Annotated in this window: 403 protein-coding genes, 2 tRNA genes and 4 pseudogenes (1 of these 409 only partly in view); 210 read left to right on the forward strand and 199 right to left on the reverse strand. The window is 66.6% G+C overall.

Translation table 11 applies throughout. The features are described from left to right. Both ACFO5X_RS16045 and murJ read left to right on the forward strand, forming a co-directional pair. Positions 1-39, forward strand: partial view of a DUF6522 family protein gene (locus ACFO5X_RS16045; RefSeq protein ID WP_380718691.1) — the final stretch only. The gene continues 237 nt to the left of window position 1, outside the view; the window shows 39 of its 276 coding nt (coding positions 238-276); the start codon falls outside the window, past its left edge; it ends in the stop codon at positions 37-39. Between the two features lie 100 nt (positions 40-139). After that, positions 140-1711, forward strand: coding sequence for a murein biosynthesis integral membrane protein MurJ (murJ, locus tag ACFO5X_RS16050; RefSeq protein ID WP_380718693.1), 1572 nt, complete (start codon positions 140-142; stop codon positions 1709-1711). Positions 1712-1995: 284 nt separating this feature from the next. Here murJ and ACFO5X_RS16055 read toward each other — a convergent pair whose 3' ends face one another. Next, positions 1996-2682, reverse strand: coding sequence for a rhomboid family intramembrane serine protease (locus tag ACFO5X_RS16055; RefSeq protein WP_380718695.1), 687 nt, complete (start codon positions 2680-2682; stop codon positions 1996-1998). A 92-nt stretch (positions 2683-2774) separates the two neighbouring features. On the opposite strand from ACFO5X_RS16055, the gene trpS reads away from it, so the two are divergent. After that, entirely contained in the window at positions 2775-3803 is a 1029-nt protein-coding gene (gene trpS, locus ACFO5X_RS16060) for a tryptophan--tRNA ligase (RefSeq protein WP_380718697.1), read from the forward strand. A gap of 67 nt (positions 3804-3870) precedes the next feature. On the opposite strand, the gene ACFO5X_RS16065 is transcribed toward trpS, so the two are convergent. From ACFO5X_RS16065 to cobU, 3 genes are read right to left on the reverse strand one after another with little or no spacing between them, the layout of a single operon-like run. Then, positions 3871-4563, reverse strand: coding sequence for a glutathione S-transferase (locus ACFO5X_RS16065; protein ID WP_380718700.1), 693 nt, complete (start codon positions 4561-4563; stop codon positions 3871-3873). Between the two features lie 59 nt (positions 4564-4622). Beyond that, the gene (locus ACFO5X_RS16070) at positions 4623-5201 is read right to left on the reverse strand and encodes a histidine phosphatase family protein (RefSeq protein ID WP_380718702.1); all 579 of its coding nucleotides are present in this window, start codon (positions 5199-5201) and stop codon (positions 4623-4625) included. Beyond that, positions 5198-5719, reverse strand: a complete 522-nt coding sequence (cobU, locus tag ACFO5X_RS16075) for a bifunctional adenosylcobinamide kinase/adenosylcobinamide-phosphate guanylyltransferase (protein ID WP_380718704.1) — start codon at positions 5717-5719, stop codon at positions 5198-5200. Before cobU ends, ACFO5X_RS16070 begins: the two co-directional genes overlap by 4 nt. A gap of 90 nt (positions 5720-5809) precedes the next feature. Between cobU and ACFO5X_RS16080 the strand changes: the two genes are divergently transcribed. The 6 genes from ACFO5X_RS16080 (at position 5810) to ACFO5X_RS16105 (ending at position 12377) form a co-directional block, all read left to right on the forward strand. Further along, the gene (locus tag ACFO5X_RS16080; RefSeq protein WP_380718706.1) at positions 5810-6688 is read left to right on the forward strand and encodes an RNA polymerase factor sigma-32; all 879 of its coding nucleotides are present in this window, start codon (positions 5810-5812) and stop codon (positions 6686-6688) included. Further along, positions 6685-7473, forward strand: coding sequence for a ChaN family lipoprotein (locus ACFO5X_RS16085; protein ID WP_380718708.1), 789 nt, complete (start codon positions 6685-6687; stop codon positions 7471-7473). The genes ACFO5X_RS16080 and ACFO5X_RS16085 overlap by 4 nt, the downstream gene beginning before the upstream one ends. A 90-nt stretch (positions 7474-7563) precedes the next feature. Beyond that, entirely contained in the window at positions 7564-8760 is a 1197-nt protein-coding gene (coaBC, locus tag ACFO5X_RS16090) for a bifunctional phosphopantothenoylcysteine decarboxylase/phosphopantothenate--cysteine ligase CoaBC (protein ID WP_380718710.1), read from the forward strand. A 31-nt stretch (positions 8761-8791) separates the two neighbouring features. Beyond that, complete coding sequence (dut, locus tag ACFO5X_RS16095) at positions 8792-9247, forward strand: dUTP diphosphatase (RefSeq protein ID WP_380718712.1); 456 nt, start codon at positions 8792-8794, stop codon at positions 9245-9247. Then, the gene (locus tag ACFO5X_RS16100) at positions 9247-10341 is read left to right on the forward strand and encodes a HesA/MoeB/ThiF family protein (protein ID WP_380718714.1); all 1095 of its coding nucleotides are present in this window, start codon (positions 9247-9249) and stop codon (positions 10339-10341) included. The genes dut and ACFO5X_RS16100 overlap by 1 nt, the downstream gene beginning before the upstream one ends. A 23-nt stretch (positions 10342-10364) precedes the next feature. Then, positions 10365-12377, forward strand: coding sequence for a M3 family metallopeptidase (locus tag ACFO5X_RS16105; RefSeq protein ID WP_380718716.1), 2013 nt, complete (start codon positions 10365-10367; stop codon positions 12375-12377). Between the two features lie 150 nt (positions 12378-12527). Here the strand turns inward: ACFO5X_RS16105 and ACFO5X_RS16110 are convergent, their stop codons facing one another. The 9 genes from ACFO5X_RS16110 to ACFO5X_RS16150 all read right to left on the reverse strand — a co-directional run bounded on the left by ACFO5X_RS16110 (position 12528) and on the right by ACFO5X_RS16150 (position 21940). Beyond that, positions 12528-13463, reverse strand: coding sequence for a 2-hydroxyacid dehydrogenase (locus tag ACFO5X_RS16110; protein ID WP_380718718.1), 936 nt, complete (start codon positions 13461-13463; stop codon positions 12528-12530). 3 nt (positions 13464-13466) lie between these two features. Then, positions 13467-14618: a rod shape-determining protein RodA gene (rodA, locus tag ACFO5X_RS16115; RefSeq protein WP_380718720.1), complete on the reverse strand. Its 1152-nt coding sequence runs from the start codon at positions 14616-14618 to the stop codon at positions 13467-13469. Beyond that, a complete protein-coding gene (gene mrdA / locus ACFO5X_RS16120; protein WP_380718722.1) occupies positions 14615-16564 on the reverse strand; it encodes a penicillin-binding protein 2 in 1950 nt (649 codons plus the stop codon). Before mrdA ends, rodA begins: the two co-directional genes overlap by 4 nt. After that, entirely contained in the window at positions 16561-17100 is a 540-nt protein-coding gene (locus ACFO5X_RS16125) for a rod shape-determining protein MreD (RefSeq protein ID WP_380718724.1), read from the reverse strand. Before ACFO5X_RS16125 ends, mrdA begins: the two co-directional genes overlap by 4 nt. Further along, positions 17093-17992 (reverse strand): rod shape-determining protein MreC, encoded by a 900-nt coding sequence (mreC, locus tag ACFO5X_RS16130; protein WP_380718726.1) that lies wholly within the window; start codon positions 17990-17992, stop codon positions 17093-17095. Before mreC ends, ACFO5X_RS16125 begins: the two co-directional genes overlap by 8 nt. 59 nt (positions 17993-18051) lie before the next feature. Beyond that, positions 18052-19098, reverse strand: a complete 1047-nt coding sequence (locus tag ACFO5X_RS16135) for a rod shape-determining protein (RefSeq protein ID WP_380718728.1) — start codon at positions 19096-19098, stop codon at positions 18052-18054. A gap of 187 nt (positions 19099-19285) precedes the next feature. Beyond that, a complete protein-coding gene (locus ACFO5X_RS16140; protein ID WP_380718730.1) occupies positions 19286-20845 on the reverse strand; it encodes a trimethylamine methyltransferase family protein in 1560 nt (519 codons plus the stop codon). A gap of 111 nt (positions 20846-20956) precedes the next feature. Continuing rightward, positions 20957-21646: an HAD family hydrolase gene (locus ACFO5X_RS16145; RefSeq protein WP_380718732.1), complete on the reverse strand. Its 690-nt coding sequence runs from the start codon at positions 21644-21646 to the stop codon at positions 20957-20959. Positions 21647-21655: 9 nt separating this feature from the next. Beyond that, positions 21656-21940 (reverse strand): DUF3572 domain-containing protein, encoded by a 285-nt coding sequence (locus ACFO5X_RS16150; RefSeq protein WP_380718735.1) that lies wholly within the window; start codon positions 21938-21940, stop codon positions 21656-21658. 92 nt (positions 21941-22032) lie between these two features. On the opposite strand from ACFO5X_RS16150, the gene ACFO5X_RS16155 reads away from it, so the two are divergent. Then, positions 22033-23424, forward strand: coding sequence for a diguanylate cyclase (locus ACFO5X_RS16155; protein ID WP_380718737.1), 1392 nt, complete (start codon positions 22033-22035; stop codon positions 23422-23424). Here ACFO5X_RS16155 and ACFO5X_RS16160 read toward each other — a convergent pair whose 3' ends face one another. From ACFO5X_RS16160 to ACFO5X_RS16175, 4 genes are read right to left on the reverse strand one after another with little or no spacing between them, the layout of a single operon-like run. Beyond that, positions 23425-23928, reverse strand: coding sequence for a periplasmic heavy metal sensor (locus ACFO5X_RS16160; RefSeq protein WP_380718739.1), 504 nt, complete (start codon positions 23926-23928; stop codon positions 23425-23427). After that, positions 23929-24294: a hypothetical protein gene (locus tag ACFO5X_RS16165; protein WP_380718741.1), complete on the reverse strand. Its 366-nt coding sequence runs from the start codon at positions 24292-24294 to the stop codon at positions 23929-23931. Then, complete coding sequence (locus ACFO5X_RS16170; RefSeq protein WP_380719536.1) at positions 24287-24892, reverse strand: RNA polymerase sigma factor; 606 nt, start codon at positions 24890-24892, stop codon at positions 24287-24289. Before ACFO5X_RS16170 ends, ACFO5X_RS16165 begins: the two co-directional genes overlap by 8 nt. A gap of 14 nt (positions 24893-24906) precedes the next feature. After that, a complete protein-coding gene (locus tag ACFO5X_RS16175; protein ID WP_380718743.1) occupies positions 24907-25374 on the reverse strand; it encodes an EF-hand domain-containing protein in 468 nt (155 codons plus the stop codon). Between the two features lie 230 nt (positions 25375-25604). Here ACFO5X_RS16175 and ACFO5X_RS16180 point away from each other — a divergent pair, with 230 nt between their 5' ends. Together ACFO5X_RS16180 and ACFO5X_RS16185 are read left to right on the forward strand one after the other, a co-directional pair. Continuing rightward, the gene (locus tag ACFO5X_RS16180) at positions 25605-26003 is read left to right on the forward strand and encodes a DUF983 domain-containing protein (protein WP_380719538.1); all 399 of its coding nucleotides are present in this window, start codon (positions 25605-25607) and stop codon (positions 26001-26003) included. 20 nt (positions 26004-26023) lie between these two features. Then, a complete protein-coding gene (locus tag ACFO5X_RS16185) occupies positions 26024-26722 on the forward strand; it encodes an NUDIX hydrolase (RefSeq protein WP_380718745.1) in 699 nt (232 codons plus the stop codon). A gap of 8 nt (positions 26723-26730) precedes the next feature. On the opposite strand, the gene ACFO5X_RS16190 is transcribed toward ACFO5X_RS16185, so the two are convergent. Next, a complete protein-coding gene (locus tag ACFO5X_RS16190) occupies positions 26731-27630 on the reverse strand; it encodes an EamA family transporter (protein WP_380718747.1) in 900 nt (299 codons plus the stop codon). A gap of 21 nt (positions 27631-27651) precedes the next feature. Further along, positions 27652-28572: a fatty acid desaturase gene (locus ACFO5X_RS16195; protein ID WP_380718749.1), complete on the reverse strand. Its 921-nt coding sequence runs from the start codon at positions 28570-28572 to the stop codon at positions 27652-27654. Between the two features lie 105 nt (positions 28573-28677). Between ACFO5X_RS16195 and ACFO5X_RS16200 the strand changes: the two genes are divergently transcribed. From ACFO5X_RS16200 to preA, 5 genes are all read left to right on the forward strand, one after another. Then, a complete protein-coding gene (locus ACFO5X_RS16200) occupies positions 28678-29538 on the forward strand; it encodes a helix-turn-helix domain-containing protein (protein WP_380718751.1) in 861 nt (286 codons plus the stop codon). Positions 29539-29671: 133 nt separating this feature from the next. Next, positions 29672-30994: an NAD(P)-dependent oxidoreductase gene (locus ACFO5X_RS16205; protein ID WP_380718753.1), complete on the forward strand. Its 1323-nt coding sequence runs from the start codon at positions 29672-29674 to the stop codon at positions 30992-30994. Positions 30995-31036: 42 nt separating this feature from the next. Then, positions 31037-31867, forward strand: a complete 831-nt coding sequence (locus ACFO5X_RS16210; RefSeq protein ID WP_380718755.1) for a class I SAM-dependent methyltransferase — start codon at positions 31037-31039, stop codon at positions 31865-31867. A gap of 91 nt (positions 31868-31958) precedes the next feature. Next, positions 31959-32423: a GFA family protein gene (locus tag ACFO5X_RS16215; protein ID WP_465269467.1), complete on the forward strand. Its 465-nt coding sequence runs from the start codon at positions 31959-31961 to the stop codon at positions 32421-32423. A gap of 10 nt (positions 32424-32433) precedes the next feature. Continuing rightward, entirely contained in the window at positions 32434-33738 is a 1305-nt protein-coding gene (gene preA / locus ACFO5X_RS16220) for an NAD-dependent dihydropyrimidine dehydrogenase subunit PreA (RefSeq protein WP_380718760.1), read from the forward strand. Positions 33739-33741: 3 nt separating this feature from the next. Here the strand turns inward: preA and ACFO5X_RS16225 are convergent, their stop codons facing one another. Further along, positions 33742-34701 carry a hypothetical protein gene (locus ACFO5X_RS16225; protein ID WP_380718762.1) on the reverse strand — a complete coding sequence of 320 codons (960 nt, stop codon included), beginning with the start codon at positions 34699-34701 and terminating at the stop codon, positions 33742-33744. 185 nt (positions 34702-34886) lie between these two features. Between ACFO5X_RS16225 and ACFO5X_RS16230 the strand changes: the two genes are divergently transcribed. Next, positions 34887-36131 carry an MFS transporter gene (locus tag ACFO5X_RS16230; RefSeq protein ID WP_380718765.1) on the forward strand — a complete coding sequence of 415 codons (1245 nt, stop codon included), beginning with the start codon at positions 34887-34889 and terminating at the stop codon, positions 36129-36131. Positions 36132-36331: 200 nt separating this feature from the next. Here the strand turns inward: ACFO5X_RS16230 and acs are convergent, their stop codons facing one another. Then, the gene (gene acs, locus ACFO5X_RS16235) at positions 36332-38305 is read right to left on the reverse strand and encodes an acetate--CoA ligase (RefSeq protein ID WP_380718768.1); all 1974 of its coding nucleotides are present in this window, start codon (positions 38303-38305) and stop codon (positions 36332-36334) included. Between the two features lie 46 nt (positions 38306-38351). Then, positions 38352-38582 (reverse strand): hypothetical protein, encoded by a 231-nt coding sequence (locus ACFO5X_RS16240; protein WP_380718771.1) that lies wholly within the window; start codon positions 38580-38582, stop codon positions 38352-38354. Positions 38583-38729: 147 nt separating this feature from the next. Between ACFO5X_RS16240 and ACFO5X_RS16245 the strand changes: the two genes are divergently transcribed. The 3 genes from ACFO5X_RS16245 to ACFO5X_RS16255 all read left to right on the forward strand — a co-directional run bounded on the left by ACFO5X_RS16245 (position 38730) and on the right by ACFO5X_RS16255 (position 41891). After that, positions 38730-39749 carry a C4-dicarboxylate TRAP transporter substrate-binding protein gene (locus ACFO5X_RS16245; RefSeq protein WP_380718773.1) on the forward strand — a complete coding sequence of 340 codons (1020 nt, stop codon included), beginning with the start codon at positions 38730-38732 and terminating at the stop codon, positions 39747-39749. Between the two features lie 93 nt (positions 39750-39842). After that, a complete protein-coding gene (locus tag ACFO5X_RS16250) occupies positions 39843-40475 on the forward strand; it encodes a TRAP transporter small permease subunit (protein ID WP_380718776.1) in 633 nt (210 codons plus the stop codon). A gap of 12 nt (positions 40476-40487) precedes the next feature. After that, entirely contained in the window at positions 40488-41891 is a 1404-nt protein-coding gene (locus ACFO5X_RS16255) for a TRAP transporter large permease (protein WP_380718778.1), read from the forward strand. A gap of 89 nt (positions 41892-41980) precedes the next feature. On the opposite strand, the gene aroQ is transcribed toward ACFO5X_RS16255, so the two are convergent. Further along, on the reverse strand, positions 41981-42415 hold the full coding sequence (gene aroQ, locus ACFO5X_RS16260; RefSeq protein WP_380718781.1) for a type II 3-dehydroquinate dehydratase: 435 nt from the start codon (positions 42413-42415) through the stop codon (positions 41981-41983). 381 nt (positions 42416-42796) lie between these two features. After that, positions 42797-45085, reverse strand: coding sequence for a methyl-accepting chemotaxis protein (locus tag ACFO5X_RS16265; protein ID WP_380718784.1), 2289 nt, complete (start codon positions 45083-45085; stop codon positions 42797-42799). 199 nt (positions 45086-45284) lie between these two features. On the opposite strand from ACFO5X_RS16265, the gene ACFO5X_RS16270 reads away from it, so the two are divergent. After that, positions 45285-46643, forward strand: a complete 1359-nt coding sequence (locus tag ACFO5X_RS16270) for an MmgE/PrpD family protein (RefSeq protein WP_380719540.1) — start codon at positions 45285-45287, stop codon at positions 46641-46643. A gap of 3 nt (positions 46644-46646) precedes the next feature. Here ACFO5X_RS16270 and ACFO5X_RS16275 read toward each other — a convergent pair whose 3' ends face one another. The 14 genes from ACFO5X_RS16275 to ACFO5X_RS16340 form a co-directional block, all read right to left on the reverse strand. Continuing rightward, positions 46647-47681, reverse strand: coding sequence for an LLM class flavin-dependent oxidoreductase (locus ACFO5X_RS16275; protein WP_380718786.1), 1035 nt, complete (start codon positions 47679-47681; stop codon positions 46647-46649). 3 nt (positions 47682-47684) lie between these two features. Further along, positions 47685-48599 carry a flavin reductase family protein gene (locus ACFO5X_RS16280; protein WP_380718788.1) on the reverse strand — a complete coding sequence of 305 codons (915 nt, stop codon included), beginning with the start codon at positions 48597-48599 and terminating at the stop codon, positions 47685-47687. Then, positions 48596-49372, reverse strand: coding sequence for an alpha/beta fold hydrolase (locus ACFO5X_RS16285; RefSeq protein WP_380718790.1), 777 nt, complete (start codon positions 49370-49372; stop codon positions 48596-48598). Before ACFO5X_RS16285 ends, ACFO5X_RS16280 begins: the two co-directional genes overlap by 4 nt. After that, the gene (locus ACFO5X_RS16290) at positions 49344-49943 is read right to left on the reverse strand and encodes an amino acid synthesis family protein (protein WP_380718792.1); all 600 of its coding nucleotides are present in this window, start codon (positions 49941-49943) and stop codon (positions 49344-49346) included. Before ACFO5X_RS16290 ends, ACFO5X_RS16285 begins: the two co-directional genes overlap by 29 nt. A gap of 96 nt (positions 49944-50039) precedes the next feature. After that, positions 50040-50912: a substrate-binding domain-containing protein gene (locus tag ACFO5X_RS16295; RefSeq protein WP_380718794.1), complete on the reverse strand. Its 873-nt coding sequence runs from the start codon at positions 50910-50912 to the stop codon at positions 50040-50042. Next, a complete protein-coding gene (locus ACFO5X_RS16300) occupies positions 50913-51038 on the reverse strand; it encodes a hypothetical protein (protein WP_380718796.1) in 126 nt (41 codons plus the stop codon). Next, positions 51035-52315: a c-type cytochrome gene (locus tag ACFO5X_RS16305; RefSeq protein ID WP_380718798.1), complete on the reverse strand. Its 1281-nt coding sequence runs from the start codon at positions 52313-52315 to the stop codon at positions 51035-51037. The genes ACFO5X_RS16300 and ACFO5X_RS16305 overlap by 4 nt, the downstream gene beginning before the upstream one ends. A 2-nt stretch (positions 52316-52317) precedes the next feature. Next, positions 52318-53574 (reverse strand): formate dehydrogenase subunit gamma, encoded by a 1257-nt coding sequence (locus ACFO5X_RS16310; protein ID WP_380718800.1) that lies wholly within the window; start codon positions 53572-53574, stop codon positions 52318-52320. Between the two features lie 131 nt (positions 53575-53705). After that, entirely contained in the window at positions 53706-54299 is a 594-nt protein-coding gene (gene fdh3B, locus ACFO5X_RS16315) for a formate dehydrogenase FDH3 subunit beta (protein ID WP_380718802.1), read from the reverse strand. A 13-nt stretch (positions 54300-54312) separates the two neighbouring features. Further along, on the reverse strand, positions 54313-57303 hold the full coding sequence (locus ACFO5X_RS16320; RefSeq protein ID WP_380718805.1) for a formate dehydrogenase subunit alpha: 2991 nt from the start codon (positions 57301-57303) through the stop codon (positions 54313-54315). Between the two features lie 85 nt (positions 57304-57388). Beyond that, positions 57389-57580 carry a twin-arginine translocation signal domain-containing protein gene (locus tag ACFO5X_RS16325; RefSeq protein ID WP_380718807.1) on the reverse strand — a complete coding sequence of 64 codons (192 nt, stop codon included), beginning with the start codon at positions 57578-57580 and terminating at the stop codon, positions 57389-57391. A 51-nt stretch (positions 57581-57631) separates the two neighbouring features. Beyond that, the gene (locus ACFO5X_RS16330; RefSeq protein WP_380718809.1) at positions 57632-58243 is read right to left on the reverse strand and encodes a TorD/DmsD family molecular chaperone; all 612 of its coding nucleotides are present in this window, start codon (positions 58241-58243) and stop codon (positions 57632-57634) included. After that, on the reverse strand, positions 58240-58824 hold the full coding sequence (locus tag ACFO5X_RS16335; RefSeq protein WP_380718811.1) for a DUF3306 domain-containing protein: 585 nt from the start codon (positions 58822-58824) through the stop codon (positions 58240-58242). The genes ACFO5X_RS16330 and ACFO5X_RS16335 overlap by 4 nt, the downstream gene beginning before the upstream one ends. Continuing rightward, positions 58821-59348, reverse strand: coding sequence for a DUF3305 domain-containing protein (locus tag ACFO5X_RS16340; RefSeq protein ID WP_380718813.1), 528 nt, complete (start codon positions 59346-59348; stop codon positions 58821-58823). The genes ACFO5X_RS16335 and ACFO5X_RS16340 overlap by 4 nt, the downstream gene beginning before the upstream one ends. A 205-nt stretch (positions 59349-59553) precedes the next feature. On the opposite strand from ACFO5X_RS16340, the gene ACFO5X_RS16345 reads away from it, so the two are divergent. Next, complete coding sequence (locus ACFO5X_RS16345) at positions 59554-61506, forward strand: 4Fe-4S binding protein (RefSeq protein WP_380718815.1); 1953 nt, start codon at positions 59554-59556, stop codon at positions 61504-61506. Here the strand turns inward: ACFO5X_RS16345 and ACFO5X_RS16350 are convergent. Continuing rightward, entirely contained in the window at positions 61500-62228 is a 729-nt protein-coding gene (locus tag ACFO5X_RS16350; RefSeq protein WP_380718817.1) for a c-type cytochrome, read from the reverse strand. The genes ACFO5X_RS16345 and ACFO5X_RS16350 overlap by 7 nt on opposite strands. A gap of 64 nt (positions 62229-62292) precedes the next feature. Between ACFO5X_RS16350 and ACFO5X_RS16355 the strand changes: the two genes are divergently transcribed. Genes ACFO5X_RS16355 through ACFO5X_RS16370 form a run of 4 tightly spaced genes read left to right on the forward strand, consistent with a single transcriptional unit; the run spans position 62293 to position 64726 of the window. Continuing rightward, entirely contained in the window at positions 62293-62487 is a 195-nt protein-coding gene (locus ACFO5X_RS16355; protein ID WP_380718819.1) for a DUF6494 family protein, read from the forward strand. Continuing rightward, positions 62488-63549, forward strand: a complete 1062-nt coding sequence (locus ACFO5X_RS16360; RefSeq protein ID WP_380718821.1) for an Mrp/NBP35 family ATP-binding protein — start codon at positions 62488-62490, stop codon at positions 63547-63549. Beyond that, positions 63546-64250: a biotin/lipoate--protein ligase family protein gene (locus ACFO5X_RS16365; RefSeq protein WP_380718823.1), complete on the forward strand. Its 705-nt coding sequence runs from the start codon at positions 63546-63548 to the stop codon at positions 64248-64250. Before ACFO5X_RS16360 ends, ACFO5X_RS16365 begins: the two co-directional genes overlap by 4 nt. Continuing rightward, entirely contained in the window at positions 64247-64726 is a 480-nt protein-coding gene (locus ACFO5X_RS16370; protein ID WP_380718825.1) for a DUF6505 family protein, read from the forward strand. The genes ACFO5X_RS16365 and ACFO5X_RS16370 overlap by 4 nt, the downstream gene beginning before the upstream one ends. A 12-nt stretch (positions 64727-64738) precedes the next feature. Here the strand turns inward: ACFO5X_RS16370 and ACFO5X_RS16375 are convergent, their stop codons facing one another. From ACFO5X_RS16375 to ACFO5X_RS16390, 4 genes are all read right to left on the reverse strand, one after another. After that, on the reverse strand, positions 64739-65083 hold the full coding sequence (locus tag ACFO5X_RS16375; protein ID WP_380718827.1) for a DUF427 domain-containing protein: 345 nt from the start codon (positions 65081-65083) through the stop codon (positions 64739-64741). A 36-nt stretch (positions 65084-65119) separates the two neighbouring features. Next, on the reverse strand, positions 65120-66907 hold the full coding sequence (locus tag ACFO5X_RS16380; RefSeq protein ID WP_380718829.1) for an aminopeptidase P family protein: 1788 nt from the start codon (positions 66905-66907) through the stop codon (positions 65120-65122). Positions 66908-67275: 368 nt separating this feature from the next. Beyond that, a complete protein-coding gene (gene cobT, locus ACFO5X_RS16385) occupies positions 67276-69150 on the reverse strand; it encodes a cobaltochelatase subunit CobT (protein WP_380718831.1) in 1875 nt (624 codons plus the stop codon). Between the two features lie 87 nt (positions 69151-69237). Beyond that, positions 69238-69669 carry a winged helix-turn-helix transcriptional regulator gene (locus ACFO5X_RS16390; protein WP_380718833.1) on the reverse strand — a complete coding sequence of 144 codons (432 nt, stop codon included), beginning with the start codon at positions 69667-69669 and terminating at the stop codon, positions 69238-69240. 81 nt (positions 69670-69750) lie between these two features. Here ACFO5X_RS16390 and ACFO5X_RS16395 point away from each other — a divergent pair, with 81 nt between their 5' ends. Further along, on the forward strand, positions 69751-70359 hold the full coding sequence (locus ACFO5X_RS16395) for an NADPH-dependent FMN reductase (protein ID WP_380718835.1): 609 nt from the start codon (positions 69751-69753) through the stop codon (positions 70357-70359). 4 nt (positions 70360-70363) lie between these two features. Here the strand turns inward: ACFO5X_RS16395 and ACFO5X_RS16400 are convergent, their stop codons facing one another. The 4 genes and pseudogenes from ACFO5X_RS16400 to cobS all read right to left on the reverse strand — a co-directional run bounded on the left by ACFO5X_RS16400 (position 70364) and on the right by cobS (position 73467). Next, the gene (locus tag ACFO5X_RS16400; RefSeq protein ID WP_380718836.1) at positions 70364-71047 is read right to left on the reverse strand and encodes an aspartate/glutamate racemase family protein; all 684 of its coding nucleotides are present in this window, start codon (positions 71045-71047) and stop codon (positions 70364-70366) included. A 61-nt stretch (positions 71048-71108) separates the two neighbouring features. Further along, positions 71109-71483 (reverse strand): hypothetical protein, encoded by a 375-nt coding sequence (locus ACFO5X_RS16405; RefSeq protein WP_380718840.1) that lies wholly within the window; start codon positions 71481-71483, stop codon positions 71109-71111. Positions 71484-71569: 86 nt separating this feature from the next. Further along, positions 71570-72456 (reverse strand): annotated as a pseudogene (locus ACFO5X_RS16415) (bestrophin family protein). A 24-nt stretch (positions 72457-72480) separates the two neighbouring features. After that, positions 72481-73467 (reverse strand): cobaltochelatase subunit CobS, encoded by a 987-nt coding sequence (gene cobS / locus ACFO5X_RS16420; RefSeq protein ID WP_380718846.1) that lies wholly within the window; start codon positions 73465-73467, stop codon positions 72481-72483. 245 nt (positions 73468-73712) lie between these two features. Between cobS and ACFO5X_RS16425 the strand changes: the two genes are divergently transcribed. Together ACFO5X_RS16425 and msrB are read left to right on the forward strand one after the other, a co-directional pair. After that, on the forward strand, positions 73713-74267 hold the full coding sequence (locus ACFO5X_RS16425) for a fasciclin domain-containing protein (protein ID WP_380718848.1): 555 nt from the start codon (positions 73713-73715) through the stop codon (positions 74265-74267). Positions 74268-74366: 99 nt separating this feature from the next. Beyond that, positions 74367-74849 carry a peptide-methionine (R)-S-oxide reductase MsrB gene (msrB, locus tag ACFO5X_RS16430; RefSeq protein WP_380718850.1) on the forward strand — a complete coding sequence of 161 codons (483 nt, stop codon included), beginning with the start codon at positions 74367-74369 and terminating at the stop codon, positions 74847-74849. A gap of 14 nt (positions 74850-74863) precedes the next feature. Here msrB and ACFO5X_RS16435 read toward each other — a convergent pair whose 3' ends face one another. Further along, positions 74864-75487, reverse strand: a complete 624-nt coding sequence (locus ACFO5X_RS16435; RefSeq protein WP_380718852.1) for a DnaJ domain-containing protein — start codon at positions 75485-75487, stop codon at positions 74864-74866. Positions 75488-75566: 79 nt separating this feature from the next. Between ACFO5X_RS16435 and ACFO5X_RS16440 the strand changes: the two genes are divergently transcribed. After that, positions 75567-75851, forward strand: coding sequence for a BolA family protein (locus ACFO5X_RS16440; protein ID WP_380718854.1), 285 nt, complete (start codon positions 75567-75569; stop codon positions 75849-75851). A gap of 1 nt (position 75852) precedes the next feature. Here ACFO5X_RS16440 and ACFO5X_RS16445 read toward each other — a convergent pair whose 3' ends face one another. Continuing rightward, a complete protein-coding gene (locus ACFO5X_RS16445) occupies positions 75853-76395 on the reverse strand; it encodes a DUF4177 domain-containing protein (RefSeq protein ID WP_380718856.1) in 543 nt (180 codons plus the stop codon). 70 nt (positions 76396-76465) lie between these two features. After that, positions 76466-76957, reverse strand: a complete 492-nt coding sequence (locus tag ACFO5X_RS16450; RefSeq protein ID WP_380718858.1) for a thioesterase family protein — start codon at positions 76955-76957, stop codon at positions 76466-76468. Positions 76958-77369: 412 nt separating this feature from the next. Between ACFO5X_RS16450 and ACFO5X_RS16455 the strand changes: the two genes are divergently transcribed. After that, complete coding sequence (locus ACFO5X_RS16455; RefSeq protein WP_380718860.1) at positions 77370-77897, forward strand: VPLPA-CTERM sorting domain-containing protein; 528 nt, start codon at positions 77370-77372, stop codon at positions 77895-77897. Positions 77898-77984: 87 nt separating this feature from the next. Here the strand turns inward: ACFO5X_RS16455 and gatB are convergent, their stop codons facing one another. The 5 genes from gatB to pepN all read right to left on the reverse strand — a co-directional run bounded on the left by gatB (position 77985) and on the right by pepN (position 84677). Then, positions 77985-79496, reverse strand: a complete 1512-nt coding sequence (gene gatB, locus ACFO5X_RS16460; protein ID WP_380718863.1) for an Asp-tRNA(Asn)/Glu-tRNA(Gln) amidotransferase subunit GatB — start codon at positions 79494-79496, stop codon at positions 77985-77987. Between the two features lie 71 nt (positions 79497-79567). Continuing rightward, entirely contained in the window at positions 79568-80860 is a 1293-nt protein-coding gene (locus tag ACFO5X_RS16465) for a hypothetical protein (RefSeq protein WP_380718865.1), read from the reverse strand. 103 nt (positions 80861-80963) lie between these two features. Next, on the reverse strand, positions 80964-81392 hold the full coding sequence (locus tag ACFO5X_RS16470) for a hypothetical protein (RefSeq protein ID WP_380718867.1): 429 nt from the start codon (positions 81390-81392) through the stop codon (positions 80964-80966). After that, the gene (locus ACFO5X_RS16475) at positions 81389-82123 is read right to left on the reverse strand and encodes an SDR family oxidoreductase (RefSeq protein ID WP_380718869.1); all 735 of its coding nucleotides are present in this window, start codon (positions 82121-82123) and stop codon (positions 81389-81391) included. The genes ACFO5X_RS16470 and ACFO5X_RS16475 overlap by 4 nt, the downstream gene beginning before the upstream one ends. Position 82124: 1 nt before the next feature. Beyond that, positions 82125-84677, reverse strand: a complete 2553-nt coding sequence (gene pepN / locus ACFO5X_RS16480) for an aminopeptidase N (protein ID WP_380718871.1) — start codon at positions 84675-84677, stop codon at positions 82125-82127. A gap of 111 nt (positions 84678-84788) precedes the next feature. Here pepN and ACFO5X_RS16485 point away from each other — a divergent pair, with 111 nt between their 5' ends. From ACFO5X_RS16485 to ACFO5X_RS16500, 4 genes are all read left to right on the forward strand, one after another. Then, positions 84789-84980: a hypothetical protein gene (locus tag ACFO5X_RS16485; protein WP_380718873.1), complete on the forward strand. Its 192-nt coding sequence runs from the start codon at positions 84789-84791 to the stop codon at positions 84978-84980. Positions 84981-85052: 72 nt separating this feature from the next. Further along, positions 85053-87188, forward strand: a complete 2136-nt coding sequence (locus ACFO5X_RS16490; protein WP_380718875.1) for a malate synthase G — start codon at positions 85053-85055, stop codon at positions 87186-87188. Between the two features lie 76 nt (positions 87189-87264). Next, positions 87265-87690 carry a GlcG/HbpS family heme-binding protein gene (locus ACFO5X_RS16495; RefSeq protein WP_380718877.1) on the forward strand — a complete coding sequence of 142 codons (426 nt, stop codon included), beginning with the start codon at positions 87265-87267 and terminating at the stop codon, positions 87688-87690. A 140-nt stretch (positions 87691-87830) separates the two neighbouring features. After that, positions 87831-88610 carry a gamma-glutamyl-gamma-aminobutyrate hydrolase family protein gene (locus ACFO5X_RS16500; RefSeq protein WP_380718879.1) on the forward strand — a complete coding sequence of 260 codons (780 nt, stop codon included), beginning with the start codon at positions 87831-87833 and terminating at the stop codon, positions 88608-88610. A 105-nt stretch (positions 88611-88715) separates the two neighbouring features. Here the strand turns inward: ACFO5X_RS16500 and ACFO5X_RS16505 are convergent, their stop codons facing one another. Both ACFO5X_RS16505 and ACFO5X_RS16510 read right to left on the reverse strand, forming a co-directional pair. After that, the gene (locus tag ACFO5X_RS16505) at positions 88716-90956 is read right to left on the reverse strand and encodes a xanthine dehydrogenase family protein molybdopterin-binding subunit (RefSeq protein WP_380718881.1); all 2241 of its coding nucleotides are present in this window, start codon (positions 90954-90956) and stop codon (positions 88716-88718) included. 4 nt (positions 90957-90960) lie between these two features. After that, positions 90961-91422 (reverse strand): (2Fe-2S)-binding protein, encoded by a 462-nt coding sequence (locus ACFO5X_RS16510; protein ID WP_380718883.1) that lies wholly within the window; start codon positions 91420-91422, stop codon positions 90961-90963. A gap of 90 nt (positions 91423-91512) precedes the next feature. Between ACFO5X_RS16510 and ACFO5X_RS16515 the strand changes: the two genes are divergently transcribed. The 3 genes from ACFO5X_RS16515 (at position 91513) to ACFO5X_RS16525 (ending at position 95849) form a co-directional block, all read left to right on the forward strand. Further along, positions 91513-92136 carry a TetR/AcrR family transcriptional regulator gene (locus ACFO5X_RS16515; RefSeq protein WP_380718885.1) on the forward strand — a complete coding sequence of 208 codons (624 nt, stop codon included), beginning with the start codon at positions 91513-91515 and terminating at the stop codon, positions 92134-92136. 256 nt (positions 92137-92392) lie between these two features. Beyond that, positions 92393-94459: a response regulator gene (locus ACFO5X_RS16520; RefSeq protein WP_380718887.1), complete on the forward strand. Its 2067-nt coding sequence runs from the start codon at positions 92393-92395 to the stop codon at positions 94457-94459. A 109-nt stretch (positions 94460-94568) separates the two neighbouring features. Further along, a complete protein-coding gene (locus tag ACFO5X_RS16525) occupies positions 94569-95849 on the forward strand; it encodes a DUF3422 family protein (protein ID WP_380718889.1) in 1281 nt (426 codons plus the stop codon). Here the strand turns inward: ACFO5X_RS16525 and ACFO5X_RS16530 are convergent. The 5 genes from ACFO5X_RS16530 to ACFO5X_RS16550 all read right to left on the reverse strand — a co-directional run bounded on the left by ACFO5X_RS16530 (position 95785) and on the right by ACFO5X_RS16550 (position 102211). Then, positions 95785-96855, reverse strand: coding sequence for a YeeE/YedE family protein (locus tag ACFO5X_RS16530; protein ID WP_380718891.1), 1071 nt, complete (start codon positions 96853-96855; stop codon positions 95785-95787). The two genes, ACFO5X_RS16525 and ACFO5X_RS16530, sit on opposite strands and share 65 nt — an antisense overlap. A 414-nt stretch (positions 96856-97269) precedes the next feature. Continuing rightward, entirely contained in the window at positions 97270-98379 is a 1110-nt protein-coding gene (locus ACFO5X_RS16535) for a 5-methyltetrahydropteroyltriglutamate--homocysteine S-methyltransferase (protein WP_380718893.1), read from the reverse strand. Positions 98380-98409: 30 nt separating this feature from the next. Then, positions 98410-99411 carry an ABC transporter permease gene (locus ACFO5X_RS16540; protein ID WP_380718895.1) on the reverse strand — a complete coding sequence of 334 codons (1002 nt, stop codon included), beginning with the start codon at positions 99409-99411 and terminating at the stop codon, positions 98410-98412. Further along, positions 99404-100411 (reverse strand): ABC transporter permease, encoded by a 1008-nt coding sequence (locus ACFO5X_RS16545; protein WP_380718897.1) that lies wholly within the window; start codon positions 100409-100411, stop codon positions 99404-99406. Before ACFO5X_RS16545 ends, ACFO5X_RS16540 begins: the two co-directional genes overlap by 8 nt. A gap of 93 nt (positions 100412-100504) precedes the next feature. After that, positions 100505-102211 (reverse strand): peptide ABC transporter substrate-binding protein, encoded by a 1707-nt coding sequence (locus ACFO5X_RS16550; protein ID WP_380718899.1) that lies wholly within the window; start codon positions 102209-102211, stop codon positions 100505-100507. A gap of 268 nt (positions 102212-102479) precedes the next feature. Here ACFO5X_RS16550 and ACFO5X_RS16555 point away from each other — a divergent pair, with 268 nt between their 5' ends. After that, positions 102480-104300, forward strand: coding sequence for an ABC transporter ATP-binding protein (locus ACFO5X_RS16555; RefSeq protein ID WP_380718902.1), 1821 nt, complete (start codon positions 102480-102482; stop codon positions 104298-104300). Between the two features lie 191 nt (positions 104301-104491). On the opposite strand, the gene ACFO5X_RS16560 is transcribed toward ACFO5X_RS16555, so the two are convergent. Next, a complete protein-coding gene (locus ACFO5X_RS16560) occupies positions 104492-104806 on the reverse strand; it encodes a nuclear transport factor 2 family protein (protein WP_380718904.1) in 315 nt (104 codons plus the stop codon). A 71-nt stretch (positions 104807-104877) separates the two neighbouring features. Between ACFO5X_RS16560 and ACFO5X_RS16565 the strand changes: the two genes are divergently transcribed. The 5 genes from ACFO5X_RS16565 (at position 104878) to ACFO5X_RS16585 (ending at position 110057) form a co-directional block, all read left to right on the forward strand. Next, the gene (locus ACFO5X_RS16565; RefSeq protein ID WP_380718906.1) at positions 104878-105222 is read left to right on the forward strand and encodes a winged helix-turn-helix transcriptional regulator; all 345 of its coding nucleotides are present in this window, start codon (positions 104878-104880) and stop codon (positions 105220-105222) included. A 79-nt stretch (positions 105223-105301) separates the two neighbouring features. Continuing rightward, the gene (argE, locus tag ACFO5X_RS16570) at positions 105302-106468 is read left to right on the forward strand and encodes an acetylornithine deacetylase (protein WP_380718908.1); all 1167 of its coding nucleotides are present in this window, start codon (positions 105302-105304) and stop codon (positions 106466-106468) included. 5 nt (positions 106469-106473) lie between these two features. Continuing rightward, entirely contained in the window at positions 106474-107640 is a 1167-nt protein-coding gene (locus tag ACFO5X_RS16575; protein WP_380718910.1) for a M20 aminoacylase family protein, read from the forward strand. Between the two features lie 94 nt (positions 107641-107734). Further along, positions 107735-108898 (forward strand): M20 aminoacylase family protein, encoded by a 1164-nt coding sequence (locus tag ACFO5X_RS16580; protein ID WP_380718912.1) that lies wholly within the window; start codon positions 107735-107737, stop codon positions 108896-108898. A gap of 4 nt (positions 108899-108902) precedes the next feature. Next, the gene (locus ACFO5X_RS16585; protein WP_380718914.1) at positions 108903-110057 is read left to right on the forward strand and encodes a M20 aminoacylase family protein; all 1155 of its coding nucleotides are present in this window, start codon (positions 108903-108905) and stop codon (positions 110055-110057) included. Here the strand turns inward: ACFO5X_RS16585 and ACFO5X_RS16590 are convergent. Genes ACFO5X_RS16590 through ACFO5X_RS16600 form a run of 3 tightly spaced genes read right to left on the reverse strand, consistent with a single transcriptional unit; the run spans position 110052 to position 112465 of the window. Continuing rightward, the gene (locus tag ACFO5X_RS16590) at positions 110052-111026 is read right to left on the reverse strand and encodes a DNA topoisomerase IB (protein ID WP_380718916.1); all 975 of its coding nucleotides are present in this window, start codon (positions 111024-111026) and stop codon (positions 110052-110054) included. The two genes, ACFO5X_RS16585 and ACFO5X_RS16590, sit on opposite strands and share 6 nt — an antisense overlap. 1 nt (position 111027) lies before the next feature. Then, positions 111028-111240 carry a hypervirulence associated TUDOR domain-containing protein gene (locus ACFO5X_RS16595; RefSeq protein ID WP_380718918.1) on the reverse strand — a complete coding sequence of 71 codons (213 nt, stop codon included), beginning with the start codon at positions 111238-111240 and terminating at the stop codon, positions 111028-111030. Between the two features lie 46 nt (positions 111241-111286). Then, positions 111287-112465, reverse strand: a complete 1179-nt coding sequence (locus tag ACFO5X_RS16600; RefSeq protein ID WP_380718920.1) for a BaiN/RdsA family NAD(P)/FAD-dependent oxidoreductase — start codon at positions 112463-112465, stop codon at positions 111287-111289. A gap of 192 nt (positions 112466-112657) precedes the next feature. Between ACFO5X_RS16600 and ftsW the strand changes: the two genes are divergently transcribed. The 15 genes from ftsW (at position 112658) to ACFO5X_RS16675 (ending at position 130407) form a co-directional block, all read left to right on the forward strand. Continuing rightward, positions 112658-113824, forward strand: a complete 1167-nt coding sequence (gene ftsW / locus ACFO5X_RS16605; protein WP_380718922.1) for a putative lipid II flippase FtsW — start codon at positions 112658-112660, stop codon at positions 113822-113824. Between the two features lie 145 nt (positions 113825-113969). Continuing rightward, complete coding sequence (murG, locus tag ACFO5X_RS16610; RefSeq protein ID WP_380718924.1) at positions 113970-115070, forward strand: undecaprenyldiphospho-muramoylpentapeptide beta-N-acetylglucosaminyltransferase; 1101 nt, start codon at positions 113970-113972, stop codon at positions 115068-115070. 17 nt (positions 115071-115087) lie between these two features. Next, entirely contained in the window at positions 115088-116491 is a 1404-nt protein-coding gene (murC, locus tag ACFO5X_RS16615) for a UDP-N-acetylmuramate--L-alanine ligase (protein WP_380719544.1), read from the forward strand. Positions 116492-116561: 70 nt separating this feature from the next. Beyond that, positions 116562-116804, forward strand: coding sequence for a DUF2484 family protein (locus ACFO5X_RS16620; RefSeq protein WP_380718926.1), 243 nt, complete (start codon positions 116562-116564; stop codon positions 116802-116804). Further along, the gene (locus ACFO5X_RS16625) at positions 116801-117049 is read left to right on the forward strand and encodes a DUF2484 family protein (protein ID WP_380718928.1); all 249 of its coding nucleotides are present in this window, start codon (positions 116801-116803) and stop codon (positions 117047-117049) included. Before ACFO5X_RS16620 ends, ACFO5X_RS16625 begins: the two co-directional genes overlap by 4 nt. Positions 117050-117176: 127 nt before the next feature. Continuing rightward, positions 117177-118097: a UDP-N-acetylmuramate dehydrogenase gene (gene murB, locus ACFO5X_RS16630; protein ID WP_380718930.1), complete on the forward strand. Its 921-nt coding sequence runs from the start codon at positions 117177-117179 to the stop codon at positions 118095-118097. A 152-nt stretch (positions 118098-118249) separates the two neighbouring features. After that, positions 118250-119128, forward strand: a complete 879-nt coding sequence (locus tag ACFO5X_RS16635) for a D-alanine--D-alanine ligase (protein ID WP_380718933.1) — start codon at positions 118250-118252, stop codon at positions 119126-119128. Next, entirely contained in the window at positions 119109-120005 is an 897-nt protein-coding gene (locus ACFO5X_RS16640) for a cell division protein FtsQ/DivIB (protein ID WP_380718935.1), read from the forward strand. Before ACFO5X_RS16635 ends, ACFO5X_RS16640 begins: the two co-directional genes overlap by 20 nt. A 44-nt stretch (positions 120006-120049) precedes the next feature. Continuing rightward, positions 120050-121384 (forward strand): cell division protein FtsA, encoded by a 1335-nt coding sequence (gene ftsA / locus ACFO5X_RS16645; protein WP_380718937.1) that lies wholly within the window; start codon positions 120050-120052, stop codon positions 121382-121384. A gap of 395 nt (positions 121385-121779) precedes the next feature. Beyond that, positions 121780-123372, forward strand: coding sequence for a cell division protein FtsZ (gene ftsZ / locus ACFO5X_RS16650; RefSeq protein WP_380718939.1), 1593 nt, complete (start codon positions 121780-121782; stop codon positions 123370-123372). Positions 123373-123587: 215 nt separating this feature from the next. Then, positions 123588-124508: a UDP-3-O-acyl-N-acetylglucosamine deacetylase gene (lpxC, locus tag ACFO5X_RS16655; RefSeq protein ID WP_380718941.1), complete on the forward strand. Its 921-nt coding sequence runs from the start codon at positions 123588-123590 to the stop codon at positions 124506-124508. Between the two features lie 151 nt (positions 124509-124659). Further along, the gene (locus tag ACFO5X_RS16660; RefSeq protein WP_380718943.1) at positions 124660-125511 is read left to right on the forward strand and encodes an outer membrane protein assembly factor BamD; all 852 of its coding nucleotides are present in this window, start codon (positions 124660-124662) and stop codon (positions 125509-125511) included. Between the two features lie 30 nt (positions 125512-125541). After that, positions 125542-127191, forward strand: a complete 1650-nt coding sequence (gene recN, locus ACFO5X_RS16665; RefSeq protein ID WP_380718945.1) for a DNA repair protein RecN — start codon at positions 125542-125544, stop codon at positions 127189-127191. An 11-nt stretch (positions 127192-127202) separates the two neighbouring features. Beyond that, positions 127203-128657: a pyridoxal phosphate-dependent decarboxylase family protein gene (locus tag ACFO5X_RS16670; protein ID WP_380718947.1), complete on the forward strand. Its 1455-nt coding sequence runs from the start codon at positions 127203-127205 to the stop codon at positions 128655-128657. A gap of 64 nt (positions 128658-128721) precedes the next feature. Next, on the forward strand, positions 128722-130407 hold the full coding sequence (locus tag ACFO5X_RS16675; RefSeq protein WP_380718949.1) for a chloride channel protein: 1686 nt from the start codon (positions 128722-128724) through the stop codon (positions 130405-130407). 153 nt (positions 130408-130560) lie between these two features. Here the strand turns inward: ACFO5X_RS16675 and ACFO5X_RS16680 are convergent, their stop codons facing one another. The 3 genes from ACFO5X_RS16680 to ACFO5X_RS16690 are packed head-to-tail and all read right to left on the reverse strand — an operon-like array spanning position 130561 to position 135181. Then, complete coding sequence (locus tag ACFO5X_RS16680) at positions 130561-132300, reverse strand: hydantoinase B/oxoprolinase family protein (protein ID WP_380718951.1); 1740 nt, start codon at positions 132298-132300, stop codon at positions 130561-130563. Further along, complete coding sequence (locus tag ACFO5X_RS16685; protein WP_380718953.1) at positions 132297-134345, reverse strand: hydantoinase/oxoprolinase family protein; 2049 nt, start codon at positions 134343-134345, stop codon at positions 132297-132299. Before ACFO5X_RS16685 ends, ACFO5X_RS16680 begins: the two co-directional genes overlap by 4 nt. A 56-nt stretch (positions 134346-134401) precedes the next feature. Then, the gene (locus ACFO5X_RS16690) at positions 134402-135181 is read right to left on the reverse strand and encodes a copper chaperone PCu(A)C domain-containing protein (RefSeq protein ID WP_380718956.1); all 780 of its coding nucleotides are present in this window, start codon (positions 135179-135181) and stop codon (positions 134402-134404) included. Positions 135182-135212: 31 nt separating this feature from the next. On the opposite strand from ACFO5X_RS16690, the gene ACFO5X_RS16695 reads away from it, so the two are divergent. From ACFO5X_RS16695 to ACFO5X_RS16710, 4 genes are all read left to right on the forward strand, one after another. After that, on the forward strand, positions 135213-136604 hold the full coding sequence (locus ACFO5X_RS16695) for a hypothetical protein (RefSeq protein WP_380718958.1): 1392 nt from the start codon (positions 135213-135215) through the stop codon (positions 136602-136604). 134 nt (positions 136605-136738) lie between these two features. Next, positions 136739-138010, forward strand: coding sequence for an ABC transporter substrate-binding protein (locus tag ACFO5X_RS16700; RefSeq protein ID WP_380718960.1), 1272 nt, complete (start codon positions 136739-136741; stop codon positions 138008-138010). Between the two features lie 136 nt (positions 138011-138146). Next, positions 138147-138878 (forward strand): Crp/Fnr family transcriptional regulator, encoded by a 732-nt coding sequence (locus ACFO5X_RS16705; protein WP_380718962.1) that lies wholly within the window; start codon positions 138147-138149, stop codon positions 138876-138878. Positions 138879-139130: 252 nt separating this feature from the next. Next, positions 139131-139583 (forward strand): response regulator, encoded by a 453-nt coding sequence (locus ACFO5X_RS16710; protein ID WP_380718965.1) that lies wholly within the window; start codon positions 139131-139133, stop codon positions 139581-139583. A 15-nt stretch (positions 139584-139598) separates the two neighbouring features. On the opposite strand, the gene ACFO5X_RS16715 is transcribed toward ACFO5X_RS16710, so the two are convergent. Beyond that, the gene (locus ACFO5X_RS16715) at positions 139599-140501 is read right to left on the reverse strand and encodes an aminotransferase class IV (protein ID WP_380718967.1); all 903 of its coding nucleotides are present in this window, start codon (positions 140499-140501) and stop codon (positions 139599-139601) included. Between the two features lie 146 nt (positions 140502-140647). Between ACFO5X_RS16715 and ACFO5X_RS16720 the strand changes: the two genes are divergently transcribed. Next, positions 140648-141571, forward strand: a complete 924-nt coding sequence (locus ACFO5X_RS16720; protein ID WP_380718969.1) for a LysR substrate-binding domain-containing protein — start codon at positions 140648-140650, stop codon at positions 141569-141571. Beyond that, entirely contained in the window at positions 141568-142014 is a 447-nt protein-coding gene (locus ACFO5X_RS16725) for a GNAT family N-acetyltransferase (RefSeq protein WP_380718971.1), read from the forward strand. The genes ACFO5X_RS16720 and ACFO5X_RS16725 overlap by 4 nt, the downstream gene beginning before the upstream one ends. Before the next feature lie 4 nt (positions 142015-142018). Here the strand turns inward: ACFO5X_RS16725 and ACFO5X_RS16730 are convergent, their stop codons facing one another. From ACFO5X_RS16730 to ACFO5X_RS16740, 3 genes are read right to left on the reverse strand one after another with little or no spacing between them, the layout of a single operon-like run. Continuing rightward, on the reverse strand, positions 142019-142471 hold the full coding sequence (locus ACFO5X_RS16730; RefSeq protein WP_380718973.1) for a GNAT family N-acetyltransferase: 453 nt from the start codon (positions 142469-142471) through the stop codon (positions 142019-142021). After that, positions 142465-143064: a 2-hydroxychromene-2-carboxylate isomerase gene (locus ACFO5X_RS16735; protein ID WP_380718975.1), complete on the reverse strand. Its 600-nt coding sequence runs from the start codon at positions 143062-143064 to the stop codon at positions 142465-142467. The genes ACFO5X_RS16730 and ACFO5X_RS16735 overlap by 7 nt, the downstream gene beginning before the upstream one ends. Further along, the gene (locus ACFO5X_RS16740) at positions 143061-143570 is read right to left on the reverse strand and encodes a cupin domain-containing protein (RefSeq protein WP_380718977.1); all 510 of its coding nucleotides are present in this window, start codon (positions 143568-143570) and stop codon (positions 143061-143063) included. Before ACFO5X_RS16740 ends, ACFO5X_RS16735 begins: the two co-directional genes overlap by 4 nt. Before the next feature lie 139 nt (positions 143571-143709). Between ACFO5X_RS16740 and ACFO5X_RS16745 the strand changes: the two genes are divergently transcribed. Both ACFO5X_RS16745 and ACFO5X_RS16750 read left to right on the forward strand, forming a co-directional pair. Then, positions 143710-144639 carry an alpha/beta hydrolase family protein gene (locus ACFO5X_RS16745; RefSeq protein ID WP_380718979.1) on the forward strand — a complete coding sequence of 310 codons (930 nt, stop codon included), beginning with the start codon at positions 143710-143712 and terminating at the stop codon, positions 144637-144639. Next, positions 144636-145178: an AAA family ATPase gene (locus tag ACFO5X_RS16750; protein ID WP_380718981.1), complete on the forward strand. Its 543-nt coding sequence runs from the start codon at positions 144636-144638 to the stop codon at positions 145176-145178. Before ACFO5X_RS16745 ends, ACFO5X_RS16750 begins: the two co-directional genes overlap by 4 nt. Here ACFO5X_RS16750 and ACFO5X_RS16755 read toward each other — a convergent pair. The 4 genes from ACFO5X_RS16755 to ACFO5X_RS16770 are packed head-to-tail and all read right to left on the reverse strand — an operon-like array spanning position 145175 to position 148186. Further along, positions 145175-146050 carry a PhzF family phenazine biosynthesis protein gene (locus ACFO5X_RS16755; protein WP_380718983.1) on the reverse strand — a complete coding sequence of 292 codons (876 nt, stop codon included), beginning with the start codon at positions 146048-146050 and terminating at the stop codon, positions 145175-145177. The two genes, ACFO5X_RS16750 and ACFO5X_RS16755, sit on opposite strands and share 4 nt — an antisense overlap. 8 nt (positions 146051-146058) lie before the next feature. After that, complete coding sequence (locus tag ACFO5X_RS16760) at positions 146059-146601, reverse strand: YbhB/YbcL family Raf kinase inhibitor-like protein (RefSeq protein ID WP_380718985.1); 543 nt, start codon at positions 146599-146601, stop codon at positions 146059-146061. A gap of 26 nt (positions 146602-146627) precedes the next feature. Then, on the reverse strand, positions 146628-147827 hold the full coding sequence (locus ACFO5X_RS16765; protein ID WP_380718987.1) for an MFS transporter: 1200 nt from the start codon (positions 147825-147827) through the stop codon (positions 146628-146630). Then, positions 147824-148186 carry a cupin domain-containing protein gene (locus ACFO5X_RS16770; RefSeq protein ID WP_380718989.1) on the reverse strand — a complete coding sequence of 121 codons (363 nt, stop codon included), beginning with the start codon at positions 148184-148186 and terminating at the stop codon, positions 147824-147826. Before ACFO5X_RS16770 ends, ACFO5X_RS16765 begins: the two co-directional genes overlap by 4 nt. A 212-nt stretch (positions 148187-148398) precedes the next feature. Between ACFO5X_RS16770 and ACFO5X_RS16775 the strand changes: the two genes are divergently transcribed. Further along, positions 148399-148575, forward strand: coding sequence for a hypothetical protein (locus tag ACFO5X_RS16775; protein WP_380718992.1), 177 nt, complete (start codon positions 148399-148401; stop codon positions 148573-148575). On the opposite strand, the gene ACFO5X_RS16780 is transcribed toward ACFO5X_RS16775, so the two are convergent. After that, positions 148572-149030, reverse strand: coding sequence for a PaaI family thioesterase (locus tag ACFO5X_RS16780; protein ID WP_380718994.1), 459 nt, complete (start codon positions 149028-149030; stop codon positions 148572-148574). The two genes, ACFO5X_RS16775 and ACFO5X_RS16780, sit on opposite strands and share 4 nt — an antisense overlap. Positions 149031-149272: 242 nt before the next feature. On the opposite strand from ACFO5X_RS16780, the gene ACFO5X_RS16785 reads away from it, so the two are divergent. After that, positions 149273-149497: a hypothetical protein gene (locus ACFO5X_RS16785; protein WP_380718996.1), complete on the forward strand. Its 225-nt coding sequence runs from the start codon at positions 149273-149275 to the stop codon at positions 149495-149497. A 34-nt stretch (positions 149498-149531) separates the two neighbouring features. Here ACFO5X_RS16785 and ACFO5X_RS16790 read toward each other — a convergent pair whose 3' ends face one another. The 5 genes from ACFO5X_RS16790 to ACFO5X_RS16810 form a co-directional block, all read right to left on the reverse strand. Then, on the reverse strand, positions 149532-149795 hold the full coding sequence (locus ACFO5X_RS16790; protein WP_380718998.1) for a 3-ketoacyl-ACP reductase: 264 nt from the start codon (positions 149793-149795) through the stop codon (positions 149532-149534). A 25-nt stretch (positions 149796-149820) separates the two neighbouring features. Next, positions 149821-150603: a 3-hydroxybutyrate dehydrogenase gene (locus ACFO5X_RS16795; RefSeq protein WP_380719000.1), complete on the reverse strand. Its 783-nt coding sequence runs from the start codon at positions 150601-150603 to the stop codon at positions 149821-149823. A 34-nt stretch (positions 150604-150637) separates the two neighbouring features. Next, positions 150638-151375 (reverse strand): acetoacetate decarboxylase, encoded by a 738-nt coding sequence (locus tag ACFO5X_RS16800; RefSeq protein WP_380719002.1) that lies wholly within the window; start codon positions 151373-151375, stop codon positions 150638-150640. A gap of 11 nt (positions 151376-151386) precedes the next feature. Further along, positions 151387-152493 carry a patatin-like phospholipase family protein gene (locus ACFO5X_RS16805; protein WP_380719004.1) on the reverse strand — a complete coding sequence of 369 codons (1107 nt, stop codon included), beginning with the start codon at positions 152491-152493 and terminating at the stop codon, positions 151387-151389. Between the two features lie 244 nt (positions 152494-152737). Further along, positions 152738-153055, reverse strand: a complete 318-nt coding sequence (locus ACFO5X_RS16810) for a hypothetical protein (protein ID WP_380719006.1) — start codon at positions 153053-153055, stop codon at positions 152738-152740. A 243-nt stretch (positions 153056-153298) separates the two neighbouring features. Here ACFO5X_RS16810 and dusA point away from each other — a divergent pair, with 243 nt between their 5' ends. Further along, positions 153299-154318, forward strand: a complete 1020-nt coding sequence (dusA, locus tag ACFO5X_RS16815; protein ID WP_380719546.1) for a tRNA dihydrouridine(20/20a) synthase DusA — start codon at positions 153299-153301, stop codon at positions 154316-154318. A 4-nt stretch (positions 154319-154322) separates the two neighbouring features. On the opposite strand, the gene ACFO5X_RS16820 is transcribed toward dusA, so the two are convergent. After that, a complete protein-coding gene (locus ACFO5X_RS16820) occupies positions 154323-155498 on the reverse strand; it encodes a multidrug effflux MFS transporter (RefSeq protein ID WP_380719008.1) in 1176 nt (391 codons plus the stop codon). A gap of 139 nt (positions 155499-155637) precedes the next feature. Here ACFO5X_RS16820 and ACFO5X_RS16825 point away from each other — a divergent pair, with 139 nt between their 5' ends. Then, on the forward strand, positions 155638-156462 hold the full coding sequence (locus ACFO5X_RS16825; RefSeq protein ID WP_380719010.1) for a sulfite exporter TauE/SafE family protein: 825 nt from the start codon (positions 155638-155640) through the stop codon (positions 156460-156462). 97 nt (positions 156463-156559) lie between these two features. Here the strand turns inward: ACFO5X_RS16825 and ACFO5X_RS16830 are convergent, their stop codons facing one another. Beyond that, the gene (locus ACFO5X_RS16830) at positions 156560-156793 is read right to left on the reverse strand and encodes a DUF1289 domain-containing protein (protein ID WP_380719012.1); all 234 of its coding nucleotides are present in this window, start codon (positions 156791-156793) and stop codon (positions 156560-156562) included. A 205-nt stretch (positions 156794-156998) separates the two neighbouring features. Between ACFO5X_RS16830 and ACFO5X_RS16835 the strand changes: the two genes are divergently transcribed. After that, positions 156999-157427, forward strand: coding sequence for a GFA family protein (locus ACFO5X_RS16835; protein WP_380719015.1), 429 nt, complete (start codon positions 156999-157001; stop codon positions 157425-157427). A gap of 72 nt (positions 157428-157499) precedes the next feature. On the opposite strand, the gene ruvX is transcribed toward ACFO5X_RS16835, so the two are convergent. Both ruvX and ccmI read right to left on the reverse strand, forming a co-directional pair. After that, positions 157500-157970 (reverse strand): Holliday junction resolvase RuvX, encoded by a 471-nt coding sequence (ruvX, locus tag ACFO5X_RS16840; protein ID WP_380719017.1) that lies wholly within the window; start codon positions 157968-157970, stop codon positions 157500-157502. Beyond that, complete coding sequence (ccmI, locus tag ACFO5X_RS16845) at positions 157967-159196, reverse strand: c-type cytochrome biogenesis protein CcmI (protein ID WP_380719019.1); 1230 nt, start codon at positions 159194-159196, stop codon at positions 157967-157969. Before ccmI ends, ruvX begins: the two co-directional genes overlap by 4 nt. A gap of 219 nt (positions 159197-159415) precedes the next feature. Between ccmI and ACFO5X_RS16850 the strand changes: the two genes are divergently transcribed. From ACFO5X_RS16850 to rarD, 10 genes are all read left to right on the forward strand, one after another. Continuing rightward, positions 159416-160660, forward strand: a complete 1245-nt coding sequence (locus ACFO5X_RS16850) for a sarcosine oxidase subunit beta family protein (protein WP_380719021.1) — start codon at positions 159416-159418, stop codon at positions 160658-160660. 169 nt (positions 160661-160829) lie between these two features. Further along, a complete protein-coding gene (locus tag ACFO5X_RS16855) occupies positions 160830-161171 on the forward strand; it encodes a hypothetical protein (protein WP_380719023.1) in 342 nt (113 codons plus the stop codon). A 138-nt stretch (positions 161172-161309) separates the two neighbouring features. Continuing rightward, a complete protein-coding gene (locus ACFO5X_RS16860; protein ID WP_380719025.1) occupies positions 161310-161516 on the forward strand; it encodes a hypothetical protein in 207 nt (68 codons plus the stop codon). Between the two features lie 113 nt (positions 161517-161629). Continuing rightward, positions 161630-161959 (forward strand): TfoX/Sxy family protein, encoded by a 330-nt coding sequence (locus ACFO5X_RS16865; protein WP_380719027.1) that lies wholly within the window; start codon positions 161630-161632, stop codon positions 161957-161959. Between the two features lie 4 nt (positions 161960-161963). Further along, positions 161964-162293, forward strand: a complete 330-nt coding sequence (locus ACFO5X_RS16870; RefSeq protein ID WP_380719029.1) for a sarcosine oxidase subunit delta — start codon at positions 161964-161966, stop codon at positions 162291-162293. Positions 162294-162327: 34 nt separating this feature from the next. Beyond that, complete coding sequence (locus tag ACFO5X_RS16875; protein WP_380719031.1) at positions 162328-165339, forward strand: sarcosine oxidase subunit alpha family protein; 3012 nt, start codon at positions 162328-162330, stop codon at positions 165337-165339. After that, entirely contained in the window at positions 165332-165898 is a 567-nt protein-coding gene (locus ACFO5X_RS16880) for a sarcosine oxidase subunit gamma (protein WP_380719033.1), read from the forward strand. Before ACFO5X_RS16875 ends, ACFO5X_RS16880 begins: the two co-directional genes overlap by 8 nt. A gap of 99 nt (positions 165899-165997) precedes the next feature. Then, positions 165998-166402 (forward strand): hypothetical protein, encoded by a 405-nt coding sequence (locus ACFO5X_RS16885; protein WP_380719035.1) that lies wholly within the window; start codon positions 165998-166000, stop codon positions 166400-166402. Positions 166403-166623: 221 nt separating this feature from the next. Then, positions 166624-167223 (forward strand): superoxide dismutase, encoded by a 600-nt coding sequence (locus ACFO5X_RS16890; protein WP_380719036.1) that lies wholly within the window; start codon positions 166624-166626, stop codon positions 167221-167223. Positions 167224-167306: 83 nt separating this feature from the next. Then, on the forward strand, positions 167307-168215 hold the full coding sequence (gene rarD, locus ACFO5X_RS16895) for an EamA family transporter RarD (RefSeq protein WP_380719038.1): 909 nt from the start codon (positions 167307-167309) through the stop codon (positions 168213-168215). On the opposite strand, the gene ACFO5X_RS16900 is transcribed toward rarD, so the two are convergent. Then, positions 168212-168754, reverse strand: a complete 543-nt coding sequence (locus ACFO5X_RS16900) for an LOG family protein (RefSeq protein ID WP_380719041.1) — start codon at positions 168752-168754, stop codon at positions 168212-168214. The genes rarD and ACFO5X_RS16900 overlap by 4 nt on opposite strands. Positions 168755-168876: 122 nt before the next feature. On the opposite strand from ACFO5X_RS16900, the gene ACFO5X_RS16905 reads away from it, so the two are divergent. From ACFO5X_RS16905 to ACFO5X_RS16920, 4 genes are all read left to right on the forward strand, one after another. Next, the gene (locus tag ACFO5X_RS16905; RefSeq protein WP_380719043.1) at positions 168877-170745 is read left to right on the forward strand and encodes a LysM peptidoglycan-binding domain-containing protein; all 1869 of its coding nucleotides are present in this window, start codon (positions 168877-168879) and stop codon (positions 170743-170745) included. A gap of 68 nt (positions 170746-170813) precedes the next feature. Further along, entirely contained in the window at positions 170814-172619 is a 1806-nt protein-coding gene (locus tag ACFO5X_RS16910) for an ABCB family ABC transporter ATP-binding protein/permease (protein WP_380719046.1), read from the forward strand. 58 nt (positions 172620-172677) lie between these two features. Continuing rightward, on the forward strand, positions 172678-173130 hold the full coding sequence (locus tag ACFO5X_RS16915; protein ID WP_380719048.1) for a methylated-DNA--[protein]-cysteine S-methyltransferase: 453 nt from the start codon (positions 172678-172680) through the stop codon (positions 173128-173130). A gap of 72 nt (positions 173131-173202) precedes the next feature. After that, entirely contained in the window at positions 173203-173670 is a 468-nt protein-coding gene (locus ACFO5X_RS16920) for a hypothetical protein (RefSeq protein WP_380719050.1), read from the forward strand. A gap of 4 nt (positions 173671-173674) precedes the next feature. Here the strand turns inward: ACFO5X_RS16920 and ACFO5X_RS16925 are convergent, their stop codons facing one another. Beyond that, the gene (locus tag ACFO5X_RS16925) at positions 173675-174367 is read right to left on the reverse strand and encodes a CDP-alcohol phosphatidyltransferase family protein (protein ID WP_380719052.1); all 693 of its coding nucleotides are present in this window, start codon (positions 174365-174367) and stop codon (positions 173675-173677) included. Positions 174368-174457: 90 nt separating this feature from the next. Further along, the gene (locus ACFO5X_RS16930; protein WP_380719054.1) at positions 174458-175072 is read right to left on the reverse strand and encodes a hypothetical protein; all 615 of its coding nucleotides are present in this window, start codon (positions 175070-175072) and stop codon (positions 174458-174460) included. A gap of 177 nt (positions 175073-175249) precedes the next feature. On the opposite strand from ACFO5X_RS16930, the gene ACFO5X_RS16935 reads away from it, so the two are divergent. After that, a complete protein-coding gene (locus ACFO5X_RS16935; RefSeq protein ID WP_380719056.1) occupies positions 175250-176005 on the forward strand; it encodes a DUF6675 family protein in 756 nt (251 codons plus the stop codon). Positions 176006-176009: 4 nt separating this feature from the next. On the opposite strand, the gene ACFO5X_RS16940 is transcribed toward ACFO5X_RS16935, so the two are convergent. From ACFO5X_RS16940 to fsa, 4 genes are all read right to left on the reverse strand, one after another. After that, positions 176010-177029, reverse strand: coding sequence for an LLM class flavin-dependent oxidoreductase (locus ACFO5X_RS16940; RefSeq protein ID WP_380719058.1), 1020 nt, complete (start codon positions 177027-177029; stop codon positions 176010-176012). Positions 177030-177152: 123 nt separating this feature from the next. Next, on the reverse strand, positions 177153-178073 hold the full coding sequence (locus ACFO5X_RS16945) for a tyrosine recombinase XerC (protein WP_380719060.1): 921 nt from the start codon (positions 178071-178073) through the stop codon (positions 177153-177155). Next, positions 178070-178777, reverse strand: a complete 708-nt coding sequence (locus ACFO5X_RS16950; protein WP_380719062.1) for a DUF484 family protein — start codon at positions 178775-178777, stop codon at positions 178070-178072. The genes ACFO5X_RS16945 and ACFO5X_RS16950 overlap by 4 nt, the downstream gene beginning before the upstream one ends. A gap of 202 nt (positions 178778-178979) precedes the next feature. Continuing rightward, complete coding sequence (gene fsa, locus ACFO5X_RS16955; RefSeq protein ID WP_380719064.1) at positions 178980-179633, reverse strand: fructose-6-phosphate aldolase; 654 nt, start codon at positions 179631-179633, stop codon at positions 178980-178982. Between the two features lie 198 nt (positions 179634-179831). Between fsa and ACFO5X_RS16960 the strand changes: the two genes are divergently transcribed. Together ACFO5X_RS16960 and ACFO5X_RS16965 are read left to right on the forward strand one after the other, a co-directional pair. Next, positions 179832-180326, forward strand: a complete 495-nt coding sequence (locus ACFO5X_RS16960; RefSeq protein WP_380719068.1) for a DUF6653 family protein — start codon at positions 179832-179834, stop codon at positions 180324-180326. After that, positions 180319-182517, forward strand: a complete 2199-nt coding sequence (locus ACFO5X_RS16965) for a primosomal protein N' (RefSeq protein ID WP_380719070.1) — start codon at positions 180319-180321, stop codon at positions 182515-182517. The genes ACFO5X_RS16960 and ACFO5X_RS16965 overlap by 8 nt, the downstream gene beginning before the upstream one ends. A 104-nt stretch (positions 182518-182621) precedes the next feature. Here the strand turns inward: ACFO5X_RS16965 and ACFO5X_RS16970 are convergent, their stop codons facing one another. After that, positions 182622-183692 carry a YeeE/YedE family protein gene (locus ACFO5X_RS16970; protein WP_380719072.1) on the reverse strand — a complete coding sequence of 357 codons (1071 nt, stop codon included), beginning with the start codon at positions 183690-183692 and terminating at the stop codon, positions 182622-182624. Positions 183693-183823: 131 nt separating this feature from the next. On the opposite strand from ACFO5X_RS16970, the gene ACFO5X_RS16975 reads away from it, so the two are divergent. The 5 genes from ACFO5X_RS16975 to ACFO5X_RS16995 all read left to right on the forward strand — a co-directional run bounded on the left by ACFO5X_RS16975 (position 183824) and on the right by ACFO5X_RS16995 (position 188333). Beyond that, positions 183824-185056: an MFS transporter gene (locus ACFO5X_RS16975; RefSeq protein ID WP_380719075.1), complete on the forward strand. Its 1233-nt coding sequence runs from the start codon at positions 183824-183826 to the stop codon at positions 185054-185056. A gap of 10 nt (positions 185057-185066) precedes the next feature. Further along, positions 185067-186455 (forward strand): MATE family efflux transporter, encoded by a 1389-nt coding sequence (locus ACFO5X_RS16980; RefSeq protein ID WP_380719077.1) that lies wholly within the window; start codon positions 185067-185069, stop codon positions 186453-186455. Continuing rightward, entirely contained in the window at positions 186455-187333 is an 879-nt protein-coding gene (locus ACFO5X_RS16985; protein WP_380719079.1) for a 50S ribosomal protein L11 methyltransferase, read from the forward strand. The genes ACFO5X_RS16980 and ACFO5X_RS16985 overlap by 1 nt, the downstream gene beginning before the upstream one ends. Positions 187334-187437: 104 nt before the next feature. Continuing rightward, a complete protein-coding gene (locus tag ACFO5X_RS16990) occupies positions 187438-187782 on the forward strand; it encodes a hypothetical protein (RefSeq protein WP_380719081.1) in 345 nt (114 codons plus the stop codon). Between the two features lie 83 nt (positions 187783-187865). Continuing rightward, complete coding sequence (locus ACFO5X_RS16995) at positions 187866-188333, forward strand: GNAT family N-acetyltransferase (protein WP_380719083.1); 468 nt, start codon at positions 187866-187868, stop codon at positions 188331-188333. Here the strand turns inward: ACFO5X_RS16995 and ACFO5X_RS17000 are convergent. Beyond that, on the reverse strand, positions 188330-188683 hold the full coding sequence (locus ACFO5X_RS17000; protein WP_380719085.1) for a DUF2200 domain-containing protein: 354 nt from the start codon (positions 188681-188683) through the stop codon (positions 188330-188332). The two genes, ACFO5X_RS16995 and ACFO5X_RS17000, sit on opposite strands and share 4 nt — an antisense overlap. Before the next feature lie 143 nt (positions 188684-188826). Further along, positions 188827-189045 (reverse strand): DUF1127 domain-containing protein, encoded by a 219-nt coding sequence (locus tag ACFO5X_RS17005; protein ID WP_380719087.1) that lies wholly within the window; start codon positions 189043-189045, stop codon positions 188827-188829. A gap of 349 nt (positions 189046-189394) precedes the next feature. Here ACFO5X_RS17005 and ruvC point away from each other — a divergent pair, with 349 nt between their 5' ends. The 3 genes from ruvC to ruvB are packed head-to-tail and all read left to right on the forward strand — an operon-like array spanning position 189395 to position 191595. Beyond that, the gene (ruvC, locus tag ACFO5X_RS17010) at positions 189395-189889 is read left to right on the forward strand and encodes a crossover junction endodeoxyribonuclease RuvC (protein WP_380719089.1); all 495 of its coding nucleotides are present in this window, start codon (positions 189395-189397) and stop codon (positions 189887-189889) included. Then, positions 189886-190566, forward strand: coding sequence for a Holliday junction branch migration protein RuvA (gene ruvA, locus ACFO5X_RS17015; RefSeq protein ID WP_380719092.1), 681 nt, complete (start codon positions 189886-189888; stop codon positions 190564-190566). Before ruvC ends, ruvA begins: the two co-directional genes overlap by 4 nt. Positions 190567-190569: 3 nt before the next feature. Then, the gene (gene ruvB / locus ACFO5X_RS17020; RefSeq protein WP_380719094.1) at positions 190570-191595 is read left to right on the forward strand and encodes a Holliday junction branch migration DNA helicase RuvB; all 1026 of its coding nucleotides are present in this window, start codon (positions 190570-190572) and stop codon (positions 191593-191595) included. Between the two features lie 116 nt (positions 191596-191711). Here the strand turns inward: ruvB and ACFO5X_RS17025 are convergent, their stop codons facing one another. Together ACFO5X_RS17025 and ACFO5X_RS17030 are read right to left on the reverse strand one after the other, a co-directional pair. Further along, on the reverse strand, positions 191712-195572 hold the full coding sequence (locus tag ACFO5X_RS17025; RefSeq protein ID WP_380719097.1) for an efflux RND transporter permease subunit: 3861 nt from the start codon (positions 195570-195572) through the stop codon (positions 191712-191714). Next, positions 195569-196801 carry an efflux RND transporter periplasmic adaptor subunit gene (locus ACFO5X_RS17030; protein WP_380719099.1) on the reverse strand — a complete coding sequence of 411 codons (1233 nt, stop codon included), beginning with the start codon at positions 196799-196801 and terminating at the stop codon, positions 195569-195571. Before ACFO5X_RS17030 ends, ACFO5X_RS17025 begins: the two co-directional genes overlap by 4 nt. A 276-nt stretch (positions 196802-197077) precedes the next feature. Between ACFO5X_RS17030 and ACFO5X_RS17035 the strand changes: the two genes are divergently transcribed. From ACFO5X_RS17035 to ACFO5X_RS17055, 5 genes are all read left to right on the forward strand, one after another. Beyond that, on the forward strand, positions 197078-197749 hold the full coding sequence (locus ACFO5X_RS17035; protein ID WP_380719101.1) for a hypothetical protein: 672 nt from the start codon (positions 197078-197080) through the stop codon (positions 197747-197749). Positions 197750-197790: 41 nt separating this feature from the next. After that, complete coding sequence (locus ACFO5X_RS17040; RefSeq protein WP_380719103.1) at positions 197791-199131, forward strand: outer membrane protein assembly factor BamB family protein; 1341 nt, start codon at positions 197791-197793, stop codon at positions 199129-199131. 52 nt (positions 199132-199183) lie between these two features. After that, entirely contained in the window at positions 199184-200662 is a 1479-nt protein-coding gene (gene der / locus ACFO5X_RS17045; RefSeq protein WP_380719105.1) for a ribosome biogenesis GTPase Der, read from the forward strand. Between the two features lie 141 nt (positions 200663-200803). After that, positions 200804-201787 (forward strand): fatty acid desaturase, encoded by a 984-nt coding sequence (locus ACFO5X_RS17050; RefSeq protein ID WP_380719107.1) that lies wholly within the window; start codon positions 200804-200806, stop codon positions 201785-201787. A 30-nt stretch (positions 201788-201817) separates the two neighbouring features. Further along, positions 201818-202363, forward strand: coding sequence for a helix-hairpin-helix domain-containing protein (locus ACFO5X_RS17055; RefSeq protein ID WP_380719109.1), 546 nt, complete (start codon positions 201818-201820; stop codon positions 202361-202363). 28 nt (positions 202364-202391) lie between these two features. Here ACFO5X_RS17055 and serS read toward each other — a convergent pair whose 3' ends face one another. Then, complete coding sequence (serS, locus tag ACFO5X_RS17060) at positions 202392-203684, reverse strand: serine--tRNA ligase (RefSeq protein ID WP_380719111.1); 1293 nt, start codon at positions 203682-203684, stop codon at positions 202392-202394. Between the two features lie 368 nt (positions 203685-204052). Between serS and yajC the strand changes: the two genes are divergently transcribed. The 11 genes from yajC to ACFO5X_RS17115 all read left to right on the forward strand — a co-directional run bounded on the left by yajC (position 204053) and on the right by ACFO5X_RS17115 (position 211735). Next, positions 204053-204334 (forward strand): preprotein translocase subunit YajC, encoded by a 282-nt coding sequence (yajC, locus tag ACFO5X_RS17065; protein ID WP_380719113.1) that lies wholly within the window; start codon positions 204053-204055, stop codon positions 204332-204334. 29 nt (positions 204335-204363) lie between these two features. Next, a complete protein-coding gene (gene secD, locus ACFO5X_RS17070; RefSeq protein WP_380719115.1) occupies positions 204364-206025 on the forward strand; it encodes a protein translocase subunit SecD in 1662 nt (553 codons plus the stop codon). Positions 206026-206028: 3 nt separating this feature from the next. Continuing rightward, a complete protein-coding gene (gene secF / locus ACFO5X_RS17075; RefSeq protein WP_380719117.1) occupies positions 206029-206997 on the forward strand; it encodes a protein translocase subunit SecF in 969 nt (322 codons plus the stop codon). After that, positions 206990-207742: a TSUP family transporter gene (locus ACFO5X_RS17080; protein WP_380719119.1), complete on the forward strand. Its 753-nt coding sequence runs from the start codon at positions 206990-206992 to the stop codon at positions 207740-207742. The genes secF and ACFO5X_RS17080 overlap by 8 nt, the downstream gene beginning before the upstream one ends. Before the next feature lie 12 nt (positions 207743-207754). Beyond that, positions 207755-208108, forward strand: coding sequence for an Mth938-like domain-containing protein (locus ACFO5X_RS17085; RefSeq protein ID WP_380719121.1), 354 nt, complete (start codon positions 207755-207757; stop codon positions 208106-208108). Positions 208109-208258: 150 nt separating this feature from the next. Then, a complete protein-coding gene (gene ccmA / locus ACFO5X_RS17090) occupies positions 208259-208873 on the forward strand; it encodes a heme ABC exporter ATP-binding protein CcmA (RefSeq protein WP_380719123.1) in 615 nt (204 codons plus the stop codon). Beyond that, positions 208870-209526, forward strand: coding sequence for a heme exporter protein CcmB (gene ccmB, locus ACFO5X_RS17095; RefSeq protein WP_380719125.1), 657 nt, complete (start codon positions 208870-208872; stop codon positions 209524-209526). Before ccmA ends, ccmB begins: the two co-directional genes overlap by 4 nt. Positions 209527-209600: 74 nt before the next feature. Continuing rightward, the gene (locus ACFO5X_RS17100; RefSeq protein ID WP_380719127.1) at positions 209601-210332 is read left to right on the forward strand and encodes a heme ABC transporter permease; all 732 of its coding nucleotides are present in this window, start codon (positions 209601-209603) and stop codon (positions 210330-210332) included. Further along, on the forward strand, positions 210329-210487 hold the full coding sequence (ccmD, locus tag ACFO5X_RS17105; RefSeq protein ID WP_380719130.1) for a heme exporter protein CcmD: 159 nt from the start codon (positions 210329-210331) through the stop codon (positions 210485-210487). Before ACFO5X_RS17100 ends, ccmD begins: the two co-directional genes overlap by 4 nt. Continuing rightward, complete coding sequence (locus ACFO5X_RS17110; RefSeq protein ID WP_380719133.1) at positions 210480-211019, forward strand: DsbE family thiol:disulfide interchange protein; 540 nt, start codon at positions 210480-210482, stop codon at positions 211017-211019. The genes ccmD and ACFO5X_RS17110 overlap by 8 nt, the downstream gene beginning before the upstream one ends. Positions 211020-211102: 83 nt before the next feature. Then, a complete protein-coding gene (locus ACFO5X_RS17115; protein WP_380719135.1) occupies positions 211103-211735 on the forward strand; it encodes a hypothetical protein in 633 nt (210 codons plus the stop codon). 75 nt (positions 211736-211810) lie between these two features. On the opposite strand, the gene acnA is transcribed toward ACFO5X_RS17115, so the two are convergent. Beyond that, complete coding sequence (acnA, locus tag ACFO5X_RS17120) at positions 211811-214498, reverse strand: aconitate hydratase AcnA (protein WP_380719137.1); 2688 nt, start codon at positions 214496-214498, stop codon at positions 211811-211813. Positions 214499-214735: 237 nt separating this feature from the next. On the opposite strand from acnA, the gene ACFO5X_RS17125 reads away from it, so the two are divergent. Further along, the gene (locus tag ACFO5X_RS17125; RefSeq protein WP_380719139.1) at positions 214736-215434 is read left to right on the forward strand and encodes a DUF1223 domain-containing protein; all 699 of its coding nucleotides are present in this window, start codon (positions 214736-214738) and stop codon (positions 215432-215434) included. 19 nt (positions 215435-215453) lie between these two features. Here the strand turns inward: ACFO5X_RS17125 and ACFO5X_RS17130 are convergent, their stop codons facing one another. From ACFO5X_RS17130 to purB, 5 genes are all read right to left on the reverse strand, one after another. Then, positions 215454-216389, reverse strand: coding sequence for a lysophospholipid acyltransferase family protein (locus ACFO5X_RS17130; RefSeq protein ID WP_380719141.1), 936 nt, complete (start codon positions 216387-216389; stop codon positions 215454-215456). Between the two features lie 98 nt (positions 216390-216487). Then, a complete protein-coding gene (locus ACFO5X_RS17135) occupies positions 216488-217537 on the reverse strand; it encodes a flagellar motor switch protein FliG (protein ID WP_380719548.1) in 1050 nt (349 codons plus the stop codon). 209 nt (positions 217538-217746) lie between these two features. Further along, positions 217747-218289, reverse strand: coding sequence for a tetratricopeptide repeat protein (locus ACFO5X_RS17140; RefSeq protein ID WP_380719143.1), 543 nt, complete (start codon positions 218287-218289; stop codon positions 217747-217749). A gap of 101 nt (positions 218290-218390) precedes the next feature. Beyond that, on the reverse strand, positions 218391-218549 hold the full coding sequence (locus ACFO5X_RS17145; protein ID WP_380719145.1) for an adenylosuccinate lyase: 159 nt from the start codon (positions 218547-218549) through the stop codon (positions 218391-218393). A gap of 170 nt (positions 218550-218719) precedes the next feature. Further along, positions 218720-220024, reverse strand: coding sequence for an adenylosuccinate lyase (gene purB, locus ACFO5X_RS17150; RefSeq protein WP_380719147.1), 1305 nt, complete (start codon positions 220022-220024; stop codon positions 218720-218722). A gap of 86 nt (positions 220025-220110) precedes the next feature. Here purB and ACFO5X_RS17155 point away from each other — a divergent pair, with 86 nt between their 5' ends. Then, complete coding sequence (locus ACFO5X_RS17155; RefSeq protein WP_380719149.1) at positions 220111-220563, forward strand: DUF6314 family protein; 453 nt, start codon at positions 220111-220113, stop codon at positions 220561-220563. 1 nt (position 220564) lies between these two features. Here ACFO5X_RS17155 and ACFO5X_RS17160 read toward each other — a convergent pair whose 3' ends face one another. Beyond that, positions 220565-220822, reverse strand: a complete 258-nt coding sequence (locus ACFO5X_RS17160; RefSeq protein ID WP_380719151.1) for a DUF6455 family protein — start codon at positions 220820-220822, stop codon at positions 220565-220567. A 167-nt stretch (positions 220823-220989) separates the two neighbouring features. On the opposite strand from ACFO5X_RS17160, the gene ACFO5X_RS17165 reads away from it, so the two are divergent. After that, positions 220990-221586, forward strand: coding sequence for a biotin transporter BioY (locus tag ACFO5X_RS17165; RefSeq protein ID WP_380719153.1), 597 nt, complete (start codon positions 220990-220992; stop codon positions 221584-221586). Positions 221587-221645: 59 nt separating this feature from the next. Here the strand turns inward: ACFO5X_RS17165 and ACFO5X_RS17170 are convergent, their stop codons facing one another. Further along, complete coding sequence (locus tag ACFO5X_RS17170; RefSeq protein ID WP_380719155.1) at positions 221646-222992, reverse strand: sensor histidine kinase; 1347 nt, start codon at positions 222990-222992, stop codon at positions 221646-221648. Positions 222993-223074: 82 nt separating this feature from the next. Then, positions 223075-224412 (reverse strand): dimethylsulfonioproprionate lyase DddP, encoded by a 1338-nt coding sequence (gene dddP, locus ACFO5X_RS17175; RefSeq protein WP_380719550.1) that lies wholly within the window; start codon positions 224410-224412, stop codon positions 223075-223077. A 281-nt stretch (positions 224413-224693) separates the two neighbouring features. On the opposite strand from dddP, the gene ACFO5X_RS17180 reads away from it, so the two are divergent. Beyond that, the gene (locus ACFO5X_RS17180) at positions 224694-225464 is read left to right on the forward strand and encodes a heme-dependent oxidative N-demethylase family protein (RefSeq protein ID WP_380719157.1); all 771 of its coding nucleotides are present in this window, start codon (positions 224694-224696) and stop codon (positions 225462-225464) included. 7 nt (positions 225465-225471) lie between these two features. On the opposite strand, the gene ACFO5X_RS17185 is transcribed toward ACFO5X_RS17180, so the two are convergent. From ACFO5X_RS17185 to ACFO5X_RS17210, 6 genes are all read right to left on the reverse strand, one after another. Then, entirely contained in the window at positions 225472-226266 is a 795-nt protein-coding gene (locus ACFO5X_RS17185) for a hypothetical protein (protein WP_380719160.1), read from the reverse strand. Positions 226267-226453: 187 nt separating this feature from the next. Further along, positions 226454-227248, reverse strand: a complete 795-nt coding sequence (locus tag ACFO5X_RS17190) for a lytic murein transglycosylase (RefSeq protein WP_380719552.1) — start codon at positions 227246-227248, stop codon at positions 226454-226456. Positions 227249-227338: 90 nt separating this feature from the next. Next, a complete protein-coding gene (locus ACFO5X_RS17195; RefSeq protein WP_380719162.1) occupies positions 227339-228487 on the reverse strand; it encodes a hypothetical protein in 1149 nt (382 codons plus the stop codon). A 92-nt stretch (positions 228488-228579) separates the two neighbouring features. Next, on the reverse strand, positions 228580-228945 hold the full coding sequence (locus ACFO5X_RS17200; RefSeq protein WP_380719164.1) for a hypothetical protein: 366 nt from the start codon (positions 228943-228945) through the stop codon (positions 228580-228582). Between the two features lie 157 nt (positions 228946-229102). Beyond that, entirely contained in the window at positions 229103-230509 is a 1407-nt protein-coding gene (glnA, locus tag ACFO5X_RS17205; RefSeq protein ID WP_380719166.1) for a type I glutamate--ammonia ligase, read from the reverse strand. A 33-nt stretch (positions 230510-230542) separates the two neighbouring features. Next, the gene (locus tag ACFO5X_RS17210) at positions 230543-230881 is read right to left on the reverse strand and encodes a P-II family nitrogen regulator (protein WP_380719168.1); all 339 of its coding nucleotides are present in this window, start codon (positions 230879-230881) and stop codon (positions 230543-230545) included. A gap of 158 nt (positions 230882-231039) precedes the next feature. On the opposite strand from ACFO5X_RS17210, the gene ACFO5X_RS17215 reads away from it, so the two are divergent. The 4 genes from ACFO5X_RS17215 to tig all read left to right on the forward strand — a co-directional run bounded on the left by ACFO5X_RS17215 (position 231040) and on the right by tig (position 235509). Next, complete coding sequence (locus ACFO5X_RS17215; RefSeq protein ID WP_380719170.1) at positions 231040-232674, forward strand: NAD(P)H-hydrate dehydratase; 1635 nt, start codon at positions 231040-231042, stop codon at positions 232672-232674. Between the two features lie 262 nt (positions 232675-232936). Next, a tRNA-Leu gene (locus ACFO5X_RS17220) sits at positions 232937-233021 on the forward strand. A 146-nt stretch (positions 233022-233167) separates the two neighbouring features. Then, positions 233168-234025, forward strand: coding sequence for a type IV pili methyl-accepting chemotaxis transducer N-terminal domain-containing protein (locus ACFO5X_RS17225; protein ID WP_380719173.1), 858 nt, complete (start codon positions 233168-233170; stop codon positions 234023-234025). A 158-nt stretch (positions 234026-234183) separates the two neighbouring features. Next, positions 234184-235509, forward strand: a complete 1326-nt coding sequence (gene tig, locus ACFO5X_RS17230; RefSeq protein ID WP_380719177.1) for a trigger factor — start codon at positions 234184-234186, stop codon at positions 235507-235509. Between the two features lie 424 nt (positions 235510-235933). Here tig and ACFO5X_RS17235 read toward each other — a convergent pair. The 5 genes and pseudogenes from ACFO5X_RS17235 to rpsF form a co-directional block, all read right to left on the reverse strand. Beyond that, positions 235934-237891, reverse strand: a pseudogene (locus tag ACFO5X_RS17235) (bifunctional 2',3'-cyclic-nucleotide 2'-phosphodiesterase/3'-nucleotidase). 106 nt (positions 237892-237997) lie between these two features. Then, positions 237998-238429: a transglycosylase SLT domain-containing protein gene (locus ACFO5X_RS17240; protein ID WP_380719554.1), complete on the reverse strand. Its 432-nt coding sequence runs from the start codon at positions 238427-238429 to the stop codon at positions 237998-238000. Between the two features lie 194 nt (positions 238430-238623). Beyond that, the gene (gene rplI / locus ACFO5X_RS17245) at positions 238624-239211 is read right to left on the reverse strand and encodes a 50S ribosomal protein L9 (RefSeq protein ID WP_380719179.1); all 588 of its coding nucleotides are present in this window, start codon (positions 239209-239211) and stop codon (positions 238624-238626) included. A 12-nt stretch (positions 239212-239223) separates the two neighbouring features. Next, a complete protein-coding gene (gene rpsR / locus ACFO5X_RS17250; RefSeq protein WP_189680212.1) occupies positions 239224-239451 on the reverse strand; it encodes a 30S ribosomal protein S18 in 228 nt (75 codons plus the stop codon). A 29-nt stretch (positions 239452-239480) separates the two neighbouring features. Beyond that, on the reverse strand, positions 239481-239858 hold the full coding sequence (gene rpsF / locus ACFO5X_RS17255; RefSeq protein WP_380719182.1) for a 30S ribosomal protein S6: 378 nt from the start codon (positions 239856-239858) through the stop codon (positions 239481-239483). Positions 239859-240113: 255 nt separating this feature from the next. Between rpsF and ACFO5X_RS17260 the strand changes: the two genes are divergently transcribed. The 28 genes from ACFO5X_RS17260 (at position 240114) to cysE (ending at position 263255) form a co-directional block, all read left to right on the forward strand. Beyond that, a complete protein-coding gene (locus ACFO5X_RS17260; protein ID WP_380719184.1) occupies positions 240114-240629 on the forward strand; it encodes a hypothetical protein in 516 nt (171 codons plus the stop codon). A 105-nt stretch (positions 240630-240734) separates the two neighbouring features. Further along, positions 240735-241673, forward strand: a complete 939-nt coding sequence (fabD, locus tag ACFO5X_RS17265; RefSeq protein WP_380719186.1) for an ACP S-malonyltransferase — start codon at positions 240735-240737, stop codon at positions 241671-241673. Positions 241674-241738: 65 nt separating this feature from the next. Beyond that, the gene (gene fabG / locus ACFO5X_RS17270) at positions 241739-242476 is read left to right on the forward strand and encodes a 3-oxoacyl-[acyl-carrier-protein] reductase (protein ID WP_380719188.1); all 738 of its coding nucleotides are present in this window, start codon (positions 241739-241741) and stop codon (positions 242474-242476) included. 231 nt (positions 242477-242707) lie between these two features. After that, a complete protein-coding gene (locus ACFO5X_RS17275) occupies positions 242708-242941 on the forward strand; it encodes an acyl carrier protein (RefSeq protein ID WP_380719190.1) in 234 nt (77 codons plus the stop codon). A 139-nt stretch (positions 242942-243080) separates the two neighbouring features. Then, complete coding sequence (locus tag ACFO5X_RS17280) at positions 243081-243608, forward strand: GNAT family N-acetyltransferase (protein ID WP_380719192.1); 528 nt, start codon at positions 243081-243083, stop codon at positions 243606-243608. A gap of 73 nt (positions 243609-243681) precedes the next feature. Continuing rightward, positions 243682-244428 carry a 1-(5-phosphoribosyl)-5-[(5-phosphoribosylamino)methylideneamino]imidazole-4-carboxamide isomerase gene (locus ACFO5X_RS17285; protein WP_380719194.1) on the forward strand — a complete coding sequence of 249 codons (747 nt, stop codon included), beginning with the start codon at positions 243682-243684 and terminating at the stop codon, positions 244426-244428. Positions 244429-244431: 3 nt separating this feature from the next. Further along, the gene (locus tag ACFO5X_RS17290; RefSeq protein ID WP_380719196.1) at positions 244432-245376 is read left to right on the forward strand and encodes an arginase family protein; all 945 of its coding nucleotides are present in this window, start codon (positions 244432-244434) and stop codon (positions 245374-245376) included. Positions 245377-245471: 95 nt separating this feature from the next. Beyond that, entirely contained in the window at positions 245472-246731 is a 1260-nt protein-coding gene (fabF, locus tag ACFO5X_RS17295; protein WP_380719198.1) for a beta-ketoacyl-ACP synthase II, read from the forward strand. Continuing rightward, a complete protein-coding gene (gene mltG, locus ACFO5X_RS17300) occupies positions 246731-247882 on the forward strand; it encodes an endolytic transglycosylase MltG (RefSeq protein WP_380719200.1) in 1152 nt (383 codons plus the stop codon). The genes fabF and mltG overlap by 1 nt, the downstream gene beginning before the upstream one ends. Positions 247883-248083: 201 nt before the next feature. Next, positions 248084-248425, forward strand: a complete 342-nt coding sequence (locus ACFO5X_RS17305) for a hypothetical protein (protein ID WP_380719202.1) — start codon at positions 248084-248086, stop codon at positions 248423-248425. Positions 248426-248462: 37 nt separating this feature from the next. Further along, positions 248463-249707, forward strand: a complete 1245-nt coding sequence (locus tag ACFO5X_RS17310) for a DNA-packaging protein (protein WP_380719204.1) — start codon at positions 248463-248465, stop codon at positions 249705-249707. Positions 249708-249818: 111 nt separating this feature from the next. After that, entirely contained in the window at positions 249819-251006 is a 1188-nt protein-coding gene (locus ACFO5X_RS17315; RefSeq protein WP_380719206.1) for a phage portal protein, read from the forward strand. After that, a complete protein-coding gene (locus tag ACFO5X_RS17320) occupies positions 250999-251226 on the forward strand; it encodes a GTA head formation protein, RCAP_rcc01685 family (protein WP_380719208.1) in 228 nt (75 codons plus the stop codon). Before ACFO5X_RS17315 ends, ACFO5X_RS17320 begins: the two co-directional genes overlap by 8 nt. A 34-nt stretch (positions 251227-251260) precedes the next feature. After that, positions 251261-251818, forward strand: a complete 558-nt coding sequence (locus ACFO5X_RS17325; protein WP_380719210.1) for an HK97 family phage prohead protease — start codon at positions 251261-251263, stop codon at positions 251816-251818. Positions 251819-251852: 34 nt separating this feature from the next. Beyond that, complete coding sequence (locus ACFO5X_RS17330) at positions 251853-253034, forward strand: phage major capsid protein (protein ID WP_380719213.1); 1182 nt, start codon at positions 251853-251855, stop codon at positions 253032-253034. A gap of 169 nt (positions 253035-253203) precedes the next feature. Continuing rightward, entirely contained in the window at positions 253204-253803 is a 600-nt protein-coding gene (locus ACFO5X_RS17335; protein WP_380719215.1) for a head-tail connector protein, read from the forward strand. Further along, positions 253800-254138, forward strand: coding sequence for a head-tail adaptor protein (locus ACFO5X_RS17340; protein WP_380719217.1), 339 nt, complete (start codon positions 253800-253802; stop codon positions 254136-254138). The genes ACFO5X_RS17335 and ACFO5X_RS17340 overlap by 4 nt, the downstream gene beginning before the upstream one ends. Then, complete coding sequence (locus tag ACFO5X_RS17345; RefSeq protein WP_380719219.1) at positions 254135-254548, forward strand: DUF3168 domain-containing protein; 414 nt, start codon at positions 254135-254137, stop codon at positions 254546-254548. The genes ACFO5X_RS17340 and ACFO5X_RS17345 overlap by 4 nt, the downstream gene beginning before the upstream one ends. 21 nt (positions 254549-254569) lie before the next feature. Continuing rightward, positions 254570-254983: a phage major tail protein, TP901-1 family gene (locus ACFO5X_RS17350; RefSeq protein ID WP_380719221.1), complete on the forward strand. Its 414-nt coding sequence runs from the start codon at positions 254570-254572 to the stop codon at positions 254981-254983. A gap of 2 nt (positions 254984-254985) precedes the next feature. After that, entirely contained in the window at positions 254986-255300 is a 315-nt protein-coding gene (locus ACFO5X_RS17355) for a gene transfer agent family protein (protein ID WP_380719223.1), read from the forward strand. Beyond that, on the forward strand, positions 255297-255491 hold the full coding sequence (locus ACFO5X_RS17360) for a rcc01693 family protein (protein ID WP_380719225.1): 195 nt from the start codon (positions 255297-255299) through the stop codon (positions 255489-255491). The genes ACFO5X_RS17355 and ACFO5X_RS17360 overlap by 4 nt, the downstream gene beginning before the upstream one ends. Continuing rightward, entirely contained in the window at positions 255484-256143 is a 660-nt protein-coding gene (locus ACFO5X_RS17365) for a phage tail tape measure protein (RefSeq protein WP_380719228.1), read from the forward strand. The genes ACFO5X_RS17360 and ACFO5X_RS17365 overlap by 8 nt, the downstream gene beginning before the upstream one ends. An 18-nt stretch (positions 256144-256161) precedes the next feature. After that, positions 256162-256794: a phage distal tail protein, Rcc01695 family gene (locus ACFO5X_RS17370; RefSeq protein WP_380719230.1), complete on the forward strand. Its 633-nt coding sequence runs from the start codon at positions 256162-256164 to the stop codon at positions 256792-256794. After that, complete coding sequence (locus ACFO5X_RS17375; RefSeq protein WP_380719232.1) at positions 256794-257675, forward strand: DUF2163 domain-containing protein; 882 nt, start codon at positions 256794-256796, stop codon at positions 257673-257675. The genes ACFO5X_RS17370 and ACFO5X_RS17375 overlap by 1 nt, the downstream gene beginning before the upstream one ends. Beyond that, complete coding sequence (locus tag ACFO5X_RS17380) at positions 257672-258094, forward strand: C40 family peptidase (protein ID WP_380719234.1); 423 nt, start codon at positions 257672-257674, stop codon at positions 258092-258094. Before ACFO5X_RS17375 ends, ACFO5X_RS17380 begins: the two co-directional genes overlap by 4 nt. Before the next feature lie 12 nt (positions 258095-258106). Then, positions 258107-262027 carry a baseplate multidomain protein megatron gene (locus ACFO5X_RS17385; RefSeq protein WP_380719236.1) on the forward strand — a complete coding sequence of 1307 codons (3921 nt, stop codon included), beginning with the start codon at positions 258107-258109 and terminating at the stop codon, positions 262025-262027. 4 nt (positions 262028-262031) lie between these two features. Beyond that, the gene (locus ACFO5X_RS17390) at positions 262032-262358 is read left to right on the forward strand and encodes a DUF7742 family protein (RefSeq protein WP_380719238.1); all 327 of its coding nucleotides are present in this window, start codon (positions 262032-262034) and stop codon (positions 262356-262358) included. 75 nt (positions 262359-262433) lie between these two features. Then, positions 262434-263255 (forward strand): serine O-acetyltransferase, encoded by an 822-nt coding sequence (gene cysE, locus ACFO5X_RS17395; RefSeq protein ID WP_380719240.1) that lies wholly within the window; start codon positions 262434-262436, stop codon positions 263253-263255. Between the two features lie 2 nt (positions 263256-263257). Here the strand turns inward: cysE and ACFO5X_RS17400 are convergent, their stop codons facing one another. The 8 genes from ACFO5X_RS17400 to ACFO5X_RS17435 form a co-directional block, all read right to left on the reverse strand. Next, complete coding sequence (locus tag ACFO5X_RS17400; RefSeq protein WP_380719243.1) at positions 263258-263593, reverse strand: carboxymuconolactone decarboxylase family protein; 336 nt, start codon at positions 263591-263593, stop codon at positions 263258-263260. Between the two features lie 126 nt (positions 263594-263719). Then, positions 263720-265048, reverse strand: a complete 1329-nt coding sequence (locus tag ACFO5X_RS17405; protein WP_380719245.1) for a pyruvate dehydrogenase complex dihydrolipoamide acetyltransferase — start codon at positions 265046-265048, stop codon at positions 263720-263722. A 12-nt stretch (positions 265049-265060) separates the two neighbouring features. Then, positions 265061-266434 carry a pyruvate dehydrogenase complex E1 component subunit beta gene (locus ACFO5X_RS17410; RefSeq protein WP_380719247.1) on the reverse strand — a complete coding sequence of 458 codons (1374 nt, stop codon included), beginning with the start codon at positions 266432-266434 and terminating at the stop codon, positions 265061-265063. Positions 266435-266476: 42 nt separating this feature from the next. Further along, on the reverse strand, positions 266477-267496 hold the full coding sequence (gene pdhA / locus ACFO5X_RS17415) for a pyruvate dehydrogenase (acetyl-transferring) E1 component subunit alpha (RefSeq protein WP_380719249.1): 1020 nt from the start codon (positions 267494-267496) through the stop codon (positions 266477-266479). Positions 267497-267595: 99 nt separating this feature from the next. Beyond that, a complete protein-coding gene (locus ACFO5X_RS17420) occupies positions 267596-267895 on the reverse strand; it encodes an FtsB family cell division protein (RefSeq protein WP_380719251.1) in 300 nt (99 codons plus the stop codon). Between the two features lie 120 nt (positions 267896-268015). Then, positions 268016-268909: a fructose bisphosphate aldolase gene (locus tag ACFO5X_RS17425; RefSeq protein ID WP_380719253.1), complete on the reverse strand. Its 894-nt coding sequence runs from the start codon at positions 268907-268909 to the stop codon at positions 268016-268018. A gap of 104 nt (positions 268910-269013) precedes the next feature. Further along, positions 269014-270582, reverse strand: coding sequence for a hypothetical protein (locus ACFO5X_RS17430; protein WP_380719256.1), 1569 nt, complete (start codon positions 270580-270582; stop codon positions 269014-269016). Positions 270583-270618: 36 nt separating this feature from the next. Continuing rightward, positions 270619-271809, reverse strand: coding sequence for a phosphoglycerate kinase (locus tag ACFO5X_RS17435; RefSeq protein WP_380719258.1), 1191 nt, complete (start codon positions 271807-271809; stop codon positions 270619-270621). A gap of 126 nt (positions 271810-271935) precedes the next feature. On the opposite strand from ACFO5X_RS17435, the gene ACFO5X_RS17440 reads away from it, so the two are divergent. After that, entirely contained in the window at positions 271936-272442 is a 507-nt protein-coding gene (locus ACFO5X_RS17440; protein ID WP_380719261.1) for a peptidylprolyl isomerase, read from the forward strand. Further along, positions 272435-272983 carry a peptidylprolyl isomerase gene (locus tag ACFO5X_RS17445; RefSeq protein ID WP_380719263.1) on the forward strand — a complete coding sequence of 183 codons (549 nt, stop codon included), beginning with the start codon at positions 272435-272437 and terminating at the stop codon, positions 272981-272983. The genes ACFO5X_RS17440 and ACFO5X_RS17445 overlap by 8 nt, the downstream gene beginning before the upstream one ends. Positions 272984-273059: 76 nt before the next feature. On the opposite strand, the gene ACFO5X_RS17450 is transcribed toward ACFO5X_RS17445, so the two are convergent. The 4 genes from ACFO5X_RS17450 to ACFO5X_RS17465 form a co-directional block, all read right to left on the reverse strand. Further along, complete coding sequence (locus ACFO5X_RS17450; RefSeq protein ID WP_380719265.1) at positions 273060-273557, reverse strand: bactofilin family protein; 498 nt, start codon at positions 273555-273557, stop codon at positions 273060-273062. Next, complete coding sequence (locus ACFO5X_RS17455) at positions 273511-274875, reverse strand: DUF5930 domain-containing protein (protein WP_380719268.1); 1365 nt, start codon at positions 274873-274875, stop codon at positions 273511-273513. Before ACFO5X_RS17455 ends, ACFO5X_RS17450 begins: the two co-directional genes overlap by 47 nt. Before the next feature lie 213 nt (positions 274876-275088). Next, entirely contained in the window at positions 275089-275910 is an 822-nt protein-coding gene (locus ACFO5X_RS17460; RefSeq protein WP_380719270.1) for a ferritin-like domain-containing protein, read from the reverse strand. Then, a complete protein-coding gene (locus ACFO5X_RS17465) occupies positions 275907-276368 on the reverse strand; it encodes a peroxiredoxin (RefSeq protein WP_380719272.1) in 462 nt (153 codons plus the stop codon). The genes ACFO5X_RS17460 and ACFO5X_RS17465 overlap by 4 nt, the downstream gene beginning before the upstream one ends. A 67-nt stretch (positions 276369-276435) precedes the next feature. On the opposite strand from ACFO5X_RS17465, the gene ACFO5X_RS17470 reads away from it, so the two are divergent. From ACFO5X_RS17470 to uvrA, 9 genes are all read left to right on the forward strand, one after another. After that, on the forward strand, positions 276436-279810 hold the full coding sequence (locus ACFO5X_RS17470; protein ID WP_380719274.1) for a YhdP family protein: 3375 nt from the start codon (positions 276436-276438) through the stop codon (positions 279808-279810). A gap of 38 nt (positions 279811-279848) precedes the next feature. Further along, on the forward strand, positions 279849-280931 hold the full coding sequence (queA, locus tag ACFO5X_RS17475; protein ID WP_380719277.1) for a tRNA preQ1(34) S-adenosylmethionine ribosyltransferase-isomerase QueA: 1083 nt from the start codon (positions 279849-279851) through the stop codon (positions 280929-280931). 63 nt (positions 280932-280994) lie between these two features. Then, on the forward strand, positions 280995-282257 hold the full coding sequence (locus tag ACFO5X_RS17480) for an MFS transporter (protein ID WP_380719280.1): 1263 nt from the start codon (positions 280995-280997) through the stop codon (positions 282255-282257). Positions 282258-282366: 109 nt separating this feature from the next. Further along, a complete protein-coding gene (locus tag ACFO5X_RS17485; protein WP_380719282.1) occupies positions 282367-282945 on the forward strand; it encodes a DUF924 family protein in 579 nt (192 codons plus the stop codon). A 6-nt stretch (positions 282946-282951) separates the two neighbouring features. Beyond that, positions 282952-283647, forward strand: a complete 696-nt coding sequence (locus tag ACFO5X_RS17490) for an SGNH/GDSL hydrolase family protein (protein WP_380719284.1) — start codon at positions 282952-282954, stop codon at positions 283645-283647. A gap of 85 nt (positions 283648-283732) precedes the next feature. Then, positions 283733-285127: a dihydrolipoyl dehydrogenase gene (gene lpdA / locus ACFO5X_RS17495; RefSeq protein ID WP_380719286.1), complete on the forward strand. Its 1395-nt coding sequence runs from the start codon at positions 283733-283735 to the stop codon at positions 285125-285127. Positions 285128-285309: 182 nt separating this feature from the next. Beyond that, positions 285310-286503, forward strand: coding sequence for an MFS transporter (locus ACFO5X_RS17500; RefSeq protein WP_380719288.1), 1194 nt, complete (start codon positions 285310-285312; stop codon positions 286501-286503). 142 nt (positions 286504-286645) lie between these two features. Then, entirely contained in the window at positions 286646-287272 is a 627-nt protein-coding gene (locus ACFO5X_RS17505) for a VPLPA-CTERM sorting domain-containing protein (RefSeq protein WP_380719291.1), read from the forward strand. Between the two features lie 152 nt (positions 287273-287424). Then, positions 287425-290289 carry an excinuclease ABC subunit UvrA gene (gene uvrA / locus ACFO5X_RS17510; RefSeq protein ID WP_380719293.1) on the forward strand — a complete coding sequence of 955 codons (2865 nt, stop codon included), beginning with the start codon at positions 287425-287427 and terminating at the stop codon, positions 290287-290289. A gap of 1 nt (position 290290) precedes the next feature. Here the strand turns inward: uvrA and ACFO5X_RS17515 are convergent, their stop codons facing one another. From ACFO5X_RS17515 to ACFO5X_RS17535, 5 genes are all read right to left on the reverse strand, one after another. Continuing rightward, on the reverse strand, positions 290291-290779 hold the full coding sequence (locus ACFO5X_RS17515) for a hypothetical protein (RefSeq protein WP_380719294.1): 489 nt from the start codon (positions 290777-290779) through the stop codon (positions 290291-290293). A 101-nt stretch (positions 290780-290880) separates the two neighbouring features. Next, positions 290881-292476, reverse strand: a complete 1596-nt coding sequence (locus ACFO5X_RS17520) for a Hint domain-containing protein (protein ID WP_380719295.1) — start codon at positions 292474-292476, stop codon at positions 290881-290883. A gap of 144 nt (positions 292477-292620) precedes the next feature. After that, positions 292621-293496 (reverse strand): 3-hydroxyisobutyrate dehydrogenase, encoded by an 876-nt coding sequence (gene mmsB / locus ACFO5X_RS17525; RefSeq protein WP_380719297.1) that lies wholly within the window; start codon positions 293494-293496, stop codon positions 292621-292623. Between the two features lie 11 nt (positions 293497-293507). Further along, positions 293508-294539 (reverse strand): enoyl-CoA hydratase/isomerase family protein, encoded by a 1032-nt coding sequence (locus ACFO5X_RS17530; RefSeq protein ID WP_380719299.1) that lies wholly within the window; start codon positions 294537-294539, stop codon positions 293508-293510. Continuing rightward, positions 294536-295678, reverse strand: a complete 1143-nt coding sequence (locus tag ACFO5X_RS17535) for an acyl-CoA dehydrogenase family protein (RefSeq protein ID WP_380719301.1) — start codon at positions 295676-295678, stop codon at positions 294536-294538. Before ACFO5X_RS17535 ends, ACFO5X_RS17530 begins: the two co-directional genes overlap by 4 nt. 325 nt (positions 295679-296003) lie before the next feature. Between ACFO5X_RS17535 and ACFO5X_RS17540 the strand changes: the two genes are divergently transcribed. Together ACFO5X_RS17540 and ACFO5X_RS17545 are read left to right on the forward strand one after the other, a co-directional pair. Then, a complete protein-coding gene (locus ACFO5X_RS17540; RefSeq protein ID WP_380719303.1) occupies positions 296004-296588 on the forward strand; it encodes a hypothetical protein in 585 nt (194 codons plus the stop codon). Between the two features lie 455 nt (positions 296589-297043). Next, positions 297044-297712 carry a VPLPA-CTERM sorting domain-containing protein gene (locus ACFO5X_RS17545; protein ID WP_380719306.1) on the forward strand — a complete coding sequence of 223 codons (669 nt, stop codon included), beginning with the start codon at positions 297044-297046 and terminating at the stop codon, positions 297710-297712. A gap of 63 nt (positions 297713-297775) precedes the next feature. On the opposite strand, the gene ACFO5X_RS17550 is transcribed toward ACFO5X_RS17545, so the two are convergent. Together ACFO5X_RS17550 and ACFO5X_RS17555 are read right to left on the reverse strand one after the other, a co-directional pair. After that, positions 297776-298195: a hypothetical protein gene (locus tag ACFO5X_RS17550; RefSeq protein WP_380719308.1), complete on the reverse strand. Its 420-nt coding sequence runs from the start codon at positions 298193-298195 to the stop codon at positions 297776-297778. Between the two features lie 298 nt (positions 298196-298493). Further along, complete coding sequence (locus ACFO5X_RS17555; protein ID WP_380719310.1) at positions 298494-299993, reverse strand: CoA-acylating methylmalonate-semialdehyde dehydrogenase; 1500 nt, start codon at positions 299991-299993, stop codon at positions 298494-298496. Between the two features lie 109 nt (positions 299994-300102). Between ACFO5X_RS17555 and ACFO5X_RS17560 the strand changes: the two genes are divergently transcribed. The 3 genes from ACFO5X_RS17560 to coaD all read left to right on the forward strand — a co-directional run bounded on the left by ACFO5X_RS17560 (position 300103) and on the right by coaD (position 302065). Further along, positions 300103-300999: a LysR family transcriptional regulator gene (locus ACFO5X_RS17560; RefSeq protein ID WP_380719312.1), complete on the forward strand. Its 897-nt coding sequence runs from the start codon at positions 300103-300105 to the stop codon at positions 300997-300999. A gap of 59 nt (positions 301000-301058) precedes the next feature. After that, on the forward strand, positions 301059-301496 hold the full coding sequence (locus tag ACFO5X_RS17565; RefSeq protein WP_380719314.1) for a CBS domain-containing protein: 438 nt from the start codon (positions 301059-301061) through the stop codon (positions 301494-301496). A gap of 74 nt (positions 301497-301570) precedes the next feature. Beyond that, positions 301571-302065 (forward strand): pantetheine-phosphate adenylyltransferase, encoded by a 495-nt coding sequence (coaD, locus tag ACFO5X_RS17570; protein ID WP_380719316.1) that lies wholly within the window; start codon positions 301571-301573, stop codon positions 302063-302065. 75 nt (positions 302066-302140) lie between these two features. On the opposite strand, the gene ACFO5X_RS17575 is transcribed toward coaD, so the two are convergent. Beyond that, the gene (locus ACFO5X_RS17575; protein ID WP_380719318.1) at positions 302141-302284 is read right to left on the reverse strand and encodes a hypothetical protein; all 144 of its coding nucleotides are present in this window, start codon (positions 302282-302284) and stop codon (positions 302141-302143) included. A gap of 63 nt (positions 302285-302347) precedes the next feature. Further along, positions 302348-303352: a type I glyceraldehyde-3-phosphate dehydrogenase gene (gene gap, locus ACFO5X_RS17580; RefSeq protein WP_380719320.1), complete on the reverse strand. Its 1005-nt coding sequence runs from the start codon at positions 303350-303352 to the stop codon at positions 302348-302350. A gap of 202 nt (positions 303353-303554) precedes the next feature. Here gap and ACFO5X_RS17585 point away from each other — a divergent pair, with 202 nt between their 5' ends. Together ACFO5X_RS17585 and ACFO5X_RS17590 are read left to right on the forward strand one after the other, a co-directional pair. After that, complete coding sequence (locus tag ACFO5X_RS17585) at positions 303555-304529, forward strand: DUF808 domain-containing protein (protein WP_380719322.1); 975 nt, start codon at positions 303555-303557, stop codon at positions 304527-304529. 73 nt (positions 304530-304602) lie between these two features. Next, on the forward strand, positions 304603-305058 hold the full coding sequence (locus ACFO5X_RS17590) for a hypothetical protein (RefSeq protein WP_380719324.1): 456 nt from the start codon (positions 304603-304605) through the stop codon (positions 305056-305058). Here the strand turns inward: ACFO5X_RS17590 and tkt are convergent. Continuing rightward, complete coding sequence (tkt, locus tag ACFO5X_RS17595; RefSeq protein WP_380719326.1) at positions 305039-307069, reverse strand: transketolase; 2031 nt, start codon at positions 307067-307069, stop codon at positions 305039-305041. The two genes, ACFO5X_RS17590 and tkt, sit on opposite strands and share 20 nt — an antisense overlap. Positions 307070-307305: 236 nt before the next feature. Between tkt and ACFO5X_RS17600 the strand changes: the two genes are divergently transcribed. Both ACFO5X_RS17600 and ACFO5X_RS17605 read left to right on the forward strand, forming a co-directional pair. Then, entirely contained in the window at positions 307306-307836 is a 531-nt protein-coding gene (locus ACFO5X_RS17600; RefSeq protein ID WP_380719328.1) for a hypothetical protein, read from the forward strand. Next, the gene (locus ACFO5X_RS17605) at positions 307836-308228 is read left to right on the forward strand and encodes a cell division protein ZapA (protein WP_380719330.1); all 393 of its coding nucleotides are present in this window, start codon (positions 307836-307838) and stop codon (positions 308226-308228) included. Before ACFO5X_RS17600 ends, ACFO5X_RS17605 begins: the two co-directional genes overlap by 1 nt. Before the next feature lie 300 nt (positions 308229-308528). Here ACFO5X_RS17605 and grxD read toward each other — a convergent pair whose 3' ends face one another. From grxD to xth, 3 genes are all read right to left on the reverse strand, one after another. Next, complete coding sequence (gene grxD, locus ACFO5X_RS17610; protein WP_380719332.1) at positions 308529-308891, reverse strand: Grx4 family monothiol glutaredoxin; 363 nt, start codon at positions 308889-308891, stop codon at positions 308529-308531. 37 nt (positions 308892-308928) lie between these two features. Next, positions 308929-309171: a BolA/IbaG family iron-sulfur metabolism protein gene (locus tag ACFO5X_RS17615; protein ID WP_380719334.1), complete on the reverse strand. Its 243-nt coding sequence runs from the start codon at positions 309169-309171 to the stop codon at positions 308929-308931. Positions 309172-309237: 66 nt separating this feature from the next. Then, on the reverse strand, positions 309238-310017 hold the full coding sequence (gene xth, locus ACFO5X_RS17620; RefSeq protein ID WP_380719336.1) for an exodeoxyribonuclease III: 780 nt from the start codon (positions 310015-310017) through the stop codon (positions 309238-309240). A gap of 389 nt (positions 310018-310406) precedes the next feature. Here xth and ACFO5X_RS17625 point away from each other — a divergent pair, with 389 nt between their 5' ends. Genes ACFO5X_RS17625 through ACFO5X_RS17635 form a run of 3 tightly spaced genes read left to right on the forward strand, consistent with a single transcriptional unit; the run spans position 310407 to position 312799 of the window. Further along, a complete protein-coding gene (locus ACFO5X_RS17625) occupies positions 310407-310796 on the forward strand; it encodes a hypothetical protein (protein WP_380719338.1) in 390 nt (129 codons plus the stop codon). Between the two features lie 48 nt (positions 310797-310844). After that, on the forward strand, positions 310845-311921 hold the full coding sequence (locus ACFO5X_RS17630) for a DUF6902 family protein (RefSeq protein ID WP_380719340.1): 1077 nt from the start codon (positions 310845-310847) through the stop codon (positions 311919-311921). Then, positions 311918-312799, forward strand: a complete 882-nt coding sequence (locus tag ACFO5X_RS17635; RefSeq protein WP_380719342.1) for a DMT family transporter — start codon at positions 311918-311920, stop codon at positions 312797-312799. The genes ACFO5X_RS17630 and ACFO5X_RS17635 overlap by 4 nt, the downstream gene beginning before the upstream one ends. A gap of 119 nt (positions 312800-312918) precedes the next feature. Here the strand turns inward: ACFO5X_RS17635 and ACFO5X_RS17640 are convergent, their stop codons facing one another. After that, a complete protein-coding gene (locus ACFO5X_RS17640; protein WP_380719344.1) occupies positions 312919-313242 on the reverse strand; it encodes a HesB/IscA family protein in 324 nt (107 codons plus the stop codon). Between the two features lie 80 nt (positions 313243-313322). On the opposite strand from ACFO5X_RS17640, the gene ACFO5X_RS17645 reads away from it, so the two are divergent. The 6 genes from ACFO5X_RS17645 (at position 313323) to scpB (ending at position 319734) form a co-directional block, all read left to right on the forward strand. Beyond that, positions 313323-314489, forward strand: a complete 1167-nt coding sequence (locus ACFO5X_RS17645; RefSeq protein WP_380719346.1) for a deoxyguanosinetriphosphate triphosphohydrolase — start codon at positions 313323-313325, stop codon at positions 314487-314489. A 58-nt stretch (positions 314490-314547) separates the two neighbouring features. Beyond that, entirely contained in the window at positions 314548-316281 is a 1734-nt protein-coding gene (gene argS / locus ACFO5X_RS17650; protein ID WP_380719348.1) for an arginine--tRNA ligase, read from the forward strand. An 85-nt stretch (positions 316282-316366) separates the two neighbouring features. Beyond that, entirely contained in the window at positions 316367-317293 is a 927-nt protein-coding gene (locus ACFO5X_RS17655) for an SPOR domain-containing protein (protein ID WP_380719350.1), read from the forward strand. Next, positions 317290-318294: a beta-N-acetylhexosaminidase gene (nagZ, locus tag ACFO5X_RS17660; protein ID WP_380719352.1), complete on the forward strand. Its 1005-nt coding sequence runs from the start codon at positions 317290-317292 to the stop codon at positions 318292-318294. The genes ACFO5X_RS17655 and nagZ overlap by 4 nt, the downstream gene beginning before the upstream one ends. After that, positions 318287-319069: a segregation and condensation protein A gene (locus ACFO5X_RS17665; protein ID WP_380719355.1), complete on the forward strand. Its 783-nt coding sequence runs from the start codon at positions 318287-318289 to the stop codon at positions 319067-319069. Before nagZ ends, ACFO5X_RS17665 begins: the two co-directional genes overlap by 8 nt. Then, positions 319066-319734: an SMC-Scp complex subunit ScpB gene (gene scpB, locus ACFO5X_RS17670; RefSeq protein ID WP_380719357.1), complete on the forward strand. Its 669-nt coding sequence runs from the start codon at positions 319066-319068 to the stop codon at positions 319732-319734. The genes ACFO5X_RS17665 and scpB overlap by 4 nt, the downstream gene beginning before the upstream one ends. Positions 319735-319737: 3 nt before the next feature. Here the strand turns inward: scpB and ACFO5X_RS17675 are convergent, their stop codons facing one another. From ACFO5X_RS17675 to ACFO5X_RS17720, 10 genes are all read right to left on the reverse strand, one after another. Then, the gene (locus tag ACFO5X_RS17675) at positions 319738-320163 is read right to left on the reverse strand and encodes a PACE efflux transporter (RefSeq protein WP_380719359.1); all 426 of its coding nucleotides are present in this window, start codon (positions 320161-320163) and stop codon (positions 319738-319740) included. Positions 320164-320284: 121 nt separating this feature from the next. Continuing rightward, positions 320285-320893: a DUF1236 domain-containing protein gene (locus tag ACFO5X_RS17680; RefSeq protein ID WP_380719361.1), complete on the reverse strand. Its 609-nt coding sequence runs from the start codon at positions 320891-320893 to the stop codon at positions 320285-320287. A 142-nt stretch (positions 320894-321035) separates the two neighbouring features. Then, a complete protein-coding gene (locus ACFO5X_RS17685) occupies positions 321036-322106 on the reverse strand; it encodes a 2'-deoxycytidine 5'-triphosphate deaminase (protein WP_380719364.1) in 1071 nt (356 codons plus the stop codon). A 52-nt stretch (positions 322107-322158) separates the two neighbouring features. Next, positions 322159-322235, reverse strand: a tRNA-Pro gene (locus ACFO5X_RS17690). 63 nt (positions 322236-322298) lie between these two features. Beyond that, positions 322299-323075, reverse strand: a complete 777-nt coding sequence (locus ACFO5X_RS17695) for a MerR family transcriptional regulator (protein WP_380719366.1) — start codon at positions 323073-323075, stop codon at positions 322299-322301. Positions 323076-323080: 5 nt separating this feature from the next. After that, the gene (ihfA, locus tag ACFO5X_RS17700) at positions 323081-323383 is read right to left on the reverse strand and encodes an integration host factor subunit alpha (protein WP_380719368.1); all 303 of its coding nucleotides are present in this window, start codon (positions 323381-323383) and stop codon (positions 323081-323083) included. A 110-nt stretch (positions 323384-323493) separates the two neighbouring features. Beyond that, a complete protein-coding gene (locus tag ACFO5X_RS17705; protein ID WP_380719370.1) occupies positions 323494-324465 on the reverse strand; it encodes a beta-ketoacyl-ACP synthase III in 972 nt (323 codons plus the stop codon). Continuing rightward, complete coding sequence (plsX, locus tag ACFO5X_RS17710; protein WP_380719372.1) at positions 324462-325583, reverse strand: phosphate acyltransferase PlsX; 1122 nt, start codon at positions 325581-325583, stop codon at positions 324462-324464. The genes ACFO5X_RS17705 and plsX overlap by 4 nt, the downstream gene beginning before the upstream one ends. A 21-nt stretch (positions 325584-325604) precedes the next feature. Continuing rightward, positions 325605-325811, reverse strand: coding sequence for a 50S ribosomal protein L32 (rpmF, locus tag ACFO5X_RS17715; RefSeq protein ID WP_380719374.1), 207 nt, complete (start codon positions 325809-325811; stop codon positions 325605-325607). 171 nt (positions 325812-325982) lie between these two features. Continuing rightward, entirely contained in the window at positions 325983-326519 is a 537-nt protein-coding gene (locus ACFO5X_RS17720; RefSeq protein WP_380719376.1) for a YceD family protein, read from the reverse strand. Positions 326520-326641: 122 nt separating this feature from the next. Between ACFO5X_RS17720 and ACFO5X_RS17725 the strand changes: the two genes are divergently transcribed. The 3 genes from ACFO5X_RS17725 (at position 326642) to ACFO5X_RS17735 (ending at position 329754) form a co-directional block, all read left to right on the forward strand. After that, entirely contained in the window at positions 326642-327073 is a 432-nt protein-coding gene (locus ACFO5X_RS17725) for an outer membrane protein assembly factor BamE (RefSeq protein WP_380719378.1), read from the forward strand. A 97-nt stretch (positions 327074-327170) separates the two neighbouring features. After that, positions 327171-327911, forward strand: coding sequence for a GNAT family N-acetyltransferase (locus ACFO5X_RS17730; RefSeq protein ID WP_380719556.1), 741 nt, complete (start codon positions 327171-327173; stop codon positions 327909-327911). A 31-nt stretch (positions 327912-327942) separates the two neighbouring features. Next, positions 327943-329754 (forward strand): ABC-F family ATP-binding cassette domain-containing protein, encoded by a 1812-nt coding sequence (locus tag ACFO5X_RS17735; protein ID WP_380719380.1) that lies wholly within the window; start codon positions 327943-327945, stop codon positions 329752-329754. A gap of 21 nt (positions 329755-329775) precedes the next feature. Here ACFO5X_RS17735 and ACFO5X_RS17740 read toward each other — a convergent pair whose 3' ends face one another. Then, positions 329776-330669, reverse strand: a complete 894-nt coding sequence (locus ACFO5X_RS17740) for a GNAT family N-acetyltransferase (protein ID WP_380719382.1) — start codon at positions 330667-330669, stop codon at positions 329776-329778. A gap of 48 nt (positions 330670-330717) precedes the next feature. On the opposite strand from ACFO5X_RS17740, the gene ACFO5X_RS17745 reads away from it, so the two are divergent. Further along, the gene (locus ACFO5X_RS17745) at positions 330718-330846 is read left to right on the forward strand and encodes a hypothetical protein (protein ID WP_380719384.1); all 129 of its coding nucleotides are present in this window, start codon (positions 330718-330720) and stop codon (positions 330844-330846) included. Here the strand turns inward: ACFO5X_RS17745 and tyrS are convergent. Next, complete coding sequence (tyrS, locus tag ACFO5X_RS17750; protein ID WP_380719386.1) at positions 330843-332093, reverse strand: tyrosine--tRNA ligase; 1251 nt, start codon at positions 332091-332093, stop codon at positions 330843-330845. The genes ACFO5X_RS17745 and tyrS overlap by 4 nt on opposite strands. Positions 332094-332156: 63 nt before the next feature. Here tyrS and ACFO5X_RS17755 point away from each other — a divergent pair, with 63 nt between their 5' ends. Continuing rightward, positions 332157-333269 (forward strand): anhydro-N-acetylmuramic acid kinase, encoded by a 1113-nt coding sequence (locus ACFO5X_RS17755; protein ID WP_380719388.1) that lies wholly within the window; start codon positions 332157-332159, stop codon positions 333267-333269. On the opposite strand, the gene ACFO5X_RS17760 is transcribed toward ACFO5X_RS17755, so the two are convergent. Continuing rightward, on the reverse strand, positions 333266-334081 hold the full coding sequence (locus ACFO5X_RS17760; RefSeq protein ID WP_380719390.1) for a DUF4198 domain-containing protein: 816 nt from the start codon (positions 334079-334081) through the stop codon (positions 333266-333268). The two genes, ACFO5X_RS17755 and ACFO5X_RS17760, sit on opposite strands and share 4 nt — an antisense overlap. Here ACFO5X_RS17760 and ACFO5X_RS17765 point away from each other — a divergent pair. Beyond that, complete coding sequence (locus ACFO5X_RS17765) at positions 334053-335225, forward strand: HupE/UreJ family protein (RefSeq protein ID WP_380719392.1); 1173 nt, start codon at positions 334053-334055, stop codon at positions 335223-335225. The genes ACFO5X_RS17760 and ACFO5X_RS17765 overlap by 29 nt on opposite strands. A 4-nt stretch (positions 335226-335229) precedes the next feature. Here ACFO5X_RS17765 and ACFO5X_RS17770 read toward each other — a convergent pair whose 3' ends face one another. After that, positions 335230-335850 carry a thiamine phosphate synthase gene (locus ACFO5X_RS17770; protein ID WP_380719394.1) on the reverse strand — a complete coding sequence of 207 codons (621 nt, stop codon included), beginning with the start codon at positions 335848-335850 and terminating at the stop codon, positions 335230-335232. A gap of 129 nt (positions 335851-335979) precedes the next feature. Between ACFO5X_RS17770 and ACFO5X_RS17775 the strand changes: the two genes are divergently transcribed. The 5 genes and pseudogenes from ACFO5X_RS17775 (at position 335980) to ACFO5X_RS17795 (ending at position 343058) form a co-directional block, all read left to right on the forward strand. Then, positions 335980-336720 carry an RNA methyltransferase gene (locus ACFO5X_RS17775; protein ID WP_380719396.1) on the forward strand — a complete coding sequence of 247 codons (741 nt, stop codon included), beginning with the start codon at positions 335980-335982 and terminating at the stop codon, positions 336718-336720. 63 nt (positions 336721-336783) lie between these two features. Next, positions 336784-337938, forward strand: coding sequence for a heme A synthase (gene ctaA / locus ACFO5X_RS17780; RefSeq protein ID WP_380719398.1), 1155 nt, complete (start codon positions 336784-336786; stop codon positions 337936-337938). Further along, a pseudogene (locus ACFO5X_RS17785) lies at positions 337935-339397 on the forward strand (carboxypeptidase M32). The gene ctaA and the pseudogene ACFO5X_RS17785 overlap by 4 nt, the downstream one beginning before the upstream one ends. Before the next feature lie 453 nt (positions 339398-339850). Further along, positions 339851-342529 carry an Rne/Rng family ribonuclease gene (locus ACFO5X_RS17790; RefSeq protein ID WP_380719400.1) on the forward strand — a complete coding sequence of 893 codons (2679 nt, stop codon included), beginning with the start codon at positions 339851-339853 and terminating at the stop codon, positions 342527-342529. 124 nt (positions 342530-342653) lie between these two features. After that, positions 342654-343058 carry a hypothetical protein gene (locus ACFO5X_RS17795; RefSeq protein WP_380719402.1) on the forward strand — a complete coding sequence of 135 codons (405 nt, stop codon included), beginning with the start codon at positions 342654-342656 and terminating at the stop codon, positions 343056-343058. Between the two features lie 7 nt (positions 343059-343065). Here ACFO5X_RS17795 and ACFO5X_RS17800 read toward each other — a convergent pair whose 3' ends face one another. Then, the gene (locus tag ACFO5X_RS17800) at positions 343066-343299 is read right to left on the reverse strand and encodes a sulfurtransferase TusA family protein (RefSeq protein WP_380719404.1); all 234 of its coding nucleotides are present in this window, start codon (positions 343297-343299) and stop codon (positions 343066-343068) included. Between the two features lie 103 nt (positions 343300-343402). Here ACFO5X_RS17800 and ACFO5X_RS17805 point away from each other — a divergent pair, with 103 nt between their 5' ends. Genes ACFO5X_RS17805 through ACFO5X_RS17815 form a run of 3 tightly spaced genes read left to right on the forward strand, consistent with a single transcriptional unit; the run spans position 343403 to position 346751 of the window. Beyond that, a complete protein-coding gene (locus ACFO5X_RS17805) occupies positions 343403-344149 on the forward strand; it encodes a cytochrome c biogenesis CcdA family protein (protein WP_380719406.1) in 747 nt (248 codons plus the stop codon). Between the two features lie 38 nt (positions 344150-344187). Next, positions 344188-345414, forward strand: coding sequence for a hypothetical protein (locus ACFO5X_RS17810; RefSeq protein WP_380719408.1), 1227 nt, complete (start codon positions 344188-344190; stop codon positions 345412-345414). Further along, positions 345411-346751 carry a cytochrome P450 gene (locus tag ACFO5X_RS17815; RefSeq protein ID WP_380719410.1) on the forward strand — a complete coding sequence of 447 codons (1341 nt, stop codon included), beginning with the start codon at positions 345411-345413 and terminating at the stop codon, positions 346749-346751. Before ACFO5X_RS17810 ends, ACFO5X_RS17815 begins: the two co-directional genes overlap by 4 nt. A 51-nt stretch (positions 346752-346802) precedes the next feature. On the opposite strand, the gene ACFO5X_RS17820 is transcribed toward ACFO5X_RS17815, so the two are convergent. The 5 genes from ACFO5X_RS17820 to fumC form a co-directional block, all read right to left on the reverse strand. Then, entirely contained in the window at positions 346803-347033 is a 231-nt protein-coding gene (locus tag ACFO5X_RS17820) for an N-(5'-phosphoribosyl)anthranilate isomerase (protein WP_380719412.1), read from the reverse strand. Between the two features lie 34 nt (positions 347034-347067). After that, positions 347068-347280: a ribbon-helix-helix domain-containing protein gene (locus tag ACFO5X_RS17825; RefSeq protein WP_380719414.1), complete on the reverse strand. Its 213-nt coding sequence runs from the start codon at positions 347278-347280 to the stop codon at positions 347068-347070. Then, positions 347277-347453 carry a DUF4169 family protein gene (locus ACFO5X_RS17830; RefSeq protein WP_380719416.1) on the reverse strand — a complete coding sequence of 59 codons (177 nt, stop codon included), beginning with the start codon at positions 347451-347453 and terminating at the stop codon, positions 347277-347279. The genes ACFO5X_RS17825 and ACFO5X_RS17830 overlap by 4 nt, the downstream gene beginning before the upstream one ends. A gap of 54 nt (positions 347454-347507) precedes the next feature. Beyond that, positions 347508-348482 (reverse strand): serine hydrolase domain-containing protein, encoded by a 975-nt coding sequence (locus ACFO5X_RS17835; protein ID WP_380719418.1) that lies wholly within the window; start codon positions 348480-348482, stop codon positions 347508-347510. Positions 348483-348548: 66 nt separating this feature from the next. Continuing rightward, positions 348549-349943, reverse strand: coding sequence for a class II fumarate hydratase (gene fumC, locus ACFO5X_RS17840; RefSeq protein WP_380719420.1), 1395 nt, complete (start codon positions 349941-349943; stop codon positions 348549-348551). Positions 349944-350109: 166 nt separating this feature from the next. Here fumC and ACFO5X_RS17845 point away from each other — a divergent pair, with 166 nt between their 5' ends. Beyond that, positions 350110-350643, forward strand: a complete 534-nt coding sequence (locus tag ACFO5X_RS17845; protein ID WP_380719422.1) for a hypothetical protein — start codon at positions 350110-350112, stop codon at positions 350641-350643. Between the two features lie 18 nt (positions 350644-350661). Here the strand turns inward: ACFO5X_RS17845 and ACFO5X_RS17850 are convergent, their stop codons facing one another. The 7 genes from ACFO5X_RS17850 to ACFO5X_RS17880 all read right to left on the reverse strand — a co-directional run bounded on the left by ACFO5X_RS17850 (position 350662) and on the right by ACFO5X_RS17880 (position 358140). Further along, a complete protein-coding gene (locus ACFO5X_RS17850) occupies positions 350662-351135 on the reverse strand; it encodes an SspB family protein (RefSeq protein ID WP_380719424.1) in 474 nt (157 codons plus the stop codon). 72 nt (positions 351136-351207) lie between these two features. Continuing rightward, positions 351208-352431, reverse strand: coding sequence for a chromate efflux transporter (gene chrA / locus ACFO5X_RS17855; RefSeq protein WP_380719426.1), 1224 nt, complete (start codon positions 352429-352431; stop codon positions 351208-351210). A gap of 41 nt (positions 352432-352472) precedes the next feature. Further along, positions 352473-353318 carry an IclR family transcriptional regulator gene (locus ACFO5X_RS17860; RefSeq protein WP_380719428.1) on the reverse strand — a complete coding sequence of 282 codons (846 nt, stop codon included), beginning with the start codon at positions 353316-353318 and terminating at the stop codon, positions 352473-352475. A 63-nt stretch (positions 353319-353381) separates the two neighbouring features. Next, positions 353382-355091, reverse strand: coding sequence for a thiamine pyrophosphate-binding protein (locus ACFO5X_RS17865; protein WP_380719431.1), 1710 nt, complete (start codon positions 355089-355091; stop codon positions 353382-353384). A gap of 153 nt (positions 355092-355244) precedes the next feature. Continuing rightward, entirely contained in the window at positions 355245-356549 is a 1305-nt protein-coding gene (locus ACFO5X_RS17870; protein WP_380719433.1) for a TRAP transporter large permease, read from the reverse strand. A gap of 37 nt (positions 356550-356586) precedes the next feature. Beyond that, positions 356587-357111 carry a TRAP transporter small permease subunit gene (locus ACFO5X_RS17875; protein ID WP_380719435.1) on the reverse strand — a complete coding sequence of 175 codons (525 nt, stop codon included), beginning with the start codon at positions 357109-357111 and terminating at the stop codon, positions 356587-356589. A gap of 24 nt (positions 357112-357135) precedes the next feature. After that, positions 357136-358140, reverse strand: a complete 1005-nt coding sequence (locus ACFO5X_RS17880; RefSeq protein ID WP_380719437.1) for a TRAP transporter substrate-binding protein — start codon at positions 358138-358140, stop codon at positions 357136-357138. 206 nt (positions 358141-358346) lie between these two features. On the opposite strand from ACFO5X_RS17880, the gene ACFO5X_RS17885 reads away from it, so the two are divergent. From ACFO5X_RS17885 to ACFO5X_RS17910, 6 genes are all read left to right on the forward strand, one after another. After that, complete coding sequence (locus ACFO5X_RS17885; protein WP_380719439.1) at positions 358347-360443, forward strand: hydantoinase/oxoprolinase family protein; 2097 nt, start codon at positions 358347-358349, stop codon at positions 360441-360443. Next, positions 360443-362089: a hydantoinase B/oxoprolinase family protein gene (locus tag ACFO5X_RS17890; protein ID WP_380719558.1), complete on the forward strand. Its 1647-nt coding sequence runs from the start codon at positions 360443-360445 to the stop codon at positions 362087-362089. Before ACFO5X_RS17885 ends, ACFO5X_RS17890 begins: the two co-directional genes overlap by 1 nt. After that, positions 362073-362696, forward strand: coding sequence for a TetR/AcrR family transcriptional regulator (locus ACFO5X_RS17895; protein WP_380719441.1), 624 nt, complete (start codon positions 362073-362075; stop codon positions 362694-362696). Before ACFO5X_RS17890 ends, ACFO5X_RS17895 begins: the two co-directional genes overlap by 17 nt. A 127-nt stretch (positions 362697-362823) precedes the next feature. Continuing rightward, positions 362824-363162 (forward strand): phasin family protein, encoded by a 339-nt coding sequence (locus tag ACFO5X_RS17900; protein WP_380719443.1) that lies wholly within the window; start codon positions 362824-362826, stop codon positions 363160-363162. 105 nt (positions 363163-363267) lie between these two features. After that, positions 363268-364677, forward strand: a complete 1410-nt coding sequence (cls, locus tag ACFO5X_RS17905; protein ID WP_380719445.1) for a cardiolipin synthase — start codon at positions 363268-363270, stop codon at positions 364675-364677. Further along, entirely contained in the window at positions 364677-365354 is a 678-nt protein-coding gene (locus ACFO5X_RS17910; protein ID WP_380719448.1) for an endonuclease/exonuclease/phosphatase family protein, read from the forward strand. The genes cls and ACFO5X_RS17910 overlap by 1 nt, the downstream gene beginning before the upstream one ends. A gap of 20 nt (positions 365355-365374) precedes the next feature. On the opposite strand, the gene ACFO5X_RS17915 is transcribed toward ACFO5X_RS17910, so the two are convergent. Continuing rightward, complete coding sequence (locus ACFO5X_RS17915; RefSeq protein WP_380719449.1) at positions 365375-366040, reverse strand: TetR/AcrR family transcriptional regulator; 666 nt, start codon at positions 366038-366040, stop codon at positions 365375-365377. A gap of 245 nt (positions 366041-366285) precedes the next feature. On the opposite strand from ACFO5X_RS17915, the gene dctP reads away from it, so the two are divergent. From dctP to ACFO5X_RS17930, 3 genes are all read left to right on the forward strand, one after another. After that, a complete protein-coding gene (gene dctP / locus ACFO5X_RS17920; RefSeq protein ID WP_380719451.1) occupies positions 366286-367329 on the forward strand; it encodes a TRAP transporter substrate-binding protein DctP in 1044 nt (347 codons plus the stop codon). A gap of 112 nt (positions 367330-367441) precedes the next feature. Next, positions 367442-368008, forward strand: coding sequence for a TRAP transporter small permease subunit (locus tag ACFO5X_RS17925; protein ID WP_380719453.1), 567 nt, complete (start codon positions 367442-367444; stop codon positions 368006-368008). Beyond that, positions 368005-369318 carry a TRAP transporter large permease gene (locus ACFO5X_RS17930; protein WP_380719455.1) on the forward strand — a complete coding sequence of 438 codons (1314 nt, stop codon included), beginning with the start codon at positions 368005-368007 and terminating at the stop codon, positions 369316-369318. Before ACFO5X_RS17925 ends, ACFO5X_RS17930 begins: the two co-directional genes overlap by 4 nt. Before the next feature lie 120 nt (positions 369319-369438). Here ACFO5X_RS17930 and ACFO5X_RS17935 read toward each other — a convergent pair whose 3' ends face one another. After that, entirely contained in the window at positions 369439-369573 is a 135-nt protein-coding gene (locus ACFO5X_RS17935) for a hypothetical protein (RefSeq protein ID WP_380719457.1), read from the reverse strand. Between the two features lie 380 nt (positions 369574-369953). On the opposite strand from ACFO5X_RS17935, the gene ACFO5X_RS17940 reads away from it, so the two are divergent. Further along, complete coding sequence (locus ACFO5X_RS17940) at positions 369954-370184, forward strand: TFIIB-type zinc ribbon-containing protein (RefSeq protein WP_380719560.1); 231 nt, start codon at positions 369954-369956, stop codon at positions 370182-370184. 198 nt (positions 370185-370382) lie between these two features. On the opposite strand, the gene ACFO5X_RS17945 is transcribed toward ACFO5X_RS17940, so the two are convergent. The 14 genes from ACFO5X_RS17945 to ACFO5X_RS18010 all read right to left on the reverse strand — a co-directional run bounded on the left by ACFO5X_RS17945 (position 370383) and on the right by ACFO5X_RS18010 (position 386548). Beyond that, complete coding sequence (locus ACFO5X_RS17945) at positions 370383-371033, reverse strand: exopolysaccharide biosynthesis protein (RefSeq protein ID WP_380719562.1); 651 nt, start codon at positions 371031-371033, stop codon at positions 370383-370385. 280 nt (positions 371034-371313) lie between these two features. Beyond that, positions 371314-371793 (reverse strand): c-type cytochrome, encoded by a 480-nt coding sequence (locus tag ACFO5X_RS17950; RefSeq protein ID WP_380719459.1) that lies wholly within the window; start codon positions 371791-371793, stop codon positions 371314-371316. 57 nt (positions 371794-371850) lie between these two features. After that, on the reverse strand, positions 371851-373209 hold the full coding sequence (locus ACFO5X_RS17955) for an FAD-binding oxidoreductase (RefSeq protein ID WP_380719461.1): 1359 nt from the start codon (positions 373207-373209) through the stop codon (positions 371851-371853). Positions 373210-373401: 192 nt separating this feature from the next. After that, positions 373402-374742: a pyridoxamine 5'-phosphate oxidase family protein gene (locus ACFO5X_RS17960; RefSeq protein WP_380719463.1), complete on the reverse strand. Its 1341-nt coding sequence runs from the start codon at positions 374740-374742 to the stop codon at positions 373402-373404. After that, positions 374739-375260 (reverse strand): hypothetical protein, encoded by a 522-nt coding sequence (locus tag ACFO5X_RS17965; RefSeq protein ID WP_380719465.1) that lies wholly within the window; start codon positions 375258-375260, stop codon positions 374739-374741. The genes ACFO5X_RS17960 and ACFO5X_RS17965 overlap by 4 nt, the downstream gene beginning before the upstream one ends. A 367-nt stretch (positions 375261-375627) precedes the next feature. Next, complete coding sequence (locus ACFO5X_RS17970; protein ID WP_380719468.1) at positions 375628-377085, reverse strand: N-acyl-D-amino-acid deacylase family protein; 1458 nt, start codon at positions 377083-377085, stop codon at positions 375628-375630. 9 nt (positions 377086-377094) lie between these two features. Further along, positions 377095-378732, reverse strand: a complete 1638-nt coding sequence (locus ACFO5X_RS17975; protein ID WP_380719470.1) for a dipeptide ABC transporter ATP-binding protein — start codon at positions 378730-378732, stop codon at positions 377095-377097. Beyond that, the gene (locus ACFO5X_RS17980; protein WP_380719564.1) at positions 378729-379565 is read right to left on the reverse strand and encodes an ABC transporter permease; all 837 of its coding nucleotides are present in this window, start codon (positions 379563-379565) and stop codon (positions 378729-378731) included. The genes ACFO5X_RS17975 and ACFO5X_RS17980 overlap by 4 nt, the downstream gene beginning before the upstream one ends. An 83-nt stretch (positions 379566-379648) precedes the next feature. Further along, complete coding sequence (locus tag ACFO5X_RS17985) at positions 379649-380590, reverse strand: ABC transporter permease (protein WP_380719472.1); 942 nt, start codon at positions 380588-380590, stop codon at positions 379649-379651. A gap of 9 nt (positions 380591-380599) precedes the next feature. Further along, entirely contained in the window at positions 380600-382189 is a 1590-nt protein-coding gene (locus tag ACFO5X_RS17990) for an ABC transporter substrate-binding protein (protein WP_380719474.1), read from the reverse strand. Positions 382190-382235: 46 nt separating this feature from the next. Next, the gene (locus tag ACFO5X_RS17995) at positions 382236-383897 is read right to left on the reverse strand and encodes a thiamine pyrophosphate-dependent enzyme (protein WP_380719476.1); all 1662 of its coding nucleotides are present in this window, start codon (positions 383895-383897) and stop codon (positions 382236-382238) included. After that, positions 383894-384550: a TetR/AcrR family transcriptional regulator gene (locus ACFO5X_RS18000; RefSeq protein WP_380719566.1), complete on the reverse strand. Its 657-nt coding sequence runs from the start codon at positions 384548-384550 to the stop codon at positions 383894-383896. Before ACFO5X_RS18000 ends, ACFO5X_RS17995 begins: the two co-directional genes overlap by 4 nt. Positions 384551-384552: 2 nt before the next feature. Next, on the reverse strand, positions 384553-385467 hold the full coding sequence (locus tag ACFO5X_RS18005) for a DUF6963 family protein (RefSeq protein ID WP_380719478.1): 915 nt from the start codon (positions 385465-385467) through the stop codon (positions 384553-384555). 484 nt (positions 385468-385951) lie between these two features. Then, on the reverse strand, positions 385952-386548 hold the full coding sequence (locus ACFO5X_RS18010; protein WP_380719480.1) for a hypothetical protein: 597 nt from the start codon (positions 386546-386548) through the stop codon (positions 385952-385954). Between the two features lie 78 nt (positions 386549-386626). On the opposite strand from ACFO5X_RS18010, the gene ACFO5X_RS18015 reads away from it, so the two are divergent. Beyond that, positions 386627-387304 carry a helix-turn-helix transcriptional regulator gene (locus tag ACFO5X_RS18015; RefSeq protein ID WP_380719482.1) on the forward strand — a complete coding sequence of 226 codons (678 nt, stop codon included), beginning with the start codon at positions 386627-386629 and terminating at the stop codon, positions 387302-387304. Between the two features lie 368 nt (positions 387305-387672). Here the strand turns inward: ACFO5X_RS18015 and ACFO5X_RS18020 are convergent, their stop codons facing one another. After that, positions 387673-388677 carry a sensor histidine kinase gene (locus ACFO5X_RS18020; RefSeq protein ID WP_380719484.1) on the reverse strand — a complete coding sequence of 335 codons (1005 nt, stop codon included), beginning with the start codon at positions 388675-388677 and terminating at the stop codon, positions 387673-387675. A gap of 258 nt (positions 388678-388935) precedes the next feature. Between ACFO5X_RS18020 and ACFO5X_RS18025 the strand changes: the two genes are divergently transcribed. The 4 genes from ACFO5X_RS18025 (at position 388936) to ACFO5X_RS18040 (ending at position 393417) form a co-directional block, all read left to right on the forward strand. Next, positions 388936-389529 (forward strand): exopolysaccharide biosynthesis protein, encoded by a 594-nt coding sequence (locus ACFO5X_RS18025; protein WP_380719486.1) that lies wholly within the window; start codon positions 388936-388938, stop codon positions 389527-389529. A 120-nt stretch (positions 389530-389649) separates the two neighbouring features. Beyond that, a complete protein-coding gene (locus tag ACFO5X_RS18030) occupies positions 389650-390336 on the forward strand; it encodes a gluconate 2-dehydrogenase subunit 3 family protein (RefSeq protein WP_380719488.1) in 687 nt (228 codons plus the stop codon). A 1-nt stretch (position 390337) separates the two neighbouring features. Beyond that, positions 390338-392107 carry a GMC family oxidoreductase gene (locus ACFO5X_RS18035; RefSeq protein ID WP_380719490.1) on the forward strand — a complete coding sequence of 590 codons (1770 nt, stop codon included), beginning with the start codon at positions 390338-390340 and terminating at the stop codon, positions 392105-392107. A gap of 5 nt (positions 392108-392112) precedes the next feature. Further along, the gene (locus tag ACFO5X_RS18040; RefSeq protein ID WP_380719492.1) at positions 392113-393417 is read left to right on the forward strand and encodes a c-type cytochrome; all 1305 of its coding nucleotides are present in this window, start codon (positions 392113-392115) and stop codon (positions 393415-393417) included. A 4-nt stretch (positions 393418-393421) separates the two neighbouring features. Here the strand turns inward: ACFO5X_RS18040 and ACFO5X_RS18045 are convergent, their stop codons facing one another. Genes ACFO5X_RS18045 through coxB form a run of 5 tightly spaced genes read right to left on the reverse strand, consistent with a single transcriptional unit; the run spans position 393422 to position 398784 of the window. Beyond that, positions 393422-394387, reverse strand: a complete 966-nt coding sequence (locus ACFO5X_RS18045) for a c-type cytochrome (RefSeq protein ID WP_380719494.1) — start codon at positions 394385-394387, stop codon at positions 393422-393424. Next, positions 394384-394989, reverse strand: coding sequence for a cytochrome c oxidase assembly protein (locus tag ACFO5X_RS18050; protein ID WP_380719496.1), 606 nt, complete (start codon positions 394987-394989; stop codon positions 394384-394386). The genes ACFO5X_RS18045 and ACFO5X_RS18050 overlap by 4 nt, the downstream gene beginning before the upstream one ends. Next, positions 394986-395387: a hypothetical protein gene (locus tag ACFO5X_RS18055; RefSeq protein ID WP_380719498.1), complete on the reverse strand. Its 402-nt coding sequence runs from the start codon at positions 395385-395387 to the stop codon at positions 394986-394988. Before ACFO5X_RS18055 ends, ACFO5X_RS18050 begins: the two co-directional genes overlap by 4 nt. After that, on the reverse strand, positions 395384-397876 hold the full coding sequence (ctaD, locus tag ACFO5X_RS18060; protein WP_380719500.1) for a cytochrome c oxidase subunit I: 2493 nt from the start codon (positions 397874-397876) through the stop codon (positions 395384-395386). Before ctaD ends, ACFO5X_RS18055 begins: the two co-directional genes overlap by 4 nt. Beyond that, positions 397873-398784 carry a cytochrome c oxidase subunit II gene (gene coxB, locus ACFO5X_RS18065; protein ID WP_380719502.1) on the reverse strand — a complete coding sequence of 304 codons (912 nt, stop codon included), beginning with the start codon at positions 398782-398784 and terminating at the stop codon, positions 397873-397875. The genes ctaD and coxB overlap by 4 nt, the downstream gene beginning before the upstream one ends. A gap of 185 nt (positions 398785-398969) precedes the next feature. Between coxB and ACFO5X_RS18070 the strand changes: the two genes are divergently transcribed. Further along, positions 398970-399497, forward strand: coding sequence for a cytochrome b (locus ACFO5X_RS18070; RefSeq protein WP_380719504.1), 528 nt, complete (start codon positions 398970-398972; stop codon positions 399495-399497). A gap of 1 nt (position 399498) precedes the next feature. Here ACFO5X_RS18070 and ACFO5X_RS18075 read toward each other — a convergent pair whose 3' ends face one another. The 4 genes and pseudogenes from ACFO5X_RS18075 to ACFO5X_RS18090 form a co-directional block, all read right to left on the reverse strand. Next, on the reverse strand, positions 399499-407901 hold the full coding sequence (locus tag ACFO5X_RS18075; RefSeq protein WP_380719506.1) for a glycoside hydrolase family 94 protein: 8403 nt from the start codon (positions 407899-407901) through the stop codon (positions 399499-399501). Positions 407902-407994: 93 nt separating this feature from the next. Then, entirely contained in the window at positions 407995-408342 is a 348-nt protein-coding gene (locus ACFO5X_RS18080) for a hypothetical protein (protein WP_380719508.1), read from the reverse strand. Positions 408343-408431: 89 nt separating this feature from the next. Further along, positions 408432-408806 (reverse strand): phage terminase small subunit P27 family, encoded by a 375-nt coding sequence (locus ACFO5X_RS18085; protein WP_380719509.1) that lies wholly within the window; start codon positions 408804-408806, stop codon positions 408432-408434. A 247-nt stretch (positions 408807-409053) separates the two neighbouring features. Next, positions 409054-409388: pseudogene (locus ACFO5X_RS18090) on the reverse strand (DNA methyltransferase); the annotation flags it as partial.

The raw sequence follows: 409388 nt of genomic DNA on the forward strand, positions 1-409388 counted from the left end.
TTCGATGCCCGCGATCCGCGCCCGTCGGCGGCGCCCTGACAAAGCCATTTCCCCGCGACCCGCTTCCCAGCGCCCGCGGAAAGCGCTAGGAGAGACCCGCAGGCGCCAACGACAACAGGCCCGCGGGGCCGGAGCAGACATGAAACCCATCCGCCTGATCTCAGGCTTCCTGACCGTCGGTCTCTGGACGCTGGCCAGCCGGGTGCTCGGCTTCATTCGCGACGCCATGATCCTGGCCTATCTCGGCACCGGTCCGGTCTACGAGGCCTATGTCGTCGCGTTCCGACTGCCCAACCTGTTCCGTCGCTTCTTTGCCGAGGGCGCCTTCAACGTCGCCTTCGTGCCGATGTTCTCCAAGCGCCTCGAATCCGGCGATGACCCCCGCCGCTTTGCCGAAGACGCGATGTCCGGCCTCGCCAGCGTGCTGATCGTGCTCACCCTTCTTGCCCAGGCCAGCATGCCCTGGCTGATCTATGCGCTGGCCAGCGGTTTTGCCGGACAGGAGGAGTTTGCCCTTTCGGTCGAGTTCGGACGCATCGTCTTCCCATATATTCTCTTCGTCTCGCTCGCGGCGCTGCTCTCGGGGGTGCTGAATGCCGCCGGCCGCTTTGCCGCCGCCGCCGCCGCACCCGTGTTGATGAACTTCGTCCTGGTACTGGCTATGGTGCTGGGAGGTCTCGCCGGGGGTGACATTGCCCCCTGGCTGATCTGGTCGATCCCGGTGTCCGGCATTGCCCAGCTTGCCCTGCTCTGGATCGCTGCACGTCGGGCAGGGTTCGGTTTGATCCCGCGCCTGCCGCGCATGACCCCCGAACTGCGCGATCTCGTGCGGATCGCCGTTCCGGCGATGATGGCGGGCGGCGTGGTACAGGTGAACCTGCTGGTCGGCCAGCAGGTGGCCTCCTATTTCGACAAGGCCGTCGGCTGGCTCTATGCCGCCGACCGGCTCTATCAGTTGCCTTTGGGCGTGGTCGGCATCGCCGTCGGCGTCGTCCTGCTTCCCGACCTCAGCCGCCGCCTGGCCGCGGGCGACGACAAGGGCGGGCGCGACGCGCTCAGCCGTGCCGGCGAGGTCTCGCTCGCGCTGACCATCCCTTCCGCGGTCGCGCTCGTAGCGATCCCGCTCCCCCTTGTCTCGGTTCTCTTCGAGCGCGGCGCGACGACGGAACAGGACAGCGCCGCCATAGCGCTGGCGGTAGCAGTCTACGGACTTGGCCTGCCGGCCTTCGTCTTGCAAAAAATTCTCCAGCCTCTGTTCTTCGCCCGCGAAGACACGCGCTCGCCGTTCCGCTATGCGCTCTCCGCCATGGCGGTCAACGGAGTGCTGGCGATTGGCCTCGCGCCCTGGCTGGGCTGGATCGCGCCCGCCATTGCCACGACGGTGGCCGGGTGGTGGATGGTCCTGCTGCTCCTGCGTGGCGCTGGCGGACTGGGAGAGGTGGCGCGTTTCGACGACCGCTTCCGCCGCCGCATCCTGCGCATCTGCCTCGCGTCACTCGTGATGGGCCTCGCCTCCTGGGGTGCATCCTGGGCGCTCGAGGAGGCGCTGAACAGCCCTGGCTGGCGCTACCTCGCCCTGCTGGGCCTCGTCATGGTCAGCATGGTGGTCTACTTCGGGTTAGGACAGATGATAGGCGCATTCCGCCTGTCAGAGTTCCGCGCCGCCCTGCGCCGCCGCCCGGGTTCGCCGCCGCCTGCCTCCCTGGGGTAGATCCTGCGCGGTTTCCCGCGCCCCCGACCGGAACCGAAATCGCCCGCCGGAGTTACCATTCCGAAGCACGGCTTCTGGAACATCCGCCCGTTCTGGGAAGCCAAGGCAGGAGCTAAGCGCCCCGCCAGAAAAACTCAAACGGGCGGAGGAGGAATCGCCATGCGCGCTATCGCACTTTGGCTCCTGGGTGTTCCTGTCTGGATCATCCTGCTCTACATGATCTTTGGCTAAGCCGGGACCGCCGCTCCGCAATATCGGGGCGGCGGTTTCGCTTATGCGGCCCGCTATTGCTGACGCAACCTGCGCAGCAATCTGTCCCAACCACCCGGTGCCAGCACGAACGACAGCAAAAACCCGGCCGCAAATCCGCCGAGATCGGCCAACCAGTCACTGTTAGATCCAAAAAGCAGGCCGAACAGCAGCTGGATGCCCATCAGGAACCCGATCAGCGTGAAAGCCCGCGCCTGATTGGCACCCACCATTGACAGGTTGCGCCAGAGGATCCAGGTGAACGCCCCGATCAGCCCGTAGATCGGAGGAAAGGCCCCGATCAGATAGATCGGCCCGGTGGCGAGCAGGGTGAACACGAATGCGCCCGCGATCGAAGAGACGAAGAACACCACCACGACGGCCAGATTGCCAAAGACATCGCCCACCATCTTGCCCATCGCCAGGAACATCACCGTCCCGATTGCCGTCTGGGTAAAGCTTCCGTGCACGAAGGGATATGTGACAAGGCGCATCAGATGCTCGGGCGGCCACCGCCCGGTTTCCCACATCCAGCGCATGATTTCGCCCGAGAACGCAAAGCGCTCGATGGCTTCGACCCGCCAACCCACGGCCGCGGGCCCGCCGGCGATGCCCAGCATGCCAATCTGGAAGACGATTTCCGCCGCCACCATCGCCAGGGCCAGAAGCACCACCGCGGCGGGCAGGGGATTGACGGCGGGCACATGCGACGGCGTGTTCACTTGGCAAAACTCCTTGCGGCCGTGCGCTTGACGGCATCTGTCCCCGTGGGTAAGCGAGGCAGGCCGAAATTTCCAGCCGGGAGTTGCCTGCCATGAGCGAAACGACATTCACGCCACGGGTCTTTTCCGGCATCCAGCCCTCCGGCAACCTGCATCTGGGAAATTACCTTGGCGCGCTCAAGCGGTTTGTGGACACGCAGAACGCAGGCGGCTTCCAGACCATTTATTGCATGGTCGACCTGCATGCGATCACCGTCTGGCAGGATCCCGAAAAGCTGCGCCACAGCACGCGCGAGCTTGCAGCCGGTTTCATCGCGGCCGGCATCGACCCCGAAAAGTCCATCCTCATCAACCAGTCCCAGGTGCCCGAACACGCCCAGCTGGCCTGGGTGTTCAACTGCGTGGCCCGCATGGGCTGGATGGGCAGAATGACCCAGTGGAAGGACAAGGCCGGCAAGGACGCCGAAGCCGCCTCGCTGGGCCTGTTCGCCTATCCCTCGCTGATGGCGGCCGACATTCTGGTCTATCATGCCACGCATGTTCCGGTGGGCGAAGACCAGAAACAGCATCTGGAACTGACCCGGGACATCGCGGCAAAGTTCAACCATGACTTCGGCGTGGATTTCTTCCCGATGACCGAGCCGGTGATCGAGGGCGCGGCGACCCGCGTCATGTCGTTGCGCGATGGCACCAAGAAGATGTCAAAATCCGATCCTTCGGACGCAAGCCGCATCAACTTGACCGACGACGCAGACACCATTTCGAAGAAAATCCGGAAGGCAAAGACCGACTTCGAGCCGCTGCCCGAGACGCTCGAAGGTCTGTCGGGCCGGCCCGATGCGCGCAATCTCGTGAACATCTACGCCGCTCTGGCGGACATGACGCCCGAGGCGGTGATGTCTGAATATGCCGGCGCGCAGTTTGGCACCTTCAAGCCCGCGCTCGCCGATCTGGCGGTGGCGCGGTTGGCGCCGATCACCCGGGAAATGTCGCGCCTCATGGCCGACCCGGCCGAAATCGACCGCATCCTCGCCCGCGGCGCCACGCAGGCACGCGAGATCACGGTCCCGATCCTGCGCAAGACCTACGATATCATCGGTATGGTTGGTTCGACCGGCTGAGGATAACGCCTGGGGCAATCCTGCGGCAGCATTTCACGCCAAAGGCTTGCGGTTCGAACCTCGGGTTTTACTTCAAAAGCGGGACCGGCCAATCCTCCGATGGCAGGTCCATTCGGTAAGGCTCTGGGTTGTAAGAGATTTCCAAAGCCGCCTTCCGCCACGCCTGAGCGGCCGTATCGCTCAGCAAAGCCAGGCAATACTCGCGCGTGTCTTCGGCGACGGGCAGACCGTATCCGACGACCCGCGCCGCAACCGGTGTGTAGAAGACATCCGCCAGCGAATAGTCGCCAAACAGCCAGCCATCGCTAGCCCCCGACAGCTTCCGCGCATGAGCGAACAGCGTCTCGATCCGCTCGAGATCAGCACGCACCCCGGCCGAGGGCGCAAATCCGCTGTAGCTGCGCAGCAGCTGCATCGGGCACGCAGTGCGTAGCTCCCGGAAACCGGTGGCCATCTCCGAACACAGCCAGCGCGCGGTCGCACGCTGCGCGGGATCGGACGGCCAGTGCCCGGCCTGGGGATGCCGCTCGGCCAGCGTTTCGGCAATGGCAAGGCTCTCGCCGATCGGCGTGCCCTCAGGCGTCAAAACTGCCGGCACCAGCCGGGCAGGCGCCAGCGGAGCGAGATCCGCCTGCATCGTGCCCGAATAGAGCCCAACGAGATGTGTGCGCACAGGAATGTCGAATTTCTCGAACATCAGCCACCCACGCAGCGACCAGCTGGAGAACGCGCGGTCTCCGATATAAAGATCGTATGTCATGGGCCGGACCCTAATCGGCGGAGCGTACCCCGCAAAACCGAAGTTTGTGCGGCATCCCATCACGGAAGGTGATTGATTGCGCCAACCTCCCAACCGTCGGTGTGCCGGGTCAGATGAGTCACCGAAAGATTGTCGATCTTGTGCCCGATCACCTCCGCCGGATCGACGCCCAGCGCGCGCTGCACCTGTCCCAGGATCACCCCGATATGCGCCACGACCACCAAATCCCGTCCGGGATTCTCGGCCAGTAGACCGTCCAGTGCCGCATCGACCCGCAGGCGGGCGTCGTTCCAGCTCTCGCCCCCGGGCGGGCGAATATCGCCCGGCGTCGTCCAATAGGCCCGCGCCAACTCCGCATCGCGCACTTCCACCTCGCGGAAGCTGAGCAACTCCCAATCCCCGAAGTTGAATTCGCGAAGATCGCGATGGTGCGGCAGCCGTTCGCGCCCCCCCTGAATCGCATCCGCGGTGGCGGCGGCGCGCACCAGATCGGAAGAAACCACCAGAGCCGACTTCGGAAGATGCGCCGACAGCCGCGCCACAGCGCCGGCATCGCTCAGATCCGCGGGCAGATCGGACCATCCGACAAAGCTCTTCGCATGCGTTGGCCCGTGGCGGACAAGGAACAGACGGGTCATGGCAACTCTCCCTTCAGCGCGCGGGGCAGTCCGGCGACCACATGCACGACGGTCGCGGCGCAGGCCGCCAGCTCGATGTTCAGCCGGCCCTGCGCCTCGCGGAACCGCCGGGCCAGAGCGTTGTCGGGAACCACCCCCTGGCCAACCTCGCTGCTCACCACCACCAGCGCCGCCTTGCAGTCTCGGATGGCGGCCAGAAGCCGGGACTGCTCTGCCGCAAGATCGCTTTCGGCCAGCAAATGGTTTGACAGCCAGAGTGTCGCGCAATCGAAAAGGCAGCTTTCATCAGGGCGAAGCGCTCCTATTGCGTCAGCCGCATCCATGGGCGCCTCCAAGGTGCGCCAATTTGTCCCACGTCTCTTGATGTGCAGATCGATCTTGTCGCGCATCTCCGCATCAAAGGCCTGAGCCGACGCGATATACACGGGGTTTCGCGCGCCCACAAAAAGAGATTCCGCATAGGCCGATTTGCCCGAGGCGGCGCCGCCCAATACAAAGATAACCTTTTCAAACACCATAACGTGAAACCCGATTGATCCGGTGCGCGTTACTCTCCGTAAACACTGAGACACGCCTGAACAAGGCTGGCCGGAGCAAGGGGAACCACGATGCCACTTGATACAGCTGATGACCGCAGGATGTCGCGACGCGCGATGAAAGCGGAACTCCTTGACGCCGACACCGAACTTGCTCTGGCCTACGCTTGGCGAGACCAGCGCGACGAGGCGGCGCTGCACCGCCTGATCACGGCCTATATGCGCCTCGCGATCTCGATGGCCGCCAAGTTCCGCCGCTACGGCGCACCAATGAACGATTTGATCCAGGAGGCGGGGCTGGGTCTGATGAAGGCGGCTGACAAATTCGATCCCGATCGCGGCGTGCGCTTCTCAACCTACGCAGTCTGGTGGATCAAGGCGTCGATCCAGGATTTCGTGATGCGGAACTGGTCGATGGTGCGAACGGGATCCACCTCGGCACAAAAGTCCCTGTTCTTCAACATGCGCCGCGTCCAGGCTCGGCTGGAACGCGAGGCCGAGGCACAGGGCGAGACGCTCGATCAACATCAGCTGCGCCAGCTTATCGCGACCGAAATCGGCGTGCCACTGGCGGATGTCGAACTGATGGCGGGCCGCTTGGCAGGTTCCGATTTCTCGCTGAACGCCGTGCAGTCGGCCGATGAGGACGGGCGCGAATGGATAGACGTTCTCGAGGACGACGCCACTCAGGCGGCTGAACTGGTCGAAGATCGTCACGATACTGCGCATCTGCGCGCATGGCTTCTGGCCGCGTTGGGCGAACTTACCGCGCGCGAACGGCTGATTCTGCGCGAACGCAAGCTGCGCGACGAGCCCCGAACCCTTGAAAGTCTCGGCGACGAGCTTGGCCTCTCGAAGGAACGCGTACGTCAGCTCGAGGTCGCGGCCTTCGCAAAGATGCGGAAGACGCTTGCATCCCGCAACGAAGAGGTATTCGAGTTCCTCGCATGAGAGGACTTGTTTTTGCGTTCACGCTGCTCTCCGCGCAGGCGGCGACAGCGTCTTCCGATTATGCGCAGCTTGCCGGGGCCGATATCGTCATCCTGGGCGAAATCCACGACAATCCCGGCCATCACCAGCGTCAGGCCGAGGCCGTCGCGGCGCTTCAGCCCTCCGCACTGGTTTTCGAGATGCTCACGGCAGAACAGGCGTCCGAAATCCGCGATGACCTTCGTGACGATGCCGACCATGTGGCCGAGGCCTGGTCCAAAGCAGGTTGGCCTGACTTCGCCATGTACAGCCCCATCTTGTCAGCGGCGCCCGCGGCGCAGATCCTCGGCGCCGCCCTGCCGCGCGATGCGGCCCGCGCCGCGCTGTCAACCGGCATTGTCGCCAGCTTCGGCCCAGAGGCCGAGGCCTACGGCCTGACCATACCGTTACCGGACTCCATCCAGACCGCTCGCCTCGCCGAACAGGCCGAGGCGCATTGCAATGCACTTCCCCCCGAACTCCTGCCCGGCATGGTCGATCTGCAGCGCCTGCGCGACGCGATGCTGACCCGCGCGGCGCTTGCGGCTCTGGACACATGGGGCGCACCGGTAATTGTCATCACCGGCAACGGCCACGCCCGTCGCGACGGCGGCATCCCCGAGGTGCTGACCCGGCTGCGCCCGGAGGTGTCTGTTCTGACGGTCGGTCAGGCCGAAGGCGATCGGATCGACGGCATTTACGATCTTGTCTGGCCCGGCCCGCTTGTGAAACGAAGCGACCCCTGCGCGGCACTGCGCGGCGGCTGAGCTTTTCCACAAGGATCGTAAGAATACCGGTGTCGCCTGCCTGCACGAGGCTCTATGCTCGTGTCGGTCCGACCCAACGGGGCATCGCACATGCTCGCTGACAAGCGTATCCTTCTGATCATCGGCGGCGGCATCGCCGCCTACAAGTCGCTCGACCTGATCCGCCGCCTGCAAGAGAGGGGCGCCACCGTCGTTCCCGTGCTGACCCGCGCGGGCGAGGAATTTGTCACGCCGCTGTCAGTGTCGGCGCTGGCTGGACAGGCGGTGCATCGCGATCTCTTCGACCTGACCGCCGAGGCCGAGATGGGCCATATTCAGCTCTCCCGCGCCGCCGATCTGGTGGTGGTCGCCCCGGCGACGGCCGATCTGATGGCCAAGATGGCCAACGGTCTGGCCAATGACCTCGCCTCGACCCTGCTCATGGCGACTGACAAGCGCGTGCTGATCGCCCCCGCGATGAACGTCCGCATGTGGGACCATCCCGCGACGCAGCGCAACCTGGCTCAGCTCAAGGCCGATGGAGTTGTCGTGATCGGGCCGAACGAGGGATCGATGGCCTGTGGCGAGTTCGGCCCCGGCCGCATGGCGGAACCGCTGGAGATCGTCTCCGCCGTTTCCGCCGCACTCTCCGGCGGTCCCCTTGCCGGCAGGCGTATCCTCGTGACTTCGGGCCCGACGCATGAACCCATTGATCCTGTGCGTTATATCGCAAATCGCTCCTCGGGCGCGCAGGGCACCGCCATTGCCCGCGCGCTGGCCGCGTTGGGGGCCGACGTGATCTTCATCACGGGTCCGGCCTCTGTGCCGCCGCCACAGGACGTCCGGGTTGTGAGGGTCGAAACCGCGCATCAGATGGCGCAGGCGGTCGAGGCCGCGCTGCCGGTCGATGCCGGTATCTTCGCCGCCGCCGTTGCCGACTGGCGCGTCGCCAGCACCTCGGACCGCAAGCTGAAGAAGACCCGAGACGGGATGCCGAACCTCACCTTCGCCGAGAACCCGGACATTCTCGCCACCGTATCGAAGCTGGGCGAACGCCGCCCCCGTCTGGTTGTCGGCTTCGCCGCCGAGACCGACGATGTCGTCGCCCACGCCACGGCCAAGCGCACCCGCAAGGGCTGTGACTGGATCGTTGCCAACGATGTGAGCCCCGCAACCGGCATCATGGGCGGCACCGAGAACGCGGTGGTGCTGATCACCGATCTGGGCGCCGAGGAATGGCCGCGCATGGCCAAGGACGAGGTCGCCCGCGCGCTGGCCGGACGGATCGCCGAGGCACTGGCGAAGTAATGCGTATTTGGAAAGAGAAGAAGGGGCAGGGGTGGTTCTGATCCGGATCAAGCGGGACGAAGGCGCAGACATCGATGTCGCGCTGCCCTCCTACGAAACCGCCGGCGCGGCCGGTGCGGATATCCGCGCGAACCTGCCCGACCGGGGCGAGATTTTGCTGGCCCCGGGCGCGCGCGCGCTGATTCCGACCGGCCTGCGCCTTGAAATACCCGAAGGCTACGAGGTGCAGATCCGTCCGCGCTCGGGCCTCGCCCTCAAACACGGCATCACCTTGCCCAACAGTCCCGGCACCATTGACAGCGACTATCGCGGCCCGCTCGGCGTGATCCTGATGAATGCCGGCACCGAACCCTTCACCGTTTTGCATGGAGAACGCATCGCGCAGATCGTCGTCGCCCCGGTGGTGCGCGCAGTCTTCGAGACGGTCAACACCATAGCCGATACAGCACGCGGAACCGGCGGCTTCGGCTCTACCGGACGCAGCTGATGCTGGCGGTCCTGGCCTTTGGAGCGGCCCTCTGGATGCTCGGCGCCTTGCTCCGGGTGCGGCGCGGCGTGCGGGAGGCAGTGCTTGCGCTGCTCTATGCCGGGATATTGGCCGCACAGCTCGCGCTGCCTGTCGGTCAACCTCTGCGCGTGGCCACCGGCGGCAGTCCCGGCCCTTGGCTGATCGTGGGCGCCCTCGCGGCTCTGGGTCTGGGCTATGGCAGCGTCGTCGCCGGATTGCGCCGACGGGCGCAAAAGGCGGAGGTGAAGGTGGAGAAGACAGGCACATTTTCCGAAACGGAACTCGAACGCTACGCCCGCCATATCGTGCTGCGCGAAATCGGCGGGCCGGGTCAGAAGAAGTTGAAACAGGCCAGCGTTCTGGTGATCGGCGCCGGCGGCCTTGGCGCGCCCGTCCTGCAATATCTCGCCGCCTGCGGTGTTGGCACCGTAGGCGTCATCGACGACGACGTGGTCGATAACGCCAACCTGCAACGCCAGGTCATCCACCGCGACGCCGATATCGGCAAGCCCAAGGTCTTCTCGGCCGAAGCCGCGATGCTGGCGCAGAATCCCCATGTGGTCGTCCGCCCTTATCAACGTCGCCTTGATGAAACGATCGCCGCGGACCTCTTCGCCGACTATGACGTGATCCTGGACGGCACCGACAACTTTGATACCCGTTATCTCTCGAACCGGACAGCCGTCGCCACCGGCAAGCCGCTGATATCGGGCGCGCTCTCGCAATGGGAAGGGCAGGTCAGTGTCTTCGACCCGGCCCGCGGCGGCCCATGTTATCAATGCATCTTCCCCGAAGCTCCGGCGCCCGGCCTTGCCCCCAGCTGTTCCGAGGCCGGCGTTGCCGGCCCGCTGCCCGGCGCAATCGGCGCAATGATGGCCATGGAGGCCGTCAAGCTGATCACCGGCGCGGGTGCGGTGCTGCGGGGCGAGATGCTGATCTACGACGGCCTTTACGGCGAAACCCGAAAGATCGCACTGCACCGGCGCGACAGCTGTCCGATCTGCGGCACGACACCCGCCCGAGCGCGCACAGTCGCGGCACCGGGGCTGGACCCTGCGCCGCCGCACGCCTAGCTTGACGGCCAAAGGAGACCTGCATGACCAACCCGTTGCTCGCCGATTGGAAAACCCCTTTCGAACTGGCGCCCTTCGACAAGATCACCGACGAAGATTTCGCCCCCGCTCTCGACATCGCGCTCGAAGAGCACAGCGCCGAGATCGCCGCCATCGCCGATAACCCCGCACCTCCGACTTTCGCCAATACGGTCGAGGCACTCGAGGCGGCCGGCGCGGCGCTGGATCAGGTTCTGGGCGTCTTCTACACCGTCTCGGGCGCGGACAGTAATCCCAGGCGGGAAGAGCTGCAGCGCGCCTTCTCGCCCAGGCTCGCCGCCCATTACGCCGAGATTTCCGCCAACAAGGCGCTGTTTCACCGCCTCGCAACCCTGTGGGAACAGCGCGATACCCTTGGCCTCGGCGCCGAACAGGCCAGGGTGCTCATGCTGCATCACCGAGCCTTCGTGCGCTCGGGCGCGGCGCTGCAGGGCGAAGAAGAGGCCCGGATGAAGGCGATCAAGGGCCGGCTTGCAACACTTGGCACCGAATTCACCCAGAACCTGCTGGCCGACGAGCGCGACTGGTTCATGGACCTCTCCGACGCCGACCTGGAAGGTCTGCCCGATTTCGTGGTCGACGCCGCCCGCGCTGCCGGTGCCGAGAAGGGCGCGAAGGGTCCGGTTGTGACGCTCTCCCGCTCGCTGATCGTGCCCTTCCTGCAGTTCTCGCCCCGCCGCGACCTGCGCGAAAGGGCCTTCCGTGCCTGGGTCGCGCGTGGCGCCAATGGCGGCAAGACGGACAACCGCGCCATCGCGGCCGAAATCCTGAAACTGCGCGAGGAACGGGCAACCCTGCTCGGCTACCCCAACTTCGCCACCTACAAGCTCGAACCCGAGATGGCCGGTACCCCGGACCGGGTCCGGGATCTGCTGATGGCGGTCTGGGGCCCGGCCCGCGCGAGGGCCGAGGCCGATGGCGCCCGGCTCGAAGAGATGTTGCACGAAGACGGCATCAACGGCGCTCTGGAGCCTTGGGACTGGCGCTACTACGCCGAGAAACGCCGCCACGCCGAACACGATCTGGATGAGGCGGCGCTGAAACCCTACCTCCAGCTCGACCGTATGATCGAGGCCGCCTTTGCCTGCGCCCACCGTCTGTTCAATCTCGACTTCCGCCCGCTCGACGTGCCGCTCTATCACCCCGATTGCCGCGCCTGGGAAGTGACGCGCGACGGCAAGCATGTCGCCGTCTTCATTGGCGACTATTTTGCGCGCGGCTCGAAACGCTCGGGCGCCTGGTGCTCGGCGATGCGCGCCCAGGCGAAGTTCCCCGAGGAGCAGGCGCCGGTCGTCATCAACGTCTGCAACTTCGCCAAGGGTTCACCGGCGCTCCTCTCCTACGACGACGCCCGCACGCTGTTCCACGAATTCGGCCACGCCCTGCATCAGATGCTGTCGGACGTGACCTATGAGAGCATCTCCGGTACCTCGGTCGCGCGCGACTTCGTGGAACTGCCCAGCCAGCTCTACGAACACTGGCTGGAAGTGCCCGAGGTGCTCAAGGAATTCGCCACCCACGCAAAGACCGGCGAACCCATGCCGCAAGATATGCTCGACAAGGTGCTGGAAGCCGCGAATTTCGATCAGGGCTTCCAGACGGTCGAATATGTCGCCTCGGCCCTCGTCGATCTTGCCTTCCACGATGGCCCTGCGCCGGTCGACCCGATGGCCACGCAGGCAGACGTGCTCGCCGACCTCGGTATGCCGCACGCCATCACCATGCGCCACGCCACGCCGCAATTCGCCCATGTCTTCTCGGGCGACGGCTATTCCTCGGGCTATTACAGCTACATGTGGTCCGAAGTGATGGATGCCGATGCCTTTGCCGCCTTCGAGGAAGCAGGCAGCGCCTTCGACCCCGAACGCGCCCGCGCGCTGGAACAGAACATCCTTTCCACCGGCGGCTCGCGCGACCCGGCCGAACTCTACGTCGCCTTCCGCGGCCGCCTGCCGGGGGTGGACGCCTTGCTCAAGGGTCGCGGGCTCGCGGCCTGAAACGCCTGCCGGAAAGACCAGAAGAGGCGTGCGCTGCGCGCCTCTTCTTTTCTTGAAAATGCTCCGGAGAGCCGCGCGAAACGCGGCGGGGCAGAGCCCCGCGCCGCCAGCCAAACGGCAGGGGACCTTTCGGGGTCAGCCCTAAGCTGCTCAGTATCCCGCGGCGCGGTCCACCAGATGCAGGAACGGTTCCCCCGCCTCGCCGCGCCGCACATTTTCGGCAATGACACGCGAGGCCGTCTTCGGCCGGGTTTCCGAGGCGATATGCGGCGTCACGGTCACCCGCGGGTGGTGCCAGAACCGGTGATCGGCCGGCAAAGGCTCGACCCGGAACACATCCAGCGTGGCATGGGCGATATCGCCCGAATCCAGCGCCGCCAGAAGGGCGTCGTCGTCGATCAGCGTGCCGCGCCCCGGGTTCACGATCACTGCCCCCTTCGGCATCAAGGCAAGGGCGTCCGCATCGATCAGGTTCTGCGTCGCCGCCGTATCCGGCAGCAGGAGCACCAGGATTTCCGCTGTCGACAGCGCCTGCCTCAGCCCGTCGGGCCCGTCCAGACAGATGACCCCTTCGACGGACTTCGGCGACCGGCTCCAGCCGCTCACCGCAAAGCCAAGCCGCGCCAGCGTCGTCGCGCAGGCTGCACCCAGCTCGCCCATACCCAGCACGCTCACCTGCCGGTCTTCGGCCAGCGGCGGAAAATCCTGCGGCCAGTCGCCCGGTGTCAGCCCGCGGATGTGCTTGTCCATGCCCAGATGATGGCGCAGCACATGGCCCGTGACCCATTCCACCATGCCCTGCCGCAACCCATGGTCGACCATCCGCGCCAGCGGAACCTTCAGCGTCACATTGCCGGTCACACTCTCGACCCCGGCCCATAGGTTCAGCACGGCCTTCAACCGCGTGTAATGTGTGAAATCCTGCACGGAACTGTTGGGCGCATAGACGATGTAATCGACCTCCTCGGGCGGGAAATCGGTGCGCAGGTCGGCCTCCACGCCGGCCTCGCGAAGCGCCTCGGTCAGCGGCGCCCGGTAGCTGTCCCAGCGCTGGGGCAGCGCCGCGAAAAGTACGTTTACAGTCATCTCTTACCTCGAACGCCCGCGCGGGCGGTGTATATGCGAACTCTGCACCAGGCCAAAGGCTACCATCAGCACCAGCATGGCCGAGCCGCCATAGCTCACCATCGGCAGCGGCACGCCGACAACCGGGGCCAGCCCCATCACCATCGACATGTTCACGGCAAAGAACAGGAAGAACGTGATCGCCACCCCCTGTGTCACCAGCGACGAATAGCGGTCGCGCGTGGCCAGGGCCGTGGCGATGCAAAAGACGATGATCAACGCGTAAAGCGTCAGCAAGGACACGCCGCCGACAAAGCCGAACTCCTCTGCCAGCGTTGTAAAGATGAAGTCGGTGTGCTTCTCGGGCAGGAAGTTCAGCCGCGACTGGGTGCCCTGCATGAACCCGCGCCCGGCCCAGCCTCCCGATCCCAACGCGATCTTCGACTGCGTGATGTGATAGCCTGCGCCCAACGGGTCCGACGCCGGATCGAGAAAGGTGTCGATCCGGCGGAACTGATAATCCTTGATCAGCTGCCAAGTCGTCCCGCGGCTTTCGAACACCGCCGCCACCAGCCCGACACCCGAGGCGATAACGGCGGCGAAATACGCCCAGTGCACCCCCGCAAGGAACATCAGCCCGCCGCCGGCGGTGACCAGCAGGATCGCTGTGCCAAGGTCGGGCTGCTTCAGAACCAGGGCGGTCGGGATCAGGATGATCGCAACCGGCAGGAACACCCAGAAGGGCCGCGATGTGCGATAGGCGGGCAGCCAGTCGTAATAGGCTGCCAGCACCATGACGAGCGTTATTTTCATGAGTTCGGAAGGCTGCAGCCGCATGAAGCCGATGTCGATCCATCGCTGCGCGCCCTTGCCCTCGACCCCGATCAGCTCCACGGCCACCAGCAGCAGCACGGACAGCGCATAGGCCACCGCCGAGACGTTGCGCCAGAACCAGATCGGAACCATCGCCACGACCAGCATGGCGGCGAGTCCGAGAGCAAACCGCTTCATCTGGGGCTCGGCCCAGGGTGTCAGCGACCCCCCCGCGACGGAATAAAGCTGCAGGAATCCGACACTCGCCACGCTGAGGATCAGCAGCGTCAGCCCCCAGTTGAGATAGAGGATCTTCGACAGGCCGCTGGGCGTCGATTTGACGTTATACTCAAGATAACTCATGCGCGGTTGCTCTCGTTGCCCTCGCGCTCGACCTGCTCGCGCTGAAGCCGTTCCTGCTGCGCCTTGATCTTGCCGCGGTCCGCTTCCGGATAGGCGGTCAGAGGCGGCGTGCCTTCGAACAACGCCTGCAACAGGATATCCCGGGCCACCGGTCCGGCAACGGTAGACCCGCCGCCGCCGTGCTCGACGACGACGCAGCAGGCGTATTTCGGCTTGTCGAAGGGCGCGAAGCTGACGAACAGCGCGTGGTCGCGCCGCGCCCAAGGCAAGTCGGCGTTGTTGATCACCCCCGAGGCGCGCTCTGCCGCCGTGATATTGCGCACCTGGCTGGTGCCGGTCTTGCCGGCCATGCGGAAGGCGTCGTCGATGATCCGCGCGCGATAGGCCGTGCCCCGCCGGTCGTTGCTGACCGCGAACATCGCCTTCCGGATCTGGCGCAGGTTGTTCTCGTTGATGCCCAGCGAGTCGCTCCCGGTAATCGGGGTCTCGACTCCGTCCACCGACTTGACCAGCCGTGGCATCAGCTCGCGCCCTGTGGCGATCCGCGCGGTCATCAGCGCCAGCTGCAAGGGCGAGGCCAGCAGATACCCCTGACCGATCGAGGCGTTGACCGTATCCCCGACCAGCCAGTCCTGCTTGTGCACCCGTTGCTTCCACTCGCGGTCCGGCGTCAGCCCCGCCGCCACCGCCGACATGGGAATGTCGTGCCGGACGCCCAGGCCGAAACGGTTGGCCATCGCCGAGATCTTGTCGATCCCGACCTTGAGAGCCAGATCATAGTAATAGACGTCACAGCTCTGCTTAAGCGAATTTTGCAGGTCGACGTGACCGTGGCCTGCCCGTTTCCAGCAGTGAAAGCGCCGGCCCGAGACCTCAAGGTGGCCGGGGCAATAGACGGTGTCGTCGGGCCGCACCAGCCCTTCCTCCAGCGCCGCCAGCGCGGTGATCATCTTGAAGATCGACCCCGGCGGATAGGTGCCCTGCACCGATTTGTTCGCCAGCGGGCGGTGGTCGTCCCCGGTCAGGCTCTGATAATCGGCGACCGAGATGCCCCGCACGAACAGGTTTGGGTCGAAGCTCGGGGCCGAGCTGACGGCGCGCAGGTCGCCAGTCTCGCAATCGACCACGACGGCGCTCGCGCTTTCGCCGCGCAGACGGGCCTGGACGTAGGCCTGCAGATCGGCGTCCAGCGTCAGTTGCAGGTCGGCCCCCCGCTGGCCCTCGCGCCGGTCGAGCTCGCGCATCACGCGGCCGGTCGCATTGACCTCTACCCGTTTTGCACCCGCCTTGCCGCGCAGCTGCTCTTCTTCCTTGGCCTCCAGTCCCACCTTGCCGATCTGGAAACGCGGGATGCGCAGCACTGGCTCGGGGTCCTGAATCCGCTCCAGGTCATAGTCCGACACCGGGCCGACATACCCCACGACATGCGCGGTATCCGCGCTGCGCGGGTAGATACGGGTCAGCCCCACCTCCGGCGTGATGCCGGGTAGGGCAGGGGCGTTGACCGCCACCCGGCTGATCGCCTCCCAGCCCACACGATCGGCCAGCGTGACCGGCAGGAAAGGCGTGGTGCGCGTCCGCTCGATCTCGACCAGGGCGCGGTCCAGCTCTTCCGAATCCAGCTCGATCAGGCCGGCCAGCCGCTGGATCACCTCGGTCACGTTGCCCGCGTCCTCCGGTACGATAACGATGCGATAGCTCGGCACATTGCGCGCCAGGGCAATGCCATTGCGGTCGAAGATCTCGCCGCGCGTCGGCGCGATCAGACGGATATTGATCCGGTTCTCCTCGGCCAGCAGGCGGAACTGATCCGCCTGTTCGACCTGCATGTATCGCATCCGCGCAGCCAGCAGCCCGACAAAGCCCAGTTGCAGCCCGCCTACGACCAGGCTGCGCCGCGTCAGCTTGGCCTGCGAGTGCTCCGCATTGCGCCCCGGCCGTCTCATCCTCGTGCTCCCAGACCACCTGCATCACCCGGAGTCTGTCGGCGCACCCCCATCACCGACCGGGTGACCAGTGCGACCACGGGATAGGTCGCAACAGTCAGAATCATCTGGATGAGAGCCAGGCCGAATGCCGGCAGCGGCACCAGCGTCATGCCCAGAAACAGCCGGTTGAGCAGGGTCACCCCGGTGATCACCAGCGCCACCGTCGCCCATTCGCGTAGGAACGTGGATTCGCTCAGCCCGGCGGTACGGTATTTCAGATATTCCGCCCCCATTACCACCAGCATCGCCTGCAATCCCGGCGGGCGTTGAAACAGCAGGTCGGCCAGAAGCATCACCACCGCCAGAAGCAGCGGCGGCACGAACTCGGGACGGCGCAGCACCCAGGCAAAGGCGAAAGCCATGAGCAGATCGGGCGGGGCCCAGCGCGGCGGCACCGTATCCAGCGGGATCAGGTGAAAGAATACGATCGCCATAGCGAGCAGGGCAAAGGCGATCCGCATCGACCAGACATGCGCCCCTGCCGGTTCAGCCATCGCCGGCCACCGCACTCTCGGGCGCTGCGCTGGCCGAGGGCAGCACGAGCCCGCCCGGATCGCTCAGCGTTTCGGTGCCGTGATGGCGCAGCACGCGCAGGAACTCCAGCCGTTCGTAATCGGCCGCCAGCCGCACCCGCAGCCGTCCCGACGGCGCCACCGCCACCTGTCCGATCAGCAGCCCGGCAGGAAACACCCCACCATCGCCCGAACTCACCACCCGGTCGCCCGGCCGAACCGTATCGGGGTTCTCCAGGAAGTCGATCAGCGGTGCGACCGTGTTATCGCCCTTGATCAGCGCGCTTTGTCCCGAGGGCTGGATCGTGGCCGGCACCGAACTCGCCGCGTCGGTCAGAAGGATCACGCGCGAAGTCGTCGCCCCGGTGCCCGAGATCCGGCCCACCAGCCCGATCCCGTCCATTGCCGCCCAGCCGTCCACGATCCCGTCCCGCGCGCCCACGTTCAGCAGCACCGATTGGCGGAACGGAGAGCCGCTGTCCGCCATCACCACGCCGGTCACGAAGGTCAGCCGCGGGTCCAGTCGCACGTTGTTGAGATCGAGCAGGCGCGCGTTTTCCTGTTCCAGCTGCAGGGCCGCCTCTTTCCAGGCCTGCATCTGCCTCAGCTCGTTGCGCAACTCGCGGTTCTGGTCGTTCAGCCGCTGGTAGCTCTGGAAATCGCGGATCAGGTTGATCGTCGCCGTCACCGGCGCCAGCGCCCAGTCCATGTTCGGCACCACAGCATCCACGACCTGGGCGCGGAACTTCTCGACCCGAGGGCTGTCGATTCGCCAGACCAGGAAGATCGCAAGCAGGCACAGACAGAGAACCCCCAGCAAGAGCCGGCGCAGAGGGTCGGTATAGTCATCGCGCTGTGATCGGTCCCTGGCCAATGCAGCCCTCTTGGTATCCTGACCCAACGGGGCGGTGCGTCACCCGAAAGGTGCGCGCCTCAGCTGTCGTAGTCAATCGCGTGGCGCAGCTGCTTCTCGTATTCCAGCGCCTTGCCCGTTCCAAGGGCCACGCAGTTCAACGATTCGTCAGCAATAGACACCGCCAGCCCGGTCTGTTCGCGCAGAGCCAGGTCGAGATCGCCCAGCAACGCGCCGCCACCGGTCAGCATGACGCCCCGGTCGACGATATCTGCGGCCAGATCCGGCGGGGTGGCTTCCAGCGCGGTCATCACCGCCTCGCAGATCTGCTGCACCGGCTCCGCCAGCGCCTCGGCCACCTGGGCCTGGCTGATCTCGATTTCCTTCGGCACGCCGTTCAGCAGGTCGCGCCCGCGAATCTGCATCGAACTGCCGCGCCCGTCATCCGGCATCCGCGCCGTGCCGATGCTGGTCTTGATCCGCTCGGCGGTCGATTCGCCCACCAGCAGGTTTTGCTGCCGCCGCAGATACGAGATAATCGCCTCGTCCATCCGGTCGCCGCCCACACGTACGGATCGCGCATAGACGATGTCGCCCAGGGACAGCACCGCCACTTCGGTCGTCCCGCCGCCGATGTCGACGACCATGTTGCCGGTCGGGTCGGTGATCGGCATCCCCGCGCCAATGGCGGCGGCGATCGGTTCCGCGATCAGCCCCGCCTTGCGCGCGCCGGCCGAAAGCACCGACTGACGGATCGCGCGCTTTTCAACCGGGGTCGCCCCATGCGGCACGCAGACGATGATCTTCGGCTTCGAAAAGGTCGACCGTTTGTGCACCTTGCGGATGAAATGCTTGATCATCTCTTCCGCGGTATCGAAATCGGCAATCACGCCTTCCCGCATCGGCCGGATCGCCTGGATCGACCCCGGCGTGCGACCCAGCATCAGCTTGGCATCCTCGCCCACGGCCAGAACCTTCTTGACGCCGTCCTTGATGTGATAGGCGACGACGGAAGGCTCCGACAGAATGATCCCTCGTCCCTTGACGTAGACCAGCGTATTTGCCGTGCCGAGGTCGATCGCCATGTCCGCTGTGAACAGACCGCCGAGGAAATCGAAGAAACCCATCTGTGTGCTTTCCCGTACCTTCACCAGTTGGCCTACGACTCATATCGCTCGGCGCAGGCGTCTTCTTATAGGCATGCGGGACTGGGTTCGAAAGGTCGGAATCGGGACATTCCGGCAACGTTACGCCAGTGCCGCCCAGGCCGCGCGATTGGGCGGGATTCAGCCGGTTTGCGGGCGCCGGTTCACCTCAGAAGTCCGTCGGCGCCCCGCCTTCCACCTTCCGGCGCGCCACGAAGTCGGCCAGCTCCTCGCGGATGCCCGGATCCATCGGCGGCGGCTCGAAGCTGCCGATGATCTCCTTGAACATGTGATGCGCCCGCTCCGGCGTCCAGACCGCGCCGGCGGCCTCCCATCCCTCGAAGTTCTTCCAGTCGCTCAGGAAAGGTTGGTAAAACGCAGTCGTATAGCGGTCCTGCGTATGCTGGATTCCGAAGAAGTGCCCCGAATTCCCCACCTCCTTGATCGCGTCAAAGGCAATGTCCTCCGGTCCGGTCGCAAAGGTGTCCGGCTCCATATAGCGCTGGATTTGCTGCAGCACCTCGCAGTCCATGATGAACTTTTCCGGGCTGGCGATCAGCCCGCCCTCCAGCCAGCCGGCCGCGTGATAGACCACATGGCTGCCCGATTGCACCGCCGCCCAAAGGCTGTTCGACGTCTCCCACATCGCCTGTCCGTCCGGCACGTTGGCCGCGCAGACCCCGGACGACCGCATCGGCAGCCCGTAGAATCGTGCCAACTGCCCGGTCATCTGCGTCGCGCGCATGTATTCGGGCGTGCCAAAGGCCGGCGCGCCGGACTTCATGTCGACGTTGCTGGTGAAGGTCCCGATCACGCAGGGACAGCCCGGCTGGACGTATTGGAACAAAGCGATCGCGCACAGCGCCTCGGCGATCGATTGCGCCACCGCGCCCGCCATCGTCACCGGTGCCATGGCGCCCGCCAGCGTGAAGGGCGTGACCACCACAGCCTGTCCGCGCCGGATCAGCCGCAGGCAGCCGTCGATCATCGGAAAATCGTGCTTCAGAGGCGAGGTGGAGTTGATGTTGGTATACATCCGCGGTTTCGCGCGGAACTCTTCCTCCGTCAGCCCCCCCGCGATCTTCACCATCTCCATCACATCTTCGACCCGCTCCTTCCCCAGCGAGTAGGCGTGCATCGCCTTGTCTGTCAGGGTGAGCTTGTCATAGAGCACGTCGAGGTGCCGGACAGAGGCATGGATGTCCACCGGCTCGACCGGATAGCCGCCCGCAAAGTGGATACAGTTGAAATACTGCGTCAGCTTCAACAGGTTGGCGCACATCTCTCGGGTGCCGGGCACCTTGCGCCCAATCTCCATGTCCCAGTAGTTCGGCGGCGACGAGACATTGCCGAACAGCATGTAATTGCCGCCGATGATCAATTCGCGATCCGGATTGCGCGGCGTGATAGTGAACTGGGCCGGCGCCCGGCGCACCATCTCCATCACCCAGTCGCGGCCCATCTTCACCAATTCGCCTTCGACCTTGCAGCCGGCTTGCTTGAAGATTTCCAGTGCCTCGGGGTTCAGGAAGACGATGCCGATCTCCTCGAGGATACGCATCGCGCCCTCATGGATCGCCATCACCCCATCCGCGCTCAGCGGCTCGGTCGGGCGGTCGATGTTCACCGGCAGGCGCCAGGGCATCTGCTCGATCACGGCACCGCCGCGCCGGGCCGCATTTCCCGCCCGTCCGCCGCCGCGCCGCCGTTTGGTGTCAATGTCCGCCATGATGACCTCCGCAGATATCGGAGTTCAGCAGACTGCAGCGCAGCGGCATCTGCCGTTCCGAATGCGACAGGGATGGTCGCTTTTCCTGTCAGCGGCGGGAAAACGGCGGGCTCAGCGATCCAGCCAGGCGGGCAGGTGGCCGATATCGGGCAGAACGACATCCGCATGGGGGGCCAGATCCTCGTGCCCGGCCACGCCGGTCAGCACGCCCACCGTCTGCATGCCCGCAGTGCGCCCGGCAAACAGGTCATGGGTGCTGTCCCCGACCATCGCAATCCGCGCCGGATCCACGCCGATGGCTGCCGCGAAGGCCAGCAGTTGGCCAGGCCCCGGCTTGGCCCCATGGCCACTGTCACAGCCCGCGATGAAATCGAAATGCCCGCGCACCCCGGCCGCCTCCAGATGCGCCATCGCCGGCGCCTCGGTATCGTTCGTCGCCACGCCCAGCCGCAGCCCGCGCTGCCGTAACCCCTCAAGGAAGGGCGCCAGCGGCAAGACCTCCGACTGGGTTACGATCTCGGCCTCCTCATTGATCAGGTCGAAGATCTCGTCCCGCGACATTTCCGGCACCAATGGCGCCATCACCGTCGCAATCTCCAGCGGCGTGTTGGCGATCACCACGCTGCCCGGCACGAACCGCAGCGCAGCCAGATCAAAACCGATCTCCTGTCCGATCCGCTCCGCCCGCGCGCGGTCGTCCCCGGCGATGCGCAGCAACAGGCCCTCGGCCCATTTCGCCCAGGTGCCGACGAAATCGAACAGCGTGCCGTCCTTGTCGAAAATCAGTGCCTCGATAGTCATGTCCGGCCTTCAGGTCCAGTGATACTGCTGCCCGCCCGGCAGCGCGGCGCGGGCCATCGCGACCCGGTCGTAAGGCAAACTCATGCTGTCGCAGAACCCGGTCACCCACGCATCGTTCATCATCAGGAAGTCGAGCACAGCGGCCAATACTTCAGGAGAGCCGGCAGATTCCTTCAGGTCGCGTTCGGAGATCCCGCTCTCGCCCAGGAAGACGACCAGCAGATCGTCCTGGCCGGCCATCCAGGCCAGCGCCTGCAGCGAAAGGGTTTCGGCAGCATCGGCGGAAATGGACAAATTTTGAACCTTCTGCGCAGTCGGAAAGGGTTTGTTAACGTCTATGGTAAACACTTCTTTTCAAGTTTGAAACAAGTGCGAAAGGCCGCGGCGTGCAGGCTACCGTTCTGATCGTTGACGGGATCGTCACCAACCGAATCATGCTGAAGGTGCAGCTTTCGGCAGCCTATTACCACGTCGTCCAGGCCGAGTGCATGGAAGGGATTGTCGAACTGGTTCAGCGTACGCAGCCCGATCTGATTGTTGCCGCGATGACGCTGCCAGACGGCGGCGCGATAGAACTGCGCGAACGGCTTGCCGCGGATCCGGTCCTGGCGCTGATCCCGATCCTGGCCATCGCGGTTCAGAATGACGGCGCGGCGCGGATGCGGGCGCTTGCCGCGGGCTTGGATGACGTGCTGAATCAGCCTGTCGACGACCGGCTTCTTCAGGCCCGCATCCGCAGCCTGCTCAGGATGCGCAGCACGGTGGAACAGTTCCGCCTGTCGGGTTCGGGCAACGGTCCGACACCGCTCGGCTTTTCCGAGGCAGGCGCGCAGTTCGCGCCACCCGCGCGGGTGGTGCTGCTGGCGGGAGGGGCTGATTTGGCCCGGCAATGGGCCGACCAGTTGCCATCCCGCCAGGGGCTGCGCTTTGCCACCGTAGGCTCGGGCGATATCGCGCGCCTGATAGATGCGCCGCTGACCGATGCCTTTGTGATCCGTGTCGGTCCCGGCGGCAATCTGCGCGGTCTCGACCTGATCGCCTACCTTCGGGCACGGACAACCACCTGCAACGCCGTGATCATCGCAGTGACCGAGCCGAAGGATGACGCCACCGCGGCCGAGGCGCTGGATCGAGGCGCCACCGACGTCCTCTCCGACGGCTTCAACGCCCAGGAGCTCTCTCTGCGTCTCGCCACCCATCTCAACCGCAAGGCGATAGCCGACCATATGCGCGCATCCGTGCGCGACGGCCTGCGTGAGGCAGTGATTGACCCGATGACAGGGCTCTACAACCGCCGCTACGCGCTGCCATGGTTGACGCGAACGGCGCGGCGTGCGGCGGAACTCCGTCGCAGCTTTGCGGTCATGCTGGCCGATCTCGATCACTTCAAGCGGGTCAACGACCGCCACGGCCACCCGACCGGCGATGCCGTGCTGGTGGAAACCGCGCGGCGGCTTGGCCTTGTTCTCCGTCCGCAGGACATGCTGGCCCGGATCGGAGGCGAAGAATTCATGATGGTTCTGCCGGATATCGACCAGGGCGAGGCGACGGCCATAGCAGGGCGCATGTGCCGCGAAATCAACAGCCGGCCCTTCCGTCCGTCTGGCGACATGCGGCTCGACGTGACCATCAGTATCGGCGTCGTCATGGGGCAACCCGGCAAGACCAGCCAGGCCGCGGTCGAGGCCGATGTTCTCATCGCCCAGGCAGATCAGGCGCTCTATGCGGCCAAGGGCGCCGGGCGGAACAAGATATCCCTGATCCGCCCGGCCGCCTGATCAATCGTCATCCTTGCCGAACCAGCCGCGCTTTTTCGGCTTCTGTTCGATCACCTCGAGCAGCCTTTCGGCATAAGCCTCGCGCTCCTCGGCGCTCATCGCCGCGACCCGTTCCAGCCAGGCGGTCTGGGTAGCGGTAAACCACCCGCTCTGCCGCGTCATCTGCTGATGAACCAGCTCGCCCAGCGCAGTCTGGTTGAACGGCGTCTGGCGCAAGGCTTCGGCGATCCGTTCGGCATCCGCCTTTCGCGTCGTGCCCCGGTCGGCGTCGCGCAGCTTGCGCATCTCCTCGCGCATTGCCACCCGATCCTCCTGCGGCATCGCCCGATACAGCGCCGATCCGACCGAGGGCGGCGGCCGTTTGCCGTCGTGCCCGCCGAACCGCATCGCGGCGCCAACCGCCAGCCCGACAAACAGCAGGTTTAGCGCCAGCGAGGCGATCAGCAGGCCGCGCAGCCACCAGCGGCTGCGGGCAGGTTGCGGGGCAGGGGGGGGCATGTCCATTTATCCGTCCTCCGAAAGGGCGAGGGCAAGGTCGCTGCCCTGTAACAGGTCATATGTGGTCTGGCTCTGCTCCCACAGGCCAACCGGATCGGGCAGCCCGTCCGGAGGGGCAAGGCCGATCCAGAGCCCGGCCGCGCAGGCCGCGGCCAGACCGCCGACCCCGAACCAGCCGCCGATGGCCTCGGCCAGCTGCGCCCGCCAGCCCGGTGCCGCAACGGGCGCGCGCCGCGCCTGCCGGAAGGCGCTTTCGCGCGCGGCATCAGCCAGCATCCGCGCCGCGAGCCCCGCCGGCATTTCCGGCGGTGCCGCCCGCGCGGCGGCGAACATGCTGTCGAGCGTGGTCATGTCGAAATCGCGCTCAGTCATCGTCATACCCCAGGTCTGCACGCTGCCCGGCAAGGATCGCCGCCAGCGCCCGTTTGCCCCGGGCGGTCAGGCTCTCGACCGCCTCGGTGCTGATGTCCATGATCCCGGCAATCTCCGGATTGCCCAGTTCCTCGATGTGGCGCAGAACCACCGCCTCGCGTTGCCGTTCGGGCAGCTGCATCAACGCTGCCTGCAAGGCATCGTGGCGCTGCGCGTCCAGCATCTGCCGGGCCACGCCCGGTGAGGGATCGGCGGGTTCGTCCACTTGATCCAGCGGTGACATCCGGTCGCGCCCGCGACGTCGCCGGTCGGTCACCAGATTCACCGTGACACGATACAGCCAGGTGGTGACCCGAGCCTCGCCATGCCGCCAGTCCGGTGCAATCCGCCAGAGCCGCAGCATCGCCTCCTGCGCCACGTCCTCCGCCTCGGCCCGGTCGCCCAGAAGCCGCAGCGCCAGTCCGAAAACCCGCGGCCCCAGCCGCGTGGTGAGTTGGCCGGCGGCCATGCGGTCGCCGGCCGCGAAGGCGGCCAGCAGGGCCGCGTCCGTGTCGGCCCCGGCGGAGGGATCCGCCGGAGCATTGCCTATGTCGGCCAGGGCCGCCACGGCGCTCAGTTCTTGGACTTGCGCTTCTCGCCGTGATGCTCGCGCATCCGGTCCCGCATCTCGGCGAATTCCTCCTTCGAGACGGTGCCGCTGTCATCGGCGTCCAGTACGTCGAACATCTTCATCCCGCGATCGGCATGGGGCATTTCTTCCGTGCTCAGTACGCCGTCGCCGTCCTTGTCGAGGTTCTTGATCATCGCGGCCACGCGCTCTTCGGTGCGCTTGTTCGCCTGAGCGACCATCTCCGCCGCGTCCAGCTTGCCGTCGGCATTGGTATCGGCCTCGTTGAAGCGCGTCTGTGCCATGGCCTGGACCTCGTCGCGGCTGATCTCGCCGTTGCCATCGGTGTCGAGCGACTCGAAACTGATCGTTCCCGGACCCATCGGAAACCCCGGTCCCTTGGCCAGCGCGACACCCGCGTTCAGAGCAAGCCCGCCCGCAACCAGCCCGGCGATCAGATACATATGTTTCATCTCGGTCTCTTCCTTCTTGTTCTGCCGGCCTGTCTCGCGCCGACCATGTTCCTGATACGGGGCGCGGCGCAGTTTCCGTCGCGCCCAGGGCAAGAAATCTGCCGATGCCGTTTTGCGACATCCCGACGCACGGACATTCTGACCACTTTGCCCCGGGACCGATACGCCTATGTTACGCCGCAGGAGACCTGACACAAATGACAGAACAAATGACTGCGGAAGCCTTGGACATGCATGACGGACCGGCCCCCCGGGATGACTCGCAGGAGCGGCCCATGGGCCAGGCCCTGCTGCGCGGCTGGCGGTGCAAATGCCCCAATTGCGGCAGCGGCCCGTTGCTGAAAAGCTATCTCAAGGTGAACGACACCTGCAGCGTCTGCCGCGAGGAACTCTACCATCACCGCGCCGACGATGGCCCGGCCTATCTGACCATTCTCGTCGTCGGCCACTTGATGGCGCCGCTGCTTCTGCTGGTCTTCGAAACCTGGCGGCCCGAGCCGATGACTCTCTTCACCATTTTTGCGGTTGGCTGCGCCGCGCTCTCGCTCTACCTTCTGCCTCGATTCAAGGGGGCGATTGTCGCCTACCAGTGGGCCAAGCGACTGAACGGATTCGGTCACCCGGCCTGACTGCCCGGCCTCGAGGGACCATGACCGAAGACAAGACTGCCGTCCGCAATGCGGCCACCGTGATCGCCTTGCGTGACCGCCATTCCTCGTCTCCCTCGATCCTGATGGGTCAGCGCGGTGCCTCCGCCGCCTTCATGCCCAACAAGTTCGTCTTCCCTGGTGGCGCCGTCGACCCGACCGATGCCACCATTCCGCTCGCCACGCCGCTCCCCCCGGTCTGCCACAACCGTTTGGCCGAGGAATCACCGGCCGATTTCCAGAATGCCCTGGCCGTTGCCGCCATCCGCGAGCTGTGGGAGGAAACCGGCCTGATACTCGGCGAACCCGGCGCCTGGCAGGGTGAACCGCCCGAGGATTGGCGCACCTTCGCAGCTACCGGCCATCTGCCCTCGGCCGCCGGGCTGCAGTTCGTTTTCCGCGCGCTCACGCCGCCGGGCCGCCCACGGCGCTTCGATGCGCGCTTCTTTCTGGTCGATGCCGATCTGATCCAGGGCGATCTCGACGATTTCACCCACGCCACGGACGAGCTGTCGCATCTCCAGTGGATCCCGCTGACCGAGGCCCGCCGCTTCGATCTGCCCTTCGTGACAGAGGTTGCGCTGGGCGAGGTGGCGGCGCGCGTCCGCGACCCGAATCCGCCGGCCAGCGTGCCCTATTTGCGCAATGGCGCGGAAGAAAGCCTGTTTCTCCGCCTGCGCGGCTATCCCCAGCCCGATTGATCGGGGGGTCAGATCACGATCACCAGTGTCAGGATCGACAGTCCCAGAAGGCTCATGCCCGCCACTTCCCTGCGCGTGATCTTTTCCCGGAAGAACAGCACCGAGGCCAGCAGGCTCAGCACCATCTCGAACTGGCCCAGTGCATTCACATAGGCCGCGTTCTGCAAGGTGAAGGCCAGGAACCAGCAGAACGACCCGCCAAGGCTGGTCAATCCGACCCAGACGGCGGTCCTGCGCGCACCCCAGACCGCCGCAAGCTGGCCCTTCTCGCGCCAGGCCAGCCAGATCGCCATGGCCACCATCTGCATCGTCGCCACCGCTGCCAGCGTCACCACTGCGCGCAGGACCGGCTCGGCTTGCACCTCCAATGACGCGCCGCGATAGGTGACCGCCGAGATCGCGAACAACACGCCCGAGGCCAGCCCGATCAACGGCGCGCGCCCGGTCATCTGGCGCCACCAGGGCCCCTGAGTTTCCGGCGTGCGCGACAGAAGGATCACCCCGACCAGTCCGATGACGATTGCGCCAAGGGCTGCGGGGCTGATGCCTTCGCCCAGGATCAGAAACCCAACCAGCGCGGTCTGGATCACTTCGGTTTTCTTGAAGGTGATGCCAACCGCGAAATTGCGCTGCTTGAACAGCATGACCACGCAGACCGTCGCCAGAATCTGCGTCAGCCCGCCCACGGCGGCAAAACTCCAGAACCGCGCGTCCAGTGACGGCAGCTCTCGCCCGGTGACAAGCAACCAGATCAGAAGACCGCTCAGGATCAGAGGCGCCGAATAGGCAAACCGCGCAAAAGTCGCGCCACCGACGCTCAGCCGGCTGGCGCTCAGCAGTTTCTGCAGCATGAACCGCAGGGTCTGAAAGACGGCAGCGGCAAGGGTTACGGGAATCCAGAGGCTCATGCGCCTCTCATTGCACCCGTTTCATTCCCTCCGCCAGAGCGGATGTGCCACCGGATCCTTGGTGCGCAGCAGGTAGCGCCGGAACACCTCGCCATAGCTGCGATAGACATAGCCATCGTTATAGGCCAGGAACCGGTCGCGTCCGGCCCGATAGAGCGCCGGCAACTGATACCAGGCGACATTCGGGTGCATGTGATGCACCACATGCAGATTGTTGTTCAGAAACAGAAAGGCCAGCGGCCCCCGATCCTCCACGATCACCGTGCGCCCGCGCGCCTTCTCATGCGCCTGATGCTCCAGGAACGTGCGCACCTTCAGAACCGCGATGCCCAGATAAACCGCGCCGAAATAGCCCCAGATCGACATCGGCGAGCGCGCGACGATCCACATCACCAGCGCGACACCAATCAGATGCAGCCCCCAGGCCGCGACCACACGGAGATCGCCTTTCCGGACCAGCTTCATCTCGCTGCGCAGAAAGGCCCAGGTGCCGACCAGGGGCCCGACAATCATCCGCCCGGCCAGAGTGTTGTTGACCCGCAACAGCAGCCGCTGCCCGCCCGCCAGCCGGTTCCAGACCTCCGGATCAAGGTAATTGCTCTCGGGGTCGTCGTAAGGATCGGTCAGGCGCGAGTCACGGTGATGCGCCAGATGCAGGTCGCGGAAGCGGCAGTAGGGATAAAGCAGGTTCAGCGGCAGCCGCATGATCAGTTCGTTCAGCCAGATCAGCGGGGTAGGGTGACCATGCAGCACCTCGTGGATCAGCGAGGCATGCAGCGCGATGGCAAATCCCGCGATGATCACCGCCATCCCCGGCAGCCTTGGCGCGACCCAGAACAGCGCCAGCGCCCAACCCGCATAGCAGACGACGATCAGCGCGACCGTCGGCCATTCGATACTCTGCACGCGCCGCACGGCACGCGCTCCCGTTCTCTTTTTCATCCGGTTCTCAAAGGTTTGTCCCACATGAACATAAGCACATTCACAAAGCCTTGAGGATTCGGTAAATGGTGAACAAATCGCAACGCATGTGACAAAAATCAACAGATGCCGCTAAGAGTCGACAAGCGCGAGCGCGCCACCAACTTTCGCACCCGTCTCCAGCAGGCGCTGCAGCAGTCCGGCACAACGCAAAGCGGTCTGGCCCGGGCGGTCGGCGTCGACCGGTCAACGATCTCGCAGTTGCTCACCGACGACGGCGCGCGCCTGCCGAACGGCCACCTCGTGGGCGCCTGCGCCAGCGCGCTCGGCGTCTCCTCGGATTGGCTCCTGTCGCTCTCCGATCGCCGCGAGAGCGCCGCGGAACTGCTTGCCGGCAGCCTCTCCCTCACCGAAGCCCCCCGCGCATTGATCGACGAACGCATCTTCGCCTGGCACAAGGAAGCCGCAGGCTACAAAATCCGCCATGTCCCGGCCGCGCTGCCCGACATGCTCAAGACCCACGCGATCCTCGAATGGGAATACCGCCCGCATCTCGGCCGCACCACCGACCAGGCCATCGGCGCCTCCGAGGACCGGCTCCAATGGATGCGCAGCGCCGGCTCGGATTACGAGATCGCCATGCCGATCACCGAAATGGCCAGCTTCGCCGAGGCCAGCGGCTATTACGAGGGCCTGCCCGCCGACCTGCGCCGCGCCCAGCTCCAGCACCTGCTCGACCTCTGCGACCAGCTTTACCCGCGCCTGCGGCTCTACCTCTTCGACTCGCGCCGCATCTATTCCGCGCCGATCACCATCTTCGGGCCGCTGCTCTGCGTCTTCTACGCCGGCGGCCACTACCTCGCTTTCCGGGACCGCAACCGCATCGCCTCCTTCACCGGACATTTCGACCGCCTCGTGCGCGAGACCGAGATGGCGGCCCGCGATATCCCCGCCTACCTCCGCCGCCTGCTGGCCGCCATCGGCTGACCGCCGATGCCGTCTTTTTCCGCACCGCTCGAGGAAAACGCTGACGCAGCGCAGACTCCAAAAATTTACCAATTGATAAAAAAATTTTCTGTGGCAGTCTGAAGGCAACAAAAGACCCTCCAGGGAGACCCAGATGGGCAACAGCCAGATGACCCCGGGCATCGCTGCCGGGCGACTGCCAGCCGACCGGATCGCCGAAAACTTCGCGGACCTGCACCCGCCCTACGCCCCGCACGAGGCGGCCGTGGCGGCGGATCGGTGCTACTTCTGCCATGATGCCCCCTGCGTCACCGCCTGTCCCACCTCGATCGACATTCCCATGTTCATCCGGCAAATCCAGACCGGACACCCCGCCGCCGCCGCGCGCACGATCTTCGAGCAGAACATCCTCGGGGGCATGTGCGCCCGCGTGTGCCCCACCGAAACGCTCTGCGAAGAGGCCTGCGTGCGCGAAGCCGCCGAGGGCAAGCCGGTCGAGATCGGCCGCCTCCAGCGCTATGCGACCGACACGCTCATGGCGCAGGGCACGCACCCCTTCACCCGCGCCGCACCGACCGGCAGGCACATCGCCGTGGTCGGGGCAGGGCCGGCAGGCCTGTCCTGCGCGCACCGGCTGGCCATGTTGGGACATGACGTCACCATCTACGAGGCCCTGCCGCGCCCCGGCGGTCTCAACGAATACGGCATTGCCGCCTACAAGGCGACTGGCGGCTTTGCCGGGGCCGAGGTCGACTGGCTGATGCAGATCGGCGGCATCACCATCGACTATGGCAAGGCGCTCGGCCACGACATCACCCTTGACGGCCTCGTATCCTCCCACGATGCCGTCTTTCTCTCCATCGGTCTTGCCGGCGTCAACGCGCTGGGGACCGATGGAGAGGACAGGCCCGAAGTGCGCGACGCCGTCGATTTCATCGCCGAACTGCGCCAGGCCTCCGATCTCGACGCGCTTCCCGTTGGCCGCAATGTTGTGGTGATCGGCGGGGGCATGACCGCGATCGACGCCGCCGTGCAATCGCGCCTGCTGGGTGCGCAATCCGTCACCGTCGCCTACCGCCGCGGTCAGGAGGCGATGGGGGCCAGCACCTTCGAACAGGATCTGGCCGCGCAAAAGGGCGTCCGGCTCATGTTCAACCTGCGCCCTGTCGCCGTGCACCCGGGCGAAATCGAACTGGAATATACCACGACCCAGGATGGTAAGCTCGCCGGAACGGGCGAAACCATCCGTCTGCCCGCCGATCAGGTCTTCAAAGCCATCGGCCAGAAACTCGACGGCGCGCCTGCGTCCCTTTCTCTCGACGGCGGCAAGATCGCCGTCACCGGGGCAGGGCGCACCTCGCTCAAAGGCGTCTGGGCCGGGGGCGACTGTGCCTCGGGTGGCGAAGACCTGACCGTGACGGCGGTGGCCGAAGGGCGCGATGCCGCGATGGATATCCACGCGACACTCGGGGGCTGATCCATGCTAGACTGGGCGCGATCCCCTTGCGGCGAGGACTTCATGGACCATCTGGCCAAGCGTGTCGAAGACCACTACGCCTCGGAAAATCTGCTGGCCCGCATCGACGCGGCGCTCGCATCGCTGGGCGCGGCGTCCAGCGACCCCGACGCGCTGAAACCGGTCGACGAATTCCACACCGGCGGCCGCGCCGCCACCGAGGCGTTGCTCTCCCATGTCGATATACACCCCGGTATGCGCGTGCTCGACATCGGCGCCGGGATCGGCGGCGCCGCGCGTCACATCGCGCGCGCCTACAAGGTCCATGTCACCGGCGTCGACCTGACACACAGCTATGTCGAGGTCGCCAGAACCCTGAACGACCGCACCGGCATGGCCGACGACGTCACCATGATTGTCGGCAGCGCGCTGGACCTGCCGGTTGCCGCCGGCAGCTTCGATCTGGCCGTCATGCTGCACGTCGGGATGAACATCGACGACAAGATGCACCTAATGCACGAGGTCGCCCGTATCCTGAAACCCGGCGGTCACTTCGCGCTCTTCGACGTGATGCGCGACACCGCTGACGAACCGCTCGTCTTCCCTCTGCCATGGTCGACAGTCGCCGAAACCTCCTTCGTCGACCATCCGCTCGCCTATATCACCGCCGCCGAAGGCGCCGGGCTGATCCTGGAAAAGCGCCGCGAACGCCGCGACTTCACCCTCGCCTTCTTCGAAAGGACAATGGCCGCGGCTGCCGAAAACGGCCCTCCGCCGCTCGGCATCCACCTCCTGATGGGCCAGACGGCCGGTCAGAAGATCCGCAACTACGTCGAGAACGTGAAGGCCCACCGCATCGCGCCGGTCGAGATGGTCTTCCGCAAGCCCGGATGATGCGAGCCGCTGACATGCCCTTGCGCACCATTGGAACAACCACAATGAACAGAGACCCGCAGACCATCGACACGCAGACCGGAGCCGGAACATGCCCGCGTTAAGCCTTCCCGCGACCGGCCACTGTCGCTGCGGCGCGCTGCGGGTCCAGGTGACAAAACCGCCGTTGATGACGGCCGTCTGCCACTGCACCGGCTGCCAGCGCATGTCCGGCAGTGCCTTCTCCACCACCGCGATGATCCCCGTCGACGGCTTCGAGGTCATCGCCGGCAAACCTGTCGTCGGCGGGCTGAAGGGGCCGGATATCCATCACCAGCACTGTCCCGAATGCCACTCCTGGGTCTTCACGACCTTCGGGCCGGAACGGCCCTTCGTGAACCTGCGGGCGGTGATGCTGGAGGATTCGTCCTGGTTCGCCCCCTTCATCGAGACCTGCACCGCCGAAAAACTGCCCTGGGCCGAAACCGGCGCGGTGCACAGCTACGAGGCATTTCCCCCGCCCGAAGCTCTCGCCCCGCTGCTGGCGGAATTCGCCGCCCTTCACCCAACCCATTGAGGACCGAGCCATGGCCGATCTGACCACCACCTTCCTCGGGATCACTACCCCGAATCCGTTCTGGCTCGCCTCCGCGCCGCCGACCGACAAGGAATACAATGTCCGCCGCGCCTTCGAGGCTGGCTGGGGCGGCGTGGTCTGGAAGACCCTGGGCGAGGACGGCCCGCCCGTGGTCAACGTCAATGGCCCGCGCTACGGCGTGATCCACGGCGCCGACCGCCGCGTGCTGGGCATCAACAACATCGAGCTGATCACCGACCGTCCGCTCCAGACCAACCTCGACGAAATCACCCGCGTGAAGAAGGACTACCCCGACCGCGCCATCATCGCCTCCATCATGGTCCCCTGCGAAGAGGGTGCCTGGAAGGCCATCCTGCCGCGCGTCGCGGAAACCGGCTGCGACGGGATCGAGCTGAACTTCGGCTGTCCCCACGGCATGAGCGAGCGCGGCATGGGCGCCGCCGTCGGCCAGGTGCCGGAATACATCGAAATGGTCACGCGCTGGTGCAAGGAGTTCTACGGCAAGCCCGTCATCGTCAAGCTGACCCCCAACATCACCGACATCCGTTATCCCGCCCGCGCGGCGAAGAAGGGCGGCGCCGATGCGGTCTCGCTGATCAACACCGTTTCTTCCATCACCTCGGTCAACCTCGACACCTTCTCGCCCGAACCCTCGATCGACGGCAAGGGCTCCCACGGCGGCTACTGCGGCCCCGCGGTCAAGCCGATCGCCATAAACATGGTGGCCGAGATCGCCCGCGACGCCGAAACCCGCGGCCTGCCGATCAGCGGCATCGGCGGCGTCACCACCTGGCGCGACGCGGCCGAATTCATGGCGCTCGGCTGTGGCAACGTCCAGGTCTGCACCGCCGCCATGACCTACGGCTTCCGCATCGTGCAGGAAATGATCTCGGGCCTGTCGCAATGGATGGACGAAAAGGGCTACACATCGACCGCCGATTTCATCGGCCGCGCGGTCCCGAACGTCACCGACTGGCAGTATCTGAACCTCAACTACGTCGCCAAGGCGAAGATCGACCAGGACGCCTGCATCAAATGCGGCCGTTGCTACGCCGCCTGCGAGGACACCAGCCACCAGGCGATCTGGATGCACCCCGGCCGCGTGTTCGAGGTCAACGATGCCGAATGCGTCGCCTGCAACCTCTGCGTCGACGTCTGCCCGGTCGAAAACTGCATCTCGATGGTGCCCATGCAGCCCGGCCAGACCGATCCCCGCACCGGGCGCGTGGTCAGCCCCGACTACGCCAACTGGACGACGCATCCGAACAACCCCTCCGCCCGTGCGGCGGAATAGGCATCAGGCCAGGATGAACCGGTCCAGATCCAGCTGAGCCAGCGTGATGTCCTGAAAGACGATCACATTCTGTCCGTCATGACCGTGGTCATAGATCACATCCGACCCGCTCTGGCTCAGCGCGGCGTTCAGCTGCGCCTTGTTGTGGGCCTCGCCGCGGCTGCGGATCACCACGATATCGTTGTCGAAATCGGTGATCTTGTCCGTCCCCCAGTCGCGTCCGTTGAAGATGAACCGGTCTACAAGCCGCCCGCCGCTCAGCACGTCGTCGCCCGCTCCGCCGTTGATCCGGTCGCGTCCTGCGCCACCCCGGATCACGTCATCCCCGGCGCCGCCAAAAATGACGTCGCGCCCGGCGCGGCCTGCAATCACGTCATCGAACTGAGTCCCCTTGATCGTATCATGCCGGGCCGTCCCGGCGATCCGCGGCGCGCCGCCCGGATCCTCCGCCCGCCCGAACCAGACGTGATAGACCCGCCCCCCATAATCGCCGCCGGCCGCCGGATCGTCGATCACGCCGATCCCGATTGCGTTCCAGTCGTAATTCTCCCACCCGCCCAGATTGGCGATCACCGAATTATGCCCCGACGACCCCTTCCAGGCGTCCAGCGCCGCCTCGATGCTGCCGTAACCGGCCGCCGAAATCTCGAATCCGGTATCGGTATAGGTGGTCCCGATCCGTTCGGGCGCGTCCCACATCACGGCCGCCTGGCTATGATCCGAATAATAGGGCGCATCTGACCAGCTGTGCAGATTCGCGCCCGCCGGCAGCGTCAGCCCTGCCTGCCAGATGTTATAGGCGGTGTCCGCCGCATGACGCCCGGCGGTCGTCGTCAACCCCAGCGACAGCGGAATCGGCGCCAGTCCCAGACTGTCGCGGTATTCCATGATCTGGTGATAGAGATCGAGCTCGGTCAGGCTCAACGCATCCGACGCGGTCGGCTGCGTGTCGTCAAAGGTCATCTCGGCTTCCATCCGCTGTCTGAAACAAGTCGGGCTTTCGCCTAGCGGCGCATCATGGCAAAACCAAGAAGCGGGTCGGGCAAGACGCGCGTTCCGGCGATATGCCGCCGTCATCGGCCGCGGGGGAGCAAACCCCCGCCGGTCAGCAAAACAGACCGACGCTCAGCGAATGACAGGAAGCCGGCGTGAAACAGTTTCTCCCCATCAGCGCATTGCTCCTTGGCTCGGCCCTTCTGCTGTTTGCCGGCGGGATGAACGCCCTGATCCTGCCGATTCGCGGCAACTTCGAAAACTTCGATGCCGCCTCCCTCGGTCTTCTCGGTACCGGCTGGGCGGTCGGATATGTGCTGGGCTGCATCTTTAACCCCCGCCTTGTGGGCAAGGTCGGCCATATCCGCGCCTTCGGCGTGATGGCGGCCTTTGCCGCCGTCGCCGTTCTGTTGTCGCTGATCTTCGTCACGCCCTGGATCTGGATCCCGCTGCGCGGCCTCTCCGGCTTCTGTTTTGCCGGCGCCGCGATGATTGTGGAAAGCTGGCTGTCCGAGCGGGCAGAACCTTCGTCGCGCGGCAAGATCTTCGGCATCTACACGATGGTGAACCTCTTCGCCTCGACCGCCGGTCAGATGTCGCTCTCGATCGGCAATACCTCCGGCTTCCTGTTCTTCGTCCTGCCGGCGATCTTCTATTGCCTGGCGCTGGTGCCGCTCTCGATCTCCTCCAGCACCACGCCCAAACCGCTGGTCAGCGTCAAACTCGACCTCCGCGCGCTCTGGCGCAACTCGCCGGTGGCGGTGGTCGCGGTCTTCGGGGTCGGCATCTCGAACGGCGCCTTCGGCACGCTCTCGGCGGTCTATGCCGACCGGGTCGGGCTGGTCACCGCCACGGTGGCGCTCTTCGCCTCACTGCCGGTCCTCGCCGGCGCGATCAGCCAGGTGCCGATTGGCGCCGCCTCCGACCGGATGGATCGCCGCATCGTGCTCATGGCGGTGATCGTGGCGGCGCTCGGCGTCGATATCGCCTTCATCCTGCTCCAGCCGCAGGATCTCTACGGCAACTTGATCCTTGCCTCCTGCTTCGGCGCGGCGATCTACGCGATGTATCCGCTGATCGTGGCCCATGCGAACGACCATGCCGAACCCGGTACCTATATCCAGGTCAGCGGCGGGCTGCTGCTCACCTACGGTCTCGGCGCCATCGCGGGCCCGACGCTCGCCGGCGTCGCCATGAAAGAGGTCGGCTCCGCCGGCCTGTTCCTCACCTCCGCCGGCGCCCATGTTCTGATGCTGGGCTTCACCGCCCTGCGCATCGGCCGCCGCGCCGCCGTCCCGGAAGAGCGCAAGGCCAGCTTCGTCGCCTCGCCCCAGGCCAAGGCCTCGACCCCCGAAACCGCCGCCCTGGCCATGGGCGACGAGGAGGAACAGGCAGCCTGAGGACGGCCTGCCTGGGCGCGCCCCCGTCTTCTCTGGTTCAAAAATACCTCCGCCGGAGGCAGCCGCCGCCAGGCGGCTTTTGCTCCGAAATCCGCTCCGCGACAGCGTCCCGAAAATGTCACTCCGATAAAGTCAAGCCGAATCAACAACTTGACCCCCCGTCCTAGCTGGGACGCCTCATGACCTCTTGCCGCCGGGCCCTATTTCGGGGCCCGGTTCGCGATCAGATCGTCCACCACAGCCGGGTCTGCCAGCGTCGAGGTATCCCCCAGCGAGCCAAAATCGTTCTCCGCGATCTTGCGCAAAATCCGCCGCATGATCTTCCCCGACCGCGTCTTCGGCAGCCCCGGCGCCCATTGGATCACATCCGGGCTGGCAATCGGCCCGATCTCGTGACGCACCCAGGCCCGAAGCTCCTTGCGCAGCTCCTCGCTCGGCTCCTCGCCGTTCATCAGCGTCACGTAGCAATAAATGCCCTGACCCTTGATATCATGCGGATAGCCCACCACCGCCGCCTCGGCCACCTTGGCATGGGCGACAAGAGCACTCTCGACCTCTGCCGTGCCCATGCGGTGACCCGAGACGTTGATCACGTCATCGACCCGGCCGGTGATCCAGTAGTCGCCATCCTTGTCCCGCCGGCAGCCGTCGCCGGAGAAGTAATAGCCCTTGTAGTCCGAGAAATATGTCTTCTCGAACCGCTCGTGATCGCCCCAGACGGTGCGCATCTGTCCGGGCCAGCTGTCCTTGATCGCCAGCACGCCCTCGACCCCGTTCCCCTCGATCTCCGTCCCGCTGGTCGGGTCGAGTACGACAGGCTGCACGCCAAAGAACGGCTTCTGCGCCGACCCCGGTTTGGTCGCATGAGCGCCGGGCAGGGGGGTCATCATGTGCCCGCCCGTCTCTGTCTGCCACCAGGTATCGACGATCGGACAGCGCCCCTTACCGACTACGGTATTGTACCAGTTCCAGGCCTCGGGGTTGATCGGCTCGCCCACGGTGCCCAGCAGCTTGAGCGCCGAGAGGTCGCATTTCTCGACCCACTCGGTCCCCTGTCCCATGAGCGCACGGATCGCGGTCGGCGCGGTGTAGAACTGGTTCACCTTGTGCTTCTCGCAGACCTGCCAGAACCGCGAGGCATCCGGCCAGGTCGGCACACCCTCGAACATCAGGGTCGTCGCGCCGTTCGCCAGCGGGCCATAGACGATATAGCTGTGCCCGGTAACCCAGCCCACGTCCGCCGTGCACCAGTAGACGTCGCCATCATGGTAATCGAAGGTCACCTCATGGGTCAGAGCCGCATAGACGAGATAACCGCCGGTGGTATGCACCACGCCCTTCGGTTGACCGGTCGATCCGGAAGTATAGAGGATGAACAGCGGGTCTTCCGCGCTCATCTCCTCGGGCGGGCAGTCGGATGAGACCTTCGCGGCCTCTTCATGATACCAGTAGTCGAGGTCGCTGCGGAAGGCGATCTGCTGACCGGTCCGCCGCACAATCAGGCATTTCACATCCGACGTGTCGTGCAGCAGCGCCTGGTTCACATTGTCCTTCAGCTTGGTCACTTTCCCGCCCCGGGGCGCCCCATCCGAGGTGATCACCAGCTTTGCATCGCAACCATTGACCCGCGCGCCCAGCGCATCCGGCGAAAAGCCTGCGAAGACAATCGAGTGAATCGCACCGATCCGGGCGCAGGCCAGCATCGCATAGGCCGCCTCGGGGATCATCGGCAGGTAAATGACGACCCGTTCCCCCTTGCGGATGCCCAGTGACTTCAGCACATTGGCCATACGGCCGACATGTTCGCCCAACTCCCGATACGAGATATGCAGCGCGGGGTCCTTGGGATCGTCCGGCTCCCAGATGATCGCCGTCTGATCGCCGCGGGTGGCGATATGCCGGTCTACACAATTCGCGGACACATTCAGCGTACCATCGGCAAACCAGTTGATCTTGACGTGGCCGAGCGTGAAATCGACGTCACGAACTTCGGTGAAGGGTTTGATCCAGTCGATCCGCTTTGCCTGCTCCCGCCAGAAGCCTGTCGAATCGCGGACAGACGCCTCGTACATCTCGGCATATTTCTCAGCGTTCACATGGGCCTGCGCCACCGTTTCGGCCGAGGGTGGAAAGACGCCGGCTGCGGCGGAGTCGGATTGGGCTGAAGTCGTCATGGATAGGTCCTCCCTCTGGCGGTCGTTCGGTCGTCGCCCCGAGTCCTCACGGACACAGTCGCCACTCCCCGCGCGGGATAATAGTCGGCTCGGAAAATTTTGGAATAACATAATGGAAAGAAACGATTTGCTTGTAAATTTGTGTTGCCTTCTCCAGGTGTTTTGTAAATTTCGGCCCGATGTCGCAACGAACCGGCTGTAGTAAAAAAACAATTCCTGTCAACGCTGGGTAGAGAAGATCGCGCGCCGATCCCAGTTTTGCCAGCCGGGGAGCCATTCTTCTCCTGTGTGACAAATTGTTACGGTTTGCCGGGGCGTTCCGTCCAAGCCTGATGCCGTCATCAAGGGTTGGCAGCGACCCGCAGGCGCGCTAGTTTTCATCCAAGCCTCCCGACGTAACGGGATGCACACAGGGAGAGAGTTCATGAACAAGATGTTGACCGGGGCCGTTGCGGCCACCGTAACCTTCGGCTTTGCATTGGAAGCCGCTGCCACCGAGTGGAACGTGTCTGTCTGGGGCAAGCGTCGTGCCTTCACTGAACACATCGAAAAGATCGCCGAACTGGTGAAGGAAAAGACCAACGGCGAGTTCACCATGAACATCAGCTATGGTGGCCTGTCGAAGAACACCGAGAACCTGGACGGGATCCAGATTGGTGCCTTCGAGATGGCGCAGATCTGTGCCGGGTATCACGAAGACAAGAATCCCACCCTGACGGTCCTCGAACTCCCATTCCTTGGCGTCAGCACGCTGGAACAGGAAGTGGCCGTCTCGAATGCGATCTATGCACACCCCGCGGTGCAAAAGGATCTGGAACGCTGGAATGCGCGCCTGCTGATGTCCTCGCCCATGCCCCAGTACAACCTTGTGGGCCGGGGCGAGCCGCGCGAGACGCTCGAGGCCATGTCGGGCATGCGCGTGCGCGCCACCGGAGGTCTGGGAGAGGCCTTCCGCACCGTCGGAGCAGTGCCGACGTCGGTGACATCCGCCGAAGCCTATAACGCCATGGAATCCGGCGTTGTCGATACCGTGGCCTTTGCGCCCCACGCGCATCTTTCGTTCCGCACCATCGATCAGGCGCAGTGGTGGACAGAGAACCTGAACCCCGGCACGGTGAACTGCCCCGTTGTCGTGAACATCGATGCCTACGAAGCTCTCACGGATGCCGAGCGCGAAGCGCTGGACGGGTCGGTGGACGAGGCAATCGATTATTACATCAAGTTCTACAACGACGAGACGATGACCAAGTGGAACAAGACGCTTGATGAAAAGGGCATCAAGCGGGTGAACTTCTCGGACGATGAAATCGCCCGGTTCCGCGATCTGGCTGCTGGTCCCGCGCGCGAAGCCTGGATCAAGAAGATGGATGACGCAGGTATCCCTGGCCAGGAGCTGTACGATCTGGTGATGGACGCCCTGCAAAAGGCCAAATCGGGCAGCTGAGCCAGCGCACCGATCCGAAGCGGTTCCACCGCCGCCGCGCAGGCCTGCGCGGCGGTTCAAACTCGATACATCTCAAATCTTGAGGGGCAACGGATGGCGGGAAGCTCTCCTGTTCTTACCGACGGTTCGGTTCTCAGCCGTCTGGATCAAGGGCTCTACAAGGCGGAACAGGCATTTGCCCTGGTCAGTGGCATCACTGTGTTCTTGCTCATGGTTCTGGCCGTTGTTTCCGTCTCGGGGCGGAATGTCCTCAATGCGCCCTTGCCTGGTTATGTCGACTGGATCGAGTTCGCGATGCCTCTCATCGCCTTCATGGGGATCTCCTACACCCAGCGCAGCGGCGGGCACATCCGGATGGACATTCTGGTCGGTCAGCTCAAGGGCCGGCCGCTCTGGGCGGCCGAGATCGTGACCACGCTGGTGACGTTGCTTTTGATCGTCCTTCTGATCTGGGGCAGCTGGGCACACGCGATGCGCAGCCTCGATTTTGCCGCCCCGCTCTGGAGCCGTGACAGCTCGATCGACATCAAGTTGCCGCTCTGGCCTGCCAAGTTGCTGGCGCCGATTGCCTTCTCGGTTCTTGCAGCGCGCCTTCTGCTTCAGCTCTGGGGATACTGCCGGGCTTTTGCAGGCAACCTCACGGTGCCCGTCGCGGTGCCGATCACCCTGTCGGCGGCCGATCAGGCGGCCGAGGAAGCCCGTCATGTCAGCGGCCTGGACGCCTGAGGGAGTACGCGCATGGAACCCATCGAAATTGGCCTCGTGGTCACGGGACTTCTGCTGGTCGTTGTTCTTCTCGGGATGCGGGTTGCCTTCGCGGCTGGTCTCGCCGGCCTCGTGGGTCTTGTCTGGATATTCTGGGCCAAGGCGGGGTACGATCCCTCGCGCTTTGGCAAGGCGCTGGTGATTGCGGTCAAAACGGCGGGGCAGGTTCCTCATTCCAAGATCGCGAGCCAGGAACTAAGTCTCATTCCGACCTTCATTCTGATCGGCTACCTGGCCTATTACGCCGGCCTGACCAAGTCTCTCTTCGAGGCAGCGAAGCGCTGGCTGGGCTGGTTGCCGGGCGGTCTGGCCGTTTCGACCGTCTTCGCCACTGCAGGCTTTGCGGCCGTGTCGGGCGCCTCCGTTGCCACCTCGGCTGTTTTCGCGCGCATCGCGATCCCGGAAATGCTGGAAAACGGCTATGACAAGCGCTTTGCAGCCGGTGTGGTGGCAGCGGCAGGGACTCTCGCCAGCCTGATCCCGCCCTCGGCCATTCTGGTGATCTACGCCATCATCGTCGAACAGAACGTCGGCAAGCTCCTGCTGGCCGGCTTCATCCCCGGCGCTTTTTCCGCAGTGGTCTATGGCTCTCTGATCGTGGGCATGGCCCTGGTCATTCCAGGATTTGGGCCGGCGGTCGGAGGCTATACCTGGCGCGAGCGCTTCGTCTCGCTGCCACCGGCCTTTCCGATCTTCTTTGTCGTTCTGATCATCATCCTGTTCATCTACAACCCCTTTGGTGGCGACGCCTGGGGGACACCCACCGAGGGCGGCGCGCTCGGCGCCTTCGTCGTGTTCCTGATGGCCCTCTGGAAACGGATGTCGTGGAGCCAGTTCAAGGACGCCCTTCTGGAGACCGCGAAACTCTCGGCCATGATCTTCACGATCATATGGGGCGTGCTGATCTATGTGCGCTTCCTTGGGTTCGCTGATCTACCGGGAGCGTTTTCGGACTGGATCACCTCCCTGGAACACTCGCCCATGATCACCTTGATCATGATCCTTCTGGCCTATGCGGTGCTCGGCATGTTCATGGACGCAATCGGGATGCTGCTGCTGACGCTGCCGGTCGTCTATCCGGCGGTTATGGCGCTCAACGGGGGCGAGAACGTCAGTGCCGCCGACAGTGCCTTCGGCATGGATGGGACCATGTGCGCGATCTGGTTCGGTATCCTCGTGGTGAAAATGGCCGAATTCTGTCTCATCACCCCGCCGATCGGGCTGAACTGCTTCGTGGTGGCGGGGGTGCGCGACGATCTCTCGGTGCAGGACGTTTTTCGTGGCGTCACGCCCTTCTTCGTCGCCGACGCGGTGACGATCGCCTTGCTGGTCGCCTTTCCCTCGATCGTGCTTTATCTGCCATCGCTCGCGGGGTGACGAAGGCGGCGGCGCTTCCGGAGTCGTTACCTTTGTCCGGCGCCTGACCGGGGCGAACCCGCGGCTTGCATCTTCGGGCCGCGGAGGTTTCAGTCGCTGGTCAGGGTCACCACCCGGCGCACGGCGGCAGCATAGCCCTCCAGTCCCAGGCCGGCGATGACGCCGTCGGCGCGCATCGACACGTAGGAATGGTGGCGGAATGCCTCGCGCTTGTGAACCTGCGAGATGTGCACCTCGATCACGGGGCCATCGAAGGCGTTCAGCGCGTCCAGAATGGCCACGGAGGTATGCGTCAGCGCGCCCGGATTTATGACGATCCCGCAGGCGCTGTCCCGCGCTTCATGGATCCAGTCGACGATCTGGCCTTCCCAGTTCGACTGAAGCAGGCGGATCGCATGGCTGTCGCCGGCCACCGATTGGCACAGATGGTCGACATCCTCCAAGGTTTCATGACCGTAAATCTCGGGCTGTCGTTTGCCGAGCAGGTTCAGGTTGGGGCCGTTGAGGACATAGATCATCTTCATGGTGTTCTGTCTTTCTCATGTCGGTCCTCCACCGACGGGCCATTGGCCGGCGATGCACCTGTCTCGCAGGGGAGGCTCTTTTTGATAGGAGGCTCCGAAGCTGCAGGAAAGTGGCAAAATCCGATTTTTTTGGCAAAAGCGATGTTGGTGTCTGATGCCTGGAAGCCCCAAGTACACGCTCTGAAATCTCGCGCTGCAGCCAGAGACGCGGCTGTATCTGACAGGGTCTTTTGGCCGTGCGGAAGAGCGTCCCAGCTAGGACAGGTGGCAAGATATTGAATCTAAACGATTTTAGGGGAGTGACGTTTTTTTGCCTATCCTGTCCCGGGTTCAGGCGCCGCCTGGGCGGTCTGGAGCCGCGGCGCACGACCGTTTGACCCGTCATGCCGCCTTGGTGACTGGGCGTTGGTCCGCGGAGGGGACCCGGAAATGTCTGATCGCAGTGGCCAGTTCGCGTGAGACGTCGCGAAGCTGCTGCGTGGCGGCGGTTGTCTGTTCAAACAGGCCGACGTGCTGCTGTGTCGCCTGGTCGATCTTGCCCATGGAGGCGTTGATTTCCGCGATGCCGCCAGACTGGCGTGACGTGGCCTCGACGATGGTCGAGACCTGATCGGTCACGGTCTGAACCGAATCGAGGATGCGGGACAAGGCGTCGCGCGTGCGGGATACCGAAGTGACGCCCGTAGCGACGTTCCGGGTGCTTGCCGCAATCAGGCTGGTGATCTCGCTGGCCGCGTCGGAAGATCGTTGTGCCAGTGCCCGCACCTCGGAGGCGACGACGGCAAACCCCCTTCCGGCGTCACCCGCACGGGCCGCCTCAACCCCGGCGTTCAGCGCCAGGAGGTTGGTCTGGAAGGCGATCTGGTCGATCACATCCACGATCATCGAGATCTGCCGGGACGAATCCTCGATCGATTTCATCGCAGCGACCGTTTCGCCCGCAACGACAACGCTGTCCTGAGCCTCGCGACGCGCGGCCGAGACCGCCTCCTGCATCGTCTGCGCGCCGCTGGCGGTCGATTTCACCGACCCCGACAGTTCGTCAAGCGCGGCGGCGGTCTCTTCCAGCGAGGCTGCCGTCATTTCAGAGCGGCGGGAGATATCGTTCATCGTGGTGGAGATTTCGGAGGCCGAGGAATCGACGGTGCCGCTGTTCTCGGCGATGCGCGCCACGGTTGCGGCAAGCGTGCTGGTGGTCGTGGTGAGGCGCTCGGCAATTTCCGCGAATACACCCTGGTGGTGACCGGCCATGCGTCCTGTCAGATCGCCGCGGGCCAGCTGCTCCAGCACCTGGCTGACCCCTGACAGACCGCTTTCGGCGGCTTGTCCGACGGCGTTGAGACCCTGGCAAAGCTGAGCGAACACGCCGGACTTGTCGTCGGTCCGCAGGCGGCGGGAGAAGTCGCCCTTTGCGCAGGCATCGACCACCTCGGCGATTTCTGCGGCTGCGCTGCGCTCGGCCAGCCGATTGGCCTCGATCTCGGCATTGCGGGCCTCGGTTTCGCGCTGTTTGCGCGCGACTTCCTCAGCTTCCCTCTGCTTCTGGAGCCGGTCGCGCTCGGCAGCTTCCGCAGTCTGGCGGGCCGTTTCGCGTTCAAGGTTCTGACGCGCGCGGGCGGTATCCCGGAACACATCGAGCGATTGCGATATGGCGCCCACCTCGGCAATGCGCGTTGCCGGTGTTGCAACGTCGAGATCGCCCCGGGCCAACTGTTCCACCACATGACGCAGGTTCTGCAGGGGCCGGGCAATGGCGCGGGCCGCCGCAAGGGCCATGGAGACATATACCAGCAGAAGGATGGCCATGGCGATGGAGCCGACAAGGATGAGCCGTTGCTGCATGTTCTCACCTTCGTCAATCGTCCTTGCCGTGCCCATGTCGATATCCCGGCGCAGTGTTTCCACCAGCGGCTCGGTCTGGGAATATCTCTGGGAAACGGCGCTGCCGCGGTCATCGAGTTGCAGCGCCTCGGCGGCAAAGGTCTGGAAGGCCGTCCGATAGGTGGTCAACAGCGTCTCGACCCGGCCGCGAACCTCCGGTGATGGGTAATAGTCGGCCGGGAGAGCGAGAAACTCGGACAGCAGGACATTGACACGTTCCATGTCCTCGGTATCGCGCCGCTGGATGAAATCCTTTTCGTGGCGGCGCATGTCCAGAAGCTTGACCATTATCTCGGGTCGCCCAAGCGTCATGACATCCTGTTCCACCGCAAGCACCGCGCGGCGCAATTCTCCCTCCTTACCGAGGTCCTCGTTGAGGCCGAGCGCAATCATGGTGTCCGACAATTGGCCGAAAGCCGCGACATAGCTCTGCACGGAGAGAACGAGCCGATCGAAGATCTCGCGGTCCGAGAATGACAGAAGACCATCGGAGGCCGTCTGCAGGTCAGCGATATCCTTGTAGAGTTCCTGCATGATCCGGTCGTGACGTTCGAGATAATCCGTCTTGCGCCGCAGCTGAAAGTCCTTTTCCGAGCGACGGGCCTGCAGCAGCTTCGTCTCGATCCGCGACAGGTCCAGCTGGATTTCCTTCATCGCGGCGACCCGTGCGGCGATTTCCACCTCGTTCGCGCGGAAAAGGAAGAAGCCGGCGACCGCCAACAATATGCCCAAAAGTCCCAGAGAGCCGACGCCCATAACGGCAGCCAGAATCGACACGTTGCGCGGCATGGCAATTTCCCTTTCCCGGTTTGCTGCCCTGTCGATACGCGCTCCGGATTAACGTCGCGTGAAAATCCGCCTTCCGGGCAGGGGCGGGTAAAGCGCCGCGTGACGGAAATGCTGTGCTCCGGTGTCGCGAACGGAACGTCTGGCCTGCCTGCCACACCGTTAGTCTGGCCGCGAGGGCACCAAGCGGAAAGGGCGCGTGATGAAGGATAACGCCGGAACCGGAATGCTGGAGCGGGTTCAGGACTTTGTGCTGGACCGGCCGGCGGGGGACATGCCCGAGGCGGTTCTGCGTCGGGCGGGATATCTGATGCTCGACACGCTGGGGATCTGCGCGGCGGCCGGGCCGATGGATGCGGGCCGGATCGGCCGAGAGACGGCGGCGCTGCTTTATGGCGCGGGCACGCCCGGAACCGCGGCTCGGATGCTGTTCGATGGGCGTCAGGTAAGTCTGGCAGGCGCGGTCTTTGCCGCCGCGAATCAGCTCGACAATCTGGACGGGCATGACGGATACAACCCGACCAAGGGGCACATCGGCCTCGTGACCGTGCCGACGCTTGCCGTACTGGCCGAAACACTGGGCGATCTGGGCGGACGCGATGCATTGGCGGCGCTGGTTGTCGGCTACGAGATTGCGGGGCGGGCAGGGATCGCGTTGCACGCCACGGTGAGCGACTATCACACCTCGGGCGCCTGGAACGCCCTGGGGGTGGCGGCCATGGCAGCGCGGTTGCGCGGGCAGAGCCGGGCGCAGCTGCGCGAAAGCCTGGGGATCGCCGAATTCTGGGGCCCGCGCAGCCAGATGATGCGCGAGATCGCCACGCCGACGATGCTGCATGACGGCTCTGCCTTTGGCGCGATGGCGGGGATGACGGCGGCGATTCTGGCCGAGCAGGGCTTTACCGGCGCGCCGGCGGTGACGGTCGAGGCGCCTGAGGCGGCGGCCTTCTGGCAGGATCTCGGCACATTCTGGCAGGTCGAACATCAGTATATCAAACCCTATCCGACCTGCCGCTGGACCCATGCCGCGGTGGATGCGGTGCGCGAGCTTTGCGCGGAGTATGGCCTTGTCGCGGGCGATATCGCCGAGGTGCGCATCCGCAGCTTCGATTATGCGTTGGCGCTGTGGCCCGAGATGCCCGAGACGACCTCGAAAGCGCAATACGGGCTGCCCTTTCCGGTCGCGGTGATGATCGTGCACGGGCGGATCGGGCTGGAACATATTTCGGGCGCGGGGCTGCAGGACGCGGAGGTTGCGCGGCTGGTTCGGGCGACAAAACTGATCCGCGAGCCCCGCCACGAAGCGCGCTATCCCGAGGGGCGCTGGGCCGATGTGGAACTGGTGCTGACGGACGGGCGGGTGCTGGCCTCGGGCGACGTTCACGCGCGGGGAGGGCCGGAGCGGCCGTTCAGCGAGGCGGACATCGTGGCGAAATACATGGAATTCGCGGAGCCGGCGCTGGGCACGACCCGAGCAGCCGGGCTGCGCGACGCGGTGTTGGGGCTGGCGGAGGGCGCACCCTTTTCCGAGGTCGCGCGTCTCCTCTACGATCCGCTTTAGGGGTCAGGCGAAGGCGGGCATGACCTCGTCGATAAAGCGTGCCATCGAGGCGCGCTTGCGCTCGATGCTCATGCCGCTGTCGATCCACAGCGAAAATTCGTCATAGCCCAGGTCTTCATAGGCCCGAATGCGGTCGATGACCTGCTGCGCCGTGCCGATGGTCAGGTCGCGCATCAGCTTTTCCGGTGCATAAAGCGGATTGCCGGCGATTTCCGCCTCGCTCAGCGGTGCGATCAGGCCCTGCGACACCGGTCGCTTGTTCTGGAACCAGGCGCCGAAATAGCCGTAATAGCGCGACAATTCCCGCCCCGCCCGTTCGAGGTCGTCATCGTCGGTCCCGACATAGGTGTGGTGCAGCAGCATGATCTTGGGGCGCGGGCCGGCATGGGTGGCGCAGGCGGCGCTAAAGCGCTCCATAAGCGAGGTGATTTCCTCCATCCCCATCCAGAGCGGCGTGACCTGGATGTTGAACCCGTTGTGCACGCCGAATTCATGGCTGTTGGGATCGCGCGCGGCGATCCAGATCGGCGGCCCGCCGTCCTGCACGGGCTTCGGCGCGCTGGTGGTGGCGGGAAAGCTGTAGAAATCGCCTTCATGCGCGCAGTCGCCGGCCCAGAGCCGGCGCAGCAAAGGAGCGGTTTCGCGCATTCTCTGGCCGGCGGTCCAGGCGTCGAGGCCCGGCATCAACCTTTCGTATTCATAGGAATAGGCCCCGCGGGCGATGCCGATCTCGATCCGCCCGCCGGTCATCAGATCGGCGGCTGCGGCCTCGCCAGCAAGCTTGATGGGGTGCCAGAAGGGGGCGATGACAGTGCCGGTGCCAAGGCGCAGGGTCTTCGTGTGGTGGGCAATGTCGACCAGCGACAGGAAGGGGTTTGGGGCAATGGTGAATTCCATGCCGTGGTGTTCGCCGGTCCAGACCGCGCGCATCCCGCCTTCGTCGGCCATCCGGCAGAGTCCAAGGAAATCTTCATAAAGCTTCGCGTGGGGCTCGTCGACGTCGAGCCGCTCCATGTGGGCGAAGAGCGAGAATTCCATGATTCAGGGCCTTTCGGGGTGAGTGTCTCCGGTCTCGGTATCGCCGAGGTAGAGGGTGAAACTGCGCGTGCGCGCCTCTTCCGCGAAGCGGTGCAGCATCCGGGCCGTTGAGGGATCTGTGAACCGCAGCGTGCCGAGCCGGGCGATCGGCACCGCCTCAAGCCCGGAGGGGAGGGGGCCGGGGGCGGCCGTGGCAAGCAGATAGGCGTGATGCGTCCCGCTGCGCGTATCGTCGTAGACCGAATAGACTTGGCCAAGGCGGGCATTCAGGCCGCGCCGGGCGAGGTCGTCGGCCAGGGCCTCACGCAGTCCCGAGCGCTCGGTCAGGTGCAGGTGGGGCAATTGATAGCCATCGGGTGCCGGTTCCAGCAGGATCGAGTCGCCCTGTTCGACGATCACACCGCAGATGTTGATACGCGCGGGATCGCGGGCGTGGCGCTCCAGCCCCAGCGAGAAATACCTCCCGCCCAGATATCCAAGGCCGGGGCGGTCGGAGTCGGACAGGGCGGTGATGGCCCCCAGCAGGAGCAGGTGGTCGCCCGCCTCGACACGCGCATGGACGCCGCAGGAGAACTGCGCGCTGGCGCCGTCGATCAGCGGCACACCATGGGCGTCCGTCGTCCAGGCGAAGCGGGCGAACCGGTCGCCCTTGTAGCCTGCGAAGGTATTGGAGATCTCCTCCTGACCCTCGGCAAGGATGCTGACGGCAAAGCGCTCGCAGGTCGCGAAGGTCTCGAAACTGGAGAGCGACCGGCCGGGGCAGACCGACAGCAGAGGCGGATCCAGCGAGACCGAGGAGAAGGAGTTGGCGGTAAATCCCACCGGCTTGCCCCGGGCATCCAACGCCGTAACGACCGTGACGCCGGTCATGAAACGCCCGAAGGCGCTGCGCAGGCTGCGGGCGTCGGGGACGATCACGGCAGGCAGTCCGCAGCGAGGTCGAGCAGGGCTGCGTTGACCACCTCGGTATGCGTCATCGGCAGCATATGCGCTGCGCCGGGAACAATCACCGCCTGGCCCTGCGGCGCAAGGTCGGCCATCGCGCGCGACATGGCAGGGGTCGAATTCGGTTCGGCCTCGCCGGTCATGAACAGGGCGGGGACGGCCAGCGCGCGCAGGCTGGCGCTGGAGGGACCGTCCGAGCGGGCAAAGACGTTGTAGGCGGCGCGATATCCTTCCGGGTCGATGCCGCGCAGCCAGGCCTCGCAGGCGGCGCGTTCGGGGCTTTGCGTTTCGCCGAACCAGCGGCGCAGCGTCGGCGTGGGGTCGGCAACGGACTGACCGTCCAGCGTTTCGGCGCGGGCCCGAACCGCCGCGCGGGCACTGTCCGAACGGCGGAAGACCGAGTTCAGCGCGGCAAGGCCATCGACCAGATCGGGGTAGCGCCCGGCGAGGTCGAGCGCGATCAGCGCGCCCATGGAATGGCCAACGACCAGGGCCGGCTCGTCCAGCAGGCGCGCGACGGCGTCGGTATAGGCGCCGAGGCGTTCGATCCCGACCGGCGCGCTGCCGCCATGGCCGGGCAAATCCGGCGCGACCACGCGATAGCGGGCCGACAGCGCGTCGATCTGCGCGTTCCAGGCCTCGGCGCGCAGGCCGACGCCATGCAGCAAAAGGACCAATGGCCCTTCGCCGGCGGTGATCGCCGCCAGTCCGCCCAGGTCAGACCGCGGCCGGGTTGTCCAGATCATGTCCCAAATCCTTGAGGTCCTGATAACGGTCGCCGATGCGGTGATGGGGCCGGCCGGTAGTGGCGCCGCCAAGCGCCACGACGATTTCGTCGGCGCGGGGCGCGTCGGGGATGGCGAACTGAATGGTCAGATAGTGAGAGCGGCGGCCGGCGTCGTTCTTGTCCATCAGCGGGATCATCACCGGCGCATTGGCCGGCCCGCGCGTGTTCGTGAACGAGAGATAGGATTTCGCCCCGACGGCCTGCCGGTAGGGATTGCCGAAGCGCAGCGTGTGGATCAGGCCCGAGGCGTGTTCGACCTCGCCATCCAGTCCGACCACCGCGGCCTTGCCATAGGCCTCGATCGCCGCGCCGCCGCCTGCCATCGCGAGGATCCGGTCGGTCAGCAGCGCGCCCAGAATCGGACCATAGGCCATGATCTCGGGCTTCAGATCCTCGACATAGCGTCCGGCCCAGGGGTTTCTGACCACAGCTGCGACAGCGATCATGCGCCAGGGCCTATCGGCCTTGCGAAAGCCCTCAATCAGGACTTCCTCGTCATAAGAGACGATCTTGCGGATCTCGGGTTCCATTCTGACCTTCCCCGTGGCGCACGGGCGACCACCGCCACGGCTTTGCCGTGATTTATCAAAGCGCCGCGGGGTTTGACAGCCAATATGCGACCTGCGTCAGCCGCTTGCGCCGTTGTGATGAACCGTACCGAGACCCGAGAGATCGTAGCCGCCGAGTTCTTTCGCCCGCTCGGCGCAGGCAGGCGAGGCGAGGAACTTGAAGAGCCTCTGCATGGGCGGGTCGAACCAAGCGCGGCGCCAGACGGCGAGGTCGAAACGTTCCTCGAGCAGTGGCACAAAGCCGAGACCGTACAGCCCGGCCAGGGCGCCCAGTCCGAAACCGACATCGGCCTTGGCGTCGTGCAGCGCGATGGCCAGCTCTTCCTCGGTACGGGCGCGGGTCGGATAGGGCTTGATGTCGTCCCGGGTCAGGCCCGCCTCGACCAGGTGGGCGTCGAATTCGCGCAAGGACGCCGCGCTGTCCTGTCGAAGCACGACCCGGTGGCCCTTGAGATCGGCGAAGGTTTCGATGCCCGTCAGGCCGGGGGCAAGCAGCAGGCCACGTTTCCGCCGGGCGATCTCGACCAGAACAATCGGGGCCTCGTGCACCGCGTCACGCAGTGCCTCGACGTTCCAGGTCTTCGGTTCTCGGATGTGCAGCCCCGAGGCCAGGGCCGAACGTGCGGCAAGGCGCTTCAGCCCGTCGTAGGAACCGTCATAATAGCTGGCCAGGCCCGACCTGCTTTCCCGCAGTGCCCAGTCGAGCAGCGGGTCGTGGCTTCCGGCGACGATGGGGGGCAGCGGCTCTTCCGCCACCTGCGGCCCCGATCGCGAGGCGTTGAGCCAGGCCGAGATTTCGGCACGGGGAAACAGCAGTTTGCCGACGGCGCGGACACAGGGCACTTCGCCGTTGGAGGCGAGGTCATACACCTTGCGTTCACCCAGCCGCAACAGCTCGGCGAGCTCGCGGGTTGTAAGGTAATCAGGCACTTAGTCGAGCCGCACCGAGTCGCTGGTGGTTGTCTGGGCGGCCGAGAATCCGGCGCTATGAAGGCCATAGTAGGCGCCCACGGCAATGACCGCGATGGTGCCAAAAGCAAGCAGCATGGTTTTCATTTGGTCTCCTCCGACGCGGTTGCGCGACGCAGAAATGCGATCAGGTCGGCGCGGTCGCTTGCATTGGTAATCCGCTGCATCGGCATCTTGGAGCCTGGAATGTAATGATCTGGGCCAAGATCGAACAACGAGTCGATAGTGGTGTCATTCCAGACGATTGTCGAGCCGTCAAGGATTTCGGAGTAGACATAGTCCGGAACCGTCCCTGCCTGCCGCCCGAACAGGCGGTGCAGCGTGGGTCCGGCCCGGCGTTCGCTGCCGGGGGTCAGGCTGTGGCAGACCGAACATTTGCGGGCGAACTGACGCTCACCGTTGTCCATCTCGGCCGGGTTCTTCAAGAAACTCGGCCGTTGCGTGGCCATGCGGTTGGCCGGGTCCATTCCGGTCACCGGCCAGCTGTACATCGCTTCGTCCAGACCCCCGGCATGAATGTTGAGACCGTCCCGGCTGAACGCCAGCGCCCAGACAGGCCCGCGCAGGGTGGCGCGGAAGTCGCTGACGATCTCCCAGTTGCGGGTGTCGATCATCATGATGTAGCCCTCTCCATCGCCCACGGCGAGGCGGGAACCATCGGGGCTGAGCGCCAGAGCCAGGATCGGGCGGCGCTCGAGGGTGAAATCGGCGATCTCGGCGCCGGTCTCGGGGTCCACGATCCGTGTGACGCCATCGACGGCGCCATAGGCGAGCCAGCCTTCGGGCGACAGGACCAGTTCGTTGATGCCGAACCCATTCTGCACGATCTGGCGAATTTCGGCGCCGGCGGCGATGTCCCACAGCCGGATGGTGCCGTCGACGGAGGCAGAATAGAGCTGGCCGTCCGGTCGGAAGGCGACGGCGTTCACGCCCTGGTCGTGACCGGTGAGAAAACGACCCTGGCCGCCGGCGAGCGGCCAGAGACCGATGGTGCCGTCCCAGCTGGCTGTGGCGATCAGGCTTTGGTCGGGCGAGGCCGCGAGGGCCACAACCTTTCCCTGGTGGGTGCCGAGCACGGTGCCGCCGGGCCAGAGGCGGATGGTAAAATCGTCGCCTGACGAGACAAGGCGGCCATCGGACAGAAACGAGACTGCGTTGACTGCGGCGGTGTGTCCGTCGAACCACTGGGGTGTCAGCCCGTCCCAGAGACCGACGGCATTATCGAAGCTGGCCGTGGCGATTTGGCCCGTCGGTGAAACGGATATGCCCATGATCGGGCCGCCATGTCCCTTGAGGGTGAAGAAATCCTGCGCCGGCGCCGGGCCGGCCAGCAGCAGCACGGCAAGAGCGGCGAGAAAACGCATGATTACTCGGCGGGCGTGGCCGTGCCGCGCGAAGCCTCGCGGGCCTGCACCTCTTCGACCCAGAGGTTGTGGTGTTCGCGCGCCCATTGCAGCTCGACCTCGCCCGACCCCATTGCATCGAAGGCGCCCTCCATCCCGATTGTGCCCAGGTAGATATGGGCGAAGATGATGGCGAGGAAGACAAAGGCGATGATCGAATGCCAGAGCTGGGCGTATTGCATCTCTTCATGCGGGGCGAGTTGTTCGGGCAGCGGGCCATAACCGAAGAGCTCGGGCAGGCCGAGGGTGTTGATATGGCGGAAGGTGTCCGCGAACATCGGCAGGTCGAAGGGGAAAAGCAGCGACAGGCCCGAGGCGGAGATCGAAACACCCAGCACGACGCAGGCCCAGAAGATGATCTTCTGACCGGCATTGAACTTCTTCGCGGGCGGGTGGGAGTGTTTCGTGAACAGTCCACCGCCCTTGGCCAGCCAGACCAGATCATGACGGTTGGGGATGTTCTGAAGCGTCCAGTTGATGACAACGATCACCAGACCCAGCATGAAGGCCCAGGCAACGTTGTTGTGTATCCATTTGGAACCGATCGCCAGCGCGGAAAAGCTGTCGTGACCAAAGGCCGGAATCATCACCTTGCGGCCGAACAGGGTGATCAGGCCGGTGGCGCCAAGCAGCAGGAAACTGCCGGCAAAAAGCCAGTGTCCAAAGCGTTCGAAGGAAGTGAAGCGGGTGATGGTGATGCCGGTCTTGGGCCCCTCGATCCGGATGCGGCCGCGGATCAGGAAGAACAGAGCAAGCACGGCCAGCATCCCGCCCAGCAGCCAGGCGCCATATTCGGGCAGGATGCCGCGGCGGATGTCCAGCCACCACATGCCGCCGTCCTGGATCAGCACCCCGGCGGCGGGGCCGCGGCTGGTGACGGTGACATCCGCGGTGCCATAGCGGATCGCCCGGAACACCTCTGCGTCCGAGGCGCCACCCCGCGTGCCAAGCTGGCTGGCGATGCCGGCGGCGCTGTCGGGGTCGCCTGTCTCGCGCTGGCGGAAGGATAGGTCGACCTCCATGCCCTTCTGGCGGCGCAGGATGTCCTCAAGCGTCTGCGCGCCGCCGGTCGAGGGGCGGGCGGCGATGCCGGCATTCTCGGGGGGGCGCACGCTGGTCACGGGATCGGGCGACAGCGGCACATCGCCGGTGGGCGAGTCCTGCGCGGCGGCCGGCAGACAGGTGAACAGGACAAGGGCCAGGGTCAGGAACGCGCGCATCACACTCTCCGGATGGGGTTGGTGCAGGCCGTTCTCCTGTGCGGAAAACAGACAGAATTCTTCAACAGGGCCGGGAAAATCGACACATCCCGATGACCGGCGGAGCGGGGGCCGCTCCGCCGCTCCACTGATCAGCCGCCCTTCTGGTCGTAGGCGGTGCCCCAGCCCCAGGCGCCGGACCCAAAGCCGCGCGCGACCACGCGCTCGCGGTAGATGGCCGAAACCACGTCGCCGTCACCGGCCAGCAGGGCCTTGGTCGAACACATCTCGGCGCAGATCGGCAGCTTGCCTTCCGCAATCCGGTTGCGACCGTATTTTGCGAATTCCGCCGCCGAATTGTTCTCTTCCGGTCCCCCGTTGCAGAAGGTGCACTTGTCCATCTTCCCGCGCGAGCCGAAATTGCCGGCCTGCGGATACTGCGGTGCGCCAAAGGGGCAGGCGTAGAAGCAGTAGCCACAGCCGATGCAGAGGTCCTTCGAGTGAAGGACCACGCCCTCTTCGGTCTGATAGAAGCAGTCCACCGGGCAGACGGCCATGCAGGGCGCATCCGAACAGTGCATGCAGGCGACGGAAATAGACCGCTCGCCCGGTTTGCCGTCCTGGATCGTCACCACCCTGCGGCGGTTGATGCCCCAGGGCACCTCATGCTCGTTCTTGCAAGCGGTCACGCAGGCATTGCATTCGATGCAGCGCTCGGCGTCGCAGAGAAACTTCGCTCTTCCCATCTGTCCGTTCTCCTTACGCTGCCCAGATCTTGCAGAGAGTGGCCTTGGTCTCCTGCATCTGGGTTACCGAGTCATAGCCGTAGGTCTGCGCCGTGTTGGTGCTTTCGCCCAGAACGTAGGGGTCGGCGCCTTCGGGGTATTTGCTGCGCAGATCCTTGCCTTCGAAATGGCCGCCGAAGTGGAAGGGCATGAAAGCCACGCCACTGGCGACACGCTCGGTCACCATCGCCATCACCTTGACCTTGCCGCCTTCCGGGCCTTCCACCCAGACCTGCGCCTTGTCGCGCACCCCGAGGTTGTTGGCGTCGCGCGGATTGATTTCGACGAACATGTCCTGCTGCAGTTCGGCCAGCCAGGGGTTGGACCGGGTTTCGTCGCCGCCGCCTTCGTATTCGACCAGACGGCCCGAGGTCAGGATGATCGGGTATTCTTCCGAGAAATCCTTGTCCTGGATCGTCTTGTACAACGTGGGCAACCGCCAGAACTTCTTGTCGGCGTAGGTCGGGTAATCCGCGACCAGATCGCGCCGGTTCGAATAGAGAGGCTCGCGGTGCAGCGGCACCGGATCGGGGAAGGTCCACACCACCGCGCGGGCCTTGGCGTTGCCATAGGGCGCGCAGCCATGCTTGATCGCCACCCGCTGGATCCCGCCCGACAGGTCGGTCTTCCAGTTGATGCCGCCGACCTGCTTGGAGTAGTCCGAGGGCCTTTCGCCGGTCTGCGAGGTTTCGCCCACCTCTTCCTTGCCTTCGTCGGCCTTCTCGGGTGCCTGATAGCCCGCCACCTTCTCGATGCTCGCGCGCTCTTCGGCGGTGAGGTCGCCGTCCCAGCCGAGATCGATCAGCATCTGCATGGTGAATTCGGGGTAGCCGTCCTGGATTTCCGATCCGACCGGGTAGACCCCTTCGGCCAGCAGGTTGTCGCCCTTATATTCCACGCCAAACCGGGCGCGGAAGCCCATGCCGCCTTCGGCCACCGGGATCGACATGTCATAAAGGTTGGCTGAACCCGGGTGGTTCATCTCGGGCGTGCCCCAGCAGGGCCAGGGCATCCCGTAGAAATCGCCATCGGCCGGGCCACCCACGGCGCGCAGCGTGGTGCGGTCGAAGGTGTGCTGGTTCTCCATGTGCATCTTGAGCCGCTCGGGCGACTGGCCGGTATAGCCGATGGTCCACATGCCGCGGTTGAACTCGCGGGTGATGTCCTCGACATTGGGCTCGTCGCCGTCCATCGCGATATTGCGGAACATCCGGTCATCGAAACCGAACTTCTTGGCGAACATCGCGATGATCGTGTGGTCGGGCTTGGATTCGAACAGCGGTTCGACCACCTTGTCACGCCATTGCAGCGACCGGTTCGAGGCGGTGACAGAGCCGCGCGTCTCGAACTGGGTAGCTGCCGGCAGCAAGTAGACGCCATCGGTGCGGTCCTGCAGCACGGCCGAGACGGTGGGGTAGGGATCGACCACGACCATGAGGTCGAGCTTCTCCATCGCCGTCTTCATTTCCTTCATGCGGGTCTGCGAATTGGGCGCATGGCCCCAGAGCACCATCGCCCGTGTGTTGTTCGGCTGGTCGATGTTCTCTTTCGCTTCCAGAACACCGTCGATCCAGCGGCTGACCGGGATGCCGGTCTCTTCCATCATCAGGCGGTCCTTGCCGTCCTTGCCGGCGCCGGGCATGACGTCGAACCGGGCCTTGAGCCAGTCGAGGTCCTCCTCCCAGACGCGGGCCCAATGCGCCCAGCTGCCGGCCGCCAGGCCATAGTAGCCGGGCAGCGTGTCGGCCAGAACGCCAAGGTCGGTCGCGCCCTGCACGTTGTCATGGCCGCGGAAGATGTTGGTGCCGCCACCGGCGACGCCCATGTTCCCCAGTGCCAGCTGCAGCACGCAGTAGGCGCGGGTGTTGTTGTTGCCGTTGCTGTGCTGTGTCCCACCCATGCACCAGATCACGGTGCCCGGACGGTTGTTCGCCAGCGTCATCGCCACCCGCTTGAGCTGGCTGCCCGGCGCGCCGGTGACACGCTCGACTTCTTCCGGCGTCCACTTGGCGACTTCCTCGCGGATCTGGTCCATGCCCCAGACACGGGTGCGGATGAATTCCTTGTCCTCCCAGCCGTTCTCGAAGATGTGCCACAGGATGCCCCAGACCAGCGCCACGTCGCTGCCGGGGCGGAAGCGGACGAACTCGTCGGCATGGGCCGCCGTGCGGGTGAACCGCGGATCGCAGACGATCAGCGGCGCGTTGTTCTGCTCCTTGGCCTTCAGCACGTGCAGCAGCGACACGGGGTGTGCCTCGGCGGGGTTGCCACCGATGATGAAGATCGCCTTGGAGTTGTGGATATCGTTGTAGCTGTTGGTCATGGCGCCGTAGCCCCATGTGTTCGCAACCCCCGCAACGGTGGTCGAGTGGCAGATCCGCGCCTGGTGGTCGACGTTGTTCGTGCCCCAGTAGGCGGCGAACTTGCGGAACAGATAGGCCTGCTCGTTCGAATGCTTGGCCGAGCCGAGCCAATAGACCGAGTCGGGGCCGCTTTCGTCGCGGATCTTCATCATCTGGTCGCCGATCTCGTTGATCGCGGTTTCCCAGCTGATCTTCTTCCAGACGCCGCCTTCCATCTTCATCGGATACTTGAGCCGCCGCTCGCCATGGGCGTGCTCGCGCACCGAGGCGCCCTTGGCGCAATGGGCGCCCAGGTTGAACGGGCTGTCCCAGCCGGGCTCCTGACCGGTCCAGACACCGTTCTGGACCTCGGCGATCACCGTGCAGCCGACCGAGCAGTGCGTGCAGATCGATTTGACGTTCGTCACGGCGGCATCGGCGGCCGTTTGCGCCGAGGCGCGGGTCACGGTGCCGCCGGTGGCGGCGATTGCGGCCAGTCCGCCGATCGCGAGACCCGAGCCACGCAGGAAGGCGCGGCGGTCCACCGTGGCCTCGCTGACCTGGGACAGGATGCCGGTGCGTTGCGGGCGTCGCGTTGTCCCGCTGGTCTTTCTCCGAAGCATGTTTCTAATCCTCCCGTGCTGGCCGGATCCGCCGGCGCGCTTGGTATACTGGAATGCGGCCCGGTGCCGGGCCGATATGGCTGGCCTAGAAGCGGGCGCTCTCGAAATAGGCGCGGGTGTGGGCGGTGTCCTGCATCCGGTTCTCGTTCACCGGTTCGGCCGCGGCCTGCGCCTCGGTGCCTGACAGCGCCACGGCGGCCACCGCCGCGGGGGCGGCGGTGCCGGCCAGCTTCAGGAAATCACGCCGGCTGGCGCGCTCGTCGCTTGGGTTGCTCATCACCTGGCTCCTCTTTCTGGTTCGTCCGTTCAGTCCCTTGCTCGCCGCAGATCAGCCCGCGGCAAGCTTGAATCCTTCTTTCTCGATCTCCATGAAGATCCGCCCCACCGCTCCGACAGAGCCGTAGAGCACCGAGCTTTTCGCCTTTTCGAGGTCGGCGAAGAAATGCCCGGCCCAGGGGCCGACATGCCGGCTCCAGAACGCCTTCTGGGCGGCCAGCGGCACCGGTGTGCCGAACCGACCGACGATCATCCCGCCCATCATCTCCATCAGCGAGGCGATGTTGTCTTCGGGCTCGTAGACGTTCGGCGCTCGGGTGATGCCCTGGGCGGACATGTCGGCGCGCAGCTGCGCCAGCGGCTTTTCGTTCAGAAAACCGGTCAGATAATAGCTTGCATAGGGCAGCAACTCGCCCCGGCCGAGACCGATGAACAGCGCGTTGAACTCGCGTTCGGCCCCCTGCGGCTTGGTCACCTTCGCCACACGCGCCAGACCTGAGATCGCCTCGCCCAGCGGGCTGTCGTCGCCGCTCAGTCCGGCGGCCTGATCGAGCAGCAGCTGATCCGGCGGCGCGGCAAGCAACACGCCCAGGAAATTGTAGAGATCGGCGCGCAGGCGGTCTTCATCCGCGACAGGCTGGTTTTGCAGGGCAGGCTGGGTCATGACGCCTCACCGCGTTGAGGAACGGTGTCAAAGGCGAAGCGCATTCTGCGGGGCGCGCGAACCGGCGGGTCGGTTTCGACGTCGGCCTGCGGCGCTTCCGGCTCGGCCGCCGGCTCTTCCACGACCACCGGTTCGATCTCGACCGCGGGGTCGTCGGCCACGGCGACTTGCGTTTCGGCTTCTGCCTGCCGTGCCATCTCCTGCACATGGGCCAGCAGCCCCTTGCCGACCTGATAGGTGGTCAGCACAGGCGCGTCCGACACGGCCGTATAGTCGCCGTCGTAGTCGTTCAGCCCGTCCAGATTGGCCAGAACCGGGTTCAGCCGCCAAAGCTTGCGCAGGGCGCGCCGGCGGATTCGTTCGGGCACCGCGCGGGCCATAAAGGCGATCACGTCGTCGCCCGATTTCAGGGTGTCGGGATCGGGCAGGTCAAGTTCGGCCAGGATTTCGGCGTCGGACCGCTCTTCCAGCTCCGCCATCTCGGCGGCCAGCGCACGCTCGGCCTCGGCCTTCCGCTCTGCCTCGGTCTCGGCCTCCACCGCCGCGCGGCGGCGCGACCAGAAATCGCGGGGCGCGTTCATGACGGCACCCGGCGCGGGGCGCGGTAAACGTCGCTGTCCTGACGGATTCGCAGATCGCCGCGTCCGTCCTCGATCCGGTCGGTGCGCAACTTGTCGCGGCGGCGTTTGACGAATTCCTCCTCGACGTGATTCGCGTCGGTGAAATCCTGCACCCAGGCGACGAGACCGGCGGGCATCGGCACCTTTTCCACCATGTCTTCGCCGTTGTCTGCGTAGTCCTGCGCCTCGTAGGGCGAGGCGGTGGCCAGAGAGACGGTCAGCGGCATGTCGCCATCGGGTTCCTTGCGGATGATCACATAGATCGACGGCGGGCTATCGGCGAGATTGACCTGGTAGGCCTCTGTATCGGTGATCCACAGCGTCAGGGGAACGGTGGCGGCGTGGAATTCGAGCGCTTCGCCCTCGCGCCGCAGTTCCTTCCATCTGGCCGGTCCAGCCCCAGGCAGAACGGCGACGGCTTCCCAGTACCATTTTGCCCAGCGTGTCACCCCCGGCGTGCGCCGAAGAACGACACCAAGCGGCATCTGCACAGATCTTGTGCCGGTCCGGGTCAAAACGTGCCTCCACGCAGGTCGGATTTCCTGCTCCAAGAAGAATTATGCGGCAAACTTTCCCGCCGACCAAGCCCAAATGCGGTTAATCACACAGATTTTCTTACCAGTTCGGGCTGGAACATGGCGACTCATGCGCGCTAGGGTTCGAGCCGGCCAGGGATGGGAGTGGCAGAAAATGACCAGGCAGCTGATTCTGTGCAACTGCGGCGGCTCTCAGGCGGTCGATCCCGAGGGAATTGCAAAGGCGACCGGGCTGAGCTGTTCGCGGGTCCATACCGCGCTTTGCACGCGCGAAGTTGCCCGGGCGGCAGAGTTCATCGCCGAAGGCGAGGTTGTGATCGCCTGTCAGCAGGAAAGCGCTGTCTTCACAGCCCTCGCCGAGGAAGTGGGGGGCGAGGTCCCGGGTTTTGTGGATCTGCGCGATCGGGCCGGCTGGTCCGACGGCAGCGACGCAACGGCCAAGATGGCGGCGCTCGCGGCAGAGGCGATGCTGCCCGCCGCGTCCGTCCGTGCGCTGGACGTGCAGAGCGACGGCGTCTGCCTGATCGTCGGCGCGGGCGCCGTGACGCTGCCGCTGGCCGGACAGCTGGCGGAAACACTGGCGGTGACGGTGCTGCTGACCGATGCCGAGGAAATTCCCGCGCGGCGCGATTTCGACGTGGTGCGCGGACGGCTCAAGCGGGTGAGGGGCGCGCTGGGCGGTTTCGAGGTGACCATCGACGCGCTGCAACAGGTGGTGCCAGTAGGACGGGGCGGGTTTTCCCTGTCTGACCCGCAGGATGGCGGCATCTCCTCATGCGATGTCCTGATCGACCTGACGGGCGGCACGCCCTTCGTGCAGGCCTGGGACAAGCGCGAAGGCTATCTGCGGGCCGATCCGCGTGATCCGCTGGCCGTGGCGCGGCTGCCGTTCGAGGCGGGCCAGTTGGTCGGGACCTTCGAGAAACCGCTTTACGTGCGGCTGGAGGAAGCGCTCTGCGCGCATTCCCGCGCCGGGCAGGTGGGCTGTTCGCGCTGCCTGGACGCCTGTCCCACCGGGGCGATCACCCCGGCGGGCGATCATGTGACCATCGATCCGATGGTCTGCGCGGGGTGCGGGGCCTGCGCGGCGCTGTGCCCCTCCACCGCGATCACCGCGGAAGATCCGGCACTGGGTGAATTAGTTAACCGCATGCAGGTGCTTGCGACGACCTTTTCACGCGCGGGTGGAAGCGCCCCGCGCCTGCTGGTTCATACAGCGCACGGGGCCGAGATGATCCGCCTGGCAGCGCGATTCGGACGCGGATTGCCTGCGGACGTCATTCCGCTGGAATTGCGGACGGTGTCGGGCTTTGGTCATGCCGAGATGCTGGCGGCGCTGGCGGTCGGCTTTGCCGCGGTCACCGTGCTGGCCTCGCCGACAACCGAGCGGGATGCCCTCGACCGCGAACTGCTTCTGGCCGAGGCGATTGCCGGGCAAGGCAAGGTGTCGCTCCTGAACGTGGTCGATCCGGACGACATGAGCGATGCACTCTATAACGCTGAGAAAGCGGAGGTTTCTCAGGATACCGTGCTGGTCATGGGAAACCGCCGGCAGGTCGCAAGAATGGCTGCCAAGGCTTTGAACCCAAAGCCTGAGTCGCCAATTACACTGCCGCAGGGTGCCCCCTACGGCGCGGTTCTGGTGGACACGAACGCCTGCACCCTGTGTCTGAGCTGCGTGTCGCTCTGCCCTTCGGGCGCGCTGATGGACAACCCGGACATGCCCCAGCTGCGCTTTCAGGAAGATGCCTGTCTGCAATGCGGCATCTGCGCGACGATCTGCCCGGAAACGGCGATCACGCTCGAGCCGCGGCTCGACCTGTCGGATGGAGCGCTGCGCCAAATCGTCCTGCACGAGGAAGAGCCCTTCGCCTGCGTCGAATGCGGCGCGCTGTTCGGGGTGAAATCGACTGTCGAGCGGATCATGGAGAAGCTGGCGGGCAAGCACCCGATGTTCGCCACCTCATCGACGGCGCGCATGATCCAGATGTGCGACAACTGCCGCATCCAGGCGCAGTATCACAGCCAGGATAACCCGTTCAAAGGGCCGGACCGGCCGAAACCGCGCACCACCGACGACTACCTCAGCAAGCGCCGGGATCACTGAAGGTGCAGCGGCGCGCCCAGATCGGCAGGGCCGATGGCGGCCACGAAGGCGAGGATCGCGTCGATATCCTCGGGCTCCAGTTCGACCGGAGCGATGGGCGAGGGGCGCGAAACGTCAAAGGGTTCGGTCACCCCGGCAATCTGGGTGAAGGCCGCATGCGGCTTGCGGACGTAGAAGGTCATGAACCGGTCGTCCCAGTCCTCGAAGCTGCGCAGAACCGCGAAGGAGGGGGTCGAGCCGATACCCTTGTTGCGGTCCTGCGTGCCGATGACATGGCAGCGGCCGCATTGCACCTGAGACACCTCCGCCCCTCGCCGTGCATCCCCCGCGTAGTCGACAGTCACCTTTTCCTGGGGAGCCGTCAGATCGGCCGAGAAGGGGTGCGCGCCGCCGGCTTCGAAACTGTCGACGGTGCGCTTGCCGATGTCGGAGGTGAGCCAGTCGAGAAAGCGCGCCGCCCGCGGATCGTCGCCCGGGCGCAGATGCCAGGTGATCCCCGCGCCGGCAAAGACCGGCGTTCCGGGTGGTGTTTCGCTGAGCGACATGGCTCCTTCGGGATCAGCCACGACGCGGACACCCGTCTTGAGCGAGAAGCGTGGCAGCAGGTAGTCCAGCAGCCCGCTTTCGACCACTGCCGCGGGCGCGGCAAGGCCCAGCGCCTCTTGCGCGGCGATGGGGCTGGCGCTTGCCAGCAGGCTCAGGCACAACAGGATCATCCGCATGGATCGACCCTAGAAGGCGCGGGGCCGCCGCGTCAATCATCAGGTCAGACGAAGGAGAACGGACATGAGCGACGATTTCAACATGTCGATGCGCAAGTTTCTCAAGCAGGTCGGCGTCACCAGCCAGCAGGCCATCGAGGAGGGTCTGCGCAAGAAGGGCGCGAAGGCCGGCGAGAGCTATGAGGCCAAGGTGGTGCTGACGGTCGAGGGATTGGACGTGCAGCACACTGTGACCGGCACGATCAAGGGGGCCGAATAAGTGGTCACGCGCGACGAGGTTCTTGCGGAACTCAAACAGATCGCGGACCCGGCCAGCGGGACGGATATTGTCTCGGCCGGAATCGTGCGGGCGCTGACGGTCGAGGGCGGCGCAGTGAGGTTCGTGCTGGAAATCGATCCGGCCCGCGCGCAGGCGATGGAGCCGGTGCGCGCCGAGGCCGAGCGCCGGGTCAAGGCGCTGGGGGCGGAAAAGGTCTCGGCCATGATGACCGCGCATTCGGCCAAGGCGCCGCCGGATCTCAAGGCCGCAAAGAAACCCGCCGCGCCACAGGGGCCTCAGCCGGTGCCCGGTGTCGACCGGATCATCGCAATTGCCAGTGGCAAGGGCGGTGTTGGCAAGTCGACCGTTTCGGCCAACCTCGCGGTGGCGCTGGCCGCCGAGGGGCGGCGCGTGGGGTTGCTCGATGCCGATGTCTACGGGCCGTCGCAACCGCGGATGCTGGGGGTCTCGGGGCGCCCGGCGAGCCCGGATGGAAAAACCATCCTGCCGCTGCGCAACCACGGCGTCACCATGATGTCGCTGGGGCTGATGACCAACGAGGATCAGGCGGTCGTCTGGCGCGGGCCGATGCTGATGGGCGCGTTGCAGCAGATGATGAACCAGGTGCAATGGGGCGCGCTGGACGTGCTGGTGATCGACCTGCCACCCGGCACCGGTGACGTGCAGCTGACGCTGACGCAGAAGTTCCAGGTCGAGGGGGCGATCATCGTCAGCACGCCGCAGGACGTGGCGCTGCTGGATGCGCGCAAGGCCATCGACATGTTCCGGCAGATGAAGACGCCGATCCTTGGCATGATCGAGAACATGAGCACGCATATCTGTTCCAACTGCGGGCATGAGGAACATGTCTTCGGTCACGGCGGCGTGGCAAAGGAAGCGGCGAAGCTGGGCGTGCCCTTGCTGGCCGAAATCCCGCTGCATCTCGACATCCGGGTCGCGGCAGACAGCGGTGCGCCGATTGTCGCCTCGGCCCCGGACAGTCCGCAGGCAGCGGCCTTCCGCAAGGTGGCAAAGACGCTGGTGGCTCAAGGGCTGGCATGAGCGAGCCGCAGTTCCCGCCTTTGCTGACCGGGCTGGATGCGGAGGGGCGCGACCCCTTCGTGCTGGCCTGCGAGATGGCCGAGGCAGGTTGCGATGCGGGCACCGTGGTGCATTCGGTGCAGGCCGACCGCCTGCGGGCGGCGGTGATCTTCGCCCCCGAGGTGCCACTGGCCGAAGCGGCGGCGATGCTGGTGGTCTGCGGCGTGGGCCTGCAGAATGCGCTGGGCGCACTGGCCCCTCCCGAGGTGGCGGTGCATCTTCAGTGGGACGGGCGCGTACGCGTGAACGGCGGCTCTTGCGGAGCGTTGACACTGTTCGCGAATACCCTGAATCCAGACGAAATCCCCGGCTGGCTGGTGGTGGGCGTCGACCTGGCGCTGATCCGGCTGGTCGAGGCGCCGGGAGACACTCCGGACGTGACGTCGCTCTATGACGAGGGCTGCGCCGAGATCGATCCTGTGGGGCTGCTGGAAGCCTATGCGCGGCACATGCTGGTCTGGCTGAACCGGTGGAGCGACGAGGGCAACCGGCCCCTGCACGCCGAATGGTCGGGGCTGGTCTGGGGGGTGAACGAAGCGGCAGAGGTCGCCGGACGCGCCGGGACATTCATGGGCACCGACGAGCGTTTCGGGATGCTCCTGAGGGACGGTGACACAACGCATCTGGTGCCCCTGGCGGCGCTGGTGGAGGAGGGGCCATGAACCTGGCGCGGGCGATCCATTTCGACGAAAGCGACATGAACGTGTTCCACTCGCCAGCGCGGACCGGGGAATGGTGCATATCGGGAGGGTTCGAGTTCTCGAATTTCACCGAGGCTGATCTGGCCGGCAAGACGCGGCAGGCCTTCGCCAATGGCTGGCTGGGGGTCGAGACCTTTGGCCGTGTCACCTTTGTTGCGGTGACGCAGATCGAACCGGCAGAGCAGGCGGCGCTGGAAGCGGCGCTCGCGCAGCATTTCGTCGAGGTCTACGGTGCCCCGTCGCTCGAGGCCGCCCTGCGCGTGGCCCGAGAGGAAATAGCCCATATGGCCGAACTGTGCGATGGGCACGACCCGAACACGCTGCTGACGGTCTCGCGCGAGCTGACCGAGGCCGGGGTGCGCGAAAGCTTCCGCACCATCAGCGCCAACGCCGCCGATATCGAACAGTTTGCGATCCATGGCTCGCTGGACGAATAGGGCGGCTGCGCGTCAGATGCGTTCGACCGTGACCTTTTCGCCGGTGTAAAAAGCGAGGTGCCCCTTGATCTCGGCCATGGCCTCTAACGGGTCCTCATAGCTCCAGGCGGCATTTTCCAGCGTCGCGGACTTGTTGACAATAGAGTAGTAGCTGGCGTCGCCCTTGTGGGGGCAGTGGCTGGTCTTGGCGGTCTTGTCCAGGAAAGCCATGGCGATGTCTTCGCGCGGGAAGTAGATCACCGGCGGGTAATCCCCTTCGAGGAGCTCCAGCGCGGCAGTCGATTCGCCCAGCACGGCGCCGCCGGATCGGACGCTCCATGTGCCCGGTGCCTTGCGGATGGTGATGTGAGCGGCCATTTCGGTTCTCCCAGGTGAGCAGGCTTTGGGCTCACCCTACAGCGGCGCGGTCGCCGCTTCCAACCACCTTCTTGCCGTTTCGCCGACCCGCGGGCCGATCTTTTCGGCAACGTCCGCGTGATAACGGTTCAGCCAGTCGCGTTCGCCGGCGGTGAGCAGGGCTGTCTCGATCAGCCGGCGGTCGATCGGAACGAAGGTGAGGGTGCGCCAGTCGAGGAAATGCCGTTCCGGGTCGCCGCCGGACAGGGGCGCCGCCTGTTGCACCACCAGCAGGTTTTCGATGCGGATGCCGAAAGCGCCTTCGCGGTAATAGCCGGGCTCGTTCGACAGGATCATGCCCGGTTCCAGCGGCACGTGGCTGAGGCGGGAGAGGCGCTGCGGCCCTTCATGCACGCTGAGATAGGCGCCGACGCCATGGCCGAGGCCGTGATTGAAGTCCTGTCCGGCGAGCCAGAGCGGCATCCGTCCGATCGCCTCGATGTCTCGGCCGGCCAGGCCGCGCGGCCAGCGCAGGCGCGAGATGGCGATCATGCACTGCAACACACGGGTGAAGGCTGCGCGCTCTTCCGCGCCGGGCGAGCCGATGGCGATGGTCCGGGTGATGTCGGTGGTGCCGTCCAGATACTGGCCGCCGCTGTCGAGAACCAGCAGGTGTCCCGGCTCCAGCAGCCGGTCGGTCTCCTCGGTCACGCGATAGTGGATCACCGCGCCGTTCGGGCCGGTGCCGGCAATCGTATCAAAGCTGATTTCCTGAAGTGCGTTGTCGCGGCGGCGGGCGGTTTCGAGCCGTGTGACAACCTGGGTTTCGGTCACGCTGCCCGGCGGCTGCGCGTCGAGCCAGGCGAGGAACTCGACCATTGCGGCGCCATCGCGCAGGTGGGCCTCGGCGGTGCCGGCGATTTCGGCGGCATTCTTGCGCGCCTTGGGCAGGGCGCAGGGGTCGTCGCCCTGCACCGCCCGGGACGCCAGTGCGTCGGCGACGGCCTGCGGGGCGCTGTTGGGGTCGATGCGCGCGGTGCCGGTGAAGGCCCTGAGGTCGCCAAGGAAGTCATCCGGCGCGTGCAGGCGGACATTCTCGCCCAGATGCCCGCGGACCTCGGTCAGCTTGCGCGCCTCCATGTAAAGATCGACGGTGGCATCGGCGCGCAGGATGGCGAACCCTTGAGCGAGCGGATTGCGGGCGATGTCCGAGCCGCGGATGTTCAGCAGCCACATGATCGAATCGGGCTGGGTCAGGACGGCGGCGTCCTGACCGGCCTTGCGCAGGGTGGCGGCGAGGCGGGCGCATTTCTCGGCGGCCGGTTCGCCCGCGAATTCGAGCGGATGCGCTTTGACCGGGTTCATCGGACGGGCCGGGCGGTCTGCCCAGATGCGGTCGACGAGGTTGTCGCAGCGGACCATGCGGATGCCCGCCTGTTCGAGGGGCGCCCATTTCTCGACCTCGGCGACGGTGTGCAACCATGGGTCGAAGGCGACGCGGCCGCCGTCGGGAAGGTGGTCGCACAGCCAGGTGGTGAGCTGGGTCTCGGGCCAGTCGACGGGAGTGAATTCGGGTGCGACCTGCGCCTTCACCTGGGTGCGGTAGCGGCCGTCGACAAAGACGCCGGCGATATCGGGGAGAACGGCACAGAAGCCGGCGGACCCGGTGAATCCGGTCAGCCAGGCGAGCCGGGCGTCGCAGTCGGCGACATATTCGCCCTGATGGGCATCGGCGCGGGGGACGAGGAAGCCGTCCACGCCTTCACGGGCCATCTCGGCGCGCAGGGCGGCGAGGCGGGGCGGGCCCTGTTCGGGGCGGGCGGTGACGTCGAAGGTCTGGAACATGGGATCGCCTTTCCGGGAATGGGCGGAGAAAACCCGCTTCGGCAGGGGGATTCAAGGGTGGAGATTGCGGGCGAGACATGGGCCAAAAGCAGCGTCCCAGCTGGGACGGGGGGTCAATCCATTGATAAAGCGTCATTTTTCCGGAGTGAGGATCCAGGACACGTCCGGGACCGATTATCCGACCGCGGGACGCACCCCGCCTTACGGGAGCGCGACACAATCGGCGGCGTCATCTGGGGCGAGGGACAAGGGGGGCTCTGCCCCCCGTCGCCCGTTCCGGGCGACTCCCCCCGAGGTGTTTGGAAACCAGAGAAGACAGGGGCGCGGCGCCTGGCGTCCTCCGGTATCTTGGGCCGCGGCGGAGGAAATCAGCTTGCCCTGCGGATTCCCATGACCCGGGCGCGGGCGCGCGGATCGTTGTCGAACAGCGCGGCGAGCTGTTCGGTCATCGCCCCGGCCAGCTGTTCGACATCGGTGATCGTCACGGCACGGTCGTAGTAGCGGGTCACGTCGTGGCCGATGCCGATGGCGAGCAGTTCGACGAGCTTGCGCTTCTGCACCATGGCGATGACGTCGCGCAGGTGTTTTTCCAGGTAGTTGGCGGGGTTCACCGACAGCGTCGAATCGTCCACCGGGGCGCCGTCGGAAATCACCATCAGGATCTTGCGCTGTTCGCGCCGCCCGATCATTCGGCGGTGGGCCCATTCCAGCGCCTCGCCGTCGATGTTCTCTTTCAGCAGGCCTTCCTTCATCATCAGTCCGAGGTTCGGCCGGGTCCGCCGCCAGGGCGCGTCGGCCGATTTGTAGACGATGTGGCGCAGGTCGTTGAGCCGTCCGGGCTGTTGCGGGCGGCCCTCGTTCAGCCAGGCCTCGCGGCTTTGGCCGCCCTTCCAGGCGCGGGTGGTGAAACCCAGGATCTCGACCTTGACGTTGCAGCGTTCCAGCGTGCGCGCCAAAACGTCGGCGCAGATCGCCGCGATCGAGATGGGCCGCCCGCGCATCGAGCCTGAGTTGTCGAGCAGCAGGGTCACGCAGGTGTCGCGGAACTCGGTGTCCTTCTCGACCTTGAAGGACAGCGGCGTCGTCGGGTTGGCGACCACGCGGGCCAGGCGGCCGGCGTCGAGGATGCCTTCCTCGCGGTCGAACTCCCAGCTGCGGTTCTGCTGGGCCTGGAGCCGGCGCTGCAGCTTGTTGGCCAGCCGCGACACCGCGCCCTTCAGCGGTTCGAGCTGCTGGTCGAGATAGGCGCGCAGGCGCTCGAGTTCGGCCGGATCGGCCAGTTCCTCGGCGGCGATCTCTTCGTCGTATTCGGTGCGGAAGACGCGGTAGAGCGGATCGGCGTCGCTGACCGGGGGCGGGGCGGGCGGTTCGAGCGGCGCCTCGCCATCGGGCATCTCGGCGTCTTCGCCCATGTCCTGTTCGGCGAGGTCGTCCAGGCTGACCTGCGCCTCGGCCTGGTCCGAGGTCTCGTCCTGGCTGCGCTCGGGATCGGCGTCGGCCTCCTGGTCGTCGTCGCTGTCCTGGCCGGTGCTGTCGGGCTCCTGATCGTCCTGCGAGTCCTCCTCGGCCTGGTCGTCGTTGTCATCCTCCGCGTCCGGATCCTCGCCCAGCTGGTCGCCATAGCCGAGGTCCTTGATGACCTGGCGGGCGAGGCGCGAGAAGGCGGCCTGATCGTGCAGCAGGCCGCGGACGTCTTCCAGGGTGCCGGCGGCCTGATCCTCGATGAAGCCGCGCCAGAGGTCGAGCACGTTCTGTGCGCCGCGCGGCAGGTCGCGGCCTGTGGCCATCTGGCGGATCATGTAGCCGGCGGCGACGGCCAGCGGCGCCTCGGAAGTCTTGGTGATCTGGTCATAGCCCTTGCGCTGGGCGTCGTTGCCGATCTTGGCGTCGATGTTGCCGGCGGTGCCCGGCATGTCGCGGGCGCCCATCGCCTCGCAGCGGGCCACTTCCATCGCCTCGTAGAGATCGCGGGCCATGTCGCCGGGCGGGGCATAGCGCGCATGGGTGGCGTCATCGTGATACTTGCGGTGCATCGCCAGCGAATCCGCGGTGCCGCGCGCCAGCAGAACCTCGTCGCGGGTCATGCGGCGGCTGACCTGCGGCAGGCGCATGTTCTCGCCGGACAGGCCCGAGGGATCGACCGAATAGCTGACCGTCAGCTCGGGGTCGTTGGCCATGACCTTGGTGGCCTCGGCCAGGGCCTTCTTGAAGGGATCGGCGGGATTGTCTGAATGCGAGGCCATGGCGGTTCCGGCAGTAGGGATTTGGGCGGCAACCTAAGGCCATTCCTCGGGCTTGGCCAGTGCGCCCGCCACGGAATCTGCGCCGGATCAGCCGCCCTTGCGCGCGTCATAGGCCGCGCGGGCTGCATCGATGCGCGCGATATTGGCGATGGTCCATTCCGCCAGGGCCTGAACCGGGACCAGCAGGCAGTGACCGAGCTCGGTCAGCTCGTATTCCACCGAGACGGGGCGGGTCGGAATCACCGTACGGGTGACAAAGCCGTCGCGTTCGAGATTGCGCAGGGTGGTCGTCAGCATCTTCTGGCTGATGCCTCCGATCGTCTTCTTCAGCTCGTTGAATCGCCTCGGGCCGCGGCCGAGATAGCTGACCACGAGCACCGACCATTTGTCGCCGATGCGCGAGAGCATGTCCGAGACGACGGTGCATTTGGAATCGCCGAAATGCAGGTCATCCGGCGCCGCTGTGCTGTCATGCACAGGCGCTGTGTGCAGGTGGACGGCATTCTGGGCCGGTTTCATGAAGGTGCCTCCTTGAGGTTCGTTCGGGCACCACTTTATCCTAGGTTACCAACAGAAACCATCCCCCAAGGAGAGACAGTCATGAGCACCCCCCGCATCGCCGTCATCATCGGCACCACACGTCCCACCCGCTTTGGTGACAAGCCCGCAGCATGGATCAAGGACAAGATCGAAGCCGATGGCCGCATGAGCGTCGACATCCTCGATCTGGCCGAATACGACCTGCCGTTCTTCGACGAGATGGCGTCGAACAAATGGATGCCGTCGAAAGACCCGAAGGCGCTGAAATGGCAGGAGGATCTGGCAAAATATGACGGCTATGTCTTCATCGTGGCGGAATACAACCATTCGATCTCGGGGGCGCTGAAGAACGCCCTGGATCAGGCCTTTGTCGAATGGGGCAAGAAGCCTGCCGCCGTGGTGGGTTATGGCGGGACCGGCGCAGCCCGTGCGGTCGAGCATCTGCGCGGCATTGCCGTGGAACTGCGGATGGTCAATGTGGCTTCGGCCGTGCACATCGGCGGTGGCGAGTTCATGAAGGTGCACCCGCTGGGCGGCAATGCCGATGCCAAGGTGTCGGACATCGACGACGTGCTGGCCCCTTCGGCCAAGGCGCTGATCGACGAGCTGTACTGGTGGGCCGACCTGCTGAAGGGCGCGCGCGCGGCGGATCAGGCCAAGGCGGCCTGATCGCTCAGGGCAGGGCTTTCCGGCCCGTGGCGAGATCGGCGAGCAGGGCGACATGCACGTCCAGCGCGTCGATCACACGATAGCCGGGCGCCTGCCCGTCGAAGGCAAGATTGAGATCGGTGCCGGCCAGAACGATGGCGTCGGCACCGAGATCGTTCACCATCCGCGCGCCGGCGTCGAGGAAGAGCGCGCGCTGCGCGGCGGTGCAATGGCCGGCGACGGCCATCTCCTGATAGGTCTGGCCCAGCGTTTCGGTCTCGTCGTCCAGTGCAACCGCTTTCGTCCTGTGCAACTGTCCGTAGAGCCGCGTGCGCATCACCACGCGGGTGCCAAGCAGGCCGACGGTGGCCAGCCCCTCTTCGGCGAAATAGGCGTCCAGCGGCGCGACGGCCGAAACCAGTGGCAGCGAGGACAAAGGCACGGTTTCCTCGAAACAGAAATGCCCGCCGAGCGAGGTGATCGCGGCACAGTCGCACCCCGCGCCCCTCAGGCGGTCGATCAGCCGGGCATAAATGGCCGCCTGTTCGGCGCGGTTGTCGGCCAGGTTGTTGCGGATCAGGTCGTGCACGTCGGCATGGACGATGGTCAGGTCCAGCTTTTCGTTCCGTCGCGCCATCTCCGCCGTCAGGCGCTGGTAATAGACCACCGTGGCCGCCACGCCGATGCCGCCAATCAGCCCGATATGCATGTGGTTCCCCTCTTGATGTGCAGCGCAGTCTGTCGTGACGCGCGGCGGGGCGCAATCGGGATCAGCCGAGGAGCAGGGCGTTGCAGCTGGCGATCTGGACCTCGACGCGCCGGGCCGCGCGGGCGGCGTCGGTGCGGTCGCGGTTGAAGGCGACCCGCGTCAGCAGGCGGGACATGGCGTATTTCGCCTCGATCCTGCGGGCCAGCACCTGCGGCGCGGTCTCGGGCGGGGTGATCGCAGCCAGCAGTGTCTCCATCCCGTCCCGGCGGGCGCGAGTGGCATCGGCCTCGGGGCTGGAGACAAGCCATTGATGTTCCATTAATGCGGACAGGCGACCCGTGCAGGTGGCGAAGGTGGAGACGAGCGGGTCGGAACCGGCGGCGGCCATGCCGGGGAGCAGGAACAGCGCAAAGGCAATCGTTCTTTTTGTGCCCATGATTGCAGCATTGTCATGGAAATGCCGCCCGTCAAATGGGCGTTATGAAAACTTTGAGATGAAGTGTCGCCTGCGGCGCGGCGGCCTCAGGTCAGCAGGTCGCCAATCGGTTTCATCGGTTCGGGCGCGGGCAGGCCGAGACGGGGCACCAGCGCGATCTCGACCGCGCGGCACATTGCATCGAGCGGCAGACTGTTGCCGGTGTCGCCGAAGGGGTGCTCAAGCTCTTCGGTCACCTCAGAGAGGCCGAAGAACACATAGGCGATGATGGCGGTGAAAACCGGGGTCAGCCAGCCGGCCGCGTCGATCAGGCCAAGCGGACTGAGCAGGCAGTAGACCACCGAGGTGCGGAAGACGAGCAGCGAATAGACGAAGGGCAGGGGTGTATTGGCGATCCTCTCGCAGCCGGCCTGCGCCAGCGCGATGCCGCCCAGCCGGTCAGGGCGCGGGCGCCGAAGCCGTCGAGCCGGCCGGCCTTCTGTTCCGTGCTCAGCAGGTGCGCGATATCGTCCAGCGCCGCGCAGGGCGGATGCGGCGCGCCCTGCTGCGTCGGAGTCATCCAGGCGCGGGCGGCGTCATCGGCGGGCAGGGCGCGCAGGGTCAGCCGATGCAGGTGCACGAAGGCCAGCATGTGGCGCACCAGTTGCTGGCTGGCCTCTGGCGCAAGAAACACCTCGGCCTCGCGGCCAAGGGCGCGCGCCTCGGCCAGAATCCGGCCCCACAGCTTGCGGCCTTCCCACCACCGGTTGTAGGCGGCGTTGTTGCGGAAGCCGAGAAACAGCGACAGCGCGATGCCGAAGATCGCGAAGGCCGCAGCCTCGGTGTGGTGCAGGATCGGAAACTGGTTGTCGAGCCAGACAACCGCCGCGCTGAACAGAGTCACGGCCAGAACGCCAGGCGCGATACGGGGCACGACGGATCCGTGCATGCTGAACAGCAGGGCAAGCGCGCTCTTGCGCTTGCCGACGATCATGTCCTCGCCCCCATCGGGGCGGCCTTACTTCAGGCTGGCGGAAGCGGCGCTTTCCGGCAGTTCCTCGTCAAAGCAGCGCTGATAGAACTCGGCCACCGTCTGGCGTTCGAGTTCGTCGCACTTGTTGAGGAACGACAGGCGGAAGGCATAGCCGGTGTTGCGGAAGATCTCGGCGTTCTGCGCCCAGGTGATCACGGTCCGGGGCGACATCACGGTCGACAGGTCGCCGTTCATGAAGGCCGTGCGGGTCAAATCGGCCAGCGTCACCATCTGGCTGACGGTGCGGCGGCCCTTCTCATTGTTGTAATGCGGCGCCTTCGAGAGGACGATGGCGACTTCGGCATCGTGGCTGAGATAGTTCAGCGTGGCGACCAGCGACCAGCGGTCCATCTGGGCCTGGTTGATCTGCTGGGTGCCGTGGTAGAGGCCGGTGGTGTCGCCAAGGCCGACGGTGTTCGAGGTGGCAAACAGGCGGAAGTACTTGTTCGGCGTGATGATTTCGTTCTGGTCGAGCAGGGTCAGCTTGCCGTCATGTTCCAGGACGCGCTGGATCACGAACATCACATCGGCGCGGCCGGCGTCGTATTCGTCGAAGACGATGGCAACGGGGTTGCGCAGCGCCCAGGGCAGGATGCCCTCGTGGAACTCGGTCACCTGCTTGCCGTCGCGCAGCTTGATCGCGTCCTTCCCGATGAGGTCGATCCGGCTGATGTGGCTGTCGAGGTTGACGCGCACGCAGGGCCAGTTGAGGCGGGCGGCGACCTGTTCGATATGGGTCGATTTGCCCGTGCCGTGATAGCCCTGGATCATCACGCGGCGGTTGTGGCTGAAGCCGGCCAGGATGGCGAGCGTGGTGTCGGGGTCGAATTTGTAGGTCGGGTCTATCTCGGGCACGCGGTCGGTGCGGTCGGCAAAACCCTTGACGATCATCGGTGTGTCGATGCCGAAGACATCGTGCACCGAAATCTCTTCGGTGGGTTTCGCGTTGCTCTCGATTGCGCCCTCGGCCATGACCTTCGTCCCTGTTCTGTATGCCCGGCCGCTTACCGGACGGGCACGTGGTGCACCATATCCCGGGCAAGGGCAAGAGGGACGGAGCGTCTGCCGCGCCTGAGCGCGGATAGTGCGGCGCGGTGCCGGATCAATGCCGAGGCGCTGAACATAACGTGATGCGCTCAAATGAAACTTATGGCCGCACCGCTCCGTATCTCCTGTCACATCCGGCATGAACGCCGGACATCTGAGAGGAGAGAGACATGAACTTTACCAGAATCGCCGCTGCCGCCCTGATCGCAGGTACGACCGCCTTTGCTGCCAATGCTGCCGAGAACCCGATGGTGGGTGGTGCAGAGATGTATGCCGACAAGAACATCGTCGAAAACGCGGTGAACTCGAAGGATCACACCACGCTGGTCGCTGCCGTCAAGGCCGCCGGTCTGGTCGAGACGCTGTCGGGCGAAGGACCGTTCACTGTCTTCGCGCCGACCAACGCAGCCTTCGACAAGCTTGAGGCCGGTACCGTCGACACCCTGCTGAAGCCCGAGAACAAGGACATGCTGGTCAAGATCCTGACCTGCCATGTCGTTGCGGCCGACGCGATGTCGGATGCCATCGGCAAGATGATCCAGGACGACGGCGGCAGCCATGACGTCAAGACCGTGGGCGGCTGTGTGCTGAAGGCCAGCGTGAAGGACGACAAGATCATCCTGACCGACGAGCGTGGCGGAACGGCGACCGTGACCATCGCCGACGTGGACCAGTCGAACGGTGTCATTCATGTGATCGACGCGGTGCTTCTGCCGGCTGAGTAAGAGCCCGCCCATCGTGTATAAGTAATGCGTGCACAGCACGTGCGCCGTCCGTGCACCACCGCACGGGCGGCGCGTCCTTTTCAGGAAAGGAGATCCGCAATGCAACGCAGACGAATTCTTCTCACCCTCGGCGCGGGGTTGCTGGCGCCGATGGTGGCGCCCGCAACGCGGCTGATGGCGGCCGGGGGCAGTTTCGAGGTCAATCGCACCACGGCCGAATGGAAGGCGATGCTGACGCCGCTGGAATATGCGGTGATGCGCGAGGAATCGACGGAAAAGGCCTTTTCCTCGCCGCTGCACGACAGCAAGGCCAAAGGCACCTACCTGTGCCGGGGCTGCGAATTGCCGCTCTATTCCTCGAAGGACAAGTTCGACAGCGGCACCGGCTGGCCCAGCTTCACCCGGCCGCTCGACAACGCCATCGAGACGAAGACCGACCGCAAGCTGCTGTTCCTGGTGCGGACGGAGTGCCATTGCCGCCGCTGCGGGTCGCATCTGGGGCATATCTTTGATGACGGTCCGCCGCCGACCGGGATGCGGCATTGCCTCAACGGCGTGTCGCTGGTGTTTCAGCCAGCCTGATCAGAGGTTTGCGGTCAGTCCTTGAAGTTGCGGCTGACCTTGATCTGATCCCAGGCCCAGACCACCTGCTGCAGCTGCTCTTCCTGGCTGCGGTCGCCGCCGTTCATGTCGGGGTGCAGCACCTTGATCAGCGCCTTGTAGGCCTTGCGCACTTCGGTCTTGGTCCAGTGGTCGCCGGCATCGAGAATTTCGATGGCGCGCTTTTCGGTCGGGGGCAGGCGCCGCCCGGAAGAGCGGCGGCCCGGGTTCTGGGTCGCGTTGGCGCCCAGAACCTGCATCGGATCCTCGATCCCGAGGCGTGCCCAGGCGCGCGCCTCGGGGTCGCCCAGCGGCCGCGTGGTGCGTTCCCACACCTTGTCCTTGGTCTGCTGCGCGTTGATCTCGGCCTCGGTCGTGCCGTCGAAGAAGTTCCACTTGAGGTTGTATTCGCGGACGTGCTGCTGGCAGAACCAGAAGTAGTCGTCCAGCACGTCGGGCGCCTTGGGCGCGCGGTATTTGCCGGCCTCTTCGCAGCCCTCGTGCTGGCACTGACGCACCGAAGTTTCGGACGCACCTGTCATCCCCCGCCGACCGCGCGGGTTCTTTTTCTTGGACGCGGAGACGGACATGTCGAATCCGAACGGGTCAGGTTTGGTCACGGCGGGATACCTCCGGGCACATCTTTTCGACTCGGAGGCCACAGTCTAGTGTATGCGGCGTCAGATAGAAGAGGGTGTGGTGACTTTTTTGGAAGAAACAACAGGGGCCGGCGTGGCCGTCCAGATCAGGGAACGTCTTCGGTCGGCCTTTGCGCCGACACAGCTTGAGGTTGTCGATGATTCCGAGCGGCATCGTGGCCACGCGGGGTATCAGGAGGGCGGGGAGAGCCATTTCAATGTGTTGATCCGCGCCCCCCATTTCAAGGAGATGTCGCGCGTGGCGCGCCATCGTGCGGTGCATTCGGCGCTGGGGGCCGATCTTGTCGGGCGCATCCACGCGCTGTCGCTGGATATCGGCGCCTGAGCTATTCAGGCTTGCGGTTGCGGGCGGTGAACCGCATCACTTTCTCGATACCCGACGTCGGAAAGCCTGGATCGGGGCTGTCGTCTTCCTCGTCGTCCTCGTCCTCTTCCACGATCTCGCGGTCGGTCTTCGTGGCGACGAGCGGCGGCGTGCGGACGGCCGTGGCCGGTTCGGGGGCGCGGGCGCGCAGCGGTTCGGAATTGGCGGCCGCCGGGACAATGGCCGGGGCGGTGCGCTCGACGCCGCCAAGGGGCGGCAGGCCGGTATCGGCGACATGGCTCTGGCGCACCGGGGCCTCGGCGGCATCGGCGCTCAAGGCCCGGCGGAACACCAGCACATTGCGCCAGTTGGTGGTGCTGCCGGTCAGGCCCGAGCGTTCCTCGCTGGGCAGCAGTTCGGCGCGCTGGTATTCCCACCCCTGAGCGCCCATTTCGTTCAGCACCGTTTCGACGGTGACTGCAAAGCGGCCCTCGGGCGAGCGCACGCCCTTCGCCTTTGTCCCGCGCGAGGGTGCCGGGACCACCTTGTATTCGTATCTGGTCATTTCGAGCCCAAATTTCGTTCCGGCGCACTCTAGCAGAGTTGCGGGCCTGCAAAAGCAAAAGCGTGCGCGATCAGGCGCCGCGGGCCTGTTTCCGCCGGATGCGGATGCCCTGACCGGCGGCTTCGGGCCGGGGGAGCGCGGCGTGATCGGCCGCCATCGCACGGATCCGGGTCAGCACGTCCTCGGGGAAGGGGGCGACGCGCGGGCCGGAGGCGTCGATGGACAGGTGCAGCGTTTCGCCGGTGGCGGCCAGCCAGCCGTCGACATGGCGCAGTTCCTGGAACGAGTGAACGCGTTTGTCGTCATGGTCGAGGATCTGGAAGGTCGAGGTGACCGCGTCGCCCAGTTTCAGCTCGCGCAGATAGTGCACCTGAAAGGCGCCGGCGAAGGTGGTCATGTTCCGTTCGGCCCTGTAGCCGTCGCCGAGGCCGAAGGTGTCCCACACCTGATCGACCGCGCGGTCGAAGAGGACTGAGTAGAAGGCCATGTTGAGGTGACCGTTATAGTCGATCCACGCGGGGTCCAGCGTCAGGGGCTGGGAGAGGAAGGCTGTCTGTTTCATGGAATCGTGATCCAGCGATTCGGGGAATTGCGCAATAGGGCGCTGGAGCGTTTTTGCGACCGAATCCGGCCCGACCGGGCGCCTGGAGAGGGGCTTGGTTTACGCGCTGTAAGCAGTCAAACAGACCAAAGTCCATTGTTGCCGGTCTGGTGACAGTGTGTTCTGTAACCAGAGTGGAACCCGCGTTTCCGCTGCGTCAGAACCGGAAATCTTAATAAACCCTTGTTAACAAAGGTTAAAGTTCCTTGGGGTCGCGACGGTGAGGGTTGGGATGAAGTGCCGCTTCGATTGGCGGAGAAGCGTAATTCGAAGGTATTACAAAATAGTTAAGATTGGACAATGTGGCGGACTTGTGGCACTGTAGTGGCGAGTTTACGCTCATCCATGGCGAGTACAACAAGAGGTAACTTTTATGAAGATTTCGAAAATCCTGGCAACGACGGCTGTCGCTGCGCTGCTTCCCGTTATGGCTTCGGCCGCAACGATTTCCGGCCAGATGGATATCTCCGGGACGGTCAACCTGGGTACGTCCAACTTCAGCGCCGGCGGCAATGTCGACCTGAACGATCCGGGCATCGTGATCCAAGCAACTGGCGATTTCGGCCTGTTCGCAACCGCTTTCTCGACCCTGGTGTCTCTGACCGACATCAGTTTTGGTACACCTGGCGATATCTGGTCGGCCGGTGGGTTCACCTTCACCGCAACCGCGTTCAGCAACATCGTTGACGCAGCTGCCAAGTCCTTCGTGGCGTCGGGCTACATCTCCGGCAACGGCTACGATCAGACCATCGGCAGCCTGTCGTTCACGACGCAGTCGAGCGGCGATGCAACGGTTTCGTTCTCGTCGACCACTTCGCCCGTTCCGGTTCCGGCCGCAGGCTTCCTGCTGGTTGGCGGTCTCGGCGCGATGGCTGCTCTGCGCCGCCGCAAGAAAGCCTGAGCTATCAGTCTCTGAAAACGGAAACGGCGGCCTTCTGGCCGCCGTTTTCTTTTCTGCAGTAGCGATCCGGTGAAAAGGGGCTCTCACTCAGAGCCCCAGTTTCTGCGCCACGATCTCGTTCACCGCGGCCGGGTTCGCCTTGCCGCCGGTGGCCTTCATCACCTGACCGACGAACCAGCCGGCCAGCTTGGGGTTCTGTTTCGCCTTCTCGACCTGCGCCGGGTTGGCGGCGATTACCTCGTCCACCGCCGTCTCGATTGCGCCGGTGTCGGTGACCTGCTTCATGCCGCGGCTTTCGACGAGTTCGGCCGGGTCGCCGCCCTCGGTGAAGACGATCTCGAACAGGTCCTTGGCGATCTTGCCCGAAATGTCGCCCTTGGCGATCAGGTCGAGGATCGTGCCGAGCTGGGCGGCGGACATCGGGCTGTCTGACAGCTCGTGGTTGTCCTTCTTCAGCCGGCCGAAGAGTTCGTTCAGCACCCAGTTCGCCGCCATCTTGCCATCGCGGCCCTGTGCCACCGCCTCGAAATAGGCGGCGGTGTCGACCTCGGCGGTCAGCACGCTGGCGTCGTAGTCGGTCAGCCCGTAGTCGGCCATGTAGCGCGCCTTGCGGGCGTCCGGCAGCTCGGGCAGGGAACTGGCGATGTCATCGACCCAGGCCTGTTCGATTTCCAGCGGCAGCAGGTCGGGGTCGGGGAAATAGCGGTAATCGTGCGCCTCTTCCTTCGAGCGCATCGAGCGCGTCTCGTTCTTGTCCGGATCGTAGAGGCGGGTTTCCTGATCGACCTTGCCGCCGGCCTCGAGAATGGCGATCTGGCGCCGCGCCTCGTGGTCGATGGCCTGCTGCATGAAGCGCATCGAGTTCATGTTCTTGATCTCGCAGCGGGTGCCCAGATGCGAGAAGTCCTGCGTCTCCATGTATTTCTCGTATTGTCCGACACGGCAGACCGAGACGTTGACGTCGGCGCGCAGGTTGCCGTTCTGCATGTTGCCGTCACAGGTGCCGAGATAGCGCAGGATCTGGCGCAGCTTGGCGACATAGGCGGCGGCCTCTTCCGGGCCGCGGATGTCGGGGCGCGAGACGATTTCCATCAGTGCGACGCCGGTGCGGTTGAAGTCGACGAAGGACAGGGCCGGATCCATGTCGTGGATCAGCTTGCCGGCGTCCTGTTCGACGTGGATCCGTTCGATCCGCACGCGCCGGGCGACGCCGGGGGCCATCTCGACCAGAACCTCGCCTTCGCCGACCAGCGGATAGTAGAGCTGGCTGATCTGATAGCCCTGCGGCGAGTCGGGGTAGAAGTAGTTCTTGCGGTCGAAGGCCGAGAAGAGGTTGATCTTCGCCTTGAGGCCCAGCCCGGTGCGCACCGCCTGTTCGACGCAGAATTCGTTGATCACCGGCAACATGCCGGGCATGGCCGCGTCCACAAAGGCGACGTTCGAGTTCGGCTCGGCCCCGAATTGGGTCGAGGCGCCCGAGAACAGCTTGGCCTGTGTCGAGATCTGGGCGTGAACCTCCATCCCGATCACCAGTTCCCAGTCGTGTTTCGCCCCGGCGATCACCTTGGGGTTCGGGGCTTCGTAGGTCAGGTCCAGCATGGCGCGCCTCGTCCGGAAAGTATCCGATGCGTTCTAGGTCACGCCCGGCTGATGGGCAAGGGGCGCGGGCCTCAGACCAGTTCGGTGCGACGGTCGAAATATGGGCCCTGATCGGTAAAGATCACCTTATAGCCACGGCCGATCTCGTCGCTGAACAGATCGGCGATGACGCGCAGGGCGAAATCGCGGCCGCGCGCGGCGAAGCGGTTGACCGAGGGCACGCGGGCGTTGTTGTCGAAGCCGTCCGAGGCATGGGCCCAGATCAGCGGGTGGATCTCGGTCATGTGGTCGCGGATCAGCCAGCTGGCGCAATCGACGATGCGCAGGCGGTTGTAATCGGCCTGACTGTCGCCGCCGAGGCCCTGGCGCATGGCCACGGCGCAATAGGCGGCGAGCAGGTTGACGGTTTCCTGATCGGGCCGCCGTTCGACGATGTCGTGCAGACCGTCGATGAAGAAATCGACGTCGACCGCCGCGCAGGCGCCTTCGTCGAGCGCGATGGCGTCGAAACAGACCCAGGCATAGGCGCCGAGGCCCCAGATGTCGGCCGTGCGGGCGGCGGTACGGCGCGCCTCGAGGTCGAGTTTGGCGTAGCTGCCGAACCAGCGGGGCAGCATGTGGTGGCCGAGCGCGCGCATGTGGCGCGGGTTGGTGGGGTCGAGGTCGATCAGATCCTCGTAGCGGTCGGTGGCGCGGATGTCCTTGCTGGCCTGGGTGGCGAGCAGCGCGCAATGCGCCGAGGCGATCAGCGGGCTGTTCAGCTCGATCCCGTCGTAGGGGGCGAGCAGATCGACCGCGCGGTCGAAATGCGCCATGCAGCGCGAGCGGTTGAGCTGCGGGACCGTCGCATCCCAGCCATTGCCGCGCCAGGCCCAGCCGATGTCGACATGGGCCAGCGCGACGATCAGGTTGATGACCGGGTTCCTGGGATAGTCGCGCCGCATCAGTTCCAGCGCGGTGACCCCGGCAAGCACGATGGATTCGTTGCAATTGCCGTTCATCAGCGCGTGTTCGGCGGCCAGAACCACATCGGCGCGGGCGCCGAAGGCCATGAGCTCGGCGATGGCGGCGCCGCCGGGGGTGGCGGCGCGGGACTGGTCGGCAGCCATGATTTCTTCGGCAAGGTCGTCCCACCGTTCCTGCCGGGCGAGATACTTGCCGCGATCCTGGGCGGCGCGCACCGCCTCGGCATCGCGCGAGGTTTCTCGGACGGGAATCGACAGGCAGTCGTCGGGCGGCAGCGGCGGCGCGGGCAGGGCAAGGAGGGGCGTTTCGGTGGGCTGGCCCTGGAATCGCAGGCTGGCCAGACGGGCGACGACGCGGGCCAGCAGGTCGAAAAGGGCGTCTGTCATCCGGTCGGTCATGGGGGATTCTTGTATGGCTTACTGGGGCTTAGGTTGATCCGGGTATAGGTCGCCATTTCGGCGCAAACATGGCTGTGCCAAGAAGAATTGAAGAAGCGAGGGGTCAGAAGGGCGAAAAGGGGTGCCGTTCGACCCGCAGGCCGCGGGCTGTGGCCTCGGCCTCGAGCACTTGATGCGGCGGCAGGGATTCCTGAGGCAGGTGGATGCGTTTGCCATCCGCGAGCACGAGAACGGCCCGGACCGAAAAATCCCAGCGGCGGTCGAGGCGAAGGCAGGCGATTTCGGACCGTTCCACCCGGCCGTGCCGGCGGCCGCTGTGCCACGCGATGGCGTCGTCGGTGAGGCGCAGGCCGGCCACGGGCGCGACGATCACGTCGCGCAGGGCCGGCAGGGTGGTCAGCGCCAGCGCGCCGATCAGCCAGGGCGCGGCGTCGAGCCAGTGGAGCGCCGCGAGCAGAGCGGCGTAGATTGTGGCAAGGGTCGCGATGGCCGCCCCCGAACGCGCATGGCGTTCGAAGGCATAGGGCGTCACCGCCCGCCCGAGACGTCGAGCACCGCGCCGGTGACATAGGCCGCGGCGTCGGACATCAGCCAGAGCACGGCCTCGGCCACCTCTTCGGCGGTGCCGGTCCGCTTCATCGGGACCATATGGGCCAGTTTCTGCGCGCGGTCGGGAAGCCCGCCCTTGGCGTGGATCTCGGTGTCGATCAGGCCGGGGCGGATCGCATTGACGCGGATGCCGCTGGCTGCAACTTCGTCGCTCAACCCCTTGGTGAATATGTCGATTGCGGCCTTGGATGCCGCGTAATCGACATATTGCCCGCCCGAGCCGAGCCGGGCGGCCGCCGAGGAGATGTTGACGATGGCGCCGCCCCGGTCCTGCATCCGCAGCACCGCCTCTTTCGCCACCAGGATCGCGCCGATCACGTTGATGTCGAACATGCGGCGCAGGCGGGCGTGGGTCATCTCGGTGACGCGGGCGGGCAGGTCGACCACGCCGGCGTTGTTGACCAGCGCGGTGAGGGGCGCGCCGTGGGAATCGATCTGCGCGAAGATCGCCGCGACGCCTTCGGGCGTTGCCACGTCGCCGGGGCAGAGCAGGGCCGTCTGGCCAGCGGCGCGCACATCGGCGGCGACGGCTTCGGCGCCGGCGCGGTTGGAGTGGTAGATGATGGCGACGTCATAGCCGCGGGCGGCGGCCATGCGCGCCACGGCGGCGCCGATTCCGCTGCTGGCCCCGGTGATCAGGCAGAGACCGCCCATCTCAGGCCCTCTGAATCCGGGTGATCATCTCGGTCGTGTCGCGCGACAGGTCCGGCGTGGCGGCGATCCGGTCAAGCTGGGCGCGGATCAGCGCCTGCCGCCCGGCGTCGTAGCGCCGCCAGGTCTGGAAGGCCGAGCACATGCGCGCCGTGGTCTGCGGGTTCAGCGGATCGAGCTTGATCAGCCAGTCGGCCAGCAGTTCATACCCCGCGCCGTCCTTGCGGTGGAACCCGGCGTGATGGCCGGTAAAGGCGCCCATCACGGCGCGGAAGCGGTTCGGGTTCCTGTAATTGAAATCAGGGTGTTGCGTGAGCTTCCGCACGGTTTCCACGGCGCTCGCCGGGGGCGCTTCGCCGACCTGCAGCATGAACCACTTGTCGATCACCAGCCGGTCGTGGCGCCATTCGTCGTAGAAGGCGACGAGTTCGGCCTGGCCCTTGCCGGCGCGCAGCAGGCAGGCCAGCGCCGAAAGCTTGAGCGTCATGTTGTCGGCGCGGGCGTATTGCACCGCCGCGGTGGTGCCGTTGTCGAGCCGGGTCAGCAGGGCCAGAACCGCGCCAGCCAGCGCGCGTTTGCCCGACTGTTCGGCGTCGGGGCGATAGGGGCCGTCGACTTGCGCGCCGGCATAGACCCTGGCCAGCAGGTCGCCGGCCCGGGTGGCGAGCGCCTGGCGCAGCGCCTCGGCGGCGGCCCAGATGGCGTCGGGGTCGGGGGTATACCCGGCTTCGGCCTGGGCGGCGGCCAGCTCGGACTGGCCGGGCAGGCCCAGCATCAGCGCGCGATAGGCCGGGTCGAGCGTGTCGTCGCGCAGCACGGCGATCATGCCATCGAGATAGGCGCTGTCGGGCGCGGCGCCGGTCAGGGACATGGCGTTCAGCGTGTCGAGCGCGATGCCGCGCCCGGCCTCCCACCGGCAGTAGGGGTCGGTGTCATGGGCGAGGAAGAAGGCGCGTTCGGCCGCCGACAGATCGCGTTCCAGGATCACCGGGGCGGAGAAGCCGCGCAGGATCGAGGCGTGAGGTCTGTTCGGCAAGTCCTTGAATTCGAAGGTCTGACTGGCCTTGGTCATCTCCAGCACTTCGGTCTCGCGCAACTCGTCCCCGTTGGCGCCGATCAGGCCGACGGCGATCGGGATCACCTGCGGCAGCGGTGCGGGGGTGGCGGCGCTGGGCGGGGTCGACTGGGTGAAGGTCAGGCGCAGGGTGCCGTCCTCCCAGCTTTCGCTGACCTTGAGGCGGGGCGTTCCGGCCTGGGAATACCAGCGCTTGAATTGGCTGAGGTCGCGGCCCGTCACATCCTCGAAGACCTTCAACCAGTCCTCGATGGTGCAGGCCTGGCCGTCGTGACGGGCGAAATAGAGGTCGAGCGCCTCGGCATAGGCCTGATCGCCGACCAGCCGCTTCAGCATCCCGATCACCTCGGCGCCCTTCTCGTACACGGTCGCGGTGTAGAAGTTGTTGATCTCCTGAAAGCTTTCGGGCCGCACCGGGTGGGCCAGGGGGCCGTTGTCCTCGGGGAACTGGCGGGCGCGCAGGTCGATCACGTCGCCGATGCGTTTGACCGCGGCCGAGCGCATGTCGGAGGTGAACTGGCTGTCGCGGAAGACGGTCAGCCCCTCCTTGAGGCAGAGCTGGAACCAGTCGCGGCAGGTGATGCGGTTGCCGGTCCAGTTGTGGAAATACTCATGCGCGATGATCGCCTCGATTCGCTCGAAGTTCATGTCGGTCGAGGTTTCGGGCGAGGCGAGAACGGCCGAGGAGTTGAAGACGTTCAGCCCCTTGTTCTCCATCGCGCCCATGTTGAAATCGTCCACGGCGACGATGTTGAAGATGTCGAGATCGTATTCCCGGCCATAGACGTCCTCGTCCCATTTCATCGATTTTTTAAGGGCTTCCATGCCGAAGCTGCACTTGCCCTCGTCGCCGGGACGGACCCAGAGGTTCAGCGCGACCTCTTGCCCCGAGATGGTGGTGAAGCTGTCGGAATGGGCGACGAGATCGCCTGCGACCAGCGCGAAGAGGTAGGAGGGTTTGGGCCAGGGATCATGCCATTCGGCCCAGCCCTCGCCGCTGTCGACCGGGTTGCCGTTCGACAGCAGGACCGGCAGGTCGCCGTTGATGCGGACGGTAAAGACGCTCATCACGTCGGGGCGGTCGGGATAGTAGGTGATCTTGCGGAAGCCTTCGGCCTCGCATTGGGTGCAATACATGCCGTTCGAGACGTAAAGCCCTTCCAGCGCAGTGTTTTTCGCCGGGGCGATTTCCACCTCGCAGGTCCACTCGAAGGGTTTGTCGGGCACCTTGCAGGTCAACCCCTCGGGCGTCACCTCGGGGGAGACCGGCTTGCCGTCGATGGCGGCCGAGATCAGTTTCAGTTGTTCGCCATGCAGGAAGAACTGCCGGTCGGGCACGGCGGGGTCGGGACGGACCGCGATGCGGCTTTTGACCCTGGTGGCGTCGGGCGCGAGGTCGAAGGTCAGGTGGACCGACTCGAGCGTGAAGCCGAAGGGCGTGTAATCCTTGAGATAGACCGTCGTCGGGGCGGCGTCTTTCATCGGGGCGTCCTCATGTTTTTTGCCCGGGCACGAAACCCAAGCGGCCTCGACTTTGTTAAGTCCCTGAGGGTGGTGCTGCAACCACCTGCGCATGCAAAACAGGAGAACGACATGTCTGCACCCGACACCAATCTCGAACGCCAGAAGAAGCGCCATCGCGGGCCCCTGGTGGGAATATGGATCGCGCTGGCTTTCGTGGCCGTCCTCTTCGTGGGCTGGCTCATGTTCTATGCTGTTTCGCCCGAGCCTGACGCGGTCGGCGGCCCAGTGACCAAGCAGGAACAGACGCAGCCTTCCAACTGACGTTCCGCTTGTTGCCTATAGGAAACTTTCGTTCTACTTAGGAACGGGATTCCTTGGATGGCAGGAGCGGGAATGGGCACTCGGCACGACAGGCACAGTCTTCAGGTCGCCGGAGAACTGGTTGATTTCGTGGAGCAAAAGGTTCTTCCGAGCACCGGTGTGCAGGCGGACACCTTCTGGTCCGGTCTGGCGAAGATGGTGGCAGAGCTCGGGCCCAAGTACCGCGCCCTGCTGGAGACGCGCGAGCGGATTCAGGGGCAGATCGACGACTGGCACAGGGCGCGGCGCGGTCAGGCGCATGATGCGTCAGCCTATCGATCGTTTCTGGAAGAGATCGGCTATCTGCTGCCCGAGGGGCCGGATTTTTCCATCGAGACCAAGGGGGTAGATCCCGAGATTGCCGCCGTGGCGGGGCCGCAGCTGGTGGTGCCGATCACCAATGCGCGCTTTGCGCTGAACGCCGCGAATGCGCGGTGGGGGTCGCTGTACGATGCGCTGTACGGCACCGATGCGCTGGGGGACTTGCCCGAGGGCAAGGGTTATGACGCCAAGCGCGGCGCGCGGGTGATCGCCTGGGGGCGCGGCTTCCTCGACCAGGCGGTGCCCTTGGCGCGTGGGTCCTGGGCGGATATCGGCACGCTGGAGGTCAAGGATGGCGTGCTGCTGGCCGACGGGGCCGGGCTGAAGGATCCGACGCAGTTTGTCGGCTATCTTGAGAACGCCCTGTGCCCGCTGCAGGTTATGTTGAAAAACAACGGGTTGAAGATCGAAATTCTGGTCGATCCCTCCTCGCAGATCGGGGGATCGGACAAGGCCGGAATATCTGACATCTGGCTGGAATCGGCGCTGTCGACGATCATGGACTGCGAGGATTCGGTCGCCTGCGTCGACGCCGAGGACAAGGTCGCGGCCTATTCCAACTGGCTGGGGCTGATGAAGGGCGATCTGGTCGAGACCTTCGAGAAGGGCGGCAACACGGTCACGCGGAAGATGAACCCCGATGTGACCTACAAGGCGCCCATGGGCGGCGAGATCACCGTCAAGTGCCGCTCGCTGATGCTGATCCGCAATGTCGGGCATCTGATGACCAACCCCGCGGTGCTGGACGCGGAGGGGCGCGAGATCGGCGAGGGGCTGATGGATGCGCTGGTCACGGTGACCATCGCGATGCACGATCTCAAGGCGGGGCGCAATTCGTCCCATGGGTCGGTTTATGTCGTCAAACCCAAGATGCATGGGCCGGACGAGGTGAAGTTTGCCGTTGAAATCTTTGACATGGTTGAAGATATCCTGGGTCTGCCGCGCAATACCGTGAAACTGGGCATCATGGACGAGGAACGCCGCACCTCTGCCAACCTCAAGGAATGCATCCGTGCGGCCAAGCATAGGGTGGCATTCATCAACACCGGGTTCCTGGACCGTACGGGCGACGAGATCCATACCTCGATGGAGGCCGGCGCGATGCTGCCCAAGGGCGAGATGAAGACCACGCCCTGGATCCTGTCCTATGAGGATCGCAACGTCGATATCGGGCTGGCCTGCGGGTTGCAGGGGCGGGCGCAGATCGGCAAGGGGATGTGGGCGATGCCCGACCGCATGGCCGAGATGCTGAGCGCCAAGATCGGCCATCCGAAGGCCGGCGCGAACTGTGCCTGGGTGCCTTCGCCAACCGCCGCGACGCTGCACGCGACGCATTATCACGCGGTCGATGTCTTTGCGCGGCAGGACGAAATCCGGGCCGGCGGGGCGCGCGGGATCCTGGCGGATTTGCTGACCATCCCCTTGATAAGCGGCAAGAATCTGAGCGAGTCGGAGATCGCGCAGGAGATCGAGAACAACGCGCAGGGCATCCTGGGTTACGTGGTGCGATGGGTCGATCAGGGGGTCGGCTGTTCGAAGGTGCCGGACATTCATGACGTAGGGCTGATGGAGGATCGGGCGACCTGCCGGATCTCGTCACAGGCGCTGGCGAACTGGCTGCATCATGGCGTCGTCAGCCGCGATCAGGTGATGGCGGCGATGCGGAAGATGGCGGCGGTGGTGGACCGGCAGAACGCAGGCGATTCGGCTTATATTCCAATGGCTCCGGGGTACGACGGGGTGGCCTTCAAGGCGGCCTGCGATCTGGTGTTCGAGGGGCGCGAGCAGCCGTCGGGTTATACCGAACCGGTGCTGCACCGGCGGCGGCTGGAGCTGAAGGCGGGCTGAAAACCGGGGGGCACGGGGCGTGCACAAGCCGTGCACAGTCCGTGCACCCCCTGAGGCATATGTCGAGAGGACGACCATGACGATCACCTTGACGGCCGCGCGGACGATCATCCGCACGGCGATGGAACACGGCGCCGAGGCCGGGATGAAGCCGCTGTCGGTGGTGGTGCTGGATGCGGGCGGGCATGTCATCGCCTTCGAGCGGGGCGACGGCGCCTCGCCGGGGCGGTTCGACATCGCCCGGGGCAAGGCCTATGCGGCAGTGATGATGGGCATGACCGGATCGGCGCTGCGCCACCGGGCCGAGGCGCAGGGCTATTTCGTGCAGGCGATGAACGGGCTGTTCGACGGCCGCTTCGTGCCGGTGCCGGGGGGCGTGCTGGTGCGCGACGGTTCGGGCGCGGTGATCGGGGCGGTGGGCGTGACCGGCGACACATCGGAGAACGACGCGGCGGCGGCGCTGGCCGGGATCGAGGCGGCGGGGCTGACGGGCGAGGGCTGAGACCGCCCGGCCGCAGCGCCGGGGTGAAAATTTGTGCATCCGGGACAGAAGGGCTCTGCGCTCACGCACGGTCCGCCTTGTTGCGGCGGGGCATAAGTCGTTATACTTCTGGGAAAGACACGAACATCGCAGGTACGTAAATGACGCGCCCGGTTGTCGGCATCATCGGTAACAGTCACCTGATCAACGATCAGTATCCGGTCCACGCCGGCGGACAGATGAACTCGCGCGCGGTGGCGAAGGTCGCAGACTGCACGCCGCTGTTGATCCCGGCCGACCCCAACCTGCTGTCGGTGGACGAATTGCTGGCGGCCTGCGACGGTTTTGTGCTGACCGGTGGGCGGCCCAATGTGCATCCCGAGGAATATGGCGAGGCGGCGACCGAGGCGCATGGCGCCTTCGACCGGGCGCGCGATGCCATCGTGCTGCCGCTGGTGCGGGCCTGTGTCGAGCGCGGGCAGCCCTTCCTGGGGATCTGCCGGGGCTTTCAGGAGGTGAACGTCGCCCTGGGCGGGACGCTCTATCCCGAGATCCGCGACCTGCCGGGGCGGACCAACCACCGGATGCCGCCGGACGGGACGATCGAGGAGAAGTTCGCGCTGCGCCACGAGGTGACGCTGACCGAGGGCGGGCCCTTCGCGCAGCTCTTCGGGTCGAGCCGGGTGATGACCAACACGCTGCACGGGCAGGGGATCAAGGCGCCGGGCGCGCGGGTGGTGATCGACGGCCATGCGCCGGACGGCACGCCCGAGGCGATCTATGTGCGCGACGCGCCGGGGTTCACGCTGTCGGTGCAATGGCACCCGGAGTGGAACGCGGCGGAGGATCCGGTGTCGCGCCCGCTGTTCTGCGCCTTCGGTGCGGCCTGCCGGGCCTGGGCCGAAGGGCGCCGCGCGCTGCCGTTGCAGAAGACCGCCTGACCCCGAGGGAGGTGGGGGCTCTGCCCCCGCCGCGCCTTCGGCGCGCCTCCCCCGAGGTATTTTTGAACCAGAGAAGCCGGCAGGCCGGGCTTCGCGGTTCGTATTTCAGACCATCAGATCGAAGGCCTTTGCCAGCGGCAGGTCGCGGACGCGTTTGCCGGTGAGGTCGAAGAGCGCGTTGGCGAGCGCGGGCATCGAGGGCGGGGTGCCGGGTTCGCCGACGCCGCCGAGGCGCGGGTTGGCGGTGAGCACGCGCACCTGCGTCTCGGGCGTGGTGTGCATCCGCAGCGCGTCGTAGTCGGGGAAGTTCAGCTGATCGGCGGCGCCGCCGGTGAAGGTGATCTCGCCAAAGGCGGCGGCGGAGAGGCCGTAGATCATGCCGCCGATCATCTGCGCCTCGACAATCGAGGGATCGAGCACGGTGCCGGGGTCGCAGGCGATCCAGGCGCGGGCGATGCGGATGCCGGCGGGGGTGTCCTGCACCTCGATCACCTGGGCGACGGGGGTGCCGAAGCTGTAGCAGAAGGCGACGCCGCGGCCGATGCCCGCGGTCTTTTTCCCGGTCCAGCCCGACATCTCGCGCACGGCGGCGAGGCAGGCGGCGGAGGGGGCGTGTTCGTCCTTCATCAGCTGGTAGCGGAAGTCGAGCGGGTCGGCGCCGGCGGCATGGGCCATCTCGTCGAGGAAGCTGTCATACATGAAGGCGTTGAGCGAGGAGCCGACCGAGCGCCAGAAGCCGACCGGCAGGTGGACATCGGCGATATGGCCGCGGATGCGGTGGTTGGGGATGGCGTAGGGTTGGTCGAAGGCGCCTTCGACCAGTGCACGGTCGGGGCCGCCGCTTTCGAAGCCCATCATCCGCGCGCCGCCCTGGCGCAGGCAGGACTGCGCGGCGATCCTGCCATCGAGCAGCACCGCGCGGCCGTCCTTCACCGCGCCACGGAAGCGGCCGATGCCGCCGGGGCGGTAGAAGTCGTGGGACATGTCTTCTTCCCGGCTCCAGGTGAGCTGGACGGGCCGACCCTTGAGGTCTTTGGCGACGCGCGCGGCGTAGACGGAATAGTCGTATTCGCCGCGCCGCCCGAAGCCGCCGCCCATGTAGGGGGTGTGGACGGTGACCGCCTCTGGCTCGAGTCCGACAGCGGCGGCGCAGTGCTTGCGGTGCAGGATCGGGGCCTGGTTGCCGCTCCAGAGGATCAGCTCTTCGCCGGTGAAGAGGGCGGTGGCGTTCATCGGCTCCATGGTGGCATGGGCGAGGTAGGGGGCGGTGTATTCCGCCTCGATCAGCGTGGCGCCCTCGGGGAGGGTGTCGGCGTCGCCGTCGTCGCGCAGGGTCGAGTTGGGGTCGATGTCGAAGGCGGCGCGGATGGTGTCGAAGATCGCGCCGTGGGTGTCGGGGTGGGGGCTGGTCTCCCAGTCGATCTCGACCGCCTCGGCGGCCTTCATCGCGAGCCAGGTGTTGCTGGCGACCACGGCGACGCCGGTGCCGAGGTCGACGATCTTGATCACGCCCGGCATCTCGCGCGCCTTCGTGTCGTCAAAGCCGGACATGGCGCCGCCGATCTGCGGGTTGATGCGCAGGGCGGCGAAGACCATGCCGTCGAGGCGGGTGTCGATGCCGAAGGCGGCGGTGCCGGTGGATTTGCCCACGACGTCGATGCGGGGCATTGAGGTGCCGAGGTATTTCCACTCGGTCGCCGGGCGCAGGTCGACATCGGGGGGCGCGATTTCGGCCGCGGCGGGGGCGAGTTCGACATAGGTGAGGCGGCGGCCGTCCGGGGCGATGACGGCGCCGTCTTCGGTCTTGAGCTCGCTGGCCTTGAGGTCGAAGCGTTTCGCGGCGGCCAGTTTCAGCGTCTCGCGGGCGGTGGCGCCGGCGTGGCGCATCTTCTCGAAGCCGTCGGCCATGCTGGAGCTGCCGCCGGTGATCTGGGTCTGGAGCGCCTTGCCGAGATAGCCGGCCATGTCGCCGATGCGATCGGCCAGCGCGCCCTTGCTGTATTCGGGGAAGGGCAGGATGCCGCCGAACATGGCGTGGTTGTAATAGGCCTGGCCGGGCGGGCCGTGGATGACGCGGATGTCTTCCCAGGCGACGTCCAGTTCCTCGGCCACCAGCGCGGCCAGCGTGGTGTGGCTGCCCTGGCCCATCTCGGCGCGGGGCGCTATCAGGGTGACGCCCCGGGCGTCGATCAGCACATAGGGGTTGAGGGCGGATTCACCCTGGGCCGGTTGCAGCGGGTTGGCCATGCCCTTTTTCGCGTAATAGACGCCGAAGGCGACGCCGCCGGCGATGGCGGCGGAGCCGACAAGGAAGGTGCGGCGGGCGATCTTGCCGATGCGGGACATGGGATCAGGCCTTGATGGAGCGCGCGGCGGTATGAATCGCGGCGCGGATGCGGGGGTAGGTGCCGCAGCGGCAGAGGTTGCCCTGCATCGCGGCGTCGATCTGGTCGTCTGTCGGGTCGGGCGTTTCGGCCAGCAGCGCGGCGGCCTGCATGATCTGGCCGGACTGGCAGTAGCCGCATTGCGCGACCTGATGGTCGACCCAGGCCTGCTGGATCGCGGCCATGGCGTCGGGGGTGCCGAGGCCCTCGATGGTGGTCACCTCGCCCCAGACGTCGGACAGCGCGACCTGGCAGCTGCGCACGGCCTGGCCGTCGATCTGGACGGTGCAGGCGCCGCAGGCGGCGACGCCGCAGCCGTATTTGGTGCCGGTGAGGTTCAGCGCGTCGCGCAGGACCCAGAGCAGGGGGACATCGCCGGGGAGGTCGACGGCGTGCCGGGTGCCGTTCACGGTGAGAGGAATCGTCATGGGGCGCTCCTTATTCAGTGCTGACATATTTGCCTGAAAGTGTCAGTCTGTCAATTGACAAATTAACGCGAATATGTCAGAGCGTCGGACATGAACGGTGTAGCAGACGATGCGCGGCAGACGGCCATCCTGGAGGCGGCCTGGCAGTGTTTTGCGGCCTATGGGTTTCGCAAGACCTCGATGGAGGACATAGCGCACGGCGCGGGATTATCGCGGCCGGCGCTGTATCAGTATTACCGCAACAAGGAGGATATCTTCCGCCGGCTGGCGCAGGTATTCTTTGCCGAGGCTGCGGTGGAATTGCGCAGGGCCCTGAATGGTCCGGGAACGGTGCCCGAAGTTCTGGCGGCGGGATTTGCGGCGCAGGGCGGGCGCATTCTGGAAGCGATGCTGAAATCGCCGCACGGGATCGAATTGATCGATACCTCGCGCGCGGCGGCGCGGGACATTGCCGAGGCGGGTGAAGCGCAACTGGCGGCGATCTTTGCGGAGTGGCTGGAGGCGTCGCGGGCCGCAGGGCGGATCGGTTTTGCCGGCACGCCGCAGGAGGTGGCCGCGACCATGGCGGCGGCGCTGAAGGGGCTGAAGAGCGCGGCGCCAGACTATGACGTGTATCTTGCCAATCAGGAGCGGCTGGCCCATCTGATCGGCGGAGGGCTGGCGGCCGGAGCCCCCGCGAACCGGCCGGCTGGCGCACCCGGCAGGGTTGCGTAAGACGTATTCCAAACTTGCTTTTGCATGAATTCCATGCATTGATGTTCAGGTATTGCGCAGGTCATGTCGTTGGCCGCACAGGTACGGGCGCGTGAATTTCGTTAATTGCTGGCCGGCAATTGCGATCCGGAGAACGGGAAGGACTCTGGATTAAACCAAGGCATGGCAGTCTTTGGATCGTTTGAATGGCTTTGCGTTTCTCGCCGAATGCCATCTCAATACCTACCGGGACCGCAGTCAGTGCGAGACCGGGTGAATGTCGCGCGCGCAGATGACCGGCTCGGGGATGGCTTTACCGTCGAAAGAAGACCTTGCAGAAAACCTAGCTGCGCCCCTCGCCATCGTGGTCCGGGTGCTGGCCATTCTTGTCATCGCAGGCGCGCTGGTCATTCTGGCCCTGGGCTGGATGCTCGGGATCGAGCCGGTGGTGCGTTTGCGCGACGACTATCCTGCGATGGTGCCGGAAACGGCGATGACGCTGGTGCTGGGCGGAATCGGGCTGATGCTGATCCAGTCGCCGCAACACGAGTTGCTGGCGCGAGGACCCGGTGTGCTGATGCTGGTGGTGGCGGCGCATGGGTTTATCTCGGTCGGCAACGCGCAACCGTTCGATCCGCATGACGGCATGTCCGTGGCCACGGCGTTGTCGGCGGTGCTGGCGGCGGCGAGTCTGATCCTGTGGGACCGGGAGCGCAACGGTGCCCTGCGTGCGGTGCGCATCACCCTGGAGAGCTTCGGGCTGGTTCTGGTGATGGTGCCGCTGATCGGCTATGCGATGAACGCCGAGGCGCTGTTCGCCAATCCGATCTACACCAAGATGGCGCTGACCACGGTGCTGGGGTTCGGCTGCCTTTTCACGGGACTTCTGCTGAGCGATCCCGGCCATGGCTGGGTGCAGATTGTGCTGGCGCCGGACCCGGGCAGCCAGCTGCTGCGGAAGATGCTGCCCTTCCTGGTGCTGGTGCCGGCGGTCTTCGGGCTGGCGATGGCGCGGTCGTTCGATCTGTCCAGCGACAACGTGTTCCGGCTGTCGCTGCTGACCTTCTTCGCCATGGTGTCGACGGCGATGAGCGCGGTGTTCTTCACGCGCTATACCAACCTGTCCGAAAAACGCGCGGCGCGGGCGGGCGGCGTGCTGCGCGAGAGCGAGCAGGCGCGGCACGCGGCGGAGATTGCGCTGAGCCGCAGCCAGCGGGTGGAGGCGCTGGGCAAGCTGGTGGGCGGGGTGGCGCATGATTTCAACAATTCGCTCATGGTGATCATGGGCAATCTGGAGCTGATCGAGGCGGACAAGGACGAGACGGCGCGGCGGGCCTATGTCGCCGAGGCGATCAGTGCGTCGCGGCAGGCCGCGCATCTGACGCGGCAGCTGCTGGCCTATGGGCGCAAGTCGCGGCTGGAGGCGCTGCCCAATGTTCTGGATGACCTGACGTCGCTGACGATCACCATGTTCCGGCGGATCTGCCCGGCCGATATCGTGATCCACACCGATCTGGACGCAGCGCGTGCGGTGGTGCTGGTGGATGGCGCGAATTTTCAGCAGGCGCTGCTGAACGTCCTGATCAATGCTCGGGACGCCATGCCGAACGGCGGCGAGGTCTTCGTGTCGACGCGGACCAGTTATCTGGCCGCCCCGGCGCTGTCGGGCTATTGCGACGACGGCACCATGGGGCCGGGGACATTTGTGAAGCTGGCGGTGCGCGACACCGGCGTGGGGATGGATCCGGCTACGCTGGCGCGGGCGGAGGAGCCGTTCTTTACCACCAAGCCGGCGGGCGAGGGGTCGGGCCTGGGGCTGTCGGCGGTTTCGGGGTTCTGCCGACAGTCGGGCGGCGGGCTGCGGATGGCGAGCGAGCCGGGGGTCGGGACGACAGTGACGATGGCCTTTCCGCGGTCGAGCGAGCTGGCAACCGGGGTTTCGGCGCAGCCGCCCGCTATCGCGGAGCCGGTGCCGATGGCGCGGATCCTGATCGTGGACGACGAGCCGAGCGTGACGCGGGTGATGGCGCGGCAGCTGCAGCTGGACGGGCATCTGGTGCGGGTGGCCCAGAGCGCGGATCAGGCGCTGACCATTCTCGAGGTGGAGCCGCTGCCCGAGCTGATCATCACCGATCTGATCATGCCGGGCACGATACAGGGGCATCAGCTGGTCGAGATCATCCTGGAGAAATACCCCGGCGCGAAGGTGTTGCTGATGTCGGGTTATGAATCAGAGCGCCGCCGAAAGGAGCTGGCGCGGGTGCCGCCGCTGGCCTTCCTCCAGAAACCGATCGACCGCGCGACGCTGCGGATCGCGGTGGCCCGGGCGCTGGGGATCAAGTGACGTCAGGGCGGTATACGATGGTATCCCGTTAAGATATTGAAATCAAATAACAACTTCCCATAGGGGCGGGTGTGGTCTAAGCTGCGCGGCATCCTTGGACGAGGCCGCCATGTCACCCATCGCCGATCATCCGCTGCGCTATGAGCTGAGCAACGAATTGCACGCGCGGCCGTTCCCGGCGATCCCGGTGCCGGCGACAGTGGTGTTCCTGGCGGTCAAGCAGCCGGTGGATGCGGCCGCGCGCGACCGGGCGGCGGATGTGGCGCATCTGGTGCAGCTGCTGGACCGGCACGGGGCGGCGCATCCGCAGCCGGGGGCGACGCATTACTCGGGCCAGATCGGGCGGCATGTGCTGAAGTGGGAGCAGCATGCCGAGTTCGTGACCTATACCGCCTTCTGCGAGGGGCTGCCGGCGCGGCCCTTCGATCCGGCGGATTTCGGCGTGTTCCCGGAAGACTGGCTGGCGGCGGCGCCGGGGCAGCGGATCACCTCCATCGTGATGCGGCTGGAGGCCTGGCGGGAGGATGCGGAGATCGGGGCGCAGCTGGACGACTGGTTCGTGCCCGAGAGCCTGGCAGTGGCGCGGGTGCTGGACGACGCGGCAGTGATCGCGGGGGATTTCCGGATCGACACCGGCGGGCACATGCGGTTCGCGGTCTTTGCGCGGCCCGAGACGGGCACCCGCCGGATCGGGCGGGTGGTGCAGCGGCTGTGCGAGATCGAGACCTACAAGGCGATGTCGATGCTGGGCTTTTCGCGGGCGCGGGCGCTGGCGGGCAAGATCGGCGGGATGGAGGGGCAGCTGAACGCGCTGATGGCCGAGATGCGCGACGAGGTGACGCCGGCCGAGCGGACGCTGGACCATCTGCTGACCGCCGCCGCCGAGATCGAGACGACGGCGACGCAGGCGGCCTTCCGGTTCGGGGCGACGGGGGCCTATGAGGCCATCGTCAACCAGCGGATCGGGGCGCTGCGCGAGACGCGGTTCATGGGGCGGCAGCTGTTTTCCGAGTTCATGATGCGGCGCTATGAGCCGGCGATGCGCACGGTGAAGGCGACCGAGCGGCGGCTGGAGGCGCTGGCCGCGCGGGCGACGCGCACGGGCGACCTGCTGCGCACGCGGGTGGATGTGGAGCGCAGCGCGCAGAACCAGGCGCTGCTGGCCAGCATGGACCGGCGCGCGGACCTGCAGCTGCGGCTGCAGGAGACGGTGGAGGGGCTGTCGGTGGTGGCGATCAGCTATTACGCCGTCTCGCTGGTGGGCTATCTGCTGTATCCCCTTGCCGAGGCGACGGAGCTGAGCAAGGGGACGTTGCAGGCGGCGGTCACTCTGCCGGTTGTGGCGCTTGTCTGGTGGATGGTGCGCCGTATCCGGAAGCGGATCGGCTAAGCAGTGCGTTCATCCCTAGCGCGCCGCCGGCGATGGCGAGGATGGCGAGGATCGCCGCGAGGCTGAGGGTCGGGACGCCGGAGAGACCCGCGCCCAGGGTGCAGCCGCCGGCGAGCACGCCGCCAAAGCCCATCATCACCGCGCCGGCGAGGTAACGGCCGGTCTGGCGCGGGGCCTCGAAGCTTTGCCACTGGAAGCTGCCGAAGCTGAGCGCGGCGGCGAGGGCACCGAGCAGCACGCCGGCGACGAGGGCGGGGCCGAAGCCCGGTTCGATGGCGCTGGAGGCGATGGTGTAGAACAGGCTTTCGGCGGCGGGCGAGGTGAAGGAGAGGCTTTCCATCGCGATGGGCTCGAACTCGTCCATCAGGACATAGCCGGTGCCGATCCAGCCGAGCGGGACCAGCAGGCCGATCAGCAGGCCGCCGAGCAGGACGAGGGGGCGGTTGCCCGAGCGCAGGGCGACGGCGATCCCGCCAAGCGCGATCAGCGCCGACCAGAGCAGCGCGCCGCCGGGCAGGGCGGCGAGCGAGACGGCGTCGCCGAGGTCGACGGTATACTGGCCGAGCGTGGTGCGCAGCGGGGCGAGCACGCCTTTCAGCGTGGCATGGGCGGTGATGGCAAAGAGCACGACGACCAGCGCGGCGCGCAGGTTGCCGGTGCCGGTGAGTACGGTCAGGCGCGAGATGCAGCCCCGCGTCAGCACCATGCCGGCGCCGAAGAGCGCACCGCCGATCAGGATGGCGAGGGCGGGCAGGGCGGGGGCCATGAAGCGGTGGTCGGCGAAGCTGATCCAGCCGGCGGCGACGGCGGCCTGGGTGCCGATCACGGCGGTGGCGAGCGCCATCAGCCAGACGCCAAGCGCCTGTTTGCGGTCCTCGCCCACCAGCGAGCGGCGGAAGCAGAATTTCGTCCGTTCGGCGAGCAGGCCGAAGAGCAGGCCGAGGCCGAGGCCCAGCCAGACCGAGGCGGCGCGGGCGGTGATATCGAGGCCGAGGGTTTCGAACATCTCAGGGGCTTTCGGGCGAATGGAGAACGATTTCCCAGATGGCGCAGAAAGCTGTGGCAATCAAGCGTCGATCCGGGAGGCGGGAGGTGAAAACCGGGAAGATTTCCCGGTTTCGGGCGCCCCGCGCGCGGATTTTCCCGTTGCGGCGGGAAGTCGGGAACGTGCGTGCGGGGATCTTGCCCCGGGGGTGGAAGGGCGTTCTTATTTCGGGCGGGTCGGGGGAACGGCGTTGTTTTGCGGTGGGTGGAGTGCCGGGCCGATCCGGTGCGGGAGGTGGTGCGAGGAGGTGGTGGGCAGATTGCCCACCCTACGCGGGGGGACGGGGAATGGCGTTGTTGGGCGGTGGGCGGAGTGCCGGGCCGATCCGGTGCCAGAGGTAGAGGGCGGAGGTGGGCAGATTGCCCACCCTACGGGTCAGACTTCGCCCCAGATCGCCTCGGCGGTTTTTACCACCAGTTCGAGCTTGCGCTTCTGGTCGTCGGGCGTCACCGCGTTGCCTTCCTCGGTCGAGGCGAAGCCGCATTGCGGCGCGATGCCGAGCTGGTCGAGGTCGCAGTATTTCGCCGCCTCGTCGAACTTGGACTTCAGCCAGTCGAGGCTTTCGAGCTCGGGGGTCTTGGTGGTGATGAAGCCCGGCAGCACGCGCTGCTCGCCCTTGGGCAACAGGCGCAGCGGTTCCAGGCCGCCGGCACGGTCGGTGTCGTATTCCATGAAGTAGATGTCGACGCCGGTGGAGAAGATCGCCTCGGCCGCGGTGTCATAGGCGCCCTCGGCGGCGTGGGTGGAGCGGAAGTTGCCGCGGCACATGTGCATGCCGATGACCATGTCGTCGGGGCGGTCCTTGATCGCCTCGCGCATCATCCAGGCATAGCGGTCGATCAGCCAGTCGGGATCCTGCCCGGCGGCCTGCTTGGCGGCGCGGTGCTTGGGGTCGCAGAGGTAGGCGAAGAAGATGTCGTCCATCTGCAGGTAACGGCAGCCGGCCTCGTAGAATTTCGCCACCGCCTTGGCATAGGTCGCGGCGAGGTCGTTGAAGATCGCCTGGGGGTCTTCCTTGTATTCCTGCGGGTGAATGTCGTCGGGCGCGGTGCGGAAGTGACAGCAGGAGGGTCCGGGGATCGAGATCTTGGGCGTCACGCGGGTGTGGTCGGCCACGAAACGGAAGTGGTCGAGCATCGGGTGATCGTCGGGGAAGTCGAGCTTGCCGGTGATGGTCGGGAAGATCGGGCGGAGCTTGACGCCGGCGAACTGCACGCCCTCGTCGCGTTCGACCAGATCGAGGCCGGTGAGCATCCCCATGAAGTCGTAGTGCCAGAAGGAGCGGCGGGCCTCTCCGTCGGTGACGGCCTTGAGGCCCACGTCCTCTTGCAGCTTGATCAGCGCCGGGATCTCGGCGTCTTCCACCGCCTTGAGGTCGGCGGCGGAGATGGATTTCTCGACATAGTGCTTGCGCCGCGCCTCGGCGATGGCGGCGGGGCGCAGCAGGCTGCCGACGTGGTCGGCGCGATAGGGAGGGGTGGGCATGGCTCGGGTCTCCTCGATTGCCCGTCCTGACTATCGGCCGCGGATGCGTGGATCAAGCGCGTCGCGCAGACCGTCGCCGAGGTAGTTGACGCTGAGCACGGTCAGCGAGATGGCGAGGCCGGGCCAGAGCACGCGCTCGGGGTAGAGGTCCATCCGGTCGACGCTGTCGTTCAGCAGGCGGCCCCAGGTCGGGAAGTCCGGCGGGAAGCCGAAGCCGAGGAAGGAAAGCGCGGATTCGGTGATGATCGCCACGGCGATGCCGAGGGTGGCCGAGACCATGATCGGCGACATGACGTTGGGCAGCAGGTGGCGGATGACGAGCTTGGAGGGCTTGGTGCCGATCGACTGGGCCGCGAGGATGAACTCGCGTTCCTTGAGCGCCAGCACGTCGCCGCGCACGATGCGGGCGGTGTGCATCCAGCTGGTGACGCCGATGAGGCCGACGACCAGGACGAAGACGCCGCCCTCGACGCCGAAGGTCTTGGACAGCGCCTCGCGGAAGAGCAGCGAGGCGACCAGGATCATCGGCAGCAGGGGCAGGGCGAGGAACAGGTCGGTGAGCCGCATCAGCAGCCCGTCGAGGCGGCGGAAATAGCCGGCGACGACGCCAATCAGAGTGCCGAGGAAGATCGACAGCAGCATGGCGGTGAGGCCGACAGCGATGGAGACCCGGCCGCCCTGCATCATCCGGGCGAGCGTGTCGCGCCCGAGGTTGTCGGTGCCGAGCGGGTAGAGCCAGCTGACCTTGGCGGTGTCGTCCCAGAGCGCGACGTAGATCGGCCGGGTGTCGCGCAGGTTGATGAACTCGCGCCCCTTGGGCAGGTATTGCGCGTCGACCCACCAGACGGCGGGGCCGACCAGCACGGCGAGCACGATGGTCAGGAAGATGATGCCGCCGACCAGCGCGCCCTTGTGCTGCTTGAACTGGTCCCAGACGTCGAGCCACTGGCTGCGCGGCGGCGCGCTGGGGACGGTGTCGGAGAGGGCGGCGATGCGCTGTGGAGGCGGATCGTTGGGGGCGGCGTCAGTCATAGCGGACCCTCGGGTCAAGGACGCCGTAGAGGACGTCGGCGATGAGGTTGAAGACGACGATCAGCACGGCGAAGATGAAGGTGAGCGTATGCACCATCGGCAGGTCGTTGGCCTGGATCGCCGAGATCAGCGCCTGGCCGATGCCGTTCACGGCGAAGACCTGCTCGGTGATGATGGCGCCGCCGAAGATCGAGGGGATGCCGAGCGCAATCACCGTCACCACCGGGATGAGCGAGTTGCGCAGGACGTGGACCATGACGACGGTATATTCCGACATACCCTTGGCGCGGGCGGTGCGCACGTAGTCCTGGTTGAAGTTGTCGAGCATCGAGGCGCGCATGAAGCGGCTGATCTGGGCGGTGATCTGGAGCGTGAGCACCATCACGGGCAGGAACATCTGCCGGATCTGCATGCCGAGGCTTTCGAAGTCGTCGACCACCAGCGTGGTGTCGTAGATCGAGGGGAACCAGTGCAGGTTGACCGCGAAGATCACCACCATCAGCGGGCCGGTGAAGAAGGGCGGCACGGAAAAACCGATCATCGTGACGAAGGTGCCGAACTGGTCGAAGATCGAATACTGGCGATAGGCCGAGTAGATGCCGACCGGGATGGCGATGATGATGGCGAGCACATAGGCGACGCCGACCACCCAGAGCGTCTGGGGCAGGCGCTGGACCACGAGGTCCATCACCGGCGAGCGGGTCTGCCAGGAGATCACCCGCAGCTTGCCGTCCGCGAAACCGGTGCCGAAGATATGGTCGAACAGCACCTGCGGTTCGATCCAGAAGAACTGGACCACCCATTTGACATAGCGGATGTGGATCGGTTCGCCGAGGCCGAGCGCGATGCGCATCTTCTCTTTGACTTCGGGGGGAACGGTGAGCGGGACCTGGGCCATCGGGTCGCCGGGGGCGAGTTCAAGCAGCAGGAAGATCACGAGGCTGATGAACAGGAGCGTCGGTACGGCCAGGACCAGACGCCTTATGGTGAAGGTCAGCATGGGCGGAGCCTTTGCGGCTGGAGCGTCTTTTTATTGGCCTGTCATGACGTCCCGCCCCGGCGCTAGGCCCCGGGGCGGGCGCATGTCAGACGGTCACGAACCCTGCTTGCGATACCACTCGGCGGCATCCCACAGTTCGCTGTCCCAGACGTTCAGCACATGGCCGCCCAGGGTGTTGGACTGGCCCGAGACACGGCCGCGGTGCACGAGGCCGATGATCGTGTGGCTGTCCTTGGTCAGCATGTTGTTCATCTTGATCGCGATCTCGCCGCGCTTGGCGATGTCGCCGGTGCGGGCCAGTTCGTCGATCAGGGCGTCATAGGCCGGGTCGCAGTAACGGTTGATGTTCTCACCCTGCCACTGGCTTTCCGGCTTCGGCTCGCCGCCGCAGCGATAGGCGGCCAGATACTGCTGGGGATCGGTGCCGTTGAAGGTGTTGGCATACATCTCGACGTCGGCATAGAACTTCTGGAAGGTGTCGGGCGAGCCCGGGTCACCGCCGAAGAAGACCGAGGCGGAGGCGTTGCGCAGCTCGACTTCGAAGCCGATCTCGTTCCACCAGTCCTTGATCAGGGCCTGGAAGTCCTGACGCACGGCGTTGGTCGAGGTCGCGTAGACGATCGACAGGCGCACGCCGTCCTTGGCGCGGACGCCATCGGCCCCTTTCACCCAGCCGGCTTCGTCCAGCAGCTTGTTGGCACCTTCGATGTCCTGCTTGAAGCAGAAGTCGTTCTTGGCCGCATAGTTGTCGGGCACCGGCACCAGATCGCAGGTCGGCTTGCCGGCCTTGCCGTATCCGACTTCGACCAGCAGTTCGCGGTCGATCGCCATCGAGAGCGCCTTGCGCACGTTGACGTCGGTCAGGAAGGGGTGGGGGGCCTTGCGGGTCGAGCGGGTGTCGGCGTCGAGCGAGGGCGAGGGGTCGGTCAGGTTGACCTCGATCCGTTCGACCAGCGGGCCGAAGCCGGTGATGGCCTTGCCCTTGCCGCCGGCTTCCATCTTGGCGATCACGTCGGGCGCCAGCTGGAGGTTCCAGGCGTAGTCGAATTCGCCGGTCTCGAACACGGCGCGCGCCGCGCCGGTGGCATCGCCGCCGCCCTTGAAGGTGACGGTTGCGAAGGCCGGCTTGTCGGGATCGCGGTAGTTCGGGTTGGCCTCGAGCGTGATCACGTCATTCGGCTTGAATTCGACGACCTTGAAGGGGCCGGTGCCGATGGGGTTGAAGTTCTGTTCGGTGCATTCCGGGGCCTTGGCGCCCAGGCAGTTCTCGAACTGCGCCTTCTGGATGATCGGCGACTGGCCACCGACGAAGGGGCCGTAGGGGTTCGGCTTGGGCTGGTTGAAGGTCACCTTGACGGTGCGGTCATCCACGGTTTCGACCGACTGCACGCCATCATAGAAGGCGGCCTGCGCGCAGCCGCCCTCGGGATGCATGCAGTAGTCGGCGGTGAACTTCACGTCGGCCGAGGTGACGGGGGTGCCGTCGGACCAGAGCAGGCCTTCTTTGATCTTCCAGGTGATGGTGGTGAGGTCCTCGCTGACGCCGCCATTGGCCAGCGTCGGCACTTCCTCGGCCATGAAGGGCACCATTTCGCCCTTGTCGTCGTAGCGGGCCAGCGGTTCGATCACGAGGCTCGAGGCCTCGATGTCCTTGGTGCCGCCGGACAGGAACGGGTTCAGGATCGACGGGGCCTGCCAGTAGATGATGCTGACGTTGCCGTCCTTGCCGCGTTCGGCGAAGGCCGCCGGCGCCAGGGCCGCACAGGCGACGGCTCCGAGCAGCAGGATTTTCAGTTTCATTGTACACTCCTTGTTGGACACGTTCATGCCACGATTATCCGCGTTGCTGCGGCTTGGTGCCCTGACGACACGGGGACATGCAGGTGCCGCCAATTGGCGGCAGAGCCGGGGTCCGGCCTTGCCCGCGATCGCCCCCCGCGCGACGGATACCGGCACATCGAAGCAGAGTTTGAAAAAAATGCAAGCCTTGCCTTGGGTAAAGCGGGATGGGGTTTGACAGTCGCGCGAGGAGCGCCTTAGCCTCGGGCAATCAGGACAGGGGGTGCGCGTGCTCGATCAGCCGATAGTGGATATCCGCGAACTGCGGGTGGAGTTCCAGACGCGGGGCGGGACGGTCGCCGGTGTCGAAAACGTCTCGTTCACGGTGCGCCCGGGCGAGACCGTCTGCATCGTCGGCGAATCGGGATCGGGCAAGTCGGTCTCCTCGCTCGCCCTGATGCGGCTGATCGAGTTCGGCGGCGGCGAGATCGCCAGGGGCAAGCTGTTGTTCAGCCGCGAGAAAGGCGACCCGATCGATCTGGCCGAGGTCGACCAGGACCGCATGCGCGACATCCGCGGCAACGAGATCGGCATGATCTTCCAGGAGCCGATGACGGCGCTGAACCCGGTCTTCACGGTGGGCCGCCAGCTGACCGAGGGGCTGCGCGTGCATCGCGGGCTTTCCCGCGCGGCGGCGGAAAAGCAGGCGATCGAGCTGCTGCGCGAGGTGCGCATTCCCGAGCCGGAGCGTCGGCTGAAGCAGTATCCGCACGAGCTGTCGGGGGGCATGCGCCAGCGGGTGGTGATCGCCATGGCGATGGCCTGCCGGCCGCGCCTGCTGATCGCGGACGAGCCGACGACGGCGCTGGACGTGACGATCCAGGCCGAGATCCTGGCGCTGATGGACCGCCTGAAGCGCGAGACGGGCACGGCGGTGATGTTCATCACCCACGACATGGCGGTGGTGGCGCAGATGGCCGACCGCGTGGTGGTCATGTTCCGCGGCAACAAGGTCGAGGAAGGCACGGTCGACGAGATCTTCAACCACCCCAAGCACGCCTATACCAAGGCGCTGCTGGCGGCGGTGCCCAAGCTGGGCGAGATGCGCGGCAAGGCGGCGCCCGAGCCGATGAAGCTGCTGGGCGTGGACAACCAGACCATCGCGCCGATCCCCGGCACCGACGAGGTGCTGCTGACGGTCAGCAACCTGACGACCCGATTTGCGGTCAAGGGCGGCTTTTTCCGGCGCACGCTGGCCAATGTCCATGCGGTCGAGGATGTCTCCTTCACCATCAACAAGGGCCAGACGCTGAGCCTGGTGGGCGAGAGCGGCTGCGGCAAGTCGAGCGCCGGGCGCTCGATCCTGCGGCTGGTGGAACCGCTGAGCGGGAAGATCGACCTTGGCGGGGTCGATGTGATGGCGCTGGGCACCGAGGCGCTGCGCGAGGCGCGGCGCGACATGCAGATGATCTTCCAGGATCCCTTCGCCTCGCTCAATCCGCAGATGCAGCTGATGGACCAGGTGGCGGAGCCGCTGAAGAACTACGATATCGCCTCGGGGTCGGAGATCGCCGACCGGGTGGCGCGGCTGTTCGACCGGGTGGAACTGCCGAGGAGCTTCCTGCGGCGCTATCCGCACGAGCTGTCGGGCGGGCAGCGGCAGCGGGTGGCCATCGCGCGGGCGCTGGCGCTGAACCCCAAGCTGATCGTTTCGGACGAGGCGGTGAGCGCGCTGGACGTGAGCGTGCAGGCGCAGGTGCTGAACCTGATGATGGAGCTGCAGGCCGAGATGGGGCTGTCCTATCTGTTCATCAGCCACGACATGGCGGTGGTCGAGCGGGTCAGCCATCATGTCGGCGTGATGTATCTGGGCCGGATCGTCGAACTGGGCCCGCGCGAGGCGGTCTTCGAGAACCCGCAGCACCCCTATACCAAGGCGCTGATGAAGGCGGTGCCGATCGCCGATCCGGCGCGGCGAAAATCCGAGAAGGATCTGAACTTCAAGCCGATCCCCTCGCCGATCCATCCGGTGGACTACCGCCCCGAACCCTCGGTCTACCGCACCGTGGCGCCGGGGCACATGGTGCTGACGACCGACAGCGGCTACTGACGCCGCGCCCCCGGCGGGCGCTGCGGGATCGCGCCTGCGGCGCGATGGCCTCCGGCGGGGATATTTGAAGCAAGAGGAAGCAGCATGTCCTTTCCTCTTGCCGGAAATATCCCGGGGGAGTCGCGCCGAAGGGCGGCGGGGGCAGAGCCCCCATCCTGCAGCGGTCACGCGGCGCGCGGCCGGGGCGGGGCTCAGCGGATCTGCAGCCGGGAGATGGCGTTGCCGGCGACACGGAAGTCGTAGTCGAGCTCGACCGGGCTTCCGGGGAAGCTGCCCGAGACGCGGCAGGTGACGCGGAAACCATCGCCCTGCGGCGCGGCGCGCAGGATCTCCTGCTGGAAGGCGATCTGCGCGACCTCTTCGCGCCAGGCGAGGATGGCGGCGCGGCCCCGGTGGGTGCGGCGCTCGTCGGTGACGAGGGCATCTTCGGTGAAGGTCGCGGCGATGGCCTGCGGGGTGCTGGCGGCGAAATAGGCGGCGACGGGAGGGGGAAGGGTCATGGGCATCAAAGACTATCCTTGTGGTTGTTCGAGAGATATGCGGAGGGGCGGAAGGCATAACAAGAACGGACGGAAAAGTGGGAAACGCACCTGAAGGTAAGTCACGGGGCCATACCCGCGCCTCGGCAGCCGAGGGGGTGGAGCGCGCGCTGAAGATGCTGGAGGGCCGGTGGAAGCTGGAGATCCTGTTTCATCTCTTCGGCGGCAATGTGCTGCGCTTTTCGGAACTGGACCGCGCGATCCCGGGCGTGTCGCAGAAGATGCTGATCCAGCAGCTGCGCCAGCTGGAGGCGGAAGGGATCGTGGCGCGCACCGTCTATCCCGAGGTGCCGCCGCGGGTGGAGTATCGCCTGACCGACTGGGGCCAGATGCTGTGCCCGGCGCTGGACGCGCTGCTGGGATGGGCGGCGGCCCGGCCCTGAGGGGGCATCGGGGCTTTTGACCTTGTGGTTCGGCCGGCAGTCCCGTTACCGTCGCGCCAGTGCAAGGACGAGGACATTCATGACGGCCACCCTTTCCGCCTTCCAGATCATGGAAAAGCTGATCTCCTTCCCGACGGTCAGCCGCGACACCAACCTGCCTCTGGTCGACTGGGTGGAGTCCTATCTGAACAGCCACGGCATCGAGGCGCATCGTTATTACAAGCCGGACGAGCCGAAGGCGGCGCTGTTTGCCCATGTCGGGCCCTGGGAAGAGGGGGCGGTCGTGCTGTCGGGGCACACCGATGTGGTGCCGGTGGACGGGCAGCCCTGGGACAGCGATCCGTTCAGCGTGGTGGAGCGGGACGGCAAGTATTTCGGGCGCGGCACCTGCGACATGAAGGGCTTTGACGCCATCGCCATCTGGGCGCTGGTCGAGGCGCACCGGCGCGGCGTGAAGCGGCCGATGCAGCTGGCGCTGTCGTTCGACGAGGAAGTGGGCTGTACCGGCGCGCCGCCGATGATCGAGGCGATGCAGCCGGTTCTGCCCAAGGGCGCGGCGGTGATCGTGGGCGAGCCCTCGATGATGCAGGCGGTCACCGGCCACAAGGGCGGGCAGGGGTTCTGGGTCGATGTCTGGGGGTTCGAGGTGCATTCCTCGATCATGCATACCGGGGTCAGCGCCATCATGGAGGCGGCGAAGATCATCCAGTGGGCCAATGAGGTGAACGCCGAGGAGGCGGCGAAGCAGCCGTCGCTGATCGCCTCGGCCTTCGTGCCGCCCTGGACGACGCTGCACACCGGGCTGATCAGCGGCGGCACGGCGGCCAATATCACGGCGAAGCACTGCCGGTTCGACCTGGGCTATCGCGCGGTGCCCGATGCCGATCTGGACGCCTGGGACGCGAAGGTGCGGGCCAAGGTGGCCGAGGTCGAGGCGGAGATGCAGGCGGTGGTGCCCGAGGCGCGCATCGACCTGGAGGCGCGGTTCGCCGTGCCGGGGCTGCGGCCGGAGGAGAACGGTCTGGCCGAGGGGCTGGTGCGCCAGATCACCGGAGACAATGCGACCCATGTGGTCAGCTATGGCACCGAGGCCGGGCAGTTTCAGGCGGCGGGCTATTCCGCCGTGGTCTGCGGCCCGGGCGACATCGCCCAGGCGCATCAGCCGAACGAATTCATCACCATCGCCCAGTTCGAGGCCGGCGTCGCCTTTGCCGACCGTCTGGTGCGCCGCTTGCAGGAAGGATAAGCGCCATGCCCATCAAGAACCGTCTTGCCGAGATGCACGCCGAGATCACCGGCTGGCGCCGGCATCTGCACTCCATTCCCGAATTGCAGTTCGACCTGCCCAAGACCTCGGCCTTTGTCGAGGCGCGGCTGCGCGAGATCGGGATCACCGACATCACGACCGGCATCGCCCAGACCGGCATCGTCGCGGTGATCGAGGGGAAGACAAATACATCCGGCCGGGTGATTGGGCTGCGCGCGGACATGGACGCGCTGCCGATCCACGAGAAGACCGGGCTCGACTATGCCTCGACCCATCCGGGCAAGATGCATGCCTGTGGGCATGACGGTCATACGGCGATGCTGCTCGGCGCGGCGAAATACCTGCAGGAGACGAAGAACTTTGACGGCAAGGTGGTGCTGATCTTCCAGCCGGCGGAGGAGGGCGGCGGCGGCGGCCGGGTCATGTGCGAGGAGGGCATGATGGAGCGCTGGGGCATCCAGGAGGTTTACGGGATGCACAACATGCCGCAGCAGGGCGCGGGCGAGTTCCACATCCGGCCCGGCGCGCTGATGGCCTCGGCCGACCAGTTCGACATCGTGGTGACGGGCAAGGGCGGCCATGCGGCGGCGCCGCATCGCGCGGTGGACACCAACCTGGTGGCCGCGCATGTGCTGATCGCTTTGCAGTCCATCGCCTCGCGCAATGTCGATCCGCTGGAGCAGGTGGTGGTGTCGGTCTGCACCTTCCGGTCGGACAACGAGAGCCACAACGTGATCCCGCAGACGGTGTTGCTGCGCGGCACCGTGCGGGCGCTGAGCGCCGAGGTGCGCGATCTGGCGGAGGAGCGGGTCAAGGCGATCGTGACCGCCACCGCCTCGGCCTATGGCGCCAGTGCCGAGATCGACTATCAGCGCGGCTATCCGGTGACGGTGAACGCGACCGAGAACACGGAATTCGCGGCCGAGATCGCCGAGATCGTGGCGGGCAAGGTGGAGCGGGACACGCCGCCGATGATGGCGGGCGAGGATTTCTCCTTCATGCTGGAGGAGCGGCCGGGGGCCTATATCTTCCTGGGCAACGGCGATGGCGCGATGGTCCATCACCCGATGTACACCTTCAACGACGAGATTATCCCGGTCGGCTGTTCCTGGTTCGCCGAGGTGGTGGAGCGGAAGATGCCGGCGGCGTGACCGCAGGTCGCGCCGGGTGGGACAGAACGGGTTTTTGGCAAGAACACCTGCGGAGCCCCCACGCGGTTGAGGTCACGCAATTCAGGAGCCGCCCATGCCCGTGAAGAACAGCATCGCCGACCGGCTGCCCGCGCTGAGCGCGATCCGGCGCGATATCCATGCCCATCCCGAGCTGCGCTTTGCCGAGCATCGCACCGCCGCGCTGGTGGCGGAGAAGCTGCGCGCCTGGGGCTGTGACGAGGTGGTGGAGGGGGTCGGCCAGACCGGCGTGGTCGGCGTGATCCGGGGGCGCAGCACGGCGAGCGGGCGGGCCATCGGGTTTCGCGCCGACATGGACGCGCTGCCGCTGCTCGAGCGGAGCGGGGTGGACCATGCCTCGACCGTGCCCGGCAAGATGCACGCCTGCGGGCATGACGGGCATACGACCATGCTCTTGGGCGCGGCGCAGTATCTGGCGGAGACACGCAACTTTGACGGCACGGTGGTGCTGCTGTTCCAGCCGGCCGAGGAGGGTGGCGGCGGCGCCAAGGCGATGATCGCCGACGGGGTGATGGAGCGCTGGGGCATCGAAGAGGTCTATGGGATGCACAACTGGCCGGGGTTGCCGGTGGGCAGCTTCGCGGTGAAGGAGGGGCCGCTGCTGGCGGCGGCCGACGGTTTCGAGATCGCGGTGCAGGGCACGGGCGGGCATGGCGCGCGGCCACATCTGGCGGTGGATACGACGCTGGCCGCCTGCGCGGTGGTGATGGCGCTGCAATCGGTGGTGTCGCGCAATGTCGATCCGCTGAAGACGGTGGTGCTGTCGATCTGCGGGCTGGAGTCGGAATCGACGGCCTACAACGTGATCCCCGAGCGGATCGTGCTGCGCGGGACGACGCGGTTTCTGGACCCCGAGCTGCAGCCGGTGCTGGTGGAGCGGATCGAGACGCTGGCGCGGCAGACCGCCGCCGCCTATGGCGCGCGGGCCGAGGTCACCTATACGCGCAGCGTCGGGCCGGTGCTGAACCGGGCGGGCAACGTCGCCCATGCGGTGCGCGCGGGCGAGGCGGTGGCGGGCGCGGTGAAGACCGATATCCGGCCCGACATGGCGGCCGAGGATTTTGCCGACATGCTGGCGGTGCGGCCCGGCTGTTACATTTTGATCGGCAATGGCGACAGCGCCGACCTTCACAACCCGGCCTATGAGTTCAACGACGAGGCGATCCCGGTGGGGGCGAGCTGGTTCGCCACGCTGGCCGAGCAGAGGCTGGAGGCCTGAGACGATGCCGGTGAGAAACCGACTGGCCGAGATGCAGCCGGAAATCGCCGCCTGGCGGCGCGATTTCCATGCCCATCCGGAGATCCTTTATGACACCCATCGCACGGCGGGGCTGGTGGCCGAGCGGCTGCGCGGCTTTGGCTGCGATGAGGTGGTGGAAGGCATCGGGCGCACGGGCGTCGTGGGTGTGATCCGGGGGCGGCCCGGCGCGCGCACCATCGGGCTGCGCGCGGATATGGACGCGCTGCCGATCCACGAGGCGACGGGGGCGGCCCATGCCTCGACCGTGGCGGGCAAGATGCATGCCTGCGGGCATGACGGGCATACCGCCATGCTGCTGGGGGCGGCGCAGTATCTGGCGGAGACGCGGAATTTCGACGGGACGGTGGTGGTGATCTTCCAGCCGGCCGAGGAGGGCGGCAACGGCGCCAAGGCGATGCTGGACGACGGGCTGGTCGAACGGTTCGGCATCGACGAGATCTATGCGATCCACAACCGGCCCGGCCTGCCGGTCGGGCAGTTCGCGATCCGCCCGGGGCCGCAGCTGGCCGCCGCCGACGAGTTCGCCATCGAGGTGGTGGGCAAGGGTGGGCACGCGGCGGAACCGAACCTGGCGGTGGATCCGCTGGTGATCGCCTGCCAGATCGTGGTGGCCTTGCAGACCATCGTGAGCCGCAATGCGGATCCGGTGGCGCAGACGGTGGTTTCGGTGACCTCGGTCGAGACATCGTCGCACGCCTTCAACGTGATTTCCGAGCGGGTCGCGATGCGGGGCACGGTCCGCACCCATTCGCCCGAGATGCGCGCGCTGGCCGAGCGGCGGATCGGCGAGATCGCGGCGGCGACGGCGCAGGCGCTGGGCGGGCGGGCCGAGACGACCTATACCCACGGCGTTCCGGTCACGATCAACACGCCGGAGAACACCGGGTTCGCCATTGCCGCGGCGGAGGCGGTGGCGGGCGGCTGCCATGAATCGCCGCTGGTGATGGGGGGCGAGGATTTCTCGTTCATGCTGGAGGCGCGGCCCGGTGCGTTCATCTATGTCGGCAATGGCGACAGCGCCGGGCTGCATCATCCGGCCTATGATTTCAACGACGAGACGATCCCGGCGGGGGCGAGCTGGTTCGTCGAGATGGCGGAGCGGCGGTTGCGCCTATGACCGGTCGAGGAAGGACAGCAGGCGGTTTTCGGCGGCGCTGAGGCCGGCGAGGCCGGCGCCGGGGGTCTCGGGCGGTTCGGCCCCGGCAAGCGCGATCACCTCGGGGTGGATATAGGAGCGGCGGGCGACGGCCGGCGTGTTGGCGAGGCGGTCGGCGGCGGCCGCACAGAGGCTGCGGATGGTGGCGCCGCCGGCCTCGGCGGTCTCGAAGGCGGCAAGCGTGCCGGACCAGGTGCGGAAGGTCTTGGCGGTGAAATCGCCGCCGCCGGCCTCGGCCAGATAGGCGTTGAGTGCGCCCGAGGAGAGCTTGCGCGCGTCGCCGTCGCTGTCGATCCACGTCAGCAGCTCGGCGCCGGGGAGGTCGCGGATGTCATTCAGAACGCGCAGCAGCTTGCGGTCGGTCAGGCGGCGGCGCACCTTCTTGCCGCCCTTGGCGGTATAGGCGAGGTTCAGGCCCGTGCGGGTCAGACGCAGGTGGCGGCGGCGCAGGGTCAGCGCGCCGTAGGAGCCGTTTTCCCGGGCATAGGTCTCGTTCCCGACGCGCAATGACAGGCGATCGATCAGCAGCAGCGCGGCGGCGAGGGCAAAGCGTTCGCCGCCCGGATCCTCGGCCAGGTCGCGGGTGATGCGGCGGCGGATGCGCGGCAGGGCGCGGCCGAAGTCGGGCAGGAGGGAGAATTTCTGTTCGGACTGCGCCTCGGACCATTTGGCATGATAGCGGTATTGCTTGCGTTCGCGGGCGTCAAAACCGGTGGCCTGAAGGTGGCCGTTGGCGCGGGGCGAGATCCAGACGTCGCCATAGGCGGGGGGCACGGCCAGCGCCTCGATCCGGCTGCGTTCTTCGCCGCGCGCGATGGTGGTGCCGTCGGGTGCGAGGTAGGTGAAGCCGCGCCCGGCGCGGCGGCGCGAGATGCCGGGGCGGCTGTCGGGATACCAGATCAGGCCGGCGGGCAGATCCGAGGGCGCCATGTCACACCTGCCGCAGTTCGGAGGCGCTTTTGAGCACGGTGCCGCCGTCGTCCTGGCGGATCACCACGGCGGGGTTGTCCGCGGTGCCGTTGCGCACGACCTTTGTGCCCTTGATCGTGCGGGTGGTGCGTTCGGCGTGGATTTCGGTGACGCGGCCCGAGGCGGTGCCCCGGCCCCAGTCCCATTCCACCCGGTCGTCGAGGGCGATTGTCATGCGGGATCCTCCGCGCGGCAAACGCCGGGGGCGGGGCGGCGGTTCCTCAGCGGCTGGCGATGGCGGTGCCGGCGGCATGGGCCGAGGCCCAGGCCCACTGGAAGTTGTAGCCGCCGAGCCAGCCGGTGACATCCACCGCCTCGCCGATGGCGAAGAGGCCGGGGAGGGCCTTGGCCTCCATGCTGGAGGAGTTCAGGCCGCGGGTGTCGATGCCGCCCAGCGTGACCTCGGCGGTGCGATAGCCTTCGGACCCCGAGGGGGTGAGCGGCCAGTCGGACAGGCGGTCGGAGAGCGCGCGCAGCGCGGTGTCGGACTGGTCGGCGAGGCGGCCGGAGAGGGCCCATTCGGTCGCCAGATGCTCGGCAAGGCGGGTGGGCAGGTGGCGGGCGAGTTCGGTCTTGATGTCGTGGCGCCCGCCGCTCTGGCGCGCGGCGCGCAGAGAGTCGAAGAGCGGGGCGGCGGGGGTGAGGTTGACCGAGATCGCCTCGCCCTCGCGCCAGTAGGAGGAGAGTTGCAGGACCGAAGGCCCCGAGAGGCCGCGATGGGTAAAGAGCAGCGCCTCGTCGAAGCTGGCGCGCGCGTTCGAGAGCCGGGCGGGCAGGGCGACGCCGGCGAGCGGGGCGAAGCCGCTGTCGGTGAAGGTGAGGGGGACGAGGGCGGGGCGCGTTTCGGTCACCTTGAGGCCGAAGCGGGTGGCGATGTCATAGGCGAGACCGGTCGCGCCCATCTTGGGGATCGACTTGCCGCCGGTGGCGAGCACGAGGTGGGTGGCGGTGACGGTCTCGCGCCGGCCCTCGCGGTCGAGCGTGGCGGTGAAGGCGGCGCCGTCGTGGGAGAGGTCGGCGAGGGTGGTGGAGAGCCAGAGCTCGGCCCCGGCGCGGGTCATCTCGGCGCGCAGCATGGCGACGATCTGCGTGGCCTTGTCGTCGCAGAAGAGCTGGCCGAGCGTCTTTTCATGCCAGGCGATGCGGTGACGCGCGATCAGGGAAAGGAAATCCTGCGGCGTGTAGCGGGCCAGCGCCGATTTGGCGAAATGCGGATTGGCCGAGAGGAAATTGGCCGGGCTGGTGCCGAGGTTGGTGAAGTTGCAGCGTCCGCCGCCGGAGATGCGGATCTTTTCGCCCGGGGCGCGGGCGTGGTCGATAACCAGAGTGCGCCCGCCGGTGAAGGCGGCGCACATCATGCCGGCGGCGCCGGCGCCGAGGATCAGGGTATCGACACGCATGGCGCAGGCCCTCGCGCGGATCGCGGCATTTGGCAAGGGGGAAGCGGGCGGGGGTATCTTCCGGCCTGCAGGGTTGTGATCCCGCCGACGCGATCCCGGGGGCAGGAAGACACTGGCGGGAGGCCGCGTTTCCCTGTAGACTGTGCCGAGAGACCCCGCAAAGGGGCGCGACAGGCAAAAAGGGCAGTATCCATGACTGAGATGGTCTATGGCGCCGTCCCCGACAGGGGTGGCGAGCCGATTCTTCCGAAATGGTGGCGGACGGTCGACAAGTGGTCGATGACCTGTGTGCTGCTTCTGTTCGCCATCGGGCTGCTGCTGGGGCTGGCGAGTTCGCCGCCGCTGGCCGCGCGCAACGATTTTGCGCCCTTCCACTATGTGCAGCGGCAGGCGGCCTTTGGCGGGCTGGCGATCCTGGCCATGCTGATCACCTCAATGATGTCGCCGGTGATGGTGCGCCGCCTGGCGGTTCTGGGCTTCCTCGCCTCTTTCGTGGCGCTGGCGCTGCTGCCCTTTCTCGGGACCGACTTCGGCAAGGGCGCGGTGCGCTGGTATTCGCTGGGCTTCGCCTCGTTCCAGCCCTCGGAGTTCCTGAAGCCCGGATTCATGGTGGTGGCCGCCTGGATGCTGGCGGCCAGTCAGGAGATCAACGGGCCGCCGGGCAAGACCTGGTCCTTCGCGCTTTGCGTCGCGATCGCGCTGATGCTGGCGTTCCAGCCCGACTTCGGACAGGCCTGCCTGGTGCTGTTCGGCTGGGGCGTGATGTATTTCGTCGCCGGGGCGCCGATGCTGCTGCTGGTGCTGATGGCGGGGCTTGTCGTCATGGGCGGCTCGCTCGCCTATTCCAATTCGGAGCACTTCGCGCGCCGCATCGACGGGTTTCTGAGCCCGGATGTCGATCCGACCACGCAGCTGGGCTATGCGACCGACGCCATCATGGGCGGCGGGCTGTTCGGGGTCGGCGTCGGCGAGGGGCAGGTCAAATGGTCGCTGCCGGACGCGCATACGGATTTCATCGTCGCAGTGGCGGCCGAGGAATACGGGCTGGTGCTGGTGCTGGTGATCATCGCGCTTTACGCCTCGGTCACCGTGCGCTCGCTGCTGCGGCTGATGAAGGAGCGCGACCCGTTCATCCGGCTGGCCGGGACGGGGCTGGCCTGCATCTTCGGCGTGCAGGCGATGATCAACATGGGCGTGGCGGTGCGGCTGCTGCCCGCCAAGGGCATGACGCTGCCCTTCGTGAGCTATGGCGGCTCGTCGCTGATCGCCGGGGGCATCGCGGTGGGGATGCTGCTGGCCTTCACCCGGTCGCGGCCGCAGGGCGAGATCGCCGATCTGCTGCGGGGGCGGGTGCGGTGAGGTCTGATAGCGGTTTTCGCCGCGCGGGCGCGCGGCGACCGGCTGGGGGCTCTGCCCCCGGCCGCCATTGTCGCTCGGACCAATGGAGCAACAATGGCGTGCCCCCGGGATACTTGGAGCAAGAGGAAGCAGGGAGCGCGGTGCAATGAACCAGCCCCTGCTGATCATTGCCGCAGGTGGCACCGGGGGGCATATGTTCCCGGCGCAGGCGCTGGCGGAGGCCATGCTGCAGCGCGGCTGGCGGGTGCGGCTGTCGACGGATGCGCGCGGCGCGCGCTACACCGGCGGGTTTCCGCATTCGACCGAGATCGTCGAGGTGCCGAGCGCGACCTTCGCGCGCGGCGGGGCGATGGCCAAGGCGCTGGTGGGGCCGAAGGTTCTCGCCGGGGTGCTGAAGAGCGCGATGGCGATGCGGCGCGACCGGCCGGCGGCGGTGGTCGGCTTTGGCGGCTATCCGAGCATTCCGGCGCTGGGCGCGGCCTGGCTGCTGAAGCTGCCGCGGATGATCCACGAGCAGAACGGGGTTCTGGGCCGGGTCAACACGCTGTTTGCGCCGCGGGTGGCCTGTGTCGCCTGCGGGGTCTGGCCGACCGAACTGCCCGAGGGCGCCGAGGGGATCCATACCGGCAATCCGGTGCGCCGCGCGGTGCTGGAGCGGGCCGGGGCGAGCTATATCCCGCCGGGCGATTATCCGATGTCGGTGCTGGTGATGGGCGGCAGCCAGGGCGCGCGGATCCTGTCGGATGTGGTGCCCGAGGCGATGGCCCGGCTGCCCGAGGAGATCCGCCGCTTTGTTCGGGTCGACCATCAGGCGCGGCCCGAGGACCATGATCGGGTGACGGAGTTCTATGCCAATGCCGGGATCGAGGCCGAGGTGAAGCCCTTCTTCCAGGACGTGCCGCGCCGGATGGCCGAGGCGCAGCTGGTGATCTGCCGGGCCGGCGCCTCGTCGATTGCCGACCTGACGGTGATCGGGCGGCCATCGATCCTGATCCCCTTTGCCGCCGCCGCCGGCGACCATCAGACCGCCAATGCGCGCGGGTTGGTCGAGGCGGGCGCGGCGATCATGATCCCCGAGGATGCGCTGACCGCCGAGAGCCTGGCCGAACAGGCCGCGCTGATCCTCGGCAACCCCAAGGCGGCGCAGATGATGACCCGCGCGGCCGAATCCGTCGGCGCGCCTGACGCGACGGAACGGCTTGTCTCGCTGGTCGAAGAACTGGCTGGGGGAGCCGCACAGAGATGATGGATGGAAGCCTGATCATGAATGCCGCAACCAAACTCCCGCTCGATATCGGGCCGATCCACTTTGTCGGGATCGGCGGCATCGGCATGTCGGGCATCGCCGAGGTGCTTTTGAACCACGGCTATACCGTACAGGGGTCGGACCTGAAGGCGAGCAAGATCACCGAGCGGCTGGAGGGTCTGGGCGCGACGGTCTTTGTCGGGCAGGCGGCGGAGAACCTGGCCGGGGCCGAGGTGGTGGTGATCTCTTCCGCGATCAAGTCGGGCAATCCAGAGCTGGACGAGGCGCGCAGGCGGGGCCTGCCGGTGGTGCGCCGGGCCGAGATGCTGGCCGAGCTGATGCGGCTGAAGTCCAACGTCGCGGTCGCCGGCACCCACGGCAAGACCACGACAACGACGATGGTGGCGACGCTGCTGGACGCGGGCAACTTCGACCCGACGGTGGTGAATGGCGGGATCATCCATGCCTATGGCTCGAACGCCCGCATGGGGCAGGGCGAGTGGATGGTGGTGGAGGCCGACGAGAGCGATGGCACCTTCAACCGGCTGCCGGCGACCATCGCCATCGTGACGAATATCGACCCCGAGCATATGGAGCACTGGCACAGCATCGAGAACCTGCGCGACGGCTTCTACCAGTTCGTGTCCAACATCCCCTTCTACGGGCTGGCGGTCTGCTGTACCGATCACCCCGAGGTGCAGGCGCTGGTGGGGCGCATAACCGACCGGCGGGTGACGACCTTCGGGTTCAACGCCCAGGCCGATGTGCGGGCGCTGAACCTGACCTACGAGAACGGCGTGGCGCATTTCGACATCGCGCTGCAGGCCGAGGACATGGTGATCGAGGGCTGCACCCTGCCGATGCCGGGCGACCACAACGTGAGCAACGCGCTTTCGGCGGTGGCGGTGGCGCGGCATCTGGGGATGAAGGGCGAGGAGATCCGCAAGGCACTCGCCGCCTTCGGTGGGGTCAACCGGCGGTTCACCAGGGTGGGCGAGGTCGATGGCGTGACCATCATCGACGATTACGGCCACCATCCGGTGGAGATCGCCGCCGTGCTGAAGGCGGCGCGGCAGGCGACCAAGGGGCGGGTCATCGCGGTGCATCAGCCGCACCGTTATACCCGGCTGTCGAGCCTGTTCGAGGATTTCTGCAACTGCTTCAATGAGGCGGATGTGGTGGCGATTGCCGAGGTCTATGCCGCGGGCGAGGCGCCGATCCCCGGCGCGTCGCGCGACGATCTGGTGGCCGGGCTGATCCGCCACGGCCACCGCCATGCCCGCGCGATCCTGAGCGAGGACGATCTGGAGCGCCTCGTGCGTGAGCAGGCGCGGCCCGGGGACATGGTGGTCTGCCTGGGCGCGGGGACGATCAGCGCCTGGGCCAATGCGCTGCCCGAGCGTCTGGGCAAGCCGCTCTGATGGCGCGGCGGTTGCCCTCTGGCGGCCCTTGCGCGCCGCTGGGGCGTGGCCGGGGCCGGGGAGATATCACATGAGCGCGCCGGCGATCTCGGCCGCGCTCTGGGTGCTGGCGGCGACGGTCACCGCCTTCCTGCCGATGCGCCGGCAATACGGCCCGGGCCTTTTGCTGCTGGCGCTGGCGCCGGTGCTGATCGCCTGGCTGTGGGTCGTGCATGGCTGGCTGGTCGGGGGTCTGGCGCTGGCCGGGGTCCTGTCGATGTTCCGCCATCCGCTGCGCTATTTCTGGCGGCGCTGGCGGGGAGTGGCGGAATGAGCCCGTCGCTGGTTCTTGCCGCGCTCTGGGGCGTTGCCGCCAATGTGATCGCGCTGCTGCCGAGCCGGGATTACCACTGGCGCGCGGCCTACGTCCTGATTGCACTCGGCATCCCGATCCTGGGCTATGTCACCTGGCAGAACGGCCCCTGGGTGGGGCTGATCGTGCTGGTGGCGGGGATGAGCGTGCTGCGCTGGCCGGTGATCTATCTCGGGCGCTGGGTGCGGGCGCGGGCGGGGCGGTAGCCCGGGCGGCGCGAGGCGAAATCCTGCGAGGATTTCGGTCTGTTTTCCTGCGAGGAAAACAGGGGGCGGGGCGGGCTGTTCAATCTCTTTGCTTGCAGGCTGTGCGCGGGCCGATTAGCTCTGCCACATGACTGTTACACTCCCCGCCGTGCGCGGCACCCTGACTCCGAACCGGCCGCTGGCCGAGCTGACCTGGCTGCGTGTGGGCGGGCCGGCGGACTGGTTGTTCCTGCCGGCGGACGAGGCGGATCTGGCGGCCTTCCTGAAGGCGCTCGACCCTTCGGTGAAGGTCTTTCCCATGGGCGTCGGGTCGAACCTGATCGTGCGGGATGGCGGGCTGCGGGCCGTTGTGATCCGGCTGGGGCGCGGGTTCAACGGGATCGAGGTCAAGGGCGACACGGTCACCGCCGGAAGTGCCGCGCTGGATGCGCATGTGGCGCGCAAGGCGGCGGATGCGGGGGTCGACCTGACCTTCCTGCGCACCATTCCGGGCAGCATCGGCGGCGCGGTGCGGATGAACGCGGGCTGCTATGGGCATTATGTCGCCGATGCGCTGGTCTCGGCCCGGGCGGTGACGCGCGCCGGCGAGGTGGTGACGCTGACGCCCGCCGAGCTTGACCTGCGCTATCGCCAGTCGCGGCTGCCCGAGGGCTGGGTGCTGACGCAGGCGACCTTCCGGGGGCCGAAGGGCGCGCCGCAGGATCTGCACGAACGGATGGACGAGCAGATCGCCCGGCGCGATGCGAGCCAGCCCACGAAGGAGCGCAGCGCGGGATCGACCTTTCGCAATCCGGCGGGGTTCTCCTCGACCGGGCGGGCGGATGACACGCATGAGCTGAAGGCCTGGAAGGTGATCGACGACGCCGGGATGCGGGGCGCGCGGCGGGGCGGGGCGCAGATGAGCCCGAAGCATTCGAACTTCCTGATCAACACCGGCGGCGCGACGGCGGCGGACCTCGAGGGGCTGGGCGAGGCGGTGCGAAAAAAGGTTTACGAGTCCAGCGGGATAAAGCTAGAATGGGAAATCATGCGGGTCGGCGATCCGTAGGATGACATCACCCTGAAACGGACCCGAATACAGGCAATAATCACGGGCCGGGCAGGGGCAGACACAACGGACCACAGGCAAAAAGGTCCGGCGCAATCGAGGCAGAGGATTTGGGACAGTCGAGCGGGACAGTCCGACGCGTAGCGGTATTGATGGGCGGACCCTCGGCAGAGCGCGAGGTTTCGCTGTCCACGGGGCAGGGATGTGCCGCCGCGCTGAGGGGCGAGGGATACGAGGTGATCGAGGTCGATGCCGGCCCCGATCTGGCGCAGCGCCTGAGCGAGCTGCGCCCCGACGCCGTCTTCAATGCGCTGCACGGGCGCTGGGGCGAGGACGGCTGTGTGCAGGGCATGCTGGAATGGCTGCGGATCCCCTATACGCATTCGGGGGTGCTGGCCTCGGCGCTGGCGATGGACAAGCAGCGCAGCAAATCCGCCTATGAATCCGCCGGCCTTCCGGTCGCGCCCTCGCTGATCCGGCCCAAGGCCGAGGTGATGGCGGATCACGTGATGCAGCCGCCCTATGTGGTGAAGCCGAACAACGAGGGGTCGTCCGTCGGCATCTACCTGGTGCATGAGGAGGCGAACGGCCCTCCGCAGCTGTCCGAGGCGATGCCCGAGCAGGTGATGGTCGAGGCCTATGTGCCGGGGCGCGAGCTGACCGTGACGGTGCTGGGCGACCGGGCGCTGACGGTGACGGACATCCTGACCGATGGCTGGTACGACTATGACGCGAAATACAAGCCGGGCGGGTCGCGGCATGTGGTGCCGGCGGATCTGCCGGACGAGATCTTCGACCTCTGCCTCGACTACGCGCTGCACGCGCACAGGGCGCTGGGGTGCCGGGGGATCAGCCGGACCGATATCCGCTGGGACGAGCGCCGGGGCGCCAAGGGGCTGTTCCTGCTGGAGACCAATACCCAGCCGGGCATGACGCCGACCTCACTGACGCCCGAGCAGGCGGGGGCGATGGGGATTACCTTTGGCCAGCTGTGCCGGATGCTGGTGGAGGATGCCTCATGCGACCGCTGAGCGCATTGCGGTGCGGGGACCGGGCATGAAGGCGGGGCGGCACGATCCGGCGCCGTCGCGGCTGAGCTATCGCATTCAGCGCTGGATGCTTACGCCGGGCATCCGGCTGGCGCTGCGCGCGGGCATTCCCTTCCTTCTCGTGTTCACGCTGACCTCGAGCTATCTGGCCAAGGAGGAGCGGCGGCAGGCGATTGTCGACTGGATGGCCTCGGTGCGCGCGAGCGTCGAGGAGCGGCCCGAGTTCATGGTCGCGCTGATGGCGATCGACGGGGCGGGCGATACGCTGGCGGAGGATATCCGCGAGGTGGTGCCGATCGATTTCCCGGTGTCGAGCTTCGATCTCGATCTCGAACAGATCCGCCTGACGGTGGCGGGGCTGGATCCGGTCAAGTCGGTCAGCGTGCGGATCAAGCCGGGCGGCATTTTGCAGATCGACGTGGTCGAGCGGCAGCCGGCGGTGCTGTGGCGCACGGCCGAGGGGCTGTCGATGCTGGACGAGAACGGCACCCATATCGCCGAGGTGGCGGTGCGCAGCGACCGTGCCGACCTGCCGCTGATCGCGGGCGAGGGCGCGGACAGGCATGTGGCCGAGGCGCTGGAGCTGATGGCGGCGGCGGCGCCGATGGGCGACCGGCTGCGCGGGCTGGTGCGGGTGGGCGAGCGGCGCTGGGATCTGGTGCTGGACCGCGACCAGCGGATCATGCTGCCGACCGAGATGCCGGTGGCGGCGCTGGAGCGGGTGATCGCGCTGGATCAGGCGCAGGACATGCTGGACCGCGACGTGGCGGTGGTGGACATGCGGCTGGAGGAACGGCCGACGCTGCGGATGACGCAGGCGGCAGTGCAGGATTGGTGGCGCATTCGCGCGATGCGATAACGAGCAGTAAACAAAAGCAAAAAGAACGGACGGGCGGTAGACGAATGAGGGACCTTTACCAGTCGCAGCGGGCGATGCGGCAGATGCGGCAGCAGGCATTGCAACGGGGCGTGATCGCCATTCTGGACGTGGGGTCGTCGAAGATCGCCTGTCTGGTGCTGCGCTTCGACGGGGCGGCGCGGCTGAGCGACGACAATTCCATCGGGGCGCTGGCGGGGCAGTCGAATTTCCGCGTGGTGGGCGCGGCGACGACACGGTCGCGCGGGGTGCAGTTCGGCGAGATCACCGCGATGGGCGAGACCGAGCGGGCGATCCGCACCGCCCTGCAGCAGGCGCAGAAGATGGCCGAGGTGCGGGTCGATCACGTGATCGCCTGCTTCTCGGGCGCCTCGCCGCGGTCCTACGGGCTGGACGCGCGGGTGGAGCTGGAGGGCCAGCTGGTCAACGAGAACGAGGTGGCGCGTGTGCTGGCCGCCTGCGAGGTGCCGGAATACGGCCACGGGCGCGAGGTGCTGCACGCGCAGCCGGTGAACTTTGCGCTGGACCACCGCTCGGGTCTGGCCGATCCGCGCGGGCAGCTGGGGCAGAGCCTGGCGGTGGACATGCACATGCTGACGGTGGAGTCGGATGCCATCGCCAATCTGGTGCATTGCATCAAGCGCTGCGATCTGGAGCTGGCGGGCATCGCCAACTCGGCCTATGTGTCGGGGATCTCGTCGCTGGTGGAGGACGAACAGGAGCTGGGCGCGGCCTGCGTGGACATGGGCGGCGGGACAACTTCGGTCTCCATCTTCATGAAAAAGCACATGATCTATGCCGATTGCGTGGCGATGGGCGGGGATCACGTGACGCAGGACATCTCGATGGGCCTGGGCATTCCGATGGCCAATGCCGAGCGGTTGAAGACCATTCACGGCGGGGTTCAGGCGACGGGGATGGATGACCGCGAACTGATCGAGATCGGCGGCGATACCGGCGATTACGAGCATGACCGCCGCCGGGTGAGCCGGGCGGAACTGATCGGGATCATGCGGCCGCGGGTCGAGGAAATTCTGGAAGAGGTGCGCCAGCGGCTGGATGCGGCGGGGTTCGACTACCTGCCGAGCCAGCAGATCGTGCTGACTGGTGGCGGCAGCCAGACGCCGGGGCTGGACGGGCTGGCCTGCCGGATCCTGGGGCAGCAGGTGCGGCTTGGGCGGCCGCTGCGGGTGCACGGGCTGCCGCAGTCGGCGACCGGGCCGGGGTTCGCCTCGGCGGTGGGGCTGAGCCTGTTCGCCGCGCATCCGCAGGACGAATGGTGGGATTTCGAGATTCCGGTCGACCGCTATCCGGCGCGGTCGCTGAAGCGCGCGGTGAAATGGTTCCGCGACAACTGGTGAGCGGGCATCGGCCGCCCCGATTCCCGCAGGAGGGAATCGGGTGACGTGCCGGGGAGGGCATGTTAGAGTTATCCACAAGGTCCGCAGAGGCCCGGACGGCTGATCGAGCAGTCATCCGCACAACCAGAGATTGAGACTCCGCATGAGCCGGGGGGACTCGCCGATACTTTCGGCGACCGCTCTGCCTATTGTATCTCCCTTGTTTACAACCCCAATATCTCGGCGGGTGAGCAAAATACCGCCTTAATCGGGTCGTGTCTTGCCATATTTTGTGGACAACTCCAGTTTTTCGGGTGACGTGTCCCGCCGGTCGCGGTATGACTGTTCCAGATGGCGGAGCCGCCCGACAGAGGCGGCGACTGGACGTTTACGATCAGCGACAGGCGGAAACAGTTATGACTTTGAATCTTTCGATGCCCGGGCATGAAGACCTCCGGCCCCGTATTACGGTCTTCGGCGTTGGCGGCGCCGGTGGGAACGCCGTCAACAACATGATCGAGAAGAAACTGGACGGCGTGGAGTTCGTGGTGGCCAACACCGACGCGCAGGCGCTCGCGCAGAGCGCGGCGACGAACCGCATCCAGATGGGCGTGAAGGTGACCGAGGGGCTGGGCGCGGGCGCGCGGGCCGCCGTGGGCGCCGCCGCCGCGGAAGAGAGCATCGAAGAGATCGTCGATCACCTCGCGGGCGCGCATATGTGCTTTATCACCGCGGGCATGGGCGGCGGCACCGGGACCGGCGCCGCGCCGATCATCGCGCAGGCCGCGCGCGAGCTGGGCGTGCTGACCGTCGGCGTCGTGACCAAGCCGTTCCAGTTCGAAGGCGCCAAGCGGATGCGCCAGGCGGAAGAGGGCGTGGATGCGCTGCAGAAGGTGGTCGACACGCTGATCATCATTCCGAACCAGAACCTGTTCCGTCTTGCCAACGAGAAGACCACCTTCACCGAAGCCTTCAGCATGGCCGATGACGTGCTGTATCAGGGCGTGAAGGGCGTGACCGACCTGATGGTGCGTCCCGGCCTGATCAACCTCGACTTTGCCGACGTGCGCGCGGTGATGGACGAGATGGGCAAGGCGATGATGGGCACGGGCGAGGCCGAGGGCGACAACCGCGCCATCGAAGCCGCCGAGAAGGCGATCGCCAACCCGCTGCTGGACGAGATTTCGCTACGCGGCGCCAAGGGTGTTCTGATCAACATCACCGGCAGCCACGACCTGACGCTGTTCGAACTGGACGAGGCGGCCAACCGCATCCGCGAGGAAGTGGACCCGGACGCGAACATCATCGTCGGCTCGACCCTGGACCCGGACATGCAGGGCATGATGCGCGTGAGCGTTGTCGCCACCGGCATCGACGCCAGCGTCAAGGAAGACGACATTCCGGTGCCGCGCCGGTCGATGTCGCAGCCGCTGAAGCCGGCGGTCGTGGAAAAGCCCGAACCGGTTGCGGCGCGGATGCAGGAGCCGGCGGTTGCCGCGATGTCCGAGGCCGCCGAGGAGCCGAGCCTGTTCGACGGGATCGAGCGCAAGAGCGCCCAGACCTACATCGAGGACGAGGCGGAAGACGATCTGCCGATGCCGGCCTATCGCCCGACCGTGCCGGCCTTCCGGCCGCAGGCCGAGTTCGAGGAGGACGAGCCGGCGGCCGCCTTCGTGGCGCCGAAAGCTCCGGCACCGGGCACCCCGTCGCCCGAGGCCCTGGCCCGTCTGCAGGCGGCGGCCCAGCGTCATCCGGGCAGCCCGGCGCAGCAGCATCAGGCCCGCACCGCGGCCGCTGCCGCATCGACCGACCGCAAGGGGTTCGGGATCAATTCGCTGATCAACCGGATGACCGGACATGCCGCCGACACGCCGGCCGAACGGCCCACGCAGGCCCGTCCGCAGCCGCAACTGCGCCAGACCGACGCCGCTCCGCGCCCCGCGCGTGAGCCGGAAACCAACCAGGATCGGATCGAAATTCCGGCATTCCTGCGCCGTCAGGCGAACTGAACCGGTAACATTCCTTACTGAAAAGGCCGCCTCGGGGCGGCCTTTTCTTTAGTTAAATCAAGTGTTTGTTACGTCATTAGCGCCGATTCGCCGATTTGTTACAGGGATGTTTCATTCCGTTGCAAAGTTTGAGTTGAGGGAAGGTGACCCACTGGTTAACTCCGATACCAAGACAGGCCCCGGGTGGGGCCGTTCAACTGGATCTGGGGCTCGCCTTGCAGAATACGCTTAAATCGCCGGTGGTTTTCGAGGGGGTCGGTCTGCATACCGGCGCTCCGGTTCGGATGACTCTGCGACCCGCGTCGGCCGGGCAGGGCATCTGGTTCCGCCGCACCGACATCGCCATCGGGAATGCGCTGATCCCCGCCCTATGGGACGTGGTCGAGCGCAGCCCGCTGAACACGCGGCTGGTCAATTCGGCCGGTGTGTCGGTCTCGACCGTCGAGCATGTGATGGCCGCGCTGGCCGGCTGCGGCGTTCACAATGCGCTGATCGAGATCGACGGGCCCGAAGTGCCGATCCTCGACGGCTCGGCCGCGCCCTTCGTGCGCGCCATCATGAGCCGTGGCCTGCGCCGTCTGGCGGCGCCGGTGCTGGCCTATCAGGTGATGAAGCCGGTGAGCGTCGAGAAGGACGGGGCGCGCGCCTCGCTGAAGCCGGCGGACGGGCTTTTCATCGAATTCCACATCGACTTTGCCGATGCGGCCATCGGGCGGCAGAGCAAGGTGCTCGACATGAAGAACGGCGCCTTTGCGCGCGAGCTATGCGACAGCCGCACCTTCTGCCGTCAGGCGGATGTGGATGCGATGCACGAGAAGGGCCTCGCGCTGGGCGGCACGCTGACCAATGCGGTGGTCGTCGACGGCGACGCGGTGCTGAGCCCGGGCGGTTTCCGCCATGCGGACGAAGCGGTGCGCCACAAGATGCTGGACGCGCTGGGCGATCTGTCGCTGGCGGGCGGGCCGCTGCTGGGCCATTACGTGGGCGAGCGGGCGGGTCATTCGCTGACCAACACGCTGCTGCGCGAACTTTTCGCAACACCGGGTGCGGTGCGGCCGGTGCTGTGCGACGCGCGCATGACCGAGCGTCTGCCGGGGCAGGGGCTGGTCCTGGCCGAAGTTCCGAAGGTCGCGTGAGGCCCAAAGGTCGCGCGGCGGAAGGGAATTGCCGGTTGTCGCTTGCCTCCCCCCCGGAGTTACCCGTAAGACATTCAGCAACGATACTTGCTGTGACAGACCATGCCCTGCCGGGCAGGACGGGCGACGGCGGTGACAAGGGTGACGAAGGATGTTTGGCGGCATGGCGCGGGTTAAACTGATCGGAGCCGTTCTGCTGGTGGCCGTTGTGTCGGCTTGCAGCGGCGGACTCGGTGCTCCGAGTGACCGATCCGAGTCTCTTGAGGGATACACGCCCGAACAGATCTATGAGCGCGGCGAATTCGAGCTGGCGCGCAAGCGGGCCGATGACGCGGCCTATTACTTCTCGGAGATCGAGCGGCTTTATCCCTATTCTTCCTGGGCCAAGCGCGCGTTGATCATGCAAGCCTATTCCTATCACCAGAAGCGCAACTATCCGGAAAGCCGGTCGGCGGCGCAGCGGTTCATCGATTTCTATCCGGCGGATGAAGATGCGGCCTATGCGCAGTATCTGCTGGCACTGAGCTATTACGACCAGATCGACGAGGTGGGCCGCGATCAGGGGCTGACCTTCCAGGCGCTGCAGGCGCTGCGCACGGTGATCGAGCAGTATCCCAACAGCGAATACGCCAGCGCGGCGATTCTCAAGTTCGACCTGGCCTTCGACCATCTGGCCGGCAAGGAAATGGAAATCGGTCGCTACTACCTGCGGCACAAGCACTATGCCTCGGCGATCAACCGCTTCCGCGTGGTGGTCGAGGAGTTCCAGACCACGACGCAGACGCCCGAGGCGCTGCACCGTCTGGTCGAGGCCTATCTGTCGCTGGGGCTGACCGACGAGGCGCAGACCGCCGGGGCGATCCTGGGCCACAACTTCCAGTCCACGGACTGGTATCAGGACAGCTACAAGCTGCTGACGAGCCGGGGCCTGTCGATGAAATCGAAGGGCGACAACTGGCTGGCACAGATCTACCGGCAGTCGCTGCAAGGGAAGTGGCTCTGAGCGCGCGGGCGCGACTCGAAGGCTGGGCACATGCTGCGCGCGCTTGAAATCCGCGACATGCTGATCATCGACCGGCTGGACCTGGCGTTCCAGCCGGGCCTGAACGTGCTGACTGGCGAGACCGGGGCGGGCAAGTCCATCCTGCTCGATTCGCTGGGGTTCGTGCTGGGGTGGCGCGGGCGGGCCGATCTGGTGCGGCAGGGCGCCGATCAGGGCGAGGTGACGGCGGTGTTCGACCTGGCGCCGGGCCATCCGGCGCGGGCGGTGCTGGCCGAGGCGGGGATGCCGGAGGCCGACGAGCTGATCCTGCGGCGCATAAACACTTCGGACGGGCGCAAGACCGCCTTCGTGAACGACCGCCGCGCGTCGGGCGAGGTCCTGCGCGGGCTGTCGGACGTGCTGGTGGAGCTGCACGGCCAGCAGGACGACCGGGGCCTGCTCAACCCGCGCGGACATCGCGACATGCTGGATGCCTTCGGCGCGCTGGAGGTGCAGCGCTCTGGGGTGCGGGCGGCCTGGCGGGCGATGGGCGCGGCGCGGGCGGCGGTGGTGGCGACGGAAGAGGCGCTGGAGAAGGTGCGGGCGGAGGAGGATTTCCTGCGCCACGCGGTCAAGGAACTGGACAAGCTGGCGCCCGAGCCGGGCGAGGAGGCGGTGCTGGACACGCGGCGGCGCGCGATGCAGGGGGCCGAGCGGATCCGGGGCGATATCGCGCGTGCCTTCGAGCTGATGGGCGGCGAGGCGGGCGAGGCGGCGCTGGGCGACGCGCTGCGCTGGCTGGAGGGGGTGTCGGACAAGGCCGAGGGCCTGCTGGACGAGCCGATCGCGGCGCTGAACCGGGCGATGATCGAACTGGGCGATGCTCAGTCGGGGGTGGAGCGGGCGCTGGACCAGATGCGGTTCGATACGTCCGAGCTGGAGGCGGCGGAGGAGCGGCTGTTCGCGATCCGCGGGCTGGCGCGCAAGCACGCGGTGGCGCCCGACGACCTGGCCGCTCATGCCGATGCGCTGCGCGCGCGGCTGGCGGCGCTGGATGCGGGCGACGCCGATCTGGGCCGGCAGCGGGCCGAGCTGAAGGCGGCGGAGGCGGCCTATGACGCGGCGGCCGAGGCGCTGGGGCAGGCGCGGCGGCAGGCGGCGCAGGCGCTGGACCGCTCGGTGATGGCCGAGCTTGCGCCGCTGAAGATGGAGCGCGCCGTCTTTGCCACCGACATCACCCCGGGTGAGCCGGGCCCCGACGGGCGCGACGCGGTGCAGTTCACGGTGGCGACCAATCCGGGCGCGCCCTCGGGGCCACTGAACAAGATCGCCTCGGGCGGCGAGCTGAGCCGCTTCCTGCTGGCGCTGAAGGTCTGCCTGACCGGGACGGACAGCGGGCGCACGATGATCTTCGACGAGATCGACCGGGGCGTGGGCGGGGCCACCGCCGATGCCGTGGGCCGGCGGCTGGAACAGCTGGCGGCGGGCGGTCAGGTGCTGGTCGTGACCCATTCGCCGCAGGTCGCGGCGCGCGGGGCGCATCACTGGCGCGTGGCCAAGGATGTGAAGGGCGGCGTGACGCTGTCCAGCGTGGTGCCGGTGGCCGCGGCCGGCCGGGTGGATGAGATCGCGCGGATGCTGGCGGGTGACACGATCACCGATGCGGCCCGCGCCGCGGCACGCGCACTTCTGGACGGCTGAGGGACCTTGCGATGAGTGAATCCGACACACCGGTGGAAACGCTCGATCCCGCCGACTGGGCGGCGTTTCGCGCCCGCGCCCACGCGATGCTGGATGCTGCCGTCGACCGGATGGAGGGCGGCGGCGAGGGGCCGGTCTGGCGGATGCCAACCGAGGCGCTGAAGGCGGCCTTTGACGTGGCGCTGCCGGTCGAGGGGCTGGGCGCGGGGGCGGTCGATGCGCAGATCGCCGCGCTGCTGCCGTTCGGCGTGGGCAACACGCATCCGCGGTTCTTCGGCTGGGTGCATGGGTCGGGCACGCCCTCGCAGCTGGTGGCCGAGATGGCGGCCAGCGCGATGAACGCCAACCTAGGCGGGCGCGAACATGGCGCGATCCATGTGGAAAAGCAGGTGATCCGCTGGTGCCGCGAGATCTTCGGCTTTCCGGCAGAGGCCAGCGGGCTGATCGTCTCGGGCACCTCAATGGCGACCATCGTGGCGCTGAAGGCCGCGCGCGAGGCGCGGCTGGGCGTGGAGGCGCGGCGGCAGGGGATCGGCGCGGCGCGGCTGGTTGGCTATACCTCGGCACTGGCCCATGGCTGCACCGACCGGGCCTTCGACATGCTGGGACTGGGCAGCGCGGCGCTGCGCCGGGTGCCGGTGGATGCGAGCGGCGGCATGGACCTGGACGCGCTGCGCGTCCGGATCGCCGAGGACCGGGCGTCGGGGCTGGAGCCTTTCGTGATCGTCGGCACGGCGGGGTCGGTGGACCTTGGCACCTTCGACGACCTCGACGCGCTGGCCGATCTCGCGGCGCAGGAGGGGCTGTGGTTTCATGTCGATGGCGCCTTCGGCGCGCTGGCGGTGCTGGATCCGGGGCTGAAGCCGCGGGTGAATGGCATTGAGCGGGCAGACAGCCTGGCCTTCGATTTCCACAAATGGCTGCATGTGACCTATGACGCGGGCTGTGTGCTGATCCGCGACGAGGCGGCGCACCGGCAGGCGTTTTCCGACCGCCCGCGCTATCTCAAGGGCGCCGAGCGGGGGCTGGCGGCGGGCAATCCCTGGCCGGTTGATTACGGGCCCGAGCTGTCGCGCACCTTCCGCGCGCTGAAGGTCTGGGCGCAGCTGGCCGAACATGGCACGGCGCGGCTGGGCCGGATGATCGCCAAGAACTGCCGGCAGGCGTCCTATCTGGGCGACCTCGTCGCGGCCGATCCCGCGCTGGAGCTGCTGGCGCCGGTGACGCTGAACATCTGCTGTTTCCGCTACCGCAGCGAAGGCGACGCCGACGCGCTGAACGACGAGATCGTGATCCGCCTGCAGGAGGCGGGGATCGCCGCGCCCTCGACCACGACGGTGGAGGGAATGAAGGCGATCCGGGTCAATATCACCAACCACCGCACGCGGGCATCCGACCTGGACCTGCTGGTGGAGGCGGTGCGCCGCATCGGGGCCGAGATCCTGGCCGAACGCGCGGGCGGCTGACCCCCTTCACGCCCGTCGGCGGTTGGCCTAAAGAGGGCCAACCCGCAACCGGTGAACGGCAGCCATGACCGACCCCGACCGCTCTTTCCTGGCGACGCAGCGCGACCTGGCGGTGGTGGCGCTTCGGGACGGCTGGACGGTGATGCTGCGGCGCGGGCCCAGTCAGGTGCAGTTCTGGTTCATCGCCCTGGTGATCGGGGTCTCTGCCGGCTTTGCCGCGCTGTTCTTCCGCAAAGGGATCAACGCCCTGCAGGCGGCGCTTTACGGCACGGACGACGTGCAGTTCCTGCATTCCTACGCCAGTTCGCTGCCCTGGTACTGGATCCTGCTGCTGCCGGTCGCGGGCGGGCTGGTGGTGGGGCTGATCCTGCACTGGTTCACCCGCGACGGGCGCGCCCGGGGCGTGGCGGACGTGATCGAGGGCGCGGCGCTGCGCGACGGCCGGGTCGAGACACGGGCGGGCCTCGCCTCGGCGCTGGCCTCGCTGGTGACGCTCTCTTCGGGCGGGTCCTCGGGGCGCGAGGGACCGGTGGTGCATCTGGCGGGGGTGATCGCCACGGTGGTCAGCCGCAAGATCAACGCCGACGGGATCACCGGCCGCGATCTGCTGGGCTGCGCGGTGGCGGCGGCGGTCTCGGCCAGTTTCAACGCGCCGATCGCGGGGGCGCTGTTCGCGCTGGAGGTGGTGCTGCGCCACTTTGCCGTGCACGCCTTCGCGCCCATCGTCATCGCCTCGGTCGCGGGGACGGTGATCAACCGGCTGGAGTTCGGCGATGTGACCGAATTCGTGCTGACCACACCGGGGTCGCTGAAGTTCTATGTCGAGCTGCCGGCCTTCCTGATCCTGGGGCTGATCTGCGGCGTGGTCTCGGCGCTGCTGATGCGCGGGGTGTTCTGGGCCGAGGACATCGGGAGCTGGCTGCAGCGGCTGATCCGCCTGCCGGGCTGGTTGCGCCCGGCGGTCGCGGGGCTGCTGCTGGGAGGGATGGCGATCGGCTTTCCCCATATCATCGGGGTGGGCTACGAGACGACCTTCCGCGCGCTGTCGGGCGATCTCGTGCTGCACGAGGCCATCGTCTTTGCCATCCTCAAGGCGGTGGCGGTGGCGGTGACCTTCGGCGGGCGGATGGGCGGCGGCATCTTCTCGCCCGCGCTGATGGTCGGGGCGCTGACCGGGCTGGCCTTCGGGCTGATCGCGACGGGGCTGCTGCCGCATGTCTCGGGGGCGCATACGCTGTATGCCTTTGCCGGCATGGGCGCGGTGGCGGCGGCGGTGCTGGGCGCGCCGATCTCGACCACGCTGATCGTCTTCGAGCTGACCGGCGACTGGCAGATCGGCATCGCGGTGATGACCTCGGTCTCGCTGTCGACCGCGCTCGCCTCGCGGCTGGTGGACCGGTCGTTCTTCCTGACCCAGCTCGAGCGGCGGCACATCCATCTGGCGGCGGGGCCGCAGGCCTACCTGCTGGCGATGTTCCGCGCCGGGGCGGTGATGCGGCCGCTGGGCGACGCGCGCGCGCCCGACCGCGCGGCGCTGGAGGCGCTGGCGGGCGAGGGGCTGAAGGTGGAGGCCTCCTCGACGCTGGAGGCGGCGATGGCGGTCTTCGAGCGCGACGACGTGCCCTGCCTCGCGGTGATGATCCGCGACGCGGAGGGCGCCGAAGATCTGGTCGGCGCGCTGTTCCATGTCGATGCGCTGCGCGCCTACAACCGGGCGCTGGCGGCGACGGCGGCAGAAGAGCACAGCTGACGCTTTGGGGGCTTTGCCCCCGCCGCGCCTTCGGCGCGACTCCCCCAAGGTATTTTTCAACCAGAGAAATGGGAGGCGCCGCGCCGCTGGCTTCTCTGGTTCAAAAATACCTGCGCCGCAGGCATCGCGCGCAGCGCGATTTCCCGGTCGCCGTCAGCGCCGGCGCAGGGTCTGGGTTGCAACGCTGTTGATGCGGAGCGGGCTGCCGGTCAGCGCCACGCCGAAGAGATCGCGGGCCTGGTCGGGCGTGTAGCGGCCGAGGCGGGTGTCTTCCAGCACCGCCTCGGGCGCGCGGCGCAAGGGGTCGCCATAGCCGCCGCCACCGGGAGTCTGGACGCGGACGCGGTCGCCGGGGGCCATCGGGATGTCCTGTTCCTTCGACAGATGCGTGGGCGTGTAGGGCGTGCCGTTCTGCCAGACCGTCACGCGGTTCACCGCGCCGTCGCCGCCGCCGAGCGCGCCCTGGGGGCCGAAGCGGCCGTGGTCCATGACGAAGCTGGCGCGAGCGGCGCCGCGCCGGAGTTCCACCTCGTAGTCGAGGCCGAAGCCACCGCGGTGCTGGCCCGCGCCGCCCGAGCCTTCGTGCAGGGCATAGCGGCGGTAGAGGACGGGGAAGGCCTGCTCCATGATTTCCACCGGGGGCGCCTTGGAGATGCCGATGGTGGAGCAGCCGTTGGCGAGCCCGTCGTGGTCGGCGTTGCCGCCGTAGCCGCCGCCGCTGATCTGATACATCACGAAATCGCGGCCGCGCGCCGGGTCGTGGCCGCCGAGCGCGAAGTTGCCGGAGGTACCGGCGGGCGCGGCGGTGACGCGGTCGGGCAGGGGGGCGACGAGGGCGGCGAAGACGGCTTCGGCGATGCGTTGGGAGACTTCGGCGGCGCAGCCGGAGACGGGGCGGGGGTATTTCGCGTCGAGGAAGGTGTTTTCGATGCCGGTGATGGTGAGGGGCTCGAAGGCCCCCGCGCTCATCGGGACCTCGGGGAAGATGTGGCGCATGGCGAGGTAGACGGCGGAGAAGGTCGTGGCGCGGACCGAGTTCATCGGGCCGGCGCAGGGGGCGGAGGAGCCGGCGAAATCGAAGGTGAGGTGGTCGTGGTCCTTGGTCACGGTGAGGCGAATGGCGAGCGGTTCGTTCACCACGCCGTCGCTGTCGATCCAGGCGGTGGATTGGAATTCTCCGTCGGGAATGTCCGCGACGAAGGCGCGCATTTGCGTCGCGGCGCGGGTGCGCAGTTCGGCGATGGCGGCGCGCACGGTGTCGTCGCCGTAGCGGTCCAGGAGTTCGTTCAGGCGTGCTTCGCCGACGAGAAGGGCTGCGGCCTGGGCCTTGACGTCGCCGATGCGCTGGTCTGCGACGCGGATGTTGGAGCAGATGATGGCGAAGATCTCGGTGTCGAGCTGGCCCTGCTTGAACAGGCGGACCGGGGGCAGGCGCAGGCCTTCCTGTTCCACCGCAGTGGCCGAGGCGGAGAAGCCGCCGGGCACAGCGCCGCCGGTGTCGGGCCAGTGGCCGGTGTTGGAGAGCCAGCAGAAGATCTCGCCGTTGCGGTAGAAGGGGCGGGCGAAGCGGACGTCCATCAGGTGGGTGCCGCCGAGATAGGGGTCGTTGACGATATAGATGTCGTCGGGCTGCGGCGCGGCGGTTTCGCCGCTGGCGATGCGCTCGATCAGGATGCGGGTGGAGTATTGCATCGTGCCAACGAAGACCGGCAGGCCCTGCGAGCCCTGCGCGATCAGCGAACCGTCCTCGGCGGAATAGATGCCATCGGAACGGTCATTGGCCTCGGCGATCACCGGGGAGAAGGCGGCGCGGGAGAAGGAGAGGTCCATCTCGTCGCAGACCTGCTGCAGGCCGGCCTGGATGACCGAGAGGGTGATCGGGTCGAGGGTCATCGCGCGACCTCCACGATGAGATTGCCGCCGGCGTCGGTGGTCACGCGGTCGCCGGGTTCGATGAGGATCGTCGTGTCCATCTGCTGGATCACGGCCGGGCCGGTGAGTGTGGCATCGGCGGGCAGGTGGTCGCGCCAGTAGACCGGGGTGTCGTGCCAGTCGTCGAAGAAGACGGGACGGCGGGTCAGCTGGGCCTCTTGCAGGGTCGCCTTGCGCTCTTCGGGGGCGATCAGGGTGGCGAGGTCGATTTCGGGGCGGGTGCCGATCACCGAGCAGTTGGCGTTGACGAGGTTGGCGCGGATTTCGGGCAGGTCGACGCGGAAGCGGCGGAAATAGGCCTCTTCGAACAGGCGTTGCAGGGTCTCGGTATCGACATCGGGGCGGTCGAGCGGGACGCGCAGGAGGTGAGTCTGGCCGATGAACTGCATGTCGACGGAATAGAGGCGGCGGATGGCGGCGGCCTCGATGTTCTCGCGCGCGATCAGCGCCTCGCCCTCGGCGGTCTGGGCGGCGAAGACGGCGTGCAGGCGGGCGGGGTCGAGCCGGGCGAGGGGCGTGTTGAGCGTCTGCACGAAGTCGTGGCGCAGGTCGGCGACGAGGCAGCCGATGGCGTTGGTGATGCCGGGGCGGCAGGGGACGAGGACGCGGGGGATGCCGAGTTCCTTGGCCAGCGCGGAGGCGTGCAGGGGGCCGGCGCCGCCGAAGGCGAAGAGGGCGAAGTCGCGCGGGTCGGCGCCGAGGGAGAGCGAGACCATGCGGATTGCGCCGGCCATCTTGAGGTTGGCGATGCGGATCACCGCCGCCGCCGCGCGGGTGGCGTCGAGCGACAGCGGTTTTCCCAGCCTGTCGTCGAAGATGGCGCGCACGGTGTCGAGCGAGGTGCCTTCCACCGAGGCGAGGCGGGTCGGGTCGAGCCGGCCCAGCAGCATGTTGGCGTCGGAGATGGTGGGTTCGGTCCCGCCCCGGCCATAGCAGATGGGGCCGGGGGTGGCGCCGGCGCTTTCGGGGCCGACCTCCAGCAGGCCGGCCTGATTGACGCGGGCGATCGAGCCGCCGCCGGCGCCGACGGTGCGCACGTCGACCATGGGGACGTGGATCGGCATGGCGTATTCGATCTCAATTTCATTCGAGACCGTCGGTTCGGCGTTGCGGATCAGGGCGACATCGGTGGAGGTGCCGCCCATGTCGTAGGTGATGAGGTTGCCGATGCCGGCCTGCCGCCCGGTGTAGGCGGCGGCCATGACGCCGGAGGCGGGGCCGGACATGACGGTCTTAGCGGCCTCTTCGGCGACGCGGGCGGCCGAGACCATGCCGCCGTTGCCGTTCATCACCAGCACCTCGCCGGTGTAGCCCGCCGTGGCCAGTTCCGAGGTCAGGCGGCGGATGTAGCGGGCGATCAGGGGCTGGACCGAGGCGTTGACGGCGGCGGTGACGCCGCGTTCGAATTCGCGAGATTCCGAGAGCAGGGCATGGCCCATGGTGATGTAGTCGTTGGGCCAGATCGCGCGCAGGATTTCGGCGGCGCGCAGCTCGTGGGCGGGGTTCGCGTAGGCGTGCAGGAAGTGGATGACGACGGAGTCGCAGCCCTCGGCGATCAGCCGCTCGCCGGCGGCCCTGACGGCGTCTTCGTCCAGCGGAGTGAGGACTTCGCCGGCGGCATCCATGCGCTCGGGAACCTCGAGGCGCAGGTCGCGGGGGATCAGGGGGCGGAATTCGCCCTTCATCCCGTAGGCCTGCGGCCTTGTACGGCGGCCGAGTTCGAGCACGTCGCGGAAGCCCAGGGTGGTGATGAGGCCGGTTTTCGCCAGCTTGCGTTCCAGCACGGCGTTGGTCGTGGTGGTGGTGCCGTGGACGATGAGGCCGAGGGCGGGCAGGTCGCAGCCCGCCGCGCGCAGGGCGTTCAGGACGCCGAAGGCCTGGTTGTCGAGCGTGCTCGGGACCTTGGCGAGGCGGACGCGGCCGGTGGCCGGGTCAAGCTCGACCAGATCGGTGAAGGTGCCCCCGACATCGACTCCGACAATCGCGCCGGCGGACTGATGTGCCATGACCGCTCCGGTAAAATCATTCGTATGCAAACATTCTTCGCAAATGGGCCGTCAAGTCAACGGACGTCGATCAGGGCGATGGCGCCGACCGGCTTGCCGCCCGCATGGATCGCGCGGTGGTCGTGGGTGTTGAGGATGACCTGGATGATGTGCTGGCCGACCGGCAGCGCGCCGATATGGGCGATGGGGCCATACATGCGTTCGAGCTTGAGCCCGTCGAGATAGAGGTGGGCGTGGCCCTGGCCGGGGACGTTTTCGCCGTCGACGCCGGTTTCGGTCAGCTGGAAGGCGCCGGTGTCGAGCTTGATGGTCCAGCCGTCGCCTTCGGGGCGAAGGTCCATCATCACCTTGGGCGCCACCTCGATCGGGCCGAGATCCAGCGTGCGGTCCATGCCGTGGGCGGCGTGGTCGTTGGGATCGGGGGCCGAGATGCGGGCGCGGGTCGTGATGTCGCCGGCGGTGTCGAAATGCAGGGTGAGGGGAATCAGCCGGCCCTCGGCCGGGTCGCCGGTGAGGCCGGAGAGGCGCAGGTGCGCGCCGTCCATCGCGAGCAGGGGTGTGCCGTCGGCCGGGATCGGCAGGCCTTCGGGCGTGGTGCCGCCGGTGATGGCGACCGAGGTGGCCTCGTCCGAGCGGGCGCCGGTCAGGCGGTCGGGGCCGCCGCGGTTCTCGATGCGCATGGTCACGGCGAAGCTGCCCGGCTCGGTTGCAAGCGGGATGGCAACGGCGGAGGAGAGCAGGGGGGCGGGTCCGTTGCCCGAGGGCCAAAGGAGATAGGCGCCGGTCAGAACGGCGATGGCCATTGCCAGAATGGCCAGCAGTTTTGCGACTTTCATCCCTTGCTCCGGCGGGTAGAGTGGTGCCGCCATGACTGTCACTCAAGATTTCCTGTTGCGCAAGCGGGGGTTGCTTGCTTTTGCGCTGCTTTCGCCGGGCGCGGCGCGGGCCCATGCCTCGGAACAGGGGTTCGTGCTGCTGTTGCCGACCGATGTCTATATCGCCGCGGGATCGGCCAGCGTGGCGGCGACGGTGGTCTTGCTGGCGCTGCTGCCCGAGGCCTGGCTGGCGCGCGCCTTCGCGCCGCTGCGGATGGGGCGGGGGCGGCGAGACGGCTGGGCGCTGGCGACGAGCTGGGCCGGGTTCGCGGTGCTGATGGCGCTGCTGTGGGCCGGGGTGGCGGGGGCGCGCGATCCGCTGGCGAACCCGCTGCCGCTGGCGGTCTGGACGGTCTGGTGGATCGCCTTCACGGCGGTGGTCGGGCTGGTCGGAGACATCTGGGCCTGGGTCAACCCCTGGCGGGGGCCGGTGCTGATGATGCGGGCGCTGGGCTTGCGGACCTCGTGGCATCTGTCGCGCCGCGTTGCGCCCTGGGTCGCGCTGGCGGGGTTCCTGGCCTTCACCGGGTTCCTGCTGGCGGATCCGGCGCCGTTCGATCCGGCGCGGCTGGCGCGGGTGGCGGGGCTTTATTGGCTGGCGGCCTTTCTGGGCGCGCTGGCCTTCGGGCCGCGATTCCTTCTGCGGGGCGAGCCGTTCGGCGTGTTCTTCCGGGCCTACGGGCAGCTGGGGCTGATCGCGCGGGGGCGGATCGGGCTGTGGGGCTGGCAAATCCTGCGCGCCCCTGCGCCGCCGCTGGGGCTGGCGCTGTTCCTTGTGGCGATGCTGGGCAGCGGCAGTTTCGACGGGCTGAACGAGACCTTCTGGTGGCTGGCGCGGATCGGGATCAATCCGCTGGAGTTTCCGGGGCGGTCGGTGGTGATCGTGCCCAGCCTTGCCGGGCTGCTGGCGGCCAATCTGGCGCTGGCGCTGGCCTTTGCGCTGGTGGTGCGGGCGGGCATCGCGCTGGCCGGGGGCGGCATGGGATGGGCGGAGGGTTTCTGCCGGTTCGCGCCGGCGCTGTTGCCCATCGCGCTGGGCTATCACGTGGCGCATTACCTGACCGCGCTGCTGGTCGACGGGCAATATGCGCTGATCGCGGCAAGCGATCCCTTTGCGCGGGGCTGGGATCTGCTGGGGCTGGGGCGGTTCCAGGTGACGACGGGGTTCTTCAATACGCAGGACAGCGTGCGCGCGATCTTCCTGACGCAGGCGGGGGCGGTGGTGGCCGGGCACATGCTGTCGATCGTGCTGGCCCATGCCATCGCGGCGCGGCAGTTTCCCACGCGGCGGCGCGCGGTGCTGAGCCAGTTGCCGGTGGCGGCCTTCATGGTGGCCTATACGCTGTTCGGGCTGTGGCTGCTGGCCTCACCGCGCGGGGCGTGAGCGATGAGCGTGCAGGCGGTGCGCGCGGGCGGGAGACGTAAGGGAAAGTGCTGGACAGAGCGGCGGACGCCTTGCAGAGTCATTCCAATTGCCGCCCCGGCACCGGGGCGCATCACAGACCAAGGGGGCCCCTCATGTCGAAGCTGATCCAACCGAACCGGCGCACGGCGCTGAAGACCATCGCAGGGGCGGCGACGCTGCCGCTGTGGGCGCGCTATGCGCAGGCGCAGTCCGCGGCGCCGATCAAGATCGGGTTCCAGGTGCATTCCACCGGCATCGGCGCGGCCTACGGGCGCTGGTACAGCCGCACGACCGAGGCGGCGGTGAAGAAGATCAACGACGAGGGCGGGATCAACGGCCGGATGGTCGAGATCGTGGCCGAGGACGATGGCACCGATCCCAAGCGCGGGGCCGAGGTGATCGAGAAGTTCGCGAGCCAGCACAAGTGCGACATCGCCTATGGCACGCTGTTCAGCCATGTGGTCATCGGCTCGGCGCCGCGGGCGGGGGAGCTGAAGCTGCCGTATTTCGTGGTGTCGGAAGGCCATCACGTGGCGAGCGGGATGCTGAACCGCTATACGCTGCAGCCGGGCATCACCGACGTGAAGAGCCAGGTGCAGGCGATGGCGCCCTATATCACCGGGACGCTGGGCAAGAAGGTGACGATGATCTATCCGGACTACGGGTTCGGCTACGATCACCGCGACAACCTGGTGCCGGCGATCCAGGCCTCGGGCGGTGAGGTGGTGGCGCAGATCGCGATTCCGCCGACCGAGACCAGCTTTACCAAGTATTTCCCGAAGATCCCGCGCGACACCGAGGTGATCTATCACGTGATGGTCGGGCCTGCCGTGCTGACCTTCGTGAAGGAGATGGGCGAGTTCTTCGGGCCGTCGCGGCCGGAGATCTTCGGGTTCATCGACAGCCTGGAGGCGGTCGATCTTGCCTCGCCCGGGCTGGAGTTCCTGGAGGGAACCTATTTCTGGGAGGGCAATCCGCGCTATGCGCAGGAGGGCCAGAGCGAGTTCGACAAGGCCTATCGCGCCGCCGTCGGGGTGGATGACAACGGCGCCTCGCTGAGCGATCCGAAGGACGTCTCGACCTATGCGCATATGTTCGGCTGCTGGGAAACGCTGCATGTGATCAAGGAGGCGATGGAGGCATCGGGCTATGCCGGGCCGGAGGATCGCGCCAAGCTGATCGAAGCGGTGGAGGCGATGACCGAGATGCCGGAATCGGCGGCGCATCCGCAGGGGGCGAAGCTGTTCAACGGCAAGACGCACCAGGTCTTCGGGCATCAGTACATCTCGCAGGTCAATGGGGGGAAGCTGGTGCTGAAGCATACCACCTCGATCGAGGATACGCTGTATCCGGACGAGGCGGACTACACCACGCAGGCCTTCTGACGCGCCCCGTCGTGAGGGTAAAGTGTTAACGACCTCGACCGAGACCGTGCCTTTTGGCGCGGTCTTTTCTCATCCCGCGGAACCGATTGCGGTTCGCTGACTTAAACTGTGACACAGAGGTGAAGGTGTGAACAAGATGCCCGGAACGACGTGCAAGATCTGTCCGCTGCGCAAACGGGAGCTGTTCACGGACTTCACCAAAGACGAACTGGAATTCATGGCGTGGTTCAAGACCGGGGAACTGCGCGTGGACGCGGGCACCACGATCCTGATGGAGGGATCGAACAGCCCGCAGCTGTTCACCGTGCTGGAGGGGATGGGCACCCGCTACAAGACGCTGGAGAACGGCAAGCGGCAGGTGATCAACTTTGTTTTTCCGGGTGATTTCCTAGGCTTGCAGGCCGGGATCATGGGCGAGATGAAGCATTCGATCGACGCCACGACCGAGATGACGCTGTGCGTTTTCCGCAGGAACGACATCTGGGAGGTGTTCAAGACTCATCCCGAACGCGCCTATGACCTGACCTGGATCGCGGCGGTGGAAGAGCACTTTCTTGGCGAGACCATCGCCTCTCTGGGGCAGCGGGACGCGACGCAGCGAATCGCCTGGGCTTTGATTCGCATTTTCGAGCGTCTGGATGCCGTCGGGATGAGCACGGGGCACAAGGTGCCGCTGCATTTCCGGCAGCAGGACCTGGCCGACGCGCTGGGTTTGTCGCTGGTGCACACAAACAAGACGCTTCAGGCCTTGCGCGCGATGGGGCTGATAGAGTGGCAGGACGGCACGCTGAACCTGAAAAAGCCTCAGGAACTGGCGGAACTGGCGATGGTCGATCTGGAGCGGCCGCAGAAACGCCCGCTGATGTGACAGGCGCACAGGGGTCTTCCCGCGCAGTCAACGATAAGACCGAGCGCTATGTCGCAGTTTAATGCGCCAGAGCGCGCGGCGCGTTAACTAAGCTTTTCGGAGATACGTGCCGGAAGCAAAACTTTGCTTTATCCCGTGGCGGACGACAGGCGTTAACCATTCGCCTTTCGCGGGTGTGGGGCGAGTCACATGTTCGTAAGGGGTGAGCTGCTGACGATGTGCGACAATGATAGCAGGCGAATCGATACCGGAATGGAGTTCGGCGCGAGTGAGCCGGAGGAGTTCGGTTCTGCGTCCGCAGATGCGACGCGACGTCCCGAACCGGCCTATGCGCCGCTTTTGGCCTCGGTTCTGATCCTCGAAGACAACTTCGTCATCGGCATGGATGCGTCCGACATGCTGCGCGAACTGGGGGCCCAGCGGGTGACCACCGTGTCGACGGCCGCCGAGGCCTTGCGGGCCCTCGACGAAGGGCATGTCACCTTTGCCCTGCTGGACGTCAACCTGTTCCAGGGAAACTCGAGCGCGGTCGCCCGCCAATGCGAAGAGCGCGAGATTCGGGCGGTGCTGGCCACGGCGTTCGGCGATGATGTCGAGGCGATCGCCGATTTTCCGGTGATGCCTGTGTTGCACAAGCCGTACAACAAGGAACTGATCGAAAGGCTGATCGAGGACTGGGGATTGGCGCTGGGCGTGCAGCGGTAGCCAGGCGTTCGGGGGTCAGGAGTGCAGAGCCGTGATGGCGGCGGGCGCGCGCGTCGTGGCATGGAATTTCTCGCGCAGCGCCTCGCTTACCGGCCCGGGCGGCCAGACGCTGTGCCGGTCTGGCCGGCTGAGCGAGATCACGGGGCGAAGGCCGGTGGCGGTGCCGGTTACAAAGACCTCTTGTGCGGCATCGAGGTCGGCGAGAGTCACCCGGGTTTCGCGGACGGCGAGGCCGAGGGCGCGGGCGAGGGTGAAGACGTGACGCTTGGTCAGGCTGTCGACGAAACAGGTCGGCCTGGGCGAGACCAGCGCGCCATCCTTCAGCAGAACGATATTGGCGGTGGTGGCGGCGGCGACGTGGCCGCAGGCATCCAGCATGAGCGCGTCGTCGTGACCGGCGGCGCGGGCGGCGGCGCGCGCGAGGGTGCCAGCGAGGCAGAGGCCGGCGCATTTGGCGGCGGTCGGGGCGGTGTCGGGCGCGGGGCGTCGCCAGTCTGACAGGACCAGCCGCAGGCCGGGCGGCGCGCCCGTCTCGGGCCAGGGCCAGGCGAAGATGGCGGTGTGGATGGTTCCCCCCGAGCAGGGTGCAGACGGGCTGTCGCCGCTGCGCCAGGCGATGGGGCGGAGGTAGGCGTCGCCGAGGCCGCTGGCCCAGAGCACCGCCTCGGCGGCGGCGATCAGGTCGGGCGTGGTCCAGGGCAGGGCATATCCCATCAGGTCGGCCGAGCGCGCGAAACGGTCGAAATGCGCCGCGGCCAGGAACAGCCGGGCGTCATAGGCGCGGATGCCCTCGAAGACGGCGCAGGCGGCGTCATGAGTCTGGCTGACCAGGGGGATGCGCGCCTCGGCCGCGGGCAGCAGCGCGCCGTCGCACCAGACATAGGCGGGGGCGGGATCGGCGGACAGGGGCGCGGGCATGGGTGTCTCCCTCTCGCTGAGGCTTGCGCCGGACTGTCCCTTGATCCCGGCGGGCTTGGCGAGTGAGGTGTTTTCAGCATCTTATGAGAAATGGTCGTTCGCCTTGGCGCGGATTGACGGGAAACATGCCTGCAAGGAAGTGAGACATGGACCGCACGCCTGCATCCTATCGGCTGAACGTGCCGCTGAACGCGCTGCGCGCCTTCGAGGCGGCGGCGCGGCATCTGTCAATCAAGGAGGCGGCGCTGGAACTGGGGGTGACGCCCTCGGCGATCAGCCATCAGCTGCGCGGGCTGGAGGATTCGCTGGGGCTGGTGCTGATGCGGCGTGTGGGGCCGGCGCTGGAACTGACCGAGGCGGGGGTGCGGCTGGCGCCGGGGCTGACCGAAGGGTTCACCCGGATCGCGGCGGCGGTGGGCGATCTGAAGCAGGACCGGACCACGGGCCCGCTGCGGCTGTCGATGCTGCCGACCTTCGCGGCGCATTGGTTCTCGCCCCGGCTGACGCGCTATCCCTTCGAGCGCAACGGGTTCGATCTGCTGATCTCGACCACGCAGGAGGCGGTGGATCTGGCCGCCGGGGTGGCGGATGCGGCGGTGCGCCACGGGCAGGGGCAGTGGGAGGGCTTGCAGGCGGATCTGCTGTTCGAGGAGAGCGTCACGCTGTTCGGCGCGCCTTCGGTCCGGTGCGACGATCCGGGCGAGATGCGGGAGCGGGTGGCCGGGATGACGTTGTTCTTGTCGCAGTATCGGCGCGAGAATTACGCACGCTGGAACGCGACCCTGCCGGGCGGGCCGGTGCGGCCGGCGGCGGTGATGATGGTGGATTCGGCAGGGCTTGCCCTGCGCGCGGCGATGGACGGGGCCGGGGTGGCGCTGGCCGGGGTCGAGATCGCGGCCTTTGACGTGGGGGCGGGACGGCTGACGCCGCTGTTCGCGCATCGCGCCCATACCGGCGGGGGGTATTTTCTGGTCTATCCCGAGGCGCTGGCGCGCGACCGGCGGGTGCGCAACCTGAGCCGGTGGATGGTCGAGGCGGCGGCGACGGAGCGGGCGATGGGGGAGGCATGACCGTGGAGATACGCGCGCTGGCGGCGGAGGATCGGGCGGACTGGGAGGCGCTGTGGCGGGCCAATCTGGCGCATTTCGGCGCGGGGGCGGCGGCGGTCGAGGCGATTCCGGCGATCTGGGCGCGGCTGATGGAGGCGGAGCGGATGCTGGGCTGGCTGGTCCGTCTGGAGGGCAGGCCCGCGGGGCTGGCCCATGTGGTGCTGCGCCAGCACACGTTCAGCCCGCGCGATGTGGCGATTCTGGAGGACCTGTGGATTGCCGGGTTTGCGCGGCGCCGGGGGCTGGGGGAGGCGGTGATCGCGCATCTGCGCAGCGAAGGCGCGGCGCGGGGCTGGCGGCGGATCGAGTGGGAGACCGACGCGGACAATCTGGCGGCGCAGGCGCTGTACGACCGGCTGGCCGAGGCGGTTGCGGTGCGGCGGTATCAGATCGACCTGGACTGAGGTTTCAGGCGAGGTCGATGCGGAAGCTGTCCCAGGGAGCAGGTGTGGCGAGGGATTCGTAGAGCCGTCGGGCGGCGCGGTTGTCCTGGGGCACCAGCCAGCGCAGGTGGACCCAGTGGCGCGCGCGGCCGATGTCGGCGAGGCGGGCGATCAGGGCACGGGCGAGGCCGGTGCGGCGGGCCTCGGGCGCGACGAAGAGGTCGTCGAGCTGGCCGGCGGGCTGGCCCGAGATGATCTCGGCCAGTTCGAAGCAATGGGCGAAGCCGAGCAGGCGGCCGTCGATCTCGGCGCCGAGCAGCAGGTGCGGCGGCGCGGTGTTCAGGATCAGGGCGCGGCCCTGGCTTTCGGTGAGGGGCTGGGCCTCTGCGGACATCGCGTTGCGATAGCCGGTGATCAAAGCGGCGAGGGCGGTGGCGTCGGCCGGGCCGAGGGGGCGGACGCGCGGCGCGGTCACCATCCGCCGCACCGGATCCAGTCTTCCATCATCGCCATGCGGTCCCAGCCGAAGAAGGGTTCGTCGTCGACGATGAAGAAGGGCGAGCCGAAGACGCCGTCGGCAACGGCCGATTCGCCGATCTGGCGGACGCGGGCCTTGAGCGCGGGGTCGGCGATGCCGGCGAGAAGGGCCTCGGTGGAGAGGCCGAATTCGGGGGCGAGGGCGGCGATGGCCTCGGGCGAGGCGGTGTCGAGGTCTTCGGTGAAGTAGCCGGAGAAGACGCGTTTGGCGAAGGGGATGGCGCGTTTCGGGCTTTCGTGTTCGATCCAGTAGAAGGCGCGGGTGGCGGCAAGGGCCACGCGGGGGTGGTCGGCGGGCAGGCGGAAGTCGAGCCCCTGCGCGCGGGCGATGCGGGCCCAGTCGAGGCGGGCATAGTCGCGTTTGAGCGGGGTCGCGGAGAGTCCGCGCGCGCCGGTCACCTTGTAGGCGGTGCCGAGCATGTAGGGCCGCCAGAGGACAGGGCGGTTGACCCGCGCGGCCAGATCGTCGATTTTCTGCGCCGCGAAGAAGGCGTAGCCCGAGGAGAAGTCGAACCAGAATTCGATCGGGCTCATGCCGGTTCGCCCTGCCAGTAATCGACCGCGTCGGCGGCGCGGAACGAGGCGACGACGCGGCGGCGGGCCTTGTCGCCACCGGGCGCCGCGCCGGCAAAGACGGTAATCTTGCCGCTGTCGGGATATTCCATCACATCGGGTTCGTTCATTGTGCTGACGGCGACATAGCGCAGCGGCGCATCGCCGGTGGCGATCAGCTGATGGGCGGTTTCGGCGCCGCCGGCGGGGCAGACGGCGACCATGCCCGCCGTGACGGCGTGGCGGGTGTCGCCGAAGCGCAGCTCGCCCGTGCCGGAGAGGATGAGGAAGAGCTCGTCATTGGCGTGGTGGCTGTGGAAGGGCCAGGCGGCCTTGCCGGGCGGCACCTCGACCAGGCGGGCGCCGAGGCGGGTGGCACCGAGGGGGGCGGCGATGGCGGCCATGGCGGCGTGGAAGGTGGTGCCGTGGGTCTGGGGGACGAGGGTGAGGGTGTCCAGGCGGACGACGGGTGCGGGGGGGTGGGTCATGATCTGGCCTCCTGCGGGCAGAGAGCGGCAGATCGGGCGGATCGGCAATTGAAATGGATTCAACGGGCCGGGAGCAAAGCTCAGTTGGAGCGGGCGGGCCGGGGGGCGAGGGTGGCCGGATGGCAGATGTGAGAGGGTGATGCAGGGGTTTGTGGACGGTAGACGGGCGGACGTCGGCCCGGACGAGCGCTTCGAGGTGGCGGCGGCGGATGGCTATCCGATTTGCGGTGCCGTCTGGCTGGGCGCGGGGGATGGGCCTGTGGTGGTGATCCATGCGGCAACGGCCGTGCGCGCGCGCTATTACGCGCGGTTTGCGGCCTGGCTGGCCGGGCGGGGCGCGACGGTGCTGACCTTCGATTATCGCGGGATTGGCGAGTCGCGGTCGCGCCATCCGCGCGCGCTGGCGGCGGGATGGATCGACTGGGGCGCGCTGGATGCCGAGGCGGTGCTGGCCTATGCCTCCGACCGCTGGCCCGGCCGGATGCTGACGGCGGTGGGCCATTCGATCGGCGGCTTCGCGGTGGGGCTGGCGCCGAGTTCCGCACGGCTGGAGCGGATCGTGACGGTGGGCGCGCAGTTCGCCTATTGGCGCGATTACGTGCCGGAGCGGCGGCTGGGGATGTATCTGAAGTGGCATCTGTTCATGCCGGCGGTGACGCGTCTGTGCGGGTATTTTCCGGGCGAGCGGTTCGGCTGGCTGGAGGATGTGCCGGCGGGGGTGGTGCGGGACTGGACGCGGATGGGGCCGCGGTTCGAGACCAGCGTCCGTTCGGGCCTGAGCGCCGCGGATCTGGGCGCGCGGCATGGGGCGACGCGGGCGCGGCTGCTGGCCATCGGGCTGAGCGACGATCCCTTCGGAACCGAGGCGGCGACGGGGCGGCTGCTGGGCTATTACCGCAACGCGGCGCGGACCCATCTGCGGATTGCGCCCGGCGATATCGGTGCGGCGGAGATCGGGCATTTCGCGTTCTTTCACACCCGGTTCGCAGAGACGCTCTGGCCGCTGGCGGCGGAGTGGCTGCTGGCGGGGCGGCTGGCCGAGGGCGCGCCCGGCCGGGTGGTGGCATGAGCGCGCGGTTTCATGTGATCACCGGTGGGCCGGGGGCGGGCAAGACGACGCTGATCGAGGCTCTGGCGGCGCGTGGTGTCGCGGCGATGCCGGAGGCGGGGCGCGCGATCATCCGCGACCAGCTGCGGATCGGCGGGCCGGGGTGGCACGGCGCGGACCGGGGCCTGTTCGCCGAGCTGATGCTGGGCTGGGAGATGCGGTCGTGGCAGGCGGCGCAGGTCGTGGACGGGCCGGTGCTGTTCGACCGGGGGATCCCGGATGTGATCGGCTATCTGGAGCTGTATCGCGGCGGCGCGCCGGATCATGTGCACGCGGCGGCGGAGGTCTTCCGCTATGACGGCGTGATCTTCCTCGCGCCGCCCTGGCGCGAAATTTTCGCGCAGGATGCGGAGCGGGGGCAGAGCTTTGACGAGGCCGAGGCCACGGCGGCGGCGATGGTGCGGGCCTATCGCGGGGCGGGGTATCGGATGGTCGAGCTGCCGCTGGCCCCGGTCGAGGACCGGGTTGCCTTCGTGCTGGACCGGATCGGCGCGGGTTAGAGCAGGCCGGTGAGGTCGATTTCGCCGGTCAGCAGCGTGCAGGCGGCGCCGCCGACGGAGATTTCGAGCCCCTCGGGCCGGGCGCGCCAGGCGGCGTGGGCCAGCCCGCGCCGGCCGATCTCGACCCCCTGTTCGGCAATATAGGCGCCGGAGAAGGTGCGGTCGCGGTGGGTGGCGATCCAGGCGGCGATGGCGCCGTTGCCGGAGCCGCAGACCGGATCCTCGGCCACGCCTTCGCCGGGGGCGAAGGTGCGCACGCGCAGGCGGGGGGAGGCGCCGGGGCCGAGGTCGGCGAAGACTGTGAGGCCCGCCGCACCGGCGGTGCGGGAGAGCCTTTCGATCTGGGCGAGGTCGGGGCGGAGTGTCTGCAGGGCGGCGGTGTCGCGCAGTTCGAGCAGGAGCCAGGGTGCGCCGGTCGAGACGGTCTCGTGCGGGCTGTCGGCCAGGGCCTCGGGCGGCAGCGCCAGTGCGTGGGCGAGGTCGGCCTTGGAGACGTCTGCCGGGCGGAAGGTGGGGGTCGCCCGGGTCATGGTGTAGCGGCCTTCGGCGATGCGGATCGGCACCAGCCCGAGCCCACATTCCTGGATCAGGTGTCTCGGCTGCCGCTCCATCCTTGCGCAGACGGCGTGGGCGGCGGCGATGGTGGGGTGCCCGGCGAAGGGCAGTTCGTTCAGCGGCGTGAAGATGCGGGCGCGGTAGTCGGCCTGGCGGGTCGGGCGCAGCAGGAAGACGGTTTCCGAGAGGTTCATCTCGCGCGCGATGCGCTGCATGGTGTCGCCGGGGAGGTCGTCGGCGTCATAGACCACCGCCGCCGGATTGCCGAGCAGCGGGGTGTCGGAGAAGACGTCGATCTGGAGGATGTGCTTTTTCATCGTGTCCCTCAGCGGCCATAGAGCGCGGTCAGGCTGGCGCTGCCGAGGCTGTGGGCGTTGACCAAATAGCCGACGAGGGCGGGCATGGCCTCGGCATCGAGGCCCAAGGTTGGCACGTCGAGCGCGTGGATGCGGATGATGTAGCGGTGCGGGGCGGCGCCCTGCGGCGGGCAGGGGCCGCCATAGCCGGGGGTGCCGAAATCGGTGCGGGATTCGAGGGCCGGCGCACTCAGGTGGCCGGATTCGCCTGCGGCCAGCGCGCGGGTCGTGGCGGGGATGTCGAAGACCACCCAGTGCCACCAGCCGCTGCCGGTGGGCGCGTCGGGATCGTGGATCGAGACGGCAAAGCTTTGCGTGCCCGCGGGCGGGTTGGTCCATGTCAGGGCGGGCGAGATGTTGAGGCCGGTGCAGCCCATCGTGGCGTTGACATGGGCCATGGGGATGGGGCCGCCGTCGCGCAGTCCGGGGGCGTCGAGCTCGAGGGCTAGGGTGGCGCAGGGCAGGACGGCGAGCGGCAGGGCGAGCAGCGCGCGGGGCAGGGTGAGGGGCATCCGGGGTCTCCTTTTGGATGGCAGGATCAGAGGGTGGCCGGGCGGCGCAGTCCCATGTTGAGCAGGGCTGCGGCCTGCAGCACGGCGATGGCGAGGAAGGGTGCCGTCTGGGCCTGGGCGGGCGGCCAGCCGCGGGCCTGGAGCGCCTCGATGACGGTGCCGAGGCCGCCTTGCAGCAGGACGCCGGAAAGCAGTGCGCCGAGGTTGAGCAGGGCGATGGCGCGGCCCGAGACAGCGGGCGGCAGCAGGCGGACGAGCAGGGCGTAGGACAGGATCGGGCCTGCGGTGAAGAGGCCGTAGAGCGCCCAGAGCGGGCCTTGCGCCGGGGCCGCGCCTAGGGCGAGGGCGAACTGGGCGGCGATGAAGGCGGCGGTCAGGACGAATGTCAGCCGGTAGAGGCGGCGGTCGTCGCGGGCGAGGCGGTCGGCGAGCAGGCCGAAGGCGAACTGGCCGAGGATGACGGCGAGGGCGAGGCCCATCAGGATGGCGGCGGCGCGCTCGGGCGGGAGGCCCAGCGCCTCGCGCAGCCAGACGCCGGCCCAGAGGCCCTGATAGGCGATCCACGCGCCCTGACAGAGCGCCGAGGCGGGCAGGATGGCGCGGACGGCGGGGTGGAGGAAGACGCGTGTCGTCGCCTGGGGGCCTGTGGTGCCGACCGTGGCGGGCACGGCGACGGCAATCCAGAGCGCGACACCGGCGGCGAGGGCGGCGAGGGCGAGGAACATGGCGCGCCAGCCGATCAGGCCCAGCAGCCATTCGGCGGGGGCGGTGGCGGCGAGCGCCCCGAGCCCGGCGACGGCGATGGTCAGCGCGTTGACCAGCGGCAGGCGCTCGCGCGGCCACCAGAGGGTGTTGGCCTTGTAGGCTCCGGTCCAGCAGGCCGAGAGGCCGAGGCCGATCAGGAAGCGGGCGAGGACGAGCATCGCGGGGCTTTGCGCCAGGGCGAAGAGCAAGGCGCCCAGAACGGCGAGGCCGAGCGTGGCGAGCAGGACGCGGCGCGGGCCGAAGCGGTCGAGCGCGGGGCCGACGACCAGCTGCGCCCCGGCCAGCGCGGCGAGGAAGGCGGCGGTCATCAGGCCGAGCGCCGAGGGCGTGAGGCCGAAGTCGGCGCGCAGGGCCGGGGCGAGGACGGCGTTGATGTTGCGGATCAGCTCGGAGAGCAGATAGGCGGCGGTGAAGGGCAGGGCGAGGCCGATCAGCCGTGCGAGGGGGAGCGTCTGTGTCATGGCAGCGGGGCCGGCGCGGGGTGACGGTCGACCGCCGTGTCCGGGGCGGAGACGAGCAGCAGGCGGAGGTCGTCGGTGCCGCGGTTGGCGACCAGATGCGGCAGGCCGGGCGAGATCTCGACCGCCTCGCCCGGGGTCGCGATCAGGGTGCGGCCGGGTAGGTCGATGCTGAGCACGCCGGCGAGGACGTAGAAGATCTGGCGCGACCGGATGTGAAAATGCGGGGCCTCGGCGGTGCCGGGGGGCAGCCGTTCCTCGCGCAGGGCGAGGTCGGGGTGGTCGGTCAGGCGCCAGCCGTCGCAAGCCTCGCCCCAGAGGTAGTGGTTGGCGTCATTGGCGCGGGTGGGGGAGTGGGTCATCGGGTGGTATCGCGGTCAGGGGGCCGAAGTGGCCCGGTTGCGATGCGACTGTCCCGCGCGGCGCGCGGCGCGGCAAATGAGGAAAGCTGCGGCACGGCTGAGAAATCCGCTGTGCGCGGTCGGCGGAATTTTTCTCAGCCTTTCCTGAGAGATGCGCGATTTGGCTTTGTGCGATGCGGCCGCATGGTTGACCCGGTGAAGGAGGGTCAGGGATGCGCGTGCGTTTGTGGAAATGGGGCGTGGGCCGGCGAGCGGGCTGCCGCCTGCCGCGCCGGTTTCGCGCCTTCTACCGCAGGAGCGATGCGGCCCTGCGCGCGCTGGATCTGGACCGCAATACCCTGCCGCTGGAACCCTTGCGGCTGGTGATCCGGCGCGGCGAGCTGTTCTAGGCGGGGGGCGCGTCGGGGGTGTCGTGCAGGCAGATCAGGGTCTGCATGCCGGCGGCGACATGCTTGCGCCTGTCGCCGGTCACGCCCCAGACGTCGAGCTGGCAGATCGTCAGGGTGCGGCCGGTCTTGATGACGCGGCCGGTCGCTTCGAGGAATTCGCCCTGTGCCGGGCTGATCAGGTTGATCTTGAATTCGACGGTGAGCACGGAGCTGCCTTCGGGGAACATCGTGAAACCGGCATAGCCGCCCGCGCTGTCGGCGATGGCCGAGGTGCCGCCGGCGTGGAAGAAGCCGTGCTGCTGGGTCAGCTCGGCCCGGTAGGGCAGGCGCAGGGTGACGAGGCCGGCGCGGACCTCGGCGATTTCGGCGCCCAGATAGGTCATCAGACCCTGCCGGGCGAAACTGTCGCGGGCGCGGGCTTCGATCTGGGGTGTAACGGGGTCGCCGATCTGCATCTGTCTTCTCCGGTTGGTTGCGCGCGCACTATGGGTCGAGTCGCGCGGGGATGCGACGTGAGAAAATCTCAGCCGGGATTGAGGAGGATCGGTGCAAGGGTCCGCTGTGACTGCGGCGCCGGGGTTTGCCGGGGAGTGGGGCGATGCGGCCGAGGGTATAAGCTGGACCGCGGCGATGGTGCCAGGGCCGGGAGGCTGAAAGCGCCCCGGCCCCTGCGCCGACGGCGGCACCGAGCAGCGGGTTGAAAGAAGAGCATGCCCACGAGGAGGCCCCAGAAGGCCCCGCCGGTGGCGCCGACGGTCCAGAGGTTGACCATCTGGTTGAGCTTGACGTTTCCGTCCTTGTCGGCGACGGCGACAACCGCGTCGGCCACTTCGACCAGTTATTCCCGGGCCATTTTCATCAGGTCGGCGCGGGCCTCTTCGGCCTTTTCGGGGGTGTCGTATCCGATGACGATCAGTTCTGACATGATGGTGTCCTTTATCCTGCGTGTTGGGGTGTCATTCGGTTGCGGTGTGGAAGGCGTCGAGGCTGTCGATCCACTGCCGCACCGAGCGTTCGAGATCGGTGACGTGGTGGCCCTGGGCCTCGGTGTCGGCGATCTCGCGGTTCAAGCGCGCCTGCAGGCGCTGGTAGCTCGTCTTGAGCTCCTGAGCGGTCAGCTGCGCGGCGCCATGGGGCGCGCGGTCCCGCAGTTTTGCTTCGGCGGCGGCAATCTTTTGCCCGAGCGCTTCGAGACGGTCGTGGAGGGAATGGCTGTCCATGGCTCTGTTCCTTTTGCCGATGGGGTCAGTTCATGTACCAGCCGTGGCTGACGACCAGCGACTGACCGGTGAGCGCGTTGGTGGGGAAGGCGGCGAAGACATGGGCCACCTCGGCCACGTCCTCGATGGTGGTGAATTCCTGGTCCACCGTTTCGCCCAGCATCACCTTGTTCACCACCTCCTCTTCCGAGATGCCGAGGTCGCGCGCCTGTTCGGGGATCTGCTTTTCCACCAGTGGCGTCTTGACGAAGCCCGGGCAGATCACGTTGGCGCGGATGCCATGCTTGGCCCCTTCCTTCGAGATCACGCGGGAGAGGCCCAGAAGCCCGTGTTTCGCAGTGACATAGGCGGATTTGAGCGGGCTCGCTTCCTTGGAGTGGACCGAGCCGATGAAGATGATCGAGCCGGACCCGGCCTTCTGCATGTGGGGCATCACGGCCTTGGAGGTCAGGAAGGCGCCGTCGAGGTGGATCGACAGCAGTTTCTTCCATTCGTCGTAGGGGAAATCCTCGATCGGGTGGACGATCTGGATGCCGGCATTGGAGACCAGCACGTCGATCCTGCCCCATGTCTCGATGACTTTGGCGATGCCGGCGTTGACCTGCTTTTCGTCGGTGACGTTCATTTCGACGGCCATGGCCTTGCCGGGGCCCTGGGCCGTCAGTTCGTCGGCGGTGTTCTGCGCGTCGTCGAGTTTCAGGTCGGCGATGACGACCCAGGCGCCGTCGGCGACATAGCGTTTGGCGATGCCGTGGCCGATGCCGCTGGCGGCGCCGGTGATGATGCAGACTTTGTCCTTGAGGTTCATGGTCTTGTCTCCTTCTTGAGAATGGGTTGAGGGGTCAGGCGAGGTAGTCGTGCACGACCTCGCCGAGACCGAGGGTCAGGTCGGTCAGCAGGTGCATGGCGGATACGACTTCGCGCACCGGGAACTCGGCCACGGGCGCGAGCGCATGGTAATGCAGCTCGAGCCCGGCCGGGCCTTCCCAGGCGCCTTTCAGGGTCACGTCGATCGTGTAGTAGCGGACCAGTTCGCAGATGCGCGGCGTGCAATCGACGTGGGGGATGACCTTCAGCATGAAGTTCGGCGCATCGAACTCCTTGAGCACCGAGGCGTGATCGAGCTCGCGGTGCTTGTAGCCCATCGTCCCGGTCGCGACCCGGACCGAGCCGACATCGAGCGTGCCGACCAGCGTGTCCTTCTCGACGCGCAGCGCGGGGTCGGCGAGTTTCTTGGGAAAGCCCCAGATCTCGCGTCCTCCGGCGATGGGGGCATCGTCGTTGAGGAACATCGAGTGGACGAAGCCGCCGGCCACACCGTCGAGCGTGACCGGGATCACCTGTCCGCTTTCGGTATAGTTGCCGAAACCGGTTGAGTCGGGCATCCGGATGAATTCGTATTTCACCAGCGGTTCGGGAATTTCCAGGGGCTCGGGCACGACGCGGCGCAGCGCCTCCATGTCGGTGCGATAAGTGATCGTCAGGAATTCGCGGTTCACGAACTTGTACGGACCCTTGGGGTAGGACGGGCTGGTGACCGGCATGGCGAAGGCGGTGGCGATGAGGTCGGATCTGTTCATGGCGAAGCTCCTTATTTTCCGTGTGCCGAAAGATCGAAGACCTGCAGGCCGTCGGCGCCGACTACGCGGGATTTCCATGTGGGGTGGGTGAGTGTGCGGGAGACGTCCTTGCGGCCTGCGGCCCAGTGGTCGGACATCGACTGGCGGGAGAATTCGTAATCCTTGCCGGTGCCTTCGAAGCCTTCCTTGCGGTGGATCAGGTGGACCAGCGTCACCGGGCAGGCGGGGCCGGCGGCGCGCAGGAGCGCGAGGTCTTCGTCATCCTTCAGCTTGGTGGGCAGTTTGGCGGCAAGCCGCTCGGCCGCGGCCTGGAGCGCGTGCAGTTCGCGGTAGCGGTCGGTGGTCAGCCGGGTCCGGCTGGAATAGCGGATGTCCTTCTCGCGCTGCTGCACCTCCAGCACGTCGGCCGGTATGCTGCCGCGCGCGTTGAAGAGGTCGATCTGAAGGATGCAGAGCGGCTGGTCGCCCTCGGGGTGTTCCATGATGTATTGCAGCGGCGTGTTCGACACGAGGCCTCCGTCCCAGTAGCAGCGTCCGTCGATCTCGACCGGGGGAAAGCCCGGGGGCAGGGCGCCGCTGGCCATGATGTGGCGCACGTCGATCCGCATGGTGCGCGAGTCGAAATAGACGAAGTTGCCGGTTTCGACATCGGTGGCCCCGACGCTGAGGCGCGGACCCTTGTCGTTGAGCAGGTCGAAATCGACCAGTTCGGTCAGTGTCTCGACCAGCGGGGAGGTGTCGTAGAAGCTGAGCACCTGATGCGCGCCGAAGGGCCAGAAGGCGCCGGGGAGGCGGGGCCGGAAGAAACCCGGGGCGCCGGCCATCATCACCCAGTCGGCGGCGAGTTCGGAAAAGGCCTTGCGTCCTGCCAGGCTGCCGAAGAGGGAAACCTGCGGGAGCGTGGCGGTGATCCTGTCCCAGAAGGCATTAAGCGCGGGGATGCGGTTCTCTTCGCTGTTACCGCAGATGAGGGCGGCGTTGATCGCGCCGATCGAGATGCCGGCCACCCAGTCGAAGGAGAAGCCGGCGGCCCTGAGTTCGCAATAGGCCCCGGCCTGGTAGGCCCCAAGGGCCCCGCCACCCTGCAGGACCAGTGCATTCAATTCGGTGAGGGCCATGGTCTGAGTTCCTTCAAGCAACGCTTCATGTCGTTGAGGAACATCTAGGACGGCAAGCCTGCGCGAGCTTTTCCGCAACCTTACAAAGAAGACAGGTTCGCCAAGCTGTTCTGCCAAATAGAAAACCCGCCACCTGGGGTGACGGGCCGGGGACGGGCGGTGCGGATGTCTGGTTTCCCAGGAGCCACTGCTGGCGCGGATAGCCCTTTGGCGGGGCGCCCCCGAACACCGCGTCATAGACCAGCTATTCAAAGGCGCTTACGTCCGACTCGCTTCGCTTGTCGGCCGGCACGTCGATGTTGAGACAGGTGCAGTAGGTCGTGATCACTGCGTTCCGGGCACCGGGAAAGTCGGAGCAGATATGTTCCGCGGCCTTGTAGAGCGATGTGTCGTCGAGTTTGGCGGTGCCCACCGTCTGGGCCAGTTTCGAGAGGTCGAAGGTCTTGGCATCGGCCTTGGCGAAAACCGGTGCAGGTTCGGGGCAGTCCAAGGCTTGCGTCGCCGCGAAGGCGGGCGATGCAAGGGAGAGCGCCGTCACGAGGGAGAGCAGGGGAGGTCTCATTGGTGTATCCTTTCAGAAGTTCCGGCGGGGCGGCCGATTGTGACCGCCGGGAAGCGACGGCCCGCGTCATTGCAATGCAGACAATCACGACCGCCGGTTTGCAGCGTGATTGTCGGACGTCTTACAAGGGCGACAGGTTTCCGGTGCGCTTCCGGGCGCGCGCGTTCGATGCAACATTTGGTTGCGCCCCAAGGAAGAACGGGGGCAAAAGGCCCGGAACTGAGGAAGAGCGGTCAGGTGACGATGCGAACAGAGACCGGACAACGAGGGGGATCGGCAATCCGCAGAGCCGCGCGTCTGTCCGTTGCGCCCATGATGGATTGGACCGACCGCCATTGCCGCTATCTGCACCGGCAGTTGAGCCGGGAGGCGTTGCTTTATACCGAGATGGTGACCTCGGCGGCGCTGGTGCGGGGTGGGGCGGTGCATCTTCTGGATCACAGCCCCGAGGAGCATCCGGTGGCGTTGCAGCTGGGCGGGTCGGATCCGGGGGAGCTGGCCGAGGCGGCGGCGATTGGCGAGGCGGCGGGGTATGGCGAGATCAACCTCAACGTCGGCTGCCCCTCGGACCGGGTGCAGGCGGGCTGTTTCGGCGCGGTACTGATGGAGCGGCCCGCGGTGGTGGCCGACTGCGTCACGGCGATGCGCGGGGCGGTGAAGGCGGAAGTGACGGTCAAGTGTCGCATTGGCGTGGACGATCAGGACCCGGAGGCGGTGCTGCCCGACTTTCTCGCGCGGCTGCGCGATGCGGGCTGCGGGCGGTTCACCATACATGCGCGCAAGGCGTGGTTGCAGGGGCTGAGCCCGAAGGAGAACCGGGACATCCCGCCGCTGGACTATCCGCTGGTGCTGCGGATGAAGGACCGGTTTCCCGACCTGCATCTGTCGGTGAACGGCGGGGTGACCTCGCTGGCGCAGGCGCGGGCGTTCCTGGAGGCGGGGCTGGACGGGGTGATGATCGGGCGCGCGGCCTATCACGATCCGGGCACGGTGCTGGGCGGGGTGGATCCGGAGATCTTCGGCACCGGCCGGGTGGTGGAGGCCGAGGCGGCGGCGCGGGCCATGCTGCCCTATATCGCGGCGCATCTGGAGGCGGGCGGCAAGCTGCATCAGGTGACGCGGCACATGCTGGGCCTGTTCACCGGCCGCCCCGGGGCGCGGAGCTGGCGGCGGATTCTCTCCGAGCGTGCATCGCGGCCCGGCGCCGGCGTCGCGCTGGTGGAAGAGGCGCTGGAGGCGGTGACGGCGGCGCCGGTGGGCTGAAAGCTCAGGCGATCCGGGCGCGGGGCAGCATGGCGGCGGTCAGCCCCAGCGCCGCGAGGCCGCAGACCGCGATCGCGCCCAGCATGGGCAGGGCGGTGCCGTCGAAGAAGGGGCCGGCGGCGAGGATCATGACCCCGCCGGCCAGCATCTGAAGCGTGCCGCCGAGCGAGGCAGCGAGGCCCGCGTTCTCGCCATGGTCGTCGAGTGCGAGCACCATCGCCGTGGGGATCACCACGCCGAGGCAGAGATTGGCGCAGAACAGCCCCGCGACGATGACCGGCAGCGTGGCTGCCCCGGCCAGCGCCAGCGCGAAGAGCACCAGCGTGCAGAGCGTGAACCCGGCAGTGCCGCGGCGCACCAGGCTGCGCATCCCCATCCTGTCGCCCAGATAGCCAGCGGCCTGCGAGGCCGAGAAGAAGCCGATGGCGTTGATCGCGAAGGCCAGCGAGAAGCCGGTCGGCGAGAGGCCGAACTGGCGGACATAGACGAAGGGGGCGGAGGCGAGGAAGACGAAGAAGCTGGCCATGCCGAAGCCGCCGACCAGCGTCAGCCCCATGAAGCCGGGATCGCCGAGCAACTGGCGGGCACCGCGCGCGAGCGCCCTGGCGTTGATCGGCAGGCGGCGGGTGGGGGGCAGCGTCTCGGGCTGGGCGAGGGCCGTGACGAGGAGCGAGAGCAGGCCGGCGGCGGTGAGCACGGCGAAGATGGTGCGCCAGCCGGCAAAGGCGATCACCGCGCTGCCGGCGAGCGGCGCGAGCATGGGCGAGACGGAGATCACCAGCATGATCATCGCCATCAGCCGGGTGGCCTGCGGGCCGGTGTAGAGGTCGCGCACGATGGCGCGGGGCACCACCATCAGCGCGGCACCGCCAAGGCCCTGGAGCGTGCGCCAGGCGATCAGCGACTCGATGCTGCCGGCCAGCGCCGCCCCGGCGGAGCCCGCGATGAAGATGGCAAGGCCGAGGAAGACCGGCGGGCGGCGGCCGAAGCGGTCGGCCAGCGGGCCGTAGACCAGCTGCGCCGCCCCGAAGGCGATGAAATAGGCGGTCAGCGTTGCCTGCACCGCGGTTTCCGAGGTGCCGAAGGCGGTGGCGATGCCGGGCATGGCCGGCAGATACATGTCGATGGCGAAGGGGCCGACCAGCGCGAGCAGGCCCAGCACCAGAGCAGTGCGCAGCATTCGATTCTCTTCTGTGGGCAGGGGCACGGAAACCGCGCGACCATAGAGGGCGGGTGCGGCGCTGCCAAGATGGCGAGCGCTCTTGTGGCGGGGGGGCTTTTTCGGTCTAAGTCGGCGCAAACGCCAAGGGAGTGCGCCGATGCCTGATCCGATACTGCTGGCCGAGATGCTGGTTCTGCTGATGGTGATCGGCGCGGTGGCCGGGGTGCTGGCCGGGCTGCTGGGGGTCGGGGGCGGCATCGTGCTGGTGCCGGCCTTTTTCTATGCCTTCCAGACGCTGGGCTATGACGGGCCGCAGCTGATGCAGATGTGTCTGGCGACCTCGCTGGCGACGATCATCGTGACCTCGCTGCGCTCGGTCGCGAGCCACAACCGCAAGGGGGCGGTCGACTGGGAGATCCTGCGCGGCTGGTGGCCGGGGATCGTGGCGGGCGCGGTGCTGGGGGTGCTGGTGGCCTCGTCGCTGCGCTCGGCCACCTTGCAGGGCATCTTCGGCGTGCTGGCGCTGGTGATCGGCGCCTATCTCGGCCTGGGCCGGCAGGAATGGCGGCTGGGCGAGGCGATGCCCAAGGGGATCCTGCGGGCGGTGCTGTCGCCGCTGGTCGGCTTCCTGTCGGTGCTGATGGGGATCGGCGGGGGCAGCTTCGGCGTGCCGCTGATGAGCCTGTTCAACACGCCGATCCACCGGGCGGTGGCGACCGCCGCCGGGTTCGGGGTGATCATCGCGGTGCCTTCGGTGATCGGGTTCCTGCTGCTGCCGATCGACCCGGCGTCACGGCCGCCGCTGACGGTGGGGGCGGTGAACCTGGTGGCCTTCCTGGTGGTGATCGCGATGACGCTGATCACGGCGCCCCTGGGGGTCAGGCTGGCCCATGCGATGGACCCGAAGCCTTTGAAGCGGGTCTTTGCGCTGTTCCTGACGCTGGTGGCGGTGAACATGTTGCGGAAGGCGTTCTGGGGGTAGGTTTTGGTGGGCAGATTGCCCACCCTACGGGGTGCGGGGTCATGGTGGGCAGATTGCCTACCTTACGGTGCCGGGATTGGTGGGCAGATTGCCCACCCTACGTGTCGGCGATCCTTGCGGCGCGGCCGCCGCGGCGGCGGGTGAGGCGGGGGGCGCGGGCGGGGAGGTCGGCCATGACGGTGCGGCGTTCCTCCGGCGTCATGCGGGACCAGCGGGCGATCTCGTCGGTGGTGCGGTAGCAGCCGACGCAGAGCCGTGCCTCGGGGTGGATCAGGCAGACCCGCACGCAGGGCGACTCGATCTCGTCACGTTTCCAGATTGGATCGGTCATCACGTCCTGCCCTGATGGATCGCACGACAGATATAGGCGCCGGCGCTCACGTCAACCTGTCCGGAAGCGACACCCTCCGGTCGCGGGGCGCCTGCCGTGGTCAGGCCGCGAAAATATTCCGAATATTGCATCAATGATGCTAGGATCCTTCAGCGCCATGATGGCCGGGCGCAATGCCCGGCCGCCGCGCGAGGGAGAGTGGAGTATGTCCGATACGACAAAAGGCAGCTGTTTCTGCGGATCGGTCGAGATTGAGGTCACGGGCCAGCCCGAGGCCATGGGCTATTGTCATTGCGACTCCTGCCGCTCGTGGTCGGCAGGCCCGGTGAACGCGTTTACCCTGTTCAAGAACGAAAACGTGCACGTGACAAAGGGGCAGGCGCAGCTTGGGCATTTCAAGAAGACCGAACGCAGCGACCGGCAATTCTGCACCCAGCGCGGCGGGCATGTAATGACCTATCACCCGCATTGGGGCCTGATGGACGTCTATGCCGCGACGATCCCAACCATCACCTTCGCGCCGGGCGTGCATGTCAATTATGCCGAGACCGTGCTGCCGATGAAGGACGGGCTGCCCAAGTTGAAGGATTTCCCGTCGGAGCTGGGCGGCAGCGGGGAGAGCGTTCCGGAGTAGCGGACAGGTCCTACTCAGGTTCCCCTTTCCCCAAGGGGAGAGGGGCGCGTCTTAGCGCCGGCGCGCGCCGGGTCAGGCGCGGAGGTGGTGCAGCCGGTCCAGCGCGCCCTGAAGGATATACCCGGCCGCCACGTGGTCGATCACCTCGGCGCGGCGTTTGCGGGAGGTGTCGGCCTCGAGCAGGGCGCGTTCGGCGGCCACGGTGCTGAGGCGTTCGTCCCAGAAGCCGATGGGCAGGTCGATCAGGCCCGAGAGGTTGCGGGCGAAGGCGCGGGTCTTCTGGCAGCGGGGGCCTTCGGAGCCGTCCATGTTGAGCGGCAGGCCGAGGACGATGCCGCCGATGGCGCGGCCCTGAACGATTTCGGAGAGGCGGGCGGCGTCCAGCGTGAACTTCTTGCGGCGGATCGTTTCGAGCGGGCTGGCGACGCGGGTCGCGAGGTCGGAGACGGCGACGCCGATTGTCTTTTCGCCGAAGTCGAGCCCGATCAGGGCGCGGCGGGGGGGCAGGGCGGCGGCGAAGTCCTCGAAGACGGTGTGGATCACTCGTTGACTCCCGCGGCGCGGGCGGCGTCCTCGATCCGGGCCAGCGCGGCGGGGTCGGCGGCAAAGGCAGTGCGCGCCTCGGCCGCGATGGCGCGGGCGCGGTCGGTCTGGCCGAGGACGCCGAGGGCGTTGATCAGTTTGGCCCAGTCCTCGGGCGGACCGCCGTCGCGGGCGAGGCGGTCGGCAAGGCCCTGGACCATGCCTTCGATCATCTGCTGCCGGTCGCCGGCGTCCATGCCGGCGGCGTTGCGGACGTCTTCGGCCGTGGGGCCGGGACCGGTTGGGACGGTCGGCAGCGGCGGCAGGGGCGAGAAGTCGATGCCGGCGCGGGCGGCGGCCTCGGCGATCTCGGCGCGGATCGGGGCGACCCAGGGCGCATCGGGGGTGCTGTCGGTCAGCAGCTGGCTCCAGATGCGCACGGCGACGTCGGGGCGGCCGGTCTGGGCCATCATCAGCCCGGTGTAATAGCGGGCGATGCCGTTGGAGCGGTCGCGGCCGAGGGCGGCGTCGAGCGCCTGTTCCGCCTCGGGCGAGACATAGCCGCCGGCGGCGAGGATCAGCATGTCGGCGAGCAGGGCGTAATCTTCGGCGGTGGCGGCGTCGCCCTTGAGCGCGATCACCTTCCGCTGGGCCTGATAGGCGGCGGTCATGCGGCCGGTGGCGGCCTCGTGCCGGGCGAGCAGGGCCTGACCGTCGAGATCGTCGGGGCGGGCGGCGACGGTGTCGCGCAGCTTTTGCACGAGGTCGAGATATTCCTTCCCGAGGTTCACCGGCGGCGCGGCGGGCGCCTGCGCCTCGGCGGCGGCCTGGTCGGGGCGGGTCTGGCGCAGGGTCTCGGCGGCGGCGATGCGGGCCTTGAGCGCGAGGTCGGGATAGCCCGGCACCCCGAGGCGGCTGTAGAGCGCGATGCTGCCGGTGACGATCGCCACCAGCAGGGCGACGGCAAGGAGCGGGGTGACCTTCGGGGCCGCCGCCGTCGTGGCGGCCTGGCTTTCGGCGTCGGCGGCGAGCACGCGGCGGCCGATCTCGGCGCGCACGCGGTCGGCATCCTCGGGGCCGATGACGCCGCGGGCGAGGTCGCGGTCGATCTCGGCCAGCTGGCCGCGGTAGACGGCGAGATCGAAGGCGGCGGGGCCTTCCACGGTGGAGCGCGTGCGCAGCATCACCAGCGCCGGCAGGCCGGCGGTGGCCAGGGCGATCAACAGGGCTATTATCCAGAAGGTCATGGCGCTCTCACGGTTTTGTCCAGATAACCGGCTGGGGGCGGCGACAAAAGGGCCAATGTTTCACGAGGCTGCGAGAGGGCCGGCAGTGAGGCGCGGCAAAAGCGCGCCATGTCGCAAATGTGGTTGGAAATGCCGCGGTGGGTATCCTCTTTTTGGCCATGTCGCGCAGAAGCAGGGGGCAGGTAAAATGATGCGATTCCACGCATGGGGGCCGAAGAGATGAAGCGCTATTCCGTATTCGCCGTTGCACGCGAGGCCCTGCGCCACCATGCCGGATGGGAACGCGCCTGGCGCAGCCCCGAGCCGCGGCGGCGCTATCAGGTGGTGATCGTGGGCGCGGGCGGGCACGGGCTGGCGACGGCCTACTACCTGGGCAAGAACTACGGGATCACCGATGTGGCGGTGATCGAGAAGGGGTGGCTGGGCGGCGGCAACACCGGACGCAACACCACGATCATCCGGTCGAACTATCTGCAGGACCCTTCCGCGGCGATCTACGAGAAGGCGCGGTCGCTGTATGAGACGCTGAGCCAGGATCTGAATTACAACGTCATGTTCTCGCCCCGGGGCGTGATGATGCTGGCGCAGACTCAGCACGAGGTGCGCGGTTACAAGCGGACGGCGCACGCCAATGCGCTGCAGGGGGTGAAGACCGAGTTCATCGGGCCCGAGCGGGTGAAGGAGCTGGTGCCGATCATCCATATCGACGGGCCGCGCTATCCGGTGCTGGGGGCGCTGTGGCAGGCGCGGGGCGGCACGGCGCGGCATGACGCGGTGGCCTGGGGCTATGCGCGGGCCTGTTCGGCAATGGGCATGGACATCATCCAGCAGTGCGAAGTGACGGCCGTCCGCAGCGAGAACGGGCAGGTGCGGGGTGTCGAGACCACGAAGGGCCCGATCGACTGCGGCAAGCTGGGGATCGTGGTGGCGGGGCATTCGAGCGTCCTGGCCGAAATGGCCGGGTTCCGCCTGCCGATTGAATCGCTGGCCCTGCAGGCGCTGGTGAGCGAGCCGATCAAGCCCTGCATGGATGTGGTCGTGATGGCCAATACCGTGCACGGCTACATGAGCCAGTCGGACAAGGGCGAAATGGTGATCGGCGGCGGCACGGACGGGTTCAACAATTATACCCAGCGCGGCAGCTTCCATCACATCGAGGAAACCGTGCGCGCGCTGATCGAGACCTTTCCGATGCTGAGCCGGCTCAAGATGCTGCGCCAGTGGGGCGGGATCGTCGACATGACGGGCGACCGTTCGCCCATCCTGTCGAAAACGCCGCTGGAGGGGTGTTTCGTCAACTGCGGCTGGGGCACCGGCGGGTTCAAGGCGATTCCGGGCTCCGGATGGGCGATGGCCGAGCTGATGGCGACGGGCGGGTCGCCCCTGGCCGGGCCGTTTTCGCTCGACCGGTTCCGCGAGGGGCGGTTCATCGACGAGAGCGTGGCGGCGGGGGTGGCGCACTGATGCAGGCGAGTGCCGCATATAAGTGCTTGACCTTTCGCGGGTTTGAGCCCCGGTTCCCGATTGTTCCGGCGCCGGTTGGCGGACATTTGCCGGTTTCGGGAACCGCCCGGAACTGGTCGGGGGGGCTGCTGGTTATGACTGCAATCGCAACTCGATTGGAGATAAAGTCATGGCAAACCAGGACCTGCACAACACCTATGTCGAACGTGATCGCGTCGTTACGCGTGAAGGCAACGGCGCAGGCGCATTCATCATCGGCGGCATCGTGGTCGCTCTGCTTGTTCTCGTGTGGCTGTTCAGCATGGGCGGCGACAGCGCTGTCACCACGGTTCCGGCCGATGGCACGACCAACAACGTCACCATCGAAAACACCGCTCCGGCGGATACGACGGCCCCGGTGGCTGTCACGCCCGATGCCGGCACCGGCAGCACCACCACCGCTCCGGCTCCGCAGGCCGCTCCGGCTGACACCGCCGAGCCGACCACCCCTGCCGCACCTGCCGGCAACTAAAGCACTCCGCTTCGCAGGAAGACGGCCGTCCCTTGCCGGGCGGCCGTCACGCGTATCCGGGACCATCCTTGCAAATCTTCTTCAAAATCGCGGGAACCCATTCGTGGGCGACCGCGTTTCGTCGCTGAGAAACGATGAATGGAGAAATATATGTCGGATCAGACGCATAGCACCCCGGCTGGTGGAAACACCGCACTTGCCTTCATCCTCGGAGGCGTGGTTGTTGCACTCCTGGCGGTTGGCTGGATCGTTTTCGGGGGAGGACTGCCGTCGGCCGAACAGCCGGACATCCGTATCGAGCTTCCCGGCGGCAAGGCCGTCGAGGGCACAGTCACCGGCAACTGACGCCGGACGTTCTTGGTATCTTTACGAGTTTGGGATGGGTAAGCCTCGGGCCCATCCCGTTTTCATTTGTAGAACAAAGAATTTGAACGGGCCGGTGGCGGGAGGTGTCCCGCATGGCCTATGACACGACGATTGCCGATACGATGCAGGCCGATCTGGGCATCCTCCCCGGGCTTTCCGAAAAGAAGATGTTCGGCGGCATCTGTTTCCTGCTTCATGGACATATGGTGTGCGCGGTGCACAGCCGTGGCGCGATGTATCGCGTCGGCAAGGACCGTCTGCCCGATGCGCTGGCGCTGGGCGCGCAGCCGATGTCGATGGGGATACGGGTTATGGGCGGCTGGGCCGATCTTGACCCCGACACCTTCCAGGACGGCGCCATTCGCGAGGCCCTGACCGGGCTGGCGCTGGCCCATGTCGCAACCCTGTCTGCCAAAGGATGAGACGATGCTGATCCTCCAATGCCCCTATTGCGGGGTCATGGCCGATGAAAGCGAGCTGAGTGCGGGGGGCGAGGCGCATCTCAAGCGCTTTGGCCCAGGGTCCGACGATGCCGAGTTCCAGGCCTACCTGTTCCAGCGCGAGAACCCCAAGGGGGTGCATTTTGAGCGCTGGCGACATTCCTACGGCTGCGGCAAGTGGTTCCACGCGGCGCGCAATACGGCGACGCTGGAGGTATACGGCACCTATTTCGCGCAGGTGACCGAGCCGCCGGCCGAGCTGCGCAAGAAGATCAGCGCCGCTGTGCCCGGCTGGCGCTGGCGGGACTTTGCATGATGACAATAAAACCGAACAGAATCGAGACCGAGACATGAGTGCGCGCCTGGCCTCTTTGGGCCGTCTGATCGACCGGACGGCACAGCTGGATTTCACCTTTGACGGCAAGCCGATGCAGGGGTTCGCGGGGGACACGCTGGCCTCGGCGCTGCTGGCCAACGACCAGGTGCTGGTCGGGCGGTCGTTCAAGTATCATCGTCCGCGCGGGATCGTGGCGAGCGGGGCGGAAGAGCCGAACGCGCTGGTCAACATGGGCGAGGGCGGCCGGTTCGAGCCGAACCAGCGGGCGACGACGACCGAGCTGTTCGGGGGGCTGAAGGCGCGGTCGCAGAACCACTGGCCGTCGCTGGAGTTCGACGTGGGGCAGGTGAACGCCTATCTGTCGCGCTTCCTGCCGGCGGGCTTCTACTACAAGATGTTCTTGCATCCGCGCAGCTTCTGGAAGCATGTCTACGAGCCGTTCATCCGCCAGTCTGCCGGGCTGGGGCAGGCGCCCAAGGCGCGGGATGCGGATACCTACGAGCATTTCCACGTGCATACCGATGTGGTCGTGGCCGGCGGCGGTATTGCCGGGCTGATCGCGGCCAAGGCGGCGGCGCAGACCGGAGCGAAGGTGCTGGTGCTGGAGCAGACCGCGCATTGGGGCGGGCGCGCGCCGGTCGATGGCGGGCGGATCGACGGCTGGCCGGTCGACCGATTTGTCGAGCGGCTGGTCAAGGAGCTGGAGGGCTTGGCGAACGTGACCCTGCGCACGCGCTGCATGGTCTCGGGGCTCTACGACCACGGGTATGTGCTGGGCTACGAGCGGGTTGCCGACCATACGCCGGGCGCCAAGGGACCGCGGCACCGGCTGTGGCGAATCCGCGCGAAGCAGGTGGTCGTGGCGACGGGCGCAATCGAGCGGCCGCTGGCCTTTGCGGGCAATGACGTGCCCGGGGTGATGCTGGCCTCGGCGGTGCGGGACTATGCGGTGAACTGGGGTGTCGCGGTGGGCGAGCGGCTGGTGGTCGCGACGAACAACGACGACGCCTATCGCACGGCGATCATCCTGAAGCAGGCGGGCGTCGATGTGCTGCGCATCCTGGATGCGCGCGAGAGCGGCGGCGGCGCGCTGATGGAAGAGGCGCGGCGGCTGGGGATCCGGATCGACTGCGGCCGGGGGGTCGGCAAGATCTCGGGCGGCAAGCGGGTCAAGGCGGTGCAGATCTGCCCGCAGGAGGGCGCGGGCGGCGTGCTGGAAGAGGTCGCCTGCGACGCGGTGGCAATGTCGGGCGGCTGGTCGCCGGTGGTTCACCTGTGGAGCCACTGCGGCGGCAAGCTGGTCTGGGATGCGGATCGGGCGATGTTCCGCCCCGACGCGGCCCGCGCGCCGACGGGCGCAGACGGCACCGCGATGGCTGTGGCGGCGGGATCGGCCAATGGCGAGATGGCGCTGGACGAGATTGCGGCGAGCGCCTTTGCAGCGGGACGCCAGGCAGCGCAGGCGGCGGGGTTCAAGCTGAAGAAGGCCAGCGCGGTGAGCGCGGTGCCGGTGCAGGAGAATGCGCTGCATCCGGTCTGGATGATGCCGGCGCGGGCGCGGGTGGGCCTGCGGGCCAAGGCCTGGCTGGATTTCCAGAACGACGTCAAGGTGTCGGACGTGCAGCTGGCCGCACGCGAGGGATACGAGAGCGTCGAGCACACCAAGCGCTATACCACGCTGGGGATGGCGACGGATCAGGGGAAATTGAGCAACATCAACGGCCTGGCGGTGCTTGCTGATGCATTGGGTGCGCCGATCCCGGTGGTGGGAACGACCACGTTCCGCCCGCCCTATACGCCGATCTCGATGGGTTCGATCGGCGGCGAGGCGCGGGGCGAGGTGTTCCAGCCGCTGCGGCGCACGCCGATGCATGGCTGGCACGAGAGCCATGGCGCGGATTGGGAGCCGGTGGGCCACTGGCGGCGGCCGTTTGCCTATGTCCGCAGCGGCGAGGATGTGCATCAGGCGGTGACGCGCGAGGTGAAGAACGTTCGACAAGCGGTTGGATTGCTTGATGCTTCCACGCTGGGCAAGCTGCTGGTCAAGGGGCCGGACGCGGGGCGGTTCCTGGACATGCTCTATACCAACATGATGAGCACGCTGAAGCCAGGCAAATGCCGCTATGGGCTGATGTGCAACGAGAACGGGTTCCTGATCGACGACGGTGTGGTGGCGCGGATCGATGAGGAGACGTTCCTCTGCCACACCACGACCGGCGGCGCGGACCGCATCCATGCGCATATGGAAGAGTGGCTGCAGACCGAGTGGTGGGACTGGAAGGTCTACACCGCCAACCTGACCGAGCAGTATGCCCAGATCGCCGTCGTGGGCCCCAAGGCGCGGGCCGTGCTGGAGAAGCTCGGGGGCATGGACGTCTCGAAAGAGGCCTTCCCCTTCATGGACTGGAAGGAAGGTGCGCTGGGGAATTTCCAGGCGCGGGTTTTCCGCATCTCCTTCTCGGGCGAACTGAGCTATGAGATCGCCGTGCCGGCCTCGCAGGGGCTGGCGTTCTGGGAGGCGCTGATGGCGGCGGGCGAGGAATTCGGGATCATGCCCTATGGCACCGAGACGCTGCACGTGCTGCGGGCCGAGAAGGGCTTCATCATGATCGGCGACGAAACGGACGGCACGGTGATCCCGCAGGATCTGGGGCTGGGCTGGGCGATCTCGAAGAAGAAGGACGACTATCTGGGCAAGCGCGCGCAGGAGCGCAGCCATATGGCCGATCCCGAGCGCTGGAAGCTGGTCGGGCTGGAGACGGTGGACGGATCGGTGCTGCCGGACGGGGCCTATGCGGTGGCCGAGGGTGTGAACGAGAACGGGCAGAAGAACACGCAGGGGCGCGTGACCTCGACCTATTATTCGCCGACGCTGGACCGGGGGATTGCCATGGGGCTTGTTCATCGCGGGCCGGACCGGATGGGTGAGGTGATTTCCTTCCCCGGCACCGACGGCAAGGTTTACGAGGCCCGGATCGTCGACCCTGTGGTCTATGACAAGGACGGGGAGAAGCAGAATGTCTGAGGCGGTGAGCGCGCTGGGCGGGCGGCGGTTCGACGGGATCGCGACGGTCGAGGACTGCGGCCTGTCGGGGATGATCACCCTGCGCGGCGACATGGGCCTTGCGGCGGTGCGCAAGGCGGTGACGGCAGGGTCGGGCTGTGCGGTGCCGGGCATCCGCAAGGCGACCTTCGGCGAGAGCGGGACGGCGCTGTGGATGTCACCGGACGAGATGATGGTGCTGTGCCCCTATGACGAGACGGACGCGCGGCTGGCGGCGATGACCAAGGCGCTGGGCAAGTCCCATGCGCTGGCGGTCAATGTGTCGGACGCGCGGGCGCTGCTGCGGGTGTCGGGGCCGAAGGCGCGCGAGGTGCTGGCCAAGCTGTCGCCGGTCGATCTGTCGCCCGAGGCCTTCGGACCGGGCGATCTGCGCCGGTCGCGGATCGCGCAGGTGGCGGCGGCGTACTGGATGGAGGATGCCGAGAGTTTCCGGGTGATCTGTTTCCGTTCGGTGGCCGAATACGTCTTTGGCGTTCTGAAGGTGGCGGCGGCGCAGGGGTCCGAAGTCGGCTATTTCTGAGCGCTGCAGAATTTTCCTGCCGTATTGCGATTGCCAGCCGGGAAATCGGCCGGTAACGTCCTGTCTGAATTGCGGAAATTCAGATGAGGGCGTGGGACTTTGAATTGCGATGTCAACGGCCAGTTTTCTTCCTGTAATCCGGCTGAAGGCCAAGGAACTTGGGCTGGTCTGGCGGCGGCCCTGCGCCGGTTTGGCATGGCCGCGGGGCTGGCGCTGATCTGTGGGGCGACGCCGGCACTGGCCACCAGCTATCTCTGCGCATTCACGCCGCACACGATGAACCGGACAATTCCCGAGGCTGTATTTCTGGATTTGGACAAGGCGAAAATGATCGCAACTGTCTACGATTCCCGGATCAAATACGTCTACAAGAAACCGCTGGAAGTTCCATTTACGGAAGTCGGCGCTGGACGTTATCGCCTATCCTGGCGCGTTGACCATCTTCCGTTCCGGGGCAACAAGAGCGGCAGCGTCATCTATACGATGAATTTCAGGGAGTCGTAGCTGACGGCCACGCTCAGGCTTGTGGTGGTCGGATATGACAACGAAGACAGCGGCTCGGGCAAATGCAAACCGGTGAAACCGAAGAAGTGAGATCAGCTTCGGGCGGCGCGGCGCCGGAACCTTGGCCCGATACCTCGCGTTTACGCTAAGTGACTTGACGCTGGCGCTTTACGCGCTCAGTTACGTCATGGGAAATTCACCACCGACCGAAGGGGGCCAACATGGCTTTTTCACTACCTGATCTTCCTTATGCACACGACGCCCTGGCCGAGAGCGGCATGTCGAAGGAGACCTTGGAGTATCACCACGACATTCACCACAAGGCCTATGTCGACAACGGCAACAAGCTGATCGCCGGCACCGAGTGGGAAAACAAGTCGCTGGAAGAGATCATCACCGGCACCTACAAGAAGGACGCCGTGGCGCAGTCGGGCATCTTCAACAACATCAGCCAGCTCTGGAACCACAACCAGTTCTGGGAAATGATGGCCCCGGGCGGCACCAAGATGCCGGGCGAGCTGGAAAAGGCGATCACCGACAGCTTTGGCTCGGTCGCCAAGTTCAAGGAAGAATTCGGCGCCGCTGGCGGCGGGCAATTCGGGTCGGGCTGGGCCTGGCTGGTCAAGGACAAGGACGGGTCGCTGAAGGTCACCAAGACCGAGAACGGCGTGAACCCCCTGTGCTTCGGTCAGACCGCGCTGCTGGGCTGCGATGTGTGGGAACACTCCTACTACATCGACTTCCGCAACAAGCGGCCGGCCTATCTGACCAACTTCCTCGACAACCTGGTCAACTGGGAAAACGTCGCCTCGCGCATGTGAGCGCTATGGTGTGACGAAGGATTGCCGCCGGCGCCCGATGGGGTTGCCGGCGGTTTTTGTTTGACTGACCTGGATGGGTGGCGATGACCGGGACGACCAAGGGTATTCTGGCGACGGTCGGGACCTTCCTGATCTGGGGGTTTTCGCCGCTCTATTACAAGATGCTGGTGCATGTGCCGGCGGCCGAGGTGATGGCGCATCGGGTGATCTGGTCGCTGGTCTTCTTTGCCGCGCTGCTGGCGGTGCAGGGGCGGCTGGGCGAGGTGCGGGGCGCGCTGAGGGGGCGGCGTCAGGTGGCGATCGTGGTTGCCGCCTCGGTGCTGATCTCGGTCAACTGGTTCATGCTGATCTATGCGACCCAGATCGACCGCGTGACCGAGCTGAGCCTGGGCTATTACATCTATCCGCTGGTGGCGGTGCTGGCGGGGCGGTTTCTTTACGGTGAGCATCTGTCACGGTTGCAGGTCGCCGCGGTGGCGATGGCCGGGGCGGCGGTGGCGCTGCTGACCTGGGGGCTGGGCGTGCTGCCCTGGATCTCGCTGTCGCTGGCGGTGACCTTCGGGTTGTACGGCATCCTCAAGAAAGGGTTGCCCGTCGGGCCGGTCGTCTCGGTCACGGCCGAGGTGGTGGTGCTGATGCCGGTGGTGGCGTTGCTGCTGTTTGCCGTCTACCGCGAGGGCGCGGGTCATTTCGGCGGGTCGATGGCCGATACGCTGCTGCTGATCGGGGCCGGGCCGATGACCGCGACTCCGCTGATCCTGTTCAGCTATGCGATCCGCCGCGTGGCGATGTCGACGGTGGGGCTGATGCTGTACATGAACCCGACGCTGCAGTTCTTCTGCGCGGTGGTGCTGTTCGGCGAGCCGTTCACCCGCTGGCACGCGGTGGCCTTTCCGGCGATCTGGCTGGCGCTGGCGCTGTTCACCTGGGAGGCGCTGCGCCAGGATCTGGCGGCGCGGCGGGCGGTGGCGCGGGCGGCGGAGAGTTCCTAGCCCCTGAGGAGCGCGATGGTGTCTTCGGGGGCGGCTGCGACCTGGAACAGCCCGGCGAGCGAGGCATCGGCAAAGCCCTGGTCGATCACATGGTCGATCAGGCGCAGGAGCGGATCCCAGTAGCCTTCGACGTTCAGGATCACGATGGGTTTGGCGTGCAGGCCAAGCTGCGCCCAGGTCAGCACCTCGAAGAGCTCGTCGAGCGAGCCGGCGCCGCCGGGCAGGACCACGACCGCATCGGCGTTCATCAGCATGACCTTCTTGCGCTCATGCATCGTCTCGGTGACGATATAGCGGGTGAGGTCGGTCTTGCCGACTTCCCAGGCGACGAGGTGGGCCGGGATGACCCCGAAGGTGTCGCCGCCGGCGGTCTGCGCGGCGCGGGCAACCTCGCCCATCAGGCCGACGTCACCCGCGCCATAGACCAGCCGCCAGCCTTCGGTGGCGAGGGCGGCGCCGAGCGTGCGCGCGGCCTGGGCATAGGCCGGCATTGCTCCGGCGCGGGATCCGCAATAGACACATACGGATTTGACGGACATGGGCGGGCCTTTCAACGATTTTTCGGGGAAACACAGAGGTGTTTTGACCGGTGATAGCGCGGTTGCTAGACTAGCTCAACTCTGCGGCCCGGGGGGCGGGCCCATTCTGGGGACAATAGCTTATGGCAGGCCAGATCGGCGGCATCGGGACGACGGGACTTGCGGCTTTGGCGGTGGGGGCGGTGGCCCTGATCGGCGGCGGTGTGTGGTATGCCGGACGGGTGCCGGCGGTGGTCACGGAGCCGGCGGCGGTGGCGACTGTGGAGCCTTCGGCGAAGCCTGAGCCTGAGGCCAAGGCCGAGGTGCAGCCCGAGGCGAAGGCCGAGGTCGCGCCGCCGGTGGCCACGCCCGCGCCGGCCTTCGATGTCGTGCGGGTGGAGCCCGATGGCAGCGCGGTCATCGCGGGCAGCGCCGCGCCGGGCGCGCGGGTGGTCTTCCTGATGGACGGCACCGAGGTGGGCGAGGCCAAGGCCGACGCGCAGGGCAAGTTCGCCGCCGTGCTGGCGCTGGATCTGGGCACGGCGCAGCATGTGCTGTCGATGATGTCGGAGACCGGCGGCGACAAGGTCGCCTCGGAGGAACAGATCATTCTTGCGCCGGTCGCCGAGCCGGATGTGAAGGTGGCGGAGGCGGAGACGACCGCGCCTGCGGCGGATCCGGTGGCAAGCGCGGAGGAGTCCGGGACGGTGACGGAGGCGGCCGCAAAGCCCGAGGTTTCGACCGAGACGGTGGCGGATGGGACTGCGGCCAAGCCGGACGGGACGGCTGTGGCGGATGGGACTGCGGCCAAGCCCGAAGGGACCGTGGTGGCGGATACGGTGCCGGCCAAGCCCGAAGGGACCGTGGTGGCGGACGCGGCTGCGCCTGCCACGCCGCAGGTCGCTGACGCGCCTGCGCCGGGTGTGGCGGAGCCGAAGGCCGAGGCGGTTGCCACGGCTGAGCCTGTTGCGACTGCCGAGGGGACCGCGACCCGCGTTGCCGAAGCGGCTGAGGCCGGGACGTCTGGCCAGGGTGCTTCGCAGGTGGCAGAGGCCGATGCGGCGAAGGTGGCGGATGCTTCGGACGGCGCAGCGGCGCAGGTTTCCGGAACGGCGGAGGCCGGTGTGGCGAAGGTTGCCGAGGCGGCGGAGAGCGGGGCTGTGAAAGCGGCTGGAACGGCTGGCTCGGATGATGCGGGAACGGCGGCACCGTCGGAGGTCAAGCCCGTGGCCGAGAGCGCCACGGTGACGGCTGAGCCTGCGAAACCGGCGGAGAAGGTGGAGGCTGCCGAGGCTCCTGCAACGGATGCTGCGAAACCCGTCGAGACTGTGGCCGAAGCGCGGCCCAGGGTTCCGGTGCCGACTCTCTCGGATCAGGCCAGCGCGCCGCAGGCGCCTGCGGCCGGGGGTGAGGCCTCGGGGCTGGGAACGCGGACCGCCGCGCCGGTGCAGACGCCGGTGGCGACCTCGGTTGCGGTGCTGAAGGCGACGAAGGATGGGGTGGAGGTGATCCAACCCGCGACGCCCGAGCGGCCCGAGGCAATGGAGCAGATCGCGCTGGACACGATCAGCTATTCCGAGGCGGGCGAGGTGCAGCTTGCCGGCCGGGCCGGCGGTCAGGCGACCGTACGGGTCTATCTCGACAACAAGGCGGTGGCCGATATCGGAGCGGATGCAGGCGGCCAGTGGAAGGGCGAACTCAGCGGGATCAAGCCCGGCATCTACACCCTGCGGCTGGACGCGCTGAACGCGGGCGGCGAGGTGGTGAGCCGGCTGGAGACGCCGTTCAAGCGCGAATCTCCAGAGGTGCTGAACCCGCCGGCGCAGGAGAACATGCCCGACCAGGCGCCGGTGATCCGGGCGGTGACGGTGCAGAAGGGCGACACCCTGTGGGCCATCTCGCGCGAGCGCTATGGCGACGGGGTGCTGTATGTGCGGGTGTTCGACGCCAACCGCGACAGCATCCGCGACCCGGATCTGATCTATCCCGGGCAGGTCTTCTCGATCCCCTGAGTGGTGGCGCGCTCTGGTAAATCCGCGGGCGCGCCCGTATGTCAGGGACGCGCAGCGCGGAAAACAAGATGACAGGCAAGGACAAGGACACCTCGCAGGAGCGCCGCTCGGCGCTGAGCATCCTTCACAAGGTGTCGCCCTACCTTTGGCCGAGCGACGACCGGGGGCTGCGCATTCGCGTGGTGGTGGCGCTGGCGCTGCTGGTGGTGGCCAAGCTGATCGCGGTCTATACGCCGGTGCTGTACAAGCAGGCGGTGGACAGTCTGGCCAAGGACGGGGTGCCGGCGCTGGCGCTGGGCGCGGTGGGGCTGACGGTGGCCTATGGCGTGGCGCGGGCGTTGAACGTCGGGCTGCAGCAATGGCGCGACGCGCTGTTCGCGCCGGTGGCGCAGCGGGCGCTGCGCAAGCTGGCGCTGGAGACCTTCCGCCACATCCATCACCTGTCGATGCGCTATCACATCAGCCGCAAGACCGGCGGGCTGAGCCGGATCATCGAGCGCGGGGTGAAGGGCGTCGACTTTCTGCTGCGCTTCCTGGTGTTCAACGTCGGGCCGCTGGTGCTGGAACTGGCGCTGGTGGCGATCATCCTCGCCTGGCTGTTCGGGGTCTGGTACCTGGTCATCGTGGCGGTGACGATCGCGATCTATGTCTGGTTCACCTTCAAGGTGACCGAATGGCGCGTGAAGCTGCGCCGCGAGATGAACGATCAGGACACCGACGCCAACCAGAAGGCGATCGACAGTCTGCTGAACTATGAGACGGTCAAGTATTTCGATGCCGAGGAGCGCGAGGCGGCGCGCTATGACGTGGCGATGGCAGCCTATGAGAAGGCGGCGCTGCTGACGGCCTATTCGCTGGCCTTCCTGAACGGCGGGCAGGCGGTGATCATCACCGCCGGGCTGGTGGGCGTCATGGTGCTGGCGGCGATGGGCGTGCAGGCCGGGGCGCTGACGGTGGGCGATTTCGTCATGGTCAACGCCTACATGATCCAGATCACCGTGCCGCTGAACTTTCTCGGCACGGTCTATCGCGAGATCCGGCAGGCGCTGATCGACATGGGCGACATGTTCGAGTTGCTGGAACAGCCGCAGGAGGTGCAGGACAAGCCCGGCGCCGCGGATCTGCGGGTCGAGGGCGGCGAGATCGTGCTGGACGACGTGCGCTTTGGCTATGACCCCGACCGGGTGATCCTGAAGGGCGTGACGATCCGGGCGGGCGCGGGCGAGAGCGTGGCCATCGTGGGCGCGACCGGGTCGGGCAAGTCGACCATTGGGCGGCTGCTGTTCCGGTTCTACGACGTGACGGGCGGGGCGCTGCGGATCGACGGGCAGGATGTGCGCGACGTGACGCAGGCGAGCCTTCATGCGGCCATCGGGGTGGTGCCGCAGGACACGGTGCTGTTCAACGACACCATCCGTTACAACATCGCCTATGGCCGCGCCGGGGCAAGCCAGGACGAGGTCGAGGCGGCGGCGCGGGCGGCGCAGATCCACGATTTCATCGTGTCGCTGCCACAGGGCTATGACACCCAGGTGGGCGAGCGCGGGCTGAAGCTGTCGGGCGGCGAGAAGCAGCGGGTGGGCATCGCACGGACGCTGCTGAAGAACCCGCCGATCCTGCTTCTGGACGAGGCGACCAGCGCGCTGGACACCGAGACCGAGCAGGAGATCAAGGCCGCGCTGGACCGGGCCGGGCAGGGGCGCACGGTGATCACCATCGCGCACCGGCTGTCGACGGTGATGGAGGCGGACCGGATCGTGGTGCTGGAGGCGGGCGAGGTGGTCGAGCAGGGCTCGCACGCGGAACTGCTGGCCAAGAACGGGCGCTATTCGGTGCTGTGGAACCGCCAGCAGATGGAAGACGACGCCGCCTGAGGCGGGCACTGGAAATGCGTCGTGCGCGATGCCATGTTGATCGGGCAGGAGGCGCGGCATGAAACGCTCGATCCCATCGCCCTATGGCCCGCTGGTCGTGACCGTCGAGGACGGCGCGCTGACGCGGCTGACCTGGAGCGGGGTGCGGCACGCGGACGAGGATCCGCTGCTGCTGGAAGCCGAGGCGCAGCTGGCCGACTATTTCGCGGGCGCCCGGCAGGGCTTTGATCTGCCGCTGCGGGTCGAGGGGTCGGAGTTCCAGCGCGCGGTCTGTGCGGCGATGCTGGCGATCCCCTACGGGCATACGCGCACCTATGGGCAGATCGCGCGGGACCTGGGTGCGCCGGCGCAGGCGGTGGGACAGGGCTGTGGCGCCAATCCGCTGCCGATCGTCATTCCCTGCCATCGCGTGCTGGGGGCCAACGGGTTGGGCGGTTTTTCGGCGCAGGGCGGGATCGAGACCAAGGTGGCGCTTCTGCGTCACGAGGGGGCGGCAGGGCTGCTGATATGACGCAGATCAAGGCCGCCGGGGCGGCAGGCCCCTAGCCTGAACAATGACTTACACTTCGGGAAGGAGAACCCCATGAGCGACCAGAAAGACCGCGCTGCCCTGAAACAGGCGGTCCGCGCCCGCATGCTGGAACTGGAAGAGGGCGAGTTGGCTGCCGCGCGCGCGCATTACGAGCGGTTCCTAGGCGAGGCCAAGCTGGACGACCGCGAGGGGCACGACAACTCGGACATCGCGGAAAGCCGCGAGAGCGCCGATCTGGCGGCGGCCTTCGACGGGCCGGTGCATACGCATCAGGCCAAGTTGGACGCCATCGAGGCGCTGGATTTTGCGGTGACGGATCGGGTCGGGCCGGGCGCGGTGGTGTCGTTCAACAAGCGCCATTTCGTGGTGGCGGTGTCGACCTCGGCCTTTGAGTGCGAGGGGCGCAGCTATATGGGAATCTCGACCCAGAGCCCGATCTACGCGGCCATCGACGGGTTGAAGAAGGGGGAGAGCTTTACCTTCAACGGGCGCAAGACCAAGCTGGACGAGGTGTTCTGAGGCCTCAGCCGCGCTGGGGGATGATCATCTGGGCGATGCCGGCGAAGAGCAGGTAGAAGCTGGTCAGCATCAGCCCCCAGTGTGCCCAGCTTTCGGGGTGGAAATCGACCCAGGCGGCCCAGCCGCCGAAGAAGGTCCAGGCCAGCGCCATCGGCAGGGTGATCACGCGCCAGCGTTCGGTGCGCACCGGATGGACGAATTTCAGCGGCACGAACATCGTGGCGGCGAGCACCGTCACGATGACGAGGCTGACCCAGAAATTGGGCTCCAGCGCGAAGATCACCAGCACGACCATGTTCCAGCAGCCGGGGAAGCCGGAGAAGGAATTGTCCTTGGTCTTCATGCGGGTGTCGCAGAAATACATGGCCGAGGCGAAGGTGATGACGATGATCGCGACCCAGCCGGTCCAGCCGTCCATCAGCCCCGACTTGAACAGCGCAAAGGCGGGGATGAAGACATAGGTCAGGTAGTCGATGATCAGGTCGAGCAGCACACCGTCGAACTGCGGGGCGTATTCCTTGACCTCGAACCTGCGCGCCAACGGGCCGTCGAAGCCGTCGACGAAGAAGGCGACAACCAGCCAGAGGAACATGAGATCCCATTTGGCATCGACCGCCGCCAGCATGGCGAGCATTGCGAAAACGGCGCCAGTGGCGGTGAAGAGGTGGACCAGGGTGGCGCGCATCTGTCGTGTCATGGGGGACTCATGCCAGCACAGGGCGGGCGATGCAAAGGGATTTCTGGCGTTTTGCCGCGCTGGCGGTTTTGGTCCGGGGGTGCCGCCGCATCAGGCGGCAGCCAGTTCTCCCAGCTTGCGCAGCGCCTCGGCGGTGTCCTTGATGTGATTCTTGAGCGCGGTGGCCGCCTTTTTCAGCATCGCGCGCAGGGTCTTGACCACGGTGAACAGGCCGCTGACCTGACCGATCCACTTGAACATCATCATCAGCACGCGGCGGAAGGTGTCGATGAGCTTGAGCAGGGGCGAGATGAGGTTCAGGCGGCTGATGAAGGCGAGGACGCTGGTCAGCAGCTTGTTGATGAAGGTGGCGATCTTCTTGAGGATGGACTTGAGCCGGGCGACGATGGCGGCGGGGCTGGCGGCCTTGGCGATGAGCTTGAGCGCCCTGGCGAGGGACTGGAGGATGGCCTCGATCTCGGCCAGCAGGGGCTCGGCCCGTTCCAGCAGGTCGTTGGCTGCCTTTAGGAAGGCGTCGACCGTCTGCTTGCCGACGACGGAGATGAACTGGGTCAGGCCCTGGCCAATCGCCTTGATCAGGTTCTTGAGGAAGCTGACCATGGTCTTGAGGTTGGACTTCAACGTTTTCTGCAGATCCTGGAACCAAGACTGGAGTCGGTCGAGGGTGTCCTGAACCGGGGCGAGGGGGGAGTTGGATTGCGGCATGGGTAGAATCCCTTTGGTGAAAATATGGACCCCGGGGCAGGCCCGGGCGGCCGGAAAATTCGGCTGTGGACAGGGTGCGGGCAGATTGACGTTGGGTCAAGTGAGAATGGCGCCTCGTAGGGTTGGATGTCCTCGTGCGGCGCCACAGGTTGCTGTAGGCTTGTGTCTGGAGGCGAGATGATCCGACTGATTTCCTTGTGCGTGGTGCTGATGAGCGCCCTGGCTGCGGTGCCGGCGCTGGCCGGGCCGGTGCCACCCTGCGCGGGCGGCGCGGTGGTGCCGGGTTTTGCCGGGCAGGGGCAGGCCCCGCGCGTGGGAGTCTGGGAGAACGAGACGCTGCGCCTCGGCGGCGGCTGTCAGGCAGAGCTGAACGGCAGGGCGCGGCTGGTGGTGGCGCTGGCGGGGCGGTTCCGGCATTCGGGCGGGGTAGAGGATCTGGCGGCGCGGGTCGGGGCGGTGTCGAAGCTGGCCGGTTTGCAGTATTGGTCGGGAAGCGAGGGGCGCTGGCGCGAGCTGTTGTCGGATGCCTATGCGGTGACGGAGGGCAAACGCGCCAATCGGCGGGCCGATTTCTCGGCGGCGGAGGTGCTGAGCGGCCGGGTGCTGCTGCTGGCACAGAACGACACGCGGTCGTCCGGTGCGAACGTCTATGCGATGCGGGCGGTGTCATCGTCGCCGGATGCGCTGACGGTGACGCTGGTAAACCGCGACAGCATCCGGTTGCTGCTGGTTCAGCTGTTCGGGCCGGGCGATCTGGTCACCGCCCAGTTCTTTCAGAGGCTGGGCGGCGACGAATGGGGGTTTTACAGTCTGACCGTGGTGCGCGACGGGCCGGTGGAGGGCAAGCAGTCGTCCTTCATCAACCGCGCCGCGGCCTATATGCGTCTGTTCACCGGGCAGGACCCCGTCGGGGCCCCGCCCGTCGCACCCTGAGGGGTCAGCGCCAGCCGAGGGCCGGGGCGACGTGGGTCAGGATGCTTTCCAGCACGTGGGCGTTGTAGTCGACGCCCAGCATGTTCGGGACCGTCAGCAGCAGCGTGTCGGCCTCGGCGATGGCGGTGTCCTTCTTCAACTGGTCGATCAGCCGGTCGGGTTCGTCGGCATAGCCGCGCCCGAAGATGCCGCGGAAGTTGTCGATGTGGCCGATCTGGTCGCTTTCCTTGCCGCCGCGGCCGAAATAGGCGCGGTCCATGTCGTTGGTCAGCGCAAAGATCGAGCGGCTAACCGAGACGCGGGGCTCGCGGCTGTGCCCGGCCTCTTTCCAGGCCTCGCGGAAGGCCATGATCTGCTTGGTCTGCTGGATGTGGAAAGGCTCGCCGGATTCGTCGACCTTGAGCGTCGAGCTTTGCAGGTTCATGCCCATCTTGCCGGCCCAGACCGCGGTGGCGTTCGAGGCCGAGCCCCACCAGATGCGGTCGCGCAGGCCTTCGGAGTGCGGCTCCAGCCGCAGCAGGCCCGGCGGGTTGGGGAACATCGGGCTGGGGTTGGGCTGGGCGAAGCCCTGGCCTTCGAGGTGGCTGAGGAAGATTTCGGCGTGGCGGCGGGCCATGTCCGAGCCATCCTCGCCCTCGGCGGGCGCATAGCCGAAGTGGCGCCAGCCGTCGATCACCTGCTCGGGCGAGCCGCGGCTGATGCCGAGTTGCAGGCGACCACCGGAGATGAGGTCGGCGCTGCCCGCGTCCTCGATCATGTAGAGCGGGTTTTCATAGCGCATGTCGATGACGCCGGTGCCGATCTCGATTTTCTTTGTGCGCGCGCCGACGGCGGCGAGCAGCGGGAAGGGCGAGGCGAGTTGGCGGGCGAAGTGGTGGACGCGGTAATAGGCGCCGTCGACGCCGAGGTCTTCCGCCGCCTCGGCCAGTTCGATGGATTGGGTCAGGGTGTCGCCGGCGGTGCGCAGGGGCGAACCGGGTTCGGGATTCCAGTGCCCGAAGGACAGAAAGCCGATCTTCTTCATCTGATGTCTCCGCAAATCGGGGCGCGCACGGGGGCGCGGTTGTGTCTTAGGTAGGGGTTTGCGCGGCGCGCGCCAATCTTCGCCATCGCGCAAGGCCTGTTTCCTTGCGCGCAGAGGGGGTCGTCAGGCGCGGGGGTGGGCCTTGTCGTAGACCTCCATCAGCCGCGCGGTGTCGACGGCGGTATAGGCCTGGGTGGTCGAGAGCGAGGCATGGCCCAGCAGTTCCTGGATCGCGCGCAGGTCGCCGCCGGCGGCGAGGAGGTGGGTGGCGAAGGAGTGGCGCATCGCGTGGGGCGTGGCGCTGGAGGGCAGGCCGAGCTGCATCCGCGCCTTCGCCATCACGTCCTGGATCAGCCGCGCCGAGAGCGCGCCGCCGCGCACGCCGACGAAGAGCGGGCCGCTGGCGGTCAGCACATGCGGGCAGAGGCGCAGGTAGGCGTCCACCGCGTCGCGGGCGGCGGCGATCACCGGCACCGGGCGTTCCTTGCCGCCCTTGCCGCGGATGCGCAGGACGCCGGGCAGAGGCGCGTCGGCGCCGGTGAGGCCGAGCGCCTCGGATATCCGCAGGCCGCAGCCGTAGAGCAGCGTGACCACGGCGGCGTCGCGGGCGGCGACCCACGGGGTTTCGGATTGCAGCTCGACCCGGTCGATCATGGCCTGGGCGGCGTCCTCGGCCAGCGGGCGGGGCAGCTTGTTGGTGAAACGGGGCGAGCGGGCGGAGAGGATCGCGGTGATCTCGATCCCCTCGCGCTCGGCCAGCCAGCGCATGAAGGTCTTGACCGCCGAGAGCTTGCGCGCGAGCGAGCGGGGCGAGAGCCCCTGCGCGCGGGCATCGGCCATCCACGCGCGCATGTCCGAGACGCCGATGCGTTCCAGCGCGGCGAGGCCCTGCGGTTCGCCCTTGTGCAGCGTCATGAAGCCGAGGAAGCCCGCGACATCGCCGCGATAGGCCTCGATCGTGTTCTCGGCGCTGCCTTCCAGCGCGCGCCGCGTGTCCAGCCAGCGGGCGAGCGCGTCGCTTGCGGCGGGGGAGATCGGGGTCACGACAGCCAGTGCCGCATCGTCCGCTCGAACACGCCCGCGAAGAACGCCAGCAGGTCGGTGCCCTGATTGGGGGCGAACTGATGCGGATCCTCGGCACCCATGGCGAGCATTCCGGGCAGGCGGCCCTTGCCGAAGTCGAGCCGCAGGAGCGCTTCGGAGCGGACCCAGTCAGCGGCGTCGCCGTGCACGGCTTCGGACCCTTCCTGGGTCTGGCGCAGGACGACGGCACGCGGCGGACCGCCGCGGCCGAGGCTCATGTAGCGGTCGATAAAGCCCGGTTCGGCGACGGTGAGCACCGAATGCAGCCGTTCGACGGCCGGATCGTCCTTGCCTTGGGCGGTTTCCAGCAGGAGGGTGATCTTGTCGATCTGCAGGATCTCGGCCACGTCGCCATCGAGATTGCGCAGGAACTCCTCGAAACCGGTCGGGTCGAGCATCCGCAGGATGGCGCGGTGCACCTGATTGGTGCCGGCGAGGTTTTCGTAGGCGGCGGCAATCACCGAGCGGTGGGTGTCTTCCAGCCGGTCGAGCCGGGTTTCCAGACGCTCCATCACGATGCCGCGCAGGTCCACGACATTGTCGCCCATCGTCTTTTCATTGGCCGCGATCAGGGCGTTCATCAGGTCGTGATCGTCAAGGATTGCGTAGGGCTTGGCCAGAATCGCCGACCGCACCGTGTCTTCCAGTTTCGCGCTGCTGCTCATGCCTGTCTCTGCTTTTTTTGTTGCCGAGGTCTATAGCACGGGTTTTTGCGAATGCTCCCGGAAAAGTGCCGGCGGAGGGATTTTTGCCCTTCCTGTGGCGCGTTGGCAGGCAGGTTGAGGAGACGCAAAGGGCGGAAGGCCGTCGCCCCCCGCCCTGGCAGAACATCGTCGTCCTGCCGCGTCGTTCCTGTGTGGCCTGCGGTCAGAGAATGGTCTGTCCGGTCTTGGCCCAATCCTTGAGGAAGGTGTCGAGACCCTTGTCGGTCAGCGGATGGCTGGCCAGCGCCTTGATCACCGCCGGGGGGGCGGTCACCACGTCGGCGCCGATCCGGGCGGCCTCGGTGATGTGGTTGACGGTGCGGATTGAAGCGGCGAGGATCTCGGTGCGGAACCCGTAGTTGTCGTAGATCGTGCGGATGTCCTGGATCAGCTGCATCCCGTCGATGTTCACGTCGTCGAGCCGGCCGATGAAGGGCGAGATGAAGGTCGCCCCGGCCTTGGCGGCCAGCAGGGCCTGGTTGGCCGAGAAGCAGAGCGTGACGTTGACCATGTAGCGCTCGCCCGTCAGCACCTTGCAGGCCTTGAGGCCATCCCAGGTGAGCGGGACCTTGATGGCGATGTTCTCGCCGATCTTGGCCAGTTCGCGGCCTTCGGCGATCATGCCCTCGGCGTCGAGCGCGATGGTTTCGGCCGAGACCGGACCATCGATCATGCGGCAGATTTCCTTGGTCACTTCCTTGATGTCGCGTCCCGACTTCATGATGAGCGAGGGGTTGGTCGTCACGCCGTCGACCATGCCGAGGTCGTTCAGTTCGGCGATCGCATCGATCTCGGCGGTGTCTACGAAGAATTTCAATTGGGCCTCCTGTATCTGGGTGGCGCTTGCGCTTGGCGCTGTGTTAGCGCATGCCGGTTGGACTTGAAAGTAGCATGACCCCGTTTTGGAGAGCGCACATGATTTCGATCTCATGGCCTGGCCATCGCTTGGCGGCGCGCCTGTTTTGCCGGGTGTCGCGGCGCGGCGTTCACGCCGCCTGAACCGGGGGGCGGCGCCATGGACATCTACCGCCTGAGTGAACGAGCCATGGCGATGGACGATGCCGCCTGGGCGCGTCATGCGCATCCGTTCAGCGTTTATTCGCGCTTTGCCGTGCTACCGCTGCTGGCGCTGGCGATCTGGAGCCGGGTCTGGCTGGGGATCTGGGCGCTGGGGCCGGTTCTTCTGGTGCTGGTTTTCACCTTTCTGAACCCGCGCCTGTGTACGCCGGTCGAGGGGCCGCCCGCTGGCTGGGCCGGCAAGGGGACGGCGGGCGAGCGGCTGTGGCTGGCGCGTCGGGAGCGCGCGGTGCCGGCGCGGCATGTGGTGCCGTGCCACTTGCTGTCTGGCGTCGCGGTTCTGGGGTTGGTTGTCTATGCGGTCGCGCTGTGGCGGCTGGACGCGGGGCTGCTGCTGGCCGGCCTTGCCCTTGCCATGGGCGGCAAGGCGTGGTTCGTCGACCGCATGGTCTGGCTCTACGAGGATATGCGGGGGGCGGCGCGCGATGGTTGAGCCGCCGACATTCTATCCCGAGGGCGCGCTGGTCGGCGTGCTGACGACGCAGCCGCTGGACCGGCCGCTCGACTACAAGGCGCCCGAGGGCGGCTGTTTTCTGGGCGCCTTCGTCGAGGTGCCGCTGGGGCCGCGCCGGGTGCTGGGCGTGGTCTGGGGGCCGGGGCGGGGCGATTTCGACCTGGCCAAGGTGCGCCCCGTCACGCGGGTGCTGGATGCCGCGCCGATGCGCGAGGAGATGCGCGTGTTTCTGCGCCGGGCCGCCGATTACACGCTGACACCGATGCCGGCGATGCTGCGACTGGCGACGCGGGCGCCGGGCCTGGGCGACTCGCCGTCGATGCGCAAGGTCTACCGGCTGGGGGACCGTGCGCCGGATCGCCTGACCGAGGCGCGCACGCGCGTGCTGGAAGTGCTGCGCGACTATGGCGGGCTGGCCTTCACGCTGTCGGAACTGGCCGAGATGGCGGGGGTGACGAGTTCGGTCGTCAAGGGGCTGGTCAAGCTCGGCGCGGTGGCCGAGGAGGACAGCCCACGCGACATGCCGTTTCCGTTGCTGGACCCGGAGCTGCCTGGCAAGGCGCTGACCGAGGATCAGGCGGCGGCGGCCGAGGTGCTGCGCGCCGGGCTGCGGGCCGGGGGCTATGGCACGACGCTGCTGAAGGGCGTGACCGGGTCGGGCAAGACCGAGGTCTATCTTGAAGCCGTGGCCGAGGCGCTGCGCGTCGGGCGGCAGGCGCTGGTGCTGCTGCCCGAGATCGCGCTGACGGCCGAGTTCACCAAGCGGGTCGAGGCACGGTTCGGCGCACGGGCGGCCGAGTGGCATTCGGGCGTCACCATGACCGAGCGGCGGCGCACCTGGCGGATGGTGGGCGAGGGCGCGGCGCAGCTGGTGGTCGGCGCGCGCTCGGCCCTCTTCCTGCCTTTCCGCGATCTCGGGCTGATCGTGGTCGATGAGGAACATGACACCTCGTACAAGCAGGAGGACGGGGTCCTTTACAACGCGCGCGACATGGCGGTGCTGCGGGCCTCGATCCTGGGGGCGCAGGTGGTGCTGGCCTCGGCCACGCCGTCGCTGGAGACCTGGGCGAATGCAGAGGCCGGGAAGTATCGCCGGCTGGAGCTGACGTCCCGGTTCGGGGAGGCGGTGTTGCCGGCGATGACGGCCATCGACATGCGGGCCGAGCAGCTGGAGGCAGGGCGGTGGGTCTCGCCCACGCTGCGGCGGGCGGTGCAGGCGCGGCTGGAGAAGGGCGAGCAGGCGCTGTTGTTCATCAACCGGCGCGGCTATGCGCCGGTGACGCTGTGCCGGGCCTGCGGGCAGCAGATCGGCTGCGATCATTGCGACGCGCGGATGGTGGAGCACCGGTTCCTCAAGCGGCTGATGTGCCACCAGTGCGGCGAGACCAAGCCGATGCCGACCGTCTGCCCCTCCTGCGGGGTCGAGGGCCGGCTGGCGCCGGTGGGGCCCGGGGTCGAGCGGCTGGCCGAGGAGGCGGCGGCGGTCTTTCCCGAGGCGCGGGTGGCGGTGCTGTCGTCGGATCTCTTCGGTTCGGCCCGGGCCTTGAAGGCGCGGATCGAGGAGATCGCGGCGGGGGGTGCGGATATCGTCATCGGCACGCAGCTGGTGGCCAAGGGGCACAACTTTCCGCTGCTGACGCTGGTCGGGGTGATCGACGCCGATCTTGGGTTGCAGGGGTCGGACCTGCGGGCGGCGGAGCGGACGTTCCAGCTGATGCGGCAGGTTTCGGGCCGGGCGGGGCGTGCGGACCGGGCGGGGGAGGCGATGCTGCAGACCCACCAGCCCGAGCATCCGGTGATCCGGGCGATCCTGGGCGGCGACGAGGAGGCCTTCTGGCGGGCCGAGGCGCGCGAGCGCGAACAAGCGGGCGTGCCGCCCTATGGGCGGATGGCGGGGATCATCCTGTCGGGGACGGATGTGGCGCAGGTCTTCGATCTGGGCAATGCGCTGGCGCGGGCCGACGGGCCGCTGCGCCAGATCGGGGCGCGGGTCTTCGGGCCGGCGCCGGCGCCGATCGCGCGGGTGCGGGGACGGCACCGGGTGCGGCTGCTGGTGAAGGCGGCCAAGGGCAGCCCGCTGCAGGACGCGCTGGCGCGCTGGATCGCGTCGTTCCGGCTGAAGGGCGACCTGCGGCTGGCGGTGGATATCGACCCGCAGACCTTCTACTGATGGCGTCCCAGCTAGGACGGGGGGTCATGTCTATGATTTTGCTTGAAAATTTGCGAGTGACGTTTTCCGGCGTGGAAAACGGCCCGATGTCCTGAAGGATGTCGTCAGCGCGGGGTCGGGCTAGGACGGGCCTGGGGCTGATCGACCAGGGCGTCGGTGACAACCGCGCCGACCCACATGCAGAACAGCGCGAGCCAGGCCGTGGCGACGAAGATCGAGCCGCCGGTGACGCCGGCGCCGATGGCGCAGCCGCCGGCCAGCATCCCGCCGAACCCCATCAGCGCAGCGCCGATCATCGCCTTGCGCATGGTGGCGGGGCCCTCGAAGCCCTCGAAGCGCAATTCGCGGGTGAACAGCGCGGCGAGGAACGCGCCGAGCACGACGCCGGGGACGAGGCCCACGTCGAAGTCGAGCAGGGCGGTGCGGTCGAGAAAGAACATCAGCGTATGGGCCGAAGGGCCGGTGAAGGTGGCGCTTTCGATCTGGACCGGGTCGAAGGCGACCTGGGCCAGCGCCGAGGTGAGCGCCCAGCCGACGGCGACGGCGAACCCGACGCCCGAGGCGAAGACCAGCCGCGCCGCGCCGATGCGGTTGATCCGGGCGAGGGTCAGCGCCAGGGCGGCGATGGCGAGGCCGAGCAGCAGGCCGGAGACATCGGGCAGGCCGAGGGCGGCGATCAGGTCGACGTTGCGCCCGCCCGGCGTGATCCAGAGCGCGGCGAGGCGGTCGCGCCAGGGCGCGAGCAGGCCGCCGAGGCTCATCTGCGCGACCACGGCGAAGATCAACCCGGAGACGACCGAGCGCAGGTTGCCGGTGGAGGCCAGCACCAGCAGGCGGCCGGAACAGCCGCGCGCGAGCACCATTCCGGCGCCGAACATCAGGCCGCCGATCACCGCGCCCGACCAGCTGCCGGGCACCGCCATCATGCGCGCCTCGTTGACGTTCAGCAGGCCGGCAAGGCGGGCCGCCTGGACCCAGACCAGCGCGGTCGAGAAGGTCAGCAGCCAGACCGCGACCGAGGGGCCGAGGCCGCCGCGGGCGAATTCGACGGTGGCCGCGCGGAGGCAGAAGCGCGAGCGCTGGGCCGCGACGCCGAAGATCGCGCCGGTGATCAGGCCGAAGAGCGCCGCAGTGGGCGCTTCGCCGATGCGGTCGACGAGGGCGACCAGATCCATGCCGTGCTCCTTCACGCATTCCGTGGCTGGAATGTATGTGCGGGAGGTGGCGGCGGCCTTGATCCAGATCATCCGAGGGGCTGGCGAATTGCTCTCGCCAAGGTTCGGCAACGGGCGTATGTGCGATTCCCATGTCGAGACTGGTTCGCCTTGCCGATGCCGCCGCCCTGCCGTTCTGGCGCAGGCCGCTGACGCTGCTCTTCGTGATGGCCATCGGGATGCCGATCGCCTTTCACGCCTGGAACGCGCTACTGAACAACTTTGTCATCGAGGTCGCGAATTTCGACGGCGCCGATATCGGGCTTCTGCATTCGGTGCGCGAGATTCCGGGGTTTCTGGCGGTCGGGGTGATCGTCGTGCTGCTGGTGGTGCGCGAGCAGGTGCTGGCGATGATCTCGCTGATGCTGCTGGGGGTGGCGACGGCGTTCACGGCCTGGTTCCCGTCGCTCGGCGGGCTGCTGTTCCTGACCTTCCTGTCCTCGGTCGGGTTCCATTATTACGAGACGGTCAACCAGTCGCTGCAGCTGCAATGGCTGCCGAAAGGGCGGGCGCCGCAGATTCTAGGATGGATCCTGGGCGCGGCCTCGGCCAGCACGCTGGTGGTCTATGTGCTGATCGCGCTGACCTGGGAGACGTTCGGCCTGACCTACAACACCGTCTTCATGCTGTCGGGCGGGGCGACGGCGGCGATCGCGCTGTTCTGCCTGCTGGCCTATCCGCAGTTCGAGGCGCCGCATCCGCAGCTGAAGACCTTCGTGCTGCGCCGGCGCTACTGGCTGTATTACGCCTTGCAGTTCATGGCGGGCGCGCGGCGGCAGATCTTCATGGTCTTCGCCGGGTTCATGATGGTGGAGCACTTCGGGTTCGAGGTGCACGAGCTGACCGGGCTGTATATCGTCAACCTGCTGATCAACATGCTGGCGGCGCCCTTCATCGGGCGCGCGGTGGGGCGGTTCGGCGAGCGGCGGACGCTGATGGTGGAGTATTCCGGGCTGGCGATGGTCTTCCTGATGTATGGGGGCGTCTACTGGTTCGGCTGGGGCGTGGTTATGGCGGCGACGCTTTACGTGATCGACCATATCTTCTTTGCGATGGCGCTGGCGCTGAAGACCTATTTTCAGAAGATCGCCGATCCGGGAGACATTGCGCCGACGGCGGCGGTGGCTTTCACGATCAACCATATCGCCGCGGTCTTCCTGCCGGCGGCGCTGGGGCTGCTGTGGGTCGTCTCGCCTTCGGCGGTGTTCCTGCTGGCGGCGCTGATGGCGCTGACCTCGCTGGGGCTGGCGTTGCTGATCCCGCGCCATCCGGAGCCGGGACGCGAGACGATCTTCGCCGGGCTGATCGCCGAGCCCGCGGAGTGAGGTGACACCCATGCAGGGCCGTTTCGTCACCGGGTCCACCATGGGCCATATCGTGCGGATGACGATGACGGGGACGCTGGGGATCACCTTCGTCTTCCTGGTCGACGCGGCGAACCTGTTCTGGATTTCGCAACTGGGAGACCCGCGGCTGGTCGCGGCCATCGGCTTTGCCTTTGCGATCCAGTTCTTTTCGGTCTCGATCGGGATCGGGTTGATGATCGGGGCGATTGCGCTGATCTCGCACGGAATCGGGGCGGGGCAGCGCGAGTTGGCGCGGCATCGGGCAAGCGGAGCGGCGGTGATCGCCTGCCTGATCCAGGCGGTGGTCGCGGTGCTGATCGTCAGCTTTCGCCACCAGATCGTCGATGCGACCGGGGCGAGCGGCGAGACGGCACGGCTGGCGGCGCGCTATCTGGCGATGTCGGTGCCGTCGCTGCCGATCATGGCTGTGGCGATGATCGCCAACGGATCGCTGCGGGCGCATGGCGATGGGGCGCGGTCGATGGTGGTCACGCTGACCTCGGGCGGGGTGGCGATGGTGGTGGATCCGCTGATGATCTACAGCCTGGGCATGGGGCTGGACGGCGCGGCGCTGGGCGTCGTGGTGTCGCGCTGCGTGATGCTGCTGATGGCGCTGCGGTTCGCGGTCTGGACGCATGACCTGCTGGCGCGGCCGCGCCTGAGCGACCTGCGCGAGACGCTGGCGCCCTATATGACCATCGCCTTTCCGGCGATCCTGACGCAGCTGTCCACGCCGGTGGGCAATTACCTGATGACCCATGTGATGGCGCAGTTCGGCGACGATGCGGTGGCGGCCTGGGCTGTGGTCGGGCGGATGACGGTGCTGGCCTTTGGCGGGGTGATGTCGCTGTCGGGCGCCATCGGCGGCATTTTCGGGCAGAACTGGGGCGCGCATCAGTATGGCCGGCTGCGGCTGGTCTATCGCGACGCGATCCTGTTCGGGCTGGTCTATACGCTGGTGACCTGGGGGCTGCTGGTGCTGGCCGGGCCCGCGGTGAGCGCGGGATTCGCGCTGAGCCCGCAGGGGGCGGAGGTGCTGCGCGCCTTTACCCATGTGGGGGCGGGCGGGTTCATCTTTGCCGGCGCGCTCTTCGTGTCGAACGCGGCCTTCAACGCGCTGGGCAAGCCGGCGCGGTCGACCCTGACCAACTGGGTGCGCGACGGGGTGCTGACGCTGCCGCTGGCGCTGTGGCTGGCGGGCGCCTTCGGCGCCTCGGGCGTGATCTATGCCCAGGCGGCGGCGAGCTTTGCCGTGGGGACGCTGGCGGCCTGGTGGGGCTGGCGCTTTGTGCGCGGCTTTGGCGCGGATGTGCCGGGGCCGGTTGATCTTCCGCCCACGCGGCCCTATCCGCATGTGGACCGTTTCCGGAGACGCTGATGACCACGACCTATACCGCGCTGACGACCCTGACCGGCAAGGCCCCCGCCGAGGCGCTGGGCGAGGCGATGGAGGCGCTGACTCCCGAGCCGACCGGCGTCGGGGTCTTCGAGATGGAGGATGGCTCGGGCCTGTGGGAGGTCGGCGGCTATTTCACCGAGGCGCCCGACGAGATCGCGCTCGCGCTGCTGGCGGCGGCGCATGGGGCAAAGCCCTTCACCGTGTCGGAAGTGCCCGAGACCGATTGGGTGGCGCATGTCCGGCGCGAGCTGGCGCCGGTGGTGGCGGGGCGGTTCTTTGTCTACGGCAGCCATGACGCCGACAAGGTGCCCGCCGACGCGGTGCCGCTGCTGATCGAGGCGGCGATGGCCTTTGGCACCGGGCACCATGGCACGACACTGGGCTGTCTCAAGGCGCTGGACAAGCTGGCGGGCGAGGGGTTCGCGCCGGGCGCGGTGGCCGATATCGGTTGCGGCACGGCGGTGCTGGCGATGGCGGCGGCGCGGGTCTGGCCGGACGCGACGGTGGTGGCGAGCGATATCGACCCGGTGGCGGTCGAGGTCGCGGTGTCGAACCTGCGCGCGAACGGGATGGAGGGCGCGGTGGAGTGCCTGGAGGCCGCCGGGTTCGGCCATCCCGGCCTGAGCGCGGCGGCGCCCTACGATCTGATCTTCGCCAATATCCTGAAGGGGCCGCTGATCGCCCTGGCGCCCGACCTTGCGGCGAATCTGCGCCCGGGCGGGATCGTGATTCTGTCGGGGATTCTGGCCGATCAGGCGGATGAGGTCGCCGGGCATTATTCCGATGCGGGGATCAATCCACTGGAGCGCGGGCAGATTGGCGACTGGATCACGCTTGTGGGCCAGAAAAACGCCTGATCCCGGCTCGATTCCGACCCGCTGAAGGGGTTTTGCCGTATTCTGGCCGAAATCCCTCTTTATCTCACGCTATCCGCTGGGGGGATGAGCGAAGAGAGCGCAAGATGAGTTCTGGTCACTTGGAATTCGAATCCCGCATCCGCCGCCTGCTGCGCAAGCACACGGCCATGACCCAAGGCTATACCACCCGAATGCGGCCCGACGGATTGATCGTCGCCTATCCGCGCCGCGCGCCGCGGCCGCTTTCGGGGCGGGCCATCGTGATGTTTCTCGGGGCCTTCGTGCTGTTCAAGGGCGTCATGGTCGTGAACCTGGGGCCTGTCGCCTATGACGAGAAGGTCGACCGGCTGGGCCAGGGCAGTCTGGTGGAACAGGCCGGCGCCTTTGCCATGCAGGCCGATCCGCTGACCGCGCTGGTGGCGCAAAAGCTGGAAACCGTGCTGAGGTAAGCATGTCCGTGTCGATGGAGAGGGTGTTGTCTGCCCGAAGGGCGAACGGTAGTGTCGCTGTTGACGTCGGGCAAAGGGCAGACATGACCATTCGATCAGCAGAGCCCGGCGATGCCGCCGGGATGGGCCGCGTCGCGCGCGAGATCGCGGCTGCGACAGGGCGCACGCGACCCTGCGGCGTGGACTACATGCTGAGCCACTATATCCACCATCCCGACCGGATCCTTTGCTCGGTCGCGGTGGATGCCGATGGCACGATCCTGGGATTCCAGTCGCTGAAGCTGGCACCGGCCGGCAATTCCAATGGCGTGGCGGAGGGTTGGGGCATGATCGGCACTCATATCAGCCCGCAGGCGGCGCGCCGGGGCATCGGCAAGGCGCTGTTCGCCGAGACGCTGGCCGCGGCCCGGCAGGCGGGGGTGGAGCGGATCGATGCGACCATCGGCGCGGCGAATATCGGGGGGCTGGCCTATTACGAGGCGATGGGGTTCCGGACCTACCGGGGGAACCAGAGCGCGGTCTGCAAGGTGTTCGAGGTGGGCGCGGCCTAGGGTCTGCGCAGGATCTTCTCCATCGCCTTGCCCCTGGCCAGTTCGTCGATCAGCTTGTCGAGATAGCGGATTTCGCGCATCAGCGGGTCTTCGATCTCTTCCACCCTGACGCCGCAGACCACACCCTTGATCAGGGCGCGGTCGGGGTTCAGCGCGGGGGCTTCGGCGAAGAAGGTTTCGAAATCGGTCTTGTCGGCGATGCGGGCCGCGATCTCTGCGTCGCTGTAGCCGGTGAGCCACCGCAGGATTTCGTCCACCTCGGCCCGGGTACGGCCCTTGCGTTCGGCCTTGGTGACGTAAAGCGCATAGACCGAGCCGAAACTGGTCGTGAAGATGCGATGCTTGGTCATGCCGCCGTCCTCCTGCGTGTTGAGATAGCACGGATGGGGAACGGGGCGAGCGAGACTTGAAAAAGGAAAACGCCGGTGTGACCGCAGCCACCCGGCGTTTTTCTCTGTCCCGATCCGGGCCGGCGGACGGTGCCGCCGTCCGGTCAGAAGCGGGTGCGGCGTTCGATCACCAGATCGATGTCGCCACGCACGAGGCCGATGTCCTCGAGTTCGCGGTCGCTGAGCGCGGAGAGCGCGTTGCGGGTCACGCGGGCGTCGTTCCAGTCGCGGAGCGTCGCATAGAGATTGGCGATATGTGCGCCGACATGGCCAGCAAAGCTTTGCAGGCCATAGGAGGTGCGGGAAGTGTCGTATGCAGCCATTGTCCTAGGTCCTTGTCAATTGTGTGCGAATGATCTCGCTCGGAGCGGCACATATGCCTGTGCGGATTGCCCGGCAAGTAGGCAATTTGCATAGGAAACATGCAGTTTGTGCATGGCTGGTCGATTGTGATAATTTACCTATTTTTCAGTGTGTTAAGGGGCGTTTCATGTGTTCCGTTAGATAAATTCAATAGCGGAAACGGCCCTGTTGATATGTCGGAAATGCCACAGTGGTCGCCCCTGTCGCGGGAAGCGTCGCTTTCGTCCCGCCGCCAAAAGCCTTGGCCAATGTTCGCCTTTCGTGCTAGTGCTGTTTCAAAGCGAATTGTCGCGAAAAAACGGGCAGACCATGCGGATACTGGGGATCGATCCGGGGCTGAGAACCCTCGGCTGGGGCGTGATCGACGTCGACGGGCCACGGATGGTGCATGTCGCGAACGGGCTTTGCCCCTCGGAGGGCGACACGCTGGGTGCGCGGCTTCTGTCGATCTTCGAGCAGCTGGGGACCGTGCTGCGGACCCATGCACCCGATGCGGCGTCGATCGAGCAGACCTTCGTCAACAAGGATGGCGCCGGCACGCTGAAGCTGGGGCAGGCGCGGGGCGTGGCGCTCTTGGCGCTGGCGCGGGCCGGGCTGTCGATCGGGGAATATGCGCCCAATACGGTCAAGAAGACGGTGGTGGGCGTGGGCCATGCGGACAAGGTGCAGGTGATGCATATGGTGCGCCTGCAGCTGCCGGGGTGCAATCCGGCGGGTCCGGATGCCGCAGACGCGCTGGCGCTGGCGATCTGCCACGCGCATCACGGGTTCAACCGGATGCGTCCGGCCGGAGCCGTGGCATGATCGGCCGGCTGCGCGGGCGGCTCGACTATCGCACCGCCGATCACGTGCTGATCGACGTGAACGGCGTCGGCTATATCGTTCATGTTTCCGAGCGCACGCTGGCCGAGCTGCCGGGGCCGGGGGGCGTGGTGTCGCTTTATACCGATCTGGTGGTGCGCGAGGACAACTGGCAGCTGTTCGGCTTCCTGTCGCTTGTGGAAAAGGAATGGCACCGCCTGCTGATGAGCGTGCAGGGCGTCGGCGCGAAGGTGTCGCTGGCGATCCTGGGCGCGCTGGGGCCGGACGGGGTGAGCCGGGCCATCGCGCTGGGCGACTGGGCCTCGGTCAAGGCGGCCAAGGGGGTCGGGCCGAAGACGGCGCAGCGCATCGTGATGGAACTCAAGGACAAGGCGCCGGCGGTGATGGCGATGGGCGGGATCGCGGGCGGCGCGCTCGCGGACCGGGGTGAGGTGCTGGAGAACGAGGCTGCGTCGACCCCGGCTGGCGCGACCGCCCGCGCCACGGCGCCGTCCGGCAACGGGGCGGCCGTCGCGGATGCGCTGTCGGCCCTGGGCAACCTTGGCTATGGCCCGGGCGATGCCGCCTCGGCGGTGGCGCAGGCGGCGGGCAGCGCGCCCGAAGCGGATGCGGCCACGCTGATCCGCGCCGCGCTGAAGCTGCTGGCGCCGAAGGGATAACCGATGGCCACGCCCGACCCCACCCTGCGCCCCGAGCCGCTGCCCGAGGATCACGACCGCGCGCTGCGCCCGCAGATGCTGTCCGAGTTCATCGGTCAGGCCGAGGCTCGGGCGAACCTTCGGGTCTTCCTGCAATCGGCCCGGCAGCGGGGCGAGGCGATGGACCACACGCTGTTCCACGGTCCGCCGGGTCTGGGGAAGACCACGCTGGCGCAGATCATGGCGCGCGAGCTGGGGGTCAATTTCCGCATGACCTCCGGGCCGGTGCTGGCCCGGGCGGGCGACCTGGCGGCGATCCTGACCAATCTCGAAGCGCGCGACGTGCTGTTCATCGACGAGATCCACCGGATGAACCCCGCGGTGGAAGAGGTGCTCTACCCGGCGCTGGAGGACTTCGAGCTGGATCTGGTGATCGGCGAGGGGCCGGCGGCGCGCACGATGCGGATCGAGCTGCAGCCCTTCACGCTGGTGGGCGCGACGACCCGGATGGGGCTGCTGACGACGCCGCTGCGCGACCGCTTCGGCATTCCGGTGCGGCTGCAGTTCTATACCGTGGACGAGCTGCACGAGATCGTCAGCCGCAATGCGCGGCTGATGGGGGTGCCGGCCGACCCGGAAGGCACGCGCGAGATCGCGCGGCGCGCGCGGGGAACGCCACGGATTGCCGGGCGGCTGCTGCGGCGGGTGGTGGACTTTGCGGTGGTCGAGGGCGACGGTACCATCAGCCGCGCCCTGGCCGACAGCGCGCTGACCCGGCTGGGGGTCGATCACATGGGGCTCGACGGCGCCGACCGGCGCTATTTGCAACTGATCGCGGAAAGCTATCAGGGCGGGCCTGTGGGCATCGAAACGCTCTCGGCGGCGCTGAGCGAAAGCCGCGATGCGCTGGAAGAGGTGATCGAGCCCTATCTGCTGCAGCAGGGGCTGATCCAGCGCACGCCGCGCGGGCGGATGCTGACGCAGGGTGCCTGGACACACCTCGGACTCGAGGCGCCGCGCCCCTCGGGGCAGTCCGACCTCTTCGGCTGAAGCGCCACACCGCCCCTCTTCTCTGGTTTCCAAATACCTCAGGGGTGAATTGGCCGCAGGCCAAGAGGGGGCGGAGCCCCCATCGCGACCGTTGCGGCCGCGCGTGGACGCCGGGGTTACTCGGCGGCGCGGACCGGTTTGGTGAGGTCGGGCGGCGGGGCCTCGTCGCGCGTGTCGCCGCCGTCGATCCGGGCCAGCACCGCCTTCAGGTCTTCGCGGCTTACCGGCGTGTCGGGTACATCCTCTTCGGGTGGCGTCAGGTCGTCCCAGATCAGGTCGTGCAAGGGCAGCTTGCGGGCGCTGCGGCGCAGGCGCATGTCGCGGGCGGTGCGGCCCGAGCGGCCCGAGGTGACGCGCGACAGCAGCTGGCCGAACCAGAGCGCATAGGTTCCGATCCAGACCCGGATCGCCAGCAGGGCGGGGGTCACCACCAGCGTCAGCACGGTGGCGATGCCGAGGCCGAAGACGACGGCGGTGGCGAGCTGTTTCCACCAGAGCGAGGTGGGTGAGTCGATGGAATAGCCGCCGTTGATGAAATCGAGGCTGAGGCCGAACATCATCGGGGCAAGGCCGGCCATGGTGGTCAGCGTGGTGAGCAGCACGGGGCGGATGCGCGCCTCGGCGGTGCGGGTGATGGCCTCGATCCGGGGCATGTACTGGCTGAATTCCTGGTAGGTGTCGATCAGCACGATGTTGTTGTTCACCACGATCCCCGCTAGCGCGACGATCCCCGTGCCGGTCATGATGATCGAGAAGGGCTGGCCCATCACCATCATCCCGATCAGCACGCCGGTGGTCGAGAGCACCACGGCCAGCAGGACGAGCACTGAGTTGTAGAAGGAATTGAACTGCGCCAGCAGGATGATGAACATCAGCCCCAGCGCGCCGGCGAAGGCCTTCATCAGGAAGGCGCCGGATTCCTCCTGCTCTTCCTGGTCGCCGGTCCACTCCCAGTTGATCGAGCCGGGCAGGGGGTCGGTGTTCAGCCAGTCGGTGAGCAGGGCGATGCGCTCGTTGGCGTTGATCGGGGCGATGCGTGCGCTGCCGTCGGCGAGGGCGGCGCGCAGGTTGCCGGCGTCCTGATCGTTGGTCAGAGAGACAAGGCCGTAGCGGGTGCCATTGGCGTCGGTCAGCGACTCGCCCGTGAGCGGGGTGTCCGGCGTTTCGCCATGCACCACGGCGAGGCGGGTTTCCGGCGTGTTGCGCAGGCCGCCGGTGACCACCTTGAACAGGTTCGGCGACACATCCGCCTTGACGTCGTAATAGCGCTCCTGGTCGACGCGGCTGATCTTGGCCAGTTTCTTCACCGGTTCGCGGGTGACGAAGTTCGACAGCGGCACGAGCCCGTCGCGGGTGCGCACCTTGAGCGTGTCGAGCGTCGAGAGCACGCGGTCGGCAGCGGGCAGCCGGACGCGGATTTCGATCTCTTCCTCGGAGCTGTCGACGCGCATGGTGTCAAGCAGGATGCCGCGGGTGACCAGCTGGACCATCGCGCCCACGGTCACCACATCGGCGCCGAAGCGGCCGGCCTTTTCGACGTCGACCTTGATCAGCCAGTCGATGCCGGGCAGGGGCAGGGTGTCCTCGATCTGGATCAGGCCGGGGGTCTGTTCGAAATGGCTGCGGGCGAGGGTCGCGGCGGCGGTCAGGTCGTCCCAGTTGTTGCCCTTGAGGCGCAGGTGGATCGGCTTGCCCGAGCCGGGGCCCTGTTCGAGACCGGTGATCTCGGTCTGGAAGCCGGGCAGTTTGGCGAGTTCGGCCTCGAGCTGTTCGATGACGAAATTGCCGTCATAGGCGGGCGCGGCGATGTGGCGGCTGAGGTAGCCGTTGAAGAAGGTCTCGGTCACCTGGGGGCGGTTTTCCCAGGGGATGATCTCGAACTGGACCTGGCCGACGGTGTCGATGGGCGACTGCTGGCCCGGCCCGCCAGTCTGCAGGCCGCCGTCGCCGGCGAAGGAGAAGACGTTGATGACGGCGGGGTGGGCGCGGACCACATCCTCGACCTGGCGGACCATAGCGTCGGTTTCGGCCAGCGAGAGGTTGCCGCGGGCGCGGACGTAGACGGTGGCCTGTTCGGGTTCGGATTCGACGAAGAATTCGACCCCCTTGTTGTTTGCGCCGTAGAGCGTGAAGACATAGCCGACGGCCATGGCGACCGCGACCACGGCGACGATGGGCATGACCGGGTTGCCGGCGATGGCGTGGATGACCCAGCCGAAGGGCGTGCGGCGGTAGCCGGCCTGGATCTTCTTCGGCGCGCGGCGCAGGGCGGCGGCGTCGAGCGTGACCGAGGCGGCGAAGGCCGAGAGGATGAAGAGGGTCGCGCCGAAGAGGGCGGCGACCAGCATGGGCGGGCCGGGGGGAAGGAGGTAGGTCGGGTTCAGCACCTGCATGATGCCGGCGAACATGCCCCAGAGCGGGAAGGGCACCAGGATCGCGCGCACCATCCAGGGCAGGCGGGCGCGCAGGCCATCGGCGGCGCGGCCGAAGATGCGCGACATCCGGCCCGAGACGCCGCCCATCACCGGCAGGTAAACCAGCGCCACCACCAGCGAGGCGGAAAGCACGAAGATGAGGGTGACGGGGAGCATCCCCATGAACTCGCCCGGGACGCCGGGCCAGAAGAGCATCGGCAGGAAGGCGCAGAGCGTGGTGGCGGTGGAGGAGACCACCGGCCAGAACATGCGCTGCGCGGCCTCGACATAGGCGTGCATCGGGCCGGCGCCTTCGGAAATGCGCTTGTCGGCGTATTCGACCACGACGATGGCGCCGTCGACCAGCATCCCCACGGCGAGGATGAGGCCGAACATGACGATGTTCGAAATGGTGACGCCCATGGCGGCCAGAAGGGCGAAACAGAGCAGGAACGATGTCGGGATCGAGAAACCGACGAGCAGGGCCGCGCGGCTGCCAAGGGAGGCCAGAACGACGATCATCACCAGCGCCACGGCGGTCAGGACCGAGCCTTCGAGCTGGCTGACCATCGAGCCGACGACGCGACTCTGGTCGTTCGAGGTGCCGAGTTCGACGGCGGCCTGGAGTTCCGGCGGCCAGCCCTTTTCGGCGTTGGCGATGGTTTCCTTCACCAGCGCCACGGTGTCGATCAGGTTGTAGCCCTTGCGCTTGACCACCTGCAGGGCGACGGTGTTGGCGCCGTTGAAGCGGGCGGTGCCCTTGCGGTCTTCAAACGTCAGGTTGATCTCGGCCAGTTCGCCCAGCGTCACGACCCGGTCGCCGTTAGTCTTGACCGGAAGGGCGTAGACGTCGCGCGCCTCGGTGAAGGAAGAGGGGATCTTGACCGAGAACTTGCCCTGGTCGGTTTCCACCTCGCCGGCGGCGATGAGCTGGTTGTTGTTGCGGACGACGTTGATGAGCTCGTTCGCGGTGACGTTGTAGGCCTCGAGCCGCAGCGGGTCGATCACGACTTCGAGCATCTCGTCGCGGTTGCCGGCGATGCCGGCCTCGAGCACGGCGTCGAGCCCTTCGAGATCGTCCTGCAGTTCCTTGGCGATGCGGGCCATCGTGCGTTCGGGCACGTCGCCGGTGAGGTTGACGATGACGATGGGGAATTCGGAGAAGTTGAGTTCGGAGATGGTGTATTGCTCGGCGCCGTCGGGGAACTTGGCGGCGGCGGCGTTCATCGCGTCGCGCACGTCGGCCATGGTGGCCGTCTTGTCCCAGCCAAATTCGAATTCGAGCGCCACGCCGGCATAGTTCTCGGCGGCGGTGGCGGACATCTTCTTGAGGCCGTCGAGGTCGACCAGCTCGGTCTCCATCGGTTTGACCAGCAGGCTTTCGCTGTCCTCGGCCGAGATGCCGGGGAACTGGACCGAGACGAAGAGGGCGGGGATCTCGATATCCGGCTCGCCCTCTTTCGGGAGCGACCAGTAGGCAAAGCCGCCGATCAGCAGCGAGAGCACGATGAAAGCGATGACCATCCGCGCCCGGGCGGCGGCCCAGTCGACGATGCCGATCATTGCGCGTCCTCGCGCCAGGTCGGGATCACCTTGACCCCTGCGGTCACGAAGTCCTGGCCGACGACGATGACGGCGGCTTCGTCCGGCAGGCCGCCGACCCAGATGCCGTCGGGCGTGTCGCGCAGAAGCTTGACCGCCATGAAGGCGACGATGTTGTCGGGGCCGACCGTGCGCACCCCGAGCTTGCCGTCGTTGTCGAGCGTGAGGGCAGATTGCGGCAGCTTGTGCGCCTGGGCGCCGTCCGAGGCGATGGCGATGGTGGCGGTCTGGCCGTCGCGGATCGCGAGGTCGGGGTTGGGGACGGTGATTTCGACCTGGAAGGTGCGGGTCGTCGGATCGGCGGCGCGGCTGAGGAAGGTCACGGTGCCGACAATGCGCTCGCCACTGATCAGCTCGGCGCCGGCCTGGGCGCCGTCATGGACACGGTCGACCTCGGTTTCGGGCACGAAGCCGATCAGCTTGATCGGGTCGAGCTGGATCACGGTGGCGCAGAGGCCGCCGGGCTGCATCAGGCTGCCGAGTTCGGCGGTGTCCGATTCGAGCAGGCCGCCGAAGGGGGCAACGATGGTGAGGCGGTCAATCTCGCGCTCGGCGGCGGCGACGGCGGCGGTGGCGGCCTGGATGCCGGCCTGGGTGTTCTCCAGCCCGGCTTCAGCCGAGGCGATGGCGGCTTCGGCCGAGCGCACGGTGGCGGTGGCGGATTTCAGCCGCGTTTCGCTGGCGTAGCCGTCCTTGCTGAGCTTTTCGGCGGCGTTGAAGTTGATGCTGGCCTCTTCCAGCCGGGCGCGGGCCTCGATCACGCGGGCCTCGGTCTCGGGCACGCGCGAGCGGGCCTCGGTCAGGCGGGCCTCGGCCTCGGCCAGCGCGGCCTCGCGGGTGCCGGGATCGAGCTTGCACAGCACGTCACCGGCCTGGACGAAGGTGCCCTTGCGCAATGGTTCGGAAATCACCGTGGCCGAGGTTTCGGCGCGCACCTCGACCTGGCGGGTGGCGCGGGTCTGGCCGCGCAGCACGACTGCGTTGTCGATGGTTTCGGCCCTGGAGCGCAGCGCAACGACGCGCACGCCGGACTCGGGCTCCGCGGCGGGTTCTGCGGATGGGGCAGGTGTGCTGTCCTGGGCGGGCGCCTCGTTGCCGCGCGCGAAGGCGAGAAGCGTGTCGCGTTCGAAGACGACGTAGTATAGCCCAAGCATCACCAGCAAGGCGGTGAGTACGGGTATGAGTCTCATATCCGGTCTTCCATTCCCGTTTCCGCCCGGCCCGTGACCGGAGCACGCTGCGCCCGCGCCGCCGGATATTTCCCCCCGGGCGCAGGCACTAAACTGATCAGTTCAATTTAGTATTTTCCCGCCTCCTGTTCAAGGCAGTCCCGATGCCCCACTTGGCTTGTCCGGTGATGCAGGGTAATAGGTGGCAATTCCGTCGCTTTTTTGTGCGGAATAAGGCCCGGACGAGCGGGCGAATCCGGCCCGCGCGCCGGAAGTTTGTGGCGCCGGAGGCATGGAATGAGCGATACCGACAGCTTTATCGACGAGGTGACCGAAGAGGTTCGCCGCGACCGGCTGTTCGCCCTGTTCCGCCGCTATGGCTGGATTCCGATGGTGCTGATCGTGCTGGTGGTCGGCGGCGCGGCCTGGAACGAATACCGCAAGGCGCAGGAACGGGCAGAAGCCGAGGCGCTGGGCGATGCGCTGCTGGCGGCGATGGCGGCCAACGAGCCGGCGGCGCGGGCGGCTGGCCTGACGGCGGTGACGGCTGCGACTCCGGGCGCGAATGCGGTCGTGGAGTTCCTGCTGGCGGGCGCGCAGGCCGAGGCGGGCGACACGCTGGCGGCGGTTGCGGCGCTGAACAATATCGCGACCGCGGGCGATCTGCCCGAGATTTATCGCCAGATTGCGGCGTTCAAGGCGCTGACGCTGCAGGCGGAAACGATGCCGGCGGCCGAGCGGCGCGCGGGCTTCGAGGCGCTGGCCCGGCCCGGGATGCCGCTGCGGATGCTGGCCGAAGAGCAACTGGCCATGATCGACATGGCGGAAGGCAATACCGAGGCAGCGATTGCGCGGTATCAGGCGATCCTGCAGGACGCCGAGGTCACCTCGGACTTGCAACAGCGGGCGACGCAGGCGATTGTGTCGCTTGGAGGTCAACCCGAAGTGCGTTCTGCGTCGCAGGGCTGATCGGGATCGGCGCAACGGGTTTGGGGCAGGCGAGAGTTTTCATGATGGCACCGTTCTTCGTTTCCCGGGCCTGCGCGGCGATCTGCTGTGCGGCCCTGCTGCTGGCCGCCTGCTCGGAGAAGGAAGTGATCCTTCCGGGCGAGCGCGAGGACATCCGTCCCGAGGGCGAGAACCTGGCGCTGGTGCGCACGCCGGACGAGGAAAACAACCTGTCGCGGGCGATCCGCCTGCCGGCCCAGCGGTCGAACGCGGATTGGATGCAGTCGGCGGGAACGCAGAAGAACCGCATCGAAAATCCGGCGCTGCGCATTGCGCCGCAGCTGGTCTGGGCCACGTCGATCGGGGCGGGCGATGCCCGGCGCGTGCGGATCACGGCAGATCCGGTTGTGGCGGGGGGCCGGGTTTTCACGCTCGATTCGGGGGCGCGGGTGAGCGCGGTCTCGACCGGGGGCGCAACGCTCTGGAGCGTCGATCTGGTGCCGACCTACGATGGCGAGGAGCAGGCGACCGGCGGCGGTCTGGCCTATGACAAGGGCACGCTCTACGTCTCGTCCGGTTTTGGCCGGCTGACCGCGCTGGATGCCGCCACGGGCGCGATCCGCTGGCAGCAGAAGCTGAACGCCACCGGCAGCGGCACGCCGCTGATCAATGACGGGCTGGTCTATCTGGTGGCCGGCGACGACACCGGCTGGGCGGTCAATGCGAGCGACGGCAAGGTCGCCTGGTATGTGAACGCGAGTCCCAGCGTGGCCAATGTGCTGGGCGCGCCGGCCCCGGTGATCGCGGGCGAGTTCGTGGTCTTCGCCTTCGGGTCGGGCGAGCTGATCGCCGCGTTCCGCCGTGGCGGGCTGCAACGCTGGAGCACGAATATCGCGGGCAGCCATGTCGGCAATGTTGCGTCGCGCTACAGCGACATGACAGGAAGCCCGATGGTGGTGGGCAACACGATCTACGCCGGCAACCACTCGGGGCGGATCGCGGCGGTGAATTCGGAGGACGGCGAGCGGCAGTGGACGGCGCCCTTTGGCGCGGTCGAGCCGGTCTGGCCGGTGGGCGACAGTGTTTTCGCGCTGACCGACGCGAGCCAGCTGGTGCGGCTGGACGCGCGCAGCGGCGAGGTGATCTGGGCGCGCGAGTTGCCGGATTACGTCAAGGAGAAGCCGAAGCGGCGCGCGTCGATCTATGCCCATTACGGTCCGGTGCTGTCCGGCGGACGGCTGGTGGTGGCCTCGAACGACGGTTATCTGCGGTTCTTCGCGCCAGAAGACGGGTCGCTGGTCGCCACCGTCGCAGTGCCCGGCGGGGCGACGACAGCCCCAGTCGTGGCGGGCAATACGCTCTATGTCGTCTCGACCAACGGGCAATTGCTTGCTTTCCGCTGACGCGCGGATAGGCTAAGGCCCACCCGACACACACTCTGATTGCGCGGACCCCATGTCCTTCACCCTCGCCATCGTGGGCCGGCCCAATGTGGGCAAGTCCACCCTGTTCAACCGGCTGGTTGGCAAGAAGCTCGCTCTTGTCGACGACCAGCCCGGCGTGACCCGCGACCTGCGCGAAGGCGCGGCGCGGCTGGCGGATCTGCGATTCAACGTGATCGACACCGCCGGCCTCGAGGATGTTACCGATGACAGCCTGCAGGGGCGGATGCGCCGGCTGACCGAGCGGGCGGTCGATATGGCCGATATCTGCCTGTTCGTGATCGACGCCCGCGCCGGGGTGACGGCGGCGGACCGGATTTTCGCCGATATCCTGCGCAAGCGGGCCGATCATGTCATTCTTGCCGCGAACAAGGCCGAGGGCTTTGCCGGGGATGCCGGGGCGCTGGATGCCTACAGCCTGGGGCTGGGCGAGCCGATCCGGCTGTCGGCGGAGCACGGCGAAGGAATGAACGAGCTGTACGACGAGCTGCGTCCGCTGGCCGATGCCTATGCCGAGGCGGCCGAGGCGGCGCAGGAAGACGCGCCCGAGACGGACGTGGACGTGCCGGAGGATGACAGCGAGGACGCCGAGGTGCCGCCGGTGCGCCAGCCGACGGCGACCAAGCCCTTGCAGGTGGCCGTGGTGGGGCGCCCGAACGCGGGCAAGTCGACGCTGATCAACAAGATCATCGGGGACGAGCGGCTGCTGACCGGGCCCGAGGCCGGGATCACCCGCGACGCGATCAGCCTGCGCACCGACTGGGACGGCACCCCCATGCGGCTGTTCGACACCGCGGGGATGCGCCGCAAGGCCAAGGTGCAGGAGAAGCTGGAGAAGCTGTCGGTCAGCGACGGGCTGCGCGCGGTGAAATTCGCCGAGGTGGTGGTCGTTCTGCTGGACGCCGCGATTCCCTTCGAGCAGCAGGATCTGCGGATCGCCGATCTGGCCGAGCGCGAGGGGCGCGCGGTGGTGATCGCGGTCAACAAGTGGGACATCGAGGAAGAGAAGCAGGAGAAGCTGCGCGACCTGAAGGAATCCTTCGAGCGGCTGCTGCCGCAGCTGCGCGGGGCGCCGCTGGTGACCGTCTCGGCCAAGACCGGGCGGGGGCTGGACCGGCTGCATGCGGCGATCCTGAAGGCCTATGACGTCTGGAACCGCCGCGTCACAACAGCGCAGCTGAACCGCTGGCTGGCCGGCATGATCGAACAGCATCCGCCGCCGGCGCCACAGGGCCGCCGGATCAAGCTGCGCTACATGACGCAGGCCAAGACGCGGCCGCCGGGGTTCGTGGTGATGTGCAGCCATCCCGAATTGCTGCCGGACAGCTATTCGCGCTATCTGGTGAACGGTTTGCGCACCGATTTCGACATGCCGGGCACGCCGATCCGGCTGCATTTCCGCAGCCAGGCGGACAAGAATCCGTTCAAGGACCGCAAGTCCCGGCCGGCGCCGTCGAAGCTGCGCAAACACAAGGAAGGGCGGCGCGGCTGAACCCGGTGGCGCCCGTTCTGCGGGCGGGGTGGGGGCGAATCTGGCTGTGTCCGCGCGGAAGCCATTGATTGTCGGCGCAAAAAGCATCAAGTTGCCATTGATCGAAGCGGGACGCCACGAACACAGCGACCGGGACCTGACATGAACCTCAGAGAACACACGCGGCTCTATGTCGAGAAAAACAACCGGCTGGCCGCGCTTAGCTATTTCGGAACTTTCGCGGTCTATTTCACATCGCTCTGGGCCGCCATCAGCTTTGTTTCGACCTGGTATGTGCTGGTCCCTGCGGTGATCGTCCATGCCTTTGCGGCGGTGCGGCTATACGTGCTGCAGCATGACACCGGGCACCATTCGCTGTTCGAGACACGGGCGCAGAACGAACTGGCCGGGCACGGGCTGTCGCCCTTCACCTTTGCCCCCTTCGAGGTGATGAAGCAGAACCACAACCTGCATCACACCAATATCGGCAACCTGGATCACCGCGAGACCGGCGAGATCCATACGATGACGCTGCGCGAATGGGAGGCGGCGGGCTGGTGGGACCGGCTGATCTATCGCCTGTATCGCAATCCCTTTGTGCTGATCCCGGTCGGAACGCTGTTCACCTATTTCATCCGCTATCGCTGGCCCAAGAACACGACCCGGTTTGGCGTGGCCGGCGTGCTGCTGCACAACCTCGCCATCGTGGTCTTTCTCGGCACGCTCTATCTGCTGGCCGGCTGGACCGGCATCTGGGTCTGGCTGGGCGCGAGTTTCCTGGGCGGCATGATCGGGGTGTTCCTGGTCTACCTCCAGCACAATTTCGAAGACACATACTGGGACCGGCGCCCCGACCTCGATCCGCAGCAGGCGGCGATCGAAGGATCTTCGTGCCTGGACTTCGGCTGGTTCTTCGATTTCTGCGTGGCCAATATCACCCTGCATGACATCCACCATTTCAATGCCCGCATCCCGAGCTATCGCCTGCGCCGGTGCCATTATGCGCTGCCGCCCGAGATGGCGCCGCGCCGGATCGGCTTTGTCGAGGCGGTGCGGGCGCTGAACCTGAAACTGTGGGACGAGGACCGGAACCGCCTGGTGCCGTTTCCGAAGCATTCGCGCCAGACCGCTGCGGCTGGCGCCTGACAAGGGCCTTTGGGTCGGGAGAACGACAGGATGACGGACGTAGGCAAGGTGACGGGAATCGGGCCGGCGCTGGCGGCTTCGCTGGCTGCTGCGGGGTTCGCCACGGCCGAAGCGCTGGCGGGAGCCACGCCCGAGCGTCTGGCGGTGATCCCGGGGATCGGGCGGCAGCGCGCGACGCGGCTGATCGCGGCGGCCAAGGCGCTGATCGGGCAGGGCGACGCACCAGCGGCGCCGCCGCGCCCCCTGCCGGTGCGCGATGCGCCGGTGCGCAAGGTCAAGCCGACGCGCCCGGTGCCGGTGGCGGTTGCACCTGCCGAGGTGGCGGCGCCCACGGTTCCGGAGGGCAAGGCGTTGCCCAAGCCGGTGCGCAAGGCAATCAAGGTAGCGCAGAAGGCGGCCAAGGCCGCGGGCGAGGCGATGGCCGCGGCCGAGAAGCTGCGGGCGCGCGCGCTGCGCAAGGCGACTAAGGCAGAGAAGATGGCAAGCGCGCCTGCGCCCGAGGAGGCGCCGGCGAAAAAGCCGGCCAAGGCGAAGGACGCCAAGAAGCCGGCGAAAAAGGGCAAGAAGAAGTCCTGAGCCCGCGGCTCAGGACCGTGGTGCGCGCCTAGGCCAGGGTGCCGTCGGCCGCGAGGCGGGTTTTACCGCCGAGGTAGGGCGCGAGGGCGGCGGGCAGGGTGACCGAGCCGTCTTCCTGCTGGCCATTTTCCAGAACCGCGATCAGGCAGCGGCCCACAGCGAGGCCCGAGCCGTTGAGCGTATGCACGAATTCCGGCTTGCCGCCGCCGGCGGGGCGGAAGCGGGCATTCATGCGGCGCGCCTGGAAATCGCCGGTGGTGGAGACCGAGGAAATCTCGCGATAGGTGTTCTGGCCGGGCAGCCAGGCCTCGATGTCATAGGTGCGGCGCGCGCCAAAGCCCATGTCGCCGGTGCAGAGCGTCACCGTGCGATAGGGAATCTCCAGCGCCTCGAGAATGCCTTCGGCGCATTTCAGCATCCGCTGCTGTTCCCCGTCCGAGGTGGCGGGGTGGGTGATCGACACCATCTCGACCTTTTCGAACTGGTGCTGGCGCAGCATCCCGGCCGTGTCCTTGCCCGCGCTGCCGGCCTCGGAGCGGAAGCAGAGGGTATGGGCGGTCATGCGGATCGGCAGGGCGGATTCGTCGAGGATTTCGCCGGCGACCGTATTGGTCAGCGAAACCTCGGAGGTCGGGATCAGCCACCAGCCGTTGGTGGTACGATAGCTGTCTTCCTCGAATTTCGGCAGCTGGTTGGTGCCGAACATCGCCTCGTCCCGCACCAGCACGGGCGAGTTCATCTCGGTCAACCCGTTCCTGTCGACATGGGTGTCGAGCATGAACTGGGCCAGCGCCCGGTGGATGCGGGCGACAGCGCCCTTCAGCAGGACGAAGCGCGCGCCGGAGAGTTTGGCGGCAGTCTCGAAATCCATCGACGCCGCGACGCCGGCAAGCTCGTAATGCTCTTTCGGCGTGAAGGCGAAATTGCGCGGGGTGCCCCAGCGGTGCAGTTCGACGTTGTCCTGTTCGTCCTTGCCGTCGGGGATGTCGTCGGCGGGCAGGTTCGGCAGCCGGGCGAGCATGTCGGCCAGCTTGTCGTCGAGGTCCTTCGCCTCGGCCTGCATGGCGGCGATCTCGGCCTTCTTGTCGGCGACGAGGGTGCGCAGGCGTTCGAATTCGGCATCGTCGCCGCGTGCCTTGGCGGCGCCGACCTCCTTGGAGGCGCGGTTCTGCTCGGCCTGGGCCGCCTCGGCGGCGGCGATCCGGGCGCGGCGCTCGGAATCGAGCGCCAGCACGGCGGCGGATGCCGACGATTCCCCGCGCCGCGCCAGGGCGGCGTCGAAGGCGTCGGGGTTCTCGCGGATCGCGCGGATGTCGTGCATGGGTCGTGCCTTTCGCTCGAGTCGGTTCGCGGGGGGTTATGCATGAATGCGGGGGGTTAGGGTAGGGGGTGGGGTGATGGGGCCGATGAGATCGCCAATGTGCTTTCGGTCGGGTCTGTGGAATGGCTGCGAGGCATTCGGTCTGTTTTCCTGAGAGGAAAACAGCGACTTGGGGCCATTGTGGAGAGCTGGCGAAATGCTCCCGAGGATTTCGGTCGTATCAATGCCCGCAAGAGCCTGCCCCAACCTGACGGAAAGCCGCACCGCGGTGCCTTGCAAAGGGCAGGGCCAGCGCATAGGTTCCGCGAAACTTGAAAACGGCGCTTCCCCACGGGGTTCTCTGCGCCTCTGACAGAGGAAAAACCCCCATGGAAGGTGGAATAATGTCGTTCCTGCCGCTGATCCTGATCTTCGGGATCATGTATTTTCTGCTGATCCGGCCGCAGCAGAAGAAGCTGAAGGACCATCAGGCGATGGTCGCGGCGCTGCGGCGGGGCGATCAGGTGGTGACGCAGGGCGGCATCATCGGCAAGGTGTCCAAGGTCAAGGACGACGGCGAGATCGAGCTCGAGATCGCAGAGAACGTCAAGGTGCGGGTCGTGCGGTCGACCATCGCCACGGTGCTGAGCAAGACCGAACCGGCGAAGTGATCCGCCTACCCTGTTGAGAAAGCACGTACATGCTTCAGATTGATCGGTGGAAGCGGGTTCTTATCTGGCTCGTCTGCCTGGCCTTCGCGCTGCTTGCGGTGCCGAACCTGTTCTATGCCCGCGTCGAGGCCCATAACGACGCGGTTGTGGCCATCGAGACCAAGGGCGCGACGCCCGAGCGCGAGGCGGCGGTCGCGGGCTGGCCGGACTGGCTGCCCTCGGGGCTGGTCAATCTGGGCCTCGACCTGCGGGGCGGGGCGCATCTGCTGGCCGAGGTGAAGGTTGCCGATGTCTATCAGCAGCGGATGCTGGGGCTCTGGCCCGAGGTGCGCGCGGCGCTGGTGAAGGAGCGCGATACGGTCGGCTTCGTCAACGAGGTGCCGGGGCCCGAGGGCGAGCTTCACGTCAAGATTTCCAAGCCCGAGGGGATGCCCAAGGCGCTGGAGGTGGTGCGGGGCCTGGCGCGGCCAATCCAGTCGCTGACCGGGATCGGATCGAACGACATCGAGGTGACGGGCAGCGGCGATACTCTGGTGATCACGCTGTCGCAGGCCGAGAAGACGGCGACCGACGACCGTACGGTGAAGCAGGCGCTGGAGATCGTGCGGCGCCGGATTGACGCCGTGGGCACGCGCGAGCCGACGATCCAGCGGCAGGGCGACGACCGCATCCTGATCCAGGTGCCGGGTATCGGCAGCGCGGCGGAGCTAAAGGAAATCATCGGCACCACGGCGCAGCTGACCTTCAATCCGGTGGTCTCGCGCGTGACCGACGCCAATGCGGTTCCGGGCACCGGGAACAAACTGGTGCCCTCGCTGGACGAGGAGGGCGTCTACTACATCATCGAGGCGGTGCCGGTCGTCACCGGCGAGGAGCTGAACGACGCGCAGCCGAGTTTCGACCAGAACGGGCGGCCGGCGGTCAACTTCCGCTTCAACACCTCGGGCGCGCGCAAGTTCGGCGATTACACGCGCGACAATATCGGCCAGCCCTTTGCCATCGTGCTGGACGACGAGGTGATCTCGGCGCCGGTCATCCAGAGCCACATTCCCGGCGGGTCGGGCATCATCACGGGCCGCTTCACCATCGAGGAGAGCACCAATCTGGCGGTGCTGCTGCGCGCGGGTGCGCTGCCGGCCGAGCTGACTTTCCTGGAAGAGCGGACCATCGGGCCGGAACTGGGGCAGGACAGCATCGACGCGGGCAAGATCGCGGCGCTGGTCGGCTCGGCGGCGGTGATAGCCTTCATGGCGCTGACCTACGGCATGTTCGGCTGGATCGCCAATATCGCGCTGGTGCTGAACATCGCGATGATGTTCGGGGTGCTGTCGCTGATCGGGGGCACGCTGACGCTGCCGGGGATCGCGGGGATCGTGCTGACGGTCGGCATGGCGGTGGACGCCAACGTGCTGATCTTCGAGCGGATCCGCGAGGAGCTGAAGACGGCGCGGGGACCGGCGCGGGCGATCGAGCTGGGCTATGAGCGCGCGCTGTCGGCCATTCTGGACAGCAACATCACCACGCTGATCACGGCGGTGATCCTGTTCACGCTGGGCTCTGGCCCGGTGCGCGGTTTCGCGATCACCCTGGGGCTGGGGATCATCACCTCGGTCTTCACGGCCTATTACGTCACCCGACTGATCATCGTCATGTGGTTCGAGCGCAAGCGCCCGAAAACGATCGAGGTTTAGGATATGCGCCTGCGTCTGATTCCCGACGACACGAATATCAACTTCTTCAAATATGCCTCGGTCACTTTCGGCGGGTCGATCGTGCTGCTGGTGATCTCGACCATCCTGTTCTTCACGATGGGGCTGAACTTCGGCATCGACTTCCGCGGCGGGACGACGATCCGCACCGAGTCGAGCACCGCCATCGACGTGGGCGAATACCGCGCCGCGCTGGCGCCGCTGAACATGGGCGATGTGTCGATCACCGAGGTCTTCGATCCGACCTTCGGTGAGGACAAGCATGTCTCGATGATCCGCATCCAGGCGCAGGACGGCGAGGAAAGCATCACCCCCGAGGCGGTGCAGACCGTCGAGGATGCGCTGAAGGCGGTGGATCCGGCGATCACCTTCCCCTCGGTCGAGAGCGTGGGGCCGAAGGTGTCAGGCGAGCTGATCCAGACCGCCGTGCTGTCGGTGCTGGCGGCCATCGCGGCCATCGTCTTCTACATCTGGTTGCGGTTCGAATGGCAGTTCGCGGTGGGGGCGGTGGTGGCGCTGGCGCATGACGTGGGGCTGACCATCGGGCTGTTCGCGCTGTTCCAGATCAAGTTCGACCTGGCGATCATCGCGGCGCTGCTGACCATCGTGGGCTATTCGATCAACGACACCGTGGTGGTGTTCGACCGAGCCCGCGAGAACCTGCGCAAATACAAGACCATGCCGCTGATCGACGTGCTGAACAAATCGGCCAACGAGACGCTGAGCCGGACCATGATGACCTCGGGCACGACGCTGATCGCGCTGATCGCGCTGCTGACGCTGGGCGGCGACGTGATCCGCGGCTTCGTCTTCGCGATCACCTGGGGCATCATCGTCGGCACCTATTCCTCGATCTACATCGCCAAGAACATCGTGCTTATGCTGGGCGTGAAGCGCGACTGGTCCAAGCCCGACGCCAACGCCGGCACCCGTTTCGCCGACATAGATGCCTGACGCCCTGGCCGAGGTCCTGGCCCTGCCGGGCCTGGGCTGGCTGGTTTTTGCGGTGTCGGTCGCCGGGATCGTGCGCGGCTTTGCCGGATTCGGCAGCGCGATGATCATCATGCCGGTGGCCAGCACGGTGCTGAACCCGGTGGCGGCAATCACCTTCATGATGGCGACTGAACTGCTGGGGCCGGTGCCGAATGTTGCCGGCGCCTGGCGGTCGGCGGCGAAGGACGACGTGCTGCGCCTGGCGCTGGGAGCGGCGGTGGGTCTGCCCATTGGCGTGCTGGCGCTGGCGAACATGCCGGCCGAACTGTTCGGCTGGCTGGTCTCGCTGACCGTGCTGGGGCTGCTGGCCGCGCTGATGGCCGGGTGGCGCTATCGCGGGCGGCTGACGCCCTCGCTGGTCACGGGGACGGGCGCCCTGGGCGGGGCGCTGTCGGGATCGGTGGGGCTGGCCGGGCCGCCGGTGATCATGCTGTACATGGCGAGCCTGCGGCCGATTGCGGCGATCCGGGCGAACCTGACGCTGTATCTGGTGATGATCGATCTGATGATGATCGCGGTTATTGCCGCATTTGGCCTGTTGCAGGCGGGTGCGATGATTGCGGGACTGCTGCTTTCGCTGCCCTATATGGCGGTGAACTGGATCGGCGGGCGGCTGTTTGACCCGGCCCGCGAGAAGCTGTTCCGGGGTGTGGCCTATGTCATCATCGCCGCCTCGGCGATCCTGGGGCTGCCGGTCTGGCACTGAAGGAGAGCGATCATGCGGTTGACGGAAATCGATTTTGGCGAGGCGCGGCCGGTGGACGGCTATGGGCCGGGATTTTTCCGGATCGGCGGCGCGGTGTATCAGGGGGCGGTGCTGACCGGGACCTTCGGCACCTCTGGATGGGGCGGCTATGATGACCTGGAGCCCCTGCTGGCCGTGGTGGAGAAGGTCGATGTGATCTTTTTCGGGACCGGCGCCGAGGTGGCGCATCTGCCGTCTGCGCTGCGCGCGGCGCTGGAGGAGGCGGGGATCGGCGTGGAGGCGATGAATTCGCCCGCCGCCTGCCGCACCTACAACGTGCTGGTGAGCGAGGGGCGGCGTGTGGCGCTGGCGGCGCTGCCGGTCTGAACCGCGCGCCGGTGGCGGGGTTGCCGGATCGCGCGTGCCGCGCGATGCGCTCCGCGGGAGGTATTTTTCAACCAGAGAAGCCGGGCGCGCGGCGCGCTGCGCAGGCGTTTCTCCCTTTTGCGGGGGCGGGGGATTGGCTATGCCGGGGCCATGGAGCTGATCCTTGACAGAGTGAGCGTGGCGCGGGGCGGGGTGCCGGTGCTGGCGGAGGTCTCGCTGCGCCTGGCGCCGGGGCGGGCGCTGGTGCTGCGCGGGCCCAACGGGATCGGCAAGACGACCCTGCTGCGCACCATCGCCGGGTTGCAGCCGCCGGTGGCGGGGACGATCGCCGGGGCCGAGGAGCGGGTGGCCTATGCTGGACATGCCGACGGGATCAAGCCGACGCTGACGGTGGCGGAGAACCTGGCCTTCTGGGCGAGTGTCTTCGGCACCGAGGGGATCGGTGCGGCCTTGGCAGCCTATCAGCTGGAGGTGCTGGGCTGGCGGATGGCGGGCACGCTCTCGGCCGGGCAGAAGCGGCGGCTGGGGCTGGCGCGGCTGCTGGTCACGGGGCGGCCGGTCTGGGTGCTGGACGAGCCGACCGTGTCGCTGGACGCCGAGGCGGTGGGCTGGTTCGCGGGGGCGGTGCGCACACATCTGGCGGCGGGCGGGTCGGCGCTGATGGCGACGCATATCGACCTCGGGATTGAGGCGGAGGTGCTGGAGCTGTCGGGGCATCGCGCGGTGCTGCCGGCGCTGGACGATTTCGACGGGGCCTTTGCGTGAGGGCGCTGTTGCTGCGCGACCTGCGGCTGGCGCTGCGGGCCGGGGGCGGGTTCGGCCTGGGGCTGGCCTTCTTCCTGATCGTGACGATTCTGGTGCCCTTCGGCGTGGGGCCGGAGTCGGCGCTGCTGACCCTGATCGCGCCGGGGATCCTGTGGCTGGCGGCGCTGCTGGCCTGCCTGCTGTCGCTGGACCGGATCCTGGCGCTGGACTGGGAGGACGGCTCGCTGGACCTGCTGGCGACCTCGCCCCTGCCCCTGGAGGCGGCGGTGGCGGTGAAGGCCTTTGCGCACTGGCTGACCACGGGGCTGCCGCTGGTGGCGGCGGCGCCGGTGCTGGGGGTTCTGCTGAACCTGCCCGGGCCGGGCTATCTCTGGCTGGTCGTCTCGCTGGCGGCGGGGACGCCGGCGCTGTCGGTGATCGGCACCTTCGGCGCCGCGCTGACCGTGGGGCTGAAGCGGGGCGGGCTGCTGCTGTCGCTGCTGGTGCTGCCGCTGTACGTCCCGACGCTGATCTTTGGCGCCGAGGTGGCGCGGCGGGGGGCGGCCGGCATGGAGGTGGCGACGCCGCTGCTGCTGCTGGCCGGGATCACGCTGGGGGCGGCGGCGCTGCTGCCCTTCGCCAGCGCGGCGGCGCTGCGGGTCAACCTGCGCTGAGGCGCGCGGGACGGGATGTCGCGCCAGCGCGGATGTGAATTGTGAACGCCGTGACGAGCGGCTAGAGGGGAGCCATGTCGATCTGGAGATACGCCAACCCGAAGCTGTTCCTCGAGACGTCCGAGCGCGTTCTGCCGGCGCTCTGGGCGCTGGCCTTCGGCTGTCTGGCGGTCGGGCTGGTCTGGGGCTTTTTCCTGACGCCGGATGCCGAGCGGTTCCAGTCGACGGTCAAGATTATCTATCTGCACGTGCCTTCGGCGCTGATGGCGATCAACGCCTGGATCATGATGCTGGTCGCCTCCCTGATCTGGATCGTGCGGCGGCATCATGTCAGCGCGCTGGCCGCGCGGGCGGCGGCGCCGGTGGGGGCGGTGATGACGCTGATCGCCCTGGTCACGGGTGCGATCTGGGGGCAGCCGATGTGGGGCACCTGGTGGGCCTGGGACCCGCGGCTGACGTCCTTCCTGATCCTGTTCCTGTTCTACCTCGGCTATATTGCGCTGTGGGAGGCGATCGACAATCCGGACACCGCCGCCGACCTGACCGGCGTGCTGTGCCTGGTCGGATCGGTCTTTGCGCTGCTGAGCCGCTATGCGGTGAACTTCTGGAACCAGGGTCTGCATCAGGGGGCGTCGCTGAGCCTGGACGAGAAGGAGAATGTGCATGACGTCTTCTACATGCCCCTGCTGGTCTGCATTGCGGGATTTGTCCTGCTGTTCATCGCGCTGGTGCTCTACCGTACCGGGACCGAAATCCGGGCGCGGCGGATCAAGGCGCTGATGGCGCGGGAGCGGGCCGGGGCATGATGCCGGAGCTGGGGAAATACGCGGTCACCGTGCTGAGCGCCTATGGCGCGTCGCTGCTGCTGCTGGCGGTGCTGGTTGGCGCCACGCTGCGGCGGGGGCGGCGGATGCGAGCCGAGATGGCGAAGACCGAGGAAAGGCTGGCGCGCGATGGCTAGGATCTCTCCGCTGATGATCGCGCCGCCGCTGATCTTTCTGGCCTTCGTGGCGATTGCGGCATTCGGCATGTTCCGGCCCGACAAGGATACGCTGCCGTCGATGTTCATCGGCCAGCCGGCCCCGGCGGTGCCGGGCGAGAGCCTGCCGGGCTATCCCGGCCTGACCGCCGCCGATCTGGCGGCGGGCGAGGTGACGGTGGTGAACTTCTGGGCCAGCTGGTGCCCGCCCTGCCGGGCCGAGCATCCCTATCTGCTGGAGCTGCAGAAGCGGGGCGTGCGGCTGGTGGGCGTGAACTTCAAGGATCAGGAAGGCGACGCGCTGAAGTATCTCGGCGACGAGGGCAATCCCTTCCTGGCCATCGGGTTTGATCCCAAGGGGCGCAGCGCGATCGACTGGGGGGTGACCGCGCCGCCCGAGACCTTCATCCTGGGCGGCGACGGCACGGTGCTGTATCGCTATGTCGGGCCGCTGGTGGGCAGCCAGAAGGACCAGCAGTTCGAGCCGGCGCTGGCGCAGGCGCTGGGGCGGTAGAGGCGCTTCTTCGGGCCTGGCGGTATCGCGCTGCCTTTTGGGGCGTTTCTGTGCTAGGGTGGGGAAACTCGAAGGGATAGCCATTGGCAGAGTCCAGCCTGCGCACCGAACGTATTCCGAAAAAATTTGCCGCTACGGATGTTCTGAAGACGTTCGGCTGGCCAAAGTCCAGCCACCAGAAAATCGTGGCGATGCGGTACAATGCGAAATTCCGCAAGGTGGCGCCGACAGCCGATACGGTTCTGACCGAGCCGGCAGACTTCAGCTTTCCCCGTTTGAATCCGAAAGAATACAAGGAGTTGAAGGACAGGCTGGACAACCGGCAATTCGTTCATGCGGAACTGGTCAAGTTTCGCGAGGCGCTGGAGGCGCAATACAAGAAGAAGGAAACGAACCGGAAGGCGATTGAGACAGCGCTGGAGCAATATGGAAAGCACGTCGCCAATGGGAATGTGCTGGCTGAACGGTGCGCAAAGGATCTGAAGGCCTGTGGGGTTCAGGGATCGGCGCTGGACTTTTCGATGCGCCGGGCGGATGCCTGGCAGAAGGAATACGAGGCGCGCAAGAAGAAGTTTGCCAACGACGAAATCGATGACGAGGAACGCGCCTGGTTCAAGAAGACGGTCAAGGAAAACAAGGCGGCCGAGGCAGAGACCTTGAAGGAAATCCTGATTCAGATCGTTCTGATCGTGAAGGCCGCGTCGGTCATGCCGTGACGACTGGACATCGGCGGTTCTGAAACGCAAAAGCCCCGGCGCATGGCCGGGGCTTTGTGGTTTTCTGCGGGTCGATCAGGCCGATTTGGCCAGGTCGCGCAGCACGTAGTGCAGCACGCCGCCGTGTTCGATGTATTCGACCTCGATCGCGGTATCGATGCGGCACTTGATCTGGATCGTCTTCGTGCTGCCATCCGCATAGGTGATGGTGCAGGGGACGGTCTGAAGCGGCTGGATGGTGTCCAGGCCGGTGATCGAGACGGTTTCGTCGCCCTTGAGGCCAAGTGACTTGCGGGTGTCTCCGCCGGTGAACTCGAAGGGGATGACGCCCATGCCGACGAGGTTGCTGCGGTGGATACGCTCGAAGCTTTCGGCGATGACTGCCTTGACGCCCAGCAGCGCGGTGCCCTTGGCCGCCCAGTCGCGCGAGGAGCCGGCGCCGTATTCGATCCCGGCGAAGATGACCAGCGGCGTGCCCATGGCCTGATAGGCCATGGAGGCATCGTAGATCGAGGTCTGCTCGCCATCGGGCCCGAGGGTATAGCCGCCTTCGACGCCATCCAGCATCTCGTTCTTGATGCGGATGTTGGCGAAGGTGCCGCGCATCATGACTTCATGGTTTCCGCGGCGCGAGCCGTAGGAGTTGAAGTCGCGCGGGGCCACCTGACGTTCGGTCAGATACTGGCCGGCCGGGGTGGAGGGCTTGAAGGAGCCCGCGGGCGAGATGTGGTCGGTTGTGATCATGTCGCCGAGCAGCGCCAGGACACGCGCCCCGGTGATGTCGGTGATCGCGCCCTTCTCCTTGGACATGCCCTGGAAGTAGGGCGGGTTCTGGATGTAGGTCGAGGTCGGCGGCCAGTCGTAGGTTTCGGACTCGGTGATCTCGACCGCCTGCCACTTCTCGTCGCCCTTGAAGACGTCGGCGTATTTGCTCTGGAAGGCGGCGCGGGTCACGGTCTGTTCGACCAGATCGGCGATTTCCTTCGTGGTCGGCCAGATGTCCTTCAGATAGACGGGCTGGCCGTTGCTGCCGGTGCCGAGCGGTTCGGTGGTCAGGTCGATGTTCATGTCACCGGCCAGCGCATAGGCGACGACCAGCGGCGGCGAGGCCAGGTAGTTGGCGCGCACGTCGGGCGAGATGCGGCCTTCGAAGTTGCGGTTGCCCGACAGGACGGCGGTTGCCACGAGGTCGCCCTCGGCGATGGCGGCCGAGATCTCGGGCTGCAGCGGGCCGGAGTTGCCGATGCAGGTGGTGCAGCCATAGCCGACGAGGTTGAAGCCTACGGCGTCCAGATCCTTTTGCAGGTCGGCGGCTTCGAGGTATTCGCTCACCACCTGGCTTCCCGGAGCGAGCGAGGTCTTGACCCAGGGCTTGCGGGTCAGGCCGAGTTCGCGCGCCTTTCGGGCGACGAGACCGGCGCCGATCATCACGTAGGGGTTCGAGGTATTGGTGCAGGAGGTGATCGAGGCGATCACGACCTTGCCCGAGGACATGGTGTAGTCTTCGCCCTTGACCGGCACCTGCTTGTCTAGCGGACGCTTGAAGGTATCGGTCATCTCATGCGCGAAACCGGCCTTGGCATCGGTCAGTGCCAGGAAATCCTGCGGCCGCTTGGGCCCCGAGATGGCGGGGACGATGGTGCCCATGTCGAGTTCGAGCGTCGAGGTATAGACCGGCGCATAGTCGGCGCCGCGCCAGAAGCCGTTTTCCTTGGCATAGGCCTCGACCAGGGCGATGCGGTCTTCGTCGCGGCCGGTCTGGCGCAGGTAGCGCAGGGTTTCGTTGTCGATCGGGAAGAAGCCGCAGGTGGCGCCGTATTCGGGCGCCATGTTGGCGATCGTCGCACGGTCGGCGAGCGGCAGGTGATCGAGACCTTCGCCGTAGAATTCGACGAACTTGTTCACCACGCCGTGCTTGCGCAGCATCTGCACCACTTTCAGCACGAGGTCGGTGGCGGTGGTGCCTTCGACCATCGCGCCGCTGAGCTTGAAGCCGACGACCTCGGGGATCAGCATCGACACGGGCTGGCCGAGCATCGCGGCCTCGGCCTCGATCCCGCCGACGCCCCAGCCCAGAACGGCCAGGCCGTTGACCATCGTCGTATGCGAGTCGGTGCCGACCAGCGTGTCGGGGTAGGCGACTGTGGCGCCGCTCTGGTCGGTGTCGGTCCAGACGGTCTGGGCCAGGTATTCCAGATTCACCTGGTGGCAGATGCCGGTGCCGGGCGGCACGACGCGGAAGTTGTTGAAGGCGTTCTGGCCCCACTTCAGGAAGGTATAGCGCTCCATGTTGCGCTCGTATTCCCGGTCGACGTTCATCTGGAAGGCGCGGGGGTTGCCAAATTCGTCGATCATGACCGAGTGGTCGATGACCAGATCGACGGGATTCAGCGGGTTGATCTTCTGGGCGTCGCCGCCGAGGCCCTTGATACCATCGCGCATGGCGGCGAGGTCGACCACGGCGGGAACGCCGGTGAAGTCCTGCATCAGCACGCGGGCCGGGCGGTAGGCGATCTCGCGCGGGTTCTTGCCGCCCTTATCGGCCCATTCGGCGAAGGCCTTGATGTCATCGACCGAGACGGTCTTGCCGTCCTCGAAGCGCAGCATGTTTTCCAGCACCACCTTCAGCGAGGCGGGGAGCCTGGAGAAGTCGCCAAGGCCGGCGGCAGTGGCGGCGGGGATCGAGTAATAGGCAATGGATTTGCCGTTCACGCTCAGCGATTTGCGTGTCTTGGCGGTATCGTGTCCGACGGTGATGGGCATGCGTGGCCTCCCTTAATGCTGAAACAGGGGAATTCGCTGGGGGCCTTCTGCATCAGGCAGGCCCTGCGTTCAATAGCTATCCGGCGGGGTGCGGCGTTTTTTGTATACCATTGCACACAATGTGACCGTAGGGCGACTGCGGCGCCCCTGTGGATGCGGTTTCAAGAAACCTTGATTGGTCATTACAATCCCGGATGACTAGAGCTTATCCTTACTTCTACATCAAGGAAACCGCCGATGACGCCGCCCCGTGCCCTGTTCGCCGCCGCTTTTGCCGTGCTGGCGCACCCTGTGATGGCCGGCGATTCGCAGGTGGTGGTCGAGCTGTTCACCTCGCAGGGGTGTTCGTCCTGCCCGCCGGCCGATGCGGTGTTCCGCGATCTGGCCCAGCGGGAGGACGTGATCGCGCTGGCGCTGCATGTGGACTATTGGGACTATATCGGATGGGAGGACGCCTTTGCCGATCCGGAGTATGCCGTGCGCCAGCGCGCCTATGCGGCGGCGGCGGGACGGCGGATGATCTACACGCCGCAGATGATCGTGCAGGGGCGTGAGGATCTCGTGGGCGTCAAGACCATGGAGCTGGCCGAGCTGATCCTGAAGTATCGCGAAAGCGACCCCACTGTGGGGATCGACGTCGCGCGCAGCGGCGGCAAGGTGGTGGTTCAGCTGTCGCCGCTGGCCCAGCTGAGCGGGCCCTACGATGTGCAGCTGGTGCGGTATGATCCGCTGCGGTCCTCGCATATCACCCGGGGCGAGAATGCCGGGCATGATTTCGATTACGCCAATGTCGTGACCGACTGGGAGGTGATCGGCCGTTGGGACGGCAAGGCGCCCGCGACGCTGCACGCGCCGCTGCGGGGTGATGCACCGGCGGTGGTGCTGGTGCAGCAGGCCGGCGCCGGACCGATTGCCGGAGCGGCGCGCCTGGACTGAGGCTGGCCTGCGGACCGTCCTATTCGGGCGGATCCGCGGAGGTGCCGGGCTGGAGGCCAAGGTGCATCCAGGGTTTCCAGCGGCGGTGAATCCAGAACCACTGATCCATGTGCCGGCGCACCAGCGCCTCCAGATCGTCGTGTACGGCCTGCGTCATCGTTTCGGGGTCGGAATGCGCAATGGGGGCGTGCATCTCGATCTCGAAATCGAGGCCATTGGGCTGGCGGACGACGTAGATCGGGATCAGCAGCGCGTCGTATTTCAGGGCGAGTTCGGCAGAGACGACCGAGCTGACGGCGGGTTGGCCGAAAAAGGTGAGTTCCCTGCCGCCGTGGACGTGCAGGTCGGCGGCGATGGCGATGATGCCGCCGTCCTTGAGGTGGCGCACCATCTCCATCATCCCGCGCCGCCCCTGTTCCCACATCGGCTCGCCGATCGCCTTGATCGCGGCGGTGTAATGTTCGTTGAACCAGGGGTTGGCCATGCGCCGGTAGAGCGCGCCCATCGGGTGTCCGCGGTGGAAGAGATTGGCGCGCAGCACGTCGTAATTGCCGAAATGGCCGGTGATGAGGATCACCGGGCGGCCCTGCGCGCGCGCCTCTTCCAGAGCGGCGAGGCCGGGGCCGGTGATTGGGGCGGCGCGGGCGCGGTCGAGGAAGGGCTGGCCGGAATAGAATTCGATCAGGGTGCGGCCCGCGTTGTCGGGCACGGCGCGCAGCAGGTGCGCGACCTCGTGCGCCGGAAGATCCGGCCGGGCGAGGGCGAGGTTGTCGCGGATGCGCTTGCGCAGGCCGGCGAGGGGGGCGACGATGCGCGAGACGATCCAGCCCATCGCCGGGACGCGCCAGCGATAGGGCAGCAGCAGGGCCGCGCCAATCATGCCGCGCAGGCCGATATTGGCCAGGAAATAGCCGGCGCGGGCGCGGCGCGAGAGCGTGGAAGGATCGGCGGGCAAGGTCTGTCGGCCCCATCAGAATTGCGGTGCCAGACATATAGGCCTGTGCACGCGATCTCAAGCGCGGGGGGGCGGTGTCGTGACGTCGGGTGCGGGCGCTATTCCTCTTCCTCGAAGCGTTCGTCTGGGTTGAGCAGCTCGATCTCGCCCTCGTCGGCCATCTTGCGGATGACGCCGACCACGGCGTTCATCGCGGCCTCGGCGTCCTTGGGGCGGACCTTGCCCTTGCCCTCGATCTCTTCGCGCAGATTGTCGGCCATGCGCGAGGACATGTTGGAGAGCAGGAAATCGACCACGCCCGAGGTCTGGTCGTCGGTGGAGCCGGCCATGGCCAGAACCAGCGTATCGGCGTCGACGGCGCGCACCACCGCGGGAACATCGCGCGGCCCGACGCGAATGGAGACATGGGCGAAGGTGAAGATCTCCTTGCGCACCTCGCCGGCGAATTCGGCGTCCGTTTCATCGAGCGACGTCAGCACGTCGTCGCGGGTGCGCGCGGCGGACTGGTTCAGGATCGCGCCGACCCGCACGCCCGGTGCGGACTTGAAGGCGCGGGGTGGGATGTCGTCGAGCTGCGCCGCGAGGGAGAGGCCGATACGATCCACCGCCTCGGGCGTGACGGAGGCGGTGAGGGACATCGCATAGGTGACCCGCCGGGCCAGGGGACCGGGCAGTTTTGCCAGTGCCTGGGCGGCCTTGGCGGTGTCGAGCTTGGAAAGCAGGACGGCCGCCACCTCGGTGCTTTCCGCCTCGAAGAAGGGAAGCAGCGTGTCGACGTCGAGATCGCGCAGGCGGGCCCAGGGATCGCCGAGTTGGCGCACGCCGGCCTCTTTGCGCAGGCGCGCGGCGGTCTGCGGGCTGATCTTGCCATCAAGTGCGTCGAGCGCGCCGGCGAGACCCTTGGGGAAGGAGAGGCCGACGCTTTCCAGCGCATCGGCGAATTCGGCAACGACAGCCTCAAGCGTCACCCGGTCGATCAGGCCCATGCGGCCCATCTGCTGGGTCAGGCTGGCCTGAAGATCGTCGGGCAGGTCTTCCAGCGGGATGTCGGCGCCTTCGTTCAGCAGCAGGCGCACGATGATCGCCGCCTTGGCGCGCATGTCGAGCGGGCGGGGCACCTTGACCCCGCCCTTGTCGGGCGAAGACATACCCTGCGCCGCGGCGGCCCCGGGCATCTCGGCCATGGGGCGCGCCATCGGCAGCGCGCTTCCCGGCAAATTCATGCGCAAAGCCGGCATCGCCGGCAGGTTCGCCATCGCGTCGTCGTTCATTCCACGCCCGATTCAGCCCTTGTGCCCCCTGTCCCGGGGGATGGGGGCACTCTAGGGCGGCAGGCGTAAAGAAACGTTGAAACGGATCAGTAGCTGTAGGTTGCGCCGGTGCGGATCGCCTCGCGCAGCGAGGCTTCGGCCCAGGTGCCTTCGCCGCCACGCGCCTTGATCTCGCGCCATTGGGCGATGGCGCCGTCGATCCGGCCCTGCGCGACCAGGCCCTGGCCCATGTAGGAGCGGGCGAGCAGGTTGTCGGGATTGCGCGCAAGAGCCTTGTCGTAGAAGGCCTGGGCCTGGTCGGCATGACCCATCTTGCGGTGGGTGAAACCCCAGTAGGTCAGCACGCGGTCGTCCGACTGGTCGGGCATCGCCGCCAGCACGGCCTGCGCATCGGTGTAGCGGCCGGCATAGGCCAGTTCGCGCACCGCCTCATAGAGCGTGTCCGAGCCGAGGTCCGATTTCTTGGGGTCGACGCATTTCTGCACCTTCTCGTCCCAGACCTGAACGCCGGTGCAGCTTTGCGTGGTCGCTGTCGGTTTCGGTGGTGTGGTCGAGTCGCTGCCGGCGGCCAGGGCCAGACCGGGCAGGGAGAGCGGCAGGACGAGGGCGAGGGCGGTTGCGATGCGCATGGGTAACTCCGTTCTGATCTACTACAGGGCACCGCGCGACCCGCCGGCGGAATGCCGGGGGCCGGGGGGCGTCCGGTTAATCGTTACACGGGATCGGCGGATCAGCTGGTGATCTGCTTCACACAGGATTTGGTGGCGTCGTCCCAGGCGTGACCGGCGGCGCAGGATTGCGCCTTCTGGTCGTGGCCCAGGCATTGGGCAAGGCTGGCGACCGGGGCCAGCGCGAGGGCGAGGGTGGTCAAGGCAATCCTGAACGTCATGATGTCAACCTCCGGTGAACCTGATGCACCGGAGGGTAACGCGGGCGGGGCGTCGCGCAAAACGATTTCCGCGGCGATCACGCCAGCGTGTGCGCCGCCGCCGTCAGGCGCCGGAAAACTGCAAATTTTCCGGTCGTTTTCCGTGCCGGAAAACGGCGCCGGTGGCGGAGTCAGGCGCCGAAGACGCGGGCGAAGATCGTGTCGACGTGCTTGGTGTGATAGCCGAGGTCGAACTTTTCCTCGATTTCGGCGGGCGAGAGCGCGGCGGTCACCTCGGGGTCGGCCAGCAACTCGGTCTTGAAGTCGGCGCCCTGTTCCCAGACCTTCATCGCGTTGCGCTGCACCAGGCGATAGGAATCCTCGCGGCTAACGCCGGCCTGGGTGAGGGCCAGCAGCACGCGCTGCGACATCACGAGGCCGCGGAATTTGTTCATGTTCCGCATCATGTTGTCCGGGTAAACCACGAGATTCTCGATCAGACCTGTCAGGCGGCCCAGCGCGAAGTCGAGCGTCACGGTGGTGTCGGGGCCGATGTTGCGCTCGACCGACGAATGCGAGATGTCGCGTTCATGCCAGAGCGCCACGTTCTCGAGCGCGGGCACCACGGCCATGCGCACGAGGCGGGCGAGGCCGGTGAGGTTTTCCGAGAGCACCGGGTTGCGCTTGTGCGGCATGGCCGAGCTGCCCTTCTGGCCCTTGGAGAAGAACTCCTCGGCCTCCAGCACTTCGGTGCGCTGCATGTGGCGGATTTCGATGGCGATGTTCTCGATCGAGCTGCCGACGACGCCGAGCGCCGCGAAGAAGGCGGCGTGGCGATCGCGGGGAATCACTTGGGTGGAAATCGGCTCGGGCGTGAGACCCAGCATCTTGCAGACATGTTCCTCGACGCGCGGGTCGATGTTGGCGAAGGTGCCGACTGCGCCGGAGATTGCGCCGGTGGCGATTTCCTCGCGCGCCGCGCGCAGGCGGCGCAGGTTGCGGTCCATCTCGGCATAAAAGCGGGCGAAGGTCAGGCCCATGGTCGTCGGCTCGGCGTGGATGCCGTGGCTGCGGCCGATGCGGACGGTGTCCTTGTGTTCGTAGGCACGTTTCTTCAGCGCGGCGAGCAGCTTTTCGACATCGGCGATCAGCAGGTCCGCGGCGCGGGTGAGCTGGACGTTGAAGCAGGTGTCGAGCACGTCGGAGGAGGTCATGCCCTGGTGGACGAAGCGGGCCTCGTCCGAGCCGATATGCTCCGCGAGGTGGGTCAGGAAGGCGATGACGTCATGTTTGGTGACGGCCTCGATCTCGTCGATGCGCGCGGTGTCGAACTGGACGTCCTTCGCCTTCCACACGGCTTCGGCGTTCTCTTTCGGGATCACGCCGAGCGCGGCCATCGCGTCGCAGGCATGGGCCTCGATCTCGAACCAGATGCGGAACCGCGTTTCGGGGGACCAGATGGCGACCATGTCGGGACGGGAATAGCGGGGGATCATATCGGACGGCACCTGTTGGGGTTGGACATCGGGGATGGCGGCCTCTTAGACTGCGCGGGCAGGCGCGGCAAGGCGGGAGCGGCGGGATGGGACGGAATGCCTTTGCGGGGGTCGCGGAGAAGGTGCCGGAGATTGAGGCCTTTGCCGGGCGCTGGACGCTGGAGCGGGTGATCGACGACGCAAAGGCGGGTGAACGGCTGACGGCCGAGGGAACGGCGGTCTTTGCGCAGGAGGGCGACGGGCTGGTCTATGACGAGGCTGTCGAGATGACGCTGGGCGACGGCCGGCGGCTGAGCGGCACACGGCGGTATCTCTGGCGGCCGCGTCCCGAGGGCGGAATCGCGGTGTGCTTCGAGGACGGGCGGCTGTTCCACCGCATTGCGACCGAGGACCTGATCCAGGAGGACCGGCACGATTGCGCGCCCGACCTTTATGTCGGTGCCTATGATTTCACCGGCTGGCCGGAGTTCCGGGTGCGCTGGCAGGTGAGCGGCCCGCGCAAGGACTACCGGATGGTCACGGTCTATCGGCGGGCCTGACTCAGGCGACTTGCATCGCCGCGAGCGCATCGCGGTTGCGGCAGTAGGCCGGCGCGGCATCGAGATGGGTGTTGCCGCTCTGCAGCGTGGCGCAGGCCGACTTTTCGGCGCAGCCGGCGCAGCGCATGATCATGCCGCGCAGGCGATACGATTCCTGTTCGGGATGGTGCAGCAGGCGGTCGTCGAGGGCGATGTCGAGCCGGTCGGCCATGCCGGTCACGAGATCGGCGCTTTGTGCGATGCGGGTGAGGAAGCCCATGTCAGTCTCCATATGTGCGGATGACCCCTGATCGCACGCCGCTGCCTTCAAGAACCATGATCTGGATCAAGGGTATACCAATGCTGCATCTGCAAATCGCCGCTTGCGGCACCGGGCGGGCTGGGGCATCAATCGGACAACCCTAGGGACGATGAGGAGACCGGGACATGACGATTGCAATGAACCGCGGCGCACTGGCCGAGGTGGTGGGGCCGAGCGAGGGCCTGGGGCTGCGTGCCAAGCAGGTCGCGCTGGTGGTGGCGGGCATCGCGCTGCTGACCGTGGCCGCGAACATCCGCGTGCCGATGTGGCCGGTGCCGGTGACCATGCAGACCTTCGCGGTTCTGACGCTGGGCGCGGCCTATGGCGCGCGGCTGGGGCTGGCGACGCTGCTGGGCTATCTCGCACTGGGCGCGCTGGGTGTGACCGTCTTCACCGGCGAGGGCGCCGGACTGGCCTATATGGCGGGCCCGACGGGCGGCTATCTGGTGGGCTTCGCCGTGGCGGCGGGTCTTGTCGGCTGGCTGGCCGAGCGCGGATGGTCGCGGAGCGTGGGCGGCATGGTCGCTGCGCTGCTGATCGGCAATGCTGTGGTCTATGCCTTCGGGATGCCCTGGATGGCTTACCTGTTCCTGGCCGACAAGGGCGCGGCCTGGGTGATGCAGTGGGGCATGACCAACTTTCTGCTGGGCGACGCGCTGAAGCTGGTGCTGGCCGCGCTGCTGCTGCCCGCCGCCTGGAAGCTGGTGGGCAAGGCGCGCTGAAGCACGCCAGGTGACGTAAGACGGCCGGGCACTGGTGCCCGGCCTTTTTCGTTTCCGGCCTAGCGTGTGACCCGGGAGGCCGTGCGCGCCGGCGGCACCTGCGGCAGATCTGAGTCGACCGTCGCGGCGGGAAGGATGAGGGTGATTACCGTGCCTTTGGCAGAAGAGGCGATGGTCATCCCGCCGCCGGACTGGCGGGCAAAGCCGGTTGCAACGGCGAGGCCCATGCCGCTGCCGATGCCGACGGGTTTGGTGGAGAAGAAGGGATCGGTGACGCGTCCGATCAGGTCGCGGGGAATGCCGGTGCCGCTGTCGCAGACCTCGATCGCGACATAGGCCCCCGGAGGCAGGAAGCTGCCATCGGGCATCAGGTGGCTGCGCAGGTCGGCAACCGTGCGGGACCGGAGGGTGATGCGCCCGCCGTTGGGCATCGCATCGCGGGCGTTGGCAATCAGCTGGAGCAGCACGGCGACAAGCTGGGATTCGTCGGTCACGACCGTCAGGTCGGCTGGGGGCGGCTCGATCACCAGCGTGATCGACGAGGGCAGGACCGCCCTGGCACCCGTGGCGACCTGGTCCATGGCCCGGCGCAGGACGATGCGGGCCCGGGTCATCCGCGCGGAGCGGGTATAGGCGAGCAGCTGGCGCACCAGTTCGGCCGAGCGCAGCGCGGCTGCATGGGCCTCGCCCAGAAGTTCCTGGCGTTCGGCGTCGTCAGACGAGAGGGCGGCGAGTTCCAGATTGCCCTGGATCGCCGTCAGGGAATTGTTGAACTGATGGGCGATTCCACCGGCGACCTGGCCGATGGCTTCGAGTCTCTGTGCCTCGGCATTGCGACGCAGGCTCTGCATGGTCTCCCGGGCGCGGGCGCGCTGGGTCAGCATCGCCTGAGCGAGATAGCCGATCGAGGCGAGGCCGGCGACGGCCATGATCACCTGCTGGGACGTGGCCTGCGCCAGCGGCAGATAGTGAACCAGCAGCGCGACATGGGCGCAGAACAGGGTTGCCACGGTGCCCCAGATGATGGTCAGCGCGCTTTCGCCGCGCCAGATCAGGAAGACGAGCAGACAGGCATAGGCGGCGGTGGAGGTAAAGGCGATGGGCACGCTGGGTTCCATCATGGCGCGGATGGGCAGCCAGATGAAGGCGACCAACAGCAGCAGGAAAAGGCCATGCGCGACGGTGACATCACGGTTGGAGGGGGCGGGCGGCCGGGAGGAGAGAAACCGCCAATAGACCGCCATCACCCCGAAATAGCCGGCAAGCCAGAACCAGACGGCGTGCCACTGCCAGAAGTAGTTGAGGATGACTCCGCCGGAGAAGATGGCGGAAAATCGCAGCAGAGCCTCCGCACGCGACGGAAACTCGACCAGCCTGAGCCGGTTGATCTCTGCCCTGTTGCCCATTCCAGGCCCTTCACGCGGTCGTGATCGGGGGATTTCGGCGTAGGCTAGGGTGAGTTTACGTTTACGTCAATGCGAGCCTTCGTCATGCCATCAGGCGCGGGTCGAAGGGGTAGGTGGTGAGGTTTTCGTGGCCGGTCTCGGTGATCAGCACCTGGTCTTCGAGCTTGATGGTGAAGGCGCCGCCCACCGCGCCGACCGCCGCCTCGACACAGAGCACCATGCCGGGTTCCAGCGCATAGTCAAAGGCACCGGGCACCGCCTTGTCCGGATAGGAGACCAGCGGCCACTCGTCGCAGAGGCCGACGCCGTGCATCAGGCAGCCGTATTTCTGCGCCTGATACTGGTCGTCGAGACGGTGGGCGTTGGCGGTGAGTTCCGGGATGGTCACGCCCGGCTTCAGCATCGCCATGTTGGTCATGATGTGTTCATGTGCGTGGCGCATGGCGTCGATCATCTCTTGCGGCGGTTTGGCGTCGCCGATCCACCAGCTGCGCGAGATGTCGACGCAGATGCCATAGGCGCCGATCAGGTCGGTGTCGAAGCTGACGATCTCGTTGTTCTGCACCACGCGCTGGCCGCATTCCTGGAACCACGGGTTGGTGCGCGGGCCCGAGGCGAGCAGGCGGGTTTCGATCCATTCGCCGCCGCGACGGATGTTCTCGGCGTGCAGGATCGCCCAGATGTCGTCCTCGGAGGTGCCGCCCAAAGGGACGGAGGCGCGGGCGAAATCTTCCATCGCCTGGACCGAGGCCTCGCAGGCGACCATGGCGCAGCGCATCGCGCGGATCTCGTCCTGCCCCTTCACGGCGCGGGTCTTTTCGGTGACCTCTTCGCCTTCCTCGATGGTGAAGCCCTGCGCCTCGAGCGCGCGCAGCCCGTGCAGCATGATCTTGTCGACGGCCAGGCGTCGGTTGCCGCCGGCGTGTTCGGCCATGAGAATGCGCACCTCGTTGGCGAAGGTGTCGGCAGCGACATCCACCTTGTCGCCCCGGTCGAAGTAGAAGAGGTCGGCGCCGGAGTGCACCTCGCGGACCAATGTATTGAATTTGCTGAGGAAAGGGGAGTTCTTATAGTCCCACATCACCATGTAGCCATCGGCGCAGAGCAGCACGGCGCGGAAGGGGTTATGGGTGTTCCAGAGCTGCATGTTGGTGGAGTCGGTGGCATAGCGGATGTTCAACGGGTCGAACATGAGGAGACCGCCGTAGCCTCTTGTTTCCAGTGCTTTTGTCAGGCGGTTCCAGCGATGCTCGCGCATCCTTGGAAGGTCGGGCAGCTCCAACCCCCGGGCCTGCCATTCGGAGAGGGCCAGGCGGGTGGGCCCGATCTCGATCCGGTCGTCGTTGTTGGGGCTGCCGTCGGCCAGGGTGGCGCCGCGGGTGGGGTCGATCTTGCGCGTGTCGCGGTAGTGCGAGTTCATCAGGACGCCTTTCGCTGCCATGGGTGCATCCTGTGGGGCGGCGGGTGGCGCCGTCCCGACCGGCTGCGACCTCCAAGCATGTCGTATTTTGGCCTTGGCGACGGTTCCGGGGGGCGCAGGGGTTGCGGGGACGGGAAATGCCCGCAAAAACGGATGCGCGGTGTCGCCCCTCCCTACCACCCTTCAGGGTAGGGCGATTCGGAGAATGCGGGTTGAACGGGTGACAGGTCTATTGCCGGACGGGCGGTTGGTCGGCGGGCGTGCGGGGCCGGGGAGTCGGGATGAAAGAACTGGACATCGGGTCGGCACCCTTGCAGAGCCACATTCCCTACGATCCCTTTGCGGAACGTCCCTTGCCGGGCATCCAGCCGCTGGACATGGCGGCGTGGCTGATCCGGGACGAGGCGTTTGCCGGGCAGATGGCGCTGCGGGACCGTCTGGTGGCCGAGCGCCCCGAAGCGGTGCTCGCAATGGAGCCGGCGGCGCGGCCGGCGGCGGAGGAACTGCTGGAGCTGGTGCTGGGGCTCGTTGCACCCGGGGCGGGCGAAATTGTGACGCGCGCGGATGGGGTCGACGTGCCGGTGAACCGGGCGCGGCCGCTGCAGACGCTGGCGCGGCTGGTGCAAGAGGATCTCTGCATTCTGGAAAAGCGCGGCGATGAGCATGTGATGACGGCGGCGGTGCTGTGCTTTCCGGCGAGCTGGCGGCTGGACGAAAAGTTCGGGCGGCCGCTGATCGACATTCACGAGCCGGTGACGGCCTATGATGCAGGGATTGCCGCGCGTGTGCAGCGTCTGTTCGACGGCGTGCGGGTGGGGATGCCGCTGTGGCGGTTCAACCGGTTGTGGTATGTCGACCCCGATCTGCACCAGCCGCGCAGCATCCACGAGCGCCGTCCGAAGCCGGAGCCAGGACGCGGAGGCTACCTTCGTTCCGAGCGGCAATGCCTTGTCAGGCTTGAGAAAACCCGGGCGGTGGTGTTTTCGATCCACACCTATGTGATGGCGCGCGCGGCGGTGCTGGCGCAGGGCCTGGACCCGAAGGGCAGCTGAGCCGGCGTCAGATCGGAAGCGCTGTCGTGATCCTTTCCAGAGCTCCGGTGCATTGCAGCGTGACCACAAGCCCCGTGAGGGTCAGAACCTGGGTGTTGAGCCGGAAATCCTCGCCCCGCACCAGGTTGACCGCCGCCATGCAGAGCGCAACGGGCAAAGAGAAGGTGGCCAGCATGACGGTCATGCCCCAGATGGCCAGCCGGCGCACGTCGCTTTGTTCGGGGTCGACCTCCATGGGTTCGAAACTGACCGCGAAGGCCGAGGTACCCTCGGGCGGGGTCTCGTCGCGCGGGGCAAAGCGCCGTGCATTGGGGTCGGCGAAGCCTCTGCGGTGGTGTGCCAGGCTTTCGCAGCGGCCGGCAAAGGCCGAGAGGAATTCGCCGGTGGTGAGCAGGGTCAGAGGATCGAGCCATTCGACCATCTGCACATCGAATTCATAGCTCGCACGGAAGAGCATTACGATCAGGAGCAGTTCGGAGATTTCGCGATCATCGCCGCCGGTCGGGCAGAGTTCGATCTCCACGCGGTGCTGACGGTCTGTGGGAGTGACGAGCTTGAAGTTCTCGAACCGCAGGCCGCGCTGGCCATGTTCGCCGGGGATCAGGTCTTGCGTCAGCTTGAGGGTGACGGTGGAGCGGTCGGAGGTGACCCGTGCCGTCTGTCCGTCGATCAGGGTGCTGTTCACGACGCGGTGACCATAGTCTTCGAAGGTCGCCGATGCGATACGTGCCAACCGTTCGAGCATCGCGTCCGCGGCGGCGAACATGACGATGCCCCCGTGATAGCTGCCGTGCCCGTCCATCGGTTTCCCCCCAGTCGCAATACTAAACTCTGAGTTGAGTATCCTGCCGCTTCTGGGAGAAACTGTGACAGTCTGGCACAAAAATCAGGAATTTCCGGTGGATAGGCGAATTGACGCTGGTCCGGAAATCGCTGTTTTTTAAGGCAATCGCAGGTTTTGCGACGGAAATGTGGCGAAACTCTGGCGATCAGCCGTCGATCCGCGCAGCCATCAGAGCGATGGCCTGCTGGTAGACCGTGGCCCCGTTCCAGGCCTGGATCACCTTGAAATTCGGCTGGCCCTGTTGATAGCCCTTGCCGGGTTGCCAGCCCTTGGCGCGCAGGAAATTGGCGGTCGAGGCGAGGGCGTCGGTCATGTTGTAGAAATCCACCCGACCGTCGCCGGTGGCATCGACGCCATAGGCCAGCGCGTTGCCGGGCAGGAACTGGGTATGTCCGAGCTCGCCGTGCTTGGCCCCGAGCGTGCCGGTGGTGATCGAGCCCTGATCGACCAGCATGAGGGCGCCGATGGCATGGGGGATGAAGAATTCGGAGCGGCGGCAGTCGTAGGCGAGCGTCACGATGGCCGAGACGATCTGGCTGTCGCCCATGAAGTTGCCGAAACCGGTCTCCATCCCGTGCAGGGTGAGCAGTATACCGGCGGGAACGCCGTATTGCGCCTCGAGCGTGCGATAGAAGTTCGGGTTGGACTTCAGCCGCTTGCGGCCCTGTGAGACGATGGCATCGGCGCCGCGCACCTTCATGAACTTGTCGAGCGTGTATTTGAAGCTTTTCTGGCCGCGGTCCGCGGCGATGGTGCGGGTGGCATATTGGGCCTGAGCCAGCGCCTCGAGGCCCTTTTTGCGCACGCCGGCCTGCTGGGCCGTGGCGGCGAAATCGGCTTTCCACGCATTGAAGCCGGCGCCGGTATTGCCGCAGGGGGCGGCGGCGGCGGGCAGGGCGGCGAGGCTGGCTAGGACGGCCGCAACAAGCGGCCGGATCATGGCGTGGCGAAACATGCGTATCTTTCCTTGGTCACGGCAACGGCGTCAGATTAGCCGTGGCGCGCGGCGGTGAGAAGCCCGCGCTTGCTGTCAGCGGGTCTTGTGGGCGGCGGGCGGCTGATCGGAGAGGAGCGGCGCGTCGCTGAAGGCGGCCTGGAGGACCATCTGCGGGATATGGAGCAGGGGCAGGCCGATCCAGAGAAACAGGCCGATGCCAACCCAGATCATCCAGTTGGACGAGCTTTTGCCGGCGACGTCGGCGACGCGTCCACGGTAGCTGGATCGCGGCGGCGGCTGCCAGTCGCGGGTTTCCCCAGGGGGGGCTGCCTCTGGCGGCGTGGGGCTGGCCGCATAGCCGGGGTGGGGCTGGTAGGTGGAGACTTCCCAGCGCGGCGCGCGCGGGAGATCCGGCGAGTCAAAGGAGACGATGATGCGCCCCTTGGGCGCGGAGGAGGCAGGCCGCCCGTGGCGGACGGTCAGCGCCATGCCGACTGCATCCTCGAGCCGGTCGCCGTCTTCGAGCGGCAGGGCGCCAGCGAGATGCTGCGTCACCAGAGTATTGGCCAGGGTGAGCTGCATGCTGACCGGGACTGAAGTCGGAATGTCGTGGATTTCCAGAACCTTGCCGATCAGCACTTCGGAATTGCACAGGCGCAGGGCGCGGGCGGGACCGTCGGCCTTGAGCGGATGCATGACCATGCCGGGGGGGATCTGCTGAGCCGCGGCGGCGTCGATTTCGGCCGGGGTGAAGAACAGATCGTTGGTACAGAGATGTGCGGCGATGCCAGGTGCCCGCTCGTGCACGAGCGCCATCACCCGATTGAGCAGCGCAAGCTTGATCGCTGCCGGCGCGGGCGTGACCGGTTCGAGCGCGGCGGGAGTCGGGCCGTCGCCCACCGAAAGGACGACATGGGCGTGGGACTGGGCGAGCAGCCTCTCGAAATCGCAGCGCTTGCTGCGGCTGGCCGGCGCGGCGAGCGCCGTCTTGAGGCCGGCCGCGGGCAGTGGCGTGCGGTGAACGGCGATGCTGATGTGCAGGCGGGTGTTGCGGAACAGCGCGAACTGATCCGACGACAGCGGGCTGTCCTCGAGCGGCGGGATGCCGGAGCTTGCGAGTGTGGCGTTGAGCCGGTCGCGCAGGTCGGCGAAATTCAACTCGGGCGTGGCCCGGTAAAGCAGCGCGGCCTGAATGGTGAGAATCGGATCGGTCATCTGCTGGAGTGCCTGTCTTATTTTCATCGGACTGTTCCCGGGAAACATGGCAGCCGTTTGACGCGGGACAGGCCGGGGCGAGGAAATCGCCCTGGGCGCGCGATCCGGCTGAATTTCGCCTAGTCGACCGGGTTGACAGCCGGCTGGGACGCAGAGGCCTGTGCCAGAACCCTGTCGAGTTGTTCGGGTGTGACCTGAGCGCGCATCAGGTCTCCCAAGGTGTCGGGGCGGGTGAGCATTTCGGTCGCAACCTGCGGCGGCAGCATGGCGATGAGTTCGCCCGAAAACAGCCCGGCGATAAAGGCGGCAACCGCGATGGGCAGCATCAGGCGGCGCAGGGCCAATCCCACAGAGCTGCGCCGCGTCCGCATCTCGCGCACATCCTCGCCCACCATCGGCGCGATCACGGGTGCCTTCGGCTCCACGCCGGCGGCGCGTTTCTGGATGCGGTCGATCCGGTCGCTGAAACTTGTCTGGGGGGACATCTTACCTGGGTTCCTTGTTACCACGCATTCTACCTTAACGGGTAATGCAGACCCGATTAGGGGCAAAACGTGGCAATTTTCGGGAAGACAGGTTGCACAATGGATCGGGGGCGCCCGATTGAGCGCCCCCGACAGTTTTCCGTTTCCGGACCGCTGATCAGCAGCTGTAATACATGCCGTATTCAACCGGGTGCGGCGTGTGTTCGTATTTGTGAACCTCTTCCATCTTCAGCTCGATATAGCCTTCGAGCTGGTCCTTGGTGAACACGTCGCCCGCCAGCAGGTAATCCATATCGGCCTGCAGTTCTTCCAGCGCTTCACGCAGCGATCCGCAGACGGTCGGGATACCGGCCAGTTCCTCGGCGGGCAGGTCGTAGAGGTTCTTGTCCATCGCCTCGCCCGGGTCGATCTTGTTCTTGATGCCGTCGATACCGGCCATCAGGAGCGCCGCGAAGGCCAGGTAGGGGTTGGCGGACGGATCGGGGAAGCGGGCCTCGACGCGCTTGGCCTTCGGCGACTCGGTCCACGGAATCCGCACGCAGCCCGAGCGGTTGCGGGCGGAGTAGGCGCGCAGGACAGGGGCCTCGAAGCCGGGGATCAGGCGCTTGTAGCTGTTGGTGCCGGGGTTGGTCAGCGCGTTCAGCGACTTGGCATGCTTGAGGATGCCGCCGATGAAGTAGAGCGCCTCTTGCGAAAGGTCGGCATATTTGTCGCCGGCGAAGAGCGGTTTGCCCTCTTTCCAGATCGACATGTTGACGTGCATCCCCGAGCCGTTGTCGCCGTAGATCGGCTTGGGCATGAAGGTGGCGGACTTGCCATAGGCATGGGCCACGTTGTGGATGACGTATTTGTATTTCTGAATCTCGTCGGCCTGCTTGGTCAGCGTGCCGAAGATCAGGCCGAGTTCGTGCTGGCAGGACGCCACTTCGTGGTGATGCTTGTCGACCTTCATGCCCATGCGCTTCATGGTCGAGAGCATTTCGGAACGCAGATCCTGCGCCTCGTCGGTCGGGTTCACCGGGAAGTAGCCGCCCTTGAGGCCCGGGCGGTGGCCCATGTTGCCGTTCTCGTATTCGGTGTCCGAGTTCCAGGACGCGTCGGTTGCGTCAACTTCGTAAGACACCTTGTTGATCTTGTTCGAGAAACGCACGTCGTCGAACAGGAAGAACTCGGCTTCGGGGCCGAAATAGGCGGCGTCGCCGACACCGGAGGCCTTGAGGAAGGCCTCGGCCTTTGCGGCGGTGCTGCGCGGATCGCGTTCGTAGGGTTCGCCGGTGTCGGGTTCGACGACCGAGCAGTGAATGCAGATGGTCTTTTCGGCGTAGAACGGATCGACATAGGCGCTGGAGGCATCCGGCATCAGCTTCATGTCGGAGGCTTCGATCGACTTCCAGCCGGCGATGGACGAGCCGTCGAACATGAAGCCTTCCTCGAGGAAGTCCTCGTCGACCAGATCGGCCACGACGGTCACGTGCTGCAGCTTGCCGCGCGGGTCGGTGAAGCGGATATCGACATATTCGACATCCTCGTCCTTGATCATTTTCAGAACGTCTTTGTTACTCATCCCGTGGATCCCCTTCGTTGTATTCCTGGATGTTCAGATGGCTTCCGAACCGGTCTCGCCGGTGCGGATGCGGATGGCCTGTTCGACGGTGGAGACGAAAATCTTGCCATCGCCGATCTTGTCGGTCTTTGCGGCAGCGATGATCGCCGCGATGGCGCCATCGACCTGATCGTCGTCGAGGATGACCTCGATCTTCACCTTGGGCAGGAAGTCCACCACGTATTCGGCACCCCGGTAGAGTTCGGTGTGTCCCTTCTGGCGGCCAAAGCCCTTGACCTCGATCACCGAGAGGCCCTGCACGCCAACATCCTGAAGCGCTTCCTTCACCTCATCGAGCTTGAAGGGTTTGATGATCGCTTCAATCTTCTTCATGTTCGGCCTCCTCACATGCGCGTTCGGTTCGGGTCAGACCACTTCTGTCTGGCGGTCACAATCGGTTAAGGTTTAGCTTTGGAACGGTCGGCGGGGGATTTCGGCCGGTCGCGCGCTTTTTGTGCGTTATGCATGATTTTTAGGCGAAAGTGAATCCGATGACCGAACTGCTGACCGCCGCGCAGATGCGCGCCATAGAAGAAGCCGCGATTTCTAGCGGCGAGGTCACCGGGCTGGAGCTGATGGAGCGCGCCGGGCGGGGCGTGGTCGCGGCGATCTTCGAGGAGTGGCCCGAGCTGGCGGGCGCGGAGCGAGGGGCCAGCCCCTCGCGCTCCCCGGGATATTTGGAGCAAGAGGAAGCCAGAAGGGCGGTGGTGCTCTGCGGGCCGGGAAACAATGGCGGCGACGGGTTTGTCGTGGCGCGATTGCTGCGCGAGCTGGGGTGGGCGGTGGAGGTGTTCCTTTACGGCGATCCGGAGCGGCTGCCGGCGGATGCGCGGGTGAATTATGAGCGGTGGTTGGGGATGGGGGAGGTCAATGGCTGGGATGACTTGGCGATCCGCAGGCGATTTGAGGACGACGAGACCGGGGAGCAATTGCTGATCGTAGATGCCCTTTTTGGCACCGGACTGACGCGAGCCATGCCAGACGATACCAGCGAGATGTGGCGCGGCTTCATGCCCTCGGCGCTGGGTATGAACGCCCATTCGACAGGTATGGATCGATTTGTGGCTGTCGATTTTCCGAGCGGGATTTGCAGCGACAGCGGCAAGGATTTCGGTGCCTTACCCACGCATCTGACCGTCACCTTTCACAGGGCAAAAGTCGGGCATTTCATGTGGGACGGCTGTCTCAACTATGGCGGGGCAATCGGTTGCCACAAGGTGGTGGTGAAAGACATCGGGTTGGACAAGCGACGGGTCCAACGATCCGTCACTTTGCTGGACCGACCTACGGTGGCAATTTCAAAGGTCGGGGGCGCCCACAAATTCACCCACGGCCACGCCCTGATCCTCTCGGGCCCCGCGGGGCGCACCGGCGCCGCGCGCCTGACCGCGCGGGGAGCGCTGCGGATCGGGGCCGGGCTGGTGACGTTGGGCGTTCCGGGGGCGGCACAACTGGAGGTCGCAGCGCAGGTGACGGCGGTGATGCTGCGGCACATCGAGGACGGCGCGGGGCTGGCGGGGGTGCTGGGGGACGCCCGGATCACTGCGTTGTGTCTCGGGCCGGGGCTGGGGGTGGAGCGGGCGGCGGAGCTGGTCGCTGCGGCGGTGCGTGCGGAGCACGCACCCTACGTCGTTCTTGACGCGGATGCGCTGACGGCGATCGCGGCGCATGCGGAATTGTTCGGGGCGCTGCACGACCGTTGTGTGCTGACCCCGCATGGCGGCGAGTTCGCGCGGCTGTTCCCGGATATTGCGGAGAAGCTGGCCACGCCGGCGGTGCGGGGCCCGGCCTATTCCAAGGTCGACGCCACGCGCGCGGCGGCCGCGCGCTGCGGTGCGGTCGTGCTGTTCAAGGGGCCGGACACGGTGATCGCGCATCCGGACGGGCGGTGTTCGGTGAATGCGGCGGTCTATGACCGCGCGGCGCCCTGGCTGGCGACGGCGGGCGCGGGGGACGTTCTGGCGGGGTTCATCACGGGGTTGCTGGCGCGCGGCTTCGCGCCGATGCAGGCGGCGGAGACCGGGGCCTGGCTGCACGTCGAATGCGCGCGCCGCTTCGGTCCGGGGCTGATCGCCGAGGACCTGCCCGAACAGCTGCCGGGGGTTTTCCGCGATCTTGGGCTTTAGATCAGGCGGCCTGGGGCGCGATTGGGTGGCCGCCGCAGCCGAGAGCCATCCGCCGGCGTAGATCACCTGGGGCGCCGGGAGCTGCAGCGGGTGCAGGTTCATGTCGCACGGGCCGGCCATGCCCCAGCGCCCCGGCGGAAAAGTGCACGGCGTGAAGGGTACGGGCGATGCGGCGGAGGGACTCGACCGGCACGACACGAAGGACTTTTTGCCGCGCTTTCCGCTCGCCTCGGCGTTCAAGCTTTGCTAAGAGAGCCATCGCGCGGGTGTGGCGGAATTGGTAGACGCACCGGATTTAGGTTCCGGCGCCGCAAGGCTTGGGGGTTCAAGTCCCTTCACCCGCACCATCTAATCCCTTTGATCTCTCTTCCTGCGTTCCGCCGATCCTGGGTGAGTGGATCGCGGCTGTCGTGATTTTTCGGCGCTCATAAATCGTTCCTTCATGACTTCGCGGCAGAACGGAGGGCATGTCCAACTCCGGGAGTGTCGTGTCATGAGCCGAAAGCATGTCCTTTTATCGCTGGTCCTTGCGGCTGTGTTGTGGCCGCTGCCGCGGGAGGCACCCGCGGCCGAGCCGGCCAAGAGCGGAGTCGACCTGCGGCGGCAGGTCAATCTGGCGGGGCGGCAGCGCATGTTGTCGCAACAGATCGTCATGATGCTGTGCATGGCGCATCAGGGTGTCAAGCCGGCCGAGACGGGCGCGGCGGCGCGCGTGGCAATCCGCGATTTCGACCGGGTTCTGAAAGGGCTGCGCCACGGAGATGCCGACCTGGGGCTGCCGGTCGAGACACATCCGGATGTGCTGCGGCACCTGGCCGCGGTCGAGACGCTGTGGCCCCAGTTCCGGGGAAGGGCGCAGGCGGTGAGCGATGCCGCCGGTCTGGCGGAGCTTCGGGCCATCGCGCCGGACATTGTCGCCCGGATGAACGACGCCGTTCAGGCGATTTCGGCGAGCGGCACCACGGGGGAAAATGCCGAGTTGTCGAAGGTGGTTGATGTGGCGGGCCGGCAGCGGATGTTTCTGGTCCGGATCGCGATGGAGACCTGCTTGGGGGCGGCCGGAATCGACGTGGAAGCGGAGCGCGCGCGCGCGGCCGCGTCGATGGATGTGTTCGAGACGAGCCTGGCCCAACTGCGCGAGGGCGATTCCGCGGCTGGGATCATTGCGCCGCCAGTCTGGGAAATCGAGGCGATGCTAGAGTTGGTCCATGCGGACTGGCTGAAGATGAAGGACCTCATCCGGCAGGCGCAGGCCGCTGGTGACGCAGCGGTACTCAACAGCCTGCTTGAGCAGACGCAGAAGACGCTGGCCAATATGAACGAGACGGTCTGGATGTACGAGAACCTCTGAAGGAGACAGCGGGTTGGCCACGGGGGGCGGGTTTTTCGCGACCGGGAGGCCCGGGACCGTCGGAACGGCCTTGCAGAACGGCAGCGGGACCAATAGAAGGCCCCAAATTTGCCTGCCGTCCGGTCTTTGCCGGAGGGTCAACCGTATGGGGAAAAGCGATGCAGGTCACCGAGACGCTGAACGAAGGTCTGAAACGCGGCTATGCGATAACCGTCACCGCCGCCGAGCTTGAGGCCAAGGTCAACGAGAAGCTGGCCGAGGCGCAGCCGGAAATCGAGATGAAGGGCTTTCGCAAGGGGAAGGTGCCGATGCCGCTGCTGAAGAAGCAGTTCGGCCCGCGCCTGCTGGGCGAGGCGATGCAGGAATCCGTCGACGGCGCGATGAATCAGCATTTCGAGGAGTCGGGCCAGCGCCCGGCCATGCAGCCCGAAGTCAAGATGACCAACGAGAACTGGAAGGAAGGCGACGACGTTCAGGTCGAGCTGACCTATGAAGCGCTGCCCGAGATCCCGGATCTGGACCTGAAGTCGGTCAAGCTGGAAAAGCTCGTGGTCAAGGCGCAGGATGCCGACGTCGAAGAGGCGCTGGGCAATCTGGCCGACAACGCCAAGGAATTCGAGACCAAGGATGGCGCTGCCGAGACGGGTGACCAGGTGGTGTTCGACTTCGTCGGCAAGATCGACGGCACTCCGTTTGACGGCGGCGCTGCGGAGGACTATCCGCTGGTGCTGGGTTCGAACAGTTTCATCCCCGGTTTCGAGGATCAGCTGGTGGGCGTGAAGGCGGGCGAAGAGAAGGCCGTGACGGTGTCCTTCCCCGAGGACTACCAGGCGGAACATCTGGCCGGCAAGGAAGCGGTCTTTGACTGCTCGGTGAAGGACGTGAAGGCACCGAAGGCGGCCGAGATCAACGACGACCTGGCCAAGAAATTTGGCGCGGACGATCTGTCGGCGCTGAAGGCGCAGATCGGCGAACGGCTTGAGGCTGAGTATAGCGGTGCGGCGCGTGCGGTGCTCAAGCGAGGCCTGCTGGATGCGCTGGACAAGATGGTGTCTTTCGATCTGCCGCCCAGCCTGGTGGAGGCCGAAGCGGGCCAGATCGCGCATCAGCTGTGGCACGAGGAACATGCCGACGTGCACGGCCACGACCACCCCGAAATCACCCCGACCGACGAGCACAAGAAGCTGGCGGAGCGCCGCGTGCGCCTTGGTCTGCTTCTGGCCGAGATCGGCCGCAAGTCGGAAGTTCAGGTGAGCGATGCGGAATTCACCCAGGCGGTGATGAACCAGGCCCGCCAGTATCGCGGCCAGGAGCGGCAGTTCTTTGAATTCGTTCAGAAGAATCCGCAGATGCAGCAGCAGATCCGCGCGCCGCTGTTCGAGGACAAGGTTGTCGACTATGTCTTTGAACTGGCAACGATTTCCGAGAAGGAGGTCAGCAAGGACGACCTGCAAAAGGCCGTCGAGGCGCTGGACGAGGAATAAGCCGGAACCACGGTTTCGGATCGAGGGGCAGCCCGGATGGGGCGGCCCCTTTTTTGTTGGGCGGCGCTGCTGTGTGGGTGATGGCGGCGCCACAATTCGATGCGGGATCGGGCGGAGCCGTCCGGGCGGTGATCGGGGCTTCGATCCTGGCTTTGGTTCCGCAGCCGGCACCGGCCGGCGCCGTGGTGCCGGGCGGACACGGCGGCGGCGCCGTTGAGTGGGTCCGAATCTGACGCAGGTCACGCTTTCGGCAGAGGCCGGGGCGCCGCGATCCGAGCCTGACGGCAGTGACACCGTCGAGCGCCGCCATCGCCTCCAGACGGCCGGCGATTCAGCCTGGTCGAGGAACGAGCCGGGGCATTCGGGTCCGCCGGGGCCACCCGTTGGGGTGGCCTTTTTGGTTCGGTGGGATGCGGCGTCGGCGCTACAACTGAATGCGGAACCGGGCGAAGCCGTCGGGGCCTTCTCCGGCGGGTTCGATCTTGACGCTGGTCACGCTGCCCGCATAGGTCGCGGCCTTGGGCCCGGTGTCGAACAGGACGGTGGCACCGTCGAGTGGCTTGAAGGTCCAGTTGCCGTCGGCCTTCGGGTCGATGGTGCCCTGTTCAACGATGTAGCGGACGATCACGTCGCGGTTGGTGTCGGGCCCCTCGAAAACCACCGTATCCCCATCGCACCCGGAAACTTGCCGCCGCCCGAGGCGCGGTAGTTGTTGGTGGCGACGATAAATTTCGCATCGGGGTCAATCGGTTGGCCGTTGAATCTGAGGTTCGTGATGCGATTGGCGTCGGGCTCCACAAGCTCTCCCTTGGTGTCGAACCTGGACGGTTGGGAGAGGTCGATTTCGTAGGTGACGCCGTCGATCACGTCGAAATTGTAGGAGGGGAAGCTGTCGTTCAGCAGCACCTGGTCGGGCTGACCCGGCTCGATCCGGTTGAACATCCCGGCCGAGCGTTCGAGCCAATCCTTGACCTCGGCGCCGGTGATCAGCACGGCGCGCACGGTGTTGGGATAGAGGTAGAGGTCGGAGACGTTCTTGATCGCCATGGCGCCGACGGGCACATCGGTGTAATACTCGGGTCCGCCACGACCGCCGGCCTTGAAGGGCGCGGCGGCGGAGAGGATGGGCAAGCCTTCGTATTCGGTGCCCTTCATCATCTGGGAGATATACCAGGTCTGGGCATTCGAGACGACCTGGACTGAGGGATCGTCGGCCACCAGCGCGAAGTAGCTGTAGAGCGGCGTGTCGGTCGTGCCGACCGGGCGGCGGACGTATTCCAGCGTGGCCTCGTGTTCGGGGCGGACGGAGTCGAGCACGGCGGCGTCGTCCTCGACAAGGGCGGTGTAGGTGCGATCCTCGTTGCGTTTGGAGATCGGGCGCGCCTCGGCAGTATGTCCAACGACGCGCCAGGCGGCGCCGTCGCGTTCGAGCATGAGGTCGATCAGGCCGAGATGGCTGCCCCAGAAGCCGCCCATGGTGGCGGGCTTGCCGTGGATCGTGCCTTGGTCCACGTCGACTGCGGCGAAATCCTTGTAGGTGGAGGAGGGGAAAACCAGGTGCGAGTGACCTGTGAGGATGGCGTCGATGCCCTCCACCGCGGCGAGCGGCACGGCGGCGTTTTCCATGCCGTCGCTTTCCTGCGCCTCGCCGATGCCGGAATGGCAGAGCGCGATGACGATGTCGGCGCCTTTCTCCTTCATCTCGGGGACCCAGGCGCGGGCGGTCTGCAGGATGTCGCGGGTCTGGACGTTGCCTTCGAGGTGACGGCGGTCCCAGTTCATGATCTGGGGCGGGACGAAGCCGATGAGGCCGATCCTGATGGGATGGGTGGCGCCGGCGCCATCGGTCAGGGTGCGGTCGAGAATGACATAGGGCGGGATCAGCATGGTATCGGCGGTGGGGGTGGCGCCCATCGACTTGACCACGTTGGCGGAGACGACAGGGAACTGCGCGCCGGCGAGCGCTTTGGCCAGGAAGTCGAGACCGTAGTTGAATTCGTGGTTGCCGAGGGTCGAGGCCTCGACCCCGATGGTGTTCATCGCGGTGATGACGGGGTGCATGTCGCCGTCTTTCATCCCGCGTTCGTAGGCGATGTAATCGCCCATCGGGTTGCCCTGCAGGAAGTCCCCGTTGTCGAGGAGAATCGAGTTGGTGGCCTCCGCCCGAATGGCGCGGACGATGGAGGCGGCACGCGAAAGGCCGACGGTATCGACGGGCTTGTCGGCGTAATAGTCGTAGGGGAAGACGTGCACGTGCAGATCGGTCGTTTCCATCAGGCGAAGGTGGGCCTGGTTGGCGCTGGCGCGGACCGAGAAGGGATGCAGTGCGATCAGGCTGGCGCCGCTGGCGAGGAAGCTGCGGCGATTGATTACAAGTGGCATGGCGGAGACCCCCGGAAGCATGTGATCCGGGAGAAGCGTAACATGGGCCCGTGACGGCACGGCAACATTTATGTGGCTGGCGGCGGCAAGCTGCCGGGGCCTGCGGTCAGGAAATCAGTCCGGTTTCGCGCAGGAGGCCGCGCCGCTTGGCCTCGTAGTAGTAGCCGCTGGAATACCAGCGCACCGCCGCGTCCTGACTGCCATCCGAGACCAGCCAGGCGCCGCGCAGGTATTTGACGGCGTATTTCAGGTTGGTTTCGGCGTCCAGCAGGTCGGTCGGCTTGCCGCGGAAGCCCATGCTGCGCGCAGTGGCGGGCAGAATCTGCATCAGGCCGTAGTAGGGCCGGTTCATCGCGCCGGGGCGGTGGTGGCTTTCGCGGATGATGACGCGGTGGACCAGCGAGCGGGGCACCTTGTAGTGATCGGCGTATTTGTTGATGAGCAGGCGCAGCTCGGGCGTTTCGTTCACATGCAGCGGCGGGTCGAAGCGGGCGCTGCGGGCGCTGCATCCGCTGCCGGGAGCGGTGACGAGAGCCATGGTGGCGAGAGCGATGAGTCTGCGTCGGGTCAGCATGCGGGATCACGCGCGTTGTTACAGCCAGGATCCCTTTTATCGGCGAAACTGGTCCGGGCAACCTTTTTGGCGCGGCGTGGGCGGTGGGTTGCCGATGTCCGGCCATGAAAAAAGCCGCGCCCGGCAGGCGCGGCTTTTCCCGTAGCTGTTAGGGGCGATCAGTCGTTGCGGGGCTGATCGTCTTCGTCGGCGGCGCTGCCGAGGTCGTCGAACAGTTCGGCGATCTCGAAATCGGCCGCGGCCTGCTCTTCAGCGGCCTGTTCCTGGATCGACTTGCCCGACGCCTGGAGTTCGGCTTCTTCGGCCGAGCGCGCGACGTTCAGGGTGATCGTCACCTCGACCTCGGGGTGGAGCGAGACGTGCACGTCGTGCAGACCCAGTTCCTTGATCGGGCGGGCGATGACCATCTGCTTGCGCGAGACGGTGAAGCCGCCTGCGGTGGCCGCATCGGCGGCGTCACGCGGGGTGACCGAGCCGTAGAGCGCGCCGCCATCGGAGGCCTGGCGAATCACGACGAACTGCTGGCCGTCCAGCTTTTCGCCCATGGCCTCGGCTTCCTTGCGGGTTTCGAGGTTCTGGGTTTCGAGCTGGGCCTTGCGGTTCTCGAAGCTCTTGATGTTGGCTTCGGAGGCGGTCAGCGCCTTGCCCTGGCGCAGCAGGTAGTTGCGCGCAAAGCCCGGGCGGACGTCGACGACATCGCCCATCTGGCCAAGCTTGGCCACACGTTCGAGAAGAATGACTTGCATCGGAGTATCTCCTTACTTCACGGCGTAGGGAAGCAGGGCGAGGAAGCGGGCGCGCTTGATGGCGCGAGCCAGTTCACGCTGCTTCTTCGCCGAGACGGCGGTGATGCGCGAGGGCACGATCTTGCCGCGTTCGCTGATGTAGCGCTGCAGCAGGCGGGTGTCCTTGTAGTCGATGGCGGGGGCGTCGTCACCCGAGAAGGGGCAAACCTTGCGGCGACGGAAAAACGGTTTCACGGCCATGATTTAGTGTCCTTTTCTCAAGCTCTGGATCAACGACGCTCGCGGCGTTCGCCGCGATCGCCACGGTCACCGCGGTCGCGTTCGTCACGCTTCTGCATCTGCACCGAGGGGCCTTCCTTGTGCTCGTCGACCTTGATGGTCAGGACGCGCATCACGTCGTCATGCAGACGCATCAGACGCTCCATCTCCTGGATGGCGGCGGCGGGGGCGTCGGAACGCATGAAGGCATAGTGGCCCTTGCGGTTCTTGTTGATCCGGTAGGCCATCGTCTTCACGCCCCAGTACTCGTGATCCACGAGCTTGCCGCCGTTGTCGGACAGCACGGTGCTGAAATGTTCGATGAGGCCTTCGGCTTGCGTGTTGGACAAGTCCTGACGCGCAATCATGACATGCTCGTAAAGCGGCATGTGTACTCCTGCTTCTATCAAGGCGCATTTCAAAGGTGGGGCCTGTTTCCCTCTGCGGCCCCGCCACGAGACTCTGCGCGGTTCGAATACGTGCAGAGGGATGCGTCCGTATACACGGATTGGCCGGGGGGGCAAGCCGGAAGTGGCGGGCGCGGCTGCCCGTGGAATTCCCCGACTGCGACAAATTCTCGACGTTTTGTAGACCGAGGTTGGCGTGGGGCGCCAAGGGTTTGTTCTGAAGGACATTAGATACAGATGGACAGCGTTCAGATGCCTGGGGCCGCGACGAATCCGGTGACCAGCGCCTTCCAGGATCACGCGCCGATGATGGTGGCCTTCGCGCCGAACTGGCGGGCGCGGGCGGTGATGTTCCGCCTGCTCGGGGTTGCTCTGCTGATTGCGGCGGCCAGCCTGTGGGTGCTGCCGGCGCCGGAGCTGGACGGCGAGCTGCGGCTGATCCGGCTGGGCGTGTCGGTGTTCTTCCTGTTCTGCGGGTTGGCGATGTTTCTGCGCCGGACGGGCGATGATCAGCCCGATGCCTACTTCGACCCGATCCGGCGCGAGGTGCGCGTGCTGCAGAAAAACGACCGCGGGCGGCCGCAGACGATCCTGCGGCGCAGCTATGACAGCCTGGGCAGCGCCAAGTTCCAAAACAGCTCGGTGCAGCTGGTCGATGTCGATGGCAGCGTTCTGATGCGGCTGGTGATCGAGGATGACGCCGCGCGCGAGGCGCTGCGGGCGCAGCTCGCCGGCATGGTGCGGATCACCTGAGCGACAGGCCTTTTCCCGTCTCCCGGTGAGCGGCGCGGGCGCAGGCCTGCGCCGTTGCGTTGCCTGTGATCGCGGGCTATTGCGGGGAAAACGGGAGAGCAAGCGATGAGCAGGGCACTGGTATTCCCCGGGCAGGGGGCACAATCCATCGGCATGGGGCAGGCGCTGGCCGAGGCCTATCCGGCGGCGAAGGCGGTTTTCGAAGAGGTCGATGCGGCGCTGGGCGAAGATCTCAGCGGGCTGATCTGGGGGGGCGATATCGAGACGCTGACGCTGACCCGGAACGCACAGCCGGCGCTGATGGCGACCTCGATGGCGGCGCTGCGCGCGTTGGAGGCCGAGGGCTTCGACATCGCGGGCGTGGCCTGCGTGGCCGGGCATTCGCTGGGCGAATATTCCGCGCTTGCGGCGGCCGGTGCGCTGGGGATCGGAGATGCGGCGCGGTTGCTGCGCACGCGCGGGCAGGCAATGCAACAGGCGGTGCCGGTCGGCGTCGGCGCGATGGCGGCGCTGCTGGGGCTGGACCTGGAGGGCGCGCGCGCGGTTGCGGCCGAGGCGGCGCAGGGCGAGGTCTGCGAGGCGGCCAATGACAACGATCCGGCGCAGGTCGTCGTTTCGGGCCACAAGGCGGCGGTCGAGCGCGCGCTCGAGATCGCCAAGACCAAGGGCGCCAAGCGGGCGATCCTGCTGCCGGTGTCCGCGCCGTTCCATTGCGCGCTGATGGCGCCGGCGGCCGAGGTGATGGCAGAGGCGCTGGCTGGCGTGGAGATCAAGGCGCCGAAGGTGCCGCTGATCGCCAACGTGGTCGCCGGGCCGGTGAGCGATCCGACACGGATCCGCGAGCTGCTGGTGCAGCAGGTGACAGGGGCGGTGCGCTGGCGCGAGAGCGTGCTGGCGATGTCCGCGGATGGCGTCACAGAGATTTGGGAGGTCGGGGCCGGCAAGGCGCTGTCCGGGATGATCCGGCGGATCGACAAGTCGATCGAGTGCAAGGCCGTCGGCAGCCCCGAAGAGGTGCGTGCCGCGCTGGGGCTGGCCGGCTGAACCAGGCAGGACAACGGAGGGCGGCGCCGCATCCGGCGTTGCCGCGAAACGGACAGGAGCAGGACATGTTCGATCTGACGGGAAAATCCGCGCTGATTACCGGCGCTTCAGGAGGCATCGGTGGCGAGATCGCGCGCCATCTGCACGGGGCAGGGGCGACGGTCGCCCTGTCGGGCACGCGGGTCGAGCCGTTGCAGGAACTGGCCGAGCAACTGGGCGAGCGGGCGCATGTGGTGCCCTGCAACCTCTCCGATCTCGACGCGGTGTCGGGGCTGCCCAAGCAGGCATCGGACGCGATGGGCGGGCTCGACATTCTGGTGAACAACGCCGGGATCACACGCGACAACCTTTTCATGCGGATGTCGGACGAGGAATGGCAGAGCGTCATCGACGTGAACCTGACCGCGACTTTCCGGCTGTGCCGGGCCGTTCTGCGCGGCATGATGAAGGCGCGCTGGGGGCGGATCGTCAACATCGGGTCGGTTGTCGGCGCGACGGGCAATCCGGGGCAGGGCAACTATGCGGCCTCGAAGGCCGGTATGGTCGGCATGTCCAAGGCGCTGGCCTATGAGGTGGCGAGCCGCAACATCACGGTGAACGTGGTGGCGCCGGGGTTCATCACCACGGCGATGACCGACAAGCTGACCGACGATCAGAAGTCGGCGATTCTGACCCAGGTGCCGGCAGGGCGCATGGGTTCGGCCAGCGAAGTGGCGGCGGCGGTGCTCTATCTGTCGAGCCCCGAGGCGGCCTATGTGACCGGCGCGACGCTACACGTGAACGGCGGTATGGCTATGCTGTGAGCCGGGGGCGTGACGCGTTTGGCGTCATCCTGCGGCCCTTGCGAAAGCGTTTGCCATCGCCGTTCTCTGTGCTATAGCGACGCAAATTTCGGCAGGCGGGGCCTTGGCACCTGCCTGTTTGGCCCGGTATAGAGGGCACAACCCGTCCCGGCTTCGGGGCAAACAGAACCCTCCCGAAGCGGGCAAGGGCAGATCAGGGCCAAGACGCCCGCAAAGGAATGAGGAACGGATATGAGCGACGTCGCAGACCGCGTGAAAAAGATCGTTGTTGAGCATCTGGGAGTGGAAGAAGAGAAGGTGACCGAGAACGCCTCGTTCATCGACGATCTGGGCGCCGACAGCCTTGACACCGTGGAACTGGTGATGGCCTTCGAAGAAGAGTTCGGGATCGAGATTCCGGACGATGCCGCCGAGACGATCCAGACCTTCGGCGATGCAGTGAAGTTCATCAGCGAAGCCGCCTGATTCTTTTCTGCGCCTGAAGACTTTGAAACGGCACCTCCCGGCGGGGAGGTGCCGTTTTCCTTTGTGCGGCCGATAAATGCCTTGCGCCCGGGCGGTGCCGGTAGTCAGGTCGGACCGAGGCAGAAGAAAAGCGGGCGCCATGATCCGATCCACTCCGACATTGAACACCCTGCGGGTGACGCTGCGGGCCATGCGGCCAGAGGACTTTGACCGATACGCGGGCATCTGCGCGATGGGTGACGCGCTGCGGCCGCTGGACAGCGGTCCCTGGCCGCGCCGTCGCGCCTGGGAGGCGTTTCTGCGCAACGCCGGGCACTGGCAGATGACCGGATTTGGCCAGTGGGCGGTGATCGAGCAGCGCAGCCGGACGATTGTGGGACAGGTCGGTTTCTTCTTCGACAGCGAGGTGGTGGACGAGGAGTTCGACACCTATCCGCAGGTCGGGTGGGTGATGCTGCCGGAGTGCGGTGAGAGCGGGCTGGCTCTGGAGGCGGCGCGGGCGGCGCATGACTGGTTCGACCGGGTGGTGACGGGCAGCCTGGTGGCGCGGGTGTCGCAGGCCAACGAGACGGCCGTGGAGCTGGCGGATGCACTGGGCTATCGCCAGCGGCGCGAGGCGGGGGGAACGCTGCTGATGCGCCGCGACGGGCCGCCGGGGCGGGGGTAGGCGGGAATTCTCGCGTGGCGTGAGGGGAATCTGCTAGACTGGTGGAAATCGGGCACGACGGAGGGAGGCCAGAATGCTGATTTATCCGACGATCGAGGTGATGGGTGGCAAATGCGTGTCGCTGGACCGGGCGCGCATAGATACGCCGCGCGTCTGGGACGTGGACCCGCTGGAAAAGGCGCAGAGCTTTGCCGCTGCCGGGGCGGAGTGGATGCACCTCACCGACCTGGATGCAGTCGAGGGGATACCGAGGAACGTCGAGCTGGTGGAGCGGATCATCCGGGGGGTCGGTATCCCGGTGCAGCTGGCGGGGGGCTTTCGCAGCCGCGACACGGTGGAGCGCTGGATCGACAAGGGCGCGGCGCGGATCGTGGTCGGCTCGCTGGCGGCGCAGGATCCGGCGATGGTGGCGGAGCTGGCGAAATACCATCCCGACCAGATTGTCCTGTCGGTCGACGTGCGCGCGGGCCGGGTGATGACCCACGGGTGGCGCCGGGAAAGCGCATTCGCGCCCGAGGATTTCATCGCGGCCTTCGAGGGCGTGCCGCTGGCCGGGATCGTGGTGACCGACATCGAGTCGGACGCCAACGCACAGGTCGAGGCACAGCTGGGGCTGATTTCGGGGCTGGCGCGGCTGTGCCGGACGCCGGTCATCGCAAGCGGCGTGGTGCGAACGGTCGACGATATCGCGCGGTTGAAATATATCCATAATATCGCCGGTGCGCTGGTGGGGCGGGCGCTGTATCTCGGGTCGGTCGATCTGAGAGAGGCCTTGGCGGTGGCGCGGCCGGAAATGGAACGGATAGCGGATTTCATCTGATACATGGCAAGTCTGGCGGAAATGATCGGAGGGGCCGGCACGCCCGGCACCTTCCTTGGACTGGACCGCGCCGAGAGCCTTGGCGCGGCGGCGGATATCGTGATCTATGGCGCCGATTGCGCGACGCCTTACCCTTGGGTCGGCGCCTATTGCGCTGGGGGGCCGGCGGCGATCCGCGCAGGGTCGGCGGATTATGCCGGCGCGGTGGAGCGCGTGAATTTCGACCTGATGGGCCCGCTGCTGCCACGGGGCGTGCGCGCGGTGGATGCCGGGGATCTGGCGACCGACGCGGAGGATCCGGCCGGAAATCGCGACCGGATCGAGGCGGCGACACGCGAGATTCTGGGTGCCGGCGCGGTGCCGGTGCTGCTGGGGGGCGACGATTCGGTGCCGCTGGGCCTGTTGCGGGCCTTCGACGGCGCAGGGCCGGTCACGATCCTGCAGATCGATGCCCATATCGACTGGCGCGACGAGGTACGGGGCGAGCGTCTGGGGCTGAGCTCGACAATGCGGCGGGCCAGCGAGATGGCGCACGTGGAGCGCATCGTGCAGGTGGGCGCGCGCGGGGTCGGCTCGGCCGGGATGGAGGCGCTGGAGGCGGCGCTGGCCTGGGGCGCGCATCTGGTGCCGGCGCATGAGCTGGAGGATGGCGGCATCGCGCGCGCCATCGGTCTGATCCCCGAGGGCGCCCGTGTGGTGATCTGTTTCGACGTGGATGCTCTGGATCCGCCGATCATGCCGGCGGTCATTGCACCGACGGCCGGAGGGCTTACCTATGCGCAGGCGCTGCGGCTGATCCGGGGCGTGGGCGGCAAGGCGACGCTTGCCGGGGTGGACCTGGTGGAGTTCATGCCCGAGCGTGACCGCGACGGTGTCGGGGCGCGGACGGCGGCCCAGCTGCTGACCTCGATCCTTGGGCTGATCGGGCGGCAGCGGGTCGGCGGCTGACGGACTTGCCGGGCGCGGGGGCGCAGGGTAAGACCGTCGCGATTTTGGAAACGTGCCAGACCTAAGAATTTCGGAAACAGGCGAGAGGGCAGCAGATGCGCAGAGTTGTGGTTACGGGGCTTGGGCTGGTGACGCCGCTTGCGGATGGTGTCGAGGAAAGCTGGTCGCGGCTGCTGGCCGGTCAATCCGGGGCGGGCCCGATCACCGGCTTTGACCCCGAAGGTCTTGCAACGACCTATGCCTGCGAAGTGCCGCGCGGCGACGGATCCGACGCGACATTCAATCCCGACAAATACATGGAGCCGAAAGAGCAGCGGAAGGTGGATACCTTCATCATGTACGGGATCGCGGCGGCGGTTCAGGCGGTCGAGGATTCCGGGTGGAAGCCCGAGGACCGCGAGGGGCAGGAACGCACCGGGGTCCTGATCGGTTCGGGTATCGGCGGGCTGAACTCGATCGCCGATACGGCGGTGATGATGGAACAGAAGGGGCCGCGCCGTGTCAGCCCGTTCTTCGTGCCGGGCGCGCTGATCAACCTGATCTCGGGGCAGGTTTCGATCCGCTATGGCTTCAAGGGGCCGAACCATTCGGTGGTGACCGCCTGTTCGACCGGCGCCCATGCCATCGGTGATGCGAGCCGGATGGTGCGCTGGGGGGATGCCGACGTGATGATCGCAGGCGGGGCCGAGGCGGCGATCTGCAAGATCGGGATTGCCGGGTTCAACGCCTGCAAGGCGCTGTCGACCAAGCGCGCCGACGATCCGACGAAGGCGAGCCGGCCCTATGACATCGACCGCGACGGGTTCGTCATGGGCGAGGGCGCGGGCGTTGTCGTGCTGGAGGAATACGAGCACGCCAAGGCGCGCGGCGCCAAGATCTATGCCGAGGTGCTGGGCTATGGAATGTCGGGCGACGCCTATCACATCACCGCGCCGTCGGAGGATGGCGACGGGGCCGAACGGTCGATGCGGGCGGCGCTGAAGAGCGCGGGGCTGCAGCCGGGCGATGTGGATTACATCAATGCGCATGGCACCAGCACGATGGCAGATGTGATCGAGCTGGCCGCCGTCGAGCGGCTGCTGGGCGATCACGCAGGCAATGTCACCATGTCGTCGACCAAGTCGGCCACCGGGCACCTGCTGGGCGCGGCCGGGGCGATCGAGGCAATCTTCTCGATCCTGGCGATCCGCGATCAGGTCGCGCCGCCGACGATCAACCTGGACAATCCGGCGGTTGAATCGAAGGTCGACCTCGCGCCGAATGCCAAACGCGCCCGCAAGATCGACGTGGCGCTGTCGAATTCCTTCGGCTTTGGCGGAACCAACGCCAGCGTCATTTTCGGGAAGGTCAGCTGATGTGGCGGGCGCTTGCCTCGAACATGCTGACGTTCCTCGCCGTGGCGCTGTTTCTGGCGGCGGGTGTCGTGCTGTGGGGCAAGTCCGAGTACAGCGGCCCCGGACCCCTGACCGACGCGATGTGCTTCCGCGTCGAGCAGGGCACGAACATCAATAAGGTCAGCAAGCGGCTGGGTGAAGAGGGGGCGGTAAGCAATGCCTCGCTGTTCCGGGTCGGGATGCGCTATGAGGGCAAGGACAACCGCCTGAAGTTCGGCAGCTATCTGCTGCCGCCCGGCGCGTCGATGGAAGACATCGGCGAAATGATCACCAAGGGCGGCGCCAATACCTGCGGCACCGAGATCGTCTATCTGGTGGGCGTGACGCGGACGCAGGTGCGGGTGCGCGAACTGGATCCGGCGACCAATGCCTTTGTCGAGAAGGCCGAGTTCGATCTGGGCGCGGCCGAGGTTCCGGATGAGTTCACCAAGCGGCGCGAGCAGGGCGATACACGCTATCGCATGGTGCTGGCCGAAGGGGTGACCAGCTGGCAGGTGACCGAGGCGCTGAAAGGCATGGATATGCTCGAGGGCGAGGTTTCGGTGCCGCCGGAAGGCACGCTGGCGCCTGACAGCTATGACGTCTTTGCGGGCGAGACCCGGCAGTCGCTGATCGACGACATGACTGCCAAGCAGTCGGCCCGGATCGCGGCGGCCTGGGACAAGCGGGATCCGGACCTGCCGCTGAAGAGCCCGGAGGAAATGCTGGTTCTGGCCTCGATCATCGAGAAAGAAACCGGGGTTCCGACCGAGCGGCGCGACGTGGCGAGCGTCTTCGTGAACCGTCTGAACAAGAAGATGCGGCTTCAGACCGACCCGACCGTGATCTATGGGCTGACCAAGGGACAAGGCGTGCTGGGACGGGGGTTGCGGCAGAGCGAGCTGAACCGGTCGACACCGTGGAACACCTATGTGATCGACGGATTGCCGCCGACGCCGATTGCAAACCCGGGGCAGGCGAGCCTGGATGCCGCGGTGAACCCGGCCGAGACGGATTACGTGTTCTTCGTGGCCGATGGCAGCGGCGGGCACGCCTTTGCGACGACGCTGGAAGAGCACAACCGAAACGTCGCCAAGTGGCGCAAGATCGAGCAGGCTCCGGCGAGCGACTGAGAGGTCGCCCTGTTCATTTTTCGTTAATGATCCCGGACGCTTAGCGGCCGGAGGTGAGTCGAAGCGCCTTGACTTAGAGGACGGTCGGGCGTATAGATTGTGCCATGCTAGAAGACTTGGGGAACGGTCGCGGGGTGCACCCGTCGACCGTTTCTTGTCTTTCGAACGGACCGCCCGATACACGAGGTCCAGAACAAAGCCATGACATTGAAGTATCCCGAAGACCCGGCGCCGGTAACGGCCGAGCTGCTGGGATCGGTGCACGCCTCGATCCGCCGTGTCCGGCAGGATGCCGAGCAGTGGTGTGCCGAACTGCGTGAGAGGGAGGGCGAGAACCTGACCCAGGCCAACCGGACCCTGAGCGAGGTCGAACGGCTGATCCGGGTCTGTCAGAAGGTGGAGAGTTCCCTTGTCGAACAATTGGAAAGACAGACCGGAGGAGCCGGCGACAGACAGGCCCTCGACCTCGACAGCGCGCGAAGCGAGATCGGATGCCGGCTGGATCGCCTGCGGTCCAGTCGCGACGAGACAGACATTTCTTGACGGGCTGAGCGAGGAGGCGCTGCGGGCGCTGCCCTATATGTTCGAGTTCTGGGCCCTGCCGCATCAGCTGCCTCCCTTGGGAGAGTGGCGCAGCTGGGTGGTGCTGGGCGGGCGCGGGGCGGGAAAGACGCGCGCAGGGGCGGAATGGGTGCGCCGTCAGGTCGAGGGCGCAAAGCCGCTGGACCGGGGCGTGGCGGGCCGCGTGGCGCTGCTGGGTGAGACCTTTGATCAGGTGCGCGACGTGATGGTGCAGGGTGACAGCGGGATCCTGGGCTGTTCGCCGCCGGACCGTCGCCCGCTGTGGAAGGCCTCGGAGCGCAAGCTGATCTGGCCGAACGGCGCCGAGGCGCAGGCTTTTTCGGCGCATGATCCCGACGGGCTGCGCGGGCCGCAGTTCGATGCGGCCTGGGCGGATGAGCTGGCGAAATGGCCGGATCCCGAAGCGACCTGGGACATGCTGCAATTCGCGTTGCGGTTGGGGCAGCACCCGCAATGCTGCGTGACGACCACGCCGCGCAACATTCCCCTGCTGCGCAAGCTGTTGGCGGCTGAGTCGACCGTTTCGACGCATGCGCGCACCGAGGCCAACCGGGCCAACCTTGCGCCCAGCTTTCTGACCGAGGTGCGGGAGCGCTATGCCGGCAGCCGGCTTGCGCAGCAGGAGCTGGATGGGGTGATCCTGACGGATCTGGACGGCGCGCTGTGGACCGGGGAAATGCTGGAACAGGCCCGGCTGGCGCCTGTGCCTCCGTTGAACCGGGTGATCGTCGCGGTGGATCCTGCTGTGAGTTCGGGTCCGGGTGCGGATGCCTGCGGCATCATCGTGGCCGGCGCGCAGCTGACGGGCAAGCCGGCGACCTGGCGGGCCCATGTGCTGGAGGATTGCTCGGTGCAGGGTGTCGGGCCCCTGGGCTGGGCGCAGGCGGCGGTTGCTGCCTTCGAGCGGCACGGGGCCGAGCGGCTGGTGGCCGAGGTCAACCAGGGTGGGCAGCTGGTGGAAGAGTTGATCCGGCAGGTCGATCCAATGGTGCCTTACAAGGGCGTTCATGCCTCGCGCGGGAAACTGGCGCGTGCCGAACCCATCGCGGCGCTCTATGAGCAGGGGCGGGTGAGCCATGCCGCCGGTCTGGATGTGCTGGAAGAGCAGATGGCGCTGATGACCCTGCAGGGCTATCAGGGCCAGGGGTCGCCCGACCGCGTGGATGCGCTGGTCTGGGCGTTGCATGAACTGATGGTCGCGGCGGCCGGCGAGTATCGGCATCCGCGCATCCGGGTGCTTTGACCCCCACCGTTCGGTGCCTTCAATCCAATTTATCCTTTTTGCGGGAGAACCGAAGTCAAGCGGACCCGATGGCGGCCTCGGGCGCTTCGGCCTGAAAAAGGAGCGATTTCCATGGTATTGAACTTTCTGCGCCGCAATGGCCAAGCCGGCGCCCCGGAGCAGAAGACCAGCGCAACGGGTCCGGTTGTCGCTTATCACAGTGCGGGCAGGGTGGCCTGGAGCCCGCGCGATGCGGTGTCGCTGACGCGTGCGGGGTTCAGCAGCAATCCCGTGGGATTCCGGTCGGTCAAGCTAATCGCCGAGGCGGCCGCTGCCCTGCCGCTGGTCCTGCAGGACTGTCAGCGGCGCTACGAGACGCATCCGATCCTGAGCCTGGTAAACCGTCCCAATCTGGCGCAGGGCCGTGCCGAATTGATGGAGGCCCTGTATGGCCAGCTACTGCTGACCGGGAACGCCTATGTCGAGGCGGTTCAGGGCGAGACGGAGTTGCCGATCGAGCTGCACGTCCTGCGATCGGACCGGATGCGAGTCATCCCGGGGGCGGATGGCTGGCCGGCGGCCTATGAATATGCGGTGGGCGCGCGCAAGCATCGGTTTGACATTTCGGGTGCGGCGCCGGCGATCTGCCATATCAAGAGCTTTCATCCGCAGGACGACCATTATGGCCTGTCGCCCCTGCAGGCGGCGGCGATGGCGGTGGACGTTCACAACAGCGCCTCGCGCTGGTCGAAGGCGCTGTTGGACAATGCGGCGCGGCCGAGCGGGGCGCTGGTCTATCGTTCGCCCGACGGGCATGGAGCGATGGCCGACGACCAGTTTCAGCGTTTGTCGGAAGAGATCGAGGCCAATTACCAGGGGGCGCGCAATGCCGGGCGCCCGATGGTGCTGGAAGGCGGGCTGGACTGGAAGCCGATGGGGTTCAGCCCATCGGACATGGAGTTTCAGAAGACAAAGGAGGCGGCCGCCCGCGAGATTGCGCTGGCCTTTGGGGTGCCGCCCATGCTGCTGGGCATCCAGGGCGATGCAACTTACGCGAATTACCAGGAGGCCAACCGGGCGTTCTTTCGCCTGACCGTCCTGCCGCTTGCCACCCGGGTGGCGGTGGCGCTGTCGGAATGGCTGTCGCGGTTTTCGGGCGACCTGATCGAACTGAGGCCCGATCTGGACCGTGTGCCGGCGCTGTCGGCCGAGCGCGACGCGCAATGGGCGCGTGTGACGGCTGCGGATTTCCTGACTGTCGGCGAGAAGCGGGCGCTGCTGGGTCTGCCGGCGCTGCCCGATGGTGATCTCAATGAGTGACCGGCAGGTGGGTTACGAACCTTTCGACTGCGCGCCGGGCCTGAGGCTCGCCGCCCACGAACGGGTGAGCCAGATACATCACGAAAACCTCAACCGGCGCTTGGATCGGCTGGACGAGATGATGGAGCGGTTGGAGCGTCGGCTCTGGATCGCTGTCTATGGGGTGGCGGCGATGGTTTTGACGCAGGCCCTGCAGTCGATCCTGACAGTGGCGCCCTGACGCGCCCGACTGGCGAAACCACGAGGAACGAAACATGGAAATCGAGAACGGACTGGAACGAAAATTCGCGCGGTTCGGCGATGGGCTGAAGATCAGCGCGGATTCGGTCATCGAGGGATACGCCAGCCTGTTCGGGCTGCCTGACCAGGGGGGCGACATCGTGCAGAAGGGCGCCTATGCCGAGACGATCCGAACCTTGGCCGAGGCGCACCAGCGGGTGAAGATGCTGTGGCAGCACGATCCGGCGCAGCCGATCGGCGTCTGGGACGAGGTGCGCGAGGACGCGCGCGGGCTGTGGGTGAAGGGGCGTATCCTGGATATCACCCAGCGCGGACGCGAGGCGGCGGCGCTGGTGGCGGCGGGCGCGATCGACGGGCTGTCGATCGGCTATCGCACCAAGCGGGCGGCGAAGGATGACAAGGGCCAGCGGCTCTTGACCGAACTGGAGCTTTGGGAGGTGTCGCTGGTGACCTTCCCGATGCTGCCCAGTGCGCGGGTGTCGGCCAAGGGGGATGGCCCCGGGTTCGAACAGGATCTGCGCGAATTGGCGGTGGCCCTGGACAGGGCGCGGCTGGAGCTGGCGCGGCGGTAGCGCGCGTATCTCTCACGGAAAACAGGATGAACAGATGAGCAAGACCGAGATCAAGGCTCGGGCCGGGGAAGAGCAGACTCCGCTTCAGGAGGTGAAGCGGGCGATGACCGGATTTCTGGGCAGTTTCAGAGCATTCCAAGACGAAATTGAATCGAAACTTCAACAAGCAGAAGAGCGACTGACCATGCTGGATCGTAGAATGCAAATCGCGGCGCGGCCGCATCTTTCGGCCAATCAGGATGGGGGGACGCCCCATCGCAAGGCCTTCAGCGCCTATCTGCGGGGCGGCGATGACGATGGTCTGCGCGGGCTTGAGATCGAGAGCAAGTCGCTGTCGACGGTGGTGAACAGCGATGGCGGCTATCTGGTCGATCCGCAGACCGCCGACATGGTGAAGTCGGTGCTTTATGCCACCGCCTCGATCCGGGCAGTGGCGAGCGTCGTCAACGTCGAGGCGACGACCTATGACGTGTTGATCGACCATACCGAGCTGGGCGCCGGCTGGGCCAGCGAAACGGCGGCGGCAACTGAGACCGCGACGCCGCAGATCGACCGCATCTCGATCCAGCTGCACGAGCTGAGCGCGCTGCCCAAAGCCTCGCAGCGGCTGCTGGACGACAGCGCCTTCGATGTCGAGGGCTGGCTGGCGGCGCGGATCGCCGACAAGTTCGCCCGCGCCGAGGCGGCGGCCTTCATCTCGGGTGACGGGGTCGACAAGCCGATGGGGATGCTGACCCATACGAAGGTTGCCAATTCCGGCTGGACCTGGGGCAATCTGGGCTATGTGGCGACGGGCGTCGACGGCGGCATCGGGGATGGCGACGCCATCGTCGACCTGGTCTATGCGCTGGGTGCGCAATATCGCGCCAACGGGTCTTTCGTGATGAACTCCAAGTCGGCGGGGCTGGTGCGCAAGCTGAAGGATGCGGACGGGCGGTTCCTGTGGAGTGACGGGCTGGCCGCGGGCGAGCCGGCGCGGCTGCTGGGCTATCCCGTGGTGATCGCCGAGGACATGCCGGATGCGGCGTCGAACAGCTATTCCATCGCCTTCGGCGACTTCGCTTCGGGTTACACCATCGCCGAACGCCCCGATCTGCGCATCCTGCGCGACCCGTTCAGCGCCAAGCCGCATGTGCTGTTCTATGCGACCAAGCGCGTCGGCGGCGATGTCTCGGACTTCGCGGCGATCAAGCTTCTGAAATTCGGCGTCTCCTGATCGGAGGCGTCGGAGCCAGGGCCGGGCAACCGGTCCTGAGGTGGGCGCACGCAATACCAAACCTTCACGTTGTCTAGCTGCTCCCCTCCGTCCGAGCAACGTGGAGAGGCGTGCGTCCACCACGGGCAGAGTCAGGCCCTGGAGGGATCCGAGCTTGCGGAGTGAATTCATGATGTTGATCGAAGAAACCACCGTGCCCGATGAGGCCTTGCCGGTGGAGCAGTTCAAGGCGCATTTGCGGCAGGGCACCGGATTCGGCGAGGACACGCTGCAGCTTGCCGTCCTGACCGGGTTCCTGCGCGCATCCATCGCGGCGATCGAGGCGCGCACCGGCAAGGTGCTGATCGCGCGGACCTTCGCCTGGAAACTGGCGGCCTGGCGCGACCGGATGGGGCAGCCTCTGCCGGTGGCGCCTGTGACCTCGGTCCTGCAGGTCACGCTGGTCAATGCGCTGGACGTGGCGACCGACATCCCGATCAGCCAGTTCCGGCTGGAACAGGATTTCCAGCGCCCGCGCCTGCGCCCGGTCGGGGCGGCGCTGCCCTTGGTGCCCACTGGCGGCGCTGTGCAGATCCGCTTTTCGGCCGGATTCGCGGCGAGCTGGGACGGATTGCCGGCCGATTTAGCGCAGGCGGTTCTGCTGTTGGCGGCGCATTACTACGAATACCGCAACGAGACCGCGCTGGGCGATGGCTGCATGCCCTTCGGGGTGACCAGCCTGGTGCAGCGCTATCGCCCCATGCGGCTGACCCCGGGGTACGGCACATGACGACGCCGCGCCTCAATCGCCAGCTTGTGCTGGAAGCGCGCGCGCAGGTCCACGATGGCAGCGGCGGCTTCAGCGAGGTCTGGTCCCCGCTGGGTACGCATTGGGCCGAGGTCACGGCGCGGGTCGGCAGCGAACGCTCGGAAAGCGGCACGCCGGTGTCGCAGGTCAGTTACCGGGTGGTGGTGCGCGCCGCGCCGGTCGGCGCCCTGTCGCGCCCCGCGGCGGACCAGCGGTTTCGCGAGGGGCCGCGCGTTCTGAAGATCGTGGCCGTGGCCGAGGCCGACGCGGACGGCCGCTATCTGGCCTGCACCTGTGTCGAGGAGATTGCGGCATGAGTTACGTTCTGGGCGAGGCGCTGCAGGCGGCGGTCTATCAGCGCCTGCTGGGCGATCCGGATCTCGAGGCGCTGGTCGGCACGGCGATTTATGACGCCGTTCCCGCCGGCCCGCTGCCCGGCCTCTACGTGACGATCGGGGCGGAAGAGGTTCAGGACCGCTCGGACGTCAGCGGGAGCGGCGCGCTGCACCGGTTCCGGGTCTCGGTTGTCACCGATACCGACAGTTTCGGGCGCGCCAAGCTGGTGGCGGCCGCGATCAGCGACGTGCTGAGCGATGCCAGCCTGCCGCTGTCGCGCGGGCGCCTTGTGGGTCTGTGGTTCGAGCGCGCCGTGGCGCGGCGCAGCGGCAAGGCGGACCGCGCCCGCCGGATCGACCTGCGGTTCCGGGCGCGGCTGGAAGACAGTTAATCAACACTTGGAGATACGGATATGGGTGCCCAGAACGGCAAGGACCTGCTGGTCAAGGTGGATATGACCGGCGGCGGATTGTTCGAGACCATCGCGGGCCTGCGCGCCACGCGGGTCAGTTTCAACGCCGAAAGCGTCGATGTGACGAGCCTTGAGAGCCAGGGCGGCTGGCGCGAGCTGCTGTCCGGAGCGGGGGGCAAATCGGCGGCCATCACCGGGTCGGGCGTGTTCCGCGACGCCGGGACCGACGAACGCGCGCGGCAGCTGTTCTTTGACAGCGAGACACCGGATTTTCAGGTGATCATCCCCGATTTCGGGATTGTCGAAGGTCCGTTCCAGATCACCGCCATAGAATATTCGGGCAGCCACAACGGCGAGGCGACCTACGAGATGTCGATGGCCAGCGCCGGAGCGCTGAGCTTTACGGCGCTTTGAACATGGTCAATCCCTGGGCGGGCGAGGTGGAGCTGGTGATCGACGGGCAGCCCCGCGTGCTGAAGCTGACGCTGGGTGCGCTGGCCGAGCTGGAGGCCGAGTTGCAGACCGGCACGCTGGTCGAACTGGTCGAGCGCTTCGAAAGCGGTGCCTGTTCCAGCCGGGATGTGCTGGCGCTGGTGGTGGCGGGGCGGTGGGGGGGCGGGGCCAGTGTCACTTCGCGCGATCTGCTGAGCGCCGATATCGCTGGCGGGCCGGTGGCGGCGGCGCGGGCGGCGGCGGAACTGCTGGCGCGGGCCTTCACGGTGCCGGGATGAAATTCGACTGGCCGGGGCTGATGCGGGCCGGGATCGCCGGGCTGCGGCTGTCGCCCGAGGCCTTCTGGCGGCTGACCCCCGCCGAGCTGCTGATGATGCTGGGGACGGGGAGCGAGGCGCCGATGGACCGGGGGCGGCTGGCCGACCTGCTGGCGGCCTTTCCGGATGGGCAAGGAGAACGGGATGAGTGAACGCGACGGGATTGATGGGCTGGAGGCGCAGGCCGAGGCGCTGGAGGACAGCCTGAGCGGAGCGGCAGGCATGGCGGCTGGCTTTGACAGCGCGCTGCGGCGCATGCGCGAGTCGCTGGCAGCGACAGGCGCCGATGTGGCGGTCCTGGAGCGCGGACTGTCCAAGGGGTTGCGCCGGGCCTTCGATGGCGTGGTCTTCGACGGCATGAAGCTGTCGGACGCGCTGGAGACGGTGGCGCGCTCGATGGTGCAGACGACCTATTCGGCGGCGATCAAGCCGGTCACCGATCATTTCGGCGGGCTGATCGCCAAGGGGGTGGGCAACCTGTTCGGCGGACTGCTGCCCTTCGGGGACGGGGCAGGCTTTGCGCAGGGCCGGGTGATGCCCTTCGCCTCGGGCGGGATCGTGTCGGGGCCGACGCGCTTTCCGATGCGGGGCGGGATCGGACTGATGGGCGAGGCGGGGCCCGAGGCGATCATGCCGCTGGCGCGCGGCGCCGACGGCAAGCTGGGCGTGCGCGCAGCGGCGGGGGGGGCGGTGACCGTTGTGATGAATGTCTCCACGCCGGATGTCGCCGGTTTTCAGCGCAGCCAGGGCCAGATCGCGGCGCAGATGAGCCGGGCGCTGGGGCGCGGCAACCGCAACAGGTGAAGAACGGAGGTCAAGCGTATGAATTTTCACGAAGTCAGGTTCCCGTCTTCGCTGAGCTTCGGCTCGGTCGGCGGGCCGGAGCGCCGAACGGATGTGGGGACGCTGGCGAACGGGTTTGAAGAGCGCAATACTCCCTGGGCGCATTCGCGGCGGCGCTATGACGCCGGGTTTGGCCTGCGCTCGCTGGACGATATCGAGACGCTGATCGCCTTCTTCGAGGCGCGGCGCGGGCAGATGTTCGGATTTCGCTGGAAAGACTGGTCGGATTACAAATCTGCCCGGCCCACGGCCGAGGTGGCCAGCGATGACCAGCAGATCGCCATTGGCGATGGCGAGCGCAGCCAATTCCAGTTGATGAAGATCTATCGCTCGGGCGCCTTCGACTATGCGCGCCCCATAGCCAAGCCGGTTGCCGGGACCATTCGCATCGGCGTGGCGCAGGACGAGATGCAGGAGGCGGTCGACTACAGCCTCGATTTGACCACGGGGACGATCACCTTCGTCAATCCGCCTCTGGCCGGCGCCGCGATCACGGCGGGGTTCGAGTTCGACGTGCCGGTGCGCTTTGATACCGACCGCATCCAGACCAGCGTGGCCAGCTTTCAGGCCGGTGACGCGCCCAAGGTGCCGGTGGTGGAGGTGCGGGTGTGATGGATGCAGGTTTTCGCGCGCATCTGGAAGGCGGGATGACAACGGTGTGCCGCTGCTGGGCTGTGACGCGGCTGGACGGGGTCGAATACGGCTTTACCGACCACGACCGGGATCTGGCCTTCGAGGGGATCACCTTCAAGGCCGATACCGGGCTGACGGCGCGGGCGCTGCAGCAGGGCACCGGGCTGGCGGTCGACAATACCGAGGCGATGGGCGTCCTGAGTGACGCTGCGATCCGCGAGGAAGACATCGAGGCGGGTCGGCTGGATGGTGCCGAGGTGCGGGCCTGGCTGGTCAACTGGACCGATGTGGTCCAGCGGCATCTGCAGTTCCGTGGCTCCATCGGCGAGATCCGACGTGGGGGTGGCGCGTTTCACGCCGAGCTGCGCGGGCTGACCGAAAAACTGAATCGTACTCTGGGGCGGGTCTATCAGAAGCCTTGCACGGCGGTGCTGGGCGATGCGGCCTGCCGGTTCGACACCTCGGCTGCGGGCTATTCGGTAACGGTGGCGGTCGGGATCGCCGAGCAGGGCCGGATTTTCCGCTGGACGGATCTGGCGGGGTTCGAACCAGGTTGGTTCACGCGGGGGCGGCTGATGGTGCTGACCGGCGCGGCCGCAGGCTTGAGCGGAATCGTCAAGGCCGACCGGGTGACAGAGACGGGCCAGCGGGAGATCGAGCTTTGGGAGGCGCTGCGCGGCGCGATGCTGCCGGGCGATTTGCTGCGGCTGGAGGCCGGCTGTGACAAGCGGATGGAGACCTGCCGGCTGAAGTTCAGCAACCTGCTGAACTTTCAGGGGTTTCCCGACATCCCCGGCGAGGACTGGGTGATGGCGGTGCCCAAGCGTGCGGCGGCCAATACAGGCGGGAGCAGGCGATGAGCGGGGCGGAGATCGTCGCGCTGGCGCGCGGCTGGATCGGCACGCCCTACCGGCACCAGGCGTCCTGCCTTGGGGCGGGATGCGATTGCCTGGGGTTGGTGCGGGGAGTCTGGCGCGGGCTCTACGGGGCCGAGCCGGAGGTGCCGCCGCCCTATGCGCCTGACTGGAGCGAGGCGCAGCGCGAGGAAGCGCTCTGGGCCGCCGCCCAGCGTCATCTGACCGCGGTGCAGACACTGGCTCCTGGCCGGGTGCTGCTGTTCCGGATGCGCGAAACCTCGGTGGCCAAACACCTCGGGATTCTCGCGCAGGTGGGACCGGGCGCGAGCTTTGTCCATGCCTATTCGCGGGTGGGCGTGGTCGAAAGCGCGCTCAGCGCGCCCTGGGCGCGGCGGGTGGTGGCGATTTTCGACTTTCCCTGAGGAGGAGCCGTCATGGCGACCATTCTACTTTCCGCCGCCGGCGCGGCGATCGGCGGGTCGATCGGGGGCACGGTGGCGGGCCTGTCGAGCGTCGTCATCGGGCGCGCGGTCGGCGCGACGCTGGGCCGTGTGATTGACGAGCGGTTGCTGGGGCAGGGGTCGGATCCGGTCGAAACCGGCCGCATCGAGCGGTTTCGCCTGACCCAGGCGGGCGACGGTGCGCCGGTCGCGCAGGTCTATGGCCGGATGCGCGTGGGCGGACAGGTGATCTGGGCCTCGGACTTCATCGAGACCGCGACCATCAGTGGCGGCGGCAAGGGGGCGCCGGCCCAGCCGAAGACGACGACCTACAGCTACGCCGTCTCGCTGGCGGTGGCGGTCTGCGAGGGTGAGATTGCGGGCATCGGGCGGATCTGGGCCGATGGCGAAGAGATCGCGCCGGCCGAGCTGAACCTGCGGGTCTACACCGGCGGGCCCGACCAGTTGCCCGATCCGCTGATCGAGGCCATCGAGGGCGCCGGGATGGTGCCGGCCTATCGCGGCACGGCCTATGTGGTTTTCGAGGATCTGCCGCTGGAATCATTCGGCAACCGGGTGCCGCAGTTCTCGTTCGAGGTGGTGCGGCCCGAGCAGGCGGCATCCAGCAGCCACGGCGAGGATCTGGGACAACTCGTGCAGGGCGTGGCGCTGATCCCGGGCACCGGCGAATATGCGCTGGCGACAACGCCAGTGTTCTATACCAGCGGGCCGGGCAGCAGCTGGGCGGCCAACGTGAACGCGGCCACGGGCCTCAGCGATTTCGAGACTTCGATGAAGGCACTTCGCGCGGAGCTGCCAGCCTGCGAGGCGGTTTCGCTGGTCGTCTCGTGGTTCGGTGGTGACCTGCGCTGCGGCAGTTGCGAGGTGCGCCCGAAGGTTGAACGCGCGGCATTCGAAGGCCAGAACATGCCGTGGACCGTGTCCGGTCAGACCCGCACCGGCGCGCCCGAGATCGAACAGGCGGACGGGCGGCCGATCTATGGCGGCACCCCGGCGGATGCGGCGGTGGTCGAGGCGATCCGCGCGATGAATGCGCAGGGGCGCCGGGTGATGTTCTATCCCTTCGTACTGATGGATCAGCAGGCGGGCAACGGGCTGCCCGATCCCTGGACCGGCGCGCCGGACCAGCCGCATCTGCCCTGGCGCGGGCGGATCACGCTGTCGGTCGCGCCGGGCGTTGCGGGCAGTCCGGATGGGACGGCGGCGGCAGATGCCGAGGTGGCGGCCTTTTTCGGCACGGCCACCGCGGCCGATTTCACGGTGGGCGACGGCGTTGTCACCTATGCCGGGCCGGCGGAATGGGGGCTGCGGCGCTTCATCCTGCACTATGCGGCCCTTTGCGCGGCCGCGGGCGGAGTCAGCGCCTTCTGCATCGGATCCGAGATGCGCGGGCTGACGCAGATCCGCAGCGCCACGGGCTTTCCGGCGGTGGCTGCGCTGATCGAGTTGGCGTCCGAAGTGCGGGCGCTGCTGGGGCCGGATGTCAAGATCGGCTATGCGGCGGACTGGTCGGAATACTTCGGCTATCAGCCGCCCGATGGCAGCGGCGACAGGTATTTCCATCTCGATCCACTCTGGGCCGATGCGACGGTCGATTTCATCGGCATCGACAACTACATGCCGCTGTCGGACTGGCGCGAGGGTAAGGACCATACCGATGCGCTGGCGGGCTGGGACCGGATCTACAACCTCGACTACCTGCGCGCGAACATTGAGGGCGGCGAGGGGTTCGACTGGTATTACGCTTCGCCCGGTGCAGAGGCGGCGCAGATCCGCACGCCGATCACCGACGGCGCCTATGGCGAGCCCTGGGTCTGGCGCTACAAGGATATCCGCGGCTGGTGGGAGAACGACCATTACGAGCGGATCGGCGGGGTGAAACAGGCGTCGCCGACCCCTTGGGTGCCACGCTCGAAACCAATCTGGTTCACCGAGCTGGGCTGTGCCGCAGTGGACAAGGCAACCAACGAGCCTAACAAGTTCGTCGATCCGAAATCGTCGGAATCGCAGTTGCCGAAGCATTCCAACGGTCGGCCCGACGACCTGATCCAGCGGCAGTATCTGCGGGCGGTGCTGGGCTATTGGGGGGAGGCGGCGAACAATCCGGTGTCCGACCTTTACGGCGGGCCGATGATCGACCTTTCCAATGCCTATGTCTGGGCCTGGGACACCCGACCCTATCCTGCATTTCCGAACAACCGCGATCTCTGGAGCGATGGCGCCAACCATCGGCTGGGCCATTGGCTGAACGGGCGTGCAGGTGCGCGGACATTGGCCTCTGTAGTCGAGGAGATCTGCGCGCGCTCGGACCTGACGGCCATCGACACGGGGCGGCTGGACGGGATCGTGCGCGGCTATACGGTCGATGACGTGACCAGCGGGCGCGCGGCGCTGCAGCCGCTCATGCTGCGCCATGCCTTCGACGCGGTGGAACGCGACGGACTGCTGGTGTTCCAGATGCGCGACGGGTTGAAGTCCGTGACGATCGACCCCGAAACGTTGGCCGAATCGGGCGAGATCGACGGTCGGATCGAGCATCTGCGCGGGGCCGAGGCCGAGGTCACGGGCCGGGTGCGCGTGCGCTTTGTCGAGGCGGGGTCCGATCACGGAGTAGCTGCCGAAGAGGCGGTGCTGGCCGATGAGGCGACCCATGCGGTGGCGTCCAAAGACCTGACCATGGCCCTGACCCGCGCCGAGGGGCGGCAGGTGGCCGAGCGCTGGCTGACCGAGGCGCGGGTGTCGCGCGACACGGTCCGGTTTGCCCTGCCGCCGTCGCTTCTGCCGGTTGGCGCGGGGGATGTCGTCCGGCTGGGCGACACGTCGGATGTAGCCTATCGGATCGACCGGATCGAGCAGGCCGAGTTGCAGCTGGTCGAGGCCGTGCGGATCGAGCCTTCGGTCTATGCGCCCTCCGCGCTGGAGGATGAGGTGCCTGGCGGCGCGGCCTTTGCCGCCCCCGTGCCCGTCCTGCCGCTGTTCCTGGACGTGCCGCTGATGCGCGGTGACGAGGTGCCCCATGCACCCCATCTGGCGGTAACGGCCCAACCCTGGCCGGGAAGTGTGGCGGCCTATGCCTCGGCCTCGGACGAAAGCTATGTGCTGAACACGCTGGTCGACCGCCGCTCGGTGATCGGGCAGACCGAAACGGCGCTGGCCACGGCGCAGGTCGGGTTGTGGGACGAGGGGCCTGCGCTGCAGGTGCGGCTGATTGCCGGCGCGCTGGAATCGCGGGCGGCCGAGGCGGTGCTGAACGGGGCGAACCTGATGGCCATAGGAGATGGCAGCCCGGGCAACTGGGAGCTATTCCAGTTTCGCGACGCAATCCTGATCGGGCCGGAGACCTGGTGGCTGACCGGCCGGCTGCGCGGTCAACTGGGCAGCGACGCATTGATGCCGGATGTCTGGCCCGCCGGATCCTGGGTGGTGCTGCTCGACGGCACCGCGCCGCAGATCGACCTTGCCAGCGCCGAACGTCGGATCGCGCGGCATTATCGCATCGGCCCGAGCCGGCGTGGGGTCGGAGATCCGTCCTATCTGCATCAGGTGGAGGCCTTCGACGGCAATGGTCTGCGGCCCTATGCGCCATCCCATCTGCGGCTGAGCGGTGAACCGGGCGCCGATCTGGGGTTGAGCTGGGTGCGGCGCACCCGAATCGACGGTGACAGCTGGGACCTGCCCGAAGTGCCGCTGGGCGAGGAGGCGGAGCTGTATCAGCTGCGCGTGCGCCGGGGCGCGATGGTGCTGCGCGAAGTCAGCGTGACGGCCCCGCAGTGGATCTATGCGGCGAGCGCGCAGGCGGCGGATGGCACGCTGCACGGCGATGTGATCGAGGTTGCGCAGGTTTCGGCCCGGTTCGGGCCAGGACCGTTCCGCGCCATCGCTCTGCCGGGGTGACGTGATGCGCCCGATCCTGCACGGCGACGCGACCAGCGCCGCGCGCGCCCTGATGGCCGCCGCACCCGAGGCGCGTATCGACCTGCTGGTCAGCATGCTGCGCGAGGCGGAAATCGCCGACCGTCACGTCCTCGAAACCCGCAGCGTCCATCCGCAGTTCGGCAATGGCACCCTGATGGCGGCGGCGCGCAAGCATTTGCTCCTGCCGCAACAGGATTTCGACGATGACACCTACGCCGAATGCTTCGCCATCGTGCTCTATGGCTTGCGGGTGTGGCGCGCGGTGATGCAGAGCGAGCGGACCGATCCCTCTCATTCCGTTTCGAAATGAGCCCGATCACAGGTTTGCGTTTGGAATGAAATCGCTTAAATGCATATTCTGGGCCAAGCACAGGATGGATATGTCATGGTTGAGACCCGCACCAAGATCACCCCGATCGATCCGGTCTGGAGCCGGATCACCGCCGAGGCCCAGGAGGCTGTCCGCAAGGAGCCGCTGATGGGCGGGCTGGTTCACGCCTGCATCCTGCACCACAAGACGCTGGACAAGGCGCTGTCCTATCGGATCGCGGCCAAGCTTGCCTCGAACGAGATGTCGATGGCGATCCTACGCGAGATCGCGGACGAGGCCTATGCCCGCTCGCCCGAGATTGTCGAGGCGGCGCGCGCCGACCTGATGGCCGTCTACGAACGCGACCCGGCCTGCCACCGGCTGTTGCAGCCGATCCTCTATTTCAAGGGCTACCTGGCGGTGCAGGCCTATCGCATCGGCCACTGGCTCTGGACCAATGACCAGCACGACCTGGCCTATTTCTTCCAGATGCGGATTTCCGAGATCTTCGGCGTCGACATTCACCCCAACGCGCGGATCGGCAAGGGCATCATGATCGACCACGCCCATTCCATCGTCATCGGCGAGACGGCGGTGGTGGGCGACAACGTGTCGATGCTGCATTCTGTGACTCTGGGCGGGACCGGCAAGGAAGACCAGGACCGCCATCCCAAGATCGGCGATGGCGTGCTGATCGGGGCCGGGGCCAAGGTGCTGGGCAATATCCACATCGGCAACTGCTCGCGCATCGCGGCCGGGTCTGTGGTGCTGAACGAGGTTCCGCCCTGCAAGACCGTGGCGGGCGTGCCCGCCAAGATCGTGGGCGAGGCCGGATGCTCGCAGCCCTCTGTAGTGATGGATCACCGGCTCAAGGGCTGCACCGACTGCGGCGACTGACCTCAGGCGGTCAGCTGGTCGAAGGCGTCGAGCGCCTTGGCGCCGTACATGTATGCCGGGCCGCCGCCCATATACATCGTGACGGTGATCGTTTCGGCGATCTCGTCCCGGGTGGCGCCGGCCGCGACAGCCGCCTTGACGTGGAAGCCGATGCAGTCGTTGCACTGGCGGATGATGCCGATGGCGAGGCACATCAGCTCCTTGTCCTTCACGCTGAGCGCGCCCGGTCCCATGGCCGCCTTGTGCATGGCAGAAAAACCAGCGGCCCCGTCAGGGGCGGCGCGGCGATAGGCGGCCAGCGATTGGTTGGCATCGGCGAGTTCGGCTTTCCAGTCCATCAGAGCATTTCCTTGCATGAGTCCGGTGGACTGATAGCGCGGGGTCGGGCCGTTGAGCCTTGCGCCAAATCAAATGCGCCCCGGCGATGACCGGGGCGCATTGATCTTTTCGGGGGCGGTTTGGCGTCAGGCCAGCATCGCCACCGGGTTTTCCAGATTGTCGACGATAGCCTGCAGCAGCTGCGCGCCAAGCGCGCCGTCGATCACCCTGTGATCCACGCTCAGCGTCACCGACATGACCGTCGCGACTTCGATCCCGTCCTTGCCGACCACCGGCTTCTTTACCCCGGCGCCCACGGCCAGGATCGCGCCATGCGGCGGATTGATGACAGCATCGAAATTGTCGATGCCGAACATGCCTAGGTTCGAGATTGCGAAGCTGCCGCCCTGGTATTCGTGCGGGGCCAGCTTGCGGTCGCGGGCGCGGGTGGCGAGGTCTTTCATCTCGGCCGAGAGGGACGAGATCGACTTCATCTCGGCATCCTTGAGGACCGGCGTGAACAGCCCGCCCTCGATGGCGACGGCAACGGCCACGTCCGAGGGTTTAAGCTTCAGGATCCGGTCGCCAGCCCAGACGGCATTGGCATCCGGCACAGCCTGCAGCGCCAGCGCGCAGGCCTTAATGATGAAGTCGTTCACCGACAGCTTCACGCCGCGCTTTTCCAGCTTGGCGTTCAGCTCCGCCCGGAAGGCCATCAGGGGATCGAGCCGTATGTCGCGGCGCAGGTAGAAATGCGGGATCGACTGTTTGGCCTCGGTCAGACGGGCGGCGATGGTCTTGCGCATCCCGTCGAGCTTGACTTCCTCATAGGCACGTCCGTCATACATCTTCATGACGGTTTCCGCCGACGGACCGGTCGCCAGTGCCGGCTTGGGCGCAGCGGCGGCGGCCGGGGCTTCGGCCTTGGCGACCTCGGCCGGTTTCGCGGCCTGGGGCTTGGCGTCCTCCACATCGGCCTTGACGATGCGCCCATGCGGGCCCGAGCCTTTCAGGCTGGCGAGATCCAGACCCTTCTCGGCAGCGATCCGGCGGGCGAGGGGCGAGGCGAAGATGCGCTCGCCATCCTTGGTCGGTGCCGCCGGGGCAGGGGACTTTTCGGCAGGCGCGGCCTTCTCGGAGCCCCCTTTGGGCGCCGCCTCGGCACCCGCGTCGGACGCCTTCGGCGCCTCCGTTGCCTTCGCCTTGGGGGCCGGCGCGTCATCCGCGCTTTCGCCCTCGGCCAGCAGCACCGCGATGGGGGTGTTCACCTTGACCCCCTCGGTGCCTTCCGCAACCAGCAGCTTGCCGATGGTGCCCTCGTCCACGGCTTCGAATTCCATCGTCGCCTTGTCGGTCTCGATCTCGGCCAGCAGGTCGCCGGAGGAGACGGTATCGCCCTCCTTGACCAACCATTTCGCCAGCGTGCCCTCTTCCATGGTGGGCGAGAGGGCGGGCATCAGGATTTCTGTCGGCATGGTCCGCGCTCCTTACCTGTAGGTCACTTGCTTGACCGCCTCGATCACCTCGGCGGTCGTCACCAGCGCGAGCTTTTCGAGATTGGCCGCATAGGGCATCGGCACGTCCTTGCCGGTGCAGTTGATCACCGGCGCGTCGAGATAGTCGAAGGCCTGCTGCATGATCACCGACGAGATGTAGCTGCCGACGGAACCCTGCGGCCAGCCTTCCTCGACCGTGACGCAGCGGTTGGTCTTCTTCACCGAGGCGAGGATGGTTTCGGTGTCCATCGGGCGCAGGGTACGAAGGTCGATGACCTCGGCGGAAATCCCGTCCTCGGCCAGCTTGTCGGCGGCTTCGAGCGCGTATTGCATCCCGATGCCGAAGCTGACGATGGTCACGTCCGTGCCTTCGCGCCAGATCCGGGCCTTGCCGAAGGGCACGGTGTAATCCTTGATGTCCGGCACGTCGAAGCTGCGCCCGTAGAGGATCTCGTTTTCAAGGAAGATCACCGGGTTCGGATCGCGGATCGCGCTTTTCAGCAGGCCCTTGGCGTCGGAGGCAGAGTAGGGCATCGCCACCTTGAGGCCGGGGATCTGCATGTACCAGGCCGCGTAATCCTGGCTGTGCTGGGCCGCCACGCGGGCGGCGGCGCCATTGGGGCCGCGGAAGACGATGGGGCAGCCCATCTGCCCGCCGGACATGTAGAGCGTCTTGGCGGCCGAGTTGATGATCTGGTCGATCGCCTGCATGGCGAAGTTGAAGGTCATGAACTCGACAATCGGCTTCAGCCCGCCAAAGGCCGCACCGACCGCGATGCCGGCAAAGCCGTGTTCGGTGATCGGCGTGTCGATGATGCGCTTGGGGCCGAATTCGTCCAGCAGGCCCTGACTTATCTTGTAGGCACCCTGATACTCGGCGACCTCTTCGCCCATCAGGAAGACCTCATCGTCGCCACGCATTTCCTCGGCCATGGCGTCGCGCAGCGCCTCGCGGACGGTCTGCTGCTTCATCGCGGTGCCTTCCGGCCAGTCGGGCTTGCGCTCGGTCTTCACGGCGGCGGGGGCGGGGGCCTTTTCGGCCTTGGCCGGCGCCTTGGTTTCGGATTCCGGTTTCTCCTCCGCCTTCGCCTCGGACTTCTCAGGCGCGGCATCGGCGCTTTCGCCCTCGGCCAGCAGCGTCGCGATCGGGGTGTTGACCTTCACGCCCTCGGTGCCCTCGGAAATCAGGATCTTGCCGATGGTGCCTTCGTCCACCGCCTCAAATTCCATTGTGGCCTTGTCGGTCTCGATCTCGGCAAGTATGTCGCCGGATTTCACGGTGTCGCCTTCCTTGACCAGCCATTTGGCCAAGGTGCCTTCCTCCATCGTGGGGGACAGGGCGGGCATCAGGATTTCAATTGCCATCTTACGCGTCTCCCTCGTGGATCTTGCCTGCGGTCCGCTTCATCATGCCGCCTCCTCGTCCTGCGGCGCCACGTCCGCGTAGATGTCGGTCCAGAGTTCGGAGACATCCGGTTCGGGGCTTTCCTTGGCGAATTCGGCCGAGGCGTTGACGATCTCCTTGATCTCCTTGTCGATCTCCTTGAGCTGGTCCTCGGTCGCGTGCTTGCCGGTCAGCAGCATGCCCCGGACCTGCTCGATGGGATCGCGCTCTTCGCGCATCTTCTGCACTTCCTCGCGGGTCCGGTATTTCGCCGGGTCCGACATGGAGTGGCCGCGATAGCGGTAGGTTTTGACTTCGAGGATATAGGGGCCTTCGCCCGAGCGGCAGTGCGCCACGGCCTTCTCGCCGGCTTCCTTGACCGCGAGCACGTTCATACCGTCGACCAGTTCCCCCGGAATGCCGAAGGCTTCGCCGCGCTTGTGGATCTCTTCGGTGGAGGTGGAGCGTTTCTGCGCGGTGCCCATGGCATACTGGTTGTTCTCGATCACGAAGATCACCGGCAGTTTCCAGAGTGCCGCCATGTTGAAGGATTCGTAGACCTGGCCCTGGTTCGCCGCGCCATCCCCGAAATAGGTGAAGGTCACGCGGCCATTGTCCTTGTAGCGGTCCGAGAAGGCGAGGCCGGCGCCCAGCGGCACCTGAGCGCCGACGATACCATGACCACCGTAGAAGTGCTTTTCTCGGCTGAACATGTGCATCGAGCCGCCCTTGCCCTTGGAGTAGCCGCCTTCGCGGCCGGTGAGCTCGGCCATCACGCCCTTGGCGTCCATGCCGCAGGCCAGCATGTGCCCGTGATCGCGATAGGAGGTGATGCGCTTGTCGCCCTCTTCGGCTGCGGCTTCCAGCCCGACCACCACGGCTTCCTGACCGATGTAGAGGTGGCAGAAACCGCCGATCAGGCCCATGCCGTACAGCTGGCCGGCCTTTTCTTCGAATCGCCGGATGAGCAGCATGTCGCGGTAGTAGCCGAGCATCTCTTCAGCGGAAACATTAGGCTTCTTGGTCGTTTTGCGGGCCACCATTGGCGTTCCCTCCCCTTCGTCCAAAGATAGTTTAGCGTTAAACTATCCAATAGGCGAAAATTGCCAGAATGGCGAGAGTCTATTTGCCGTGGACAAGCGTCAGCGGATGACGATTTCGTCGGTGCGCAGATATCCCAGGACCGAACGCGCCTGCTGATCCAGCAGGTCGAGGTCGAGGTAGTTGTCCGACAGCCGGTGCGTCAGGTTCTCGACCTCGGTGATCTGCGCCTTGATCTCGGCGAGTTCACGGCGCAGCGTCATTTCCTCGGCGGAGATCTCGACCCGGCGAAAGACACCGTAATCCCCCTGCACGGCGGCAAAGGTGAAATAGGCGCCCAGGCTGAACGCCAGGGCGAAGAAGATGAAACCGCCAAATCCGGGACGTGTGGAACGGGTCAACGCGCTGCCTCTTCTGGCGCTCTTGCGTGGCGCCTTTGGACACTATGGCACAGGCGATTCGCGCTGTGAATCCCCGTCTTTAGGAATTCGCAGCGATCCGCCGATCGTGGCCGGCCGGACTCAGCCGGCGACCGATGCGGCGTGAATGCTGTCGATAGTTTTCGCGATGGTGGCGTTGAAATCGGCATCCGACTGCTGGGCCGACAGCCCTTCGGTGAGCGCGCGGCTGAACGAGGCGATGATGCCACTGTTCTGCGCCAGCCGTTCGTTGGCCTCGTCGCGCGAATAGCCGCCCGAGAGTGCCACGACCCGCATGACGCGCGGATGATCGACCAGCGGTTTGTAGAGGTTGGCGGTGTCGGGCAGGGTCAGCTTGAGCATGACCTGCTGGTCCGCAGGCAGGGCATCGAGGCAGCGCAGGATTTCGGCCAGCAGGATATCCTCGGCGGCGGCCTTGTCGGCGATCGAGATGGTCACCTCCGGTTCGATGATCGGGACCAGGCCCTTGGCAAGAACCTGTCTGCCGATCTCGAACTGCTGGTCGACGACCGCCTTGATGCCCGAGGGCGAGGCCGCGTCGATCACCGAACGCTCCTTGGTGCCGAAAATGCCCTTGGCGACGGCACGGTCGAGCAGGGCGTCGAGACCCGGCATCGGCTTCATCAGCTTGACGCCGTCCTTGGCCTCCTCAAGGCCCTTGTCGATCTTCAGGAAGGGAACAACGCCGCGCTTTTCCCAGAGGAACTGAGCGGCGGGCATGCCGTCAATCTCGCGGTCCATCGTCATCTCGAACAGGATCGCGCCGATCACCTTCTCGCCGGTAAAGGCGGGGGCGGTGGCGATCCGGGCGCGCATGGCATGGATCAGGTCGAACATTTCTGCGTCCGAGCCATAGGCGCTTTCCTCGATGCCGTAGAGTTTCAACGCCTTCGGGGTCGAGCCGCCGCTCTGGTCCAGCGCGGCGATAAAGCCACCGGCGGAGGTCATCTGCTTGATCTGTTCGGCGTTGGGCATTGGGAAACTCGCTCTCGGAAAAAAGGGTGATTTGGGCGGTGTTTATGGCAGGCCGCGCGGCGTTTCAACTCGCGCGTTGGCTGTTTGCGCCAACAGCGCGGGGCTCAGCGCAGGCGGCCGGGAACGTCCTTGGCGATCCAGTCCCGCAGCACGCCGTTGTCGATGCTGTTGGCCTCTTCCGCCCATCCCTTCGCGTCGCCGCGCAGGCGCATGATCTCGCCGATCTCGTCGCGCAGCGCGGCGCTCGACGCATCGCCGGCGGCGGCCGCCATGGAAGACCAGTAATAGGCGGCAAGCCACGAGCGGGGGCGGCGTGTCCCGCCCAGAAACTCGCGCGCGGCGCTGCGCATCCCGGCCAGATCGCCATACAGCGCATCGTCGGGATCGCCCAGCAGGCTGCCCTGTTGCTCGACAGCCTTGGCGAAGGGCACCTCCCGCTCGATCCGGTCGAGCAGGGCCAAGCTGCCGGGAATGCCGCTCGCCGCCGCGCGCAGGGCGTGGCCGTAGGCGTCGACCGGTTTGATCGCGGCGATTTCGGAGGCGATCAGGAAATTGGCCTGTGTATTGCCCTCGCGCGCCAGCGGCAGCAGCAGACGGATACCGCCGTTCGGGTTCTTGGGCGCGCCGATACCGGTGATCAGCGCGCGTCCGATGTCAAAGGCGTTTTCGGGCGGCGTCTCGGCCTTCATCGCGGCGTCGAGCGCGGCCACCGAGATCGCCGAGGCCAGTTGCGGCTGGCTGTGCGAGACGGTCGGGTTCAGCGCGTCGAACAGCGGGGCAAAGGCGGGCTCCTGCGTCAGGTCGATGCGCAGCGGTGCCGTTTCGATGGCGGTCGCGACAACGACCTGCCGGCCGGTGGTCAGGAAACTTGCCGCCACGGCCCCGGCGTCGCGGGCAAAGGCGCGCTGTTTCTCGGTCAGCGCGACGCCTTCGCCGTTGGCGTCCTGAAGCGAGGCCTCGATCCCGGCACCGATAACCGGTCCAATCTCTTCGGGGTTGACCGGTCCCGGCATGATGAACTTGCGGGTAATGTCCCAGGCGCCGCGATCCTGAATGGCGACAACCGCACCGTTCACGTCGATGGCCCCGCGCGGTTCGGGTTCTTCGAGCGAGAAGTCCATACGGTAGCTGATGTAGTCGAGGTCGATTTCGGCATCGACCGTGGCCAGCTTGTCCAGATCGGCGCTGATGCGCGCCATCATGCCACCGCTGGGGTAATCATAGGTGACATCCGCCTCGATGCGCCCCGCCGTAACCTGCGGCAGGCCGATGCCGCGCAGCATGCCCGCCGGTTGCAGGGGCAGGCATCCCGCCTCCATCGCAACGCCGTCCAGCGCGATGCGGAACCGCCGGGCGTCTCGCACGTCGATCGGCTGGCCGTTCATCGTCAGCCGTTCGATGCGCACCTCGCACATCCCTTCGGGCACGTCGGGCAGATAGGGGGCGATCCGCACGCCGGTCAGCACGATACGCAGCGCGGCCGGGTCGATGCTGACCTGATCATAGCGGATATCGGCCAGCAGCCGCGCCCAGCTCATTACCGAGTTGAGCGCGAGCGTGCCGATGCTTTCGACCGAGAAGGCGTCCCAGAAACTTGGCCTTTGGCTCTCCTGCGCGGCGACCGGCGTGGCCAGCGCCGCAAGGGTGGCAAGTGTCGTCAGGGGCTGTCTCATGCGGGATCCTCCTCTGTCGGTCCCGGACAGGTTACCTCATTTCTCCAAGGCCGCAACGCCGGGCAGCACCTTGCCTTCCATCCATTCCAGGAATGCGCCGCCGGCGGTGGAGATATAGGAGAAGTCGTCGCCCGCTCCGGCCTGGTTGAGTGCGGCGACGGTATCGCCGCCGCCGGCCACGCTGACCAGTTTGCCCGCGCGTGTCAGTTCGGCCGCCTTGCGGGCCGCCGCATTGGTGGCGGTGTCGAAGGGTTCGATTTCGAAGGCGCCCAGCGGGCCGTTCCAGATCAGTGTCTTGGCGGCGTCAAAGGCCTGCGCGATTTCGGCCACCGTCTGCGGGCCGGCGTCGAGGATCATCGCGTCTGCCGGGCAGGCGCTGGCGGCGACGGTTTCTGAGGCGGCATTCGCCTTGAACTCGCGCGCGACCACCACATCGACGGGCAGCAGGATGCGGCAGCCCGCGGCCTCGGCCTTGCCGAGAATCTCGCGCGCGGTGGGGGCCATGTCGTGTTCGCAGAGCGACTTGCCCACGTCCACACCCTGCGCGGCGAGGAAGGTGTTGGCCATGCCGCCGCCGATCACCAGCGTGTCCACCTTGGCCACGAGATTGCCCAGCAGGTCGAGCTTGGTCGACACCTTCGCCCCGCCGACCACCGCCACCACCGGGCGCTGCGGGGTGCCAAGCGCGGCCTCGAGCGCCGAGAGTTCGGCCTGCATCAGACGTCCGGCGCAAGAGGGCAGGAGGCGCGCAACACCCTCGGTCGAGGCATGGGCGCGGTGGGCGGCCGAGAAAGCGTCGTTGCAATAGATGTCGCCAAGGCGCGCGAATTCGGCGGCGAGGGCGGCGTCGTTCTTTTCCTCGCCGGGGTGAAAGCGGGTGTTCTCCAGCAGCAGGACCTGACCCGGTGCCAGCGCGGCCACCGCTGCCTCGGCCGCGGGCCCGCGGCAATCTGCGCAGAACATCACCGGCACGCCAAGCGCCTTTTCAAGCTCGGGCACCAGAGGGGCAAGCGACATTTCGGCGACCACCTTGCCCTTGGGCCGGCCGAAATGCGCCAGCAGGATCGGCTTGCCGCCGGCAGCCAGAATGTCGGCCACGGTGGGGGCGATGCGGGTGATCCGGGTGGCGTCGGTGACGCGCCCGTCTTCGAGAGGGACGTTGATATCGACGCGTACCAACACGCGTTTGCCGTTCAAGTCCATGTCGTCCAGCGTGTTCCAGGCCATGTCACTACTCCTTGCACCTTCGCCGGCGGTTTTTCCCGCAATTCGCCGCCCGGTCAATCCCGTCACTTGGCAATCGGCCCGCGCGGCCTTAGGTGTACGGGCAACGAATTCAGACAGGAGCGCCACATGGCCGAGATCAAAGACCCCGAAAACACCATCCTGATCGAGCTGAAGGGCGGCACCGTCGTCATCGAACTGCTGCCCGATGTCGCGCCGAAACATGCCGAGCGCATGAAGGAACTGGCGCGCTCGGGCCAGTATGACAACGTCGCCTTTCACCGGGTGATCGACGGGTTCATGGCGCAGACCGGCGACGTTCAGCACGGCGACATGGAAGACGGGTTCAACATCCGCATGGCGGGCACCGGCGGGTCCGATCTGCCCGATCTGCCGGCGGAATTCTCGGGCATTCCGCACGATCGCGGCACCTTGGGCGCCGCACGCTCGCAGAACCCGAACAGCGCCAATTCGCAGTTCTTCATCAACTTCAAGGACAACCACTTCCTGAACCGCCAGTACACGGTCTATGGCCGGGTCATCGACGGGATGGAGCATGTGGATGCCATCGTGCGCGGCGAGCCGCCGGCCGAGCCGGACCGGATGATCTCGGTCAAGGTGGCCGCAGATGCGTAATCTCGTCGCCGCGGCCCTGCTGCTGGCCGCCACGCCGGCGCTGGCCACCGGTCTCAGGATTGAGGTCGAGGGCGAGGCCAATGGAACCGTCCTCATCGACCTGATGGAGGACGTCGCGCCGAAGCATGTCGAGCAGATCACCGCCCTGGCCGCCGAAGGTGCCTATGACGGCGTGGTGTTTCACCGCGTGATCGACGGCTTCATGGCCCAGACCGGCGACGTCGAATTCGGCAAGCTGGGCGGCGACATGCGCCGCGCGGGCACCGGCGGGTCCAGCCGGCCCGACCTGCCGGCCGAATTCTCGGATGTGCCGTTCGAGCGGGGCGTCGTAGGCATGGCCCGGGCGCAGGATCCGGACAGTGCAAATTCGCAGTTCTTCATCATGTTCGCGCCAGGCGACTTCCTGAATGGTCAGTATACGGTCGTCGGCAAGGTCGTCGAAGGCATGGACGTGGTCGACAAGATCAAGCGCGGGGCAGGCCCCAACGGCGCGGTGATCGGTCAGCCCGACGTGATGAAAAAGGTGACCGTCACCGAGTGACGGCATTTACATCGCTGAAATGCAAAGCGCCGCCGGGACCACCGGCGGCGCGTTTCGTTCGGGCCGGTGCCCTGGCTTATTCCGGCTTGCCGGGCGCCGCGCCGGGCTTGGCGCCCTGGCGGTTCGGGTTCAGCGGGTCGTCCTGACGCTGCACCGAGCCTTCGAAATGCGCGCCGCTCTCGATGGCGATGGTCTTGTGGATGATGTCGCCCTCGACCCGCGCGGTCGCGGTCAGGCGCACCTTCAGGCCACGCACGCGGCCCACGATCCGGCCGTTCACCACGACGTCGTCGGCGGTGATCTCGCCCTTGATCGTCGCGGATTCGCCGATGGTCAGCAGATGCGCGCGGATATCGCCATCGACCGAGCCTTCGACATTGATGTCGCCGGAGGTCTTGATGTTCCCGGTGATGTGAAGGTCGGCGGACAGGGTCGAGGCCGGCGGCTTCGGTTTCGGAGCGCTGGCCTTGAACTCGCTCGGCGAGGGGGTGCTCGACGGGGTCGACAACGTCATCGGTGTCTTCTCGTCAGCGGCTGGCTTGGCGGGCTCGTTGATTTTGCTTTTTGAAAACATTGTTCGCAGCCTTGATGTAGATCATGGGGTTAACAGGCGTACCGTCCACCCGCACTTCGTAGTGCAGGTGCGTGCCGGTCACTCGTCCGGTGTTACCCATATCAGCAATGTGGTCCCCGCGCGAGACCCTTTGACCGACCTTGACCAGAATGGCCGAGGTATGGGCGTAGTAGGTTTCGATCCCGAAGGCATGGCGGATTTTGACCAGTTTGCCAAAGCCGTTCATCCAGCCGGCATGGGTCACGACGCCATCGGCGGTGGCATAGATATTGGTGCCGTAGTCGCCCGCGAAATCCGATCCGTTGTGCATCCGGCGCCCGCCGGTCTTGGGGTCGCGGCGCACGCCGAAGCCGCTGGTATAGCGCACCGCAGCCTTGACCGGGCTGGCAAAGGGCGCCTTCTCGGCCGCCATGCGATACATGTTCAGAACGTCCATCTGCGACAGAAGCTTGTTGGCGCGGATGTCCTCGGGGGTGGGTTCCTCGCCGCGGGTCGAGAAGGAGATCGGTGTCAGCGGGCCGCCCTGGCCGCTGTAGCCGCGGCGAATTTCGTCGAGCAGGCGATCGGTCGACATGCCGGCGCTGCGGAACATCGCATCGAGCGGCGCGACCGAGATTGTCATCGCCTCTTCCAGCTGGCGGAAGATCTCGTCGTTGCGCTCTTGCATGAGCTTGTATTCGTGTTCGATCTGGTCGCGCTGGTCCAACGCGTTGCGCGCGTCGGCGACAACCTGGTCGCGCTCCTGCGCGGTATCTTCCAGCACCTCGGACATGAGGCTGAGCGGCACCGGCGCCGCCTCGGCAGCGGCGGCCAGGGCACCGGAATCCTCGGTCTGTTCGCGCAGGTCGGCCAGAGCGGCGCGGGCGGCTTCGCGTTCGCGCACCGTGTCGCGCAGGGTGGTCTGGATCACGTCGATGCCGGTTTCCACCTCGTGGCGGCGCGTCTCGGAGGCAAGAAGCTCGGTCTGCATGGCCGAAATCTGGCGCAGCGCGGTGTTGAAGCGTTCCTGCGCTGCTGCGGCTTCGGCGGCGCGGGCGTCGCGTTCGACCGACAGCAGGTTCAACCGCTCTTCGAAGTTCTTCTGGTCGCGTATCGCCTGTTCGCGGAAGTTCGACGCGCCGATCGAGTCCATCAGCAGCACCGCGGTCGCGATGGTCGCCCAGCCGACGACAAGGCTGACGCCCAGATAGGCGAAGAGCTGAGTCTCAGACTTCAGGCGTATGAACCGCGTATCCGATTCCGATTTCAGAAAAAGCCGACGCTCAGGGAACAACCGTTCCAGCATCGCGTGTGTCTTGATCGCGAGACGAGTCCGCACGCTGTATTTTCCTATCCATCCCCACGAACCCGCGCGACGTCCCAGTCAGCGGCCCCGACAGAAACGCATAATGAGATGAATCGGATCGGGCAACCGCGACGCTTAACAGAACATTAAATTCGACGGATTCCTGCCGATCTTGGCGATTTTTCGCCGACGGTCAGTGGGTTGGCCCGGAACGAGCCATGCAGCCGTTGCAAGTCACCCGCCGAGTCAGCCCGATTGCTGCTCTGCCAGCGGCCAATAGAAGTCGGGCGGAAGGCCGGCCTCGGCGCGTTTTTCCTCGTTGAACGGCGGCTTGAGCGCGCCGTGAAAATAGCGCCGCACCAGGGCGTGAAACACATCCTTTGGGTCCGAATTCTCGCGCCCACACAAGAAGTGGAACCACTTGGCCGCATAGGCGACATGCGAGACTTCCTCGGCATAGATCGTTTCCAGGGCGGCGACAGCCTCGGTCTCTCCGGCCTTTTTGAACACCGAGATCATGCCCGGAGTCACGTCCAATCCACGGGCTTCCAGCACCATCGGCACCACCGCCAGGCGGCCCATTAGGTCGGCTTTCGTGTCCTCGGCCGCGCGCCACATCCCGGCATGGGCGGGAAGGGCGCCATAGGACGAACCGAGCGATTCGAGGCAATCGCACATCATTCCGAAGTGACGTGATTCGTCGTCGGCGGCTCGCACCCAGTCATCGTAGAACCCCATCGGCATCGCAATGTCGGTAAAGCGCGCGACGATATCCCAGTGCAGGTCGATGGCGTTCAGCTCGATATGCGCGACCGCGTGCAGCAGGGCGATCCGCCCCGCCGGGCTGCCAGGACGGCGGCGGGGCACGTCGCGCGGGGCGAGCAGTTCGGGGCGGTCGGGCCGCGCCGGCTGGTCGGGCGGCGTGGCGCGGCCGATCTCGATGGATTCTCCGCTGCCGTCGCGCGCGGCCAGCCAGGCGGCGGCGTGCGCGCGCGACAGCGCGGCCTTCGCACGACCGTCGCCACAGCGCAGAACCGCCTCGGCACGCTCGGCCAGCGACAGGCTCACAGGGCCTGAACCGCCGCCAGAACCTCGGCCACATGGCCATCGACCTTCACCTTGGGCCAGATGCGCGCGATCTTGCCATCGGCCCCGATCAGGACCGTGGTCCGTTCGATGCCCATGAATTTCTTGCCGTACATGCTCTTTTCCTTCCACACGCCATAGTCTTCGCAGACCGTGCCTTCGGCATCGGACAGCAGCGGGGTGGTCAGGGAGTGCTTGGCGACGAACTTGTCATGGCTGGACACGCTGTCCTTGGAGATGCCGAAGACCTTGGCCCCGGCCTTTTCAAAGGCGCTCATATCGGCGGAAAAGCCGATGGATTCCTTGGTGCAGCCCGGCGTGTCGTCCTTGGGATAGAAGAACAGCACGACCGGCGCGCCCTTCTGGTCGGACAGGGTCACGGTCCCGCCGCCGTCGCGGGGCAGGGTGAAATCGGGGGCGGCCTGGTTGATGTCGGGCATTGCGGCACTCCTGCTCATGAGACAAATGTGACTGTAACAACAAGCCACTTCCGGCGACAATAAAGGCGTGCAGCTGAAACAGAAACCACAAGACTCCGCGACCGGCGAAGACGGGTCAGCGCCCGCGGTCCGTGCCAAGCGGCGCCGAAGCCACTGGCGCGCGCTGTGGCATACCTCTGTCGGCACGGTTCTGGGGCTCTGCGCGATGGCGGTGCTGGCGGTCTATCTGCTGGTGGGCGAGTCCATTGTCGCGCCGGACTGGGTGAAAGAGCGGATCGAGGCGAAGGCCGCCGAGGGTCTGGGCGATCTCGGGCTGTCGTTCAGCACGCTGGAATTCGTCGTGCGGGAAGGCTGGAAGCCGCGGGTGCGGCTGCGCGATCTGGTGCTTAACGATGCCGCGGGCCGTCCCATCGTCAACCTCAGCCAGGCGGATGTCAGCCTCGCGATGGAACCGCTGCTGCGCGGGCAGTTGCAGCTGAAACGCGTCTACCTATCCGGCGCCTATGCCACCCTGCGGCGCGGTCAGGACGGGCGCATCGACCTTGCCATCGGTCGCGGGGCGACGAGCCTGGGCGGGGCGGCGAACCTGCCGGCGCTGCTGAAGGACTTTGAATCGGTGCTCGACACGCCGCAGCTGGCGGAGCTGACCGATGTCGAGATGGATTCGCTGACGTTGCGGTTCGAGGATTTGCGCCAGAACCGGGGATGGACGCTGGACGGCGGTCATGTCGAGATGACCCGCGACGGCGACAACCTGCGCACCGCGGCGGGTTTCGCGCTGCTGGGCGGCGGGGCGAGCGCCGGGTCGTTCGATGCGACCTATACCACGCGCATCGGGACGACCGGAGCCGAGTTCGGCATCTCGATGCAGGATATCGCCGCGCCCGACATCGCGGCGCAAAGCCCGGCGCTGACCTGGCTGGAGGTGCTGCGCGCGCCGATCTCGGGCGCGCTGCGCGGCAGTATCAACTCGGATGGCACGCTGGCGCCGCTGTCGGTGTCGTTCCAGATCGGATCGGGCGTGCTGCAACCCGACAGCCGCGCGCGTCCGGTGCCGTTCCGCGGCGCGCGCAGCTATTTCACCTATAACCCGGCCGAACAGGTGCTGAGCTTTGACGAGCTGTCGGTCGACAGCGACTGGGGCTCGGGCGTGGCCGAGGGGCAGGCCTCGTTGCAGGGCATCTCCGAAGGCCGCCTGACCGAGATGATCGGGCAGTTCACCCTGTCCGGGCTGAGCCTGAACCCGAGGGGCCTTTATCAGGAGCCGCTGAAGATCGAGCGGACTACGGCCGATTTCCGGCTCAAGCTGGCGCCGTTCCGTCTGGATCTGGGCGAGCTGCTGATCGTTGACGGCGACAGCCGGCTGGTCGGTTCGGGACAGTTCGGGACGGATGCGAACGGCTGGAAGCTGGGCTTTGACGCGACGCTGAACCAGCTGACGCCCGAGCGGCTGATGCAGCTTTGGCCCGAGCGGGCGGCGAAGGTGCCGCGCGCCTGGGTTGCGGCCAATCTGGAAGGCGGGCTGCTGCGCGACGCCACCTTTGCCCTGCGCCTGAGCGCGGGGGAAGCGCCGGACATCTATGGCGATTTCAACTTTCAGGACACGCAGGTACGGTTTCTGAACTACATGCCGCCGATCACCGGCGCGGCGGGGCAGGCGGTGCTGGACGGCGACCGCTTTGTGGTGACGGCCACCTCGGGACGGGTGAAGGCCGAGGAGGGCGGCAGCGTCGATATCGCCGGAACCTCGTTCATCGTGCCGGATGTGACGGTCAAGCCAAACACGCCTGCGGTCGTGCGCTTTGCCGGCAAGGGGCGGGTGACCGCCATCCTGTCGCTGCTGAACCGGCCGCCCCTGCAGGTGCTGAAGGACACGCCGCTGCCGGTCAGCCTAGCCGATGGCAGCGCCGATATCCTTGGCACGCTGGCGGTGCCTCTGGCCCCGCGTGTGCCCTTCTCGGACATCACCTTTCACCTCAAGGGCAAGGTCGCGGACGCGGCCAGCCGGGTGCTGGTGCCGGATCATCTGCTGTCGGCCCGCAGTCTGGACGTGACAGCCAACCAGAACGGCATCACCGTGTCGGGCGAGGGGCGGATCGACGATGTGGCGGCCAATGTCTCGTGGCACCAGCCGATTGGCGTCGGGGTGTCCAAGGCGAGCCGGGTCGAGGGAGACGTGGAGCTGTCGCAGGCGCTGGTGACGACCTTCAAGCTGGGACTGCCCGAGGGCAGCGTCTCGGGCACGGGGCGGGGCCGCTTTACGCTGGATCTCGCGCCGAAGACCGCGCCCGAGCTGACGCTGACCTCGGATCTGAAAGGGCTGACCCTGCGGATACCGCAGGTCGGCTGGACCAAGCCCGCCGCGACGGAGGGCCTGCTTCAGCTGTCGGGCACGCTGGGCGCGCAGGCGCGGATCGACAAGCTGGTGCTGCAGGGGGCGGGGCTGGCGCTGACCGGGTCGGTGCTGAACCGGCCCGAGGGCGGGTTGGACCGCGCGCTCTTCTCCTCGCTGCGGATCGACAACTGGCTGGACGCGCGGGTCGAGATGGTGGGCAAGGGCAGTGCCCCGCCCGAGATGCACATTCTGGGCGGCACGATGCGGCTGGGGGCCAGCGATTTCGGCTCGACCAGCGGCAGCAGCGGGGGCGCCTCGGGGCCGATGGAGGTGTCGCTGGACCGGTTGCAGATCACCGACACCATCGCGCTGACCGGCTTCAACGGCGCGTTCCAGACCGCTGGCGGCCTCAGCGGCCCGTTCAGCGGGCAGGTGAACGGCGGCACGGCGGTGCGCGGAGAACTGGTGCCGCGGGATGGACGGCTGGCGGTACGGCTGGCCGCCGACGACGCGGGCGGCGTCTTCCGCTCGGCCGGGCTGCTGCGGCAGGGGCGGGGCGGGGCGCTGTCCATGACGCTGGTCCCGGCGGCCGAGGCGGGGCAGTTCGACGGCGTGCTGAAGGTGACCGGCACCCGGGTCAAGGACGCCCCCGCCATGGCGGCCCTGCTGAACGCGGTCAGCGTGATCGGCCTGCTGGACGAGATGTCGGGGCAGGGGATCCAGTTCACCGAGGTCGATGCGCAGTTCAAGCTGGCCCCGACCCGGGTGACGGTGCATGATTCGAGCGCGGTGGGGCCCTCGATCGGGATTTCGATGCAGGGGGCCTATGATGTCACGGCGGGGCGGCTGGATATGCAGGGCGTGATTTCGCCGGTCTATCTGATCAATGGCATCGGTGCGGCCTTCACGCGCAAGGGCGAGGGGCTGCTGGGGTTCAACTATACTCTGCGCGGCACGCCCGATGACCCGCAGGTCAGCGTCAATCCGCTGTCGGCGCTGATGCCGGGCGGACTGCGCGAAATCTTCCGCCCGCAGCCCCCGCGCGCCGATGGCGAGGCGCCCCGGCGCACGCCGCGTGGCAGCTCCGAGGGCTTTGAAGGAAGGTGAATGGCCTTTGCCGCGCGGCTGGCCTATAGCCCGGCGCCATGAAGCTGACCGGTTTCGATTTCGCCCTGCCCGAAGACCTGATCGCGACCCGCCCGGCGGTGCCGCGCAGCGCGGCGCGGCTGCTGGTTTCGCGGCCCGAGGGCATCAGTGATGCCACCGTGGCCGACTTTCCCGACTGGCTGCGCCCCGGCGACCGGCTGGTGCTGAACGACACGAGGGTGATCCCTGCGCGGCTGTCCGGTGTGCGGCGCCGCAGCGGGGTGGCGGGCGAGACCGAGGCGCGGATCGAGGCGACGCTGCTGGAGCCGCGCGCGGACGGCACCTGGGCCGCGCTGATCAAGCCGCTGAAGAAGCTGCGCGTCGGGGAAACCGTGATTTTCTCGGCCGATCTGTCCGGCGAGCTGACAGGCACCGAGGACGGCCAGGGCCTGCTGCGGTTCAACCTCGCAGGCGAGGATTTCGACGCGGCGCTGGCGCAGGCGGGCGAGATGCCGCTGCCGCCCTATATCGCCGCGCGCCGGCCGGCGGACGCGCAGGACAAGTCCGACTATCAGACTGTCTGGGCGCGGGTGCCGGGCGCAGTAGCGGCGCCGACCGCCTCGCTGCACTTCGACGAGGCTTTGCTGGCGCGGTTGCGCGCGATGGGCGTGACCTTCACCCATGTCACGCTGCACGTCGGCGCGGGCACCTTCCTGCCGGTCAAGGTGGATGACGTCGAATCCCACAGGATGCACGCCGAATGGGGCGAGGTGACGCCCGAGGCGGCGGCCGAGATCGCGGCGACCCGTGCCGCCGGTGGGCGGGTGATCCCGGTCGGCACCACCGCGCTGCGCCTGATCGAGAGCGCGGCGCGGGGCGGGGAAATCGCGCCCTGGCGGGGCAAGACCGATATCTTCATCTATCCCGGCTTCCGCTTCCACGTCACCGACGCGCTGGTGACGAATTTTCACCTGCCGAAATCGACGCTGCTGATGCTGGTCGCCGCGCTGGTCGGGATGGAGCGGATGCGGGCGATCTATGCCCATGCGGTGGAGAGCCGGTATCGCTTTTTCTCGTATGGCGATGCCTCGCTGCTGATGCCCTCCGCCGGGGTGTCGAAACCGGCTGACGAAGAGTCGTAAAGCGGTCGGACGCGCGCGGCGCCGCCGTCCATACCCCGCCCTGAGCGCCAAAGGAGTCGACCCATGCTGCAAGTCCTGTCGAGCGCCTGGGCCCTTTTGCTGGGCGTCGGGCTGCTGATGGTCGGCAACGGCCTTCAGGGCACGCTGCTGGGCGTGCGGGGCAATATCGAGGGATTCTCGACGCTCGAGATGTCCTTCATCATGTCCGCCTATTTCGTCGGCTTCCTTGGCGGTTCGCGCCTGGCGCCCGAGATGATTCGCCGGGTCGGCCATGTGCGGGTCTTCGCGGCGCTCGCCTCGTTCATCTCTTCGGTGATGATCCTTTATCCGCTGGTGGCGACGCCCTGGGCCTGGATCCTGGGCCGCGTGGTCATCGGGTTCTGCTTTTCCGGCGTTTATGTCACCGCGGAAAGCTGGCTGAACAACGCCGCCGACAACCAGAACCGGGGCAAGGCGCTGTCGCTCTACATGATCGTGCAGATGGTCGGGATCGTTTCGGCGCAGGGGCTGATGCTGGTGGGCGATCCGTCGGGGTTCGACAATTTCGTCATCGCCTCGGTGCTGATCTCGGTGTCTTTCGCGCCGATCCTGCTGTCGGTCAGCCCGACGCCCTCGTTCGAGACGACGCGGCCGATGTCGATCGGGCGGCTGCTGAAGACCTCGCCGCTGGGCTGCGCGGGCATGTTCCTGCTGGGCGGCGTCTTTTCGGCGCAGTTCGGGATGAGCGCAGTCTACGGCGCGAAGGCGGGGCTGAGCGTCGCGCAGATCTCGATCTTTATCAGTGCGATCTACATCGGCGCGATGATCCTGCAGTATCCGCTGGGGTGGCTGTCCGACCGCATGGACCGGCGGCAGCTGATCGTCGTGGTGGCCGCGGTCGGCGCGATGGGCGCGGTGCTGGGGTTCTTTCTGGGCGGTCATTTCGGCGTGCTGCTGGTGGCCTCTTTCCTGATCGGCGGCACCACCAACCCGCTGTATTCGCTGCTGATCGCCCATACCAACGATTATCTGGAACATGGCGACATGGCCGCGGCCTCGGGCGGGCTGATCTTCATCAACGGCGTCGGTGCGATTGCCGGGCCGCTGATCACCGGCTGGCTGATGAACGATCACGTGTTTGGACCCCCCGGCTATTTCGTGCTGATCGCCTTTCTGCTTTTCGCCCTCGGCGGCTATGCCACATGGCGGATGACGCAGCGGGCAAGCATACCGGTGGAATATGCGGGCGCAGTCTCGCCGATGTCGCCGGTGGGCACACCGATGGCCGTTGAACTGGCCCGGGATGTTACGCTAGAGGCGCCGCGCGAGGAGCAGACAACGGCTTGAAACCCGGAGGCCGTGCCACAGGTTGGTCAAATGTTGACGTGACGTGAAGGCAAACAAACCGTAAAATATGTCCATGTGCCCGGGGGCATGGACAATTGGAGCAGAACCGATGATTGGCCCTGAAAATGTATTGAGTTTCTGGTTGGACGAGGTGGGTCCGGATGGGTGGTATGCGCAGGACGATGCGCTCGACTCCCGGATCCGCGAGACGTTTCTCAGCACCTGGGAAGGGGCCTGCGACGGCCGCCATTCCCTATGGCTGACCTATCCCAGCGGCGCGCTGGCCTATATCATCCTGACGGACCAGTTTCCGCGCAACATGTTCCGCGGATCGGGCAAGGCTTTCGCCAGCGATCGTGCCGCGCTGACCGCCGCCAAGGCGGCCATCAGCAAGGGCTGGGACATGAAGATCAACGAACCGGCGCGGCAGTTCTTCTACCTGCCGCTGATGCATTCCGAGAACCTCTGCGATCAGGACCGCTGTGTGCGCCTGATGCGCGAGCGGATGCCCGAGACGGGTGAATCGAACCTTCTGCATGCCCGAGCGCATCGCCAGGTGATCCGTCAATTCGGACGTTTTCCTTATAGAAATGAAGCGCTTAACCGGAGTTCGACCAAGGTCGAATCCGATTATGTGAGCACTGGCGGCTACGGCGAGACCGTGCGCCAATTGCAACTGGCTGGCTGATCCGTCTTGCCCGGCCGGCTGCCGCATCTGCTGGCGCCGGCCGTTTTCGCGGTGCTGAGCGCCTGCACCGATCCCGACAGCGTTGCGCCCAACACCCGGCTTCTGGCCGTTGGTGACAGCGTGCTGGCCTGGAACGGTTTCCGCGACGAGGCGATCCCCGACGTCGTGGGGCGCCTGACCGGTCTGAGCGTCGCCAATCTTTCGGTTGCCGGCGCGCGGGTCAGCGCGACCTCGCCGGCGATCGTGGCCAAGGGCGGCGATATCCGCCAGCAATACCGCAGCGGGCCCTGGGACTGGGTCATTCTGAACGGCGGTGCCAACGACCTGCTGGCGGAATGTGGCTGTAACGGCTGTGGCGCAACGCTCGACTCACTTGTGGGCCCGAACGGGCAGGGCGGAGACATTCCGGCGCTTGTCGACCGAATTGTCGCGGATTCCGCCAGTATAGTGATATTAGGTTACTATAATGCTAACGTGCGTCCGAACCCGTTCAGCCGGTGCTCGGAGGAGGTGGATGTGCTGAACCGGCGGCTGGAGGCGCTGGCCAAGCGGACGCCGGGGGCGGTCTATGTCGGGGCGGAGGAGGTGATCGACCCGGCCAATCCGGCGCATTGGTTCGTGGACCGGGTGCATCCGTCGCCGCTGGGGTCCGAGCTGATCGGGGCGCGGATCGCGGCGGCGATGCGGGCGGCCGGGGGATGAGCGAACTGCCGCACAGCCGGGCATTGCCGGGTGGCGCGCGGTAGTTTAATGGTAAACTAATTTTTGCAACCGTATGGGAATTCTCATGGCCGACAAATCCTATGACGTGATCGTGGTCGGGGCGGGCCCCGGCGGCTATGTCGCGGCCATCCGCGCCGCCCAGCTGGGCCTCAGCGTGGCCATCGTGGAACGCGAGCATCTGGGCGGCATCTGTCTCAACTGGGGCTGCATTCCGACCAAGGCGCTGCTGCGTTCGGCCGAAGTGTTCCACCTGATGGAGCGGGCCAAGGAGTTCGGCCTGAAGGCCGAGGGTATCGGCTTTGACATCGACGCGGTGATCAAGCGGTCGCGCGGGGTGGCCAAGCAGCTGTCGGGCGGCGTCGGGCATCTGATGAAGAAGAACAAGATCACCGTGGTCATGGGCGCGGCGACGCTGCCGGCCAAGGGCAAGGTCGAGGTCACGACCGACAAGGGCACCGAGACGCTGAGCGCCAAGAGCATCATCCTCGCCACCGGGGCGCGCGCGCGCGAGCTGCCGGGGCTGGAGGCGGATGGCGATCTGGTCTGGACCTACAAGCACGCGCTGCAACCGCCGCGGATGCCGAAGAAGCTGCTGGTCATCGGATCGGGCGCCATCGGCATCGAATTTGCCAGCTTTTATAACACTTTGGGCGCCGAGACGACAGTGGTTGAGGTGATGGACCGCATCCTGCCGGTGGAGGATGCCGAGATCAGCGCCTTTGCCAAAAAGCAGTTCGTCAAGCAGGGCATGAAGATCATGGAGAAGGCGGCGGTCAAGAAGCTGGACCGCGCCAAGGGCAAAGTCACGGCGCATATCGAGATGGGCGGCAAGACCGAGACGCACGAGTTTGACACGGTGATTTCCGCCGTCGGCATCGTCGGCAATGTCGAGAACCTGGGGCTGGAGGCGCTGGGGGTGAAGGTCGACCGCACGCATGTGGTGGTCGATGAATACTGCCGCACCGGGGTCGAGGGGCTTTATGCCATCGGCGATATCGCCGGCGCGCCCTGGCTGGCGCACAAGGCCAGCCACGAGGGGGTGATGGTGGCCGAACATATCGCCGGGAAGAAGGTGCACGCCGTGCGGCCCGAGATGATCGCGGGCTGCACCTATTGCCAGCCGCAGGTCGCCTCGGTCGGGCTGACCGAGGCCAAGGCGAAGGAGCAGGGATACAGCGTGCGGGTTGGTAAGTTTCCGTTCATCGGCAATGGCAAGGCCATCGCGCTGGGCGAGGCCGAGGGCATGGTGAAGACCGTGTTCGACGCCAAGACCGGCGAGCTTCTGGGCGCGCATATGGTCGGGGCGGAGGTGACGGAACTGATCCAGGGCTATGTGGTCGGCAAGCAGCTGGAGACCACAGAGGAAGACCTGATCGCGACCGTTTTCCCGCATCCGACGCTGAGCGAGATGATGCATGAATCGGTGCTCGACGCCTTTGGGCGGGTGATCCACATCTGAGCGAAAACGGGGGGTGTTTTGCGTGCACAAGCCGTGCACCAACTGTGCACCCCCCTGACGCATTTCCGGAAGAGTGCCGGCCGCGGGTGTCGCCCCGCGGCCGATGCCGTTTCGGACCCTGCGGCTTGCGCTTTGGGGGATGAGGGTGCAGGAGGCGGAGTGACGTCCAACCGGTGCCGCAGATGAGTTCGACCGCCTTGCCTGACCCGAGAACGCAGTTCGGCACGATCCTGGGGCTCTGGGGGGCCGGGCTGGGGGCGGCGGCGCAGTTCGGCAAGGTGTCGGTCACCTTTCCCATGCTGGGCGAGATCTATGGCGGCGCGGGCGCGGCGCTGGGCTTTGCGGTGTCGCTGGTCGGCTTCGTCGGCGTCCTGTTCGGCGTGACCGCCGGGCTGATCGTCGCGCGGGTCGGGCCGCGCCGCGCGCTGATCGCGGCGCTGGGGCTGGGCGCGCTGGTGGCGGGGTATCAGGCGACGCTGCCGGCGCTGCCGCTGTTCCTGGCCAGCCGGGTGGTCGAGGGGGCCTCGCATCTGGCGATTGTCGTGGCGGCGCCGACGCTGATCGCGCAGCTGAGCGCGGTGCAGCATCGCGGGCTGACCCTGTCGCTGTGGAGCACCTTCTTCGGCGTCGCCTTTGCCGTGCTGACCTGGGGCGGTCTGCCGCTGGCGCGGGCCTGGGGGCCGGGGGCGCTTTATGCCGCGCATGGGCTCTATATGGCGGCGATGGCGGTGCTGGTGGCGGCGCTGCTTCCGCGCGACGTGATCGGGGCGCGCGGCGCGCCGCTGTCGCTGGCGGGGTTGGTTGCGGATCACCGACATATCTATGCCTCGCCCTTCCGGAACGCGGCGGCGCTGGGCTGGGTCTGTTACGCCGGGGCCTTTGTCGCCATCCTGACGGTGATGCCGCCCTTCCTGTCCGAGGCGCTGCGCGGCATGGTGATCGGCCTGATGCCGCTGGCGGGCATCGCGGTGTCGATGACGCTGGGGGTCTGGCTGCTGCGCCATGTGCCGGCGGTGCGGGTCGCCGTGGCCGGGTTTGCGCTGTCGCTGGTGGCGGCGCTGGCGCTTTGGGCGGTACCGGGGAGCGCCTGGCCTTACCTTGCCCTGGCCGGTGCGCTGGGGCTGGTGCAGGGCGCGAGCTTTGCCGCCATCCCGCAGCTGAACGCAGCGCCCGAGGCGCGGGCGCAGGCCAATGGCGCGCTGGCGCAAATGGGCAATGTGGGCACCACCTTTGGCACGCCGGTGCTGGTCGCGCTGACGGCCGCGGGTGGGGTGAACGGGTTCCTGGTCTTTGCCGTGGTCCTGTTCGGTGGCGGCATCGCGCTGCATCTGCTGACCGCCCGGGCGCGGGCGCGGCGGGGGTCCGAGGCCGTCTGAACCGCCGTTTCGGGCGCTAACGGTGCGATCCGGAAACAATGCGGCCACGGATGCGGACAATGGAGGGGGTTTTCGTCACATTTTCGGCCCGTTTCGGCGGTTTAAGGGGGCCAGTTGAAAATTCGCCTGTCTGGAGAAACCGATGTTGAAATCCCTGAAATTCGCCGCCGCCCTGCTGGTTGCCGGCACCGTGTCGGCCAGTGCGGCCACCGTGGCATTTACGCCGACCAACGACCCCTCGGGTCACGTCTATACCCAGAATTCCAATGATGGCTGGTCGGGCCGCCGCGGGATCGGGTTCGAGGTGACCGAGGCCAAGACGATCAATTCGGTGGGTCTGTACCAGCATCTGACCAAGATCGGCCTGTCGTACTGGGTTTCGGAGATCAGCTCGCTGACCGGCAACTTCACCCGCACCGCGCTGCTGCGCTCGGGCACGGCGATGACCACCACGCAGGGGCTGAGCTGGGTCGATTTCAGCTTTGCCGATCTCGATCTGTCGGTGGGCAAGAAATACCTGATCGAATTCGCCTTTGACGGCAATTCGAAGAAGAACTTCTTCTACAACAACGCGAACGTGGCCTGGAGCCAGAACGGGTTTGCCGGGCTGGAAGGCACCGCGAGCAACAGCTTTGGCAACTCGGTCGTGGCCGCTGTCCGGGTCGGCGCCGAGGAACAGGTGAGCGCGGTGCCGCTGCCGGCGGGCCTGCCGCTGCTGCTGGGCGGTATGGCTGTCATGGGCTGGATGGGCCGCCGCCGCCGCGCCTGACGCCCTGTCTGTTTTGTATACGAGTTCGGGCCGCACCTTCGGGTGCGGCCTTTTTCATGGGCAGCCGTAGCGGAAGTTCGCTGTTCGTTCCTACTTTTCGATTGGAGAATCCGCCGGTGCGTCCTATTTAGAGTTCGTTAACCGGGGGCATCATGGCCGAGCTCAAGAAAATCGAGGTTCGCGGGGCGCGCGAGCATAACCTCAAGAACATCGACGTCGACATTCCGCGGGACCAGCTGGTGGTGATCACCGGGCTGTCGGGTTCGGGGAAATCGTCACTGGCTTTCGACACGATCTATGCCGAGGGGCAGAGGCGCTATGTCGAGAGCCTGAGCGCCTATGCGCGGCAGTTCCTGGACATGATGGAAAAGCCGGATGTGGATCACATCACCGGGCTGTCGCCGGCGATTTCGATCGAGCAGAAGACGACGAGCAAGAACCCGCGGTCGACCGTGGGGACGGTGACGGAGATTTACGACTATCTGCGGCTGCTCTTCGCGCGGGCGGGGACGCCGTTCAGCCCGGCGACCGGGCTGCCCATCGAGGCGCAGCAGGTGCAGGACATGGTCGACCGGATCATGGCGATGGAGGAGGGCACGCGGGCCTATCTGCTGGCACCCATCGTGCGCGACCGGAAGGGCGAGTATCGCAAGGAGTTCCTGGAGCTGCGCAAGCAGGGGTTCCAGCGGGTCAAGGTGAACGGGGCGTTTTCCGAGCTGGACGAACCGCCGGTGCTGGACAAGAAGTTCCGCCACAACATCGACGTGGTGGTCGACCGGATCGTGGTGCGCGAGGGGCTGGAGACGCGGCTGGCGGATTCGCTGCGCACCGCGCTGGATCTGGCGGATGGCATCTGCATCCTGGAGACGGCGCCGGCCGAGGGCGAACCGGAGCGGATGACGTTCTCCGAGAATTTCGCCTGTCCGGTGAGCGGCTTCACCATCCCCGAGATCGAGCCGCGGCTGTTCTCGTTCAACGCGCCTTTCGGGGCCTGTCCGGATTGCGACGGGCTGGGCGTGGAGCTGTTCTTTGACGAGCGGCTGGTGGTGCCGGATCAGAATCTGAAGGTCTATGACGGCGCGCTGGCGCCCTGGCGCAAGGGCAAGTCGCCCTATTTCCTGCAGACCATCGAGGCCATCGCGCGGCATTACAAGTTCGACAAGAACGCCCGCTGGAAGGATCTGCCGGAAAAGGTGCAGGAGGTGTTCCTGCGCGGGTCTGGCAAGGAAGAGATCCAGTTCCGCTATGATGAGGGCGGCCGGGTTTATCAGGTCTCCCGCGTCTTCGAGGGCGTGATCCCGAACATGGAGCGGCGCTATCGCGAGACGGATTCGGCCTGGGTGCGCGAGGAGTTCGAGCGCTATCAGAACAACCGGCCCTGCGGCACCTGCCACGGCTACCGGCTGCGCCCCGAGGCGCTGGCGGTGAAGATCGGCGGGCTGCATGTCGGGCAGGTGGTGCAGAAGTCGATCAAGGAGGCCTACGACTGGATCGAGACGGTTCCGGCGGCGCTGAGCAAGCAGAAGAACGAGATCGCGCGGGCGATCCTGAAGGAAATCCGCGAGCGGCTGGGTTTCCTGAATAATGTGGGTTTAGAATATCTTACGCTGTCCCGTTCATCCGGAACATTAAGTGGCGGCGAAAGCCAGCGGATCCGGCTGGCCAGCCAGATCGGGTCGGGGTTGACCGGCGTTCTGTATGTGCTGGACGAGCCGTCCATCGGGCTGCACCAGCGCGACAACGGGCGGCTGCTGCAGACGCTGAAAAACCTGCGCGATCAAGGCAATACGGTGATCGTGGTCGAGCATGACGAAGAGGCGATCCGAGAGGCGGATTACGTCTTTGACATCGGGCCGGGCGCGGGCATCCACGGCGGGCAGGTGGTGAGCCACGGCACCCCGGCCGAGGTGACAGCCGATCCGGCCTCGGTGACGGGGCAGTATCTGGCCGGGACGCGCGAGATCGCCGTGCCAAAGGAGCGGCGCAAGGGCAAGAAAGGCAACAAGAAAATCACGGTGGTCAAGGCCTCGGGGAACAACCTCAAGGACGTGACGGCCGAGTTTCCATTGGGCATGTTCGTCTGCGTGACCGGGGTTTCCGGCGGCGGCAAGTCGACGCTGACCATCGAGACGCTGTATAAGAATGCGGCGATGCGACTGAACGGCGCGCGCGAGACGCCGGCGCCCTGCGAGACGATCCAGGGGTTCGAGCATCTGGACAAGGTGATCGATATAGACCAGCGGCCCATCGGGCGGACTCCGCGTTCGAATCCAGCCACTTATACCGGGGCCTTCACGCCGATCCGCGACTGGTTCGCCGGTCTGCCCGAAGCCAAGGCGCGCGGCTATGCTCCGGGGCGGTTCAGCTTCAACGTGAAGGGCGGCCGCTGCGAGGCCTGCCAGGGCGACGGGCTGATCAAGATCGAGATGCACTTCCTGCCCGATGTCTACGTGACCTGCGAGACCTGCAAGGGCAAGCGCTATAACCGCGAAACGCTGGAAATCAAATTCAAGGGCAAGAGCATAGCCGACGTTCTTGATATGACGGTGGAGGACGCGCAGGAGTTCTTCCAGGCGGTGCCGAGCATCCGCGAGAAGATGGATGCGCTGGTGCGGGTGGGTCTCGGTTACATCAAGGTGGGCCAGCAGGCGACGACGCTGTCAGGTGGCGAGGCGCAGCGGGTAAAGCTGTCGAAGGAGCTGAGCAAGCGCGCGACGGGGCGGACGCTGTACATTCTCGACGAGCCGACGACGGGGCTGCATTTCGAAGATGTGCGCAAGTTGCTGGAAGTGCTGCACGAACTGGTGGAGCAGGGCAATTCGGTTGTGGTGATCGAGCACAACCTTGACGTGATCAAAACTGCCGACTGGATCATCGACATCGGCCCCGAGGGCGGCGATGGCGGTGGGGAAATCGTGGCGACGGGCACGCCCGAGACGGTGGCGGAAGAGCCCCGCAGCCACACCGGGCGCTATCTCAAGGAGATGCTGAAGCCCAAGCGTGTGGCTGCGGAATAGGTCAGTTCAGCAGGCGCGAGGCGAGGCCGATGATGGCCATCACTTCCATCGTGTCCTTGTCAACCTGATAGACCCCGTCGCCGGCGCGGTAGTATGTGCCGTAGCGGTCGAGCCCGTAGAGATCGGGCGAGGGGATCAGGACGTAATCGCCGCGCAGGCGGTCGCCGACGCGATAGGAATAGACTTGATCGTAGCGGTCGTTGTAGCGGAAGGCGTCCTCGCGTTCCACATAGGCACCGTTGCGGTCGATGTAGACGCGACGGTCGTCGTCGTGGCGTCCGTCCAGTTTTTTCGCCTGACCCGGCGGGATGCAGGCCGGCGATTTCTTGGCGAGGCCGGGCGGGCAGCCGCCAGCGACGTGCTGGACCTTGGCGCCGTGGTGCTTGTCCTTGGCGCTGGCGAGATCGGGGGTTGCAAGGCCGACTGCGGCCAGGAAGCCCAGCAGCGAAGCTGCGGTCGTCATGCCAATCAGGGAGGTGCGGTTCTTCATGTCGTTTCTCCGTCTTGCGTTGCAGGTTAAACGCATGCGGGGAAAATTCCGTTCCGGCAGGCTTGCGAATCGGCGGGATATCGCCAGTAGCGGGTCTATGCTCAGGCCGAAAGGGCTGTTGGGCGGGTCATCGCGCGGCAGAGCGGGCGCGCCTCTTTCGAGGTGAGCGCGAGGCGGGCGGCGGGGCCGTAGCCGGTGCCGTCGGGGCCGATTTCGGGGAAGAGCGCGCGCAGTTCGGCCTGCGTGGCGGCGTCGAATCCCGGCATCGTCTGGGGCCCGGGCAGATAGCTTTCCGAGGGGGCGCCATTGGCGGTGACCACCTCGTGGCGGTCGAAAAGCAGGTGGACGTAGGTCACGTCGTCGAGATCCTCGACCAGGCAGACGGACTGGCCGTCGATCAGGTCGCGCGCCTTGATCAGGACCTCGGGCTGGCCGAACATCAGCTCGGCCTGGGCGCCGGACAGCATCATGCGGTGCTGTTGCGAGACCATCAGCGGGCGGCGCAGGCCGAAGGGGCCGGCGTTCAGCAGGACCGGGCGGTGCGCGCCGGTGGCGGGGACGGTGCGCCAGCCGAGCCAGCGGATAGGCTGGGGCGGGCCGTCCTGGACGCAGACGAGCATTCCGGGGCGCAGCCATTCGATGGGCATTTCGCCCTGGGGCGTGGCGATCAGGGTGCCGCGCACGAAGCAGGGCACCTGTTCGACGGCGACCATGGCGGTGTCGGTATGGCCGGTCTCGTCCAGGACGGAATAGTTGAAATAGACCTTCTCGCCGTCGCTGTCGCCCGCGATGGTGAAGGTGCCGTCGGCGTTCAGCGTCACCTGCTGGCCCGATCCGAGGGTGATCGTGTCGCCCGCCACGACCGGAGTGCCGTTGATATGGGTGATTGTGAGCGCGCCGCCGGCCGAATGGTCGTTGTCGAGCATGTCGAGCACCTTGGTGTCATTGTGACCCATGGTGAGGAGGTCGTCCTGGGCCACGATGGCGGTCTGGACCGAGCCGCCGGCGATCAGCAGGTTGGTGTCGTATTTCGCATCGCTCACATCGGCGACGCCGATCTTGATGGTGTTGATCTCGCCGGGATTGACCGGGGCGACGAAGGTGAGGGTGACGGTGAAGCCGTCCATCTCGGTGTTGAACTGGTCCTGGGTGTTGTCGTGATAGAGGTTCGAGGTCACTCCGCCGTTGACGTTGCCGATCGAGGCCGAGCCGTCGCCGATGGTCACATGGGCCTGCACGCCGTTCACCCAGACGCCGATCACGTCGTTGAAATCGGTGCCGATGTATTCGGGGTATTCCTCGGAACTGAGGACGAAGTCGATCGTCAGCAGGTCGCCGACCGGCGTGAACTGGACCTCGAGAAAGGCGGCGTCGTAGGTCTTGGTGCCGGCAATGGCGTTGAAGTCGGCGTCGTTGTCGACACCCTGGGTATCGGTGGTGGTGGAGGCGGAGAGGTTGGTGTTGGACGTTCCGCTGGAATTGGTGAAGTCGGTGACCTTGCCGGTGGACAGGATCACGCCGGTGTCGCCGGGGGTGGCGTCGGGCGAGACGGAGTCACCGTTGCTGTAGATGCCGGAAGAGCGATAGTCGCCGGAGTAGGTGGCCGAGGTGACGGTGACGCCCTCGCCGAAGATCTCGTTCGCCATCTGAAGCGCCGAGGCGCCGGTGTTGATCGGAAGTTCGGTGGCTGTGGCCATGGGTCGGGTCCGGGACTGTGCGGTTCACACACAGGGGACCACGTCAAAGCGGAGGCAATCCGCTCAAATCAAGGTAAATTTTAGGCAATTGTTCACGGGCTGGCGACCCGGGGGAGGCCGCCCGGGCGGGCGGCCTCGATCTGGTCAGCTTTTTCGGCCGCGCTTTTCGAAGCGGGGGAGCATGGCAGAGAAGTCCATGCCCTTGCCGTCTTCCTGTTCGACGAATTGCGCATAGAGCGCCTGGGCGAGCGCGCCCATGGGCGTGTCGGCGTCGGCGCTTTCGGCCGCCTGTTGCGACAGGCGCAGGTCCTTCAGCATCAGGTCGGCGGCGAAACCGGGTTTGTAGCCGTTGTCGGCGGGGCTTTTCGGGCCGACGCCGGGGGCGGGGCAATAGGCGTTCATCGTCCAGGAATAGCCCGAGGAGGTGGAGACCACGTCGAACATCTTCTGGCGGTCGAGGCCCAGCTTGTCGGCCAGAGCGAAGGCCTCGCAGGTGGCGATCATGGTGACGCCGAGGATCATGTTGTTGCAGATCTTGGCGGACTGGCCCGCGCCCGAGGCGCCGCAGTGCACGGCCTTTTGCCCCATCACGTCGAACAGCGGTTCGGCGACGGCGAAGGCGGCGTCGGAGCCGCCGGCCATGAAGGTCAGCGTGCCGGCGGAGGCGCCCCCGATGCCGCCCGAGACGGGGGCGTCGACCGCGAGCAGGCCCGCGGCCTCGGCCTGGGCGGCGACGGCGCGGGCGCTGTCGACATCGACGGTCGAGCAGTCGACGAGCGCCGCGCCCTTGTCCATCGCCGGAATGACGGTTTCGGCGACCTTGCGCAGGATCGCGCCGTTGGGGAGCATGGTGATGACCACCTGGGCGCCCTTCGCGGCCTCGGCGGCGCTGGCCGCCATGGTCACGCCCTCGACCGCGACCTGCGCGGTGTCGTAGCCGACAACTTCATGCCCGGCCTTCACGAGGTTGGCCGCCATCGGCCCACCCATGTTGCCCAGCCCGATAAACCCGATCTTCATGACCATCCTCCCTAATGAAACGTCAGTTCGTCGTCGCCCAGCGGGGCCAGCATCGCCTCGACCTCGGCGGCCGTGACGGCGGCGAGGCTGGCGTGGCGCCATTTCGGCGAGCGGTCCTTGTCGATGATCTGGGCGCGGATGCCTTCGAGGAAATCCCCGTGTTCCATGCAGCGCCAGGTGAAGCGGTATTCCATCCTGAGCGCGTCTTCCATCGAGCAGTCGGGCCCGAGGCGGCGCAGGATTTCGATATGGCAGGCGACCGAAAGCGGGCAGGCGCGTTGCAGCGCCTTGGCCGCGGTCTGGGCCGGTTCGCTGGGGTCGGCCTTGAGCGATTCCAGGATTTCGGCCGGGGTGCCCGTGGCGAAATGGGCGGCCATTCGGGCCAGATGCGGGCGAATCTCGCTGTCGGGTGGAGTGGCGTCGGGGAGGGTCGCTTTATTGTTTCCAATCAAGAGACTCTTCGTTTCTTCCCATGTCGATTGATGCTGGAACCGGTCCGCAAAACCCAGCGTTGCATCGACATGTGCCAGTCTCAACCCCGTCGCGCCTATCCATGCCCCCAGCCCCGGCGCCACCCGGTCGAGCCGGGCCAGGATGCGGCTGCCGCCCACATCGGGCACCAGGCCGATGCCACATTCGGGCAGGGCGATGCGGCTGGAGTCTCCGACGATGCGCAGCGAGCCGTGGCAGCCGATGCCGACGCCGCCGCCCATGGTGAAGCCATGCAGGAAGCTGATCACCGGTTTGGGGTAGGCCGCAATCATCGCGTTGACGCGGTATTCGTCGCGCCAAAAGCGGCGGCCATAGGCGTAATCGCCCGCGCGCCCCGTCCTGTAGAGTTCGGCGATGTCGCCGCCGGCGCAGAAGGCCTTGTCGCCCTCGGCGTCGAACATGACCTGGACGACGGCCGGATTGTCGCGCCAGTCGCGCAGGGCGGCGTCGATCGCCATGCACATGTCATAGGTCATCGCGTTCAGCGCGGCGGGCCGGTTCAGGGTGATGCGGCCGGTCTGGTTTTCGATGCGGATATGAATGTCGGTCATCGCGAGGCCAGCATATGACGCGCCACGATCACGCGCATGATTTCGTTGGTGCCTTCGAGGATCTCGTGCACGCGCAGGTCGCGGACCAGTTTTTCGATCCCGTAGTCAGCGAGATAGCCGTAGCCGCCATGCAGCTGGAGGCACTGGTTGACGATGCGCGAGCCGGCCTCGGTGACGAATTTCTTGGCCATGGCGCAGAATTTGGTGGCGTCGGGCGCCTTGTTGTCGAGCTTCCACGCGGCCTGGCGCAGGAAGGTGCGGGCGGCCTGAAGCTCGATCTCCATGTCGGCGAGGCGGAACTGGAGGCCCTGGAACTGGTCGATGCTTTGACCGAAGGCCTTGCGTTCAGCCATATAGGCCAGAGTCTGGGTCAGCGCGGATTGCGCGGCGCCCAGCGAGCAGGCGGCGATGTTGAGGCGGCCGCCGTCGAGACCGATCATGGCGTATTTGAAGCCGTCGCCCTCGGTGCCGATCAGGTTGGCGCCGGGCACCTGGCAGTCGTCGAACTGGACCTGGGCGGTCGGTTGCGAGCGCCAGCCCATCTTGTCCTCGAACCCGCCGAAGGAGAGGCCGGGGCTGCCGGTTTCGACGTAGAGGGTCGAGACGCCCTTGGGGCCGTTGTCGCCGGTGCGCACCATGCAGACGTAGGCGTCGGAATAGTTGCCGCCGGAGATGAAGGCCTTGGTTCCATTGAGAATATAGCCCTCGTTGGTGCGTTCGGCGCGCGTTTGCAGCGCCGCGGCGTCCGAGCCGGAGCCGGGTTCGGTGAGGCAGTAGGAGAGCACGGTGTCCATCGAGACGACGCCGGGCAGGATGCGGGCCTTGAGCTCGTCGCTCCCGAAGGCGTCGATCATGCGGGCGCACATGTTGTGGATCGACAGGAAGGCCGCGACCGAGGGGCAGGCCATGCTGAGCGCCTCGAAGACCAGCGTGGCGTCGAGCCGGCTGAGGCCGGAGCCGCCGGAGTCTTCGGAGACGTAGAGCCCGCCGAAGCCGAGGGCGGCGATCTCGGGCCAGAAGTCCTTGGGAATGGTGCCGGCGGCTTCCCAGGCGCGGGCGTTGGGCGCGATGCGCTCTTGTCCGAAGTCGCGGGCCATGTCGAAGATGGCGGTCTGTTCGTCGCTGAGGCCAAAATCCATGGCGCGGCTCCCCCCGTTCCAGGCCCGCGCTCCGTGCCGACGGGCCCGACCTGCGTAGCGCCGGCGGGGCCGGCGTTCAAGGCGGCAACCGCACAAAAGGGATTTGCAGAATTGCAGGGCCGGCGCAGAAATCGGCGCCTTCGTCCTGCGTCGGAAGGGGTGTGGCGGGGAGCGCAGAAGCGTTCTGCCCACTGCTGTGGCAAGGCGGGCGATCGCCTTGTTTCAAGTGAGAAAGAGGGCCTTCCGAAGCCTTCTTTATATTGTAACGGGAAGGAGCAGCTAGTATGATCAACCAGCAAGTCAAAGTAGCGAGTAGGAGTGCTAGATGAAGCGAACGATGATGGCCATTTGCGCGGCCGTGATGACACTGTCGGCGGGGGTGGCTGGTGCCGCAACCTATGACCCGTCGGCGCAGACCGTCCTGAAAGGCAACGACACCTCTGCGGTTGGCCGTGCCAACTTCTACAGCTGGGTGACGTCCCTCGACGTGTATGAAGCCGGCTTCAAGATCGTCAAGATCGCGCGGTCGTTCAAGAACGTCAAATCGAGCAGCGACATAGTTGCCCGCATCAACAACAAGACGATGTCGGGAAGCTGGGCCTGGAACGGTGACGGGGAAGCCACGCTGGTGGCTTTCATGAGCAAAGGGTATTTCGCGGCGCAGTATTTCGCGCCGGGGATCACCAACAACACCTACGCCTCCCAGGAACTGGGTCTGGTCGACAAGAACGGCGATGGCACGCGGATCAAGCATGTTTCGCTGTATTCGGTGAAGGGCACTCTGAAGCCGCAGGCCGTCGAAGCGAAATTCGCGGTCGAGCCGGAGCCTGAGCCGGTTCCGCTGCCCGCGGGTGGTTTGCTGCTGGTGTCGGGCCTCGGCGTTCTGGCGCTGCGCCGCCGCCGCGGCTGAGCCGTCGGCAGAATGAGATGGAGGGCGGCCTGTCGGGCCGCCCTTTTCTTTTGGCTCCGTGCCTAATCCGTTCGATTCATTGCTGAATTTGAAATGTATTTGCAGGTGAAATGGATGGGATTGTGGTTTGATTCGGGCATTATGTTCGTGTTTTCTGAACATCAAAGAGCATTTTGAGCCACTGTATCCTGTGCGGATACAATGATCTTAGGGAAATGCGCCCAAATGCAACCTGAGCGTGCAATGCGTAATTTTTGGGAGCTCCAAGAGTTGAAAATTGCACTGTTTCCAAAGTAATTATTGCGGGCGCTCAAATTGAAGAGTTAATGAGTGCCGGGGGTAAGAAGCCAATTAATTACCGGTATCTGTGCCTTGCCATTGCACATCGGCTCGGTCAGTCAGAATTATTTTCTGGCGAGTGTGGTGCGCGTTCATGATTGAAAAGGGGAAACGAAATGAAAAAACTTATGACTGCCACGGTTCTGGCCGCAGGCCTGGTCGGTGGCGCTGCTTCGGCAGCTGTTGTTGAAACCACCTTCACGCTGTCGGGCAACAGCAGCCCGTCCAACGGGTTCAGCCTTTCCAGCGGTGGCCTGACTGCTGGCGTGACCGGCAAGTCGGTCACGTCGGTGAACCTCAGCGGAACCACCATCACCTCGCTGAATGGCCTGTCGAACGAAAAAGTCGGCCGCTATAGCGAAGGCGCCGGCGTCACCAGCTACAACGGCGACGACCACACCGTTGACGGCTCTGGCACCAACGACCTGATCCAGCTGGTGTTCTCGAGCGCCGTCCAGATCGTGTCGGCCAGCTTTGGCTATTTCGGCTGGCAGGACGACTTCCGTTACATGGTCGATACCGATGGCAACGGCCTGGACAACGGCGACTACATGAGCGCCGAGATGGACGTTGTGAACCCGTTCACCAACTTCGCCAACCTGTCGAGCAAGACCTGGGCTTTCGCAGCCTTCGGCGACAACGACAGCTGGAAGCTGAAGTCGGTCACCGTGCGTTACGACGACGGCATCAGCATCGATCCGGATCCGGTTCCGCTGCCGGCGTCGGGCCTGCTGCTGCTGGGTGGCCTGGGCGCGCTGGTCATGCGCCGCCGCAAGGCCGCCTGATCGGTCACGGTCAGACGACGAACGACAAGGGGCGGCCTGGTGCCGCCCCTTATTTTATTGGCGTCAGGCGTTGTGCTGGAGCATGTCGGCAAAGGTCTGGCCGGGCAGGCCGAGGATCGAGAGCGCGCCGGGCTCGTTGTCCTGGACCAAGGCGATCACGGCGGGGAAGGGTTCCCAAGAGCGTTCGATGAGCCGGGCCATGGCGAAGGTCTCGGGGTTGGGGGCATAGTAGACGACGAGGGTCTGGGCGCCGTGGCCGGTGAAGACCTCGGCCTTCTTGGCCTGCAGCTTCAAGAGCTGAACGAAGTCCTTTTCGAAACCGGTGATGCCGGAGAGATCGACCAGTTGCTTCTGGCCGGGGCGGCACAGGGGATGGCGGGCATATTCAGAGAATGCGGCAAGGCTTTCGGCGACGAGGGCGTAGCCGTCGTAGCGGACGTAAACAAGACCGAGATCGGGCAGAATACGGAAACTGACGGGCATCGGAAAAACCTGATCGGGACGGGTATGGACTTTGGTCTAACCGGTTCGATCTTGACCGCTGCGGCGGATGTGTCAATCCATCGATGGCCGATACGGGACGTCACTTCGGGTGGCAAGCACCGGCACGGGAATTGTCACATTCCAATTGTATTATTTGTCGGCGATTTGATGGCCGAACGCGGGCGATATCCGCCGGTTTCCGGGCTTTGATATTGCAATTATCATATATCTGAAATGCGGAATAGAAAGGGCGGCCCGAAGGCCGCCCGATGCAGAGTTTCTCCATCTGTGAGCGATATCAGTCCATCGCCTTGAAGTGGAATTCGCCGCCTTCCTTAAGGCCGCTCGGCCAGCGCGAGGTAATGGTCTTGGTGCGGGTGTAGAACTTGAAGGCGTCGGGGCCGTGCTGGTTCAAATCGCCGAAGACCGATTTCTTCCAGCCGCCGAAGGTGTGATAGGCGAGCGGCACCGGGATCGGGACGTTGATGCCGACCATGCCGATGTTGATGCGGTTGGCGAAGTCGCGGGCGGTGTCGCCGTCGCGGGTGAAGATCGCGGTGCCGTTGCCGTATTCGTGGTCCATCGCAAGGCCGAGCGCCTCTTCATAGGTCTTGGCGCGCACGGTGGAGAGGACGGGCCCGAAGATCTCGGTCTTGTAGATGTCCATGTCCTTCGTCACGTTGTCGAAGAGGTGCGGGCCGACGAAATAGCCGTCTTCATAGCCCTGAAGCTTGAAGCCGCGTCCGTCGACGACCAGCTTGGCGCCCTGATCGACGCCGGATTGCACGAGGCGTTCGATATTGGCCTTGGCGGCGGCGGTCACGACCGGGCCGTAGTCGATGTCCTTGCCGGCGGTGTAGGGGCCGACCTTGAGCTTTTCGATGCGCGGCACCAGCTTTTCGATCAGGCGGTCGGCGGTTTCGTCGCCGACCGGGACGGCGACCGAGATCGCCATGCAGCGTTCGCCGGCCGCGCCGTAGCCGGCACCGACCAGCGCGTCGGCGGCCTGGTCCATGTCGGCGTCGGGCATGACGATCATGTGGTTCTTGGCGCCGCCGAAGCACTGCACGCGTTTGCCGTTCGCACAGCCGGTGGCGTAGATGTATTCGGCGATCGGGGTGGAGCCGACGAAGCCGATAGACTGGATCACCGGGTGGTGCAGGATCGCGTCGACCGCCGCCTTGTCGCCGTTCACCACCTGGAGGATGCCCTTGGGCAGGCCCGCTTCCTCGGCCAGTTCGGCCAGCATCAGGGGGACCGAGGGATCACGCTCGGAGGGTTTCAGGATGAAGGCGTTGCCGCAGGCGATGGCCGGGGCGAACATCCACATCGGGATCATGGCGGGGAAGTTGAACGGCGTGATGCCGGCGGTGACGCCAAGCGGCTGGCGCATCGAATACATGTCGATGCCCGGGCCGGCGCTGTCAGTGAACTCGCCTTTCAGCAGCTGCGGCGCGCCGATGCAGTATTCGACGACTTCCAGACCGCGCTGCACGTCGCCGGCGGCGTCGGGCAGGGTCTTGCCGTGTTCGCGGCTGAGCGCCTCGGCCAGCTTGTCCATGTCGCGGTTCAGCAGGTCGACCAGTTTCATCAGCACGCGGGCGCGGCGCTGCGGGTTGGTGGCGGCCCACGCGGGCTGGGCCTTGGCGGCGACCTCGACGGCCTGGGCGATTTCCTCGGAGGAGGCGAGCGGAACCTTGGCCTGAACCTCGCCGGTGGCGGGGTTCATCACGTCGGCGAAGCGGCCGGACGTGCCCTTGACGTGCGCGCCGCCGATATAATGGGTGAGTTCTTTCATGGGTCGGATCCTCCGGTTTTTGCGTTTGGCGCAGGATAGGCTTGCAGAAATCCCATGAACAGGGGCAAGAATCCAAACAGGTTTTGCACAACTGCAAAGGAGAGCGGGAATGGAACCGCAATGGGACGACCTGCGCGTCTTCCTTGCCGTGGCGCGGGAAGAGAGCCTTTCGGGGGCGGGACGGGTCCTGCGGCTGGATCCGGCGACGGTGGGACGGCGGATCGCGCGGCTGGAGGCGGCGCTGGAGGTGCCGCTGTTCGTGAAGTCGCCGCAGGGGTATGCGCTGAGCGCGGCGGGCGAGCGGCTGCTGAGCCATTCGGAATCGGCCGAACAGGCGATGCGCGCGGGGCTGGACGCGCTGCGGGGGCCGTCCGAGCGGCTGAGCGGCACCTTCCGGATCGGCGCGCCGGATGGCTGCGCGAACTACCTGCTGCCGCAGGTCTGCGCGGCGATCGGGGCCGAGAACCCCGATCTCGACATCCAGATCGTCGCCCTGCCGCGGGTGGTGAACCTGAGCCGGCGCGAGGCGGATATGGCGGTGACGGTCAGCCCGCCGACGGCGGGGCAGCTGCTAGTGCAGAAGATCACCGACTATCACCTGCATCTGGTCGGCTCGGAGGACTGGCTGGAGGCGCTGGGTCCGGTGGAGGGGCCGGGCGACCTGAAGGGCGTGCGGATGATCGGCTATATCCCCGAGATGATCTTCGACGCGGAACTCGATTATCTGGCCGAGCTGGGGCTTGGGCGGATTCCGTTGGCGTCGAATTCGGTGCCGGTGCAGTTGCGGCTGGCGGAGCAGGGCGCGGGGCTGTGCGTGGCGCATGATTTCGCGCTGCCCTCGCATGGCGGTCTGGTGAAGCTGCTGGCCGATCAGATCGGCTTTCGCCGCGCCTTTTATCTGGTGCGCCATCAGGGCGATCAGCGCAGCGCGCGGCTGAACCGGCTGGCGGCGCAGGTGAGCGAAGGCTTGCGCGACGAGGTGGCGCGGCTGGAAGCGCTGACTTGACTTAACGTCACTTCCGGACGACGCTGGAATTATTGCAACATTCTTCCGGAGGTCTGCCGATGCTGGTGCAACATATCCTCAAATCGAAGGCGAAGGCTGGCGTGCTGACCGTGGCGTCGGCGGCATCCGTCGCCGATGCGGCCAAGATCCTGGCGGAGAACCGGATCGGGTCGGTCGTGGTGTCCGACGACGACGGGCAGACGGCCGTCGGCATCCTGTCGGAGCGCGACATCGTGCGCGAACTGGCGCGGGTGGGCGTGGCCTGCATGGAGAAGCCGGTGAGCGACTACATGACCCGCAAGCTGGTGACCTGCACCGGCACGACCTCGGTTCAGGATCTGCTGATGCAGATGACCGAGGGCCGGTTCCGGCACATGCCGGTGGTCGAGGACGGCAAGCTGGTCGGGCTGGTCACCCAGGGCGACGCGGTGAAGGCGCAGCTTTCGGAGCTGGCCATGGAGAAACGTGCGCTCGAAGGCATGATCATGGGGCATTAGCCCTGAGCGGTCTTGCATTTTCCTGCCCGGTGGTGTTTGCAGGCGCGGCATAACCGACAGGGCAGGAGGGAGCCATGCGGGTAGGGTTGTATCCGGGGACGTTTGACCCGATCACGTTCGGCCATACCGATATCATCCGGCGCGCGACTGTTCTGGTCGACAAGCTGGTGATCGGGGCGGCGATCAATCGCGACAAGGGACCGTTGTTCTCGCTGGAAGAGCGGGTGTCGATGATCGAGGCGGAATGCGTCGAGCTGTCCAAGCAGACCGGCTGCGAGATCGTGGTGCATCCGTTCGAGAACCTGCTGATCGACTGCGCCAAGGACGTCGGCGCGCAGATCATCATCCGCGGGCTGCGGGCCGTGGCGGATTTCGAATACGAATTCCAGATGGTCGGCATGAACCGGGCGCTGAACGACAAGATCGAGACGGTCTTCCTGATGGCCGACGCCAAGCGGCAGGCCATCGCCAGCAAGCTGGTCAAGGAGATCGCGCGGCTGGGCGGGGATGTCTCGAAGTTCGTGCCGGCGGCGGTCAACCAGGCGCTGATCGAGCGGCTGGGTGTCTGAGCCTTCGGGCGCAGGCTGCTGATTTTGCGCGATATACCGGTGGAATGAAGGCGGCGCCCCGGGGTGCGCGCCTTCCTATCGCCAGAAGGCGAGCCAGTCGAGGAGCTGAAACAGCTTCTTGCCGAGGAACAGCAGGTGTTCCGAGCCGTAGAGCGCGGTGTCAACGAGCAGGGCGATGCAGATCAGGATGGCCAGGGTGAGGGCGAGCCTGTTGGTCATGTCCGGCCTCATGGTTGCGCGCCCGATGGGTATGCCCGAAGGGGCGCGCTGTCACAAGACGGGTCAGTCCTGCAGCCGGCCCATCACGACGGCGACATCGGCCATGCGGACCGAGAAGGCCCATTCGTTGTCGTACCAGGCCAGCACGCGCACCATGCGGTCGCCGACGACGCGGGTCTGGTCGGGGGCGAAGATGCAGCTTTCCTCGGTGTGGTTGAAGTCGATCGAGACCTTGGGCTCGGCGTCATAGGCCAGAACCTTGCCCATGCTGCCCTTGACGGCGGCGGCCACGGCGGCGTTGACCTCTTCGGCGGTCACGTCGCGGGCGGCGCGGAAGGTCAGGTCGACGGCCGAGACGTTCGGCGTGGGCACGCGGATCGAGGAGCCGTCGAGGCGGCCCTTCAGGTTTGGCAGCACCTCGCCCAGGGCCTTGGCGGCGCCGGTGGTGGTGGGGATCATCGCCATGGCGGCCGAGCGCGCGCGGTAGAGGTCGGAGTGGCGGCGGTCGAGCGTGGGCTGGTCGCCGGTATAGCTGTGGATCGTGGTCATGATGCCGTGTTCGATCCCGATGGATTCATCCAGCACCTTGGCGAGCGGCGCCAGGCAGTTGGTGGTGCAGGAGCCGTTCGAGACCATGTTGTCGGCGCGGGTCAGCGTGTTGTGGTTGACGCCGAAGACGACGGTTTTCGAGACGTTCTTGGCAGGTGCCGAGATCAGCACGGACTTGGCGCCGCGGTCGAGGTGGGCGCCGGCCTTCTGGCCGTCGTTGAAGTTGCCGGTGCATTCGAGCACCACGTCGCAGCCCGACCAGTCCAGTTCGTCGAGCTTGTAGGTCGACATCATCTCGATCTCGCCGCGGCCGAGGTCGAGCGTGCCGTTGCCGACGCGGATGTCGTGGGGGTAGCGGCCGTGCACGGAATCGTAGCGCAGCAGGTGGGCGGCGGTTTCGATCGGGCCGGTGGCATTGACCTTGACGACACGGATATCGTTGCGCCCGCTGGAGGCGATGTGCGAGAGGGTGCAGCGGCCGATGCGGCCGAACCCGTTGATACCGACGTTAATGGTCATGGAAGACGACTCCGAAACTACTGGAATTATGGCTGATATAGCCGTGCATGGCGTGACCCTAAAGCAGAAAAGCGACGTATTTTTAACATGTTAGCGCAAACTTGGCTCGGTTGCGCTAACGGTTGCCCTGTTCGCGGAATAGATTAGGCTGAAGGCGTCGGATTGAGGCGCACCCGGAAACGCGGATGAGAGGGATTCTGGTATGAGTGGATTGCTGGCGCTGCTGGACGACGTGGCGGGGATCGCCAAGGTTGCAGCGGCTTCGGTCGACGATATCGCCGGGCAGGCGGCCAAGGCCGGAGCCAAGGCGGCGGGCGCGCTGATCGACGACGCGGCGGTGACGCCGAAATACGTGCATGGCTTTGCGGCGAGCCGCGAATTGCCGATCATCTGGAAGATCACCAAGGGCAGCCTGAAGAACAAGCTGGTGTTCCTGTTGCCGGTGGGGCTGCTGCTGACCTCTTTCGCGCCCTGGCTGATTCCGCCCCTGCTGATGCTGGGGGGCAGCTATCTGTGTTTCGAAGGGGCCGAGAAGGTCTGGCACGCGCTGTTCCCCGCGCACAGCCACGAGGTGTTTCCCGAGGACAAGCCTGGCGATCCGGCGCATCTGGAGGAGGAAAAGGCGGCGGGGGCGATCAAGACCGATTTCATCCTGTCGGCCGAGATCATGACCATCGCGCTGGCCGAGATCCCGCCGAGCAACATCTGGATGGAGGCGGCGACGCTGGCGACGGTGGCAATAGGGATCACGGTGCTGGTCTATGGCTCGGTCGCGCTGATCGTGAAGATGGACGACATGGGCCTGTTCATGGCGCAGAACGGGCGGCTGGGGATGACGCGGGCGCTGGGGCGCGGGATCGTCAAGGCGATGCCGAAGCTGATGAAGCTGCTGAGCATCGTGGGCACCGCGGCGATGCTGTGGGTCGGCGGGTCGATCGTGATCCACGGGATGGCCGAGCTGGGCTGGCACATGCCCTACGACTGGATTCACCACGTGGCCGAGACGGCAGCCCATGCGGTGGGGCAGGCCGAGGGGTTCGTGAAATGGGCGGTTCAGGCGGCCTTTGACGGGGTGTTCGGGCTGGCGCTGGGGATGGCGCTGATCCCGGTGGCGACCAAGGTGCTGGTGCCGATCTGGGGACGGCTGACGGGCAAGGCGGCCACAGCGGCGCATTGATCGCGGGCAGCTGCCCCATTTCTGCCACAATTGGGCGGAACGTTTGACGGGTCCTGAACGCAAGAGGCCCGTCATGCATGACCCTGAACTGTCGCTGACCGCCATCGACCGGTTGCGCAGCTGCCTGGTTGCGGGCATCGGCTTTGCCGCGGGGGCGGCGTTCTGGCTGGCCCGGTCCGAGGCGCACCCCGAGACGCCGGGCGCGGTTGCGCCGGCGGTGTTCTGGATCGGCCTAGCCCTGGCGGTGATCGCCTGGGGTCTGTGGCGCTATCTGGTGCGGCCGGTGCAGGTGCTGGTGCAGATGCAGGGTGCTGCGGCCACGGCGAGGCTGGTGGCGCGGATGGCGGCGGTCTGCCTGCCCTATGGGCTGGTCTGCGGTGTGCTGCTGGCGCCGCTGGGCGCGGATCTGCCGATTGTCGCGCAGGCGCTGATCCTGCTGGCCCTGATCTGGGGCTGGGACTGGATGAAGGCGCGCAGCCAGCCGGCGCTGGCTGCGGCGATGCCCGAGCTTAGCCGAGCAGTTCCCTGACCTTGGCGACGGTCGCCTCGGCGGTGATGCCGAACTTTTCATAAAGCGTGCCGGCAGGGGCGGAGGCGCCGAAGCCGGTCATGCCGATGAAACCGGCCTTCTTGTCGCGGCCGCCTTCGCCGTAGAGCCAGCGATCCCAGCCCTGCTGCACCGCTGCCTCGATGGCGACGCGGACGGGGCCGACGGGCAGAACCTTGCGGCGGTAGGCCTCGTCCTGGGCGGCGAAAAGCTCCATGCAAGGCATCGAGACCACGCGGGTGGGGATGCCTTCGGCCTGGAGCGTCTTCTGCGCCTCGAGCGCGATCGAGACCTCGGAGCCGGTGGCGATCAGCACGGCGCGGGCCTTGCCCTCGGAGGGGGAGAGCACATAGGCGCCCTTGGCGCTGAGGTTCTCGCGCTTGTGCTTGGTGCGCACGGTCGGGACGTTCTGGCGGGTCAGCGACAGGACCGAGGGGGTTTCGGTCGAGTTCAGCGCCAGTTCCCAGGCCTCGGCAGTTTCCACGGTATCGGCGGGGCGGAACACCCAGGTGTTGGGCGTGGCGCGCGAGATCGCCAGATGTTCGACCGGCTGGTGGGTCGGGCCGTCTTCGCCGAGGCCGATGCTGTCATGAGTCATGACGAAGACGGTCGGGATTTTCATCAGCGCGGCGAGGCGCATCGCGGGGCGGGCATAGTCGGTGAAGCACATGAAGGTGCCGCCGTAAGCCCTGACGCCGCCATGCAGAACCATGCCGTTCATCGCCGCTGCCATGCCGTGTTCGCGGATGCCGTAGTGGATGTAGCGGCCCTTGCGGTTGTCGGGCAGGAAGATCCCGAGATCGCCGGTCTTGGTGTTGTTCGAGCCGGTGAGGTCGGCCGAGCCGCCGACGGTTTCGGGCAGGATCGGGTTGACCACTTCCAGCACCCGTTCCGAACTGGTGCGGGTGGCGACCTTGGGCGCCGACTCGCTGGCCTGCTTCTTGAGCGCGTTGATCGTGGCGGCAAGCTTGGCCGGCATTTCGCGCGCATAGATGCGGGCGAATTCGGCCTGGCGGCGTTCGCTGAGCGCGGCCAGCCGTTCCTTCCATCTGGCATGGGCGGCAGCGCCGCGCTTGCCGATGGATTCCCAGGCGGCTTTGGTCTCGGCGGGCACCTCGAAGGGGCCGGTGGTCCAGCCGTAGGCGGCCTTGGCCTTGGCCATCTGGTCGGCATCGGTCAGCGCGCCGTGGCCCTTGGAGGTGTCCTGCGCGGCGTGGCCGAGGGCGATATGCGTCTTGCAGGCGATCATCGTCGGGCGGTCGGCGCCGCGCGCGGCGGTCAGCGCCTCGTCGATCTGCTGCGGGTCGTGGCCGTCGATCGAGATCACGTTCCAGCCCGAGGCGGTGAATCGCGCGACCTGATCGGTGGCGTCCGAGATGTCGACCGGGCCGTCGATGGTGATGTTGTTGTTGTCCCAGAGCACGATCAGCCGCGACAGGCGCAGCCGGCCGGCCAGCGCGATGGCCTCCTGGCTGACGCCCTCCATCAGGCAGCCGTCGCCGGCGATGACATAGGTGCGGTGGTTGACCAGCGGCTTGCCAAAGCGGGCGCGCTGGATTTCCTCGGCGATGGCGAAGCCGACGGAATTGGCGATGCCCTGGCCGAGCGGGCCGGTGGTGGTCTCGATCCCCGGGGCATGGCCGTATTCCGGGTGGCCGGCGGTGATCGCGCCCCACTGGCGGAAGTTTTTGATCTGCTCGAGCGTCATCTCGGGGTAGCCGGTGAGGTAGAGCAGCGCATAGAGCAGCATCGAGCCGTGGCCGGCCGAGAGGATGAAGCGGTCGCGGTCGGGCCAGTTGGGCGCGGCGGCGTCGAATTTCAGATGTTTTTCAAACAGCACCGTGGCGACATCGGCCATGCCCATCGGCATCCCGGAGTGCCCCGAATTGGCGGCGTGCACGGCATCGAGCGTCAGCGCGCGGATGGCGGTCGCCTTGGCCCAGTGGTCGGGGTTGGCGGCGGCAAGGGCTTTAAGATCCGGCTTGGTATCCACGGCGGCGGTTCCTTCGCGGTTGCGGTTGGGTCGGGGGGTGAATAGCAGTCACAAGGCAAAGATCAAGCGATAGGCGGAGCCCCGCCGCACCCGACGTGAGAAGCGCGCTGCAAGCCCCTGAATTCTAAGGAGCAGAAATTTGCGAAGCAGGCGGATTGCCTGCTACAAATCCGGGATAACACCGATTCGGCGGAATGGCCCGTGAGGGCGGTGCGCGAAGGGCGGGAGACAGGGGCATGAAAGACATAGAAGATCTTCAGCAACGGCTGGCCGCGGCGATGGACCGGATCGCGGCGGGCGTGGAGCGGCTGGACAAGGCGCAGGACAGCGCCAGCGTCGAGTCGCTGAGCGAGGCGCTTGAAGAGGAGAAACTGGCGAACGCCCAGCTGAAGGAGCGGCTGCGCGCGCTGAACATCAAGCATTTCGACGAGATCGGCGCGCTGAAGGAACAGCTGGCCGATACCTCGGCGCAGGAGGCGATGAAAAAGCGGCTGGAGGCGCAGGACGCGGCGATGGCCCGGCTGGACATGGACATCCAGCGGCTGCGCGCGGCCAATGACCAGCTGCGCAGCTCGAACGCGGCGCTGCGCGCGGCCAACGAGGCCGGCGTGGGCGAGCCGCATTTGATCAACAAGGCGATGCTGGCCGAGCTGGAGGCGCTGCGGGCGAGCCGGGCGACCGATGCGGCCGAGGCGGCGGCGGTGCTGGCCAAGCTGGAGCCGCTGCTGGCGGCGGCGCAGGCGACGGGCAACAAGGAGGACGCGTGATGCCGGAAGTGACGATTCATATCGGCGGGCGCGGCTTCGACGTGTCCTGCCAAGAGGGCGAGGAGAGCTATCTGCACTCGGCCGCGAAGATGCTGGATGACGAGGCGCAGGTGCTGTCCGACCAGATCGGCCGGATGCCGGAAAGCCGGATGCTGCTGATGGCGGGGCTGATGCTGGCGGACAAGACGGCGGCGAGCGAGGACCGGATCCGCGAGATGGAGACCCGTCTGGCCGAGCGCGAGGCGGAGCTGGAACAGCTGCGCGGGGCCGAGGTGCCGGTGCATCAGGTCGAGGTGCCGGTGGTGCCGCCGATGGTCGCCGAGATGCTGGCCGAGCTGGCCGCGCGGGCGGAATCGCTGGCGGCGGCGGTCGAGGAAAAGGTCGCCGACTGAGGCGGCGCGGGGGGCACTCCCGCCCCCTGGCGCGGCATCTGGCGATGCCTTCCCAGGCGTTGGGCCGGGCGCCGCGCTGACGCGCGGCGTGCGCGTCATCCCGCTGGCGCGCGTGGGGGTCGGCGTTGGATTTGAGTATTTTTGAAGAGAAGAAGCCAGGGGACCGGAGCATGGCCCCGGCCGGTCGGTTTTTTCGCGGCGGCTTTTCAGCTCTTGCCGCGCCGCGCGTCAGCGCGGCGCCCGGCCCAAGGGGTTCGGCGGCCCCGGCAGGGGCCGCTGCAACCGCGCGGGAGCGCGCCCTCAGCCGTTGGCTTCGCGGATCTTGTTGGCGGCGTCCTTGTCGTAGGCGACGCCCTTGGTGTCGAACAGCGTGTCGAGTTCGCCCGAGAGGGTCATCTCGGTGACGATGTCGCAGCCGCCGACGAATTCGCCCTTCACGTAAAGCTGGGGCACGGTCGGCCAGTCGGAAAAGTCCTTGATGCCCTGGCGGAGGTCGGCGTCGGCGAGGACGTTCACATCCTTGAAGTCCACGCCCATGTAGTTGAGCACGCCGGCGACGCGGCTGGAGAAGCCGCATTGCGGCATTTCCTTGGTGCCCTTCATGTAAAGCACAACGTCATTGGCGGCGATGGTTTCGGCGATCTGGGTGGCGGTATCGGTCATCTGGGTCTCCGGTGGCGCGGGGGCGCCGGTTTGTGGCTCAGTCGGGCGCCTTGGTGGTCAGCGCCAGGGCGTGCAACTCGCCCGCGGGTCCGTCCATCCGGCCCTTGAGCGCGGCATAGACCGCACGCTGCTGCTGGACGCGGTTCTGGCCCCGGAAGCTTTCGTCGATGACTTCGGCCGCGTAGTGATTTCCGTCGCCGGCCAGATCGGTGATGGTGATCCGGGCCGAGGGGAAGCTTGCGCGGATGAGCTCCTCGATCTCGTGGGCTTGCATGGCCATGGGGCGGTTCTCCTTGCGGTCTTGGGGCAAGATGTAAGCCCGCGCGCCGGAGGGCGCAAGGGAGGGTCAGAGATCGAGTTCGATCCAGACCGGCACGTGGTCGGAGGGTTTCTCGCCGCCGCGCACCTCCTTGTCGATGCCGGCGCCGGTCAGGAGGTCGGCGCATTGCGGCGTCAGCAGGAAGTGGTCGATGCGGATGCCGTCGTTGCGGTTCCAGGCGCCGGCCTGGTAGTCCCAGAAGGAATAATGGCCGGGTCCGGGATTGCGGGTGCGGAAGGCCTCGGTGAAGCCGAGGTTCTGGATGCGGCGGAAGGCGGCGCGGGTTTCGGGCAGGAACAGCGCGTCCTCGCGCCAGGCCTCGGGGCGGGCAGCATCCTCGGCCTGCGGGATCACGTTGTAGTCGCCCGCCATCAGCGCGACCTCTTCATTGGCCAACAGCTGTTGCGCGCGGGCATGCATGCGCTCCATCCAGGCGAGCTTGTAGTCGTATTTCGGCCCCGGCGCCGGGTTGCCGTTGGGCAGGTAGAGGCCGCAGAGGCGCAGGGCGGTCTTGCCGACCACGGTTGCCTCGATCCACCGGGCGTGATCGTCTTCGTCATCGCCGGGCAGGCCGCGGGTGACATCCTCGAGCGGGAATTTCGACAGGATCGCGACGCCGTTGAAGGACTTCTGGCCATGGGTCGCGACGTTGTAGCCGCGCTCCTCGAACAGCTCGGTCGGGAAGGCCTCGTCGACCGACTTGATCTCTTGCAGGAGCGCCACGTCGGGCTGCGCCGCGTCGAGCCAGTCGGGCAGCGCCTGGGCGCGGGCCTTGATGCCGTTGATGTTGAACGTGGCGATCTTCATGGGCTGGGTCCGGCTGGGCGAGGTATCGGGGCAGGGATGCCGATCTATCGCCCAGGACGGCCCCGGGGGCAAGCGCGCTGTCCGTTTCGATTCGCGACACGCCTGCCGCGATTCGGCGCCGATCGGTTCGGAACTGTCCGGAAACGCCCCCGGGCTCGGCCCAATTCGACCTGAATCCCTGCAATATCAGACACAATTCTCTTTGTGGATAAGATTTTTTTAACGTTTCTTAAACAATCTGGAAAGATGAATCGACAGTCGTTTGATCGGCGATTCTGATGTGGATAAGTGGCGCAGTTCACATCCCTGAGTAGATTTTTTTTCTTGAGTTTCCCGTTTTGAGTGCAAGCGTTGAGGGACGTTTCACTCTGCAATTGGGGAATTCCACCATGACGGCACTGCGCAAAATCACCTCCGATCACCTCCTGTCCGATGCCACCAGCCTGCTGGACGGCGAGGGCACCGAGATCTTCACGTCGGGGTCGACCGCCCTGTTCACCTCGGGTTCGACAGCGCTGTTCACCTCGGGCTCGACCGCGATGACCGACGAGACGGTGCATTCGGGCGAGGCGACCGAGATGTTCACCTCCGGGTCGACCGCGCTCTTCACCTCCGGGTCGACCGCGCTGTTCACCTCGGGATCCACGGCGCTTTTCACCTCCGGCTCCACCGCCCTGTTCACCTCGGGTTCCACGGCGCTGTTCACCTCGGGCTCGGCCCCGGTCGGCTCGGCCGTTGCTGATGGCGAGGGCACCCAGCTGTTCACCTCGGGCAGCTGATCGGGTCGGACAACGGGGCGTTCAGCGCCATTTGAAGGGAGCAAATCCATGACAAATGTGATCCGGCTGAACGTCCCGTTGCCGCGCGACGCGCGCGCGGCCCGGGTGGGACATCTGGTCGACTGTTTCGCGCAGCACCGGCGCGGCAGCGAGGATGTTTTCTGGCTGAAGGAAAATGCCGAGGTTCTGAATATCCTCGAATGCACCGGGGCCCGCGTGGACCCCGCTGTATTGGCGCCGCATCAGGCGTTTTACGACCGTATCGAGAAACGGCTGGGATTCTTCCTGCAGTATTACCGTTTCCTGCTGTCGCTTTGCCTGGATCTGGAAGATCTGGGAATTGGCGGAAACAAGGGCGCGGCGCTGGCCGAATGGGTGGCGCGCCAGGGGCTGGCCGAGGCCGAGCTTTCGGATCTACAACGCGCCGAGGCGCGGCGGCTGACGCTTCGGCGGGGGATCGACGCGCTGCCCGAGGATACCGGGCTGACGGAGCGGCTGCATCGCTTCATCGACCGGTCGGCGACCTTTTCGATGCCGAACAAGAAGGCGGCGTACGAGCTGACGCATATCGTCTTCTATCTCAGCGAATACGGGCGGCGGGATCCGCAGGTGTCGGCGGCGGCGCTGGAGAGCCTCGAATACGCCGGGCTGCTGGCCTATCTCGAGCAGAACGCCGATCTGCTGGCCGAAATCTGCGTGGCGCAGCGGTTCGCGGGGGCCACGCCCTCGCCGATCTGGGAGCGCTGGCTGGAGGCCGAGACGCATCGCTTCCGCGCCGAGGCGGGGCCGCAGGTCTCGGTCAACGACGATTATCACGACTATCTGGTCTGCAACTGGGCGATGGCGGTTGCCGGGCGGGACAATTTCCGCCAGCAGATGGCGCCGGGGCGAATGGCCTTTCATCGCAGCCGGGGCGCGCAGGGGCCGCTTCGGGCAATGTCGGAGTGCATGTTCCGGCTGGAGGATGCGCGGTCGGATGACTGGGAGAAGATGCGCGGGCTGGTCGAGCAGGGGTTGAGCGAGGACGGCTACGAGATCCTGACCGAGGCGGAGGCGTCGAGCCCGCGGTTCGGCAGCTTCTTCGCCGGCTTCGCGCGGACCTCGCTGATGGGGGCGGCGCTGTGAACCCGGCGCTGGTCGGGGCCGGGCTGGTCGTTCTTTATACCGCGCTGATCGCGCTCGCGGATGCGATCACCAAGCAGATCGCGCATGGCTATGCGGCGCCGCAGCTGTTTGCGCTGTCGGGCGCGGTGGTGGTGACGCTGACCTGGGGCGTGGCGCGGCTGCGCGGGCAGGGGCTGCGCACGCGGGCGCCCGGCGCGATGGCGCTGCGGGCGGGGGCGACGGTGCTGTCGGCGGTGGCCTTCTTTCATGCCTTCCGCCATCTGCCTTTCGCCGAGGTCTTCCTATTCATCGGGCTGATGCCGATCCTGGCCGGGCTGATGTCTGGGCCGATCCTGGGCGAGCACGTGCGCCCGGCAGCCTGGCTGGCGCTGGGGGCGGGCTTCGTGGGGATGCTGTGCCTGTTTCCGGCGGGGCTGCATTCGGTTACCGCGGGGCATGGCTGGGCGCTGGCGGCGGCGGTGACGGGCACGCTGTCGATGGTGATCGCGCGGCGGATCGGCAAGGTGGAGTGCAACACACTGGCGCAGGTGTTCTGGCCGAACCTCGCGCTTTTCGCCACCATGGCGCTGGCGCTGCCCTTCGTGTGGCAGCCAATGGCGGCGGGCGACGTGGCGCTGGCGGCGGCCTATGCGGTGCTGCTGTTCGGGGCGCGCTGGCTGACGGTGATCGCGCTGCGGCTGCTGCCGGCCTATACGGTGACGCCGCTGATGAACCTGCAATTCGTCTGGATGGTGATCCTGGGCGCGATGGTCTTTGGCGAGCGGCCCGGCTGGGAGATGCTGCTGGGGGTGGCGATCGTGATTGCCTCGGGCAGCTATCTGGTCTGGGACCGCTTCGCGCCCGCCGCCGCGCGGGGGCGGCTGCGCACCGACCCCTGAGGGCGGCGCGGGGGTCCGCGGCGCGACGTGAGTATTTTTGAAGAGAAGAAGCAGCAGGCGCGTGCTCTGCTGCTTCTTCTCTTTTCAAATACTCATGTCCGACAGTGCCGCCGGGCGCCTTACATCGAGAAGGAGGTGCCGCAGCCGCAGGAGGAGGTTGCGTTCGGGTTCTCGATCACGAAGCGCGCGCCGATCAGCTCGTCGGCGAAATCTATGGTGGCGTTCGACAGGAAGGGCAGCGAGATCGAGTCCACCACCACCTTTTCGCCCTGGCCTTCGAGCACGAGGTCGTCGTCGGCGGGGGTGTCGAGCTGGATGTCATATTGGAAGCCCGAACAGCCGCCGCCCTCGACCGCGATGCGCAGGGCCTTGCCCTGTCCGGCGGCGCCGATTTCGGCGAGGCGGTCGAAGGCGCGCTGGGTGACCTTGGGGGGAAGCTGCATGGGTCGGCTCCGGGGGCGGTTTCAATAGGTGTTGCTAGGGAATATAGAAAGCCTTGGGACAGGCGACAAGGATCAGCAACATGACCGCGCCCTATGCATCGAACCCCGCGCGGTCGCGCGGGCGGCTGGTGCCTGAGGAAGAAAGCTCTTTCCGTTCGTGTTTTCAACGCGACCGGGACAGGATCATCCATGCCAGCGCCTTTCGGCGGCTGAAGCACAAGACCCAGGTCTTTATCGAGCACGAGGGCGATTATTATCGCACGCGGCTGACCCATTCGATCGAGGTGGCGCAGGTGGCGCGGACGATCTCGGGGGCGCTGGGGCTGAATGCCGAGCTGACCGAGGCGGTGGCGCTGGCACATGACCTGGGGCATCCGCCCTTCGGCCATACCGGCGAGGATGCGTTGTCGGCGCTGATGGCGCCCTATGGCGGCTTCGATCACAATGCGCAGGCGATCCGGATCGTGACGCATCTGGAGCGGCATTATGCTGAATTCGACGGGCTGAACCTGACCTGGGAGACGCTGGAGGGGCTGGCCAAGCACAACGGACCGGTCACCGGCGAACTGCCCTGGGCGATGGCGGAATATCTCAAGGTCAACGATCTGGAGCTCGACACCTATGCCAGCGCCGAGGCGCAGGTGGCCGCGATTGCCGATGACGTGGCCTATAACCACCACGATCTGCATGACGGGCTGCGGGCCGAGCTGTTCTCGACCGACGAGCTGGCGGCGCTGCCGATCCTGGACGGGTGTTTCGCCGAGGTGGACCGCAAGTATCCCGGCCTCAACTACTATCGCCGCCGGCACGAGGCGCTGCGGCGGTTCTTCGGGGTGCTGGTCGAGGATGTGATCGGTTTCGCGCGGGTGCGGCTGGCCGAGATCGACCCGCAGTCGGTGGAGGAGGTGCGCCATGCCGGGCGCGGGCTGATCCGGTTTTCGGATCCGCTGTTCGAGGATCTGAAGGTGATCCGGGAGTTCCTGTTCCAGCGGATGTATCGCGCCCCGAGCGTGGTGGTGGTGCGGGCGCAGGTGACGCAGGTGGTGAACGAGCTGTTCCCGTATTTCATGGCGCATCCCGACCAGCTGCCCAAGCAGTGGCGCAAGGATGTGGCGGAGGCGGAGGGCGAGACAGCGCTGGCGCGGATCGTCTCGGACTATATCTCGGGCATGACCGACCGATTTGCCTTGCAGGAACATGCCCGCCTTCTGGGCGGGGCGGCCCTGGGCGAGCGGGCGCCGATCTGATCGGCGTTGACCTTGCGGGCGCGCATGGTATGCCCGCTGGATCGAAAGGAAGCAGAACATGAACCTCTTTGCCGACATCCGTACGCTGGTCATCGAAAGCCTTGCCGCCCTGGCCGACGAGGGGGCCTTGCCCCGCGATCTGGCAACGGACGCGGTGACGGTCGAGCCGCCGCGCGATGCGGGGCATGGGGACATGGCGACCAATGCGGCGATGGTGCTGGCCAAGCCCGCGGGGATGCAGCCGCGCGCGATTGCCGAGCTGCTGGCCAAGAAGCTGATCGACGATGGACGGGTGGTCAGCGCCGAGGTGGCGGGGCCGGGGTTCCTGAACCTGCGGCTGGCGCCGGTCGTCTGGCAGGAGCTGGTGGGCGAGGTGCTGATGAGCGGCACGGATTATGGCCGATCGGACATGGGGCGGGGCAAGAAGGTCAACGTCGAATATGTCTCGGCCAACCCGACCGGGCCGCTGCATGTGGGCCATACGCGCGGTGCGGTCTTTGGCGATGCGCTGGCGAGCCTGCTGGCCTATGCCGGGTATGACGTGACGCGCGAGTATTACATCAACGACGGCGGCGCGCAGGTCGATGTGCTCGCCCGGTCGGTCTACATGCGCTATCAGGAGGCGCACGACCTGAGCGTCGACTGGCCCGAGGGCAGCTATCCGGGAGATTACCTGATCCCGGTGGGCGAGGCGCTGAAGGACAAGGTGGGCGATGCCTATCTGGAAGAGCCCGAGTCCGTCTGGCTGGCGCCGGTGCGGGAGTTCGCGACCGATGCGATGATGGATCTGATCCGGGCTGACCTGAAGGCGCTGGGCGTGACGATGGATGTCTTCTATTCCGAGAAGTCGCTTTATGGCACCGGCCGGATCGAGGCGGCGCTCGAGGCGCTGAAGGAAAAGGGCCTGATCTATCGCGGCACGCTGGAGCCGCCGAAGGGCAAGACGCCCGAGGACTGGGAGCCGCGCGAGCAGGTGCTGTTCCGGTCGACCGCGCATGGCGACGACGTGGACCGGCCGGTGATGAAATCGGACGGGGCCTGGACCTATTTCGCGCCGGATATCGCCTATCATTATGACAAGATTACCAGAGGCTTCGACGCGCTGATTGATGTGTTCGGGGCCGATCATGGCGGCTATGTCAAGCGGATGAAGGCGGCGGTGAGCGCGCTGTCGGACGGCAAGGTTCCGCTGGATATCAAACTGTGCCAGCTGGTGCGGCTGTTCAAGAACGGTGAAATGTTCCGTATGGGCAAGCGGACGGGGAATTTCATTACCCTGCGCGACGTGGTCGAGCAGGTGGGGCCGGATGTGACCCGGTTTGTCATGCTGACGCGCAAGAACGACGCGCCGCTGGATTTTGATTTCGACAAGGTGCTGGAGCAGAGCCGGGAGAACCCGGTGTTCTATGTCCAATACGCCAATGCGCGGGTGATGAGCGTTATCCGCAAGGCCGAGGAAACCGGCATCGACACCGATGGCGCGGTGGATCTGGGGCTGCTGACGCATGAGGCCGAGCTGAAAGTCGCCAAGCAGCTGGCGGAATGGCCGCGGCTTGTGGAGATCGCGGCGCGCACCAACGAACCGCACCGGGTGGCGTTTTATCTGAACGAACTGGCGGCGGATTTCCACGCGCTGTGGAACCGGGGCAACGATGTGCCCGAGCTGCGCTTCGTGCAGGAAGGCGATGCGGCGGCCAGCCGGGCGAAACTCGCTCTGGCGCGTGCCGTTTCCGTTGTCATTTCCGCAGGTCTTGCTATTCTTGGCGTCACACCGGCGCAGGAGATGCGGTAACAAATCGCCCGAAACGCCGGTCCGAGGCAGAACAAGACGACCCATGATGCGGGATAACCCGCACGAAACGGGCAGTGAGGCGGACATGGCGGATATCGAATACACCGATGCGGTGGCGGGGCCGGAGTCCGGGCCGGCGACGGCTGGGCTGAGCAGGCTGATCAACATGGCCGGGGCGCTGGCCTCGCTGGTGCTGATCGCAGGCATCTGCGTCTGGGGCTACGAGCTTTGGGTGCGGGACGTGAGCGGCGTGCCGGTGGTGCGGGCGATCGAGGGGCCGATGCGCGTGGCGCCGAAGGACCCGGGCGGCGAGATGGCCAACAATCAGGGGCTGTCGGTGAATGCGGTGGCGGCGCAGGGCATTGCGGCCCCTGTGGCCGAGCGCATCAAGCTGGCGCCGAAGCCGGTGCAGCTGAGCGACGAGGACCGGGCGAAACGCGCCGAGAGCGCGCCGCCGATGACGCAGGAAGAGCTGACCAATGCCTCGGTCGATGCTCTGGTGCAGCAGCTGATCGCGGGCGATGCGGCCGAAGCGGGCCAGACCGAAGGCGCGGCGGGCGAGATCGTGCAGCCCGCGCCGCTTGGCGCGGACGCCACGCCGGTGGAGGCGACGGCCGTCGAAGGACCGGGGCTGGCGCGGTCGCTGCGGCCCAAGGTGCGGCCCGAGAAGCTGGCCTCGATGATGGCGGAAGAGCTGGAAGAGGGCGACAGCGTGCGCTTTACCGGCGAGGTGCGCGAGGCCGATCCCGACAATGTGCCGCCGGGCACCAAGCTGGCGCAGCTGGGGGCGTTCGAGTCACCCGAAATCGCCCGGGCCGAGTGGGACAAGCTGAACGTGCGCTTCGGCGACTATCTGGGCGACAAGATGCGGCTGGTGCAGAAGGCGACCAGCGGCGGCAAGACCTTTTACCGGCTGCGGGCAATGGGGTTCGAGGAGATCGCCGATGCGCGGCGGTTCTGCGCGGTGCTGGCCGCCGAGAAGGCCGATTGCATCCCGGTGACCACGCGGTGAGTTTCGGCGCAACGATCCTCGACGCCGAGGGGCTGCGGCTGACGCCGGACGAGACCGCGCTGTTCCGCGAGGCCGATCCCTTCGGGTTCATCCTCTTCGCGCGCAACCTCGAGACGCCGGAACAGATCCGCGCGCTGTGCGACGACATGCGGGCGGCGGTGGGGCGCGAGGCGCCGATCCTGATCGATCAGGAGGGCGGAAGGGTGCAGCGGCTGCGCGCGCCGCTGGCGCGGGTCTGGCTGCCGCCGCTGGAGCATGTCCAGCGCGCCGGGGACGCGGCGGCGCGAGCGATGTATCTGCGCTATCGGTTGATTGCTCATGAGCTGCGGGCGCTCGGCATCGACGGCAACTGTGCGCCTATGGTCGATCTGGCTGGGCCGGAGACGCATGATTTCCTGAAGAACCGCTGTTACGGCAGCGATCCGGCGACGGTGGCGGCGATCGGGCGGGCGGCGGCCGAGGGGATGCTGGAGGGCAGTGTGCTGCCGGTGCTGAAGCATATCCCTGGCCACGGGCGCGCGACGCAGGACAGCCATTACGACCTGCCGCATGTGGATGCCGACCCGGAGGCGCTGGACGATACCGATTTCGCCGCCTTCCGGGCGCTGAACGATCTGCCGATGGGGATGACGGCGCATCTGGTCTATTCGGCCATCGACGACAAGCCGGCGACGATTTCGCCCCGGATGATGGCGCTGATCCGCGAGCAGATCGGGTTCGGCGGGCTGATCATGACCGACGATATCTCGATGAAGGCGCTGTCGGGGTCGCTGGCCGAGCTGTCGGCGCAGTCCATTGCGGCGGGTTGCGACGTGGTTTTGCTGTGCAACGCCACGCTGGCCGACCGGGCCGCGGTGGCCGGGGCGGCGGGGCGCATGGGGCCGGCGGCGGCGGCCCGCGCAGAGGCCGCGCTGGCGGCGCGCCGTGCGCCCGCACCGCTTGACATTGACGCCGCAGAAGCCGAGCTTGCCCGCCTGATGCGCGGACAGGTTTATGGCTGAGGACAGCTTTCAGGAAGACACCGTCTCGGTTGCCGACCGCCTTGCCGCCGAGGCGCTGATCGTCGATGTCGAGGGCTTCGAGGGGCCGCTTGACCTGTTGCTGACGCTGTCGCGGACGCAGAAGGTGGATCTGCGCAAGATCTCGGTGCTGGAGCTCGCCAAGCAGTATCTGTCCTTTGTCGAGAAGGCCAAGGCGCTGCGGATCGAGCTGGCGGCCGATTATCTGGTGATGGCGGCCTGGCTGGCGTTCCTGAAATCTCGGCTGCTGCTGCCGCCCGATCCGGCCGAGGAAGGGCCGTCAGGGGAGGATCTGGCTGCGCATCTGGCGTTCCAGCTGGAGCGGTTGCAGGCAATGCGCGAGGTGGCGGCGCGGCTGATGGCGCGCGACCGGCTGGGGCGCGATGTCTTTGCACGGGGGCAGAGCGAGGATGTGATGCGCATCCGCACGGTGAAGTTCACCGCGACGCTGCTGGACCTGATGCAGGGCTATGCCCGCATCCGCACACGCGACGAGTTCCGCCCCTTCGTGATGGACCGGGATTCGGTCTTTACCATGGAGCAGGCGCTCGAGCGGATGCGCGGGCTGATCGGCTATGCCGGGGACTGGACCGAGATCATGTCCTATCTGCCTGAGGGCTGGGAGATGGACCCGGTCAAGCGGCGCTCGGCCACGGCGGCGACTTTTGCCGCCTCGCTGGAGCTGGTAAAGCAGGGCCAGCTTGAGATCCGCCAGACGGCGACCTTCGCACCGATCCAGGTGCGCAAGAGGACATGAGTTTCGTGACTGAACCGGTTGAGGAAGAAGAAAAATCGCTGTTCGCGGCGCCGCCCGAGGGTGAGCAGGAGCGCATGGTCGAGGCGATGCTCTTTGCCTCGGCCGCGCCGGTCACGGTGCGCGATCTGGAGGCGCGGATGCCGATGGGCTGCGACGCGGCCGAGGCGCTGGTGCGGCTGCGCAAGCGGTACGAGGGGCGCGGGGTGCGGGTGGTCAAGGTGGATGACGCCTGGGCCATCCGCACGGCGCCGGACCTCGGGTTTCTGATGCAGAAGGAAACGGTGGAGACGCGCAAGCTGAGCCGCGCGGCCATCGAGACGCTGGCGATCATCGCCTATCACCAGCCGGTGACGCGGGCCGAGATCGAGGAGATCCGCGGCGTTTCGGTGTCGCGCGGCACCATCGACCAGCTGCTGGAGATGGAGTGGATCCGGCTGGGGCGGCGCAAGATGACGCCGGGGCGACCGGTGACCTTTGTGGTGACGCCCACGTTCCTGGACCATTTCGGACTGGAAAGCGCGCGCGATCTGCCCGGGGTCAAGGAGCTGCGCGCCGCCGGGCTGCTGGAAAATCGGCCGCCGCCAGGGGCCTTCAGCCTGGGGCAGAGCGAGCCCGAAGAAGAGGACGACGAGATCGTCGGGCAGCCGGAGCTGTTTGACGAGTGAGCCTCAGGCGCGGGCCGTTTCGGGCAGCGGGAAGACGGTGTCGTAGAGCCAGTTGAAGGCGAAGGCGTAGACCAGGTAGAAGCCGGCGATCGTCACGTCCATCAGGAAGGCGGTCCAGAGCGGGACGGCGAGATACCAGGCGATAAAGGGCACCAGCAGGACCAGCAGGCCGAACTCAAAAGCAACGGCATGCAGGACTCGGATGGCGACGGATTTGCGGACCGTGCCACGGTAGCGCAGCATCGCGTGGTCGAAGCCCAGGTTGAAGACGTAGTTCCAGAGCATGGCGGTGGTGGTGCTGACCACGGCGACCACGCCGAAATCCAGCGTCGAGACCTCAAAGACCGAGCCGCCGAAGGGGGTGATGATCGCCAGGGCGATCAGCTCGAACAGGAGCGCGTGTCGGATACGGTCTTTTCTGGTTCGCATAGGGTCCGTCCTGCGCGAGGAATGGGTCTCGCGCCGGTCGGTTATACTGGCTTGCTGCCGAGGGACAAGAGAAGGCCCCGGCATTTAAGCCGGGGCCGGGTGCGGGTCTGGCTGGATGGGATCAGCGAAGAACCTGCACAATGCGGCGCTGGCCGGGTTCGACCAGAACCAGCTGATCGTTCACGTTGACGTATTGATAGGTCGTATCCGGAACCGGGTAGATCGTGACGTTTTCCGGGATACCGGCGCCGACCACGACTTCGCCTTCGAGATAGATCGGCTCGACCGGATTGGCGCGGACGTATTGGACGGCGACGTTGTCGTCGATCACGATCGGCACGCTGGTGGGCTGGCCGAGGATCAGCGCGCCCGAGGGCGTGAAGGTCTTGGCCGGATTGCGGTCGATGTTGACCGGGTCGATTTCCTGCAGGTTGAGACGCTGCATGTTGTCATAGACGACAACCGGATTGCTTTCGTAGGTGGAGGTCAGATAGGCGGAATAGGCCCAGCCTTCGGTTCCGTTGTAGGTGACCTTGCACCATTCCGAGCCGGCGATGCAGCCCTGCACGTCAACCTCTGCGCTGGAGGCGATGACACCTTGGATCGGATACATGTTGCCGGGACCCGCGCGCAGGTTGAGGTCGGTGGTGGCATTGGCGGTCAGCGCCGACGCGGGGACGGCCATCGCCATCAGCACGGCTGCGGCGGCGAGGGGTTTGGTAAAGCTCATATCGTTTACTCCTGACATGCGCCGCGAACAGTGCGGCGACTTGCGGAATTAAACGGCTTGGGGGGCAGGAGCGTTCCTTGCTGCCGCGGGCGTGGGCGGGAGTTTGCCATCGGGCCGGTGGCTCCGGGTGAGGAGCTGTCCGTTATGCCTTGAAATGCTTGGCGAGTTTCAGGCCCTGGCCCTGATAGTTCGAGGCGATGCCGGTGCCGTAGAGCTGGGTCGGGACTGCGGCCATGCGCTCATAGACCAGCCGGCCGACGACCTGGCCGTGTTCCAGCACGAAGGGCGCCTCGTGGCAGCGCACCTCGAGCACGCCGCGCGAGCCTGCGCCGCCGGCCTCGGCAAAGCCGAAGCCCGGGTCGAAGAAACCGGCGTAATGGACGCGGAATTCGCCCACCATGGCGAGATAGGGGGCCATCTCGGCGGCGTAGTGCGGCGGGATGGTTACCGCCTCGCGGCTGACGAGGATGTAGAAGGCGCCGGGGTCGAGGATGATCTGGCGGCTGTGGGTGCGGATTTCTTCCCAGTATTCGGCCGGATCGTAATGGCCGATTTTCGCGAGGTCGATCACGCCGGTATGAGGCTTGGCGCGGTAGCCGACGAGGCCGCCGTCGAGCGCGAGGTCGACCGAGAAGCCGAGGCCGTCCTGGATGACCGCGGGGCCGTCGACCAGCGGGGTCCGGGCGTGGAGCGCGCGCAGGTCGTCGTCGGAGAGGACGGCCTGGCCTTCGCGGAAGCGGATCTGGTTCAGGCGCATGCCCGCGCGGACCAACACCGAGAAGGAGCGCGGGCAGATTTCGGCGTAGAGCGGACCGCTGTAGGAGTCGGGGATGCGGTCGAATTCGGTGCCGCCGTCTGTGATCGTGCGGGTCAGCAGGTCGAGCCGTCCGGTCGAGCTCTTGGCGTTGGCGACGGCGAGGACGCCCGGGGGCAGGGCCAGCGATTCCATCAGCGGGACGAGGTAGACGCAGCCCTTTTCAAGCACCGCGCCCTGGGAGAGGTCGATGCGGTGCATCTCGAACTCTTCGAGGCGCGAGGCGACGCTGCGCCCCTGTCCGGCGAGGAAGGAGGCGCGGACGCGGTAGGCGGTGGTGCCGAGTCGCAGGTCGAGGCTGGCCGGCTGCACCTGCGCGGGGTCGATGGCGTGGTCGGCGCGGATGGCGCCGCGCGCGATCATCTCGACGATGGTCTGGTTCGGAAATACACCGGTCACGCCGATCCCCCATTTCTGGCCGGGATGGCGCGGCGGTATCGTCGGCGTGTATTGGTCGGGCTAGCAGGACTTGAACCTGCGACCTTCCGTCCCCCAGACGGACGCGCTACCAGGCTGCGCCATAGCCCGACGATGGGGGTTACATACCGGTTTTGAAGCCGGGAACAAGAGGGAATCACAAGCGATTTGCCTTCAGAGCGCGCGGGCGCCGCCAGCCTGGGCCAGCCAGGCGCGCAGCGCCTGCGCCACGGGGGCCAGATCGCGCGCCTGGGCGGCGTCGAGCCGGTCGAGACCGGTGAGGCGGCTGAGGATTCCGGGGGCGGCCTCGATCTCGGAATCGGGCGGCGGGTCGGGCGCATCGACGGCGCGGGCGCGCGGACGGGCCGGTTCGGCGGCGTCCGCTTCGGGCTTGGCGCGGTGCAGGAAGGAGGGCAGGCGGGGGCCTTCCGGCGTCCTGGCGGCCACGGGGGCCGGCTCTTCGGCAGGGGCCTCGGGCTCGGGCTCGGGGGCTGCGGCGACGGCGGGCGCATCCGGTTCTTCGGCTTCCGCTTCGGCGGGCTCGGTGTCAAACGGCAGCTCAGGCGCGGCGGCACCGGCCTGGCGGGCCTTGAAGGGCAGAACCTTCGACTCCGGCGCCTCGGACGTGACCTCGATGTCTTCGGCTTCGATCTCGATGCTGGACTCGAGGTCGGTTTCAAGCGGCGGGGACATGGAGGAAACCTTGCCAATGCCCTGTTCGCGCAGCATTTTCTGCACGCCCTTGATGGTCATCCCATCGTTGTGCAACAGCGCCTTGATGCCGCCGAGCAGCTGCATGTCGGCGGGGCGATAATAGCGGCGGCCGCCGGCGCGCTTGACCGGTTTCACCTGGGTGAACTTGCTTTCCCAGAAGCGGAGAACGTGGGCGGGTACGCCCAGCCAGTCGGCCACCTCGCTGATGGTGCGGAAGGCATCCGGCGATTTCGTCATGGTGCTTACTTCTTGTTGCCGGCGGCGACGCGGTCTTTCATCAGGTGCGAGGGCCGGAAGGTCAGCACGCGGCGGGGCTGGATCGGCACCTCTTCGCCGGTCTTGGGATTGCGCCCGACGCGGGCGGATTTCTCGCGCACGCTGAAGGTGCCGAAGGAGGAGATCTTGACCTGCTCGCCCCGGACCAGCGCATCGGACATATGCTCGAGCATCCGCTCGACCAGCTGGGCGCTTTCGTTCCGCGACAAACCGACTTCGCGGAACACCGCTTCGCTCAGATCCATCCTGGTGAGAGTCTTATCGCCCATCGCCAATCCCCTGTTTGCCTCAAAGACAATAGGGGAGCGGGAAATTCGCTGTCAATGTGAATGAATCACAGGGCCTTGAAATGACAGTTGAATGCCGGTTCAGGGCGAAATTACCAGCGCAGCACCACGGCGCCCCAGGCAAGGCCGCCGCCGATTGCCTCGGTCACGAGCAGGTCGCCTTGGCGGATCTGGCCGCGGGCCTTGCCCACCGAGAGGGCGAGGGGAATCGATGCGGCCGAGGTGTTGCCGTGGTCCTGGACGGTGACGACCACGCGTTCCATCGGGAGGCCCATCTTCTTGGCGGTGCCCTGGATGATGCGGATATTGGCCTGGTGGGGCACGATCCAGTCGATATCGGCGCTGGTCAGCCCGGCCTTTTCGAGCGCGGTTTCGGCGGTGGCGGCGAGTTTCTCGACCGCGTGGCGGAAGACCTGGTTGCCCTGCATCCTGAGGTAGCCGGTGGTCTGGGTCGAGACGCCGCCGTCGACGTAGAGCAGGTCGCGGTAGCGGCCGTCGGAATGGAGGTCGGTGGCGAGGATGCCGCGGTCGGCCGGGGTGCCCGCGCCCTCCTGCGCCTCGAGCACCAGCGCGCCGGCGCCGTCGCCGAAGAGCACCGAGGTCGAGCGGTCGGTCCAGTCCATGATGCGGCTGAAGGTTTCGGCGCCGATGACCAGCACGCGGCGGGACTGGCCCGAGACGATCAGCGCATTGGCGTTGGCCAGCGCATAGACGAAGCCGGCGCAGACTGCCTGAACGTCGAAGGCGAAGCCGCCGGTCATGCCGAGGCGGGCCTGCACCATGGTGGCGGCGGAGGGAAAGGTGAAATCGGCGGTGGAGGTGGCGAGGATGATCGTGTCGATCTCATCCGCCTGCATGCCGGCGTCGGCCAGCGCGGCCTGGGCGGCATGGGTGGCGAGATCAGAGGTGGTTTCGCCTTCGGCGGCGAAGTGGCGGCGCTCGATGCCCGAGCGGCTGCGAATCCATTCGTCGGTCGTGTCGAGACGGGCCTCGAATTCGGAATTCGGAACCACACGCTGGGGCAGGTAATGACCCACCCCCCTCACCACGGCTCGTAGAGTCATGCCTGACCTTCGTTATGTTCACCTGCCGGCTTTTCGGGCAGTTCGGCGCCATCTTGGGCAAGCTCTTCCACGGATGCAACCCGCGCGGCGAGTTTTTCGGCAAAGCCCGACTGCGCGAGCTGGAAGGCCAGCTTGATCGCCGCCGAGACGCCGGTGGCGTCGGCCTTGCCGTGCGATTTCACGACGGTGCCGTTGAGGCCGAGGAAGACGCCGCCGTTGACGCGGCGGGGATCCACGCGCTTTTTCAGGCGGCCGAGCGCGGGCAGGGCCAGCAGGGCGGCAAAGCGCGAGAGGATCGAGTATTTGAACGATTCGCGCAGCAGGTCGGTGATCATGTTGGCGGTGCCCTCGCCGGTCTTGATCGCGACGTTGCCGGTGAAGCCGTCGGTGACGATGACATCGGCGGTCTTGCCGGGCAGGTCGCTGCCCTCGACGAAGCCGACGAAGTCGAAGCGGCCGATTTCGGCATAGCGGGCGATCAGCGCCTGGGCTTCCTTGAGCTCGGGGCGGCCCTTGTGCTCTTCCGTGCCGACGTTCAGCAGGCCGATGCGCGGGCGCGGCACGTTCATGCCGTTGCGCGCGTAGGAGGCGCCCATCAGCGCGAATTGCAGCAGGTCGCGGGCATCGGCGCGCACGTCGGCGCCGACGTCGAGCATGACGTTGAAGCCCTGGGGGTTCAGCGAAGGCCAGAGAATCGCGATGGCGGGGCGGTTCACGCCGGGCAGGCGGCGCAGGCGGATGGTCGAGATCGCCATGAGCGCGCCGGTGTTGCCGCAGGAGACGGCGGCCTTGGCCTCGCCGTCGCGCACCGAATCGATGGCCGACCACATGGAGGTGCCGGCGCCGTGGCGGACCACGTGGGAAGGCTTGTCCTCCATCGTCACCACGCCCGAGACGTCGTGCCAGGCGTGGATGCGCTCGGAGATGCCGGCGCGCGCGACAAGAGGCTCCAGCTCGGCCCGGGGGCCGTGGAGGATATATCCGATGTCCGGATTCTTTTCGGCGGATTTCGCCATGCCGGCGATCACGGCCTCTGCGCCGTTGTCACCGCCCATGGCGTCCACCGATATCAGGATGCGGCGGTCGTCTGGTCCTTGGGTGTCAGCCTGGGCTGTCATTCAGGGGCCCGCCGCGCCGGATCAGGCCGCGTCTTCTTCCAGCTCGATCTCGTCTGCCTGTGCCACGACTTCCTTGTCGTCGTAGTGACCGCAGGCGGCGCAGATGTGGTGCGGCCGCTTGAGTTCGCCACAGTTCGGGCACTCGTTGGGATTCGCGGCCACGAGGGCGTCATGCGACCGGCGCTTGTTGCGGCGCGATTTGGATACTTTGTTCTGTTGGACAGCCATGTCTCAACCCTTGTCTGATCGGGGTCGGCACGGATGCCGTCGCCCTTACTGTTGCGTTACCTGCGGCGTGACGTGCGTTTAGGCCGGGGGCCGCGCATTGTCCAACCGAAAATCCGATGAGCGCGCGAAAATACTGCGAATTGGCCCTAGTGCAAGGCCTATTTCGTCGCGTCAGTCCTTGTCCCTGAGCCGGTCGCGCAGATTGGCCAGGCCGGCGAAGGGGCGGGCGTCTTCGTCGGTCATCGCCTCGCCGCCGGGCTCGGTGAAATTGGCCGGGCCGAGCGCGACACCGTCCTTGCGGGGATAGAGCGGCAGGGCCAGGGCCAGAGCCTCGGCCATGACGGCGGCGGGGTCGATGGTCGATGGCAGCGGCTCGATCGTGTCATCCTCGGGGATCTCGACCTCTTCGCCCTCGGGTTCGGGCATATTGGCGAGGTAGGTGCGACGCACGTCGGTGTCGATCCGGGTGGTCACCGGTTCGAGCGTGACCACGCAGGGCTGCACCACGGTGGCGCCAAGCCGCCCGGTCAGCACGAAGTCGCGCCTGCCGGCGGCGGAAATCTGTCCGCTGAAGCTGAGCTTGCGCAGACCCTGCAGGCCGAGTTCCTCGGCCAGCGCGGCCATGGTGGCCGCGTCGGGGCGCAGATCGAAGGGTGTTGGCGCGTTCTGATCGAGGTCGGAGACGCGGAATAGAGACTTGCCGGTCATTTCGCCGCTTTCGTTTCTTGAACAGATGGCCCAGAGCCGGTAATCGGATAGAAGCCGCAGACGGCCAAGGCAAGAGGGCATCCATGCTTCCGCTAACGTTTCAGTTCAAACGGTTGTGCCGGATGGCCCTTATTGGCGGGCTGGTTATCGGTATCTCCGCCTGTGTGGCCAGCTACCGGGACCACGGGTATGTGCCGCTGCCCGAAGACCTTGCCAAGATCCAGGTCGGCTCTGACACGCGCGAGAGCGTGACCGAGAAGATCGGCACACCGGGCACCTCGGGCGTGCTGGACAAGGGCGGCTACTACTATGTCGCCTCGCGGGTGCGCCACTATGGGGCGCGGGCGCCGCAGGTCGTGTCGCGCGAGCTGGTGGCGATCACCTTCGACAGCCGTGACCGGGTCGCCAATATCGAGCGGTACGGGCTGGAAGACGGCCGCGTGATTCCGCTGGAGAAGCGCGTGACCGATTCCGGCGAATCGGAACGCGGCCTGCTGCGGCAGCTTCTGGGCAACCTTGGCCGGATCGGACCGGGCCAGCTTCTGAACAACTGACGCCCGCCCGTCGCGGACCTGTCACATCTTGTGCATAGAGGGGGAGGCATCTACCCTTGTTGCCAGGAACCTGAGAGGTCTCTCGCGCGTGCCCAAGATGCCATTGTTCCTGCGTGGGCGTTATTCCGCCGGTGAGGCGACGGGCCCCGCCGATATCGCCGAGGCGCGGGCGCTGCGCGGCCTGTGTTTCGGGCTGGCGGGCGAGGATGGCGACGATTTCGATTCGCTCTGCACCCATCTGCTGGTGCGCGAGACGGCCTCTGGACGGCTTGTGGCCTGCTGCCGGCTTCTGTTGCTGGAGGGCGGCGCGGAGGTGGGCCGCAGCTATTCGGCGCAGTTCTACGAGCTGTCGGCGCTGGCCGGGTTCGAGGGGCGAATGGCCGAGCTGGGGCGGTTCTGCATCCATCCCGATTGCAGCGACGGCGATATCCTGAGGGTGGTCTGGGGGGCGCTGACGCGCTTTGTCGATGACAACGGGGTGGCGATGCTGTTCGGCTGCTCGTCTTTCGCGGGCACACGCACAGAGGATTACCTCGACACCTTCGCCATGCTGAAGGCGCGGCATCTGGCGCCGCGGCGCTGGTGGCCGCGGGTCAAGGCGCCCGATGTCTTCCGCTTTGCCGCGCGGCTGCGGCGACGGCCCGATCCGCAGAAGGCGCTGCTGCGGATGCCGCCGCTGCTGCGGACGTATCTCGGTATGGGCGGCTGGGTCAGCGACCATGCGGTGATCGACCGGCAGATGAACACGCTGCACGTCTTCACCGGTCTGGAGATCGGGGCGATTCCGCCGGCGCGGCAGCGGCTGCTGCGGGCGGTGGCGCAGGGCGAGGCCCGTTGACGCCCCCGCGGCGGCGGGATAGCTGGCGGGCATGGCACGCGCACCTCTTCTGCAACTCAATGGCATCTCGCTGACCTTTGGCGGCAATCCCCTGTTCGAGGGGCTGGATCTGGTTGTCCAGCAGGGCGACCGGGTGGCGCTGGTGGGGCGCAACGGGTCGGGAAAATCGACGCTGATGAAGGTGATGGCCGGGCTGGTCGAGCCGGACGCGGGCGATGTGATCGCGGCGCCGGGCACGGCGGTCGGCTATATGGAGCAGGACCCGGACATGACCGGGTTCGACACGCTGGGCGCCTTCGCCGCGCGCGGGCTGGAGCCGGGCGAGATGTATCGGGTGGAGCGGGCGGCCGAGGGGCTGAAGTTCGACCCCGACCGTCCGGTCGCCACGGCCAGCGGCGGCGAGCGGCGGCGCGCGGCACTGGCCGGCCTGCTGGCGCGCGAGCCGGAATTGATGCTGCTGGACGAACCGACGAACCACCTGGACATCCATGCGATCCGCTGGCTGGAGGACGAGCTGGCCGCGACCCGTGCCGCCTTTGTCATGATCAGCCACGATCGCGCCTTCCTGCGTGAACTGGCGCGTGCAACGCTTTGGATCGACAGGGGAATCGTGCGGCGTCAGGAGAAGGGGATCGATGCATTCGACGCCTGGCGCGATACCGTCTGGGAGGAAGAGGACCAGCAGCGCCACAAGCTGAACCGGCTGATCAAGGCCGAGGGCAAATGGGCGGTCGAGGGCATCTCGGCGCGGCGCAAGCGGAACATGGGACGGGTGCGGGCCTTGCAGGACCTGCGGGCCGAGCGCGCCGGGCAGATCCGGCGGCAGGGCACGGCGGATCTTGCGTTTGAGTCCTCGGCGCCTTCGGGCAAGCTGGTGATCGAGGCAAAGGGCGTCTCGAAGCGGTTCGGCGACACCGATATCGTGCGGGATTTCTCGCTGACCGTGCTGCGCGGCGACCGGGTGGCGCTGGTGGGGCCGAACGGCGTGGGCAAGACCACGCTGCTGAAGCTGCTGCTGGGCGAGATCGCGCCGGACAGCGGCACGGTGCGGCAGGGCACCAACCTGGAGGTGGCTGTCTTCGATCAGGCGCGGGCGGCGCTGGACCCGGAGATGACGCTGTGGGATTCGCTGACCAACGACCCAGAGGCGAGGGTCTCGGGGCGGGCCGATCAGGTGATGGTGCGCGGCACGCCGCGCCATGTGGTGGGCTATCTCAAGGATTTCCTGTTCGACGAATCGCAGGCGCGCGCGCCCGTGCGGGCGCTGTCGGGCGGCGAGAAGGCGCGGCTGCTGCTGGCCCGGCTGATGGCGCGGCAGAGCAACCTGCTGGTGCTGGACGAACCGACCAACGATCTGGACGTCGAGACGCTGGATCTGCTGCAGGAGGTGCTGGACGACTACGACGGCACCGTGCTTCTGGTGAGCCACGACCGCGATTTCCTGGACCGGGTGGCGACGACGACCGTGGCCCTGGAGGGCCAGGGCCGCGCGGTGGTCTATGCTGGCGGATGGAGCGATTACCAGTCGCAGCGCCGCGAGGTCGATGAGACCCCAGAAGGGAAGCCGCGCGCGGTGGCTGCCCCGGCGGAGAAGCCGAAGCCGCAGGCGGGCAAGTCGGGGCTGACCTTTACCGAGAAGCACCGGCTGGAGGCGCTGCCGGACGAGATCGCCCGGCTGGAGGCGGAGATCGCCAAGCTGGCCGGGCTGCTGGCCGATCCCGAGCTGTATGCGCGCGAGCCGGCCAAGTTCCGCAAGGCGAGCGATGCGCTGGCCGAGCGGCAGGGCAAGCTGTCGGCGGCCGAGGAAGAGTGGCTGGAGCTTGAGGAAAAAGCTTCGGCCTGAGCGCCTGCGGTATTTGAGTATTTAGGAAAGAGAAGAAGCAGGCAGAGGGTGTTCCTGTCCTGCCATCGTGGCGTCGAGCCGGGCCAGCGGCGCGAGCAGCGGGCCGAGGCGGGGCCACCAGCCCCAGGTGCCGCCCAGCGTACGTGGCACGGCGCCGGCGCCGAGCTTGAAACGGGCGAGACCGGCGGCGCGGTCGGTGTCGATCAGGCCGAGGTCGAGGCTGCGGCAGCCGCGCGCCGCGTGCCAGAGCATCGCCTGCCACATCAGCAGCGTATGGGCCGAGGCGGCGCGGCCGTCGCCGGTGGTATGGCCGATGTGATAGGTCGCGGCCTCGCCGTGGCGCAGGAAGAGCATCGCGGCAAGCGGCGCGCCGTTCCGGTGGGCGGTGAAGAGGCGCGCCTGGCTGGGGTTGGCGGCGACAAAGCCCACCGTGAGCATCCGGGGCCAGCCGCGGTAGCGGCGGGCGCGGCGTTGTGCGTCTTCGGCGGCGAGCAGCCAGTGCATGGGGTCGGGAGGCATCGGCTGGATCGTCACGCGAAGGTTCAGCGATTCGGCCTGTTTCAGACGGTTGCGCCATTTCGGGTGCAGCGCGGCGCGCATCGTCCCGGGGTCGGCGAGCGGAATTTCGGCGAGGGTGGCCGGAGTCATCAGCGGCACCGCGCCAAGGCGGGCGAGGCCGGGCGCGGGGTGTTCGGGCGACAGGATCAGCGGCGCGCGATGGGGGCCGAGGAGATCGGGCAGCGCCTCGGGCGCGGAAAGGGCCGCGCGCGAGAGCAGGTTGAGGCGCAGCCCACCGGGGAACGGGCGGGTGAGCATAAGGTGGCCATTGGCAAGGGTCAGCGGGGGCCGGCCCAGCAGCGTGAGGGCGGCGGCGAAGTTCGGGTGCTGTTGCAGGGGAATCGGCGCGGGTGTCATGGCGCCTGTTTACCGGCCCTTAACCTAAGATGTGGTTAATGGATTCGGATGCCAACACGACACATCCGCAAGATCAAGGCGACAGCGCCGCGGCCCACACGGGCCGCGGCGCTGCTGGTGTTCCTGGTGCTGTCTGCGCCCTTCGCGCTGATCGCGCTGGCGGAGGCTCTGCTTTAGCCGATCTGTACGAGGGCGTGGCGCTTGCGGCCCGCAGAGAGCTTGACCGGCGAGGCCAGTGCGGCCGCGTCGAGCATCAGGCCCGCGTCGGTCAGCGGAGCGTCGTCCATCCGGGCGCCATTCTCGGCGATCAGGCGCTTGGCCTCTTTCCCCGACTTGGCGAGCCCGGCGCGCACGATGACCTGAACGATCGAGATGCCGCTGCCGACCTCTTCGGGGGTGAGGCTGAGCGTCGGGAGATCCTCACCGATGCCGCCCTTTTCGAAGACCTCGCGCGCGGTGGCCTCGGCCGCCGCAGCCGCCTCGGCGCCGTGGCAGAGGGTGGTGACCTCGTTGGCCAGCACGACCTTGGCCTCGTTGATCTCGGACCCGGCCAGCGCGGCGAGGCGGTCGCAGTCCTCGACCGGAAGCTCGGTATAGAGCTTGAGGAAGCGGCCGACATCGGCGTCGGTGGTGTTGCGCCAGAACTGCCAGAATTCGTAGGGCGAGAGCATGTCGGCGTTCAGCCACATGGCGCCGCCCTGGCTCTTGCCCATCTTGCGCCCGTCCGAGGTGGTCAGCAGCGGCGAGGTGAGCCCGTAGATCTCGTGGTCGAGCACCCGGCGGGTCAGGTCGATGCCGTTGACGATGTTGCCCCACTGGTCCGAGCCGCCCATCTGCAGGATGCAGCCATAGCGGCGGTTCAGCTCGAGGAAGTCATAGGCCTGGAGGATCATGTAGTTGAATTCGAGGAACGACAGCGACTGTTCGCGGTCGAGCCGGGATTTGACCGACTCGAAGGATAGCATCCGGTTCACCGAGAAGTGCCGGCCGATGTCGCGCAGGAACTCGAGGTAGTTCAGCCCGTCGAGCCATTCGGCGTTGTTGAGCATGATCGCGTCGGAAGCGCCATCGCCATAGGCGAGGTATTTGGCGAAGACGTTCTTCATGCTGGCGATGTTGTCGTCGATCGCGGCGGGCGTCAGCAGCGGGCGCTCGTCCGAGCGGAACGACGGATCGCCGACCTTGGTGGTGCCGCCGCCCATCAGGGTGATCGGCTTGTGCCCGGTCTTCTGGAACCAGCGCAGCATCATGATGTTGAGCAGGTGGCCGACGTGCAGCGACTTGGCGGTGGCATCATAGCCGATGTAGGCGGGCCGGCCCGGCACCCGCAGAGCCTCGTCGAGACCCTGATAATCGGTGCAGTCGGCCAGATAGCCGCGTTCCATCATGATGGCGATGAAATCCGATTTGGGGTGGTAGGTCATGGCTTGCCTCTGCTTGGGTGCGCGGGGCAGTGTATAGTTATGGGGCGGGCAAAGGAAAAGGCCATGAATGAGGCCATTGCGCGGACGGGTGTGCTGCGCGCGTTGGGGGCGATGAGCGGCACCTCGCTGGATGGGGTGGACGCGGCGGTGGTCGAGACCGACGGGATCGGCATTTCCGGTTTCGGGCCAAGCGGTTACAGGACATATCTGCCGCAGGAGCGGGCGATCCTGCGGGCCGCGCTGGGGCGCTGGGAGGGGGCCGAGGTCGACCTGGCGGGGGATGTCGTGGATGTTGCGCATTTCGAGGCGCTGAAGGAGTTCGAGGGGGTCGATATCGTCGGCTTTCACGGCCAGACGCTGGCGCATGATCCGCGGGGGCGCGGCACCCTGCAGGTCGGCGACGGGGCCGCGCTGGCCGGGGCGCTGGGGGTGCCGGTGGTCTGGGATTTCCGCAGCGACGACGTGAGGATGGGCGGCGAAGGGGCTCCGCTGGCGCCATTTTTCCACTTTGCCTGTGCGAAGTGGATGGGGGCGGAGAACCCGCTGTGCTTCCTCAATCTGGGCGGGGTCGGCAATATCACCTGGATCGACCCTGCGCGCAGCGCGCCGGAGGAACCGGGCGCCTTGTTGGCCTTCGACACCGGCCCGGCGAATGCGCCGGTCAACGATCTGATGATGGCGCGGCGCGGGCTGGAGATGGATGAGGGTGGCGCGTTGGCGGCGCAGGGCACGGTGGCGGAAGGGCTCCTCGAAGAGTTTCTGGGCGCGCGGTATTTCGCAAGAATGCCGCCGAAGTCGCTGGACCGGAACGATTTTGCCTTTGCCTCGAAGCTGGTCGAGGGCCTGAGCGACGCCGATGCGGCCGCGACCCTGACCGCGATGTGCGCGGCCGCCGTGGCGCGCGGGATGGAGCATTGCCCGAAGCCGCCGGCGCGGGTGCTGGTTACGGGCGGCGGGCGGCGCAATCCGGTGCTGATGGAGATGCTGGCGGCGGGGCTCGACTGTGCGGTGGAGCCGGTCGAGGCGGCGGGGCTGGATGGCGACATGCTGGAGGCGCAGGCCTTCGCCTATCTGGCCGTGCGGGTGGCGCGGGGGATGCCGACCTCGTGCCCCGGCACCACGGGGGTGCGGGCGGCGGTGGGCGGCGGCATCGTCTCGGTGCCCGGCGGAGGCTAGGGCACGGCGAAGGTCATAGCGGCCCAGAGGGTTTCCCAGACCGGGGTGTCGGGGTCAAAGGGCGCGCCCTCATTGACCGGGCGCAGGACCACGGCGTCGAGCAGGTAGGCATGGCCGGGGATGAGGGGCACGCGCACCACGCCCGCGTCATCGGTGCGCAGATAGCTGATGGCGACAGTGCTGTCAGGCGCGCGGTCGAAGATTTCCACCTGGGCCTGCGCGCGGGGGTGGCCCTGATAGAGCAGGCGGGCGGCGAGACCCTGCGCGGGATCGTCCGTGTAGGGGTTCGTCAGAGCGACGAATTCGGTTTCCATGCCGGCAGGCGCATCCGCGCCGGCGCCGTCGCCGACGGCGACCAGCGCCTTGGCGAAGCGGCGGTAGGTTTCGATGAAGCCTGTCTCGGGCAGGCCGCGGTCGCGGTGGGTCTGGAGCGCGGTGGGGAAATCCTTGTGGGCGGTGAAACCGGCGAAGGTTTCGGGTTTGGTGTATTTCACCGTGGAGGCGCGGGTTTCGTGCAGGATGACCAGCAGCCCGTCGGCGGGCGCGGTGGTGGCGAGCGCGGGGATGTCACCCATGCGGGGGGTGACGGGCGTTGTGCCGGTGGCGGTGATGAGGTCGAAACGGGCGGTTTGCGCCGGGAAATAGGCCAGCGCGGCGCCGCGAAAATTCTGTCCGTTGCGCAGGTCGGCGACCAGCGGGGCGCCGCTTTCGACTTGATATTTCTCGGGTTCCACCCAGAATTCATGCGCGGCGGATTGGGTGGCGGTCTGCACCAGGACAAGGATGGCAGAGGTGAGCAGGGCGCGGCGCATGGGGTTCGATCCGTTGGGACTTATGCGGCTCAAGCTGACGCTGCTGGCGGTGCTGTCAAGTCTGGCGCTGTGGACTGCGCCGCTGTCGGCGCATGAGGTGACGCCGGTGATCGCCGACCTGACGGTCGAGGGTGGCGCGGCGCGGCTGGATATGCGGATGAACGCCGAGGCCTTTGTGGCGGGGATCGACCTGGGCAGCGTGCTCGACACTGCCTCGGCCGAGGAGGCGGCGCGCTATGATGCGCTGCGGGCGTTGCCGCCCGGGGCGATGGCGGATGCGGTGCGCGGCTGGGCGGCGGGCTGGCTGGAAGGGATCGACCTGCGGGCGGATGGCGCGCCGCTGGCGCCGCGGCTGGAGGAGGTGACGGTGCCGGAGGTGGGGGATGTGGGCTATGCCCGTGCCTCGCATCTGGTGCTGGGGGCCGATGTTCCGGCGGGGGCGCGGGTGGTGACGCTGGGCTGGCCCGCGGGCGCGGGTCAGCTGGTGCTGCGGCAGATGGGGGTCGAGAACGGGTTTACCGGGCTGATCGAGGCGGGCGGGACCAGCGGGCCGATCGCGATCGGCGGTGGCGGGGCGACCGGGGCGCTGGGGGCCTTTGCCGAATATATCCCGGTGGGGTTCGACCATATCCTGCCGAAGGGGCTGGACCATATCCTGTTCGTGCTGGGGCTGTTCTTCCTGTCGACGCGGCTGGGGCCGCTTTTGTGGCAGATCAGTGCCTTTACCGTCGCGCATACGATCACGCTGGCGCTGGGGGCGCTGGGGTGGGTCAGCGTTCCGGCGGGGATTGTCGAGCCGCTGATCGCGGCCTCGATCACCTATGTGGCGGTGGAGAACGTGCTGACCAGCCGGCTGCACAGTTGGCGGCCGGTGGTGGTGTTCTGCTTTGGACTGCTGCACGGGCTGGGGTTCGCCAGCGTGCTGGAGGAGTTCGGGCTGCCGCAGGGGCAGTTCATCCCGGCGTTGCTAGGGTTCAACGTGGGTGTCGAGCTGGGGCAGCTGACGGTGATCGCGCTGGCCTTCCTGGCCGTGGGCTACTGGTTCGGGGGCAAGCCCTGGTACCGGCGCGCGATTGCGGTGCCGGCCTCGCTGGTCATTGCGGCGGTGGGAGCCTGGTGGTTCGTGGAGCGGGCGTTTCTGTAGCCGCTCAGCCCATCGCGGCGGACAGGCTGCGCAGCGCGGCGAGGGCGTCGTCCTGGCCCCAGATCTCGGCGCCGATGCCGAAGAAGTCGGTCACGGGGGCGAGGGTGCGGATGGTGTCGAGGCTGAGCGCGCCTTCGGCGACGACCGGCACCTCGATCATCTCGGACCACCATTCGAACAGGTCGAAGGGCGCCTGGGTGCCGTCACTGAGGGCGCTGGTGCCGACCGGGCCGAAGGCGACGTAATCGGCGCCGGCTTCGGCGGCGGTCATCCCGTCATGGCGCGAGGCGGCGCAGAAGCTGCCGACGATGGCGTCGGGGCCGAGCGTCTTGCGGGCGGCGCGCACCGAGCGGGCGGCGTCGCGCAGGTGGACGCCGTCGAGCCCAAGGCGCTGCGCCAGCAGGACGTGTTCCGAGATCACCAGGGCGACGTCGCGGGCGTGGGTCACTTCGCGCAGCGCGTCGGCGGCGCGCAGGATGTCATCCTCGTCGCGGGTGGCGAGGTCGAGACGGACGCAGGCGATCTCGGCCCCGTCGAGGACGCTGGCGAGACGGTCGGGAAATGTGTCCAGCTCGAAGGCCGGGGGCGTGATCAGGTAAAGCTGCGGGCGATCTTCGGTGCTCATGGGTCCGCTCCTGGCGAGGCGTGTCCGCGCCGCTCTAGCCTGTTGCGCGCGGGCTTGCAAATGCCGCCGCCTTGCCCATCGCCGCCGGGGCCATTAGACGGGGACGGATTTTCCCGGAGACCCCGCGATATGACCGAGCCCGTGCCGCCTGTGTTTGTCCTTGTGCGCCCGCAGATGGGCGAGAATATCGGCGCGGCGGCGCGGGCGATGTGGAATTTCGGGCTGGACCGGATGCGGATTGTCGCGCCACGCGACGGCTGGCCGAACGAGAAGGCCGTCGCGATGGCGAGCGGCGCCGGGCGGCTGTTGGACGAGGCGCAGCTGACCGAGACGATGGCCGAGGCGGTGGCGGATTGCACGCTGGTGCTGGCGACGACGGCGCGGCCGCGCGGGCTGACCAAGCCGGTGCTGAGCCCGGAGCGGGCGATGGCGCTGGCGGCCGAGCGGATCGCGGCGGGCGAGAAGGTGGCGGTGGTCTTCGGCCCCGAGCGGGCGGGGCTGGAGAACGAGGAGATCGCGCGGGCGAATGCGATCATCTCGGTCCCGGTGAACCCGGTGTTCGCCTCGCTGAACCTGGCACAATGCGTGCTGCTGGTGGCCTATGAGTGGATGCGCCGGACCGGCGAGGTGGTGCACGAACTGCGCGAGCCGGGCGGATCGGAGTGGGCCAATGCCGAAGAGATCGAGAAGCTGGGCGATCATTACGAGGAGCGGATGGCGGCGGCGGGGTTCTTCTTTCCCGACCACAAGGCCGAGAGCATGAAGCTGAACCTGCGCAACCTCTGGTCGCGGATGCCGCTGACGCAGGCGGATGTGCGGATGCTGCACGGCGTGCTGCGACAGATGGTCCGCTGGAAGGAACGGGGCTGAGCCGGCTGGACGCCGGCGGCGACGGGCCATAGATATCGCAGGGCAATCAACGTGGAGCCACGCATGAGCGGCAAGCGCAGCATCTTCGAGGAGGTCCCGGAACAGGGCGCGGCCCGTCCGGTGGCGCAGCCGGGGCTGATCGACAAGGGCCGGGGCGGGGCGCGGCGGGGCATCCGCGCCTGGCTGATGGTGCTGTTCGCGCTGGTCGTCGCGATGATCGTGGTCGGCGGGCTGACGCGGCTGTCGGACGCGGGGCTGTCGATCACCGAATGGCGGCCCGTGACGGGCGCGCTGCCGCCGATGAGCGAGGCCGAGTGGCAGTCGGAATTCGACAAATACCAGCAGATCGACCAGTTCCGCATCATGAACGGCTGGATGACGCTGGCGGATTTCAAGGAAATTTACTGGTGGGAATGGGGCCACCGCCAGCTGGGCCGGGTGATCGGGCTGGTCTGGGCGCTGGGGTTCTTCGGCTTTCTGGTGGCGCGGCAGATCCCGGTCGGCTGGACGCTGCGACTGCTGTGGATCGGCGTGCTCGGCGGGGCGCAGGGCGCGATCGGCTGGTGGATGGTCTCTTCGGGCGTCACGCAGGGCGAGGGCATCACCTCGGTCAAGAGTTACCGGCTGATGGTGCATCTGGGGCTGGCCTTTGCCATTCTTGGGTTCATCGCATGGTATGTCTTCCTGCTGGGCCGGCCCGAGCGCGAGCTGATGCAGGCGCGGCGCGCCAAGGAGGCGCGGCTGTTCGGGCTGGCGACGGGGTGGATGCATTTCGCCTTTCTGCAGATCCTGATCGGCGCGCTGGTGGCCGGGATCGATGCCGGGCGCAGCTATAACGACTGGCCGACGATGGGCGGGCAGTGGTTCCCGCCGAATGCCTTCCCGGTGACGCCGCTGTGGCTGAATTTCCTGGAGAGCCCGGGCCTCGTGCAGTTCATTCACCGGGTGGTGGCCTATGGGCTGTTCGCCTTTGCCATCTTTGCTTGGACGCGGGGCCGGCGCAGCGCCCATGCGGCGACGCGGTTCGCCTTCAACGCGGCGCTGGCGGCGACCTGCGTGCAGGTGCTGCTGGGCATCGTGACGGTCTTGCAGGGCGCGACGCTGCATGTGGCGATCACCCATCAGCTGATGGCGGTGGTGGTTTTCGTGCTGATCCTTCGCGCGCGGTATCTCGCGGCCTATCCCAAGGCTGTTTCGATCAGAGGAGTGGCGCGATGAGCGCATACGAGGAGTTGATGGCGTTCCAGCGCGACACCTGCGCGCTGGCGCAAGTCTCGGGGCGCCTGCACTGGGACATGGAGACGACCATGCCCAAAGGTGCGGCGGCGCAGCGCGGGGCCGAGGTGGCCGCCATCGAAGGCGTGCTGCACGCGCGGCGCACGGCGCCCGAGATCGGTGACTGGCTGGCGCGGGCCGAGGCGCCCGATGCGGCGGGACAGGCGCAGCTGCGCGAGATCCGGCGCGACTGGGAGCGCAACAACAAGGTGCCGGCGCGGCTGGCGCGGGCCATCGCGCAGGCGACCTCGGAGGCGCATGGCGTCTGGGCGACGGCGCGGGCGGATGAGGATGTGGCGGCCTTCCTGCCGGTGCTGGAGCAGATCGTCGCGCTGAAGCGCGAGGAGGGGCAGGCGCTGGCGGCGGGCGGCGACGTCTATGACGCGATGGTGGCTGATTACGAGCCGGGCATGACCGGGGGCGAGATCGCCGCGCTGTTCGATGCGATGCGGCCGCGGCTGGTGGCTTTGCGCGCGGCGGTGCTGGAGCGGCCCGCACCGAAGGGGGTGCAGGGCGCCTTTGACGAGGCCGCGCAGATGCGTCTGGCGGGCAAGCTGGCCGAGACCTTTGGATACGATCTGCACCGGGGCCGGGTGGACAAGGCGGTGCATCCCTTCTCGTCCGGGTCGGGGTCGGATGTGCGGATCACCACGCGGACCAATCCGCTGGATCCGTTCAACTGCATCTATTCGACGATCCACGAGGTGGGGCACGCGAGCTACGAGCAGGGGATCGACCCCGCCTATGCGCTGACGCCGCTGGGGCAGGGCGTGTCGATGGGCGTGCACGAGAGCCAGAGCCGCATCTACGAGAACCAGCTGGGGCGCAGCCGCGCCTTTACCGGCTGGCTGTTCGGCGAGATGACGGAGGTGTTCGGCGATTTCGGGATTGCGGATGCGGATGAATTCTATGCCGCGGTGAACCGGGTGAACCGGGGCTATATCCGCACCGAGGCGGATGAGGTGCAATACAACCTGCACATCATGCTGCGCTTCGATCTGGAGCGCGCGCTGATGGCGGGCGATCTGCAGGTGGGCGATCTGGAAGCGGCCTGGAACGACCGGTTCGCCGCCGACTTCGGCTATAACGTCGACAAGCCCTCGCATGGCTGCCTGCAGGATGTGCACTGGTCGGCGGGGCTGTTCGGCTATTTCCCGACCTACAGCCTGGGCATGCCGGGTGTCTGTATCAGCGGCTTCGGGCGGAGGTGCCGGGGCTGGACGGGCAGCTGGCACAGGGCGACACCGGCGGCGCCACCACCTGGCTGCGCGAGAGCCTGCAACGCTTCGGCGGGCTTTACACCCCGCGCGAGGTGATCGAGCGGGCGAGTGGCGGGCCGGTGAGCGAAAGCGCGCTGCTGGATTATCTCGAGGCGAAGTTCGGCGCGCTCTATGCGCTTTGAGCGGGCGCGATGCTTTTGCATGGGCGTTTCCGAGCCGCCGCGCGACATTCGCGGGGCGGCGGCAACATGCCCATTGTGTTTGCCCGGCCCATGGCCTTATGTAAAGGAACGGTGACACCGTGTGTCCGCACACGAACCGACCGATATTCTCTTTTTCGGACCCCCTGCGCACAACGCGCCGACAGGCTTCGGAATTGCTGATTTGGCCCTGAAAAGGGTCAGTGAACTACCTTCGTCGCAACGAAAAGGCGAAGGATCGTATGGGCATTCCGGGGTGATCCCGGTCTGTCGGAGAAGAACCGCGATGACGCGCGCGAGAGTACTGATCTGTCAGTCAGGAAGGCCAGAGGGCCTGCCCTGTGACGCCGCGTTTCAAGTCGCCCTCATCAGACACATCCTGCACCGCCCGGCCCCGCCAGGGGATGGGCGGCAGCGTTTGTGCATCAAGGAAAAATGGCCAAGAAAATGCTTATCGATGCCACCCACGCGGAGGAAACCCGCGTCGTGGTGGTGGACGGAAACAAGGTCGAGGAATTCGATTTTGAATCCGAAAACAAACGGCAGCTTGCCGGAAACATCTATCTCGCAAAGGTAACCCGGGTCGAACCGTCGCTGCAGGCGGCCTTCGTCGATTACGGCGGAAACCGCCACGGGTTCCTGGCGTTTTCGGAGATTCATCCCGACTATTACCAGATCCCCATCGCCGACCGTAAGGCGCTGATGGAGGAAGAGCAGGCCTATGCCGAGGCGCAGCATGCGCGCGAGGAAGAGGAAGGCGCCCGCGCCGCGCGGCGCGGATCGCGCCGCAGCAGCGCCGCCGAGTCGACCGGCGGTCAGGATGCGGTGACCGAGATCACCGGCATGCAGACCATCGACTTTTCGGACGAGGGCGAGGGCGAAGTGCCCGAGGGCAGCTCGCCGATGGAGCGGGTGCCGGAAACGCCGGTGGCCGAGCCGGAGGACGACCACGACCACGATCATGATGGCGAGGCCGGCGACGTGGCGGAGAACGATGCCGCCGCGCGCGACGACACCATCGAATCGGTGGCGGTCGAGGATGACGTCGAGGATCTGCGTCCGCAGCGCCGGCCGCGTCCGCGCCGCTACAAGATCCAGGAAGTCATCAAGGTGCGCCAGGTCCTGCTGGTGCAGGTCGTCAAGGAAGAGCGCGGCAACAAGGGTGCGGCGCTGACCACCTACCTGTCGCTGGCCGGCCGCTATTGCGTGCTGATGCCGAACACGGCGCGGGGCGGCGGGATTTCCCGCAAGATCACCAATGCGGTCGACCGCAAAAAGCTGAAGGAAATCGCCGGCGAGATCGATGTGCCACCCGGCGCGGGGCTGATCGTGCGCACGGCGGGCGCCAAGCGCACCAAGGCCGAGATCAAGCGCGATTACGAATATCTTCAGCGCCTGTGGGAGCAGATCCGCGACCTGACGCTGAAATCGATCGCGCCGGCGAAGATTTACGAGGAAGGCGACCTGATCAAGCGGTCGATCCGCGATCTCTATAGCCGTGATATCGACGAGGTTCTGGTCGAGGGCGACCGCGGGTATCGCATCGCCAAGGACTTCATGAAGATGATCATGCCGTCCCACGCGAAGAACGTGAAACCCTATGCGGAGAACCTGCCGCTGTTCGCGCGCTTTCAGGTGGAAAGCTATCTTGCCGGGATGTTCAACCCGACCGTGCAGCTGAAATCGGGCGGCTATATCGTCATCGGCGTGACCGAGGCGCTGGTCGCCATCGACGTGAACTCGGGCCGGGCCACGAAAGAGGGATCCATCGAGGAAACCGCGCTGAAGACCAACATGGAGGCCGCCGAGGAGGTGGCCCGCCAGCTGCGTCTGCGCGACCTTGCCGGTCTGATCGTCATCGACTTCATCGACATGGACGAGCGCAAGAACAACGCCGCTGTCGAGAAGAAGCTGAAGGACAAGCTGAAGACCGACCGCGCGCGCATCCAGGTGGGCCGCATCTCGGGCTTTGGTCTGCTGGAGATGTCGCGGCAGCGTCTGCGGCCCGGCATGCTGGAGGCGACGACCCAGCCCTGCACGGCCTGCCACGGCACCGGTCTGATCCGCTCGGACGACAGCCTGGCGCTGTCGGTGCTGCGCCAGATCGAGGAAGAGGGCACCCGCAACCGGTCGCGCGAGGTGCTGGTGAAGTGCCCGGTGGCCATCGCCAACTTCCTGATGAACCAGAAGCGCGAGCATATCGCCCAGATCGAGACCCGATACGGCATGGCCGTGCGGATCGAGGGCGATGTGCATCTGGTCAGCCCGGATGTCACGATGGAGAAGTTCAAGACCGCGACCCGGGCGATCCCGGTGCAGGTCGCTCCGGTGATTTCGGTCGATACCTCGCTGATGGATCAGGTGGACGCCGACGAGGAAGATATCGCCGACGAGGAAGAGGACGAGATCGAAGCGGTGGCGGAAGCCACGCCGGAACAGTCCTCGGGCGATGGCGAGAGCAAGCCCAAGCGCAAGCGCCGGCGGCGGCGCCGGCGGTCGGGCAAGTCGTCGAATGGCGACAACGGGCAGGAGGCCAATGGCGCGTCGGATGAGGGCGACGATGCGGATGAGGCGCCGGAAGCGGCAGCCGAGACCGTAGAGGCCGCGCCCGAGGTGGTGGCCGATGCAGATGCCGCGCCGGTCGCGGAAGAGGCGGCGGAGCCTGCCCCGAAGAAGAAGGCGACGCGGTCGCGGTCGCGCAAGAAGGCCGAGCCCAAGACGGAAGAGGCCAAGGCCGAGGAGCCGGTGGCCGAGGCTGCTGAACCCGAGGCCGAGCCTGCGCCGAAGAAGACCCGCGTGTCGCGCAGCTCGTCCAGCCGGGCGTCCTCGTCGCGGCGCAAGTCGGCGGCGGCAGAGCCCGAGGTGAGCGCCGAGCCGGTGGCGGAAGCGGTGGCCGCAGAGGTTGCGCCGGAAGCGGTGCCAGATGTCGCGCCAGTGGCGGAAACGCCTGTGGCCGAAGCGCCGGCGGAAACTCCGGTGGCGGAAGCGCCGGTGGCCGAAACTCCGGCAGAGCCGGAAGCGCCGCCCGCGAAAGAGCCGGAAATGACCGCCGAGGCCGAATCCGAGGACTCCAAGCCCAAGCGGCGCGGCTGGTGGTCGCTCGGCTCGCGCTGAGGACTGATCCGGAAAGAGATGGAAGCCCCGGCCTTGTGCCGGGGCTTTTCGTTTGTAAGGTGGCGTTGAAGACAGCTTGCAGGGCGAGGCAGATCGATTGCAGCCGACGCAGAGAGAAACGCCGGTGGATCTGAAACAGCAGGTCATTCTGTGCCTGGAGGCCCTGAGCGCCATTCGCCCCAGCGCTAACAGGGCCGGTCTTTCGACCTCCTATGAAGATGCCTATGACGAATGGGAGACCGTCGTTCCGGCGATCTATTCTTCCTTTGTCCTGATGCCCTATTGCGAGACGGCCGGGCGCGAGAGTGTCGACCAGTTCCGGCGGCTGGGGTTCGACAGGGACGGGCGCGCCAGCCATGCCGTTCTTGTCGAAGCCGATGGCCGTGACTGGTTCATTTTCGACATCGCCTGCGGCGAGGACGGGGAAATGCGCCTTGTTCTACGTCCTGTCGCGGGATCCGGCGACCCGCGCGAGCGACTTGTGGCGCCCGAGCGGTGCAGCGGTTTCCGGGTGGGTCGTATCGGCTGAGGCTGGATCAGCCGCCCTTGCGGATCAGGTAGATCTGCGCGCCATCGGCTTCGGACTGGTCGAGCAGGGTGTGGCCGGATTCGGCGCAGAAGTGGGGCACGTCGATCACCGCCGCCGGGTCGTCGGCCAGCATCCGCAGCACGGCGCCGTCGGGCAGCGCTTTCAGCCGCTTGCGGGCCTTCAGCACGGGCAGCGGGCAGAGCAGCCCGGTGGCGTCGAGTGTTTCGGCGATCTCGGTCATGGGGATTGGTTACGCGGCGGGCGGGGGCCTGTCCACAGCCTTGTGATGGGGCGCGGCATCTCGGCGCGTGACGCGGGTGCGCGGATGGCCTAAGCCGCGAGGTATGTTCGGAATTGACATCATAGACGCCGGGCTTCTGCCGGCGATGACGGTGGCGCTGATCGGCGGGCTGATCAGCTTTCTGTCGCCCTGCGTGCTGCCCATCGTGCCGCCCTACCTCGCCTATATGAGCGGGGTCAGCATCGGCGACATCCAGGGCACCGGCCGGCGCAAGGCGGTGCTGGCGGCGCTGTTCTTCGTGCTGGGACTGTCTACGGTCTTTCTGCTGCTGGGGTTCACCGCCTCGATGCTGGGGGCCTTCTTCCTGCAGAACCAGGAGCTGTTCAGCAAGGTCTCGGGCATTGTCGTCATTGTCTTCGGGCTGCATTTCCTGGGGCTGTTCCGCATTCCCTTTCTGGACCGCGAGGCGCGGATTGATGCGCGCGACACCGGCGGGTCGGCCTTTGGCGCCTATATCCTGGGGCTGGCCTTCGCCTTTGGCTGGACGCCCTGCATCGGGCCGCAGCTGGGCGCGATCCTGTCGCTGGCGGCGTCCGAGGCCTCGGTCGCGCGGGGCACGCTGCTGCTGGGCGTCTATGCGGCGGGACTGGGCATCCCCTTCCTGCTGGCGGCGATGTTCCTGACGCGGTCGATGGCGGTGATGAACCGGCTGAAGCGGCACATGGGGCTGATCGAGAAGATGATGGGCCTGCTGCTGCTGATCGTCGGGCTGATGCTGGTGACGGGGGCCTTCACCAGCTTTTCGTTCTGGCTGCTCGAGACCTTTCCGGCGCTGGGGCAGCTCGGCTGAGCCTTACGCCGGGTGGAAATCCGCGCTAGGCTTTCGCCATGGAGCAGGCAGGGGATCAGCGGCAGGTGCGCCGCCGGAGGGTGTTCTACATCCCCGGCTATGATCCGATTCATCCCCGGCGGTATCGGGAGCTCTATCGCAAGGAGGGTGCGGCGCAGGCGGCGATTTCCGGCTATGCGCTGTCGCTGAGCCCGAAGGGGACGCCGGGGCCCTATGGCTGGCATGTCAGCGCCGAGATCGAGGGCGCGCGGGTCGAGACCGAGGTCGAGGTGCTGGTCTGGTCGGATATCGTGCGCGACAGCATGGCGAACACGCTGGCGGCGACCTATCGGCAGATGCTGCGGACGGCCTGGGCCTATATCGGGTCGGGGGCGCTGTGGCGGCTGATGCGGTTGAGGAAGGGGCCCGTTATCGCGGCGCTCTATCCGGTGGGGGCGCTGGTGGCGCTGGCGCTGGCGGCATTTTGTGTCGTGGCGGGGGTGGTCTGGGCCTGTGTTGCCCTGTTTGGTGCGTGGGGCTGGTCGCCCGGCGTGCCGGTCGGGCTTGGTCTGGCCTATGCGTTTATGTCTTGGGTGAAGGCCCGGGACGGCAAAACCTTCATTTTCTACCTGATGCATGATTATGGATATTCGGCACAGTCCGGGGGTGAGAATCCTTCGGAACTGGAGGCTAGAATGTTCGAATTTGGCAAGGCAATTGCGGCGGCTTTGCAGTCGGAGACGGACGAGGTGCTGGTGGTCGGACACTCTTCGGGCGCGCATCTGGGGATCTCGGTGCTGGCCGATCTGATCCGCGCGGGGCAGGTGCCGGGCGATGGCCCGGCGCTGGGGCTGCTGACGCTGGGACAGGTGGTGCCGATGGTGTCTTTCCTGCCGAAGGCCGCGCGGCTGCGCGCCGATCTGGCGTTTCTCGCCGCGCGGGAGGAAATCGCCTGGGTCGATGTGACCGCGCCCGGGGATGGCTGTGCCTTTGCGCTCTGCGATCCGGTGAGCGTCTCGGGGGTTGCGCCGGAGGGCAAGCGCTGGCCGCTGGTGATTTCGGCCGCCTTCACCCAGACGCTGAGCCCCGAGCGGTGGCGGGCGCTGCGCTGGCGGTTCTTCCGGCTGCATTTCCAGTATCTCTGCGCCTTCGACCGGCCGGGGGATTACGATTACTTTCGCATCACCGCCGGCCCGCAGACGCTGGCCGCGCGGTTCGCGGGGCGGGCGCCGTCGAAATCTCGGATCGAGGTGGCGGTGTCGAAATACACTTCGGTCGCCGCATGATCCCGCCCAAGCCGGAGTCGCGGGCCGACAAGGTGTCGCTCTGGCGCTATCTGCGGCTGTTCCGGGCGGATATCCTGTCGGCGCAGCCCGAGCGGCTCTACCGGGCCTGGATGGCCGAGTTCCGAACGCCGTTCTTTCGCAGCTATCTGCTGAACCAGCCGGATCTCGTGGCGGAGGTGCTGAAGCGGCGGCCCGATGACTTCCCGAAATCGGACCGGGTGGGTGAGGGGTTGCGGCCCTTGCTCGGCAATTCTGTGTTCCTGACCAACGGCGCGACCTGGAAGCGGCAGCGGCGGATCATCGACCCGGCGTTCGAGGGCGGGCGGCTGCGCGATACCTTTCCGGCGATGGCGGCGGCCGGGCAGGCGGCGGTGGCCCGGCTGGCGCCGGGCGAGACCGAGATCGAGGCGGTGACGAGCCATGTCGCGGCGGATGTGATCTTTCGCACACTGTTCTCGCTGCCGATCGAGGCGCCGGTGGCGGCGGCGGTCTTCGCGCGGTTTCGCGACTATCAGCGCAGCCAGCCGATCCTGAACCTGGCGGCCTTTCTGCCGCTGCCGCGCTGGATGCCGCGGTTCCATCGCCGGGCGACCAGGGCGGCGGCGAGCGATATCCGGCGGCTGATCGGCGAGATGGTGGCGACGCGGGCGGCGGAGATCGCGGCGGGTACCGCGCCCGACGATCTGGCGACCAAGATCATGACGACGCCCGACCCCGAGACCGGGGAGCGCTTTGACGCGGCCGAGATGGTCGACCAAGTGGCGATCTTCTTTCTGGCGGGGCATGAGACCAGCGCCTCGGCGCTCGCCTGGGCGCTCTATCTGCTGGCGCTTTCCCCGGAGTGGCAGGACCGGGTGGCCGCGGAGGCCGCGGGGTATGACGGCAGTTTCGCGGGGCTGTCGCGGCTGCGGGTGACGCGCGACGTGTTCCGCGAGGCGCTGCGGCTTTATCCGCCGGTGCCGATGATGGTGCGCGAGGCGACCGGGGACGAGCGGTTCCGCGAGCGGGCGGTGCGAACGGGGGCGCAGCTGGTGCTCAGCCCCTGGCATCTGCACCGCCACGCGCGGCTTTGGGAGGATCCCGACGGCTTTGACCCGGACCGCTGGCAGAGCGAGAATGGCCGGGCCTGCGCGCGCGAGGCTTTCATCCCCTTTTCGGCCGGGGCGCGGGTCTGTCCGGGGGCGGGGTTTGCGATGATCGAGGGGCCGCTGCTGCTGGCGCTGCTGGTGCGGAGCTATCGCTTTGCCCCGGTCGCGGGGCGTGATCCGGTGCCGGTGGCGCATCTGACGGTGCGGGCGCAGGACGGGATCTGGTTGAAGGTCGCTGAGCGAGCGTGATCCAAGACTTTCCTAAAAAGTCTTGGCAATAGTTTCCGGGAAACTTTTGCCCTAGCACAGGACGCGGATGGGGTCGTTGTTGCAGCAGACGACGATCTGGTCGCCGTTCTGGATCGCGTGATAGCCGCGCCGACGGATCTCGACCTCGAAAGCGGCGCGGCCGACGACGAGTTCGACGGCACGGGTGCTGCGCCGGACCACGCCATCCTGGCGCGCGGCCTTGGCGTCGAACAGACGCTGCATCCAGATGGCGGGCGGCAGGAAGCGTCGGGTTTCGGTCATGCCCGATCATCGCCCGGTTGAGCTTGAGAATCCGTTAACCGCGGTAGTGTCGCAGCACGAAAAGCCGGATTGCCGAGGCGAGGCCGGTGTCGGGATCGCGGCTGGCGTCGATTTCGGCGGCGAGCGCGTTGAGCGCGATGTCGCGGATCTGGGCGATCTCGCGGAAGGCCGCCCAGAACTCGGGTTCCAGGCTGACGCTGGTGCGGTGTCCGCTGAGGGTCAGCGAATGCTTGGCCGGGCGGCTCATGTCTCGCGCTTGTGGCCGTCGAGGTCGCGGCGGTCCTTCTCCTTGCGGGCGGTTTCCAGATCGCGCTCGGACTTTGTGCGGCCGAATTTGGCGGCATTTGCGTCGCCCTGAGCCCGCTTTTCGGCGCGGGCCTTCTGCTTGCGGAACTGGTTGAGGTTGGTGATGCCGGTCATGGAATGCTCCCGCTTGGGGCGAAGGTGCCATTGTTCCCCGCCGCAGACAAGCGGTCACAGGGAGAGGATGGCGGTGTCGAGCAGATCGGCGAGGTCGCCGAAATAGCCCTCGGACCGGGCCGGCCGGGTGGGGTCGGAGGTGATCGCCACCGCCAGTTGGCGCGCGGGGTGGAAGGCGATGACCTGGCCCCCGTAGCCGCGTGCGATGGCGAAGCCGGAGAGGCTGAGGAACCAGCCGTAGCCGTAGTCCAGTCCGGAATAGGGCGAGCGGGTCAGCGGTTGCGTGGACTGGCGCAGCCAGTTCAACGGAATGACCTGATCGCCGTCGAACCGCCCTCCGTCGCAGAGAACCTGGGCGAGGCGCAGCATGGCGGTCGGCGCGAGCGCCATCTCGTTGCCGCCGAGGTAGTAGCCCTGCGGGTCGCGGGTCCAGGCGGGGATGTCGATGCCCAGCGGACGGCCGAGGCGTTCGCGGGCCTGGGTCAGGAGGGACTTGCCGGTGGCGACGGTCAGCGCGGCGCCGAGGACATGGGTGGAGCCGGTGGAATAGAGCATCCGGCCGCCGGGCGTGGCGACGAGGGGGCGCGAGAGGGCATAGGCGGTCCAGTTGGGCGCGCTGACCCAGGCGCCGTAGTTCGGACCCGACGTGGGTTCGAGCCCTGCGCGCAGGCTGGCGAGGTCGCCGAGCGTGATGCGACGGACGGCTGGATCGGCGGTGGCGGGGATGAGGGCGGGGGCGACATCGCCCAGCGTGGCGTCGAGGCCCGTGACTTCGTTGCGCGCGATCGCGGCGCCGAGCAGCAGCGCGACGATGCTTTTCGAGCAGGATTTGATGTTGGCCGGACGGTCGAGACCCGGGCCCCGGAAGGCCTCGGCGAAGACGGTCTCGCCGTTCTTTGAGACCAGAAGCGAGTGCAGCTGTTCGAACTGCGCGCCGGCTGCGCGCAAGGCAGAGGGGGCATCGGCCCGCGAGGGTCGGACGAAGGGGATGGCGAGGGAGGTGGCGAGCAGGTGGCGACGTGTCAGCATCTGTCGCAAATGGCGTGCTGCCGGCGCGTCGTCAACGCGCCGGCGATCACGAATGCGCGGACTGGCTCAGCCCTTGGGGCCGATCATGTCCTCGGGGCGGACCACGCGGTCGAAGGTTTCGCCATCGACGAAGCCGAGCGCGATGGCCTCTTCCCGCAGGGTCGTGCCGTTCTTGTGGGCGGTCTTGGCGACCTTGGTGGCGTTGTCATAGCCGATGGTGGGGGCCAGCGCCGTCACCAGCATCAGCGATTCCTTCATCAGCTTGTCGATGCGGGCTGTGTTGGCCTGGGTGCCGACCACCATGTTGTCGGTGAACGACCCCGCCGCGTCGCCCAGCAACTGCATGGATTGCAGGACGTTATAGGACATCATCGGGTTGTAGACGTTCAGCTCGAAATGACCCTGCGAACCGGCGAAACCGACCGCCGCGTCGTTGCCCATGACATGGGCGCAGACCATCGTCAGCGCCTCGGCCTGGGTGGGGTTGACCTTGCCGGGCATGATCGAGGACCCGGGTTCGTTTTCCGGCAGGATCAGTTCGCCCAGGCCCGAGCGCGGGCCGGAGCCGAGCAGGCGCAGGTCGTTGGCGATCTTGAACAGCGAGGCGGCGACGGTCTTGAGGGCGCCCGAGAACATGACCATGGCGTCATGGGCGGCCAGAGCCTCGAACTTGTTCGGGGCGGTGACGAAGGGCAGCCCCGTGATCTCGGCGATCTTGCCGGCGACGGCGACATCCCAGCCCTTGTCGGTGTTCAGACCCGTGCCGACGGCGGTGCCGCCCTGGGCGAGTTCGTAGATCTCGGGGAGGATCTTGTTGATCCGGGCGATGCCGTTCTCGACCTGTTTGGCGTAACCCGAGAATTCCTGCCCCAGCGTCAGCGGGGTGGCGTCCTGGGTGTGGGTGCGGCCGATCTTGATGATGTCCTTGAATTCCTCGGACTTGGCGGCCAGCGCCTTGTGCAGCTTTTCCAGACCCGGCAGCAGCGTGTCGCGGGCCATCATGCCGATGGCGACATGCATCGCGGTTGGGAAAGTGTCGTTCGAGCTTTGGCCCATGTTGACGTGATCGTTGGGGTGCACGGGCTTCTTGGAGCCCATGGTGCCGCCCAGGATCTCGATGGCGCGGTTCGAGATGACCTCGTTGGCGTTCATGTTCGACTGGGTACCCGAGCCGGTCTGCCAGACGACCAGCGGGAAGTTGTCGTCGAACTTGCCCTCGATCACCTCGGTCGCCGCCTCGACCATGGCCTTGCCGATGGTGGCGTCGAGCTTGCCTGTCGAGATGTTGATCTCGGCGCAGGCGCGCTTGATGACGCCGAGGGCGCGGATGATGGCGACGGGCTGTCTTTCCCAGCCGATGGGGAAGTTCATGATCGAGCGCTGGGTCTGCGCGCCCCAGTATTTGTCGGCGGGAACTTCGAGCGGCCCGAAGCTGTCGGTTTCGGTGCGGGTGTCAGACATGACGGACTCCGGTTCTGAACTGCTGTCGCCCTGCGGTCTACCGGCCTGCGCCCCGCGGTGCAATTGTCCAGTTGCGCGCAGCATCGCGGAAAGGTCAGTTGCCGCAGGGGCCGGCCTTGACTAGGGTGGGCGCGCACCCCTTTGTCCGGGGGAAAGGGAGCCTGCCGTGGTGGTCTTGCGTCGTCTGTTCTTCGTCACTTTCGCGCTGGCGCTGAGCTGCGCCACGCTGGCCCAGGCGCAGGTCGCGCGGTTTGTGGGCGACTATTCCGGCACCGCCGAAGTGCCGACCCATGACGGCGCCACCGCCCAGCGCGACATGAGCGTGTCGATCCGGCAGGGGAAGGACAGTTTTTCGGTGACCTGGAGCTCGACCACTTATCGGGACGGCAAGGGCAAGCAGAAGACCTATCAGATCACGTTCGTGCCGACCGACCGGGACAATGTCTTTGCCGCGGCGATGACGCGGAACGTTTTCGGGCATGAGGTGCCGCTCGATCCGATGAAGGGCGAGCCGTATGTCTGGGCGCGGATCATGGGGGATACGCTGACGGTCTATTCGCTGTTCGTCGACGAGACCGGCGGGTTCGAGATTCAGCAGTTCGACCGCAGGCTGGTGTCCGAGGGGCTGGAGCTGACCTTTACCGCGCTGAGCGACACGACCAAGCGGCGGTCGGTCTCGACGGTGTTGCAGCGCCAGTAGGTCGCTGGCGGCCAGTATTTACTTGCGAAAGGTGTCCAGCCGGACGACCTGCGCATCGGGCTGGGCCGCAGGTTTTGGGGCGGGGCGTTCCTCGGCCTTGCGGCCTTTCGGTTCGGGCGGGGTGTCGTCGGTGCCGTCTTCGCCGGCCTCGAAGCGGAGGCCGAATTCGACCGAGGGATCGACGAAGGTGATGATCGAATCGTAGGGGATATAGAGCGGCTCGGGCGCGTTGCCGAAGTTCAGCGTGATCGAGAAGCCGTCGTCGCCGACCTTCAGGTTGTCGTACCAGTGCTGCATCACCACGGTCATTTCGCCGGGATAGCGGTCGGACAGCCAGTCGGCCAGTTCCGCATCGGGGTGCGAGGTGTCGAAGGTGATGAAGAAATGGTGTTTGCCGGGCAGGCCGTTGTCGGCCACGTCCTGAAGGACGGTCTTGATCAGCCCGCGCATGGCGGTGTGCATCAGATTGCCGTAGTCGATCTGCCGAGCCATTCGTCCATCCTGCCGTACCTGACGCTCAGCATAAGGGATTCGATCAGAAACAAAAGCCCGTGGGAGGGGGATTCATGCCCAGCCGGCGAGGAGGCCCGCGAGTGCCAGGATTGCCAGCGTTTCCGCCATGCCGCGGCGCAGGCCCAGCAGCAGGAGCGCGGCCAGCGCGCCGAGGAGCAGGGCGCGGAGGTCGAGGCTGGACCAGTCGGGCAGGGCGAGGTGGAGCGGCCCGGCGTCGAGCAGGCCGACGCGGATGAAGGCGACGTGCAGGGCGAACCAGAGCGAGAGGTTGAGGATCACGCCGACGACAGCGGCGGTGATGGCGTTCAGCGCTGCGAAGAGGCGCGGGCGGGCGGCGATGAGGTCGAGCCAGGGGCTGAACAGGAAGATCCACAGGAAACAGGGGGTGAAGGTGGCCCAGAGCGCGACAGCCCCGGCGGCCAGCGCAAGGCCCGGCCCGCCACCGATCTGACCGGCGAGCATGGCGACGAATTGCGTGACCAGGATCAGCGGGCCGGGCGTCGTTTCGGCCAGGCCCAGCGCGTCGATCATCTGGGCGGTGGAGATCCAGCCGTAGTCCTGCACGACGGTCTGGGTCATGTAGCCCAGCACCGCATAGGCGCCGCCGAAGGTGACGACGGCGAGGCGGGCGAAGAACCAGCCGAGGTCGGCGAGGAAGCTTTGCCCGGCGAGGTCGAGCGCAATCAGCGGGGCGAGCCAGAGGGTCAGCCAGATGGCGAGGGTGGGCAGCGGGTTGGCGGCTGGCGTGGCGGAGGGGGGCGGTTCGGCCGGTGCGGCGGTGGCGTAGCCCCAGAGCGCGGACAGGGTGACGATCAGCGGGAAGGGCAGGTTGAAGAGGAACAGTGCGAGGAAGGCCAGCGCGGCGATGACCCAGGCCGAGGGGCGGGTCAGAGACTTGCGCGCGACCTTCAGCAGCGCCTGGAGCACGATGACGACCACGGCTGCCTTGATGCCGAGAAAGGCAGCCTGCACCAACGGCAGGGTGCCGAAGGCCGCGTAGGCGGCGACCAGCAGGGCGATGACCACGGCGCCGGGCAGGACAAAGAGCAGGCCGGCGAGCAGCCCGCCGGGGACGCCGCGCAGGCGCCAGCCCGCGTGGGTGGCAAGCTGCATCGCCTCGGGGCCGGGGAGCAGCATGCAGAGCGAGAGGGCGCGCAGGTAGGTCTGTTCGTCGAGCCAGGGACGATCGGCGACCAGTTCCTTGTGCATCAGCGCGATCTGGGCGGCGGGGCCACCAAAGCTGAGCAGTCCGATGCGCCCGAAAACGCGGAGCATGTCGGACCAGGAGGGCGCGGGGGCGGGCATGGTGCGGGCGGTCAGCGGGGGCCGGTGCTGAGCGCGGTGATCGCCTGCGCGGCCTTCAGCAGGCGCGGCAGGTGGGTGTCGATCAGAACCTCGCGCGGCAGGCGCGCGGCGTTGCCGCCCAGCGACAGCGTGTAGAGATCGCCGGTGAGCGGATCGCGCACCGCCACGCCGATGGCGTTGTGATGCGGGTTCCATTCGCCGAAGCTGTCGGAATAGCCCTGCACCGGCACCCGGGCCAGCGCGGTTTCCAGCGCAGCCTTTCGCGCGGGCCAGTCCTTGCCGTAGAGTTTGGCGAGGCGGGTAAAAAGCTCATCCCGCTCGGCTGCGTCGGTCGCGGCGAGATAGGCGCGTCCGGGGGCCGAGAGCGCCAGCGGGATGCGCGAGCCGACATTGAGGTTCAGCGCGACGGCGGTGGGTTTACGGATCAGCTCGACAAACATCATGTCGATGCCGTCGCGCACGCTGAGCGCGACCACGCAGTCGCCGCCAGCCGCCATTTCTTCGAGATGGCCGCGCACGACCTCCGAAAAGCCGAAGCGCCCGATGGCGGCGAAACCGAGGGTCAGCACCTGGTTGGAAACGGCGTATTTGCCGTATTCGGGCATGTATCGGAGGTAGCCGAGCTTGGTAAGTGTGCCGAGCAGGCGCGACACGGTGGTCTTGTGCAGGCCGGTGCGCTCGGCAATGGCCTGGGTGCCCAGAACCATGTCCTCGGCCCGGAAGGCGCGCAGGATCGAGAGGCCCCGCGCCAGCGAGGTGACGAAGGGACGGTCGTCGTTCAGGGCCGCGCTTCCCATGTCCTGACGGGGCCGGCCGCGGCGCTTGGCGGCCGGAGGGTCGTTGTTCGTATCGCTCATGCGGCGATCATAGACGATCCGGAATCGACTGTCTTTGGCATTCGGTCGAGTCCGGATCGGGGATCACTTGACCGAGGAGGGCGGCAGGTCGCCATAGTCCGAGCAATCCCGGTGACTTGCGGCGGGATCGACCTTGACGTCGATGACCACCGGGCCGCCGCGGGCATGGCCTTCGCGGATGGCGTCGCCGATCTGGTCGGCTTCGGTCACGGTGATGCCGGAGCCGCCCAGCCCCTCGGCCACCTTGGTGAAATCGTGGTCCTTGAAGTCGACCCCGATGGCCTGATTGCCGAGGTTGTCGCGCACCATGCCGAGGCCGGCGTTGTTGGCGACGAGATAGACCACGTCGATGCCCTGTTCGGCGGCGGTGGCCACCGCGTCCATCGTCATCACGAAGCCGCCGTCGCCGATGACGCCGGTCACGCGTCGGTCGGGGCAGGTGATCTTGGCGCCGGTGGCGGCTGGCGTGCTCCACCCCATGCCGCCGATGCCGCCGGGGGCGACCAGCTGGTGCGGATGGCGCAGCGGCAGGCGCGAGGTGGCCCAGATGCGGTTGGTCCCGGCGTCGAGCGTCAGCAGGTCCTGCGGTTCGAGGAAGTCGCCAAGTGCGCGCATGATGTCGGCGTAATGGACGGTGCCGGGGCGGGTGTCGTAGTGGGGCAGGACGCCGTAGTCGTTGCCGGTCTTCAGCGCGGCGATGTGCTGGATGCGCTGGTCGCGGGCGCTGGCGGGCGCGGCGTCGGTGGTCAGCAGGAAGTCGACGACATCGGCGACATCGGCGGTGACCGCCTGATCCACCGGAAGCACCCAGCCGGCATTCAGCGGGTCGATGTCGACCTGGATGATGGTCTGGTCGCCGGGCCGCATCATCTGCGCGTCGCGGAAGCGGGTGTATTCGGGGCCGAGGCTGCACCCGAGGACGAGGATCACGTCCGCCGACTGCACCATCCGGTTGGCGGCGGCCGAGGCCCAGGTGCCCATCATGCCCACGGCGATGGCGCTGGTCTCGTCGATGGTGCCCTTGCCGTGATAGCTGGAGGCGACGGCGATGCCGTCACGTTCGGCCAGTTGCTGGAGACGCGCGCCCGAGCGGCTCATGTAGATGCCGTTGCCGACGATGATGACCGGGTTCTTCGCGCCCTTCAGCGCGGCGGCGATCTTTTCGAGGGCCGCGCGGTTCGGCACCATCGGGGTGCTGCGCAGGTAGCCTTCGGTCGGGTAGAGCGTGGCGCGGGTGGCTTCGGGCACCTCCTGCTTGATGATGTTGGTGCGCATCAGCATGGCGGCCGGGCCCTGGCGGGGGGTCATCGCGTGCTTGATCGCCAGCTGGGTACCATAGATCGCCTCGGCCGGGGTGGTGGCGTAGGTGGCGTATTTCGTCATGGTCTTCAGCACGGCAAAGGCGTCACCCGCGCCATAGTCGCCCGTCATCGTCTGGTAGACGCCATATTGCGCGAAGCCGTCGTAGCAGGAGGTGTCGGTCATGATGACCATGGGGGTCGAGGAGAAATAGGCCTCGAGTATGCCGAAGGCGCCGGTGCTGGTGGCGAAGGGGCCCTGGGCCATCAGCAGGCCGGGTCTGCCGGTCAGCTTGCCGGCAACCTGGGCCATGACCGAGGCGCATTGCTCGGAGCGGGCGAGCACCAGTTCGAATTCGTCCTTGCGGTCGAAGAAGGCCGGCAGCGACCAGGTGATGCCGAGCCCGGGCAGGGTGAAGCCGCGGGTGATGCCCGCTTCGATAAAGGTCTTGATGACCCCTTCGTTGGTTTTCATCGGAATCCTCCTCGTATCCTTGGCCGCAGGGTAATGCGGGTCAATAATTCCGGCAAGTGCAATTAAATACCGTTATGCGAATTTTTCAGAAAAGGCGCAACAGGGCGCTGACCGCTCTGGCATAGCGGTCGGCAGGACGTCAGGCGGGGAGGGTCAGATCTGTGCGGGCAGCCAGAGCGCGATCTGGGGGAAGATCGACAGGAGCAGCCCACCGAGCAGCATCAGTGCGAAGAAGGGCAGCGTGGCGAGCGCGATCTGGCCGATGGGCACGCCGGTGATCGAGCGCAGGACGAAGAGGTTGAAACCGATGGGCGGGGTGACGAGGCCGATCTCGACCATCAGCACGAGGTAGACGCCGATCCAGATCGGATCGAACCCGGCGGTGGTGAGCAGCGGCAGCACGATGGGCACGGTCATCAGCACCATCGAGATGCCGTCGAGCACGGTGCCGAGCATGACGTAGATCAGGGTGAGCAGCAGCAGCAGCATCATCGGGCTGAGGTTCAGCGCGACGATGGCCTCGGACAGCATCTGGGGCAGGTGCAGGAAGCCGATGGCGGTGGCAAGCACCGCGGCGGCGGCGAGCGCGCTGCCGATCATCGCGGTGGTGAGCACGGCGTTCATGCCGGTGCGATAGAGGTCGGCCAGCGTGATGCCGCCGCTGAAGCGGGCGATGACGATGGCGCCGAAGACGCCGACGGCAGCGGATTCGGAGGGGGTGGCGAAACCGCCGTAGATGCTGCCCATGAGGAAGGCGATCAGCAGCAGCACCGGAGCCATGCCAAGGAGGCCGGCAAAGCGCTGGCGCCAGGAATAGGCGTCCTGCTGGGCCGGGGCGAGCGCCGGGTTAATTAGGCTGCGCACGAAGATGTAGCCGGAATAGAGCAGGCCGAGCATGAGGCCGGGGAAGATGCCCGCGGCGAATAGCTTGGCGACCGAAACCTCGGCCACGATGCCGTAGATGATCAGGGTGATCGAGGGAGGGATCATGATGCCGATGGTGCCGGCGACGGTGATCGAGCCATAGACCAGCGAGGGGTCGTATCTGCGGCCGATCAGTTCGGAGGTGGCGACCCTGCCGATGGTGGCGGTGGCGGCGACGCTGGAGCCGGACATGCCGGAAAAGATCACGGCGCCGCCGACGTTGGCGTGCAGCAGGCCGCCGGGCAGGCGGCGGACCCAGGGCGCGAGCCCGCTGAACAGCTTGGCGGCGAGGTTGGTGCCGCTGATGATCTCGCCCATCCAGATGAACAGCGGCACGGCGGCCAGTTCAAAGCTGAAGACGCTTTTCAGGATGACCGGGGTGAGGATCGAGCCGATGCGCGGCACCGGAAACCCGAGCAGGACGAGGAAGGCGAAGAGCGCTGTCAGCAGCAGGCCGACGAAGATCCAGAGGCCGGCGCCAAGGGAGCAGATCACGACAGCGAGCAGGACGAGGGAGAGGGTGACGGGATCCATCAGGCGCAGTCCCGGTGCATGGCTTGAACCGGGGTCGTCATTCGATGCTCTCGGCCTCCTTGATGAGCGGCCGTCCGATCAGGAGGCCGAGGGAATAGAAGAAGACCTGGAGCAGGAAGACCAGCATTCCGGTCAGCACCACGGCGTTCGGGATCCAGATCGGAGTGGCGGCCAGAGTGGTGCTGATGGTGCCGCGCGAGAAGTCGCGGCCGACGCGGATGGACATGTAGTAGACGACGAAGGCCATGACCACGAAGGCGACGAGGCAGGTCAGCACCTCCATCACCCGGCGGGGGCCGGGGCCAAGGCGGCCGAGCACGATGTCGACGCGCACCAGCGATCCGGTTCTGACGGCGTGGCCGAGGCCGAGGAAGACCATCGTGCCGAGACCGTAGCCGACGTATTCCTCGGTGATGTTGGTGGAGGTTGCGAAGAAGGACCTGAGCACGATCTCGGTCAGGATGAGCAGCGTGGTGCAGGCCAGCACGACCACGGCGAACTGGGCCGCGACACGCGCGACCCAGGCCGATATCCGGTCAAGACGGTCGTAGAGGGTGTGCATCCGCTGTCCCGACCCAGAGGCGGTCTATTTTCCGCGGGCGGCGAGATAGGCGTCCAGGACGGCGGCCTTGTCGCCGACCTTGCTGCGCCAGTCTTCGATCAGGGGCGCCGCGACCTCGACCAGCTTGGAGCGCAGGTCGGGGTTGGGCGAGGTGATGACGTTGACCTTCTTGGCCTTCATCGCCTCGTAGTTGCCTTCGACCTGGGTGGCGAGGCGGGCGAAGGTGCGGTCGGTGGTTTCGGCGCCGGCTTCGAGAACGGCCTTCTGAAGGTTCTCGGGGAGGGCGTCCCAAACGTCCTTGTTGATCGCGATCACCGAGATCGGCACCGCCCAGTTGATTTCGGTGAAGTTGGGCAGATAGTCGTTGATGCCGCTGTTGATGCCGAGGTCGGCCGACGTCACCACGGCGTCGATGGCGCCGGTGCTGAGCGCGGGCATCACGTCGCCCCAGTTCATGTTCACCGCAGCCGCGCCGGCGCCGGTGAAGGTGTTCAGGCTGTTGAGGTCGAAGGCGCGGATCTTGAGGCCCTGGAGGTCGGCGAGGCTCTCGACCGGCTCGCGGCTCCAGATGCCGCTGGGCGGGAACAGGCCGGCGCTGACGAGCACCTGGTTGTAGCCTTCCATCGTCTTGCCGAGCTCGTCCTTGTAGGCGTCGTAGAGCGCGCGCACGTCGTCCACGTTCTCGACCAGGAAGGGCTGGGAGGAGAGCAGGAAGTAGGGGTCATACCCGCCGTAGTAGGACAGGGCGTGGCGCGCGAGGGGCACGCCGCCGTCCTGCACCGCTTCGAGGTGGTCGACGCCCTTGTAGCCGAGCGAGCCGTCGAAGTGGTGGACGATCCGGATTTCGCCATTGGTCTTTTCGGCGACGAGTTCGGCGAAGACCACGTCGGCAACGCCGTCCGACGAGTTGCGGCCGAAGGCATTGGGCATGTCCCACACGATTTCCGCGGCGGCGCCGGTCGCCAGGGTGCAGGCGCCGATTGCGGCCCCGACCATCAGGGCGTCTCGAATTCTGAAGAAGGCTTGCATGTGGAATTCCCTAATCGTTGTTTTGGCGGTGGCGCGACAATACAGGCGGGGCCTGTGATGCATACATATGCGTATGGAGTTGTCCAAATTTGAACCAATCCGTCAAGCATGGGTTCTGTGTCAGCGCGAGAAATTCAAAGGACATTGACCATATTCGGGGCGGATGCGTAGACTTGCCCAAATGTTAACAGACATGAGTGTATGGAATGCTGCGACTTGGGGTCGATATCGGCGGGACCTTCACCGATTTCGCGATGGCGGATCAGGGGCGCAGGTGGACGGCGCTGCACAAGCGGCTGACGACTCCGGAGGATCCGGCGCGGGCGGTGATCGAGGGCGTTCAGGCGATCTGTGCCGAGAATGACATCGCCATCGGTGACATCGGCGAGATCGTGCATGGCACCACGCTGATCACCAATGCGCTGATCGAGCGGCGGGGCGAGCCGACCGGGATGCTGGTCACCGAGGGGTTCCGCGATACCTTCGACCTGGGGCAGGAAGCGCGGTTCGATCTTTACGACCTGCGGCTGACCTTCGCCAAACCCATCGTGCCGCGCACCGCGCGGGCGGCGGTGGCCGAGCGGATCAGCCATCAGGGAGAGATCCTGGAGGCGATGGACGAGGACGCGCTGCGTGCGTCGATCCGCGATCTGGTCGAGGGGCAGGGGATCAGCGCGCTGGCGGTCTGTTTCATCCACTCGTATCGCAATCCGGTGCATGAACAGCGCGCGGCCGAGATCGCGCGCGAAATGTATCCAGGGCTCTATGTCTCGGCCTCGTCGGATGTCTTCGCCTATCCGCGCGAATACGAGCGGTGGACCACGACCTGCGCCAATGCCTATGCGCTGCCGATGGTGGACCGCTATCTGCGGCGGCTGGAAGAGGGGCTGGCGGAGATCGGGTTTGGCGGCACCCTGTCGATCATCGCCTCGGGCGGCGGGCTGATGACGCCGGCGATGGCGCGGCGCTATCCGGTGCGGCTGCTGGAGTCGGGGCCGGCGGCGGGGGTGCTGATGGCGGCGCGGATCGGCGAGGATCTGGGGATCGGCAGCCTGATCGCCTTCGATCTGGGCGGCACCACGGCGAAGGGCGCGCTGGTGCGCGCGGGCGAGCCGAGCAAGAAGTACACCTTCGAGGCGGCCCATGCCTACAAGCACAAGTCGGGCAGCGGGCTGCAGTTACAGATCCCGGTGATCGACATGGCCGAGATCGGGTCGGGCGGCGGGAGCATCGTCTCGGTCGACAGCCTGGGGCTGATCCGGGTCGGGCCGCGCAGCGCGAGTTCGGTGCCGGGACCGGCCTGTTACGGGCTGGGCGGCGAGGATGCGACACTGACGGATGCGAACCTGATGCTGGGCTATCTGGACGCGGACTTCTTCCTGGGCGGCAAGATGCGCCTGGCGCCGGAGGCGGCGGGCGGGGCCATCACGCAGCGGGTCGCGGCGCCGCTGGAGATGGAGCTGATGCGCGCGGCCTGGGGCATTCACGACATCGCCAACGAGGATATCAGCCGGGCGTTCCGGATGCATGCGACCGAGCGCGGCTTCGACTATCGCCGGTCGAGCATGGTGGCCTCGGGCGGGGGCGGGCCGATCCATGCGGCGCGGATCGCGCGCAAGCTGCGGGTGCCGCGGGTGATCTATCCGGCGGGGGCCGGGGTGATGTCGGCCTTCGGGATGCTGGTCGGGGCGCGGTCCTTCGAGGTGGTGCGTGCGCATGCGCAGCGGCTGGAGACGCTGGACGCCGATGCGCTGGGCGCGCTGCTGGCAGAGGTGCGGGCCGAGGTGTCGCAGCATCTGACCGACTCGGGTCTGGACCCGGCCGAGATCGCGACGGACGTGCGGCTGGACATGCGCTATCGCGGGCAGGGCTATGACGTCGAGGTGCGGCTGCCGCAGGGGCTGGAGGCGGCAGAGATCCTGGCGCAGCTGCCGGCGCTGTTCACGGCGGCCTATGAGGATGTCTTCCACAGCACGCTGGACCAGCCGCTTGAGATCACCGGGCTGAAGGTCGAGGCGCGGGCGCCCAAGCCGGACTTCATGCCGCTGCTGCCGGCGGGGAGCGGCGCGGAGGGTGCGGCGCTGAAGGGCCGGCGGCGGGCCTATTTCCCGCTGGCGGGCGGGGTGATCGACTGCCCGGTCTACGACCGCTACCGGCTGGCGCCGGGGCAGACCGTCACCGGGCCCTGCCTGGTGGAGGAACGCGAGAGCACCTGCCTGCTGGACTTCGGCGACAGGGGAATCATCGACAGGCACGGCAATCTTGTGGCCGAGATCGGTGTCACCACGGGAGAGGCGGCGTGATGGAGATGCGCGACACCATAGATGCGGTCGATCTGTCGATCATGTGGGACCGGCTGATCTCGATCACCGACGAGGGGGCGGCGGCGCTGGTGCGCTGTTCCTTCTCGACGCTGGTGCGGGATGGCTTTGACCTGACGGTGCTGATCTTCGACGCGCGCGGCCGGATGATCGCGCAGAGCGCGAAGTGCATCCCGGTGTTCATCGGCACGGCGCCGGTGACGCTGGCGCATATGCTGAAGAAGTTCCCGCCCGAGAGCCTTTTGCCCGGCGACGTGGTCGTGTCGAACGACCCGACCATCGGCACGGGGCACATGTTCGATATTGCTGTGATGCGGCCGATCTACCGGGACGGGGCCATCGCGGGCTATGCCATGAGCATCACCCACCTGCCGGATATCGGGGGAATGGGGTTCTCGGTCTCGGCGACGGAGATTTACCACGAGGGGCTGCGCCTGCCGATCTGGAAGCTGGTGTCGGCGGGGAAGGTGGACGAGAACCTGGTCGAACTGATCCGGATGAACGTGCGGGTGCCCGAGCAGGTGATCGGCGACATCTTCGCCAATGTCTCCTGCACCGAGATCGTGACGCGGCAGGTGATCGACTTCATGGAGGAATACGCGCTGGACAGCCTGCAGCCGCTGGCCGACGCGATCCTGCGCAATTCGGACGAGGCGGTGCGGCAGGCGCTGCGCGAGATGCCGGACGGGGTGTATCGCAGCAGCCTCGACGTCGAGGCGCTGGACGAGGTGCGGACCCTGCATTGCGCGATCACCAAGGCGGGCGATACGCTGGAGGTGGATTTCGCAGGCACCGGACCCTGCGTGCGGGCCGGCATCAACGTGCCGTTTCCCTATACGCGGGCGATGGTGCTTTATGCGGTCAAATGCCTGACCACGCCGGGGATTCCGAACAACGAGGGCGCGATGCAGGCGATCACGGTGCGTGCGCCGGTCGGCTCGATCCTGAACGCGATCCCGCCGGCGGCCTCGGCCGGGCGGCACACCATCGGGCATTTCATCTTTCCGCTGATCCTGAACACCCTGTCCGACGTGGTGCCGGGGCGGGTCAGCGCGGGAGCCGGGCTGATCGACATCCTGACCTTTCAGGGCCAGCATCCTGACGGCGCGGGCCTGTCGGCGACCTATGCCTGCTCGGGCGGGTTCGGCGGCGGGCAGGGGCTGGACGGGCATCCGGCGCTGCCCGGGTCGACCAACATGGGGCGCACCCCGGTCGAGACTTTCGAGGTGGTCAGCGGGCTGACCATCCTGTGCAAGGATCTGTGGCCCGACTCGGGCGGGGCGGGCGAATTCGCGGGGGGCGCCGGGCAGAGGGTGGTGATGCGCAACGACAGCGGGAATGACATGCGGGTGTTCTCGATGGCGAATCGGACGCTGTTCGCGGCCAACGGGCTGTTCGGCGGTTCCGAGGGCGCGCCGCGCGAGCACTGGATCGACGGGCGCAAGTTGAGCGGGCAGGGGATGAATGTGCTGCCGCCGGGCGGGACGCTGACGCTGAACGAAGCGGGCGGCGGCGGCTTTGGTCCGGCAAGCCGGCGCGAGCGGGCGCGGATCGCCGAGGATATCGCACGGGGGTTCCTGACGGAGGCGGCCGCGCGGGAGAGATACGGCTATGAGCCAGCAGACTGATGGGCAGGCCCTGCGCGGGCGGCGCACCAGCCTGACGCGGCAAGACTGGATCGCCGCCGCGCTGGAGGTGATGGCCGGGGCGGGCATCGCGGCGGTCAAGGTCGAGGCGCTGGCCACCGCGCTGGGCGCGACGCGGGGCAGTTTCTACTGGCATTTCGCGGATCATGCCGACCTGCAGGACGCGCTGATCCAGGAGTGGACCGAGCGCAACGTCACCCCGTTCCGCGCCATCCCGCAGCAGGAGGAGGGCGGTCCGCGCGCGCAGCTGGCTCGCTATGCCATGGTCTGGCTGACCGAGCGGTTCGATCCCGGGCTGGATGCGGCCGTGCGCGAATGGGGGCGCAGCTCGGACGCGGTCGGGCAGATGGTGGCCGCAGTGGATGACGAGCGGATCGCCATCCTGAACGACCTGTTCACGCGGATCGGCTATGAGGCGGAAGAGGCGCTCGTACGGGCGCGGATCTGGTATTATCATCAGGTCGGCTATTACTCGCTGCGGATCGCGCAACCCCGCGCCGAGCGGCTGGCGCTGTTTCCGGTCTATTTCCGGCTGCTGGCGGGATTTCCGATGGCGCCGGATATCGACCTTGAGGCACCGGGCGGATGACGGCGACAACCGTCCGGATTGGATCCAGATCAAGGCGCAGACGGGCGGAAGGGGGCAGTATCACCCGAGTCGCGCGGCGTCTGGCCGAGGCGCCGCGCAGGACGGAATCGGCCGGGGAGTTCGAGATATGAATGGAGACAAGACACAGAGCCTTGAAGGCAGCGCGGCGGCGGCGATGCTCGCGGCGTTTCCGAATGCGACGCGGGACTGGATGGAGATCATGGCCGAGAGCGCGCGGTTCCTGAGCGCGCGGCTGCGCGCCGACGTCGCGGCGCAGCAGGCGATGCTGGCCTGCAGGAGTCCGGCTGAGCTCTTTCAGGTACAGACCGAGTTCTGTTCGACAGCGCTGCAGGATTACGCGAACGAGGCCGCGCGGATCGGCCGGAAGATGACGGAGACGGTCGAGGATACGCTGACCGATCTCAAGACCGGCCGGGCGCGCGGCTATGACGACGTGCCGCTCTAGAAAGGTCCGGCCCGCGTGATCGCGATCTTGCGCTGACCGGAGGAACGCCCGATGGTCGCCCGCGTTATAGTGCAGGCGGGGGATTGAAGCAGCTTGCCCATCGGGATGACGCATTTTTTATCTGCACTGGCCGGTGTGATCGCGGTGATCGTGATCGCCTATTGCATGTATCGCGCGGTCATGCGGGCGCGCACGCCGCAGGGTGCGGTCGGCTGGATGATCTTCCTAGGCACCGCGCCCTGGCTTGCGGTGCCGGCGTTCCTGTTTCTGGGCCGAAACCGGTTTCGCGAATTCGCCGCCGAACGCCATCGCAGCCTGGAGCTGCGGCGGAGGGTGGCGAAGGAGGCCGTGGGGCTGGCGGACGTGGAACCGGGGCCGTCGCGGCTGGGGGCATTCTCGCATCTGGTGGGGCTGCCAGGAACGGACAGCAACGACTTTCACCTTCTGCTCAATGGCGAGGCGACCTTTGAGGCAATCTTTGATGCGGTGGATGAGGCAAAGAGCTATGTCTGCGTGCAGTTCTACACCATCGTGGACGACGAGCTGGGCAATGCACTGGCCGAGCGCCTGATCGCCGCGGCGCAGCGGGGCGTTGCCGTGCGACTGCTTTATGACAGCATTGGCAGCTACACCCTGTCGACGGCCTATCTGGAAAGGCTTCGCGCCTCGGGCGTCGAGGTCGCCGCACGGCGGCTGGCGCACTGGCCGCCGTGGCGGTTGCAGATCAATTTCCGCAATCACCGCAAAATCGTGATCGTCGACGGCACGACCGGGTTTCTTGGCGGGCACAACGTGAGCGACGATTACATGGGCCGTGGGAAGCAGTTCGACCATTGGCGCGACACCCATATCTGGATGCGCGGGCCGGTGGTGTCGCAGTTGCAGCTGGCCTTTCTGGAGGACTGGCACTGGGCGAGCGGCGATTCCCTGGCCGAGCCGCTGAGCTGGCGGACGGAGCCGCAGGAGGCCGGCATGACCGGCCTGATCGCGCCGATGGGGCCGAGTGACGATATGGACACCGGCACGCTTTTCTTCGTGCTGGCGGCGCAGCAGGCGAAGGCCCGGCTGTGGATCGCCACCCCCTATTTCGTGCCGGATGGCGATGTCTCTTCGGCGCTGGCGGCGGCGGCGCTGCGGGGCGTGGACGTGCGGGTGATCGTGCCCGAGAATTCGGACAGCTTCCTGCTGTGGCTGGCGGCCTTCGCGTTCTTCGACCCCATCCGTAAGGCCGGGGTGAAAGTTTATCGGTATGGGAAGGGTTTCATGCATCAGAAGATCCTGCTGATCGACAACGACTTGGCCTGCGTCGGGACGGCGAACCTGGACAACCGGTCGTTCCGGCTGAACTTCGAGACGATGGCCATCGTGAACGATTCGAACTTTGCCGGGGAGGTCGAGGCGATGTTGCAGGCGGATCTGGAGAGCAGCATCCTTCTGGAGCGCGCCCTGAAGGATCAGCGGGCCATCGTGCGGTATGGCGCTCCGTTTGCGCGGCTGTTCGCGCCGATCCTGTGATGAAGATGAAGATCGCGAGTTACAACATCCACAAGGCCGTCGGCTTCGACCGGCGGCGCAGCCCCGAGCGCATCCTGTCAGTGGTCAATGCGCTGTCGGCCGATGTGGTGGTGCTGCAGGAGGCGGACATGCGGCTGGGGGCGCGGCCGACCGTGCTTCCGCGGTTCCTGATCGAGCAGGAAACCGACTTTGCCATCGCCGATGTGGCCGAGACGGATGTGAGCCTGGGCTGGCATGGCAACGCGGTACTGGTGCGCCGGGGCCTGAAGATTGGGTCGGTGGACCGGATCGAGCTGCCGGGGCTGGAGCCACGCGGGGCGGTGGCGGTGCAGATCGAGGGGCTGACGTTGATCGGCACGCATCTGGGCCTGATCCGGCGCTGGCGCCAGCTACAGATGGCCGCGATCCGGAACTGGCTGGGCGATCACGCCGGACGGGCGCTCGTCATCGGGGATTTCAACGAATGGTCGACCCGGAGCGGGTTCGAGCCCTGGCACGGGCATCTGACGGTGCGCGCCCCGGCCCGCAGCTTTCCTGCAATCCGCCCGATCGCCATGCTGGACCGCTTTGCCCACGGACCGCAGGTGCGGATTCTGGACACCGGCATCGAAACCCGCCGGCCGGCGCATATCGCCTCGGATCACCTGCCGTTGTGGGTGGTGGTGAAGGTGACGTGAGGGGGGGCGGCGACAGGATGTCAGGAATCGGCCACTGCCTCGATCATTGCTGCCGCTGCCGCGGACACTGTTCGAAGGACCGTTTCGTCCGGGATATCGCTGTGCAGCCAGTCGCGCATCGGGCCGAAGGCCTGCAGGAACACCACGAGGTTCGAGAGCACATCGAGCCGGGGGTCTTCGTCCTGCAGACCGAGCCGGCGGTGCAACTGGTCTGACAGGTCCTTCATCAGCGCGGCTTCGCGGATCCGCAGGGCCTTGCGGTCTTCCGGCAGGAGGTGCGGGATGCAGCGGTATGCGAGCAGCGTTCCCTTGCGTTTGACCTGCCAGCTCTGGCGCAGGAACCGCTCGATGGCTTCCCGCAGCGTCAGGCTGTCATCGAGCAGGATCTCGGGCAGCATCTGCACATCCTCGCGGAACCACAACTGGTTCAGCACCCGGCGCAGGATATCGTTCTTGTTGGCGATGTAGTCATAGATGCTGGCCTGGTTGACGTTCGAGCGGGCGCAGATGTCCCGGATCGTCGTCGCCGCAAAGCCCTTTTCCAGGAAGAGTTCGGTCGCCGCATCGCAGATCTGCTTGCGCCGGTCGTCGATCAGGGACTGGTTCTGAACCACCCTGATGTCCGCCTCCTTCAGCAGCTCGGAGCGGGCGGCCCGCAGGCGGTCAGTGACTTTGGTCGACGACAAGGCGTCCCTCCCGGTTTTTTTGTCGCAGGCTATGACGACCCCGTGGACAAGACAACCGCATAGGCCCCGGCGCGGCCGCCGGCGCCGAGGAATTGCGACGGAGGCGGGACAGGGTGCAGAATCCGGTTGAGCATCATCCGGACATTTGTCAGGATTGCCGCAGCAGACGCCACCCCGATCCTCGGGGAACGGCCGTTTCGCCTGAAAAATGGCGTGGTCGACAATCAATCGAAGGGGAGGAAGACATGTCCAAGGATATTTCACGAATCAACCGCCGCTCGGTCCTGCGCGGCGCTGCCGTGGCAGCGGTCGCAACGCCCGCGCTCGTCGGCAAGGCGCTGGCCCAGGGGGAAGTGACATGGCGCGTTCAGGCGCACTGGCCAAAGGCATCGAGTTCTTTCACCGACAGCCTCGGCGTCATCGCGACGAAGCTGGAAGAACGTACGGAAGGCGCCTTCAAGCTGGAACTGCTGGGCGCCGGCGAATTCGCCAAGGGCCCTGACATCTACAACGTCGTGCGCAAGGGCGTGGTGCCGATGGGCACGATCAGCCCGTCCTACATCTCGGACCAGGCGCAGGCGGCGACTTTTGTCTACGGCATCCCGGGGACGCTGCGCCAGGCGTGGGAGATGGAACACGCGATGAAGAACCTCGGGGTCGAGGCGCTGGTCAACGAAGACCTGAACCCCGACGGCGTGCACCTGATGTGCGAGAAGGTTCTGCCGACCGAGATGGTCCTGTCGAAAAAGATCGAGTCCGCCGCGGATTTCAAGGGCCTCAAGATCCGTTCGTCGGGTGCGATGCTCGACTATCTGGCCGCCGCCGGCGCTGCGCCGCAGTTCGTTCCGGGGTCGGAGCTTTATCAGGCGCTCAGCTCTGGTGTGATCGATGGCGCGCACTGGGGTGCGGCCATCGGCGCGCAGTCCATGTCGCTTTGGGAAGTGTGCAAGTTCCACTACAAGCCGGTGCTGGCGCAGACGACCGATGCCTTCATCCTGAACCTCAAGGCGGTCGAAGGACTGTCGGAGGACATGCGCCGTGCGCTGCTGGACACGATCGAGAACCGTTTCTTCCTGCGTTCGGCGGAATACCAGCACAAGGAAGCGATCGCGCTGTCGGAAGGCGTGGCGAACGACGGCGTCGAGGTTGTGAACCTGCCGGACGACGTGCTGGCCCTGCTGTCGGATGCGTCCGCCAGCATTCTTGAGACCGAAGCTCAGAAGGGCGAGCGTGCGGCCAAGGCGGCGGACGTTTACCGCACCCTGATGAAAGACATGGGCTACGTCTGAGCCGTCCGTAACGGACCGGTGCCCCGCCCTGGCGGGGCACACCCCCCATCCCGTCGCGCGGCCCGTCTCCTGTTCTGCGGTCCTGCCGATCTCCCCCAGTGAGGATTGAGCCATGTTTCAACTGGCCCGAGCGATCACGCGCGTGAACCGCTTCATAGGCAAGTGGGTTTCGCTGGCAGTTCTTGTCATTTTCGTCCTGCTGCTGGCGGATGTGGTCATGCGTTATCTTGTCGGCAGCCCGACAATCTGGACCGCCGAACTGGCGACGCTGATCTTTGGCGCCTACGCGATCATCGGCGGCGGCTATCTGCTGGTCGAGCGCGGACACGTCAACGTCGACATCCTGTATGGCCGGTTCTCGCGGCGGCGGCGCGCGCTGCTGGATGTGGTGACATGGCCCCTTTTCGCCCTGTTTGTCGGTGTCCTGCTCTGGCAGGGCTGGGATATCGCGATGGAATCGCTGGCGGATTTCGAACGCTCTAATTCTGTCTGGAAGGCGCCGCTGTGGCCGACCAAGGCGCTGATACCCGTCGCCGCGGTCCTGCTGCTGTTGCAGGGTTTGGTCCGTCTCTGGGCCGACATACGCGTGATGCGTGGCCTGCCGGTCCCGACGGACATCTTCGGCGCGCCGGGCGAGCCTGACCCTGCAGAGACCCGCGCACAGGAGCGTCAGCAATGAGTGTCGAACTTCTGACGATCCTGTTCTTTGGCAGCCTTCTGCTGTTCCTCATGCTGGGCACGCCGCTGGCCTTCGTGCTGGGCGGTGTGTCGGTCGTGTTCCTGTATTTCGAGATGGGGCCGCTGGGCTTCTACCTGCTGGCCTCGAAGATGTGGGAGACGATGCAGTCGCCGACGCTGATGGCGATTCCGCTGTTCGTGTTCATGGCGATCCTGCTTGAGAAGTCGGGGGTTGCGAACGATCTGTACGACATGATGCACCAGTGGTGGGGCGGCCTGCGCGGCGGCCTAGCCATCGGAACGGTTCTGATCTGCGTGATCTTCGCCGCCATGTCCGGCATCTCGGGCGCGGCCGTCGTCACCATGGGCACCATCGCGCTGCCCAAGATGCTTGAGCGCGGCTATGACAAGAAACTGGCGCTGGGCGCGATCAATGCCGGTGGCGGCTGGGGCATCCTGATCCCGCCGTCGATCCTGATGGTTCTTTACGCGCTTCTGACCGAGGTGTCGGTCGGTCGCCTGTTCGCTGCGGGAGTCGGTCCGGGGCTGACGCTGTTCGTGCTGGTGTCGATCTACATAGGCGTGCGCTGCTGGCTGCAGCCCGAACTCGGCCCGGCCCTGCCGCTGGAGGAACGTGCGAACTGGAGCCAGAAGCTCTCGTCGCTCAAGGCGGTGATCCTTCCCATCCTGATCGTGACCATCGTTCTTGGGGCCATCTTCGGCGGCTTTGCCACCCCGACCGAGGCCGCGGCCATAGGTGTCTTCGGCGCGATGGCGGCAACCCTGGTCAACGGCCAGCTGAGCTGGAAGGTGATCCACGAAGCCTCGATCGCGACCCTCAAGCTGACCGCCCTGGTCATGTGGATCCTGTTTGCCGCCCATGCCTTTTCGACCGCCTATACCGCGCTTGGGGCGCAGTCGCTGATCGTCGATGTGATGTCCTACATTCCGGGCGGCCGCTGGGGCGCGCTGTTCTTCATGCTGACGGTGCTGTTCTTCTTCGGCATGGTCCTGGATCCGGTAGGCATCATGCTGATCACCCTTCCGGTGTTTCTGCCGATTGTCCGCGAAGCGGGTTTCGATCCCATCTGGTTCGGCATTCTCTTCATCATCATGATGGAGGTCGGCTACATGACCCCGCCCTTCGGCTTCAACCTGTTCTACCTCAAGGGTGTGGCTCCGCCGGAAGTGACGATGGGCGACATCTATGCCTCTGTCTTCCCCTATGTGGTGGTGACGCTGGTCGGGGTGCTGCTGATCGTCCTCTTCCCGCCGATCGCCACTTTCCTGCCGGAGTATTTCTACCAATAGCAGACTTGCGGACGCCTTGAGACGAGGGCGGCCCCCGGCGCGAGCCGGGGGCCCGGCCGCGAGCGGGGTGTCGCGGCGAGATAGGCGCAGCCGGACGGCATCGCTCACCTTTAGCGCACCTCAGCTTCGGCCCCCGCGGCCGATCCGGGTGGGAATCGACGGTCCTCGGCTGTTTTGGCGGACGCCGGGCGGATAAAGGATGTCGAGCAAGGCATCGACAAGATCGCGATCCGGCCAGCCGACGGGATCGACCATCTGGGCGGCTCCAGAGGTGCGGGCGGCACGCGGATCGTGTGGGACCACGGCGCAATCCTTGTCGAAGGTCAGACCCGGGGTCGGTTCAGCGAAGAGGTTTTCTGTTCTGAGGCTCTGTCGCCGAGGGTGGCGTGCATTCGTTTGCCAGGACCCAGCCGCACGGCGGCTGTCGCTTTGGCACCGGGTTTCAGTGTCGCCGGGTTTCGACAGTGCCATGCAGCGCTACCCCACACATCCACGGGAACAGGGCGTTTGCCCAAGGCGACTTGCGGGCCGGGGTGGGGCATACTCTGGGACATCATGTCCCGGACGGCTTGGAAAACGCCGCCGCGTGCATAAGTCCGGATCAGGAAATGACCTCACACAGGAGAGCCAAGCCCATGCAGTGTCCATTAGACGGAACGACTCTGGTGATTTCAGAACGGAGCGGCATCGAGATCGACTATTGTCCGAAATGTCGGGGTGTTTGGCTTGATCGTGGCGAGCTGGACAAGATTATCGAGAGATCCGTGCCGGTCGCGCCCGAACCGGGATATCCGCGCGAAGAACAGCAAGCGCGCCCCTACAAGAAGAAGCGCGAGTCCTTCCTGAGCGACCTGTTCGACTTCTGATCCGGCGCCGTGTTGCGAGCAGCAGGCGCCGGGACGCGGGTAAGGCGTCTTCCGTGTTGTCAGGGTATTGCCTGGCAAAGGCCGTGAGGTTGGTTGGTCAGGGCCCGGCTGCCCGATGGCAGATGCGCCCTGACTCTTGCTGCCGGCAATGCTTGACTGGCGTGACGGGCGGCCTGTGCAAACCGGCCCTCCACGCCCCTAGTGGATCAGCGCTTCGGCGCCGGCGGCCAGGGATACCACGATCACCACGGTCAGCAGGACCGAGGTCATGCCCAGGGCCAATCCCAGCATCGCCACCAACCCGTCGCGCTCGACGTGTCCGACGCCGAAGACGAAGAGCGAGATGGCCGGAAACCAGCCGCTCAGGGGGACCGGCAGGAACAGGGCGAAGGCAACCACAAAAAGTACGACGCCCAACAGGCGTTCGTTGCGTCTTGCAAACATCGGCAGGTAGCGCGGTGCCAGCACGCGCTCCAGCCTGCGCGTTATCGGTCGCAGGCCCAGGACGGCGCGTCGCAATTTGTCGGGGTCAAGCTTGAGCCGCACCAAAGGTCCGGGGAGACGCACGTGCGGGTAGCCCAGGGCCATCTGGCAGGTCGTTACCAGGAGCGGGAGGGCGGTGATCAGGGTCGACCCGGGCGGCAGGGGGAGCAGGGTAATCAGGGAAAAGACCACGATTGCCCAGCCGAACGACCGCTCGCCGAGGGCTGACAACAGGTTTCCCAGAGTCAGTGAGCCGTTCCTGTGTTGACTGCGGGAGGTTCGCAGAATTGGCAGCGACAGGGATGGCCGTCGTCGCGCTCCATGATGGCGCTGCATCGAAAGATCTTTCACATGACACTGCAGCATATGAGGTTGCGCCCGGGCGTTTGCAATCGCTGAAAGACGGCAGGTGCGGAACCGGCAGAAAAATGTTGTGCCGACCGGGACCGCCGGTTTCATCGCCCGCGACCAACAGGTTTTCGCCGGCAGGAAGGTCGCCGCCTCCGGGTCTGGCGGGACGAATATGTAGCCTGACCGTCGGCCGTGTCAGGGAGAAGCCGGTCGGCTCTCGGCGTGTCGCGGCCCCTCGGACAGAAGGGCCGCGGCGTCTGGGCTTCTGCAGGCTGGCCAGGCCGGGATGGCGGCCTCAGGGCATCGTGACCCGGAAGAAGGGTGCCTTCGCGTCTTTCGCATCGGCGACCGGTTCCAGCCGGGGTCCGTCTTTCGGCGGCAGTGAGCGCAGGTAGGCGATCAGGGCGGCGGTTTCGTTGTCCGTGAGCTCGGCATAGGACATGTAGGGCATGACCGGAGCCAGGGTGCGACCGTCGGGGCGTGTGCCGTTACGGATCGCATCGGCGATCTCGGTATCGCTCCAGGTGCCGAGGCCATCGGCGCTGGATGTCAGGTTCGGCGGCCAGAAGATGCCGAGTCCGGGGAGTTCGAAGCCGACGGTTCCGCCGGAGAGGCCGGCCTCGGCGATGGGCACGCCGTTCTGGTCGCGGGGCATGTGGCAGCCGGCGCAGTCCATGATGCGGGCGAGGTGGGCACCTTCGGCGACGGGGTCGGCGGAGGCGGCGGAGGCCAGCGCGGCGAGGGCGGCGGCGAGGGCGAGAGGTTTCAGGGACATATTGAGTGCTCCGTTGTGGGTTGGGTCGCCCGGCCGCGGGGGCCGGGCGGGAGTGGATCAGGCGGCGCGGCGGTTGGCGACGGCGGTCTGGCGGCGGAACAGGCGGTTAGGGTCATGCCGCGCCCTGAGCGTCTCGAGGTCGCGCTGGGCGGCGGCCGAAAGCGTGGGCAGGTTGCGGCCCGGGCGGTCGAGGTCGGCCTCGCCGACGTAGGCACCGGTGGAGAGCAGTTCGAGGTTGGCCGAAAGGTCGCGCAGCCAGGTCATGTTGGCCTGATCCGCCTCTTCATCCTCCCAGACGCCGTAGGTGGCCGCAAAGAGGCGTCCGGCGACGGAGAAGGCCGAGATGGCCGGCAGGGGGCGCGCGTTCGAGCGGAGGGTGACCAGGCCGAAGCTTTTCGGCGAGGGCGCCCGGCCGACGGCCAGCGCGATCTGGGCCAGCACCGGTTCGATATCCGCCTCGGACCAGGCGCAATCGACGCCATAGCGCGCGCCGGCCGGGGCCGAGGCGCCGGTGATCCCGTAGAGCGTCTGGAAGCAGGTGGGCATCGGTCCCATCACCGCAACCGGATTTTCCGGCGCGTCCTGTCCGAAATCGTTCAGGATGGCGTGGGCTTCGGCCTCGGATGAGGCGAAGACGGTGGCGATGGCGGCGATCATCGGGCCGGCGGGCGACTGTTCGACCTTGGCGGTGAATTCGACGATGGTGGGCGCGCGTTCGACCGCGGCCTCGGCCCAGGCGGCGACTTCGGCCACGCGGGAGGCGGGATAGACGCGGACGAGCGTGGTCATCGCGCGGGGCGCTTCCCTGAGGGCGATGCGATAGGCGGTCACGATCCCGAAGAAGGCGGGACCGGCACCGCGCACGGCCCAGAAGATGTCCTGGTGCGCGTCTTTGGAGGCTGTGACGAGGCGGCCGTCGGCCAGCACCACATCGACGGAAATCACCGAATGGCAGGCAAAACCCCAGTCGTTCGAATTCCAGCCGATGCCGCCGCCGAGCAGGTAGCCGCCCATTGGCACGCTTCCGCAGTGCCCGACCGGGAAGGCCAGGCCGTGGCGTTCGAGCGCCGAGGCGAGGCGGGTGTTGGTGGCGGCGGGGCCGATGGTGGCCTCGCGGGCGGCGACGTCGATGCGCAGGGTATCCAGCCCGCCGAGGTCGATCACCATGTCGGCCTTGGCCGCGATGCCGGTGAAATGGTGGCCTCCGGTGCGCGCCGAGAGGCCGAGACCATTGGCGGCGGCATAGCGGACCGCCTCCTGCACGTCGGCGGCATCGGCGGCGCGGACGATCACGCGGGCCTGCCGCGCGGGCTTGCGCCCGTTCCAGATCAGCGCGTCGCAGGCGGCGGCGTGGTCGGCGTCAAATACGGTGATGACCGTCCCGCGGATGCGGGATTTGAGAATGTCGTATGTCAATTTTCAAGGCTCCTGGGGACCGGCTGCGCGCCGCCTGCGCCCCGGGGGGCGAGGCGGCGGTGCCGGCTTGTTCTTGGTTCATGTCCGGCCGGCCTAATTGCGGGCCGGAGTGCCGCGGGAGATGTCACGGCGCGAAGGCGCGTGCATGCTAAGGGTTTGCGCGCGAAAGGCTCACGAATGCTAAAAGAAGGCTCACGCCGCCGCGCCGGCCTCTTCCAGGCGGACCCGGCAGCGGGTGACGAGACGGAACCGGCCGCGTCCGGCCTTTTCGATGGCCATGCAGGCGCAGCGTTCTTCGAGGCGCTTGCGCAGCAGGATCAGCCGGGCGTCGAAGTTCTCGGCATGGGTGGGCAGGCGCAGCACCGGATCGAGCCGGAGTTCGCGGGTGGTGAATTCGGTGCGCCCGGTCTCGTCGTGTTCCTGAAGGATGCGCCAGAGGATGGCGCCGGCGACGCCCTTGATCAGATAGTCGTTGCCGAGAAAGACGCTTTGGTCGGCGGCGAAGTAGCGCACGGCGACGTCGCTTTCCGTGAGTGACGGCAGGGGGGCCGCGTCGTTGAGCGGCGGATCCTCCTCCTGGCGCAGCAGCGCCATGCGTGCGCCGAGGTGACCGGCGACAAGCGCCAGCGCGTCTTCCTCTTCATAGCCATAGCGCAGGATCTGGTCGTCCTCGGCGAAGAGGACGGCCATGACCTCGCCCCCGCTCATCACCGGCAGGGCGATCTGGCTGCGCGGGGCGGCGAGGCCGGGGAAGGGGATGCGGGCGGGGTCGTGGGCGATGATGCCGCTTTCGCGGGCGATCTCCCGCACCTTTGCGCCGTAGCGGTATTCGCTGGTCATATGCCCGATGCGGATCGGGCTGGCGAATTTCGAGGCCACGCCGATCACGCCTTCGCCGGACGCGACCTCGGCGCCGACACCGCTGTGGGGATAGCCGTGCGAGGCGACGGTGTAGAGCGAGCCTTCGGCCTGATCGGTGACGAGGATGATCGACCAGCGGATGCCGAAATCGCGTTCGAGGCACTGCGTGGTGCAGTCGAACAGCTCTTCAAGCTCGGTGCAGGCGTCGAGCGAGGCGCAGGTGCGCCGGGTTGCCGCAAGCAGCGAGGTGCGCGCCGGCGCCGGGCGGATGGCGACGGGCAGCGGCTCGATCTCGCGCACGGTGAAGACGTCGGCGCCGAGCAGGCGGAAGACACCCTCGAGCCCGTGGTGCGAGGCAATCCCGGCCAGCTTGGCCTTCATGCTCTCGAACAACGGGCCGCTGGTCAGCGTCTCTTCGAAGTCGAGAGAGAGGCGGTATTGCGCGAGGGTTTCGGAATCGAGGATCTGGACCGTGGCGCAGCGGGTTGCCAGCAGATTGGCGCGGGTCTTGTTGAAGAACTGATAGGACAGCGCGACGCGGTGCGGATCGACATAATGCACCTGGCTTATCATCGAGACATTGGGCATGCCGTCCAGGTCGCAGGTGGCCAGCAGCGAGGAGGCGACGCCTTCGAGCGCGCCGCGGATCGCGTCGAGGCAAAGCGCGCTCACCTCTCGATCTCCTTTCCGGCGCCTGGGCCAGGGGTCTGGATGAAGACTTTTGCGGGCACGAATTCGACCGCGACAAGGTCGGCATCGGCATAGGGCGCGTAGCTCGCCGCCTGTTCGGCGGTATAGCCGAGCTCGACCAGGCCCTCGCACAGAAGCGCCTGCTGGCGGTCGAGTTCGGGCAGGTCGTCGGGGCGGGCGTAGGCGATGCGCGCCTGCGGGGCCTTGACCTGAAAGGAGGTGTGGTCGCGCGCCGAGGTCATCGTCGCCGCGACGGCGCTTCCACCGAGGATGGCCTCGATCAGCTGGGTGTTGGCGCGCCGGTCGAGAAGAATGCGGAACAGCCGCTGTCCGTTGATCCGACAGCCGACTCCCAGCCCGAGGACCGGTCGGCCGTTCGCATCACAGGAGGCGACGGCAATGCCCACGCCCGACTGGGCAAGAGCGATCAGGTCGGCCGGGACGGTAGCCGGCCCTTCCTGCAAAGCGTTTGCCGAAGGAATGCTGCTGCCTGATGGCATGGTCACTGTCCCGAACCGCCGCCCGCCCGGCGGCGCATTGCGGCAATTTATGCGAAGGCGGGGCGAACACAAAGCGGAATTGCGGGGGCGGCGGCCGAACCCGTGGCCCGGCCGGCAGGCGCGCCGCATCCGGTGGCAGCGACGCGGCGCATGCGCCCGTCGTCGGGCCGGCAGGTGAGACTTACCTCCTCTGTCGCGGGTCCCGGAGACCGGTTACGCGCAGGTCTGCCGCCGGATCGGGCCGCAGGCCGGGGCCCGGGCTGACCCGGTCCTGTCCGGTCGGCGACACGCAGATGAAGCGGCCAGTGGCGCGTGCTGCGCCGGGCGATATCTGCAGGATTATGGCCCAGGACCCTGGGCCAAGGCCCTATCGGGCGACGCGGCGGCGAAGGACCTGGCCTGGCCGGTGCCCTGTGGGGGCCGCGTCTTCCCAGACCGGCACCCCGTTCACGAGCACCAGATGGATCCCGTCGGCCCGCCGCGTGGGCTCTTCGAACGTCGCCCGGTCGCGTACGAGGTCGGGATCGAACATGGTGATGTCGGCAAAAGCGCCTTCACGGATCACGCCGCGGTCTGCGAAGCCGAACTCGGCGGCGGTCAGGCCGGTCATCTTGTGCACGGCGGTTTCCAGGCTGAACAGGCCCTTGTCGCGGCTGTAATGGCCCAGGATGCGGGGGAAGGTGCCCCACAGGCGCGGGTGCGGGAATTCGTCATGCGGCAGACCGTCCGAGCCGATCATCGTCGGCTCGAAGGCCAGGATGCGGCTGACATCCTCCTCGTGCATCCGGAAGTAGACCGCGCCGGCGGGCTGCAACTGGGCGACCGCCTCTTCCATCGAACATCCCAGTTCCTCGATGACCCCGGCCAGGTCACGGCCGGCAAATTCGGGGCGTTTGCGCGACCAGGTGACGACGGTGCGGCCGGACTTGCTGGCATGGTCGTAGGTCAGGATCGTGGACGAGGCGGTATAGGGGTAGCAATCCAGGCTGACCTTCTGCCGGTCCATTTCGGCGGCGATGACTTTCAGCGTCTCGACCGATTGCCCATGGACCGAGGCGCCGGCGAGCTTGTGGTGGGAGATGAGGCTTTGTATGCCCAGCGTCCGCCCGATGGTAAAGGTCTCGTCGAGCGAGTTCATCGTTCCCTCGCTCTCGTCACGCATATGGGTGGCGTGCAGGCCCTGGTGGGGCACCATGGGGCGGCAGACTTCGATCACCTCTTCGGTCGTCGCGGCCTTGGCCGGAGGATAGGCGAGGCCGGTCGAGACCCCGATCGCCCCTGCCTCCATCGCCTCGGCCACCAGTTCCTGCATCCGGTCGATCTCGGCCGGGGTGGCGGCACGGGTCAGGTCGTCCATCACGATGGCGCGCAGCGTGGTATGGCCGACATAGCAGGCGGCGTTCACCGCCGCGGGCGTGTCGTGCAGCGCGGCGAGGTAATCGGCGAAGGTGCGGTAGCGATACCATTCCCCGGTGTCGTCGAGCAGATCGAGAGGCGGGACCACGGGGCGGGAGACCGGCGAAGGCATCGGTGCCAGCGAGATGCCGCAGTTCCCCGCGACCACGGTGGTGACGCCCTGGCTGACCTTGGGCACCATCGCCCCGTCGGCCAGCAGCATCCGGTCGTCGTGGGTGTGGGCGTCGATGAAGCCGGGCGCGACGGCCAGTCCGGTGGCGTCGATGGTCCGCTCGGCGGTGCAGTCGGCCAGCGCGCCCAGGCGTACGATCCTGTCGCCCCGGATGCCGATGTCGCCGGCGAAGCGCGCGGCGCCGGTGCCGTCGATCACGGTGCCGTTCAGGATCAGCAGGTCAAAATGTTCGCTCATGGTCGTTCCTCACACCGGGCAGAAATTGCGGAAGTCCCAGTGCCGCCCGGGCGCGGCCTCGAAGAGCTTCCTTGTGTAGTCTTGTTCGGGATGGCCCAGAACGCGTTCGGCCGGGCCGTGTTCGACGATGCGGCCCTGGTTCATCACGAAGATCGAGTCGCAGATCCGGGCGGCGACGCGCAGGTCGTGGGTGATGAACAGGATGCCGACGCCAATGCGCTCCCGGATCTCGTCCAAGAGGTCCAGAACCTGTTCCTGCACCGAGACATCGAGGGCGGAAACCGCCTCGTCCGCCACCAGAACGTCGGGTTCCAGCATCAGCGCGCGGGCGATACAGATCCGCTGGCGTTGCCCGCCGGAGAACTGATGCGGAAAACGCTCCAGCGCGGACGGCGGCAGCCCGACGAGACGCAGCAGTTCTGCCGCGCGGTGCATCGCCCGGTCGACGGGTTCGCCGAAGTTCGTCGCCCCCTCGATCATGGATCGGCCGATCTTCACCCGGGGATTCAGCGAGCGGTAGGGGTCCTGGAACACCATCTGGATCCGCCGCCGCATCTGCCGCCGTTCGGCCCCGCCCGCCTGGGCCAGCTGCGCGCCGCAGATCGTGATGTCGCCGGAGGTGGGCTGTTCCAGTCCGACGATGCAGCGCGCGACGGTGGACTTGCCGGAGCCCGACTGCCCGACGACGCCCAGGATCTCTTTCTTGCGAAGCGTCAGGTTCACATCGGCCACCGCATGTACCTCGGTGGCGGGGCGGAGGAATTTCTTCTTGCGGAAGGTCTTGTTCAGGCGCTCGACCGTCAGGACGGTATCGGTCTGCAAGGCCGCCCTCGGTTCCGGCAGGAGGCTCGGCACCGAAGAGATCAGCATCCGGGTGTAGTCCTGTTCCGGTGCGCGCAGGATGGCGTCCTTCGCGCCGACCTCGACGACGTTTCCGTCCTTCATCACCACCACGCGGTCGGCGATGTCGGCCACGACGCCCATGTCGTGGGTGATGAACAGGACGGCGGTGTTCTGCCTTTCCTGCATCTCGCGGATCAGGGTCAGGATGTGCTGTTGCGTGGTGACGTCGAGCGCGGTGGTCGGTTCGTCCGCGATCAGCAGGTCGGGTTCGAGGATCAGGGCGATGCAGATCACCACCCGCTGCCGCTGCCCGCCGGACAGCTGGTGCGGGTAGGACTCGTAGATCCGCTCCGGTTCGGGCAGGTGCACGGTTTCCAGCATCTCGAGCGTGCGCCGGCGGCGTTCCGCGGCGGACATGCGGGTGTGCAGCAGCAGCACCTCCTCGATCTGGCTGCCGACCTTCTCGACGGGGTTCAGCGCGGTCATCGGCTCCTGGAACACCATCGACATGCGGGTCGAGCGTAGTTCGCGCATCCGTTCCGGACTGGCCTTCAGCAGGTTCTCACCGCCGAGCAGGATCTCGCCGCCTGTCGGGTGCAGGGCGTTTTCCAGAAGCCCCATGATCGAGAAGGAGGTGACGGACTTGCCCGAGCCGGACTCGCCCACGACGCAGAGGGTTTCGCCCGGGCCGACGTCGAAGCTGACGTTCCGGACCACATCCTTGCCGTCGGAATGTCTCAGGCTGACGGTCAGGTCGCGGACGGACAGGACCGGCGCGGAGGGGGTGTCGCGTGGATCGGTCATGTCCGGTTCTCCATTTTCGGGTCCAGTGTGTCGCGCAATACGTCGCCCAGCACGTTCACGCTGAGCAGCGTCAGCGCCAGCGCGACGCCGGGCCAGAGGACGAGGCCGGGGAAGAGCTGAAAGTACGAGCGGCCTTCGGACATGATGTTGCCCCAGGACGGAATCTCGGTCGGAAGGCCAGCGCCGAGGAAGCTGAGGGTGGCCTCGGTCAGGATCGCCGAGGCGAAGACGAAGGTGCCCTGAACGATCAGCGGCGCGATGGTGTTGGGCACCATGTGCCGCAAGAGGATGCGCCGGACCGGACTGCCGAGGGTGATCGCCGCCTCGACGTAGGCTTCGGAGCGGACGTTCAGGATGACGCTGCGCACCAGCCGCACGACGCGCGGGATCTCGGGGATGGTGATCGCGACGAGCACCGTCATCAGCGACGCCCCGGTGAGCGAGATCAGCGCGATTGCCAGCAGGATCGAGGGGATCGCCATGACCCCGTCCATCGTTCGCATGATGATCGAGTCGAGCGCGCGGAAATAGCCAGCGATGACCCCGATCACGAGGCCGATGGCGACGCTGACGATGGCCGCCCCGGCCCCGACCAGCAGCGAGACGCGCGCGCCGTAGAGCACGCGGGAGAAGGTGTCCCGCCCGTAAGCGTCGGTGCCCAGCGGGTGGTCGGCGGTGGAGCCCGACAGCCGCTCGGCCGGGTTGATCGCCACCGGGTCCGATGTGGCGAGCAGGGGGGCGAACAGGGCCATCAGCAGGACCAGAACGAGGATGACGAGCGAGATCAGCGCCGGGCCGCTGCCGAAGGCGTGCCGGAGACGGCGCAGGACCAGGCGTCGGCGTGAAACGGGCGCGGCTTCCTCGGGGGCGGAACCGGCGGGTGTCGCGGGTGCGAATTGGGTCACGTGATGGGCCCTCAGTAACGGATACGCGGATCGAACACCGTGTAGAGGATGTCCACCACGAGGTTGATCAGGATGTAGGTGAAGGAAAACAGCAGGATGAGGCCCTGAATGACGGGGTAGTCCCTCGCCAGCACCGCCTCGACCACCAGCCGCCCGAGACCGGGGAGGTTGAAGACGGATTCCGTCACCACGACCCCGGTGATGAGCGAAGCGACCCCGATCCCGATGATGGTGACGATGGGTACGGCCGCGTTGCGCAGCGCGTGGCGCAGCAGGATCCGGGTGCCTGTCGCCCCCTTGGCGCGGGCGGTGCGGATGTAATCCTCGCCCAGAACCTCGATGATGCTGCTGCGGGTCATGCGGGCGACCAGCGCGATGTAGACGCCGCTGAGGGCAAGCACCGGCAGGACCAGGCGTTGCAGGAAGGGCAGGAGGCCGTCGCCCGGCGGGCGGTAGCCCTGCACCGGAAGCCAGCCCAGCTTGAGCGCGAAGAGATAGATCAGCACGTAGCCTGTCACGAAGATCGGCACGGAAAAGCCCATCACCGACAGCGCCATGACCAACCGGTCGAGATGGCCGCCGGGCTTGCGGGCGGCGACGATCCCCATCGGGATCGCCACCAGTATTGTCACCGTCATGGTGCCGACGGCCAGCGCCAAGGTCGGACCGACCCGGTCGCCGATCATCTTCAGCACCGGCACCCCGGACAGGAGAGAGACGCCGAGGTCGCCGGCCAGGATGTTCCGGCACCAGGTGACGAGCTGGACGAGGATCGGTTCGTCCAGCCCGAGGCTTTCGCGGATTTGCGCCATCTGCTCCTCCGTCGCGTCGTTGCCTGCGAGGATGGCCGCGGGATCCCCCGGGGTCAGGCGCAGGATAGCGAAGATGACCACGGCGACGACGATCATCACCGGCACCGCGGAGAGCACACGCTTGAGAACATAGGGGAGCATTGGCAGGCCTTAGTCTTGCTTGGAGACGTTCCAGAACAGGGTGATCGGACTTTCGAGGAAGCCGCTCCACTGGGCGTTCCAGGCGGCGGGGATTCGGAACTGTCCGAGCGGACCGACGACACCCTCGTCGATGGCGATCTTCTGGATCTTCTTGGCGATCTCCTTCTGCTCCTCGACCGTGGCGGCCTTGGCATAGTCGAGCCGCAGCGCCGAGATCTCGGGCACGTCGGGCCAGCCCGCCCAGGAGGCGCGGCCGTCGGTGGCGAGCGGCGTGTTACCGAACGGATCGCCGCTGGTCGCCAGGATGCTGTAGGTCGAGAAGATGTTCCAGCCACCCTCGGACGGCGCGTCCTGATTGCCCTGCTGCGCCGCCAGGGTCTGCCAGTCCATCATCTTCATCTGGACGTTGAACCCGGCCTTGCGCAGCGCGTCGCCGATCACGATCGGCTGGGGCATGACCATGGCGAGATCGGTCGGCGCCATGATGACCACCGGGGTGTTGTCATAGCCCGCTTCCTTCAGCAGCTCCTTGGCCTTGTCGATCTGGCCGTTGACGACCCATTCCTTGCCGTATTCGTCGCCGTTGACGTTGCCGCATCCCATGATCGCCGCGCAGGTGCGGTAATATTCGGGGTTGCCCACAAGCGCCTGCATGACGGCGTTCTGGTCGACCGCCGCGATTGCGGCCTGGCGCACCAGCTTGTTGTCGAACGGGGGATAAAGCCAGTTCATCCGGAAATAGGTCCAGGCCCCGAGCGGATCGAGGATGGCGGTCTTGATGTCGGCAGAGTTCTCGACCAGCGGCAGCAGGTCGAAGGGCACCTGCTGGATGAAATCCACCTCGCCGCTTTGCAGCGCGTTGATGGCGGTCATCTGGTCCGGCATGGTCAGCCATTCCACCCGGTCGACCTTCACGTCCTTGCCGCCGGCGGTCCAGCTGGCCGGTTCGTCGCGGGGCACATAGTCTTCGAACTTCTCGTAGACCACTTTGATGCCCGGCTGGAATTCATCCTTCACGAAGACAAAGGGCCCCGAGCCGACAAATTCGCTGATGGCCTCGCTGGCGGGGGTCTCGGCGATGCGCTTGGGCATCATGAAGGGCGCGCGCGAGCTCATCTTGGACAGTCCCGCGAGCAGCAGCGTCGTGGGGGTGTTGAGCGTGACGGTGAAGGTCTTGTCGTCGACCACCTCGATCGCGTCCACCATGGTCATCAGCGGCTTGGCCGTGCTGTCGACCTGCGCCCAGCGGTTGATCGAGGCGACGCAGTCCTCGGCCGTCACCGGCGCGCCGTCGTGCCATTTCAGCCCGTCGCGCAGGGTGAAGGTGTAGGTCCTCTCGTCTTCGGACACCGTCCAGTCGGCCATCTGCGGGCGGACCTTGAACTCTGAATCCACGCCCAGAAGCGTGTCGTAGATCATGTAGCCGTGATCCCGGGTGATGAAGGCGGTGGTCATGATCGGGTCGGTGATCCTGAGACCGGACTGCATGACGACCTTGAGCGTTTCGGCGCTTGCCGCCGTCGCTCCGAGCGCGATCGCGACGGCCGCCGCGATTGACGCCAGCCGGTTGCGACCGGCTCTTGCGATAGTGTTTTTCACTGTTCTTCTCTCCTTTTACTCTGTTGGACTCTGGATGAAGGATCTGTCAGCCGCGCTTGGCGAGCTGCGAAATCGTCGAATTCGGCGAGATGTATTCGAGGCTGGTGCGGACCGAGATGAAGACCGGTCGCCGGGCCGAAAGCGCCTCTTGCAGGGTTGGCCGGATCTCGTCCGCGCGGTTGATCTGGAAGGCGAGGGCGCCGAAGCTTTCCCCCCAGGCGCGGAAATCGGGGTTCTTGAGGTCAGTCATCGCCAGACGGTTGGGAAAGGTCTTTTCCTGGTGCATCCGGATCGTGCCGTAGGAGCCGTTGTCCGAGACCACGAGGATCGGGGAGGCGCCGTATTGCATCGCCGTCGCCAGTTCGTTGCCAGTCATCAGCATCCCGCCGTCCCCGGCGAAGCCGATCACCTGACGGCCGGGAAAGCGGAGGCTCGCTGCCACCGCCGCAGGCACACCGAAGCCCATGGCCCCCGAGCAGGGACCGAGCATCCGGCGGTTGCCGCCGAAGCGGATCGCCTTCTGCACCCAGGCACCGAAGTTGCCCGCGTCGCTGGCGATGATCGCGTCGTCGGCCAGCATCGCGTCGACCGCGCGCACGAAGGCGCCGAAGACGACGCCGTCCTCGGCCTCGGCCGGGCCGTCCCACTGCCGCAGGCGCAGGGCGCCCGCGTGCAGGTCGTGGCACCAGTCGAGGTGGGCACGTCGCGGAGCCTCCGGCGCGACCGCGGCGAGCTGGGACAGCACCTCGACCGGGTCGGCGGCGATGCCGAGGGCGAGATCGCGGAAGCTGCCGAGCTCGGCGGCATCGGGCCAGACTTGGACCACCGGCTGCGCGGGGCAGGGGGCGGCGGGGAAGCTGTAGCCCTGGCTGGTCACGTCGCCCAGCCGAGCCCCGACGGCGAGAACGAGGTCGCTTTGCGACAGCGCCGCGATCAGGGCGCCCGGCGCACCGTAGCCCATGTGCCCGGCGTAGTTCGGATGGTCGTTGTCGATCACGTCGATCTGGCGCACAGCGGCGGCGACCGGAAGGCCAAAGCCTTCGGCCACCCGCAGCAGCGCTGAGCGCCCGGCCTCGGTCTGCAACAGCCCGCCTGCCACGATCAGCGGCCTGCGCGCGGCGGCGATCTGTTTGCGCAGCGCCTCGATGTCCGACGTGGCAGCCGCCGCCCGCGTCGGGCCGCGCACCGGCACCGGCGCTTCGGCCACGGTTTCCTCGAGCATGTCCTCGGGGAGCGAAATCACCACCGGCCCGGGTGTGCCGGCCCGGGCGCGATGAAAGGCGGTAGCGACGATATCGGCCAGGCGGGCGGGGTCATGCACCTCGGCCGTCCATTTGCACATCGGCGCGAAGAGGCGGGCATGATCGACCTCCTGAAAGGCATTCATGCCGAGGTGCGGGCGTTCGACCTGACCGACGAAAAGGATCATCGGCACTGCGTCCTGTTGGGCCGTGTGCACCGCGATGGCTGCATTCATCGCGCCGGGGCCGCGGCTGACGAAGGCGACGGCGGTTCGGCCGGAGAGCTTGGCGTCTGCCACCGCCATGAAGCCCGCGCCGCCTTCGTGCCGGGCTGTGACGACCTGGAGATCGGCTGCATCGACCATCGCATCCAGCACGCTGAGGTAGCTTTCGCCCGGGACGCAGAACACCCGGTCGATATCGTGCTGGATCAGTGACGCCACGAGGATGTCGGCGGCTCGGTTCATTCTTCATTTCCTTTGGGCTTCGAGGCGCGTGCCGCTTCCAGCGTGTGCAGGGATTCGGCGCGCAGGTTTTCCGGCAGCGCGGTCAGCATCAGGTCCACGGCGCTCCAGATCCGGTCCCAGCCGTCCGCCGATCGCAGCGGCACGCCGAGAAAGACATCCTCGGTCTTCGCGCGCAGGGACAGATAGAGGACACCTGCAAGAAGGACGCTGACGAAGGCCGGAACATCGGCCTTGTCCGTCAGTTCGTCGAGCCGGTCGATGAAGGTGCGCGCTTCCCGTTCGCGCTGGGCGCGAAGACGGTCGCCAATCTCGGTGCGCTCGATAAGTTCCCATCGCCGTACCGCCGCGACGGCCTCGTCCTGGGAGAGAACCGCCTCCTGCTCGCGCAGCATTCCGGTTATCAGCGCTGACGGCGTCAGGTTGCTGGTATCTTCGGAACGCAGCACGCCGGCCCTGCTGCTCCAGTAATCGTGGCCCTTCATCCAGACGAACATCAGGCCCGGGAGCCCGTCGAAATACCGGTAGATCAGCTCTTTGCTGACGCCCGCCCGCTTGGCGATGGCATTGATCCCGACGCTCTGCATGCCGCCCTCGATCAACTGGGCCTCGAGGGCTTCGAGAATGGCCTGCTCGGTTTTTTCCCGGCGCGACATCTTCACGACCGCTCCACCGCGAAGCGGGTCTGTCGGGAGGGGTCGGGACTCGCCGTTTCGCCGTCAAGGCGCGCAAACACTTCCGTGATGCAGGTTCCGACCTGCCGCCCGCCCTGCCAGACAGGCGTTCGCGAATAGACGACGGTCACGACGCCGGGCGATGCCGGCCACCAGGGATCGGCGCGCGCGATCCGCAGGACGTCACCGGTCTCGTCGAGGTCGATGCGATCCTCGTCCGCGGCGGAAACCGGAACCGGCCTAGCCAACTGCGCCAGAAAGCAGCCGGAGTTGTTGCCCGCAAGGGTCGACCAGATCAGATCGCCGATGGCGGTGACGGTTTGACGAGGCCGGTTGAAGTGAATCGAATTGCCCAGCAACGCATAGCCTCTGCCATGCTCACTGCGGTATGCCTCTATCAGATCGGCGCGCCGCCGGACCCTTGCGGAGTTGGCAAATCCGATCCGACCATCCGAGGTCACGGCGATGAGGCCGCAGTCCGCTTCGGCGTTTTCGTCGAGTTCAGCCCGCACCGCATCCTGCGGGGCCTGGCCGTGCCGGATACGTTCAAGCGCGGACAGATTCAGGGGCTTTCCCGAGGCGCCCGGACGCTGGGGGAGCCGGTGTCCGGTGACGAGCGCCATGCCGTCACCAGCGAGAAACTGGGACAGGGGTTCCGGGCGGTCCGGTCCGCTGGAAATCACGGCTGCGCAGCGCGCTTCGGTCAACCCGTCGTAGGCACCGAGCGCCGCGATGCCGCCGCGCTGGCCGCTGAACTGCCGGTGCAGACCCTGGTCGTCAAGGAACGAAACAACGACAAATCCGCCAATCGACCCGCACCCCAGGACCTCGGTCGCCAGCACGCCATTCAGAACCGCTCGCCCCGCGCCACTCCCATAAGCTGCGATCCCAATTGTCATCGGTGAGCCGTCTCCAACAGTTTTGTGACCACACGGTCACATTCACATTATGAGATTCGGTCTGCCTGTCAACAAGGTATGCTCTGACACGTGCAAGTTGCCCGGGACGCGCCCTCGATCAGGGTGGTTCCACGCAGTCATTGCCGAAGAATCCAGCTTTGACGCGGCCGGCCGCGGCGGGACCGACCGAGGTCGGCTGTTCGCGGTCAAAAGGTGATGATTGTGCGGCGTGGCGGAGACGAAGCCGAAGAAGCAGGGCTGTAGATCTACGCCATGGCACTCTAAATGGAGGGATCGAGCAGACAGCCGAGGGCGGAAAGCCGTCTGTGACCTTTTGGGGAATGCACGCCCGTTTCAGAGCGTCTTAGAACTCTCCGGGATCTGGCCGTCTGGCGCGTTGCCTCCTGTGCCGGCCACCACCCGGCACAGGAAGACTGCAATGGGATGGCGGCCGGCGTCGATGATGGAGCCGGTGATCCGGGTGTTATGCTATTGCACCAAACTGCATGTTGACGGGCTCGATCATGGCGAGAAACGCCTCGCAATCCTCGTTCCCGCTCCAACTGTCGCAAATGGTTTCTGCGGCCTCCTGCGATTGGGCAAACGCCAGGTCGGCCCAGATTCCATCCTTGAGCTTGGCCAACCTCTGACCGCGCCAGCCGGATTGACGGGAGAGATGACGGTCTACCATGCGCGTGTGCGCGGAACGCAAGTCCTCTTCGGAAATGCCCGGCCGCAAGCGAAACAAGCCAAGTTCAATGCCATCGCCTGGCTGCATGAACGGCAGGCCCCCGACTTCCAGCATAAAATGCCCCATGCCGTTGAACCTGTCGATCGATTGACGAAATGGCGCAAACGCCTCCGCGGAGCCGACCTGTTTCCCTGCGTCATGGGCCGCTTCCAGGCTGGTCCACCCGACCAGATCTGCGCGGTCGGTCGCGTTTGTACTACCGCTAAGCGGTAACCAACCGGCGAAGCCCGGCAATTTCACAGCCATACCGACCGCAAGCTGGCGCTGGCGATCCGCTTCTGCAGGTTCGATGGATGTGTAGGTAACAATTTCAAGGCAGGGTTTTGACATAGCGAACTTCCTTTCTGGATGCCGCTGAATACCGCCTGCCCCTGACACTTGTTGTCAGGGGTGTGATATGACGTCGCCATGAAATCACTTCGTCTCTTTTCTCTCCTGGATGAGCTGCGCGCTGCAAAGCACCCTGTCTCATCCGCAGTTCTTGCCGAGCGGTTGGGCGTTTCGGTTCGAACCATCTACCGCGACATGGCGAGCTTGCAGTCCATGGGCGCTCCAATCCGTGGTGAGTCTGGCCTCGGTTTCCAGCTGGAGGCGGGCTACTTCCTGCCCCCGCTGCATTTTACTGCCGACGAGCTTGAGGCCGTCATGCTGGGGTTGCGTCTGCTCCGTGCCCGAAATGCCGGAGCCCTCCACGATGCGGCGTCACGCGCGCAAGGCAAGCTTGCAGCAACACTGGGAGATGACGGGCGCGAGTTGTTGAGGCACTTGCCCATGATGGCAGTGCGACGCGATAGCGACACGGACAAACGCGCTGAAGACTGGGAAAAGCTGATCAGGCTGGCCATCAGGGAGCGCCGCATCTTGGACATTGCCTACAACAGTTTGAACCAGAAGCGTACACGCAGACGGATCCACCCTGTGGGCATGACGATCTTCGATGACGCCTGGCTGCTGACAGCCTGGTGTGAAGTTGCTGAGGACTTCCGAAACTTCAGACTCGATAGAATCGACGTCGCTGAGGACACCGGGGCGCGATTTCGACCAATGAAAAGCCGAACTTTTCAAGCCTATGTCGCGAGCCTTTGACGCATTATGCGGGCTCGGCCGGCTGACGTGTGACCATCGATAGTATTGCGACCTGTGCGCGCATCGGATGGCAACTATCGAGCACAGTGTTTCCGTTGACGAGCGGCAGAATCGGGTCAGGATTTGCCGCTTTGGCCTCAAGGCATCTCGGGTTGTAGCGTAAAACTGGCGGTTTCTCATCCTGCGGCGAGTCGGTGATCCGTGGGAATTTCGGGTCGTAGCGGGCAATCGGCGGGGAGTGGCGGAGGGGGTGGGCCTGGTATCGAACCTTCTCCACCCCGATACGGGTTCGGAGATCAGTCCAAAGCCTGTGTCAGAGCAGGACCGCACAGCATCTCGGGATGCCTTCTCCGGTCCAAAAGATATGCCTAACTCTGCTCGGCGCCTTCGAAGGCAGTTCGGGGTATTCGGATGCGGATCTTGAAAGAGTGGTCCTCCCAATGGCGGGTCAACTCTGCACCAATGTCCTGTGTCGTGAAGTCGAGCAGCCGGCTACCGAAGCCGGACTTGCATGAACTGGGATCTGTGTATTCCACACCGTGCTCGGTCCATGTAACCAAGACCCATTCCTGGTCCACATGGTCCACCGTGATATCCAGCGAACCGCTGCCCGAGAGACTGCCGTACTTTGCCGAGTTGGTAGCCAGTTCATTCAGAATCAGAGCGATTGCCGCGGTCGCCCTCCGGGAAAGTTGGATTTCGAGACCCCGAATGGTTATCTGCCCCGTCTTTCGGAACGGTGCGAGGGTCAGTTCAACCAAGTCACCAAGGTTCTTTGGACTTGGATGTTCGGCGGTGTCCTGGGTTCCCTGGTAGGCGGTCGAGAGGGCGAGCAGTCGACCGTGGAGATCTTCGAACGCCTCTGTGGCCAAAGGGTTTTCGCGGCGCGTGATTGAAATCAGGGCGCCGACGACCGAGAACAGGTTCTTGATGCGATGGGACAGTTCCCCGGTCAGGATCTTCACACGCTGCTCAGATGCCCGTCGCTCTGTGACGTCGACGTTGACGCCGCTCATCCCCAGGAACTCGCCTGAGGCAGAGAACCGCGGGTTGGCGCTGGTATGGAGTGTCCGGTAATTTCCGTCGGCACGCTTGTAACGCGCTTCGACCTCAAAGCTCTGTTGGCGCGCCATCGCCTCTGCAAACGCCTTCTGTAAAGCTGGGATGTCATCCGGGTGAAGGGTGTGAGACCAATCGAAGTCAGCAATCGCTTCGTTGGAAATGCCCCAGAACTCGCGCTGGGCGCGGTTGAGATACAGGCATTTGCCCTGCGCGTCGCCAAGCCAGAGCATTGCGGGAACGCCTTCTAGGATGGCGCGATAAGTCTCTGTCGTGATCGCCTGCCGTTGCCTATCGAATTGACCCCACGGCATGGCTACAGACCTGAATTAAATAACATTTCCGACACTGCCCCCAGAGTGCGCGCGCCGGCCCCTCGCGGCGCGACTCAGGCGAATTTAAGATTGCGCCAGCGTTTCCGCTTTGTAAACGCTGCCGCGCCGCGATCGGTTGGGCGATCCCGTGCCATTTGCGCTTTGCGCGACAAGACCGCAGTCTCGACTTGCTGCCTGCGCCGGAACAATCTGGCCGGTTGTGCGCTATTCAGCCGTGTCGTCCAAGAAAGATGCCAGATGGCTGCCGCCCTAGAAACAGACTCTGTCTCCTCGGTGAATGATGTGTTGGATCGGCTTCGCCAGTCGGCGCACGGAGAGAAGACTGGATTGAACGACATCGTGGAAGGGCTCGGCCACGGTTCGTTCGTGCCTGTGCTGATCGCGCCGGCCCTGCTGGTGGTTTCTCCCTTGTCGGGCATTCCGCTGGTTTCCACGCTGTGCGGCATGACGGTCGCGCTGGTCGCAGTCCAGATGTTTTTCGGGAGAAACGAACTCTGGCTGCCCGGATGGTTGATGCGGCGCAGCGTTTCTACCGAGAAACTGAAAAAGGCCGTCCAGAAGATGCGAAAACCGGCGCGCTGGATCGACCGGCACATTCGTCGGCGCCTAACCCGCGTTGTGTCCGCGCCTTTCGACCGGGTCATTCACCTTGTCTGTCTGCTCTGCGGGGCCGCCATGCCTGTGCTGGAGTTGGTGCCCTTCACCTCGTCCATCCTAGGGGCGGCGATCGTGCTGTTCTCGATCACCCTGCTGGTAAAGGACGGGCTGCTGGGGCTGTTCGCCTACGCCCTGACCGCGGCGGCGGGGGTGGTTGGCTATCAGGTTGTCTGACGCGAAATGCGGCGGGGCGGGAACTGAACCGGCGCGGAAGGGTTGATCCGTCAGCAAAGCGCGAGGGGCGGGGGAATTGTCCGCGATACGCCCCGGACGCCAGCAGACGGGACGGACAGGATGACTCCACGGTTCATGCAGAGCACCAGGCGCGCCTTCCTAGGGTCGGCGGCGTTGGGGGTGGTCGCAAGCGCATTGCCCGCGCGGGCGGAGCAAGAGCCGGTCGCGCTGGAAGACTACAAACCGGAGTTCTTCGCGCCCGCCGAGTGGGTCTTTGTCATGGCCGCCGCCGCGCGCATCATCCCTTCGGAGGGCGAGGGGCCGGGCGCGCTGGAGGCGCGTGTTCCCGTGTTCATCGACCGCCAGCTTGCCGGGGAGTTCGGCGCCGCGGCCGATCTCTACATGGAAGGCCCGTTCGAGCCGGGCGCGGACGAGAACCTCGGGCCGCAGTCGCCGCTGACCCCGGCGGAAATCTACCGCGAGGGGATCGCGGCCTTTGACTCCTGGTGCCTTGACCAGAAGGGCGCGGAGTTCGCCGGGTTGGAGGCCGGAGCGCAGGACGAGGCGCTGACGAGCCTCGCCGACGGGGATGCCGGGCTGGACGCCGAGGTGCGCGAGTTCTGGCTGTTGCTGCTGCAGAACGTCAAGGAAGGCTATTTCGCAGATCCGAAGTATGGCGGCAATCACGACATGGCGTCCTGGGTCCATATCGGGTTCCCCGGGGCGCGGGCGAATTTCCTCGAATGGGTGGGCCGCGACGAGCCCTATCCGCTTGGCCCGGTGGACATCGCCGGGAACAGGGCCTGAGATGGCGCGCACCGATCCCAAGAAGGACGTGGTCATCGTGGGGCTGGGCTGGACCGGCTCCATCCTCGGGATCGAGCTGGCGAAGGAGGGGCTGGACATTCTCGCGCTGGAGCGCGGGCCGGACCGGGCGACGGTGCCGGAGTTCCAGTATCCCGAGGTCATCGACGAGCTGAAATACGGCATCCGCTACGGCTTCATGCAGAAGCCGCGCAATTCGACCATCACCGTGCGGCGCACGCTGGACGAGACGGCCCGCCCGATGCGGCGGCTGGGGTCGTTCCTGCCGGGGGACGGGGTGGGTGGGGCCGGCATCCACTGGAACGGCCAGACCTGGCGGCCGATGGAGAACGAGTTTCGCCTGCGGTCCTACGTCGAGGAGAATTTCGGCGCGGAGGCGATCCCGGAGGGAATGGTCCTGCAGGACTGGGGCGTCACTTACGAGGAGCTGGAGCCGTATTTCGACCGGTTCGAATTCATGGCCGGGATCGCGGGCAAGGCGGGCAACATCCGGGGCGAGATCCAGGAGGGCGGCAACCCGTTCGAGGCGCCGCGCAGCCGCGAGTATCCGCTGCCGCCAATGAAGCAGACGACCGACGCCCTGATCTTTGCCGAGGCGGCGAGGGCGATGGGGTATCATCCGTTTCCCCGGCCGTCGGCAAACGCCTCGGCGGCTTATGTCAACGAATACGGGATGCAGCTTGGCCCCTGCAACTATTGCGGGTTCTGCGAAAGGTACGGCTGCATCAACTACTCCAAGGCCTCGCCGCAGACCTGCATCCTAGACGCGCTGAAGCGCTATCCGAACTTCGGCTACAAGGTGAACGCCGAGGTGCTGCGCGTCGATCTGGCGGCGGACGGTCAGACGGCGACGGGCGTGACCTGGTGGGACGAGGCGGCGCAGGAAGAGGTCAGCCAGCCCGCCGACATGGTGATCCTGGCGGCCTACCAGCTGCACAACGTGCACCTGATGTTGCTGTCGGGGATCGGCCAGCCCTACGACCCGGTGACGGGCGAGGGCGTCACCGGCAAGAACTATTCCTATCAGATGAACGGCGGCACGACGCTCTTCTTCAAGGACCGCCATTTCAACCCCTTCGCAGCCGCCGGGTCCAGCGGCATGTCGATCGACGATTTCGCCATCAACCGGATCGACTTCGGCGCCGAGGGGTTCATCGGCGGCAGCTATATCACCGCGGGCCTGTCGAACGGGCAGCCAATCCGGGGCATCCAGCTGCCCGAGGGCGTTCCGGCCTGGGGCGCGGCGTGGAAGCAGGGGATCTCCGAGTGGTACGGGCATTCGATGAGCATCGGCTCGCACGGGTCGAACCTGTCGTATCGCGACTGTTACCTCGATCTGGACCCCACCTATACCGACCGGCATGGCCGTCCGCTGATGCGGATGACCTTCGACTGGAAGGAGAACGACATCCGCATGACGCAGTTCATGCGCACCAAGATCGAGGAAATCGCGCGGTCGATGAACCCGGACAGCTGGAAGTCCAGCTACAAGGAAGAGGGCGCGCGATATGACATCCGGCCTTACCAGACCACGCACAACGTCGGCGGGGCGATCATGGGCGTGGATCCCGCGACCTCGGCGGTGAACCGCTATCTGCAGACCTGGGACCAGCACAATGTCTTCGTGATGGGGGCCGGGGCGTTTCCGCAGAACATCCAGTACAACCCGACCGGCGCGGTGGGCGCGTTGGCCTATTGGGCTGCCGAGGCGATCCGCAAGGATTACCTGCCCAACCCGCGTCCGCTGATGTGAGCGGGATGCGGACACTGCTGCATATCGTCTTCGGGCTGGCGCTGCTGGGCCTCGCCGCGCTGGTGGCGATCATCTTCGTTCCGGTCCAGCGCACCGCGCCGGTGGCGGCGCCGCCCGAGGGGTGGGCGCCCGCGAAGGGGCAGGGCGAATACGCCATGCGCCTGGCCGACTGCTCCGCCTGCCATACGGCGGAGGGCGGCGCGCTGTTCGCGGGGGGGCGGCCGATCGAGAGCCCGGTGGGCACGATCTACTCGACCAACATCACGCCGGACCGCACGGGCATCGCGGGGTGGAGCCTTGGCGAGTTCCGCGCGGCGCTGTACGACGGGCTGCGCCCGGACGGCGCGCATCTCTATCCCGCCATGCCCTACGAAAATTACCGCCGGATCACGGAACAGGACGTGCAGGCGCTCTACGCCTATTTCATGGAGGAGGTGGAGCCGGTCGAGAAGCCCAACCGCGCGGCAGAGCTGCCGTTTCCCTTTGACCAGCGGTGGAGCCTGCGGGTCTGGAAGTGGCTGGCGCTGGGCGAGGCGGGGCCGAAGATCGAGGCGGCGGACGCGGTTCTGGCGCGCGGCGAGTATATTGTCGAGGGCGCGGGGCATTGCGGCGCCTGCCACAGCCCGCGCAACGTGATGATGGCGCAGCCGGCGCTGGACGCGACGGATGAGGCGTTCCTGTCGGGCGGCGAGATCGCCGGATGGACGGCGCCGCCGCTGCGCGGGCCGGACAGCGCGGTGCGCGGCTGGACGGTGGAGGACATCGCGGCGATCCTCGGGACGGGGCGCAACGCCCATGCCGCGACCAATGGCGAGATGCAGCTGGTGGTGCGCGATTCCACGCAGTTCCTGACCCCGGACGATCTGACCGCGGTGGCGACCTATCTCGCCTCGCTGAACGAGGGCAAGCGCCCGGAGCCTCGCGAGACCGAGACCGAGGCTTTGCTGGCATCGGCCAGTCCGGACATGCCGCTGGGCGCGCGGCTGTTCCTCGACAACTGCAACGCCTGCCACTTCGTGGACGGGCGCGGGGCGGACGGGGTGTTTCCGGAGCTGGACGGCAACTCGCTTGTGACGGCGGAGAGCCCGGCGGGGCTGGTGTCGATGATCCTCGAGGGGTCGGAACTGCCGTCGACGGCGGACCGGCCCTATTCGCTACGGATGCCGGGGTTTGGCCATCGGCTGGACGACGCAGAGGTGGCGGCGCTGGCAAGCTTCTTGCGCGCGGCCTGGAGCAACGGCGCGGGCGCAGTCGGCGCCGTTGCGGTGGCCGAGCGGCGCCGGATCCTGACGGAGCGGGCCACCGACTGACGGCTCAGCGGGTGGAGAACCACGCCGCTAGCTTGGCGACTTGGTCTTCGGTCAGCCGTCCCGCCGCGTGGCGCATCAGCTCGATGTAGGGTCCGCCGCCCCTGTTCTCGGGAGCCTGCGTGAACAGGCGGAGCTGGGTGGCGAGGTAGTCTTCGTGTTGACCCGCGAGGCGGGGAAAGGCCGGATTGGCGGCGCCGGAATGGCAGCCGACACAAGCGCCGGCCTTGCGTCCGGGATGGCCCGAGGCGGCGAGGTCCGGAGCGCCTTCGGGGTCGAGCTGCACGGGCTCCGCCTCGCCGAAGCGCTGCGCGAGGCGTTCGATGTTGGCATCCGACAGGCGGACGGCGACCGATTGCATGTAACCGCTTTTGCGCGCGCCGCCGCGATAGGCGCGCAGGGCGTCCGACAGATAAGTGGGCGTCTGGATGGAGAGTTTCGGGGCGGCGTCGAGGTCCGGCTGGTGGCAGCGCAGGCAGGCGGGCGCGGCCTCGTCCCCTGCGAGGGTGCGTGTTGCGGCGAGTTCGGCATAGGCGGCGGCGTCGAGGGAAGGTAGGCGGCGCAGGAAGGCGACCATCGCCCAGATCTCGTCGTCGCGATGGGGCGCGGCCCAGGCGGGCATGGCGCTGCCGGCGATGCCGTTCTTCACCGTCTCGAACAGCAGGGACGCTGGCCAGTCGGCGATACGATCATGCAGGCGTGGCGCTGGAGGCTTCAGCGCCAGATCCTCGCCGCGGCGGGGATCGGCAGGGCTGGCGTGGCAGGTGGCGCAGACCAGATCGTAATGCACGGCGGCGCGACGCAGGGCGCCGGGGTCTTCCGGGCCGTCGACATGGTCCGGCATATCGTGCCCGCGCACCCATCCGTGCAGGGTGTCGAACAGGCGGACCGGAGGGGCGAGAGAGGTCGCCAAGGCCACCGCTGCGAAGAGCCCGGCGCAGAGCGCGAGGGCGATGGCGAGGCCGCGCGTCATCGGGCCGGCTCCACCCGGCGCAGCGTGCGCGCGGCGAGGGCGAGACCCGCCGCCACGTAGACGCCGCCGCCCGCCGCCAGCATGACGATGCCGCCGAGCTGGCGGTCGCGCAGCGCGTCGAGACCGAAGAGGCCGGTGTGGACGTGGTCCCCGGCCGGGCCCGTCGTCAGCGCGATCAGCACGCCGAGCAGGGTCATGTGCATGGCCGTCATGAACAGGGCCAGCGCGCCCGCCAGCGGTGGCCCGGCCAGCGCGGGGAGCCAGACCAGCAGCGCCGCCGCCAAGAAGCTGGCCTGCTCGAGCGTCATCGCCGTCGCGCTGTGGCGCGCGGCGAGGTGCAGGCCGGGGGTGTGCCAGGCCCAGACCACCGCGGCCTCGGCCAGGGTGGCGGCGGCGAGCAGGCCCGGCGCGGCGAGCCGGCCCCGGGCGGCCGGCGCGAGGCCCAGGGCGAGCAGCGGGGCGGCGAGGGCGACGACGCCCATGTGCAGGATCATGTGGGCGGCGTGGCTGCCGCCGCGCGCCAGCCCCGGCAGCGGCCCGGCCCAGAGCAGGGCGAGCGCGACCAGCCCGAGGGTCAGCCAAATGGGGCGCGGGGCGCTCACCGGCAGGTCTCGACCAGCAGCGCCGGGATCGCCACGTAGACGACGGCGACGGCGGAAAGGACGGAGAGCATCAGCGCGGTGTGGTGCAGGAAGCGGTGGCGTTCCTCGGGGGTGTTGTGCTCGAAATCAAGGTCGTCGTTGGTGAGGCTGCGCGACCAGGTGCGCCAGAGGCGGACCGTGTTGACGGCGATGACCAGCAGCGCGAGCGCGGTCAGCACGAGGATGCCGGTGCGCGCGGGGTCGAGCGCCGCCGTCCGTCCGGCCCTTTCGCAATGCACCGCCGCCCAGACGTAGCAGGCGAGGAAATGGACCGCCCAGACCGACGGCGCGACGATCACCCGCCAGAGGTCGGTGCCGGTGCCGGTCTCGCGCCTCACTTCGCGTTCGATCTCGCTCATGCGGCCTCCGGGGCAAGGCCGGTCACGGCGGCGGTGACGAGGCCGGCGAACAGCATGAAGTGCCAGTAGAGGGTTACGTTCCAGATGTTGGCGTCGTGCCGGGCGTCCATCTTTCCGGCCAGCGAGCGGGCGAGGCAATAGCCCTGCATGATCGCTCCGGCGGCAAGGTGCGCGACCGCCCAGAGGATTAGCGCGCAGGTGATCGCGGGATAGCTGTGCGCGGTCGGGTCCATGCCGCCGGCCCAGGGTCCGGCGATGAAGGCCGCGCCGGCGGCGAGGGTGGCGGGGAGGGAGAGGGCGAGCGCCCAGCGGGCGGCCGGGATGGCGCCGCTGGCGTTCAGGCGGCGCGCCGCCAGCGTCAGGCCCCAAGCGGCGAGCGTCAGCGCGCCCGCAACGGCGGGCCAGAACAGGCCTGGGGTGGCGCTGCCGGGCGGGGGGAAATCCGGGTGGACGGTCCAGAAGAAAAAATAGCCGAAGACCAGCGCCAGGAAGGCGGTGGCGTCGCCGGTCATGGTGATGAACATCGCCCACCAGCCGGTGGCGGAGGGGCCGGAGCGGTAGAGCGGCAGTACGACGCCTTCGCCCGCATCCTTTTCGGGCTTTTCGGGGATGAGCGCGGTGCCGTGCCAGAGCCACCAGAGCTGCGCCGCGAGGTAGACGAGGCCGGAGGCTAGCGCGGACCAGTAGAAATGGAAGGTCGACAGGATGAACAGCCCGCCCAGCCCCACCGCCGCCACCATCGGCACGAAGGAGGGCCCCGGCACCCGCAGCACCTGAAGCGGAACCGCGTCCAGCACCGTCGTCACCAGCGTCTCGCGCTTGCCTTCCTCGGCGTCGGGCAGCAGCCCTTCGCCCGCGCGGTTTCGCTCCACCAGCCCGGGATCTTCCCAGAGCGGATAGCGGTGGTTGATGCGCGGGATCGCCCGCAGGCCGATGTCGAGGCCGGGCGAGAGCCATTCCAGGCTGCCGGCCTTCCACGGATTGTGCCCGGATTCGGCCCCGCTCCACCATGAGCGCAGGCAGTTCCAGGCGAACAAGAGGAACCCCGCCGCGAAGAGGAAAGCGCCGAGGGTCGAGACCAGGTTCAGCTCGCTCCACCCCCGGTCGGCGCCATAGGTGAAGACCCGGCGCGGCATCCCCAGCAGGCCGGTCAGATGCATCGGCAGGAAGGCGACGTTGAAGCCGGTGAACATCAGCCAGAACGACCAGACGCCGAGGCGCTCGGACAGGAGCTTGCCGCAGAAGAAGGGGAAGTAGTAGTGAACGCCCGCCAGCACCGGGAAGACCATGCCGCCGATCAGGGTGTAGTGCAGGTGGGCGACGATGAAATACGTGTCGTGCACCTGGAAGTCGAAAGGCGCGACGGCGACCATCACCCCGGTCAGCCCGCCCGCCACGAAGGTCGCGAGCGCGCCGAGGCAGAAGATCATCGGGACCGAGCGCTGTGCGCGGCCCAGCATCACCGTGCCGATGAAGGCGAAGAGCTGGATGCCGGTCGGGATCGCCACCGCTTCGGACGCGGCCGAGAAGAAGCCGAGCGAGATCGAAGGCAGCCCGGTTGTGAACATGTGGTGCACCCAGAGGCCGAAGCTGAGGAATCCGGTGCCGAGGGCCGAGAGCACGATCCAGGAATAGCCGACGATGGGGCGTCCCGAGAAGGTCGGAATGATCATCGCCAGCAGGGCGATTGCGGGCAGGAAGATGATGTAAACTTCGGGGTGGCCGAAGATCCAGAACAGGTGCTGCCACAGCAGCGGGTCGCCGCCACGCGTCACGTCGAAGAAGGGCCAGTCAAGCAAGCGTTCCAGTTCGAATAGCAGGTCACCTGCGATCAGCGGAGGGAAGGCGAAGAGGATCATCGCGCCGACGACCAGAACGTACCAGCCATAAAGCGGCGTCAGGTTGATGTGCATCCCCGGCGCACGGCATTTCAGGACGCCGACGATAAGCTCGACCGCGGCGGCGATGGAGGCGACCTCGATGAAGGACAGGCCCAGCAGCCAGATGTCGGCGCCGATCCCACCCTGTTCGGTGGACAGCGGCGGATACATGAACCAGCCGCCGTCGGGCGCAATGCCGAAGAAGATCGAGGAGCAGACGAAGACCCCGCCGATCAGGAAGCACCAGTATCCGAAGGCCGACAGGCGCGGGAACGGCAGGTCGCGGGCGCCGAGCATGGCGGGCAGGATCAGGATCGCGACGGCCTCGAAGATCGGCACCGCGAAGAGGAACATCATCACCGTGCCGTGCAGGGTGAAGACCTGGTTGTAGGTGTCGGCCGAGACAAGCCCGGCGTCGGGCACCGCCAGCTGCGCCCGGATGATCAACGCCAGCGCGCCGCCGAAGAGCATGAAGGCGAAGGAGGTGACGATGTACCAGACACCGACCGAGGTGTTGTTGACGTCTGACCAGTAGGCCCAGCCCTTGGGCGTGGCCCAGGTCCGCTTTAGTCTCGCCTCCTGCGCTTGCCTTGTCGCCGCGTCGGTCATTCGAGTTCTCCGAGGAATGCCAGGATCGCCTCGAATTCGGCTTCGGGCAGCATGTGATACCCGGGCATCCGCGCGTCCGGCTTGAACCTTGCCGGGTCGGCGAGCCAGTCGCGCAGGTTGTCCGGCGTGTTGTCGAGGATGCCAGCAATGCTGGTGCGGCTGGCGAAATGGGTCAGGTCGGGGCCGGTCGATCCCATCTCGGCCAGCCCGCGCACGCGGTGGCAGCCACCGCAGCCGGCGGCGAGAAAGGCGGAGGCGTCGCCTTGCGCAGGGGCGGCCTGGGCGGCGAGGTAAGCGGGAAACTCTTCCGGCGGAACGACGCGGGCCTCGAAGGCCATGAAGGCATGGCTCGCCCCGCAGAACTCGGTGCAGATGCCGCGATAGACGCCCGGCACGGTCGGTCGCAGCCGCAGCAGGTTCTCGCGGCCCGGTATGGTGTCCATCTTGCCGCCGAGCGGTGGGATCCAGAAGGAATGGATCACATCCGGGCTGGTCAGCACGAAATCGACAACTGCCCCGGCGGGCAGCACCACCTCGTTCGCGGTCTCGATCCTTTCGCCGTCGGGCCCTTCGAAGCTGACTCTCCACCAGTATTGCTCGCCCGCCACATGCACGCGCAGGTCCGGCGGCTCGCCCGGCCCCCAGTCCGGCAGCAGGGTCAGGCCATAGGCCAGCAGCAGGCCCAGCGTCACGGTGGGAAACACCACGCCCCCGCCCAGCACCACAAGATCGGCGGAGCGCTCGCTGGTCGGTTTTCGGCGTGCCAGAACGGCGTAGACCGCGGCGCCGAACACCACGGCCCAGATGACGACGGCGCCAGCGGCCATGATCCAGAACAGCTGCGCGACATCGGCGGCGTCTTCGCCGGCCGGGTGCAGGGCGCTTTGCCCGGGGACGCAGCCAGTCAAGACAATGGCCGGAAGGATCAGGGCATGTCGGGCAGAACAGAAGCGTAACCGGATGGCGATGACTCGTGCTCCCTGCCGTGAAGGTGGTATGTTATGGAACGCCATGAGCTGCGCCTCGTTTGACAATAACGATTGCCGATGACCGGGCAAGCTCTCGCAACCTTGCGAGCGAAGAGGGGAAGATCGTGAAACGGCCCGTTCAGACGCCAGACGGCTACGGACCGGTGCAGATCGCGCTGCACTGGGCAATTGCCGGAATGGTCCTGCTTCAGTTGCTGCTGAGCGGCCCCATCCAGGTCGCCTTCGACGCGCGGATGGATGGCGGCGCACCAATTCACGGTTTTCTTGGCGGGGCGCTGGCGACGGCGCACCTGGTGGTCGGCTCGTCGATCCTTGTCCTGGCCGTCTGGCGACTGGCCCTGCGCCTGACCCGCGGGGCGCCGCCTGCATCCATGCCCGCGCCGCGGGTGATCGTCCTGATCGGCAAGGTGGCCCACCTTCTGCTCTACGGGTTCATCTTCCTGATGCCTGTTACCGGTCTGGTCGCCTGGTTCTTCCAAAGCGACCTTGCCGCAGGGTTGCATGGATGGCTGCGCTGGCCGTTCATCCTGCTTGTCGTCGGTCACGGCGTTGGCGCTCTGGTGGAACACATGGTGTTCCGCAATCGCACGCTGGAACGGATGCTGCGTGCCGGGCCGCCCGAAGACGGCTGACTTATCCCGGCTCCCTTTCGCGTGCCTGTCTGGCGTCGAGCCAGACCACACCGTCATCCGCCTCGATGCCATCGACGAGCACTGCAACGCCGTCGCCCCTGCGCCGGACCTCAATCGCGATCCGGGTGCCGTTTCGTTGCAGGCTGGCGGTAAAGCCCGTCCAACCGTCGGGCAATGCGGGTTTCACACGCAGGCGGTCGCCTTCTTCGAGGGAAAGGCCAAGAATGCCCTCGACCCCGGCCCGGTAGAGCCAGCCCGCCGAACCGGTGTACCAGGTCCAGCCACCGCGTCCGGTCTTGTCACCGGCCCCGTAGATGTCGGCGGCAACCACATAGGGCTCGACGCGGTAGCGGTCTGCCGTATCCCGGGTGGTGGCGTGGTTCACCGGGTTCAGCATCCCGAAGACGCGTAGCGCGTCGGTTCCGCGACCGGCACGGCCAAGGGCATAGGCCAGCCAGGTGGCGGCGTGGGTATACTGCCCGCCATTCTCGCGCACGCCCGGCGGGTAGGCCTTGATGTAGCCCGGCTCTTTTTCGGTCTTGTCGAAGGGTGGGGTGAACAGCCGGACGATCCCGGCCTCGTCATCGGCCAGATGCGCCATCACGCTGTCCAGCGCGCGGCTGGCCCTGTCGGCGTCGCCCGCGCCTGAAATGGTCGCCCAGGACTGGGCGATGGAATCGATCCGGCACTCGGCCGAATCCTTCGATCCTAGGGGCGTGCCGTCGTCGTAGAAGCCACGCCTGTACCATTCGCCATCCCATCCGGCGGTTTCGATGCCGTCCACCAGCGCCTTGCGGTGGAGACGCCATGCAGAGACATGCGCGGTGTCCTTCCGGGCCTTGGCGAGCGGGATCATCGCGTCAAGCGTGTCGAGGAGGAACCACGCCAGCCAGACGCTCTCGCCCCGGCCTTCCTCGCCAACGCGGTTCATGCCGTCGTTCCAGTCGCCGGTGAGAAACAGCGGCATGCCATTCGCCCCGGTGCGCTTGATCACCAAGTCGAGCGCCAGGGCGCAATGGTCCCAGAGCGGCGCCTCGGTGCCCGACAGGGTCGGGACGAAGAAGGCATCGTGCTGTCCCGGTTCCAGCGCCGGACCAGTCAGGAAGGGAACCATGTCGTCCAGCACGGCCTTGTCGCCGGTTGCCCCGACATATCGCGCGGTGAGATGGGCCAGCCAGACCGGGTCGTCCGAGATCATCGTCCGCACCCCGGCGCCGGAGCCGGGCAGCCACCAGTGCTGCACGTCGCCTTCGGTGAACTGGCGCGATGCGGCGGTCAGCAACTGGGCCCTGGCGAGTGCCGGGTCCTGCAATATCCAGGCCGATGTGTCCTGCAACTGGTCGCGGAAGCCGTAGGCCCCGGACGCCTGGTAAAACGCCGTGCGACCCCGGATGCGGCAGGCGAGCGACTGGTAGGGCAGCCAGGTGTTGATCATCAGATCGAAGGCCGGGTCGGGTGTGCTGACCTGAAGGCAGCCAAGAAAGTCCACCCACTCCGCCTCGGCGGCGGCTTTGGCCTGATTCACCGCGTCCGGATCGAGCGCATTCTGCAAGACGACATTCATGTCCTTCGTGTCGCTGTCGGACAGGATGAATGTCACGGTCTCTTCGCCGCCCGCCGCCACGCTGATGTCGGTCCGGGCCGCAAGGCAGGGATCGCCCTCCGTCCCGCTTGCCTCGGGCCAGTGCGCGAGGGCTTCCGGGGCCGCCAGCCTGCCGCCGCGACCGAGGAAGTCGAGGCGGGACGTGCAGGTCCTGGACAGCGGACGATTGGCGCTCAGAACCGTGCAGCGTCCGGCAAAATCCGTCGAGAAGGGATTGCGGGCAATCAGCGCGTTTCGTTCGGCATCGTGAGTGACCCGGATCATCGGGGCCGTTCTGGCGCGGTTGTTGCCCAACACCAGTTCGGCAAAGGACACCACCTCGAGCCGCAGTGGTGCGCTGCCACGGTTGCAGACCTTGATCTGGGTCAGCCTGGCCGGAGCGCCATCAGCCAGCGTCATCAGCGCCTCGGCCTCGACCCAGTCGGTCCAGACGCGAAAACGCGAGTATCCGAGCCCGTGCCGTGCCTCGTGCAGTGCGATCGGATCGTCCGACAGCGCGGCGAAGGGGGAAATCACCGCCCCGGTGTCGACATTCCGGATCAGGATCGCCTCGCCGGGCCGGTTTGTCACCGGGTCGTTCGACCAGGGCGTCAGCTGGTGATCGCGCGAGTTGACCGACCATGTGTAGGCCGCCCCGCCCGCCGAAACATGGAACCCGAAATCACTTCGTGCGATCACATTGATCCACGGGTGCGGCGTGCGTTCCTCATGGCGCATCCGCACGACGTATTCCCGCCCATCCTGCGAGAAACCGCCAAGTCCGTTCCAGAACAAGAAGGCTTCATCGGGGAACCGTGGCGCAACGCGCGGGGTGCTGCGCGACGGCGCCGGCAGCAGCCGAAAAACAGGCTCGGGCGCGCGTTCGGCAGGTTCCAGCCGCGCAAGTTGTTCGCTGATCTTGCCATTGCGGGTGTGCAGGACGATGCGCGCCGCGGCCAGCAACGTCTGATAGCTGGCGTCTGACAGTCCCTCACGTTTCACCACATGAACGTGGCGATGCGCGGCATCGACGTGCGATGCGCGGGCCGCCAGATCGACCATCGCCTGGATTCCGGTCTGCAGATCCTCGGCATAGGACGACTTGCGGTCGTTGAGGATGACGAGGTCCGCTGTCAGCCCGTGAAGCCGGAAATACTCGGCCATCCGCAAGGCCTTGCGAAGGATCGGCATGTCGGCCTCGTCATCGGTCCGCAACAGCAGGATCGGTCGATCGCCGGAAATCCCCATCGGCCACAGGTCGCTTTGCGGGCCAAGGGAGGCGCGGAGGTCGTCGTCCTGGACTCCCAGCCGCCGGTCCGGCCAGATCAGCGCCGCTGCGACCGTGCGGAACAGGGCTGCTTCGGATGGCTTTGTTCCGGCGTGACGCAGCTGGACCTGGCTCATCGTCCAGGCCATCCGCGCCTCGTGTTCGAAGGCCGCTTCATTGCGGAAGTGGCGGATGACCTGATCGAGCTGCTCCTCGGACTCTGAGGCGATCGTCCAGAAGGTTAAGGCGGCATGTTTGCCCGACGGAATCGTGAGCTTCCGGCGGATCGAGAAGACGGGATCGAGCGTGAAGCCATCCGTCCCGGTCAGACTGGCGCCTTCGTCGAAGGCGGCGGCATGTGCAAGATCGCGCCCCCTGCCTAGGAATTTCCTCCGATCCGTCTCGGCCTGATCCGACCGGTGATCGGCCCGTCCTGCCAACAGATGCGCCATGTATAGCGTCCGCCCCCCGGCACCGCGGGGCCTGCGGCGCGCGGTGATGATGCTGCCGCCGTCGCGGATCTCGGTGCGGACAAACATTCGCGAGAAGGCCGTATGCGCCTGGTCGGCGTCTTCCCGGTCCAGCACGATCTCGCCATAGCTCGTGACTTCGATGGTCCGCGGTTCCGTGCCAGAGTTGGTGATCGTCAGGCGGCGTCCTTCGGCTGTGGCATCGGAAGCGACGATCACGTCCATCCGTGTCTCGATGTCACCGACAGTCTTGAAGAACTCGGCCTTGTGATCGGAGAACACGGCGCGGGCCGTTTCTCCCGCCGCCCGTCGCGGGCTCGTGGTTGCCGACCACCACCGGCCGTCTGCGACGTCCCGCAAGAACAGGAAGGTGCCGCCATGATCGACGGCGGTGTCGGGACGCCAGCGCGTGATTGCGATCTCGCCAAGACGCAGGGAACCAGACCCGGTCGAAGCCAGATGCGCCGAAAGCGTGCCGTTCGACAGCAAGGCCAGGATGCGCCGGTCCGTTGCAGGGTCGGTCGACGTCCCCAGCGACATGTCGTCGTAGGCGGTATCGCGGGCAAGGCATTCCTGCCCCTCGGCACGGGTGACAGGGACAACCTCGCGCGGGGCCTTTTCCTGTAACAGGAGTTCTGCCGCCCGGATCACCTCGTCATCGTGGAATCGTCGGCGATGAATGCCATCCAGGACGGCATTGCCGATGGCCGCAATCGACATGCCATGATGATGCGCCATGACGTTGCGCACCACCGCGTGCCGCTGGCCTTCGGGCAGGCGGGCGGCGGTGAAATCCACCGCGTCGTAGTATCCGTAAGGTCCGAATGCCCCCAGCCCGTCCAGCTTCCGAAGGTTGGTCACCGCCTGCGACGGCTGAACCTGTGCGGCCAGCAGGGTGGCGTAGGGCGCCACGACATATTCGTCCTCGAACATCCGCTTGAGCGCCAGTTCTGGCGAGCCGAAGGCGTGATATTGGTAATTCATCTCGCGGTCGCGGGCGTTGAAGGCGCTTTCGGACACGCCCCAGGGCCGACCCAGACGACGGCCATCCTGTATTTGCCGCGCGACCGCCATGCGGTTCGAGGCGTCGAGGATGCCTCCGGTCCGTTCGTGCATAACAAGCGGTGGCATGAGGTATTCGAACATCGAGCCCGACCAGGACAGCAGGGCCGCCTGCGTTCCGATCGTGGTGACCGGCCGTCCGAGCCGCATCCAGTGTTCCGTTGGCAGATCGCCCTTGGCGATGGCGAAAAGGCTTGCGAGGCGTGCTTCGGAGGCCAGCAGATCGTAGCAGGATTCGTCCAGTTCCTGAGCGGAGACGCGGTATCCAATGGACAGGAGGCGCTTTTCCGGGTTCATCAGCAGCCGGAAATCCATCTCGAAGGCGATCCTACGTGCCCGTTCGGCAAGGCGTGAAACCCTTCGGGACAGCTCTGGCAGCGGTTCGGAGGAGGCTTCGACGTCGCCGATGAGTTCCTCGCAATTTCGTTGCAGCGCCTTCGCCCACCATTGGACTTCGGCGGTCTCGGCTCGTGCGGCCTCCGCATGAAGGTCGTCGGCCAGACGAACGATGTCGGCGGCGATCACGACGAGGTTGAGCGCCCGAACCGGCGCGAGTTGCGGCTCGCGGATGTAATTGCGATGGCTGCTGGCAAATCCTTCGATCAGGGCGTCCAGCCTTCGTCGTAGAGGGCGCAAGATTCTCCGGTCGTTGGGGGTCGCGGCCAGCGCCCCGGTCAGCGCGGCCAGGGTATCGCCGATCCCTTCCATCGACCCATACTGGTGAACCGCCGGATTGGCCGCCCACTCCCGAAGCGCGGAAGACACTACGATCAGGTGCCCGGCAAGGTTGCCGCTGTCGACCGAAGAGATATAGCGCGGCTCCAGCACCCGCATGTCGCGGGTGTCGTACCAGTTGTAGAAATGCCCACGGAAACGCTCGAGCTGGTCCATGGCATCCAGAGTGCGCTCGATCCGGGCGATGGCGGGCCGCAGGCCGGTCCAGCCCATGTCCCGGGCGGTCAGCACGGCCAAGAGGTAAAGTCCGACGTTGGTGGGCGACGTCCGCTCTGCCAGCTTTGGTTCCGGGGTATCCTGGAAGTTGTCGGGCGGCAGGTGGTTGGTCTGCTCGGTCACGAAGGTCTCGAAGAACCGCCATGTGGTTCTGGCGACCCGGCGCAAGGTGTCGCGGTCCGCTGGCGCAAGGTCGAGCCTGTCGGCGGTCTCGAGCGGCCGCGACACCCATTGCGCGACGGCGGGTGCCGCGACCCAGGCCAGAGAAAAGACGGCGGCGAGAGGAAGGTTGCCGGGGTTGGCCCAGAGGGTCAGACCCAGCGCGGCGACGCCGATGGTGGGGGACAAGATCATCCGGTCCCACCATGCCTGCCAGTCACCGCTCGCGCGCGTGTGAACCTCTTGGGCCGTGCGCCATTCGAGCAGGTTGCGACGGCTGACGTAGACGCGCCAGAGAGTTCGCAGAATGGCGTCCACCATCGAGACGGCCTGATGCGCGATGAAGACGACCCGCAGTCCCGTTTCGGCGAGGTGTCCGGCCAGATCCGCGCCCACCCGGCCGAGGTGCCGAAGGGCGGAAACACCCGGGTGGCGTGGAACGAGGCCCGATTGCAGGTTCATGATCGGCATGAAAAACAGCGTGACCAGCAGCAGCGCCTGCCAGTGCAGGGCGGGACCTGCTGCCAGGACGACCCACCCGGCTACCGAGGCGGCTATCCAGGAGGGCGCGACCAGACTGCGCCGCAGGTTGTCGACCATCTTCAGCCGTCCGAGCGCTGGCACTCCGTTGCGCAGATCAAGGATGTAGGGAAGCAACTGCCAGTCGCCACGTACCCAACGATGCTGACGCGCGGCGTCGATGTCGTAGCGAATGGGGAAGTCCTCGACCACTTGCACGTCGCTCGCCAGAGCAGCGCGCGCCAGGCTGCCTTCGAGCAGGTCATGGCTAAGCACGAGGTTCTCGGGGAACCGGCCTGCCATCGCCGCCTCGAAGGCCGCGACGTCGTAAATCCCCTTGCCCGCGAAAGAGCCTTCGTCGAGCAGATCCTGATACAGATCGGACACGGTGAAGACATAAGGGTCCATGCCGCGGCCGACCGAGAAGATGCGCTGGAAAATCGATGCTTCGTTCGCGGTCGTCAGGGAAGCCGTGATGCGTGGCTGGATGATTGCGTGCCCGGACCGCACGATGCCCGTCTCGGGATCGGCGACCGGGCGGTTCGCCGGGTGCATCATCTTTCCGACCAGCGCCGCCACCGTGCCGCGCGGAAGGCGCGTGTCGCTGTCCAGCGTGATCACATAACGCACGCCTTCGGGCGGGCGCGGGCCTGTTTCCATGAACGTCGTTTCGGCGGAGCCAAGCAGCAGCGCGTTCAACTCGCTGAGTTTGCCTCGCTTGCGCTCCCACCCCATCCAGACACCTTGCCCCGGGTTCCAGAGGCGGCTGCGGTGGAGCAGATAGAACCGCCGTCCGACATGCGCGTATTTTGCGGCGAGACGGTCGATTGCGCTTTGGGCGTAGGCCAATACCTTTCGATCGGTCGCGGAGATTTCGGCGGTTGAATCCACCCAGTCTGTCAGGAGGGCGAAATCGACCGCGCCATCAGGATTGGCGAGGTAGTGCAGTTCCAATGTCTCGGCCAAGTCGTCGACCGCATCGAAATTGTCTATCAGTCCCGGTATCACGACCAGTGTGCGCGCCTCGGCGGGAATGCCGTCGCTGTAGTCGAATGCCGGCAGGCGCCGGGGCGGCGCGAGCCAGGCCGCGACAAGGTGGACGATCCCCATCGCCGCTTCGGATGCGCTGAGCAGGGCAGGCAGGAACAGAAGCCAGATCGCCGCCTTCGGCAGTGTCCCGGGAACGGCATTCGCCATGAGCAGGCCAATAAGGACCGTCAGCGCGAGGGCCGGACCGAAGATCCCCATCCAGCCCAGCTTGCGCCATGCGCGCAGAAATCTGACCCCAACGCCTGCGCGGTAGCCGCAGGCGGCCTCGAGGTCCGGTACCCTTGCGCCGGTCAGCAGGAGGCCGGGCCCCTGATCGTCCGCCAGTTCGAGCGCCTTGCGGGCGACGTCCAACTCGCTGAAATCCGACCGTGAAGCGATACGCTCGACGGTATTTCGATAATCGTTGCGCGTCGAGCGGTCGAGCCGCGCAAAGTCGGCGTCCTGGCGCAAGAGCCGGTCTACCCGGCTGACGGTTTCGAACCAGTCCGCCCAGTTGATGTCGCCGAGGGTCTTGAGACTGCGTATCACGTTGCCCGCGATCACATTCGCCGCGGACTGCCGCGCATGCTCTGCCAAGATGATCTGTGCGGAGTCCGTTCCCCTCGCCGCAAGCTGGCGGTCCAGCCAGGCGAGGCCGCGATCGGCCGCGCTTGCACCGTCGCGCAGGCGGTAAAGCAGTTGCGCCGCCATCGTGTCGGAGACGGCACGGTCGCGCTCCCAGCTTTTGGGGTTCTGATCGTCCCGCAAGATGTGATCGGCAAGGCGATTTGCTTCGGCCCGTTCGTTGCGGGACTGGGCAACGCGGTCCGACACCCTGCGAAGGTTTTCGAGCAGCACATAGCGCAGCATGGAGGGCAGGGCCCAAAGTTCGCCGATCTTCAAGTCCCGGATCGACTGGAACCCTTCCACAAGCGCGGTGAATGACGCCTGGTCGACCTCGGCGTTGCTCAGCGCGACGTAGCGCCAGACGAGGGGAACGACATCGGGTACCGCTCCGCTTTGGGTGTTGGTATGAGGAAGAGAGCGAATGAACTTTCCGGACATCCCCTCTTCCAGAAGGCGAAAATTCTCATCCACGATGTGATGGTTGTCGAGCAGCCACTCGGCCGCGGGGGTGATCACTGCGCCCTCTCGAGCGGCGCGCGCCGTCACCAGATAGTTTTGCCGCAGTGCGATCCGGCTCAGCCTCAGACGCTGCCGGTAGGGCGATGACAGGAAGGCGTCGTCGAATTTCGTCTCGCCTGAGGCGATCTCTGCACCGACAGCAAAGAAAGAAAGTTCCCCGAGGGCCGGGCGGATCGGTTCGTCGCTGGTGTTTTCGTTCGAGTGCCTCAAGTCATCCACGGCGGTTCCTCGGTAAGAAGAGATGGGCACAGCGCAAAACGCAACCGATCACGGCTCATAATGATTGCGTCGTGATCTCAGTCGTCTGGTCGCTCAGTTAGCGCTGACCAGCTCGCAGATGCGGGTCATGTTTTCATCACTGATCGCGCCAGAGTCGGCTGCATCGGATCCACTTGCGACGCTTTCGTTTACTCCGTTCGCCTGACGCGCCTCGCACTGGGTCTTGATCACGGTCATGTCGTCAGCTGACATGGTGGTGAGTCCGGCTAGGATATCGTCATCGGATCGCAGTGTGTCGCGGGCGTCGCTGGTGAAGAACGTCGCGCTCATGCTCTTCGACCATTCCGCTCCGGGATCGCCCGGTGCGGTCTGGGCCGTGGCGAGACTGGCCATCAGTAGGACGGCGGCGCAAATTGCGGCTGCAGTTTTCGATGCGAACATTGGATACCTCATGATGGTTCGCCCGAATGCCAGTTTCGGTCATTTGGGACGGGTGCCGGAGTGGCGGGGTCTGACTGGACCGGGCAGACCTACTTCAACTCGGATTTGCAGGTTATGTTCCTGCTTCGGACAGCCAAAAGCGGGAAACAGCCGATGGCCGGAACCAAGCCGGAGGGCATCTTCAGCAGCGTCGGCGTCTCCGCGAGCTTGCGCTCGGCTTCAACCCATTTTCCGAAGGCCTGGCAATAGGCGGCCAGAACCGTGCGATCGACCTGGGTCAGAAGTCCGATCCGGTTCAGCGTCCCGGCCAGCCGTTTCCATTCCGCCTTGGCGGTGGGTGACAGATGCGAGGGGCAGGTCGGTTGCGAGGAGGGGGGCTTCGGCTCGCTTCCGTTGACCTGTCGCTTGCCGGGATTGCCCTCCAGCACCTTCAGAGCCGTTGGCTTGGGTTTGCGGCCACGCATTAGATATCCGTTTCGTTCCTTGAGGCGCGCGGCGAGGACTTGTCCCACGTCAAGGCCACAGCCACCGAGTTGGTCGACCAATTTCGCCCCACAAGCCGATGCGGGTTTGCCGTAAGTGCCCGCATTTCCGCGAAACCCGGCACGAACGTGATGGGGGATACCCCCCTGCCAATTACGCGGGTGTGTGAAAAGACCGACGCCGCCGGTTCGGGCTCGAAACGCCCTGGATAAATGACCTCCCCCCCGGTCATGCCTGCGCCTCCCGGTCCTGCTTGCCCAGGTCGAAGGTGCGACAGTCGCCGTCCAGCGTTGCCACCTGGCCAGCGAAGGCCTGCCAGCGCAGGACCGCGACATCGACATAGGCCGGGCTCAACTCCATCGCGAGCGAGATGCGCCCGCAGCTCTCAGCTGCAATGATCGAACTGCCGGACCCGCAGAAGGGCTCGTAGACCGCCTGCCCGTGCTCGAATTGTTCAACATCGGGCGGCGCATGCACTCGACGGGTTTCTGGGTGCCGTGTGTGGTGGAGGCATCCTGGTCCCGGCTCGGGATCGACCACAGGGTGGATTGCTTGCGATCGCC

It is taken from the genome of Seohaeicola nanhaiensis, assembly GCF_042654245.1.
In the GTDB taxonomy this organism is placed as follows: domain Bacteria; phylum Pseudomonadota; class Alphaproteobacteria; order Rhodobacterales; family Rhodobacteraceae; genus Seohaeicola_A; species Seohaeicola_A nanhaiensis.

Bases quoted from the DNA above. Each gene is read 5' to 3' on its own strand.
- murJ (WP_380718693.1), top strand. From the start codon at position 140: ATGAAACCCATCCGCCTGATCTCAGGCTTCCTGACCGTCGGTCTCTGG.
- trpS (WP_380718697.1), top strand. From the start codon at position 2,775: ATGAGCGAAACGACATTCACGCCACGGGTCTTTTCCGGCATCCAGCCC.
- ACFO5X_RS16065 (WP_380718700.1), bottom strand. From the start codon at position 4,563: ATGACATACGATCTTTATATCGGAGACCGCGCGTTCTCCAGCTGGTCG.
- ACFO5X_RS16070 (WP_380718702.1), bottom strand. From the start codon at position 5,201: ATGACCCGTCTGTTCCTTGTCCGCCACGGGCCAACGCATGCGAAGAGC.
- cobU (WP_380718704.1), bottom strand. From the start codon at position 5,719: ATGGTGTTTGAAAAGGTTATCTTTGTATTGGGCGGCGCCGCCTCGGGC.
- ACFO5X_RS16080 (WP_380718706.1), top strand. From the start codon at position 5,810: ATGCCACTTGATACAGCTGATGACCGCAGGATGTCGCGACGCGCGATG.
- ACFO5X_RS16085 (WP_380718708.1), top strand. From the start codon at position 6,685: ATGAGAGGACTTGTTTTTGCGTTCACGCTGCTCTCCGCGCAGGCGGCG.
- coaBC (WP_380718710.1), top strand. From the start codon at position 7,564: ATGCTCGCTGACAAGCGTATCCTTCTGATCATCGGCGGCGGCATCGCC.
- ACFO5X_RS16100 (WP_380718714.1), top strand. From the start codon at position 9,247: ATGCTGGCGGTCCTGGCCTTTGGAGCGGCCCTCTGGATGCTCGGCGCC.
- ACFO5X_RS16105 (WP_380718716.1), top strand. From the start codon at position 10,365: ATGACCAACCCGTTGCTCGCCGATTGGAAAACCCCTTTCGAACTGGCG.
- ACFO5X_RS16110 (WP_380718718.1), bottom strand. From the start codon at position 13,463: ATGACTGTAAACGTACTTTTCGCGGCGCTGCCCCAGCGCTGGGACAGC.
- rodA (WP_380718720.1), bottom strand. From the start codon at position 14,618: ATGAGTTATCTTGAGTATAACGTCAAATCGACGCCCAGCGGCCTGTCG.
- mrdA (WP_380718722.1), bottom strand. From the start codon at position 16,564: ATGAGACGGCCGGGGCGCAATGCGGAGCACTCGCAGGCCAAGCTGACG.
- ACFO5X_RS16125 (WP_380718724.1), bottom strand. From the start codon at position 17,100: ATGGCTGAACCGGCAGGGGCGCATGTCTGGTCGATGCGGATCGCCTTT.
- ACFO5X_RS16135 (WP_380718728.1), bottom strand. From the start codon at position 19,098: ATGGGTTTCTTCGATTTCCTCGGCGGTCTGTTCACAGCGGACATGGCG.
- ACFO5X_RS16140 (WP_380718730.1), bottom strand. From the start codon at position 20,845: ATGGCGGACATTGACACCAAACGGCGGCGCGGCGGCGGACGGGCGGGA.
- ACFO5X_RS16145 (WP_380718732.1), bottom strand. From the start codon at position 21,646: ATGACTATCGAGGCACTGATTTTCGACAAGGACGGCACGCTGTTCGAT.
- ACFO5X_RS16160 (WP_380718739.1), bottom strand. From the start codon at position 23,928: ATGGACATGCCCCCCCCTGCCCCGCAACCTGCCCGCAGCCGCTGGTGG.
- ACFO5X_RS16165 (WP_380718741.1), bottom strand. From the start codon at position 24,294: ATGACTGAGCGCGATTTCGACATGACCACGCTCGACAGCATGTTCGCC.
- ACFO5X_RS16175 (WP_380718743.1), bottom strand. From the start codon at position 25,374: ATGAAACATATGTATCTGATCGCCGGGCTGGTTGCGGGCGGGCTTGCT.
- ACFO5X_RS16180 (WP_380719538.1), top strand. From the start codon at position 25,605: ATGCATGACGGACCGGCCCCCCGGGATGACTCGCAGGAGCGGCCCATG.
- ACFO5X_RS16185 (WP_380718745.1), top strand. From the start codon at position 26,024: ATGACCGAAGACAAGACTGCCGTCCGCAATGCGGCCACCGTGATCGCC.
- ACFO5X_RS16190 (WP_380718747.1), bottom strand. From the start codon at position 27,630: ATGAGCCTCTGGATTCCCGTAACCCTTGCCGCTGCCGTCTTTCAGACC.
- ACFO5X_RS16195 (WP_380718749.1), bottom strand. From the start codon at position 28,572: ATGAAAAAGAGAACGGGAGCGCGTGCCGTGCGGCGCGTGCAGAGTATC.
- ACFO5X_RS16200 (WP_380718751.1), top strand. From the start codon at position 28,678: ATGCCGCTAAGAGTCGACAAGCGCGAGCGCGCCACCAACTTTCGCACC.
- ACFO5X_RS16205 (WP_380718753.1), top strand. From the start codon at position 29,672: ATGGGCAACAGCCAGATGACCCCGGGCATCGCTGCCGGGCGACTGCCA.
- ACFO5X_RS16210 (WP_380718755.1), top strand. From the start codon at position 31,037: ATGGACCATCTGGCCAAGCGTGTCGAAGACCACTACGCCTCGGAAAAT.
- ACFO5X_RS16215 (WP_465269467.1), top strand. From the start codon at position 31,959: ATGCCCGCGTTAAGCCTTCCCGCGACCGGCCACTGTCGCTGCGGCGCG.
- preA (WP_380718760.1), top strand. From the start codon at position 32,434: ATGGCCGATCTGACCACCACCTTCCTCGGGATCACTACCCCGAATCCG.
- ACFO5X_RS16225 (WP_380718762.1), bottom strand. From the start codon at position 34,701: ATGACCTTTGACGACACGCAGCCGACCGCGTCGGATGCGTTGAGCCTG.
- acs (WP_380718768.1), bottom strand. From the start codon at position 38,305: ATGACGACTTCAGCCCAATCCGACTCCGCCGCAGCCGGCGTCTTTCCA.
- ACFO5X_RS16240 (WP_380718771.1), bottom strand. From the start codon at position 38,582: ATGGCTCCCCGGCTGGCAAAACTGGGATCGGCGCGCGATCTTCTCTAC.
- ACFO5X_RS16245 (WP_380718773.1), top strand. From the start codon at position 38,730: ATGAACAAGATGTTGACCGGGGCCGTTGCGGCCACCGTAACCTTCGGC.
- ACFO5X_RS16250 (WP_380718776.1), top strand. From the start codon at position 39,843: ATGGCGGGAAGCTCTCCTGTTCTTACCGACGGTTCGGTTCTCAGCCGT.
- ACFO5X_RS16255 (WP_380718778.1), top strand. From the start codon at position 40,488: ATGGAACCCATCGAAATTGGCCTCGTGGTCACGGGACTTCTGCTGGTC.
- aroQ (WP_380718781.1), bottom strand. From the start codon at position 42,415: ATGAAGATGATCTATGTCCTCAACGGCCCCAACCTGAACCTGCTCGGC.
- ACFO5X_RS16265 (WP_380718784.1), bottom strand. From the start codon at position 45,085: ATGCCGCGCAACGTGTCGATTCTGGCTGCCGTTATGGGCGTCGGCTCT.
- ACFO5X_RS16270 (WP_380719540.1), top strand. From the start codon at position 45,285: ATGAAGGATAACGCCGGAACCGGAATGCTGGAGCGGGTTCAGGACTTT.
- ACFO5X_RS16275 (WP_380718786.1), bottom strand. From the start codon at position 47,681: ATGGAATTCTCGCTCTTCGCCCACATGGAGCGGCTCGACGTCGACGAG.
- ACFO5X_RS16285 (WP_380718790.1), bottom strand. From the start codon at position 49,372: ATGATCTGGACAACCCGGCCGCGGTCTGACCTGGGCGGACTGGCGGCG.
- ACFO5X_RS16290 (WP_380718792.1), bottom strand. From the start codon at position 49,943: ATGGAACCCGAGATCCGCAAGATCGTCTCTTATGACGAGGAAGTCCTG.
- ACFO5X_RS16300 (WP_380718796.1), bottom strand. From the start codon at position 51,038: ATGAAAACCATGCTGCTTGCTTTTGGCACCATCGCGGTCATTGCCGTG.
- ACFO5X_RS16305 (WP_380718798.1), bottom strand. From the start codon at position 52,315: ATGCGTTTTCTCGCCGCTCTTGCCGTGCTGCTGCTGGCCGGCCCGGCG.
- ACFO5X_RS16310 (WP_380718800.1), bottom strand. From the start codon at position 53,574: ATGCGCGCGTTCCTGACCCTGGCCCTTGTCCTGTTCACCTGTCTGCCG.
- fdh3B (WP_380718802.1), bottom strand. From the start codon at position 54,299: ATGGGAAGAGCGAAGTTTCTCTGCGACGCCGAGCGCTGCATCGAATGC.
- ACFO5X_RS16320 (WP_380718805.1), bottom strand. From the start codon at position 57,303: ATGCTTCGGAGAAAGACCAGCGGGACAACGCGACGCCCGCAACGCACC.
- ACFO5X_RS16325 (WP_380718807.1), bottom strand. From the start codon at position 57,580: ATGAGCAACCCAAGCGACGAGCGCGCCAGCCGGCGTGATTTCCTGAAG.
- ACFO5X_RS16330 (WP_380718809.1), bottom strand. From the start codon at position 58,243: ATGACCCAGCCTGCCCTGCAAAACCAGCCTGTCGCGGATGAAGACCGC.
- ACFO5X_RS16335 (WP_380718811.1), bottom strand. From the start codon at position 58,824: ATGAACGCGCCCCGCGATTTCTGGTCGCGCCGCCGCGCGGCGGTGGAG.
- ACFO5X_RS16340 (WP_380718813.1), bottom strand. From the start codon at position 59,348: ATGCCGCTTGGTGTCGTTCTTCGGCGCACGCCGGGGGTGACACGCTGG.
- ACFO5X_RS16345 (WP_380718815.1), top strand. From the start codon at position 59,554: ATGACCAGGCAGCTGATTCTGTGCAACTGCGGCGGCTCTCAGGCGGTC.
- ACFO5X_RS16350 (WP_380718817.1), bottom strand. From the start codon at position 62,228: ATGCGGATGATCCTGTTGTGCCTGAGCCTGCTGGCAAGCGCCAGCCCC.
- ACFO5X_RS16355 (WP_380718819.1), top strand. From the start codon at position 62,293: ATGAGCGACGATTTCAACATGTCGATGCGCAAGTTTCTCAAGCAGGTC.
- ACFO5X_RS16365 (WP_380718823.1), top strand. From the start codon at position 63,546: ATGAGCGAGCCGCAGTTCCCGCCTTTGCTGACCGGGCTGGATGCGGAG.
- ACFO5X_RS16370 (WP_380718825.1), top strand. From the start codon at position 64,247: ATGAACCTGGCGCGGGCGATCCATTTCGACGAAAGCGACATGAACGTG.
- ACFO5X_RS16375 (WP_380718827.1), bottom strand. From the start codon at position 65,083: ATGGCCGCTCACATCACCATCCGCAAGGCACCGGGCACATGGAGCGTC.
- ACFO5X_RS16380 (WP_380718829.1), bottom strand. From the start codon at position 66,907: ATGTTCCAGACCTTCGACGTCACCGCCCGCCCCGAACAGGGCCCGCCC.
- cobT (WP_380718831.1), bottom strand. From the start codon at position 69,150: ATGGCCTCGCATTCAGACAATCCCGCCGATCCCTTCAAGAAGGCCCTG.
- ACFO5X_RS16390 (WP_380718833.1), bottom strand. From the start codon at position 69,669: ATGAAACCGGCCCAGAATGCCGTCCACCTGCACACAGCGCCTGTGCAT.
- ACFO5X_RS16395 (WP_380718835.1), top strand. From the start codon at position 69,751: ATGAGCACCCCCCGCATCGCCGTCATCATCGGCACCACACGTCCCACC.
- ACFO5X_RS16400 (WP_380718836.1), bottom strand. From the start codon at position 71,047: ATGCATATCGGGCTGATTGGCGGCATCGGCGTGGCGGCCACGGTGGTC.
- ACFO5X_RS16405 (WP_380718840.1), bottom strand. From the start codon at position 71,483: ATGGGCACAAAAAGAACGATTGCCTTTGCGCTGTTCCTGCTCCCCGGC.
- cobS (WP_380718846.1), bottom strand. From the start codon at position 73,467: ATGGCCGAGGGCGCAATCGAGAGCAACGCGAAACCCACCGAAGAGATT.
- ACFO5X_RS16425 (WP_380718848.1), top strand. From the start codon at position 73,713: ATGAACTTTACCAGAATCGCCGCTGCCGCCCTGATCGCAGGTACGACC.
- msrB (WP_380718850.1), top strand. From the start codon at position 74,367: ATGCAACGCAGACGAATTCTTCTCACCCTCGGCGCGGGGTTGCTGGCG.
- ACFO5X_RS16445 (WP_380718856.1), bottom strand. From the start codon at position 76,395: ATGACCAGATACGAATACAAGGTGGTCCCGGCACCCTCGCGCGGGACA.
- ACFO5X_RS16450 (WP_380718858.1), bottom strand. From the start codon at position 76,957: ATGAAACAGACAGCCTTCCTCTCCCAGCCCCTGACGCTGGACCCCGCG.
- ACFO5X_RS16455 (WP_380718860.1), top strand. From the start codon at position 77,370: ATGAAGATTTCGAAAATCCTGGCAACGACGGCTGTCGCTGCGCTGCTT.
- gatB (WP_380718863.1), bottom strand. From the start codon at position 79,496: ATGCTGGACCTGACCTACGAAGCCCCGAACCCCAAGGTGATCGCCGGG.
- ACFO5X_RS16465 (WP_380718865.1), bottom strand. From the start codon at position 80,860: ATGACCGACCGGATGACAGACGCCCTTTTCGACCTGCTGGCCCGCGTC.
- ACFO5X_RS16475 (WP_380718869.1), bottom strand. From the start codon at position 82,123: ATGGGCGGTCTCTGCCTGATCACCGGGGCCAGCAGCGGAATCGGCGCC.
- pepN (WP_380718871.1), bottom strand. From the start codon at position 84,677: ATGAAAGACGCCGCCCCGACGACGGTCTATCTCAAGGATTACACGCCC.
- ACFO5X_RS16485 (WP_380718873.1), top strand. From the start codon at position 84,789: ATGTCTGCACCCGACACCAATCTCGAACGCCAGAAGAAGCGCCATCGC.
- ACFO5X_RS16490 (WP_380718875.1), top strand. From the start codon at position 85,053: ATGGGCACTCGGCACGACAGGCACAGTCTTCAGGTCGCCGGAGAACTG.
- ACFO5X_RS16495 (WP_380718877.1), top strand. From the start codon at position 87,265: ATGACGATCACCTTGACGGCCGCGCGGACGATCATCCGCACGGCGATG.
- ACFO5X_RS16500 (WP_380718879.1), top strand. From the start codon at position 87,831: ATGACGCGCCCGGTTGTCGGCATCATCGGTAACAGTCACCTGATCAAC.
- ACFO5X_RS16505 (WP_380718881.1), bottom strand. From the start codon at position 90,956: ATGTCCCGCATCGGCAAGATCGCCCGCCGCACCTTCCTTGTCGGCTCC.
- ACFO5X_RS16510 (WP_380718883.1), bottom strand. From the start codon at position 91,422: ATGACGATTCCTCTCACCGTGAACGGCACCCGGCACGCCGTCGACCTC.
- ACFO5X_RS16515 (WP_380718885.1), top strand. From the start codon at position 91,513: ATGAACGGTGTAGCAGACGATGCGCGGCAGACGGCCATCCTGGAGGCG.
- ACFO5X_RS16520 (WP_380718887.1), top strand. From the start codon at position 92,393: ATGTCGCGCGCGCAGATGACCGGCTCGGGGATGGCTTTACCGTCGAAA.
- ACFO5X_RS16525 (WP_380718889.1), top strand. From the start codon at position 94,569: ATGTCACCCATCGCCGATCATCCGCTGCGCTATGAGCTGAGCAACGAA.
- ACFO5X_RS16530 (WP_380718891.1), bottom strand. From the start codon at position 96,855: ATGTTCGAAACCCTCGGCCTCGATATCACCGCCCGCGCCGCCTCGGTC.
- ACFO5X_RS16535 (WP_380718893.1), bottom strand. From the start codon at position 98,379: ATGCCCACCCCTCCCTATCGCGCCGACCACGTCGGCAGCCTGCTGCGC.
- ACFO5X_RS16540 (WP_380718895.1), bottom strand. From the start codon at position 99,411: ATGACTGACGCCGCCCCCAACGATCCGCCTCCACAGCGCATCGCCGCC.
- ACFO5X_RS16545 (WP_380718897.1), bottom strand. From the start codon at position 100,411: ATGCTGACCTTCACCATAAGGCGTCTGGTCCTGGCCGTACCGACGCTC.
- ACFO5X_RS16550 (WP_380718899.1), bottom strand. From the start codon at position 102,211: ATGAAACTGAAAATCCTGCTGCTCGGAGCCGTCGCCTGTGCGGCCCTG.
- ACFO5X_RS16560 (WP_380718904.1), bottom strand. From the start codon at position 104,806: ATGCCCATGACCCTTCCCCCTCCCGTCGCCGCCTATTTCGCCGCCAGC.
- argE (WP_380718908.1), top strand. From the start codon at position 105,302: ATGACGGCCACCCTTTCCGCCTTCCAGATCATGGAAAAGCTGATCTCC.
- ACFO5X_RS16575 (WP_380718910.1), top strand. From the start codon at position 106,474: ATGCCCATCAAGAACCGTCTTGCCGAGATGCACGCCGAGATCACCGGC.
- ACFO5X_RS16580 (WP_380718912.1), top strand. From the start codon at position 107,735: ATGCCCGTGAAGAACAGCATCGCCGACCGGCTGCCCGCGCTGAGCGCG.
- ACFO5X_RS16585 (WP_380718914.1), top strand. From the start codon at position 108,903: ATGCCGGTGAGAAACCGACTGGCCGAGATGCAGCCGGAAATCGCCGCC.
- ACFO5X_RS16590 (WP_380718916.1), bottom strand. From the start codon at position 111,026: ATGGCGCCCTCGGATCTGCCCGCCGGCCTGATCTGGTATCCCGACAGC.
- ACFO5X_RS16595 (WP_380718918.1), bottom strand. From the start codon at position 111,240: ATGACAATCGCCCTCGACGACCGGGTGGAATGGGACTGGGGCCGGGGC.
- ACFO5X_RS16600 (WP_380718920.1), bottom strand. From the start codon at position 112,465: ATGCGTGTCGATACCCTGATCCTCGGCGCCGGCGCCGCCGGCATGATG.
- ftsW (WP_380718922.1), top strand. From the start codon at position 112,658: ATGACTGAGATGGTCTATGGCGCCGTCCCCGACAGGGGTGGCGAGCCG.
- murG (WP_380718924.1), top strand. From the start codon at position 113,970: ATGAACCAGCCCCTGCTGATCATTGCCGCAGGTGGCACCGGGGGGCAT.
- murC (WP_380719544.1), top strand. From the start codon at position 115,088: ATGAATGCCGCAACCAAACTCCCGCTCGATATCGGGCCGATCCACTTT.
- ACFO5X_RS16620 (WP_380718926.1), top strand. From the start codon at position 116,562: ATGAGCGCGCCGGCGATCTCGGCCGCGCTCTGGGTGCTGGCGGCGACG.
- ACFO5X_RS16625 (WP_380718928.1), top strand. From the start codon at position 116,801: ATGAGCCCGTCGCTGGTTCTTGCCGCGCTCTGGGGCGTTGCCGCCAAT.
- murB (WP_380718930.1), top strand. From the start codon at position 117,177: ATGACTGTTACACTCCCCGCCGTGCGCGGCACCCTGACTCCGAACCGG.
- ACFO5X_RS16635 (WP_380718933.1), top strand. From the start codon at position 118,250: ATGGGCGGACCCTCGGCAGAGCGCGAGGTTTCGCTGTCCACGGGGCAG.
- ACFO5X_RS16640 (WP_380718935.1), top strand. From the start codon at position 119,109: ATGCCTCATGCGACCGCTGAGCGCATTGCGGTGCGGGGACCGGGCATG.
- ftsA (WP_380718937.1), top strand. From the start codon at position 120,050: ATGAGGGACCTTTACCAGTCGCAGCGGGCGATGCGGCAGATGCGGCAG.
- ftsZ (WP_380718939.1), top strand. From the start codon at position 121,780: ATGACTTTGAATCTTTCGATGCCCGGGCATGAAGACCTCCGGCCCCGT.
- ACFO5X_RS16660 (WP_380718943.1), top strand. From the start codon at position 124,660: ATGTTTGGCGGCATGGCGCGGGTTAAACTGATCGGAGCCGTTCTGCTG.
- recN (WP_380718945.1), top strand. From the start codon at position 125,542: ATGCTGCGCGCGCTTGAAATCCGCGACATGCTGATCATCGACCGGCTG.
- ACFO5X_RS16670 (WP_380718947.1), top strand. From the start codon at position 127,203: ATGAGTGAATCCGACACACCGGTGGAAACGCTCGATCCCGCCGACTGG.
- ACFO5X_RS16675 (WP_380718949.1), top strand. From the start codon at position 128,722: ATGACCGACCCCGACCGCTCTTTCCTGGCGACGCAGCGCGACCTGGCG.
- ACFO5X_RS16680 (WP_380718951.1), bottom strand. From the start codon at position 132,300: ATGACCCTCGACCCGATCACCCTCTCGGTCATCCAGGCCGGCCTGCAG.
- ACFO5X_RS16685 (WP_380718953.1), bottom strand. From the start codon at position 134,345: ATGGCACATCAGTCCGCCGGCGCGATTGTCGGAGTCGATGTCGGGGGC.
- ACFO5X_RS16690 (WP_380718956.1), bottom strand. From the start codon at position 135,181: ATGAAAGTCGCAAAACTGCTGGCCATTCTGGCAATGGCCATCGCCGTT.
- ACFO5X_RS16695 (WP_380718958.1), top strand. From the start codon at position 135,213: ATGACTGTCACTCAAGATTTCCTGTTGCGCAAGCGGGGGTTGCTTGCT.
- ACFO5X_RS16700 (WP_380718960.1), top strand. From the start codon at position 136,739: ATGTCGAAGCTGATCCAACCGAACCGGCGCACGGCGCTGAAGACCATC.
- ACFO5X_RS16705 (WP_380718962.1), top strand. From the start codon at position 138,147: ATGCCCGGAACGACGTGCAAGATCTGTCCGCTGCGCAAACGGGAGCTG.
- ACFO5X_RS16710 (WP_380718965.1), top strand. From the start codon at position 139,131: ATGGAGTTCGGCGCGAGTGAGCCGGAGGAGTTCGGTTCTGCGTCCGCA.
- ACFO5X_RS16715 (WP_380718967.1), bottom strand. From the start codon at position 140,501: ATGCCCGCGCCCCTGTCCGCCGATCCCGCCCCCGCCTATGTCTGGTGC.
- ACFO5X_RS16720 (WP_380718969.1), top strand. From the start codon at position 140,648: ATGGACCGCACGCCTGCATCCTATCGGCTGAACGTGCCGCTGAACGCG.
- ACFO5X_RS16725 (WP_380718971.1), top strand. From the start codon at position 141,568: ATGACCGTGGAGATACGCGCGCTGGCGGCGGAGGATCGGGCGGACTGG.
- ACFO5X_RS16730 (WP_380718973.1), bottom strand. From the start codon at position 142,471: ATGGTGACCGCGCCGCGCGTCCGCCCCCTCGGCCCGGCCGACGCCACC.
- ACFO5X_RS16735 (WP_380718975.1), bottom strand. From the start codon at position 143,064: ATGAGCCCGATCGAATTCTGGTTCGACTTCTCCTCGGGCTACGCCTTC.
- ACFO5X_RS16740 (WP_380718977.1), bottom strand. From the start codon at position 143,570: ATGACCCACCCCCCCGCACCCGTCGTCCGCCTGGACACCCTCACCCTC.
- ACFO5X_RS16745 (WP_380718979.1), top strand. From the start codon at position 143,710: ATGCAGGGGTTTGTGGACGGTAGACGGGCGGACGTCGGCCCGGACGAG.
- ACFO5X_RS16750 (WP_380718981.1), top strand. From the start codon at position 144,636: ATGAGCGCGCGGTTTCATGTGATCACCGGTGGGCCGGGGGCGGGCAAG.
- ACFO5X_RS16755 (WP_380718983.1), bottom strand. From the start codon at position 146,050: ATGAAAAAGCACATCCTCCAGATCGACGTCTTCTCCGACACCCCGCTG.
- ACFO5X_RS16760 (WP_380718985.1), bottom strand. From the start codon at position 146,601: ATGCCCCTCACCCTGCCCCGCGCGCTGCTCGCCCTGCCGCTCGCCGTC.
- ACFO5X_RS16765 (WP_380718987.1), bottom strand. From the start codon at position 147,827: ATGACACAGACGCTCCCCCTCGCACGGCTGATCGGCCTCGCCCTGCCC.
- ACFO5X_RS16770 (WP_380718989.1), bottom strand. From the start codon at position 148,186: ATGACCCACTCCCCCACCCGCGCCAATGACGCCAACCACTACCTCTGG.
- ACFO5X_RS16775 (WP_380718992.1), top strand. From the start codon at position 148,399: ATGCGCGTGCGTTTGTGGAAATGGGGCGTGGGCCGGCGAGCGGGCTGC.
- ACFO5X_RS16780 (WP_380718994.1), bottom strand. From the start codon at position 149,030: ATGCAGATCGGCGACCCCGTTACACCCCAGATCGAAGCCCGCGCCCGC.
- ACFO5X_RS16790 (WP_380718998.1), bottom strand. From the start codon at position 149,795: ATGGACAGCCATTCCCTCCACGACCGTCTCGAAGCGCTCGGGCAAAAG.
- ACFO5X_RS16795 (WP_380719000.1), bottom strand. From the start codon at position 150,603: ATGAACCTCAAGGACAAAGTCTGCATCATCACCGGCGCCGCCAGCGGC.
- ACFO5X_RS16800 (WP_380719002.1), bottom strand. From the start codon at position 151,375: ATGAACAGATCCGACCTCATCGCCACCGCCTTCGCCATGCCGGTCACC.
- ACFO5X_RS16805 (WP_380719004.1), bottom strand. From the start codon at position 152,493: ATGGCCCTCACCGAATTGAATGCACTGGTCCTGCAGGGTGGCGGGGCC.
- ACFO5X_RS16810 (WP_380719006.1), bottom strand. From the start codon at position 153,055: ATGAGACCTCCCCTGCTCTCCCTCGTGACGGCGCTCTCCCTTGCATCG.
- dusA (WP_380719546.1), top strand. From the start codon at position 153,299: ATGCGAACAGAGACCGGACAACGAGGGGGATCGGCAATCCGCAGAGCC.
- ACFO5X_RS16820 (WP_380719008.1), bottom strand. From the start codon at position 155,498: ATGCTGCGCACTGCTCTGGTGCTGGGCCTGCTCGCGCTGGTCGGCCCC.
- ACFO5X_RS16825 (WP_380719010.1), top strand. From the start codon at position 155,638: ATGCCTGATCCGATACTGCTGGCCGAGATGCTGGTTCTGCTGATGGTG.
- ACFO5X_RS16830 (WP_380719012.1), bottom strand. From the start codon at position 156,793: ATGACCGATCCAATCTGGAAACGTGACGAGATCGAGTCGCCCTGCGTG.
- ACFO5X_RS16835 (WP_380719015.1), top strand. From the start codon at position 156,999: ATGTCCGATACGACAAAAGGCAGCTGTTTCTGCGGATCGGTCGAGATT.
- ccmI (WP_380719019.1), bottom strand. From the start codon at position 159,196: ATGACCTTCTGGATAATAGCCCTGTTGATCGCCCTGGCCACCGCCGGC.
- ACFO5X_RS16850 (WP_380719021.1), top strand. From the start codon at position 159,416: ATGAAGCGCTATTCCGTATTCGCCGTTGCACGCGAGGCCCTGCGCCAC.
- ACFO5X_RS16855 (WP_380719023.1), top strand. From the start codon at position 160,830: ATGGCAAACCAGGACCTGCACAACACCTATGTCGAACGTGATCGCGTC.
- ACFO5X_RS16860 (WP_380719025.1), top strand. From the start codon at position 161,310: ATGGAGAAATATATGTCGGATCAGACGCATAGCACCCCGGCTGGTGGA.
- ACFO5X_RS16865 (WP_380719027.1), top strand. From the start codon at position 161,630: ATGGCCTATGACACGACGATTGCCGATACGATGCAGGCCGATCTGGGC.
- ACFO5X_RS16870 (WP_380719029.1), top strand. From the start codon at position 161,964: ATGCTGATCCTCCAATGCCCCTATTGCGGGGTCATGGCCGATGAAAGC.
- ACFO5X_RS16875 (WP_380719031.1), top strand. From the start codon at position 162,328: ATGAGTGCGCGCCTGGCCTCTTTGGGCCGTCTGATCGACCGGACGGCA.
- ACFO5X_RS16880 (WP_380719033.1), top strand. From the start codon at position 165,332: ATGTCTGAGGCGGTGAGCGCGCTGGGCGGGCGGCGGTTCGACGGGATC.
- ACFO5X_RS16890 (WP_380719036.1), top strand. From the start codon at position 166,624: ATGGCTTTTTCACTACCTGATCTTCCTTATGCACACGACGCCCTGGCC.
- rarD (WP_380719038.1), top strand. From the start codon at position 167,307: ATGACCGGGACGACCAAGGGTATTCTGGCGACGGTCGGGACCTTCCTG.
- ACFO5X_RS16900 (WP_380719041.1), bottom strand. From the start codon at position 168,754: ATGTCCGTCAAATCCGTATGTGTCTATTGCGGATCCCGCGCCGGAGCA.
- ACFO5X_RS16905 (WP_380719043.1), top strand. From the start codon at position 168,877: ATGGCAGGCCAGATCGGCGGCATCGGGACGACGGGACTTGCGGCTTTG.
- ACFO5X_RS16910 (WP_380719046.1), top strand. From the start codon at position 170,814: ATGACAGGCAAGGACAAGGACACCTCGCAGGAGCGCCGCTCGGCGCTG.
- ACFO5X_RS16915 (WP_380719048.1), top strand. From the start codon at position 172,678: ATGAAACGCTCGATCCCATCGCCCTATGGCCCGCTGGTCGTGACCGTC.
- ACFO5X_RS16920 (WP_380719050.1), top strand. From the start codon at position 173,203: ATGAGCGACCAGAAAGACCGCGCTGCCCTGAAACAGGCGGTCCGCGCC.
- ACFO5X_RS16925 (WP_380719052.1), bottom strand. From the start codon at position 174,367: ATGACACGACAGATGCGCGCCACCCTGGTCCACCTCTTCACCGCCACT.
- ACFO5X_RS16930 (WP_380719054.1), bottom strand. From the start codon at position 175,072: ATGCCGCAATCCAACTCCCCCCTCGCCCCGGTTCAGGACACCCTCGAC.
- ACFO5X_RS16935 (WP_380719056.1), top strand. From the start codon at position 175,250: ATGATCCGACTGATTTCCTTGTGCGTGGTGCTGATGAGCGCCCTGGCT.
- ACFO5X_RS16940 (WP_380719058.1), bottom strand. From the start codon at position 177,029: ATGAAGAAGATCGGCTTTCTGTCCTTCGGGCACTGGAATCCCGAACCC.
- ACFO5X_RS16950 (WP_380719062.1), bottom strand. From the start codon at position 178,777: ATGAGCAGCAGCGCGAAACTGGAAGACACGGTGCGGTCGGCGATTCTG.
- ACFO5X_RS16960 (WP_380719068.1), top strand. From the start codon at position 179,832: ATGGACATCTACCGCCTGAGTGAACGAGCCATGGCGATGGACGATGCC.
- ACFO5X_RS16965 (WP_380719070.1), top strand. From the start codon at position 180,319: ATGGTTGAGCCGCCGACATTCTATCCCGAGGGCGCGCTGGTCGGCGTG.
- ACFO5X_RS16970 (WP_380719072.1), bottom strand. From the start codon at position 183,692: ATGGATCTGGTCGCCCTCGTCGACCGCATCGGCGAAGCGCCCACTGCG.
- ACFO5X_RS16975 (WP_380719075.1), top strand. From the start codon at position 183,824: ATGTCGAGACTGGTTCGCCTTGCCGATGCCGCCGCCCTGCCGTTCTGG.
- ACFO5X_RS16980 (WP_380719077.1), top strand. From the start codon at position 185,067: ATGCAGGGCCGTTTCGTCACCGGGTCCACCATGGGCCATATCGTGCGG.
- ACFO5X_RS16985 (WP_380719079.1), top strand. From the start codon at position 186,455: ATGACCACGACCTATACCGCGCTGACGACCCTGACCGGCAAGGCCCCC.
- ACFO5X_RS16990 (WP_380719081.1), top strand. From the start codon at position 187,438: ATGAGTTCTGGTCACTTGGAATTCGAATCCCGCATCCGCCGCCTGCTG.
- ACFO5X_RS16995 (WP_380719083.1), top strand. From the start codon at position 187,866: ATGACCATTCGATCAGCAGAGCCCGGCGATGCCGCCGGGATGGGCCGC.
- ACFO5X_RS17000 (WP_380719085.1), bottom strand. From the start codon at position 188,683: ATGACCAAGCATCGCATCTTCACGACCAGTTTCGGCTCGGTCTATGCG.
- ACFO5X_RS17005 (WP_380719087.1), bottom strand. From the start codon at position 189,045: ATGGCTGCATACGACACTTCCCGCACCTCCTATGGCCTGCAAAGCTTT.
- ruvC (WP_380719089.1), top strand. From the start codon at position 189,395: ATGCGGATACTGGGGATCGATCCGGGGCTGAGAACCCTCGGCTGGGGC.
- ruvA (WP_380719092.1), top strand. From the start codon at position 189,886: ATGATCGGCCGGCTGCGCGGGCGGCTCGACTATCGCACCGCCGATCAC.
- ruvB (WP_380719094.1), top strand. From the start codon at position 190,570: ATGGCCACGCCCGACCCCACCCTGCGCCCCGAGCCGCTGCCCGAGGAT.
- ACFO5X_RS17025 (WP_380719097.1), bottom strand. From the start codon at position 195,572: ATGATCGGCATCGTCGACTGGGCCGCCGCCCGGGCGCGGATGGTCATC.
- ACFO5X_RS17030 (WP_380719099.1), bottom strand. From the start codon at position 196,801: ATGAGACTCATACCCGTACTCACCGCCTTGCTGGTGATGCTTGGGCTA.
- ACFO5X_RS17035 (WP_380719101.1), top strand. From the start codon at position 197,078: ATGAGCGATACCGACAGCTTTATCGACGAGGTGACCGAAGAGGTTCGC.
- ACFO5X_RS17040 (WP_380719103.1), top strand. From the start codon at position 197,791: ATGATGGCACCGTTCTTCGTTTCCCGGGCCTGCGCGGCGATCTGCTGT.
- der (WP_380719105.1), top strand. From the start codon at position 199,184: ATGTCCTTCACCCTCGCCATCGTGGGCCGGCCCAATGTGGGCAAGTCC.
- ACFO5X_RS17050 (WP_380719107.1), top strand. From the start codon at position 200,804: ATGAACCTCAGAGAACACACGCGGCTCTATGTCGAGAAAAACAACCGG.
- ACFO5X_RS17055 (WP_380719109.1), top strand. From the start codon at position 201,818: ATGACGGACGTAGGCAAGGTGACGGGAATCGGGCCGGCGCTGGCGGCT.
- serS (WP_380719111.1), bottom strand. From the start codon at position 203,684: ATGCACGACATCCGCGCGATCCGCGAGAACCCCGACGCCTTCGACGCC.
- yajC (WP_380719113.1), top strand. From the start codon at position 204,053: ATGGAAGGTGGAATAATGTCGTTCCTGCCGCTGATCCTGATCTTCGGG.
- secD (WP_380719115.1), top strand. From the start codon at position 204,364: ATGCTTCAGATTGATCGGTGGAAGCGGGTTCTTATCTGGCTCGTCTGC.
- secF (WP_380719117.1), top strand. From the start codon at position 206,029: ATGCGCCTGCGTCTGATTCCCGACGACACGAATATCAACTTCTTCAAA.
- ACFO5X_RS17080 (WP_380719119.1), top strand. From the start codon at position 206,990: ATGCCTGACGCCCTGGCCGAGGTCCTGGCCCTGCCGGGCCTGGGCTGG.
- ACFO5X_RS17085 (WP_380719121.1), top strand. From the start codon at position 207,755: ATGCGGTTGACGGAAATCGATTTTGGCGAGGCGCGGCCGGTGGACGGC.
- ccmA (WP_380719123.1), top strand. From the start codon at position 208,259: ATGGAGCTGATCCTTGACAGAGTGAGCGTGGCGCGGGGCGGGGTGCCG.
- ACFO5X_RS17100 (WP_380719127.1), top strand. From the start codon at position 209,601: ATGTCGATCTGGAGATACGCCAACCCGAAGCTGTTCCTCGAGACGTCC.
- ccmD (WP_380719130.1), top strand. From the start codon at position 210,329: ATGATGCCGGAGCTGGGGAAATACGCGGTCACCGTGCTGAGCGCCTAT.
- ACFO5X_RS17110 (WP_380719133.1), top strand. From the start codon at position 210,480: ATGGCTAGGATCTCTCCGCTGATGATCGCGCCGCCGCTGATCTTTCTG.
- acnA (WP_380719137.1), bottom strand. From the start codon at position 214,498: ATGCCCATCACCGTCGGACACGATACCGCCAAGACACGCAAATCGCTG.
- ACFO5X_RS17125 (WP_380719139.1), top strand. From the start codon at position 214,736: ATGACGCCGCCCCGTGCCCTGTTCGCCGCCGCTTTTGCCGTGCTGGCG.
- ACFO5X_RS17135 (WP_380719548.1), bottom strand. From the start codon at position 217,537: ATGTCTTCGCCCGACAAGGGCGGGGTCAAGGTGCCCCGCCCGCTCGAC.
- ACFO5X_RS17140 (WP_380719143.1), bottom strand. From the start codon at position 218,289: ATGCGCATCGCAACCGCCCTCGCCCTCGTCCTGCCGCTCTCCCTGCCC.
- ACFO5X_RS17145 (WP_380719145.1), bottom strand. From the start codon at position 218,549: ATGACGTTCAGGATTGCCTTGACCACCCTCGCCCTCGCGCTGGCCCCG.
- purB (WP_380719147.1), bottom strand. From the start codon at position 220,024: ATGATCCCCCGCTATTCCCGTCCCGACATGGTCGCCATCTGGTCCCCC.
- ACFO5X_RS17155 (WP_380719149.1), top strand. From the start codon at position 220,111: ATGGGACGGAATGCCTTTGCGGGGGTCGCGGAGAAGGTGCCGGAGATT.
- ACFO5X_RS17160 (WP_380719151.1), bottom strand. From the start codon at position 220,822: ATGGGCTTCCTCACCCGCATCGCACAAAGCGCCGATCTCGTGACCGGC.
- ACFO5X_RS17165 (WP_380719153.1), top strand. From the start codon at position 220,990: ATGACGATTGCAATGAACCGCGGCGCACTGGCCGAGGTGGTGGGGCCG.
- ACFO5X_RS17170 (WP_380719155.1), bottom strand. From the start codon at position 222,992: ATGGGCAACAGGGCAGAGATCAACCGGCTCAGGCTGGTCGAGTTTCCG.
- dddP (WP_380719550.1), bottom strand. From the start codon at position 224,412: ATGAACTCGCACTACCGCGACACGCGCAAGATCGACCCCACCCGCGGC.
- ACFO5X_RS17180 (WP_380719157.1), top strand. From the start codon at position 224,694: ATGAAAGAACTGGACATCGGGTCGGCACCCTTGCAGAGCCACATTCCC.
- ACFO5X_RS17185 (WP_380719160.1), bottom strand. From the start codon at position 226,266: ATGGACGGGCACGGCAGCTATCACGGGGGCATCGTCATGTTCGCCGCC.
- ACFO5X_RS17190 (WP_380719552.1), bottom strand. From the start codon at position 227,248: ATGATCCGGCCGCTTGTTGCGGCCGTCCTAGCCAGCCTCGCCGCCCTG.
- ACFO5X_RS17195 (WP_380719162.1), bottom strand. From the start codon at position 228,487: ATGAAAATAAGACAGGCACTCCAGCAGATGACCGATCCGATTCTCACC.
- ACFO5X_RS17200 (WP_380719164.1), bottom strand. From the start codon at position 228,945: ATGTCCCCCCAGACAAGTTTCAGCGACCGGATCGACCGCATCCAGAAA.
- glnA (WP_380719166.1), bottom strand. From the start codon at position 230,509: ATGAGTAACAAAGACGTTCTGAAAATGATCAAGGACGAGGATGTCGAA.
- ACFO5X_RS17210 (WP_380719168.1), bottom strand. From the start codon at position 230,881: ATGAAGAAGATTGAAGCGATCATCAAACCCTTCAAGCTCGATGAGGTG.
- ACFO5X_RS17215 (WP_380719170.1), top strand. From the start codon at position 231,040: ATGACCGAACTGCTGACCGCCGCGCAGATGCGCGCCATAGAAGAAGCC.
- ACFO5X_RS17225 (WP_380719173.1), top strand. From the start codon at position 233,168: ATGAGCCGAAAGCATGTCCTTTTATCGCTGGTCCTTGCGGCTGTGTTG.
- tig (WP_380719177.1), top strand. From the start codon at position 234,184: ATGCAGGTCACCGAGACGCTGAACGAAGGTCTGAAACGCGGCTATGCG.
- ACFO5X_RS17240 (WP_380719554.1), bottom strand. From the start codon at position 238,429: ATGGCTCTCGTCACCGCTCCCGGCAGCGGATGCAGCGCCCGCAGCGCC.
- rplI (WP_380719179.1), bottom strand. From the start codon at position 239,211: ATGCAAGTCATTCTTCTCGAACGTGTGGCCAAGCTTGGCCAGATGGGC.
- rpsR (WP_189680212.1), bottom strand. From the start codon at position 239,451: ATGGCCGTGAAACCGTTTTTCCGTCGCCGCAAGGTTTGCCCCTTCTCG.
- rpsF (WP_380719182.1), bottom strand. From the start codon at position 239,858: ATGCCGCTTTACGAGCATGTCATGATTGCGCGTCAGGACTTGTCCAAC.
- ACFO5X_RS17260 (WP_380719184.1), top strand. From the start codon at position 240,114: ATGGACAGCGTTCAGATGCCTGGGGCCGCGACGAATCCGGTGACCAGC.
- fabD (WP_380719186.1), top strand. From the start codon at position 240,735: ATGAGCAGGGCACTGGTATTCCCCGGGCAGGGGGCACAATCCATCGGC.
- fabG (WP_380719188.1), top strand. From the start codon at position 241,739: ATGTTCGATCTGACGGGAAAATCCGCGCTGATTACCGGCGCTTCAGGA.
- ACFO5X_RS17275 (WP_380719190.1), top strand. From the start codon at position 242,708: ATGAGCGACGTCGCAGACCGCGTGAAAAAGATCGTTGTTGAGCATCTG.
- ACFO5X_RS17280 (WP_380719192.1), top strand. From the start codon at position 243,081: ATGATCCGATCCACTCCGACATTGAACACCCTGCGGGTGACGCTGCGG.
- ACFO5X_RS17285 (WP_380719194.1), top strand. From the start codon at position 243,682: ATGCTGATTTATCCGACGATCGAGGTGATGGGTGGCAAATGCGTGTCG.
- ACFO5X_RS17290 (WP_380719196.1), top strand. From the start codon at position 244,432: ATGGCAAGTCTGGCGGAAATGATCGGAGGGGCCGGCACGCCCGGCACC.
- fabF (WP_380719198.1), top strand. From the start codon at position 245,472: ATGCGCAGAGTTGTGGTTACGGGGCTTGGGCTGGTGACGCCGCTTGCG.
- mltG (WP_380719200.1), top strand. From the start codon at position 246,731: ATGTGGCGGGCGCTTGCCTCGAACATGCTGACGTTCCTCGCCGTGGCG.
- ACFO5X_RS17305 (WP_380719202.1), top strand. From the start codon at position 248,084: ATGACATTGAAGTATCCCGAAGACCCGGCGCCGGTAACGGCCGAGCTG.
- ACFO5X_RS17310 (WP_380719204.1), top strand. From the start codon at position 248,463: ATGTTCGAGTTCTGGGCCCTGCCGCATCAGCTGCCTCCCTTGGGAGAG.
- ACFO5X_RS17315 (WP_380719206.1), top strand. From the start codon at position 249,819: ATGGTATTGAACTTTCTGCGCCGCAATGGCCAAGCCGGCGCCCCGGAG.
- ACFO5X_RS17320 (WP_380719208.1), top strand. From the start codon at position 250,999: ATGAGTGACCGGCAGGTGGGTTACGAACCTTTCGACTGCGCGCCGGGC.
- ACFO5X_RS17325 (WP_380719210.1), top strand. From the start codon at position 251,261: ATGGAAATCGAGAACGGACTGGAACGAAAATTCGCGCGGTTCGGCGAT.
- ACFO5X_RS17330 (WP_380719213.1), top strand. From the start codon at position 251,853: ATGAGCAAGACCGAGATCAAGGCTCGGGCCGGGGAAGAGCAGACTCCG.
- ACFO5X_RS17335 (WP_380719215.1), top strand. From the start codon at position 253,204: ATGATGTTGATCGAAGAAACCACCGTGCCCGATGAGGCCTTGCCGGTG.
- ACFO5X_RS17340 (WP_380719217.1), top strand. From the start codon at position 253,800: ATGACGACGCCGCGCCTCAATCGCCAGCTTGTGCTGGAAGCGCGCGCG.
- ACFO5X_RS17345 (WP_380719219.1), top strand. From the start codon at position 254,135: ATGAGTTACGTTCTGGGCGAGGCGCTGCAGGCGGCGGTCTATCAGCGC.
- ACFO5X_RS17350 (WP_380719221.1), top strand. From the start codon at position 254,570: ATGGGTGCCCAGAACGGCAAGGACCTGCTGGTCAAGGTGGATATGACC.
- ACFO5X_RS17355 (WP_380719223.1), top strand. From the start codon at position 254,986: ATGGTCAATCCCTGGGCGGGCGAGGTGGAGCTGGTGATCGACGGGCAG.
- ACFO5X_RS17360 (WP_380719225.1), top strand. From the start codon at position 255,297: ATGAAATTCGACTGGCCGGGGCTGATGCGGGCCGGGATCGCCGGGCTG.
- ACFO5X_RS17365 (WP_380719228.1), top strand. From the start codon at position 255,484: ATGAGTGAACGCGACGGGATTGATGGGCTGGAGGCGCAGGCCGAGGCG.
- ACFO5X_RS17370 (WP_380719230.1), top strand. From the start codon at position 256,162: ATGAATTTTCACGAAGTCAGGTTCCCGTCTTCGCTGAGCTTCGGCTCG.
- ACFO5X_RS17375 (WP_380719232.1), top strand. From the start codon at position 256,794: ATGGATGCAGGTTTTCGCGCGCATCTGGAAGGCGGGATGACAACGGTG.
- ACFO5X_RS17380 (WP_380719234.1), top strand. From the start codon at position 257,672: ATGAGCGGGGCGGAGATCGTCGCGCTGGCGCGCGGCTGGATCGGCACG.
- ACFO5X_RS17385 (WP_380719236.1), top strand. From the start codon at position 258,107: ATGGCGACCATTCTACTTTCCGCCGCCGGCGCGGCGATCGGCGGGTCG.
- ACFO5X_RS17390 (WP_380719238.1), top strand. From the start codon at position 262,032: ATGCGCCCGATCCTGCACGGCGACGCGACCAGCGCCGCGCGCGCCCTG.
- cysE (WP_380719240.1), top strand. From the start codon at position 262,434: ATGGTTGAGACCCGCACCAAGATCACCCCGATCGATCCGGTCTGGAGC.
- ACFO5X_RS17400 (WP_380719243.1), bottom strand. From the start codon at position 263,593: ATGGACTGGAAAGCCGAACTCGCCGATGCCAACCAATCGCTGGCCGCC.
- ACFO5X_RS17405 (WP_380719245.1), bottom strand. From the start codon at position 265,048: ATGCCGACAGAAATCCTGATGCCCGCCCTCTCGCCCACCATGGAAGAG.
- ACFO5X_RS17410 (WP_380719247.1), bottom strand. From the start codon at position 266,434: ATGGCAATTGAAATCCTGATGCCCGCCCTGTCCCCCACGATGGAGGAA.
- pdhA (WP_380719249.1), bottom strand. From the start codon at position 267,496: ATGGTGGCCCGCAAAACGACCAAGAAGCCTAATGTTTCCGCTGAAGAG.
- ACFO5X_RS17425 (WP_380719253.1), bottom strand. From the start codon at position 268,909: ATGCCCAACGCCGAACAGATCAAGCAGATGACCTCCGCCGGTGGCTTT.
- ACFO5X_RS17430 (WP_380719256.1), bottom strand. From the start codon at position 270,582: ATGAGACAGCCCCTGACGACACTTGCCACCCTTGCGGCGCTGGCCACG.
- ACFO5X_RS17435 (WP_380719258.1), bottom strand. From the start codon at position 271,809: ATGGCCTGGAACACGCTGGACGACATGGACTTGAACGGCAAACGCGTG.
- ACFO5X_RS17440 (WP_380719261.1), top strand. From the start codon at position 271,936: ATGGCCGAGATCAAAGACCCCGAAAACACCATCCTGATCGAGCTGAAG.
- ACFO5X_RS17445 (WP_380719263.1), top strand. From the start codon at position 272,435: ATGCGTAATCTCGTCGCCGCGGCCCTGCTGCTGGCCGCCACGCCGGCG.
- ACFO5X_RS17450 (WP_380719265.1), bottom strand. From the start codon at position 273,557: ATGTTTTCAAAAAGCAAAATCAACGAGCCCGCCAAGCCAGCCGCTGAC.
- ACFO5X_RS17465 (WP_380719272.1), bottom strand. From the start codon at position 276,368: ATGCCCGACATCAACCAGGCCGCCCCCGATTTCACCCTGCCCCGCGAC.
- queA (WP_380719277.1), top strand. From the start codon at position 279,849: ATGAAGCTGACCGGTTTCGATTTCGCCCTGCCCGAAGACCTGATCGCG.
- ACFO5X_RS17480 (WP_380719280.1), top strand. From the start codon at position 280,995: ATGCTGCAAGTCCTGTCGAGCGCCTGGGCCCTTTTGCTGGGCGTCGGG.
- ACFO5X_RS17485 (WP_380719282.1), top strand. From the start codon at position 282,367: ATGATTGGCCCTGAAAATGTATTGAGTTTCTGGTTGGACGAGGTGGGT.
- lpdA (WP_380719286.1), top strand. From the start codon at position 283,733: ATGGCCGACAAATCCTATGACGTGATCGTGGTCGGGGCGGGCCCCGGC.
- ACFO5X_RS17500 (WP_380719288.1), top strand. From the start codon at position 285,310: ATGAGTTCGACCGCCTTGCCTGACCCGAGAACGCAGTTCGGCACGATC.
- ACFO5X_RS17505 (WP_380719291.1), top strand. From the start codon at position 286,646: ATGTTGAAATCCCTGAAATTCGCCGCCGCCCTGCTGGTTGCCGGCACC.
- uvrA (WP_380719293.1), top strand. From the start codon at position 287,425: ATGGCCGAGCTCAAGAAAATCGAGGTTCGCGGGGCGCGCGAGCATAAC.
- ACFO5X_RS17515 (WP_380719294.1), bottom strand. From the start codon at position 290,779: ATGAAGAACCGCACCTCCCTGATTGGCATGACGACCGCAGCTTCGCTG.
- ACFO5X_RS17520 (WP_380719295.1), bottom strand. From the start codon at position 292,476: ATGGCCACAGCCACCGAACTTCCGATCAACACCGGCGCCTCGGCGCTT.
- mmsB (WP_380719297.1), bottom strand. From the start codon at position 293,496: ATGAAGATCGGGTTTATCGGGCTGGGCAACATGGGTGGGCCGATGGCG.
- ACFO5X_RS17530 (WP_380719299.1), bottom strand. From the start codon at position 294,539: ATGACCGACATTCATATCCGCATCGAAAACCAGACCGGCCGCATCACC.
- ACFO5X_RS17535 (WP_380719301.1), bottom strand. From the start codon at position 295,678: ATGGATTTTGGCCTCAGCGACGAACAGACCGCCATCTTCGACATGGCC.
- ACFO5X_RS17540 (WP_380719303.1), top strand. From the start codon at position 296,004: ATGAAGCGAACGATGATGGCCATTTGCGCGGCCGTGATGACACTGTCG.
- ACFO5X_RS17545 (WP_380719306.1), top strand. From the start codon at position 297,044: ATGAAAAAACTTATGACTGCCACGGTTCTGGCCGCAGGCCTGGTCGGT.
- ACFO5X_RS17550 (WP_380719308.1), bottom strand. From the start codon at position 298,195: ATGCCCGTCAGTTTCCGTATTCTGCCCGATCTCGGTCTTGTTTACGTC.
- ACFO5X_RS17555 (WP_380719310.1), bottom strand. From the start codon at position 299,993: ATGAAAGAACTCACCCATTATATCGGCGGCGCGCACGTCAAGGGCACG.
- ACFO5X_RS17560 (WP_380719312.1), top strand. From the start codon at position 300,103: ATGGAACCGCAATGGGACGACCTGCGCGTCTTCCTTGCCGTGGCGCGG.
- ACFO5X_RS17565 (WP_380719314.1), top strand. From the start codon at position 301,059: ATGCTGGTGCAACATATCCTCAAATCGAAGGCGAAGGCTGGCGTGCTG.
- coaD (WP_380719316.1), top strand. From the start codon at position 301,571: ATGCGGGTAGGGTTGTATCCGGGGACGTTTGACCCGATCACGTTCGGC.
- ACFO5X_RS17575 (WP_380719318.1), bottom strand. From the start codon at position 302,284: ATGACCAACAGGCTCGCCCTCACCCTGGCCATCCTGATCTGCATCGCC.
- gap (WP_380719320.1), bottom strand. From the start codon at position 303,352: ATGACCATTAACGTCGGTATCAACGGGTTCGGCCGCATCGGCCGCTGC.
- ACFO5X_RS17585 (WP_380719322.1), top strand. From the start codon at position 303,555: ATGAGTGGATTGCTGGCGCTGCTGGACGACGTGGCGGGGATCGCCAAG.
- ACFO5X_RS17590 (WP_380719324.1), top strand. From the start codon at position 304,603: ATGCATGACCCTGAACTGTCGCTGACCGCCATCGACCGGTTGCGCAGC.
- ACFO5X_RS17600 (WP_380719328.1), top strand. From the start codon at position 307,306: ATGAAAGACATAGAAGATCTTCAGCAACGGCTGGCCGCGGCGATGGAC.
- ACFO5X_RS17605 (WP_380719330.1), top strand. From the start codon at position 307,836: ATGCCGGAAGTGACGATTCATATCGGCGGGCGCGGCTTCGACGTGTCC.
- grxD (WP_380719332.1), bottom strand. From the start codon at position 308,891: ATGACCGATACCGCCACCCAGATCGCCGAAACCATCGCCGCCAATGAC.
- ACFO5X_RS17615 (WP_380719334.1), bottom strand. From the start codon at position 309,171: ATGGCCATGCAAGCCCACGAGATCGAGGAGCTCATCCGCGCAAGCTTC.
- xth (WP_380719336.1), bottom strand. From the start codon at position 310,017: ATGAAGATCGCCACGTTCAACATCAACGGCATCAAGGCCCGCGCCCAG.
- ACFO5X_RS17625 (WP_380719338.1), top strand. From the start codon at position 310,407: ATGACGGCACTGCGCAAAATCACCTCCGATCACCTCCTGTCCGATGCC.
- ACFO5X_RS17630 (WP_380719340.1), top strand. From the start codon at position 310,845: ATGACAAATGTGATCCGGCTGAACGTCCCGTTGCCGCGCGACGCGCGC.
- ACFO5X_RS17640 (WP_380719344.1), bottom strand. From the start codon at position 313,242: ATGCAGCTTCCCCCCAAGGTCACCCAGCGCGCCTTCGACCGCCTCGCC.
- ACFO5X_RS17645 (WP_380719346.1), top strand. From the start codon at position 313,323: ATGACCGCGCCCTATGCATCGAACCCCGCGCGGTCGCGCGGGCGGCTG.
- argS (WP_380719348.1), top strand. From the start codon at position 314,548: ATGAACCTCTTTGCCGACATCCGTACGCTGGTCATCGAAAGCCTTGCC.
- ACFO5X_RS17655 (WP_380719350.1), top strand. From the start codon at position 316,367: ATGGCGGATATCGAATACACCGATGCGGTGGCGGGGCCGGAGTCCGGG.
- ACFO5X_RS17665 (WP_380719355.1), top strand. From the start codon at position 318,287: ATGGCTGAGGACAGCTTTCAGGAAGACACCGTCTCGGTTGCCGACCGC.
- scpB (WP_380719357.1), top strand. From the start codon at position 319,066: ATGAGTTTCGTGACTGAACCGGTTGAGGAAGAAGAAAAATCGCTGTTC.
- ACFO5X_RS17675 (WP_380719359.1), bottom strand. From the start codon at position 320,163: ATGCGAACCAGAAAAGACCGTATCCGACACGCGCTCCTGTTCGAGCTG.
- ACFO5X_RS17680 (WP_380719361.1), bottom strand. From the start codon at position 320,893: ATGAGCTTTACCAAACCCCTCGCCGCCGCAGCCGTGCTGATGGCGATG.
- ACFO5X_RS17695 (WP_380719366.1), bottom strand. From the start codon at position 323,075: ATGACGAAATCGCCGGATGCCTTCCGCACCATCAGCGAGGTGGCCGAC.
- ihfA (WP_380719368.1), bottom strand. From the start codon at position 323,383: ATGGGCGATAAGACTCTCACCAGGATGGATCTGAGCGAAGCGGTGTTC.
- ACFO5X_RS17705 (WP_380719370.1), bottom strand. From the start codon at position 324,465: ATGACTCTACGAGCCGTGGTGAGGGGGGTGGGTCATTACCTGCCCCAG.
- plsX (WP_380719372.1), bottom strand. From the start codon at position 325,583: ATGACAGCCCAGGCTGACACCCAAGGACCAGACGACCGCCGCATCCTG.
- rpmF (WP_380719374.1), bottom strand. From the start codon at position 325,811: ATGGCTGTCCAACAGAACAAAGTATCCAAATCGCGCCGCAACAAGCGC.
- ACFO5X_RS17720 (WP_380719376.1), bottom strand. From the start codon at position 326,519: ATGACCGGCAAGTCTCTATTCCGCGTCTCCGACCTCGATCAGAACGCG.
- ACFO5X_RS17725 (WP_380719378.1), top strand. From the start codon at position 326,642: ATGGCCCTTATTGGCGGGCTGGTTATCGGTATCTCCGCCTGTGTGGCC.
- ACFO5X_RS17730 (WP_380719556.1), top strand. From the start codon at position 327,171: ATGCCATTGTTCCTGCGTGGGCGTTATTCCGCCGGTGAGGCGACGGGC.
- ACFO5X_RS17735 (WP_380719380.1), top strand. From the start codon at position 327,943: ATGGCACGCGCACCTCTTCTGCAACTCAATGGCATCTCGCTGACCTTT.
- ACFO5X_RS17740 (WP_380719382.1), bottom strand. From the start codon at position 330,669: ATGACACCCGCGCCGATTCCCCTGCAACAGCACCCGAACTTCGCCGCC.
- ACFO5X_RS17745 (WP_380719384.1), top strand. From the start codon at position 330,718: ATGCCAACACGACACATCCGCAAGATCAAGGCGACAGCGCCGCGGCCC.
- tyrS (WP_380719386.1), bottom strand. From the start codon at position 332,093: ATGACCTACCACCCCAAATCGGATTTCATCGCCATCATGATGGAACGC.
- ACFO5X_RS17755 (WP_380719388.1), top strand. From the start codon at position 332,157: ATGAATGAGGCCATTGCGCGGACGGGTGTGCTGCGCGCGTTGGGGGCG.
- ACFO5X_RS17765 (WP_380719392.1), top strand. From the start codon at position 334,053: ATGGCAGAGGTGAGCAGGGCGCGGCGCATGGGGTTCGATCCGTTGGGA.
- ACFO5X_RS17760 (WP_380719390.1), bottom strand. From the start codon at position 334,081: ATGCGCCGCGCCCTGCTCACCTCTGCCATCCTTGTCCTGGTGCAGACC.
- ACFO5X_RS17770 (WP_380719394.1), bottom strand. From the start codon at position 335,850: ATGAGCACCGAAGATCGCCCGCAGCTTTACCTGATCACGCCCCCGGCC.
- ACFO5X_RS17775 (WP_380719396.1), top strand. From the start codon at position 335,980: ATGACCGAGCCCGTGCCGCCTGTGTTTGTCCTTGTGCGCCCGCAGATG.
- ctaA (WP_380719398.1), top strand. From the start codon at position 336,784: ATGAGCGGCAAGCGCAGCATCTTCGAGGAGGTCCCGGAACAGGGCGCG.
- ACFO5X_RS17790 (WP_380719400.1), top strand. From the start codon at position 339,851: ATGGCCAAGAAAATGCTTATCGATGCCACCCACGCGGAGGAAACCCGC.
- ACFO5X_RS17800 (WP_380719404.1), bottom strand. From the start codon at position 343,299: ATGACCGAGATCGCCGAAACACTCGACGCCACCGGGCTGCTCTGCCCG.
- ACFO5X_RS17805 (WP_380719406.1), top strand. From the start codon at position 343,403: ATGTTCGGAATTGACATCATAGACGCCGGGCTTCTGCCGGCGATGACG.
- ACFO5X_RS17810 (WP_380719408.1), top strand. From the start codon at position 344,188: ATGGAGCAGGCAGGGGATCAGCGGCAGGTGCGCCGCCGGAGGGTGTTC.
- ACFO5X_RS17815 (WP_380719410.1), top strand. From the start codon at position 345,411: ATGATCCCGCCCAAGCCGGAGTCGCGGGCCGACAAGGTGTCGCTCTGG.
- ACFO5X_RS17820 (WP_380719412.1), bottom strand. From the start codon at position 347,033: ATGACCGAAACCCGACGCTTCCTGCCGCCCGCCATCTGGATGCAGCGT.
- ACFO5X_RS17825 (WP_380719414.1), bottom strand. From the start codon at position 347,280: ATGAGCCGCCCGGCCAAGCATTCGCTGACCCTCAGCGGACACCGCACC.
- ACFO5X_RS17830 (WP_380719416.1), bottom strand. From the start codon at position 347,453: ATGACCGGCATCACCAACCTCAACCAGTTCCGCAAGCAGAAGGCCCGC.
- ACFO5X_RS17835 (WP_380719418.1), bottom strand. From the start codon at position 348,482: ATGCTGACACGTCGCCACCTGCTCGCCACCTCCCTCGCCATCCCCTTC.
- fumC (WP_380719420.1), bottom strand. From the start codon at position 349,943: ATGTCTGACACCCGCACCGAAACCGACAGCTTCGGGCCGCTCGAAGTT.
- ACFO5X_RS17850 (WP_380719424.1), bottom strand. From the start codon at position 351,135: ATGGCTCGGCAGATCGACTACGGCAATCTGATGCACACCGCCATGCGC.
- chrA (WP_380719426.1), bottom strand. From the start codon at position 352,431: ATGCTCCGCGTTTTCGGGCGCATCGGACTGCTCAGCTTTGGTGGCCCC.
- ACFO5X_RS17860 (WP_380719428.1), bottom strand. From the start codon at position 353,318: ATGAGCGATACGAACAACGACCCTCCGGCCGCCAAGCGCCGCGGCCGG.
- ACFO5X_RS17865 (WP_380719431.1), bottom strand. From the start codon at position 355,091: ATGAAAACCAACGAAGGGGTCATCAAGACCTTTATCGAAGCGGGCATC.
- ACFO5X_RS17870 (WP_380719433.1), bottom strand. From the start codon at position 356,549: ATGGATCCCGTCACCCTCTCCCTCGTCCTGCTCGCTGTCGTGATCTGC.
- ACFO5X_RS17875 (WP_380719435.1), bottom strand. From the start codon at position 357,111: ATGCACACCCTCTACGACCGTCTTGACCGGATATCGGCCTGGGTCGCG.
- ACFO5X_RS17880 (WP_380719437.1), bottom strand. From the start codon at position 358,140: ATGCAAGCCTTCTTCAGAATTCGAGACGCCCTGATGGTCGGGGCCGCA.
- ACFO5X_RS17885 (WP_380719439.1), top strand. From the start codon at position 358,347: ATGCTGCGACTTGGGGTCGATATCGGCGGGACCTTCACCGATTTCGCG.
- ACFO5X_RS17890 (WP_380719558.1), top strand. From the start codon at position 360,443: ATGGAGATGCGCGACACCATAGATGCGGTCGATCTGTCGATCATGTGG.
- ACFO5X_RS17895 (WP_380719441.1), top strand. From the start codon at position 362,073: ATGAGCCAGCAGACTGATGGGCAGGCCCTGCGCGGGCGGCGCACCAGC.
- ACFO5X_RS17900 (WP_380719443.1), top strand. From the start codon at position 362,824: ATGAATGGAGACAAGACACAGAGCCTTGAAGGCAGCGCGGCGGCGGCG.
- cls (WP_380719445.1), top strand. From the start codon at position 363,268: ATGACGCATTTTTTATCTGCACTGGCCGGTGTGATCGCGGTGATCGTG.
- ACFO5X_RS17910 (WP_380719448.1), top strand. From the start codon at position 364,677: ATGAAGATGAAGATCGCGAGTTACAACATCCACAAGGCCGTCGGCTTC.
- dctP (WP_380719451.1), top strand. From the start codon at position 366,286: ATGTCCAAGGATATTTCACGAATCAACCGCCGCTCGGTCCTGCGCGGC.
- ACFO5X_RS17925 (WP_380719453.1), top strand. From the start codon at position 367,442: ATGTTTCAACTGGCCCGAGCGATCACGCGCGTGAACCGCTTCATAGGC.
- ACFO5X_RS17930 (WP_380719455.1), top strand. From the start codon at position 368,005: ATGAGTGTCGAACTTCTGACGATCCTGTTCTTTGGCAGCCTTCTGCTG.
- ACFO5X_RS17935 (WP_380719457.1), bottom strand. From the start codon at position 369,573: ATGGTCGATCCCGTCGGCTGGCCGGATCGCGATCTTGTCGATGCCTTG.
- ACFO5X_RS17940 (WP_380719560.1), top strand. From the start codon at position 369,954: ATGCAGTGTCCATTAGACGGAACGACTCTGGTGATTTCAGAACGGAGC.
- ACFO5X_RS17945 (WP_380719562.1), bottom strand. From the start codon at position 371,033: ATGCTGCAGTGTCATGTGAAAGATCTTTCGATGCAGCGCCATCATGGA.
- ACFO5X_RS17950 (WP_380719459.1), bottom strand. From the start codon at position 371,793: ATGTCCCTGAAACCTCTCGCCCTCGCCGCCGCCCTCGCCGCGCTGGCC.
- ACFO5X_RS17965 (WP_380719465.1), bottom strand. From the start codon at position 375,260: ATGCCATCAGGCAGCAGCATTCCTTCGGCAAACGCTTTGCAGGAAGGG.
- ACFO5X_RS17970 (WP_380719468.1), bottom strand. From the start codon at position 377,085: ATGAGCGAACATTTTGACCTGCTGATCCTGAACGGCACCGTGATCGAC.
- ACFO5X_RS17975 (WP_380719470.1), bottom strand. From the start codon at position 378,732: ATGACCGATCCACGCGACACCCCCTCCGCGCCGGTCCTGTCCGTCCGC.
- ACFO5X_RS17985 (WP_380719472.1), bottom strand. From the start codon at position 380,590: ATGCTCCCCTATGTTCTCAAGCGTGTGCTCTCCGCGGTGCCGGTGATG.
- ACFO5X_RS17995 (WP_380719476.1), bottom strand. From the start codon at position 383,897: ATGAACCGAGCCGCCGACATCCTCGTGGCGTCACTGATCCAGCACGAT.
- ACFO5X_RS18000 (WP_380719566.1), bottom strand. From the start codon at position 384,550: ATGTCGCGCCGGGAAAAAACCGAGCAGGCCATTCTCGAAGCCCTCGAG.
- ACFO5X_RS18005 (WP_380719478.1), bottom strand. From the start codon at position 385,467: ATGACAATTGGGATCGCAGCTTATGGGAGTGGCGCGGGGCGAGCGGTT.
- ACFO5X_RS18010 (WP_380719480.1), bottom strand. From the start codon at position 386,548: ATGTCAAAACCCTGCCTTGAAATTGTTACCTACACATCCATCGAACCT.
- ACFO5X_RS18015 (WP_380719482.1), top strand. From the start codon at position 386,627: ATGAAATCACTTCGTCTCTTTTCTCTCCTGGATGAGCTGCGCGCTGCA.
- ACFO5X_RS18020 (WP_380719484.1), bottom strand. From the start codon at position 388,677: ATGCCGTGGGGTCAATTCGATAGGCAACGGCAGGCGATCACGACAGAG.
- ACFO5X_RS18025 (WP_380719486.1), top strand. From the start codon at position 388,936: ATGGCTGCCGCCCTAGAAACAGACTCTGTCTCCTCGGTGAATGATGTG.
- ACFO5X_RS18030 (WP_380719488.1), top strand. From the start codon at position 389,650: ATGACTCCACGGTTCATGCAGAGCACCAGGCGCGCCTTCCTAGGGTCG.
- ACFO5X_RS18035 (WP_380719490.1), top strand. From the start codon at position 390,338: ATGGCGCGCACCGATCCCAAGAAGGACGTGGTCATCGTGGGGCTGGGC.
- ACFO5X_RS18040 (WP_380719492.1), top strand. From the start codon at position 392,113: ATGCGGACACTGCTGCATATCGTCTTCGGGCTGGCGCTGCTGGGCCTC.
- ACFO5X_RS18045 (WP_380719494.1), bottom strand. From the start codon at position 394,387: ATGACGCGCGGCCTCGCCATCGCCCTCGCGCTCTGCGCCGGGCTCTTC.
- ACFO5X_RS18055 (WP_380719498.1), bottom strand. From the start codon at position 395,387: ATGAGCGAGATCGAACGCGAAGTGAGGCGCGAGACCGGCACCGGCACC.
- ctaD (WP_380719500.1), bottom strand. From the start codon at position 397,876: ATGACCGACGCGGCGACAAGGCAAGCGCAGGAGGCGAGACTAAAGCGG.
- ACFO5X_RS18080 (WP_380719508.1), bottom strand. From the start codon at position 408,342: ATGTTCGCATCGAAAACTGCAGCCGCAATTTGCGCCGCCGTCCTACTG.
- ACFO5X_RS18085 (WP_380719509.1), bottom strand. From the start codon at position 408,806: ATGCGTGGCCGCAAACCCAAGCCAACGGCTCTGAAGGTGCTGGAGGGC.